This window comes from Secundilactobacillus malefermentans, from assembly GCF_008033155.1.
GTDB classification, from domain to species: Bacteria; Bacillota; Bacilli; order Lactobacillales; family Lactobacillaceae; genus Secundilactobacillus; species Secundilactobacillus malefermentans.
Map to the genome: position 1 here is coordinate 1,557,129 of NZ_CP042371.1, position 461,373 is coordinate 2,018,501.

At 39.8% G+C, this 461,373-nt stretch carries 441 protein-coding genes, 20 tRNA genes, 3 rRNA genes, 3 other RNA genes, 5 pseudogenes, 2 riboswitches and 2 other annotated features (1 of these 476 cut by a window edge); of the genes and pseudogenes, 335 read left to right on the forward strand and 137 right to left on the reverse strand.

Annotated features, from left to right (window positions below; translation table 11 throughout):
* Window positions 1-46: 46 nt before the first annotated feature.
* The 15 genes from prfB (at window position 47) to whiA (ending at window position 16,801) form a co-directional block, all read left to right on the forward strand.
* Window positions 47-1,163, forward strand: a protein-coding gene (gene prfB / locus FGL90_RS07545; RefSeq protein WP_187240413.1) for a peptide chain release factor 2 whose coding sequence is annotated in 2 segments (ribosomal slippage) — window positions 47-118 and window positions 120-1,163 — 1,116 coding nt in all. Because the reading frame shifts where the segments join, the coding sequence is not laid out codon by codon here.
* 87 nt (window positions 1,164-1,250) lie between these two features.
* Complete coding sequence (locus tag FGL90_RS07550) at window positions 1,251-2,405, forward strand: PDZ domain-containing protein (protein ID WP_010620562.1); 1,155 nt, start codon at window positions 1,251-1,253, stop codon at window positions 2,403-2,405.
* A gap of 177 nt (window positions 2,406-2,582) precedes the next feature.
* Entirely contained in the window at window positions 2,583-2,888 is a 306-nt protein-coding gene (locus tag FGL90_RS07555) for a PspC domain-containing protein (protein WP_010620563.1), read from the forward strand.
* On the forward strand, window positions 2,885-3,238 hold the full coding sequence (locus tag FGL90_RS07560) for a phage holin family protein (protein WP_010620564.1): 354 nt from the start codon (window positions 2,885-2,887) through the stop codon (window positions 3,236-3,238). The genes FGL90_RS07555 and FGL90_RS07560 overlap by 4 nt, the downstream gene beginning before the upstream one ends.
* A gap of 82 nt (window positions 3,239-3,320) precedes the next feature.
* Window positions 3,321-4,259 (forward strand): HPr(Ser) kinase/phosphatase, encoded by a 939-nt coding sequence (gene hprK / locus FGL90_RS07565; RefSeq protein WP_010620565.1) that lies wholly within the window; start codon window positions 3,321-3,323, stop codon window positions 4,257-4,259.
* Between the two features lie 19 nt (window positions 4,260-4,278).
* Complete coding sequence (lgt, locus tag FGL90_RS07570; protein ID WP_010620566.1) at window positions 4,279-5,139, forward strand: prolipoprotein diacylglyceryl transferase; 861 nt, start codon at window positions 4,279-4,281, stop codon at window positions 5,137-5,139.
* A gap of 1 nt (window position 5,140) precedes the next feature.
* Complete coding sequence (locus FGL90_RS07575) at window positions 5,141-6,166, forward strand: NAD(P)H-dependent glycerol-3-phosphate dehydrogenase (protein WP_010620567.1); 1,026 nt, start codon at window positions 5,141-5,143, stop codon at window positions 6,164-6,166.
* 16 nt (window positions 6,167-6,182) lie between these two features.
* The gene (galU, locus tag FGL90_RS07580) at window positions 6,183-7,076 is read left to right on the forward strand and encodes a UTP--glucose-1-phosphate uridylyltransferase GalU (RefSeq protein ID WP_010620568.1); all 894 of its coding nucleotides are present in this window, start codon (window positions 6,183-6,185) and stop codon (window positions 7,074-7,076) included.
* Window positions 7,077-7,166: 90 nt separating this feature from the next.
* On the forward strand, window positions 7,167-8,108 hold the full coding sequence (gene trxB, locus FGL90_RS07585) for a thioredoxin-disulfide reductase (RefSeq protein ID WP_010620569.1): 942 nt from the start codon (window positions 7,167-7,169) through the stop codon (window positions 8,106-8,108).
* 152 nt (window positions 8,109-8,260) lie between these two features.
* On the forward strand, window positions 8,261-10,261 hold the full coding sequence (gene uvrB, locus FGL90_RS07590; RefSeq protein WP_010620570.1) for an excinuclease ABC subunit UvrB: 2,001 nt from the start codon (window positions 8,261-8,263) through the stop codon (window positions 10,259-10,261).
* Between the two features lie 32 nt (window positions 10,262-10,293).
* Window positions 10,294-13,143, forward strand: coding sequence for an excinuclease ABC subunit UvrA (uvrA, locus tag FGL90_RS07595; protein WP_147657574.1), 2,850 nt, complete (start codon window positions 10,294-10,296; stop codon window positions 13,141-13,143).
* Window positions 13,144-13,293: 150 nt separating this feature from the next.
* Window positions 13,294-13,824 (forward strand): HdeD family acid-resistance protein, encoded by a 531-nt coding sequence (locus FGL90_RS07600; protein WP_033445286.1) that lies wholly within the window; start codon window positions 13,294-13,296, stop codon window positions 13,822-13,824.
* A 139-nt stretch (window positions 13,825-13,963) separates the two neighbouring features.
* On the forward strand, window positions 13,964-14,839 hold the full coding sequence (gene rapZ / locus FGL90_RS07605) for an RNase adapter RapZ (RefSeq protein ID WP_010620573.1): 876 nt from the start codon (window positions 13,964-13,966) through the stop codon (window positions 14,837-14,839).
* Window positions 14,839-15,855, forward strand: a complete 1,017-nt coding sequence (locus FGL90_RS07610; RefSeq protein WP_010620574.1) for a gluconeogenesis factor YvcK family protein — start codon at window positions 14,839-14,841, stop codon at window positions 15,853-15,855. Before rapZ ends, FGL90_RS07610 begins: the two co-directional genes overlap by 1 nt.
* A 4-nt stretch (window positions 15,856-15,859) precedes the next feature.
* On the forward strand, window positions 15,860-16,801 hold the full coding sequence (gene whiA, locus FGL90_RS07615) for a DNA-binding protein WhiA (RefSeq protein ID WP_010620575.1): 942 nt from the start codon (window positions 15,860-15,862) through the stop codon (window positions 16,799-16,801).
* Window positions 16,802-16,841: 40 nt separating this feature from the next.
* Here whiA and FGL90_RS07620 read toward each other — a convergent pair whose 3' ends face one another.
* From FGL90_RS07620 to FGL90_RS07630, 3 genes are all read right to left on the reverse strand, one after another.
* Window positions 16,842-17,354: a thioredoxin domain-containing protein gene (locus FGL90_RS07620; RefSeq protein WP_010620576.1), complete on the reverse strand. Its 513-nt coding sequence runs from the start codon at window positions 17,352-17,354 to the stop codon at window positions 16,842-16,844.
* A 50-nt stretch (window positions 17,355-17,404) separates the two neighbouring features.
* Window positions 17,405-17,998 (reverse strand): ATP-dependent Clp endopeptidase proteolytic subunit ClpP, encoded by a 594-nt coding sequence (gene clpP, locus FGL90_RS07625; RefSeq protein ID WP_010620577.1) that lies wholly within the window; start codon window positions 17,996-17,998, stop codon window positions 17,405-17,407.
* Window positions 17,999-18,268: 270 nt separating this feature from the next.
* Window positions 18,269-18,340: transfer RNA gene (locus tag FGL90_RS07630), tRNA-Arg, on the reverse strand.
* Between the two features lie 235 nt (window positions 18,341-18,575).
* Here FGL90_RS07630 and FGL90_RS07635 point away from each other — a divergent pair.
* From FGL90_RS07635 to FGL90_RS07690, 12 genes are all read left to right on the forward strand, one after another.
* Window positions 18,576-19,604: a sugar-binding transcriptional regulator gene (locus tag FGL90_RS07635; protein WP_010620578.1), complete on the forward strand. Its 1,029-nt coding sequence runs from the start codon at window positions 18,576-18,578 to the stop codon at window positions 19,602-19,604.
* A gap of 66 nt (window positions 19,605-19,670) precedes the next feature.
* Window positions 19,671-20,681 carry a type I glyceraldehyde-3-phosphate dehydrogenase gene (gene gap / locus FGL90_RS07640; protein WP_010620579.1) on the forward strand — a complete coding sequence of 337 codons (1,011 nt, stop codon included), beginning with the start codon at window positions 19,671-19,673 and terminating at the stop codon, window positions 20,679-20,681.
* Between the two features lie 98 nt (window positions 20,682-20,779).
* Window positions 20,780-21,982 carry a phosphoglycerate kinase gene (locus FGL90_RS07645; protein WP_010620580.1) on the forward strand — a complete coding sequence of 401 codons (1,203 nt, stop codon included), beginning with the start codon at window positions 20,780-20,782 and terminating at the stop codon, window positions 21,980-21,982.
* Window positions 21,983-22,098: 116 nt separating this feature from the next.
* Entirely contained in the window at window positions 22,099-22,854 is a 756-nt protein-coding gene (gene tpiA / locus FGL90_RS07650) for a triose-phosphate isomerase (RefSeq protein WP_010620581.1), read from the forward strand.
* Between the two features lie 92 nt (window positions 22,855-22,946).
* Complete coding sequence (gene eno / locus FGL90_RS07655) at window positions 22,947-24,266, forward strand: phosphopyruvate hydratase (RefSeq protein WP_010620582.1); 1,320 nt, start codon at window positions 22,947-22,949, stop codon at window positions 24,264-24,266.
* Window positions 24,267-24,338: 72 nt separating this feature from the next.
* The gene (locus tag FGL90_RS07660) at window positions 24,339-25,616 is read left to right on the forward strand and encodes a hypothetical protein (protein ID WP_147657576.1); all 1,278 of its coding nucleotides are present in this window, start codon (window positions 24,339-24,341) and stop codon (window positions 25,614-25,616) included.
* A 97-nt stretch (window positions 25,617-25,713) separates the two neighbouring features.
* Window positions 25,714-25,950, forward strand: coding sequence for a preprotein translocase subunit SecG (gene secG, locus FGL90_RS07665; RefSeq protein ID WP_010620584.1), 237 nt, complete (start codon window positions 25,714-25,716; stop codon window positions 25,948-25,950).
* A gap of 65 nt (window positions 25,951-26,015) precedes the next feature.
* Window positions 26,016-26,774 carry an alpha/beta hydrolase gene (locus FGL90_RS07670; RefSeq protein ID WP_225423031.1) on the forward strand — a complete coding sequence of 253 codons (759 nt, stop codon included), beginning with the start codon at window positions 26,016-26,018 and terminating at the stop codon, window positions 26,772-26,774.
* A 3-nt stretch (window positions 26,775-26,777) separates the two neighbouring features.
* Complete coding sequence (gene rnr, locus FGL90_RS07675) at window positions 26,778-29,123, forward strand: ribonuclease R (protein WP_010620586.1); 2,346 nt, start codon at window positions 26,778-26,780, stop codon at window positions 29,121-29,123.
* Between the two features lie 33 nt (window positions 29,124-29,156).
* On the forward strand, window positions 29,157-29,630 hold the full coding sequence (gene smpB, locus FGL90_RS07680) for an SsrA-binding protein SmpB (RefSeq protein WP_010620587.1): 474 nt from the start codon (window positions 29,157-29,159) through the stop codon (window positions 29,628-29,630).
* Between the two features lie 219 nt (window positions 29,631-29,849).
* Window positions 29,850-31,238, forward strand: a complete 1,389-nt coding sequence (locus tag FGL90_RS07685) for an ABC transporter substrate-binding protein/permease (RefSeq protein WP_225423061.1) — start codon at window positions 29,850-29,852, stop codon at window positions 31,236-31,238.
* Entirely contained in the window at window positions 31,235-31,978 is a 744-nt protein-coding gene (locus tag FGL90_RS07690) for an amino acid ABC transporter ATP-binding protein (protein WP_010620589.1), read from the forward strand. The genes FGL90_RS07685 and FGL90_RS07690 overlap by 4 nt, the downstream gene beginning before the upstream one ends.
* 29 nt (window positions 31,979-32,007) lie before the next feature.
* Here FGL90_RS07690 and FGL90_RS07695 read toward each other — a convergent pair whose 3' ends face one another.
* Window positions 32,008-32,583 (reverse strand): LURP-one-related/scramblase family protein, encoded by a 576-nt coding sequence (locus tag FGL90_RS07695; protein WP_010620590.1) that lies wholly within the window; start codon window positions 32,581-32,583, stop codon window positions 32,008-32,010.
* Between the two features lie 120 nt (window positions 32,584-32,703).
* On the opposite strand from FGL90_RS07695, the gene FGL90_RS07700 reads away from it, so the two are divergent.
* The 5 genes from FGL90_RS07700 to FGL90_RS07720 all read left to right on the forward strand — a co-directional run bounded on the left by FGL90_RS07700 (window position 32,704) and on the right by FGL90_RS07720 (window position 35,485).
* Complete coding sequence (locus FGL90_RS07700) at window positions 32,704-33,405, forward strand: uracil-DNA glycosylase (RefSeq protein WP_010620591.1); 702 nt, start codon at window positions 32,704-32,706, stop codon at window positions 33,403-33,405.
* Between the two features lie 57 nt (window positions 33,406-33,462).
* Complete coding sequence (gene pta / locus FGL90_RS07705; protein WP_010620592.1) at window positions 33,463-34,434, forward strand: phosphate acetyltransferase; 972 nt, start codon at window positions 33,463-33,465, stop codon at window positions 34,432-34,434.
* Window positions 34,435-34,500: 66 nt separating this feature from the next.
* Window positions 34,501-34,977: a tRNA (adenosine(37)-N6)-threonylcarbamoyltransferase complex ATPase subunit type 1 TsaE gene (gene tsaE, locus FGL90_RS07710; protein ID WP_033445284.1), complete on the forward strand. Its 477-nt coding sequence runs from the start codon at window positions 34,501-34,503 to the stop codon at window positions 34,975-34,977.
* Complete coding sequence (locus FGL90_RS07715; RefSeq protein ID WP_147657581.1) at window positions 34,970-35,200, forward strand: GNAT family N-acetyltransferase; 231 nt, start codon at window positions 34,970-34,972, stop codon at window positions 35,198-35,200. Before tsaE ends, FGL90_RS07715 begins: the two co-directional genes overlap by 8 nt.
* A 78-nt stretch (window positions 35,201-35,278) precedes the next feature.
* The gene (locus FGL90_RS07720) at window positions 35,279-35,485 is read left to right on the forward strand and encodes a GNAT family N-acetyltransferase (RefSeq protein WP_147657583.1); all 207 of its coding nucleotides are present in this window, start codon (window positions 35,279-35,281) and stop codon (window positions 35,483-35,485) included.
* Between the two features lie 43 nt (window positions 35,486-35,528).
* On the opposite strand, the gene FGL90_RS07725 is transcribed toward FGL90_RS07720, so the two are convergent.
* The 4 genes from FGL90_RS07725 to FGL90_RS07740 all read right to left on the reverse strand — a co-directional run bounded on the left by FGL90_RS07725 (window position 35,529) and on the right by FGL90_RS07740 (window position 38,281).
* Entirely contained in the window at window positions 35,529-36,455 is a 927-nt protein-coding gene (locus FGL90_RS07725; protein ID WP_147657585.1) for an IS3 family transposase, read from the reverse strand.
* Window positions 36,398-36,886, reverse strand: a complete 489-nt coding sequence (locus FGL90_RS07730; RefSeq protein WP_225423032.1) for a helix-turn-helix domain-containing protein — start codon at window positions 36,884-36,886, stop codon at window positions 36,398-36,400. Before FGL90_RS07730 ends, FGL90_RS07725 begins: the two co-directional genes overlap by 58 nt.
* Before the next feature lie 69 nt (window positions 36,887-36,955).
* On the reverse strand, window positions 36,956-37,489 hold the full coding sequence (locus FGL90_RS07735; protein ID WP_010620596.1) for a 3'-5' exonuclease: 534 nt from the start codon (window positions 37,487-37,489) through the stop codon (window positions 36,956-36,958).
* 27 nt (window positions 37,490-37,516) lie between these two features.
* Window positions 37,517-38,281 (reverse strand): exodeoxyribonuclease III, encoded by a 765-nt coding sequence (locus FGL90_RS07740; protein WP_010620597.1) that lies wholly within the window; start codon window positions 38,279-38,281, stop codon window positions 37,517-37,519.
* Between the two features lie 146 nt (window positions 38,282-38,427).
* Between FGL90_RS07740 and murB the strand changes: the two genes are divergently transcribed.
* Both murB and FGL90_RS07750 read left to right on the forward strand, forming a co-directional pair.
* Complete coding sequence (gene murB, locus FGL90_RS07745; RefSeq protein ID WP_147657588.1) at window positions 38,428-39,330, forward strand: UDP-N-acetylmuramate dehydrogenase; 903 nt, start codon at window positions 38,428-38,430, stop codon at window positions 39,328-39,330.
* Window positions 39,331-39,353: 23 nt separating this feature from the next.
* Window positions 39,354-41,453, forward strand: coding sequence for a cation:proton antiporter (locus FGL90_RS07750; protein WP_147657589.1), 2,100 nt, complete (start codon window positions 39,354-39,356; stop codon window positions 41,451-41,453).
* A gap of 54 nt (window positions 41,454-41,507) precedes the next feature.
* On the opposite strand, the gene FGL90_RS07755 is transcribed toward FGL90_RS07750, so the two are convergent.
* Both FGL90_RS07755 and FGL90_RS07760 read right to left on the reverse strand, forming a co-directional pair.
* Window positions 41,508-42,886 (reverse strand): IS3 family transposase gene (locus FGL90_RS07755; protein ID WP_147657317.1). Its coding sequence is split into 2 segments (ribosomal slippage): window positions 41,508-42,397 and window positions 42,397-42,886, totalling 1,380 coding nucleotides; the frame shifts between segments, so codons are not numbered across the junction.
* Between the two features lie 70 nt (window positions 42,887-42,956).
* Window positions 42,957-43,616, reverse strand: a complete 660-nt coding sequence (locus FGL90_RS07760) for a DUF1361 domain-containing protein (protein ID WP_010620600.1) — start codon at window positions 43,614-43,616, stop codon at window positions 42,957-42,959.
* A gap of 172 nt (window positions 43,617-43,788) precedes the next feature.
* On the opposite strand from FGL90_RS07760, the gene cdaA reads away from it, so the two are divergent.
* The 16 genes and pseudogenes from cdaA (at window position 43,789) to FGL90_RS07835 (ending at window position 57,943) form a co-directional block, all read left to right on the forward strand.
* Entirely contained in the window at window positions 43,789-44,640 is an 852-nt protein-coding gene (gene cdaA / locus FGL90_RS07765; protein ID WP_010620601.1) for a diadenylate cyclase CdaA, read from the forward strand.
* A complete protein-coding gene (locus FGL90_RS07770; RefSeq protein WP_010620602.1) occupies window positions 44,637-45,617 on the forward strand; it encodes a CdaR family protein in 981 nt (326 codons plus the stop codon). The genes cdaA and FGL90_RS07770 overlap by 4 nt, the downstream gene beginning before the upstream one ends.
* 27 nt (window positions 45,618-45,644) lie before the next feature.
* Window positions 45,645-46,997 (forward strand): phosphoglucosamine mutase, encoded by a 1,353-nt coding sequence (glmM, locus tag FGL90_RS07775; RefSeq protein ID WP_010620603.1) that lies wholly within the window; start codon window positions 45,645-45,647, stop codon window positions 46,995-46,997.
* A gap of 182 nt (window positions 46,998-47,179) precedes the next feature.
* Window positions 47,180-48,997 (forward strand): glutamine--fructose-6-phosphate transaminase (isomerizing), encoded by a 1,818-nt coding sequence (glmS, locus tag FGL90_RS07780; protein ID WP_010620604.1) that lies wholly within the window; start codon window positions 47,180-47,182, stop codon window positions 48,995-48,997.
* 81 nt (window positions 48,998-49,078) lie between these two features.
* Complete coding sequence (locus FGL90_RS10590) at window positions 49,079-49,201, forward strand: hypothetical protein (protein WP_010620605.1); 123 nt, start codon at window positions 49,079-49,081, stop codon at window positions 49,199-49,201.
* A 104-nt stretch (window positions 49,202-49,305) separates the two neighbouring features.
* Window positions 49,306-49,830, forward strand: a complete 525-nt coding sequence (locus FGL90_RS07785) for a helix-turn-helix domain-containing protein (protein ID WP_010620867.1) — start codon at window positions 49,306-49,308, stop codon at window positions 49,828-49,830.
* A 53-nt stretch (window positions 49,831-49,883) separates the two neighbouring features.
* Window positions 49,884-50,702: pseudogene (locus FGL90_RS07790) on the forward strand (IS3 family transposase); the annotation flags it as partial.
* 140 nt (window positions 50,703-50,842) lie between these two features.
* Window positions 50,843-52,516 carry an IS1182 family transposase gene (locus tag FGL90_RS07795; protein ID WP_187240414.1) on the forward strand — a complete coding sequence of 558 codons (1,674 nt, stop codon included), beginning with the start codon at window positions 50,843-50,845 and terminating at the stop codon, window positions 52,514-52,516.
* A gap of 70 nt (window positions 52,517-52,586) precedes the next feature.
* A complete protein-coding gene (locus FGL90_RS07800) occupies window positions 52,587-53,297 on the forward strand; it encodes a glucosamine-6-phosphate deaminase (RefSeq protein WP_010620606.1) in 711 nt (236 codons plus the stop codon).
* 141 nt (window positions 53,298-53,438) lie between these two features.
* A complete protein-coding gene (locus FGL90_RS07805) occupies window positions 53,439-54,827 on the forward strand; it encodes a glycoside hydrolase family 73 protein (protein WP_225423033.1) in 1,389 nt (462 codons plus the stop codon).
* A gap of 225 nt (window positions 54,828-55,052) precedes the next feature.
* The gene (locus FGL90_RS10595; protein WP_010620608.1) at window positions 55,053-55,775 is read left to right on the forward strand and encodes a glucosaminidase domain-containing protein; all 723 of its coding nucleotides are present in this window, start codon (window positions 55,053-55,055) and stop codon (window positions 55,773-55,775) included.
* A 113-nt stretch (window positions 55,776-55,888) separates the two neighbouring features.
* Window positions 55,889-56,974, forward strand: a complete 1,086-nt coding sequence (locus FGL90_RS07815; RefSeq protein ID WP_010620609.1) for an ABC transporter ATP-binding protein — start codon at window positions 55,889-55,891, stop codon at window positions 56,972-56,974.
* A gap of 294 nt (window positions 56,975-57,268) precedes the next feature.
* Window positions 57,269-57,577 (forward strand): hypothetical protein, encoded by a 309-nt coding sequence (locus FGL90_RS07820; protein WP_033445290.1) that lies wholly within the window; start codon window positions 57,269-57,271, stop codon window positions 57,575-57,577.
* A 67-nt stretch (window positions 57,578-57,644) separates the two neighbouring features.
* A tRNA-Asn gene (locus FGL90_RS07825) sits at window positions 57,645-57,716 on the forward strand.
* A gap of 57 nt (window positions 57,717-57,773) precedes the next feature.
* Window positions 57,774-57,845, forward strand: a tRNA-Asn gene (locus tag FGL90_RS07830).
* Between the two features lie 26 nt (window positions 57,846-57,871).
* A tRNA-Asn gene (locus FGL90_RS07835) sits at window positions 57,872-57,943 on the forward strand.
* A 66-nt stretch (window positions 57,944-58,009) separates the two neighbouring features.
* Here FGL90_RS07835 and FGL90_RS07840 read toward each other — a convergent pair.
* The gene (locus tag FGL90_RS07840; protein WP_010620611.1) at window positions 58,010-58,825 is read right to left on the reverse strand and encodes a LicD family protein; all 816 of its coding nucleotides are present in this window, start codon (window positions 58,823-58,825) and stop codon (window positions 58,010-58,012) included.
* 114 nt (window positions 58,826-58,939) lie between these two features.
* Between FGL90_RS07840 and FGL90_RS07845 the strand changes: the two genes are divergently transcribed.
* The gene (locus FGL90_RS07845; protein WP_010620612.1) at window positions 58,940-59,377 is read left to right on the forward strand and encodes a MarR family winged helix-turn-helix transcriptional regulator; all 438 of its coding nucleotides are present in this window, start codon (window positions 58,940-58,942) and stop codon (window positions 59,375-59,377) included.
* Window positions 59,378-59,574: 197 nt separating this feature from the next.
* Here the strand turns inward: FGL90_RS07845 and FGL90_RS07850 are convergent, their stop codons facing one another.
* Window positions 59,575-59,991, reverse strand: a complete 417-nt coding sequence (locus FGL90_RS07850) for an OsmC family protein (RefSeq protein WP_010620613.1) — start codon at window positions 59,989-59,991, stop codon at window positions 59,575-59,577.
* A gap of 676 nt (window positions 59,992-60,667) precedes the next feature.
* Here FGL90_RS07850 and FGL90_RS07855 point away from each other — a divergent pair.
* From FGL90_RS07855 to FGL90_RS07865, 3 genes are read left to right on the forward strand one after another with little or no spacing between them, the layout of a single operon-like run.
* Window positions 60,668-61,168 (forward strand): GNAT family N-acetyltransferase, encoded by a 501-nt coding sequence (locus tag FGL90_RS07855; protein WP_010620614.1) that lies wholly within the window; start codon window positions 60,668-60,670, stop codon window positions 61,166-61,168.
* Between the two features lie 12 nt (window positions 61,169-61,180).
* Entirely contained in the window at window positions 61,181-62,023 is an 843-nt protein-coding gene (locus FGL90_RS07860; protein ID WP_147657595.1) for a prephenate dehydratase, read from the forward strand.
* Window positions 62,023-62,490, forward strand: a complete 468-nt coding sequence (locus tag FGL90_RS07865; protein WP_010620616.1) for a pyridoxamine 5'-phosphate oxidase family protein — start codon at window positions 62,023-62,025, stop codon at window positions 62,488-62,490. The genes FGL90_RS07860 and FGL90_RS07865 overlap by 1 nt, the downstream gene beginning before the upstream one ends.
* On the opposite strand, the gene FGL90_RS07870 is transcribed toward FGL90_RS07865, so the two are convergent.
* Window positions 62,487-62,846, reverse strand: coding sequence for a hypothetical protein (locus FGL90_RS07870; RefSeq protein ID WP_010620617.1), 360 nt, complete (start codon window positions 62,844-62,846; stop codon window positions 62,487-62,489). The genes FGL90_RS07865 and FGL90_RS07870 overlap by 4 nt on opposite strands.
* A 460-nt stretch (window positions 62,847-63,306) precedes the next feature.
* On the opposite strand from FGL90_RS07870, the gene FGL90_RS07875 reads away from it, so the two are divergent.
* The 5 genes from FGL90_RS07875 to FGL90_RS07895 all read left to right on the forward strand — a co-directional run bounded on the left by FGL90_RS07875 (window position 63,307) and on the right by FGL90_RS07895 (window position 70,248).
* Window positions 63,307-64,500, forward strand: coding sequence for a metal-dependent hydrolase family protein (locus FGL90_RS07875; RefSeq protein ID WP_147657597.1), 1,194 nt, complete (start codon window positions 63,307-63,309; stop codon window positions 64,498-64,500).
* 32 nt (window positions 64,501-64,532) lie between these two features.
* Window positions 64,533-65,720, forward strand: coding sequence for a metal-dependent hydrolase family protein (locus tag FGL90_RS07880; RefSeq protein ID WP_147657599.1), 1,188 nt, complete (start codon window positions 64,533-64,535; stop codon window positions 65,718-65,720).
* A 325-nt stretch (window positions 65,721-66,045) separates the two neighbouring features.
* Window positions 66,046-68,169 carry a DUF3329 domain-containing protein gene (locus FGL90_RS07885; RefSeq protein ID WP_147657601.1) on the forward strand — a complete coding sequence of 708 codons (2,124 nt, stop codon included), beginning with the start codon at window positions 66,046-66,048 and terminating at the stop codon, window positions 68,167-68,169.
* Window positions 68,170-68,517: 348 nt separating this feature from the next.
* Window positions 68,518-69,798, forward strand: coding sequence for a thiolase family protein (locus FGL90_RS07890; protein WP_147657603.1), 1,281 nt, complete (start codon window positions 68,518-68,520; stop codon window positions 69,796-69,798).
* A gap of 15 nt (window positions 69,799-69,813) precedes the next feature.
* The gene (locus FGL90_RS07895) at window positions 69,814-70,248 is read left to right on the forward strand and encodes a Zn-ribbon domain-containing OB-fold protein (RefSeq protein ID WP_147657605.1); all 435 of its coding nucleotides are present in this window, start codon (window positions 69,814-69,816) and stop codon (window positions 70,246-70,248) included.
* Between the two features lie 80 nt (window positions 70,249-70,328).
* Here FGL90_RS07895 and FGL90_RS07900 read toward each other — a convergent pair whose 3' ends face one another.
* Window positions 70,329-71,243, reverse strand: a complete 915-nt coding sequence (locus FGL90_RS07900; RefSeq protein ID WP_147657607.1) for a LysR family transcriptional regulator — start codon at window positions 71,241-71,243, stop codon at window positions 70,329-70,331.
* Between the two features lie 119 nt (window positions 71,244-71,362).
* On the opposite strand from FGL90_RS07900, the gene FGL90_RS07905 reads away from it, so the two are divergent.
* From FGL90_RS07905 to FGL90_RS07915, 4 genes are all read left to right on the forward strand, one after another.
* Entirely contained in the window at window positions 71,363-72,109 is a 747-nt protein-coding gene (locus tag FGL90_RS07905) for an SDR family oxidoreductase (protein ID WP_147657609.1), read from the forward strand.
* Between the two features lie 236 nt (window positions 72,110-72,345).
* Complete coding sequence (locus tag FGL90_RS10510; RefSeq protein ID WP_225423034.1) at window positions 72,346-73,098, forward strand: CocE/NonD family hydrolase; 753 nt, start codon at window positions 72,346-72,348, stop codon at window positions 73,096-73,098.
* Window positions 73,099-73,103: 5 nt separating this feature from the next.
* Window positions 73,104-74,108 (forward strand): CocE/NonD family hydrolase C-terminal non-catalytic domain-containing protein, encoded by a 1,005-nt coding sequence (locus FGL90_RS10515; protein WP_225423035.1) that lies wholly within the window; start codon window positions 73,104-73,106, stop codon window positions 74,106-74,108.
* 94 nt (window positions 74,109-74,202) lie between these two features.
* Entirely contained in the window at window positions 74,203-75,141 is a 939-nt protein-coding gene (locus FGL90_RS07915; protein WP_147657611.1) for a LysR family transcriptional regulator, read from the forward strand.
* Window positions 75,142-75,281: 140 nt separating this feature from the next.
* Here the strand turns inward: FGL90_RS07915 and FGL90_RS07920 are convergent.
* The 3 genes from FGL90_RS07920 to FGL90_RS07930 form a co-directional block, all read right to left on the reverse strand.
* Window positions 75,282-76,660, reverse strand: a protein-coding gene (locus FGL90_RS07920) for an IS3 family transposase (protein ID WP_147657317.1) whose coding sequence is annotated in 2 segments (ribosomal slippage) — window positions 75,282-76,171 and window positions 76,171-76,660 — 1,380 coding nt in all. Because the reading frame shifts where the segments join, the coding sequence is not laid out codon by codon here.
* A gap of 320 nt (window positions 76,661-76,980) precedes the next feature.
* Entirely contained in the window at window positions 76,981-78,144 is a 1,164-nt protein-coding gene (locus FGL90_RS07925; protein WP_147657613.1) for a site-specific integrase, read from the reverse strand.
* 53 nt (window positions 78,145-78,197) lie between these two features.
* On the reverse strand, window positions 78,198-78,842 hold the full coding sequence (locus tag FGL90_RS07930) for a helix-turn-helix domain-containing protein (protein WP_147657615.1): 645 nt from the start codon (window positions 78,840-78,842) through the stop codon (window positions 78,198-78,200).
* A gap of 149 nt (window positions 78,843-78,991) precedes the next feature.
* Between FGL90_RS07930 and FGL90_RS07935 the strand changes: the two genes are divergently transcribed.
* The 12 genes from FGL90_RS07935 to FGL90_RS07990 all read left to right on the forward strand — a co-directional run bounded on the left by FGL90_RS07935 (window position 78,992) and on the right by FGL90_RS07990 (window position 85,186).
* Complete coding sequence (locus FGL90_RS07935; protein ID WP_147657617.1) at window positions 78,992-79,204, forward strand: helix-turn-helix domain-containing protein; 213 nt, start codon at window positions 78,992-78,994, stop codon at window positions 79,202-79,204.
* 46 nt (window positions 79,205-79,250) lie between these two features.
* Entirely contained in the window at window positions 79,251-79,538 is a 288-nt protein-coding gene (locus FGL90_RS07940) for a hypothetical protein (protein ID WP_147657619.1), read from the forward strand.
* 164 nt (window positions 79,539-79,702) lie between these two features.
* The gene (locus FGL90_RS07945) at window positions 79,703-80,578 is read left to right on the forward strand and encodes a DnaD domain protein (protein ID WP_147657621.1); all 876 of its coding nucleotides are present in this window, start codon (window positions 79,703-79,705) and stop codon (window positions 80,576-80,578) included.
* A 12-nt stretch (window positions 80,579-80,590) separates the two neighbouring features.
* Window positions 80,591-81,652: an ATP-binding protein gene (locus tag FGL90_RS07950; protein WP_147657623.1), complete on the forward strand. Its 1,062-nt coding sequence runs from the start codon at window positions 80,591-80,593 to the stop codon at window positions 81,650-81,652.
* A complete protein-coding gene (locus FGL90_RS07955; protein ID WP_147657625.1) occupies window positions 81,645-82,091 on the forward strand; it encodes a hypothetical protein in 447 nt (148 codons plus the stop codon). The genes FGL90_RS07950 and FGL90_RS07955 overlap by 8 nt, the downstream gene beginning before the upstream one ends.
* Entirely contained in the window at window positions 82,088-82,384 is a 297-nt protein-coding gene (locus FGL90_RS07960; protein ID WP_147657627.1) for a hypothetical protein, read from the forward strand. The genes FGL90_RS07955 and FGL90_RS07960 overlap by 4 nt, the downstream gene beginning before the upstream one ends.
* A 169-nt stretch (window positions 82,385-82,553) precedes the next feature.
* On the forward strand, window positions 82,554-82,880 hold the full coding sequence (locus tag FGL90_RS07965) for a hypothetical protein (protein ID WP_147657629.1): 327 nt from the start codon (window positions 82,554-82,556) through the stop codon (window positions 82,878-82,880).
* A 184-nt stretch (window positions 82,881-83,064) separates the two neighbouring features.
* The gene (locus FGL90_RS07970) at window positions 83,065-83,403 is read left to right on the forward strand and encodes a hypothetical protein (protein WP_147657631.1); all 339 of its coding nucleotides are present in this window, start codon (window positions 83,065-83,067) and stop codon (window positions 83,401-83,403) included.
* Window positions 83,376-83,729 (forward strand): sigma-70 RNA polymerase sigma factor region 4 domain-containing protein, encoded by a 354-nt coding sequence (locus FGL90_RS07975; protein ID WP_147657632.1) that lies wholly within the window; start codon window positions 83,376-83,378, stop codon window positions 83,727-83,729. Before FGL90_RS07970 ends, FGL90_RS07975 begins: the two co-directional genes overlap by 28 nt.
* 4 nt (window positions 83,730-83,733) lie before the next feature.
* Window positions 83,734-84,219: a hypothetical protein gene (locus FGL90_RS07980; protein ID WP_147657634.1), complete on the forward strand. Its 486-nt coding sequence runs from the start codon at window positions 83,734-83,736 to the stop codon at window positions 84,217-84,219.
* Entirely contained in the window at window positions 84,216-84,584 is a 369-nt protein-coding gene (locus FGL90_RS07985; protein ID WP_147657636.1) for a hypothetical protein, read from the forward strand. The genes FGL90_RS07980 and FGL90_RS07985 overlap by 4 nt, the downstream gene beginning before the upstream one ends.
* Before the next feature lie 44 nt (window positions 84,585-84,628).
* Window positions 84,629-85,186 carry a hypothetical protein gene (locus FGL90_RS07990; protein ID WP_147657638.1) on the forward strand — a complete coding sequence of 186 codons (558 nt, stop codon included), beginning with the start codon at window positions 84,629-84,631 and terminating at the stop codon, window positions 85,184-85,186.
* Window positions 85,187-85,796: 610 nt separating this feature from the next.
* On the opposite strand, the gene ssrA is transcribed toward FGL90_RS07990, so the two are convergent.
* Window positions 85,797-86,168: a transfer-messenger RNA gene (gene ssrA, locus FGL90_RS07995) on the reverse strand.
* A gap of 61 nt (window positions 86,169-86,229) precedes the next feature.
* The gene (locus FGL90_RS08000) at window positions 86,230-87,000 is read right to left on the reverse strand and encodes a Cof-type HAD-IIB family hydrolase (protein ID WP_147657640.1); all 771 of its coding nucleotides are present in this window, start codon (window positions 86,998-87,000) and stop codon (window positions 86,230-86,232) included.
* A 132-nt stretch (window positions 87,001-87,132) separates the two neighbouring features.
* On the opposite strand from FGL90_RS08000, the gene FGL90_RS08005 reads away from it, so the two are divergent.
* From FGL90_RS08005 to FGL90_RS08035, 7 genes are all read left to right on the forward strand, one after another.
* The gene (locus tag FGL90_RS08005; RefSeq protein WP_147657642.1) at window positions 87,133-87,807 is read left to right on the forward strand and encodes a hypothetical protein; all 675 of its coding nucleotides are present in this window, start codon (window positions 87,133-87,135) and stop codon (window positions 87,805-87,807) included.
* A gap of 31 nt (window positions 87,808-87,838) precedes the next feature.
* On the forward strand, window positions 87,839-88,588 hold the full coding sequence (locus FGL90_RS08010; protein WP_010620624.1) for a response regulator transcription factor: 750 nt from the start codon (window positions 87,839-87,841) through the stop codon (window positions 88,586-88,588).
* On the forward strand, window positions 88,585-90,051 hold the full coding sequence (locus FGL90_RS08015) for a sensor histidine kinase (RefSeq protein WP_147657644.1): 1,467 nt from the start codon (window positions 88,585-88,587) through the stop codon (window positions 90,049-90,051). The genes FGL90_RS08010 and FGL90_RS08015 overlap by 4 nt, the downstream gene beginning before the upstream one ends.
* Before the next feature lie 27 nt (window positions 90,052-90,078).
* Window positions 90,079-91,251, forward strand: a complete 1,173-nt coding sequence (locus FGL90_RS08020; protein ID WP_010620626.1) for a class I SAM-dependent methyltransferase — start codon at window positions 90,079-90,081, stop codon at window positions 91,249-91,251.
* A 140-nt stretch (window positions 91,252-91,391) separates the two neighbouring features.
* Entirely contained in the window at window positions 91,392-92,249 is an 858-nt protein-coding gene (locus tag FGL90_RS08025) for a GRP family sugar transporter (protein ID WP_010620627.1), read from the forward strand.
* A 95-nt stretch (window positions 92,250-92,344) separates the two neighbouring features.
* On the forward strand, window positions 92,345-93,691 hold the full coding sequence (locus FGL90_RS08030) for a glucose-6-phosphate isomerase (RefSeq protein ID WP_010620628.1): 1,347 nt from the start codon (window positions 92,345-92,347) through the stop codon (window positions 93,689-93,691).
* A 28-nt stretch (window positions 93,692-93,719) separates the two neighbouring features.
* Window positions 93,720-94,142 (forward strand): hypothetical protein, encoded by a 423-nt coding sequence (locus FGL90_RS08035; RefSeq protein ID WP_010620629.1) that lies wholly within the window; start codon window positions 93,720-93,722, stop codon window positions 94,140-94,142.
* A 60-nt stretch (window positions 94,143-94,202) separates the two neighbouring features.
* Here the strand turns inward: FGL90_RS08035 and FGL90_RS08040 are convergent, their stop codons facing one another.
* Window positions 94,203-95,234: a branched-chain amino acid aminotransferase gene (locus tag FGL90_RS08040; RefSeq protein ID WP_147657646.1), complete on the reverse strand. Its 1,032-nt coding sequence runs from the start codon at window positions 95,232-95,234 to the stop codon at window positions 94,203-94,205.
* A 172-nt stretch (window positions 95,235-95,406) separates the two neighbouring features.
* Between FGL90_RS08040 and FGL90_RS08045 the strand changes: the two genes are divergently transcribed.
* Complete coding sequence (locus tag FGL90_RS08045; RefSeq protein WP_010620631.1) at window positions 95,407-95,736, forward strand: hypothetical protein; 330 nt, start codon at window positions 95,407-95,409, stop codon at window positions 95,734-95,736.
* Window positions 95,737-95,939: 203 nt separating this feature from the next.
* Window positions 95,940-97,026, forward strand: a pseudogene (locus FGL90_RS08050) (PTS transporter subunit IIC).
* Window positions 97,027-97,212: 186 nt separating this feature from the next.
* On the opposite strand, the gene FGL90_RS08055 reads toward FGL90_RS08050, so the two are convergent.
* Window positions 97,213-97,284: transfer RNA gene (locus FGL90_RS08055), tRNA-Gln, on the reverse strand.
* Between the two features lie 192 nt (window positions 97,285-97,476).
* Here FGL90_RS08055 and FGL90_RS08060 point away from each other — a divergent pair.
* Window positions 97,477-97,549, forward strand: a tRNA-Glu gene (locus tag FGL90_RS08060).
* A gap of 273 nt (window positions 97,550-97,822) precedes the next feature.
* On the opposite strand, the gene FGL90_RS08065 is transcribed toward FGL90_RS08060, so the two are convergent.
* A complete protein-coding gene (locus FGL90_RS08065; protein WP_010620861.1) occupies window positions 97,823-99,061 on the reverse strand; it encodes an IS110 family RNA-guided transposase in 1,239 nt (412 codons plus the stop codon).
* A gap of 354 nt (window positions 99,062-99,415) precedes the next feature.
* On the opposite strand from FGL90_RS08065, the gene FGL90_RS08070 reads away from it, so the two are divergent.
* Complete coding sequence (locus tag FGL90_RS08070) at window positions 99,416-99,784, forward strand: hypothetical protein (RefSeq protein WP_056973818.1); 369 nt, start codon at window positions 99,416-99,418, stop codon at window positions 99,782-99,784.
* A 92-nt stretch (window positions 99,785-99,876) separates the two neighbouring features.
* Window positions 99,877-100,887, forward strand: a complete 1,011-nt coding sequence (locus FGL90_RS08075; protein WP_010620634.1) for a serine hydrolase domain-containing protein — start codon at window positions 99,877-99,879, stop codon at window positions 100,885-100,887.
* A gap of 36 nt (window positions 100,888-100,923) precedes the next feature.
* Here FGL90_RS08075 and FGL90_RS08080 read toward each other — a convergent pair whose 3' ends face one another.
* Window positions 100,924-101,628: a type 1 glutamine amidotransferase gene (locus tag FGL90_RS08080; protein WP_010620635.1), complete on the reverse strand. Its 705-nt coding sequence runs from the start codon at window positions 101,626-101,628 to the stop codon at window positions 100,924-100,926.
* Entirely contained in the window at window positions 101,625-102,974 is a 1,350-nt protein-coding gene (locus FGL90_RS08085) for a Mur ligase family protein (protein ID WP_010620636.1), read from the reverse strand. Before FGL90_RS08085 ends, FGL90_RS08080 begins: the two co-directional genes overlap by 4 nt.
* A gap of 205 nt (window positions 102,975-103,179) precedes the next feature.
* Here FGL90_RS08085 and FGL90_RS08090 point away from each other — a divergent pair, with 205 nt between their 5' ends.
* The 23 genes and pseudogenes from FGL90_RS08090 to FGL90_RS08200 all read left to right on the forward strand — a co-directional run bounded on the left by FGL90_RS08090 (window position 103,180) and on the right by FGL90_RS08200 (window position 123,234).
* Complete coding sequence (locus FGL90_RS08090; protein ID WP_010620637.1) at window positions 103,180-103,764, forward strand: thymidine kinase; 585 nt, start codon at window positions 103,180-103,182, stop codon at window positions 103,762-103,764.
* 14 nt (window positions 103,765-103,778) lie between these two features.
* Window positions 103,779-104,861: a peptide chain release factor 1 gene (prfA, locus tag FGL90_RS08095; RefSeq protein WP_029327625.1), complete on the forward strand. Its 1,083-nt coding sequence runs from the start codon at window positions 103,779-103,781 to the stop codon at window positions 104,859-104,861.
* The gene (gene prmC / locus FGL90_RS08100; RefSeq protein ID WP_010620639.1) at window positions 104,854-105,729 is read left to right on the forward strand and encodes a peptide chain release factor N(5)-glutamine methyltransferase; all 876 of its coding nucleotides are present in this window, start codon (window positions 104,854-104,856) and stop codon (window positions 105,727-105,729) included. Before prfA ends, prmC begins: the two co-directional genes overlap by 8 nt.
* The gene (locus FGL90_RS08105) at window positions 105,710-106,738 is read left to right on the forward strand and encodes an L-threonylcarbamoyladenylate synthase (protein ID WP_010620640.1); all 1,029 of its coding nucleotides are present in this window, start codon (window positions 105,710-105,712) and stop codon (window positions 106,736-106,738) included. The genes prmC and FGL90_RS08105 overlap by 20 nt, the downstream gene beginning before the upstream one ends.
* A gap of 68 nt (window positions 106,739-106,806) precedes the next feature.
* Complete coding sequence (gene glyA, locus FGL90_RS08110) at window positions 106,807-108,069, forward strand: serine hydroxymethyltransferase (RefSeq protein ID WP_010620641.1); 1,263 nt, start codon at window positions 106,807-106,809, stop codon at window positions 108,067-108,069.
* A 90-nt stretch (window positions 108,070-108,159) separates the two neighbouring features.
* On the forward strand, window positions 108,160-108,789 hold the full coding sequence (gene upp, locus FGL90_RS08115) for a uracil phosphoribosyltransferase (protein WP_147657648.1): 630 nt from the start codon (window positions 108,160-108,162) through the stop codon (window positions 108,787-108,789).
* A 150-nt stretch (window positions 108,790-108,939) separates the two neighbouring features.
* A pseudogene (locus tag FGL90_RS08120) lies at window positions 108,940-110,481 on the forward strand (IS1182 family transposase); the annotation flags it as partial.
* 326 nt (window positions 110,482-110,807) lie between these two features.
* A complete protein-coding gene (atpB, locus tag FGL90_RS08125) occupies window positions 110,808-111,524 on the forward strand; it encodes a F0F1 ATP synthase subunit A (protein ID WP_147657652.1) in 717 nt (238 codons plus the stop codon).
* Window positions 111,525-111,565: 41 nt separating this feature from the next.
* Window positions 111,566-111,778, forward strand: a complete 213-nt coding sequence (gene atpE, locus FGL90_RS08130) for a F0F1 ATP synthase subunit C (RefSeq protein WP_010620644.1) — start codon at window positions 111,566-111,568, stop codon at window positions 111,776-111,778.
* Window positions 111,779-111,830: 52 nt separating this feature from the next.
* A complete protein-coding gene (atpF, locus tag FGL90_RS08135) occupies window positions 111,831-112,352 on the forward strand; it encodes a F0F1 ATP synthase subunit B (protein ID WP_010620645.1) in 522 nt (173 codons plus the stop codon).
* Window positions 112,342-112,887 carry an ATP synthase F1 subunit delta gene (atpH, locus tag FGL90_RS08140; protein WP_010620646.1) on the forward strand — a complete coding sequence of 182 codons (546 nt, stop codon included), beginning with the start codon at window positions 112,342-112,344 and terminating at the stop codon, window positions 112,885-112,887. The genes atpF and atpH overlap by 11 nt, the downstream gene beginning before the upstream one ends.
* A 29-nt stretch (window positions 112,888-112,916) precedes the next feature.
* Window positions 112,917-114,455, forward strand: coding sequence for a F0F1 ATP synthase subunit alpha (atpA, locus tag FGL90_RS08145; RefSeq protein WP_010620647.1), 1,539 nt, complete (start codon window positions 112,917-112,919; stop codon window positions 114,453-114,455).
* 27 nt (window positions 114,456-114,482) lie between these two features.
* Window positions 114,483-115,382 carry a F0F1 ATP synthase subunit gamma gene (locus FGL90_RS08150; protein WP_010620648.1) on the forward strand — a complete coding sequence of 300 codons (900 nt, stop codon included), beginning with the start codon at window positions 114,483-114,485 and terminating at the stop codon, window positions 115,380-115,382.
* A gap of 22 nt (window positions 115,383-115,404) precedes the next feature.
* Window positions 115,405-116,817: a F0F1 ATP synthase subunit beta gene (gene atpD / locus FGL90_RS08155; protein ID WP_010620649.1), complete on the forward strand. Its 1,413-nt coding sequence runs from the start codon at window positions 115,405-115,407 to the stop codon at window positions 116,815-116,817.
* A gap of 11 nt (window positions 116,818-116,828) precedes the next feature.
* On the forward strand, window positions 116,829-117,251 hold the full coding sequence (locus FGL90_RS08160) for a F0F1 ATP synthase subunit epsilon (protein WP_010620650.1): 423 nt from the start codon (window positions 116,829-116,831) through the stop codon (window positions 117,249-117,251).
* A 153-nt stretch (window positions 117,252-117,404) separates the two neighbouring features.
* A complete protein-coding gene (locus FGL90_RS08165; protein WP_076621483.1) occupies window positions 117,405-117,635 on the forward strand; it encodes a DUF1146 family protein in 231 nt (76 codons plus the stop codon).
* 21 nt (window positions 117,636-117,656) lie between these two features.
* The gene (murA, locus tag FGL90_RS08170; RefSeq protein WP_147657654.1) at window positions 117,657-118,967 is read left to right on the forward strand and encodes a UDP-N-acetylglucosamine 1-carboxyvinyltransferase; all 1,311 of its coding nucleotides are present in this window, start codon (window positions 117,657-117,659) and stop codon (window positions 118,965-118,967) included.
* Between the two features lie 127 nt (window positions 118,968-119,094).
* Window positions 119,095-120,084, forward strand: coding sequence for a rod shape-determining protein (gene mreB / locus FGL90_RS08175; protein ID WP_010620653.1), 990 nt, complete (start codon window positions 119,095-119,097; stop codon window positions 120,082-120,084).
* A gap of 22 nt (window positions 120,085-120,106) precedes the next feature.
* Window positions 120,107-120,385, forward strand: a complete 279-nt coding sequence (yidD, locus tag FGL90_RS08180; protein WP_010620654.1) for a membrane protein insertion efficiency factor YidD — start codon at window positions 120,107-120,109, stop codon at window positions 120,383-120,385.
* A 13-nt stretch (window positions 120,386-120,398) separates the two neighbouring features.
* Complete coding sequence (locus tag FGL90_RS08185; RefSeq protein ID WP_010620655.1) at window positions 120,399-120,620, forward strand: DUF2969 domain-containing protein; 222 nt, start codon at window positions 120,399-120,401, stop codon at window positions 120,618-120,620.
* Window positions 120,621-120,712: 92 nt separating this feature from the next.
* Entirely contained in the window at window positions 120,713-121,918 is a 1,206-nt protein-coding gene (locus FGL90_RS08190; protein WP_010620656.1) for an FtsW/RodA/SpoVE family cell cycle protein, read from the forward strand.
* A gap of 18 nt (window positions 121,919-121,936) precedes the next feature.
* The gene (locus FGL90_RS08195) at window positions 121,937-122,233 is read left to right on the forward strand and encodes a glycine cleavage system protein H (RefSeq protein WP_010620657.1); all 297 of its coding nucleotides are present in this window, start codon (window positions 121,937-121,939) and stop codon (window positions 122,231-122,233) included.
* 128 nt (window positions 122,234-122,361) lie between these two features.
* Entirely contained in the window at window positions 122,362-123,234 is an 873-nt protein-coding gene (locus FGL90_RS08200; protein WP_010620658.1) for an SPFH domain-containing protein, read from the forward strand.
* A 76-nt stretch (window positions 123,235-123,310) separates the two neighbouring features.
* Here the strand turns inward: FGL90_RS08200 and FGL90_RS08205 are convergent, their stop codons facing one another.
* A complete protein-coding gene (locus FGL90_RS08205; protein ID WP_147656504.1) occupies window positions 123,311-124,594 on the reverse strand; it encodes an ISL3 family transposase in 1,284 nt (427 codons plus the stop codon).
* Window positions 124,595-124,819: 225 nt separating this feature from the next.
* On the opposite strand from FGL90_RS08205, the gene FGL90_RS08210 reads away from it, so the two are divergent.
* From FGL90_RS08210 to FGL90_RS08225, 4 genes are all read left to right on the forward strand, one after another.
* Window positions 124,820-125,200, forward strand: coding sequence for a GntR family transcriptional regulator (locus tag FGL90_RS08210; RefSeq protein ID WP_010620659.1), 381 nt, complete (start codon window positions 124,820-124,822; stop codon window positions 125,198-125,200).
* A complete protein-coding gene (locus FGL90_RS08215) occupies window positions 125,193-126,053 on the forward strand; it encodes an ABC transporter ATP-binding protein (RefSeq protein ID WP_010620660.1) in 861 nt (286 codons plus the stop codon). The genes FGL90_RS08210 and FGL90_RS08215 overlap by 8 nt, the downstream gene beginning before the upstream one ends.
* A gap of 287 nt (window positions 126,054-126,340) precedes the next feature.
* Window positions 126,341-126,877, forward strand: a complete 537-nt coding sequence (locus FGL90_RS08220; protein ID WP_147657657.1) for a hypothetical protein — start codon at window positions 126,341-126,343, stop codon at window positions 126,875-126,877.
* Between the two features lie 69 nt (window positions 126,878-126,946).
* Window positions 126,947-127,654, forward strand: coding sequence for a DUF975 family protein (locus FGL90_RS08225; RefSeq protein WP_225423036.1), 708 nt, complete (start codon window positions 126,947-126,949; stop codon window positions 127,652-127,654).
* 61 nt (window positions 127,655-127,715) lie between these two features.
* Here FGL90_RS08225 and FGL90_RS08230 read toward each other — a convergent pair whose 3' ends face one another.
* Complete coding sequence (locus FGL90_RS08230; protein ID WP_125547835.1) at window positions 127,716-128,999, reverse strand: ISL3 family transposase; 1,284 nt, start codon at window positions 128,997-128,999, stop codon at window positions 127,716-127,718.
* 218 nt (window positions 129,000-129,217) lie between these two features.
* Between FGL90_RS08230 and FGL90_RS08235 the strand changes: the two genes are divergently transcribed.
* Entirely contained in the window at window positions 129,218-130,186 is a 969-nt protein-coding gene (locus FGL90_RS08235; RefSeq protein WP_010620663.1) for a DUF2785 domain-containing protein, read from the forward strand.
* Between the two features lie 23 nt (window positions 130,187-130,209).
* Entirely contained in the window at window positions 130,210-130,776 is a 567-nt protein-coding gene (locus FGL90_RS08240; protein ID WP_010620664.1) for a DNA-3-methyladenine glycosylase I, read from the forward strand.
* A gap of 242 nt (window positions 130,777-131,018) precedes the next feature.
* Here FGL90_RS08240 and carB read toward each other — a convergent pair whose 3' ends face one another.
* Window positions 131,019-133,898 carry a carbamoyl-phosphate synthase large subunit gene (gene carB, locus FGL90_RS08245; protein ID WP_225423037.1) on the reverse strand — a complete coding sequence of 960 codons (2,880 nt, stop codon included), beginning with the start codon at window positions 133,896-133,898 and terminating at the stop codon, window positions 131,019-131,021.
* Window position 133,899: 1 nt separating this feature from the next.
* Window positions 133,900-134,946 carry a carbamoyl phosphate synthase small subunit gene (locus FGL90_RS08250; RefSeq protein WP_010620666.1) on the reverse strand — a complete coding sequence of 349 codons (1,047 nt, stop codon included), beginning with the start codon at window positions 134,944-134,946 and terminating at the stop codon, window positions 133,900-133,902.
* 343 nt (window positions 134,947-135,289) lie between these two features.
* Here FGL90_RS08250 and FGL90_RS08255 point away from each other — a divergent pair, with 343 nt between their 5' ends.
* A complete protein-coding gene (locus tag FGL90_RS08255; RefSeq protein ID WP_147656504.1) occupies window positions 135,290-136,573 on the forward strand; it encodes an ISL3 family transposase in 1,284 nt (427 codons plus the stop codon).
* 93 nt (window positions 136,574-136,666) lie between these two features.
* On the opposite strand, the gene FGL90_RS08260 is transcribed toward FGL90_RS08255, so the two are convergent.
* The 4 genes from FGL90_RS08260 to FGL90_RS08275 all read right to left on the reverse strand — a co-directional run bounded on the left by FGL90_RS08260 (window position 136,667) and on the right by FGL90_RS08275 (window position 139,090).
* Window positions 136,667-137,140, reverse strand: a complete 474-nt coding sequence (locus FGL90_RS08260; RefSeq protein ID WP_147657659.1) for a universal stress protein — start codon at window positions 137,138-137,140, stop codon at window positions 136,667-136,669.
* 85 nt (window positions 137,141-137,225) lie between these two features.
* Window positions 137,226-137,513: a hypothetical protein gene (locus tag FGL90_RS08265; protein WP_147657661.1), complete on the reverse strand. Its 288-nt coding sequence runs from the start codon at window positions 137,511-137,513 to the stop codon at window positions 137,226-137,228.
* Between the two features lie 73 nt (window positions 137,514-137,586).
* Window positions 137,587-137,773: non-coding RNA, 6S RNA (gene ssrS / locus FGL90_RS08270), on the reverse strand.
* A 42-nt stretch (window positions 137,774-137,815) separates the two neighbouring features.
* Window positions 137,816-139,090 (reverse strand): replication-associated recombination protein A, encoded by a 1,275-nt coding sequence (locus FGL90_RS08275; RefSeq protein ID WP_147657663.1) that lies wholly within the window; start codon window positions 139,088-139,090, stop codon window positions 137,816-137,818.
* A gap of 114 nt (window positions 139,091-139,204) precedes the next feature.
* Between FGL90_RS08275 and FGL90_RS08280 the strand changes: the two genes are divergently transcribed.
* Window positions 139,205-139,804, forward strand: a complete 600-nt coding sequence (locus FGL90_RS08280; protein WP_147657665.1) for a DUF1054 family protein — start codon at window positions 139,205-139,207, stop codon at window positions 139,802-139,804.
* A 39-nt stretch (window positions 139,805-139,843) separates the two neighbouring features.
* On the opposite strand, the gene rpsD is transcribed toward FGL90_RS08280, so the two are convergent.
* Together rpsD and FGL90_RS08290 are read right to left on the reverse strand one after the other, a co-directional pair.
* On the reverse strand, window positions 139,844-140,455 hold the full coding sequence (gene rpsD / locus FGL90_RS08285; RefSeq protein WP_010620671.1) for a 30S ribosomal protein S4: 612 nt from the start codon (window positions 140,453-140,455) through the stop codon (window positions 139,844-139,846).
* A 195-nt stretch (window positions 140,456-140,650) separates the two neighbouring features.
* On the reverse strand, window positions 140,651-141,118 hold the full coding sequence (locus tag FGL90_RS08290) for a GAF domain-containing protein (protein WP_147657667.1): 468 nt from the start codon (window positions 141,116-141,118) through the stop codon (window positions 140,651-140,653).
* Between the two features lie 177 nt (window positions 141,119-141,295).
* On the opposite strand from FGL90_RS08290, the gene ezrA reads away from it, so the two are divergent.
* The 24 genes from ezrA (at window position 141,296) to mutS (ending at window position 169,565) form a co-directional block, all read left to right on the forward strand.
* On the forward strand, window positions 141,296-143,002 hold the full coding sequence (gene ezrA / locus FGL90_RS08295) for a septation ring formation regulator EzrA (RefSeq protein ID WP_147657669.1): 1,707 nt from the start codon (window positions 141,296-141,298) through the stop codon (window positions 143,000-143,002).
* A 131-nt stretch (window positions 143,003-143,133) separates the two neighbouring features.
* Window positions 143,134-144,294 (forward strand): cysteine desulfurase family protein, encoded by a 1,161-nt coding sequence (locus FGL90_RS08300; protein WP_147657671.1) that lies wholly within the window; start codon window positions 143,134-143,136, stop codon window positions 144,292-144,294.
* A 22-nt stretch (window positions 144,295-144,316) separates the two neighbouring features.
* Window positions 144,317-145,534: a tRNA uracil 4-sulfurtransferase ThiI gene (gene thiI / locus FGL90_RS08305; RefSeq protein ID WP_010620675.1), complete on the forward strand. Its 1,218-nt coding sequence runs from the start codon at window positions 144,317-144,319 to the stop codon at window positions 145,532-145,534.
* A 102-nt stretch (window positions 145,535-145,636) separates the two neighbouring features.
* Complete coding sequence (gene tpx / locus FGL90_RS08310) at window positions 145,637-146,146, forward strand: thiol peroxidase (protein ID WP_010620676.1); 510 nt, start codon at window positions 145,637-145,639, stop codon at window positions 146,144-146,146.
* A 28-nt stretch (window positions 146,147-146,174) separates the two neighbouring features.
* Window positions 146,175-146,384 (forward strand) — a binding site (T-box leader).
* A 59-nt stretch (window positions 146,385-146,443) separates the two neighbouring features.
* Window positions 146,444-149,101: a valine--tRNA ligase gene (locus FGL90_RS08315; protein WP_010620677.1), complete on the forward strand. Its 2,658-nt coding sequence runs from the start codon at window positions 146,444-146,446 to the stop codon at window positions 149,099-149,101.
* 67 nt (window positions 149,102-149,168) lie between these two features.
* Window positions 149,169-150,479: a bifunctional folylpolyglutamate synthase/dihydrofolate synthase gene (locus FGL90_RS08320; RefSeq protein WP_010620678.1), complete on the forward strand. Its 1,311-nt coding sequence runs from the start codon at window positions 149,169-149,171 to the stop codon at window positions 150,477-150,479.
* Between the two features lie 48 nt (window positions 150,480-150,527).
* Complete coding sequence (locus FGL90_RS08325) at window positions 150,528-151,151, forward strand: JAB domain-containing protein (protein WP_010620679.1); 624 nt, start codon at window positions 150,528-150,530, stop codon at window positions 151,149-151,151.
* Window positions 151,152-151,316: 165 nt separating this feature from the next.
* Complete coding sequence (locus FGL90_RS08330; RefSeq protein WP_010620680.1) at window positions 151,317-152,321, forward strand: rod shape-determining protein; 1,005 nt, start codon at window positions 151,317-151,319, stop codon at window positions 152,319-152,321.
* Window positions 152,322-152,389: 68 nt separating this feature from the next.
* Entirely contained in the window at window positions 152,390-153,241 is an 852-nt protein-coding gene (gene mreC, locus FGL90_RS08335; protein WP_010620681.1) for a rod shape-determining protein MreC, read from the forward strand.
* A gap of 11 nt (window positions 153,242-153,252) precedes the next feature.
* A complete protein-coding gene (gene mreD, locus FGL90_RS08340) occupies window positions 153,253-153,774 on the forward strand; it encodes a rod shape-determining protein MreD (protein ID WP_147657673.1) in 522 nt (173 codons plus the stop codon).
* Between the two features lie 25 nt (window positions 153,775-153,799).
* Window positions 153,800-154,471, forward strand: a complete 672-nt coding sequence (locus FGL90_RS08345; RefSeq protein ID WP_147657674.1) for a septum site-determining protein MinC — start codon at window positions 153,800-153,802, stop codon at window positions 154,469-154,471.
* Between the two features lie 2 nt (window positions 154,472-154,473).
* Window positions 154,474-155,277 (forward strand): septum site-determining protein MinD, encoded by an 804-nt coding sequence (gene minD / locus FGL90_RS08350; protein WP_147657676.1) that lies wholly within the window; start codon window positions 154,474-154,476, stop codon window positions 155,275-155,277.
* Window positions 155,278-155,323: 46 nt separating this feature from the next.
* Window positions 155,324-155,563, forward strand: a binding site (T-box leader).
* Window positions 155,564-155,645: 82 nt separating this feature from the next.
* Window positions 155,646-156,287, forward strand: a complete 642-nt coding sequence (locus FGL90_RS08355; protein WP_147657678.1) for an amino acid ABC transporter permease — start codon at window positions 155,646-155,648, stop codon at window positions 156,285-156,287.
* Window positions 156,288-156,299: 12 nt separating this feature from the next.
* The gene (locus FGL90_RS08360) at window positions 156,300-156,938 is read left to right on the forward strand and encodes an amino acid ABC transporter ATP-binding protein (protein ID WP_010620686.1); all 639 of its coding nucleotides are present in this window, start codon (window positions 156,300-156,302) and stop codon (window positions 156,936-156,938) included.
* Between the two features lie 11 nt (window positions 156,939-156,949).
* Entirely contained in the window at window positions 156,950-157,804 is an 855-nt protein-coding gene (locus FGL90_RS08365; RefSeq protein ID WP_147657680.1) for an amino acid ABC transporter substrate-binding protein, read from the forward strand.
* Between the two features lie 117 nt (window positions 157,805-157,921).
* Entirely contained in the window at window positions 157,922-159,193 is a 1,272-nt protein-coding gene (yfmF, locus tag FGL90_RS08370; RefSeq protein WP_050899338.1) for an EF-P 5-aminopentanol modification-associated protein YfmF, read from the forward strand.
* Window positions 159,193-160,485 carry an EF-P 5-aminopentanol modification-associated protein YfmH gene (yfmH, locus tag FGL90_RS08375; protein WP_010620689.1) on the forward strand — a complete coding sequence of 431 codons (1,293 nt, stop codon included), beginning with the start codon at window positions 159,193-159,195 and terminating at the stop codon, window positions 160,483-160,485. Before yfmF ends, yfmH begins: the two co-directional genes overlap by 1 nt.
* 115 nt (window positions 160,486-160,600) lie before the next feature.
* Entirely contained in the window at window positions 160,601-161,557 is a 957-nt protein-coding gene (locus FGL90_RS08380) for a helix-turn-helix domain-containing protein (protein ID WP_147657682.1), read from the forward strand.
* A gap of 67 nt (window positions 161,558-161,624) precedes the next feature.
* Complete coding sequence (gene pgsA / locus FGL90_RS08385; protein WP_010620691.1) at window positions 161,625-162,212, forward strand: CDP-diacylglycerol--glycerol-3-phosphate 3-phosphatidyltransferase; 588 nt, start codon at window positions 161,625-161,627, stop codon at window positions 162,210-162,212.
* Window positions 162,213-162,259: 47 nt separating this feature from the next.
* Entirely contained in the window at window positions 162,260-162,994 is a 735-nt protein-coding gene (locus tag FGL90_RS08390) for a nicotinamide-nucleotide amidohydrolase family protein (protein ID WP_010620692.1), read from the forward strand.
* 89 nt (window positions 162,995-163,083) lie between these two features.
* The gene (gene recA, locus FGL90_RS08395) at window positions 163,084-164,226 is read left to right on the forward strand and encodes a recombinase RecA (RefSeq protein WP_010620693.1); all 1,143 of its coding nucleotides are present in this window, start codon (window positions 163,084-163,086) and stop codon (window positions 164,224-164,226) included.
* Window positions 164,227-164,432: 206 nt separating this feature from the next.
* On the forward strand, window positions 164,433-165,992 hold the full coding sequence (rny, locus tag FGL90_RS08400; protein WP_010620694.1) for a ribonuclease Y: 1,560 nt from the start codon (window positions 164,433-164,435) through the stop codon (window positions 165,990-165,992).
* Window positions 165,993-166,097: 105 nt separating this feature from the next.
* Window positions 166,098-166,901: a TIGR00282 family metallophosphoesterase gene (locus FGL90_RS08405; protein WP_010620695.1), complete on the forward strand. Its 804-nt coding sequence runs from the start codon at window positions 166,098-166,100 to the stop codon at window positions 166,899-166,901.
* 57 nt (window positions 166,902-166,958) lie between these two features.
* Entirely contained in the window at window positions 166,959-169,565 is a 2,607-nt protein-coding gene (gene mutS, locus FGL90_RS08410) for a DNA mismatch repair protein MutS (protein ID WP_033445298.1), read from the forward strand.
* A gap of 136 nt (window positions 169,566-169,701) precedes the next feature.
* Here the strand turns inward: mutS and FGL90_RS08415 are convergent, their stop codons facing one another.
* Window positions 169,702-170,940 carry an IS110 family RNA-guided transposase gene (locus FGL90_RS08415; RefSeq protein WP_010620861.1) on the reverse strand — a complete coding sequence of 413 codons (1,239 nt, stop codon included), beginning with the start codon at window positions 170,938-170,940 and terminating at the stop codon, window positions 169,702-169,704.
* A 354-nt stretch (window positions 170,941-171,294) separates the two neighbouring features.
* On the opposite strand from FGL90_RS08415, the gene mutL reads away from it, so the two are divergent.
* The 17 genes from mutL to trxA all read left to right on the forward strand — a co-directional run bounded on the left by mutL (window position 171,295) and on the right by trxA (window position 189,211).
* On the forward strand, window positions 171,295-173,271 hold the full coding sequence (mutL, locus tag FGL90_RS08420) for a DNA mismatch repair endonuclease MutL (protein WP_010620697.1): 1,977 nt from the start codon (window positions 171,295-171,297) through the stop codon (window positions 173,269-173,271).
* A gap of 72 nt (window positions 173,272-173,343) precedes the next feature.
* Window positions 173,344-173,931 (forward strand): Holliday junction branch migration protein RuvA, encoded by a 588-nt coding sequence (gene ruvA / locus FGL90_RS08425; RefSeq protein WP_010620698.1) that lies wholly within the window; start codon window positions 173,344-173,346, stop codon window positions 173,929-173,931.
* A gap of 27 nt (window positions 173,932-173,958) precedes the next feature.
* Entirely contained in the window at window positions 173,959-174,978 is a 1,020-nt protein-coding gene (gene ruvB, locus FGL90_RS08430; RefSeq protein ID WP_010620699.1) for a Holliday junction branch migration DNA helicase RuvB, read from the forward strand.
* A 10-nt stretch (window positions 174,979-174,988) separates the two neighbouring features.
* A complete protein-coding gene (queA, locus tag FGL90_RS08435; protein WP_010620700.1) occupies window positions 174,989-176,023 on the forward strand; it encodes a tRNA preQ1(34) S-adenosylmethionine ribosyltransferase-isomerase QueA in 1,035 nt (344 codons plus the stop codon).
* 114 nt (window positions 176,024-176,137) lie between these two features.
* On the forward strand, window positions 176,138-177,280 hold the full coding sequence (gene tgt, locus FGL90_RS08440) for a tRNA guanosine(34) transglycosylase Tgt (protein ID WP_010620701.1): 1,143 nt from the start codon (window positions 176,138-176,140) through the stop codon (window positions 177,278-177,280).
* A 105-nt stretch (window positions 177,281-177,385) separates the two neighbouring features.
* On the forward strand, window positions 177,386-177,760 hold the full coding sequence (gene yajC / locus FGL90_RS08445) for a preprotein translocase subunit YajC (protein WP_050899340.1): 375 nt from the start codon (window positions 177,386-177,388) through the stop codon (window positions 177,758-177,760).
* Between the two features lie 106 nt (window positions 177,761-177,866).
* On the forward strand, window positions 177,867-178,937 hold the full coding sequence (gene dinB, locus FGL90_RS08450) for a DNA polymerase IV (RefSeq protein ID WP_050899341.1): 1,071 nt from the start codon (window positions 177,867-177,869) through the stop codon (window positions 178,935-178,937).
* Window positions 178,938-179,007: 70 nt separating this feature from the next.
* Window positions 179,008-179,967 carry a DHH family phosphoesterase gene (locus FGL90_RS08455; protein ID WP_010620704.1) on the forward strand — a complete coding sequence of 320 codons (960 nt, stop codon included), beginning with the start codon at window positions 179,008-179,010 and terminating at the stop codon, window positions 179,965-179,967.
* Window positions 179,964-181,319 carry a DEAD/DEAH box helicase gene (locus FGL90_RS08460; protein WP_010620705.1) on the forward strand — a complete coding sequence of 452 codons (1,356 nt, stop codon included), beginning with the start codon at window positions 179,964-179,966 and terminating at the stop codon, window positions 181,317-181,319. Before FGL90_RS08455 ends, FGL90_RS08460 begins: the two co-directional genes overlap by 4 nt.
* Before the next feature lie 265 nt (window positions 181,320-181,584).
* Window positions 181,585-184,230, forward strand: a complete 2,646-nt coding sequence (alaS, locus tag FGL90_RS08465) for an alanine--tRNA ligase (RefSeq protein WP_147657683.1) — start codon at window positions 181,585-181,587, stop codon at window positions 184,228-184,230.
* Window positions 184,231-184,333: 103 nt separating this feature from the next.
* On the forward strand, window positions 184,334-184,603 hold the full coding sequence (locus FGL90_RS08470; protein ID WP_147657685.1) for an IreB family regulatory phosphoprotein: 270 nt from the start codon (window positions 184,334-184,336) through the stop codon (window positions 184,601-184,603).
* Entirely contained in the window at window positions 184,600-185,040 is a 441-nt protein-coding gene (ruvX, locus tag FGL90_RS08475) for a Holliday junction resolvase RuvX (protein WP_010620708.1), read from the forward strand. Before FGL90_RS08470 ends, ruvX begins: the two co-directional genes overlap by 4 nt.
* A 9-nt stretch (window positions 185,041-185,049) precedes the next feature.
* Window positions 185,050-185,379 carry a DUF1292 domain-containing protein gene (locus FGL90_RS08480; RefSeq protein WP_010620709.1) on the forward strand — a complete coding sequence of 110 codons (330 nt, stop codon included), beginning with the start codon at window positions 185,050-185,052 and terminating at the stop codon, window positions 185,377-185,379.
* A gap of 130 nt (window positions 185,380-185,509) precedes the next feature.
* On the forward strand, window positions 185,510-185,770 hold the full coding sequence (locus FGL90_RS08485; RefSeq protein ID WP_010620710.1) for a cell division protein ZapA: 261 nt from the start codon (window positions 185,510-185,512) through the stop codon (window positions 185,768-185,770).
* Between the two features lie 33 nt (window positions 185,771-185,803).
* Window positions 185,804-186,304 (forward strand): CvpA family protein, encoded by a 501-nt coding sequence (locus FGL90_RS08490; protein WP_162097571.1) that lies wholly within the window; start codon window positions 185,804-185,806, stop codon window positions 186,302-186,304.
* 158 nt (window positions 186,305-186,462) lie between these two features.
* Entirely contained in the window at window positions 186,463-188,820 is a 2,358-nt protein-coding gene (locus FGL90_RS08495; RefSeq protein ID WP_010620712.1) for an endonuclease MutS2, read from the forward strand.
* A 76-nt stretch (window positions 188,821-188,896) separates the two neighbouring features.
* Window positions 188,897-189,211 (forward strand): thioredoxin, encoded by a 315-nt coding sequence (gene trxA / locus FGL90_RS08500; RefSeq protein WP_010620713.1) that lies wholly within the window; start codon window positions 188,897-188,899, stop codon window positions 189,209-189,211.
* A 33-nt stretch (window positions 189,212-189,244) separates the two neighbouring features.
* Here the strand turns inward: trxA and FGL90_RS08505 are convergent, their stop codons facing one another.
* Entirely contained in the window at window positions 189,245-189,763 is a 519-nt protein-coding gene (locus tag FGL90_RS08505; protein ID WP_056973799.1) for a DUF2507 domain-containing protein, read from the reverse strand.
* 146 nt (window positions 189,764-189,909) lie between these two features.
* Between FGL90_RS08505 and racE the strand changes: the two genes are divergently transcribed.
* The 4 genes from racE to cbpB are packed head-to-tail and all read left to right on the forward strand — an operon-like array spanning window position 189,910 to window position 192,345.
* Complete coding sequence (racE, locus tag FGL90_RS08510; RefSeq protein WP_010620715.1) at window positions 189,910-190,728, forward strand: glutamate racemase; 819 nt, start codon at window positions 189,910-189,912, stop codon at window positions 190,726-190,728.
* Window positions 190,729-190,740: 12 nt separating this feature from the next.
* Window positions 190,741-191,346 carry an XTP/dITP diphosphatase gene (locus FGL90_RS08515; protein WP_147657687.1) on the forward strand — a complete coding sequence of 202 codons (606 nt, stop codon included), beginning with the start codon at window positions 190,741-190,743 and terminating at the stop codon, window positions 191,344-191,346.
* Window positions 191,346-191,858 carry a metallophosphoesterase gene (locus FGL90_RS08520; protein WP_147657689.1) on the forward strand — a complete coding sequence of 171 codons (513 nt, stop codon included), beginning with the start codon at window positions 191,346-191,348 and terminating at the stop codon, window positions 191,856-191,858. The genes FGL90_RS08515 and FGL90_RS08520 overlap by 1 nt, the downstream gene beginning before the upstream one ends.
* Window positions 191,859-191,871: 13 nt before the next feature.
* Window positions 191,872-192,345: a cyclic-di-AMP-binding protein CbpB gene (cbpB, locus tag FGL90_RS08525; protein ID WP_147657691.1), complete on the forward strand. Its 474-nt coding sequence runs from the start codon at window positions 191,872-191,874 to the stop codon at window positions 192,343-192,345.
* A 40-nt stretch (window positions 192,346-192,385) separates the two neighbouring features.
* Here cbpB and FGL90_RS08530 read toward each other — a convergent pair whose 3' ends face one another.
* Window positions 192,386-193,267: a mechanosensitive ion channel family protein gene (locus FGL90_RS08530; protein WP_147657693.1), complete on the reverse strand. Its 882-nt coding sequence runs from the start codon at window positions 193,265-193,267 to the stop codon at window positions 192,386-192,388.
* A 171-nt stretch (window positions 193,268-193,438) separates the two neighbouring features.
* On the opposite strand from FGL90_RS08530, the gene FGL90_RS08535 reads away from it, so the two are divergent.
* Entirely contained in the window at window positions 193,439-193,846 is a 408-nt protein-coding gene (locus FGL90_RS08535) for a DUF948 domain-containing protein (protein ID WP_147657695.1), read from the forward strand.
* 18 nt (window positions 193,847-193,864) lie between these two features.
* Window positions 193,865-194,230 carry a YtxH domain-containing protein gene (locus FGL90_RS08540; protein WP_147657696.1) on the forward strand — a complete coding sequence of 122 codons (366 nt, stop codon included), beginning with the start codon at window positions 193,865-193,867 and terminating at the stop codon, window positions 194,228-194,230.
* Between the two features lie 39 nt (window positions 194,231-194,269).
* Here the strand turns inward: FGL90_RS08540 and FGL90_RS08545 are convergent, their stop codons facing one another.
* Window positions 194,270-195,367: a M24 family metallopeptidase gene (locus FGL90_RS08545; protein ID WP_147657698.1), complete on the reverse strand. Its 1,098-nt coding sequence runs from the start codon at window positions 195,365-195,367 to the stop codon at window positions 194,270-194,272.
* Between the two features lie 196 nt (window positions 195,368-195,563).
* Between FGL90_RS08545 and ccpA the strand changes: the two genes are divergently transcribed.
* From ccpA to FGL90_RS08630, 18 genes are all read left to right on the forward strand, one after another.
* Entirely contained in the window at window positions 195,564-196,565 is a 1,002-nt protein-coding gene (gene ccpA, locus FGL90_RS08550; protein ID WP_010620723.1) for a catabolite control protein A, read from the forward strand.
* A gap of 187 nt (window positions 196,566-196,752) precedes the next feature.
* Window positions 196,753-197,472 (forward strand): hypothetical protein, encoded by a 720-nt coding sequence (locus tag FGL90_RS08555; RefSeq protein ID WP_147657700.1) that lies wholly within the window; start codon window positions 196,753-196,755, stop codon window positions 197,470-197,472.
* A 144-nt stretch (window positions 197,473-197,616) separates the two neighbouring features.
* Complete coding sequence (locus tag FGL90_RS08560) at window positions 197,617-198,354, forward strand: YebC/PmpR family DNA-binding transcriptional regulator (RefSeq protein ID WP_010620725.1); 738 nt, start codon at window positions 197,617-197,619, stop codon at window positions 198,352-198,354.
* Window positions 198,355-198,445: 91 nt separating this feature from the next.
* The gene (comGA, locus tag FGL90_RS08565) at window positions 198,446-199,420 is read left to right on the forward strand and encodes a competence type IV pilus ATPase ComGA (RefSeq protein WP_187240417.1); all 975 of its coding nucleotides are present in this window, start codon (window positions 198,446-198,448) and stop codon (window positions 199,418-199,420) included.
* Between the two features lie 34 nt (window positions 199,421-199,454).
* Window positions 199,455-200,405, forward strand: a complete 951-nt coding sequence (locus tag FGL90_RS08570) for a type II secretion system F family protein (RefSeq protein WP_147657704.1) — start codon at window positions 199,455-199,457, stop codon at window positions 200,403-200,405.
* Entirely contained in the window at window positions 200,405-200,701 is a 297-nt protein-coding gene (comGC, locus tag FGL90_RS08575; protein ID WP_010620728.1) for a competence type IV pilus major pilin ComGC, read from the forward strand. Before FGL90_RS08570 ends, comGC begins: the two co-directional genes overlap by 1 nt.
* Window positions 200,679-201,125 (forward strand): prepilin-type N-terminal cleavage/methylation domain-containing protein, encoded by a 447-nt coding sequence (locus tag FGL90_RS08580; RefSeq protein WP_010620729.1) that lies wholly within the window; start codon window positions 200,679-200,681, stop codon window positions 201,123-201,125. Before comGC ends, FGL90_RS08580 begins: the two co-directional genes overlap by 23 nt.
* Entirely contained in the window at window positions 201,103-201,315 is a 213-nt protein-coding gene (locus FGL90_RS08585; protein ID WP_029327632.1) for a hypothetical protein, read from the forward strand. The genes FGL90_RS08580 and FGL90_RS08585 overlap by 23 nt, the downstream gene beginning before the upstream one ends.
* Entirely contained in the window at window positions 201,308-201,736 is a 429-nt protein-coding gene (locus FGL90_RS08590) for a competence type IV pilus minor pilin ComGF (RefSeq protein ID WP_010620731.1), read from the forward strand. Before FGL90_RS08585 ends, FGL90_RS08590 begins: the two co-directional genes overlap by 8 nt.
* Window positions 201,733-201,897 carry a hypothetical protein gene (locus tag FGL90_RS10410; RefSeq protein ID WP_155801560.1) on the forward strand — a complete coding sequence of 55 codons (165 nt, stop codon included), beginning with the start codon at window positions 201,733-201,735 and terminating at the stop codon, window positions 201,895-201,897. The genes FGL90_RS08590 and FGL90_RS10410 overlap by 4 nt, the downstream gene beginning before the upstream one ends.
* Window positions 201,898-201,996: 99 nt before the next feature.
* Window positions 201,997-203,022 (forward strand): class I SAM-dependent methyltransferase, encoded by a 1,026-nt coding sequence (locus tag FGL90_RS08595; protein ID WP_147657708.1) that lies wholly within the window; start codon window positions 201,997-201,999, stop codon window positions 203,020-203,022.
* Window positions 203,023-203,039: 17 nt separating this feature from the next.
* A complete protein-coding gene (locus FGL90_RS08600) occupies window positions 203,040-204,227 on the forward strand; it encodes an acetate/propionate family kinase (RefSeq protein WP_010620733.1) in 1,188 nt (395 codons plus the stop codon).
* 201 nt (window positions 204,228-204,428) lie between these two features.
* On the forward strand, window positions 204,429-205,799 hold the full coding sequence (locus FGL90_RS08605; protein ID WP_010620734.1) for an amino acid permease: 1,371 nt from the start codon (window positions 204,429-204,431) through the stop codon (window positions 205,797-205,799).
* Between the two features lie 132 nt (window positions 205,800-205,931).
* A complete protein-coding gene (locus FGL90_RS08610) occupies window positions 205,932-206,540 on the forward strand; it encodes a metallophosphoesterase (RefSeq protein ID WP_029327634.1) in 609 nt (202 codons plus the stop codon).
* Window position 206,541: 1 nt separating this feature from the next.
* Window positions 206,542-207,924: a bifunctional metallophosphatase/5'-nucleotidase gene (locus FGL90_RS08615; RefSeq protein ID WP_147657709.1), complete on the forward strand. Its 1,383-nt coding sequence runs from the start codon at window positions 206,542-206,544 to the stop codon at window positions 207,922-207,924.
* Between the two features lie 11 nt (window positions 207,925-207,935).
* Window positions 207,936-208,559 (forward strand): YutD family protein, encoded by a 624-nt coding sequence (locus tag FGL90_RS08620; RefSeq protein WP_010620737.1) that lies wholly within the window; start codon window positions 207,936-207,938, stop codon window positions 208,557-208,559.
* Window positions 208,560-208,573: 14 nt separating this feature from the next.
* Window positions 208,574-209,359, forward strand: a complete 786-nt coding sequence (locus FGL90_RS08625) for a TIGR01457 family HAD-type hydrolase (RefSeq protein ID WP_010620738.1) — start codon at window positions 208,574-208,576, stop codon at window positions 209,357-209,359.
* Window positions 209,352-209,996 carry a TIGR01906 family membrane protein gene (locus FGL90_RS08630; protein ID WP_147657711.1) on the forward strand — a complete coding sequence of 215 codons (645 nt, stop codon included), beginning with the start codon at window positions 209,352-209,354 and terminating at the stop codon, window positions 209,994-209,996. Before FGL90_RS08625 ends, FGL90_RS08630 begins: the two co-directional genes overlap by 8 nt.
* A gap of 21 nt (window positions 209,997-210,017) precedes the next feature.
* Here the strand turns inward: FGL90_RS08630 and FGL90_RS08635 are convergent, their stop codons facing one another.
* Window positions 210,018-210,671: a VTT domain-containing protein gene (locus tag FGL90_RS08635; RefSeq protein ID WP_010620740.1), complete on the reverse strand. Its 654-nt coding sequence runs from the start codon at window positions 210,669-210,671 to the stop codon at window positions 210,018-210,020.
* Between the two features lie 234 nt (window positions 210,672-210,905).
* Between FGL90_RS08635 and FGL90_RS08640 the strand changes: the two genes are divergently transcribed.
* The 18 genes from FGL90_RS08640 (at window position 210,906) to FGL90_RS08725 (ending at window position 218,385) form a co-directional block, all read left to right on the forward strand.
* On the forward strand, window positions 210,906-211,427 hold the full coding sequence (locus tag FGL90_RS08640; RefSeq protein ID WP_263862604.1) for a peptidylprolyl isomerase: 522 nt from the start codon (window positions 210,906-210,908) through the stop codon (window positions 211,425-211,427).
* A gap of 19 nt (window positions 211,428-211,446) precedes the next feature.
* Window positions 211,447-211,830, forward strand: coding sequence for a CvfD/Ygs/GSP13 family RNA-binding post-transcriptional regulator (locus tag FGL90_RS08645; protein WP_010620742.1), 384 nt, complete (start codon window positions 211,447-211,449; stop codon window positions 211,828-211,830).
* Window positions 211,831-212,205: 375 nt separating this feature from the next.
* A 16S ribosomal RNA gene (locus FGL90_RS08650) occupies window positions 212,206-213,771 on the forward strand.
* An 87-nt stretch (window positions 213,772-213,858) separates the two neighbouring features.
* Window positions 213,859-213,932, forward strand: a tRNA-Ile gene (locus tag FGL90_RS08655).
* A gap of 26 nt (window positions 213,933-213,958) precedes the next feature.
* Window positions 213,959-214,031, forward strand: a tRNA-Ala gene (locus tag FGL90_RS08660).
* Between the two features lie 176 nt (window positions 214,032-214,207).
* Window positions 214,208-217,126 (forward strand): 23S ribosomal RNA (locus FGL90_RS08665).
* 61 nt (window positions 217,127-217,187) lie between these two features.
* Window positions 217,188-217,304: ribosomal RNA gene (gene rrf / locus FGL90_RS08670) — 5S ribosomal RNA — on the forward strand.
* Together the 16S, 23S and 5S rRNA genes with 13 tRNA genes alongside form the textbook arrangement of a ribosomal RNA operon.
* A gap of 76 nt (window positions 217,305-217,380) precedes the next feature.
* Window positions 217,381-217,472 (forward strand) — tRNA-Ser (locus FGL90_RS08675).
* A gap of 15 nt (window positions 217,473-217,487) precedes the next feature.
* Window positions 217,488-217,559 (forward strand) — tRNA-Glu (locus tag FGL90_RS08680).
* A 4-nt stretch (window positions 217,560-217,563) separates the two neighbouring features.
* Window positions 217,564-217,636 (forward strand) — tRNA-Val (locus FGL90_RS08685).
* A 23-nt stretch (window positions 217,637-217,659) separates the two neighbouring features.
* Window positions 217,660-217,733, forward strand: a tRNA-Asp gene (locus tag FGL90_RS08690).
* A 47-nt stretch (window positions 217,734-217,780) separates the two neighbouring features.
* A tRNA-Phe gene (locus FGL90_RS08695) sits at window positions 217,781-217,853 on the forward strand.
* Between the two features lie 4 nt (window positions 217,854-217,857).
* Window positions 217,858-217,943, forward strand: a tRNA-Tyr gene (locus FGL90_RS08700).
* Window position 217,944: 1 nt separating this feature from the next.
* Window positions 217,945-218,015, forward strand: a tRNA-Trp gene (locus FGL90_RS08705).
* A 14-nt stretch (window positions 218,016-218,029) separates the two neighbouring features.
* Window positions 218,030-218,104 (forward strand) — tRNA-His (locus FGL90_RS08710).
* A 6-nt stretch (window positions 218,105-218,110) separates the two neighbouring features.
* Window positions 218,111-218,182: transfer RNA gene (locus FGL90_RS08715), tRNA-Gln, on the forward strand.
* 25 nt (window positions 218,183-218,207) lie between these two features.
* Window positions 218,208-218,278: transfer RNA gene (locus tag FGL90_RS08720), tRNA-Cys, on the forward strand.
* A gap of 22 nt (window positions 218,279-218,300) precedes the next feature.
* A tRNA-Leu gene (locus FGL90_RS08725) sits at window positions 218,301-218,385 on the forward strand.
* A 506-nt stretch (window positions 218,386-218,891) separates the two neighbouring features.
* Here the strand turns inward: FGL90_RS08725 and FGL90_RS08730 are convergent.
* The 4 genes and pseudogenes from FGL90_RS08730 to FGL90_RS08745 form a co-directional block, all read right to left on the reverse strand.
* Window positions 218,892-219,308, reverse strand: coding sequence for a hypothetical protein (locus FGL90_RS08730; RefSeq protein ID WP_147657715.1), 417 nt, complete (start codon window positions 219,306-219,308; stop codon window positions 218,892-218,894).
* A gap of 26 nt (window positions 219,309-219,334) precedes the next feature.
* Window positions 219,335-220,575: pseudogene (locus tag FGL90_RS08735) on the reverse strand (DNA/RNA non-specific endonuclease).
* Window positions 220,576-220,813: 238 nt separating this feature from the next.
* Window positions 220,814-222,025: an IS110 family RNA-guided transposase gene (locus FGL90_RS08740; RefSeq protein ID WP_147657716.1), complete on the reverse strand. Its 1,212-nt coding sequence runs from the start codon at window positions 222,023-222,025 to the stop codon at window positions 220,814-220,816.
* A gap of 610 nt (window positions 222,026-222,635) precedes the next feature.
* Window positions 222,636-222,710 (reverse strand) — tRNA-His (locus FGL90_RS08745).
* Between the two features lie 92 nt (window positions 222,711-222,802).
* Between FGL90_RS08745 and FGL90_RS08750 the strand changes: the two genes are divergently transcribed.
* The gene (locus FGL90_RS08750) at window positions 222,803-223,966 is read left to right on the forward strand and encodes a hydroxymethylglutaryl-CoA synthase (protein WP_147657717.1); all 1,164 of its coding nucleotides are present in this window, start codon (window positions 222,803-222,805) and stop codon (window positions 223,964-223,966) included.
* Between the two features lie 92 nt (window positions 223,967-224,058).
* On the opposite strand, the gene FGL90_RS08755 is transcribed toward FGL90_RS08750, so the two are convergent.
* The 3 genes from FGL90_RS08755 to FGL90_RS08765 all read right to left on the reverse strand — a co-directional run bounded on the left by FGL90_RS08755 (window position 224,059) and on the right by FGL90_RS08765 (window position 227,417).
* Window positions 224,059-225,342: an ISL3 family transposase gene (locus tag FGL90_RS08755; RefSeq protein ID WP_125547835.1), complete on the reverse strand. Its 1,284-nt coding sequence runs from the start codon at window positions 225,340-225,342 to the stop codon at window positions 224,059-224,061.
* Between the two features lie 175 nt (window positions 225,343-225,517).
* On the reverse strand, window positions 225,518-226,690 hold the full coding sequence (locus FGL90_RS08760; protein WP_010620873.1) for an IS256 family transposase: 1,173 nt from the start codon (window positions 226,688-226,690) through the stop codon (window positions 225,518-225,520).
* Window positions 226,691-226,808: 118 nt separating this feature from the next.
* Window positions 226,809-227,417 carry a hypothetical protein gene (locus tag FGL90_RS08765; RefSeq protein WP_147657718.1) on the reverse strand — a complete coding sequence of 203 codons (609 nt, stop codon included), beginning with the start codon at window positions 227,415-227,417 and terminating at the stop codon, window positions 226,809-226,811.
* A 157-nt stretch (window positions 227,418-227,574) separates the two neighbouring features.
* On the opposite strand from FGL90_RS08765, the gene FGL90_RS08770 reads away from it, so the two are divergent.
* Together FGL90_RS08770 and FGL90_RS08775 are read left to right on the forward strand one after the other, a co-directional pair.
* Window positions 227,575-227,796, forward strand: coding sequence for a hypothetical protein (locus FGL90_RS08770; protein WP_010619695.1), 222 nt, complete (start codon window positions 227,575-227,577; stop codon window positions 227,794-227,796).
* 18 nt (window positions 227,797-227,814) lie between these two features.
* Window positions 227,815-228,048, forward strand: coding sequence for a hypothetical protein (locus tag FGL90_RS08775; RefSeq protein ID WP_010619696.1), 234 nt, complete (start codon window positions 227,815-227,817; stop codon window positions 228,046-228,048).
* Between the two features lie 47 nt (window positions 228,049-228,095).
* On the opposite strand, the gene lexA is transcribed toward FGL90_RS08775, so the two are convergent.
* A complete protein-coding gene (lexA, locus tag FGL90_RS08780; protein ID WP_010619697.1) occupies window positions 228,096-228,725 on the reverse strand; it encodes a transcriptional repressor LexA in 630 nt (209 codons plus the stop codon).
* A 141-nt stretch (window positions 228,726-228,866) separates the two neighbouring features.
* Between lexA and FGL90_RS08785 the strand changes: the two genes are divergently transcribed.
* From FGL90_RS08785 to FGL90_RS08800, 4 genes are all read left to right on the forward strand, one after another.
* Window positions 228,867-229,115 (forward strand): DUF896 domain-containing protein, encoded by a 249-nt coding sequence (locus FGL90_RS08785; RefSeq protein WP_147657719.1) that lies wholly within the window; start codon window positions 228,867-228,869, stop codon window positions 229,113-229,115.
* An 87-nt stretch (window positions 229,116-229,202) separates the two neighbouring features.
* On the forward strand, window positions 229,203-229,427 hold the full coding sequence (locus tag FGL90_RS08790) for a YneF family protein (protein WP_010619699.1): 225 nt from the start codon (window positions 229,203-229,205) through the stop codon (window positions 229,425-229,427).
* A 128-nt stretch (window positions 229,428-229,555) separates the two neighbouring features.
* Window positions 229,556-231,316, forward strand: coding sequence for an ABC transporter ATP-binding protein (locus tag FGL90_RS08795; protein ID WP_147657721.1), 1,761 nt, complete (start codon window positions 229,556-229,558; stop codon window positions 231,314-231,316).
* Window positions 231,309-233,099 carry an ABC transporter ATP-binding protein gene (locus tag FGL90_RS08800; RefSeq protein ID WP_147657723.1) on the forward strand — a complete coding sequence of 597 codons (1,791 nt, stop codon included), beginning with the start codon at window positions 231,309-231,311 and terminating at the stop codon, window positions 233,097-233,099. The genes FGL90_RS08795 and FGL90_RS08800 overlap by 8 nt, the downstream gene beginning before the upstream one ends.
* Window positions 233,100-233,146: 47 nt before the next feature.
* Here the strand turns inward: FGL90_RS08800 and FGL90_RS08805 are convergent, their stop codons facing one another.
* Complete coding sequence (locus FGL90_RS08805) at window positions 233,147-233,770, reverse strand: lysophospholipid acyltransferase family protein (RefSeq protein WP_010619702.1); 624 nt, start codon at window positions 233,768-233,770, stop codon at window positions 233,147-233,149.
* An 89-nt stretch (window positions 233,771-233,859) separates the two neighbouring features.
* Here FGL90_RS08805 and FGL90_RS08810 point away from each other — a divergent pair, with 89 nt between their 5' ends.
* From FGL90_RS08810 to FGL90_RS08820, 3 genes are all read left to right on the forward strand, one after another.
* Window positions 233,860-234,618, forward strand: a complete 759-nt coding sequence (locus FGL90_RS08810) for a tRNA1(Val) (adenine(37)-N6)-methyltransferase (RefSeq protein WP_147657725.1) — start codon at window positions 233,860-233,862, stop codon at window positions 234,616-234,618.
* Window positions 234,602-234,880, forward strand: a complete 279-nt coding sequence (locus FGL90_RS08815; RefSeq protein ID WP_147657727.1) for a GIY-YIG nuclease family protein — start codon at window positions 234,602-234,604, stop codon at window positions 234,878-234,880. The genes FGL90_RS08810 and FGL90_RS08815 overlap by 17 nt, the downstream gene beginning before the upstream one ends.
* Window positions 234,881-234,978: 98 nt before the next feature.
* On the forward strand, window positions 234,979-235,974 hold the full coding sequence (locus FGL90_RS08820; RefSeq protein WP_147657729.1) for a D-2-hydroxyacid dehydrogenase: 996 nt from the start codon (window positions 234,979-234,981) through the stop codon (window positions 235,972-235,974).
* Between the two features lie 61 nt (window positions 235,975-236,035).
* Here FGL90_RS08820 and FGL90_RS08825 read toward each other — a convergent pair whose 3' ends face one another.
* Entirely contained in the window at window positions 236,036-236,752 is a 717-nt protein-coding gene (locus tag FGL90_RS08825; RefSeq protein ID WP_010619706.1) for an HAD family hydrolase, read from the reverse strand.
* A 256-nt stretch (window positions 236,753-237,008) separates the two neighbouring features.
* Between FGL90_RS08825 and rpsB the strand changes: the two genes are divergently transcribed.
* The 16 genes from rpsB to rbfA all read left to right on the forward strand — a co-directional run bounded on the left by rpsB (window position 237,009) and on the right by rbfA (window position 255,110).
* Window positions 237,009-237,788: a 30S ribosomal protein S2 gene (gene rpsB / locus FGL90_RS08830; protein WP_010619707.1), complete on the forward strand. Its 780-nt coding sequence runs from the start codon at window positions 237,009-237,011 to the stop codon at window positions 237,786-237,788.
* A gap of 124 nt (window positions 237,789-237,912) precedes the next feature.
* Entirely contained in the window at window positions 237,913-238,791 is an 879-nt protein-coding gene (gene tsf / locus FGL90_RS08835) for a translation elongation factor Ts (protein WP_187240418.1), read from the forward strand.
* Between the two features lie 142 nt (window positions 238,792-238,933).
* Entirely contained in the window at window positions 238,934-239,656 is a 723-nt protein-coding gene (gene pyrH / locus FGL90_RS08840) for a UMP kinase (RefSeq protein WP_010619709.1), read from the forward strand.
* A 1-nt stretch (window position 239,657) separates the two neighbouring features.
* A complete protein-coding gene (gene frr, locus FGL90_RS08845; RefSeq protein WP_010619710.1) occupies window positions 239,658-240,215 on the forward strand; it encodes a ribosome recycling factor in 558 nt (185 codons plus the stop codon).
* 24 nt (window positions 240,216-240,239) lie between these two features.
* Window positions 240,240-240,662: a hypothetical protein gene (locus FGL90_RS08850; RefSeq protein ID WP_147657733.1), complete on the forward strand. Its 423-nt coding sequence runs from the start codon at window positions 240,240-240,242 to the stop codon at window positions 240,660-240,662.
* A 63-nt stretch (window positions 240,663-240,725) separates the two neighbouring features.
* Window positions 240,726-241,496, forward strand: a complete 771-nt coding sequence (locus FGL90_RS08855) for an isoprenyl transferase (protein WP_147657735.1) — start codon at window positions 240,726-240,728, stop codon at window positions 241,494-241,496.
* Between the two features lie 12 nt (window positions 241,497-241,508).
* Complete coding sequence (locus tag FGL90_RS08860; protein ID WP_010619713.1) at window positions 241,509-242,297, forward strand: phosphatidate cytidylyltransferase; 789 nt, start codon at window positions 241,509-241,511, stop codon at window positions 242,295-242,297.
* A 78-nt stretch (window positions 242,298-242,375) separates the two neighbouring features.
* Window positions 242,376-243,650 carry an RIP metalloprotease RseP gene (gene rseP, locus FGL90_RS08865; protein WP_147657737.1) on the forward strand — a complete coding sequence of 425 codons (1,275 nt, stop codon included), beginning with the start codon at window positions 242,376-242,378 and terminating at the stop codon, window positions 243,648-243,650.
* A gap of 33 nt (window positions 243,651-243,683) precedes the next feature.
* Window positions 243,684-245,390 (forward strand): proline--tRNA ligase, encoded by a 1,707-nt coding sequence (locus tag FGL90_RS08870; RefSeq protein ID WP_147657739.1) that lies wholly within the window; start codon window positions 243,684-243,686, stop codon window positions 245,388-245,390.
* A gap of 72 nt (window positions 245,391-245,462) precedes the next feature.
* Complete coding sequence (locus FGL90_RS08875) at window positions 245,463-249,791, forward strand: PolC-type DNA polymerase III (RefSeq protein ID WP_147657740.1); 4,329 nt, start codon at window positions 245,463-245,465, stop codon at window positions 249,789-249,791.
* 122 nt (window positions 249,792-249,913) lie between these two features.
* Window positions 249,914-250,387: a ribosome maturation factor RimP gene (gene rimP / locus FGL90_RS08880; protein WP_029327532.1), complete on the forward strand. Its 474-nt coding sequence runs from the start codon at window positions 249,914-249,916 to the stop codon at window positions 250,385-250,387.
* Between the two features lie 18 nt (window positions 250,388-250,405).
* Window positions 250,406-251,545 (forward strand): transcription termination factor NusA, encoded by a 1,140-nt coding sequence (gene nusA / locus FGL90_RS08885; protein ID WP_010619718.1) that lies wholly within the window; start codon window positions 250,406-250,408, stop codon window positions 251,543-251,545.
* A gap of 27 nt (window positions 251,546-251,572) precedes the next feature.
* Complete coding sequence (rnpM, locus tag FGL90_RS08890) at window positions 251,573-251,872, forward strand: RNase P modulator RnpM (RefSeq protein ID WP_010619719.1); 300 nt, start codon at window positions 251,573-251,575, stop codon at window positions 251,870-251,872.
* The gene (locus FGL90_RS08895; protein WP_010619720.1) at window positions 251,862-252,164 is read left to right on the forward strand and encodes a L7Ae/L30e/S12e/Gadd45 family ribosomal protein; all 303 of its coding nucleotides are present in this window, start codon (window positions 251,862-251,864) and stop codon (window positions 252,162-252,164) included. Before rnpM ends, FGL90_RS08895 begins: the two co-directional genes overlap by 11 nt.
* A gap of 17 nt (window positions 252,165-252,181) precedes the next feature.
* Window positions 252,182-254,731, forward strand: a complete 2,550-nt coding sequence (infB, locus tag FGL90_RS08900) for a translation initiation factor IF-2 (protein ID WP_010619721.1) — start codon at window positions 252,182-252,184, stop codon at window positions 254,729-254,731.
* A gap of 19 nt (window positions 254,732-254,750) precedes the next feature.
* The gene (gene rbfA / locus FGL90_RS08905) at window positions 254,751-255,110 is read left to right on the forward strand and encodes a 30S ribosome-binding factor RbfA (protein WP_010619722.1); all 360 of its coding nucleotides are present in this window, start codon (window positions 254,751-254,753) and stop codon (window positions 255,108-255,110) included.
* A 210-nt stretch (window positions 255,111-255,320) separates the two neighbouring features.
* Here the strand turns inward: rbfA and FGL90_RS08910 are convergent, their stop codons facing one another.
* Window positions 255,321-256,538, reverse strand: a complete 1,218-nt coding sequence (locus FGL90_RS08910) for an IS110 family RNA-guided transposase (protein ID WP_147656464.1) — start codon at window positions 256,536-256,538, stop codon at window positions 255,321-255,323.
* A 327-nt stretch (window positions 256,539-256,865) separates the two neighbouring features.
* Here FGL90_RS08910 and truB point away from each other — a divergent pair, with 327 nt between their 5' ends.
* From truB to FGL90_RS08980, 14 genes are all read left to right on the forward strand, one after another.
* Window positions 256,866-257,777, forward strand: a complete 912-nt coding sequence (gene truB / locus FGL90_RS08915) for a tRNA pseudouridine(55) synthase TruB (RefSeq protein ID WP_010619723.1) — start codon at window positions 256,866-256,868, stop codon at window positions 257,775-257,777.
* A gap of 29 nt (window positions 257,778-257,806) precedes the next feature.
* Complete coding sequence (gene ribF / locus FGL90_RS08920) at window positions 257,807-258,748, forward strand: riboflavin biosynthesis protein RibF (RefSeq protein ID WP_010619724.1); 942 nt, start codon at window positions 257,807-257,809, stop codon at window positions 258,746-258,748.
* Window positions 258,749-258,868: 120 nt separating this feature from the next.
* Window positions 258,869-259,909: a heat-inducible transcriptional repressor HrcA gene (gene hrcA, locus FGL90_RS08925; RefSeq protein ID WP_147657743.1), complete on the forward strand. Its 1,041-nt coding sequence runs from the start codon at window positions 258,869-258,871 to the stop codon at window positions 259,907-259,909.
* 14 nt (window positions 259,910-259,923) lie between these two features.
* A complete protein-coding gene (grpE, locus tag FGL90_RS08930; RefSeq protein ID WP_010619726.1) occupies window positions 259,924-260,508 on the forward strand; it encodes a nucleotide exchange factor GrpE in 585 nt (194 codons plus the stop codon).
* Between the two features lie 30 nt (window positions 260,509-260,538).
* A complete protein-coding gene (gene dnaK / locus FGL90_RS08935; RefSeq protein WP_010619727.1) occupies window positions 260,539-262,395 on the forward strand; it encodes a molecular chaperone DnaK in 1,857 nt (618 codons plus the stop codon).
* Between the two features lie 130 nt (window positions 262,396-262,525).
* Window positions 262,526-263,686 carry a molecular chaperone DnaJ gene (dnaJ, locus tag FGL90_RS08940; protein ID WP_010619728.1) on the forward strand — a complete coding sequence of 387 codons (1,161 nt, stop codon included), beginning with the start codon at window positions 262,526-262,528 and terminating at the stop codon, window positions 263,684-263,686.
* Between the two features lie 132 nt (window positions 263,687-263,818).
* The gene (lepA, locus tag FGL90_RS08945) at window positions 263,819-265,648 is read left to right on the forward strand and encodes a translation elongation factor 4 (protein WP_010619729.1); all 1,830 of its coding nucleotides are present in this window, start codon (window positions 263,819-263,821) and stop codon (window positions 265,646-265,648) included.
* Between the two features lie 110 nt (window positions 265,649-265,758).
* Window positions 265,759-266,046: a hypothetical protein gene (locus tag FGL90_RS08950; protein WP_147657745.1), complete on the forward strand. Its 288-nt coding sequence runs from the start codon at window positions 265,759-265,761 to the stop codon at window positions 266,044-266,046.
* Window positions 266,047-266,108: 62 nt separating this feature from the next.
* Entirely contained in the window at window positions 266,109-267,068 is a 960-nt protein-coding gene (gene prmA / locus FGL90_RS08955; RefSeq protein ID WP_147657747.1) for a 50S ribosomal protein L11 methyltransferase, read from the forward strand.
* Entirely contained in the window at window positions 267,068-267,814 is a 747-nt protein-coding gene (locus tag FGL90_RS08960) for a 16S rRNA (uracil(1498)-N(3))-methyltransferase (RefSeq protein WP_147657749.1), read from the forward strand. Before prmA ends, FGL90_RS08960 begins: the two co-directional genes overlap by 1 nt.
* Before the next feature lie 81 nt (window positions 267,815-267,895).
* A complete protein-coding gene (locus FGL90_RS08965) occupies window positions 267,896-268,219 on the forward strand; it encodes a hypothetical protein (protein ID WP_147657751.1) in 324 nt (107 codons plus the stop codon).
* Window positions 268,220-268,253: 34 nt separating this feature from the next.
* Window positions 268,254-270,491 (forward strand): RelA/SpoT family protein, encoded by a 2,238-nt coding sequence (locus FGL90_RS08970; protein WP_029327533.1) that lies wholly within the window; start codon window positions 268,254-268,256, stop codon window positions 270,489-270,491.
* A gap of 20 nt (window positions 270,492-270,511) precedes the next feature.
* Window positions 270,512-270,958, forward strand: a complete 447-nt coding sequence (dtd, locus tag FGL90_RS08975; protein ID WP_147657753.1) for a D-aminoacyl-tRNA deacylase — start codon at window positions 270,512-270,514, stop codon at window positions 270,956-270,958.
* Window positions 270,959-271,012: 54 nt separating this feature from the next.
* Window positions 271,013-271,651, forward strand: a complete 639-nt coding sequence (locus FGL90_RS08980) for an HAD-IA family hydrolase (RefSeq protein WP_147657755.1) — start codon at window positions 271,013-271,015, stop codon at window positions 271,649-271,651.
* Here FGL90_RS08980 and FGL90_RS08985 read toward each other — a convergent pair.
* Both FGL90_RS08985 and FGL90_RS08990 read right to left on the reverse strand, forming a co-directional pair.
* The gene (locus FGL90_RS08985) at window positions 271,648-272,487 is read right to left on the reverse strand and encodes a fructosamine kinase family protein (protein ID WP_147657757.1); all 840 of its coding nucleotides are present in this window, start codon (window positions 272,485-272,487) and stop codon (window positions 271,648-271,650) included. The two genes, FGL90_RS08980 and FGL90_RS08985, sit on opposite strands and share 4 nt — an antisense overlap.
* A gap of 42 nt (window positions 272,488-272,529) precedes the next feature.
* Window positions 272,530-273,378, reverse strand: coding sequence for an N-acetylmuramoyl-L-alanine amidase (locus FGL90_RS08990; protein ID WP_147657759.1), 849 nt, complete (start codon window positions 273,376-273,378; stop codon window positions 272,530-272,532).
* A gap of 359 nt (window positions 273,379-273,737) precedes the next feature.
* On the opposite strand from FGL90_RS08990, the gene hisS reads away from it, so the two are divergent.
* From hisS to FGL90_RS09025, 7 genes are all read left to right on the forward strand, one after another.
* Complete coding sequence (gene hisS / locus FGL90_RS08995; protein ID WP_147657761.1) at window positions 273,738-275,036, forward strand: histidine--tRNA ligase; 1,299 nt, start codon at window positions 273,738-273,740, stop codon at window positions 275,034-275,036.
* 11 nt (window positions 275,037-275,047) lie between these two features.
* Window positions 275,048-276,832: an aspartate--tRNA ligase gene (aspS, locus tag FGL90_RS09000; protein ID WP_147657915.1), complete on the forward strand. Its 1,785-nt coding sequence runs from the start codon at window positions 275,048-275,050 to the stop codon at window positions 276,830-276,832.
* A 123-nt stretch (window positions 276,833-276,955) separates the two neighbouring features.
* Complete coding sequence (locus tag FGL90_RS09005; protein WP_010619741.1) at window positions 276,956-277,831, forward strand: YitT family protein; 876 nt, start codon at window positions 276,956-276,958, stop codon at window positions 277,829-277,831.
* 105 nt (window positions 277,832-277,936) lie between these two features.
* Complete coding sequence (locus FGL90_RS09010) at window positions 277,937-279,082, forward strand: CDP-glycerol glycerophosphotransferase family protein (RefSeq protein WP_147657763.1); 1,146 nt, start codon at window positions 277,937-277,939, stop codon at window positions 279,080-279,082.
* Between the two features lie 38 nt (window positions 279,083-279,120).
* Entirely contained in the window at window positions 279,121-279,930 is an 810-nt protein-coding gene (locus FGL90_RS09015; protein WP_010619743.1) for an ABC transporter permease, read from the forward strand.
* Between the two features lie 24 nt (window positions 279,931-279,954).
* Complete coding sequence (locus FGL90_RS09020; RefSeq protein WP_147657765.1) at window positions 279,955-281,169, forward strand: CDP-glycerol glycerophosphotransferase family protein; 1,215 nt, start codon at window positions 279,955-279,957, stop codon at window positions 281,167-281,169.
* Window positions 281,162-282,073, forward strand: a complete 912-nt coding sequence (locus FGL90_RS09025; RefSeq protein ID WP_147657767.1) for a deoxyribonuclease IV — start codon at window positions 281,162-281,164, stop codon at window positions 282,071-282,073. Before FGL90_RS09020 ends, FGL90_RS09025 begins: the two co-directional genes overlap by 8 nt.
* 1 nt (window position 282,074) lies before the next feature.
* On the opposite strand, the gene FGL90_RS09030 is transcribed toward FGL90_RS09025, so the two are convergent.
* On the reverse strand, window positions 282,075-282,890 hold the full coding sequence (locus FGL90_RS09030) for a pyruvate, water dikinase regulatory protein (protein WP_010619746.1): 816 nt from the start codon (window positions 282,888-282,890) through the stop codon (window positions 282,075-282,077).
* Between the two features lie 200 nt (window positions 282,891-283,090).
* Here FGL90_RS09030 and rpsU point away from each other — a divergent pair, with 200 nt between their 5' ends.
* From rpsU to clpB, 15 genes are all read left to right on the forward strand, one after another.
* Complete coding sequence (gene rpsU / locus FGL90_RS09035) at window positions 283,091-283,276, forward strand: 30S ribosomal protein S21 (protein WP_010619747.1); 186 nt, start codon at window positions 283,091-283,093, stop codon at window positions 283,274-283,276.
* A gap of 60 nt (window positions 283,277-283,336) precedes the next feature.
* Window positions 283,337-283,780 carry a GatB/YqeY domain-containing protein gene (locus tag FGL90_RS09040; RefSeq protein WP_010619748.1) on the forward strand — a complete coding sequence of 148 codons (444 nt, stop codon included), beginning with the start codon at window positions 283,337-283,339 and terminating at the stop codon, window positions 283,778-283,780.
* A 170-nt stretch (window positions 283,781-283,950) separates the two neighbouring features.
* Window positions 283,951-284,934 (forward strand): PhoH family protein, encoded by a 984-nt coding sequence (locus FGL90_RS09045; protein ID WP_010619749.1) that lies wholly within the window; start codon window positions 283,951-283,953, stop codon window positions 284,932-284,934.
* Between the two features lie 2 nt (window positions 284,935-284,936).
* Complete coding sequence (gene ybeY / locus FGL90_RS09050) at window positions 284,937-285,419, forward strand: rRNA maturation RNase YbeY (protein ID WP_010619750.1); 483 nt, start codon at window positions 284,937-284,939, stop codon at window positions 285,417-285,419.
* Window positions 285,397-285,795, forward strand: a complete 399-nt coding sequence (locus FGL90_RS09055; RefSeq protein ID WP_010619751.1) for a diacylglycerol kinase family protein — start codon at window positions 285,397-285,399, stop codon at window positions 285,793-285,795. The genes ybeY and FGL90_RS09055 overlap by 23 nt, the downstream gene beginning before the upstream one ends.
* 15 nt (window positions 285,796-285,810) lie before the next feature.
* A complete protein-coding gene (gene era / locus FGL90_RS09060; protein ID WP_147657769.1) occupies window positions 285,811-286,716 on the forward strand; it encodes a GTPase Era in 906 nt (301 codons plus the stop codon).
* A gap of 13 nt (window positions 286,717-286,729) precedes the next feature.
* Window positions 286,730-287,506, forward strand: a complete 777-nt coding sequence (gene recO / locus FGL90_RS09065; RefSeq protein ID WP_010619753.1) for a DNA repair protein RecO — start codon at window positions 286,730-286,732, stop codon at window positions 287,504-287,506.
* A 269-nt stretch (window positions 287,507-287,775) separates the two neighbouring features.
* Window positions 287,776-288,699 carry a glycine--tRNA ligase subunit alpha gene (gene glyQ / locus FGL90_RS09070; RefSeq protein ID WP_010619754.1) on the forward strand — a complete coding sequence of 308 codons (924 nt, stop codon included), beginning with the start codon at window positions 287,776-287,778 and terminating at the stop codon, window positions 288,697-288,699.
* Entirely contained in the window at window positions 288,699-290,765 is a 2,067-nt protein-coding gene (glyS, locus tag FGL90_RS09075) for a glycine--tRNA ligase subunit beta (protein ID WP_010619755.1), read from the forward strand. The genes glyQ and glyS overlap by 1 nt, the downstream gene beginning before the upstream one ends.
* 144 nt (window positions 290,766-290,909) lie before the next feature.
* Window positions 290,910-292,757, forward strand: coding sequence for a DNA primase (dnaG, locus tag FGL90_RS09080; RefSeq protein ID WP_147657771.1), 1,848 nt, complete (start codon window positions 290,910-290,912; stop codon window positions 292,755-292,757).
* A gap of 14 nt (window positions 292,758-292,771) precedes the next feature.
* Window positions 292,772-294,004 carry an RNA polymerase sigma factor RpoD gene (rpoD, locus tag FGL90_RS09085; protein ID WP_147657773.1) on the forward strand — a complete coding sequence of 411 codons (1,233 nt, stop codon included), beginning with the start codon at window positions 292,772-292,774 and terminating at the stop codon, window positions 294,002-294,004.
* Between the two features lie 208 nt (window positions 294,005-294,212).
* Window positions 294,213-294,908 (forward strand): tRNA (adenine(22)-N(1))-methyltransferase, encoded by a 696-nt coding sequence (locus FGL90_RS09090; RefSeq protein WP_010619758.1) that lies wholly within the window; start codon window positions 294,213-294,215, stop codon window positions 294,906-294,908.
* Window positions 294,905-296,014, forward strand: coding sequence for a Nif3-like dinuclear metal center hexameric protein (locus FGL90_RS09095; RefSeq protein ID WP_147657775.1), 1,110 nt, complete (start codon window positions 294,905-294,907; stop codon window positions 296,012-296,014). The genes FGL90_RS09090 and FGL90_RS09095 overlap by 4 nt, the downstream gene beginning before the upstream one ends.
* A 17-nt stretch (window positions 296,015-296,031) precedes the next feature.
* The gene (pepT, locus tag FGL90_RS09100) at window positions 296,032-297,267 is read left to right on the forward strand and encodes a peptidase T (RefSeq protein ID WP_010619760.1); all 1,236 of its coding nucleotides are present in this window, start codon (window positions 296,032-296,034) and stop codon (window positions 297,265-297,267) included.
* A gap of 136 nt (window positions 297,268-297,403) precedes the next feature.
* Entirely contained in the window at window positions 297,404-299,992 is a 2,589-nt protein-coding gene (gene clpB, locus FGL90_RS09105; protein WP_147657777.1) for an ATP-dependent chaperone ClpB, read from the forward strand.
* Window positions 299,993-300,059: 67 nt separating this feature from the next.
* Here the strand turns inward: clpB and FGL90_RS09110 are convergent, their stop codons facing one another.
* Entirely contained in the window at window positions 300,060-300,248 is a 189-nt protein-coding gene (locus FGL90_RS09110; RefSeq protein ID WP_010619762.1) for a DUF2929 family protein, read from the reverse strand.
* A gap of 125 nt (window positions 300,249-300,373) precedes the next feature.
* Here FGL90_RS09110 and dnaE point away from each other — a divergent pair, with 125 nt between their 5' ends.
* The 20 genes from dnaE to FGL90_RS09210 all read left to right on the forward strand — a co-directional run bounded on the left by dnaE (window position 300,374) and on the right by FGL90_RS09210 (window position 322,957).
* Window positions 300,374-303,727 carry a DNA polymerase III subunit alpha gene (gene dnaE, locus FGL90_RS09115; protein WP_147657779.1) on the forward strand — a complete coding sequence of 1,118 codons (3,354 nt, stop codon included), beginning with the start codon at window positions 300,374-300,376 and terminating at the stop codon, window positions 303,725-303,727.
* Between the two features lie 209 nt (window positions 303,728-303,936).
* On the forward strand, window positions 303,937-305,694 hold the full coding sequence (gene pyk / locus FGL90_RS09120; protein ID WP_010619764.1) for a pyruvate kinase: 1,758 nt from the start codon (window positions 303,937-303,939) through the stop codon (window positions 305,692-305,694).
* Between the two features lie 137 nt (window positions 305,695-305,831).
* Entirely contained in the window at window positions 305,832-306,710 is an 879-nt protein-coding gene (locus tag FGL90_RS09125; protein WP_010619765.1) for a CvfB family protein, read from the forward strand.
* Between the two features lie 21 nt (window positions 306,711-306,731).
* Window positions 306,732-307,628: a site-specific tyrosine recombinase XerD gene (gene xerD / locus FGL90_RS09130; protein ID WP_147657781.1), complete on the forward strand. Its 897-nt coding sequence runs from the start codon at window positions 306,732-306,734 to the stop codon at window positions 307,626-307,628.
* A gap of 73 nt (window positions 307,629-307,701) precedes the next feature.
* A complete protein-coding gene (locus FGL90_RS09135) occupies window positions 307,702-308,061 on the forward strand; it encodes an N-acetyltransferase (RefSeq protein ID WP_147657783.1) in 360 nt (119 codons plus the stop codon).
* Window positions 308,051-308,809: a segregation and condensation protein A gene (locus tag FGL90_RS09140; RefSeq protein ID WP_147657785.1), complete on the forward strand. Its 759-nt coding sequence runs from the start codon at window positions 308,051-308,053 to the stop codon at window positions 308,807-308,809. The genes FGL90_RS09135 and FGL90_RS09140 overlap by 11 nt, the downstream gene beginning before the upstream one ends.
* Window positions 308,806-309,390 carry an SMC-Scp complex subunit ScpB gene (gene scpB / locus FGL90_RS09145; RefSeq protein WP_010619769.1) on the forward strand — a complete coding sequence of 195 codons (585 nt, stop codon included), beginning with the start codon at window positions 308,806-308,808 and terminating at the stop codon, window positions 309,388-309,390. Before FGL90_RS09140 ends, scpB begins: the two co-directional genes overlap by 4 nt.
* Window positions 309,391-310,113: a pseudouridine synthase gene (locus FGL90_RS09150; protein WP_010619770.1), complete on the forward strand. Its 723-nt coding sequence runs from the start codon at window positions 309,391-309,393 to the stop codon at window positions 310,111-310,113.
* Window positions 310,114-310,171: 58 nt separating this feature from the next.
* Window positions 310,172-310,292, forward strand: a riboswitch (FMN riboswitch).
* Window positions 310,293-310,405: 113 nt separating this feature from the next.
* Window positions 310,406-310,999, forward strand: coding sequence for an ECF transporter S component (locus FGL90_RS09155; protein WP_225423040.1), 594 nt, complete (start codon window positions 310,406-310,408; stop codon window positions 310,997-310,999).
* Between the two features lie 95 nt (window positions 311,000-311,094).
* On the forward strand, window positions 311,095-312,138 hold the full coding sequence (locus FGL90_RS09160) for a helix-turn-helix domain-containing protein (protein WP_147657787.1): 1,044 nt from the start codon (window positions 311,095-311,097) through the stop codon (window positions 312,136-312,138).
* A complete protein-coding gene (locus FGL90_RS09165) occupies window positions 312,128-313,576 on the forward strand; it encodes a RecQ family ATP-dependent DNA helicase (protein WP_147657789.1) in 1,449 nt (482 codons plus the stop codon). Before FGL90_RS09160 ends, FGL90_RS09165 begins: the two co-directional genes overlap by 11 nt.
* Before the next feature lie 58 nt (window positions 313,577-313,634).
* On the forward strand, window positions 313,635-314,243 hold the full coding sequence (locus FGL90_RS09170) for a LysM peptidoglycan-binding domain-containing protein (RefSeq protein ID WP_010619775.1): 609 nt from the start codon (window positions 313,635-313,637) through the stop codon (window positions 314,241-314,243).
* Between the two features lie 23 nt (window positions 314,244-314,266).
* Entirely contained in the window at window positions 314,267-314,944 is a 678-nt protein-coding gene (gene cmk, locus FGL90_RS09175; protein ID WP_010619776.1) for a (d)CMP kinase, read from the forward strand.
* A gap of 86 nt (window positions 314,945-315,030) precedes the next feature.
* Window positions 315,031-316,296 carry a 30S ribosomal protein S1 gene (gene rpsA, locus FGL90_RS09180; protein ID WP_147657791.1) on the forward strand — a complete coding sequence of 422 codons (1,266 nt, stop codon included), beginning with the start codon at window positions 315,031-315,033 and terminating at the stop codon, window positions 316,294-316,296.
* Between the two features lie 98 nt (window positions 316,297-316,394).
* The gene (gene der, locus FGL90_RS09185; RefSeq protein WP_010619778.1) at window positions 316,395-317,705 is read left to right on the forward strand and encodes a ribosome biogenesis GTPase Der; all 1,311 of its coding nucleotides are present in this window, start codon (window positions 316,395-316,397) and stop codon (window positions 317,703-317,705) included.
* A gap of 251 nt (window positions 317,706-317,956) precedes the next feature.
* Window positions 317,957-318,232 carry an HU family DNA-binding protein gene (locus FGL90_RS09190; RefSeq protein ID WP_010619779.1) on the forward strand — a complete coding sequence of 92 codons (276 nt, stop codon included), beginning with the start codon at window positions 317,957-317,959 and terminating at the stop codon, window positions 318,230-318,232.
* A 132-nt stretch (window positions 318,233-318,364) separates the two neighbouring features.
* Window positions 318,365-319,633 carry a tetratricopeptide repeat protein gene (locus FGL90_RS09195; protein WP_147657793.1) on the forward strand — a complete coding sequence of 423 codons (1,269 nt, stop codon included), beginning with the start codon at window positions 318,365-318,367 and terminating at the stop codon, window positions 319,631-319,633.
* 116 nt (window positions 319,634-319,749) lie between these two features.
* On the forward strand, window positions 319,750-320,274 hold the full coding sequence (locus FGL90_RS09200; RefSeq protein WP_010620867.1) for a helix-turn-helix domain-containing protein: 525 nt from the start codon (window positions 319,750-319,752) through the stop codon (window positions 320,272-320,274).
* Complete coding sequence (locus FGL90_RS09205; protein WP_076621487.1) at window positions 320,220-321,146, forward strand: IS3 family transposase; 927 nt, start codon at window positions 320,220-320,222, stop codon at window positions 321,144-321,146. Before FGL90_RS09200 ends, FGL90_RS09205 begins: the two co-directional genes overlap by 55 nt.
* Before the next feature lie 140 nt (window positions 321,147-321,286).
* Window positions 321,287-322,957, forward strand: a complete 1,671-nt coding sequence (locus FGL90_RS09210; RefSeq protein ID WP_187240419.1) for an IS1182 family transposase — start codon at window positions 321,287-321,289, stop codon at window positions 322,955-322,957.
* Here the strand turns inward: FGL90_RS09210 and FGL90_RS09215 are convergent.
* A complete protein-coding gene (locus FGL90_RS09215; RefSeq protein WP_010619781.1) occupies window positions 322,945-323,832 on the reverse strand; it encodes a YitT family protein in 888 nt (295 codons plus the stop codon). The two genes, FGL90_RS09210 and FGL90_RS09215, sit on opposite strands and share 13 nt — an antisense overlap.
* Window positions 323,833-323,967: 135 nt before the next feature.
* Here FGL90_RS09215 and FGL90_RS09220 point away from each other — a divergent pair, with 135 nt between their 5' ends.
* From FGL90_RS09220 to FGL90_RS09235, 4 genes are read left to right on the forward strand one after another with little or no spacing between them, the layout of a single operon-like run.
* Window positions 323,968-325,167, forward strand: coding sequence for a CCA tRNA nucleotidyltransferase (locus FGL90_RS09220; RefSeq protein ID WP_010619782.1), 1,200 nt, complete (start codon window positions 323,968-323,970; stop codon window positions 325,165-325,167).
* 19 nt (window positions 325,168-325,186) lie between these two features.
* Window positions 325,187-327,073 carry an ABC-F family ATP-binding cassette domain-containing protein gene (locus FGL90_RS09225; protein ID WP_010619783.1) on the forward strand — a complete coding sequence of 629 codons (1,887 nt, stop codon included), beginning with the start codon at window positions 325,187-325,189 and terminating at the stop codon, window positions 327,071-327,073.
* Between the two features lie 16 nt (window positions 327,074-327,089).
* A complete protein-coding gene (locus tag FGL90_RS09230) occupies window positions 327,090-328,040 on the forward strand; it encodes a thymidylate synthase (protein WP_010619784.1) in 951 nt (316 codons plus the stop codon).
* A gap of 17 nt (window positions 328,041-328,057) precedes the next feature.
* On the forward strand, window positions 328,058-328,546 hold the full coding sequence (locus tag FGL90_RS09235) for a dihydrofolate reductase (protein WP_010619785.1): 489 nt from the start codon (window positions 328,058-328,060) through the stop codon (window positions 328,544-328,546).
* Window positions 328,547-328,596: 50 nt separating this feature from the next.
* On the opposite strand, the gene trhA is transcribed toward FGL90_RS09235, so the two are convergent.
* Complete coding sequence (trhA, locus tag FGL90_RS09240; RefSeq protein WP_010619786.1) at window positions 328,597-329,244, reverse strand: PAQR family membrane homeostasis protein TrhA; 648 nt, start codon at window positions 329,242-329,244, stop codon at window positions 328,597-328,599.
* 165 nt (window positions 329,245-329,409) lie between these two features.
* On the opposite strand from trhA, the gene FGL90_RS09245 reads away from it, so the two are divergent.
* The 20 genes from FGL90_RS09245 (at window position 329,410) to FGL90_RS09340 (ending at window position 348,454) form a co-directional block, all read left to right on the forward strand.
* The gene (locus FGL90_RS09245; RefSeq protein WP_010619787.1) at window positions 329,410-330,255 is read left to right on the forward strand and encodes a DegV family protein; all 846 of its coding nucleotides are present in this window, start codon (window positions 329,410-329,412) and stop codon (window positions 330,253-330,255) included.
* Between the two features lie 56 nt (window positions 330,256-330,311).
* Window positions 330,312-331,220 carry an SGNH/GDSL hydrolase family protein gene (locus tag FGL90_RS09250; protein WP_010619788.1) on the forward strand — a complete coding sequence of 303 codons (909 nt, stop codon included), beginning with the start codon at window positions 330,312-330,314 and terminating at the stop codon, window positions 331,218-331,220.
* A gap of 13 nt (window positions 331,221-331,233) precedes the next feature.
* Entirely contained in the window at window positions 331,234-331,857 is a 624-nt protein-coding gene (locus tag FGL90_RS09255) for a YpmS family protein (RefSeq protein ID WP_010619789.1), read from the forward strand.
* A 1-nt stretch (window position 331,858) separates the two neighbouring features.
* Window positions 331,859-332,080, forward strand: coding sequence for a YozE family protein (locus FGL90_RS09260; RefSeq protein ID WP_010619790.1), 222 nt, complete (start codon window positions 331,859-331,861; stop codon window positions 332,078-332,080).
* Between the two features lie 143 nt (window positions 332,081-332,223).
* The gene (locus tag FGL90_RS09265) at window positions 332,224-332,580 is read left to right on the forward strand and encodes a type II toxin-antitoxin system RelE/ParE family toxin (RefSeq protein ID WP_010619791.1); all 357 of its coding nucleotides are present in this window, start codon (window positions 332,224-332,226) and stop codon (window positions 332,578-332,580) included.
* Entirely contained in the window at window positions 332,570-332,836 is a 267-nt protein-coding gene (locus FGL90_RS09270; protein WP_010619792.1) for a helix-turn-helix domain-containing protein, read from the forward strand. The genes FGL90_RS09265 and FGL90_RS09270 overlap by 11 nt, the downstream gene beginning before the upstream one ends.
* Window positions 332,837-333,095: 259 nt before the next feature.
* Window positions 333,096-333,959: a ribosome biogenesis GTPase YlqF gene (gene ylqF / locus FGL90_RS09275; RefSeq protein WP_010619793.1), complete on the forward strand. Its 864-nt coding sequence runs from the start codon at window positions 333,096-333,098 to the stop codon at window positions 333,957-333,959.
* Complete coding sequence (locus FGL90_RS09280) at window positions 333,952-334,740, forward strand: ribonuclease HII (RefSeq protein WP_010619794.1); 789 nt, start codon at window positions 333,952-333,954, stop codon at window positions 334,738-334,740. Before ylqF ends, FGL90_RS09280 begins: the two co-directional genes overlap by 8 nt.
* Window positions 334,741-334,767: 27 nt before the next feature.
* Complete coding sequence (gene dprA / locus FGL90_RS09285; protein ID WP_010619795.1) at window positions 334,768-335,640, forward strand: DNA-processing protein DprA; 873 nt, start codon at window positions 334,768-334,770, stop codon at window positions 335,638-335,640.
* Window positions 335,641-335,750: 110 nt separating this feature from the next.
* On the forward strand, window positions 335,751-337,850 hold the full coding sequence (topA, locus tag FGL90_RS09290; protein ID WP_010619796.1) for a type I DNA topoisomerase: 2,100 nt from the start codon (window positions 335,751-335,753) through the stop codon (window positions 337,848-337,850).
* Between the two features lie 429 nt (window positions 337,851-338,279).
* Window positions 338,280-338,531, forward strand: coding sequence for an IS3 family transposase (locus tag FGL90_RS10600; protein ID WP_002816285.1), 252 nt, complete (start codon window positions 338,280-338,282; stop codon window positions 338,529-338,531).
* Between the two features lie 53 nt (window positions 338,532-338,584).
* Window positions 338,585-339,427 carry an IS3 family transposase gene (locus FGL90_RS09300; RefSeq protein ID WP_029327644.1) on the forward strand — a complete coding sequence of 281 codons (843 nt, stop codon included), beginning with the start codon at window positions 338,585-338,587 and terminating at the stop codon, window positions 339,425-339,427.
* 403 nt (window positions 339,428-339,830) lie between these two features.
* The gene (locus FGL90_RS09305) at window positions 339,831-340,880 is read left to right on the forward strand and encodes an LCP family glycopolymer transferase (protein WP_147657798.1); all 1,050 of its coding nucleotides are present in this window, start codon (window positions 339,831-339,833) and stop codon (window positions 340,878-340,880) included.
* Window positions 340,881-340,983: 103 nt separating this feature from the next.
* On the forward strand, window positions 340,984-342,627 hold the full coding sequence (locus FGL90_RS09310) for a GW dipeptide domain-containing protein (protein ID WP_225423041.1): 1,644 nt from the start codon (window positions 340,984-340,986) through the stop codon (window positions 342,625-342,627).
* 155 nt (window positions 342,628-342,782) lie between these two features.
* On the forward strand, window positions 342,783-343,691 hold the full coding sequence (xerC, locus tag FGL90_RS09315; protein ID WP_010619800.1) for a tyrosine recombinase XerC: 909 nt from the start codon (window positions 342,783-342,785) through the stop codon (window positions 343,689-343,691).
* A gap of 18 nt (window positions 343,692-343,709) precedes the next feature.
* Entirely contained in the window at window positions 343,710-344,270 is a 561-nt protein-coding gene (gene hslV, locus FGL90_RS09320) for an ATP-dependent protease subunit HslV (RefSeq protein ID WP_010619801.1), read from the forward strand.
* A complete protein-coding gene (hslU, locus tag FGL90_RS09325) occupies window positions 344,270-345,682 on the forward strand; it encodes an ATP-dependent protease ATPase subunit HslU (protein WP_010619802.1) in 1,413 nt (470 codons plus the stop codon). The genes hslV and hslU overlap by 1 nt, the downstream gene beginning before the upstream one ends.
* A 139-nt stretch (window positions 345,683-345,821) precedes the next feature.
* The gene (tnpA, locus tag FGL90_RS09330; protein WP_010619803.1) at window positions 345,822-346,274 is read left to right on the forward strand and encodes an IS200/IS605 family transposase; all 453 of its coding nucleotides are present in this window, start codon (window positions 345,822-345,824) and stop codon (window positions 346,272-346,274) included.
* Window positions 346,255-347,394 carry an RNA-guided endonuclease TnpB family protein gene (locus FGL90_RS09335; protein WP_010619804.1) on the forward strand — a complete coding sequence of 380 codons (1,140 nt, stop codon included), beginning with the start codon at window positions 346,255-346,257 and terminating at the stop codon, window positions 347,392-347,394. Before tnpA ends, FGL90_RS09335 begins: the two co-directional genes overlap by 20 nt.
* Window positions 347,395-347,575: 181 nt before the next feature.
* Window positions 347,576-348,454 (forward strand): aldose 1-epimerase family protein, encoded by an 879-nt coding sequence (locus FGL90_RS09340; RefSeq protein ID WP_010619805.1) that lies wholly within the window; start codon window positions 347,576-347,578, stop codon window positions 348,452-348,454.
* Between the two features lie 20 nt (window positions 348,455-348,474).
* Here the strand turns inward: FGL90_RS09340 and FGL90_RS09345 are convergent, their stop codons facing one another.
* Window positions 348,475-348,870: a winged helix-turn-helix transcriptional regulator gene (locus FGL90_RS09345; RefSeq protein ID WP_147657799.1), complete on the reverse strand. Its 396-nt coding sequence runs from the start codon at window positions 348,868-348,870 to the stop codon at window positions 348,475-348,477.
* Window positions 348,871-348,987: 117 nt separating this feature from the next.
* Here FGL90_RS09345 and FGL90_RS09350 point away from each other — a divergent pair, with 117 nt between their 5' ends.
* Entirely contained in the window at window positions 348,988-349,746 is a 759-nt protein-coding gene (locus tag FGL90_RS09350; protein WP_010619807.1) for an SDR family NAD(P)-dependent oxidoreductase, read from the forward strand.
* Between the two features lie 82 nt (window positions 349,747-349,828).
* On the opposite strand, the gene plsY is transcribed toward FGL90_RS09350, so the two are convergent.
* Window positions 349,829-350,443, reverse strand: a complete 615-nt coding sequence (gene plsY / locus FGL90_RS09355) for a glycerol-3-phosphate 1-O-acyltransferase PlsY (protein WP_010619808.1) — start codon at window positions 350,441-350,443, stop codon at window positions 349,829-349,831.
* A 183-nt stretch (window positions 350,444-350,626) separates the two neighbouring features.
* Here plsY and parE point away from each other — a divergent pair, with 183 nt between their 5' ends.
* The 9 genes from parE (at window position 350,627) to FGL90_RS09400 (ending at window position 360,145) form a co-directional block, all read left to right on the forward strand.
* Complete coding sequence (gene parE, locus FGL90_RS09360) at window positions 350,627-352,588, forward strand: DNA topoisomerase IV subunit B (protein ID WP_147657801.1); 1,962 nt, start codon at window positions 350,627-350,629, stop codon at window positions 352,586-352,588.
* Between the two features lie 75 nt (window positions 352,589-352,663).
* Window positions 352,664-355,081, forward strand: a complete 2,418-nt coding sequence (gene parC, locus FGL90_RS09365) for a DNA topoisomerase IV subunit A (protein WP_404814666.1) — start codon at window positions 352,664-352,666, stop codon at window positions 355,079-355,081.
* Between the two features lie 121 nt (window positions 355,082-355,202).
* Entirely contained in the window at window positions 355,203-356,159 is a 957-nt protein-coding gene (locus FGL90_RS09370; RefSeq protein WP_010619811.1) for a LysR family transcriptional regulator, read from the forward strand.
* Window positions 356,160-356,180: 21 nt separating this feature from the next.
* A complete protein-coding gene (locus FGL90_RS09375; protein ID WP_010619812.1) occupies window positions 356,181-357,110 on the forward strand; it encodes a manganese-dependent inorganic pyrophosphatase in 930 nt (309 codons plus the stop codon).
* 69 nt (window positions 357,111-357,179) lie between these two features.
* Window positions 357,180-357,677, forward strand: a complete 498-nt coding sequence (locus FGL90_RS09380) for a phosphatidylglycerophosphatase A family protein (RefSeq protein WP_147657805.1) — start codon at window positions 357,180-357,182, stop codon at window positions 357,675-357,677.
* A 34-nt stretch (window positions 357,678-357,711) separates the two neighbouring features.
* Complete coding sequence (gene msrB, locus FGL90_RS09385) at window positions 357,712-358,182, forward strand: peptide-methionine (R)-S-oxide reductase MsrB (RefSeq protein ID WP_147657807.1); 471 nt, start codon at window positions 357,712-357,714, stop codon at window positions 358,180-358,182.
* Window positions 358,183-358,200: 18 nt separating this feature from the next.
* Window positions 358,201-358,719, forward strand: a complete 519-nt coding sequence (gene msrA, locus FGL90_RS09390; RefSeq protein ID WP_147657809.1) for a peptide-methionine (S)-S-oxide reductase MsrA — start codon at window positions 358,201-358,203, stop codon at window positions 358,717-358,719.
* Between the two features lie 65 nt (window positions 358,720-358,784).
* Window positions 358,785-359,654 carry a fructokinase ScrK gene (gene scrK, locus FGL90_RS09395; RefSeq protein ID WP_147657811.1) on the forward strand — a complete coding sequence of 290 codons (870 nt, stop codon included), beginning with the start codon at window positions 358,785-358,787 and terminating at the stop codon, window positions 359,652-359,654.
* 80 nt (window positions 359,655-359,734) lie between these two features.
* Window positions 359,735-360,145 carry a hypothetical protein gene (locus tag FGL90_RS09400; RefSeq protein WP_147657813.1) on the forward strand — a complete coding sequence of 137 codons (411 nt, stop codon included), beginning with the start codon at window positions 359,735-359,737 and terminating at the stop codon, window positions 360,143-360,145.
* Window positions 360,146-360,423: 278 nt separating this feature from the next.
* On the opposite strand, the gene FGL90_RS09405 is transcribed toward FGL90_RS09400, so the two are convergent.
* From FGL90_RS09405 to FGL90_RS09425, 5 genes are all read right to left on the reverse strand, one after another.
* Window positions 360,424-361,395, reverse strand: coding sequence for an ABC transporter ATP-binding protein (locus FGL90_RS09405; protein WP_147657815.1), 972 nt, complete (start codon window positions 361,393-361,395; stop codon window positions 360,424-360,426).
* A 1-nt stretch (window position 361,396) separates the two neighbouring features.
* Window positions 361,397-362,926, reverse strand: a complete 1,530-nt coding sequence (locus FGL90_RS09410) for an ABC transporter permease/substrate-binding protein (protein ID WP_010619819.1) — start codon at window positions 362,924-362,926, stop codon at window positions 361,397-361,399.
* A 130-nt stretch (window positions 362,927-363,056) separates the two neighbouring features.
* Window positions 363,057-363,584 carry a folate family ECF transporter S component gene (locus FGL90_RS09415; RefSeq protein ID WP_147657817.1) on the reverse strand — a complete coding sequence of 176 codons (528 nt, stop codon included), beginning with the start codon at window positions 363,582-363,584 and terminating at the stop codon, window positions 363,057-363,059.
* A gap of 32 nt (window positions 363,585-363,616) precedes the next feature.
* Window positions 363,617-363,712, reverse strand: a riboswitch (THF riboswitch).
* 50 nt (window positions 363,713-363,762) lie between these two features.
* Window positions 363,763-364,629 (reverse strand): DegV family protein, encoded by an 867-nt coding sequence (locus FGL90_RS09420; RefSeq protein ID WP_147657819.1) that lies wholly within the window; start codon window positions 364,627-364,629, stop codon window positions 363,763-363,765.
* A gap of 102 nt (window positions 364,630-364,731) precedes the next feature.
* Window positions 364,732-365,202, reverse strand: a complete 471-nt coding sequence (locus FGL90_RS09425) for a MarR family winged helix-turn-helix transcriptional regulator (RefSeq protein WP_318635548.1) — start codon at window positions 365,200-365,202, stop codon at window positions 364,732-364,734.
* 145 nt (window positions 365,203-365,347) lie between these two features.
* Between FGL90_RS09425 and FGL90_RS09430 the strand changes: the two genes are divergently transcribed.
* Window positions 365,348-367,054, forward strand: coding sequence for an NFACT RNA binding domain-containing protein (locus tag FGL90_RS09430; protein ID WP_010619823.1), 1,707 nt, complete (start codon window positions 365,348-365,350; stop codon window positions 367,052-367,054).
* An 83-nt stretch (window positions 367,055-367,137) separates the two neighbouring features.
* Here FGL90_RS09430 and FGL90_RS09435 read toward each other — a convergent pair whose 3' ends face one another.
* The 7 genes from FGL90_RS09435 to FGL90_RS09465 all read right to left on the reverse strand — a co-directional run bounded on the left by FGL90_RS09435 (window position 367,138) and on the right by FGL90_RS09465 (window position 374,891).
* The gene (locus tag FGL90_RS09435) at window positions 367,138-369,675 is read right to left on the reverse strand and encodes an ATP-binding protein (protein ID WP_147657820.1); all 2,538 of its coding nucleotides are present in this window, start codon (window positions 369,673-369,675) and stop codon (window positions 367,138-367,140) included.
* 3 nt (window positions 369,676-369,678) lie between these two features.
* Window positions 369,679-370,752: a carbamoyl phosphate synthase small subunit gene (locus FGL90_RS09440; protein WP_010619825.1), complete on the reverse strand. Its 1,074-nt coding sequence runs from the start codon at window positions 370,750-370,752 to the stop codon at window positions 369,679-369,681.
* Between the two features lie 28 nt (window positions 370,753-370,780).
* Window positions 370,781-371,317 (reverse strand): bifunctional pyr operon transcriptional regulator/uracil phosphoribosyltransferase PyrR, encoded by a 537-nt coding sequence (pyrR, locus tag FGL90_RS09445; RefSeq protein WP_010619826.1) that lies wholly within the window; start codon window positions 371,315-371,317, stop codon window positions 370,781-370,783.
* 110 nt (window positions 371,318-371,427) lie between these two features.
* Complete coding sequence (locus tag FGL90_RS09450; protein ID WP_010619827.1) at window positions 371,428-372,348, reverse strand: RluA family pseudouridine synthase; 921 nt, start codon at window positions 372,346-372,348, stop codon at window positions 371,428-371,430.
* A complete protein-coding gene (gene lspA, locus FGL90_RS09455; protein WP_029327539.1) occupies window positions 372,345-372,800 on the reverse strand; it encodes a signal peptidase II in 456 nt (151 codons plus the stop codon). The genes FGL90_RS09450 and lspA overlap by 4 nt, the downstream gene beginning before the upstream one ends.
* A 21-nt stretch (window positions 372,801-372,821) precedes the next feature.
* Window positions 372,822-374,483, reverse strand: coding sequence for a formate--tetrahydrofolate ligase (locus tag FGL90_RS09460; protein ID WP_147657822.1), 1,662 nt, complete (start codon window positions 374,481-374,483; stop codon window positions 372,822-372,824).
* Window positions 374,484-374,891 (reverse strand): EbsA family protein, encoded by a 408-nt coding sequence (locus tag FGL90_RS09465; RefSeq protein ID WP_147657824.1) that lies wholly within the window; start codon window positions 374,889-374,891, stop codon window positions 374,484-374,486.
* A 30-nt stretch (window positions 374,892-374,921) separates the two neighbouring features.
* Here FGL90_RS09465 and FGL90_RS09470 point away from each other — a divergent pair, with 30 nt between their 5' ends.
* Window positions 374,922-375,335 (forward strand): ribonuclease HI family protein, encoded by a 414-nt coding sequence (locus FGL90_RS09470; RefSeq protein ID WP_010619831.1) that lies wholly within the window; start codon window positions 374,922-374,924, stop codon window positions 375,333-375,335.
* Here the strand turns inward: FGL90_RS09470 and FGL90_RS09475 are convergent.
* From FGL90_RS09475 to FGL90_RS09505, 7 genes are all read right to left on the reverse strand, one after another.
* The gene (locus FGL90_RS09475) at window positions 375,332-376,450 is read right to left on the reverse strand and encodes an NAD(P)/FAD-dependent oxidoreductase (protein WP_010619832.1); all 1,119 of its coding nucleotides are present in this window, start codon (window positions 376,448-376,450) and stop codon (window positions 375,332-375,334) included. The two genes, FGL90_RS09470 and FGL90_RS09475, sit on opposite strands and share 4 nt — an antisense overlap.
* Window positions 376,451-376,702: 252 nt before the next feature.
* Entirely contained in the window at window positions 376,703-377,302 is a 600-nt protein-coding gene (locus FGL90_RS09480; RefSeq protein ID WP_010619833.1) for a nitroreductase family protein, read from the reverse strand.
* Window positions 377,303-377,405: 103 nt separating this feature from the next.
* Complete coding sequence (locus FGL90_RS09485) at window positions 377,406-377,876, reverse strand: 8-oxo-dGTP diphosphatase (RefSeq protein ID WP_010619834.1); 471 nt, start codon at window positions 377,874-377,876, stop codon at window positions 377,406-377,408.
* Between the two features lie 69 nt (window positions 377,877-377,945).
* Window positions 377,946-379,079 carry a THUMP domain-containing class I SAM-dependent RNA methyltransferase gene (locus FGL90_RS09490; RefSeq protein WP_147657825.1) on the reverse strand — a complete coding sequence of 378 codons (1,134 nt, stop codon included), beginning with the start codon at window positions 379,077-379,079 and terminating at the stop codon, window positions 377,946-377,948.
* Window positions 379,080-379,170: 91 nt separating this feature from the next.
* An RNA gene (gene rnpB / locus FGL90_RS09495) (RNase P RNA component class B) lies at window positions 379,171-379,545 on the reverse strand.
* Window positions 379,546-379,561: 16 nt separating this feature from the next.
* Window positions 379,562-379,909, reverse strand: a complete 348-nt coding sequence (gene gpsB, locus FGL90_RS09500) for a cell division regulator GpsB (protein WP_010619836.1) — start codon at window positions 379,907-379,909, stop codon at window positions 379,562-379,564.
* 53 nt (window positions 379,910-379,962) lie between these two features.
* The gene (locus FGL90_RS09505; protein ID WP_010619837.1) at window positions 379,963-380,532 is read right to left on the reverse strand and encodes a DUF1273 domain-containing protein; all 570 of its coding nucleotides are present in this window, start codon (window positions 380,530-380,532) and stop codon (window positions 379,963-379,965) included.
* Between the two features lie 157 nt (window positions 380,533-380,689).
* Between FGL90_RS09505 and recU the strand changes: the two genes are divergently transcribed.
* The 3 genes from recU to FGL90_RS09520 all read left to right on the forward strand — a co-directional run bounded on the left by recU (window position 380,690) and on the right by FGL90_RS09520 (window position 385,089).
* Window positions 380,690-381,310, forward strand: coding sequence for a Holliday junction resolvase RecU (gene recU, locus FGL90_RS09510; protein ID WP_010619838.1), 621 nt, complete (start codon window positions 380,690-380,692; stop codon window positions 381,308-381,310).
* An 18-nt stretch (window positions 381,311-381,328) separates the two neighbouring features.
* Window positions 381,329-383,626 carry a PBP1A family penicillin-binding protein gene (locus FGL90_RS09515; protein ID WP_147657827.1) on the forward strand — a complete coding sequence of 766 codons (2,298 nt, stop codon included), beginning with the start codon at window positions 381,329-381,331 and terminating at the stop codon, window positions 383,624-383,626.
* Between the two features lie 179 nt (window positions 383,627-383,805).
* Complete coding sequence (locus FGL90_RS09520; protein ID WP_147657828.1) at window positions 383,806-385,089, forward strand: ISL3 family transposase; 1,284 nt, start codon at window positions 383,806-383,808, stop codon at window positions 385,087-385,089.
* A 54-nt stretch (window positions 385,090-385,143) separates the two neighbouring features.
* Here FGL90_RS09520 and FGL90_RS09525 read toward each other — a convergent pair whose 3' ends face one another.
* The 5 genes from FGL90_RS09525 to FGL90_RS09545 are packed head-to-tail and all read right to left on the reverse strand — an operon-like array spanning window position 385,144 to window position 391,757.
* The gene (locus tag FGL90_RS09525; protein ID WP_010619840.1) at window positions 385,144-385,848 is read right to left on the reverse strand and encodes a DnaD domain protein; all 705 of its coding nucleotides are present in this window, start codon (window positions 385,846-385,848) and stop codon (window positions 385,144-385,146) included.
* 29 nt (window positions 385,849-385,877) lie between these two features.
* Window positions 385,878-387,173 (reverse strand): asparagine--tRNA ligase, encoded by a 1,296-nt coding sequence (gene asnS / locus FGL90_RS09530; RefSeq protein WP_010619841.1) that lies wholly within the window; start codon window positions 387,171-387,173, stop codon window positions 385,878-385,880.
* Window positions 387,160-388,380 (reverse strand): pyridoxal phosphate-dependent aminotransferase, encoded by a 1,221-nt coding sequence (locus FGL90_RS09535; protein WP_010619842.1) that lies wholly within the window; start codon window positions 388,378-388,380, stop codon window positions 387,160-387,162. The genes asnS and FGL90_RS09535 overlap by 14 nt, the downstream gene beginning before the upstream one ends.
* Window positions 388,381-388,391: 11 nt before the next feature.
* On the reverse strand, window positions 388,392-388,886 hold the full coding sequence (locus FGL90_RS09540) for a cell wall elongation regulator TseB-like domain-containing protein (protein ID WP_029327540.1): 495 nt from the start codon (window positions 388,884-388,886) through the stop codon (window positions 388,392-388,394).
* 18 nt (window positions 388,887-388,904) lie between these two features.
* Window positions 388,905-391,757 (reverse strand): helicase C-terminal domain-containing protein, encoded by a 2,853-nt coding sequence (locus FGL90_RS09545; RefSeq protein WP_010619844.1) that lies wholly within the window; start codon window positions 391,755-391,757, stop codon window positions 388,905-388,907.
* 237 nt (window positions 391,758-391,994) lie between these two features.
* Between FGL90_RS09545 and mvk the strand changes: the two genes are divergently transcribed.
* The 4 genes from mvk to fni are packed head-to-tail and all read left to right on the forward strand — an operon-like array spanning window position 391,995 to window position 396,051.
* Complete coding sequence (gene mvk / locus FGL90_RS09550; RefSeq protein WP_029327541.1) at window positions 391,995-392,945, forward strand: mevalonate kinase; 951 nt, start codon at window positions 391,995-391,997, stop codon at window positions 392,943-392,945.
* Window positions 392,942-393,910 (forward strand): diphosphomevalonate decarboxylase, encoded by a 969-nt coding sequence (mvaD, locus tag FGL90_RS09555; RefSeq protein ID WP_010619846.1) that lies wholly within the window; start codon window positions 392,942-392,944, stop codon window positions 393,908-393,910. Before mvk ends, mvaD begins: the two co-directional genes overlap by 4 nt.
* Before the next feature lie 19 nt (window positions 393,911-393,929).
* Window positions 393,930-395,000 (forward strand): phosphomevalonate kinase, encoded by a 1,071-nt coding sequence (locus tag FGL90_RS09560; protein WP_147657830.1) that lies wholly within the window; start codon window positions 393,930-393,932, stop codon window positions 394,998-395,000.
* Window positions 395,001-395,010: 10 nt separating this feature from the next.
* The gene (gene fni, locus FGL90_RS09565; RefSeq protein ID WP_147657831.1) at window positions 395,011-396,051 is read left to right on the forward strand and encodes a type 2 isopentenyl-diphosphate Delta-isomerase; all 1,041 of its coding nucleotides are present in this window, start codon (window positions 395,011-395,013) and stop codon (window positions 396,049-396,051) included.
* 43 nt (window positions 396,052-396,094) lie between these two features.
* Here the strand turns inward: fni and FGL90_RS09570 are convergent, their stop codons facing one another.
* Window positions 396,095-397,444, reverse strand: coding sequence for an RsmB/NOP family class I SAM-dependent RNA methyltransferase (locus FGL90_RS09570; protein ID WP_010619849.1), 1,350 nt, complete (start codon window positions 397,442-397,444; stop codon window positions 396,095-396,097).
* Between the two features lie 103 nt (window positions 397,445-397,547).
* Between FGL90_RS09570 and FGL90_RS09575 the strand changes: the two genes are divergently transcribed.
* Window positions 397,548-398,369 (forward strand): Cof-type HAD-IIB family hydrolase, encoded by an 822-nt coding sequence (locus FGL90_RS09575; protein WP_029327542.1) that lies wholly within the window; start codon window positions 397,548-397,550, stop codon window positions 398,367-398,369.
* 66 nt (window positions 398,370-398,435) lie between these two features.
* On the opposite strand, the gene glpK is transcribed toward FGL90_RS09575, so the two are convergent.
* The 3 genes from glpK to FGL90_RS09590 all read right to left on the reverse strand — a co-directional run bounded on the left by glpK (window position 398,436) and on the right by FGL90_RS09590 (window position 401,302).
* On the reverse strand, window positions 398,436-399,944 hold the full coding sequence (gene glpK / locus FGL90_RS09580; RefSeq protein ID WP_147657833.1) for a glycerol kinase GlpK: 1,509 nt from the start codon (window positions 399,942-399,944) through the stop codon (window positions 398,436-398,438).
* Window positions 399,945-400,149: 205 nt separating this feature from the next.
* Window positions 400,150-400,341, reverse strand: a complete 192-nt coding sequence (locus FGL90_RS09585) for a 2-hydroxymuconate tautomerase (protein WP_010619852.1) — start codon at window positions 400,339-400,341, stop codon at window positions 400,150-400,152.
* 61 nt (window positions 400,342-400,402) lie between these two features.
* Window positions 400,403-401,302 (reverse strand): YitT family protein, encoded by a 900-nt coding sequence (locus FGL90_RS09590; RefSeq protein ID WP_010619853.1) that lies wholly within the window; start codon window positions 401,300-401,302, stop codon window positions 400,403-400,405.
* Between the two features lie 231 nt (window positions 401,303-401,533).
* On the opposite strand from FGL90_RS09590, the gene FGL90_RS09595 reads away from it, so the two are divergent.
* From FGL90_RS09595 to FGL90_RS09610, 4 genes are all read left to right on the forward strand, one after another.
* Window positions 401,534-402,964 (forward strand): C69 family dipeptidase, encoded by a 1,431-nt coding sequence (locus FGL90_RS09595; protein ID WP_187240470.1) that lies wholly within the window; start codon window positions 401,534-401,536, stop codon window positions 402,962-402,964.
* 40 nt (window positions 402,965-403,004) lie between these two features.
* A complete protein-coding gene (yjeM, locus tag FGL90_RS09600; protein ID WP_010619855.1) occupies window positions 403,005-404,498 on the forward strand; it encodes a glutamate/gamma-aminobutyrate family transporter YjeM in 1,494 nt (497 codons plus the stop codon).
* Between the two features lie 84 nt (window positions 404,499-404,582).
* On the forward strand, window positions 404,583-404,867 hold the full coding sequence (locus tag FGL90_RS09605; RefSeq protein ID WP_147657837.1) for a nucleoside triphosphate pyrophosphohydrolase family protein: 285 nt from the start codon (window positions 404,583-404,585) through the stop codon (window positions 404,865-404,867).
* Window positions 404,868-405,130: 263 nt separating this feature from the next.
* Window positions 405,131-406,414, forward strand: coding sequence for an ISL3 family transposase (locus FGL90_RS09610; protein ID WP_147656504.1), 1,284 nt, complete (start codon window positions 405,131-405,133; stop codon window positions 406,412-406,414).
* A 65-nt stretch (window positions 406,415-406,479) separates the two neighbouring features.
* Here the strand turns inward: FGL90_RS09610 and rplS are convergent, their stop codons facing one another.
* From rplS to FGL90_RS09650, 8 genes are all read right to left on the reverse strand, one after another.
* Window positions 406,480-406,842 carry a 50S ribosomal protein L19 gene (gene rplS, locus FGL90_RS09615; RefSeq protein WP_010619857.1) on the reverse strand — a complete coding sequence of 121 codons (363 nt, stop codon included), beginning with the start codon at window positions 406,840-406,842 and terminating at the stop codon, window positions 406,480-406,482.
* A gap of 113 nt (window positions 406,843-406,955) precedes the next feature.
* A complete protein-coding gene (gene trmD, locus FGL90_RS09620; protein ID WP_147657839.1) occupies window positions 406,956-407,711 on the reverse strand; it encodes a tRNA (guanosine(37)-N1)-methyltransferase TrmD in 756 nt (251 codons plus the stop codon).
* The gene (gene rimM, locus FGL90_RS09625) at window positions 407,711-408,235 is read right to left on the reverse strand and encodes a ribosome maturation factor RimM (protein ID WP_147657841.1); all 525 of its coding nucleotides are present in this window, start codon (window positions 408,233-408,235) and stop codon (window positions 407,711-407,713) included. The genes trmD and rimM overlap by 1 nt, the downstream gene beginning before the upstream one ends.
* Before the next feature lie 63 nt (window positions 408,236-408,298).
* Window positions 408,299-408,547, reverse strand: a complete 249-nt coding sequence (locus FGL90_RS09630; RefSeq protein WP_010619860.1) for a KH domain-containing protein — start codon at window positions 408,545-408,547, stop codon at window positions 408,299-408,301.
* Window positions 408,548-408,564: 17 nt separating this feature from the next.
* Complete coding sequence (gene rpsP / locus FGL90_RS09635; protein WP_010619861.1) at window positions 408,565-408,840, reverse strand: 30S ribosomal protein S16; 276 nt, start codon at window positions 408,838-408,840, stop codon at window positions 408,565-408,567.
* Window positions 408,841-408,981: 141 nt separating this feature from the next.
* On the reverse strand, window positions 408,982-410,178 hold the full coding sequence (locus FGL90_RS09640) for an MFS transporter (protein WP_147657842.1): 1,197 nt from the start codon (window positions 410,176-410,178) through the stop codon (window positions 408,982-408,984).
* A gap of 105 nt (window positions 410,179-410,283) precedes the next feature.
* Window positions 410,284-410,760, reverse strand: coding sequence for a glutathione peroxidase (locus tag FGL90_RS09645; protein ID WP_010619864.1), 477 nt, complete (start codon window positions 410,758-410,760; stop codon window positions 410,284-410,286).
* A gap of 26 nt (window positions 410,761-410,786) precedes the next feature.
* Window positions 410,787-411,635 (reverse strand): aldo/keto reductase, encoded by an 849-nt coding sequence (locus FGL90_RS09650; RefSeq protein WP_010619865.1) that lies wholly within the window; start codon window positions 411,633-411,635, stop codon window positions 410,787-410,789.
* 162 nt (window positions 411,636-411,797) lie between these two features.
* Between FGL90_RS09650 and FGL90_RS09655 the strand changes: the two genes are divergently transcribed.
* Window positions 411,798-412,148 (forward strand): iron-sulfur cluster biosynthesis family protein, encoded by a 351-nt coding sequence (locus FGL90_RS09655; protein ID WP_010619866.1) that lies wholly within the window; start codon window positions 411,798-411,800, stop codon window positions 412,146-412,148.
* On the opposite strand, the gene FGL90_RS09660 is transcribed toward FGL90_RS09655, so the two are convergent.
* The 5 genes from FGL90_RS09660 to FGL90_RS09680 form a co-directional block, all read right to left on the reverse strand.
* On the reverse strand, window positions 412,149-412,679 hold the full coding sequence (locus FGL90_RS09660; RefSeq protein ID WP_010619867.1) for a dihydrofolate reductase family protein: 531 nt from the start codon (window positions 412,677-412,679) through the stop codon (window positions 412,149-412,151).
* Window positions 412,680-412,760: 81 nt separating this feature from the next.
* On the reverse strand, window positions 412,761-414,182 hold the full coding sequence (locus tag FGL90_RS09665) for an NAD-dependent succinate-semialdehyde dehydrogenase (RefSeq protein WP_147657844.1): 1,422 nt from the start codon (window positions 414,180-414,182) through the stop codon (window positions 412,761-412,763).
* A 153-nt stretch (window positions 414,183-414,335) separates the two neighbouring features.
* A complete protein-coding gene (locus tag FGL90_RS09670; protein WP_147657846.1) occupies window positions 414,336-414,653 on the reverse strand; it encodes a carboxymuconolactone decarboxylase family protein in 318 nt (105 codons plus the stop codon).
* Window positions 414,653-415,072 (reverse strand): cupin domain-containing protein, encoded by a 420-nt coding sequence (locus tag FGL90_RS09675; RefSeq protein ID WP_147657848.1) that lies wholly within the window; start codon window positions 415,070-415,072, stop codon window positions 414,653-414,655. The genes FGL90_RS09670 and FGL90_RS09675 overlap by 1 nt, the downstream gene beginning before the upstream one ends.
* Window positions 415,073-415,092: 20 nt before the next feature.
* Window positions 415,093-415,836, reverse strand: coding sequence for an SDR family oxidoreductase (locus FGL90_RS09680; RefSeq protein WP_147657850.1), 744 nt, complete (start codon window positions 415,834-415,836; stop codon window positions 415,093-415,095).
* A gap of 180 nt (window positions 415,837-416,016) precedes the next feature.
* Here FGL90_RS09680 and FGL90_RS09685 point away from each other — a divergent pair, with 180 nt between their 5' ends.
* Window positions 416,017-417,345 (forward strand): replication-associated recombination protein A, encoded by a 1,329-nt coding sequence (locus FGL90_RS09685; RefSeq protein ID WP_010619872.1) that lies wholly within the window; start codon window positions 416,017-416,019, stop codon window positions 417,343-417,345.
* A 79-nt stretch (window positions 417,346-417,424) separates the two neighbouring features.
* Here the strand turns inward: FGL90_RS09685 and FGL90_RS09690 are convergent, their stop codons facing one another.
* The 15 genes and pseudogenes from FGL90_RS09690 to FGL90_RS09760 all read right to left on the reverse strand — a co-directional run bounded on the left by FGL90_RS09690 (window position 417,425) and on the right by FGL90_RS09760 (window position 438,205).
* The gene (locus FGL90_RS09690; protein ID WP_010619873.1) at window positions 417,425-419,884 is read right to left on the reverse strand and encodes a phosphoketolase family protein; all 2,460 of its coding nucleotides are present in this window, start codon (window positions 419,882-419,884) and stop codon (window positions 417,425-417,427) included.
* 263 nt (window positions 419,885-420,147) lie between these two features.
* Window positions 420,148-420,333: a hypothetical protein gene (locus FGL90_RS09695; RefSeq protein ID WP_010619874.1), complete on the reverse strand. Its 186-nt coding sequence runs from the start codon at window positions 420,331-420,333 to the stop codon at window positions 420,148-420,150.
* Between the two features lie 94 nt (window positions 420,334-420,427).
* Window positions 420,428-421,600, reverse strand: a complete 1,173-nt coding sequence (locus FGL90_RS09700; protein ID WP_010619875.1) for an NADH-dependent flavin oxidoreductase — start codon at window positions 421,598-421,600, stop codon at window positions 420,428-420,430.
* A gap of 198 nt (window positions 421,601-421,798) precedes the next feature.
* Window positions 421,799-423,779 (reverse strand): annotated as a pseudogene (gene nagE, locus FGL90_RS09705) (N-acetylglucosamine-specific PTS transporter subunit IIBC).
* Between the two features lie 525 nt (window positions 423,780-424,304).
* Window positions 424,305-424,658, reverse strand: a complete 354-nt coding sequence (locus FGL90_RS09710) for a helix-turn-helix domain-containing protein (protein ID WP_010619876.1) — start codon at window positions 424,656-424,658, stop codon at window positions 424,305-424,307.
* A gap of 403 nt (window positions 424,659-425,061) precedes the next feature.
* The gene (gene ffh, locus FGL90_RS09715; protein ID WP_147657852.1) at window positions 425,062-426,498 is read right to left on the reverse strand and encodes a signal recognition particle protein; all 1,437 of its coding nucleotides are present in this window, start codon (window positions 426,496-426,498) and stop codon (window positions 425,062-425,064) included.
* A 14-nt stretch (window positions 426,499-426,512) separates the two neighbouring features.
* Complete coding sequence (locus FGL90_RS09720; RefSeq protein WP_010619878.1) at window positions 426,513-426,851, reverse strand: putative DNA-binding protein; 339 nt, start codon at window positions 426,849-426,851, stop codon at window positions 426,513-426,515.
* Window positions 426,852-426,973: 122 nt separating this feature from the next.
* The gene (gene ftsY, locus FGL90_RS09725; RefSeq protein WP_010619879.1) at window positions 426,974-428,287 is read right to left on the reverse strand and encodes a signal recognition particle-docking protein FtsY; all 1,314 of its coding nucleotides are present in this window, start codon (window positions 428,285-428,287) and stop codon (window positions 426,974-426,976) included.
* A gap of 12 nt (window positions 428,288-428,299) precedes the next feature.
* Window positions 428,300-431,842, reverse strand: coding sequence for a chromosome segregation protein SMC (gene smc / locus FGL90_RS09730; RefSeq protein ID WP_010619880.1), 3,543 nt, complete (start codon window positions 431,840-431,842; stop codon window positions 428,300-428,302).
* Between the two features lie 24 nt (window positions 431,843-431,866).
* A complete protein-coding gene (rnc, locus tag FGL90_RS09735; RefSeq protein ID WP_147657854.1) occupies window positions 431,867-432,565 on the reverse strand; it encodes a ribonuclease III in 699 nt (232 codons plus the stop codon).
* A gap of 75 nt (window positions 432,566-432,640) precedes the next feature.
* Window positions 432,641-432,880, reverse strand: a complete 240-nt coding sequence (acpP, locus tag FGL90_RS09740; RefSeq protein ID WP_010619882.1) for an acyl carrier protein — start codon at window positions 432,878-432,880, stop codon at window positions 432,641-432,643.
* A gap of 66 nt (window positions 432,881-432,946) precedes the next feature.
* Window positions 432,947-433,978 carry a phosphate acyltransferase PlsX gene (plsX, locus tag FGL90_RS09745; RefSeq protein WP_010619883.1) on the reverse strand — a complete coding sequence of 344 codons (1,032 nt, stop codon included), beginning with the start codon at window positions 433,976-433,978 and terminating at the stop codon, window positions 432,947-432,949.
* Between the two features lie 15 nt (window positions 433,979-433,993).
* Window positions 433,994-436,024 (reverse strand): ATP-dependent DNA helicase RecG, encoded by a 2,031-nt coding sequence (recG, locus tag FGL90_RS09750; protein ID WP_029327544.1) that lies wholly within the window; start codon window positions 436,022-436,024, stop codon window positions 433,994-433,996.
* A gap of 95 nt (window positions 436,025-436,119) precedes the next feature.
* On the reverse strand, window positions 436,120-437,808 hold the full coding sequence (locus FGL90_RS09755) for a DAK2 domain-containing protein (protein ID WP_404814667.1): 1,689 nt from the start codon (window positions 437,806-437,808) through the stop codon (window positions 436,120-436,122).
* Window positions 437,809-437,842: 34 nt separating this feature from the next.
* Entirely contained in the window at window positions 437,843-438,205 is a 363-nt protein-coding gene (locus tag FGL90_RS09760; RefSeq protein ID WP_010619886.1) for an Asp23/Gls24 family envelope stress response protein, read from the reverse strand.
* A gap of 250 nt (window positions 438,206-438,455) precedes the next feature.
* Between FGL90_RS09760 and rpmB the strand changes: the two genes are divergently transcribed.
* Complete coding sequence (rpmB, locus tag FGL90_RS09765; RefSeq protein WP_010619887.1) at window positions 438,456-438,641, forward strand: 50S ribosomal protein L28; 186 nt, start codon at window positions 438,456-438,458, stop codon at window positions 438,639-438,641.
* 54 nt (window positions 438,642-438,695) lie between these two features.
* Here rpmB and FGL90_RS09770 read toward each other — a convergent pair whose 3' ends face one another.
* From FGL90_RS09770 to gmk, 11 genes are all read right to left on the reverse strand, one after another.
* A complete protein-coding gene (locus tag FGL90_RS09770) occupies window positions 438,696-439,349 on the reverse strand; it encodes a thiamine diphosphokinase (RefSeq protein ID WP_010619888.1) in 654 nt (217 codons plus the stop codon).
* A gap of 5 nt (window positions 439,350-439,354) precedes the next feature.
* The gene (gene rpe / locus FGL90_RS09775) at window positions 439,355-440,008 is read right to left on the reverse strand and encodes a ribulose-phosphate 3-epimerase (protein ID WP_010619889.1); all 654 of its coding nucleotides are present in this window, start codon (window positions 440,006-440,008) and stop codon (window positions 439,355-439,357) included.
* A 9-nt stretch (window positions 440,009-440,017) separates the two neighbouring features.
* Window positions 440,018-440,902: a ribosome small subunit-dependent GTPase A gene (rsgA, locus tag FGL90_RS09780; RefSeq protein WP_147657856.1), complete on the reverse strand. Its 885-nt coding sequence runs from the start codon at window positions 440,900-440,902 to the stop codon at window positions 440,018-440,020.
* A 75-nt stretch (window positions 440,903-440,977) separates the two neighbouring features.
* Window positions 440,978-442,960 (reverse strand): Stk1 family PASTA domain-containing Ser/Thr kinase, encoded by a 1,983-nt coding sequence (pknB, locus tag FGL90_RS09785; RefSeq protein ID WP_010619891.1) that lies wholly within the window; start codon window positions 442,958-442,960, stop codon window positions 440,978-440,980.
* Window positions 442,960-443,703: a Stp1/IreP family PP2C-type Ser/Thr phosphatase gene (locus FGL90_RS09790; RefSeq protein WP_147657858.1), complete on the reverse strand. Its 744-nt coding sequence runs from the start codon at window positions 443,701-443,703 to the stop codon at window positions 442,960-442,962. The genes pknB and FGL90_RS09790 overlap by 1 nt, the downstream gene beginning before the upstream one ends.
* 14 nt (window positions 443,704-443,717) lie before the next feature.
* The gene (gene rsmB / locus FGL90_RS09795) at window positions 443,718-445,061 is read right to left on the reverse strand and encodes a 16S rRNA (cytosine(967)-C(5))-methyltransferase RsmB (protein WP_010619893.1); all 1,344 of its coding nucleotides are present in this window, start codon (window positions 445,059-445,061) and stop codon (window positions 443,718-443,720) included.
* Window positions 445,061-446,008 (reverse strand): methionyl-tRNA formyltransferase, encoded by a 948-nt coding sequence (gene fmt, locus FGL90_RS09800; protein ID WP_010619894.1) that lies wholly within the window; start codon window positions 446,006-446,008, stop codon window positions 445,061-445,063. The genes rsmB and fmt overlap by 1 nt, the downstream gene beginning before the upstream one ends.
* Before the next feature lie 26 nt (window positions 446,009-446,034).
* Window positions 446,035-448,449 carry a primosomal protein N' gene (priA, locus tag FGL90_RS09805; protein ID WP_010619895.1) on the reverse strand — a complete coding sequence of 805 codons (2,415 nt, stop codon included), beginning with the start codon at window positions 448,447-448,449 and terminating at the stop codon, window positions 446,035-446,037.
* Between the two features lie 15 nt (window positions 448,450-448,464).
* Window positions 448,465-449,670, reverse strand: a complete 1,206-nt coding sequence (gene coaBC / locus FGL90_RS09810) for a bifunctional phosphopantothenoylcysteine decarboxylase/phosphopantothenate--cysteine ligase CoaBC (RefSeq protein WP_010619896.1) — start codon at window positions 449,668-449,670, stop codon at window positions 448,465-448,467.
* A gap of 105 nt (window positions 449,671-449,775) precedes the next feature.
* Window positions 449,776-449,997 carry a DNA-directed RNA polymerase subunit omega gene (gene rpoZ, locus FGL90_RS09815; RefSeq protein ID WP_010619897.1) on the reverse strand — a complete coding sequence of 74 codons (222 nt, stop codon included), beginning with the start codon at window positions 449,995-449,997 and terminating at the stop codon, window positions 449,776-449,778.
* Between the two features lie 2 nt (window positions 449,998-449,999).
* Window positions 450,000-450,614: a guanylate kinase gene (gene gmk / locus FGL90_RS09820; protein WP_147657860.1), complete on the reverse strand. Its 615-nt coding sequence runs from the start codon at window positions 450,612-450,614 to the stop codon at window positions 450,000-450,002.
* 172 nt (window positions 450,615-450,786) lie between these two features.
* Between gmk and FGL90_RS09825 the strand changes: the two genes are divergently transcribed.
* On the forward strand, window positions 450,787-451,110 hold the full coding sequence (locus tag FGL90_RS09825) for a hypothetical protein (RefSeq protein WP_147657862.1): 324 nt from the start codon (window positions 450,787-450,789) through the stop codon (window positions 451,108-451,110).
* A 68-nt stretch (window positions 451,111-451,178) separates the two neighbouring features.
* On the opposite strand, the gene FGL90_RS09830 is transcribed toward FGL90_RS09825, so the two are convergent.
* From FGL90_RS09830 to nusB, 12 genes are all read right to left on the reverse strand, one after another.
* Complete coding sequence (locus FGL90_RS09830) at window positions 451,179-451,844, reverse strand: ABC transporter permease (RefSeq protein WP_010619899.1); 666 nt, start codon at window positions 451,842-451,844, stop codon at window positions 451,179-451,181.
* Window positions 451,844-452,776, reverse strand: a complete 933-nt coding sequence (locus tag FGL90_RS09835; protein WP_010619900.1) for an osmoprotectant ABC transporter substrate-binding protein — start codon at window positions 452,774-452,776, stop codon at window positions 451,844-451,846. The genes FGL90_RS09830 and FGL90_RS09835 overlap by 1 nt, the downstream gene beginning before the upstream one ends.
* 11 nt (window positions 452,777-452,787) lie before the next feature.
* Complete coding sequence (locus FGL90_RS09840) at window positions 452,788-453,417, reverse strand: ABC transporter permease (RefSeq protein ID WP_010619901.1); 630 nt, start codon at window positions 453,415-453,417, stop codon at window positions 452,788-452,790.
* A complete protein-coding gene (locus FGL90_RS09845) occupies window positions 453,414-454,601 on the reverse strand; it encodes a betaine/proline/choline family ABC transporter ATP-binding protein (RefSeq protein ID WP_010619902.1) in 1,188 nt (395 codons plus the stop codon). The genes FGL90_RS09840 and FGL90_RS09845 overlap by 4 nt, the downstream gene beginning before the upstream one ends.
* Before the next feature lie 84 nt (window positions 454,602-454,685).
* A complete protein-coding gene (gene recN, locus FGL90_RS09850; RefSeq protein WP_010619903.1) occupies window positions 454,686-456,383 on the reverse strand; it encodes a DNA repair protein RecN in 1,698 nt (565 codons plus the stop codon).
* A gap of 72 nt (window positions 456,384-456,455) precedes the next feature.
* Window positions 456,456-456,908 (reverse strand): arginine repressor, encoded by a 453-nt coding sequence (locus FGL90_RS09855; RefSeq protein ID WP_010619904.1) that lies wholly within the window; start codon window positions 456,906-456,908, stop codon window positions 456,456-456,458.
* A gap of 87 nt (window positions 456,909-456,995) precedes the next feature.
* Complete coding sequence (locus FGL90_RS09860; protein WP_010619905.1) at window positions 456,996-457,811, reverse strand: TlyA family RNA methyltransferase; 816 nt, start codon at window positions 457,809-457,811, stop codon at window positions 456,996-456,998.
* A 1-nt stretch (window position 457,812) separates the two neighbouring features.
* Window positions 457,813-458,715, reverse strand: a complete 903-nt coding sequence (locus FGL90_RS09865) for a polyprenyl synthetase family protein (RefSeq protein ID WP_010619906.1) — start codon at window positions 458,713-458,715, stop codon at window positions 457,813-457,815.
* The gene (locus FGL90_RS09870) at window positions 458,708-458,962 is read right to left on the reverse strand and encodes an exodeoxyribonuclease VII small subunit (RefSeq protein ID WP_010619907.1); all 255 of its coding nucleotides are present in this window, start codon (window positions 458,960-458,962) and stop codon (window positions 458,708-458,710) included. Before FGL90_RS09870 ends, FGL90_RS09865 begins: the two co-directional genes overlap by 8 nt.
* Window position 458,963: 1 nt before the next feature.
* Entirely contained in the window at window positions 458,964-460,316 is a 1,353-nt protein-coding gene (gene xseA / locus FGL90_RS09875) for an exodeoxyribonuclease VII large subunit (RefSeq protein ID WP_404814668.1), read from the reverse strand.
* The gene (locus tag FGL90_RS09880) at window positions 460,312-461,163 is read right to left on the reverse strand and encodes a bifunctional methylenetetrahydrofolate dehydrogenase/methenyltetrahydrofolate cyclohydrolase (RefSeq protein WP_010619909.1); all 852 of its coding nucleotides are present in this window, start codon (window positions 461,161-461,163) and stop codon (window positions 460,312-460,314) included. The genes xseA and FGL90_RS09880 overlap by 5 nt, the downstream gene beginning before the upstream one ends.
* 119 nt (window positions 461,164-461,282) lie before the next feature.
* On the reverse strand, window positions 461,283-461,373 hold the end of the coding sequence (gene nusB, locus FGL90_RS09885; RefSeq protein ID WP_033445222.1) for a transcription antitermination factor NusB. It continues 320 nt past the right edge of the window; 91 of the gene's 411 nt are visible here — the last part of the coding sequence; its start codon lies beyond the right edge, outside the window; its stop codon occupies window positions 461,283-461,285.

Genomic DNA, 461,373 nt, shown 5'->3' on the forward strand with positions numbered 1-461,373 from the left:
ACATGATGGGGTATCCATTATGTCGTTTTTTAAGGAGTAGATAATAATGGAATTAAGTGACGCAAAAAAACAATTACAAGCTATCCAACAAGAAATTGATGGCTTTAGGGGGTCGCTTTGACTTAGATTCTCTAAGTGAAAGCATCTCGGTGAATGAAAGTAAAATGACTGAACCGCATTTTTGGGATGATCAGCGAAGTGCTCAAGGTTTAATCGATGAAACGAATGATTTGAAGAAAAAGTTTGACGATTTTCATAAATTGACCACCGATTTGGATGATGTAAACGTTCTGTTGGAACTATTAATGGACGATCCTGATGATGAGATGTGGACTGAATTTGAAGAAAAGCTTGCCAAATTGCAAGAAAATTTACAGGCATATCGACTGGCTCAATTATTGAACGGACAATACGATAAGAACAACGCTATTTTGGAAATTCATCCGGGAGCTGGTGGAACAGAGTCGCAAGATTGGGGATCCATGCTTCTTAGAATGTATACCAGATGGTCAGAGAAGCACCATTTCGCGGTTGAGACAGTAGATTATCAACCAGGAGATGTTGCCGGCATTAATAGTGTGACCTTATTAATCAAGGGACATAATGCGTACGGCTACTTAAGGTCGGAAAAAGGAGTTCACCGCCTTGTTCGGCTTTCGCCTTTTGACTCAGCGGGTAGGCGACATACCTCATTTGCGTCAGTTGATGTTTTGCCAGAACTAGATGATTCGGTTGATATTGAAATCAATCCAGCAGATCTGCGGGTCGACGTCTATCGGGCGAGTGGTGCAGGTGGTCAACACGTTAATAAGACTTCTTCAGCGGTTAGAATTACCCATGAGCCAACTGGAATTGTCGTGGCCAGTCAGGCTCAACGTTCGCAACTACAAAACCGTCAAACGGCAATGAATATGCTGAAGGCAAAATTGTACGAATTGGAAGAATCAAAAAAAGCGAAAGAGAAAGCTGCTCTTGAAGGCGTTCAACTTGATATTGGGTGGGGATCTCAAATTAGGTCTTACGTCTTTCATCCGTATTCGATGGTTAAGGATCATCGGACCAATCAGGAAACTGCAAATGTGCAAGGGGTCATGGATGGTGATTTAGATCCATTTATTGATGCTTACTTACAGTTTCAGTTGGGTAAAGAAAATCCAGATTAACAAGAAGTATATCGTTACAATGCGATATAATAAGATAACCGAGAGTTTCTTAACTCGGTTTACATAGAAAAATTATGGGGGAAAATAATGACCATTTGGTGGATTATACTAATATTCTTTTGTCAGCCTGTTTTGTGGGTTGGGCTTTTACGAACTTGGCTGTCAGCTAGGGGACGAATAAAGCGAGAACGAAAAGACTTTAGAAGTGCAGTTTTTAGCGAAGAATTTGAAATTCGACACTTTTTACTATGGGGCATTCTATTAGGGATAGTTGCCTCCGTTATTTCAGTTGTTGTTGGCTTAACATTACCGATTTGGTTCATCATGATTTATGAATTTGTGACGTTACTCGCTTTGCTGCTTTTACCTGGGGTTCTTGCACCTGTGTTAGGGGTCAGTTTTGCAGCACTATTGATGTGGGCTTCAAACTACTTCAACTTTAACCCACTCGATGCTGTTAATTTGCCATTCGGCTTAACAAATGCAACCGCTAACCCAGCTAATTTCTTAATCCTTTTGACGCTGATTATTTTGCTAACCAGCTGGTTTCTTTCGCGAGTTGGTGGTCGTAATCCTTCTCCAAAAATATATCCGAAACGCCGGGGACGATTAGTGGGCGGCTATCCTTTTAAAGAATTACTTATCGTACCGACCTTGATGTTAGTTCCTGGGGACTGGATTAGTGTTCATATACCATTTTGGCCAGTTTTTAATATTGCTGGGCATCCGATTAGTTTTTTATTGATACCAATATTGATTGGATTCCGAATGACCATCTTTAGACAACTTCCTAAGAAAGCTTTGCAGGTTCTCAGTCGTCAGCAATTGTTGGTTGGACTACTTGGAATTATTTTATCCGCTATTAATTATTTTGTGGCTGGAATCGCATGGTATTCTATCCTGCTACTATTTGTGGTCTACTGCTTCACCTTTATCAGAGCAAAGTGGTTTGATCGTCATCAGTCGTTCTGGTATTCAAAAACTGATGAGGGAGTTCGAATACTTGGAATTAAGCCTGGGACGCCCGCTGCTAAAATGAATCTCGTTGTAGGGGATATCATTTTAGAATGTAACCATCAGTCGGTCACCTCAGAAACTGAATTATATGGTGCCCTGTTACTGAACCCAACGTATTGTCATTTGAGGGTTAAGGGGCATGATGGCCAATTTAACATCACTGAAACGGCCATTTTTACGGATTCACCCCATGAAATTGGGCTTGTGATTTTTAAAGATAACTAAACGTTATAAAAATTGCCTAAAAGAAAAAGTATTTCTGTTAGAATGAGAGATTAAATTATATGATAGATAGGTCAGCGGCAATCCGAGAAGGAAGCCTCTGACCTATTATTTTTGGTCTAATCCAAGTAATGGTAAAATAGACTTAATAACTAGTTCAATTTGAATGGAGAAAATAAAATGGCAAAAAACAGAAAACGACTTACGAGATCAGATGATCGAATTATCGGTGGCGTCCTTGGTGGATTGGCTGAATACTTTGGTATTAATTCAACCATTGTCAGGGTACTCTACGTTGTACTAAGTGTGTTTCCAGGACACGTTTTTGGTGGCATTTTAATCTATGCGGTCCTCATTACCTTTATTCCAAGTAAACGTCAGGGAAGTTCGCTGTTTAACATGATGAATCACGCAAAACCTGAAAGGAAAAACCTAGATGACGTTGAAGAACATGACCAACATCACAAAGAAGGAGATTCTAAATGAAATTCTGGATGCGAATTATTATCAACACACTGTTGTTCATTGCATTAGCCGGATTCTTTAAGAACATGTTTTTTGTTTCAGATATTTGGATTGCCTTGGTTGCGAGTTTAATTTTGGCAGTTTTAAACGCGCTTGTTAGACCCATTCTTTATATACTATCTTTACCAATAACGGTTTTGACCCTTGGCCTATTTAGTATTGTGATTAACGCAGTCATGCTTCAACTGACAGCGTTCTTTATCGGAAACAGTTTTAGGTTTTCGTCATTTGGCGCATCATTATTGATGGCCGTCCTGATGTCAATTTGCAATACGATTATCTCTAGTTTTGTAACATCAAGAAAGTCTTGATTATTTATAGAATAAAGCTAGTAAGCAACTAACTTAAAGTGATAAACTAAATCAAGTGAAAGCGGTTAAGGAGGGTATTCTTTTGGCAGATAGTGTAACCGTAGCAGAACTCGTTAAAAACGTGAGGTTGAACGTTTATGCGGGGGAAAAATATTTAGAAGATCGATTAATTACAACGAGTGATATTTCACGACCCGGATTAGAGCTGACTGGTTATTTTGATTATTACCCAGCTAAACGGGTTCAGTTGTTGGGAATTACCGAAACGTCATTTACCAAGAAAATGACCAATAAAGAGTTAACAAAAGTTATGGAAGAAATGTGTCAACCAGAAACGCCAGTATTTGTTGTGTCAACAAATATCGAGCCCCCGAAGCAGCTAGTTAAAGCCGCTGAGGATGCAAAAATTCCAATCCTGGGCACAAAGGTAACCACTTCAAGAGTATTAAGTAATATGACCAACTATTTGGAAGGTAAATTAGCTGAAAGGCAGTCAATTCACGGGGTTCTTGTGGATATTTATGGACTTGGTGTTTTAATCACGGGTGATTCCGGTATCGGTAAAAGTGAAACGGCACTTGAATTGATCAAACGTGGGCATCGATTAATTGCTGATGATCGAGTTGAGGTTCATCAACAAGACGAGCAAACGCTTGTTGGAGAAGCACCTAAAATTCTTAATCATTTACTTGAGATTAGAGGAATCGGAATTATTGATGTGATGAATTTATTTGGCGCTGGAGCCGTTCGAAGCCAGACCCCAATTGATCTCATCGTCCATTTGGAAAATTGGTCACCGGATACACCATTTGATCGGCTTGGAAACGGCACCGAAACGAGTCAGTTCTTCGATGTTGAGGTTCCCAAAGTGGCCATTCCTGTTAAAACAGGTCGAAATTTGGCAATCATTATTGAGGTTGCGGCCATGAATTTCCGGGCTCGCTCAATGGGCTACGATGCTACCAAAGTATTTGATGAAAATCTAAACAGTCTAATAAAGGAAAATTCTAAAGAAAAATAGAATTTAGGGGGTCGCATTCTTGGGCATACAAGCAGCACTAAACCCGATTGCTTTTAATCTAGGACCAATCGAAGTTCATTGGTACGGAATTATCATTGCAACGGCAGTTATCATTGCCGTCACCTTGGCTGTACGTGAAGGGACAAGGCGAAATATACTTGCGGATGATATCTATGATATGATTTTGTGGGCATTACCCGCCGCATTAATTTGTGCTCGTATCTACTACGTCGCTTTTGAGTGGGGATATTATCAACAACATTTAGACCAAATTATTAAAATTTGGGACGGCGGAATTGCCATATATGGTTCCTTAATTGGGGCAGGAATAGTTGTTTATCTATTTTGCCGGGCAAAATTCATCCCCACATGGTTGATGCTAGATGTAGCCGCACCAACTGTTATCATGGCGCAAGGAATTGGCCGCTGGGGGAATTTTATGAACCAAGAAGCCTTTGGTCGAATAACGAGTTTGGCATTCTTGCAGTCAATTCATTTGCCTAACTGGATTATTGAACAAATGCACATTGCCGGTGCGTATCGTCAACCTACTTTTTTTTATGAATCTATGTGGGATATCTTAGGCTTTATTGTTTTGATGTCACTTAGACATCGGAAGGGCCTATTCCAGCAAGGAGAGGTATTCCTCAGTTACGTCATCTGGTATTCCTTTGGTCGATTTTTCATAGAGGGAATGCGGACTGATAGCTTGATGATAGCGAATACCATTAGGGTTTCCCAAGTTCTCTCCATTGTGCTATTCGTTGGAAGCATTATTCTAATCATTTATCGTCGACACAGGGAAATGGGAACACCAATGTATCTGGATGGGAATCCATTTGTAAAGAAGGATCAATTAGTTAAAAATAAGGAGAATTAACATGACTGAAAAAATTGCAGTTTTAGGCGCTGGATCTTGGGGTAGTATTTTAGCTAACTTATTAGTTGAAAATGGAAATGACGTTCGACTCTGGTCGTACAACCCAAAGCAAGTTGAAGAACTGAATCAGAAACATACGAATGTAAATTACGTTTCTAACTTTACTTACTCGGATAAATTAGTTGCTTATTCAGACCTGAAGACTGCCCTAGTTGGTGCACAAACAATTCTCTTTGTTGTGCCCACGCAAGCGGTCCGTTCCGTTGCAAAGCAAGTAAATACGGCAATTAGCGAGTTAGGAATAAAGCCCTATTTAATTCATGCAAGTAAGGGAATTGAAGAGAATACGTACAAACGCCTATCTGAAGTATTGACTGAAGAAATTCCAGATACGAAACGTAAAGCAATTTCTGTTATATCTGGTCCAAGTCACGCTGAAGAAGTCGCTAAGAAAGATATCACGTTAGTTACGGCAGCTAGTGAAGATCTTGAGGCAGCAAAGCACACTCAGGACCTCTTTATGAATAACTATTTCCGAGTTTATACCAATGATGACGTCATTGGTGTTGAAATTGGTGCAGCACTTAAAAACATCATTGCGTTGGGTGCCGGTGCTTTAAATGGTCTTGGTTATGGAGACAATGCCAAGGCAGCATTAATGACCCGTGGCCTTGCTGAAATATCAAGGTTAGGTACATCATTTGGCGCGAACCCATTCACCTTCATCGGTTTATCCGGTGTTGGGGACATCATTGTCACGTCAACGAGTATTAACTCACGTAATTGGCGAGCAGGAAATGAGCTTGGCAAGGGTGTTCCTTTGGATAAAGTTGTCAATGAAATGGGAATGGTGATTGAAGGCTTAACAACTGTAAAAGCAGCTTATGAATTATCAAAAATTCGTGGTGTCGAAATGCCAATTACGGATGCCATTTATCAAGTTTTGTATGAAAATAAAGATGTTAAGACTGCAATTCGGGATTTAATGCAACGTGAAGGCCGTTCTGAGAGTATGGATTTAAATTAAGGAGACGTATTAGGTTATGAAAAAAGTTAGAAAAGCGATTATTCCAGCAGCTGGGTTGGGGACCCGATTTTTACCAGCAACGAAGGCCTTAGCTAAGGAAATGTTACCAATCGTTGATAAACCCACGATTCAATTTATCGTTGAAGAAGCGCGCAAGTCGGGGATTGAAGATATCGTCATTGTGAGCGGCAAAAGTAAACGCTCAATTGAAGATCATTTTGACTCAAACCCAGAGCTTGAGGCCAATTTAACCGCAAAACACAAAGATAAGATGCTTAAACTCGTTCAAGAAACGACAGATATCAATTTGTACTTTATTCGACAATCTCATCCTCGTGGCTTAGGGGATGCTGTGTTAACAGCAAAGGCCTTTATCGGTAATGAACCATTTGTCGTTATGTTAGGTGATGACATGATGGAGGATAAAGTGCCATTAACGAAGCAATTGATGGATTCATATGAAGAAACTGGTGCATCAACACTTGCTGTTATGAAGGTGCCACACGAAGAGACCGCAAAGTATGGCGTAATTGATCCAAGTGAAGAAGTTAAACCAGGTCTGTTTAATGTTAATTCATTCGTTGAAAAACCAGATCCAGCAGATGCACCATCAGATTTAGCAATCATTGGTCGTTACCTGTTTACCCCAGAAATATTTAAGGCTCTGGAGAATACGAAACCAGGTAAAGGAAACGAAGTTCAATTGACGGATGCGATTGACTTACTGAACACAACTCAGCGAGTCTTTGCGCGCGAGTTCAAGGGTGATCGTCATGATGTTGGTAATAAATTTGGTTGGCTCCAAACAAATATTGAATATGGATTACGTCATCCAGAAGTTAAGGATCAACTCCGTAGCTATATTAAGATGCTTGGCAAACAATTAACGAATGAAGATTCAAAAAAATAATTAAATCAAAATTGAGTTAAAATATTGGACAGACTTACTTTTCGATAGTAAAGTACAGGCTAGTTATTATAAACGACTGGAGGAGAGAATTTGGCAAAAGAATACGATGTAATCGTGATTGGTGCTGGACCAGGCGGCATGACTAGCGCTTTGTATGCTTCACGAGCAAACCTGTCCGTTTTGATGTTAGATCGCGGAATTTATGGCGGTCAAATGAATAATACAGCCGAAATTGAAAATTATCCGGGTTACTCATCAATTTTAGGACCAGATTTATCCCAAAACATGTATGAGGGGTCAACCCAATTTGGTGCTGAATATGGTTATGGTACGGTTGAAAGCATTGAAGATCATGGTGCTTATAAGCTTGTAAAAACAGATTCTGATAGCTATCAAGCTAAGGCGATTGTGATTGCAACCGGCTCTGAATACAAGAAGTTGGGCGTTGACGGTGAAGAGTCTTATGGTGGCCGTGGTGTCTCATACTGTGCAGTTTGTGATGGTGCGTTTTTCAAAAATCGCGAGGTTGTCGTGGTTGGTGGTGGTGACTCTGCTATTGAAGAGGGAACCTATTTAGCAAAACTGGCTTCCAAAGTGACGGTTGTTCATCGTCGTGATCAGTTGCGCGCACAGAAAATTCTTCAGGATCGAGCATTTGCCAACGATAAAATTGACTTTGTTTGGAATACCAATGTAGAGGAAATTTTAGGCGACGACATGAAGGTTACCGGCGTGAAGGTTGTTAATAACCAGACGAACGAAGAAAAAGTAATTGATGCATCTGGCGTTTTCATTTATATTGGCATTCTACCAATGACTGAATCATTTCGTAATTTAGGTATTACTGATGATGACGGTTGGATTTTAACCAATGATAAAATGGAAACCAAGGTTCCGGGTATTTATGCCATTGGTGACGTTCGTAAAAAAGAACTTCGTCAGATTACCACAGCTGTTGGTGAGGGCGGTATTGCGGGCCAAGGTGTGTTCAATTTTATTGAAAATCTAAAAACCCAAGTGAATGTTAAATAACTAAAAATTGACCTTTAATAGGTCAATTTTTTTGTATTTTACGGTAAGTGGGATAAGTAGCGAAACTATGTTCGGTATGGTAAAATAATTCGGTAAACAACAGGGAGGCAAGTGCTTTCCTTTTTTTGAGTGGAAAACTATGGAGGTTAGACATGATAGAACGTGAAGATAATCGTGAATTTAATTTAGTTTCAAAGTATCAACCAACCGGTGACCAACCGACGGCCATTTCTGAACTAACAAACGGAATAAAAACTGGCAAAAAAGAACAAATTTTGATGGGTGCCACTGGAACTGGGAAAACCTTCACGATTTCTAACGTTATCAAGAACGTCAATAAACCCACTTTGGTTTTATCGCATAATAAGACGCTAGCAGGACAGCTTTATGGTGAATTCAAGGAATTTTTTCCAGATAATGCGGTGGAATATTTTGTGAGTTATTACGACTATTACCAACCAGAAGCCTACGTTCCTTCGAGTGATACTTATATTGAAAAAGACTCATCGATTAATGATGAGATTGATAAACTACGACATTCCGCAACTAGTTCGTTGCTAGAACGAAACGATGTTATCGTTGTCGCATCTGTTTCCTCGATTTTTGGATTAGGAGATCCCACTGAATATAAGAATCACGCCGTTTCGCTACGTGTGGGTCAACAGATTGAACGAAACGATTTGATGCGTAAATTGGTTGATATCCAATTTGATCGAAACGATATCGATTTTCAACGTGGACGTTTTCGAGTTCATGGGGATGTTGTCGAAATTTTTCCAGCTTCGAGGGATGAACGAGCCTTAAGAGTTGAATTTTTTGGTGACGAAATCGACAGAATTCGTGAGGTTGATTCTTTAACCGGCGAAGTTGTCGGTGATAGAGATCACGTTGTCATTTTCCCGGCCACTCATTTTATGACGAATGAGGATACGATGGGACGAGCAATTGAGGGAATTGAAGCAGAGCTAAAGGATCGGCTTGCCTATTTTGAAAAAGAGGGTAAATTACTTGAGGCGGAACGTCTGAAGCAACGGACAACCTATGATATTGAAATGCTCAAGGAAATGGGTTATACCAACGGGGTTGAAAATTATTCAAGATTCATGGATGGTCGAAAACCGGGTGAACCACCTTACACACTACTGGACTTTTTCCCTGACGACTTTTTAATTGTGGTTGATGAGTCTCACGTGACAATGCCCCAAATTGGTGGGATGTATAAGGGTGATCGTTCTCGTAAGCAACAACTGATTGATTACGGATTTAGACTGCCAAGTGCGTTAGATAACCGACCACTGACGCGTGAGGAGTTTGAAACTCACGTGAATCAGATTGTTTATATGTCAGCAACTCCTGGCCCTTATGAAGAAGACCGAACAACTGATGTGGTGGAGCAAATTATTCGACCAACGGGGTTGCTTGATCCTAAAGTTGAAGTCCGGCCAATTATGGGTCAAATGGATGATTTAGTTGGTGAAATTCATAAGCGAATGGATGCTGACGAGCGAGTTCTTGTCACCACTTTGACTAAAAAAATGGCGGAAGATTTAACTGATTATTTGAAGGACTTAGGGATTAAGGTTGCCTATTTGCATAGTGATATTAAGACCTTAGAGCGAACTGAAATTATTCGTGATCTGCGACTTGGTAAGTATGACGTCCTCGTTGGAATTAATTTACTACGAGAGGGAATTGACGTGCCTGAAGTTTCATTAGTCACAATTCTTGATGCTGATAAGGAAGGGTTCCTTCGTAATGAACGTTCCTTGATTCAAACGATGGGGCGGGCTGCAAGAAATGAACACGGTAAAGTTATTATGTATGCCGATTCAGTGACGGATTCGATGCAACGGGCGATTGATGAAACGGTTCGACGACGTACAATTCAAGAAAAGTATAACGAGGAACATCACATTACCCCCAAGACCATCAAGAAGGACATTCGTGAACTTATTTCGGTTACTAAACCAAATGACAAATCAGGGGAGAAGGATGATTTCCTCGAAACTGATTTTGAAGAAATGACGAAAAAACAACAAGACGCAATGTTAGCACAGCTAGAGGGTCAAATGCGAAAAGCAGCTAAGGCTTTAGATTTCGAAAATGCTGCAAATTTACGTGACACAATTCTGGAACTAAAAGCACAGCAGTAAAATGCTAGCGGTAAATGTAGGAGGAATAATAATTGGCAAATGATGAAATTGTCATTCACGGAGCGCGTTCTCATAATCTAAAGAATATTGATGTGACGGTTCCTAAGAATAAGTTGGTCGTCATGACTGGGTTGTCTGGATCGGGAAAGAGTTCACTTGCTTTCGATACGCTATATGCTGAGGGTCAGCGACGATACGTTCAAAGTCTTTCGGCATATGCGCGACAATTCTTGGGACAAATGGATAAGCCAGATGTTGATTCAATTGATGGCCTATCACCAGCAATCTCGATTGATCAAAAAACGACTTCTAAGAATCCACGGTCAACGGTGGGAACCGTTACCGAAATCAATGATTACTTGCGTTTATTGTGGGCGCGAGTTGGTAAACCAATTTGTCCGAACGATGGAACTGAAATTTCAAGTCAATCGGTTGAACAAATGGTTGATCGAGTTTTGCAGTTGCCAGAGCGTACAAAAGTTCAAATTTTAGCCCCCATTGTGCGACAAAAGAAAGGTCAGCACAAAAAAGTCCTAGAGCGCATTAAGCGTGAAGGATTTGTTCGAGTTAGAATTGATGGGGATGTTCGCGACATTGATAATGATATCGATTTGGAGAAAAACAAGGCACATTCAATCGACGTCGTTGTGGACCGAATTGTTGTCAAAACGAACGTTCGCTCGCGGCTGTTTGATTCATTCGAGGCAGCATTAAGAATGAGTGACGGTTACGCAGTGGCGGATTTAATTGATGGCGATCCAATTCTCTTTTCCGAACATTATGCTTGTCCGGTGTGTGGATTTACAGTTGGTGAATTGGAGCCACGGCTCTTTTCATTTAATGCCCCATTTGGCGCATGTCCCGATTGTGATGGTTTAGGTATTAAGCTTGAAGTTGATGAGGATCTTGTTGTACCCGATGATACGAAAACGTTAAGTGAGGGAGCTCTTGCACCCTGGAATCCAACTAGTTCACAATACTATCCGGAAATGTTAGAACAGGCTTGCGAACAGTTTGGCGTCGACATGAATACACCATGGAAGAAATTGAGTGAATCAGATCGAGAGTTTGCTTTGTATGGTTCGAAGGGAAAAGTATTCCATTTTCATCTACAAAGTGACTTTGGTGGCGTAAAAGATACGGAAGCACCATTTGAAGGTGTGATTAATAACGTTAATCGTCGGTACCACTCAACTAGTTCAGATTTCACTCGAAATCAAATGCAGTCATACATGCGTGAATTAACTTGTCAAACTTGTCATGGATTTCGGTTAAATGCGCAAGCTTTAAGCGTTAAGGTGAATGGAAAGCATATCGCGGAAGTATCAAATTTGGCGATTGGTAAAGAGTTATCCTACTTTGATGATTTATCCTTTGGTGAACAGGACTCAGTTGTCGCAAAGCCAATTTTAAAGGAAATTCGGGATCGACTCGTTTTTCTGGAAAATGTTGGATTAAGTTACCTGACTTTGAGTCGTTCAGCAAGAACACTATCAGGTGGAGAAGCGCAACGAATTCGTTTGGCGACTCAAATTGGATCAAACCTGTCTGGGGTCCTTTATATTCTAGATGAACCTTCAATTGGTCTTCATCAGCGCGATAACGACCGGTTAATTAGTTCACTTAAGAAAATGCGCGATCTTGGGAATACATTAGTCGTTGTTGAACATGATGAAGACACGATGCTTGCCGCGGACTATCTAATTGATATTGGACCCGGTGCGGGTGAAAACGGTGGTGAAGTGATGGCTGCTGGGACACCTAAACAGGTCGAGAAAGTCAAAAAATCATTGACTGGGCAATATCTAGCTGGTAAGAAATTTATTCCCGTTCCACTAGAGCGTCGAAAAGGGAACGGCAAAAAAATTAAACTGACCGGTGTTTCTGAAAATAATCTCAAGAATATTACGGTAGACTTTCCACTAGGTAAATTTATCGGGGTTACTGGCGTATCTGGATCAGGAAAATCGACACTTGTGAATTCTGTTTTGAAACGGGCATTGGCGCAAAAATTAAATCATAATTCTGAAAAGCCTGGGAAGTATAAGACAATCACGGGTTATAAGAATATTGAGAAAATTGTTAATATTGATCAGAGCCCAATTGGGAGAACGCCGAGAAGTAATCCAGCAACGTACACGGGCGTCTTTGATGATATTCGGGGGCTGTTTGCGCAAACAAACGAAGCCAAGCTACGAGGTTACCAAAAGGGCCGATTTAGCTTTAACATCAAGGGTGGCCGTTGTGAAGCGTGTCATGGAGACGGAATTCTTAAAATTGAAATGAACTTTCTACCTGATGTTTATGTTCCATGTGAAGTTTGCCATGGTAGTCGATATAATTCCGAGACATTGGAAGTAGACTACAAAGGGAAAAATATTGCGGAAGTTTTGGATATGACGGTAACGGAAGCACTTGATTTCTTTAGCGCTATTCCTAAAATTAGTCGTAAATTGCAGACGATTGTAGACGTTGGATTAGGTTACGTTAAGATGGGCCAACCAGCCACAACGCTTTCTGGTGGTGAAGCACAACGAATGAAATTAGCTGCCGAGCTACAAAAGAAGGCCGATGGGAAGAACTTCTATATTTTGGATGAACCAACGACTGGCTTACACATGGATGACATTAAGCGCCTATTGGTTGTTCTACAACGCCTCGTCGACAATGGGAATACAATTCTTATTATCGAACATAATTTGGATGTCGTTAAATCTGCGGATTATTTGATAGATTTAGGACCTGAAGGCGGTGAAGGTGGCGGACAAATTGTCGCTACTGGAACGCCTGAAGACATTTCCAAAGTTAAGGAAAGTTATACAGGTCAATATTTAAAGCCTGTGCTTGAAAGAGATACGAAGCGAACAATTGAAAATCAGTAAGACTCAAATGATGGCGAATTAGCCGTCATTTTTTTTTGGTTAATTAGCGTCAATTGGGCGAAAACTTGTGAAAATTAGTAAAAACCAGTATTATGAAACCAGTTTCATATAAAATATTACCCGGAAGAGGGGGAAACGCGTTTGTTTAACATGAATAGAAGAGCTTGGGGATTTGATTGGCACGAGCTCATTACTGGAATACTCTTTATCGTTGTTGCGTTTGGATTGTTTACGGCACCAAAGGTTAGCGCCATTGCAATTGCACTTTTGATGGCAATTATGGCGATCCTAAGTGGGTTAACGACATTTGCTGGCTACTCTAAGTTGAGAGATTACGTGAATGGCCGAGCAGTTGTTGCACTTGTATTCGCCGTTTTAGATATTATTATTGGACTAATCTTTTTGTTCGATTATCAAAGTGCAATCGTGACGTTGGGTTACCTATTTGGAATTTGGTTTATCTTCGACTCGATTGAACGATTAATCGTCGTGAGCCATGTACGTCAGCTTAGAAGCCATTTCTTCTGGTTATCGCTCATACTTGATGTCTTAGGCTTAATTGCAGGTATCTTGCTTTTCGTTCATCCCTGGATTGCCTTTTTCTCAATTAACATTTTAGTCGTTTGTTATTTAGTTATTTTTGGAATAAATGCAATTGTTCTGGCGTTTGCTAGACGTTAATATAAAAGCCATAGTTAGAATTAACTAACTATGGCTTTTAGTTTGGAAAGGGCTAGCTGTAAATGAAACACCAGGTATGTTATAGTGTTATAGTATGAATTTTTAGCTGTCATCATTTTGGGTACATTGGAGACTGACTATGACTAAAGAATTTCAATTAGTAATTATTACGGGAATGAGTGGCGCCGGTAAAACGGTTGCGATGCGTTCACTAGAAGACTTAGGTTTCTTTTGTATTGATAACATGCCGCCTTCGCTTTTACCAAAGTTTCTTGAGTTAGTTAAGGAATCAGGGAAGCTTAGCAAGGTTGCACTTGCGATTGATTTGAGATCCAGAGCCTTTTATAAGGATGTCATTGAAACGCTAGGGAATTTGTCACAAGATAATGGTGCAAAAATCATTTTCTTGGACGCTTCTGATGAAGAGCTAGTTTCTCGATATAAGGAAACAAGAAGAGCTCACCCACTTGCCCGAAATGGCAGAGTACTTGAGGGAATCAAAAAAGAACGTGATTTATTAGCACAAGTTCGGCAATCAGCTCAATTTGTGATTGATACCAGTAATCTTGCACCTAAGGAACTACGTGAAGAAATTTTCCGTAGTTTTGAAGCAAATGTTGATACACCATTTCACATTGAAATGATGTCATTTGGATTTAAATACGGGGTTCCAATTGATGCGGATATCGTGATGGATGTTCGATTTTTACCGAATCCATACTATATTCCAGAACTACGCAGTAAAACGGGTCAGGATAAGCCGGTATACGATTACGTGATGGCACAGCCGGAGACGACTGAATTTTATGAGCGTTTCTTAGGATTATTATCATTTATGATGCCAGGCTATAAAAAAGAAGGAAAAACAAGTTTAACGGTCGCCATAGGTTGTACAGGTGGTCAACATCGGTCAGTTGCGTTGGTTGAACGACTATCTGAGGCACTGGGAGACAAATATCCAGTTCATACATCCCATCGAGATGTCGAAAAAAGCCAAGGAGGTGCCAAGCATTAATGTTAAATGGAAATAAGTGGCACCGACCAAAAATAGTCGTTATCGGTGGTGGAACAGGACTACCAGTTATTTTAAAAAGTTTGCGGGATCAGGATGTTGATATTACGGCAATCGTGACGGTGGCAGATGATGGTGGTTCTTCTGGCGTCATTCGCAACTATGTGAACGTTGTCCCACCTGGAGATATTCGGAACGTCATGGCTGCGCTATCTAAATTGCCACAACTCTATCTTGATATTTTTCAATATCGATTTAACAGTAAGGACCAATTTTTCGCGGGTCACGCGATTGGTAATTTAATTATTGCGGCGCTATCTGAAATGAAAAATGGTATTTTTGATGCCGTTCAAGAACTTTCTAGCATGATGAAAGTGGATGGGCATATTTATCCGGCTGCAGATGAGCCATTGGAGCTAAATGCTGAATTTGCTGACGACACCACTATTACGGGAGAATCGGAAATTTCAGCGGCTCATAAACTTATCAAACGGGTATGGGTATCCTCACGATTACACAAGGACAAGCAGCCAGAAGCTGTGCAACCAGTTATTGATGCCATTATGGATGCTGACCAGATTGTACTTGGCCCAGGTAGCTTGTTTACCAGTATTTTACCTAACCTAATGATCAGTAATGTAGGCGATGCCGTTAAGAAAACGCAGGCCGAGGTTGTTTATATTTGCAATATTATGACCCAAAAGGGCGAAACCGAAAACTTTTCTGATGCGGACCATATTCGGGTGTTGCATGAACATTTACACGATAGATTTGTAGATACGGTTCTTGTTAACACCAAAAAGGTTCCAGATGAATATATTGATTATCAGCGTTGGAATGAAATGTCTAAAGAGGTAACCCATGATTTCAAAGGGCTAAAGGAACAGGGATGTCGCGTTATTTCTGATGACTTTTTGGAATTACGGGACAATGGTGCATTCCATAATGGAGACCAGGTTACTGCAGAATTAGTAAATTTATTGGGGCAACCCAGTTGGCGAGATAGTGCCTGGAGGTGACAAAATGTCTTATGCAAGTGAAGTTAAAAAGGAACTGACGACATTGTCAGTTCACAGAGAGAATGCAAAAGCAGAGCTAATGGCTTTAATTCGGATGAATGGCTCATTAACTTTGCAAAATCATGCATTTGTTTTGAATATCCAAACTGAAAATCCGGCCATTTCAAGGCGGATTTATCAGCTATTGAAACAATTTTATGAGCTGGAAAGTGAGCTCATTGTTCGAAAAAAGATGAAGTTGAAAAAGAATAACTTATACATTGTCCGAGTGAAAACTGGGAATCAGGAAGTTCTTGAGGACTTATCAATTTTTGATGGGACACAAATTGCTGAAAAGGTGCCCAGTGACCTTTTGAAAAACGACGCGCAAGTCAGATCTTATTTACGGGGTGCTTTTTTGGCGGGGGGATCAGTCAATAATCCTGAAACTTCCCGTTATCATTTGGAAATCTATTCATTATACGAGGAACATAATCAGATGATTATGGAAATGATGAATCGGTACGGTTTGAATGCCCGAATCACTAATCGGCGTAGCGGCTATATTACCTATCTAAAAGAGGGCGAAAGAATTGCTGACTTTCTTTCGTTGATTGGGGCCACACAATCGATGCTAAAGTTTGAAGATATTCGAATTATGCGGGATATGCGAAACTCAGTAAATCGGCTAGTGAACTGTGAAAACGCCAATATGGATAAAGTTGCTAACGCGTCAAGTCAACAGATTGAAAACATCAGATTTATTGAAGCAACAGTTGGATTAGATCAATTACCTCCTAAATTACGGGAAGTTGCTGAAATTCGATTAACTCATAAAGAAGTTAGTTTAAAGGAATTAGCCAACTTAATTCCGAGCGGGGTTATTTCTAAATCAGGCATTAATCATCGATTAAAGAAGATTACTGAATTTGCAGATGACTTACGGCAACATGAAATTAGTGCATAAAAAACAGGACCAACTGAATGAACTTCAGTTAGTCCTGTTTTTAGTTTAATAATTTTGATAAATTTTCAGGTGAAATAGACTCGTCAAAAACATGGTGCCCAACAACAATGGAGGGAACGAATTGGACATGCGTTTCTTCTGCTTCCGTCACAATATTGGCTAGCATCTTAGCATTCTGCTGGTGGTGGAGGTGTAGCTCCGATTCTAAATAGTAAGGAATTTCGGCATCATCGAGGCTCTTCCACTGTTCTTGATTATCAAAAACAGATTTTATTAAAAGATAGGCCATTAATGGATCGCTTGGAATGTATTGATGGACAATATTTCCTTTTTTTAATGGCTCTTTAAACTTATTGAGGAGCTTGATATGCCGGTTAACCTTGCCAGATGAAACGGCCGTGGCCAAAACACTATCATTCTTTTGAAACCACAACTTGCTCCAAGGGCAGCGCAGATTAAGATACTCAACCACGGTTTTGGTGGTGTTGGGATTACCAATAACGATACTATTGGCGGAATTGACTTTAGTTACATCGATTTTGCTAATATCCATATCTATCACCTCAAAAAAAGCCGATCACTTAATGATCGACCTAATGATTATTATTTACGATCCTTGCTACTCGTCATAATACTATCAATTAAACCATATTCAACAGATTCCTGTGCGGTTAAGTAATGATCACGCTCAGTATCTTTGTTAATGGTTTCAAGTGACTGACCAGTGTTGTCAGCTAAAATCTTGTTGATTAATTTTCTAGTCTTCAGGATTTCTTCAGCAACAATTTCAATTTCAGTCTGTTGCCCTTGTGCGCCACCAGAAGGTTGATGAATCAAAATTTCTGAATGAGGCAATGCAAAACGTTTGCCCTTGGCACCAGAAGTAGCAAGCACACTAGCCATTGAAGCAGCCATACCCATGACGATGGTCTGAACATCAGCCTGTACGAAATTCATTGTATCGTAGATGGCAAGTCCTGATGTTACAACACCACCAGGGGAATTGATGTAAAGATAGATGTCTTTTTCTGAATCTTGTGCATCCAAGAAGAGTAACTGGGAAATAATTGAATTTGCCATATCATCTTCGATTGGACCTGATAACATAATGATTCGATCCTTGAGAAGTCTTGAGTAAATATCATAAGCACGTTCGCCACGTGACGATTGCTCGATAACTGTTGGGACTAAATTCATAGTTGTGTTGCCTCCTTATAAGCATGTAAAAATTAGTCTTATTAACTAATAAAAGTAGTTTAACGCTAAGGTCAATTAAGGTCAAACAAAATGAACTGAACCTTGCATCTGTTATATTATGGCTGATTTGAGCATTAAAAGTCAAAGGATTGCCATAATTATCTGCAAAGTGCAGTTGAAGGATAAAAGAGAAGTTTAAAAAAGAGTCGGAATATTTTCCCGACTCCACAATGCAGAATATGAATCAATTTAGATAAGTAATAAACGTAATGCGCCCGGGGGGAATCGAACCCTCATTTCAAGAACCGGAATCTTACGTGCGATCCATTACACTACGGGCGCATAGTTTCAAATACCTTAATAACTATAACTGATTCTGGATAAAAATTCAAGAAGTCTCCAGTCGATTAATTAAGTACAAGTGATTGACGAAATAGGGCATCTGGATTAATATAATGTGTGGATGCTAAGTTGAATTAGCACCACGGTACAAGGCATTGCCTTATTTTTTTGGGTATGATGGGTCGCCTCAGGACGTGGACGGTCGTTTTGTGTCCCACTAGAGGAGTTGACAACTTTGCAAGAAGAATGGCAGTGGCTTAATAAGATTGTCCCGGATATGCAGGATAAATTAATCAACCGGTACCGATTTTTAGATGCAATCAGTCGCTTTCAACCCATCGGTAGAAGAACGCTAGCGACAAAAATGCGTGTGACTGAGCGAGTCATGAGAACCGAAACCGAATTACTCAAGGAGTTCAATCTGATTTCAATCGATAAGATTGGGATGCAAACAACTTCCGAGGGCATACAAGTACTGGCTAAGTTAAAAGGAACAATTGATTTGTTGTTGGGTCGAAAACACAGAGCAGAGCAATTAAGATCCTGTCTTGGAATTGCACGGTGCTTGATAGTATCTGGTAATGCAGATACTCAGCCAGAAGTGCTTTCAGCGATGGGAAAGGCCGCAAGCGACTTGTTGCAAGATGAGTTGCCGTTAGGACCGTCCGTTGTTTCGGTTATGGGTGGGTCGACAATGGTCAGCGTTGCTGAGTGTTTAACCCCGGCTTTGGCTCGAAATCGGGAACTAACTTTTGTCCCGGCTCGTGGTGGAATTGGTGAAGCACCTGCACTGCAGGCGAACACCATTAGCGCTAAAATGGCGGAACAAACGGGTAGTCAATATCATTCACTATTTATACCTGAATCAATTAGTCAGGAAGCAATTGACTCTTTGAGATTGGATCCGGGCATAAGAGATGTGATGAAACTTATTAAGTCCAGTAACATTGTAATTCATGGTATTGGTGAAGCAATTCAAATGGCCAAACGGCGACAAATGTCGCCTGAGCTAATTGAAACGCTGAAAAAAAGGCAAGCGGTTGGAGAGGCTTTTGGGTACTTTTTTGATAAAAGTGGTCAAATAGTTTATAAGTTACCAAGAATTGGTCTTCAACTTGAGGATCTTGCCGAAATGGATTTTGTACTTGCTGTTGCTGGTGGCCCCCAAAAAGCCGCGGCAATTCAGGCATATGCAAAAATTGCTCCGAAACAGACGTGGTTAATCACGGATGAAGGAGCTGCTGACACGATTTTAAAAAAGTGATACTATATCATTTGTGTTACTTTTTAAAAATAATATTTTCTAACTTCCTAAGGAGGAAATCTTAGTATGACTGTAAAAATTGGTATTAATGGTTTTGGACGGATTGGCCGTTTAGCATTCAAGCGAATCCACCAACTACACTCTGACGAAATTGAAGTCGTTGCAATTAACGACTTGACAACCCCATCAATGTTGGCTTACTTATTAAAGTATGATTCAACACATGGTCGTTTCCCAGGCGAAGTTTCATCAACGGACAAGGGTATTGTTGTTGATGGAAAGGAATATCCTGTATATGCTGAACCAAAGGCACAGAACATTCCTTGGGTTAAGAATGATGGCGTTGATTTTGTTCTTGAATGTACTGGTTTCTACACTTCAGAAGAAAAGTCACAAGCTCACCTTGACGCTGGCGTAAAGCGTGTACTAGTTTCAGCACCTGCTGGCGATGTTCGTACAGTTGTTGCTGGTGTTAACTTGGATACACTTGAAGCAGGCGACAAGATCGTTTCTGCTGGCTCATGTACCACTAACTGTTTAGCACCTATGGCATACTTCTTGAACGAAGACTTCGGAATTAAAGCTGGTACAATGACGACTATTCATGCCTTCACTGCTACTCAACAAATTCTTGATGGCCCTCGAGGCAAAAAGATGCGTAACAACCGTACTGCAAGCATTAACACGATTCCTCACTCAACTGGTGCCGCAAAGGCTATCGGTTTGGTTATCCCTGAATTAAAGGGTAAGTTACAAGGACATGCACAACGTGTTGCTGTTGTTGACGGTTCTTTGACTGAACTTGTTTCTGTATTGGACAAGAAGGTTACTGCTGATGAAATCAACAGTGCTATGAAGAAGCATACACTTAACAACGATGCATACGGCTGGAACGAAGACGAAATCGTTTCTACTGATATCATCGATGACGATCATGGTTCAGTATTTGACCCAACTCAAACTGAAGTAACAACTAATGGTGATACTCAATTAGTTAAGACTGTTGCTTGGTATGACAACGAATGGGGCTTTACTTGCAACATGGTTCGTACATTGTTGAAGTTTGCAACTCTTTAATTTAATAATGTAATCAAATTGGAAAGGTGGGGGAGGTAACTTCTCCGCTTTTTTAATAATTAGAATAATAACTATCAATTTTTTTGGAGGTCATTCAATTGGCAAAATTAACTGTTTCTGATTTAGCCTTAGAAGGCAAAAAAGTTTTAATGCGTGTCGACTTTAATGTCCCAATTAAAGACGGCGTTATCGGTAACGATAACCGAATTCAAGCTGCATTACCAACCATTAACTATGTTATCGAACATGGTGGTAAGGCTGTCCTTTTCTCTCATCTTGGCCGAATCAAAAAGGAAGATGACAAGAAGTCACTTTCAATGCGTCCAGTTGCAGAAAGATTATCAAATCTTTTAAACAAGCCAGTTACCTTCGTTCCCGTTACTGAAGGCAAACAGTTGGAAGACGCAATTAATAAGATGAATAACGGCGAAGTTCTCGTTGTTGAAAACACCCGTTTTGAAGATGTTAAAGACGGGGAATACGTTAAACGTGAATCTGGCAACGATCCTGAGTTAGGTAAGTACTGGGCCTCATTGGGTGACGTATTTATCAACGATGCTTTTGGAACTGCGCACCGTAGCCATGCATCAAACGTTGGTATTGCTTCAAACATGGGTCAAACTGCTGCCGGTTTCTTAATGGAAAAAGAAATTAAGTTTATTGGTGGAGCTGTATCAAATCCCGAGCATCCATTTGTCGCTATCCTTGGTGGTGCCAAAGTTTCCGATAAGATCGGAGTCATTGACAACTTATTAAGCAAAGCTGATAAAGTAATTATTGGTGGCGGAATGACTTACACCTTCTATGCTGCAAAGGGTATGAAGATTGGTAATTCATTAGTTGAAGAAGACAAAATTGACCTTGCTAAGCAAATTATGGACAAAGCTGGCGATAAATTAGTTCTTCCTGTCGACTCAATTGTTGCTGAAAAGTTCTCTAATGATGTTCCAAGCAAGACAGTTGAAGGCGATATTCCTGATGGCTACATGGCACTTGATATTGGACCAAAGTCAGTTCAAGACTTTGAGGCCGTTCTTAAGGATGCTAAGTTAGTTGTTTGGAACGGCCCAATGGGTGTGTTCGAAATGAGTAACTATGCTGAAGGAACTCTTGAAATTGGTAAGTTCTTGGGCGATTTAAGCAACGCTACTACAATTGTTGGTGGTGGAGACTCAACAGCTGCCGTTCAACAACTTGGCGTTTCTGATAAATTAACTCATATTTCTACCGGTGGTGGCGCATCACTTGAATACCTTGAAGGTAAGACTTTACCAGGTATTGCTGCTATTAGCGAAAAGTAATTTCAAACCAGACTTACGATAAGTAGGTCTGGTTTTTATATATGACTGGATTAAGTAAAGCGTTTTCGGTAGAATGAGCAAGTAAACTAAATTTCTTCTTGAAAGGAAGTTATATCGTGCGGATACCACTCATTGCGGGTAATTGGAAAATGAATAAAACTGTCACTGAGGCAGTTGATTTCATCACTCAAGTAACCGATAAACTGCCAGCTCCGAATGAAATTGAAACGGCAATAGCGGCACCAGCAATTTTGTTAAAATCGATGATGGACGCAAATACTGGGGACCGACTTCAGATCGCTGCAGAGAATTGTTATTATGAGAATGAGGGTGCTTATACTGGCGAAACAAGTCCAATGGCGTTAAAAGACATGGGACTTCACTATGTCATTATTGGGCACTCGGAACGGCGTCGCTACTTTAATGAAACAGATGATATTATTAACCGGAAAGTCCATGCGGTTTTTGATAATAAGATGATTCCAATCCTCTGTTGCGATGAAACGATGGGCCGACGAGAATCTGGTGAAGATATTCATTGGGTTGTCAGTCAAGTTACTGCAGCGCTAAAGGGAGTTAGTCCTGAAGAAGCTGAACACTTGATTATTGCATATGAGCCAAGTTGGGCAATTGGAAGTGGTAAATCGGCTTCTGCTGACCAAGCAGAGGATGGTTGTTATTTAATTCGGCAAACAGTTGCGGATATTTACAGCGATGAAATTGCCAATCAAGTACGTGTCTTATACGGTGGTAGCGTCAATCCAGAAAATGTTTCCGGCATCATGAATAAGGACAATATTGATGGCGTTCTTGCTGGTGGCGCAAGTTTGGATGAGAAAACGTTTTTACAACTAGTTCAATATAAAAAATAAGTAAAATATAATTGCAAGTTCAGTAGTAAACTTATAAAATGGTAATCGGGATGTTTTCCCGTTAGGCAATAAAATCATAAGGAGAGAATACAATGTCAATTATTTCTGATATTTATGCTCGTGAGGTTTTAGACTCACGAGGCAATCCGACCGTTGAAGTCGAATTATATACTGAAGCTGGTGCTATGGGCCGTGGAATCGTTCCTTCTGGTGCATCTACTGGTGAACATGAAGCTGTTGAATTACGTGATGGCGACAAAGATCGTTTTGGCGGCAAGGGTGTTACGAAGGCCGTTGACAACGTTAATAACATTATCGCAAAAGAAATTGTGGGTTACGATGTAACTGACCAAGTTGCAATTGACAAGGCCATGATCAAGCTTGATGGTACGCCTAACAAGGGTAAGCTCGGTGCAAACGCAATCTTAGGTGTTTCACTTGCAGCCGCTCGTGCAGCCGCTGACGAACTAGAAACACCATTATATAACTACTTAGGTGGCTTTAATGGCCATGTATTACCTACTCCAATGATGAACGTTATCAATGGTGGTAAGCATGCCAACAACAAGGTTGATTTCCAAGAATTCATGATCATGCCTGTTGGTGCACCTTCTGTTAAAGAAGCAATCCGTATGGGTGCAGAAACTTTCCATAGCTTAAAAGCTATCTTGAACGAACGCGGTTACTCAACTGCTGTTGGTGACGAAGGTGGATTTGCTCCTGATTTGAAGAATAACGAGGAACCATTTGATATTCTTGTTGAAGCTATCCAACGTGCCGGCTACAAGCCAGGTAAAGATGTTGCGATTGCCTTTGACTGTGCTGCATCAGAATTCTACAACACAGACACAAAGACTTACGACTTAGTTGGTGACGGTAAGTCATACAATGCTGATGAGTTCGTATCATTACTTGAGAGTATCGTTGACAAGTATCCAGTTATCTCAATCGAAGATCCTTTGGATGAAAACGAATGGGAAGACTGGCAAATGGCAACTGATCGTCTTGGTAAGAAAGTCCAAATCGTTGGTGATGATTTATTTGTTACTAACACGGACTACCTTGAAAAGGGTATCAAGATGGGCGTTGCAAACTCAATCTTAATCAAGCTTAACCAAATCGGTACTTTAACTGAAACAGTTGAAGCTGTTGAAATGGCTAAAGAAGCTGGTTACACTGCCATCATTTCTCACCGTTCAGGTGAAACTGAAGACACAACCATTTCTGACTTAGTTGTTGCTTTGAATGCTGGCCAAATTAAGACTGGTTCAATGAGTCGTGGCGAACGTATCGCTAAGTACAACCAATTAATGAGAATTGAAGATCAACTTGGTACTGTCTCAGAGTATAAGGGTGTTAACTCATTCTATAACTTGAGCGACCAAGCTCGTGATGCTATTCAAAGTAAATAATCAACTTTATAAATAAAGTTTGATGATTTTTGAAACCTTCTTCGTAATTAATCTTACGAAGGAGGTTTTTTTATGAATAAATTTAAAGTAGTTTCGGCAATGGTTTTAGGAACATGTGCATTCAGTCAAATGGTGGTCAACGCTCATGCGGATGAAAAAACGTATCATGTTACGGTGAATGCAGTTGGACGGGTGGTCAACACGGATGGGAGCAAGCAAGATATTCAACTTGATTCAGTCCAAAAGGATCTTCCAGCAGGAAAGCAGGATAACCCTCTAGGGGAAATCAAAAATTATACAAGAAAATCCAGCACAATATTTATTACCTCTAGTAAGGAGGATCAAGTCTATAGTAGTTTTTACGATGGAAATCCTGCAACACCAAGCGTTAAATATCAGTTAATTCAAAATGATGGAACTGAGGCCAAGGATGGCATCAAACCCGAGTCAAAATTTAAAACGGCAACGGTGGGTGGCAAATATAATACTGATGAACTGACGGATGAATCATTGGCAAACTATGAGCTATTAAATCCAGACAGTAAAAAGGGAATTATTTCTGATCCAAACCAGGTGATTGTTCTGAGATACAAACTCGCTGGAGAGCCAAAGAAAGAATCAGAGGACGATAAAGATAAAGGTGACCTTATAGCGGAAATTACGAAGCCTGTTTTACCTGATGAAAAAGATGATGAAACTAGCTCAGAAAAAGAATCAGACAAACCTGCTAGCATTGATCAAGACACTCAAACGACATTACCGGACAAGGTTGAATTGATTGATTCCGGTGTCCAAACAGGTGGTTCGGTCAAGCCAGCTGGAGTTGATTCAGATTCGCAAACAGATGAGCTACCTAATTTGGATAAGGTATTTGGCATTGATGCTGACACGCAAACAAATGAAGAGGTTAAGAAAAATGAAGTAGTCCAACCGGAACGCAAAATTTCAATCCTTAAAGAGTTCAAACCTAACGATGTGACAAGCAACAAAATGGAACAGGAGCCACTCACCCCATCAATTTCAAAGCCAACTAAATCAGTCAAATCAACTTTAGGTACAACAAATAAAAAATTAACCAAAAAAGATCAGAAAAAGCAATTAAAATCAAAAAATAGCAATACTGACAAAAAGACGAAAGCTAAAAGTAGTTTAAATCATGATTCACTATCTTCAACCCAAGAACCAGTTGAAGGTAATCATGATTCGGCAACTCAGAGCCTTGGTCAAAAATCAAAATTGCCACAAACCAGTGAAAATAGACTAACCAAGTTTACATCGCTAATCGGAATTAGTATTTTGGCATTCCTAGGGTTAGCCGATCGTATTTATAAAAAACGTGGTGTACAGTAAGCGTAATTTACGCAGTTGATACTGGAATTCTTCCTTTATTTATGATAGATTAGTATCAGTGTTATCAGACCTATTGCAATGTCTAGGAGGCATTTCTTTGTATAATTTATTAATGACAATTTTGTTAGTTGTGAGCGTGTTGATTATTATCGCCGTTATGATGCAACCTTCAAAACAAAGTGACGCTATGTCTGCTTTAAGCGGTGGCGCAGACGAGTTATTCTCAAAACAAAAAGCACGAGGCTTTGAAGCTTTTATGCAGAAAGTTACAACTGTCCTTGGAATTGTTTTCTTTGTGGATGCACTCGCATTGGTTTATTTATCTTCACACTAGTCAGTTGAACCTCCTGTGATTTGATTACAGGAGGTTTTTTATACATATTCAGGTAAGGGAGTAGGATGATGTTTAAAGCACAGAAACCATTTTTATTTGAACATGGACCAAGGGCTGTCATCCTACTCCATGCATATGCAAGTGGACCAAACGATGTTCGATTACTTGCTCGGACGTTGGAACGTGAGAATTATACCGTATTTGCACCATTATTTACGGGACATTCAACTGGGGAACCGCTTGATATCTTGAGGCTTGGGGACCCTAACGTATGGTGGCAAGATGTTAAGGCTGCGATTGAATATCTAAGGAAAAAAGGATATCAATCGATTAGCATTTTTGGGCTTTCACTTGGCGGAGCGTACGCCATTAAAGCTCTAGAAATGGATAATCAGTTAGTTGCTGGTGGATCTTTTAGTGCACCGGTTTTGACAGAAAGTTTTAGTGATATTTCAGACGAATTTTATCGACTCGCTGATATGACATATAACGCCCAGGAACTAAACGAAACTGAAAAGTTAGGTCGAATTGCTCAAATCAGGCAACAATTACCGGATCAATTGGCATTAATTGATGCGGAAACGGCAAATATTGCCGCACATCTAAGTGATATTTCACAACCAACTTTTGTGGCACAGGGCGGTGCTGACGAGTTGGTGAGTCCTGAAAGTGGTAAGTTACTTTCAGAGGAACTTAATCATTCAGACGTCTCATTTAAGTGGTACGAGACGGCTGGACACGCATTAACGGTAAATAGTGCACACAAACAATTAGAGGCTGACATAAGTCAGTTTCTGAAATCAATCTATAGTGATGAGGAATAAAAAGTGCAAGATAATAATTTAAAAAATCAAATAATCGGGTTGTTACAAAATAACCCAGAAAAAAGCTACTCAGTTGAAGAAATCTCAGATGCCTTACGTTATCATGGTTCAGCGGCATTTAAGTTAATTGTTCAGGAGCTAGCCGTTCTAGAACGTGAGAAGCAAAGTATTGTAACGGGGACTGGCAAATTTCAGCTAAACCCTGCAGCTCTGGTATTATCAGGTATTTTTCATGGTAATGATAAGGGCTTTGGCTTTGTGTCCTATAGTGAAGTTGAATCTGATGCCTTTATTGCACCGGACAATACACTTAGTGCGCTTAACGGAGACGAAGTCGAAATGGAGATTGTGCGTCGTGCAGATCCCCATTCTGACAAGGGTCCAGAAGGAAAAGTCACGAAAATCATCACTCACCACTATGATCATGTTGTGGGAGAATTTCAAAAGACTGATGATGACCAAGGGTATTATGGTCAAATAAGACTTACTGATAAGAAGTTGAAGAGATTCAAGTTCTATGTAACGGACGTTGGATTAAAGCCAACACCTGGTGAAGTTGTGACAGCAGATATTACTGAATATCCTAATAGTCAACATCCACTCGCTATGGTCGGAGTTGCAAATCAAGTTATCGGTAGTGTTGACGATCCAGGAATTGATATTCTTCAGATTGTCTATGCGCATGATATTCCAGCAGAATTCCCTGAGGATGTTTTACAGGAAGCAGATTCAATTCCAGATCACGTGACTGAGGAAGAAATGGCCGGCAGAGAAGACATCACTGATCAAAAATTAGTTACGATTGATGGTGAATCATCAAAAGACTTGGATGATGCTGTGACGGCTTGGAAACTGCCTAATGGTAATTTCCATCTAGGCGTCCATATTGCTGATGTTTCCCACTACGTTAAAGAGGGATCACTGCTTGATCAAGAGGCATTCAAACGAGGAACCAGTGTTTATCTGACGGATCGGGTTATTCCGATGTTGCCTAGACGACTCTCAAACGGAATCTGTTCGCTTAATGAAGGCGTTTTGCGACTTTGTATGAGTTGTGAAATGGAGATTGACCAAGAAGGTAACGTCATTAAGCACCGGATTCATCCAAGTGTGATGAAGTCTACTGCTCGTATGACCTACACAGCGGTCAACCAAATTCTTGAAGCCCATGATGACAAAACCAGAGATGAGTACGCTGAATTAGTACCAATGTTTGAAACAATGGGTGCTTTACACAAAATCTTGTATAAGCATCGTAAGCGCCGTGGCGCAATTGACTTTGATGACCGTGAAGCAGAAATTATTGTGGATGAAAAAGGTCATGCAGTCGACATTAAGCTTCGAGTTCGTGGTTTGGCTGAAAGAATGATTGAATCATTTATGTTAGCCGCAAACGAAACAGTCGCTCAGAACTATGATCAAGCAAAGGCACCGTTCATTTACCGTGTTCATGAAACACCAGATGCTGATCGAATTAAAAGTTTCTTTGAGTTCTTGACGGCATTTGGTGTTAACGTCAAGGGAGATCCAGCTCACTTACGTCCTAAAACGATGCAAGGAATCTTGAAGCAGGTTGCAGGCAAGCCTGAGGAGGCAGTTGTTTCCGTCATGATGCTTCGCAGTTTGAAGCAGGCAAGATATACGGATCAATCGCTTGGACATTTTGGATTGGGAGCGGACTTTTATACCCACTTCACGTCACCAATTCGACGATATCCAGATACTATGGTTCATCGACTAATTCACTACTATGAAGAAAATGGCATAACCAAGCAATCTAAGGCAAAATATGGTGGATTACTTGACGAAATTGCCACTCGTTCTTCAGAAAATGAGCGACGTGCGGTTGACGCTGAGCGAGACACAGACGCCATGAAGAAAGCTGAATACATGGCAGATCACGTTGGCGAAGAATTTGTTGCCACTATCAGCTCGGTTATGAAATTTGGGATGTTTATTGAATTGGACAACACGGTTGAAGGTTTGGTTCATATTAGTAGAATGCAGGATGATTACTACGAGTATGTTGAACAGTACCTGGCACTAGTTGGCCGTAATACAAAACGAACTTATCGAATCGGACAAACTGTTAAGGTTAAAGTTGTCAATGTAGATAAGGAACAGAGTGCAGTTGATTTTGATCTGGTAAATCCTGAAGAAACACCAACCAGTGATTTACTTCCAAAGCGCCCATCTCATTCGCGCGGACCCAGACGTGGTAATGGTGGTTCACACAAACCGGGTCAGTCACATTCAAGTAATCAACATTCCGCACAGCACGGAAATAATCGACCAAATGATAAAAGCAGATCTAATCGAAACGGATCTAATCAAGGTCGGCGAAAATAAAGCGTCGCATCCATTTATATCGAGGTGACGAATTTGGCAAAAAAGAAAACGAAACAAAATGATGACAATGTATTAGCTCAAAACAAGAAGGCCAGGCACGATTATAATATTTTAGAAACTGTCGAGGCTGGCGTTGTTTTGACTGGTACTGAAATTAAGTCTGCCCGTGAGAGACGACTTAATTTAAAGGATGGGTTTGCACAGATTCGAAACGGTGAGGCCTGGCTCGTAAATGTTCACATTAGTGAATATGATCAGGGAAACCGATTCAATCACGATCCGTTGCGAAATCGAAAGTTGTTGCTCCATAAGAAAGAAATTAAAAAGCTCGGAACGATGACAATGGACAAAGGGATTACCATTGTTCCCCTTAAAGTTTATCTGAAAAAGGGTTTTGCCAAAGTTTTGTTAGGAGTTGGCGAAGGTAAGCACGAGTATGATAAACGAGAAACCATCAAGCGTCGAGATCAAGATCGACAAATTGCGAGAGTTCTCAAGCACTATTGATGATTTAAGCCATGAAATAACTTTCATGGCTTTTTTTGTGCACTTAACCTAACATGACGTCCAATATTTTAATTTGATTTTAATAAAACTATCGCATTTTCACAAAATGTATGTTATGTTTTATAACATGAAATTCATTTCAAGAAATGAGGTCGTTTTATGAGAAGCAAATATTGGGTTATTATTTTAAGCTTTTGTTTGACACTCGTATGGCTGGTAATGGGTAATGCCCAAAAGGTTTCTGCCGCTAGCGAGCCTAATTATACGATTGCAACAGATGCAACTTATGCGCCATTTGAATTTCGGGCAGATAATGGTAGTTATCGAGGAATCGATATGGACTTATTGAAGGAAATTTCAAAGAAGGAGCATTTTACATACAAATTAAAGCCAATGAGCTTTAACGCATGTGTACAAGCACTTGAGGCAAAACAAGTGGATGGCGTTATTGCCGGCATGAATATTACCAGTGAACGACGAGTACAATTTGATTTCTCCGAACCGTATTATTCTTCAGGAGAAGTAATGGCTGTTGGTAAGAAAAGTAAAATTAAAACATATAAGCAATTAAAGGGCAAAACAGTGGCTTTAAAAACAGGAACAACGGCTGCAGAATATGGGAAATCATTGCAGCCTAAATATGGGTTTAAAATTAAGTATTTTAACGATTCGAATACCATGTATAATGATGTTAAAGTTGGCAATTCAGTTGCATGCTTTGAAGATTATCCTGTGATGGCTTACGGAATTAAAAATGGAGATGGGCTTAAAATTATCACGAAGCCTCAGCAAGCTGGTAAGTACGGTTTTGCCGTGAAGAAAGGTGAGAACGCCTTACTTCTTAGCAAATTCAATAAAGGGCTGAAGGCAGCAAAAAAGGATGGCACGTACAAAAAAATCGTTGATCGATATCTTTCATCAAAGAAATCTAAATTAACGACTGATTCAAAATCTAGCAGAACTTTCATTGGGTTAGTTAAAACGAATCGAGCAGCTCTATTACATGGTTTAGTTCTAACGCTTGAATTAACAGTTGTTTCAATTTTCTTTGCGACAATCTTAGGAATTATTCTGGGAGTTTTGGGTGTTATTCCAAATCGGATTGCAAAGGGCATAGCGGCAGTCATTATTTATCTCTTCCGAGGGATGCCACTCATGGTTCTAGCATTTTTCATTTATATTGGGCTTCCCAACCTAACTGGAAATAAGATACCTGCGCTAGTCGCCGGAATAATTGCATTAACGCTTAACGAAGGGGCCTATACCGGTGCGTTTGTAAGGGGTGGATTCCTAGCTGTGGATAAGGGCCAAATGGAAGCTGCAAGGTCGTTAGGCTTACCATATGGAAAGGCAATGAGACGGGTTATCATGCCTCAAGGATTACGGATTATGGTGCCATCATTTGTAAACCAGTTCATCATTACTTTAAAGGACACGTCAATTCTTTCCGTTATTGGCCTGTTTGAATTAACCGAAACAGGAACAGTGATTATTTCAAGAAATATGGAAGGGTTCAAAATTTGGACGATAATTGCGATTATCTATATTGTTATCATTACGTTGCTCACTTGGCTATCCAACTGGGTTGAAAGAAGGACACAAGTATGAACGAACAGTTAAAGGTATCAGTTAAAGAACTCCATAAAAGTTATGGCAACAATGAGGTGTTAAGTGGCATTAATTTAGAAGTTGCTCCCAAAGAAGTTGTTTGTGTGATTGGACCTTCTGGTTCAGGAAAATCAACTTTATTGCGGTGTTTGAACGGCCTTGAACAAATAAATTCTGGCATCATTGAAATCAATGGATACAATCTTGTGGATAAAAAAACCGATATAAATAAGGTCCGACAAAATATCGGCATGGTTTTTCAGCATTTCAATCTGTTCCCACATTTATCAGTGATTGAGAATATTATGCTGGCACCCGTTCAACTAAAAAAATTAACAAAAGTTGATGCCAAAAAACGTGCTGTGCGCTTGCTTGATCAGGTTGGACTATCAGACAAGGCAGATGTGAAGCCTGCTTCGCTATCTGGTGGACAGGAGCAGCGAGTGGCCATCGCACGAGCTTTAGCAATGGAACCAGAGATTATGCTCTTTGATGAGCCAACGAGTGCTTTGGATCCTGAAATGGTTGGCGATGTACTTGCCGTCATGAAGGATTTAGCGACAAACGGGATGACGATGGTTGTCGTTACTCACGAAATGGGATTTGCTAAAGAAGTGGCCGACCGAGTGGCTTTTATGGATGGCGGTAAAATTCAAGAGATTGGTACGCCGGATGAGGTGTTTAATCATCCACAAAATACCCGGACGCAAGATTTTTTGAGCAAAGTTATGAACGTGTAAAAAAATAGCCATTCGATAAAGTCGAATGACTATTTTTTATGGTCTTCATCTGAACAAGAGGTAATTCGATATTGAACTTGACCCAAATTTGTCCCGGGATTCAGACGAGATGCTATTCTATTTTTTAAAGGCTGATTACGGTGAGCCCAGTGATCAAGGATTGCCACAAGACAAACGCAAACGGGTTCATCTTCAATCTCGGAGATTACGAGCTCCTTATAATTGTGGCTACCATTATATTCGCCTGATTTAACAGACATAACAAGGTTCAATCCATGGTAAATCTTATAATCGCCCTTAAGCTGATTTCCGACTATAACCCAATTTAAGCCATGAACAAAGGTTAGTTCGTTTTGGAAGGCAATATGTTTAGAAACTGTTCCAACTTTATGCTGGTAAGCGTACAAATCAAACTTAGGAAATAGGCCAGTTGAAAGTTGTTTTAATTCGGCTACTAAACCACCGTGCATATTGTAAGCAGAAATGGAATCAGCAGCTATTCCCCATTTACCGATTAACAAATAAATGGATTGACGCTGTTCATCTCGGACAACAGCAGATTCTTGCGTTTTCAAACTAGATTGATTGATATAAAGCTTGCGCATAAGATCCCTCGTTTCTAGTTTAATAATACTACTAAAGACAGTTTATCATGAACGGAGAAATAAATCCGTTAATGTTATTTCGTGATAAATTATGATAGAATAAACCTTGAGGTGTTGGGAATGAAACCGTTTATTCATAATGACTGGTGGGAAGTACTTCAGCCGGAATTTGAGAAAGCTTATTATCAAAAATTGCATGCGTTTTTAAAGGAAGAGTATCAGAATTATGATATTCATCCGGATATGTTTCAAATTTTTGAAGCCTTCGAGTGGACGCCATATAGTCAGGTAAAGGTCGTTATTTTGGGTCAGGATCCATATCACGAACCACATCAAGCTCATGGCTTAAGTTTTTCAGTTTTACCTGGCGAAAAAATTCCCCCATCTTTGCGAAATATTTATAAAGAATTAGAGTCAGATCTTGGAATCAAACCAGTTAATCATGGTTATTTGGAAAAATGGGCGAAGCAGGGAGTGCTCTTACTGAATTCAGTGTTGACCGTGCGAAATGGTCAAGCGTTTTCGCATAAAGGTAAGGGATGGGAGCAGCTCACTGATGCTGCGATTCAAGCTTTGTCTCAACGCTCGGAACCCGTGGTCTTTATCTTGTGGGGAAGGGCAGCTCAAAATAAGATTAAGTTGATTGATACCAAGACGAACATTGTCATTGAATCGGTCCATCCGAGTCCGCTTTCGGCAAATCGTGGATTCTTTGGCTCAAAACCATTTTCTAAGACGAATATCGCCTTAAAATCAATGGGAGAAGCGCCGATTGATTGGCAATTGCCAGAACACGTTGAATTAACGCAATCTGACAAGTGAGTCCAAGCTATTTCTATAAGAGAGATTGAGAAATATTATTTAGTGGAGGCTTTGTACATGGAACTTTTTGATGGGTTAAAGCAGAAGATTAGCAAGCAAAAGAAAACAATCGTATTCCCTGAAGGGGAAGACGAACGGATTGTTGGTGCCGCAGTTAGATTAGCGGCAGACGATTTGGTAACGCCAATTGTTTTAGGTGACCCAGAACAGGTTAAAAAGCTTGCTGCAAGTCATAGTTGGGATTTAAGCAAGGTACAAGTGGTGGATCCTAAGGTGGCTGCTGATGATGCAATGTTACAGTCATTGGTAGAACGTCGTCACGGAAAGAACACTGAAGATCAGGCCAAAAAAATGCTTGAAGATCCTAATTATGTTGGAACGATGCTTGTTTATATGGATAAAGCAGATGGCATGGTTTCAGGTGCTAATCATCCAACCGGGGACACCGTTCGTCCTGCTTTACAAATTATCAAAACAAAGCCCGGCGTTAAACGAATTAGTGGTGCTTTTATTATGCAAAAGGGTGAAGAACGTTACGTCTTTGCTGACTGTGCCATTAATATTGAATTAGATGCTGCAGGTATGGCAGAGGTTGGCATTGAAAGTGCCCACACTGCTAAGGTCTTTGGTATCGATCCTAAGGTTGCATTACTTAGCTTCTCAACTAAGGGTTCAGCAAAGGGTGAAATGGTCACTAAGGTTGAAGAAGCAACTAAATTAGCACATGAACAAGCCCCTGATTTGGCGCTTGATGGCGAGCTACAGTTTGATGCAGCTTTCGTTCCATCAGTTGGCGAAAAGAAAGCTCCCGGTTCTAAGGTAGCTGGACATGCTAACGTATTTATTTTCCCTGAACTACAATCAGGTAATATTGGCTATAAAATTGCACAGCGTTTTGGCGGATTTGAAGCTATTGGTCCTATTTTACAAGGACTAAATAAGCCTGTCTCTGACCTTTCACGTGGTGCAAATGAAGAGGATGTATATAAAGTTGCCATTATCACTGCTGCGCAATCTTTTGATGCATAAATTTTAAGATAGTCCCTCAAAAGGCGCTCTTTTGGGAGGCTATTTTTAATTTTGGAGGAAGATAATTTGGATTATGAAGTTGAAGTAACAAATTCAGAACAGACATTTGAGCTTGGGAAAAAACTCGCACCATTCCTGTTGGCAAAGGATTTAATTTTACTAGACGGAGATCTTGGCGCTGGAAAAACGACCTTTACGAAGGGATTAGCGAGTGGTCTTGGCATTAAGAAAAACGTCAAAAGTCCTACTTTTACAATTATTCGCGAATATCAAGAGGGGCGATTGCCACTGTACCATATGGATGCTTACCGTCTTGAAGAAGGCGGCGCTGATGAACTTGGACTTGATGAGTATTTTAATGGCGATGGGGTTAACGTTGTTGAGTGGTCGAAGTTTATCAATGAAGATTTACCAGAAAATTACTTGAGAATTGTTTTTTTACGTGAGGATGATCAGGCAGAGAATGACCGAAAACTAATTTTAAAACCAAATGGCTCCAGATTTGAAGAAATCAGTCAAAAATTGGTACATTCAAATGAGTGAAGAAGTGACTGTGCGGGGAGTGGAAAGCGCTGATGCAGCAGCCTTAGTTGAGTTACTCAATAAGCTTCAATCGGAAACGGAAACAATTACCATTGATGAACAAATTCCAATGTTGTCCGTTCAAGAAGAAAGTGACCAATTGGAACTTATTAATCAATCACCTTTGGATCAGGTGATTGTTGCTGATTTTGACGGCAGTTTAATTGGTGTTGTAAGTCTGTAATGCACAGATTCCAAAAAAGCAGAAGCGGAATTAGGAGTTGGCGTCTTAAAAGAATTTTGGAATCAAGGGTTAGGGAGTATGTTAGTCGATGAAGCAATTTATTGGGCTCAGACGACGTCGAAGCTTCGTAAATTATGGCTGACGGTCATCGCCGAAAACGCCGCGGCAATTCATATCTATAAGCGCGCAGGCTTTGAAATCTTAAAAGCCGAGAAGATGCAACTGCCTGATGGCGAAAAAAAGAACACGATTATGATGAATTTATCCGTCAAAAAAGAGTTTTGATCAATATTAATAATGAAGTGAACCCCAAATATTGGAGTTAATTTTAGGCACTGAATTGGTTGGAAAGATCTCGGTATTGAACCGGGGTCTTTCCAGCCAATTTTGTTCTAATTCTCTTATTGTTGTAATAGTCCACATATTTGGTAATGCCGATTTTAAGCTCTTCGTAAGAGGCATAATGATTATTATGCACTGTTCCAACTTTTAGAATATGGAAAAAACTTTCAACAACCGCATTATCCAGGCATGTCGCTTTGCGACTCATACTTTGGATGATGTGGTTTTCTTTTAGCTTTGAAATATAGCTACGATTCTGATATTGAAATCCCTGATCTGAATGAATCAGCATCTTATATGGTAGTTGTGGCTTTGATTTGATTAAATCTTTCAATGGAGTTGTAACAAAATCCACATTTGGGCTAAGCCCAAGGTTCCAAGACAATATCTCATTACTAAATAAATCCACAAAAGCGGTGAAGTAAGCTCGTTCATTAGTGGAACCGGTTCCCCATCTTAATTCAGTAACATCGGTGACTACTTTTTGATAAGGTCGATTCGTATTGAATCTACGCTTTAATTTATTCTTAGCTAGTTTGCCCACAGTTCCTCTATATGAGTTATACTTCCTGGTTTTCCTATCAAAGGCATGACAGAGAACGTTGTTCTGCTTCATGATTTTGAGTACGACCTTATGATTAATTCTTTTGCCTCTATTTTTTAATTCGGCAGTTACAGTGCGATAGCCAAAGTCAGGATTATCCAATCTAATCTGGAGAATTTCAGCTACTAATTTGTGCGGATATCTAGAGTCATCTTTACGCCTAAGGGCGTAGTGAAAGCTACTACTAGCCATATTAATAACTTTGAGGATAAAGCTTAGTTGTTCGTTTAATTCTCGCCTCAGCTCAGTAACTATTTGCGCTTTTTCTTGGTTTGTAAGTCTTTCTTCTTCTGAGCCAAGGCGTGTAATTTTTCCAGATAAGCCACCCGAACCCTTAACACACGATTTTCTTCTTCTAGCTGTTCTTTAGATTTCTTTTCTACATCCTTATTGGACATTAATTTCGACCGCCTTTGATCAATATTGAGGCGTCCTTCTTTAAAAGCTTTTTCCCATTGCCAGATTACAGCTGGATGCTTGATTTTAAACTGCTTCGCAGTTTCAGGATAAGAGGCTCTTTGATTGAAACGCCATTTAATTACTTTCATTTTAAACGAATAATCAAAGTAAGTCTTGGTCTGTTTGTCTTGGAAACTCTCCACACCAAACTGATTAAAATGACGTTTCCACTCATATATAGTCGCAGACCCTTTAATTCCGTACTTTTTATTGATATAGCTTGGTGGAAGGCCATGTGCTAATTCTAGAATAGCCTGTAATTTTATTTTTTTTGAAAACATAATAAAACCCCGATAATTTGGATTTCTCCAATTATCGGGGTTCACTTCATAATTGATCAAAACTCTTTTTTATACTGCGTGGATAAACGGCTTAAGGGGTGCCATGCCAAACTGATTTGCTTCATACAATAAAATATTTGCACATGCCAAGCTATCATCTAATGCATTGTGATGATGCTCAAGCTCAATTCCAAGCGCATTACTGACAGTATCCAATTTATGATTTGGAAGCTGTGGGAAAAATTGACGACTAGTTTTAACCGTGTCCAACGTTAAGTATTGCGCACGAGGTAGCATAAAATGTTCTAAACTGCGCTTGAGGACGCTGTTATCAAACGCGGCATTGTGGGCAATGACTAATTGCTCTTGATTAAAGAGTGGTGAAATGTGTTCCCACATCTCAGGAAAAGTGGGCGCGTCCAAGACATCTTTTTCATGAATTCCATGAATTTGCGTGTTCCGCCAGTTAAATGGCGAATCCGGCTTAATGAGTGAATAGAATTCATCCACTACTTGGTTACTTTGCACTATTGTAAGTGCTAATGAGCAGGCACTATCCCGATGACCGTTTGCAGTTTCAAAATCCATTGCAATAAAATTCATAATTATCTTCCTTTATAAATTGAGTCCTTAGACTTCAAGATTGTGGGTCATCAGCACGACTGGACAATGATCAGATCCCATGACGTTTGTTAATATATTAGCATCTGAAATGCGAGGTGCAAGCGATTTGCTTGCCAAGAAGTAATCGATTCGCCAGCCGGAGTTAACTTCTCTGGCCTTTGTTCGATAGCTCCACCAAGAGTATTTTTCTTTTTTGTCTGGGTAAAAATAGCGATACGTATCAATAAATCCGGAATCTAGAAGTGTCGTAAAATTTTCACGTTCTTCATCGGTGAACCCTGCGTTGTGGTGGTTTGATGTTGGGCTTTTCAAATCAATTTCACTATGAGCAACGTTTAAGTCGCCACAAATAATGACCGGTTTACGTTTGTTTAATTTTAATAGATAGGACTGAAAGGCGGGATCCCATTGCATTCTAAAGTCTAAACGCTTGAGTTCGTGTCCAGAATTGGGCGTATAGCAAGTAACTAAGAAAAACGATTTATATTCAAGCGTAATGGTTCGACCTTCATGATCCAGTTCAGGGACATTTATTCCGTAATGGACGGATAGGGGTTCGTGCTTTGTAAAAATACCTGTTCCGGAGTAACCCTTCTGTTCAGCATAATTATAATATTGATGGTAATTTGGCAAATCCAAAGAAAGCTGGTTTTCCTGCATCTTTGTCTCTTGAATACAAAAGAAGTCTGCGTCAAGTGCCTCAAACTCTGCTTCGAAATCCTTTTTGACGACAGCTCTCAATCCGTTTACGTTCCACGAAATAAATTTCAAGTTAATTCCCCCATTTCAATCATAGTATAGCAAAAATTAGAAGAAAGACCCAGTAAGGTCAAGTAACATGGTATGCGCAACCATAGTGCTCGTGGTAAACTAGTAATAGTTTATTTTAATCGAGAATAACGAGTGAGGATATGAAAATGACAGAGAACATTGAGAAAGAATTCCCGGAACTGACTTTTTTGAAAGATGAGCCATTATCACGTTATACAAATACGAAAACCGGTGGAAAAGCAGATTTATTAATTTTCCCCACATCAAGTGAAATTGTTCAGCAATTATTAAGCTATGCTGATAAACAAAATCTTCCCGTTACAATCATTGGAAATGCTAGTAACTTGATTGTAAAGGACGGGGGCATCAATGGCCTCGTCATTATCTTAACCAAAATGAATAACATTGTGAGCGATGGTTTAACGGTGGCGGCCGATGCTGGGGCTTCGATTATTGCGACAACCCAATTTGCACAAAAAGCATCCCTTACTGGCCTAGAATTTGCGGCTGGAATTCCCGGTAGCGTTGGCGGAGCCGTTTTTATGAACGCAGGGGCTTACGGCGGAGAAATTAGCGAAGTTGCCTCTAAAGCGACCGTGATGACTCAAAATGGTGAAGTTAAGGAACTTAACCATGAGGAATTAGACTTCGGTTACCGCCACTCAAGCATCCAGGATCACCACGAGGTTGTCATTTCAACTACCTTTAAGTTAAAAAAGGGGAATCCTGATCAAATTCAGACCCGAATGGATGAATTGAATGCAAAGCGAGCAGCTAAACAGCCACTGGAATTACCATCATGTGGTAGCGTCTTTAAACGACCAACTGGCCATTATACAGGGCAATTGATTCAGGAAGCAGGCTTGCAGGGACTCAAATGGGGTGGCGCGCAAGTCTCCACTAAACACGCTGGTTTCATTGTGAACATTGATCACGCAACCGCGACAGATTACTTAGATTTAATTCATCATATTCAAGCAGTTGTTTACGAAAAATTTCAAGTACACCTAGAAACTGAGGTACGAATTATCGGAGAAGACGCTAAGTAAATAAGGACAGGGGGAGATTGTAAGTGCCAATTGTAGAAGCCGTTATATTGCTAACCACATTAGTCTTAGCATCAAATATTATTAGCCACTACCTAACCTTTATCCCCGTTAGTTTAATTCAAGTAACCCTGGGATTAGTCATTGCAATTGTTTTTAACGTCAAAATTGAACTAGAAACAGATTGGTTTTTACTACTGTTTATTGCGCCACTGTTGTTTAATGATGGTCGGCGATTCCCGAAACAAGAACTTTGGAAGCTAAGGGGACCCATATTTGCAAACGCAATTTTGCTAGTTTTCATTACAACCATTGCGGGTGGATTCTTAATTTACCTTATGATTCCCAAGATGCCACTGCCAGTTGCAATTGCGTTGGCAGCTATTCTATCACCTACTGATCCAGTTGCCGTTCAATCTATTTCTAAACGAGCTAAGTTACCAGATGCGATTCTCCATTTAGTGAGCGGTGAGAGTCTGATCAATGATGCATCAGGGTTGATTGCGTTCAAATACGCGGTAGCCGCAACGGTGACTGGCTATTTCTCACTCGCTCACGCAACGAGCGATTTTTTATACATTAGTTTAGTCGGCCTGCTTGCCGGTCTGATTTTAATGTTGGCAATTGAACTATTAAAAGATATTCTGCGCCGACAAGGAATTAATGACGTGGTGTTTAATGCGGTTTTACAAATTATTACGCCATTTGTCATCTATCTAATTACCGAAGAGGTCGCCCATGCATCTGGGGTTATCGCGGTTGTGGCAGCTGGAGCACTTTCACACGCGCAAGAGAATCGGCTTATTGAAGATTTACCCGAGTTAAGGTTGGTAACCGAAAATACCTGGGACATCATTATTTACCTATTAAACGGAATTGTTTTTGTAATTTTAGGGATTGAGCTTCCGCTGGCAACGCGAGAAATTATCACGAATTCTGAGTTTAGCACGATGCAGGCAATTGCCTATTCATTTGGTGCCTGGTTCATCATTTTGGTCATTAGGGTGATTTGGATATTAATTTATCAAACTATTTCGTATATTCGCAAACGAGGGAAAAAGCCCAGTTTACGGGTTTCACTATTGTCAGGACTTTCTGGTGTGCGGGGTGCAATCACAATGGCCGGGGTTCTTTCCATTCCGTTAGTGACGTCAACTGGCGCTGAGTTTCCCGAGCGTGCGCTTGCCCTATTTGTTGCGGCAGGGGTCATTATTATTAGTTTGGTAGTTGCAACGATTACGCTGCCGATTATTTCCCCAAGGGGGGGGCAACCTCTGCAAACACGAGATTCTCCAATAAACGAGGAAGTTGAAGAAGTTGAGGATGAAGAAGGCAACACCCTCATCAGTGTTGAGGAAGCAAAAGCGTACATCATGCGCTTGGCTGTTTCCAAAATTGAAGAAAATCGGCGACTCACAAATCAGCGTGCCGCATATGACCTTATTTTGGATTATCAATTTATCATTAGAAGGTTGGAGATTAATTTTAGGGATGACGAACTTATTCAAAGTACGCTGCAGGATGAAATTACACTAAGAAGAGTGGGCTATAATAGCGAGTTAGATTCATTAGAGCAGTTGTACAAGAGTCGCCAGATTTCTAGAAATAGCTATTTAGTTGTTGGTAATCGAATTCGGCGAAGTGAGCGACGCGTTGTGCAGTCATCTGGGCACCTCATGATGTGGTCACTTAGAAATGGAAGAGTCTGGGGCAGACAACTTGTTCGAAATGTCCGGATTTGGTTAATGAGTGATGATACCGCTGAGGTGGAAGCAGATATTAATTTGATTGAGCGCGAAGGGTCGAAAGCGGCTATCAAAGCACTGTCAACTTACCTAGCCCGAAAAGATGTGAATGAAAAACAGTTTGATAATCAGGCCATCTATCATTTGGTGATTCATTACCGGAATAGAATTGAACGGGCAAAATCAACTGAACAAAAGTCACAAGAAGTTTACCAAAAGCAAATTAATAAGTTACGGACGTTAGCGCTCGGAGCTGAACGAAATGGCGTACAATCGCTTCTGGAAGCAGGGAACATTACGTGGCAAATGGCTGCCAGTTTGCGGGAATATATTAACTATTCTGAAAATGTCCTGATGATGTCAGTGGATGATGACGAATAGGATGACGACACAAAAATACCTAGGTGAAGTGAACCCCAAATATTGGACGAAACTTTAAGCAACTTTCTGGGTGGTAAGAGTTCGGTATTTAACCGGACTCTTACCACCCAGTTTTGTTTTAATTCTAGAAAAATTATAATATTGAATCCAGCTCGATATTGCTGAAGTTAACTCTTCAAGCGTATTGAGCTCTTTTTGATAGTACACTTCTGCTTTCATTATGTGAAAGAAGCTTTCCATTGCGGCGTTATCTAAACAGGTTGCTTTTCGAGACATACTTTGAATAATTCGACGTCGTTTCAAAATCTGAACCCAACGAATATTCTGATATTGGAATCCTTGGTCTGAATGGATTGTTGTGCGATAACCTAATTGTTTGGGAATGCGATTGATTGCTGACTCTAAAACCTTTGTCGTGAATGTCACAGTTGGATTTAAAGAAATATTATAGCTAAGTACTTCGCCAGAAAACAAATCATAGATACACGTAAAATAAGCACGCTCTTCAATCGTTTTCTTGCCCCAACGAATTTCAGTAATGTCTGTCGTTAATTTTTGATAAGGACGATCTGACATGAACCGGCGGTTAAGTCTGTTTTTCGCAATAGTGCCAACCGTTCCTTTATAAGAATTATACTTTCGAGATTGTTTACTAAAGGCAGTCGACAGTAGGTTTAATTCTCGCATCAAGCGTAATACTTTCTTGTGGTTAACGACTATACCCATTTCGCGTAATTGCCCAGTAACCTGACGATAACCCGCCGCAGGAGCCTTAGTCTTGAAATCAGTAATTGTTTGTTTAAGTCCCGCGTCTTTGTCGCTATCAACGGCAACGTGACTTACAGCGTAGCTGTATGTACTTTTGGCCATTCCAACTACTTTGAGGATCTTGACAAGCTTATAGCTCGACCTTAATTCTTGGATGATTTGTGCTCGTCGTCTTGTTGTGATCGAACCAAGGCCTTCAATTTTTTTAGATATTCGTTCTCAATCTTTAGTAATTCGTTCTCTTCGCGTAAATGTTCTAGTTCACTTTGCTTCTTAACTTTCTTGTTTTGTTTATTCGTTGGCATTAGCTTTGGTTGCCCCTTACCACGATACAAGGCATCAACACCATTTCTTTCGAAAGAACGTTGCCATTGCCAGATTGTGGACGGCGCAGAAATATCGAAGTTAAGGGCAGTTTCAGTTAAGGACGCCTGGTTCGTTTTCATCCATTTTAAAACATTTACCTTAAAGGAGCCATCATAAACTTTTCCTGGTCTTCTAACTTCAAGTCCTTCAGTACCGAAATGTTGATATTGTCTGATCCATTTATTAACGGTTGTATAACTTTTGATCTGGTATTTACGAGCGATTAACTTAAGTCCGAGCGAAGTGGTCAAATAGTCTTGAACAACCTTAAATTTAAATAGTTTAGTGTATTTTGTCATAGTAAAACCCCCGGTATTGGATTTGGTCCAATACCGGGGGTTCACTTCAAGGATATTATCCTAGGTATTTTTATTTATCTTCAAATTTAGGTGTCTGGCGGATTAACGAGAAAAATCCAAATATAAGAAGTTGCATAATTGACAAAATGACGACAAACATCAGCATTTTAGGAGTCCACATGGTCATCAACCTATTGACGATAAAATTAGGGGAGGTAATTAAGTAGATGGTGTGAATTCTGAGAAAGCGGCCAATGAAAATTCCAATGCTAGATAGTACCGTAAGAACAATAATTATCAAGTTTCGAGCCCAAATATGATGATTGGCGAGTCGACCTGCAATAGCGTTGCTGACATGTCCTAAACTCCACATACCGAAAACGGTACAGAAAAGGGTACTAATTAGCATAAATGAAAAATAGGCCCACATGTGAATTGAAAGCTTTAGCAATCCATCAGCTGCATATGGACTTAGTAGCGAGAGATGGAATAAATCTGTCAACATGTACGGTGCATTTGGATAGAACAGCAACCAAATGACGAATGTTATCCAGAAAATAACCCGACTCTTTGGCTGGGAAGCATTCAAATGAAATCCTAATTCAATGGGAATGTAGCCCAGAAAAGTGTTTAGAAGCAGGAATTCATAGGGCTGTTTGACAAATATCCAAAGGAATGCCATCCAACCGATAAAAAATATTCTAATGAGCCAACGATTCCTTTGTGACAACGGCGAAACCTTCCTTCATCCTCTTTACTTAAATAGTAACAGAAAAGAATAATTTTGATTAGGGGTTCGTGCTAGTTTAACCAATTGCTAATAATTCAATGCCTTTTGAAATGGCGAAATTTGTCGCCTAGCGTGATATAATGGTAAACGAACTAAATTTGGAGGAAAATCAATGAATTTCAATTGGACGAACTTACTTACATGGCATAATATTGGCAATTTGCTGGACATATTAGTGGTCTGGTTTGTTGTTTATGAACTCATCATGCTGCTAAGAGGAACAAAGGCCGTTCAACTTTTTCGTGGAATCATTGTCATCATTTTAATCAAGCTTGTCAGCTGGTATATTGGCCTTGGGACCGTTTCCTGGATTATGGATCAAATTATTAATTGGGGAGTGATTGCGGTTGTGATTATTTTCCAACCGGAAATTCGCCGTGGTCTTGAGCATCTGGGTCGGGGTTCCATTTTTGTTAGAAACCGGCATGAAAATGAAGCTGAAAATAAAATGATTGATGCTTTGGATAAAGCAATTCAGTATATGTCCAAGCGAAGAATTGGTGCTTTAATCACCATTCAAATGGACACTGGATTGGATGATTACATTGAAACTGGAATTGACCTCAATGCTGAGATTACCGGTGAACTGCTAATTAATATTTTCATTCCAAACACGCCACTACACGACGGCGCGGTCATTATTAAGGACAATAAAATTGCGGTTGCGGCCGCATACTTGCCCCTATCAGAAAGCAACTTAATTCCGAAAGAGCTTGGAACACGTCACCGTGCAGCGGTTGGTATTTCAGAAGTAACCGACGCCTTAACGATTGTGATTTCGGAAGAAACGGGTGAGGTTTCAATTACCAAAAATAATGAATTACTTCGTGATATGAATCAGGATGATTATTTGAAGTTTTTCAGAAACGAACTCGTTAGTGATCAAAACGTTGAAAAGCGAAATGCCTTTACTTGGGTAGTTGATCAAGTTGAACATTTTTTCCGAGGAGGTGACGCCAAGTGAAAAATTTCTTCAATAGTAAATGGATGTACCGACTTTTCGCGCTGTTACTTGCAGTTCTACTATTTGCATATGTCAACAGTGCAAAAGTGAGCTCAACCCGTCAACAAACGAGCACCAACAGTGGAAAAACGTCATTAACGGCGACTAAGAAAGAATCGGTTCGGGTGCCACTTCAGTTAGACGTTAATTCTCAAAAATATTTTGTAACTGGCTACCCTGAAATGGTTAAAGTGGTTTTAAGTGGGCCTTCAGCTTTAGTAACCACAACTGCTAATACTCAAAACTTCAAGGTTTATGCATCATTAAAGGGACTTGGAACTGGGTTGCATAAAGTTAAGTTACATATTGAGGGACTAAATAAAGATATCCAATCACGTTTGACGCCGAGAACAATTACGGTTGATGTTCAAACTAGAAAAACGAAATCATTTAAAATTCAAACAAAATATAATTCAAATAATATAGCTGAGGGATATGTTGCTGGTAAACCAACAACTGGTACAACAAGTGTTAAGGCGACTGGTGCTGCAGGCGAAATCGCAAGAATTACGAGCGTTGTCGCCCAAATTAATGTGCCGCAACAAGCTAAAACAAGCGTTAATTCCCAGGCAATTATTGAGGCACTTGATAAAAGTGGTAAGACGGTCAACGTTATTTTGACGCCTTCGACAACGACTGCCAATCTACCGATTACGGCTAATGGCAAAACCAAAAAAGTTAATGTCAAATTTAAGGCCAAAAATGGGAGTTCTAATACAGATTACAAATTTACTAGTACAACCAAATCAATTGAGGTCATTGGCACTAGTGCAGAACTAGCTGACCTTGATGACTTGACGGTTAGTGTCGATGTTTCTGGAATTACAAAAACCAGTACAAAAACCGTTTCTTTAAATTCTAGCGAATACAATGTTAAATCGATTTCGCCAAATCGAATCAAAGTTAAAGTTCAAGCAACTGCTACAGATGATGAGTAAGATTAAAGAAGAAATGAGGATATTAAGATGAAGTATTTTGGAACAGATGGTGTAAGAGGCGTTGCAAATAAGGAATTAACCCCTGAATTGGCGTTTAAATTGGGACGCGCAGGTGGTTATGTTTTAACCGAACATGCAGAAAACCAAAATGAAACCCCACAAGTCCTAGTCGCACGCGATACTAGAATTTCTGGGCAAATGTTAGAAGAAGCCCTCGTTGCGGGTCTGCTCTCCGTTGGGATAGAAGTTCTAAAGTTAGGAGTTATTACGACTCCTTCTGTTGCCTACCTCGTTAGAACGCAAGGAGCTGCTGCGGGAGTTATGATCACTGCCTCCCATAATCCTGTTGAATACAATGGCATTAAGTTTTTTGGGAATGATGGTTACAAGTTATCAGATGCAATGGAGGAAGAAATTGTCAACATTGTCGATTCTGAAGATAAGTTACCACGTCCAGCATCAACAGGCTTGGGAACGGTTGAGGATTATTCAGAAGGTAGCCAGAAGTATATCCAATTCTTAGAGCAAACGATTTCTGGTGATTTAGCGGATATGCATATCGCCGTTGACTCAGCAAACGGCGCAACTAGTAATCTCGTTTCAAGATTATATGCAGATTTAGGATCAGATTTCGATACGATTGCAACGACGCCAGATGGATTAAACATTAATAAAAATGTTGGATCTACACATCCAGAAGCCTTACAAAAGTTCGTTGTGGAAAAGGGTGCCCAAATTGGTTTGGCATTTGATGGCGATGGCGATCGTTGTATTGCGGTCGATGAGTTAGGTAATATCGTTGATGGCGATAAAATTATGTACATTTGCGGGAAATACATGTCTGAACACGGACGACTAAAGAAGAACGCGATTGTAACGACGGTGATGAGTAATTTAGGAATGTATAAGGCGATGGAACAAAACGGAATGACCAGCGTTAAAACACAGGTTGGTGACCGTTACGTTGTTGAGGAAATGCTTAAAGATGGCTACAACTTGGGTGGCGAGCAATCTGGTCACATCGTATTTCTTGATTTTAATACGACTGGTGATGGGATGCTTACTAGTTTGCAACTGCTAAGAGTTATAAAAGAAACGGGCAAAAAATTATCAGAATTAGCTGCAGAGGTTAAAGATTATCCACAAAAGCTAGTTAATGTGAAAGTTTCCGATAAGAAGGCGGCTTTAAACAATCCTAAAATAAAGGCAATCATCGATACGGTTGAAAAAGAAATGTCAGGTGACGGACGGGTTCTCGTTCGACCTAGCGGGACTGAGCCACTTCTTCGTGTAATGGCTGAAGCGCCAACAACCGAGGCTGTTGAAACGTATGTTAATCGAATTGCTGATGTTGTAAAAGCAGAAGTTGGAATAGAATAGCTTACAAAAAGCAGAACTGATTTGAAATCAGTTCTGCTTTTTCATTTAAGTACGTATACCACTTTAGATATTTTTTATTGACAAGCATTGGTTAACACTGTAAAGTGTAGATGTTATTAAGGAACGAGAGACTGCTCAATGTCTATACCAATTATAAAAATATCTAGTAAAGGATGACTAATATGTGCGGAATTGTTGGTGTTACAGGAAACGATAATACAGTGAAAATCATACTTAATGGTTTACAGAAACTCGAATATCGAGGTTACGATTCAGCGGGAATTTTTGTAAACTCTAAAAATGGCCAGGATTACCTAGTTAAAGAAAAGGGTCGAATTAAAGACTTAAGAAAAGAAGTGGGACCAGAAGTTCACGGGACAGCCGGAATAGGTCATACTCGTTGGGCAACCCATGGTGTTGTGAGCGTGGATAATGCGCATCCACAGGTTTCTAAAGATGATCGATTCTATCTAGTTCACAATGGCGTAATTGAAAATTTCCAAGATCTTAAGAGTGATTTTTTAAGTGATGTTCCATTTACAAGCCAAACAGACACAGAAGTTGTTGTCCAGTTAATTGACAAGTTTGCTGTTGAAGATCATCTTGATGCACATGATGCCTTCGTTAAAGCACTTGGTTATTTAAAGGGATCATCATACGGCTTTCTGTTGATGGATCGTGAGGAACCGGAAACACTCTATGTTGCTAAAAATAAGAGTCCACTGTTGATTGGTTTAGCAGATGGCTACAATGTGGTTTGTTCAGATTCATTAGCAATGCTCAACGAAACACATGATTTTCTTGAACTAATGGACGGGGAAGTTGTTACAGTTAAACCTGATGAAGTTATTATTGAAAATAAAGATGGGGAAAAAGTTGAGCGGAAACCGTTCCATGTCGATATGAATGCTGATGAAACTGATAAAGGCACATATCCATTCTACATGTTGAAGGAAATTGATGAGCAACCTAATGTCATGCGCAAACTAGCTCAAGAATATCTTTCAGATACTGGAAAACCAGTAATAAGTGATGATTTATTGAATGATATGCAAGAAGCCGATCGACTTTACATTGTTGGTGCAGGAACAAGCTATCATGCTGGACTAGTTGGAAAACGACTTTTTGAAAGTATGACGCAAAAGCCAACTGAAGTTCATATTTCTTCAGAGTTTGCTTATGAGCAACCAATTTTATCAGAAAAACCATTCTTTATTTTCTTGTCACAAAGTGGTGAAACTGCTGATAGTCGAGAAGTACTAGTTAACGTTAATTCGGGAAACTATAAGAGTTTGACACTAACTAATGTTCAAAATTCAACACTTTCCAGAGAAGCAACGTATACGTTATTGTTACATGCTGGTCCAGAGATTGCGGTTGCGTCAACTAAAGCTTATACAGCGCAGATTGCATTAGAGGCTATTTTAGCAAAAGCACTTGGCGAACGTGATAACCAAATTGTTGCTAGCAATTTTGATATTCGGCAGCAATTAGGATTAGTTGCGACTGGTATGCAGGCACTTGTTGATGAAAAGAATGTGATTGAGAACATTGCAAAAGACTACTTCTTGAACACACCAAATGCCTTCTATATTGGCCGTGGACTCGACTGGACAGTTTCCCTAGAGTCAGCCTTAAAGCTTAAAGAAATTTCATACGTTCAAGCTGAGGGGTTTGCTTCAGGTGAGTTAAAACACGGAACCATTGCTTTGATTGAGGAAGGAACACCAGTGATTGGAATTATTACACAAAAAAGAACCGCTGGATTAACGCGTTCTAATTTGCAGGAAACAATGGCCCGCGGTGCTAAAACAATCACAATTGTGGCTAGCAAGCTTGCTAAGCCTGGGGACACAATTATTCTGCCAGACATTGATGAGCACCTAACGCCGTTGCTTAGTGTTGTACCAGCCCAATTACTTGCTTACTACACAAGTTTGAATAAGGGACTTGATGTTGATAAGCCAAGAAACTTGGCCAAAAGTGTGACAGTTGAGTAGCGAGACTGCCTTTTAATAGACGAATTTTGTATACCGTGTTAGAATATCTTTCGTTGAGCATTATTGCGGGAGATGATTAATATGAAATATACAAAGAAACGAGCTTCGAATAAGAAAGAAACTTCTAAAAAAGAAGCAACTTGGGAGAAGTTTAAAAATCAACAAAATGAATTAAATACCAATCGGCGGGGTCTTCGTCGTTAAAAGAGGCTGGGACAAAAGTCCTAATCTAAAATAAAAGAACCAGGAATTTGAAGGGCTCCGATAAAGTTAGACAAAAATCTAACTGAATCGGAGTCCTTTTCTGTATGTCAAAATATACTTTAGAATTTAAAATGAAAATTGTTAATGAGTATTTAGAGGGTAATTATAGTTATAAAGATTTGGCAAGTATGAATGGCCTGAATCATTCAATCATTGTCAGATGGGTCCAACGTGCAAAAATCAATGGAATGTCAGCACTGGCATCCAAAAAGGCAAAACGAAGTTTTAGTGGTCAAGATAAGGTTAATATATTAGACTACATGTTAACTAATGGCTTAAGTTTCAATGAAACAGGTGCTCATTTTGATGTGGAGCCCAGTTTGATTTATCAGTGGAAAAGGAAATTTGATGAACATGGCATTGATGCCTTACAAGCCAAACGAGGAAGGCCATCAAAACAAATGATAAAAAAGAAAGCAATCCCGAAAAATAAATTAGATGCGTTGAAACAAGAGAATTTGGAACTAAAGCAACAGCTTCAGACAGCTAAAATGGAGCTAGCCGTCTCAAAAAAATTAGAAGCCTTAGCGATCAAGAAAAGACGACGAAAGAATAACTTACCCAAGTAGTACAATCGTTAAGGCAGCAATTCGACCTAACGGTCCTCTTAGCAGTTGTAGGATTAAATCGCAAAACTTTTTATTATCATTTAAAGCATTCCCACGATGATAAATATCGTGAAGTAAAAGATGTCATCCAATGGCTTTACGATGGTAGCGAGGAGACTTATGGCTATCGTCGAATGCATGTAGAACTATTGAAAATGCAGTTTACGTATGATGACGATACGGTTCGTAAAATCATGCGCAGCATGGATTTAATGCCTACGTGCTATTGGACAAGATCTGGTAAGTTTTCTTCGTATCGTGGTGAACAAGGAAAAGTTGCTAAAAATATAGTTCGAGAAAAATATGTCATCAAACAGAAAAAGTCGTTTAAATTTGTTGTAGAACAGCCGTACGATGTACTGACGACCGATGTTACCCAAATTAATATACTTGGTACTAAACTCTATTTGTCCGCCGTTATCGACATGTACAGTAAAGAAGTATTAGCATTTGACATACGAAACTCACCAAATGCTGCCCAAGTAATTGCGTGTTTAGATCAGCTAAAAGAGGTCTTGCCTGAAGATGTAACTCCAGTACTCCATAGTGATCAGGGGACCTTATACCAATTAGATGGATATCAAAATAAGTTAAAAGAAATTGGTTTATCTCAAAGTATGTCCCGTAAGGGAAATTGTCTCGATAATGCACCAATGGAAAGTTTTTTCAGTTTAGCAAAAAGAGAATTCATCTGGCGTAAAAATTTCAAATCAGTCGAAGAATTTAAGCAAGCTTTTGCTAAATACATCTCAAGATTCAACAACGTGCGAATTTCTAGAAAAAGTAAGGGCCTGACTCCTATCGAAATTAGGAATCAAGCCCTTACAGCCTAAAAATATTAATATAAGTGTCTAACTTTTTTAGAGCCCATCAATTCGAATTTGAATTCCTGGTTCTTTCATTTTATGTAGGCACGGTGTGCCCAAATCTGTTAATCTTAAATCACCACAAAATAAGAAAGTTGGTGCCCACCGTGTATAAACATTATAACAATAACCAAACCATATTAACATTTCCAATTGAATTTAAAATTAATCCCAATCATATTGTCGTTTCAATTAGTGATTTTGTAGATAGTATTCCCACTGAAATTCTGTATCCGGATGCTGACAAGTTTGGGCGACCAAAATATTCGCCAGCGATGATGATGAAACTCCTATTATTTGCTTATATGCGTCATACGTTTTCTGGCCGTGCTATCCAAGAAATGGCAGAGGAAAACCTACCAATGAAGTGGTTAATTGGTAATCCGGACGAAGTCCCAAGTTATCGGAGCATTAATCGCTTTCGAATTTCACAAGTAGCAAAAGGGATTATCAAAAAAATGTTTCTTCAATTTCATGAACAATTAAGTGCATATGGTTTAGTAGATGACGAATCGTTATTTATTGATGGCACAAAGATTGTCGCAGATGCCAATAAATACTCCTTTGTTTGGCGAAAAAGCGTCGAACGAAATGATGCCAAGTTAGAGGAAAAAGCTAGCGCCTTATTTGATGACATGATTCAAGAAAAGGTTAATCTAGCAACTGATGCCGAAGGCACTTTGGCGAAGTTAGATCATGCAGAACGTGAATTAGAACATGATATTGATGACCTCGATCAGAAAATTAGTGCAGAAAAAGTCATTAAAGGTGGCTCGCCATCAAAGCAACGACGAAGAAAACTAAAACATTTTAAGCATATTATTACTTCGGATTTAAAGCCTCGGAAGCAAAAATATGAAGATTATCTTGAAATTCTGGGAAACCGAAACAGTTTTTCTAAGACTGATCATGATGCAACCTTTATGCGAATGAAGGAAGATCCAATGCAAAATGGTCAATTAAAACCAGGATATAACTTACAGATTGGTACTCAAAATCAATTTGTCCTATTTTATGATTTGAATCAACGGCCAGCTGACCAAAGAACGCTAGTCCCATTTTTGAATCAAGTCCAACAAAGAAAGGCCACGTTCCGTTACGTAGTAGCGGATGCAGGTTATGGTAGTGAACCAAATTATGACTTTGTTTTAAAGGATTTTAAAGCGACGCCACTTATTCCCTATACAATGTATTTAAAAGAACAATCCAAGAAGTATAAAAATGATGCCAATAAGGTTATGAATTGGACCTATGATAACGCAACTGACAGTTTCACTGATCAGCATCATATTCAATTCTCCTTTAAACAAGTCTATAACAGGACTGATAAGTATGGGTTTCAGCGGACCATTCGAAAATATGAAGCCAATCAATACGAGGATCCCGAAGGTTATCACTATTCGATTACGGAAAGGGGTAACCAACGGTCAATCCAAATAAATCCGCATTGGGAAATGGAAAAAAGATTAATTAGAGTTAAGCTTTCAAGTAAGACAGGTGCTTCAATTTACGCAAAGCGTAAAATTGAAGTTGAGCCAGTTTTTGGTAACTTGAAGGCTAATTTGGCGTTCAAACGCTTATCAGTCAGAGGGTTAGAAAAAGCCAAAAATGAATTGGGGATCATTTTAATGGCCGGAAACTTAAAGAAGATGATGAAAATCATCCTTTCAAGTCGTCAGCAGAGTCAAAAAAGTAGTTGGAAAAACTTAGTGAATAAGTTTTTCCAACTACTTTTTTATTCAGAGGTCAGTTTTGTCCCAGCCACTTTTTTGTTTGAATGAAAACACTTGTTATATTGGTCTAGATAGGTTAATATTGGACTATACCATTAATGAGTGAGGAGAATTAATTATGAAAGTTATTATCGTAAAGGATAAGCTTGCGGGCGGTAAGGAAGGCTTCAAGCTATTTGATGAAGCATTGAAAAATGGGGCTAAAGTTTTTGGCTTGGCAACTGGAAGTACCCCTGTTACAACTTACGATGAATTGACGGCTAGTGACTTGGACTTTAGTCAATCAACATCAATAAATCTAGATGAATATATTGGACTTGGCTCAGATCATCCACAAAGCTATCGGTATTTCATGCAGCAGCACTTATTTAATAAGAAGCCATTTGCGCATTCATACGTCCCTGATGGGCTCAATCAAAACACTGAAGAAGCCACTAAAAATTACGATAAGATTATTGAAGCTAATCCCATTGACCTCCAAATATTGGGATTAGGGCGGAATGGACATATTGGTTTTAACGAACCCGGAACTGACCCAAAATCGTTGACGCATAAAATCAAATTAACACAATCGACTATTGATGCAAATGCGCGATTCTTTGATAAAGCAACGGATGTTCCACAATATGCTTACTCAATGGGCATTGGATCGATATTAAAATCAAAGAAAATTTTGTTGGAAGCTTACGGTTCTGAAAAGTCGGCCATTGTGAAGGCAATGATCGAAGGACCAATTACGTCAGATGTACCTGCTAGTTACTTACAAAAGCATGCGGATGTAACAGTTGTTTTAGATGAGGATGCTGCTTCGAAGTTAGAAATAAACTAAAATTAGTTATCGAAAGCTTTGGTCAAAAGGGACCAAAGCTTTTTTATTTAGCGATTCATTAAATAAAAACGATTTCATTATTGCGGTGAACGTATTTGCCCCGTATAATTATCCTAGATATACGTTTGAAGGGAGAATCAAATGATGAAAAAGATGACACTCAAACGGGGGCTATTTTTACTGACTTCCATCGGGATGATTGCAATTGTGGGGACAATTTTTGGCAATCAGCAACAGGTACATAGTAGTACAACCACGGCAACACCGGCTCAATTTATCAGCAAGATGAGTCCTGACGTCAAAAGCGTGGCGAACAGTTACAAGCTTTACCCATCAGTTATGATGGCGCAGGCAGCATTGGAGAGCTCTTGGGGGAATAGTACATTGTCACAAGAGGCGGATAATTACTTTGGTATAAAAGGGAGCTACAGTGGTCAATCGGTTACGATGCAAACTGCTGAATATGATGCTGATGGTCAGCTTTATTATACAAATGCCGCTTTTAAAAAATATCCGAGCATCAAGGCGTCGATGACGGATAATGCAGAATTATTGCGAAATGGGCCTTCATTTTCATCCACGTACTATTCAGGTACTTGGCGAGAAAATGCCGCAACATATTCAGATGCTGCGAATGCGTTGACGGGAACTTATGCGACAGCACCTACTTATGGCGCGTCTTTAATATCGATTATTTCCCAATATAAGTTAGATACTTTACTTGATGTCCAAAACTTAGATAAGGCAACGTACTATGGCGCTGCCGGATCAGAAACCGGTACACTGAGTTCCAGCTACAGTAAGTATGTGGCTTATAATCATGTTAAGGGGACAAATGCAAATCAAACAAAGTATGCTTGGAAGACACTGAGTGGAAAATCCGGGAAAAAGGTATGGTTTGATATGCGGGCGGTTAAACCTGCCTCAAAGACCACCTGGTACCGAATACGATTTTCTAGTGCTAAGACCGCTAAAAAGTATTGGGTCTACTCTAAGGCTGTGACGTTGCCAACAACGACTTATCAATCTGGTAGCACAAACGTGACAATTAACCATGCAGTCAATCGAGAAATCCATAATCACGTCTATAATTCTAACTACCTCTCAAAGCAAATTCAGATGAGTAAAACTTTGACTGGTTCTAAATACAGTGTTGATAGCATTGCAACTCGAACCCAAAATGGCATCAAAACTACTTGGTATCGGGTTGCACTTGATAGTAAAACAAAGGGCTGGATTTTCTATGATGGTGTAAAAACAACCTATGATGCTGTGAAGTATACAAACGTTAAAAAATCAGGAAAACTAAGTACCTCTTATGCGAAATATACATTGTACAATCACATTAAAAACACGCATTTTAAGCAAACTGAAACGAAATGGACGGCTCTGAAAAAGGCTGTAAAGGCTAATACAGCGGTTACAATTGATGCCACTGGTGTCAAAACCAAATATGGAACTAAATGGGATCGAATTAAGTTTGCAGGATCAACGACCAAATACTGGGTTTCAGAAAAAGCAATTAAATAGGATTAATAAGAAAGTCATATTGATGGCTTTCTTATTTTTTTGCGATGTTATCAATTTGTAATATTTTTAAAGTGGGAGTAACAAGAACCATTGATAACCTATTTCTTATGTTACAAATGAGAAATATTCTTAGTTAATTAAAATTTGTTACTTGATATTTTATCTGCCATTTGTATAATAAATTTCTGTGTCAAAATGATATTGTGCGAAGGAGTTTTTTACTAGATGAAGTATTTAAGTAGGATTGGGGTAATCTTTTTATCGTTATTGGTAATAATGACTTTATTACCAAACAAGCAAACGTATGCATCAAGCCCCAAAACGTTTATCAAGAAATATAGTGATTCGGTTGAACAAGTAAGTAAAAAGTATAAATTGTATGGATCCGTGATGATGGCACAAGCTGGCCTTGAAAGTAGCTGGGGCGGTAGTCGTTTATCAAAAAAGGCGAACAACTATTTTGGAATCAAAGGATCTTACCATGGCAAGTCCGTTAGAATGAAAACTTTTGAGTATACTGCTGGTGGTGCTAGATATAGTACGACAGCAAAATTTCGTAAGTATCCAAACGCAAAGGCATCATTTGAAGACTATGCGAAGGTTCTTAGAAATGGACCTAACTGGAATCGTCAGTATTATAAGAAAACGTGGAAGGAAAATGCCAAGACCTATACGGTTGCAACAAAAGCACTTTCACATACGTATTCAACAAGTGCGGCTTATGGCAAGTCTTTAAATAGAATTATTAAGACCAATAAGCTCAAGAATTTAATTGATGACCAAATTCACTATGGTCACAAAAAGGCGACTCCTAAGGCAGCTGAAACATCAAACACTGATAACAAGACTAAAACTGGTGGCTTTCTGACAGTTGCGGGACTATTAGGTCTAGGATCGAATCAAATAGATTTTAAAGAAGCACTGAAACAAAGCCTATTTAAAATTTAATTTATAATATTTAGATTAGCTTTCTGGATTATTCCCCAGGGAGCTATTTTTTTGGTATAATGACGTCTAGATATGTGCCTTATGGCAAATAAGAAATTACGGGAAGTATTCAAATGGCGGAAGAGTATAAAATAAAAGTACAAAATATAACTAAAGAATATGATTTATTTAAAACCCAATCTGAAAAGTTGAAGTCATTCTTTGCGCTCAATCGGAAAGAGGTTCCTCACTTTTGGTCACTAATGGGCGTTTCGCTAACTGTAAAAGCTGGTGAAACATTAGGTTTAATAGGGGTTAACGGATCAGGTAAGTCAACCCTTTCCAACATCATTTCGGGAATTATTCCTCAAACGACTGGGACGGTAGATGTAAAGGGCGATACCTCTATTATTGCGATTGGTGCCGGTCTTAGGGGAAACTTAACCGGTCTTGAGAATATTCGGCTAAAGGCTTTAATGCAAGGCTTAACGAATCCTGAAATCGATGCGCTAATGGACGATATTGTGTCATTTGCTGATATTGGTGATTTCTTGTATCAACCAGTTAAAAGCTATTCGAGTGGGATGAAGTCGCGACTTGGATTTTCTATTGCGGTTCACGTTAATCCTGATATTTTAATTATTGATGAGGCCCTGTCTGTTGGGGATGATACTTTCTATCAAAAATGTCTGGATAAGATTAATGAATTTAAAGCCGAAAAGAAAACAATTGTGTTCGTCAGTCATTCTTTGAAGCAGGTTGAGATGATGTGTGACCGAGTAGCTTGGATTCATTATGGAACTCTGCATCAGATTGGTGAAACAGATGAGGTTGTCGGTGATTATCGTAAGTTCACCAAGTGGTTTAAAGGCCTTACTAAAAAAGAGAAACAACAATTTCAGTTGAAAATGAAACAGGATCAAAAGAATTTTGATGTTGAGGCTTTTCAAAATGAAATTACGGAGGCCCGTCAAAAAGCAGAACCAGACAATCCTCACGTAGCAAGTGATGTAAAACGTGATCTTTATGGCTCAGTTATCAGCGAAAAAATGTCGAAACCAAACATTATTTTAACTTGGGCAGTGCTTATTTTGGTCCTATTCTTTTGTGCGGTTAACGTTTCTGGTCATTCATTGACTGAAATTATTAAGAACCCGATTAGAATTGTTCAACCAACACATACGTTACATGTGCCAGATCAAGTTAATCAAATTAAATAAATTTGCGAGGGAGAAGTCAAAGACTTTTTCCTTTTTTATTAATTAAGCATTGACAGCGCTTTCATTTACGTATAAAGTGTAACTCGTAAGGTATATTAATTACCTTCTAATCAATTCTCTTTCTCTCTTATGCCGACCACTATCTTGCCGATAGTGGTTTTTGTGTTCTAACTTTTACATTTTAAAGAAAGTGACTCACTTTAACTTCTAATTTGTTTGTAAGGGTTTCTCATTGATTAATAATATGATATACTTGTTTTTGCGTTATTAAGAAAAGGGGCCGTTAGTTTGGCATTGAAAAGTCACGAGATATTGACGCTAATTGAAGAAATTACTCGCTTAGACGGTAGTAAGTATATTGAGATTAGCAATATGGTTCAGAATGGTCGTGCAGAGCTTGCCGCAGAGCGTAGCTATATTAAGCAAGTTAGGATTCTTCAACTTAATATTCCACATTCTGTGCACGTCGCTAATTATGAACAATTTATCAACGAAACTTTTGAGATGCCAACCGAGCAAATGGATCACTTTGAAGAGTGGACCCGAACTCCGAAAATGCAAAAAGAAGTTGACATGATTCTTAAAGAAAATCACATTGGATGAAATAAAATTCAATAAGTTCTTTACAAAATCTAATAAATTATGATATAAATAATGTCATGGTGTTTATTGCCCCGTAGTTCAGCGGTAGAATAATTGACTGTTAATCAAGAGGTCGCTGGTTCGATCCCAGCCGGGGCAGTACATGAATGTTCAGATTCACTTTTGAATGTTTATTAATTAAATAGCGTTAAATGATTGCCCCGTAGTTCAGCGGTAGAATAATTGACTGTTAATCAAGAGGTCGCTGGTTCGATCCCAGCCGGGGCAGTTTCACCATCTTTATCATATTTTTATTGCCCCGTAGTTCAGCGGTAGAATAATTGACTGTTAATCAAGAGGTCGCTGGTTCGATCCCAGCCGGGGCAGTCATCCAGAAATACATAAAAGGCAGGTAGCTCGCAATTGCGAAGTTACCTGCCTTTGTCATTGGTCTTAATCATATTCCTGATTATCATAGATGAGCCGCCGGAGATGCTTTTCTGATTGTTGTCGTTTAGGCGGAAGTTGTGAGTAGTCGCCATACATTCTGGTTAGAATAACATCATAAGCCTGTGGAACAGCCATATTGACGTTTTCAAAGGGTTTAGAGGTTAGCTGGGTCATTTCAGCGATAGATAGAATTTCCTTGTTATAGGCGTACTGAGAGGCTAAATTTTTAACTAAAGTGGTCTCTTCACTACTATTGTACAGTTGCATGATGTGATCGCGTTTTTTCTTTAATTCGTTAACGTTTTGAAAAGTTTGATTATTTGTGGTTTGAAACTTACGTAATGGGGTATCAAAGAAGTTGTAATGAAGTCTAAGTAAAATCAAACTATCATAGTATCGAAATTTTGAAATTTGTTTGTCCTGATCGGTGGGATTAGACGATATTTGATCAAATGGGAAGATGTCGATGAATACACCTTTTCGCGCGTTATTAATGCTATTTTTTTCTTCAATAAAGGTGTGGCGATCTAAAAGCTTTGAATAACTTAGCCCATAATTTTTATCGGAAAAGGGAGTCTGGAGAAAGAAGCGCGTTTCCGTAAAATAAGTGGCACCGAGTTTTAGAAATTGGTTGTAGTCTTTCCGCGGCATTCCAACATCAACGTCGTCATCCCAAGGAATAAATCCCTTATGACGAATTGCCCCAAGTAGGGAACCCCCAATTAGAAAGTAGTTTAGATTATTCTCCTCGCAAAATTGAATGTAATTTTCCAGGATATTTAACGAGAGTTTTTGCGATAATTTTAAAAGTGAGGTCATAGTTGGTTCTCCTTTATTAAAGATAAATTAGGTTAGGATTGAGTGATGGTAATTATGAATTTTAAATGCTAACATTATTATATTAGATTTGGAATAGGATTGTGGGGCGGCATAATGGAAAAAGAAAATTTATTAGATTCATTTATCGAAGCTTACATGAAGTCTATCAAGTACCTAGATGAGTTTATTTCACAGCCGGCATCAGATTATCATTTATCATTTGAACAGTATTTGATACTGCATGACATTGCCAGACGTCCCGATTTAACGCTTGTAGATATTGCAGCCAATCGACACGTTACGCGAAGTGCCATTTCCCGTCAAATAAAGGTGCTATTAAATCAAGAATATATTGTTCAAGTGCCGGATGAATCCGATAGACGACGACTCTATTTACATTTGACTGAAAGCGGGACAAATGTTGAGCAAATCGTTTCTGAGAAAAACAAACAGCGTTTTCAGGGATGGATAGATTATTATGGTGAAGACCGTGCAAAGGATATTCTAGGATTCATTCGGGATTTCAGCGAATACAATCGAATTGAGAAATAATGGAAGGTAACAGAGAGCATGAGAAAGAATTTGGATTTATCGGCAGAGGAAAAGAAACGCTGGCGAAGAATCGTCTTTATTGAGGAATCTTCGTTAAAGAATAACGAAAAGAAAAGTATTTTCTGGTGGATAAAGAGAATGCTTCATAGAAAATAAAAAGTAGCCCTTTCGTCCAATTATAGACGATGGGGCTACTTTTAGAATTGTTCAACAGTTTCAATTTTTACGTTTGGACTGCCACTGAGAAGTTTAGAAACAGGGCAGCGTTTTTCTGCCAACGCTGTAAAGGCTTGTGCCGTTGCAAAATCGACTCCTGGAATGAGAACTTTTGCATGAACCAAAAATTCTAAGCCCTGTGATCCTTTAACCATCGTCACGTGAACGCGTACCTGAGAGGTGTGTGGGACGTGATTCTTTTTTTCAATAGCTTCAACAGTAGCGTTTAAGCAGGTACTTAAAGCTAATCCAACAAATTGTTCCGGATTTGCGCCGGGTAAATCATTTCGAGGATCACTGATTTCAACGTCTAATCCATTAGGGTCCGCGACATAGACGTGTCCATTAACACCGTCCTCGTTAATGACGGTTGTGTTATACAGCTTTTTTGGTTCCATTCATAATCCCTCCTAATAGGTTCAGTTTAAGAATTATTGATTAAAAAAACAACCAATTAAGCTTGGACAACCATACCAATTTAATTTTTTCACGTGAATATATTTTACAATAAATGTACCTTTCGTCTTAACGTGCATTGCACCAGCGTTAAATTAATTAATTAAGATTATATTAAGGATGAAATTATATGTATACCAATTATAATATATGGGGTAATATTAGCACCAATAACAGGAATGGAAGTGATACCAATGGGGAGTTTTCTCAAATTTAAATCATTTTTTAGTGAAAAAGATGGTGGGCACGATAGCAAAGTCACTAACACAGAAAATACGGATCATTCGGATAAAAAGTAAAATTTTGGCAAAAAAAATAAGACTGAAGTGCGCGCTTCAGTCTCCTACCTAATCTATGTGTACAGAACCCATAAATAACTTAGTAGCAATAAAATAAATAATTGCTTGTCGTTGCTTCCGAGGAAACATGGACTAATTCAATAGGAATTTCGTTATCCATGTCTTCTGTGAAATAATGCCCTTATATGTAAGTTTATTATAACGTTAGTTCCGTGTATTAGCAAACTAAAATTTTATAATATTTTTAATCAATTAAAAACATAATTGCATTTACAAACATTCCCCTCATCGCTATTCTAAATAAGAAGGGGGAAATTGAATGACTAATATTACATATAGACCCGCTACACAGCAGGATTTACCTCAAATAATTGCGATATACAACCAAATAATTTCGTTACACAACGTGACAGCAGATATTTATCCAGTAGCGCTGATTGATCGGCAGGCGTGGTTTGATGACTTTGATCAAGTCCATCAGGCAATATGGGTAATCGAAACTCATGGTGAAACCATTGGCTGGGTGAGTCTCCGAAACTTTAATGAGCGTCTTGCGTATCAGCACACGTCCGAAATCAGCGTTTATTTGGATCAAAATGCTAGGGGACACCACCTAGGCTCTCAGACCGTGAAATTTGTGGAGAACGAGGCAATGAGCCGAAACATTCAAAATATCGTTGCACTTGTTTTTAGTCAAAATAACGCAAGTCAAGCATTGTTTCAGAAGCAAGGATATGAACGCTGGGGTCATCTACCGCAGATAGCGCAAATTGATGATGAAAAGCTGGACTTAGATTATCTTGGCAAACCTTTAATGTAAGGGGCGAAATACATGGAGCTTTCAGTACTGGGACCAGCAGGAACTTTTACAGATTTAGCCGCAAAAACGTATATTAACAAGCAAATCGGCCAGGAAATAACAATTGATTATTTTAATTCATTTGATGCGGTATTTAATAGTGTTACGGATGATAATTTGGGGCTATTACCGCTCGAAAACCAATTAGACGGGTTCGTTTTGGCAACGCTCGAAAAATTAAAGCAACACCCAATTTCAATACTTGATGAAATCGAAGTTGCAGTGAATTTTGGCATGGTGGCCCAGGCCGCCAAAAAATCTGATATTAAGCGCCTATTTGTCCAATTCAAGACAGAAGGCCAATGTACCAGGCTGATTAATCGTTTTAAAGATGTTGAAATTGTAACGACATCGAGTAATATTCAATCACTAAATAAGGCAGTTAATGGTAATTTTGGTGATGCTGCAATCGTCCCTGAAACTGAGGTAAATCAGTCGGGTTTGTCATATAAAGTGCATAACGTAGGTGATCAAAAGGATAATCATACGCGATTCATTGTGTTTAATCGATTGAAACCGCAAGTAATTCAACTGACCACGCAATTCAAGGCAAGTCTGTACATTACGCCACCAGATGATGGCCCGGGGACGTTGTACAATATTTTGGGCTATTTTGTGAAATATGGACTCAATCTTATTTCACTCATTTCTGAGCCTACAAAAGAAAAAATTGGCGTTTATTCGTTTTGTATTGAAGTTTCTGGTCAACCAGAACAGCAGGCGGATTTATTGACGGTGATAACAGAATTAGCCGAGAAATCAAGCGTCCACTTTCTCGGATTTTACGCATTCAATCGGAAAGAGCGTGAGTTGTAATGGGACATCGATTATCAGAAAATGAAGTGGAACAGGTGCTTGAAAAGGGGACCTATATGACCGTTGGATTTATCAGTGAAGAAGGACTTCCCCAGACTGCAGCGTTAACTTATGTGTGGGACAATCAAAAAAAGGCTGCTTTTATTCATGGATCAAAACAAAGCAGCCTTATGAAATTAGTTCAACAGCAATCAGTTTTGTCTGGAACAGTTGTCGTCGATACGGCGGTTGATGCCCCAGAATTCACATTGCGGTATCGAAGTGTCAATATGATTGGTGCATTGACAACGGAGCCTCCAGAAAATCTTGAACACGATATGGAAATCTTGTGCGCTAAGTACTTAGGTCCGGATTTTCCGAGTGACCATTTTGCGAGAACAATGGGAAACCTAGGCGATGTTTTGATAATTTTCAAACTTACACCAAATTCTCTAACTGGTCGGGGTCATGATATGCCAACGATTTAAATGTCGTAATCTTCCTCTAGCTCAAGCCAGATTGACAGGGGACTTGGTTCGTAATCGACCCAATTGGTAACCCTCGTGTAACTTCTATCGAGCAAATGACTTTTACCGGATTTTGCAAGGTCAGAAAAAATCGTTAAGGCAAGTGGATTATCTTCTAGATCAACGATTAAGGTTGGTAATTTATGATGCCATTCAGCTATTAAATCCTGGTAGACAATTAATTGTCGACAGTGATTAATGGTAAATTCAATTCCTTTTTTTCTTAATTCATTTAAATAGGACTCGTATTCATCTAGTACAGCGGCTTGAGCTTCTTGCCACTGTGCTTTTTCGTATTTTTGCATATTTTCTGACATTGGGTGTCACCTGTTCCAATTTGTATTTTAAAAACTTATCTTCCACTATATGCTTTGTTTAAGTGAATTCAACCATATACAGCAAAAATGGTTAGCACGCTTTTGAGCATTTATTGACAATTTTATGTTGAGTGCTAAACTGGTTTACATTAACGTTAGATTAGAAAATTAAAAATCGATGATGAAGTAATGCCTTATTGAGAGATGAAAGTGAACCTCAGTTAGTGAAAAGAGGACATTGAAAATAACGGTAAATCCCTTCTGAGTGCAAGATTGAATAAAGTAAATCAAACCGGATTTCCACCGTTATGGAGTTGTAAATATTATTAAATATTTATGAGCTAATAAGTAAGGTGGTACCGTGCGATCTTTCGCGCCCTTTAGAGAGTTATTCTCAAGAGGGCTTTTTTAATCTAATGAAATATTTTCTAATCTAATGAATTAAATGGAGGCAATACATATGGCAGTCAAAACATTTACAAATTTCACCCTATTCGATGGTACAGGAGATAAAAATGAAAATGATGCGTGGTTCTCAGTTGATACTGAATCTGGAAAATTAGTTGATCGCGGAACTGGTACAGCTCCGAAATCTGAGAAAACTGTTGATTTAAATGGCGAATACGTCATGCCAGGTTTTGTAAATGTCCATACGCATATCACGGTTGACCCTGATGATTTAGGCGGTGGACTTGGTCACGACCTTAGTGAATCAGAAGCGGCCGTGTTTGGATTTGAAAATCTACAGAAGCTATTGAAATCCGGTGTTACTTATATCCGTGAATGTGGAACTGCCTTTGACGTTGATATCAAGTTAAAGAAGCTACAAAAAGTCGGTCGTTTACCCAAGACACCACATATGATGGCTTCAGGACAGGCTTATTCAATGACCGGTGGCCATGGAGATGGTGCACATATGGCATACTTAGTCGATTCACCAGATGAAATGCGAAAGGCAGTTCGACAAGGGTTAAAGAATGGTTCCGAAGCAATTAAAATGATGGCAACTGGGGGAGTCATGACCCCTGGTGATTTTATGGATGATCCTCAGTTATCCGTTGAAGAAATGCGTACGGGAGTCGAGGAGGCACACCATAAGGGCGTGATTGTGGCTGCCCATGCGGAAGGAAATCCTGGCATTCAAAATGCGCTTGATGCTGGAGTTGATTCTATTGAACATGGATTCTATTTGACGGAAAAAGAAGCTGAACAAGCAATTAAACAGGGAACCTATGTAACGCCAACACTTATTGCAGAGTGGGCGATTCCAGCATTTGGGAAAGGCCTTTTACCTGATTGGGAGGTAAAGAAAGCAGAAGATGCCCTTGATGATACATATGAAAACTTTAAGCGAGCCTTCAAGCAGGGTGTGAAATTTACCTGTGGAACTGATGCTGGAACGCCACTCAATGGATTTGACAAAACTCCAGACGAATTTGAATTACTCACTAAAATTGGCATGACCACTGCAGAAGCCTACCACTGTTCAACTAAAAACTCCGTTGCACTTTGTGGGATTCAGGACGAGTATGGCACGCTGGAAGTCGGTAAATTTGCTGATTTCCAAGTATTAAAGAAGGATCCACTCGCTGACGTCAAAAATGTTAAACAGGAAGACAAACAAGTATTTTTAGGTGGAGAAAGACAATTCTAGCAAACTTGGATAAAAAACGGAGGGCAAAAAATATGACAGTTAAGACTTTTAAAAATTTCACTTTGTTTGATGGTACTAATGATAAGAATGAACAAAATGCTTGGTTTTCAGTTGATACAGCAACGGGGAAGCTGGTTGATCGTGGGCAAGGAAATGGACCCGATTCAGCAGAAACGGTGGACTTAAACGGCCAATACGTTATGCCAGGGTTCATTAATGTTCATACACACATTACAAGTAATCCCAATACTTTCGATGGTGGGTTTAATGTGTCGGAATCTGAAGCAGCTGTCTTTGCTTTTGAGAACCTACAGACTTTATTGAAGTCTGGTGTTACTTATATTCGAGAATGTGGAACGAGCTACGACGCTGACATCAAATTGAAGAAATTACAAAAGCAGGGGATGCTACCAAAAACGCCGCACATGATGACGTCAGGACGTGCATTTTCAATGACGGGTGGTCATGGTGATGGGCCCCATGCCGCATTCCTAGTAGATTCACCTGACGAAATGCGTAAATCTGTTCGACAAGTTCTTAAAAATGGTGCAGAGTCCATTAAAATGATGGCAACTGGTGGGGTCATGACCCCCGGTGATTTCATGGATGATCCACAGTTATCTGTCGCAGAAATGAGTACTGGAGTTGAAGAAGCTCACCACAAAGGTGTCATCGTGGCCGCTCATGCCGAAGGAAACCCTGGAATCAAAAATGCGTTGGATGCAGGGGTCGACTCCATTGAACATGGTTTTTATTTGACGAAAGAAGAAGCTGAACAAGCCATTAAACAAGGGACATATGTGACACCAACCCTAATTGCAGAGTGGACAATTCCGGCATTTGGCAAAGGGGTTCTACCTGATTGGGAAGTTAAGAAGGCTGAAGATGCGCTTGATGATACCTATGCTAATTTCACAAGAGCATTCAAACAGGGGGTTAAATTTACCTGCGGAACGGATGCTGGAACGCCGTTTAATGGGTTTGATAAGACGCCTGACGAATTTGAATTATTAACTAAAGTTGGAATGACACCGGCTGAGGCATACCATTGTTCAACTCAAAATTCTGCTGCACTTTGTGGCCTACAGGACGACTATGGGACACTTGAAGTTGGCAAGTTTGCCGATTTTCAGGTATTGAAGGCTGATCCTTTAGCAGACGTCAAGAACGTTAAACAAGAAGATAAGCAGGTGTTCTTGGGTGGAGAGAGACAATTTTAAAGCCACCTTATGAGACCAGCATCATTTTGAAATGGGAGTTCTGCTTCTTGACTGATGAGGCTGGTAAGAGCGGTGATTATTATAAAAGTGAAGCTAAACGCTAAGCATAATCAGTGTTAATAATGGGCGGTCATTTATCTCAAATCAAGAGGTGAATGACCGCTTTTTAAGGTAAATAGGGGCTGTGTTATACTAATTTAGTTTGGTATCAATAACCTAATGAATAAAATTAAAAATAGCTGTTTTAGATGGGATAAAGGTAATACAAATAAAGAAACTTGGTATCATAAAAAAATACATATTATTTTTCCTCTGTTTAGTCGTGATGGCCACCATTTTCATTTATATTTTTAATATCAACCGATTCTCGGGGCTAACTGCCGATGATTTTCTTTATCATTTTGTTTATACGGGAGAATGGCCTGCAAAGGGTGGCCCTCAAGTTTATCGAAATCTCTGGGATTGGTTAGTTGCCATTTATAATCATATGACCCTATGGAATGCGCGACTAACGTCAACCTTTTTCACAATTTTAGCGATGCAGTTTCCCAAATATATTTTTAATATTGTGAATACACTTTTCTTTTTAATCTTAGGATTAGAAATGAACATTTTGGCAACGGGTAAACGTGTCTTTAGATATCCACTACAATTGTTGCTTACTTATTTATTGATGTGGTTCTTCTTATCAGGATTTGGCAGTACGGTGCTTTGGGTCAGCGGAGCGGCCAACTATCTTTGGGCAACAACTATCATTTTGGCGTTCTTTATTCCTTACCGATTTAATTATCACGTGAAGAAACATTTTACGCTGATGGCTTGGGCGATTGTGGGATTAGGAATTCTAGCGGGGATGTCAAACGAAGTTGGTAGCGCCACTTCTATTTTAGTGGTTGGTTTTTTTACCTACTTCAATCGGCCTAAAGGCGTTCTTAATGATTTTTGGTGGAAAATAGTTGGGGTTCTGGCAACTATTTTTGCTTTCCTCACGATGATCGTATTATCACTTGGTTCAAGTGAAAGTGAGATATATGGTGAAAAAGATGGGCTAATTTATCATATTTCGCAGATTTTTTCGAATACGATGACAAATTCTGGAATTTTACTTTTAGTCAGTATTGTTTTGGGCAGCGTTGTTTTATTCAGCCAACCAAACTTTTTTAGAAGTATCTTTTCAAAACGGGATTTAACGGAAGATGAAGGAAGCACGTTAAGTGGCATTATTTTCTTTGTCAGCGCACTTGCAGGAGTGGGCGCCATGGCGATTTCACCCGCACTATTTCCAAGACTCTGGTTTGCAGTCAACGTTTTATTGATGATTTCGATATTGAATTTCTTGACGTCATATCAAATACTTCGTAAAGATGCATTCTTTACATATACCGTTCTGGCACTAGTAACGCTCTTTCTAATGTTTTTAGCAATTCCGAGTTACCATTATCATTTGAATAACTTAAAGCCCTTCTACAATGTTTTTTATACTCACGAAAAATTAGCAAAGGAAGCACGAAAAACGGGTAAACAAGTTGTGAGAATGCCGGGAATTCAAATCGCTGATGATTTGTATAACCCGTACATGGGGACCCCGTACATCATGACCGGAAATCCCAAAAAATTGTGGTCCAACACTTGGATGGCTGCTTATTGGGGAGTTCATGAAATTCGGCTGGACAATCACGCTGCCATTCAAACGAGTCCACAGCGGAATATCCAGGTTATTGATTCAATTCAGAATTGGTATGATGACAAATTTGGCAAAACGCAACTCTTTAAAAAGATTAAGTTGCCTGGCATTACGTATCAACCAAAATATGTTCTATCAGTCAAGAATGATTCAAATAAGGGACCGGCTATCAATCAGAAATTAAATAATCGTAATTTATCTACGAAAAGGCCATGGCTGCGCAATGCTTTAATTCGGTATGTCGATGTGACAACCAATCGAGTGGTGGGAACTGAACGTATTTCTTCCCCAAACTTTAATCATTATGATATTTCACACGCTGCTATTTCTGGATACCAAACATTGGCTAATAATCCAAAATCCTATTACTTTACAGATAGTTATAACCAGATGATTACGATCAAGGTGAAACCACCGTTGATGCGCATCAACGTCTACTATAATTTAATAAAACACGATAAAAAGATAAGTAAATCGACTCGGCTTGCCACAGTCGTGATCAAAGCAAGGTCTGGTCAAATTGCGACGCTCAAAGCGCCGAATAGATATTCTTTCACAAATGGGAAACAAACAATGCGATTAAAGGTAAATGATGCTAGTTCAGAGCGCGAGATCCAGTTAGTGAAGTTACCACTGAGAAAAAGATTAAGCGCGTATTCTGGGTATTACTGGCTGATTGGCGCAACTTTACTCTGGATTGTAATGGATTTGGTTTTCTCAGTGATTCAAAGAAAATGGAATGAAAGAAAAGATAGGGAGCAGTAGACTGGCAGTTTAGGAACATTAAATGAGTTTCAATAATTATTGAAAAGGCACATCCAATATGGATGTGCCTTTTTTGACCTAAGCCCGTTATTTGGAAGTATTCGAATTTTAAATAGCTAAATGGTGAAGTTTTTCACATACATATAAACGATTGTACAAGTTGATCATATCGAATTATAGTTTAGTCATAGCAAAGGCGAACAGCATTAACGATTTAGGTATATTAGTTGAAAAATGTATGCGCTTACCTAGATTGTGAAACTATACGCTTATTTCGTGATATAGGACAGAATCAAAGTCTGACTCAAAAATTAGACTGATTTAAAAAATGGAAGGGGAACATCTACTATGAAACAACAATTTACTCGCCCCGTTTCGGTTATTGGTACTAGTACATTAGGGCAACGATACTTTGACGATCCTGAGTATGAGGGACTCTCAATTTATGAACTATGGGCATGTGCCTGTCACCAAGCCATGGATGATGCCAACGTGAAACCTAAGGACATTGATAAGGTTGTTTATTCACAGTTTGCTAACTTTGTGACTGCCGGAAATGCAATGGCAATGGTTGGACCACTGGAAGAGTGGGCTGGCGTGGCTGGCAAGCCAATTACGCATATCGAACAGGCCTGTGCTAGTGGGTACATTGCGTTTACTGAAGCCTGCAATGCTGTTGCTTCTGGAAAAGCGGACATTGTTCTCTGTGCCGGTGTTGAAACTCCCAAGCATTTCAATGCACGAAATCAACCTGCCTATATGCTACAACCAATTAAAAATTATGAGGGTTGGTGGTCTCCAGGTCGTGTGCTCTTTGATACAACTTACTACCGATTTGATGGTGTTAGTGACAACTTACTAACTGAAGAACAGGGAAAATATTATCAAAAGCATTATGGCATTTCTGAAGATACAATTGACGAAACCTACAACGCAATGGCAGTGAACTTACGTTACAACGCTTCACATAATGAGCGAGCAGTTGAACGCAAACCATACCCAGAAATTGCCAAAGAAAATGGCTACGATGACGTCATGGAATACATGCGTTCAGATAAGAATCCTAAGATTACTCAGTACATTCGAAAGAGCGGCAGTGTTGTGCATAACGTAGCAGCCGGAGCAGTTATTGTTTGTTCTGCTGACATTGCCAAGAAGTTCCAGAAAAAACCAGTTCAAGTTATTGATCATGCAAGTTCATCAAACACACAACGTCATCCATATTGTTTCCACCAAATGAACGTTGATGTAAAGGATGCACTATACAAGAACCAAGAAGGATTGAAGGGGAGCGACCTCGATTTAATGGTTACGACTGTTATGACTTCAGGCGAACAATTAGATAGCGCCGAAGTATTCGGTTATCTCCCAGAAGGAAAAGGTTATCAGTATGAATTAGATGGACGAACCCGCTTTGATGCAGATACGCCGATTAATCCACATGGTGGTGATTTGAGCTTTGGACATGCCTTTGGTGCTGCCGGAATCAATATGATTAGTGAAGCAATTCTCCAAATGCGTGGTGAAGCTGGAGGTTGTCAAGTTCCTAAAGACGTGAATACCTGCCTTGTTCGTGGAATGGGTGGCGGTCATACGACTGTTGGTATTTTACTCGAGAACCAAAAGTAGAAGGAGGGATAAATCATGTATAAATTACGACCAATTTTAAAAACTTATTATGATAGTTTAGAGGATGGTAAAGTTTTGGGAATGAAGTGTGAAGAGTGTGGGGATGTTGTTTGGCCACCACTTCCAACTTGCCAAAAGTGTGGTAGTTATCATGTGGACTGGTTCGACCTTGGGACCGAAGCAGTTATCGACGAGATTCGGTATGAAGATTCTAGCGTTGGTGGTGATTACACCTTCAGAAAAGCGAATGATTACTTCGTAGATAAAGAAACCCCTTACTGTATCTGTGTGGGACATTGGCCAAAGGGAACCGAACAATTTCATGCCGCTTTATATGGGGTTACAGAAGCCAACAAAGATGAGTTAATTAGTAAATTACCACTTCCAGCTAAGGTTCACTTTATTCAATTAGATGGTGGATTTAAAACAGTTGGTTTTGAATTAGAATAATTGTTTTTTTCGAAAATTAAAAGCCTGGAAGTTTAAGAGCTTCCAAGCTTTTAATTGATAAAATTCAAGAGTCTTGACTTCTAAATTTGTAAAATTTTGTCTTGATGAAGCTGGTTTAATTCAGAGATAAAAATTGATGTAAGCGGGTTTTTATTTTCTTGCCGGTAGGCGAGCACAAAGTTTAAATCATCACTAATTCCTTCGATATCAAGCGTTTTAACGCCGTAACTATCAAGCGGATTGTCAATTTTGATCATTGAATGCAGGAAAGTAATTCCCTTGCCAGCCCCAGTTAGTAATAGCGCTTTTTCAGCGTTGTCAACATAGGCTGAAGCAGTTGGTGAAAAACCACTTTTCATGCAAAGACTAATGGCATAATCAACCGTAAAGGGTGAAACTTTCCGATCAAGCATAATAAATTCTTCGTTTGCTAAATCCTTTAGGTCGACTGAAGAGCGATTGGCTAAGTGGTGATTAGCAGGAACGGCAATCTTTAATTTGTTTTCTTGCAAATTGATTAGTTCAATATTTGGAATGGCACGTACGCAAGTGTTTAGTGCAAAGATGACATCACATTTATTGCTGAGTAATTGATGTCTTAGCTCAGGAGGAGTCCCTCGTAAAAGTGAAAAATCAATGTGGGGATAATCTTTAGCAACAAGCTTTAGAGCGGAATACATCAGTTTAGTATCGAGAAAACTTTGATAACCAATTTTTAAGGATCCTGATTTCTTTGAATCGATTGGTTTGATAATTTCTTTTATATTGTCACATTTGTTGATAATATCAACCGCTTCATTAAGTAAAAGGTTACCAGATTCGGTTAATTTTAAAGTGTGTCTGCCCCGCACAAAAAGCTGGACGCCTAACTCGTCCTCTAAATCCATTATTTGGCGACTTAAAGTTGGCTGAGAGACGTACAGCTTTTCAGCAGCCTTTGTAAAATTAAGGTATTGGGCAACAGAGATAAAGTAACGCAGACTTAATAAATTCATTTGCAAACTCCTTTGGAGGAAACCAGATTGAAAATGTTCCAATCTATTATAGCATTTGAAAGCGATTAATTGATAACGGTTGCATATTGAAAAATGAATTAAGGAAGGAGCAACATATTATGGGTCGTTTAGATAATAAAGTAGCAATTATTAGTGGAGGCGTTAATGGAATTGGAAGGGCAACTGCCAAACGCTTTGCAGAAGAAGGTGCCAAAGTAGCCGTTACTGATATCAATGATACGAATAGCGCTGAGGCATTGAAGGAGATTGGTCATGACGCCATTTTCATTAAACATGATGTTTCTAAGGAAGCCGACTGGATTAATGTCTTCAAAAAGGTAATCGAAACTTTTGGCAAGGTCGATATTGTCTTCAATAATGCTGGAATTGCAGCCTTTAACGATGCGGAGCACGTTACCGAAGAACAGTGGGATAAGGTGATGGATATTGACTTGAAGGGGGTTATGTTTGGAATCAAGCATGCCGTGCTAAACATGAAGGATCATGGTGGGTCAATTATCAATATGTCTTCTATTGAAGGACTAATAGGTTATCCTAACCTCTTTGCCTTTACCGCAGCCAAAGGTGGGGTTCGTTTGATGACCAAATCTGCTGCACTATACTGTGCCAAAGAGAATTATGGCATCAGAGTTAACTCTATTCATCCAGGTCCAATTCATAAGCCAGAAATGGATAATGATCCAAAGGAACAAAAACTAGTTCAAGCTCATTTACCAATGCTTCCAATGGGACGTTTTGGTGAAACATCTGAAGTCGCAAATTTAGCCTTATTCCTTGCATCTGATGAGTCATCATTCTCAACTGGTAGTGAATTCTTGGTTGATGGTGGGTACACAGCGCAATAGGAACTATTAAACTGGAGATCCCACGTAGAGGTTGGGATTCTCCAGTTTTTCTATGTATAAATTGAGGTGCTTAGGCCGGTTATAAAACCGTGATTTTATTTAGTACTATCCAAAAATTGAATATCACTGAATTCTATAAGAGTATATCCAGAAACGCGATTGTACTTCACACAGGGTAGCCCGTATACTGCAAATTGTTAGATAAGCACAAACACAATTAATTGGAGGTAATACAGATGACTGTAAAAATTACTGAAAAAATGAAGTTTAGTCCTTCCTTTGACTATATTGACAATGGGGTTGAACATGGAATCCTGAGTCCATTTGAAACGAAAGAGATTATTTTTAAAAAAGGGCAACAAATTGCTGATGGGTTCAAACCGTTATCATGTGATATTAAAATGCTAAAAGATATTCCGGTTAAATTACGGGACGGTGTCACCATTTATACTGATGTTTATATGCCAACAACAGAGGGCAAGTTTCCAACATTGATTGCTTGGAGTCCTTACGGTAAGAGTGCGGGAACTGCGCCTCGCTACATCAATCTTTTCAACATGCTTGGCATGGGCGAAAAGTGGAACTCAGGCTTAACTAAGTTTGAAGCACCTGATCCAGCTTACTGGGTAGAACATGGCTATGCAGTATGTAACCCTGACATGCGTGGTATCGCACATAGTGAGGGAGATACAACGATGCTTGGCTCACAAGAAGCCGAAGATGGCTATGATTTGATTGAATTTTTAGCAAAACAATCATGGTCGAACGGTAAGACTGCTCTTACTGGAACTTCATACTTGGCCTTTTCACAGTGGTATATTGCAGCTACTCAGCCACCACATTTAACGGCCATCAATCCTACTGAGGGGCTTTCAGATGGTTATCGTGATTTAGCTTACATTGGCGGTATGGCTGATGAAAACTTTATCGGCCGGCTGGCAGTCAATCACGTTAGCGCCAACAAGGATGCAAACGTGAAGACCTGGTAAAGGAAATGAAAGCAGAACCACTTGCAGATGCCGACATTTGGCAAGACAAGGTGGCTGATCCAAGTAAGATCACGGTTCCTGCTTTTGTTGTTGGAAGTTATTCAAGCACGTTACACACAATGGGAACTTTCCGTGCATGGCGTGCCCTAGGTTCCAAAGAAAAATGGCTTCGGATTCATGATCGTCAAGAATGGCCATATTACTATGATCCAGAAAATATTGAAGGCCTCCGTCAATTCTTTGATCACTATCTATTGGGCAAAGATAACGGCTGGGAAGATACGCCGAAAGTTCGTTACTCTTTAATTAGTTTTAGAGGCGAAGACAAGGCTGACATTCCTGCAACATCCTTCCCGCCTGCAGGTAGCCAAAATACAAAGTACTACATGAATGGCTTAACCCGTACTTTACAGGAACAACCAGAGTCAAAGGATATTCCTGTTAAATATGTTGGCGGTGGCCTACCAGGTCGAACTTCTTTCCAAATGACCTTTGATAAAGACACCGAGTTCGTTGGTTATCCAAAGGCAAAACTCTTCATGGACGTTGACGGCTATGATGACATGGATATCTTCGTTTGGGTTCAAAAATTGGATAAGTTTGGCGAAGTGTTAAGTGAATTTGTTGTGCCTAACCATGGCGCTGCACTACAAGATTTCACCCAAGATGGGGCTTCTGTTCTCCGTTATAAGGGTGCATGGGGTCGTTTGCGTGCCTCAATGCGTCACCTTGATGATAAAGTTGCAACGGATGAAATCCCTGCATACACGTTTGATCGCATAGAAAAATTGGACAAGGGCCAAGTTGTTGCCTTGGATATTGTTTTGAGCCCAATTGGGTTGTCATACAAAGCTGGCGAAACACTTAGAGTTGTTGTTAGCTCAAAAGATGAAATTGGTGCAGCTATGCCAGGAACACCAGGACCTACTCCTGATAACAAGGGGATTCATACAGTCCATACTGGTGGCGAATATGCCTCATATCTTCAATTACCATTAATGACTAAATAAGTAAGTTGAGAATAAATCTTGTCGAAAAAGTATGTTTGTAGTAGCGTTGTGATAAAGCTACTACGCACATACTTTTTTTGATTGGAGAATTATTTTGAAGTTATCAACCTTAACCTATTTTGTGGAAGTTGCGACTGAACTGAGTTTTACGAAGGCTTCAAAAAAACTATTTATTTCCCAGCCAACACTGACCAGACACGTACAGGAACTTGAAACTGAATTGGGAGTCGCCTTATTCGTGAGACACAGCCACACGTTGAAGCTAACAAGTGAAGGTGAAAAATTTCTAATTGAAGTAACCGATGTTTTAGCACGAGTCGATCACTTATCCCACCTATTTGATGACCAGAAAAGTAAGAATCAAACGACTAATATCATAAAAATTGGTTATCTCCCTAATTTCAACATGGGAGGGATGTATGAAGTGTTGAACCGCTTTAAAGGTCAAAACGCGAACGTACAATTTTTAATGAATCAAGATAGTCCATTGAATTTGGCTGAAGGGGTTACTAATGGTCATTATGATTTGGTCTTCGGACTTTCTTCCTATTTTGAGTCAAATGATCACGTTGAAAAGACATTATTCATGGAAAACCATTTGCAAATTGCGATGCCAATCCATTCACATTTAAGTGAAAAGAAGAAGCTGAAGTTTTCCGATTTAAAAAAGGAAACATTTATCTTACTTGAAAGGCAGCAATCGCCGGTCATCGTCGACTATGTCATCAGTCAAGGACTCAAAAATGGCTTTAACCTGAAGGCGAGCCATTATATCAATACTCTTGATGAAGGACTTTCTATGGTGGCTGTTGGAAAGGGACTCGCTTTCTTGTATTCAGGGATGAATGATGGTTCCTTAGAAGCGGAATATCATATTAAAATTGGTGATATTGAAAATGTGGGGAAAGAGCAAAATATTATCATGGTGATGAGTAAAGAAAATAAGAAACAAATGTTGAGAAAATTATATGCATTTGTTAGGGACAGTAATCCTGAAGATGGTAAAGTGATAGGAAATAAAGATGAAAAGTGAGCTCTTTAATGGATTGAATACAAAACTTACTATATATTATGTAGGCTTCGAAAGTTTAAGGTGGCAGTCAAACAATCGGTTGATAAAATAAAAAAGAACCCATCTAAGGGTGAAGTGAACCCCAAATATTGGACGAAACTTTAAGCAACTTTCTGGGTGGTAAGAGTTCGGTATTTAACCGGACTCTTACCACCCAGTTTTGTTTTAATTCTAGAAAAATTATAATATTGAATCCAGCTCGATATTGCTGAAGTTAACTCTTCAAGCGTATTGAGCTCTTTTTGATAGTACACTTCTGCTTTCATTATGTGAAAGAAGCTTTCCATTGCGGCGTTATCTAAACAGGTTGCTTTTCGAGACATACTTTGAATAATTCGACGTCGTTTCAAAATCTGAACCCAACGAATATTCTGATATTGGAATCCTTGGTCTGAATGGATTGTTGTGCGATAACCTAATTGTTTGGGAATGCGATTGATTGCTGACTCTAAAACCTTTGTCGTGAATGTCACAGTTGGATTTAAAGAAATATTATAGCTAAGTACTTCGCCAGAAAACAAATCATAGATACACGTAAAATAAGCACGCTCTTCAATCGTTTTCTTGCCCCAACGAATTTCAGTAATGTCTGTCGTTAATTTTTGATAAGGACGATCTGACATGAACCGGCGGTTAAGTCTGTTTTTCGCAATAGTGCCAACCGTTCCTTTATAAGAATTATACTTTCGAGATTGTTTACTAAAGGCAGTCGACAGTAGGTTTAATTCTCGCATCAAGCGTAATACTTTCTTGTGGTTAACGACTATACCCATTTCGCGTAATTGCCCAGTAACCTGACGATAACCCGCCGCAGGAGCCTTAGTCTTGAAATCAGTAATTGTTTGTTTAAGTCCCGCGTCTTTGTCGCTATCAACGGCAACGTGACTTACAGCGTAGCTGTATGTACTTTTGGCCATTCCAACTACTTTGAGGATCTTGACAAGCTTATAGCTCGACCTTAATTCTTGGATGATTTGTGCTCGTCGTCTTGTTGTGATCGAACCAAGGCCTTCAATTTTTTTAGATATTCGTTCTCAATCTTTAGTAATTCGTTCTCTTCGCGTAAATGTTCTAGTTCACTTTGCTTCTTAACTTTCTTGTTTTGTTTATTCGTTGGCATTAGCTTTGGTTGCCCCTTACCACGATACAAGGCATCAACACCATTTCTTTCGAAAGAACGTTGCCATTGCCAGATTGTGGACGGCGCAGAAATATCGAAGTTAAGGGCAGTTTCAGTTAAGGACGCCTGGTTCGTTTTCATCCATTTTAAAACATTTACCTTAAAGGAGCCATCATAAACTTTTCCTGGTCTTCTAACTTCAAGTCCTTCAGTACCGAAATGTTGATATTGTCTGATCCATTTATTAACGGTTGTATAACTTTTGATCTGGTATTTACGAGCGATTAACTTAAGTCCGAGCGAAGTGGTCAAATAGTCTTGAACAACCTTAAATTTAAATAGTTTAGTGTATTTTGTCATAGTAAAACCCCCGGTATTGGATTTGGTCCAATACCGGGGGTTCACTTCAGGGTTCTTTTTTTGCTCGCCTAGGCGATATTTTAATCTCTGGCTAGAACGTGGCTAGAGATTTATGGTAAAAATTGAAACCTATTAGAAATTGATTAAAACCAGAATCGCTTAACTACAAGCCTTTAGCACGTTTTGAAACAAATTAAAACTCATTTAATGGAGACGGCGGGAGTCGAACCTGCTACTATCATAAACGCTGTAATACCAGTCTTTCAAAGCCCTAAAATGATGCTATGTGTTGTTTTGAATGCCATATTGAATGCCATTAGCTAAAAATTAACGTAATTGACGAACTTTTCAACCGTATCTTTTTTGGCATGTTTTGAAACGTGAGCATACACATTCATAGTTGTTTTGATGTCTGAATGTCCTAATCGTTCTTGTACTTCTTTAATACTTGCACCAGCTTCAAATAATAGGGATGCATGTGTATGTCTAAAGCCATGCACCTTAATATACTTAAGCTGATATTTATTAATGATCTGTACTAGCCATTTACGGGGCTTAGAGGGCTGTAGGTAGCCATTTCGTGTATTGCTAAAGACTAACTGCTTATCGTTGCTATTTGCGTTGTAGCCTAGCATTAATAGCTGTTCCCGTTGTCTAAGCTTCCACTTCTTTAGTACGTGGATCGTAGTTTTATCTATATCTAAAGTTCTATTTGAGTGGGATGTCTTTGGCGTTTGGACGTATAACCTAGCATTTTCGCCACGTGAGAGCGCCTTGTTAATGGTTAGCGTCTGATTAGTAAAGTCTATGTCTTGCCATGTGAGGGCTAATGCCTCGCCTTTACGCATCCCCGTAAATGCTAATAAACGGAATAATGTGTTAGCTTGATGATTGTGTTCATGTTTATCTTCTTCGGCTAAGCAGGCAAAGAATTTTTGGAGTTCTTCTTTATCGTAAAACTTCCAATCATCAGAGCCTTTTATTTCTTCTTTTCGTTTAGGATAAACAACTAATTTAGTGGGATCTTTTTGTACGAGTTCAAGCTTCATAGCATATTGGAATACTGCACTCGTGTAGTTGAATAGTTGACGGTACTTCACATACTTATTACACCAGTCATTTATGATACTTTGGGCGTAGGGGATGCTAATTTTATTAATGAGCATGTTACCGAATGCAGGTAAGATATGGTTATTAAAATACCCCTTAGTTTTTACTAGTGTGCTTTCCTTTACAGTGTTACGATATTCTTGTAACCAGCGTTCATAGACTTGCTCAAAGGTCATATTTTCGGGATGCTGAAAACCGTTGTTATTGAAGTCCAACTTTAGCCTATTTAAGGCTAGTTGGGCTTCTTTTTTTGTCTTGAAGTTACGGCGAGTGGTTTTAACACGCTTGTTTGTTGCCTCATCAATGCCTAGATAAACCTGAAACATCCAGAGCTTAATACCGTTAGTTTTTGTATATTGCTTGATCGTAGCCATGTTACTCAATCCTTTCATACCAGCGGTGGTAGGTATGTAGGAAATATTAAAAATTAGAAAGGTAGAATTGGTAAAACAGCAGATACTTTCCAATCTCCAAAGGTAGGATGTTTAGCAAATGGATCATCATCCACAGCATCATTTGCGGAATTTATAACCGACTGATAAACAGATGTTGAAAATTGGTTTCCAACAATCGAATAGAAAGGATATAAATTTTTTTCATTCCAAAATTTTTGAAGTTCATCATCTTTTGAATTTATATCAATATTTACTGAAGTTGAACCGGATAGTACAAAGTCTTCTGCACCACTTTGTACAACTTCATCTTTAAGTTTAGCAGAAAGTTCAATAGTTTTTATATGGTTTCCTCTATCTGTAAATTTTACAAAAACATCTGCAGAATAATCGCTAATTCCGGTATTCCAGTTTAGCGATTCGGAATTAATTCTATTGAAAGCTTCGATATTAGTTACCTCAATATCAAAATGTACATCTATTGGGGTGTATTCAAAGAAACCACTAGGATCTGTTCCTAAATATTGGCACAGTGTATTTATTGTTTCAAACTGAATCATCTTACTGTTTTCACTCGTTAAGCCAGTAAGTGTAGACCTAGCTATTCCTGTATCACTAGCTATTCTAGTCGCTTTAAGATTTCTTTCTGCCATTAGTACAGATAATTTATTGGTTATCATTATAAAGTTCACCTCCGGTCATAATTGTAGCATATACACTACAATTTTGTAAACAAGCTATTAATTTAGTTTGACTATAGCTTCATAATGGACTATGATTTGTTTGTTATAAAAAAAGCAGTACTAACGCTGAAAAAAGGAGCTTTATTATGGAAAATAATTTTTCGAGTCTTTTAGGCACAAAGAAACTTAAAATTTCCAAGGTTCATGAAGATACGGGAATAGCCAGATCAACACTAACAGGTCTTTACTATGGACATAAAAATGTGAATTTAGTTACATTACGTAAACTTTGCGACTATCTACAAGTGCCGTTATCAGATCTAATTGAGTACATGCCTAAAAAATTAGTGAAGCAATAAAGACACAGATTGTGTTTGTTACCTAAGTAGAAAGGAGGCGAAACACATGGATATGCCCGCTAAGCTTCAAGTAACCTTGCCACCTGAATATGATGAGCAACTAAAGCAACAAGTTAAAGCAACGATTGAAGAGGCAATCAAAGAGGCACGACAGCAAACGGGAATTGATAGCCCTTGGCTTCAAACGAAACAGAGCATTGCTAAATGGATTGGTATTTCAAACAATTCCTTAACTACACTTATCAATAACGGAATGCCAATACATTTCATGCCTGATTTAAATCTTGTCTGCGCCAACAAGCATGAAATTTCAGAGTGGATATTGAAACAGTAAATATTAAACCAGCGGTGGTAGGACACTTTGAAAGGATAGGCAGACATGAAAAAAGGGCATAAAAAATAGCCCCGTTTACTTTGGCGAGTACGGGACTATCGGTAAGACAATCTTATAAAGTTCTTACGCCCTTAGTTTATCACGGGTAAGAAAGGGTGTGCAACGTGGCAAATAAATTATTGATTGATGAAGCACCGTTACAGGTTTTACCGTCCCTTGCCAAGTTGGTGGGGTTGAATGAAGCTATTGTCTTACAGCAGGTACATTACTGGACTAAAAGATCAGGACATGAAAAGGAAGGCAATATCTGGACGTATCAAAGTTATACAGATTGGAGTAATCAGTTTCCTTTCTGGAGCAAGAGCACAATTATTAGAGTAATTAAAAGCTTAGAACAACAAGGATTACTAATTACAAATAATTTCAATAAGGCTAGATACGATAAAACAAAATGGTATCGCATTAATTTAGAAAAATTAGCGAGTATAGCCTCTACTCAAAATGACCATACCCTATACTCAAATTGCATACATGGATGTAGTCAAAATGACCAAACCAATACCTTAGATTGTACTAAGAATTACTCTTTAAAAAAGAGTAGTAGTAGTACGCCTAAAAAAATTATTTCGGATGAGCAGAATAAACCTAAAGAAATAGAGGATAACCGTAAGAAGGTTTTTAAATTCTGGGAAAGTAATGGTTTTGGAACTGTATCGCCTATTATCTTTGAAAATATTGATGCAGAAGTTGAAGATTTTACAAAGGCTGGAGCAAAAGAGGCGGATGTTTATCATCTGATTGTTTTTGCTCTAACGCAAGCAGTTGAAGCCGGTAACAGGCGTTGGCGCTACGTTTACAGTATTTTTAATAAATATTTAAGCCAGCGTATCTTCACGCTTGAGCAAGCAAAGAATGCTAAAGCTGAATGGCAAAGGCATAGCAAGCGGAGTTATAACAATAAACGTTCATCCCCACCAAGAGAAACACCAGAAGAACGGCTAAAGAATGCTGGTAAAGAGTCTATAAACTTACCGTTTTAGGAGGGATGAAGAATGAGCGTTGATCTAAATTCAGAATTGACGAAGATTAAGAACAAAAAAGATAAGTTTCAAGCAATTAAACAAACAAAGTTCATTCAAACGTGGGAGGAACATGCACCCGAGAGAGCTATCCAAGATGTACCTAAATTATCTAGAAAATTTCAAATGATTTATGACCAATTAAATTCATCAGAATATCAGGGATCGGCTGATGAAAAAAGAGCATGGCTTGATGATGCTTTAACTAATGCCGTTAAGGTTGCGGATCAAGAGAAGTCACTCACTACCGAATACGTTTTTAAGGTTTTTAGTTCATGGCGAAATCAGAAACCACTCATGACAAATTCTAATGAATTTTGCTCTAACGATTATCCTAAGCCCACGTACGAGGAACGGCATCCCTTATCTGATGCTGATATTGCTATCAATCGAATGTATGAAGAACAGAAAAAGGGACGACTTACTAAAGTTGGATCTTTAGTAAATTATGGTGGCAACCGCAATTATCGCTTTGCAGATTTTGAAGCACCAGATGAAGCCACCAGAGACATGCTGAAAAAAGGCAAGGCTATCAGTGAGGATTTTAAAAAAGAACATTTTTATAACGCAGTATTTAGTGGCAAGACTGGTAGAGGTAAGACCATGTTGGCAGTAGCAATCATGAACGATTTAAACACGAATGCTAATTTTACCGCTGATTCCTTAATTGTAAGTATGGCAATGTTTGAAGATTTACTCATGGCAACCTTGGACGGAGAACGCATCAATGAACGTAGAACTTTAGAAAAAAGGATGATGCGAGCTGATCTATTAATCTGGGATGATTTTGGTAGTGATACTAGTATGAAAAGTGATTTAAGAGAAGCTAATGACACTACTCAAAAAGCCATATTTCGCATTGCAGACGCTCGTCAGGCGAAAGCTAACATAGTAACCACAAACCATACAGGGGATGAACTGGGTTTCATGTACAACGCTAAAATTATCAGCCGACTATTAAGCCAGAACCCAGACCATATTATTAACTTTGATAAATTGCCAGATAGAAGAATGGAGCATGAGGCTAATGGATAATAGTGTAGTTTCAACCAACAGCAATGCTATGGCTAACATTGAAAAACGTGTTGATACGGTTGTACAGGAATTTAGGGAACTATCAAGACAACGTAGACAGTTAAAGCGATTAGACCAAACAATTAACTTAAGACAGCAACAGCTAGGCGAAACCATTCTAATATCCCCTATAACAAGTACAGCTAATGTTTTTGATGATAGCGGTTGGATCTTTCCAGATAATCCAGCGTTGCTTAGCAAAGATAGGGAAGATGTAACAAGGTTCAATTACGAGTTAAAAGAGTTCCAAGCTAGTAATAATAAGCTAAAAAAGGATTACACCAAATTATGTATTGATATTTCATCTTTATGGCGAGAGCAGGCAAACGAAAAAGAAAAGTATGTTGAACTCGTTAACGTGTTATTTATTGAATTTAAGAAAGTGAGTGAAAGAATATGAGTTTGAGTAAAGGAGAAGTTCTAAGTATATATACAGAGGGTAAATTTGAATTTCAAACAGCTATGGAAATGATGAAGGCTGAACCTAATCAGGAACTAACTAATAGAGAATTTTATGAACAGCACAAGGCTGATTTTAGAGAAGATGGTAAGTTAAACAGCTTTGTTTTTGTTGTCGCTAACGACTGGGAAAGATGCATTAAAGATGAAGCAGAATCATATGTAAAGATTGTCGCATATTTTAAAGAGGTAGTTGCTAGTCTACAGAGTGAACTGGCAGAAGTATCTGAATAAGTATTGATCCTGACATTTCTGACGCCCTAAAAAGGCATCAGTTTGGCGGAGATACCAAAGGAGCTTGTAAATAAAACTTGAGGGCGGTTGTTCATTTCATTAATGCAACCTGACAAAACCTGACAACCAAATATTTCTAACACCCTAAAAAGAGAAAGGGAGGCATTGAATGAACGAACGAAAAGAACAGCAATTTGATAACCCACGATTACAACAGATTTATGATCTATTACCGTTGGGGATGAACCAGCCTATTACTGCTAACGAATTAGTAAAAGTTACTGGTTATGAAAAGCGGGACGTTTACCAACTAATCAATGAATTAATTATGAAGCACGACATCCCTGTCGCAGGCGTTCGAAGCGGTCAGGCGGGTTACTTTATTATCACGAGTGAAGAAGAGCGTGAGCGAGCTCTAATGCCACTCATGAGCCATACTATGAACATGGAACGGCATATTAATAAGCTTAAAACTATTAAATTGGTTGTTAAGTAATGTTAAGGTTAAACGCCCAGATGCTAACCTATGTGAACTTGTATAACTAAACCAAAGTAAAATAAAAAGACTAGAGAAAATTCCCTAGTCCTGAATATGAAAGCCACTTCTAAAGTGATCCTTGTTTAATTAGTCCGACAGCTAATTATATCACGGTATTAGCTAATTATGGAGGTGGCTTTTAGTGTCGTTAAATGAGGATGAACAACTACATAAATGTCGAGATCTATTGAATTGGTTTGTTAACCACCGTTATTTACAAGGTGTGAGTAATGATAGAGGACAACGGTATAACCGATTAGCGTGTTTAATTGAAGATAGCTTAAATAAGCTACCAGAAGATTATCAGCAGTTACTATATTACTGCTATGTTGAGGGGACAACCACACAAGAACTATTACCAATCCTTGGAACAAGTGAAACAATGTTCTATGTTCACAAACGTACGGCAGTTCTTATGCTGGCGGATGTTTTAGGGGATGAGGTACTGAAAACGTGGCGAAAAGAGATGCTGGCATGTTAAGCATTGATGAGCGGGCAACCTATAAGCAAGCTAAGAGGCTGTTAAAACAGTATCATTTGTTAGAGAACGTCTCACAACAGCAAGCAACCAGTAAAACAGGACATGAAGCACGTGAGACTATTACTGCTATTAATGAAGCGATAGATAAGATGAATATCCCTGAATATCAGGTTACTATTCGATTACTATTTATTGAAAGGAAACCACATATTGAAGTGGCTAATGAGTTGGCTTTGTCTATAAGGACACTGTTCGATTATCAAGTAAAAGCATTGGTTGAGTTTGCCACACTATACCAGTTAAGTGACTTGATTGTATGGAGGTAGGAGAATGGATGAATTAGATCAGTCATTAATTCACGAGTATATGAACATCAGATATAAACAAACTCGCATAAAGGCACGATTTAAGAGCATTAAGCATCTGTTTTGGGAGCAATCCTTTATACGTAGCCCGTTTGCCATTGATGATAACGGTAATCCTGAATCAATCGTTAGGTATGATAGACAAGTGAATGCGCTAATTGATTTAGAAGCCCTTTCACAACAGACCCAAACCGAATTAAATTTTAAACGTAACTATTTTAATAAATATCTGATGAAGTTACCTAATAATGATTATATGTATTTAGTGATGAAGTATCGCAAGCATGGGGAAGTAGTTAGTAATGCTTTAATTGAACAGCAGACATTAAATGAATGTAACCAGATTGAAGAAGCCACTGAACACCGTTTCGGCTTAGAGGTTGAGGTTAGTGTAGAACCTAAGGAAGATGTTAACGAAATGATGAACCAAGTGTTAGGGATGATCTCGTGAAGTTTGAGCCAATATATAGGAAAGCATGGAACTATCAGAGAAGTAAGTTCTTTTTATGCCGTTGGTATGAATATGATCAGTACATTAATGATTTAACCACCCTTGATAAGGCTTGCGTAATTGAGCTGTATACTCGTTTATCCTATTTAACGAATGAGGAGCGCTTGTTCCTTGCTAATCATTATCATCATCCCCGACAAGAGATATTAACAGATGCAGAGCAGGCAAGTAGGCTAGGCATAGAAACTAAAGAGTATGCTTCTAAACGCCGTGAGGTTATTGCTAAGCTATCAAGACACCGTGAACACCCAGATGAAAGCAATGACTTTATGAAGCAGATTGAGCAGTTATTAGCGCAAGTGTAAGAAGATAGACTTAGGGATGTACTGGGAATAGATAAGGTAAATTTATGACACAATTATTTACTAACCGAATAGACAAATATAAATGTATTCAAATTAAACCATTGAGTAAAGCTCTTAAACAAAGGGAAGTTCCATTTAGTTTCAATCTTGAGGGACAACTCCTTGAGATTACTAAGACGGCTTGTAACTATGGTGGTTGGCGGTATTGGTTTGTTTGTCCCAGCTGTCAGAAACGTTTTACTGCTCTCTACTGTAAGAATGAACGTTGGATGTGTCGTAAGTGCCATGGACTGCTGTATCGAGATCAGATTGAAGAGAAGCAACCAAAGTATATTCAGAGTTTTCATAATGCCATTAGAGTAGCAAGAAAGATTGATCCGCAATTTAACGTATATCTAATTGAGTTTATTCAGCAATATGGGAACATGTTTCCAATGAAGCCTAGAGGGATGCACGTCCAAACCTATGCCAGATTGAAGTTTGAATATTATCAGCAGATTGAACTAATGTTGAACCAAATGAATGCGTTGACGATTAGCAGGTATAAGCACGGACAACAGCTCAAACAGGAAGTAGACAGCATGCATACAAAAGATAACTAAAAGGGTGCAACAAGTTTACTTTTACTAATGATTTAGAACTGTAACTATCCGTCTCTAAAATTTATTAAATAGTGATTTAAGAATCATCAAGGAGAAGTGCGTTCCCTCAAAAATGTTGCACACGCAACGCAACACTGTTGCATTTCCTAAATTGAGGAGCAGTTGCTAACAAATGCTAACAAATGCTAACAATTTTAACCGTGATCAGAGTATTTCAGAGCAATCAGCTATTAAGTAGAGTTAATGTTCAAACTTTATGTATGTGAAGTGCATGGACTAGTAGCTGTTAACTTATGTTAACAATTTTGTGAGTTTGGTTGTTGAACTTTGTTAAGATTTTTTTCGAGGTCGGCTGTTAACAAAAGTAAACAATTTATGGTAATTTAGCACCGTTTTACCATAATTGGCTAAATTGAATGCTATCCACAATAAAAGAGCTAGAAATTAATCTAGCTCTTGCCCTACCACCGCTGGTTTATTTAGTTCTAAATTGAATGCCATATTGAATGCCATTGAATGCCATATGGGCGATTATGAGAAAAACAAAAGCCTATCAGAATTGCTTATCTGACAGGCTTTACAGCTGTTTATGGTAGTTAGCGAAAACCCTCAATGGAGACGGCGGGGATCGAACCCGCGTCCAAGCATATCGCCACCCGGATATCTACGTTCATAGGCATACTATTTAAATTCACCAATCAAAACGCCGCATGTCAGGGCAACCGTGATTGGCTAACCTGATTAGTCTCTTCTGGTCACTTCAGGTGGGAGCAACCAGCGTAAGCTCACTTAATTTAAGACCCAGATCCAACCCATGAGCGAAGTCGGGAGGATCCTCACTTAGCGCTTATTAGGCAGCTAATGCAAGAGATTTATTACTGTTATTTGCAGTTATAAATTTAGGTGGGACTTGATGACGCAGATTCCCACTGCGAAACGCAATCCAGGTTCGACCTATACATGTCGAATCCATAACGTCCCCAAATTGAACACATTAAAATATACCATAAATTGGGGCTTTATTAAAGGATCCCGCTTGAAAATTAAATTAGCTTAAAATGTTTCAGGCCGTTCACAATTCCGTGATTTGTGTTATTAGTTGTGACAAACTCGGCATAGGGCTTTACGTGAGGTAACGCATTCCCCATCGCAACTGGATGGTCGACTGCTTCTAGCATCGCAATGTCGTTGTTACCATCCCCAAATGCATAGGTTGGAACATCGGAATACTCTGGTAATTCGAGAAGCTTTTTGATGCCAACTTTTTTTGAGCCACCTTGAGCGACAACGTCCATACTAAATGGGGTATTGCGGTAGAATGTGAAGTCATTTTCAAAAGTTTGACGGTAAAAATCATCTTCACTATCGGTCAAAATAATCATCATGTAAATAGGATTTGTTTTATAAAAATTAGCGTCAACTGTTGGGACTGGGCTATTGACGTTATCAAAAGCGTTTTGGGCCATTTGCGTAAACTTGTTTAACCGTGATGTTTGATCATTTAAGACGACAAATGAGTTTCCGTGTTCGGTCGCAATTTTGCTAAATCGTTCAATTTGTTCATCCGTTATCTTTGATTCGTAAATAGGCTGTCCATGATTAATCACGTAGGAGCCGTTTGCTGAAACGACGGTGTCAATTGCAGCTTTGTCCATAATAGTTTGAATTTCAAAAATATTGCGACCACTTGAAATAACTGGCACAATATCATTCTGGCGAAGCTGAGACATTGCGTCTGCTACTTCATTATCTAACTTAGTGTCAGCATTTAATAATGTATTATCTAAATCGAAAAATACAATTCCCTTTGTCATAGTTGTCTACTCCTTATTCGTTAATACCCTTCAATATTACCATAGTTAGACCTAGAGATTATAGGAGATAGTTGTATTTCCACGCCTCGTTCAGTAGTATAATAGATGTAATCTTACGCTGGAGATGAATCCATGAACGCAAGGGTAATTGCAGAAGAAAAACCAACACCATTTTTTACTAAAATTAAAACTGTTGTCACGGGTCATCGATTTATAAGCGATGACCTGGCATCTCCCGATAAACTTGGTCGGACAGAAGATGTGCCAAAGTCACTGCTTGGATGTGAAATCAGAGTGGATTACCTTCGTTTTTACGGAGAGCGAGTTTGGTATCATTTTAGTGTTAACGAGAATTCTGTGGGATGGATTCAAAAAAAGGCAATGGTGCGGCATTATAAACGATTAGATATTAAAATTAACAATATAGAGAGTAAGACTGAGTCATCCGCAACTAAAATATTGCAGATTTGGTCAAAATTTGTTGAACCTGAAACGAACAGTCAAATGCAGTTTTCGGGTATTCGCCCAGAAGACCTCATCATCAAAGCACAAGGATTAAAGCGAACAGCAAGGCTTATAAACATCGAAAATTTAAAGGTAATCCATCATCAGATTGATCGAGGGCATCCACTAATTATTTGGTTGTCGCGTCCTAAGAATGGGCGAAGTCGAATCATGCTAGTATCTGGATATACCCACCACCACGTCTATTTGATTGATCCGAGCACAACAAACCTTTTGATGCCAACTAACCAGGCTCTGATGGGAAAATGGCGCGGATTAGGCGCACAAGCAATCATCTATTGATTAATTAGCGCGAACCTGTAGGAGGACAAAGATGAGACTATTAATGATTGAAGATAACAAGTCAGTTTCTGAAATGATGAAAATGTTTTTCCAAAAAGAGAACTGGGACACGCATTTTGCTTACGATGGAAATGAAGCATTGAAAATGTTTAATGAAAATCCGGAGAGTTGGGATATGATTACGCTTGACTTAAATTTACCGGGAATTGATGGAATGCAGGTTGGCGCCGAGATTCGGAAAACTGACCCAACCGTTCCCATTATTATGCTGACGGCTCGTGATTCTGAAAGTGATCAAGTTTTAGGGTTGGAAATGGGGGCTGATGATTACGTCACTAAGCCGTTTTCACCGATTACACTTATTGCAAGAATTAAGGCACTTCATCGTCGCGCTGAAATTAGTACAACAAAAGCGGCAACGACCGAGTCTGATTCACCAATCAAAGCAATGGATGATTCTAGTAATTATGACGTTCAGACGGACCATTTTAAGCTTAACAGTAGTACTCGTGAAGCGATTCTAGGTGGCAAACCGATTTTAGACTTGACCCCTAAGGAATTTGATTTATTAAAGACCTTAGCGCAAAAGCCGCGACAGGTGTTCTCTCGAGAACAACTATTGCAACAAGTGTGGGATTATGAATACTATGGTGACGAACGAACAGTTGATGCACATATTAAAAAATTGCGTCAAAAAATCGAAAAAGTGGGCCCTCAAATTATTCAAACAGTTTGGGGCGTCGGCTATCGATTTGATGACAGTGGAGTCGTAGACGAATGAAATTAATTTACCAACAAATGCTAGCCTTTCTGGCGGTTATTGCAACCGTCTTAATTTTGTTGGGCCTTTCTTTTTCAAAATCGACTAGAACCATGGTCTACATGAACACGTGGTCCACGATGGAAAAGTATGCAAATAGTTTAGTTGAACAATCCGTTCGAGTTTCATCCCAGGATAATGGTCGGGTTACCTTTGATACGAATGCGCTTGAGAGTAGTGAGCTATTGCTGCAAAATCAATCAGTGCATTTCACCGTTTATAATGCAAAAAATACGGTCACTTTTCCAGATAATGTAAATACTGCAAAAATTTCGGCAACGGACTGGAGAAAATTAAAACGCGGAGAAATTGTCCACAAAGTTTCTGACCGAAACATGCGGTTACAAAATGGGCAAACGCAACCAGCCATGACCGATGTTTTAAAACCGTATTTTTATACTGATAGTCATAACAAACGCCGATTAATAGCCGTTGTGAAGGTTGGATCATTTATTTCCGACATCAATACCAATATTAATCAAATCAATAAGAACCTAATAAAGCCACTGATTATCTCTAGTTTGGTTGCACTAGGAATTGCTTTTTTGCTGGCAAGTTTTTCGAATTCTCGAATAAATCGGTTAAGGCGAGCGACCAAGCAAGTTTCGGAGGGAAATTACGATGTTAAATTAAAAACTAAGCATCGAGACGAAATTGATGACCTAACGAATGATTTTAATGGTATGATTAAGTCTTTGAAGGAATCTCAAGATGAAATCAAGCGGCAAGAGGAACGACGACGGACCTTTATGGCGGATGCTGCACATGAAATGCGGACACCTTTGACGACCATTAATGGGTTACTTGAAGGGCTGGCCTATGATGCAATTCCAGAAGAAAGTAAAGATCAAAGCATCAAGCTTATGCGCAATGAAACCAAACGATTAATTCGATTGGTAAACGAAAACCTTGACTACGAAAAGATTCGGGCCAACCAAATTGGCCTTAATAAACAGGAATTTGATGCGGTTGATGCTCTGAATAATTTGGTTGAACAGTTACAGCAAAAAGCCGAGGCTAAGAACGACACACTTGAGTTGCAAATACCAAAACAAATTTCCGTCTATGCGGATTATGACCGTTTTGTTCAAATTATGTTTAATATTACGCAAAATGCAATCCAGTTTACCGACAATGGGCAAATTACGATTAATGCACAGCGTGGATTTGAAGAGAGTATTTTTAAGATTTCTGATACAGGAATTGGGATGACATCTGAACAACTAAGCAATATTTGGGAACGGTATTATAAAGCAGATCCATCAAGGAGAAATACCAAGTATGGTGAATCTGGCCTAGGATTAGCGATTGTTCATCAGTTAGTCCAACAGCATAATGGTAAAATTGAGGTTACTAGCAAACCAGATGCTGGAACAACCTTTACAATTATTTTCCCAGATAAATTTCAATCAAAAAATTCATAGTAAGCGTTGAATAGAAGGAGTGTTAAATTGAAAAAAGTAGAAGTAAATGGTAAATCGGCACGTAAATTTGAGGGTGGATACCCACTCATTTCGAAGGACGACTTAGTTAATGCAAGTGATTTTAATGATGGCGAATGGATTAGCCTGATAAATCATGACCATTTCGTGGCTAAGGGCTACTTTGCGGAAGCAGGTAAAGGTAGCGGTTGGATTTTAACGATTAGAGAAAACGAAGATATTGATCAAAAGTTTTTTGCGAAGTTATTCAGAACAGCACTATTACGACGCCAGGCAGTGGTTAACGATGATGAAATTACAAGTTATCGTTTCTTCAATGGCATTGGAGATGGTCTCGGCGGCTTAACAATTGATAAATTTGATGATTGTTACGTATTTGAATACGAAAATGAAGCAATTTACTACCAAAACAAGCTAATTATGGCAGCTTTTAACGAAGTTATTTCGAAGGCGAAAACAATTATTGTTAGGAAACGTGGTACAAAGAAACGACCAGAAACAAGTCAACTTGTGGTTGGTGATTCAAAGAATGTTCCAACAACTATTACTGAATATGGTATTCAATATCCGGTAGATTTAATTGCGACTCCTATGATTGCACCAGCCTTGGAGTATCGACAAATTCGACAGATTGTTAGAAACGATAGCAATAAAACAACATTCTTAAACCTTTTTGCTGCTCAAAATGGACTAACGATTGCATCAGCTGTGGGTGGTGCTTTGAAGACTGTCACGGTGGATGATTCAAAACGAACAGTTGGGGAAGTTGAGAACCAGCTAGAGCTCAATCAAACCTTGAGTGAAGGCCATGAGACGCGGGCAATGGATGTGTTTGGGTATTTAGATTATGCGATTAAGCATGAGCTACAATTTGATACAGTGAGCGTTAATCCACCTGCATTCCTTCGCGGCAAAAAACGGACGTTTAATATTCAGAAGGATTTACAAGATCTGTTGCTACAGGCTGCGACGGTTACCAAGAAGGGCGGCAACTTGCTTGTGCTCGTTCGGGATAGTAACATCACCGAAAAGAAAATGAACGAAGTGATTTCTAGTTTAGTTTCATCAACAAATGGTGAGTTTTCAGTGAAAGAAAGGCTTGAAAGTCAGCTTGATTTCACAATTTCCAGCGAATATCGGCATGCTGACCAACTAAAAAGTTATATTTTAATAAGACATTAATTAAAGAATAGGCTTGTTTTTAGTTTTTTTAAAAACAGTCTTTTCTTTTTGACTAAAAACTAGTAGACTATTACAAGTGTTGTTTTATAAACCGCTTTCATAAATACAAAAAAACTTGAAAAGGAATTGAGAAATTTTTCATGACAACTTTAATTGCGCTTATCCCTGCTTTAGCATGGGGTAGTATTGGCTTAATCAGTGGTAAAATGGGGGGATCACCAAGTCAACAGACCTTGGGAATGACCATTGGAGCTGTAATATTTGGGGTTCTAAGTTTGGTTATTTTCCAACCAACACTTACGACTAAAGTATGGGTAATTGGTTTCTTGTCTGGTATTTTCTGGTTCTTCGGTCAATTGGGTCAATTCCAATCAATGAAGGCAATTGGAATTTCAAAAACGGTTCCAATGTCAACTGGACTTCAGTTAGCAGGAAATGCTCTTGCCGGTGTCGTTATCTTCCACGAATGGAAGACGGGAGCAATGATTACAAGTGGCACAATTGCCGTTATTATTTTAATTATTGGTGCGACATTAACTGCTTTAAGAGATACAAAGACGAATGCCATTACTAAGAAGAGCGAAAATATTGGTGCTGGTGCATTTGCACTTGCGTTCTCTACGGTGGGTTATGTTCTTTACACAGTCATTGTGACGTGGGGGAGCGTTGATTCAAAAGCAATTGTATTCCCACAATCAATTGGAATGTTACTCGGGGCGTTAGTCTATTCCTTGAACAAGGATCCTTGGAACAAAGGAACTTACAAAAACATCCTTACTGGTGTTGTATGGGGTGTTGGTAACTTCTTCATGTTCCTCTCAATTCCAGCCGTTGGATTAGCAATCAGTTATTCAATTTCTCAAATGGGAATTGTTATCTCAACGTTCGGTAGTATTTTCTTGCTTGGCGAAAAGAAAACTTCGAGAGAGATGGTCTATGTCACAATCGGGTCCATTTTAGTTATCGTTGGTGGTGTGATTTTAAGTTCAATGAGATAAAATAGCAAAAAGATTAAATAAATGGACTAGACCATTTATTTTTTTTGTGTTTTCGACTATAATGGGGCTATTCAATAAAAAGTGAGGTAAGAATAATGGCGCATATTAGTTTTGATGATTCTAAGTTAGATAAATTTATCCATAAAAATGAACTCGGTGAAATGCAGGCGTTGGTAAACGCAGCGGATGATGAGCTACGTAAAGGAACAGGTGCAGGCAGCGAGTATCGAGATTGGCTTCATTTGCCAACTGAATACGATAAACAAGAGTTTGCTCGAATCAAAGAGGCAGCAAAAAAGATTCAATCTGATTCTAAAGTACTCGTTGTAATCGGAATCGGCGGTTCTTACTTAGGCGCCAAGATGGCAGTTGATTTTCTACACAATACATTTTTTAACTATTTGCCAGATAATGAACGGAAGGCACCACAGATTCTCTTTGCAGGAAATTCAATTAGCCCATCGTACATCCATGATCTAATCGGTTTGATTGGTGATCGTGACTTTTCAGTTAATGTTATTTCAAAGTCTGGCACTACCACAGAGCCTTCTATTGCATTTAGAATCTTTAAGAACCTACTGACAACTAAATATGGCGAAGCGGGTGCCAAGGCCCGAATATACGCCACAACTGACAAGGAGCGGGGAGCCCTCAAGCAAGAAGCAGATGCTGAAGGATATGAAACTTTTGTCATTCCTGATGGCGTTGGTGGACGTTATTCAGTACTGACTGCAGTTGGGTTACTCCCAATTGCAGCTTCAGGTGCCGATATTGATCAATTAATGCAGGGTGCTGCTGATGCAGAGGAAGAATACACAAATCCTGATTTAACGAAAAATGAGGCATACAAGTATGCGGCATTAAGAAATATTTTATACCGCAAGGGGTATACAACCGAATTGCTCGAAAACTATGAGCCAAACTTACAGTATTTTGCAGAATGGTGGAAACAATTGATGGGTGAATCTGAAGGTAAGGATCAAAAGGGAATTTATCCTTCCTCAGCAAACTTTTCAACTGATTTACATTCCCTTGGACAGTATATTCAAGAGGGAATGCGAAACTTAATGGAAACAGTTATCACAATTGATAAGCCAAATCATGACGTTGATATTCCAAAGGAAGACCAAGACTTAGATGGATTGGGCTATCTCGAAGGAAAGACAATGGATTTCGTCAATACGAAAGCTTTCCAAGGGGTTGTGTTAGCTCATACAGATGGCGACGTTCCTAATATGAGTGTTCACATTCCTGATCAGACAGCCTATACACTTGGTTATTTAATCTACTTTTTTGAAGTAGCAGTTGCAATTTCTGGTTATTTAAATGGGATTAATCCATTTAATCAACCTGGTGTTGAAAGCTATAAATCCAATATGTTTGCGCTACTTGGTAAACCTGGCTATGAAGAACTAGGAGAAAAATTAAATAAGCGTCTATAATCAATTAAATGAGAGGGAGCGTTGAAGAATGGAACAGAATGGTTTAGAGAAGGTATTCGACGGTGCCAACAAATTGGCATACGCAACTAGTATTGATGGGATACCCAATCTTAGAATTGTGAATTTCGTTTGGGAAAAGGAAACGCCTAATATCATTTACTTTGCGTCGGTTCGTGATTCCAAAGGGGTTCAAGAGTTCTTGAGTAGTGAAAAGATTGCTTTTTCAACTGTTCCTGAAGAGGGAAATGCTCATGTGGCATCAAATAACGCCGTTGGGATAGCCTCAAAAAGAACGTTAGCGGAAATGAAAGATAAGTTTTTGGCTGACGTACCTGATTTTGATAAGGTATTAGCATTAATTGGTGACCAACTTGATGTCTATGAAATTCATATTCAGTCAACTGAAGCTGATTTAGGATTAGGCAACGGAACGAAACAAGTTAAATTTTAAAGTTGGATAGAAAGCGAAAGGGAGAACAGCAATTGCTGTTCTCCCTTTTCTACTATCTATTTATTCGACTTTTTGGACCCAACCTTCAGGTGCTTCCACATCGCCAAATTGGATACCGGTTAACATGTCATACAATTGCGTGGTAATTGGACCAACTTCGGTTTCACTGTAAAATACGTGCAAATTCCCATGATGAGAAATACCACCGATTGGTGAGATAACTGCAGCAGTACCACAGGCACCTGCTTCGGTGAATTGATCAAGCTGATCGATGTAGACGTCACCTTCCTCAACCTCAAGTCCTAAGCGATTCTTAGCTAACCAAAGGAGAGAATACTTGGTAATACTTGGTAAAATTGAAGGTGATTTTGGTGTGATAAATTTATTATCTTTAGTAATACCAAAGAAGTTTGCTGAACCGACTTCTTCAATTTTTTCATGATTAACGGGATCAAGATAGATACAGTCAGAAAAGCCGTTTTTATGGGCTTCATCGCCTGGTAAGAGACTTGCAGCATAGTTCCCGCCAACCTTGCTTTGACCGGTTCCTTTGTGAGCAGCACGGTCAAAATCAGATGTAATAAAGTTTGTTGGAACCATGCCACCTTTGAAGTAGCTACCAACTGGCATCGCAAAGATGGTGAAAATGTACTCATCTGCGGCATGAACACCAATGTTGCCACCGACACCAATCATTAATGGGCGAAGATAGAGGGTTCCGCCAGTTCCATATGGAGGGACGAAATCTGCATTTGCTTTTACAACTTCTTTTGCAGCTTGTACAAATTGATCTTCTGGAAATGCTGGCATTAGTAAACGGGTACAACTGTCTTTCATTCGTTTAGCGTTTCGGTCTGGCCGGAATAATTGAATTTCGCCACTTTTAGTTCGGTAGGCTTTCATTCCTTCAAAATCTGCTTGGCCGTAATGTAAGGCGGTTGAGCCTTCACTAATATGTAAGGTACTATCTTCTGTTAATCCGGCATCTTGCCACTTGCCATCGTGGTAATAAGCACGAAAACGATAGGGCAAATCCATGTAATCGAATCCTAAGTTATTCCAATCTATGTCACTTGCAACTTGTTTTGCCATAAGCCAACCTTCTTGATCTTAGATTAAATTCTAATGAGAATTTGATTACTAGAATATCTTTTTTCCCGCAATTCGTCAAGCCTAGTTAATGTAAATGGGATTAAAATGTGGCAGATAAGTTAGGATTTGTTATAATGAGTCATGCATAATCAGAAAGAGGAGATGTCCGTACTTGGCAAGTAATTCGGATTCAATTTATAATGTTATGACTTTTGTAAGTAGACATCCTGATAAGGTTCATTTTCAGAAGGGTGAATATTCTAATGTTGTCACTATGGGAATTCCGGACACGGTATCCGTGGCAAATCGGGAAACCTATTTTCCTGAGGGCCGGTTAATGGTTAATCGAATGTCTCCAGAATTTGTTAGTATGCATGGCGATTTGCTGGATCAATTTTATGAGTATACAAATCAAGGGAAACCCGATTACCGAGATGTTTGGATTACGACGGGCTACTTAAATAAAAAGAATATGTTTTTGCTAGAACTTTCATATGAGTAAAAAATAAACAATGGCTATTTTTGATAGAAGTCCTGAACTGTGAATCTTTAATTCACTTGTTCAGGATTTTTTAGTTTAAAAAAGTCATAAAAAAAGGTTGACAAGGATTAGGGTAAATGATTAACTTATCATCAAGTTCTCATCAAAATTTAATCATACATAGTTTCATCGAGAACAACTTTAAATCCCAGGAGGATACATATATGGAAAATACCCAAACAGCTGACGGCCGAATGTCCGTTAAAGATTATGTTTATAATGTTTCAGCAGCGGTTTCAAATGCTATTTTAGTTATGTTAGGTGTTGGTCTTTTTATTTCAATCCGTTGCTAACATTGTTCATTGGAACCAACTTTATCAAATTGGGGCAATTGCCCAGGTCCTTTTACCAGCAGGATTTGGTGCAGCCGTTGCATCACAAATGAAAGTCAATACATTGGTCATGTTTAGCTCAATGATTTCGGCAACTGTGGGTGCAAATAGGGTTTACTTCACGTCTGCTGCGGTTAATGGAACAACAGCAACTGGCTGGCAGATGCATGAAGCCGCTTCAAGCATGCTATTTACGACTGGGCAACCAATTAGTGCCGTTCTGGCAGCGATTGTAGCGGTCATGGTTGGTAAGTATTTATCTGGTAAAACGCCGCTAGATATGATGTTAGTTCCACTTGCTTCAACTGCTGTTGGAACGTTGTTTGGATTAGGTGCCGGTGCTGTTACGACCCCCGCACTTAATGCACTCAGCAAATGGGTTTCTAGTGCGATGACTGTTAGCCCATTAATTGGTTCAATGCTTTTGGCTTTGGCTTTTGCTATTTTCTTAATGACACCTGCTTCATCGGCCGCATTGGCAATTGCCATTGCGCTAGATCCAATTTCATCGGGTGCCACTTTAATCGGAACGACTGCTCAATTTGTTGGTTTTCTTGTGATGTCATTTCAAGAAAACAACATCGGTGCGAATATTGCTCAAGGCTTTATCACACCTAAAGTTCAGTTTCCAAACTTGCTGAAAAATCCGCGGTTATGTCTGCCGTCCTTTGTGGCCGCAATGGTGAGTGCGGCAGTGGGAACGATGTTCTTCCATTTCAGTGTTCCGTATACAATCGGTGGACTGGGATTGACTTCATTAATTGCACCCATTAACTTGGCTTCAACTAACTTAAATTCACTTTGGGTATACTTGTTCTGTGGGGTTCTGCTTCCAGCCGTTATTTCTGTAACCGGATATCGCTTAATGCGGGCATTCCACTGGGCAGAAAAAGATGACCTACATCTAGAAATTGTTTAATATTAGTTTTTTAAATGAAAGACCAATTCGATTGAGAATTGGTCTTTTTGGGGGGAAGGGGGAAAGCGAAGTCCGTTTCTTTTGGTATTTAAGGATTGACGGGTTGGGTGATTCATTATTGAAACAACAAAAAAGCCGTTCTCAACAGTAAAGATAATCTGTTGGGAACAGCTATATTATAAGTGATTGGGTATACTGGGATCGAACCAGTAAATTACGGATTCAGAGTCCGTTGCCTTACCATTTGGCGAATACCCAATGAATATTAAGTCATCTGACATTTAATAATATTATCTTGTTTGGTTTATCATGTCAATACTTGAATGAACATTCAGAAGTGAGTTTTGAAATTCATTGTATTTTTAACCGATTGTTCATTTTTTATTCAGGTAACTAGTTGACTTTATCGCTAAATTATAGTAATTTATTATTTGTACTGAAATTTACCATTGCCCGCTGGTCAAATTGGTTAAGACGCAGCCCTCTCAAGGCTGAGTTATGGGTTCGATCCCCATGCGGGTGATAAATAGCGTCACATAGGCTTTTGTAGCGATTCTGCTGCAAAAGCTTTTTTTATAAAATTTTTCAATTGACAACTACGAACGTATGTTTGATAATTGGTTTAGAAATTAATTGAATAAATGTGACAGAAGCCTTCTGCGAATAGCCTTGTGGTAATAAGTCAAGAAGGTGATAAGCCTGAAAGCCCGTAAAATTTGTTAATTTAGAGCATATCTACCCCAGCCCGCTGAAAGTAAGAATTTCACCGAGCTACGCTCGTTTCCGTTATCGTCATTTATTCAGCTATACCAGTTTCTGGTGGTACGTAAAGTTGATTATTTCGAATTAGAACGTCTACTAATCTAACCAACTTACGTGCTGTTAAAACGGCAGCTCGTTTGTGACGATACTTAGGAACCTCTTTATATTTTTTTTGATAGTAACGTTGGAATGTTGGATCGTAACGTCTTACTGAGTTGGCAGCTTCAACTAAGTAGTAACGTAGATATTGGTTACCCTTACGGGTACGAGGAGTGGATTGCCGGATACTAGTTCCTGATTCATGTGGCATCCAAGCTAAGCCAGCATATTTAGCAATGTGACTTTCATTTGGAAAACGAGTTATTTGACCAATTTCGGATACAATACCCGCCGCAAATACGGCACCGATTCCAGGAATACTAGTGAGACATTTGATTTCGGTAATTTGCACTGAAAGTTGTTGAATTGATTTATCGAGCTTTGTAATTTGTGCTTGAAGTGTACGAATAATTTCAGCATAAACCGCCAGAATTGAATCTACTGATTCAGTAACTGCTTTAGATAGTCGATAGGAAGACCGAACGGCCTTCTTAATGGCTTTAGCTACTTCTTCTGGATTACCAAATTTACCATGACCTAGCTGTTGTAATTTAACAGCTAACTGATCTAGTGGCATTGCAGCAGCTTCATCTAGACTTAGTTCTTCATCAGTAATTAAAGACATCATCGTCGAACCAAAAACAGATGTGGGTAGTGTTTGATCTAAGGTATTGCAGCGATAGTAGAGATTATTTAAAAATTGATTTTTAGCATCTACTAGTTGATGAATAAGATGATACCGTTCCCTGGTTAAGCGTTGTAATGCCATATATTTTTCCTGACGCACAACTGATGTTCCCAATGGTTTCACACGAATTAATTCGGCTAACTGTTTTGCATCTACCTCGTCGGTTTTACCATCATCAAACAATTCACTAAAATGATGAGAAGTGTAAGGATTAATGGTAATAACCTCGAGCTGATTTTTTTGTAACTCTTGGTCTTCAGACAGAAACGTAGTTGGATGAAAATTATAGACAGAAGTTGCCTCCATACCAACGATTACCTTTTGGTAATCCGATAATTTGGTTTCTGCAAGAATAGCTTGTTTGATTTGAGAAGCACCGTTTAAATCATTACTTGCCTCATCCTGAAATAGGCATTGGTCATCTGAGTTAATTGCACAATAACTTAGATTAAGTTTACCAACGTCAATACCAATAAATAAGTTCATGGGATAGGACCTCCTTTCACTTTTATTTGATTGAATAAGCTTAGGTGCTGCATGATGTTCCCTAATTACAATTCTACGGGCATCCTCGCAATATAAGTAGACTAGACAGAAACTAATTTAGCTGCGTTTTCACGCGAGTGAAAACAAATCAATTCAGTCACTACAGCTTGTGGTTTGCGGTTGTTCGAATTGCCTGGGCGGCATGCTATTAAAGCAGATTAAACTGCAGGAGGAATTAAGCCTATACCAGTTGGACCTAAATCCAATGAACAACTAGAGAATATCACGCAACATCTAAACATTGAACAAAAAACTAAAAGATATTAATTTTAATAATACGAGGAAGGAATGAGTATGATGGATGAAAAAAATGAAACAGAAGCAGAGGTGGCACGCAGAGAGGCAAAGCTAATTTATGATCGATTGGTTCCATTATTTGACGCGCGAGTGAACCGGACGCAATATTGGCTTTCCGTAACTAACGAAAGTTTTGAAGGAAAAATAAATTTTTTCTTTAATTCTAAGGCTGCTCGTCAGCGAAAACGGTCAATTCCATTGCACTCTATTGAATCCAGTTATGACAATCTCGTGTTTTTGGAATTAGTTTTGCATGAGTTACGGAAGAAGACGTTACTAACAATTGATTTTTTAGGTTTTGAAGACAAAAGATGGCCTTCGGATGATTCTCACATTGAACAAAAACGAGATCACTTAGAAACTTAAGTTGGATTTAAGAAAGCTGCTTTATGGACATTGAAATTGAAATCCTTTTGAAAGTAGAATAGGGTTAGAATATTAGCAAAGGAAGTGGTCTCGTGTATCTGAAAACAACTGAACTAATCAAACGGCTTGTCGACGATGGGACCGTACCCGGAGTTTCATATGCCATGGTTAATTTGCAACGGAACGATTTGACAACAAACATCTATGGGCGTGAGGCGCTGATTCCTAATATTGAAGACTTGAAAGAAAATCAGCTTTATGATGTTGCTTCACTGACGAAAGTAGTTGGGACGACTAATGTTATTCTACAGTTGCTTGAAAGCAATAAGTTAACCTTAGAAGATTCTATCAGTGACTATTTACCAGAGTGGCAGTATCCTCAAGTCACTATTCGTCACTTATTGACGCATACATCTGGAATTACTGGCTATATTAAGAATCGTAATCAATTGCCTAAGGCGCAATTGATTGAGGCCCTTTTAAAGTTACACATTGGCGATGATTTTAATAAAAAGATGACCTATAGCGACATTAATTTTATTTTCTTGGGGTGGATTGCTGCATCAATTTTGGGGCGTCCAATTCAAACGTTAGTTACGAATAGGGTATTGCGGCCACTAGAGATGAATTCAAGCACGTTTAATCCAACGAATGTACAAGAATGTGTCCCAACTGAAAATTCGCCAACTAGGGGACTAATAAGGGGCACCGTGCACGATCCAAAAGCACACATACTAAAGATGGATTGTGGCTCTGCCGGATTATTTTCAACAAAAACGGATTTAATCAAGGTTGCCACTCAAATGATGAATGATGATGAAACACTATTAAAAAATTCAACGAAGAAATTGTTGATGCAGAATCACGCACCAGGGATTACCCAGCGGTCACTTGGCTGGGCACTCATTAAGTCTCACACGAATGATCACCACAATTGCATTTGGCATTCAGGTTTTACCGGGACATTTATGATTATTGATCGGCAAGAACAGCAGGCGATGATCTTCCTGTCAAATCGAATTCATCCGAATAGTCCAAATGAACCATTTCTTGATCGACGAAATGAAATAATTCAAAGCTATTTAACTGAAAAAGAGCAATAAAAATGGTCTACCAAAAATAATTGGTAGACCATTTTTTTAAAACGTTGCTGGAATTGGCATTGAAGCAAGCTTTGAAAAATCTTGTTCTGGATATTTTCGTTGCAATGCGGCAACTAAAAGACGCTTAGCAATATTCCCATTTCTTGTCAAAATAGGTCCGTGAAAGTAGGAGCAGTAAACGTTTTTGTAAATTGCACCTTCCGTTTTATCTTCACCATTGTTTCCTTTACCGGAAAGGACGACGCCCAATGGCTTTTCATCTTTTCCTAAAAATGTGCGACCCTGATGATTTTCAAAACCGTGGTATTGCTCATCAAATTCTTGATTTTCAATAACGATATCACCGATGAAACGGTTATTATCTTGCGCAAGCGTGTAATGATCTAAAGCCCCAATTCCAGGGATCTTTTCACCATCAGCACCAACATAATAGTGACCTAAAAGTTGGTAACCCCCACAAATGGCGAGCACAGGACCATCATCTTCAATGAAGGCTGTGAGTGATTGCTTTTTATTCTGAATGTCTTTAGAAACAATGACTTGTTCGTAGTCTTGACCACCGCCAAAGAAGGCGAGGTCAAATTTACTGGCATCAAAGGGATCCTTTAAACTGACGATGCTAACGTTTAATTTAACGTCCATTTGCTCAGCATAGTAGTTGAGTGCCAAGATGTTGCCAACATCTCCGTACGTATTCATTAAGTCGCCATATAGATGAGCGACGTTTAATTCATAGGTCATATACTCATGCCCTCCTTAATGTATCCTTTGTTTGCGAGTTCTTTTCTTAGTTGTAGAACTGCCGTATAAGTTGCTAAAACGTAAATCTTTTCGGTTGGTAGTTGTGGAACCTTTTCAATAATCTTACTGAGGCTCGGTTCAACAATTAACTTATCCTGTGGAACACCGGCCACTTTGAGTCTGAAGGTAACGTCTTTATAACGTTCGCCTCCGGTCATAAAGGCTTTGATGTTAAGTTGAGGTAAGAGCTCGAAATTACCATCCCAAATCCAACTTGTATCAATACCATCTGCATAATTGGCGTTTAAGAGTGAAATGAATGAGAAGGGATCTTTTTCGGTGCTAATCATATCAAGAACCTGGTTCAAACCAACTGGATTCTTTACCAAAATCAAAGTAAGCTTTTTATCACCAACTGTAATTTCCTCTTGTCGACCAAAGACTTTTTTATCGCTTTCAAACGCTTTTGCAATTTGGGAAGAGGATACACCCATAAAGCGGCCAACGGCGTAGGCAGCCAAAGCATTGTAAATATTATACATGCCACCAATTTCAATTTTGTAAGGATGGTTATCGATCTCAAATTTCGAACTAGTAGGGGTTCGCTCGCCGAGTTTATTTAATGAATAAGTTAACTCAGGACGAGAAAAGCCACATTCCGGACAGTAATATTTACCAAGGTTGCTGTAGGTTAAAAATTTGTAGTGCAAAATATTTTGGCAAACGGGACAAAGAATGCCATCCGTGTTTGGTTTAGCCTTTAACTCGCCGTCAGGCTCATGATTAAAGCCGTAATAAACGATTGGATTTGGTAAATGCTTGGAATGAAAAATTGGTGCATCGCCATTTGCAATGATTGTGGCTTCTGGTGCCAAGGCAACACCGTTTAATATTTTTTGGTAAGTGGTGTAGATTTCACCGTAACGATCCATTTGATCCCTAAAAATATTTGTAAAAACAAATGCTTTAGGTTTGATGTACTTAGTTACTAGGACGATATTTGCTTCGTCGACTTCAAGGACGGCAACTGGTTTTGCGTCTTTGGTTTTTGGTGCTTCCAAAAAGGTGGTCACAATTCCCTGAATCATGTTTGACCCAGTTGGATTGGTTAATAAGCTTTGGTATTTTTGGCCAAGTACTCGGACGGTAAGTGCAGTTGTCAGTGTTTTTCCGTTCGTCCCAGTAATAATGATGACGTCATATTTAGATCCCAAATCCTTTAAAATTTCTGGATCCATTTTGACTGCAAGTTTACCAGGTAATGAACTTCCCCCTTTAAAGAAAGTATGTAAAAACCAGTAAGATGATCGCCCGACAAAACTTGCGAGTCCACTTCTCAATGACATATGATTGTTCCTCCAAATAAGTTACAAAATTAAGTTTCAAATTAACATTTCAAATTTATATTTTAGCATGATTTTCCTGCTTTACCGAATACAAAGAGTTAGCTTATGAAATTCCTAGCATTTTGAGTTAATAAATAGTAATGAAATTTACTAGTAAATCCGCTATAATGGACAGGAAACTGGAAAGAAAGAGTGGCGTTGATCAGTGGCTCAGTTATTTTTTAAATATGGTGCAATGAATAGTGGTAAAACAATCGAAATTTTAAAAGTTGCTCATAACTATGAGGAACAAAATAAGCCAGTCATTATTATGACGAGTGGCGTTGATAATCGAACTGGAGTCGGAATGGTAGCAAGTCGAATTGGTCTTGAGCGAAAGGCGCATCCAATATTTGATGAAACTAATATTTATGATGAAGTCAAAAAAATTAACCCCAATGCCAATTGCATCCTGATTGATGAAGCGCAATTTCTGAAAAAGGCGCATGTTTTAGAATTGGCTAAAATTGTTGACGAGCTTCATATTCCAGTTATGACCTTTGGACTTAAGAACGATTTTAGAAATGAATTGTTCGAGGGCTCCGAATATTTGTTGCTATATGCAGACAAAATTGAAGAAATGAAGACGATTTGCTGGTTCTGTACCAAAAAAGCCATTATGAATTTACGCTTTCACGATAATAAACCGGTTTACGAAGGCGAACAGGTTCAAATTGGCGGTAATGAAGCTTACTACCCAGTTTGCCGGCGCCATTACAATAATCCACCAATTGATATGCTAGGGAAATGAGGAATTAAGACAACATGGACGAAATGTTCGAAAAATTACAGGCAGTTGCAGACCGTTACGATGAATTGAATGAATTAATCAGTGATCCTGAGATTATTGCTGATACTCAGCGTTTTATGAAACTCTCAAAAGAAGAGGGCGAGTTACGCGAAACTGTCGAAAAATATAATCAATATAAAAAAGTTACCGAGCAGATTAAAGAGAACAATGAACTTCTCCGAGAAAAGCTTGATGATGATATGGATGCACTTGTCAAAGAAGAGTTGAAAGAACAAGAAGCAGAAAAGACAAGTCTTGAAGATGAAATCAAGATTTTACTACTACCAACCGATCCTAATGATGATAAAAATATCATTATGGAAATCCACGGTGCAGCTGGTGGTGACGAGGCCAGTCTATTTGCGGTAGACCTATTTAATATGTATACCAAATATGCTGAAAAGCAAAATTGGACGGTTGAAGTCATTGATAAGAGCGAAACTGAAGTCGGCGGTTTTAAGGAAATTGTTCTGATGATAACCGGTAACAAAGTCTATTCAAAGCTCAAATACGAAAATGGTGCTCATCGAGTTCAACGGATTCCAGTAACTGAGTCGGCTGGACGGGTACATACGTCTACGGCAACCGTTGGTGTAATGCCTGAAGCAGAAGATGTTGATATCGATATTGATCCTAAAGACATTCGGACAGATGTCTACCGGTCATCAGGTGCTGGTGGTCAGCATATCAATAAAACGTCATCAGCTGTCAGAATGACCCATTTACCTACTGGAATTGTAGTTGCCATGCAGGATGAACGTTCACAGCAACAAAACCGTGTAAAAGCAATGAAAATTTTACGAGCACGGGTTTACGATTATTATCAACAGCAGGAAACGGATGCGTATGATGCAGAACGTAAGTCAGCCGTGGGTTCGGGTGATCGTTCAGAACGAATTAGAACCTACAATTACCCTCAAAACCGAGTAACTGATCATCGAATCGGGTTAACACTCAATAAACTAGATAGAATTATGAATGGCGAATTAGAGGAAGTTATTGATGCATTAATACTTTCGGATCAAGCAGCCAAATTGGAGAACTTGAAGAATGAGTAATCCGACCTACTTTGAAGCCCTGAAATGGGCTTCTTTGTTTATAAAAAAGCATCAATTAGAGGAAGAATCCGGGAAATTTTTACTGCTTGAAAGACAGCAATGGCGTGAAACTGACTTATTAAAACGGTATCAAGACGAAATGCCTGACGCTATTTTTTTACAGTTTAAGCAAGATGTCCAAAGATATAGTGAGGGAATCCCAGCTCAATACGTTATTGGCAGCGCACCATTTTACGGACGTACTTTCAAGGTCAACCAAGATGTTCTCATTCCGAGACCGGAAACTGAAGAATTAGTTGAATGGATTTTGATGGACAATCAGCAGGTTGACGATATATCAGTGTTAGATGTTGGAACAGGTAGCGGCGCCATTGGTCTCTCCGTTAAGGCTGAACAACCAAATTGGCAAGTGACGGTGACTGACATTTCAGCGGAAGCCCTTAAAGTGGCTGAGGAGAATAGTAATCAGTTAAAGTTGCAAGTTGAATTACTAAAGGGTGACTTACTTGAGCCGGTGAGGGGAAGAACCTTTGATATTATTGTTTCAAATCCACCGTACATTGCTGCAGATGAAGTTCGTTTGATGGATCAAAGCGTCATTGATTACGAACCTAAAATGGCATTATTCGCAGAGCATAATGGCTTGCAAATCTATGAACGACTCGCAGAGGCCCTAAAACAAAAAAAGGTGAAGACGAAAGCGCTATATTTAGAAATTGGGTTTAAACAGGCGAAAGCTGTCAAACAAATTTTTGTGGAAGCCTTTCCGCTTGCAAGGGTTACAGTAAAAAAAGATATGGAGAACCATGACCGAATGGTTCGCGTTGACTTTGAAGGGAGCATTAATGATGAAAACGGAAATTTATAAAACAGATCAAATAAAAGAAGCTGCAGCGCAATTAAAGCAGGGGAACCTGGTGTCCTTTCCAACGGAGACGGTATACGGATTAGGTGCGGATGCAACCAATGTTGAAGCAGTCAAACAGGTTTACGCAGCGAAGGGACGACCAAGTGATAATCCGCTAATTGTGCATGTTGCAGATGTTCAAACGGTCGAGAAATATGCACTTCCACTTTCTGAGAAGGCGCAAAAATTGATTAAAACATTTTGGCCAGGACCGCTGACATTAATTTTTAAGCTGAAACCAGGTGCATTATCATCCCACGTTACGGGTGGTTTGGAGACAGCGGCATTCAGGATGCCAGCAAGTGAAGCAACGCTTTCTTTAATAAGGGAAGCCGGAGTTCCATTGGTTGGTCCTTCAGCTAATACGTCAGGGAAACCAAGTCCAACTTTAGCCATGCACGTTTACCACGATTTAAAAGGTAAGATTGCCGGTATTTTGGATGATGGTCCCACAAAATTTGGTGTTGAATCAACCGTTTTGGATATGTCTACGGACACCCCCACGGTCTTGCGTCCTGGTGCCCTTAGTATCGAACAGTTGGAATCAGTTATTGGTGAAGTTGTTTCTAATAAGCATCACGTTGGTCTAACGGAAGTTCCAAAGGCACCGGGAATGAAGTACAAACACTATGCTCCTAGTGCCCAAGTGTACGTTGTTGATAGCCCAAGTGATTTTAAAATTGCACTTGAATGGGCCGGCAAGCAGCCATATAAAGTAGGATTAATGGTAACTGAAAAATTATATAAGGGCTTTGATTTACCCCAAAACGTTGAGTTCTTCTCGTTGGGGCAGGATGTCCAAACTGCTAGTCATTTACTTTTTGCAGGGCTCAGAAAATTCGATGACGAACCAGAAATAAAAGTTATTTTAACGGAAGCGTTTGATGCAAACGGGATTGGGGTTGCCTATATGAATCGGTTAAACAAATCCGCAGGTCAAACCCACTTTAATGTAAATAAAATTAACTAACATATACCTATACAGACGATATGCCAATTTGATAAAATCAAGCTAACTAATAGAAGGGGGTCGATTATATGAATTATCAAGACCAAGACCCAGAAGTATGGCAAGCAATTGCGGACGAACAGCAAAGACAGGAACAGAACATCGAGCTTATTGCTTCGGAAAATATTGTTTCACCAGCAGTTAGAGCAGCACAAGGCTCAGTTTTAACCAATAAGTACGCTGAAGGATATCCAAGAAAGCGATACTATGGTGGCACTCAATTTGTTGATGTTGTTGAGCAGCTTGCCATTGATCGCGCAAAGCAACTATTTGGTGCTGAGTATGCAAATGTGCAGCCTCATTCAGGTTCACAGGCAAATGAAGCGGTTTATGCTGCATTTTTAAAACCTGGTGATACTATTCTGGGGATGGGCCTTGATGCGGGTGGCCATTTAACGCATGGTGCTAAGGTCAGTTTTAGTGGTAAAATTTATAATTCATATAGTTACGGCCTTAACCCTGATACAGAACTGTTAGATTTTGATATGATTTTAGATTTGGCAAAAGAGGTCAAGCCCAAGTTAATTGTGGCGGGGGCCTCTGCGTATAGCCGGATTATTGATTGGAAAAAGTTTAGAGTGGTGGCAGATGAAGTTGGTGCTTATTTGATGGTTGATATGGCGCACGTTGCAGGACTAGTAGCTGCTGGGTTGCATCCCAACCCAGTTGGAATTGCGGATGTCGTGACCACTACCACACATAAAACACTAAGAGGGCCTCGTGGAGGACTCATTTTATCTCAAGAAAAGTACGCTAAACAGATTAACTCAGCTGTCTTCCCAGGAACTCAGGGAGGACCGTTGGAACATGTAATAGCTGGGAAAGCAATTGCATTTGGTGAAGATCTTAAGCCAGCTTTCACCGAATATAGCCGTCAAATCATTAAAAACGCAAAGGCGATGGCGGAGGTGTTTGAGTCATCGGGCACCGTTCGGGTCATCTCTGGTGGAACTGATAATCATTTAATGACAATTGATGTTAGTCAGACCGGATTAAATGGGAAACAAGTTCAAGAGCTACTCGATTCAATCCAAATTACGACGAATAAGGAAGCAATTCCTAATGAAAAACTGAGTCCATTTAAGACTTCAGGAATACGACTCGGGACGCCGGCCATTACGACGCGAGGATTTGATGAAGTAGATAGTAAAGCAGTTGCACACATCATTTTGAAGGCTATTCAGGCCCGCGATGATGAAGCAAAATTAGCAGCCTTACATCAAGAAGTTCTGGAACTAAGTAAAAAGCATCCGATTGAGGCATATGTCCAACCAGTTATATTTGAAAAATAATGGATAAATTGGTCAATTTCTTTTAAATTTAAACCACTCACTTCGTATGTAAATGGTACAATAGAAAGAAATACCAAGGGAGTGTCTATAATGGGTAAGTTTCAAGTGCTAGATCATCCGTTAATTCAACATAAGTTGACGATTATTCGAAATAAGAATTGCGGTACAAAAGTGTTTCGGGAAGTCGTTGACGAAATTGCTACTTTGATGGCGTATGACGTTGCGAGGGATATGCCCCTCGAAAACGTCGAGATTGAAACGCCAATTGGAAAAACAACGGTTAAGACACTTGCCGGGAAAAAAGTGGCAATTGTGCCAATCCTTCGAGCAGGAATTGGTATGGTAGACGGAATTTTGGAACTTATTCCAGCTGCTAAGGTTGGTCATATCGGAATGTATCGTGATGAAAAGACATTAAAGCCACACGAATATTTTGTGAAATTGCCATCTGATATTGATCAGCGTCAGGTTTATGTGGTTGATCCAATGCTTGCAACTGGTGGATCAGCTATCATGGCAATTGATGCTTTGAAGAAGCGCGGGGCAACCAGCATTAAATTTATGTGTCTAGTTTCTGCTCCAGAAGGTGTTAAGGCACTGCAAGAAGCTCATCCAGATATAGATATCTATACGGCTGCATTAGATGAAAAGCTAAATGAAGACGGATATATTGTCCCTGGACTTGGGGATGCGGGAGACCGATTATTCGGTACAAAATAAATATGGAGTGGCTGGGACAAAAGTCCTAATCTAAAATAAAAGAACCAGGAATTCGAATTTGAATTCCTGGTTCTTTCATTTTATGTAGGCACGGTGTGCCCAAATCTGTTAATCTTAAATCACCACAAAATAAGAAAGTTGGTGCCCACCGTGTATAAACATTATAACAATAACCAAACCATATTAACATTTCCAATTGAATTTAAAATTAATCCCAATCATATTGTCGTTTCAATTAGTGATTTTGTAGATAGTATTCCCACTGAAATTCTGTATCCGGATGCTGACAAGTTTGGGCGACCAAAATATTCGCCAGCGATGATGATGAAACTCCTATTATTTGCTTATATGCGTCATACGTTTTCTGGCCGTGCTATCCAAGAAATGGCAGAGGAAAACCTACCAATGAAGTGGTTAATTGGTAATCCGGACGAAGTCCCAAGTTATCGGAGCATTAATCGCTTTCGAATTTCACAAGTAGCAAAAGGGATTATCAAAAAAATGTTTCTTCAATTTCATGAACAATTAAGTGCATATGGTTTAGTAGATGACGAATCGTTATTTATTGATGGCACAAAGATTGTCGCAGATGCCAATAAATACTCCTTTGTTTGGCGAAAAAGCGTCGAACGAAATGATGCCAAGTTAGAGGAAAAAGCTAGCGCCTTATTTGATGACATGATTCAAGAAAAGGTTAATCTAGCAACTGATGCCGAAGGCACTTTGGCGAAGTTAGATCATGCAGAACGTGAATTAGAACATGATATTGATGACCTCGATCAGAAAATTAGTGCAGAAAAAGTCATTAAAGGTGGCTCGCCATCAAAGCAACGACGAAGAAAACTAAAACATTTTAAGCATATTATTACTTCGGATTTAAAGCCTCGGAAGCAAAAATATGAAGATTATCTTGAAATTCTGGGAAACCGAAACAGTTTTTCTAAGACTGATCATGATGCAACCTTTATGCGAATGAAGGAAGATCCAATGCAAAATGGTCAATTAAAACCAGGATATAACTTACAGATTGGTACTCAAAATCAATTTGTCCTATTTTATGATTTGAATCAACGGCCAGCTGACCAAAGAACGCTAGTCCCATTTTTGAATCAAGTCCAACAAAGAAAGGCCACGTTCCGTTACGTAGTAGCGGATGCAGGTTATGGTAGTGAACCAAATTATGACTTTGTTTTAAAGGATTTTAAAGCGACGCCACTTATTCCCTATACAATGTATTTAAAAGAACAATCCAAGAAGTATAAAAATGATGCCAATAAGGTTATGAATTGGACCTATGATAACGCAACTGACAGTTTCACTGATCAGCATCATATTCAATTCTCCTTTAAACAAGTCTATAACAGGACTGATAAGTATGGGTTTCAGCGGACCATTCGAAAATATGAAGCCAATCAATACGAGGATCCCGAAGGTTATCACTATTCGATTACGGAAAGGGGTAACCAACGGTCAATCCAAATAAATCCGCATTGGGAAATGGAAAAAAGATTAATTAGAGTTAAGCTTTCAAGTAAGACAGGTGCTTCAATTTACGCAAAGCGTAAAATTGAAGTTGAGCCAGTTTTTGGTAACTTGAAGGCTAATTTGGCGTTCAAACGCTTATCAGTCAGAGGGTTAGAAAAAGCCAAAAATGAATTGGGGATCATTTTAATGGCCGGAAACTTAAAGAAGATGATGAAAATCATCCTTTCAAGTCGTCAGCAGAGTCAAAAAAGTAGTTGGAAAAACTTAGTGAATAAGTTTTTCCAACTACTTTTTTATTCAGAGGTCAGTTTTGTCCCAGCCACTTTTTATATAGGAAGAAAGCAAATTTTGCCGTTCTAAATTTTCTGTAAGATTACTTTGTATTTTTATTAAATCGGTGGTATGATTTCTTGTGTATTTCGAATGCGAAGTAACAGGACACATTCACTACTAGTGCATTTTGATCTAATGATTGTTTAATCAGGTTGATCAGGGTTGGCACTATATTTGCTTGTGAAAAGAGGTGATTTTCTGTGGGTGATCCATCTTCAGTTCCAACCTTTAAGTTTTTAGGCTTAACGTTTAACGCCGGTAACGTTATTTCCGGATTAATTGCCTTTATCATAGTCTTTTTATTAGTTTTTGCGTTATCACGAAAGCTGACAATGAAACCGGGTAAGGGTCAAAACGTTTTGGAATGGATAATTGATTTCACTAACGGAATTTTGAAGGGCCAAATACCCGGAAACGAGGCTTCAGCTTTTGGTCTTTATGGATTTACGCTGTTTCTGTTTTTGTTTGTTTCCAACGAACTAGGTCTGTTTATTCAGATTGCAGTTGGTGGGAAGGATTATGTTAAAAGTCCGACGTCGGACCCGATGATTACGTTAACGTTCTCGCTTGCAACGATAATGTTAGCTCAGTTTGCGGGTGTCGCTAAGTTGGGTTACAAGCAACATTTTCGAAATTACTTGAAGCCATTTGTTTTTTGGCTACCAATTAGTATTTTTGAAGAGTTTACAAACTTTTTAACTTTAGGTCTTCGTATTTTCGGAGTTATTTATTCCGGCGAAATGTTGCTGAAGATTATTGGACAAATGGCATTTTCTCATGGAATTGCAACATTGATTGTTTCAGTTCCGATTGAAATGATTTGGCAAGGATTCTCCTTATTCCTTGGTGCAATTCAAGCTTATGTCTTCTTGACATTGTCATCAGTTTACATTTCACGAAAACTTGAAGCTGAGTAATGATTTATAAAAACTATTATTTTTAGGAGGAAACAATTATTATGGGAGCTATTGCTGCAGGAATTGCTATGTTTGGTGCCGCCGTTGGTGGTGGTATCGGTGATGCTATCGTTATTTCAAAGATGTTAGAGGGTATGGCACGCCAACCAGAATTATCAGGTCAATTACGTTCAAACATGTTCATCGGTGTTGGTCTTGTTGAAGCTATGCCGATTATTGCTTTCGTTGTCGCATTGTTAGTTATGAACAAGTAATTTCATTTTTAACTTGTGAGTCATAAATCGAAAGTAAAGGAGGTGTCAATAGATGCTCGCACATTTAACCATTGTTCCAGGCGTGGGTCTTGCCCTTGGTGATATGTTATTTTATGCAATTTGTTTCATTATTTTAATGTGGTTAATCAAGCTTGTTGCTTGGAAGCCTGTTAATAAGATGATGCAAGATCGAGCAGATAAAATAGCAAATGACATTGACTCCGCAGAACAGTCTCGAACAGATGCTGCTAAACTTGCTGCTCAACGTCAAGAAGCACTTGCAAATTCTCATAAAGAAGCTTCTTCAATCGTTAGCGATGCAAAGCAACAGGGTCAACAAACTCGTACTAGTTTACTAGCTGATGCACAATCTGACGTTCAGACATTAAAGTCAAATGCTCAAAAGGATATCGAGCAGGAGCGCCAGGATGCTTTATCTAATGCAAAGAATGATGTAGCTGATCTATCTATTGAGATTGCTTCCAAGATCATTCATAAAGAATTAAACGCTAATGATCAAAAAGCATTGATCGATTCTTATATCGAAGGGTTGGGGAAGCACAATGAGTCTTGATGAAATGACAGTAGCTAAACGTTATTCAAAAGCGCTCTTTGAAGTGCTTGTTGAAAACGAGGAACTTGAATCTGGCTACGAAGAATTAAAGCAAATTCGCCTTGTCTTTCAGGACAACCCACAGCTTAGTTCCGTTTTAACCAACGCCACGCTGGCTGAGTCTGAACGTAAAAGTTTAATTGCACCTTTTATTGAAGGGGCAACTTCAAAGTACGTTAAGAATCTCATTCAGATGACGTTTGATTATGGTCGGATAAACTATCTCGTTTCAATTATTAATCAGTTTGAGATTTTATATAATGAGAAGAATCATACGATTCATGCAGACGTTATTACTGCAGTCGCAATTGATGATGCTCAAGAAAAACGTCTTGCTGATGAATTTGGCAAACGAGTTGGAGCAGAAAAAGTAATTCTTAATAGTAAGGTTGACGAAGATATCTTAGGTGGCGTGATTATGAAATCTGCTGGTAAGATTTTTGATGGTAGCTTACAAACTAAGCTAAATCAGATTCGCCGAACATTATTAGGATAAAGCATATCTAATAAAGAGGTGAAACTTTTATGAGCATTAAAGCTGAGGAAATCAGTGCTCTAATTAAGCAACAATTAGAAAACTACAAAGATGAGCTCTCAGTTGAAGAAACTGGTACGGTTACCTATGTTGGTGATGGTATTGCCAGAGCTCATGGTCTCGAAAACGCATTAGCTGGTGAATTACTAGAGTTTAGTAACGGGGTTTATGGAATGGTTCAAAACCTTGAAAGCAATGACGTTGGTATCGTTGTTCTTGGTGATTTCACAAAAATCACAGAAGGCGATATTGTTAAGAGAACTGGCAGAATCATGGAAGTTCCAGTTGGAGACGCCATGATTGGTCGGGTTGTCAATTCTTTAGGACAACCTGTTGATGGTAAGGGTGACATTAATACAGACCATACTCGACCTGTCGAGAAAAAGGCGCCTGGTGTTATGGACCGTCAATCAGTTTCTGAACCATTACAAACTGGTATGAAGGCGATTGATTCGCTTGTTCCTATTGGTCGTGGTCAACGTGAATTAATCATTGGTGACCGTAAGACTGGTAAAACAACGGTTGCGATTGATACGATTATTAATCAAAAAGACCAAGACATGATTTGTATCTATGTTGCGATTGGTCAAAAAGACTCAACTGTTCGATCACAGGTCGAAACGTTACGTCGTTATGGTGCAATGGATTACACAATTGTTGTGACTGCTGGGCCATCTGAGCCCGCTCCATTGCTCTATATTGCACCTTATTCTGGTGCTGCCATGGGTGAGGAATTCATGTACAATGGCAAACACGTTTTGATCGTCTATGATGACCTTTCAAAGCAAGCTGACGCATATCGTGAGCTTTCATTGATTCTTCGTCGTCCTCCTGGTCGTGAAGCTTATCCTGGTGATATCTTCTATACCCACTCACGTTTACTTGAACGAGCTGCAAAGCTTAGTGATAAATTGGGTGCAGGATCGATGACCGCATTACCTATTATTGAAACTAAAGCTGGAGACGTTTCAGCCTACATTCCAACCAACGTTATCTCAATTACTGATGGTCAGATCTTCTTGGATAGTGATTCATTCTATTCTGGAATTCGTCCAGCGATTGATGCCGGTACTTCTGTATCCCGTGTTGGTGGTGATGCCCAGGTTAAGGCAATGAAGAAGGTTGCCGGAACATTACGTTTGGATCTTGCTTCATATCATGAACTTGAATCCTTTGCGCAATTTGGTTCTGACTTAGATGCAGCAACACAAGCAAAGCTTAATCGTGGAGCTCGTACTGTTGAAGTTCTAAAGCAACCACTTCATTCACCACTGTCAGTTTCTAAACAAGTTTTGATTTTGTTTGCACTGACAAACGGCTTCTTGGATAAAATTCAAGTAGAAGATATTTTGACTTTCCAAGATGGTTTGTTTGATTACTTCGATGGTTCTCACAAGGATCTGTTGGATGAAATTGCAACCACTGGTCAGTTACCAGATACAGATAAGCTAAAAGCAGCTGTTCAAGAATTTTCTGATACCTTCCAAGGTTCAGCAAGTTCAGAAGAAGATGCTAAAGCTGCCAAATAAAGTAGTTGGGAAGGATGGTGAATAATAATGGCTGAATCAATTAGCGATGTTCAACATCGCATTGCCTCAACTAAAAACACAAGACAAATTACGACCGCTATGCAAATGGTCCAGACGTCTAAATTGAATCAGATTCAGAAGTCAGCCATTGGCTATCAGGATTATGTGTCCCGAGTAAAGGCCGTTGTAATGCACCTTGCCAAGTCCCAGCTATTGAATGATGCTTCTAGTGATTTACAATCTGATCGTCCAATTAAGAAAATTGGATTTTTGGTTGTAACTTCAGATCGTGGCATGGTTGGTAGTTATAATAGTAATGTTATTCGTGATACAAATCAGTTTATAGAAGAGCACCAAAAGGACACAAAGGATTATGTCATTTTGGCAGTTGGTGGAACCGGAGCAGATTTCTATAAGAAACGTGGCGAAAACGTTGCTTACGAATACCGCGGCGTTAGCGATATTCCGACCTTTAATGAGGTTCGAGAAATTGTCAAAACGGTAACTAACATGTATGAAAATGGTGAATTTGATGAACTTTACGTTTGTTATGACCATTTTGTAAACAGAATATCTTCTACTTTTCGTGGTGAAAAAATGCTTCCTGTTGATCAGGAATCACTCGGAACCGCTGATTCAGAAGAATCTGATGTACATCAATTGGCTACGTCTTATGATGTAGAGCCTTCAGTAGAAGAGGTGCTCAAAGTTGTGTTGCCCCAGTATTCTGAAAGCTTAATATTCGGCGCAATCCTTGACGCTAAGACTGCAGAGCACGCTTCAAGTTCAACTGCAATGAAGTCAGCCTCTGATAATGCGACTGACTTAATTGGTCAATTGGAATTACGATATAACAGAGCAAGACAAGCTGCTATTACGACTGAAATCACCGAAATTACTGGTGGTCAAGAAGCATTAAATCAATAATGAACGGGAGGAAATTTAAACAATGAGTACTGGTAAAGTTGTCCAAGTTATTGGACCAGTCATTGATGTTGAATTCCCGTTGAGCGAAAAATTACCCGATATTAATACCGCTCTTAACATCAAAAAAGATGATGGTAGTATTTTAGTTACAGAAGTTACCCTTGAACTGGGTGACGGTGTAATGAGAACTATTGCTATGGACGGTACCGATGGTTTACGTCGTGGAATGGAAGTTGAGAATACTCAAGCTTCTATTTCCGTACCAGTAGGTGACGAAACTTTGGGTCGTGTGTTTAACGTTCTCGGAGATCCAATCGATGGTGGAGCAGAATTTGGTGCCGATGCTGAGCGTCGACCAATTCACCGTGATGCACCTGCATACGACGAATTGAATCCTACTTCAGAAATTTTGGAAACAGGAATTAAAGTTATCGATCTTTTAGCTCCTTATGTTCGTGGAGGTAAAATTGGGTTGTTTGGTGGTGCCGGAGTTGGTAAAACCGTTTTGATTCAAGAGTTAATTCATAATATTGCTCAAGGTCATAATGGTATTTCCGTCTTTACCGGTGTTGGTGAACGTACCCGTGAAGGTAACGATATGTACTTTGAAATGAAGGGCTCAGGAGTTCTTGAAAAGACGGCCATGGTCTATGGTCAAATGAACGAGCCTCCTGGTGCGCGTATGCGTGTCGCCTTGACTGGGTTGACGTTGGCTGAATATTTCCGTGATGTTAAGGGACAAGACGTTCTTTTATTCATTGATAATATTTTCCGATTTACTCAAGCTGGTATGGAAGTTTCTGCCTTACTTGGCCGAATTCCTTCAGCCGTTGGTTATCAACCTACTTTGGCAACTGAAATGGGTCAGTTACAAGAACGAATTACGTCAACGAAGAAGGGTTCAATTACCTCAATTCAAGCCGTTTACGTTCCTGCTGATGATTATACCGATCCAGCTCCAGCAACCACTTTTGCCCATTTGGACGCAACCACTAACTTGGAACGTTCTTTGACGCAAATGGGGATTTATCCCGCTGTTGATCCATTGGCTTCTACTTCAACTGCCCTTGACCCACAGATTGTTGGTCAAGAACATTATGAAGTTGCAACTGAAGTTCAACATGTTTTACAACGCTATCGTGAACTACAAGATATCATTTCTATTTTAGGAATGGATGAATTGTCTGACGATGAAAAAACGGTTGTTAACCGTGCTCGTCGTATTCAATTCTTCTTGTCACAATCATTTAGTGTTGCCGAACAGTTTACTGGTTTACCTGGTAAATATGTGCCAGTTGCTGAAACAGTTAAGGGCTTTAAGGCTATTCTTGATGGTAAGTATGATGACCTTCCTGAAGATGCTTTCCGTAACTGTGGTCCAATTGAGGACGTTGTAGCCAATGCCAAAAAAATGACTGCTGACGCAACCAAATAGGAGGGGTCTAATTGGCTGATAATAAATCAGTATTAACCGTTAGTATTGTGACTCCTGATGGTAAGGTATATGATGACCAAGCAACCATGATCGTAGTGAAAACTAAGGCTGGTGAATTGGGAATTATGCCTAATCACGTCCCTCTAATTGCTTCTTTAGCAGTAGATGAGGCACGAGTTGATCGTGGCGATGGCAATAAAGATGAAATCGCTATTAATGGGGGATTCATTGAATTCTCTGAGAATGTTGCTACTATCGTTGCTGATAGTGCTGAAAAGCAAGGCGACATTGATGTTTCTCGTGCTGAAAGTGCTCGAAAGCGAGCTGAGGAAAGACTTCGTAAAGCAAAAGAAGCTCACGATACAGATACAATGAATCGTGCAGAAGTTGCTTTACGCCGGGCCATTAACCGAATTAACGTGGCTAATAAGTAACCAAAAAAAGAGATTGCCTTTAGAGGTAATCTCTTTTTTGTATCTAGCAAGTAAATTTGTAATATTACAAATGGCTTTATGGGTAGTGTTTGAAGCGACAAGTTTACATTAATATGTTATATTGAAAATTAGATGATGAAGGGAATTATACAAATGAAATCGATTGGCACACAATCTTTGATAAATTTGATTAGTCACTTGGCTTTTATATTGATTGCTTTTTGGTCAATACAAGGGTTACATATTGAGAGACGCATGCAATTGTATCCTAGTCAAGCTAAAGTTCTAATTGTGATGTTGTCAGTAACAATTGGATATACTTGCAGTAGTTTCTTTTTAAACTTTATCGACAACGTTCAGAATTTAACATTTTTACTAAAATAAGTAGTTTACGGAGGCAAACTCATGGAAAAGATTATCGTACACGGTGGGAATCAGTTAAAGGGCACCGTCCAGATTGAAGGCGCAAAAAATGCCGTTTTACCAATTCTAGCAGCTTCAATTTTAGCTAGTAAAGGTATTGTGGAACTTAGTAATGTTCCTGTTTTATCGGATGTATTCACAATGAATAATGTTTTGAGGTTTTTGAACATTGATGTTGATTTCAACGAGAATGAACGAAAAATTGATTTGGACGCAACTAAAGAGCTTTCAACTGAAGCACCCTTTGAGTATGTATCTAAAATGAGAGCTTCCATCGTGGTAATGGGACCACTACTTGCACGATTTGGTCATGCTAAAGTAGCTATGCCAGGTGGATGCGCTATTGGAACACGTCCCGTTGATTTACATCTAAAAGGATTTGAAGCTTTAGGCGCAACCATTGAACAACACGACGGATACATAGAAGCATTTGCTGATAAATTAGTTGGAAGTAATATTTATCTTGATTTTCCTAGTGTTGGTGCAACTCAAAACATTATTATGGCGGCAACTTTAGCTGAAGGCACGACTGTCATTGAAAACGTGGCGAGAGAACCTGAAATTGTTGATTTAGCTAACGCACTGAATAAGATGGGCGCCCGGGTTCGTGGAGCTGGTACCGAGACCATTCGTGTGGATGGTGTTAGTGAAATGCACGGAATGGAACACGGCATTGTGCAAGATCGAATTGAAGCTGGTACATTTATGACCGCTGCTGCTTTGACGGGTGGTAACGTCTTGATCCAGGATGGTATTATTGAACATAACAAGCCATTAATTTCTAAATTAGAAGAAATGGGTGCTACGGTTTCTGATGAAGAGGCTGGCATTCGGGTCGTTGGGCCAAAGGTATTAAAGCCTACTAACGTTAAGACTTTACCATATCCAGGATTTCCAACTGATATGCAGGCCCAAATGACGGTTCTACAACTAGCTGCTAGCGGAACAAGCACAATGACTGAGACTGTTTTTGAGAATCGATTCATGCATCTCGAAGAGCTTCGTCGGATGAATGCAAATTATAAAATTGAGGGTCGTTCGGTTATGATGTATGGCCCTACAACTTTCAACGGATCAGAGGTCGCTGCGACAGATTTAAGAGCTGCAGCTGCACTTGTGTTGGCCGGCTTAGTAGCAAATGGGTATACACAAGTCACTAATTTGAAGTATCTTGACCGTGGCTACTACGATTTCCACCTAAAGCTTCAAGCATTAGGCGCCGAAATTAAGCGAGTTGATGTCGAAGATCCACAAAAGGTGACAATTAAGCAAAAAGCAAACGAAATTAAGTAAATTTGTTAAATGGGTCGAGGCAAATTGCCTCGGCTTTTTTATGATTTGATAATAACAGGCGAAGAAACCGCACGGGTATGGTATAATTTAGCGGTTGGAATTTGATTTTTCAGGAGGAAATAACAGGATGGCAAAAGACATCGGTATTGATTTAGGGACAGCAAATGTATTACTTTATGTAGTTGGCAAGGGTATTGTATTAAACGAACCCTCAGTCGTAGCGATTGACACAAAGACGGATAAGGTATTGGCAGTTGGATCAGAGGCGTATCGAATGGTAGGCCGAACACCAAGTAATATCCGGGCCATTCGTCCTTTAAAAGATGGCGTTATCTCTGATTTTGATATTACAGAGAGTATGCTTTCATATTTTATTAGTAAGTTAAGTGTAAAGGGCTTCATGTCCAAACCTAATATTATGATTTGTGCGCCAACAAATATTACTGAAATTGAACGAAAAGCAATTGTTCAGGCTGCCGAAAAATCTGGTGGCGCAAAAGTTTATTTAGAAGCAGAGCCTAAGGTTGCCGCAGTTGGCGCGGGTATGGATATTTTTAAGCCACGCGGGAACATGGTCATTGATATGGGTGGTGGGACAAGTGATATTGCTGTCCTGTCATTGGGTGATATTGTTGCTAGCAATTCAGTAAGGGTTGCTGGAGACGAAATGAATACGGATATCATGGGCTATATCAAACGAAAATATAACCTGATTATTGGTGAAAGATCTGCTGAAAATATTAAAATTACGATTGGCTCTGCTTTCCCTGATGAAAATAATAATGAAACGATGGAAATTCGAGGTCGTGATGCTGTATCAGGTATGCCTAAATCACTAACTATTTCGGCTGCTGAGATTGAAGAAGCATTGCACGATACGATTATGCAAATTGTTGTGGCTGCTAAAGAAGTATTAGAAATCACACCTCCAGAACTTGCAGCGGATATTATTGATCGCGGTATTATGTTAACCGGTGGTGGCGCATTGCTAGATGGCATTGATAAACTTTTTGCGAAAGAATTAAAAGTACCCGTTATTATTTCAGAAAGCCCGCTTGATAATGTGGCAAAGGGAGCTGGAATTTTACTCGAACACATGGGAACCAGTAAAAAGTAGGGATAGGAAATTAGGAGGGATTATGCGAAGTTTATTTATCATTTTCGTGAGAGGCTACCAAAAGTTTATTTCACCTCTTTTTCCACCTAATTGTCGCTATTCGCCGACTTGTTCTGCCTATATGATTAGCGCTCTAAAAAAACATGGTGCCTTAAAGGGAACCTTGATGGGTGTTGCTCGAATTCTAAGGTGTCAGCCATTTGTCAAAGGTGGTTATGATCCCGTTCCTGATCATTTTAGTTTACGACGGAATGAGGAAGCAGCTGAAAAATATCGGAAGCAAATGCATTTAGACAAATAAAAAGGAGTAACACATGGCAAAAAAAAATCGACCAATTGAAGTTAACATAGAAGAAAGAGAAGATGGGGATATTACTGTTACTGACGTCCTAATCGGCGAAAGCAAAATTGGTGAAGTTCGACCAGCCGACGATCGATTTGACGCTAGTCTAGAAGGCGAAAGCCCCATGCGGTATAAAACGTTAGATGAAGCCGTTGAGTCTTTGCTGAAAGAATATCATCTTCATCATGGATAATTCGCTAATTTTTATTTAAAATCTCTTAAAATATCGGTTGTTTTCTAGTATATCGATATAATGGAAAGAGTTAATTAAAAGGAGGCGCTTTTGTGTCAGAAGAAGCTCGCAGAAATGAGACCAACACTGAGTCTCGAATTGATTATGGCATAATTTTTTGCGTTCTGATGCTTGCAATTATTGGGCTTGGTTCGATTTACGTTGCGGCCTCACACGATACAAGTGGTACGAGTGTGGTTAGCCAAATTGTTTCGCAATTAGTCTGGTATATAATTGGGACCATAGCAATCATTATTATTATGCAATTTGATTCAGAACAACTCTGGAAAATTGCACCAATTGCTTATTGGGGCGGATTATTGCTATTAGCATTAGTCTTAATATTTTATAGTAGAAGTTATTACGTCCAAACTGGTGCCAGATCTTGGTTCGCTATTGGACCTTTGACTTTCCAGCCATCAGAAGTTATGAAACCGGCTTTTATTTTGATGTTAGCTAGACAAGTAAGTGAGCATAATCGAGACTATCCGATTCACAATGCTCGTTCAGGATGGATTTTAATAGGGAAATTAATTCTCTGGACACTTCCAGTTGCTGTTTTATTAAGATTGCAAAATGACTTTGGTACAATGTTGGTTTTCTTTGCCATTACCGGAGGGGTTGCACTGGTTGCAGGAATTACCTGGAAAATTTTAGTACCGGCTTTTTCAGCGATTGCGGTCATAGGTGGAACTGCATTGACCTTAGTGATTAGTACTGGTGGCCGGAAGATATTGGAATCGCTTGGATTTCAATCGTATCAATTTTCTCGAGTTGATACTTGGTTACATCCTTCTTCAGAGGTCTCAAACGAAGGGTATCAGCTTTGGCAAAGTATGAAGGCCATTGGTTCGGGTGGTATTTTTGGGACTGGCTTTAACGTGTCACACGTTTATGTTCCGGTTCGTGAATCAGATATGGTATTTTCAGTTGTTGGTGAGAACTTTGGCTTTATTGGTGGTTGTATTCTGATACTGCTGTATTTTTTACTCATTTATCAAATGATCCGAGTGACGTTTGATACAAAAAACGTCTTCTATGCCTATATTTCAACTGGTGTCATTATGATGATTCTATTCCATGTTTTTGAAAATATTGGAATGAGTATTGGACTGCTTCCACTGACCGGTATTCCACTACCATTTGTCAGCCAGGGTGGTTCTGCACTAATTGGAAATCTAATTGGGATTGGATTAATAATGTCGATGCGGTATCATTATAGGAGTTACATGTTTAGCCGTAACGAAAATTTTAAATAATCAAGGAGCGTATATATTATGCAAGAACAAGCTAAGTATTTATGGACCAAAGATGCTTCTGGCGCCACTCGAGTAGGATTAACAAAAGCAGGCCAAGACGAGTTGGGCAATGTTACTTTTGCTAAGCTTCCCGAGGTTGGCGACAAGGTTGAAAAAGGTGCAACCCTCATTAGTCTTGAGGCCGAAAAAGCTGTCTCAGATATTGAGAGTCCAATTTCTGGTGAAGTATCAGCCGTTAACCCACAATTAAATGATGATGTTGATGCTTTAAATAGCAGCAACGAAGCTGATGCATGGCTAGTTGAAATTAAATAATTAAAACAAGAAAAATTCCCGAAGATTTATTTTGGGAATTTTTTTTATTTTCCAAATGTGAATTTATGGTTTTTGGATTGGCTGTGCTACACTTATGATGAATCAACTAAGTGGAGGAGTGGAATTTTATGGAGGAAAAATCAGTTTTTCATGTAAATGGTTTCTTAGGTTTGATAGTCGCTATTATCGCTTTTATTGGAGGCGCCTGGTTACTGTACTTGGGGAGCGCTGGCGCTAGTGCAGGATTTGGGCTTATCTTCTTGGGGACATTGTTAATTCTGGTTGCATTATTAGGTGCATCGTCGTTAACAATCGTGCAGCCAAATGAGGCAAGTGTACTGACGTTCTTTGGTCGTTATATCGGAACCATTGCGGATTCAGGAATTTTCTTAACGGTTCCGTTAACCCATAAGTCATCAATTTCCCTCAGAGTACGAAACTTTAATAGTCAAATTTTGAAGGTTAATGACTCAAAAGGAAATCCAGTCGAAATTGCAGCCGTTATTGTTTTCAAAGTAGTTGATACAGCAAATGCGTTATTTTCAGTTGATAATTACGAGGAGTTTGTTGAAATTCAAAGTGAATCTGCAATCCGGCACATTGCAACTGAATATCCATATGATACATTTGAAAGTGAAGATGAATTGACCTTACGTGGAAATTCCACGGAAGTGTCTAATAAACTGACAAAAGAGCTTCAAAACCGACTTGAGGTTGCGGGCGTCGAAATTATTGAAACGAGACTGACTCATTTGGCATATGCGACTGAGATTGCAAGTGCCATGCTACAGAGACAGCAATCAACAGCAATCTTGTCAGCACGAAAGATTATTGTTGACGGTGCGGTTTCAATTACGCGAGAAGCGGTTGAACGTTTAGCAGCAGAAGCAAAGGTTGAAATTACCGATGCGGAAAAGTTACGCTTAATTAATAATGTGATGGTATCAATAATCACAGAACGCGGCGTACAACCAGTGATTAATACAGATCGAATGAAATAGACTGATAAGGTACCGATTCTTAATTGAATGGCTCTCTGTCAAATCCTGTTGATAGATAGTTTTACAGAACTAGAAGCTAAGCGGCTTCTAGTTCTGTTTTTGTATTTGGTTTTGTTCTCATTTGTTGAAGTTTGATCCGCGAGATTAAATGATGGAAATTTCTAAATCCAAACGCAGTCCGCTGAATCTGCTTAATCATCCGATTAATACCTTCAATTGGGCCGTTAGAATACTTAGATTCACTGGCATTCAAGACAATTTTCAGATTACTTTTAAACGTTTTTAGTGTTTCCTTCATTTGAAAACTTAGGTTTTCATTTTTGTAGAGATAGTGGACAATGCCATCTTTGTCATGATTTTTAAGACAGGACATGATACCTTGCAGCGCATCGTATGTGCTCGAAATAGTGTCATCAGTGTCAAGCCCCATTTGTACTCGCCCTTGTTGAGTTAACTGCTGTCGTAAATGACGATCATAGAAAGTTTGGCTGACTTCTAGTTCATCAATGTGCTTCAAATATAGTTTCCATGAGAACTTAAGCAGTCGATATTCGATAGATTTCTTGTCATATTTTTTCATTGTCTGAACTCTAGTCTGGTTGAATGCCCGCGTCATCATGGCGATAATGTGGAATCGATCAACGACAATTTCTGCGTTTGGAAACATTTCCTTAACGATATCTTTATAGTAACTATTGAGATCCAGAGTTACGGTTTGAACCCGTTTTCGGGTATTGATATGGAATTTATTAAAGTACTCAATAATGCTTTTTTTATAGCGATCCGGCAAGATTTGTTGAATTTCATGGTTGCTGGCACCGTTAATACAGATAAAGTGTAATTGACCACCAACACCGCGAACTTCATCCATCGCTAAATGCTCTGGTAAGTAATCATAATTCCGGCGGAATAAATCATCGTAATTATCTAAATAGCGACAAATTGTACTTGGTGATACACAATTATCTAAGGCGATGCTGGCCTGAGTCCGGTCGTCCTGCAAATGCATGAATATTTTCTGTCGTGTGGCTTGCGAAATGTTGCAATATTTATCAACTAGACTAGTGGATGCCATTATTGAAGCACCACAGTCTTTACAAACTAATCGTTCCTTATGCAGCTCAAGGTACACTGGCTCACTGGCATTGGCTGACGGGTACGAAGTACGCGCAATGTAGTGACCATTATGGTTTAGATGATTGAAACCACATTGGGGACATCTCACACAGTTAACTTTAACGTTGGCGATGTAAATCTTAGATTGTTTGTTTTTAATAGATTGGCTTTTATAAGCAAAAAAGTTAACGTTCTCGTCAGTTATGCTTAGGACGAACTTTATGGTATTATCAATAGGGTTCATGGGTTCTTATCTCCTTTAATGATGCTGTAGTGGGTGGATTTTATTGGATGGGGACCTGTGGGCTTTTAATTTACAAAAAAATCCTGTTAATAGATTACCACTCTGGCAATCCATCAACAGGAAAAAGTATAGAACCAATTGAATCGGTATTTTTATTTAACAAGGACGTTGTCTAGTTATATGGTTAGTCACATAAGCAACTAACCGAAGAAGTGGGGTGATTTTATGCAGTTTGACTTTAATTTTAGCAGTAACGAACCTTTGTATCTTCAAGTTGCAAAGCAAATTGAAGAAGCGATATTTATGAACGGTTTCAGCGAAGGCGATCAAGTCCCTTCGACGACAGAAATTTCGCGTCAATTTCATATCAACCCAGCAACGGTTTTAAAAGGGATGAATATTCTGGTGAGCGAAGAGATTATTGAGAAGCATCGTGGATTAGGCATGTTTGTCAAAAAGAATGCACAGGAGCGGATTAGAATGAAACGGCAGAATGAATTTTTCGATGATTATGTTAGTGGAATGGTTGTTGAAGCTCAAAAGTTAAAACTAACGGAAAAGCAATTAATCGAAATGATTGAGCGGGGGTATGAGAAAAATGAGTAGTATTGAAATTAAAAATGTGACAAAACAATTTGGGAAAAAGGAAGTCCTGGCGGGATTAAATTTTAAACTTGAGCCAAATAAGATATATGGATTACTTGGCCGAAATGGCGCCGGAAAAAGTACATTGTTAAGTATTATGACTAATCGAATTCCGTTAACTAGTGGTACCGTCACGGTTGATGGGGAATCAATCCAAAACAATGATAAAATCCTTCAAAAAATGTACTTAATGAGTGAGGTCAGTCTGTATAATTCACGGTTACGGGTTTTTCAGGTTTTTAATGAAACAGACAAGATGTATGGAAAGTTTGATTTTGACTTGGCTAATCGGTTGGCAGGTGAATTCGGACTTGATTTGAACGCTAGAATTGGAAAACTTTCTACTGGTTATCGAACGATTTTTAAAGTGCTGGTTGCTATGGGAGTTTCAGCAGAATACATTTTTCTTGATGAACCGACATTGGGATTGGATGCAAACCATCGAGATCTTTTCTATAAAGAATTAATGGAAAGCTATGCTAATCGGCCAAGGACTTTTGTCATATCGACTCATTTGATTGAAGAAGTAGCCAATTTGGTAGAACACGTTCTTATTATAAAAAATGGCAAGATCTTGATTGATAGTGGGGTGGATGAAACATTAGCAAAAGCCCATACCGTTACCGGACCAGAGGCAGATGTTGATTCCTATACTGCCGGACTCAATGTGATAGGTCACGATTCACTTGGTAAAATTAAGGCAAATTATGTATTCGGTGATATGGATGACAAAATATTGCCGGATACCGTATCGATTGAGTCGATGGACTTGCAAAAATTATTTATTAATTTAACAAATGAGGGGGAGAATTAAGATGAATCTAGCGCCGACTTATAAGTATTTATTCAGGATTAGCATAAGAAGTTTGATGTTAGTTTACCTTTGGCTTATCGGAATAACCCTGATACTACCTGCATTATTCTCGCTAATCTCAGGAACTATTGGTGATTTTTCATTGGCGAATCAGCTATCTTCCCAACAATTTTCAATAGTTGCTGGTTTCTTCCTATTTTTCTATTTTTCTCTTAACGACAATCACTTTAATTTTTTGATTCAAAACGGCATTGGTCGTAAGACATATTGGCTTGGGAAGTTGCTAGTTGCCGGAGTTAACTATTTTAATCATTGAAGCGATTAATTTGGTATATTTGTACGCCATTTATTTGCCAATAGCTGGAACAGGCAACAGTTCGGATACATTACAGATTTCGTATGAGGGAAACCCGGTTGCCAGTTCAATGCTTTCGTTGCTATACGGGCATTATACGGGAAATGAACTATTGGATTATGTTTTAACAACAATTGTGGTCCTTTTCGGATTAGCAAGCATCACGGCGCTGGGAATGGCAGTAGGATCAATCATGTCGTTATTTTCAAGAAGAATGAAGTTGATTATTATTATCGGAACACCTATTTTCTTAATTGTGTTAGCAATTTATATTAGTAATCTGAACATTCATTTATTCAGCACCACTTGGATTTATGACTTTGCTAAGGTCATCGTTGGCGCAGGCGCTCATCCAGTGGAAGAGCATTTTAATCCGTTTGCCCCAATGGTTTCTGGTACTATTTTCATCGCCATTATGCTGTTTGTGTCTAGGTACTTTAATTTAAAATTAAAAGTTAGAACTGATTAATGAACGTATATTATTGTGCAAAGTGGGTCCTTCTGGTACGCTTAAATAAAGCATAAGAATGGGGAGTATATGATGGATGCACAAATTTCAAGAAAACAACTAAAAACAGAAGTGAAAGAAACGCTTCGAGGTCATTGGGGTAAAGCAATTTTACTGAACCTAATACCAATTATTATTTCAATTTTTATGACAGTTGCTGCCGGAATTGTTAGTTTTGCAATTCAAATGGCTGTGAAATCAACAAGCTTCGAATCTGCCTTTGATGCTTCGAGTCGGTACAGCGGTGGCGGTCACTCTGCTGGATCTTTTGCATTCAATATTGTTGCCAGTTTTATTTACGTGGCCATCAGTTATACATTTGTTGATTGGTTACGCAGCAATGATGCACCAGAGAGCGCATTTAAAAAGGCATTTCAGACGTTCAGCAGAAAATACTTCACCTCTACTTTAGCAATATCTTTGTTAACCTACATTTTTACGTTTTTATGGACGCTTCTTTTGATTATTCCAGGAATTATTAAGTCCATCGCATACTCACAGGCTTACTTAATCTATAAGGATTCTGTCGATAGCGGAAATCCTGATGTTCGCTACCTCGAATGCATTACCAAGAGTCGGGCGCTGATGAACGGCCATAAAGGCGAGTATTTTGTGTTACAACTTAGTTATCTAGGATGGGCCATTTTAAGCGGGATAACATTGGGTATCGGCTTCATTTGGCTTGTGCCATACATGCGCGCAACGAATACGAATTTCTATCGCCATTTAGTTAAATAGATTAGTGAAAATGTGGCTCTCTGTCAAATCCTGTTGATAGATAGTTTTACAGAACTAGAAGCTAAGCGGCTTCTAGTTCTGTTTTTGTATTTGGTTTTGTTCTCATTTGTTGAAGTTTGATCCGCGAGATTAAATGATGGAAATTTCTAAATCCAAACGCAGTCCGCTGAATCTGCTTAATCATCCGATTAATACCTTCAATTGGGCCGTTAGAATACTTAGATTCACTGGCATTCAAGACAATTTCCAGATTACTTTTAAACGTTTTTAGTGTTTCCTTCATTTGAAAACTTAGGTTTTCATTTTTGTAGAGATAGTGGACAATGCCATCTTTGTCATGATTTTTAAGACAGGACATGATACCTTGCAGCGCATCGTATGTGCTCGAAATAGTGTCATCAGTGTCAAGCCCCATTTGTACTCGCCCTTGTTGAGTTAACTGCTGTCGTAAATGACGATCATAGAAAGTTTGGCTGACTTCTAGTTCATCAATGTGCTTCAAATATAGTTTCCATGAGAACTTAAGCAGTCGATATTCGATAGATTTCTTGTCATATTTTTTCATTGTCTGAACTCTAGTCTGGTTGAATGCCCGCGTCATCATGGCGATAATGTGGAATCGATCAACGACAATTTCTGCGTTTGGAAACATTTCCTTAACGATATCTTTATAGTAACTATTGAGATCCAGAGTTACGGTTTGAACCCGTTTTCGGGTATTGATATGGAATTTATTAAAGTACTCAATAATGCTTTTTTTATAGCGATCCGGCAAGATTTGTTGAATTTCATGGTTGCTGGCACCGTTAATACAGATAAAGTGTAATTGACCACCAACACCGCGAACTTCATCCATCGCTAAATGCTCTGGTAAGTAATCATAATTCCGGCGGAATAAATCATCGTAATTATCTAAATAGCGACAAATTGTACTTGGTGATACACAATTATCTAAGGCGATGCTGGCCTGAGTCCGGTCGTCCTGCAAATGCATGAATATTTTCTGTCGTGTGGCTTGCGAAATGTTGCAATATTTATCAACTAGACTAGTGGATGCCATTATTGAAGCACCACAGTCTTTACAAACTAATCGTTCCTTATGCAGCTCAAGGTACACTGGCTCACTGGCATTGGCTGACGGGTACGAAGTACGCGCAATGTAGTGACCATTATGGTTTAGATGATTGAAACCACATTGGGGACATCTCACACAGTTAACTTTAACGTTGGCGATGTAAATCTTAGATTGTTTGTTTTTAATAGATTGGCTTTTATAAGCAAAAAAGTTAACGTTCTCGTCAGTTATGCTTAGGACGAACTTTATGGTATTATCAATAGGGTTCATGGGTTCTTATCTCCTTTAATGATGCTGTAGTGGGTGGATTTTATTGGATGGGGACCTGTGGGCTTTTAATTTACAAAAAAATCCTGTTAATAGATTACCACTCTGGCAATCCATCAACAGGAAAAAGTATAGAACCGAAAATGTTTGGCAATTTGCCAAACATTTTTTTGTAACCAGAAAGAATGATAGAATGTAGAAAAGACTAGTAGGTGAGTAATTTGGAAAATCAAACAATTGAGCTAACTCGAAGAAGATTAGCAGAAATAAAAGATCAACTTTATCATGGAGAAATTTACCGGAATTTGGGGACAGAACTTGATGGGGTTATAAAGAGAATCAAAAAACAGCCTAAGACTGCCGTTGAGCTACCAAATGATGACGGTGTAAAAGAGTTGCTGGTAACGTTAAATACGGCAATTCAAGAGGATAATTTAGAGGGCATAGATGATGATCAACTAATGCTACTCGTTTCTCATTTGGGATCAAAAAATCCCCAAATCAGAGATAAAGGGATTTACTACTTTTTAAATGATGCTATCCAACTGCACGTCATTACAAAAGAACAATTACTCATGATTACGAATTATTTATTGCAGGATGAAATTTTATTCAGCCATATTTTAGAACGTCAAAATGCTGCGGTTTTTCAGCGATCATTTGCTATTTTATTCTTGTCAGTTATTGCATTCATTGACCGAAATGGCGATTCATTTTTAAGTACGGATATTATCCAGAAGATGACGAATCAGTTTGAACTCTACATGGTTTTGGAAACAGATACGAGAGGGTACATTGGCATGCAGGGTTGGGCTCACGCTTTTACTCATGTTGGAAATTTAATTGAAGAGCTTGCTAGTCGAGACGAATTGCGCCGGGCAGATAAATTGTTTGAGTTGGGCATTCTACTTTCAAGATTTAAGTCATTGGAAACGCCCCTTATTTTTGGCGAAACCAATCGAATTTCAGCATACCTTGCGAACATTACGAATAAAAATAAATTGTATGAAGATTATGTCGTCACAGAGTTAAAAAAATGGAGTCGACATTTCATGTTAATTAGAGAAAAAGAATCCGAGGGTATGTGGAATCAGATTTACAATCAAGCCCGATTATTTGGAAATATGCGAATGAGAAATGATTTTAGTACTCAAATTACGAATTTAATAAATAACGCGCCTGAAGAGTAAACTAAACCTTGGAGTGATTATTTATGGAAAAGCATCGTTGTGACTGGGCAGAGGGTTCTGATAGATTATTGAAGTATCATGATGAGCGGTGGGGAAACCCTTGCCACGACAATAAAGAATTATTTAAAATGTTAACGTTAGAGATTTTTCAAGCTGGTTTAGCTTGGGATACCGTTTTGAAGTTTGAATCAGGTTTAACTGAAGTGTTTAAGCAATTTGATGTTCAAAAGGTAAGTCAAACGTCCTTAAATGATCAGCAGAAAATGTATGAAGATAAGCGAATTATTCGAAACCATGCAAAGATTGATGCGACGATTGCAAATGCGCAGGCAATCGAAAGCTTGGAAGAGGATGGGAGCGACTTAAATGAACTTGTGTGGGGAGCTTTTAGGGAAGCGCCGTTAGATTTGCACGGAACTTTGACGGAATTAACGGCAATCAGAGAGTTTACAAAGCCATTATGCAAAACGTTTAAGCAACTTGGGTTTCTAAGAGTTGGACCAACGACTTGTTTTTCATTCTTGCAAGCGGTTGGGGTTGTCAATGATCATCGGTTAGATTGTTATCGTCATCAAGAACTACTTCAATAAAGTTGAATCTAAAAAGGTCTCGGAAATTTTTCCGAGGCCGTTTTAAATTAACCCGCAACTTCGCGGATTTTTTGATGCAATTTAGAAATTACTGAGACAGTATCGTTTGCAGTGAATAGGGGAATTTGATGACTTAGGGCAAACCTAGTTAATTCTTCACCTAATTCAGAATCATCTTTTGAACTGATTGCAAATGCAACTTGATCAACACTAATTTTATTTTTAAAATCAAATTCAGAAACTTAAAAACCTGAGCTAAGAATTTCTTTTTTTAACGTACTAGGGATTCCTACTGCTAGAACCTTATTTGCAGATTTACTAGGATTAAAGCCGTAACTATCAATTAAGGCCTTGCTTAAAGCAGAGGCAAACGTATTACCAGATCCCAAGACCTCTCCCGTGGACTTCATTTCTGGACTGAGGACTGTTGGGGCACCAGGTAATTTCGAAAACGAGAAAACAGGAGCTTTAACATAAGTTTTCTCAGGTTCCGTGTCTAAGCCACTTGGTAAAGCTAAATCTTCCAAACTAGCTCCTAAGATGAGTTGAGTGGCAAGTTGAGCTAAATGACGATGCGTCGTTTTACTCATAAACGGAACGGTCCGAGACGCCCGAGGATTCACCTCGATAACGTAAACATCATCCGCTACGATGAACTGAATATTCATCATTCCGACACAATGGACCTGTTGACCAATCTTAATGGCAGTATCACAGATTTGTTGCTTTTGGTTTATTGATAAATGCTGTGGTGGATACACGGCAATTGAGTCGCCGGAGTGAACGCCAGAAGCTTCTATTTGTTCCATAATACCTGGAATGAAGACGTTTGCGCCATCGCTTAGGATATCAACCTCACACTCAATACCACTAATGTATTGATCAATCAAGATAGGTTGTCCGGCACTAGCAGCAAAAGCTGGTTTTAGAAACTTTTGTAACTCAAAATCGTTGTGAACGACTGCCATTCCGCGGCCACCAAGAACAAAACTAGGACGAACAAGCAGAGGGTAGCCAAGTTTAGAAACAATTTGGTGTGCTTCAAAAATAGTTGTCGCCGTGGCACCTTTAGGATGTTTAATTGATTCTTTTTGCAAAAGGTCCTCAAAGTCATGGCGGTTTTCTGTTTCTTCAATCCCCTTAAGTGACGTCCCAAGGATTTTAACGCCTTGATTGACAAGCCCTTGGGTCAGATTAATCGCAGTTTGGCCACCAAATTGAACGATAACGCCAAGGGGCTTTTCTAATTTGACGATATTCATAATACTATCTAAAGTCAGTGGTTCGAAATATAATTTGTCAGAAATTGAAAAGTCAGTTGAAACGGTTTCGGGATTGTTGTTGACAATGATGGCTTTGTAACCGGCTTTTTGAATCGCTTTTACAGAATGAACAGTCGTGTAATCAAATTCGACTCCCTGACCAATTCTGATGGGACCAGCTCCGATAACAAGAATGCTATTGCCAACGGGAATGCTCTCGTTTTCTGTTCCAACTGTTTGGTAATAGTAGGGGGTTTGGCCCTCAAATTCTGCGGCACAGCTATCAACCATTTTATAAACCAACTGTTGATCACCCATTTCGTGAAGTTTCAACAGATTATATTCTGTCAATCCAGTTAGCGTTCGAATCATGGTGTCATTAAAACCAAGCTTTGTGGCATCAAGAATCAATTGTGCAGTGACCATACCTGTTAACAGTTTCTTCTGAATGTTCACAATATGGACGAGTTTACTGATGAAGAATGGATCGATTGCGGTTGCTTGATGAATTTGCTCAATACTAGCTCCCTTACTAATGGCAGTGAATAAGTCGAATAATCGATTTGATGTTGGCGTTTCGACGTCATGGAGAATCTCAGCAATCGATTTTTTAACGCTTGAGGCTGAAAGCAAGTCGACTTGTTCAGACTGACTTACTTCTAGTGATTGGACAGCCTTTAATAGGGCTTCTTCAAGTCGGGTACCAATCGCCATAACTTCACCAGTTGCCTTCATTTGAGTTCCCAAGGTATTATCCGCCTCAGGAAACTTATCAAACGCAAACCGTGGAATTTTTGCAACAATATAATCGAGAGCTGGTTCAAAAAGGGCGTAAGTTGTTTTTGTAATGGGGTTAATTATTTCATCCAAATTTAAACCAACAGCAATTTTTGCGGCTATTTTTGCAATTGGATAACCGGTTGCTTTAGAGGCTAATGCGGAGGAACGGCTCACTCTAGGGTTAACTTCAATAATATAGTATTGATTACTGTTGGGATCTTGGGCTAGCTGTACGTTACAGCCGCCCTCAATCTTTAGTGCGTTGACAATTTTCAAGGCGGCATCTCTGAGATTCTGATAGATTTTATCCGTTAGTGTTTGAGTTGGCGTGAAAACAATTGAATCTCCGGTATGTACACCAACTGGATCAAAGTTTTCCATTCCCGCGACAATGATTGCGGAGCCGTTTGAATCACGCATGACTTCAAACTCAATTTCTTTGTAGCCGGCAATGCTCTGCTCAACTAAACATTCCGTTGAAGGCGATAATGATAAGCCTTCTTTTAAAATTGTGGTTAGTTCAGCTTCATCGCTGGCAATTCCACCACCTGAACCGCCAAGGGTAAAGGCGGGACGAATGATGACAGGAAACCCAATTTTGTTTGCAAAGGCTAGGCCTGACTGAACATCATACACCGTTTTAGATTCTGGAATAGGTTCATTTAACTCAACCATTAAATCTTTAAAAGCTTCACGATCTTCAGCCTGGTTGATGGTCTTTAAACTGGTCCCCAAAAGCGCAATATTAAGTTCTTCAAGAATCCCAGAATTACTCAATTCAACGGCAAGGTTGAGTCCAGTTTGTCCGCCCATAGTTGGGACAATCGCATCGGGAAGCTCAGATCGAAGGATTTTGCTCACGGAGTCAAGGGTGAGGGGTTCCAAGTAGACTTTATCAGCAATATCTGTGTCGGTCCTGATTGTTGCGGGGTTAGAGTTGATTAATATTACTTCGTAGCCTTCTTCTTGCAAGCTGATACAAGCTTGACTGCCGGCGTAATCAAACTCCGCTGCTTGACCAATAACGATTGGACCAGAACCGATAATGACGATTTTATGAATTGTCGTATTTTTAGGCATATTAATGTCCTCCGTTCATGAGTGAGGTGAATTTGGTAAAAACATTTTTAGCATCATGGGGGCCAGGAGCAGCTTCAGGATGATATTGGACAGAGAATACTGGCTTACCTGGCAAACGGAGTGCTTCGCAACTTTGATCGTTGAGCTCGCTTGCAGTGACCTCCAGTGGCGTGTCTGCAATTGAGGCCGCAGACACAGCGAAGCCATGATTTTGAGTTGTCATTTGAAAGGATCCATCAATGAGGTTCTTAACTGGATGGTTGCTGCCTCGGTGACCAAATGGAAGCTTGTAGGTAGTGGCGCCTTCTGCTAGTGCAAGTAATTGATGTCCGAGACAGATTCCTAATAAAGGATATTTATCGGCCAATTGTTTGATGAGCGGTAACGAATTAGCGTACTCAGTTGGGTTTCCAGGGCCATTAGAAAGTAAAACCCCGTCTGGGTGGAGAGCTTCAATCGCCGTGAGTGTTGTTGATGGTGAGACAACGGAGACGGTAACCCCTAAGGTTTCCAAAGATTCGATAATTCCGTGTTTAACACCAAAGTCGAGGAGAACGACATGTAAATTTTTATTAGGATGACTCTCTAAAGGCTTAATTTCCAAATCATGTAGAATGGTTTGGTTTTGAAAACTGGTGTTAAAGTCCTTTACCGGTTGATTTGTTAAACTAGCGTGAATGGTTCCCTCTTGACGGATTATTTTTGTGAGTTGGCGAGTATCAATTTCGCTTATTGCAGGAGTGTGATTCATTTTTAACAGATGATCAAGACTCGGTTCATCGGAAATTGAAGGGGCTAACTCCTGGACAATCATTGCAGAGGCCTTAACCGATTCAGATTGGCTAGTATTAGATTGGACACCATAGTTACCAATAAGTGGGTAAGTGAACATGACTAATTGATTTGTGTATGATGGATCAGTCAATGTTTCTTGATAGCCGGTCATGTTGGTTGTGAAAACAAGTTCGCCCCAGCGCTCTGCTATAGTATCTCCACAAGCAGTTCCGACAAAGACTTGTCCCGTTTCTAATGTTAAATATTTTTTCATATAGCCAACCCTTTCTTTAATGTATTTCTAATAAACTTAGTCTTTCAAATTGGAGTTGTCAAGACAAATATACATAAAAACAGGATAGAACGGGTTTTGATAGAATTATTAATGTATATTTGTATCTTTATACATAAACTTGTGAAAACTGGCGCTTGAGATAAAATGAAACCAAATAAGCTTTTTCCTCATTTTGTCACAAAAAAAGGTTCTATACTTTTTCCTGTTGATGGATTGCCAGAGTGGTAATCTATTAACAGGATTTTTTTGTAAATTAAAAGCCCACAGGTCCCCATCCAATAAAATCCACCCACTACAGCATCATTAAAGGAGATAAGAACCCATGAACCCTATTGATAATACCATAAAGTTCGTCCTAAGCATAACTGACGAGAACGTTAACTTTTTTGCTTATAAAAGCCAATCTATTAAAAACAAACAATCTAAGATTTACATCGCCAACGTTAAAGTTAACTGTGTGAGATGTCCCCAATGTGGTTTCAATCATCTAAACCATAATGGTCACTACATTGCGCGTACTTCGTACCCGTCAGCCAATGCCAGTGAGCCAGTGTACCTTGAGCTGCATAAGGAACGATTAGTTTGTAAAGACTGTGGTGCTTCAATAATGGCATCCACTAGTCTAGTTGATAAATATTGCAACATTTCGCAAGCCACACGACAGAAAATATTCATGCATTTGCAGGACGACCGGACTCAGGCCAGCATCGCCTTAGATAATTGTGTATCACCAAGTACAATTTGTCGCTATTTAGATAATTACGATGATTTATTCCGCCGGAATTATGATTACTTACCAGAGCATTTAGCGATGGATGAAGTTCGCGGTGTTGGTGGTCAATTACACTTTATCTGTATTAACGGTGCCAGCAACCATGAAATTCAACAAATCTTGCCGGATCGCTATAAAAAAAGCATTATTGAGTACTTTAATAAATTCCATATCAATACCCGAAAACGGGTTCAAACCGTAACTCTGGATCTCAATAGTTACTATAAAGATATCGTTAAGGAAATGTTTCCAAACGCAGAAATTGTCGTTGATCGATTCCACATTATCGCCATGATGACGCGGGCATTCAACCAGACTAGAGTTCAGACAATGAAAAAATATGACAAGAAATCTATCGAATATCGACTGCTTAAGTTCTCATGGAAACTATATTTGAAGCACATTGATGAACTAGAAGTCAGCCAAACTTTCTATGATCGTCATTTACGACAGCAGTTAACTCAACAAGGGCGAGTACAAATGGGGCTTGACACTGATGACACTATTTCGAGCACATACGATGCGCTGCAAGGTATCATGTCCTGTCTTAAAAATCATGACAAAGATGGCATTGTCCACTATCTCTACAAAAATGAAAACCTAAGTTTTCAAATGAAGGAAACACTAAAAACGTTTAAAAGTAATCTGAAAATTGTCTTGAATGCCAGTGAATCTAAGTATTCTAACGGCCCAATTGAAGGTATTAATCGGATGATTAAGCAGATTCAGCGGACTGCGTTTGGATTTAGAAATTTCCATCATTTAATCTCGCGGATCAAACTTCAACAAATGAGAACAAAACCAAATACAAAAACAGAACTAGAAGCCGCTTAGCTTCTAGTTCTGTAAAACTATCTATCAACAGGATTTGACAGAGAGCCCAAAAAAAGAGCCTCAGGATTTTCTCCCGAGACTCATGAAACAATTTTATTCTTCTGGTTTTTTTGCTGGTTTATTTTCCAAATCAGTTCTGACAACTAAAACATCGCAGATTGCTGTACGAGTTACATATTCAGTAACTGAACCAATTAAAAGCCGTTCCACAGCATTTAATCCTGTGGCACCAATCATGATTAAATCGATGTCAAGATCCTTTGGAATATCATTCGCGATGATCGATTTTGGTGCACCATATTCAATTGAATAATCAACGTTATCAATACCATTGGTCTTGGCTTCTTCAATGTACTTATCAAGTGTTTTTTTAGCTGTATCAGTAACTTGTTCGACCATTGTTGTATCGAAACTTGAAATATTTTGGAATGCGCGCGTATCAACTACATGGACTAGATGTAGGCTAGCATCGTTACGATTTGCAACCGCAACCGCTTTCTTGAAAGCTAATTCTGCTTCATATGATCCGTCTACTGGAACTAAAATGTTTTTATATTGTTGTAACATTTTATTCACCCCTCATCTCTTTATACCTCTATCTTACGTTATTTTATGATAAATAAAAAGCAAAAAGGCAAAAAAAGATAAGCGCTTACTTCTTTGGAAAGTAGGTAAGTAGCATGAGTTCAAACGCAATGACCGCTACAACGCCAAGGAGCAGTGCAATGGAAATTAAAATGGTGCTTTTAGTGGCTGTTGCGACAATTGCAAAGATACTAATGATTAATAGAGAATAGCTCGTTGTGATCAGCAGATGTTGCAAATTTGGATTACTTTCAGGATGAAAGACCATGAACGATTGTTTTCGGTGCTTAAATAAATAATAACTAATTCCTAACATTAAAAGGATGAATATAATCATTAAAATAGTAATTAACACAGTGGTACCTCCAAAAAAATAAAATAAAAAAGACTGGTTCGCAAGTGCTCACCAGTCCCTCAAAGTCATACTTTGAAGCTCTAATAGTGCCGTTAGACTATCTGTTAGTTTTGGCCCGCGGTAAAAGCAGGTGGGAACGAAAAAACTAACTTTAAACTTCCAACTTAAAAGGCATGTTTGCCGCTAGCTTTAAGATGTTCCCAATGTAATAAGATTGTTCGGCAACACTTAAGAAGATAACGCGTACACCCTAGAGCCTATGGTCATACTATCATATATTATTAAGCAAAACAAGAAATAGGTTACTTAGTTTGAGCAGCTCGTAAAGCTTGGTAACGTTCACCGTAAGCTCTCTCAAATCTGCTGGTTTGCTTGGGTTTGTAGTACTGAGTGCCAGCTAATTTATCTGGGAGGTATTGCTGTTTAATCCAGTCATTAGGAAAATCATGAGGGTACTTATAGGTGGTTCCGTGTCCTAGTTTCTTGGCACCAGAATAATGCGCATCCTTTAAATGATTTGGAATTTCGCCGCTTAATCCACTTCGAATATCTGAAAGTGCAGCATCAATGGCAGTCATTCCAGAGTTAGATTTAGGAGATAGGCATAATTCAATGACGGTATCGGCTAAGGGGATTCGAGCTTCTGGGAACCCAAGCTTATTAGCTGCCTCGATAGCCTCAACGGTTCGTGAGCAAGCTGTCAAATTAGCCATCCCGATATCTTCATAGGCGATAACCATCAAACGACGAGAAATTGATTGCAAATCGCCGCCCTCAATTAGACGACCCATGTAGTGAAGCGCAGCGTCAACATCGCTTCCGCGGATTGATTTTTGAAAGGCGGAAATGACATCATAGTGGGCATCGCCATCCTTGTCCTGTGTAATGGCTTTTCTTTGAACACATTCTTCGATAATTGGTAGGGAAATATTGATGACATTTTCTCTATCGGCACTAGTTGATTTAACAGCGAGCTCAAGTCCATTCAACGCGCTTCTTAAATCACCATTCGTTGATTGTGAAAGGAAACTAAGTGCAGGATCTGATAGATTAACCTTAACATTTCCTAATCCACGCTCTTTATCTGACAATGCGCGGTTAACAGCAGTTTTGATGTCGTCAGGTGAAAGGGGATGAACCTCAAAAATTTGCGTCCTACTTCTAATTGCAGGATTAATACTAATGTACGGATTTTCGGTGGTGGCACCAATTAAAACAACTTGCCCGCTTTCTAGTAAGGGAAGCAAAAAATCTTGTTTAACCTTATCAAGTCGATGAATTTCATCCAGTAATAAAATGACAGTCCCACTCATTTTAGCCTCTTCTGCAACAATTTGAAGATCTTTTTTTGAATCCGTCGCCGCGTTGAGCTTTCTGAATGCGTACTTTGTAGAACCGGCGATTGCACTAGCAATACTTGTTTTTCCAGTGCCAGGGGGACCATATAGAATCATGGATGAAAGCATTTTTGCTTTTACCATTCTGTTAATGATTTTTCCCTCGCCCACCAACTGTTGCTGTCCAACGACTTCTTCAATCGTTGTTGGTCTCATACGATATGCTAAAGGTTGTTGCAAGGAATCATCTCCATTCTAAAAATAAATGATACAACTGGGCATTTGTTCGAATTTTCGAGTCAATTTGAGTTATATTATATCATGTAATGAATCGGCAGGAAGGGAGTGAACGTGATGTTTAATAAAAGTGATTTTGAGGTTTTCGAAATTCCTGATTTAGCCGGTCGACTGGCAGCAGTTAGAAAAACACTGGATCCTAAGTTTGATGAAATCGCTCCTAGGATTATTGAAATCCTATCAAACGAAAAGGAAACATACGCTCATGTGGCAATGCACCGGCGTCGCCATAAGAATCCACCGCCTAACACATGGGTTGCCTTTAGTGAGAGTAAAAGGGGGTATAAAATGATGCCTCACGTTGAACTCGGCTTTTGGGACGATCGATTATTTCTTTGGCTTGCGGGACTGACTGAATTGAAGGATCGAAAAAAGTTTGTTACAGATTTAAAAGACAACGACAGTTTGAGTAGTCACGTTGATTCTGCAGACTGGCAGCTATGTGGTGACCATACTAAAAAGAATATTGTGCCCTTAACAAATGATAACTATTTGCGGCTTCTTCAGAGGTACAATCAAACGACAAAAGCAGAATTCTTAGTAGGGCGAGTTTGGTTGAAAGATAATCCAATCTTTAAAGATTCAGTTGCCCTGAATGACAGTATTATTCAAGTGACTAGGGGAATTGCACCGTTATATCAAATTTTAAACAAATAAAAAATCACTTCAAATTTTGAAGTGATTTTTTTATGACAATTATGATAATTGGTTGTAGTATTCAACGATTAATGATTCGTCGATATCAGCTTCCAATTCTTCACGTTGTGGTAAACGTGAAAGTGAACCTTCAAGCTTGTCTGCATCGAACTCAACGTATTGAGGACGACCAACGACTGCTTCAACGGCATCCTTGATAATTTGTAGGTCTTTTGACTTCTCACGAACGCTGACAACTTGGCCAACTGTAACTTCGTATGAAGGAATATCAACGCGCTTGCCATCCACAGTAATGTGACCATGGTTAACAAGTTGACGAGCTTGGCGACGAGTTGTTGCTAAACCTAAACGGTAAACAACGTTGTCAAGACGACGTTCGAGTAAGATCATGAAGTTAACACCATGCTTACCTTCACGAATCTTACCAGCTCTAACGAACAAATTATGGAATTGACGTTCAGTCATTCCGTACATGAAACGAAGCTTTTGCTTTTCACGTAATTGAGTTCCATATTCTGAAAGCTTTTGACGACGGCCTTGACCGTGATCGCCAGGGGCGTATGGACGACGTGATAATTCTTTACCTGTACCTGAAAGTGAAATGCCAAGACGACGTGAAATACGCCAGCTTGGTCCTGTATAACGTGACATAAAGTAGTTCCTCCAATATTGTATTTGGAGTAAAATAATCCTCTGTGAACTTAGTATTCGTGCAGATCGCTTTGCAACTTTCGCCGTATGCAGCCGCAGGTTACTTATTGAACCGCCTATTGGGCAGTGATCTGTTGACGAGCTTACCGCTCACCGCTGCATTATTTTACACAAAGGGCAGTATAACGCGAATAACTAGGCAATGTCAAGGTGTGATGCTAGGACTGACGCAAATTTAGTCAGTCCTGCTTGATCATCGTCAGAAAATCGATTGAGCGATTTTGAATCAATATCCATGACACCAATTAACTTTCCGGATACTTCAAGGGGGACAACGAGTTCAGCATTGCTGTCGGAATCACAGGCAATGTGTCCAGGGAACTCATGAACGTTTTTAACCCGGGTAACGGTGTTGGTTTTAAAAGCAGTTCCACAAACTCCGCTGCCGTTATTAATGTGCATGCAAGCAACTTTTCCTTGAAAAGGTCCAAGGTCCAAAGCTTCGGTTTCTTCATTATATAGATAGAAGCCAGCCCAGTTAATGTCGGTAATGGTATCAAATAAGAGCGCGGATGCATTTGAAAGATTTGCAACGGGATTAGTTTCTCCCGTGAGTAAGGCATCAATCTGTTCGTTTACAATTGAAAAATCAGTTTCAGTCAATTTTGAGTCCTCCGATAGTCATCAATTTAATTAATATCAGTAATAATGCCAAATTCAGATGAAGGTAAGCGCTTATCTATGATATAATTTAGATTAGCTTAGATTTTAGTGTGAAAATTCAAAAAAAGCAACAATAGTACATAATTTTATTATGCTGTAATAAAGGATGGGGTCCAAATGATAAGGGTTCTTGTGGGAATCATTGTTTTGGCCATCGTCATCTACATTGGCGTTTTGGCATATCAACATCACGTGAATCAGCAACTTAAAGAGTTACGTGATCGAAAAGAGAAATTAGATAAAGAGTCATTGAGTGCAGATATCAAAAAAGCGAATCGGCTTAGTCTAACTGGGAAGTCGTTACAGGATTTTAATGATTTGCAAAAAAGCTTTGAAGATATTGATTCAAATCGTGAAAAACAATTTTCTGAACAACTAGAAGCTGGAGAAGCGCAAACGAAAAACTTCCAGATTTTTGCTGCTAGGGAAACGCGCAATAAATTAGCAGAGTTAGTCACCGTAATGGAACAAGAATTCAATTCTGTGAAAACTGGATTGGCAGACCTCCAAGAAATTGATCGTCAACACCGTCAAGCAGTGTCTGATTTGGAAAGCAAGTATCAGGAAATTCGTAAAACGTTACTTGCTAAGAATTTTTCATATGGTCCGAGCATTGATAAGCTTGAAGATATGCTTAGTGGATTAGAAGCGGACTTTGATGACTTCTCTAAGTTTACGAGTGAAGGGGATCATGAACACGCTGAGAGTATTCTCGAAAGCTTAAGAACGGAGACGGGACGGCTAGAAGAACTTCTTTCTGCAATACCTGATTTGTATAAAGATATTGCAACAGAATTTCCTGCTCAGCTTACTGAAATCAAAACTGGTAGTAAGCAAATGATGAAGCAACACTTCAATTTTCCTAAAATGGACTTTGAGCAGGAAATCGCTGGGCTTGGCAAACAAATTGAAACAAGTAAACAAGCACTTGAAGGTTTAAAAATTGAAGATGCTAGTGCTGCAAATGCGAGAATTGAAAAACAAATTGATCGCTTGTACGCCGCAATGGAGACTGAGTATCAGGCAAGAGGTCCTGTTGAAGAAAACTTGGACGTGCTTTCAAGGTTCATTGCACATGCTCAAAACCAAAATCGGGTGTTATTAAGAGAACTTGAACGACTTAATCAAAACTATACGTTAGATCATGATGAAGTTGCGACCGCAAGGGGATTAACAGAGCAATTGAAGCAGATTAACGATGGCTATCAACTAGATATTCAAAGTTTAACGGAAAAATCAGCTGTTTATTCTGAAATTCTAAAGAGACAAGAAAAACAAAAAGTAGAATTAACTCAAATTGAAAAGCAACAGACTGAAATAAATGATAGCGTTTCTGCTTTGAGTGACGAAGAAAAGAAAGCGAGAGAAACACTTCAACGCTTTGATTTCGAAATGCATAGTTTAAAGCGAAATATTGAGAATTTGAATTTACCAGGGCTGCCGAAAGATTACTTAGATTATTTCTTTGTTGTCAGTGATGAAGTTGATAAGTTGGCGGATGCTATTGGTCAAGTTCAAATAAATATGGAAGAAATCACGAAGCAATTAATCATGATTCAGTCGGATTTAGATACCTTAAAAGAGAAATCAACTGATTTGCGAGACAGCGCCAAACTGGCAGAACAGTTAATCCAATATGCTAATAGATTCCGATTATCTAAACCAGAAATTGAAACCGCAAGCCAAAAGGCAAAAGCTCTTTTTGATAGAGAGTACAAGTATACCGAAAGCCTTGAAACGATTGCGACGGCATTAGATAAAGTAGAACCTGGGTCATACAAACGACTAGAAGATAGTTACTATAAGTCGATACAAACCAAATAAGACGTCGAGCAACTAATGCTAGGCGTTTTTTGTTTGAAATCGGAACCCTTGAATGAAGTGACATATCTGTTATAATTGTTAGGATTTCGATTGGAGTCGAACCAATCTAAATAAAGAGGAATTTATATAAGATGATATATTTTGATAACAGTGCAACAACGCAGGCTGACCCAGAAGTCGTTTCTACATATGACGCGGTTAGCAAACAAATTTGGGGCAATCCTTCTAGTTTGCACAAGTTTGGCGAGCAGGCATTTGGCCTACTAGAGCAATCTCGTCAGCAAATTGCTGATTTACTTGGTGTTTCATTGAGTGAGATTCTATTTACGAGTGGTGGAACTGAAGGCGACAACTGGGTTCTAAAGGGAACTGCAATCGAAAAACGTGAATTTGGTAATCATTTGATTACGACTGCAGTTGAACATCCCGCCATTCACAATTCAATGGAACAGTTGAAACAACTGGGATTTGAAGTTACTTATCTACCAGTTGATGAGCATGGTCGGATATCAATAGATGATCTGAAAGCAGCTTTACGGCCAACAACAATTCTAGTTTCAGTTATGGCTGTGAACAATGAGATTGGTACGATTCAGCCGCTTATAGAGGTTGCGGATGTTCTTAAGGATTATCCAAAGGTCCATTATCACATTGATGCTGTACAGGGAATTGGCAAAGGGATTTCAGATTTAATTTTTAATGATCGTGTTGACTTCATTTCGTTCTCTGGCCATAAATTCCATGCACCTCGTGGTATTGGATTCATTTACGCGCGAAGAGGAAGACGAATTGCACCGCTATTAACGGGTGGTGGTCAGGAACGAAACCTAAGAAGCGGAACTGAAAACCTGCCAGCAATTGCAGCAATGTCCAAAGCACTTAGACTTTTACTGACAAATGAGCAGGATAAAGTTCAACGACAGCGGGCTGTTAAAGAACGAATTTTGAATCATGTCAAAGAGTCTCCACTCGTAACATTATTCTCTGAAGACAATGAAGAATTTGCGCCGCACATTCTTTGCTTTGCAATCAGAGGGGTTCGTGGTGAAACGATTGTGCATGCGTTTGAGGAGCATCAAATTTATATTTCAACGACCAGTGCTTGTTCTTCAAAGAAACACATGGTATCTAGCACACTGGCCGCAATGAACGTTCCGGAGGGAATTTCAACGAGTGCCATTCGGGTGTCACTTGATGAACATAATACGCTTGAAGAAGCTGATGAATTTAATCGAGTATTCGATGAATTATATGATCAATTTAAGAAACTTAGTAATGAAACGACAGACTAGTCTTTAGGGAAGGGAGTAAGCAATGAAATATTCTGAAATCATGGTGCGGTATGGTGAACTATCCACCAAAGGAAAAAATAGAAAAGATTTTATTCGTCAACTAGGTAAAAATGTCCGACAAAGTTTGCAAGAATTTCCTAATTTGGAGATAAAAGCGCAACATGATCGACTCCATGTTACCTTAAATGGAGAATCATCAAGTGCCGTAATCGAACGTTTAAGTGGTGTCTTTGGAATTGAAAATCTTTCGCCCTCGGTTAAGGTGGCTAAAGATATTGAGACGATTAAAGAGACTGCAGCAGCAATGGTGAAAGAACAGTTTAAAACTGGAACAACATTTAAGATAAATACGCGCCGTCAGGATCATGATTTTGAGTTTGATACAAATCAGCTAAACGATATGCTGGGGGGATATGTTTTAGAACATGTTCCAGGTATCGAAGTTAAAATGAAGAAGCCTGACATAACTTTAAGAGTGGAAATTCGATTAAATGGCGTTTACCTAACGAGTGAAATTATCCCTGGAGCTGGTGGCTTACCAGTTGGAACCGGTGGTCGTGCCGTCATGATGTTATCTGGCGGTATTGATTCACCAGTTGCCTCATATCTAGCAATGAAACGCGGAGTTAAGCTAGATATGGTCCATTTTTTCAGCCCGCCCTATACGAGTGAGCAAGCTCTTGCAAAGGCCGAGGAATTAACTGGAAAGATTGCAACTTTTGGTGGCAATATCCAATTTATTCAGGTTCCATTTAGGAAAATTCAAGAAGAAATTAAAGAAAAGGTACCAGAAGGTTATTTGATGACCATTCAGCGTCGTATGATGCTTAGAATTACTGCTGCAATTGCAGAATCTCGTCATACAAAGGGAATTTTTACAGGTGAGGCTTTGGGACAAGTTGCATCTCAAACCTTGGAGAGTATGATGGCGATTAACGATGTGACCACACTCCCTGTTTTGAGACCTTTAGTTTCAATGGATAAGGAAGAAATCATTAGAATCGCCGAAAAAATTGGCACTTATGATTTATCAATTCTACCGTTTGAGGATTGTTGTACCATTTTCACACCTCCTGCACCTAAAACCCGTCCGGCCTTGGATAAATCACGAAACTTTGAAAAACTAATTGATGTTGATGGTTTGGTTAAAGAAGCAGTTGAAGGTATTAAAATTGTGGATGTAAAACCAAATGAAAAGTTCCTAAATCAACAATCGGATGTTTTTGCAGAACTTCTATAAAGGCATTCACACAAAAAGTTTGGAATCTTTAAGAAAAGGTGCTTGAAAGACACTCAGTTACGCGGTATCTTAGGGTTAGCTATAAAGAAGGAGTGGATTTACGTGAGAGTAAATGACGATGGTTCACCTGTTGAATTAAGTGGCAACCCGCCCGAAGTTTCCGATAAGTTACCGAAGTTTAAGGTCTTTAGTGATACCGACGAGAAAATTAAGATGGCTTCACTAATTGGAAAGCCAATGGTCATTAGCGTTGTGCCGGATATTAATACTCGGGTATGTAGTATTCAAACTCGTAAATTCAATCAGCAAGCCGACCATTATCCTGATGCTAAATTTGTTACAATTTCTAACAACACAATCAAGGAGCAAGAGGCATGGTGTGCCGTTGAAGGTGTTGAAAACATGCAGGTTCTTTCTGATGAGGAATTGTCGTTTGGTTATGCAATGGGGCTCTATATTTCCGTAAACGGAAATTTAGCGCGATCAATTTTTGTGGTGGATGGTGAGGGTACTATTACTTATCGTGAAATCGTTTCTGAAATCCATCATGAACCTGACTATTTGAAAGCTCTCGATGCACTCGAAAAATTAACGCCGAGAGTTGACGAATAGGTCAAAAATAGCTAGTATGGAACTTATAAATAATGCTTTGAACAAGAGAGTAAACTAATTAAGCGGTTTAGAGAGCGAAGGAATGCTGAAACCTTTGTCCCTTACTTAGTTGAAGGTAACTTGTGAGCAAATTTACTGAACCTAGTAGGTAAATTCGGAGTAACGGCCGTTAAAACATGTTATTTAAGAGGGGTTAAAAGCCCAATTTAGGTGGTACCGCGAGCACTTCGTCCTATGTTTATGACATAGGCGGGGTGCTTTTTTTCTTAGATAGCGAAAAAATAGGGAGTGATTTTGATGTCAGAAAAAGAAATTGATATGTCGACCAAGTACGACCCTGCCGCAGTTGAAACCGGCAGATACCAAGAATGGCTTGATGAAGATGTTTTCAAACCAAGTGGTAATAAGAAAGCTCATCCGTATTCCATTGTTATTCCACCGCCGAATGTAACTGGAAAACTTCATTTGGGACACGCATGGGATACAACATTGCAAGATATGATTATTCGACAAAAACGAATGCAAGGCTTTGATACTTTATGGTTGCCAGGAATGGATCACGCTGGTATTGCCACTCAGGCAAAGGTTGAAGCAAAATTACGTGAACAGGGAATTAGTCGGTATGATCTCGGTCGGGAAAAGTTCATTGAAAAAGTTTGGGAATGGAAGGATGAATATGCCGGTACCATTCATAAACAATGGGCAAAATTAGGCCTTTCTCTCGATTATTCTCGTGAACGCTTTACATTAGATGATGGCTTATCAGATGCCGTTAAGAAGGTATTCGTTTCGCTTTACAATAAAGGTCTAATTTATCGTGGCGAATATATTATTAATTGGGATCCACAAGCAAGAACCGCGTTATCTGATATTGAAGTTATTCATAAGGATGATAAGGGTGCTTTTTATCATGTTAAGTATCCATTCGTAGATGACACAACTTTTAATGGTAAAAACTACATTGAAATTGCAACGACTCGTCCTGAAACGATGATGGGTGATACAGCGGTTGCGGTTAATCCTAGTGATGATCGTTATAAAGAATTGGTTGGAAAAGAAGTCATTTTACCACTTGCTAACCGAAAGATACCAATCATTGCTGATCAATACGTTGACCCTGAGTTTGGAACAGGAATGGTAAAAATAACGCCAGCTCATGATCCTAATGACTTTAAGGTTGGGAACCGTCATAACCTTGAACGAATTAACACGATGAATGAGGATGCCAGCATGAATGAAAAGGCTGGTAAATACGCTGGAATGGATCGCTTTGAAGCTCGTAAGGCAATGGTAAAAGATCTTGAAGATCAAGATTTGATGATTAAGGTCGTTCCAATTGTGCATTCAGTTGGCCATTCAGAAAGAACCGGCGTTCAAGTTGAAGCACGACTTTCAACGCAATGGTTCGTTAAGATGAAGCCACTTGCAGAAGCTGCTATCAAGAACCAATCGACTGATCAACGAGTTGATTTTGTGCCGGATCGCTTTGAAGGAACCTTTACACAGTGGATGGAAGGCGTTCATGACTGGGTTATTTCTCGTCAATTATGGTGGGGTCACCAAATTCCAGCTTGGTATAATAAAAAGACCGGTGAAGCCTATGTTGGTGAAACGGCTCCTAAAGATATTGAGAATTGGGACCAGGACAAGGATGTTCTTGACACTTGGTTCTCTAGCGCGTTATGGCCGTTTTCAACGATGGGCTGGCCAAATACAGATGCTGAAGACTATAAACGGTATTTCCCAACGGATACATTGGTGACTGGTTATGATATCATCTTTTTCTGGGTTTCTCGAATGATTTTCCAAAGTTTGGAGTTCACCGAGAAGCGGCCATTTAAGCATGTCCTTTTACATGGGCTAATCAGAGATGAGCAAGGCCGTAAGATGAGTAAGTCATTAGGTAATGGAATTGATCCAATGGACGTGATTGATAAATACGGTGCTGATGCACTTCGTTGGTTCCTTTCAAATGGCTCTACTCCTGGTCAAGATGTGCGTTTTAGCTACACAAAAATGGATTCTGCATGGAACTTTATTAATAAAATTTGGAATGCTAGTCGATTTGTCATTATGAATTTGGGTGACGTGAAGAAGCCTTCACTTCCCAATCAATCAGAATGGAATTTAGCAGACAAATGGATTCTGAACCAGTTAAATGAAACAGTTGAACAGGTTACTGATAAGTTTGATAAATTTAACTTTGGTGAAGCAGGAAGAGCCCTTTATGATTTCATCTGGAACGACTTCTGTGATTGGTACATTGAAATGAGTAAAGAAATTTTGAATGGTAATGATGAAAAAGCCAAAGCAAATACCCAAAATGTTCTAGCTTATGTTCTTGACCAAACCTTAAAGTTGTTACACCCAATTATGCCGTTTGTTACTGAGAAAATTTGGTTGTCTATGCCACATGAAGGTAAGTCGTTAGTAACGGCGGAATATCCAGTGACGCATACTGAATTTAAGAATGCTCAGGCAAGTGATGATATGGCATCATTGATTGAATTGATTAAAGCGGTTCGTAATATTCGGGCAGAAGCTAATGCCCCAATGGCAACGCCAATTGATTTACTGATCAAGACGAGTGATAAAAACGTTGAACGAATTTTGACCGAAAATCAAGATTATATTGAACGTTTTGCACATCCAAAGCAGCTTGAAATTGGCGCAAACGTGGAGGCACCTAAGCTTTCGATGACCGGTATTATTTTGAATGCAGAAATATACGTACCACTCGAAGAACTCGTGGACCTTGATGATGAGGCTAAACGATTAGAAAAAGAAATCGCTAAGTTTGAATCTGAGGTAAAAAGAGCCAAAGGAAAATTAGCAAACGAGCGATTCGTTTCAAATGCTCCGGATAGTGTGGTTGAGGCAGAGCGTCAAAAGCAAACTGATAACGAAGCGAAGCTACAAGCAACGAAAGATCGGTTAGCGGACCTAAAGAATTAAAAACATTAAAAATAGGGGCGGACTGTGGCTTAAAGCTCAGTCCGCTTTTTTAGGAGGATTTTTCAAATTGGTAAAATCTTATGAAGAGGCGTTAGCATTCATTCACGGACGAACACAATTTAAGAAAATTCCAACTCTTTCGCGAATGAAGATTTTTATGAAAAAGTTAAACAATCCGGAACAAGGACTAAAAATTATTCACGTTGCAGGAACCAATGGAAAAGGGTCTACCGTGGCTTTTTTGAGAAGCTTACTAATGGAAACGGGGCAAAAAGTCGGAACTTTTACTTCACCATTTTTGATGCGATTTAATGAACGAATAAGTGTTAACAATCAGCCAATTAGCGACGAAGACCTGGTTGATTTGGTCAATGAAGTTCAGCCAATTATTAAAGAACTGGATGAAACTTTAGAATCTGGCGGTCCCACGGAATTTGAAATAATTACCGCAATGATGTTTGTCTATTTTGCAAAGATTAAAGTTGATGTGGCGGTTGTTGAAGTCGGAATTGGTGGAAAATTTGATTCGACAAATGTTCTGACCCCGTTAGTTTCGGTTATTACGACAATTGGGTTTGATCACATGAAATTGCTTGGTAACACACTTCCTGAAATTGCCGGTCAAAAGGCCGGGATTATTAAAGATGGTGTGCCCGTGGTTGTTGGAAACGTTCCGATGGATGCACTTACAACAATTGAGCGTGAAGCAACTAGTAAATCAGCACCTTTATTTCATTATGCTACTGATTTTTTCGTGAAAATAGAATCACCGACTGGTTGGGGTGAAATTTTTGATTATCAATTTAAGGCGGCGCAATTGAAAAAGCTTCGAATTGATTTAATGGGTGATTATCAGGTGGAGAATGCAGCAACTGCGCTGACTGCTTTTATTTTATTTCAGGAACAGCTCAAAGGGATTAAATCTGATAAGGTTATTCGTGATGGGTTACAGAAGACTGAGTGGCCAGGTAGATTTGAATTAATCAATCAGAGTCCACAAATTATTTTAGATGGTGCTCATAATCCACCGGCGATGGTTGCTGTAACTAATTTTTTAAAAAACAGGTACAAGCAGCAAGAGCTTTATGTAATTTTGGCAATTTTAGCAGACAAAGAATTTGAAAAAATGGTGACTGAATTACTTTCAGATGCCCACATCCATTTAATTTTGACCACGTTTAACGGACCAGGCAAGCGGAAACCAGCCGATCCAAAGACGATTTTTAATCAATTATCTAAGCATGATCGGGTTCAGATTGCTGATAATTGGCAGTTGGCATTAACAATTGCAATGCATTCAATTTCGGCAGACGATGTGATTCTGATTACTGGGTCTTTGTATTTCATTTCTGAAGTTCGTCAAAATTTAATCGGTTAAATGAAACCCTTTTTCGTATTTACATTATGGAAAGGGGTTTTTTGTATAATGGAACGAACTCAAGAAGCAATGGAAATAAAAAGGGCGCTACATTGGTTAGGAGCACCTGGAAACTTATTGAAAGAGGAAGTCGCAATATTTTTCTTTCATTTTACGGACATGTATAAGTTAAAAGCAGCGACTGAGGACCAGTATGTTGATTATTGCGATGGAATTGATTATCGAATTCGACTTGTGAAGTTAATTAATTTTGGTCGTGCTATTCAAGCTGAGCCTATTAGTTATAGCGGCGTTATTTCCAGTAGTCAGCAAGTTGGTAATTGGTTATCAGATGAAATGGGCCAGCTCACGCAAGAACAATTGCGGATTATGTGTTTAAATACAAAAAATGAGGTCATATCTGATGAAGTAATTTTCAAGGGTGATTTAAATAGTTGTGTTGCACATCCTCGAGAAATTTTTCAGTTGGCAGTTAGGTTCAGCGCAAATAAAATCTTGATGGTCCATAATCATCCAAGTGGGCAATTGACACCTTCTAAAAATGATCTGATATTTTCAAAAAGATTATGTGATAGTGGCAAAATGATGGGGATTGATTTGCTAGACAGCCTGATTGTGAGTGCGACTGGTTATTTGAGTCTACGTGAAGAGGGAATTTTGACAGAATCATAACAGTTTTAATAAGAATATTTTAAATTCAGATAATTCCTTGCAGATCACAAGTGATTCAGCTATTCTTTCAATAGCGGCGTGTTTAATAAAGACTAGATATGGTATAATATCAATATTGAAATTGGTTAAATAAAATGATTGCTGTTTATGAAGGGATGGAACACAGTGTTCGGATTTGGAACGAAAAATATCGGTATCGATCTCGGTACTGCTAATACAATTGTCTACGTAGAAGGCAAGGGCATTGTTCTACGAGAACCATCAGTGGTTGCTAAAAACACTAAAACGGGAGATATTGTTTCCGTTGGTGGAGATGCGCGCGACATGATTGGGCGTACTCCAGCAAGTATTGTGGCAATTCGCCCTATGAAAGATGGCGTTATCGCTGACTATGACACAACGGTCGCAATGATGAAGTATTTTATTCAAAAGACGCTTGGACGTTCAAATGGTAAGCCATACGTAATGGTTTGTGTACCTAGTGGCGTTACTGAAGTTGAAAAACGTGCAGTTATTGATGCAACTCGAGTTGCCGGTGCAAGGGATGCTTACGTTATCGAAGAACCATTTGCAGCTGCAATTGGTTCAGGTTTACCTGTTATGGATCCTACCGGTAGTATGGTAGTTGATATTGGTGGTGGCACGACCGACGTTGCCACGATTTCATTGGGTGGCATTGTTTCAAGTCGCTCAATTAGAATGGCTGGCGATAAATTTGATGATGCAATCATTGCGTATATTCGTCAACACTTCAATTTATTGATTGGTGAAAGAACTGCTGAACAATTAAAGTGGGATATTGGTTCTGCTTCAAAAGAAGCAGCTGAAGAAATTGAAGGTGCTTCAATTAGAGGACGTGATTTAATTTCAGGCCTTCCGAAGACCATCGAAGTTTCGGCTGTTGATATTGCGACTGCTATTCACGAATCAGTTGAAGAAATTATTTCTGCAATTAAAGAAACGCTCGAAGAAACTTCTCCAGAAATTGCTGCTGATGTTATTGATCATGGTATTGTTTTAACTGGTGGTGGTGCTTTGTTAAAGAATCTTCCAGATATTATTGCAGATGCTACTAAAGTACCTGTTTTTATTGCAAACGAACCTTTGGATTGTGTCGCAATTGGAACTGGTGAATCTTTAAAGAGCATCGACGTTATGAAGAAGCGATAAAAGGGTTGCGGGAAGAAAGCTTCCCGCTTCTTTTATTTAGATAAAAACGGGTGGCATGGAGGACTATAATGCGTAGATTTTTCTCAAATCGGCGGTTAGTAATTATTATTGTGTGCATTATTGTGTGTATTGCATTAATGAATCTATCAGTCGTCATTCGTAACAAACGATCGACTCCACCTCTAATCCAACAATTCGGTAATGATATTGTTGGATTTACAGATCGGATTGTCGCATTGCCGGTAAATGGACTGCAAGGTACATCTGAAGCAATTTCAGGGTTACTTAATACGTACCAAGAAAACCAAAAGTTGAAGGGGCAAGTTGAAACATTAACTCAAACCCAAGTTCGAGACGAAACGTTATCGAAAGAAAACAAACAGCTAAAAAAGGAACTTAAATTAAATAGTTCATTAACTGACTATTCTGCGGTAACTGCTGCGGTCATTAGTCGAACACCTTCATCTTGGCAGAATCAAGTTATTATTAACAAAGGACAAGCATCTGGCATAAAGAAAAACATGCCTGTTTTGTCCGGTGCCGGGTTAGTTGGTCGAATTTCTGAGGTCAATAAAACTAATAGTAAAGTTGAACTTATTTCAGATAGTAACGATTCTTCAAACCGATTTGCCATTCAAGTCACTAACAAGAGCGGACAAACGGTTAATGGTGTTATTAATGAATATGATAAGGCAACAAATCGAATTGTAATGGGTAATGTCACCTCAAAGAAAAAGCTAGAAAAGGGTGACAAAGTTATTACAAGTGGTCTTGGTGGTGTAACGCCGAAAGGCCTGTATGTAGGTAAAGTTATTTCAGCTGGAAATGACGATTACGGACTAGCCTCAAAAGTTGTGATTAAGCCGGCTGGAGATCTTAGTAATTTGAGCGTCGTAACTGTGGCGGTATCAACAAACTAGGAGGAAGCAAAATGCTACGATTATCAAAGCTTCGCTATGGCTTTCCAATTGGCTTATTGCTATTCTTTTTTCTAGATGGATCTATTAGCCAAGTGTTTTCAAATCAAATGTTTAACTATCCATACACGATGGTAAGTTACCTTGTTGTGCTTTGGTTAGTTTTGGCTAATTTCTTTGAAAATCAAATTTCTATTCCACTTGTTCCGTGGGCAATTGCCATTGGAGTCATATTTGATTTATACTATACGGGGATATTTGGTGTTTTTATATTTATCTTTCCGTTAGTTATTTTACTGACAAGGGCATTAAGTCGGGCATTACCAAATACTTTTTTGGTTAATTTTCTGATTTATTTTATAGATATAACGATGGTTTCAGGGCTTAGCTACTTGGCAAACAGCATCATTCATTTAACATCGTTGACAAGTAGTGAATTCTTAATCTATTCACTGGCACCAACATTAGCCTATAACCTTGCCATGTTTGTTATTTTATATTTTCCTATTCAAGCATTGTTCAATCGTCTAAGATAGAGTGGGAACGAGGGGGACCTTCGCCATGCGGGCAGTTTTACTTAAAGGTAATCAAGATGGGTATCAATTAATTTTGAATCAGTCGGCTTCATTCACAGAAATAATCGCTGAGCTTAAACGGCTTTTTGACAAACTTGCGGCCGAACCTAGCTCATTAGAAGCAGCAAGGCTTTCTTTTGACGTGCTAACTGAGGATCGAATCCTTAAATCTGGTGAAAAAAAGCAAATTGAGGATTTAGCGGCTACTTATCCTAAATTTTCAATTCATAAAATTAGCTCAAATGTGATGACCGTCACTGATGCGTATCAATTAAAAGAACGTGAAAACGTTCATTTAATTAGTCGAACTATCCGAAATGGTCAAGAGGTTAAACTGAATGGCGATATTCTCTTTTTAGGGACCATTCACGAAGGCGGTAAATTAATTACTACTGGGAATATTTTTTCGATGGGGAATATTGCTGGTATTCTACATGCTGGATATCCTAATTCTGAAGAAAAATTAATTCTTGGTAACATACATAATGCTCAACAGGTTAGAGTTGGTGAGCAGTTTGATGTCATTGATGACGAGAAAATTGACGACAACGATCAAGTAGTTGCATACGTCAATGATCTTCACATACTAGCGTACGGTAAGTTAAAAGAATTGAAACAAATTAATCCTAAGCTTTACAATCGAATCGGGGGTCAATAAAAATGGGAAAAGCAATTGTCATTACATCTGGTAAAGGTGGTGTTGGAAAAACAACATCGACTGCAAATATTGGTACTGCACTTGCACTCATGGGCAAACGCGTCTGTCTTATGGACTTAGATATAGGACTAAGAAACTTAGATGTCGTTCTTGGCTTAGAAAATCGCATCATTTACGATATTGTTGACGTTGCCAATGGTCGTGCAAAATTACCACAAGCACTTGTAAAGGATAAGCGCTTTGAGGATCGTTTATACTTGCTTCCAGCAGCCCAAACGACCGATAAAACTGCTTTAAATGAAGACCAAGTTCGTGACATCGTTGAAGAATTAAAGCCTGATTTTGATTACGTTTTGATTGATTGCCCTGCAGGCATTGAGCAAGGCTTTTTGAATGCTATCGCTGGTGCAGATGCGGCTATTATCATTTCAACACCAGAAATTTCTGCTGTTCGAGATGCTGACAGAGTTGTTGGTATTTTGGAACAACATCCACTTGAAGAAGAACCAAGATTGATTATTAATCGAATCCGTCCACATATGATGCAAGAAGGCGATGTAATGGACGTTGATGAATTAACTCATCATCTTGGAATTGAATTGCTTGGGATTGTTTTTGATGATGATGCGGTTATCGCAACTTCTAATCATGGCGAACCAATCGTGCTGAATGAAAATAATCCAGTTTCGAAAGGTTATCGTAACATTGCTCGTCGCCTTGAGGGCGCCTCAGTTCCACTTATGAAAATTGAGGAGCAAAAGCCCGGCTTTTGGTCTCGAATGAAATTGTGGTTCAAGCGTGATTAATCACGCTTGACTATGAACCCATAAAGTTCTATATTTGTCTGTATATTAAAAAGCAATGAAGTAGAAGAGTAGCATTTGAATCAGTCATCAGAGAGCTAGCCGGCGGTGAAAGGCTTGCCTGATCAAGTGTGAAGCACATCTACGAGCTAATTTTCTGAAACAACTAATAAGAAAACTCGGTTTGGACTCGTTACCGTCCGTAAGTTGTTTATGATAACTTACTGAGGTTCACTGCGTAAGTAGTGGACGAATATGAGGTGGCACCACGAATTCAATCGTCCTCTTGGATATTATTTATCCAAGAGGACTTTTTTTGTTTCTTGAGTTTTTTAAAACTATCTGCAATATTAAAAAGGGGGATTCACGCTATGAAATACATTATGGAAATATTACCATCATTATTATCTGGAGCAGGTATGACCTTACAAATATTCTTTTGGACAATCGTCGTTTCGATTCCATTGGGAATTGTTTTAGGTTTAGGATTAACGTCGGAGTTTAAACCATTAACTGCCATATTAAAGTTTTATGTTTGGCTAATGCGAGGAACACCACTCCTACTACAGTTAATTTTTGTTTTCTACGGTTTACCCATTATAGGAATTATTTTTAATCGATACGATGCAGCTATTTTTGCTTTTATTCTAAACTACACGGCTTATTTTGCAGAAATTTTTCGAGGTGGATTGCAGTCAGTTCCTAAGGGACAGTATGAAAGTGCAAAGGTTTTAAGGTTAACGTACTGGCAAACAATTCGGCGAATCGTGATTCCCCAAGTTGTAAAAATTGTTATTCCATCAATTGGAAATGAAGTGATTAATCTTATTAAGGATTCTTCACTTGTTTATGTCATTGGTATTGGTGACTTACTAAGAGCTGGAAATGTTGCAACAGCACGAGATGTTACGTTAGTACCATTACTGTTGGTGGGCGTTATCTACCTGTTGATGACAGCAATTGTAACTTACATTTTAGGAAAAGTTGAGTCACGCTATAACACTTGGAAATAGGAGGGAAAGCGTATGTTAGAGCTAAAGAATATTACGAAAAAATTTGATGATCGAATGATTCTAGACAATATTAATTTAACGGTTTCTGATGGTGAAATACTCTGCATTGTTGGCCCTTCAGGTGCTGGTAAAACGACATTGCTTCGTTGCATTAGTGGGTTAGAAAAGGCTAATTCGGGTGAATTCATCTTAGACGGTCAGTCATTCAATCCATATGAAAATCGGGATAATGATTCAGTGATTGGCGTTGTTTTTCAAGATTTTCAATTATTTCCTAATCTATCCGTTCTTGATAATATTACGTTGGCACCAAAAATGGTGTTACATAAATCAGATAAAGATGCAATTGAAGAAGCCAAAATTCAAATGAAACAGTTGAATCTCGAAGGAAAAGAGACGTTGTATCCTTATCAGTTATCTGGTGGTCAGAAACAACGTGTCGCAATTGTACGAGCCCTTGCAATGAATCCCAAAATTCTTTGTTATGATGAACCAACATCAGCACTGGATCCCGATCTCAGACAAGAGGTAGAAACAATCATATTGAAATTAAAAGAGCAAAAGATGACACAAATAGTTGTCACCCATGATATGGAGTTTGCTAAAAATATTGCGGATCACCTATTTCAAGTTTCTCCAAGCAATGAATAGAGGGGTTACTAATGAAAAAAATTACTGCAAAATTGATTAAGGGATTTGCTTTGTTAGCAATTGTTCTTAGCGCAACCATCATGACCGGTTGCAGTCAAGTTGGGAAACGAGCTGATCAACAAGATAATTGGTCAAAAATTAATAAAGCTAAAAAAGTAACAGTTGGACTAGATGATAGTTTTGTTCCGATGGGATTTAGACAGAAAAGTGGAAATTTGGTAGGCTATGATGTTGATTTAGCACGAGCTGTTTTTAAACTTTACCATATTAAAGTTAGTTTTCAGACAATTGACTGGTCAATGAACGCTACAGAATTGAAGAATGGGACGATTGACTTAATCTGGAATGGATATACAAAAACACCTGAACGAGAAAAGAAGGTTGCCTTTTCAACCACATATCTAAGAAACAACCAGACGTTAGTTTCATTAAGAAAAGACAAAATTAAGTCCCTGAAAGATATGAAGGGGAAGTCACTGGGAGTCCAAACTGGATCCTCTGGTGCTAATGACATTAGTACGTATCCTTCGTTACTAAAGAATCGAATTAAAGGGAATCAACCCATTCTATATGACTCATTCACTAATGCATTTATTGATTTGAATGCTGGTCGAATTCAAGGCCTACTAATTGATAGTACGTATGCTGATTATTATGTTAAGCATGAGGCAGATCCAAGTAAGTATCGAATTATTTCAACCCCATTTCCTAAAGAAGAATTTGGAGTAGGATTGAGAAAAAGTGATACAACACTTAAGCGGAAGATTGATGATGGTCTTAAGGTTTTGGCGAAGAATGGGACGTTAAATTCCATCAATAAAAAGTGGTTTGGTAATGACGTTGATTCCCCATTGGTAGCTAAATAGTTTTAACCGAGTGATGAATGAGACTATTCATTGCTTTTTTTGTTGGATGGTGGCAACTTTACTTGTATTTAATTGATCTTTAATTTAAGATTGTTAGGACGCGAACGGAGGATGATTTTGAGAATCAATATTAGAAACGGCATTAATTTAAATATAAAGAAATCCGAAAAATTTAAGACGATTAAGATTTATATTGATTTTATGGCACCTGTAAATGTTAATGAAACATCAATGCGGGTACTACTAGCACAGATACTAGAAACATCTAGTGAAAAATATCCGACGCAAACAGCACTAGCTGAGCAGCTATCTTGGATGTATGGGGCAAGCTTTGGTGCTAGTGTCTTTCGATACGGTAACCAACAAGGAATTCGATTTACGTTCAATTTGGTGAATGGTAAGTATTTGGGACTTTCAAATGAGAAACAGGCGGAATTGATAAAATCTGCTTTTCAATTTTTAAATGAAGTCATCTTCCATCCACTTTTAGGCGATGAGGCGTTTGATCAGGAAACGTTTATTCGTCAAAAAGAAAACGTAATTGATTATCTAAACTCTGCATTAGACGACAAACAACAGCTAGCAGCTATTGAGCTAAGAAAGTTGTATTACGCAAATGACTTAGCATTTGCAAATGGTGTTTTGGGTAGTGTAGACCTGATGCAAGAAGTATCAAATTCAAAATTATTTGCATATTACAAGAACTCCTTAAATCACAACCTTGTTAACATCTCTGTTTTGGGAGATGTGGATGTGGACGTTATTAAGAAATTAGTACTTAAATTACCTTTTGACGAGAGAAATAGTGAGAAATTAAGTTCTCCTTTTAATCATCACCAAGATTTTAGTCTGGTTAAGCGGAATGAACTTGATCAACCTGTTTCTCAATCGAAATTAAACTTTGCTTTTTCTTTTCCCGTTTATTGGTCGGAAAAAGATTATTTTGCAGCGTTAGTTTTTAACGAGCTTTTAGGTGCCTCACCAATTTCGATGCTTTTCTCAAATGTTCGAGAAAAGGAAAGCTTGGCCTATTATGCACAAAGTGTTTATAGTCCATATACGGGATTACTTGTCGTTGAAACGGGGATTAATAGTCAAGACGCGCCTCACGTTGAGGAGTTAGTTTTACAGCAAATTCGAGATATTAATCAAGGAAAATTTACCAAGGATCAGTTTGATCGGGTCATTTCTAAAATTATAAGTGATCGCCAAATTGCTGATGACAATCAACAGGCTTTGATGGGTGCAATGATTTTGAAGGAACTCTTTGGTAGAGAACTTACAAATGAAGAATGGTTCGCAAATATTGAACATGTTTTGAAAGAGGATGTCATGACGATTGCTTCAAAGGTTAAACTTCAAGCAGTGTTCTTTTTGAAAGGGGCTTGATGATGCAAGAAAAAAATTATTCGGAACTGAAGGAAACAATTTTTAGCCAAGTATTGGATAACGGATTAACAATTCATCTTCTTCCAAAACCGGAGTTCAGTGAAACCTATGCCGTATTATCAACAAATTATGGATCAATCGATAATCAGATTATTCCGAATGGTCAAACTGACAGGGTTCAATTTCCGGATGGATTAGCGCATTTTTTGGAACATAAGATGTTTGAGAAAAAGGATTATGATGCTGCGGACGTTTTTGCAAAATATGGTGCAAGCACTAATGCATACACCAGTTTTACAAAAACGAGTTATTTATTTTCTGCTACAAATTATCTAAAAGAAAATTTGATGAACTTGTTAGATTTCGTTCAAACACCATACTTTAGTCATAAAACAGTCACCAAAGAAGTTGGTATTATTGGCCAGGAAATTCTCATGTATGAAGATGATCCAAATTGGCAGGCTTATTTTGGTGCGATTGCTTCAATGTACGATGGAACTGCTATGTCAACAGATATTGCGGGTACCGTGGATTCAATCCAGCAAATTACGCCAGAAACACTTTATCTCGCTCATCAACAATTTTATCAACCCAGCAACATGAGCCTTTTTGTTGTTGGTAAGTTTGATAAAGACACGGTTTTAGCATGGGTCGCAGAAAATCAAAATCAAAAGACTTTACTGACTCATATGAATCCGACCAGAATTAAAGAGGATTACTATGACAAGGAAATCGTCCATAATCAAACCTTAAAAATGAAGCTGCAAAGGCCTCGAGTTACAATTGGGATAAAAGGAATTGATCAGGTTCCGACTGGCTTTGATGGCTTAGTTTATGAAGAAGCAGTGAATACGATGTTAGATTTACTTTTTGGAGAGAGTTCTGATAACTACTTGAGCTTATATGACGAAGGCATCATTGACGATAGTTTTGGCTATAGTTTTGAAATTCAACGGGGCTCTCATTTTGCAATTTTTGCAGGAGAAACGAATCGTCCTGATGAGATGGCGACTAGAATTAAGAGTATTTTACTCAATGCAGAACAAGAATTAGAGCGATTGGCTGATCGTTTAGAGGTTATTAAAAGAGAAGCAATTGGGGCGACGCTACTTTCAATGAATTCATTATCAACGATTGCGAATGACTATGACGATAACTTATTCGGTGGAACGGGGTTATTTGATGAAATTGCCGCTATTCGACAACTTGAGATGCCAAATATTCTTAAAGCAGCCAAATCGTTCGTTAACGAAGAAATGATTAGTATAAGAAAAATTTTACCTAGCGAATAGAATTAAAATTTTCTAAAATATGGTCGTCTTAGGCATTCTACGTAAAAACCTAATTGGGCTTATGCTATACTGGAACTGGTTTTTAAAATTAAACATTTGGAGAAAAATTTTAATTATGAGTGAAAAGGATAACGTATCTATAGGAAAAACGTTGCGTGATGCAAGAATTGCTAAAGGTTTTACGATAGATGATTTGCAGCAAACAACCAAAATTCAAAAGCGATACTTAATTGCAATTGAAGAAGAGCGATTCGATGATTTACCCGGCGATTTTTACGTGCGGGCTTTTATTAAGCAATACGCGGATACCGTCGATTTAGACGGGGCTGAATTGCTAAATGAATTTAGTAACAAGTTACCTAATACCAAGACTCAAGAATATACTGATAAGGTTAATGAAAACAATCCAACGACTCGGTCAACTCAGCGAAAAGTTGATGACCGATACGAAAAACTTAGAAGAAAGATTCCGATGGTCGTTGCAATTGTGGTCGTAATTTTGGTTCTCGGTGGTATTTGGTATGCAAGCTCACTACATTCCCAGAAAAGTTCTCAAGATAACATTGATAGTAGCTCCGTTTCTGTTTCAGGGAGTTCTTCAAGTACTTCAAGCAGCAAAAAAGAGAGTCAAAAGAAAGCTTCTAGTTCATCTAAGAAGTCAAAAGTTAGCTTTGAAACTACCTCAAATTCTGGTTCAGCTGCAACATTAACAATGAAGAATGCACCAAAGTCCAAAGCTGTGACAATTAAAACGTCTGCAAATGCATGGACTTCTGTATCTTCAATAACTGCTCAGTTGTGGCAAGGAACGCTTCAGTCTAGTTCTCATACAGTAAAAGTTCCTACAGCAACGACTCAACTAACCTTTAGACTTGGTGGACCATCAAGTACGACAATTTCAATTGGTGGGCATAAGGTGCCACTTGCAAAATTGATAAGTAGTCAGACCTCATCTTCGACATCAGCGACCACAAGTACAAGTAGTTCAGCGACTACTCAGTATGGATCAAGTTCCACAAGCTCAACGACAACAACAGCACAATTGAGCTCTTTAACAATTATTTTTAAGTAAAATTGTATGAATGATTGACGGTTTCTTACTTAAGAAGAAACCGTCTATTTTTTAAGGGGGAAAAACGATGAATTTACCAAATCGATTGACTGTAGTGAGAATTTTCTTAATACCGGTGTTTCTGTTGTTATTAGCAATCCCTTTTAATTGGGGAATCGTTACTTGGGCTGGAACACAAATTCCGGTTGTTCAAATTTGGGCGGCATTGATTTTTGCGATTGCATCAATTACGGATTTTCTAGATGGGCAAATTGCACGGCATAGGCATCTTGTGACCAATTTTGGTAAATTCGCCGATCCGTTAGCTGATAAAATGATTGTGATGACAGCCTTTATTCTCCTTGTTGCACTGGGTAAGGCACCTGCATGGGTGGTAGCAATCATTGTCTGTCGAGAACTCGCAGTAACTGGGCTACGCTTGATTATTGTAGAAAACGATGGGCAAGTCATGGCTGCAGCTTGGCCTGGAAAGATAAAGACAACAACGCAAATGTTAGGGATTATTTTGTTGTTACTAAACAACGTTCTTTTTGATGCACTCAATATTCCTATGGGCTTAATTTTGCTTTATATTTGTTTATTCTTTACGGTTTATTCGGGAATTGACTATTTTGTCCAAAATCGCGGCGTTTTTGCAGATTCTTTTAACAAATAAAAAAATTCAAACCAATTTTTTCGTATATTAGATTAAGGAGGTAAAAGATGGTAGTTGAGGTGCTTCAATCAAAGAAATTTAGATTTATTGATGCCTTTGAAACCCAATTACAGTTGGCTGAGCGTATTAAAGGTGCAATAATGACTTCTGAAAATGTTTCTCATAAAATTCAATTATTAGCCAATGGTGAAGTGGCTGTCACTCTATTTGGAAACAATATGTCACAATCGGATTTTGAAGAGGACGTTTTAACGCAAAAAAATGAATTTATCAGTAAATTGCGGGAAGATTTTCTTGATATTGATGATGCGATTTCTTTTGAAACGTTTGTTGTCGGAAATCTCATTAGGCAAAACCAATCCATCACGGCCGCAGAAAGTCTAACTGCTGGCGAATTTCAAAGTACGATTGGAAATGTATCGGGTGTTTCGGCAATTTTCCCTGGTGGTTTTGTCACTTATGCCAATAAGACGAAGCACCAGTTGCTAGGAATTCCTGAAGAAATAATCTCTAAATACGGGGTTGTCAGTCAGCAGGTTGCGATGGCAATGGCAGCAAATTCGAAACGAATACTATCTACCGATTTGGCGATTTCATTTACTGGCGTTGCAGGTCCTGATAAGCTTGAAGGACAGGCTGCAGGGACCGTTTGGATTGGACTTGCCTTCGTAAATCAGCCAACCGAGGCGTGGGAGATGCATTTCTCTGGTGAAAGAGCAGCGGTTAGGAAACAAAGCGTTTACGCTGGATTAGATATCATCCGTCGTCAAATTATAAAATAAGAACTTTTGTTCGGCTTTTGCTTGCTTTTTAAAATTTGTATATGTATAGTAATTGTAACAACAAGTGTTAGAAATTGAGGAGGTTTGGAATGGCTGACGAGCGAAAAGCTGCTTTAGATGCGGCATTGAAAAGAATTGAGAAAAACTTTGGAAAAGGCGCCATCATGCGAATGGGTGACCAACCAGATACTAAAATTGCAACTGTTTCATCCGGTTCATTGGCATTAGATGATGCATTGGGTGTAGGCGGTTATCCAAGGGGCCGAATTGTTGAAATTTATGGACCTGAAAGTTCTGGTAAAACAACCGTTGCGTTGCATGCTGTTGCGGAAGTTCAAAAACAAGGTGGGACAGCTGCTTATATTGATGCTGAAAATGCTTTGGATCCTGCCTATGCGACAAACCTCGGTGTTAATATCGAAGATTTACTCTTATCTCAGCCAGATACCGGTGAGCAAGGTTTGGAAATTGCTGATGCCTTAGTTACCAGTGGCGCTGTTGATCTTGTTGTTGTTGATTCTGTTGCAGCTCTAGTTCCTAGAGCTGAAATCGAAGGTGAAATGGGAGATGCGCACGTTGGGTTACAAGCGCGGCTAATGTCCCAAGCACTTCGGAAGCTTTCTGGAACCATCAATAAAACGCATACTATTGCTATTTTTATTAACCAAATCCGTGAAAAAATTGGCGTTATGTTCGGTAATCCCGAAACGACTCCAGGTGGACGGGCCCTTAAATTCTACTCAACGATTCGACTAGAGATTAGACGAGCTGAGCAAATTAAGGATGGCACCAATATTATCGGTAACCGGACGCGAATTAAAGTTGTTAAGAATAAGGTAGCACCGCCTTTCAAACGTGCAGAAGTGGACATTATGTATGGCGAAGGAATTTCGCAAACTGGTGAGCTAGTCGATATGGCTGCTGATAAAGATATTATTGAAAAAGCCGGATCATGGTACTCATATGGTGAAGAAAGAATTGGCCAAGGCCGTGAAAACGCTAAAAAATATCTCGCTGATCATACAGATGTTATGAATGAGGTTCGATTAAAAGTTCGTAAAGCGTATGGCATGGATGAAGCCACTGAGGGTAAGAAGTCAGCGGATAAAGATGCTGTTAAGGATACAAAAGACACAAAAGACACAAAAGATGAAAAAACAAAATCGACTAAGACGACTAAAGCTTCAAAAGAAGCCAAAGAGACTAAGGATTCTTCAGAAGCAGCAAAATAGCCTTAATTGAGTGAAAAATTCTACTTAAATTAATTTTAGGTAGAACTTTTTTTAAATTCAAAAAAATCTGCAACAGCATCTGACTGACTTGTATTGACACGTACTAGCACAAACCTTAAAATAAGGGATGTAACAGTGTAAAAAAATAACATCTTAAAATATAAGATTAAGAAATTAATCTATTTTGATGATGCGGAGGTGGAATTATGACTGTTTCAGTTATAATCCTCGCAATCATCGCTATTGTTGTTGGTATTGGTATTGGCTATTTAATTCGTAAGTCGATTTTTGAAAAACGAATGGTAGCTGCTAAAAATACTGCTGAAGGAATCTTGGCTGACGCAAAAAAGAAGGCTGAAACAGATACAAAAGAAAAACTGTTAGAAGCCAAAGACGAAAGTCATCGTTACCGTGCAGAAGTTGAATCTGAACTCAAGAAACGCCGTGCTGAAGTTCAGAAACAAGAAGATCGCCTTTTACAACGTGAAGAGGCGCTCGACCGCAAGGATAACGCTTTTGAAAAACGTGAAAGCTCATTAAGCAAGCGAGAAAATAAGCTTACTAATGAACAGCAAGATTTAGTAAAGAAGCAACAACAAGCAGACTCACTTATAGAAAAGCGACAATCAGCTGTTGAAGAAGTTGCAGCCTTATCACGTGATGAGGCTCGTGACTTAATCATTAGTGAAACCCAAGCAAGTCTTGCCAAAGAACAAGCCCAAATGATTAAGGAAAGTGAAGCTGAAACCAAAAAGACAGTCACGCAAGACGCCAAGAATCTTATTGTCGAGGCGATTGAGCGTAGTTCTGCTGACATGGTATCAGAGACCACAGTTTCTGTGGTAACGCTTCCGAATGACGATATGAAGGGGAGAATTATTGGTCGCGAAGGCCGAAACATTCGAACCCTTGAAACGCTTACTGGAATTGATTTAATTATCGATGATACACCAGAAGCAGTTGTGTTAAGTGGGTTTGATCCAATTAGGCGAGAAGTTGCTAAGATAGCACTTGAAAAACTAATTCAAGATGGTCGAATTCATCCAGCTCGTATTGAAGAGATGGTTGAAAAGGCTCGTCGTGAGTTAGATGAACATATTCAAGATATTGGTGAAGAAACGACATTTGATTTAGGAATCCATTCAATGCATCCTGACTTGGTAAAACTTGTCGGTAAAATGAATTTTAGGATTTCTTATGGTCAAAATGTGTTAAGTCATTCAATTGAAGTTGCTAAATTAGCTGGGGCATTTGCTGCAGAATTAGGTGAGGATGTAACATTAGCAAAGCGCGCAGGATTATTGCACGATATTGGTAAAGCAGTTGACCAGGATACTGAAGGCTCACATGCTTCAGTGGGGGCGGACCTAGCTAAGAAGTATAAGGAAAGTCCAGTAGTGATTAATGCAATTGCAGCTCATCATGGTGATGTAGCTTCCAAGTACATTATTGCTGAGTTGGTTGCTGTTGCAGATAAAATTTCTTCTGCAAGACCAGGTGCTAGAAGTGATTCTCTTGATAGCTTTATCCATCGTCTTGAAAAGTTAGAAGACATTGGGAATCAGTTTGACGGTGTTGAAAAGACATTTGCCATTCAAGCCGGAAGAGAAGTTCGGGTCATTGTGAAGCCTGATAAAATTACCGATTTAGACGCTATTGTCTTAGCACGGGACATTAAAAAGCGGATTGAAAGTGAACTGGATTATCCGGGACACATTAAGGTATCAGTAATTCGAGAGGTTAGATCAGTTGAATATGCTAAGTAGAGAAGATCAGGAAACTGATCTTTTTTATTTTTATTTAAAAAGCATGGTAAAATAGTCGAGACTATGTAAATGATTAATAATTATATTTTAGACAAGAGGAAAAGAATGCGAATACTATTTGTTGGTGATGTTGTTGGTGATAAGGGTGTCGAAATGATTGAGTCCTATTTGCCACAGTTAAAACGTGATTTTAAACCCCAAGCAACTATTGTAAATGGGGAGAATTCTACATCGGTTGGACGTGGAATTAGTTTGGCCATCTATAAGAAATTACTTCAGGCAGGAGCCGACGTGATTACTATGGGAAATCATACCTGGGATAATCGCGAGATATTTGATTTTATGAATGACGCGGACAGACTAGTTCGACCGGCAAACTTTCCAGGAAAAAATGTTCCTGGTCAGGGCGACACAACGATTCGAATTAACGCGCAAACATTAACGGTTATTAATCTTCAGGGACGAATTTTTATGAATCCAATGGATGATCCTTTTCAAGTTGCAGAAGAACTCGTCGACCAGGCAAAGAAGACGTCACCGTTTATTTTTATCGATTTTCACGCTGAAACAACGAGTGAAAAACGGGCATTAGCTACTTATCTAGATGGTCAGGTTTCGGCAGTAGTCGGAACTCATACACATGTCCAGACAAGCGATGCAAAAGTCTTACCAAATGGAACAGCGTTTTTAACCGAAGTTGGTATGACGGGTCCGGCAGATAGCATATTGGGAATGAAATCTGAGGCGGTAATTGGGCGTTTCTTGAATCAACGGCCAACTCGATTTGAGGTTGAAGAAAGTGGGTCAGGGTTGCTTTCAGGCTGCGTAATTGATTTAGATGACAAAACTGGGCATGCAAAAAAGATTAAACCGATTTTGATTAGTAAAGAACATCCATATTTAAATTAGCTGATAAAAGGAGTTTTAGGAGTGGCAAAGAAAGAAAAAACACCAAGTCAAACACCTATGATGGTGCAATATCAAAAGATTAAGGATCAATATCCCGATGCTTTTCTGTTTTATCGCTTAGGCGATTTTTATGAAATGTTTAATGAAGATGCAATCAAGGGAGCTCAACTCCTAGAGCTTACTTTAACAACTAGAAATCACAATTCCGATAATCCAATTCCAATGTGCGGGGTTCCCCATCATGCCGTTCAAAACTATATTGATATTCTGGTTGATAAGGGATATAAGGTGGCTATTTGTGAGCAAATGGAGGACCCCAAGTTAGCCAAAGGAATGGTTAAACGAGAGGTTATTCAACTGATTACCCCAGGAACAAATACGGAAGTTGGGTCTGAGAGTGCCAAGTCAAATAACTACTTGACTGCTTTAGTGGCTGATACGAGTAATCACAAAATGGGATTTTCGTACGCAGACATTGCAACTGGAGAACTGAAGGCCGCAACCCTTGCAGATTCAAATGATTTAATTAATGAAGTAATGAGTTTAAAAACAAAGGAAATCGTTGTTAATTCAACTGTTTCGGCAACGATTCTTGACCAATTAACAAAAATAGGAATTTTAGTATCGCATCAAGAAGAGGTAACCGTAAAGGCAGAGACAAGTTACTTAATGCAAGGATTAGAAAATAAAATCCAAGAGAAATCAGTTTCACTCTTACTCACATACATTAATGTAACTCAAAAGCGCAGTTTAGCTCATCTGCAACGTGCCGTGAGCTACGAACCATCTCGTTATCTAAAACTAGATCATTATTCTCAATATAATCTAGAGTTAACTCAAAATATTAGAACTAAGAAAAAATCTGGTACCTTATTATGGCTACTAGATGAAACCAAGACTGCAATGGGAGCACGATTGTTAAAACGGTGGTTAGATAGGCCCTTACTTTCCAAAGCTGCTATAGAAGATCGACAGAATAAAGTAAAAGTTTTGTTGGAGTACTATTTTGAACGGAGTAATTTACAAGATGAACTTGTTTCTGTGTACGATCTTGAGCGATTAGCCGGTCGAGTTGCTTTTGGTAACGTGAATGGTCGGGATTTAATCCAATTAAAGACTTCCCTTCAACAAGTGCCTAAAATTAAGCATGTTTTAGATACTTTGGAGACGCCAGAATTCGATGAAATATTAAAGTCACTGGATCCTGTTGAAGATGTTGCAGTGGCAATTGAATCCGCAATTGTGGACGAGCCACCAATGTCGGTTACTGATGGGAACTTGATTAAAGATAACTATAACGACCAATTAGACCAATATCGGGATGCCATGCAAAATGGGAAACAATGGATTGCTGAGTTGCAGGCTTCCGAGCGAAAGATTACTGGAATCAATAATCTTAAAGTTGCTTATAACCGGGTCTTTGGCTATTACATTGAAGTAACAAAAGTAAATTTAAGTAAATTGCCAGAAGGACGATACGAACGAAAACAAACGCTAACCAATGCTGAACGTTTCTCAACTCCGGAACTTAAGGAGCGCGAGCAGTTAATTTTAGAAGCTCAAGAGAAATCTGCAGCACTTGAGTATACTTTGTTTACTGATTTGCGTGAGAAGGTTAAACTAGCAATCCAAAGGTTGCAAAAATTAGCACAAGTTATTTCAACGCTAGATGTTTTACAAAGCTTTGCTGTGGTGAGTGAAAACTATCGTTTGGTACAACCACAAATGACTCAAAACGCTCATGATTTACAAATTGTGCAAGGAAGACATCCTGTTGTTGAAAAAGTGATGGGTCGCCAAAGTTACGTTCCAAATGATATTCGAATGGATCCCCAAACCAGTATTTTGTTAATAACAGGACCCAACATGTCCGGGAAAAGTACTTATATGCGTCAATTGGCATTGACCGTGATAATGGCACAGATGGGCTGCTTCGTACCAGCAGAATCAGCTAAGCTGCCCATTTTTGATCAAATTTTTACGCGAATTGGCGCAGCAGATGATTTAATTTCTGGTCAAAGTACCTTTATGGTAGAGATGCAGGAAGCAAATCAGGCTGTTTTGCACGCAACGCAGAACTCACTTATTTTATTTGATGAAATTGGTCGAGGGACAGCAACTTATGATGGGATGGCATTGGCACAATCAATCATTGAATATGTTCATGATCACGTGCACGCAAAGACTTTGTTTTCTACCCATTACCATGAACTTACAGCGTTAGAAGATAATTTATCAGAGTTAAGGAACGTCCACGTTGGGGCTGTTGAAAAGAATGGCGAACTGGTCTTTCTGCACCAAGTTGAAAATGGTCCAGCCGATAAGTCCTACGGTATCCATGTTGCAAAGTTGGCTGGTATGCCAGAGGAACTATTAAACAGGGCATCAGATATATTAAGTCGACTTGAAGAAGAAAACCAAGGAAAAACCATTTCGGCAGTCACGGAGCCAAGAAAACAGTTAAAGATTAATGAAGAGGCTCAAGAGGCAGAAAAACCGACAACTGTAAATGAAGACGAACAGCTATCGCTTTTTTCAGAAAAATCAGTTGATCCAAAATCAGAGAAAGTTCTCACGGATTTAAAAACATTGAATCTAATGTCACTAACGCCAATGGACGTCATGAATTTGGTAAACAAGTGGCAACAGAAATTAGGTAAGTAAGAATTAGCCTTGTGGTAATAAGTCAAGAAGGTGATAAGCCTGAAAGCCCGTAAAATTTGTTAATTTAGAGCATATCTACCCCAGCCCGCTGAAAGTAAGAATTTCACCGAGCTACGCTCGTTTCCGTTATCGTCATTTATTCAGCTATACCAGTTTCTGGTGGTACGTAAAGTTGATTATTTCGAATTAGAACGTCTACTAATCTAACCAACTTACGTGCTGTTAAAACGGCAGCTCGTTTGTGACGATACTTAGGAACCTCTTTATATTTTTTTTGATAGTAACGTTGGAATGTTGGATCGTAACGTCTTACTGAGTTGGCAGCTTCAACTAAGTAGTAACGTAGATATTGGTTACCCTTACGGGTACGAGGAGTGGATTGCCGGATACTAGTTCCTGATTCATGTGGCATCCAAGCTAAGCCAGCATATTTAGCAATGTGACTTTCATTTGGAAAACGAGTTATTTGACCAATTTCGGATACAATACCCGCCGCAAATACGGCACCGATTCCAGGAATACTAGTGAGACATTTGATTTCGGTAATTTGCACTGAAAGTTGTTGAATTGATTTATCGAGCTTTGTAATTTGTGCTTGAAGTGTACGAATAATTTCAGCATAAACCGCCAGAATTGAATCTACTGATTCAGTAACTGCTTTAGATAGTCGATAGGAAGACCGAACGGCCTTCTTAATGGCTTTAGCTACTTCTTCTGGATTACCAAATTTACCATGACCTAGCTGTTGTAATTTAACAGCTAACTGATCTAGTGGCATTGCAGCAGCTTCATCTAGACTTAGTTCTTCATCAGTAATTAAAGACATCATCGTCGAACCAAAAACAGATGTGGGTAGTGTTTGATCTAAGGTATTGCAGCGATAGTAGAGATTATTTAAAAATTGATTTTTAGCATCTACTAGTTGATGAATAAGATGATACCGTTCCCTGGTTAAGCGTTGTAATGCCATATATTTTTCCTGACGCACAACTGATGTTCCCAATGGTTTCACACGAATTAATTCGGCTAACTGTTTTGCATCTACCTCGTCGGTTTTACCATCATCAAACAATTCACTAAAATGATGAGAAGTGTAAGGATTAATGGTAATAACCTCGAGCTGATTTTTTTGTAACTCTTGGTCTTCAGACAGAAACGTAGTTGGATGAAAATTATAGACAGAAGTTGCCTCCATACCAACGATTACCTTTTGGTAATCCGATAATTTGGTTTCTGCAAGAATAGCTTGTTTGATTTGAGAAGCACCGTTTAAATCATTACTTGCCTCATCCTGAAATAGGCATTGGTCATCTGAGTTAATTGCACAATAACTTAGATTAAGTTTACCAACGTCAATACCAATAAATAAGTTCATGGGATAGGACCTCCTTTCACTTTTATTTGATTGAATAAGCTTAGGTGCTGCATGATGTTCCCTAATTACAATTCTACGGGCATCCTCGCAATATAAGTAGACTAGACAGAAACTAATTTAGCTGCGTTTTCACGCGAGTGAAAACAAATCAATTCAGTCACTACAGCTTGTGGTTTGCGGTTGTTCGAATTGCCTGGGCGGCATGCTATTAAAGCAGATTAAACTGCAGGAGGAATTAAGCCTATACCAGTTGGACCTAAATCCAATGAACAACTAGAGAATATCACGCAACATCTAAACATTGAACAAAAAACTAAAAGATATTAATTTTAATAATACGAGGGAGGAATTGTGTTGGCCAAAATTCATGAATTATCAGCAATATTGGCTGATCAAATTGCAGCAGGAGAAGTAATCGAACGACCAGCTTCAGTTGTTAAAGAACTAGTCGAAAATTCAATAGATGCAAATAGTACTGAAATTGATATTCGAATTGAGGAAGCAGGATTAAAACTCATTTCCGTTATTGATGATGGTGATGGAATTGACCGAGAAGACGTCCCAATGGCGTTTGAACGGCATGCGACTAGTAAAATTATTGACCGTCAAGATTTGTTCAGAATTCATTCACTTGGCTTTCGTGGCGAGGCCTTACCTAGTATTGCATCAATTGCTGATGTGACATTAAGCACTTCAACTGGCGGAGAGGGCGAAGAAATTCACATTTCCGGTGGAAAATTAGTGACTGAAAAACCAGCAATTTCGAGAAAAGGAACTTCTGTAACGGTTAAGGATCTATTTTATAATGTGCCCGCCCGACTAAAGTATCTGAAAGCGCCTAATACTGAGTTGGCTAGAATCACCGATATTGTAAATCGGTTGGCTTTAAGCTATCCTCAAATATCTTTTTCGCTGACGCACAACGGTCGCGAATTGATGAGAAGTGCAGGTCGCGGAGACCTTCTTCAGGTTATTTCTGGTGTATACGGTATTTCGAATGCCCGAGAGATGGTTAAGGTGGAAGGTCAGGATGATGATTTTTCTGTGACGGGCTATGTGTCACTTCCGGAATTGACGAGAGCTAGTCGTCAGTACATTTCGATTTTGCTAAATGGTCGATATGTCCGTAACTTCCAACTAACGAAAGCAATTGTTAATGGCTATGGATCAAAGCTCATGGTGGGACGCTTTCCAGTTGCAGTGATTAATATTCAAATGGATGCTTTGCTGGTCGATGTGAATGTTCATCCGACTAAACAGGAAGTTCGAATAAACAAGGAACCCGAGTTAATGGAACTCATTACAAAGACAATTTATAATCGATTGGCTTCAGAAAACCTAATTCCAGATGCAACTGAAAACTTAAACCGCAAAATTAATACCAAAATTAATACGGATCAATTAACGATTAATTTGAATGAGGCATCACAGCAATATGCCTTAAATTCAAACCAATCTGAATCGGCAAGCAATGGGTCAGAAAAGACAACCAGCAAGGAAGTTAATTCCGATGGTACTTTATTTGGCGCAGTTACTGATGCTGCACCAGTTTCCCCTCTAATTATTAAGAATAAATCGGATCTAAATAGTCCAGAAATGCAAACTTTTGAAGAAAAGTATGCCACCGTGGAAAAACGGGAACATGGCATTGACATTGAACAAAAAGCAGAAACAATCGATGACTCAATGCTCAGACAACCAAGAAAAAAAGAAGAACGTTTTCCAAACCTTATTTATATTGGCCAAATGCACGGTACCTATTTGTTAGCAGAGGATGATTCAGGTCTTTATGTTTTGGATCAGCATGCTGCACAGGAACGAATCAACTATGAATACTACAGAAAGCAAATCGGCGAAGTTTCAACGGATCAGCAAAATTTGCTTGTCCCCATCGTTTTGGACTATCCAACGACTGATGTGCTTAATATTCAAGCTAATTACGAAACTTTAAAAAGTGTGGGAATTGAATTAGAACCATTTGGTCAAAATAGTTTTATTGTGCGTCATCATCCAACCTGGTTTAAGGCAGGGCAAGAAGAGGATACAATCAAAGAAATGATTGATTGGGTAATTCAAGACGGTCATATTTCAGTTGCTTCTTTTAGGGAAAAGACGGCCATCATGATGAGCTGTAAACGGGCGATTAAAGCGAATCACCATCTTGACGACCAGCAGGCCAAAGCCTTAATTGCGAAGCTAGCAGAGGCAGAAAATCCATTTAATTGCCCTCATGGCCGCCCGGTTTTAGTCCATTTCAACAACCAGGACATGGAAAAAATGTTCAAACGGATTCAAGACTCTCACCAAACAGGGTTGAGTGATTTTGCATAAAAAGGTACGTCCCGACTTTAAGTTGTGATACAATTTTAAGCAAACGTATGTTTAGAATGGACGGAAATTAGCATGTATGAATACTTAGAAGGCACGGTTAGTAGTGTCCAACCAGATCACATCGTTGTTGATGTAAATGGCGTTGGCTATTTTATTTACACTGGAAATCCCTATCATTTTCAAATTGGTGAGAAATATAAAGTATATGTTCATCAAACGATATCGGATAGTGCGCAAAGTTTGTATGGATTTGCTACCTATGAAGAAAAGCAGCTCTTTGAAAAACTATTAAACGTTTCGGGAATTGGTTCAAAGAGTGCACTCGCAATTTTGGCGAATGAAGATCATCACGGAATCGTGAATGCAATAAACCAAGAAAACGTTTCGTTTCTAGTGAAGTTTCCCGGAATTGGTAAAAAAACGGCCCAGCAAATCATCCTGGATTTAAAAGGGAAACTGGGCGAGTTTGTTGATGATGCGGGTGACCAAATTGAGATCCATCTCACAGCTAATCAGCAGCTTGATGATGCTTTAGCAGCACTAGAAGCACTTGGATATAGTAGCAGAGAGGTATCAAAAATTAAGCCAGCACTAGATGAACTTGATGTCAGCACAACTGATCAGTACTTGAGTGAAGGCTTAAAGCGGTTGATGAAATAATATGAATTAGAGAGGGGAGAGAAGCCATTGGATGAAGATAACCGATTAGTTTCAAATGAAGTTGAAGACGATGAAACCTCTCTCGAGGGTTCATTAAGACCGCAATTACTTTCGGAATATATTGGTCAAAAGGAAATTAAGCATGAGCTGTCAGTTTATATTAAGGCCGCTAAACAGCGTGAGGAATCGTTGGATCACGTGCTCTTATACGGACCTCCTGGTTTAGGGAAAACGACTTTGGCCATGGTTATCGGCAATGAAATGGCGGTTAGCATAAAAACAACTAGTGGTCCCGCAATTGAAAAGCCGGGTGACTTAGTAGCGTTACTAAATGAGCTAAAGCCGGGTGATATTTTATTTATTGATGAGATTCATCGACTTCCTAAAATTGTTGAAGAAATGCTTTATTCTGCAATGGAAGATTTTTACGTCGATATCGTGGTTGGGCAAGGCCCAACTGCCCATCCGATTCATTTTCCATTGCCACCCTTCACCCTTATTGGGGCGACCACGCGAGCGGGACAGTTGTCGGCACCACTGAGAGATCGATTTGGGATTGTTGAGCACATGAGCTATTATGAGCCCGCGGAACTTGAACAAATCGTGCAACGAACAGCTAATATCTTTAATACGCCTATAGAAGAAGAGGGCGCACACGCAATTGCGAGTCGTTCACGAGGAACGCCTAGGATTGCGAATCGACTGTTCAAACGAATTCGGGATTTTGCCCAGGTATCTGAGGCACATGACAGTATCGATCAGGAAATTGTCGATCATGCATTAAAACTACTTGGCGTAGATAATATGGGACTTGATGGTACTGACGCTAAATTACTGAAAACTATGATTAACTTTTATAACGGTGGGCCAGTTGGGTTAAATACGTTAGCTGCAAATATTGGCGAAGAAGCTGATACCATAGCTGAAATGTATGAACCTTACTTGCTCCAAATTGGATTCATTAAACGAACCTCAAGAGGACGCGTTGTGACGGCGGCCGGTTATGAACATCTTGGCGTTCCGTATCCACAAAATTTAAACGATTAAAGGTGAAAAAATGACATTAACAACTGAAGATTTTGATTATGATTTGCCACATGAATTAATTGCTCAAACGCCAATTGAAAAGAGAGATGCTTCCCGATTATTAGTTTTAGATCATAAAACTGGTGAAATGGAAGATAAGCACTTTTACGACATTATTGATCAATTAAACTCAGGAGACGCTGTCGTGATGAATGATTCTCGGGTTATGCCAGCCAGAATTTATGGAGAAAAGCCTGAAACTGGTGGCCACGTTGAGCTGCTCCTTTTGCACAATACTCAAGGGGACGAATGGGAGACGCTTGCTAAGCCTGCCAAACGTGCAACTGTCGGGACGACAATCGTGTTTGGGGATGGAAAGCTAACTGCTACGGTCACCAAAGATTTGGAACATGGCGGTAAAATGATCGAATTTCATTACGCTGGTATCTTTATGGAAATTCTTGAGTCTTTGGGAGAAATGCCATTGCCACCTTATATCAAAGAAAAGTTGGATGATCCTGAACGTTACCAAACGGTTTATGCTAAGCAAGTTGGGTCGGCTGCTGCGCCAACAGCGGGTTTGCATTGGACTAAGGAATTACTTCAAAAGGTACAAGACAAGGGAATTAAACTCGTCTATTTAACGCTTCATGTTGGGCTGGGAACTTTTAGACCAGTTGATGAGGATAATATTGAAGATCATAAAATGCATAGTGAATTCTACCAACTAAGCGAAGAATCTGCTCGAACTCTGAGAGAGGTTAAAGCAAATGGTGGTAGAATCGTTGCAACGGGAACAACCTCAATTCGGACGCTTGAAACGATTGGAACGAAGTTTAAGGGCGAAATTAAGGCAGATTCTGGTTGGACGGAAATTTTTATCAAACCCGGCTATCAATGGCAGATTGTGGATGCTTTTATCACAAACTTCCATTTGCCGAAATCAACACTCGTCATGCTGGTTGCGGCATTTACGGGGAGAGAAAACATTTTAAATGCGTATGAACATGCCATTAAAGAGCATTATCGATTCTTCAGTTTCGGGGATGCAATGTTTATTAAATAACTAAATAAACCTAATGAGATTGACCGACTTTTTTTGGCCAATCTTTTTTTATGCTTTTTAATTGGAAATGAAAATGTTAAAGTAAAGCGAGATAAATTTAAAGGGGGTTCCATAATGGATCCAGCGATTAAATATCGCCTAATAAAAAAAGACAAGCATACCGGCGCTAGGCTTGGGGAGTTAATTACACCCCATGGTACTTTTCCAACGCCAATGTTTATGCCAGTCGGCACACAAGCAACTGTGAAGTCACTTGCACCAGAAGAATTAGATGAGATGGGCGCAGGCGTCATCCTCTCAAATACCTATCATTTATGGCTACAGCCTGGAGAAGACCTGGTTAAAGAGGCAGGCGGTCTTCACAAGTTCATGAACTGGGACAAGGGGATTTTAACTGATTCCGGTGGCTATCAGGTGTTTTCGTTAGCTAAGAACCGAAAGCTGACTGAAGAGGGTGTCCACTTTCGAAATCCATCTAACGGGGACAAGTTATTTCTATCTCCCGAAAAAGCAATCCAAATTGAAAACGATCTAGGACCAGATATCATGATGAGCTTGGACGAGTGTCCTCCTTATTATGAAAGCTATGACTATATCAAATCCTCTGTCGAACGAACCTCAAGATGGGCTGAGCGTGGATTACGTGCGCATCAGCATGCGGATTATCAAGGACTATTTGGTATTGTTCAGGGAGCGGGGTATGAAGATTTAAGAAAACAATCCGCCAAAGATCTAACTAGTTTAGATTTTCCCGGATACTCTATTGGTGGTTTATCAGTAGGTGAGCCCAAGAAAGAAATGAATCGCGTTTTAGATTTCACAACCCCGTTGCTCCCCGAAAATAAACCCCGATATTTGATGGGTGTTGGAACAGCAGATTCCTTGATTGATGGTGTTATTCGGGGAATAGATATGTTTGATTGTGTTCTGCCAACACGAATTGCTCGAAATGGAACTTGTATGACCAGTCACGGTCGATTAGTTGTAAAAAATGCTGTTTATGCACGTGATTTTTCACCAATCGATGATAATTGTGATTGCTACACTTGTCGTAATTACACTCGGGCCTATATCCGCCATTTATTCAAAGCGGACGAGTCTTTCGGAATGAGACTAACTAGTTACCATAACTTATATTATCTTCTGAATCTTATGAAACGCGTACGAGAAGCCATCATGAATGATCAATTACTTGATTTACGGGCAGAAGTCTTTGAAAATTACGGATTTAATAAGCCAAATGCAAAGAATTTCTGATGATATAGATAGACGATATTAAAGAAGTTTGGTAAAGTGGTAACTAGACATATTAAGGGGTGAACTATTTTGGCTAACTATTCAGGTATTATTTTAATCGTCATCATGTTTGTTGTTTTATACTTCTTGATGATCAGACCACAACGAAAGCAGCAACAAAAGCATCAAGATACTTTAAGCAAGCTGCAAAAGGGCGATCACGTTATCACAATCGGTCGTTTGCACGGTGTGGTTGATGAAATCAACAATGAAGACAAAACTGTGACACTTGATGCAGATGGGATTTTCCTTGTTTTTGATTTACGAGCAATTGCTCAGGTAACCCAAAAAACAGCAAGTACAACAGTAGCAACCGATGATACTGAAAAATCAGAAAATGAATCAACAGAGGACTCAACTGAAAAGGTCCAAGAAGAAGTCAATTCGGTTTCTGAATCGACTGAAAAAGAAACTTCTGAAGATACAGAAGAGTCCAAATAATCAGTGAACCAGCCAATTGATTTTGGCTGGTTTTTTTGGTTTAATAAGCTGATGAAGTGGGGGTGTGGCAGTGGTTGAAATAGTGCGTAAAATTATTCATGTAGATATGGATGCTTTTTATGCGTCAATCGAAATGCGGGATTATCCTGATTTTCGCCACCAACCTTTAGTGATTGCCAAGGATCCGCGTAAAAGTGGTGGACGAGGGGTCGTTGCAACTGCTAATTACCTAGCAAGGGCTGCTGGAATACACTCCGCGATGAGTGCCCAAGAGGCGCTGGAACTATGTAAAGACGCAATTTTTAAAGAGCCAGATTTTACAAAATACCGTGCCGTGTCTGAAAAGATTCATGATATTTTTCACGAGGTGACGGATAAAATAGAATCTGTTGCGCTGGATGAGGCTTATTTAGATGTCACAGAAAATAAATTGGAACTTGATAATCCGGTAGCAGTTGGCAAATTCTTACAACAAACTATTTGGGAACAAACCCGGTTAACCAGTTCAATCGGTATTTCCTACAATAAGTTTTTGGCAAAGGAAGCCTCGGATTTTCGTAAACCAATTGGAATGACCGTTATTTCTCAAGATGATGCTCATGATTTCTTGATGGCACTTCCTATTGAAAAATATCGAGGGGTGGGGAAAAAAACCATTCCGAAAATGCACGACTTAAAAATATTTAATGGGACTGATTTATTTGGACAGTCTGAAAGCAAGTTAATGGCGGATTTTGGTAAATTTGGCTATATCTTGTATCGCCGCGTTCGGGGCATAGATGATCGTCCAGTTGAATATCAGCGAGAACGAAAATCAATTGGTAAAGAGCGGACATATGGCCCAGTTCTATCGGATGAGACAACCGTTGGTGATCAAATTAAGCTATTGAGTGAGATGGTGGCTAAAACGGTTAAAGAACAGCAAAAGCACGGGCGCACACTCGTTTTAAAGATTCGTTATCAGGACTTTACTACGCTGACAAAGCGGTTAACAACCACTGATTTTATTCAAAATGACCCAAAGTTGTATGAAACGTATGCCAATCAATTGCTGGATGAAATGCCAGATATTGCGCAAGGTGTTCGTCTATTGGGAATTACAATTACTGGATTGGCGCCATTAGACTTTGATAATATTTCGCTACCTTTATTTGGTATTCAAGGGAAAGAGCTATGATGTCGGACACAAAAACGCTATAATTAAATGCGGTGTTAAAGAAACACGGGAATTGAAAGGAAAACTCTAAATGACAACTGAACAATCTATACTTGAAGCAATTAAAAAATATGACACGATTATTATTCATCGTCATCAACGACCAGATCCCGATGCAATTGGGTCACAATTGGGATTAGCAACGATCCTAAAAGCCAATTTTCCAAACAAGCGGATTTTATCAGCGGGAAAGTCTTACCCAGGGTTTGATTGGATGGGAAAATCCGATGAAATTGCGGATGACGACTACAAAAACGCGTTAGTCATTGTGACTGACACGGCAAATCAACCACGAGTTGATGATGACCGTTATGATAAAGGAAAAATGATGATTAAGATTGACCATCATCCAAATGAAGATAAATTTGGTGATATTATGTGGGTGAAACCTGAGGCATCCAGTACTTCTGAATTGATTACTGATTTAGCTGAAACGGTTACGCCAAAATTAACCATTCCAGCAGAGGCAGGTCGTCTGTTATACGCAGGAATCGTTGGGGATACCGGACGTTTTATGTATCCAGCGACATCTGCACATACGATGGAAGTTGCCGCTGAATTAATGAGACTTGATTTTTCGGCAAGTGATGTTAATCAAAAGGAAGACGAAATCACGATTCCACTTTCAAAGTTATCGGCTTACGTTTATGACAATTTAACGATTTTGGATAGCGGTGCAGCTTACGTAAAGCTAACCGACGAAGTTTTAGCACAGTACGGGATGCTTAAGGAAAGCTCTTCCGCAGTTGTTCCGTTACCAGGTAAAATTACTGCAGTAAGTGCTTGGGCAATTTTTGTTGAATCAAAGGATCATACGTTTAGAGTACGGTTACGTTCTAAAGGACCGGAAATTAATAAACTTGCGATGAACCACGGTGGTGGAGGCCATCCACTTGCCAGTGGCGCGGTTGCAAAGGATGATGCAGAAATTGAACAAGTTATTAAAGAATTAGATGAACTGGTCGCCAAAGATAAAGGAGACAATGAATGAGTTTTAACGAATTTAACCTGCAACCATTTTTAGTGGAAGCAATTGAAGAATTAGGATTTACGGAACCAACTGCGGTTCAAAAACGACTTATTCCCGTGATTAAATCTGGAAAAAGTGTTGTTGGTAAATCACAGACGGGTAGCGGAAAAACCCATACCTTTTTGTTACCAATTTTTGACAAGATAGATCCAGAGCTTGATGAGGTTCAGTCACTGATTACAACGCCCAGTCGAGAATTAGCCTATCAAATTTATGAAGCAGCAAAACAGTTGGCAAGCCACAGCGAGAAACCCATTAGAGTTGTAAATTACGTTGGTGGTACTGATAAGGCGCGCCAACAATCGAAGCTCCATCATGAACAACCACAAATCGTTATCGGAACACCTGGACGACTGCTTGATTTAGTTAAGGGTGGAGACTTAGACATTCATACTTCTCGGTCATTCGTGGTTGATGAGGCTGATATGACGCTTGATATGGGATTCCTAAGCGTTGTAGACCAGATTGCGAGTCGGTTACCTAACAAGCTACAAATGATGGTCTTTTCGGCGACAATTCCGCAAAAGCTGCAACCTTTTTTGAAAAAGTATATGTCTAATCCTGTGATGGAGGAAATTCCGGTTACCTCTGTTATCAGTCCTACAATTGATAATTGGTTGATTTCCACAAAGGGACAAAATAAGAACGATATTATTTACAACTTGCTGACAATGGGTGAGCCATACTTAGCCTTAATCTTCGCAAATACGAAGAGTCGAGTTAAGGAAATCACTAAGTTTCTAAAGCAAAATGGCCTCAAAGTTGCCATGATTGAAGGCGATTTACCGCCTAGAGAACGTAAGCGCGTGATGCGTGAAGTTCAGAACCTGGATTATCAATTTGTAGTGGCAACCGATCTTGCTTCTCGTGGAATTGATATCGATGGTGTTTCCCACGTTATTAACGATGGAATTCCAGAGGATTTAGACTTCTTCATTCATCGAGTTGGACGAACGGGCCGAAAAGGGATGGCAGGAATTGCCATTACACTCTATACGCCTGATGAAGAATCAAAAATCACTGAGATTGAATCGATGGGAATTAAGTTCCAGCCAAAGGCAATCCAAAATGGTGAAGTGGTTGATTCTTATGATCGAAACCGACGTAAACAGCGGAGCCACGGCCATGAGGAACTTGATGGTGCATTAAAAGCTAAAATCAATAAGACAAAGAAAAAAGTTAAACCAGGATATAAGAAGAAGATTAAAAAAGAGATTAATAAGGATCTTCTATTTAAACGCCGTCTTGAACAACGTCAAAAAGGACGGACTGAAAGAAAGCGGAAAAAACAGGATTCGAATCGTTATCAGTAATAAATTGACAAGTTTATAAAAAAATACTATTATTTTATAGGATAAGTTACGGATAATTAACCTAATTAGTTCAGAACAAGAGATGCTTTGGGTGGTGAAAAAAGCACTGTTGATTAGGCCAAGCTCCCGCAACGAACAATTGAATCGCTGCTCGGCGTAAACGAGCAATAAGAGGTTAACGATTAGCATCGTTGCAAGTAAAGTGGTACCGCGCCTAGGCGTCTTTACTAGCAACGGTGCTTTTATTATTGAAAGGAATGTCGTTATGAAAAAATTAAATAGTAGTGAAATTCGTCAAATGTATTTGGATTTCTTTAAATCAAAGGGTCATTCAATTGAACCCAGTGCGTCACTAATCCCAGTTGATGATCCATCATTGCTTTGGATTAACTCAGGGGTTGCCACGATGAAAAAATATTTTGATGGGAGTGTCGTTCCTGAAAATCCAAGATTAACAAGTTCACAAAAAAGTATTCGGACGAACGACATTGAAAACGTGGGTAAGACAGCACGTCACCATACGTTATTTGAAATGCTTGGAAATTTTTCCGTTGGTGATTACTTTAAGGAACAGGCCATTGAATGGGGCTGGGAGCTATTAACGTCTGACAAATGGTTTGGTTGGGATCCAGAAAAACTCTATATGACCGTTTATCCAGATGATACAGACGCCAAAAAATTCTGGAAACAAGTTGGCGTTTCAGATGATCACATCATTGAAGCTGAGGACAACTTTTGGGACATTGGTGAGGGCCCCTCAGGCCCAGATTCAGAAATTTTTTATGATCGTGGTGAATCTTTTAATGATTTAGCGCCTGATGATCCTGAAAATTACCCAGGTGGCGAGAATCAACGTTATTTGGAAGTTTGGAACATTGTTTTCTCACAGTTTAACCATGAGCCAGATGGAACGTATAAACCCTTACCTCGAAAGAATATTGATACTGGAATGGGTCTTGAACGAGTCGTTTCAGTATTTCAAAATGCAAAGACCAATTTTGAAACGGATTTATTTATGCCGATGATTGAGGAGACTCAAGGCTTAAGCTCAACAACGGAATATGGCAAAGACAGCAAGATTGACGTGTCTTATAAAGTCATTGCGGACCACTCGCGAGCAATTACATTTGCGATTGGTGACGGTGCCTTACCTTCAAATGAGGGACGAGGATACATTATTCGTCGACTCATTCGTCGTGCCGTTGTTAATGGTCAAAAGCTTGGTATCAAGGGTCCATTCTTATATAAGCTAGTCCCTGTTGTGGGTAAAGTGATGGAATCCTACTACCCAGAAGTGTTGCAACAAAGTGACTACATCGCCAAAATCGTAAAATCAGAAGAAGATCGGTTTAACGAAACATTAGCAGACGGATTACACTTATTAAATGACTTAATTAGTGAAACTAAGAAGGATAAAACGTATATTATTAATGGGGCCGATGCTTTTAAACTCTATGATACTTATGGGTTTCCTGTGGAATTGACGCGTGAATATACTGAAGATGAAGGCATCAAGGTTGATGAAGATGGCTTCAAAGTTGAAATGGAAAAGCAGCGAAATCGTGCGCGTAAAGCTCGTGGTTCTAAAAAAGCGATGGGACTTCAGAATGACCTTTTAGTAGATGTTAAAGTTCCTAGCCAGTATGTTGGTTATGAAGACTTATCCGTTGATGATGCGACTCTTGAAACAGTTATCGTTGACCAACGTTTGGTTAAAAAGACTGCGACAGGACAAGCTCAAGTAATTTTTGATAAGACACCGTTTTATGCTGAAATGGGCGGTCAAGTTGCTGATAAAGGCGACATTTTAGATGAAAAGGGCAATTTAGTCGCTGTCGTGATAGATGTTCAACACGCGCCAAATGGCCAAAACTTGCATACCATTGAAGTTAAGCGACCAATGGAAGTTGATGGGCATTACAAGTTAACGGTTGATCGTCATTTCCATAGCAAGGTTGAGAAGAATCATACGGCCACTCATTTACTGGATCAAGCACTCCGTAATGTATTTGGCGAACATACACAACAGGCAGGTTCACTTGTGGAGCCAGACTATCTACGGTTTGACTTTACCCATTTTGGTCAAGTAACGGCTGAAGATTTGCAAAAAGTCGAGCAAATTGTTAATGATCAAATCTTTGCTGAATTGCCAGTTACAACGATTGAAACTGATCCAGAAACTGGTAAGAAAATGGGTGCCATTGCCCTGTTCAGTGAGAAATATGGCAAGACCGTTAGAGTTGTTTCTGTTGGGGACTTTTCAATTGAATTTTGTGGGGGTGACCACGTTTCCAATACCAACGAGTTGGGACTCTTTAAAATTAAGAGTGAATCTGGGATTGGGGCCGGTACTCGTCGAATCGAGGCGGTTACTTCAAAAGAAGCTTTTGAGTTCTTGAATGAGCACAACACGATGTTGGAAAATATTGCGAGTGGCTTGAAGGCACCTCAACTTCAAGATGTTCCTCATAAAATTGACCAGTTGAATGATCAAGTTAAACGACTAGAAAATGAAAATAAGTCGTTGCATGCTAAACTTGCAGGCCAGCAAGCGGATAAAGTATTTGAAAAGATTCAAGAAATTAATGGGACTACTTTGATTGCAGGAACGGTTCAAGTTTCTGGAATGGATCAATTAAGACAACTTGCAGATACTTGGCGTCAAAAGGGATATTCTGATATTCTGGTCTTAGGCGCCCAAGTAGAAGATAAAGCTAACTTGATTGTGGCTGTCGCAGATGAAAAGGTAAAATTAGGCATCAAAGCTGGAGACCTAATTAAGGCTATTTCACCTAATATTAATGGTGGCGGCGGTGGTCGTCCTAATTTGGCCCAAGCAGGTGGTAAGAAACCAAGTGGACTAAATGATGCAATGGTGGCTGCCTCAGAATGGGTTAAAGCGTTAGCATAAATGAGGTTTTTATTACGAATCAGTTACATTGGGAGGCTATCATTGTAGTTTCCATAAATTTCTTGTAAAATTATCACAAATAGGAGCTTGGAGGTGGGTAAGGTTGAGTTCATTAGATAAAACGATGTATTTCAATTTTGATGAAAAAAAGCCAAAGGATGTTCATGATACGTTAGTAACGGTCTATCAGGCTTTGGAAGAAAAGGGCCATAACCCAATTAATCAAATTGTGGGGTATCTTATTTCGGGCGACCCGGCCTACATTCCACGTTTAAACGATGCAAGAAACCTGATTCGTAAGCATGAACGTGATGAAATAATTGAAGAGCTAGTTCGAGTGTACCTACATGAGAGTAAGGACCCAGAAAAATGAAGAGACTAATGGGATTAGACGTTGGATCAAGGACTGTTGGTGTTGCGATAAGTGATGCCCTTGGTTGGACGGCACAGGGAATTGAAATCATTCGAATTAACGAGGATGAGGAACAGTTTGGTCTTGACAGAGTAGGCGAATTAGCAGAGCAATATGATGTTTCTGGCTTCGTGTTAGGATTACCGAAAAATATGAATAATTCGCTTGGACCACGCGCTGAAGCATCGAAAAAATATGGTGAAATGCTCACCCAAAAATTTCAGCTTCCAATTGATTTTGAGGATGAGCGATTGACAACAGTTGAGGCAGAGCGTATGTTAGTGGAACAAGCCGACACATCCAGACGCAAGCGTAAGAAAGTAATTGATAAACTTGCAGCGGGGCTAATTCTTCAGAATTATCTCGATCGCAATGGAAAACTATTAAAGGCAAAGTGAGGGACACACATGAGTGAAAGTGAGAACCAACAAATTACCCTGGTTGATGAAGATGGAAATGAGGAACTTTACGAAGTCTTGTTTACGTTCAAATCACCAGACTATGGCAAATCATATATTTTAATGTATCCATCAGGCAAATCAGATGATGAAGAGGTTGACGTACAGGCATACCAATTACCTGATAACGATGATCCTGCAAATCCATCTGGTGGCGATCTTATTCCAATTGAATCAGATGATGAATGGAATATGGTTGAGTCAATGCTAAACACCTTCTTAAATGGTGGTGGCACGGATGCTTCCGATCAAGACTGGGGAGATCCAGACGCTAAGTAGCAGAATTGGATTACGTTTTTGCGTAATCCTTTTTTTGTATCCTTTTTAAAGATATTTCTAAAGAAACTACCTAGTAGTGGGCATTCATGATAGAATGGAATGTGTTAATTTCTAGGAGGATGGGTGAATTATGGCAGTACAAAAACGGCGCTTTAAGGCAGTTATTGGGGGTAAAACCTACACCATCGTTGGGACAAGTTCCGTTGAACATATGCAGGCGGTTACTGAGAAAATGAATCAGGAACTATCACAGCTAAAGGAATTGGTACCCGGAATAAATCAGGTGGATGCGACGACACTTTTAGCATTCAATGCAATATCAGATCAACTAATTGCAACTAATAAACTTAATGAGCTTAATTCAAATACTGAAGACGAGCAGAAAAATTAGGTACTGAAAATGATTTTATCGATAATTATTATAATGACGCTGGTTTGGTCTTTTAGTAGAGGGTACAGACGAGGCCTTTTACTGACTTTGATCGATTTAGTTTCCGTATCTATTGTGACAATTATGGCAAACCTTGCATCAAAGCCGGTCGGAGAGTTGTTAAAAAGCGTTATCCCCAGCCCCGGTCTAATGGAAAAAAGTGAAACTGGAAATGCGGCTGTCTCTACGATATTTTTTAATGGTTTGGCGTTCTTTTTAGTCATGATTGTTTTTTGGATTATTGTCAGAGCACTTCGAAAAACTAGTCGAATATTTACAAAGCTTCCCGTTATACACTTTATTAATGCAATTTTAGGGAGCCTCATCGGTCTTATAATTTCTTATTTTCTTATTTTTTTAGTGCTTCACTTAATAATTTTGCTATCAAACGATTGGCTTCAGAACCAATATCAAACTTCACAAATTGCTCAATGGATTGTGAAGCAGTCTCCCGTTTTGGCCAAATCAATTTATGGATGGTGGGTCATCAATTAGGGAAATGATGGCATTTACTTTGTATAAGTAAATGCTATTTTGCTTTATAACTGAAATAATAGTCGTGATTCTTTTGGTTCAATTACGATTGCGTTAAAATACTATTGAATGTGTTTTAGTAACTACTGTCAAAAAATAAAGGAGTTAGTTGGCAACTAATGAACGACAAAATATTATCAACATTAGCCTATAACGAAATCAAACAAGCAATTCACCAGTATCTTGTATCTGATGCTGGAATTAAAGAACTAAATGAATTAGTTCCCATTACGGATTCAGAGAAGATTCAGCGTTGGCTTGATGAAACAAAAGATGGTGCTGATATTCTTCGCTTAGAGGGTGGAATTCCATTGCCCAAACTATCGGACATTACGTCACAAATGAAACGTTTGGCAATTGATGGCGTACTAAGCGGGACGGAGTTGGCCCAAGTTGGGCGAGTTTTAAAGACAACCGAATCAGTCACAGAATTTTTCGACAAATTAAATGAAAAACAAATAGAGCTTCGGCTTTTATATAAATTTATTACAAATATTAGTTCTCTTCCTGAAATTAGTCAGCGGCTGACCCGTTCCATTGAGGAAGATGGTCGAATATTGGATACTGCGTCACCTAAACTTGCACAAATTCGGCATCAAATCGCTAGAACAGAATCGACAATCAGAAGTCGAATGGAAAACTATACAAAAGGAAATGAATCAAAGTATCTCAGCGAAGGAATTGTGACAATTAGGGATGATCGCTTTGTTATACCTGTGAAGGCTGAGTACAAGCAACATTTTGGCGGAATTGTCCACGATCAAAGTTCAACTGGCCAAACCTTGTTCATTGAACCTGGTGCCGTCGTTGAATATAATAACCAGCTTAGGCAACACCAATTAGCTGAAAAGCAAGAACAGCAATTGATTTTGGCTGAATTATCTGAATTATTAAAACCATACCAAACTGAAATTGAGAATAATGCCCATATTTTAGGACATCTCGATTTTATAAACGCAAAGGCACGGTATGCGAAACAGCAGAAGGCCACGGAGCCTATTATTTCTAGTCAAAATGTGGTCAAGCTTCGTGCTGCACGGCATCCGCTAATTGATCCAAAAAAAGTGGTTGCGAATGATTTAGAACTAGGTGACACTTATAAAGCAATTATTGTGACTGGGCCTAATACAGGTGGTAAAACGATTACTTTGAAAACACTTGGACTGGTCCAGTTAATGGGACAATCTGGTCTTTTTATTCCCGCAAATGAAAATAGTGAAATTGCCATTTTTGATGACATTTTTGCGGATATAGGTGATGAACAATCAATTGAACAAAACTTAAGTACTTTTTCATCTCACATGGATAACATTGTGTCCATTTTGGCTGATGCTGATGAAAAGAGTTTGATTTTATTGGATGAAGTTGGTGCAGGAACTGACCCTCAAGAAGGGGCTTCTCTCGCGATGGCAATTTTAGATGATATTGGATCGATTGGCAGTGCCGTTGTTGCGACTACTCATTATCCAGAACTAAAGGCCTTTGGTTATAATCGCTCAGACACAATAAACGCCAGCATGGAATTTGATACCAAAACGCTTAAACCGACCTATCATTTGTTAATTGGAATTCCAGGTCGAAGTAACGCCTTCGAAATTGCAGCAAGATTGGGAATCAAGGAATCGATTATTGCGGAAGCTAGGGAATTAACTGACCAAGACAACCAAGATATTAATAATATGATTGCTGATTTGACAGCGCAAAAGAAAGCAGCGGATGATGCTGCAGCACAATTAAAAGTTGAGTTAGCCGAAGCAAGTCAATTACATGATGAATTAAAAGTAAAGTATGACAAATACGAGAAGCAAAAGGATCGATTGATTGAGGATGCAAAGGATTCTGCTAATCAAATTGTCCGTGATACACGAAATCAGGCAAACGAGATTATTAAGGATCTTCACCAAAAGCAACAATTATCCAATCAAGCGGTCAAAGAAAATGAATTAATAAGTGCAAAAGGTGCTATTAACGCGCTTCAACAGAACCCCCAGTTAAAACAGAATCGAATTTTACGGCGTGAGAAGAAACGACACGACTTCAAGAAGGGTGACGAGGTTTTCGTTAAGTCATATGGTCAGATGGGAACCCTTATGGACAAACTGAGTGACCATGAATGGGAAGTCCAGCTAGGAATATTAAAGATGAAAATTGATGAGGCAAATCTTGATAAGACAAAACAGCCTTCCTCAAATACCAAGCCTGCACGAGCAACTATTAAACGTTCCTCATCAAGTGGCATGAGTCCTACCTTGGATCTTCGTGGTCATCGGTATGATGAAGCAATTGCGGAGGTTGATCGATATATCGATTCAGCCTTGCTTGCTGGGTATCCTTCAGTGACCATTATTCATGGTAAAGGGACTGGAGCTCTGCGAAAGGGTGTTACCAAATACTTGGAAAAAAATAAGCGGGTCAAAGAGTTTGGCTTTTCACCAGCCAATGCTGGTGGCGACGGTTCTACCATCGTTAAATTCTAAGGACAAGCGAAAAAATTGCAAAAAGTTAAATATCTGATACACTTACTAATTGTAAATAAGAGAAGGAGTGACTTAAATGAGTGTTGTAGAAACAACTGATAAAACATTTGAAAATGATACTTCAAAGGGCGTAACTTTGACTGATTTCTGGGCAACTTGGTGTGGCCCTTGTCGCATGCAATCACCAGTAGTTGAAAAACTCGCTGAAGAGATGGGTACACAGGTGACGTTCAACAAGATGGACGTTGACGCTAATCCTGAAACCGCACAAAAATTTGGTATCATGAGTATTCCAACTCTTTTAGTTAAGAAGGATGGCCAAGTGGTTGATTCAATCGTTGGATACCATTCAAAGGACCAGCTTTCACAAGTATTAAATCAATACGTATAATAAATAATAAAAAAACGAATTAGACAAAAATGTCTAATTCGTTTTTTTATCGTCAAATTCAGTGCCTGAAACAATAATTTCTAAATTGTCAGTTGGTGTTGTTTCAGGTTCAAGCACATCTTTAGGATCGACATGAACTGTAATTTGGACACTTTCAGAATGTCCTTTTTTTTCTAGTTTAACCTCTGCTTCTGCTAAGAGGCCCAGTTGTTGTTGTGATTGCTGTGCGAGAAACCCGGCTTCGAGCATAAATGATTGCGGATTAGCCACTCGCGGCTGAACTTCTGTACCTGAGAGATTCCAAATGACTTGTTTCGCATTAATCTTAATTTGCGCAAGAGTGCCCAAGTTTGCTTGGCTAAAGAAGATTATGACGTCTGCTGGGTTTGCCAATGGGAAACGTCTAGCGAGTTGTTTGCCCTCAAAATACAAAATGTCGTTCATATCGTCCCCTAAGATGTCTGGTAAGATAATATCGCGAATGAGTGCTTGCCCAAAGTATGGTGAAAGATCTTTTTGATTTAAGTATTGCTGATAAATGTCAGTTTGCATGATAACATCCTTTTTATTCATATTAATAATAGATTACACTCATTTATTATAGAAAAGCAAGCTCTTTAATAAATTCAAAAACTTGAAAGTATCAGTAAAAAAAGAGATAATTAATTCTTAAAGTAAATCGAAAAAGAGGGTTAATTATGACTTCACAAGCAATTGGATACATGGATTCAGGCGTTGGTGGATTGACCGTTGTCAAGGAAGCACTCCGTCAATTACCCTATGAATCAGTTTGTTTCATTGGTGATCAAGCCCGTTTACCATATGGTCCTAGACCCGCAGAACAGGTTAGGGAATTTTCTGAACAATTAGGTCAATTTTTAACGGCAAAAAATATCAAAATGTTTGTTATTGCCTGTAATACAGCTACATCAGCTGCACTAGAGTATTTACAGAAGACATTACCCATTCCTGTAATCGGCGTTATTTCGCCTGGGTCGCGTGCAGCAATTAAAGCGACCAAGAATCATCGGATTGGAGTTATCGCAACTGAAGGTACGATTAAGAGCAATGCGTATGAAAAGGCTATTCTGAGTAAAGATTTGCAGAATAAGGTGTTTAGCTTGGCGTGTCCTAAATTTGTGCCAATTGTGGAAAGTAACGAATATAAAACTAAAATTGCTAAACAAATTGTTGATGAATCTATGGCATACTTTAAAGGGACCGACATTGATACGTTAATTTTGGGGTGTACTCACTACCCACTGCTTAAACCGTTTATTCAAGAAGCGGTTGGTCCTGATGTTAAATTAATTGATTCTGGGGCGGAAACGGTCAGTTCTGTTTCATTACTCCTAGATTATTTTAATTTGGCAAATGAATCTTCGCATAAAGAATTACCGGACCGCTATTTTTCAACAGGATCAGCGGACCGCTTTAAGTTGATTGCGGGTAACTGGTTAGAAATGGACGATTTGAACGTCACGCATGTTCCAGTTGAAAGTCTATCTTTGAAATAGAGGGAATTTAGAATGAAAAACGACAAGCTTGTAATTGCAACTAAGAATAAAGGGAAGACAGCTGAATTCAAAAAAATATTTGAGCCGCGAGGAATTGACGTATTAACGCTTGCTGATGTTAAAGAATTACCAGAAATTAACGAAACTGGCAGTACCTTCCTTGAAAACGCCATGATTAAAGCTGAGATTGTCTCTAAGCACACAAACTTACCAGTCCTTGCCGATGACTCAGGATTAATTGTTGATGCATTAGACGGTGCGCCAGGTGTCCATTCTGCTAGGTATGCGGGAGACCACGATGATATTGCTAATAATCAAAAATTGTTGCGTAATTTGGATGGCATTCCGATAGAGAAAAGAACGGCCCGATTCCATACGACATTGGTTCTTATGTGGCCAGACGGGTCCAAACTTGTAAGTAACGGAGAAATTGCAGGAATTATTTTAAAAGAGCCGCAAGGAAACAACGGATTTGGATATGATCCCTTATTTTATGTATCAGAGAAGAAGAAAACGTTAGCCCAAATGAGTCAAACTGAGAAAAATGAAATTAGCCATCGAGGTCGCGCAACCGTAGATCTAATGACCAAATTTGATTCTTGGTGGAGGCAGAAATAATGAAAATACTTGTTATTAGTGATAATCACGGAGACCAGGAAATTTTGAATAGTATTAAATCGCAAATGACTGCAGATGCGATTTTTCACTGTGGTGATTCGGAAGGATCTCCAACAGATTCTTTTTTTGATGGAACTTCTTATGTGAGGGGAAACAATGATTTTGCAACGGGATTTCCTGAGGAAGTGTCACGAAAAGTGGGTAAATTAACGGTTTATATGACGCATGGAGACAAATATGGTGTGAATTTTGATTTAAACCGATTGGCACTCAGAGCAGCAGAAGTGGATGCTGATATTGTTTTATTTGGTCATACCCACAAGCTTGGGGTTGAGTGGCAAAATAATCGGTTATTTGTGAATCCGGGAAGTATCTTACTTCCCCGGGGAGAATATTCACGGATTGGTGGCACATTTGCGATGATCACGGTCACTGATACGAATTTCGAAGTTGATTTTTACAACCGCGCCTGTCAAAAGGTTCCAGAATTGAAGACGATTATTAAACGCTAAATTGAGGTGCAGAATGTTAGATAAGGCAGTTGAAACGTTATTAAGAATGTCGAAGGATAGCTATATTATCCCTGGTGATGTCGTGGCAAATGTTTCGGATACCAATAATTGTTACCATGCACTACTAGTCTTAACCCAAACTGGTTATTCCAAAATTCCAGTTTTAAATAATAAAGAGCAGTTTTGTGGCTTTGTTTCTCTTGCAATGGTAACTAAGCAAATGATGGAAAGTGATCGAATGAATCCGGATCGATTGATGAAGATTCCAGTTAGTGAAATCATGGAAAGTGATGTTGCAGTAGTCGAAGATCCTAATGATTTAGAACAGGTTCTCAATCGACTAATTAATGAACCATTTTTACCGGTCGTAAATGAAGACCGTATTTTTACAGGTATCATTACAAGACGAGAGATTTTGAAACGAGTCAACTTTTTAGCACATAATTTGGAAGATCATTTTCAAGTTAGCGAAAATACGGACAAATAAAGAAGGTTTAGGGGTGCCAAAGTGCACCTCCAAACCTTCTTTATTTACCTGGATATATTGTTGGTAGTGAAATGCCAGCTTCTCTGATAGCACGAAGATAGGCGGAAAGAAACGCTCTTTGAACTGTGAATTGTTCTCCAGGAGTTGTGTACACAATGACTTGTAGCGCCAAATGGCCATCTGCTGAAATCGAAGTTCCAAGATAGGTCGGCCCCTTTGTGATTTCGGGGAATTTTGGTGTCAGCTGCTCGTTAACTTCCTTGATTATTTTGGTGATATCATCGATTGGCGTGTTGGGGTTGACTTTAATTTCAATCAAAGCCCGCATGGCGTTTCGAGAGAGATTACTAACAATTTGAATATTTCGGTTCGGAATGAAATTGAGGGTGCCATCATAGCTGGTTACCTGAGTTGTCCGTAATCCGATTGCGGTAACAGTTCCTTCAATCGCATTAATTTTTACAGCATCCCCAACATCAAGCTGCTGCTCAAGTAGAATAAAAAATCCTGTCACAATATCGGAAACGAAGCCTTGTGCACCAAGGCCTAATGCTAAACTGAATATTCCAGCGCCAGCAATCAGCGTTCCAACTGGAACCCCCATTAAAGTCAGCAAAGCGTATATCCAAAAGAACAAAATAATGTAGGTAAAGATATTCAGTACGAGAGAATGGATGGTATCAGTTCTATTAGCACTGACTGTCGCAAGTTTGGAATCGCGATATTTATTGAAAGCTTTTTGAATGATGGCCTTTCCCACCCAACGGATGATGAGAAACAAGATTGAAAGTAAGATAAATTGGAATAAGCGACTCGCAACGGTGTTGAGCAATTTTTCCCAATCATAATGTTCAATAAACTTAGACCACAGATGCTGAAGAGACGATGATAAAAGGTGAAATTCTAAAAATTCTAGTTTCATGGTTAAACTTCCAATCTATTCAATGTTAAAATAAGTGTAGCAAAAATGACGCAAGTTTCAAAGATGCTATGGTATTTTTGCACAACTTAAATCGATGTCCATTTATATTGCGTGTAAACGCTGTAAATGCTATGCTAATGGTATAAATCGGTATCAGAAGGAGGCCTCGTGATGACGGGTGGACAGGTTGCTGGATTAATTGCAGCAGTAGCATTTTTAATTTTAGTCATTTTTATTGGAATTTTCTTGATGAGGATGACCAAAACGCTAGGTGAGGTTAATAAAAGTGTTAAAACGCTGACGGGTGATGTGGATGTTCTATCACATCAAGCAGAGAATTTAATGGCGAATGCGAATGAATTGTTAGAAGATGTTGGCGAAAAATCTGCAAAAGTTGATCCGGTATTTCAAGCAGCTGGAGATTTGGGTCAGAGTGTTTCCGACTTAAATGAGGCAACTCGTAAGTTAACTGACCGAGTTTCAGGTTCGCACAAAGGGAATCGTGGAAATTCACTTCTTACGAAAATTGGTGCCACCGCTTTCGGTCTTTACTTGAATCGACACAAGAAACAAAACTAAACGATTGGAATGATTAAAATGGCAAAAAAAGGATTATTTTTAGGGCTATTAATAGCTGGTGCGGGAATTGCGTATTCAAAATATCGGTCACTCGATGAAGATGGTCAACGTGCCGTTCGTGAGGATATCTTGGACAAGGCAGATATTGTCCGTGACCGAGCGGTAGATTATGCGTTTTATGCAAATGACGTCTTGGATGATTTAAAGGATGCTTGGAATGATCATAAAGCAAATTCTTCAGATACAGAAACATATTCTGATGAAGAAGATACTGAAGAAAACGACGATATCGTGCTGAGTAGTGATGATTTAATTCAAGACCAAACGGGAAACGATGATGAGGGTACTGAAACTGTAACATTTAACCCAAATACGGACAAATAAAAAAAGTTTGACATCAACATGATGTCAAACTTTTTTTGATTACCCAACGTAATTTAATTTCTTAGGAGTGTGTGTAAATGGTTTGTTTCCATTTTCGGTAATATGAATACAATCCTCAATTCGAACACCAGCAACCCCTGGAATATAAATACCTGGTTCAATCGAGAAACACATACCAGGTTCAAGAACAAGGTCATTTCCTTCCATAATTGAAGGAAATTCATGCTCGCTCATTCCCATGCCATGTCCTAAACGGTGAATGAAGTAGTCGCCATAACCGGCCTTTGAAATAATATCTCGCGCAATTTTATCAAGAGATGCAGCGGTTATACCTGGCTTTGCTGCATCTTGGGCAGCAAGCTGTGCTTCTAAGCAAACGTTATAAATATCTAACTGCTTTTCGGTTGGTTTGCCAAGTGCAACAGTTCTTGAGGCATCGCTAATGTATCCATCCCAGACCGTTCCTAGGTCAAATAGGATTAATTCGTTATTTTTAAATTTAGTGCCATTCGTTGCACCATGTGGTTCAGCCGCATGAGCTCCAGCTTGAACGAGGGTGTCAAAGCTCATTTCCATGATTCCTTTTTCCATCAATGCGTATTCAAGTTCGGCAGCCACTTGTTGCTCAGTTCTGCCAGCTTTAACGGCCTCGAATCCTTTTTCGAATGCAAAATCAGCCCATTTTCCGGCAATATCTAATTTTTCAATTTCGTCATCCGACTTGATAAGACGCATTTTTTCAAAGAAGGGTGAGATATTTAAGTCGAAGGTTGCATCTGAAAAAATAGATTTAAGAGAATCTAGACGATCTACTGATAAATGATTCTTTTCCAAACCAACTGTGTGCACATTGGGCTGTCGCTTGGAAACTTGTGCTGCAATTTGTTGCCATGGATTCTCATGATCTAAATAACCATATACTGGATACTTAAAGCCTGTATCCTTGATTGCCTCAACTTCGAGAGCTGGAGCAAACATAAAGGGATCCTGATTAGGAAAAACAACAAGGGCAAGAACCCGTTCAACAGGATCACTGTAGAATCCAGTTAGATACTGAATCGTTTTTGGATCACTTACATAAACAAGGTCAGCGTGTTGCTCGTCTGACCATTTTTGAATCTGTGTTAATTTTGACATCTAATCACCTCTATAGAATTGCTTACATTATAGCATAGGCAGATATGTAGTTAAGCTTGAACATTTAACAATTAAGGGTTATCATCTTAATGAAAACGTTTTCAATTTGCAATTGTTTTCATTGTTTGCTATATTGTTCAAGTTAGTGAAAAATTTTATGAAAACGTATAATACTAGTTAAGAAAGGGCTATCACGATGGACAAACAAACTGTAACTATTTATGACGTGGCCCGGGAAGCTGCCGTATCAATGGCAACAGTTTCTCGTGTGGTCAACGGGAATCCCAATGTTAAACCAGCAACACGCAAAAAAGTTTTGGAGGTAATTGATCGATTAGATTACCGACCAAATGCTGTTGCACGAGGCTTAGCAAGCAAAAAAACAACCACAGTAGGGGTTATCATTCCAGATGTCACCAACGTCTACTTTTCTTCATTAGCACGAGGAATTGATGATATTGCAATGATGTATAAATACAATATTATTTTGGCCAATTCGGATGAAAATGGTCGAAAAGAAGTACAAGTGCTAAACACTTTAATGGCGAAGCAGGTTGATGGCATTATCTTTATGGGTAATGAAATTACCGACGACTTACGCAAGGAATTTGAACGATCAAAGGCACCCGTTGTTTTGGCGGGTTCTGTTGATGACACTGGAAAGACTCCTAGTGTCAATATTGACTATGTTGCAGCCGTTAAGGAAGCAGTCAAGAATCTAATTGATCGCGGAAGTAAACGGGTTGCATTTGTGTCCGGACCAATGGACCAGGCAATTAACAGTCAGTATCGTCTAAAGGGGTACAAACAGGCTTTGGCAGGTGCTGGCATTGATTTTGATGAAAGCCTAGTTTTTGAAACAGATTATTCATATCAGGCAGGTCAATCGTTAGAACCTGCATTACTTGCTGCTAATGCTGATTCTGCTTTTGTTGGCGATGATGAATTAGCTGCAGGTGTGTTAAATGGTTTGACGGATGCCGGAATCGACGTTCCAAATAAATTTGAGATTGTGACGAGTAATGATACTAAATTGACCGAACTTGTTCGTCCAAAGCTTTCTTCAATTACCCAACCACTTTACGATATTGGTGCGGTAGCGATGCGTCTCCTTACCAAATTGATGGAAAATGACGAAGTTGAAGAAAACAATGTTGTGCTTCCATACGGTTTAATGAAACGACAATCTACTAAGTAATTTTAAAAAGGCGCCTTTGCGTCTTTTTTTGTATTATAATTATAGAAACATTTTATGCGATACTATTATATATGAGGTGATTGTTATCGAATCAGATAGTAGATTATCAAGGCGACAAGATTCGTCTTCAGGCTTACGTGTTCAGCGACGTCATCCGTTCTTTAATTTTATATGGGCAATTGTACTTGTGGCCTTTGCAACGACACTTACAATAAAATCGACAGTTTTAAGTCCAAAGTATGTAGCGCAAAAGGTCGAGCAAACTAGTGTCATGAAATCGTTGGCAACGGAGATAAATGACGACCTAAATGGTGCAGGAGTTAGCCAAAACTTGGTGACAACTGGTATGGTTTCAACTGTTTTTAAAACTGAAGTGAAATCATTATTATCTGGTGAGGAAACGACAGATCAGACAAATCAAAAAATTGAAGCTCAATTTCAACAATTAGTGACAAACAAGGCAAAAACAGCTGGGGTCGATAATCAAGTTTCAAAAACGCTTGTTAAGACTGTTGCAAATGACCTTGCAAAAAGATTTGAAACTAAAATTCAGCAAAAATTATCAGCTTATCAAAATTTATATTTTCAAGTGAATCAATATAATTTTTATCTGGGTGTCGCGTCAGTCATTTTAACGATTTTAATGGCCGTCATTTCGATACTTAAACATCATTTTTGGCGTTCTTTGGGACCGGCATTGTTCATGGCTGGCATTTTGATTGCTGGGTTAGGCGTAACGGTCATCATTAACTTACCAAGTTTTGAGGCAAGTGCCTCTCAATTTGAAGCTCAAATGATGAGTACCGTTGGAGAAAGTTCTATTGTAACGCTGGCCTTTGTTGGGGTGATGACAGGGTTAGTTGGCTTAATTGTTATGCTGGGACATAGAGTCTTTAGAAAATCCTAGAATAATCCTTTTAAAGGTTTTAAACGCTGATTGGACAGTATTTGGGTTATATGATTGACAGATGTTGAAAACTGACGCAAAGCGTGATAATATAATATTTGTCTGTTTATGCGGATTACTAATTATAAGAAAAGAGGAGTCAAGATGTCAGGACATTCAAAATGGCATAACATCCAAGGTCGTAAAAACGCCCAAGATGCTAAGCGTGGAAAAATTTTCCAAAAAATATCACGTGATTTGTACCAAGCTGCTAAAGCAGGTGATCCTGATCCCGCGAACAATCCTCAACTTAGGTTGGTAATGGAAAAGGCACGTTCTGCGAATATGCCTAAGGATAATGTGCAACGCGCGATTGACAAGGCATCTGGTCTTGGCGGCGCGAAGTTCGAAGAAATTACTTATGAGGGTTACGGACCTGGCGGAACAGCTGTCATGGTTTTGGCCTTAACTGATAACAAGAACCGAACTGCAGCAGCAGTCCGTTCAGCATTTACTCATCATGGTGGTGCTCTTGGTACCGATGGTTCAGTATCCTATATGTTTGATCGTAAAGGTTATATTGTTATCTTGCGTGATGGCTTAGATACAGATGAAGATACGATGCTAATGGATGCACTCGATGCAGGTGCCGAAGACATGAATACAACTGATGATGCTTTCGAGATTTATACAACACCATCAGATATGCCAAGTGTTCGAGATGCATTACAAGCCAAAAAATATGATTTAGATACTGCCGAAGTAACAATGTTCCCTGAAAATGTTATGGAAGTTCCAGAAGATAAAACTTCTCAGTATCAAGGATTAATTGATGAACTTGAAAGTGACGATGATGTTTCTGACGTTTATGAAGCAGCTAAGTTACCTGAAGGAATTGAATAAATTACGATTAAAACACTTCTTGTTTAACGACGAGAAGTGTTTTTTTGTTTGGTTTACGTATTTATCTATGAAGAGGAAAGGAAGTGTCAGGATGAATACGCATAAGCAGGCTGCAAGTTACTTGAACATAGCAATCAAACATCGTAGCTCAGATGTCTTTATTTTGCCTCGAAATGGTGAGTACATTATTCAAGATCAACGAGGGAATGGACTAATGGATTTAGGGATGCTATCCGCATCAATTGGAACTCAATTAATTGCTTATTTTAAATTTCACGCCAACATGGCAATTACTGAAAAAAGACGACCCCAACTTGGCTCAATGCAGTACAGATATAAGAATACAGTTATTAATTTACGATTATCCACTGTTGGAAACTATTTAAATGAAGAATCACTGGTGATTAGGCTTATTTATCCGATAGCCTTAATTAAGCAAGAATTCTTGTTTAAAGAGCAAGAGAATTATTTATTGGAATGGCAAGAAAGAAGAGGACTGATCCTTTTCGCTGGGCCTACAGGATCAGGGAAAACGACGTCAATTTATCATTTAACGAAAAGAATTTGCCAGCATAAATTAGTTTTAACCATTGAAGATCCAGTTGAAGTGACGGAGCCGTCTTTTTTGCAACTTCAGGTAAATGATGATGCCCAAATGAGTTATGACGATCTAATAAAGGTTGCGTTACGGCACCGGCCAGATATTTTTATTATTGGAGAAATTAGAGACGCCGAAACGGCCTCTGCAGCTGTTCAAGCTGCACTAAGTGGACATTTAGTCTATAGCACGATTCATGCCCAATCTGCGCTGGGGGTTCAACAGCGACTCGTGCAACTTGGCATTAACCGTGAATTATTAACACAGGCCCTAACCGGAGTTGCTTACCAGCGATTGATTCCAGTTAAATCAGGTAAAATGAAAGCTTTATATGATTTATGGGGTTTTAACGATTCCAGTGTTGTTACGGATATTGGAATGACAGAAAAATGGGAAAAATATCTTAAAAGGGGAGTTAAGGGTGGCGAAATCTCAGAAGACGTCTTTAAACAGTACAAAGCAGGCTAAATGGAAAGCCGAGGAGCAAGCAACCTTTATCACGTTGTTATCTGATTTACTAAAAGTTGGATTTTCATTAAAGCAAGCAATTAATTTTTGTGAAGTGATGGTAAAAAGGCATCAAAGGAATGTTCATCAAATCGGAATTGCATTAAGTGATGGCAAGACCTTTTCAGCCTGTACGAGGCCCTATTTTTCAAATGATTTATTGACCCAGATTGAAATTGCTGAAAGTAATGGTCAGCTTGTCATGGTTTTGGGTGAGATGAGCAAGTTGTTGAAGCTTAAGCTGAATCAGTTAAAAAAGATAAAAAGTTTATTGACATATCCGCTGATTTTACTTGGATTCTTGATGATGCTCCTTATTTGTTTGCAGATCTGGGTTTTTCCAGCAATAAAGGGGCTTGCACCAGACAAGTCACCCCAAGGTCAACCAAGAATGCACTTTTTGATAATAACGGGGGTGTTGCTTGGATTCTTAATAATCTTGATCCTGTTTATCGCACTGAAAAAAATGAATCTCCTAACCCGACTTAGAATCTATACACGTGTACCAATTCTGGGAAAAGTTGTACAAGATTATTATCAGTATAATTTAATTTTGAATTTAGCAATGATGATGAAAAGTGGACTGGGACTACAAGATATTTTAAAAATAACAAATCAATTTAATTCAGATACCTTTTTATACCAACTAGGATCTAAGGTTTCCCAACAAGTAGAAAAAGGCAGAGATATATCGTTAGTTATCCAAGATGACAGACTGATTCCCTTTGAGCTACTGGTGTTTGTCAGCAAGGGGGAAACAGGCAAGCAATTGAATGAAGATTTATTTATGTATTCGAAACTTAAGTATCATCAATTAGTTGAAAGAATTGAAAGAGCTATTACCCTGATTCAGCCACTTTTGTTTGGGATAGTGGGGTTAATGATTGTTGGCATATATTTGAGCTTATTGCTCCCAATGTATTCGACTGTAGGAGGAATTGAATAGTGAAAAAACGAGAAGGATTCACGCTTATTGAAATGGCGATTGTACTGTTCATTATTTCGTTATTAATTTTAATTGTTGTTCCCAATATTAGTTCACAGAGAAATCATGCCCAACAAGTTCATGCTCGTGCAATGAGAACGGTTGTACAGACTCAAATTGATATGTACCTAGACGAAAGTGATGCAAGTTTGGTGACCTATCAGGTCCTAGAACAAAAGGGCTACTTAACAAGCAAACAAATCAGTGAAGCAAAAAAAGAGGGGATTTCAATTCATGGCCAAGAAGCACTCCAGTGAGAGAGCTGGATTCACGCTTATAGAAATGGTCGTTGTATTGGGAATTACGACCTTATTTTTAATGATTGGAACATTTGGTTCAAGAATGATTGCCGGTCGGACGACAAAAATCGAAGAATCATTCTTTGTAAACTTGAGGGATGAATGGCAATCTGCTCAATTTAAAGCAAAAGCAAGTCAGCAACCATTAATCATAAGAATTGGGGATAATCGGACGGTTTCGTTTACCTGTGATGGGAAAAAAGATGTGATTAAAATACCGACAACTCTAAGTCTGCATTCAACCTATTTATTAAAGATGAATTCAAACGGTAATATTAGTCCGACGACAATTGATTGGTATTCAACGGTCGGACCAGCAAGCTACCGTCAAACGGTTCAAATGGGATGGGGGTTATACCGTGTTAATCGTAAAGTTGAATAAAAAGGCGGGGTTTGTGCTTGTTGAAGCCTTGGTAGGCTTGGTTATTGTGACAACAACGACGGTTACTTATTTAACGATTCATCAATTGATGTCTGAGCAAGAACGCCAAAGTATTCGCAATTTGACACAAACTCGAAAAAGATTTGAAGAACACCTTCTAAAAGATGGGATTTCTAGTCATCATGAATAATAGAAAAACGAGGAATGGTTTTACGATTATTGAAGTGGTTATCGCACTTGTTGTCTTAAGCCTATTGGTTTTAACAATACAAGTTGCGTTACCAATGTTGCGGACAAATAAGGACGAAACACTTTCATGGTATTACACGCTATCAGAGCTGGAAGAAAATCAGAAACACTTTAAAATAAGCAAGATGTATACAAATCAAATCTACTTAAAGGATGACCAGGATCAAACGCAATATGTATTAAAGCAGAATAGACAATCACTGATACTTTCAACAAATGATGGCGGGTATATTCCATTGATGGATGATATCCGCCTAGTTCAATTTTATAGTGGCAAGGGAAAAACGGTTGAAATGAAGGTACATACTAAAGATGATCAAGTTTTTCGGGCCCGACTGAACATGGAGGAGAGCGTATCATGAAAAATCAGAGAGAAGGGTCAGCCATGATGATTGCAATTTGCTTTATGACGATTGTAATGGCTATTTTAGCTTTTCAACTTTTGGGTTACGCTCAACGTCAAAAGTCATACCATTATTTGGTTGGAAATTATGAAAAAAAGATTGAACAAATGAATAAATAATAATGAAAGCCTATTCAAATTCACAAACTTTGCTTGAATATCAGGTCAAATCTCTGTAAGATGTAATGGTGTAAGAATAGATCAATTCATGATGAAGGGATGCTGAAGATACTGTCTGAAAATGAAAGTGAAGCTTTATTTAAGGTGATGGATCAGAGCATTGAAATCTTGCAGGATGAGTTGTCTACATCATATATTGATGCGCTAATAGAAACTGGAGACAATCTAATTGAAAAGAACGTTCAGGTTGAGGATGGAAAGCCAAGTACCACTGCGGTAACTAAGCTAACGACTCTATACCAATCGATTGATCTCAGTCAGTTAGACGCTTCGACAATTCGAAGAGCAATTCAATATTCAATGTTGAAGGTGACTCAAAAAGATACTATTCAACCAAACCATCAACTCACACCAGATACAATTGGCATGATTATTGGTTATTTGGTAACAAGCCTATTACCACAGTCATCGGAACTCGAAGTTCTGGATTTAGCAGTTGGAACTGGTAATCTAATGACAACCGTCATTAATGAATTAATTGGGAATTCAATTCCAAAAGTTAAAGGAATTGGAGTCGACAATGACGATACACTACTTGCTATTGCCCAAATAAGTGCTAATTTACAAGGACTTAATTTAGCACTATATCATCAGGATTCCCTTGGTAAGCTTGCATTCGGTAAAAGTGACGTTGCTATTTCTGACTTACCGGTTGGATATTATCCACTTTATGAAAATGCTAAAAAGTACACAACGAGTGCGAACGATGGGCATTCCTATGTTCATCACTTGCTCATTGAACAATCAATGTCCCACGTCAAAGACGGCGGATTTGGAATATTTTTGGTGCCAACCAATCTTTTCCAAAGCGGTCAAGCGAAACAATTATTGAAATGGATGCAAGGGAGCGCTTATTTACAAGGCTTTCTTAATTTACCAAAGGCACTTTTCTTGAACGATAGTGCCCAAAAATCAATTCTAATTTTACAGAATCATGGAGACGGTGCATTGCAAGCAAACAAAGTAATGCTTGGTGAATTTCCATCTTTCAAGAATCAGGCTCAATTCAAAAAGTTCATGGGTGAAATATTAGAATGGGAACAACAAGATTTATTTAAGAAGTAATAAAGGAGAATTTAATAATGGGAAAATCAATGGCGGTTAATGCAGGTAGCTCAACTCTAAAGTATAAATTATTTCAAATGCCAGAGGAAAGTGTTATTTCAAGTGGGTTAGTTGAACGGATCGGACTCAATGACTCAGTTGTTACTATTAAATATGGTGACGGCAAAAAGTTTGAAGAAACATTGAACATCAGCACCCACGAAGAAGCAATTCAAATTATGTTGGATCAATTGCTTAAACTTAATATTATCAAGGATTACAACGAAATTACGGGTGTAGGACACCGAGTGGTTGCGGGTGGGGAAATATTTAATGATTCTGTTTTGATTGATGATAAAGTTATTGATCAAATTGAGTCATTAGCTGAGTATGCCCCATTGCATAATCCAGCTGAAGCAATGGGTATTCGTGCGTTCAAGAAAATTTTGCCTGATATTCCTAGTGTTGCAGTCTTTGATACCTCTTTCCATACAACGATGCCAGCTGTAAATTACATGTATGCTCTTCCATATGAGTACTACACGAAGTTTGGAGCTCGTAAATACGGTGCCCATGGGACTAGTCATCGATACGTTTCTCAAAGGGCTGCTGAAATTTTAGGCAAGCCTCTGGAAGATCTTAAGCTAATTACCTTGCATATTGGAGCTGGTGCCTCAATTACTGCAATTAAGAACGGTAAGTCTTTCGATACTTCTATGGGATTTACCCCATTAACAGGGATTATGATGGCAACCCGGACTGGTGATGTTGATGTTTCGTTGATTAGCTATTTGATGGAAAAATTAAACATTACAAAGATGGATGATATGATTGATATTTTAAATCATAAATCTGGCCTAATTGGTGTGTCTGGCGTTTCTGCAGATATGCGTGAGGTCGAAGCAGTTCAAGCTGACAATAAGCAAGCTAAATTAGCACGTGATATGTACATTCAACGAATTGTTCGATATGTAGGTGAGTACGTTGCTGAGCTTGATGGCGTTGACGCAATCGTATTTACTGCCGGTGTTGGCGAGAATGATTTCACTATTCGCCAAGAAGTTGCCGATAAACTTGACTACTTTGGTATTAAAGTCGATCCAGAAAAGAATCATATTCGTGGAGTCGAGCGAGACCTTAGTGCTGCTGATGCAACAGTTAAGACACTTCTGATTCCAACTGATGAGGAATTAATGATTGTTCGTGATATTGAAAGATTGAAATAGAGAATGATAAAGGATGTCAGTTTTACTGGGATCCTTTTTATTTTCATTTTAAGTTGAAAAATATTCATCTTAAAATATTAAAGATGAAGAGTATTGAATTAACGGGAATCTGCGTCAAATCAAAAACGAGTCTCTCCGACTGGTATTGGAGAAACTAAGTGGATTTGTTTATAATTAATCCAACGGAAAGGGGAAACCCAGGTGAATGAAAAGAAGCAACAAGGTGAAAAAGAACTTTCAAGAGGATTAAAAGGACGACACGTCCAATTAATAGCGTTGGGTGGCACAATTGGAACTGGTTTATTTCTTGGTGCTGGTCAATCGATTCATTTGGCAGGTCCGTCGATTATTTTGGCGTATTTAATTACAGGAATAATGTGTTTTTTGCTGATGAGGGCCCTTGGTGAGCTCTTATTGTCAGATTTAAAGGCACATTCATTTATTGAATTTATTTCAAAATATTTAGGAGAAACATGGGGATTCATTACCGGCTGGACGTACTGGGTCTGTTGGCTTACCATTGCAATGGCAGAATTAACGGCTTCAGGACTCTACTTGCAATTCTGGTTTCCGCATTTACCGGCGTGGGTCACTGGGTTAGTCATCCTGTTAGTTTTACTGATGATAAATTCAATCACGGTTCGTGCCTTTGGTGAAACGGAATTTTGGTTTGCGATTATCAAAATCGTAGCAATCATTGGATTAATATTGGCAGGAATCTATATGGTTTCTGTCGGATTTAAAACCCCAGTTGGACACGCTGAAATTGGGAACCTTTTTAAGGGTGGATTTCTTGCAAATGGTGCAAAAGGATTCTTCCTGTCATTCCAAATGGTTTTATTTAGTTTTGTTGGAATTGAAATGGTGGGGATGACTGCTTCTGAAACACAGGATCCTACCCAAATTATTCCAAAGGCAATTGATGATATTCCATTCCGAGTCATTCTCTTTTATCTAGGATCATTATTAGCCCTAATGTGTATTTATCCCTGGCAATATATTTCACCAAATCAAAGCCCGTTTGTACAGGTGTTTTCGGCTATCGGCATTAAATCGGCCGCAGTTATCATAAATTTTGTTGTCTTAACGGCTGCTGTATCAGCATGTAATAGTTCATTATTTACAACTGGGAGAATGTTATTCTCGCTGACGTACCGGGGGGAGTCAAAGATAAGCCATAAGCTCAGTAAGCTGTCTAGGACTCAGGTGCCTGGTAATGCAGTGCGATTTTCCGCAGTGGTCATTGCAGCTTCTCTTTTATTAAACCTATTTATGCCTGGCCATGTGTTCACATTCATTTCAAGTATTGCAACAACTTGCTTCCTTTTCATTTGGGGATCAATTATGCTGGCACATTTAAAGTTTCGCCGTGCACAAAAAGGTAAGGTCGGAAAATTCTCGCTTCCTTTTTCACCCTATTCAGATTACTTAGTTCTCTTATTTCTCATAGGAGTGGGGATTGTATTAGTGCTGAAAACGGAGACTTTAATTGCACTGATTGGTTCTATCATCTGGTTAATTGCACTGTGGGCTTTCCATAGCTTAAAAAGCAGGAAAAAGGATACAATATAGACCAATTAAATTTATTACGGCTCTCAAAGTGACGAAAACTTTGAGAGCTTTTTATATTTAGATAACTAATGTAGGATGGAGAATGATAGAATTAAAATATAATCAGGTAAATAAGTCAGAGAGATGAATAAGTTGATATTTTTTACGTCAGATACACATTTTTATCATAAGGATCTTCTGGGAATGAATGATTTCGCACCTAGGCCATTTCTAACGGTGGAAGACATGAACGAAGAGATCATTCGAAATTGGAACAGTCGAGTAAAGCCAACCGACACCACTTATCATCTGGGAGACGTTGCGCTCTATTTTACGCATCCGGCTTCGAAGTCGAACGAGGCAGTTCTTCAAATTTTATTGCAACTAAATGGTCGGATTATCTTTATCAAAGGGAATCATGATAGTCGTGACTTTTTTAAGTATTTAGATAAAAATAATGTTGAGGTAAATGGCAAACCCAAATTTGAGTTTCATGATGTGGGGGTTATCGTCAAATATGATCATCGACAGTATTATTTAACACATTATCCAATGATGCTTGGTATTGTTAATCAAATTATTAACTTACATGGTCATATTCATCACTATGCAGTGCCAATTAAAGAAAACTTGAACGTTGGAGTTGATTCTCCAGAGCTTGACTATTTAACTAAAAAGATTCCTTTTGGAACACCACTTTCGACATCAGATATTGAATTGATGGTTGAACGCAAATTTGAAGATTTTAAAAAGAGGCATTGAGATGGCAGACAAGGTTAAAATTTTACACATAAATGATCTTCACTCCCATTTGAATAAATGGCCTAAGATTCGCAGATTTATCGGACAAAAAAAGGCGCAATTTCAACGTGAAGGGAACTCCGTGTTCACCTTCGATATTGGGGATGCGATGGATAGAGTGCACCCGCTTACGGAAGCAACAGATGGTCAAAAAAATGTAGAATTGATGAATGAAATAGGTTTTGATGGTGTGACCATCGGCAATAATGAGGGCCTTGGCAATACAATGGATCAATTAAACCATTTGTATGATTATGCTAATTTTGATGTTATTTTAGGAAATCTATTAACCTTGAATGATAGAAAGCAGCCATCTTGGGCAAAAGATGGTAAAATTGTAAAAACCAAGGGCGGTACAAGAATATTAATATTAGGGTTAACTGCGCCATACATGGACACCTATCCTAAGCTTGGATGGCGAACAATTTCAGTTGAAAAAATGTTGCCATATTTGTTAAAAAAATTTGAGGGACAAGCTGACTATGTCATATTGCTTTCTCATTTAGGACTTAATGTCGATCAAGCCATTGCTAAGCAATTTCCACAAGTGGGATTGATTATTGGCGCACATACCCACCATTTGCTCGTGCATGGGCAGCAAATTGGTAACTCACTACTAGCGGCCGCCGGAAAATATGGTGAGTACGTAGGTCAAGTTGATCTAGTATTTGATGATAATCATAAGTTAATTTCAAATAAAGCGACGGTGACACCCGTTGAGGGGCTGGTTGCTGCTCCTGCAGACAAAGGCGAAGTGGCACATTATTCCGCTTTAGGGGAGCAAATCTTATCCGAACAGCCAGTTGCAAAATTGCCATCAGCAATGGAAACAAGCTGGACAGGATATTCTCGAGTGATTGGGGAAGGTTTATTAGCAATTCAGGAATTTACGCATACGAACGCGGCCATTTTGAATAGTGGCCTGTTCTTAACAAATCTTCCTGCAGGTGTTGTCAACCGAAATGATATTCATAAATTACTTCCACATTCCATTCACGCAATGAAGGTCACGCTTTCTGGATATGATCTCTGGCGGTTAATCAGAGAAATGGAAAAGAATCGAAACTACCTTCTCCGATTTCCGATTAAGGGGATGGGCTTTAGAGGAAAAGTGTTTGGTGCGATTGATTATTCGGGAATAAGTTATGAAGAAGATTCTAAGGCTGTATTATATCGAAACTCACCAATCTCGCCGATGGAAACGTATGAGGTAGGGATGGTAGATAATTATTCCTTCATTCCGTACTTTCCGACCATTGAAATCGTTGGAAAAAATGAAATTTTCTCAAACTTTGTCCTACGGGATGTCTTTTCTCAGTATTTAGCAGAACACTATCCAATATAAGGAGGTACCTCATGGATCGAAAAACAATGGAAGAATTGGTTGCTGAGCAACGGTCTGAACGCAAGCCAATGGCAAATATCAGTAGAACCGATGAAACACATTTTTCAATTAATAATCACGAATATGAGCTTGTATCCGACCCAGAGCAAACTTTTGATGAGCATGAATTCATTGATCGTTTTTCAACGGCACTCAGTCGGTACGATTATATTGTTGGTGATTGGGGATTTGGACAATTACGACTTAAAGGATTTTTGGCAACTTCAAAGAACAACTCTAAAAGTGAGCAAATTAGTGCTCTTCAGGATTACTTGTTTGAATATTGCAATTATGGTGCCGGTTATTTTGTTCTTTACAATAAGGACGCCAAGAGCACAAAGAGCACTAGTCGGAGAAACCGGAAGCCCGCAAATAACCAACACAAAACGAAACAAACAAATGAGACTCATCGTGGCGGGACAACTAAGAGTCACGCTAATCACCAAAGAAGTCGCACAAGAAGGAAAAAACCATATGTACGGGAACGTGTTTCGTCTGTTGGCAAACCCGTTACAAAACGGGAAAATAAAGTAGATTCTTCAGGACAAAGTAGTCATCGCCACTTTGTTATTCGGGAAAAAGAAACTCAAAAATAATGGAGTGAAGCTTAGTGTCGAAACAATATAAAGGATATTTTATTGATTTAGATGGAACCGTTTATGCAGGAAAGCGTCGAATTCCAGCTGCTAAAAGGTTTGTGGAGCGGTTACAACAAACGCATACGCCTTTTTTATTTGTAACCAATAACACAACGAAACTACCAAGGGATGTTGTCCTAAATCTTGCTGAAAATCATGATATTCACGTGACGGAAGAAAATGTGTACACTGCTGGGTTAGCTACCGCTGACTATTTAGACGATTTGGCCAGCAAGGAAAATCGAAAAGCATACATAGTCGGTGAAATAGGGCTTAAGCAAGCATTATTGAGTAAAGGATTTACGCTTGAGAACCGAAATCCCGATTATGTAATCGTCGGGTTAGATTCCGATGTCACGTATCATAAGTTTGAATTGGCAACGCTCGCGATTAGAAATGGTGCAAAATTTATTGGAACTAATTCCGATTCGAACATTCCCAATGAGCGTGGCATGTTACCAGGTGCGGGATCACTTGTTAAAATGGTTGAGTACACAACACAACAACAAGCACTGTATATTGGTAAGCCTGAGCCAATTATTATGAAAAATGCGTTGAAGAAGGTTGGGTTAGACAAGTCTGAAGTGGTTATGGTTGGCGACAATTATTTAACGGATATTTCTGCAGGAATAAATGTGGGGATGGACACACTCTTGGTTTACACGGGTCTTTCAACTAAAAGCCAAATTGCTGCAGTTGAAAAGAAACCAACATATGAAATTGAATCACTAGATGATTGGAATCTTGCTAATGATTAATAAGAAAAGGCTTTTGCATTGGTTATTTATCGTCATTTTAATTTTATTCATGATTAGTTTTTCAATTTTTTTGACGGTTAATAGCGTTTGGTTGTTTAGATTCATTCTTCATTACCGTCATATTCCTGAAGCACTGGGATTATCTACCCGAAAGATTATCAAGAATTATCACCAACTCTTAGCGTTTTTACAGGTACCGTGGATTAGTCTAAATATGCCAGATTTTCCAACCTCATTTAGTGGCTTACATCATTTTGAGGATGTCAAAAAACTAATACTATTAAATAATTTTGTCTTACTAGTAACAGTTTCTCCAAGTGTTTATTACATCAAGCGGCTTTTTAAATTATCTAGATTATGGCTATTAGACTTACCATTTCGGATAGCGGCAGTCGTTCCAATTGTTGTTGCTGCAATTATGTCGGTAAATTTCAATGCCTTTTTTATTAAATTTCATGAGGTGTTTTTTAGAAATCAGGATTGGTTATTTGATCCACAAAAAGATCCAATCATTTTGGTATTACCGGAGAGTTTCTTTTATCTTTGTTTCGCGCTTGCGTTTATCATTTTTGAGCTTGAATTATTGATTATTTTGATAGCCATTCGAAGGCAAATAAAAAAGGCTTCTGCTGATTAAATTCAGTAGAGGCCTTTTTGCTTACTTAGTTTGTGCTGCAGAATTCAACTTACCTTTAACGAAAGTGTAAACTGCTGGAACGAGTGAAACAAGGATGATTCCGATAACGACCATGGAAAAATGATCTTTTACGAAACTGATATTTCCAAAGAAGTAGCCGGTACCACAAAATAAAATCACCCACGTAAAAACTGCTGACAAATTATACTTAACGAAGTGACGGTATGTGAACCCTGAACCGCCGGCAATGAAGGGAGCAAATGTACGGATAATTGGCATAAATCTTGCTAAAAAGATGCCAATGATTCCGTGTTTATCAAAAAATGACTGTGCATCATGTAGCTGGTCTTCCTTGATGAATTTTTTGAACCAAGGGTACCGTTGAAGAATAATTGAAGCCTTTGATCCAAGAAAATAGTTCAAGGAATCTCCAACTGCGGCAGCAATCAGGAACAAACCGATAAATAAGCCAATATCCAATTTATAAGTAGGATTTGCTGATAAAGCCGCTGCTGCAAATAGAAGAGAATCACCTGGAAGGAAGGGGAGAATAACTGCGCCGGTTTCCACAAAAATAATAACGAATAAAATGATGTAGGTCCAATTGCCAAAAGTGTTAACAATATTGACCAGGTGAGCATCAATGTGAAGAATAAAGTCTATTAGTGTTGCCATGTCGATTCCTTTCGTAAATACTTAATTGATTCATTGTATCAAATTAGACATATTATATTTAATATCAGACACAATTTTATGAATTCTTTACTGATTCCGGATTATGTCATTGCAATTGGATGGGCATGTATGAAATAATAAGGCTTGATTAATAATGACAGAGGAGTTTTTAGATTGTACCCACAATTAGATTTAGATAATGCAAAAGGACCAAAAGTTAAGTTACAAACATCAATGGGTGATATTCTGATTCAACTATTTCCCGAGCAAGCACCCGAAGCCGTTGAAAATTTCATTTCCCTCGTAAAAGTTGACTATTATGATGGTGTTATTTTTCATCGTGTCATAAGTGACTTTATGCTTCAGACTGGTGATCCAACTGGTACCGGTATGGGCGGTGAAAGTACTTGGGGAAAGCCATTTGAAGATGAGTTTTCAAAAGAGCTTTACAATATTCGTGGTGCTGTGTCGATGGCTAACGCTGGACCTAATTCTAATGGCAGTCAGTTTTTTATTGTTCAATCTAAGGCAATGACTGATACGATGCTAGATCAAATGAATGATGCAGGTTTCCCAGAAGAAATTGTTGATCGTTATAAAGCTGGTGGAACGCCATGGCTTGATTTTCGTCATACCGTTTTTGGACAAGTTCTTTCTGGGATGGATGTTGTTGATGAAATTGCCAAGCTCAAAACTGATGAAATGGATAAGCCACTTAAAGAAGTTTTAATTAATAAAGCAACTGTTGTTGATTAGTATTTACGAGGTTTTTGATATGAAATTAAAAATTGGATCAAAGGTTAAAGGCAAAATTACCGGAATCCAACCATATGGTGCGTTTGTTGATATTGGTTCGCATAAGCAAGGACTAATTCATATTTCTGAATGCCATCAAGGTTTTGTTAAGGATATTCATGACTACTTGAAGGTTAATCAAGAAGTTGAAGCGTTGGTTCTTGATATTGATGAGTACACCGGGAAAATATCATTGTCTTTACGAGACACAGATTTAGATTCCGAAAATAGTGAAGCCGCTGCAAAGCACAAAGTATATTGGACTAATAGGACGTATCATACGGGGTTTAAACCAATTTCGGAAAGAAGACCGAAGTGGAAAACCGAAGCGTTGAGAAGTCTTAATAGTCGAAACTGGAGTTAAGCATTTGTCGTAGAATCAGCATGATGAATGTTATTTTGAATATTCAGCCATTTTTATTAAAAAAGTTGTTGACAGAGTTTTAGGAAATTGGTAAGCTTAATAGCGTTGTTTGGAAATCCGACACACATTGTGACACGGATGAATAAACATACAAATATAAAAAATGCTTGACTATATATTGAACTATATGATAAGCTATTAGAGCTGTTCACGTAAGAAATATAAAAGTTGACAGTAGATCTTTGAAAACTGAACAAAGTTTCGACGAATCAAATGTGCAGGGCGATTCAACCCATCGAGGTTGAATCCAAAATGTAACAAACGAAGTCAATTCGTAAGCAACAAAAACAAATAATGAGCTAAAGCTTATCATTTTAAAATGAGAGTTTGATCCTGGCTCAGGATGAACGCTGGCGGCGTGCCTAATACATGCAAGTCGAACGCATCCCGTTGATTTGAAGTGCTTGCACTGATAATTAACATCGGATGAGTGGCGAACTGGTGAGTAACACGTGGGTAACTTGCCCAAAAGTAGGGGATAACATTTGGAAACAGGTGCTAATACCGTATAACAACGAAAATCGCATGATTTTCGTTTGAAAGATGGTTTCGGCTATCACTTTTGGATAGACCCGCGGTGCATTAGCTAGTTGGTAGAGTAATGGTTTACCAAGGCAATGATGCATAGCCGACCTGAGAGGGTAATCGGCCACATTGGGACTGAGACACGGCCCAAACTCCTACGGGAGGCAGCAGTAGGGAATCTTCCACAATGGACGAAAGTCTGATGGAGCAACGCCGCGTGAGTGAAGAAGGGTTTCGGCTCGTAAAACTCTGTTGTTGGAGAAGAACGAACGTGAGAGTAACTGTTCACGTTGTGACGGTATCCAACCAGAAAGCCACGGCTAACTACGTGCCAGCAGCCGCGGTAATACGTAGGTGGCAAGCGTTATCCGGATTTATTGGGCGTAAAGAGAGTGCAGGCGGTTTGTTAAGTCTGATGTGAAAGCCTTCGGCTCAACCGAAGAAGTGCATTGGAAACTGATAAACTTGAGTGCAGAAAAGGACAGTGGAACTCCATGTGTAGCGGTGAAATGCGTAGATATATGGAAGAACACCAGTGGCGAAGGCGGCTGTCTGGTCTGTAACTGACGCTGAGACTCGAAAGCATGGGTAGCGAACAGGATTAGATACCCTGGTAGTCCATGCCGTAAACGATGAATGCTAAGTGTTGGAGGGTTTCCGCCCTTCAGTGCTGCAGCTAACGCATTAAGCATTCCGCCTGGGGAGTACGACCGCAAGGTTGAAACTCAAAGGAATTGACGGGGGCCCGCACAAGCGGTGGAGCATGTGGTTTAATTCGAAGCTACGCGAAGAACCTTACCAGGTCTTGACATCTTCTGCCAACCTAAGAGATTAGGCGTTCCCTTCGGGGACAGAATGACAGGTGGTGCATGGTTGTCGTCAGCTCGTGTCGTGAGATGTTGGGTTAAGTCCCGCAACGAGCGCAACCCTTATTATCAGTTGCCAGCATTAAGTTGGGCACTCTGGTGAGACTGCCGGTGATAAACCGGAGGAAGGTGGGGATGACGTCAAATCATCATGCCCCTTATGACCTGGGCTACACACGTGCTACAATGGACGGTACAACGAGTCGCGAACTCGCGAGGGTAAGCTAATCTCTTAAAGCCGTTCTCAGTTCGGACTGTAGGCTGCAACTCGCCTACACGAAGTTGGAATCGCTAGTAATCGCGGATCAGCATGCCGCGGTGAATACGTTCCCGGGCCTTGTACACACCGCCCGTCACACCATGAGAGTTTGTAACACCCAAAGTCGGTTCGGTAACCTTCGGGAGCCAGCCGCCTAAGGTGGGACAGATGATTAGGGTGAAGTCGTAACAAGGTAGCCGTAGGAGAACCTGCGGCTGGATCACCTCCTTTCTAAGGATAATACGGAAGGTTGCACATAAGTCGAAACTTTGTTTAGTTTTGAGGGGTTTACTCTCAAAAATGTGAGAACAGCTATTTGGGCCTGTAGCTCAGTTGGTGAGAGCGCACGCCTGATAAGCGTGAGGTCGATGGTTCGAGTCCATTCAGGCCCACTCGACATGCGAAAACATGTTAATATGGGGAATTAGCTCAGATGGGAGAGCACCTGCTTTGCAAGCAGGGGGTCAGCGGTTCGATCCCGCTATTCTCCATTGACCCTAATGGGTCAAGGAATTTGATCTTTGAAAACTAGATAATATCAATTTTTTCCTTTAATTTTATTGTAATAAATTAATTAAAGCCGAGAACACCGCGTATTTTTTGAGTTTTGAAACAAGTTTATATCGCGTAACATACTCAATTAACCGTTATCACGAAGTGATAGCTAGGTTAAGTTATGAAGGGCGCATGGTGAATGCCTTGGCACTAGGAGCCGATGAAGGACGGGACTAACACCGATATGCTTCGGGGAGCTGTACGTAAGCTTTGATCCGGAGATTTCCGAATGGGGAAACCCAATCATCTTAGTCGATGATTGTTGCCTGGGGAATACATACTCAAGTAACGGCAGACGTGGGGAACTGAAACATCTAAGTACCCACAGGAATAGAAAGAAAAATCGATTCCCTAAGTAGCGGCGAGCGAACGGGGAACAGCCCAAACCAACGAGCTTGCTTGTTGGGGTTGTAGGACTGAACATTTGAGTTACCAAAGCTTTCGATAGTTGAATAGGTTGGGAAGCCTAACCGCAGATGGTGAAAGTCCAGTAAGCGAAATCGAGAGCCCTCAGTTCAGGATCCTGAGTACGGCGGAACACGTGAAATTCCGTCGGAATCCGGGAGGACCATCTCCCAAGGCTAAATACTCCCTAGTGACCGATAGTAAACCAGTACCGTGAGGGAAAGGTGAAAAGCACCCCGGAAGGGGAGTGAAATAGTTCCTGAAACCATGTGCCTACAATTAGTTAGAGCCCGTTAATGGGTGATAGCGTGCCTTTTGTAGAATGAACCGGCGAGTTACGTTTACATGCAAGGTTAAGTCGAAGAGACGGAGCCGTAGCGAAAGCGAGTCTGAAACGGGCGTTTCAGTATGTAGATGTAGACCCGAAACCAGGTGACCTACCCATGTCCAGGCTGAAGGTGCGGTAAAACGCGCTGGAGGGCCGAACCCGTGTACGTTGAAAAGTGCTGGGATGAGGTGTGGGTAGCGGTGAAATTCCAAACGAACTTGGAGATAGCTGGTTCTCTCCGAAATAGCTTTAGGGCTAGCCTTGGAGTAAAGAATCGTGGAGGTAGAGCCACTGTTTGGACTAGGGGCCCGTCATGGGTTACTGAATTCAGATAAACTCCGAATGCCATAGATTTATATCCAGGAGTCAGACGGTGAGTGATAAGATCCATCGTCGAAAGGGGAACAGCCCAGACCACCAATTAAGGTCCCTAAATGTATGCTAAGTGGAAAAGGCGGTGAAGTTGCATAGACAGCTAGGATGTTGGCTCAGAAGCAGCCACCATTTAAAGAGTGCGTAATAGCTCACTAGCCGAGTGATTTTGCGCCGAAAATGTACCGGGGCTAAGTATACTACCGAAATTGTGGATACAACCGTAAGGTTGTGTGATAGGAGAGCGTTCTAAGGGCAGAGAAGCTAGATCGTAAGGACTAGTGGAGCGCTTAGAAGTGAGAATGCCGGTATGAGTAGCGAAAGACCAGTGAGAATCTGGTCCACCGAATGACTAAGGTTTCCTGGGGAAGGCTCGTCCTCCCAGGGTTAGTCGGGACCTAAGTCGAGGCCGAGAGGCGTAGACGATGGATAACAGGTTGAGATTCCTGTACTAGTTAAACGTGTTTGAACGATGGAGGGACGCAGAAGGCTAAGGTGAGCATTCAGTTGGATAAGAATGTTCAAGCAACGAGTCTGGTTAGCAGTCAAATGCTGGTGACCGAGTAGACAAGTTGTGATGAGGACCGAATTAAGTAGGGAAGCACCTGATGTCACGCTGCCGAGAAAAGCTTCTAGTGAATGTTTAACTACCCGTACCGCAAACCGACACAGGTAGTCGAGGAGAGAATCCTAAGGTGAGCGAGTGAACTCTCGTTAAGGAACTCGGCAAAATGACCCCGTAACTTCGGGAGAAGGGGTGCTGCACGCAAGTGTAGCCGCAGTGAATAGGCCCAGGCGACTGTTTATCAAAAACACAGGTTTCTGCAAAATCGTAAGATGACGTATAGGGGCTGACGCCTGCCCGGTGCTGGAAGGTTAAGTGGATGAGTTAGCTTCGGCGAAGCCCAGAAATGAAGCCCCAGTAAACGGCGGCCGTAACTATAACGGTCCTAAGGTAGCGAAATTCCTTGTCGGGTAAGTTCCGACCCGCACGAAAGGCGTAACGATCTGGGCACTGTCTCAACGAGAGACTCGGTGAAATTAAAGTACCTGTGAAGATGCAGGTTACCCGCGACAGGACGGAAAGACCCCATGGAGCTTTACTATAGCTTGATATTGGGTGTTGGCACAGCTTGTACAGGATAGGTCGGAGCCGTAGAGGCCGGAACGCTAGTTTCGGCAGAGGCGCTGGTGGGATACGACCCTGGCTGTGTGAACACTCTAACCCGCACCACTAATCGTGGTGGGAGACAGTGTCAGGTGGGTAGTTTGACTGGGGCGGTCGCCTCCTAAAGAGTAACGGAGGCGCCCAAAGGTTCCCTCAGAATGGTTGGAAATCATTCATAGAGTGTAAAGGCAGAAGGGAGCTTGACTGCGAGACAGACAAGTCGAGCAGGGACGAAAGTCGGGCTTAGTGATCCGGTGGTACCGTATGGAAGGGCCATCGCTCAACGGATAAAAGCTACCCTGGGGATAACAGGCTTATCTCCCCCAAGAGTCCACATCGACGGGGAGGTTTGGCACCTCGATGTCGGCTCATCGCATCCTGGGGCTGTAGTCGGTCCCAAGGGTTGGGCTGTTCGCCCATTAAAGCGGTACGCGAGCTGGGTTCAGAACGTCGTGAGACAGTTCGGTCCCTATCCGTCGCGGGCGTAGGAAATTTGAGAGGATCTGTTCCTAGTACGAGAGGACCGGAATGGACATACCGCTGGTGTACCAGTTGTTCCGCCAGGAGCATCGCTGGGTAGCTATGTATGGATGAGATAAACGCTGAAAGCATCTAAGTGTGAAACTCACCTCGAGATGAGATTTCCCATTCCATTAAGGAAGTAAGACCCCTGAGAGATGATCAGGTAGATAGGCTGGGAGTGGAAGTGCAGCGATGCATGGAGCGGACCAGTACTAATCGGTCGAGGACTTAACCACAGAGTGGTGTTCTCTGAAGGAATTGATATTATCTAGTTTTGAGAGCTCAAGTTCTCAATAGTGTGGTGGCGATAGCCTAAAGGATACACCTGTTCCCATGCCGAACACAGAAGTTAAGCTTTAGCACGCCGAGAGTAGTTGGGGGATCGCCCCCTGCAAGGGTAGGACGTTGCCACGCAATTTATTCCGATATTTCTAGATGGTGAAAGTTGTTTAAACAAAGGAGGTTCGAATCCTCCTATCGGAAGTTAGATGGAGAGTTGTCCGAGCTGGCCGAAGGAGCACCATTGGAAATGGTGTAAACGGGCAAAAACCTGTTTCGAGGGTTCGAATCCCTCACTCTCCGTTTACAAACAAATATGACCCGTTGGTCAAGCGGTTAAGACACCGCCCTTTCACGGCGGTAACATGGGTTCGAGTCCCATACGGGTCATCTTGGAGGATTAGCTCAGTTGGGAGAGCGTCTGCCTTACAAGCAGAGGGTCACAGGTTCGAGCCCTGTATCCTCCATTCAATGATATAATAATGGTTATGGTCCGTTGGTCTAGCTGGTTAGGACGCCTGCCTGTCACGCAGGAGATCACGAGTTCGAGTCTCGTACGGACCGTTGTTATGTTGTTATTAATTTAATACTTAACATCTTATTAGGTAAATGGCTCGGTAGCTCAGTTGGTAGAGCAACGGATTGAAGCTCCGTGTGTCGGCGGTTCGATTCCGTCCCGCGCCATTATGGATGGGTAGCGAAGTCTGGCTAAACGCGGCGGACTGTAAATCCGCTCCTTCGGGTTCGGTGGTTCGAATCCACTCCCATCCACCATAGGGATATAGTTTAATGGTAGAACTACGGTCTCCAAAACCGTCGGTGTGGGTTCAACTCCTACTATCCCTGTTAATGATGTTATGGCGGTATTGGTGAAGTTTGGTTAACACACCGGATTGTGGTTCCGGCATGCGTGGGTTCGAGTCCCACATACCGCCCTTGATTGGGTTATAGCCAAGTGGTAAGGCAACGGACTTTGACTCCGTCATGCGCTGGTTCGAATCCAGCTAACCCAGTTGGATTCGATCAATTTTATAACATGGCGGTATAGCCAAGTGGTAAGGCAGAGGTCTGCAAAACCTTCATCGTCGGTTCGAATCCGATTACCGCCTTTGCCCAATTAAATGGGAATATGCCGGAGTGGCGGAACTGGCAGACGCGCTGGACTCAAAATCCAGTGTCCGTTGAGGACGTGTGGGTTCGAACCCCACCTCCGGTATAGGTGTTATATTTATGTATGAGAACTGAGAATTTTATTCTTGGTTCTTTTTTTGTGGTCTAAAGTACTGATAAATCGGCGTTTTTAGCCTAATAATAATACATTTATTCATTTTCTTATTTAGTATGTTTATCCATAAAACACAAATATATGGAATTAAAAGGAATTGATGTAAAATTTTGGTGCACTAAATGGTGCACATACAGAGAAAAAAGATTATCTATTGTACTTACGAGTAGTTTTACATACCACATGCTATTGTTTCACTGTCCCCAGAATACTTTATAGAGTCCAAGGCTTTTCTTTTATCATTGGTTTTAAGAAAATAAGTGGATATACTGCTCATCTTCTGACGACAACATGAGTAATTGGATTGAACAAGTATTTCTTTAGTACTTTCCGTAAGAGGTTCAGTACTTGATCGTACTCCATAAGAATCTATTTTAATATTTATTTTAATTCCCACTGCAGGAGTTGAACCTGCTGACCGGTGTGGGAGGGTGGTACTAGTATCCGTATGCGTGATTAAAGTGATTTAAGAAATAGTGATACTTAGCTTTGCTGGTTTTTGTATAAGTGTAGCCGGCAGAATAAATTTTGTTTTTCTTGTAGTGGCTTAGCTTCATAGTAAAGTATGTCGTATTTCCCAACGTAATGTGAGCATGAACGTGATAATTATGGCCACTACGATTAACTTTGGTAACGCGATAAAAGTATGAATCAGCTAATGGTGATCCGGAGACAATCGCATGCTTAGTTATTTTCAAAGAATCATTGCCGGGCTTTGAAATGTAGTATCCACGGATGGCAGTGGGGATGCTTTTATACGATGAGTACGCACTTACACTCTTGCTTGTCATCGTCAGTGCTGCGCCAAATGACAGGGTGGTCACACTAGCGATAACGATATTTTTTAATTTCATTTTATTTTCTCCAAAGTAAAATATTTTTATGGTCTTGCGTATTGATTTCCTCTAGAAGCTCTTGAGGCTCCATCTGCAGAAGCTTGAGACTCGCTTTCATATTGATAGTTTCCTGGAGTTGTAACTTCCGAGTAGTATTTGTTACTGTCTGAAACGAATACCATGCCAGTAGCAGCGACCGTCCATTGACCGTTTTTGGTTGTTGAATTGGTGCTTGGGGTTTTCGCCGTTGGTTTATTGGCTGAAGACGCGGTTTTATGAGAATAGGTTGCTGACTTGTGGCTTGAATAACTGCTAGTTAGTGGCTTAGCATCACTGCTGCCATCGTTATAGTCTACTTTGATTCCTTCGACAGAATTAATAACGACTATTTCAGTATTGATAGAGTTGTCAGATCAGATGATTTAATATCTACGATTGATCCACGGGGAATTTCTTCACTCCCTTTATAGAGTGGGGTAGTTTCGTACTTGATCGTGGTTTTTGAGTTAGGATTGCTTTCCCAATATTGTTCGGCGGTTTCTTCAGCATGCCTCATACCACCACCTTGATTGGCCCCAACGTTTTGGGGTCTAGTACCAGTAGTGAAATTATCAGCCGAAGTATACGACTTTTTTCCGAGTAAGCTATCTCCAATTGAATGACTTCGATTATAAAGGTAGCCGTGATAAGTTCGTCCAGTTAAACTGTAACTAATTGCAACTTTAGGATTATCAGCTGGCCAGCCTATGGGACCTAATGGGTCACCTTGACGAGAGCCCCGCGATGATTGATATTCATTGTAAGTTAAGACTGCTCTGGCGGTTGTAGGGCGCCCTTGAGAATCTGAAGTAAAGTGGTAATAGCCAGCTTTATTACTCTTGAATTGGGCCATTCGTGCTTTGCCACTAGTCCAATAGTAGTTGCTATTGGGTCCAGCAGATTCTTTATCTGTATAGGAAACTAGTTTTGTCAAAATAGCTTTGTCGTTGTCAGAACTTGGTTTCTTTTTAGCAACGACTTCCGTTTTTTTAGATGAAGATTCTTTCTTGGATGTTGAACTTGTTTTTGCACTAGATTTACTTTCAGAAGTGGGGGCTTTATCTGATTCACCGGAACTACTATTAGAATCGGGGCTAAAAAGGCCAACAACAAAGAGTAGCGTTAATGAAATTAAAAGGTAGCGTCCTGTTGCAAAATTAGGCTTATGCCTTATTTTACCGACAATCCATGCGACTAAAAGTATCCAAAATATGATTTGAACTATTGCAAATATAAAACTAAACATAAAAAAAGTTCCTCCAAAGTAACTTATTTTACATAATCGACAATAATAGATGATGCTATTTTTCTACGATTAGTCAAGAGAAACCTCTATTTTATGGGGTTCTCTTTTTTTTGAGCAGTACTTTAAGATTTTTTCCCGTGTTTTATAGATTGTATTACCGAATAAATGTATGATAAATAGCACCTCTGGTGTTATTGATTTTTTGAGGTGTTATAATTGTGTGTGAATGAATTATGATTTATTTCTCTGGTGAGAATTGTGTTGAATCATATAATTCATTATTTTTAATTAGGTGGTAGATGGTCCTAATCAGACGTCCCATCGCAGCTATGGCAATCTTCTTAGTGTGTGATTCACTAGAAGATTGCTTTTTGCGTTGATAAAAAATACTGATATTCGATGGATGATATTTGGCGACACTCATCATGTTTAAGACAGCTTTAAATAATATTTTTCTTGCATATGGATTACCGCGCTTTCGAATATGCTGCATCATCTCGAAATCCCCAGATTGATACTGGATCAAATCAATTCCAACGTATGCATTAATGGCATTGGAGCTATGAAATCGGCTAATATCACCTAACTCAGCTAAGAGACAAACTGCTGTTTTAATACCGAATCCCGGAATTGATTCTAAGATTGGGATTTCGGCAAGTAAGCTTGAAATCTTAGTCATTTCCTCAATAATATCTGCCTTAAGTCCGCTTAAGTGTTCAACCTCGTTAGCTAGATAAATAACGGAGTGAACTGCGTGAGCGTTGTAATCAACTGCGGGGGCAGATTGACTTGCCAAATCATGAAGATGCCTAGCTAGAGCGAATGCACGCTTCTCACTCATGTTTTTTGGTGTAGCCTTTAAAATGAATTGGGCTAACGCTGGTAATTCGATTGCTAATACAAGGCTGGCATGTGGAAATTGTTGCACGACGTGCCAATACAATGCACCATCGGTCGTGCTTATAAATTGTTCCACCTCTGGGAAAGTAAGCTGCAACTTTTGATGTAATCGATTTTTAGCTCGTACAATATCTTCGTTGAATTCTTGATAGGTTCGCTCCAAGTCGTGAAGCTCGCCATACACAGCTTTTTCCTTAAAGGTCGACTGATAATGATGTTGTGCCATTGCTAATGAAACGGCATCTAACCGATCATTTTTATTATGCCTAAACCCATCCATGTCTTTTTTTGCTGCTAATGGGTTAATTTCCGTATAATTCCAATTTTCCCTTTGAAGAAAGGACCGTATACTTCGGGAATAGATGCCAGAAGATTCAAAAATTACCTTCGGCGATCTAAAACTGTTAAGCGCATCATCAAGTATTTTGTAACCTGGTCGGTTATTGGTTATTTTAAATTCTTTAAACGTCCTGCCATCAATCAAAATGGCTACGTTTGAACTATGTTTACTGACATCAATACCAAATATGATTTCCATATCAAGCATCATCAAACACCACCTACATAAAAGTTGTATTCATCGATTCACTCATCTCAATTTTCAATACACGACTTTAATAGCCAACAGACTTCGAGCGAGCTCATTGGTGAACCGGATGAAGTTGCCGTTTTTTGTTACGACGTCACCGTAAGGTGCGCCAAAAAGCAATTCGACATGTCAACTTCATTTCCACTTTAACAGAATATAAAAGTGGTGAATCATAATTCCGTCGAATTATGATTCACCACTAATGTTAGTCAGTTTTTGTTGTGTTAAAAATGTCTGATAATGCGTCCGAGTCACTGTAGTGTGATAATATAAACAAGGCGCTTGAAAAATGAAAGTGACAATAAACTAAGAGTGGTTTTACGGTAGGAACTAGGTACAACTATTAATTGAATAGTAGCTCTCAGAAATTATTTGTAAACTTATTCATTAATCATCACCTTAATGTTTGAAATTCAATTCTTAGCTATTCTTCACTTGATTTGATATATTATTTCAGAGCATAGTCTTGCTTAACATTGAGAAGGATAGATTAAAGTTACCAAATAAGCAAAAACTACTTTGAGGAAAAAAGTGCAAAAAAAAATAGGCATTAGCCTATATGAACTTTAAGGGCGGTATGTGGGGTTCGAACCCACGCATGCCGGAACCACGATCCGGTGTGTTAACCAAGCTTCACCAATACCGCCATGTCCTTACAATATTTAATTATACTACAAATTATGAATATAATAACGTTTTATTCAAAATCAATTAAATAAAAATTAATGGGGGATCTAAATGTCAGTAGGAATTAGTAAAATAGGCTTTTTTGCACCGGATGAATACATCAGTCTTGCGGAACTTGCGGAGCAACGTGGTGTCGAACCTGGGAAATATTTAATCGGAATTGGTCAGGAAAGGCAAGCAGTTATTCCTTTAAGCCAAGACGTTGTCTCAATGGCAGCAAATGCAGCCAAGACAATATTGGATGATGAAGATCGATCCAGTATTGATATGATTTTATTTGGGACGGAAACTGGAGTGGATAACTCAAAATCTGCCGCTATTTATCTACAACAATTGTTGCATTTAAATAGCAATATTAGAACAGTAGAGTTAAAGCAAGCATGCTATGGCGCAACTGCGGGGTTATTATTGGCAAAAGATTACGTGACGCTGCATCCTGATAAAAAGGTGCTGGTCATTGGGGCAGATATTGCTCGGTATGGTTTAAATACAGCTGGTGAGGTAACTCAAGGTGGCGGAGCTATTGCAATGATTGTCAGCGCTAACCCTCAAATATTAGCAATTGAAGATCAAACGGTTCATTTATCTGAGGACATTATGGATTTCTGGCGGCCATTAGATCGTAGAGAGGCTATAGTTGATGGTAAATATTCAACTGAAGTTTATTTAAGATTTTTCCAAACCGTCTTTGAAGAGTATAAGACCCAAACGTCATTGACATTAAATGATTTTGGAGCGCTAGTCTTCCACTTACCATTCACTAAAATGGGACTGAAGGCGTTAAAGTTAGTTCTTAATCAAGTAGATGAGGAGAATCAGGAAAAGCTATTGTCCGAATTTGAAAACAGCCGACGATATAATCGTCAAGTTGGGAATCTATATACAGGTTCATTGTACTTAAGTTTACTCTCGCTTTTGGACAACACTAAATTAAGCGAAGGCGCCCGAATTGGGTTATTTTCTTATGGATCTGGCGCGGAAGGTGAATTTTATAGTGGCCTACTTCAAAAAAATTACAAAAACCATTTAAATATTGCACGGATGACCGAATGGTTAGAGCAACGAAAAAAAATTTCAATTGCCCAATATGAAGAAGTATTTAATCAAGCTCTTCCAAAGGGTGAGGAAGATTTTAATATTAAAAGTAACGTTAAAAAAGGTCAATTTTACTTTGCTGGACTAAAAGATCAAAAAAGAATTTATCGTGCCAAATAAAAAGAAGGTCAATCTCGATTATTTTGAGATTGACCTTCTTTTAATGGCTCTCTGTCAAATCCTGTTGATAGATAGTTTTACAGAACTAGAAGCTAAGCGGCTTCTAGTTCTGTTTTTGTATTTGGTTTTGTTCTCATTTGTTGAAGTTTGATCCGCGAGATTAAATGATGGAAATTTCTAAATCCAAACGCAGTCCGCTGAATCTGCTTAATCATCCGATTAATACCTTCAATTGGGCCGTTAGAATACTTAGATTCACTGGCATTCAAGACAATTTCCAGATTACTTTTAAACGTTTTTAGTGTTTCCTTCATTTGAAAACTTAGGTTTTCATTTTTGTAGAGATAGTGGACAATGCCATCTTTGTCATGATTTTTAAGACAGGACATGATACCTTGCAGCGCATCGTATGTGCTCGAAATAGTGTCATCAGTGTCAAGCCCCATTTGTACTCGCCCTTGTTGAGTTAACTGCTGTCGTAAATGACGATCATAGAAAGTTTGGCTGACTTCTAGTTCATCAATGTGCTTCAAATATAGTTTCCATGAGAACTTAAGCAGTCGATATTCGATAGATTTCTTGTCATATTTTTTCATTGTCTGAACTCTAGTCTGGTTGAATGCCCGCGTCATCATGGCGATAATGTGGAATCGATCAACGACAATTTCTGCGTTTGGAAACATTTCCTTAACGATATCTTTATAGTAACTATTGAGATCCAGAGTTACGGTTTGAACCCGTTTTCGGGTATTGATATGGAATTTATTAAAGTACTCAATAATGCTTTTTTTATAGCGATCCGGCAAGATTTGTTGAATTTCATGGTTGCTGGCACCGTTAATACAGATAAAGTGTAATTGACCACCAACACCGCGAACTTCATCCATCGCTAAATGCTCTGGTAAGTAATCATAATTCCGGCGGAATAAATCATCGTAATTATCTAAATAGCGACAAATTGTACTTGGTGATACACAATTATCTAAGGCGATGCTGGCCTGAGTCCGGTCGTCCTGCAAATGCATGAATATTTTCTGTCGTGTGGCTTGCGAAATGTTGCAATATTTATCAACTAGACTAGTGGATGCCATTATTGAAGCACCACAGTCTTTACAAACTAATCGTTCCTTATGCAGCTCAAGGTACACTGGCTCACTGGCATTGGCTGACGGGTACGAAGTACGCGCAATGTAGTGACCATTATGGTTCAGATGATTGAAACCACATTGGGGACATCTCACACAGTTAACTTTAACGTTGGCGATGTAAATCTTAGATTGTTTGTTTTTAATAGATTGGCTTTTATAAGCAAAAAAGTTAACGTTCTCGTCAGTTATGCTTAGGACGAACTTTATGGTATTATCAATAGGGTTCATGGGTTCTTATCTCCTTTAATGATGCTGTAGTGGGTGGATTTTATTGGATGGGGACCTGTGGGCTTTTAATTTACAAAAAAATCCTGTTAATAGATTACCACTCTGGCAATCCATCAACAGGAAAAAGGAGAGTGTCAAATTTTATGTGTAAATGAAAAAGCCTCTCACTTTTGAACTAAAACATTGATTCTAAAGTGTCTTGAACTAGGTTGAACCCTTTATGTGTTCGTCGCCCAAATTTGTCATTGTAATCAAGAATTACAGTCATTAAGGTTCTTTCCAAAGATTCTTCGTTGGGAAATTGTTCACGTTTCTTTGTTTGTCGCTTAAATTTTTTGTTAAATGATTCGATAAGATTGGTACTATAAATACTAGACCGGATAGCCGGTGGAAAATTAAAAAATACCAGTAATTTCTGGTTCTTTAATAAAGCTTGCGTAACTTTGGGATATCTTTTGCGCCAATGGTCAACAAAGTTGGCTAAGCTGTGCTCAGCCATTCGTTTATTGGTTGCTTGATGAATTAACTTAAAATCATTTAACACAGCTTTACGGTCATGAACCCGTACATGATGCGAAATATTACGACTTACATGAACTAGGCATTGCTGAATAACGGCGTTTGGATAATATTTACCAACGGCAGTTTCGAGGCCAACCAATCCATCGGCCACAAAAAGTAAGGTTTGTTGTACGCCACGATCCTTCAAATCAGCTAATACTTCAGACCACACAGAACTAGATTCTGTCGGAGCTATCTTGTAAGACAGCACTTCCTTATGACCATTAGGTTGAATGCCAATCGCAATATGAACTGCTTCTTTGGCAACTGTGTCACGTCGCAAGGGAAGATATGTGGCATCTAAATAAACGACAGCGTACCGTTCTGATAACGTTCGATTCTTGAAAGCTTCAACTTGTTCGTTAACTACCTTAGTTAGATTGGAAACTGTCTGTGGCGTGTAATAGGAACCATACATTTTTTCCATCAGATCGGCGATCTCATGAGTGGTAATTCCCTTTTGATAAAGCTGAATGATGGTTTGTTCTAACTGGTCTGTTCGTCGTTGATAGGCTGGTAATGTGTGGTTAACAAATTCTCCGTTTCGATCACGGGGAATCGTAAGATTCAATTCGCCATATTTTGTATTAAAGGTTCTCGTGTAGTGGCCATTACGAGAATTTCCTGAATTGAAGCCATTCCTATCATAGGGCTCATAACCTAAAAATGCAGAAAGTTCATTTTGTAATAGCTCATTAACGGCCGTTTCTAGTTGATCTTTGAAAATAATATCTAGATCCTGACGCTGCGCTAGTGCTGTGACGATTTCTTTGGTAAACTGATTCATGGGGAAGCCTCCTGTGATGTTTGTTTAGACGCTAACTATCATAAGGGAGAGGCTTCCCTTTTTCAATGAATCATTTACACATAATTATTTAAACACTCGGAAAAAGTATAGAACCCTTTTAATTAGCAAACTTATTGTAGAGTAATTTGCCATCTTTTACTTTTATCAGGGATTCATTGTCTGCTTTATTTCGCAAATTAAGGGTGTATCCAGCTCCTAATGCTTTCTTAAGAGATTTACTTGTACTTACTGTGTTGGAGACCTCCTGAGGCCATTTAACAGCTTTATATTTAGAAGGATGTTTAGTGAGGTACGTGATTGCCTTATTAAAATCTGAATTTGCTGGAACAACCTTATAGGTTCTGGTTTGACCATCAAACGAAACTGTTCCAAACGTTTTATAATTTTTCTGAAGTTGACTTAGAACGTTTTTCTCTTTAAGGCTTTGTGTTTGAACATTCGTCCCAGATTCGCTTGTAGAAAAGGTTGGAGATTGATTTCCATTGATAGAACTAGAAGCCCTTTTTGAAGTCTGAGAAGTGGCAGGTTGGTTATCGGAAGCGTGCCAATAAGGAAGCTTCCAAATGGAAAAGGCAGTTAATAGCAAACTTAAGACTAATAACAGTGCTTGCCAGAAATAGCCTGCATGTTCAGTAACGGCAGTCAATAAAGAAAAGAAGCTTAAAAAAATCAGAATAACACCAATAATGGCTAAAAATAACATCAAAATAAACTCCCCCTATAACAAATAATTTATTTAATTTTAGTATACCATTCTTGACCAACTTCTTAGGATAAGTCTTATAATCTTCATATTTTCGCCGTAATATCTTCAGAAAGCTTTGTTACATTAGCAATAAGCTAATAAAGCGAGGTCGAAAGTAATGCAAAAATTTCAGCAGGGCGAACTAGTAAGGTATGAATCAGCGGAAGAATTGCAGGGGCCTGTAATTGGAAAAGTCATTCAAGTTTTGCAGAGTAATGTTGTTATTGAAGTATTAAACTTTTATTTCAAAGATAGACAGCGAGTATCGGAACTAAATTTTGTTATAACGGCTTGCCCGACAGAGTTGAAGTCACTTCGAGTGATAAATTATGGAAATTAAAGAATAGAGGTAATGAAAATGACGGTAAAAGTTGATGATAAGGTAATTTGTAGCCCAAATGGAAAATTTAAAAATAGTTTTGTTGGGATAGTAGAAAAATTGTATACGAGATCAGCAATGGTTAAGATCATTGAATTTCATCCTGATGATCGATGGCAAGCAATTAAATTATCAGAAAAAACGATTGTTGCTTTTGATAATATTGAAAGCGAATCCATTTCAGAAAATGCAGAAATTAGGGCAGCAATGTAAAAATGCATCCGTCACATAATGGCGGGTGCATTTTTTAGTTAGAAAAATTAATAGATTTCATCGCGGTAAAGACCAACAACTTTACCCAAAATAGAAACTTGGTCCAAAATAATGGGTGCCATCGTATCATTCTCGGGTTGAAGTCGATAATATCCTTTTTCCTTGAAAAATCGTTTGCAGGTTGCTTCGTTTTCTTCCGTTAGAGCAATGACAATATCGCCATTGTCGGCAACTTGTTGCTTTCGAACAATTACTTGGTCACCGTTCAAAATGCCGGCGTTTATCATGCTTTCTCCTCGAATTGTTAGCATAAATAAATCGGCGGCTTCTGCTGCAAAGTGATCGGGAACTGGGAAATAATCAGTAGCTTCCTGTACTGCTAGTATTGGAGCACCCGCAGTTACTGTCCCGAGGACGGGGATTTTATTAGGCGTTACGGTAATTCCTAAAGCTTCAATACCTAAGGGGGTAATTTCAAGCGCTCGGGGCTTACTTGGATCTTTTGAAAGAAGACCTTTTTTAGCTAAGCGGCTGATATGACCGTGAACTGTGGAGGTTGATTTTAAGCCAACTGCTTCACAAATTTCACGAACTGTAGGAGGATATCCTTTTTCACCCACACGTTGATGAATGAAACTAAGTACCTCCATTTGCTTACTATCGGATCCTTTTGTCATGGCACTTTCACCTCATGCGTTCTATTTTTAAATAAATCATACCATAGATATTTAAAGCTTTCAAACAAACGTTCGGTTTAATTGATTGCACTTTATGGTAAAGGTTGTTACTATATTCTTTGTGAAAAAGGAGTGGAATAGATGGCTGATAGTGAAATGCAAAAATTAATTAAAAGAATAAACGAACTAGCACATAAGGCAAAAGAAGAGGAATTATCAGAAGTAGAGAAAATTGAGCGCAAAGATTTGCGGGCAAAGTATCTACAAAAATTTCGTGAAAGTTTCAAAAGCCAAGTTGAAATGATGCAGGTTTTTGATAAGAGTGGTAAGGAAGTCACCCCAGAAAAAGTTCGAAAAGTTCAGCGTGGAAAGGGACTTCGAGAAGATTAATTAAATTTAAAAGGCAGACGACCTTTTAATTTAGACGATAGTTGTGTAAACTAGTCTAGTAAATGTTACTTTAAAGGGGGATTCACTTTGTCGACTGGTATCTGGATACTAATAGTCGTAATTGCACTCTTACTTGGCGCTGTTGGTGGCTTTTTTGGCGCTCGCAAGTACATGGAGAATTATCTGAAAGATAATCCGCCAATTAGCGAAGATCAAATAAGAGCTATGATGATGCAAATGGGACAAAAACCATCTGCAAAGAAACTTCATCAGATGATGAATACAATGCGACAACAAGCAAAGAAACAATAGATCAATATCGTTTGATTTGTACCCTAAAGCTGGATGCTTGAACTCAGCGCGGGGTATTTTTTTGTCTACTTATGGTATTATTAAGAAAACTTTAATTAAAATTTAATGTGTTTGGGAAGTGAGCCTTTTTGGGAATATTTAAAAAATTATCCTGGTATTTCAAGCAGGAGAAAATAACCTATTTTAGAGGGTTACTTGGACTCTTGTTAACTGCGGTCATCGGGATTATTCCAGCTAGATTAATAGGTAATTTAATCGATTTAATTCATAACAAGCAACTAACGAGTTCAAGACTTGTTTTTTTATTAGCACTATTATTAGGCGCCACTATTTTTCAGTATGTGGCAAGGTATATTTGGCGAACCGCTATTTGGGGTGGCGCTGCAAAGTTGGAGCGGGTGCTACGAACTCGACTTTTTTCACACTTCATGAACATGGATCGGCCATTTTATAATCGGCACCGAACCGGAGATTTGATGGCTCATGCGACCAATGACCTTTCCGCTATTCAACGAGTTGCGGGTGGCGGTATTTTGCAATTCGCCGATTCAATCATCACGGGTGGCACGACGTTAATTGCAATGATGATGTTTGTTGACTGGAGATTAACATTGATTGCAATCATTCCATTTCCATTACTGGCAGTTATGGCGCGTTATTTGGGGATGAAAATTCATATTGCCTTTGGTGATTCTCAAGCAGCCTTTTCTAAATTAAATAATAAGGCACAGGAGAGCATTAGTGGCATTAAAGTCATTAAGAGCTTAGGGCAAGAAAGTGAAGATGTAACTGACTTTAATCAGCAAATCGATAAAACAATTGAAATCAATCGTCGCGTAAATCGATTAGATGCCATGTTCGACCCAGTGACAACTTTAATTATTTCGATTTCTTATGTCATTACAATTGTTTACGGTGGTATTTTAGTGACAAACGGGACAATCACGATTGGTAATTTAGTCTCCTTTATTGCTTATCTATCAAGAATGATCTGGCCAATATTTGCGGTTGGAATGTTATTTAATACATTGGAACGTGGGAATGCAAGTTATGATCGGGTGATGTCTTTGCTCGGTGAAAAGACGGCAATTCTAGATGCCAAAGATGGTATTTCAACGCCACCTAGCGGCGAACTGAAATTTGATATAGATAAGTTTAGTTATCCCGACAATCGGGAAGAACCCGTATTAAAAAATGTCCATTTAGACATTAAAGCCGGAAAAACACTTGGAATTGTTGGTAAAGTGGGCGCCAGTAAATCGACTATCATGGAATTAATTCTGAGACAGTTTGATCAATATGAAGGCAGCATTTCATATGGTGGTCATAATATTAAAGATTATCAATTAGATGCATATTTACCAGTCATTGGGTATGTTCCTCAAAATAGTTTTATGTTTTCTGAATCAATTAGAAATAATATTCGGTTCGCTCTTCCTGAAGCAACGGACGAACAAGTTGAGGCAGCAATCGTCAAGAGTGGTCTTAAAAATCAAGTCGATAAGTTTCCAAATGGACTTGATACCAACGTCGGTGAAGAAGGTATTTCCATGTCTGGCGGGCAACGGCAAAGATTGGCAATTGCTAGGGCACTAATCATTGATCCGGAACTTTTAATTTTAGATGATGCATTATCTGCAGTCGATGCAGAAACTGAGAGTGAAATACTGCAGCATTTGCATGAAGAACGTAGCGGAAAAACAACCATCATTGCAGCTCATAGGCTGAGTTCGGTCATGGATGCGGATGAAATTGTTGTGATGGAAAATGGTCAAATTATTGAAAGAGGAAACCATGCCCAGCTGATGAAAAAACGGGGCTGGTATCACGAAATGTTTGAGAGACAAGAACTACAAACAAAAGTAGAGGGGGGAAGCACTAATGGATAATTCAAATCACCAATCCGCCTGGTCAAAAAGTCTGTCTATGAAAGAACAACGTCGAATAGTGATGAGACTTGTGAAATTTGCAACCCGGTTTAAATGGTACTTCTTCATTTCCATCATTCTTGCTGCCGGGGTCAGTGTTGTTAACATTTTACTGCCTCGGTTAATTCAAATTTATATGGATCAACATTTGAGAGTTGGCGATTCCACCTTAAATATGATGTGGTTTTTTGCTGGGTTGTATTTCTTCGGTATGCTGATGAAAGCAATTATGCAATTTTGGCAAACCTATCTGTATTCTATGGGCGCAGAATACATGCTTGAGTCGGTGAGACTAAACATATTTAAAAAGCTTCATGGGCTGGGGATGCGCTATTTTGATCAAACCCCAGGTGGCTCTATTTTATCTCGACTAACCAATGATACGATGTCCTTCTCAAATTTTTGGGCGCTATTTAGTAGTTTGATTCTGGTTATTTTTGGCGTTATTTCGTCATTCATTGCCATGTTCCTTGTTGATCGAAAGATTGCACTGTGGTTACTTATTTTGATGCCATTTTTAATTCTTTCAATTTGGTATTATCAAAAATATAGTTCGGTTGTTTATAGAAGAATGCGAGAACGGTTGAGTGAACTTAATGCAAAATTAGCAGAATCAATTACGGGTGTCTCGGTTATTCAGCAATTCCGTCAAGAAGGTCGAATTGAATCCGAATTTGAACAGACAAATGGCCGATATTTTGACACTCGAAAGGCAATGATCCGGGTTAATTCATTGCTGCTAAGTCCGATTATTGACTTACTGTACGGATTGGCTACCGTTGTTGCACTTTCCATGTTTGGTATTCGTGGGCTTCACGGATACGTTGCAGCCGGTGTTATCTATGCATTTGTCACTTATATTGATAACTTCTTTAATCCGATGACGGGTATGATGGATAATCTAAGTGACTTTCAAGATGGTATTGTGGCCGGTTCACGAGTCCTTAAGTTACTTGATGATCCGACCGCAGAGCCTCAGCAAAATCCTCAAAAAGGGCTTAAAATTCAAAAAGGCGAAATTGAATTTCAACATGTTTCGTTTTCTTACGATGGGAAAAATGAAATTTTACATGATATTTCTTTTAAGGCAAAAGCCGGTCAAACGATTGCTTTAGTGGGAGAAACTGGAAGTGGTAAAACATCAATCATTAATGTTTTAATGCGTTTCTACGAATTTGGTACTGGTAAAATCTTATTAGACGGTCAAGATATTCGAACCTTTCCAATTGCAGAATTACGTCGTCGGATGGGATTGGTACTTCAAGAACCGTTCATGTTTTATGGAACAATTGCTTCGAATATTAGGATGTTTAACCCAGAAATCTCGGATCATCAGATTAGGAAAGCGGCTAGGTTTGTTCAGGCGGACCGCTTTATTGAGAGACTTCCCAAGGGGTATGACAATCGAGTCTTTGAACGTGGCTTGAGTTACTCGAGTGGTCAGAGACAACTTATCTCTTATGCGCGCGTCATTGTGACGGATCCAAAGATTTTAATTCTTGATGAAGCAACTGCTAATATCGATACCGAAACTGAACAAATGATTCAAGAGGGACTTGAAAAGATCCAAGAGGGCAGGACCACCATTGCAATTGCCCACCGTTTATCGACCATCCAAAACGCTGATCTCATATTAGTATTGGAGCATGGTAATATTGTGGAGCGGGGGACGAACAACGAACTTATGGCTAAGAAAGGTTATTACTACGATATGATTCAATTGCAAGGTCGTACTTCAAATTAAAAAAGCGCTAAAACCGACAGAAATTTTCTTGTGGTTTTAGCGTTTTTCTATTTTCCAGTAATATCAGTGTAATGAAAATTAGGATTGATTTCTTTATCCAATGAGTCAAAAGCACTTTGCATCTGTTGTTCGATTATTTTTTGTCCCTCGTCATCGAGTTTTAACTTACGGTCGATGACGATTGGGTCGCCAAATGCAACAGTTACTGGTTTTCGACTAAACAGAGACTTAAATGTTAAAGGTCCCTGATAGACAGTCGGGATAATTGGGACTCCTGCTAATTTAGCAATGACTGCTGCTCCACCCTTAAGCTCTTGTGAATGGCGGGTACCGGATGGAAAAATAATAAGTGATAGTTCGCCATTTTTCAGGATCCGGACGGGTGTTTTGATAGCAGATGGTCCTGGATTTTCCCGGTCTACTGGAAATGCATGTGCATGATTTAAAATGAACCGGATAACTGGATTTTTGAAAAGTTCCTTTTTAGCCATAAAACTAAATTGCTTAGGACTACCAGCTAGGGCATAATAGATTGGATCAAACCAGGTTCTGTGCGGACCAACTAAAACGTATGAGCCCTCAGGTAACCTGTCACGGTGCAAGTAGTGCGAATTTCCGTTGATTAGCGCTAATAAAAAGCGCACAATTATTCTTATAACTGAATAGAACATAATGATTCTCCCCTTCAAGGTGGTTTCATCTATCCAGTATGCAAAAAAAACTAATTCTGTGCAAGTATATTGTAAAAAGGTGGATTCAAATGGACCAACAATATTTAAAAACCGGTGAGCGAATTGACCAGCTCTATAGCCGTGATGTTAAAATAATTCAGAGTAATAATGTTTTTTCGTTTTCACTTGATGCTGTCTTGCTCGCTCACTTTGCAAACGTACCACAAAAGGCAAGTTCAACCATCGTTGATTTATGCGCTGGAAATGGGGCAGTGGGACTATTTATGGCCTCTCATACGCCAAGCCACATCTATGAAGTGGAAATTCAGGACCGATTGGCGGATATGGCAACCCGTTCTGTTTCCTTGAATCGTCTCGATGACCAGATGACCATCTTAAATATGGATTTGGCCAAAGTAACTAGTAAAATAAAAAAAGATTCAGTTGCCGTTGTGACGTGTAATCCACCGTATTTTGCTAATTACGAGAATAGTAAGAAAAATCCAAATAAGTATTACGCAATTGCTCGGCATGAGTTAGAGACAACGTTGACCGCCGTCATGAAAGCTACCTCCGATTTATTAAAGATGAACGGCAAGAGTTATTTCGTTTATCGACCAGATCGACTGGATGACCTGTTTAGAGAAATGGCTTTACATCGATTGGCGCCGAAACGTATCCGATTTGTCCATCCTAAAGCTGATTCAGAGGCTAATATGGTTTTAGTTGAGGCTATTAAGGACGGTAAACCAAATGGCGTTAGAATTCAGAAGCCAATAATTGTTTATAATGCAGAAAACGAGTATGAAAAAGAAGTTCGAGGGATGCTTTATGGAAGAGAAGACTAAAAAATTTTATTTTTATGTTCTTTTATGTGCAGATGACACGCTTTATGGTGGATTCTCTACCGATGTTTTTCATCGATTGGAGCAGCACGAATCAGGGCAGGGAGCAAAGTATACCCGACCCAAGTTTAGACACCCCCTTAAATTGATTTATTATGAAGAGTTTCCAACTAAGTCACTTGCCCTGAAAGCAGAGTACGCCTTCAAGCATCAGCCCAAATACAGGAAACTCGAATTTTTAGCTGATCACCATGTGACCTTTTGAAAGCGCTTTGTAATTAAGTGAGCAAAGGTGTAAAATATGACTAATATCTGAGAGAGAATAAACTATTATTCTCGGATTAATTTTAGGAGGAATTTACGTTGAAAATTATTGCTTATGGTATTCGTGACGATGAAAAGCCTTATTTAGATCAATGGTCTAAAGATCAAGGAATCGAAGTTAAAGCTGTTTCTGAATTATTGGATGAAGATACAGTTAGTTTGGCTGAGGGTTATGATGGAGCTGTTGTCTATCAACAAAAACCATATACCGCTTCTGTATTAGATAAGCTTGCAAGTTATGGAATAAAATCATTATCACTTCGTAACGTGGGTGTTGATAATGTTGATGCTGATGCGATTAAGCGGAATGGCTTTACAGTTACAAATGTTCCGGCTTATTCCCCAGAAGCAATTGCAGAGCTTACTGTGACTCAATTGATGCGTCTATTACGTAGAACTCCTGTATTTGATAAAAAACAAGCAGCTGGTAACTTAATGTGGGCTCCTGACATTGCTGATGAATTGGGTCACATGACGGTTGGTATTGTTGCGACAGGTCGAATTGGTCGTGCAGCTATGCGCATTTACAAGGGTTTTGGGGCCAAAGTTATTGCTTATGATGTTTTCCACAACCCTGAACTCGAAAAAGAGGGTATTTACGTTGATTCAATGGATGAATTATACGCAAAGGCCGATGTTATTTCGCTGCATGCGCCAGCTACAAAAGAGAACGAGCACTTGTTGAACGACGATGCTTTTTCAAAGATGAAAGATGGCGTTTGGATTTTGAACCCTGCTCGTGGTGCGCTTATTGACACCGATGCACTTATTCGAGCTCTGGACAATGGAAAAGTTGCTGGTGCAGCTTTGGATGTCTATGAAGACGAAGTTGGTATTTTTAACACCGACTTTGGCAGCTTTGATGCTATTCCAGATGAACGCCTAAAGAACTTAATGAAGCGGGATAATGTTTTAGTAACCCCTCATGTTGCGTTCTATACAAGAACAGCGGTTAAAAATATGGTTCAGTTTGCCTTAAACAATAACAAGCAACTAATTGAAACCGGTACTGCAGAAAATGTTGTAAAGTTTTAATTAGATGAATTTAGAACAAAGAAATAGGACTTGCTCAGTGAGCAAGTCCTATTTCTTTGTTCTATTCTGCAATGGTTACCAGTGCTTCTAAGAGCTCAATTAGTTCTTCAGAATTTGAAACGGTTTGATCGGCGACAATATCGCCATTAGATTCTTCTAAATCACGATGGTTAAACCAAAATGCGTGCCAACCAGCTTTTTTTGCGCCGCGTACATCTAAATCATACCGGTTTCCGACATAAGCAATTTCGCTGGGACTGACTTCGAGCTTTCGGTTCATGGTGGTGAAGATCAGTGGATCCGGTTTTGCCATTTGGCACTCCTCGGAAATTAAGACATTTTCTCTGTCTATCCAATTAAACATTTTTAGTTGTGTGATTTTTGAAAGCTGCCGTTCAACAGAACCATTCGTGATGATTCCTAGTTTAAAAAATCGCTCTAGTTGATCAAACAAGTGTACAAATTCGGGAAAGAGATGAATCTCATGTAACTGGGAACTGTAACTTTTCCAAAATTTGGCTAGTTCAGCTGGGCTAAATGTCGGCAAGGCTAAAGATTCTAAGGTTGCATTTAATTTAGCAGTTAAAATTTTTTCAGTTGAAATTTTCTTTGTATTAATTGCTTCGATGGTTGCTTGACTATGGAACTGGTTAAAAATTTCCCGTAAGTTTGGCAGTCTCAAATCATTTGGTTCAAACACTGATAATAGAGCCTGCTCAAAGGGGTGTGCCTGATCATACAAAGTATCATCTACATCAAAGACGATAGCTTTAATCATACGTACTGCCTCCATTCAAGATAAAAAATAGTGTAACACAATTGTAATACATTGCAAGTTTTTGTAAAATTATTTTTTCAGCTTGAATCAGGAAAAATTCGTTGTTGCTTATGTTACAAAGATTAGTTATAATATTCAACGGTGCTTAAGCATCAATTCACACCTCAAGCGATTCTACAAAGAGTGCTCTAAAAAGAGCCTTTGTAGAAGCTGACCTTGGGGGAGGAAAAAAACTATATACGGAGGCTTTTATATTATGGCTGTCATTTCTATGAAACAATTGCTTGAAGCTGGTGTACATTTTGGTCACCAGACGCGTCGTTGGAATCCAAAGATGAAACAATACATCTTTACGGAACGTAACGGTATTTACATTATTGATTTACAAAAAACAGTTAAGTTGATTGATTCAGCTTACAGTTTTATGAAGGATGAGGCAGCTAAAGGTGCTGTTGTTCTCTTCGTCGGAACTAAGAAACAAGCACAAGATTCTATTGCTGAAGAAGCAACTCGTGCCGGTCAATACTACGTTAACCACCGTTGGTTAGGTGGTACCTTGACTAACTGGGACACGATTCAAACTCGTATCAAGCGTCTTAAGGATCTTAAGAAGATGGCAACTGATGGTACATTTGAACGTTTACCTAAGAAGGAAGTTTCACTCCTTAACAAGCAAGCTGACAAACTCGAAAGATTCCTTGGTGGTATTGAAGACATGCCAAAGATTCCTGATGTTATGTTTATTGTTGATCCTCGTAAGGAACAAATTGCTGTTAAAGAAGCTCAAAAGCTTAATATTCCAATCGTTGCAATGGTCGATACTAATACAGATCCAGACCAAATTGATGTTGTTATTCCATCAAACGATGACGCAATTCGTGCCGTTCGTCTGATTACTTCTAAGATGGCTGATGCTATTGTTGAAGGTAACCAAGGTGAAGAGGGCGATAACGCCGCTGCTGACGCTGCTTCTGATAAAGAAGCCGGCAACACGGATGCTGATAAGGCTGCTGAAGCAACCAAGGACGCAAAATAGTCAAAAGCAACTTTTAATTAATAGATTGTAAAAATCGCTTAGGCTGGTTTAAAAGTTTAGGACCTAATCGGCCTGAGTTTTTATTCCAGCTTTTTATTTTGAAATTTTAAGGAGGCCATTCATTATGGCAAAGATTACAGCACAGCAAGTTAAAGATTTACGTGACCAAACCAGCGTTGGTATGATGGACGCAAAAAAAGCACTAGTTGCTTCAGATGGTGATATTAGTAAGGCAATTGATTACTTACGTGAAAAGGGTATTGCAAAAGCAGAAAAGAAGAGTAGTAATGTTGCTGCTAACGGTTTAGCACAAATTGCGATTCATGATAACGTTGCTGCAATTGTAGAAGTTAACTCAGAAACTGACTTTGTTGCAACTAACGATACTTTTAAAGATCTTGCTAACAAGATTGCCGACACTATTGCTTTAAATAACCCTGCCGATTTAGATGCAGCACTTAAGTTGAAGACGGATAAGGGCACAATTGATGATGCAATCGTTGAGACAACTCAGGTTATGAGTGAGAAAGTTTCACTTCGTCGTTTCCAAGTTGTTGAGAAGTCGGATAAAGACGTGTTCGGATCGTACCTTCATAATGGTGGCCAAATTGGCGCCTTAGTCATTCTTGAAGGTGCAGACCAAGAAGTAGCTAAGAACGTTGCGATGCACGTTGCAGCTGTTAATCCTGAATTTGTTTCTCGTGATGATATTCCAAAGCAACGTTTGGATCATGAACGTGAAGTTTTGAAGAAGGAAGCTCTTAATGAAGGGAAACCAGAAAACATCGTCGAAAAGATGGTCGATGGTCGTCTTCGTAAGTTCCTTTCAGAAATTAGTTTAGCTGATCAAGAATTTGTTATGGATTCAGATCAAACAGTTAGCCAATATGTATCTTCAAAAGGCGGTAGCTTGAAGTCATTCGTTCGCTTCGAAGTTGGCGAAGGTATCGAGAAAAAAGAACAAAATTTTGAAGATGAAGTTAATAGTCAAATTAACGGATAATTATATCAATTCTAAAGATGTGCACTCGGTGTACATCTTTTTTTGAAGTTTTAGGTAAATTAAGCGAATCTGCGTGCGCTAACACTGTTTACTAGCACTAGATTATGATAAAATTGAGTTTGAAATTGATAGGAGGATCACGATGTCGGATCTTAAATACAAACGGATTATATTAAAATTAAGCGGTGAAGCTCTTGCTGGAGACCAAGGCTTTGGCATTCATCCACCAGTTATTAAAGAAGTTGCTCAAGAAGTTAAAGATGTTTATAATCTCGGCTTACAAATTGCAATTGTTGTTGGCGGAGGAAACATGTGGCGTGGTGAATCTGGCGCACAAATGGGCATGGAACGGGCTCAAGCTGATTACATTGGCATGTTAGCAACCATCATGAACGCTTTGGCTCTGCAAGATAATTTAGAATCTCTCGGGGTTCCTACAAGAGTGCAAACGTCAATTGAAATGCGGTCCATTGCGGAACCTTATATTCGTCGAAAGGCAATTCGACATCTCGAAAAAAATCGGGTTGTGATCTTCGCTGGAGGAACGGGAAGTCCTTATTTCTCAACAGATACAACCGCTGCATTGCGAGCTGCAGAAATTAGCGCAGATGCAATCTTAATGGCGAAAAATGGCGTTGATGGGATTTACTCTGCGGATCCTAAGGTCAATCCATCTGCAAAGAAATATGATACGTTGACTCAAATGGATATCATCAATAAAGGCCTGAAAGTAATGGACTCTACTGCTAGCACACTTTCCATGGATAATGATATTCCGTTAGTTGTGTTCAATTTAAACAAACCCGGAAACATCAAAAAAGTTGTTGAGGGCGAAAATATCGGTACAACCGTAAGGGGAAAATAATATGGCAAATGAAATTCTTGATGAAGCAAAAAGTAAAATGAAAAAGGCTGAAGAGGCACTGACACGTGAGTTTGGTACTATTCGAGCAGGACGTGCGAATGCCAGTTTGTTAAGCCGAGTAACAGTTAGCTATTACGGAACTGAAACACCAATTAACCAGGTTGCGTCAATTACCATTCCAGAACCAAGAGTTATTATGGTGACACCATTTGATAAGACTGCGTTACAGGATATTGAAAAGGGAATCCAAGAATCTGATCTTGGTATTACACCTGCAAATGATGGTGATACTATTCGGCTTGTCATTCCTCAATTGACTGAAGAACGTCGTAAAGAATTAGCTAAGCAAGTGAAGGCAACGACTGAACAAGGTAAAGTCGCTTTGAGAAACGTCCGTCGTGAAGCAATGGATAAGTTGAAGAAGTCACATAAGAAAAACGATATCACTGATGATGAATTGCATAGTCTCGAAGATCAGGTTCAAAAAATAACTGATTCTTCAGCAAAAGATATGGAAAAAATTGCAGCTGATAAAGAAAAAGAAATCATGAACGGCTAGATACCTAGTCAGAGGGAGCAGAGAATGTCTGAAAATAATGGTCATGATGAAACGAATGAAGAAATTACACCAGGCTCTCCGGAATTTGAAAAGATGGTTTTCAAACTTAGCCAGGGTGTGAATGCTGAGAATCTTTCAGTTTTGAATTACAACGGTAATGAACTCCATGAAATTCAGGAAGGTGTTTATACTCAACCGGTCTACATCACGGATGACTTTAATTTATTCTTTTTAGTGACAAAGCTAATCGGTGAGGATTGGATTGTTGCCTTTGCTCACGCTACAATTGAAAATAACAACGAAATTACTGACTTTTCAGAGGCACTTCCTACTGGTGTTGGATTAAATATGCTAGGTGAAAAGAGTCCAGAGGATGCAAATAACGTTCTCCAGTACTTCAACACTTTAGTAGAAGCAAATCGCGGTGAATGGCGTCTAATTCAGTAGAATAAAATTAGGTAGATGGGATTGGACATATTCCAATCCCGTTTTTAATTGGAGGGGTGACACGTGTCTTCTACAGATAAAAAGGTAGATAATCAGAATATTGAAGTTGATTTGGATCATGTTCCTAGCCATATTGCAATTATCATGGATGGCAACGGACGATGGGCGCAAAAGCGACATCTTCCAAGGGTGGCAGGCCATAAGCAAGGGATGAATACGGTAAAAACAATCACAAAAGCTGCTAGTGACCTTGGCGTAAAGGTCTTAACCCTCTATGCGTTTTCAACTGAAAATTGGAAACGCCCCAAGGCTGAAGTTAATTATATTATGAAATTACCAGTCAGCTTTTTTAATACGTTTGTGCCAGATTTAATTAAAAATAATGTGAGAGTTAACGTTATGGGATATATTGAAGAATTACCTGAGGGAACTCAAAAAGCCGTAAATCAGGCAATCGAAGACACGAAAGACTGCACTGGTATGGTTCTTAACTTTGCCCTTAATTATGGGAGTCAAGCTGAGATAACTACCGCAGTTAAGTCGATCGCGAACCAGGTGAAAATGGGGAACCTTGAGCCAGAGGAAGTTACGCCAGACACCATTAGCGAAAACTTAATGACGCATTCATTGGCGCCATTTGAAAATCCGGACGTCCTTGTCCGAACTTCAGGCGAAGAACGATTATCAAACTTTTTACTTTGGCAAGTTGCCTATAGTGAGTTAGTCTTCGTTCAAACTCATTGGCCAGACTTTACAGCAGACACACTCAAAGAGGTTATTCATACTTTCCAGGGACGCCAGCGACGGTTTGGCGGACTGAAGGAAACTAATTAAGGGGGTCATTTTTTGAAGCAACGGGTTATCACAGCAGTTATCGCATTAATCATTTTTATTCCAATTATAGTTGCTGGAAATATTTGGATTGATATAGCTGCACTTGTACTGGGGTTAGTTGCCCTTTCAGAACTACTAATCATGCGTAAAAAATTATTGGTTTCTGCGGAGGCCTTGATTTCAGGAATCGCAATCCTGTTTTTAATTTCTCCTGATAAATGGACGGATAAGTTTCCGGCTCAATTATCGGTTATCTATATTGTTTACTTAATGGTTGCTCTATTATTGCTTAGAACAGTCATCTCAAAGAATCGATTTACCTTTGACGACGCAGCGGTTCTAACGCTTGGCCTATTTTATATTGGAACTGGGTTTCATTACTTTATTGCGGCCAGAGAGGTTGGCCTTTCCACCTTATTCTATGCATTATTAATTGTTTGGATTACCGATAGCGGTGCCTACATGATTGGGAAAAAGTTTGGTTCCCATAAATTAGCACCCCATATTAGTCCAAATAAAACATGGGAAGGGTCAGTTGGTGGAACGGTGGTTGCTGTTATAGTGGCTGCCATCTACTGTGCTATTTTTCCCCAGGGAACCTATAGCTTAATTACAATGATTTTCATTAGCATTGGTTTATCAATAGTAGGCCAATTCGGTGATCTTATTGAATCAGCACTTAAGCGTTTCTATGGCGTTAAAGATTCTGGAAAAATTTTACCAGGGCATGGTGGAATCTTAGATAGATTTGATAGTTTACTATTAGTTCTACCGCTGATGCACCTATTTGCGTTAATCTAGTAAACAGTTAATTTGCGTGTCGGAATGAGCTCATGTATCCTGTAGAAAATACATTTAGAATTGGAAGGTTAAATACTAGTGATAACAACCATCATAACTTTTATTATTGTTTTTGGTATTTTGGTCATTGTGCACGAATTTGGCCATTTTTACTTTGCAAAAAGGTCGGGTATTCTGGTTCGAGAATTCTCTGTTGGAATGGGACCAAAGCTGTTTAATCACCGAGCAAATGGAACGACTTACACGATTCGTTTATTACCACTGGGTGGATACGTTCGAATGGCTGGAAGCGAAGAGGACGAGGGCGATGAGTTAAAGCCTGGGACTCCCGTTAGCCTTTACGTTGGAAAATCAGGCAAGGTTGAACGTATTAATGCTAGTAAGAAATCTACATTGTTTAATGGGATTCCACTGGAAGTATCTGCAACTGATCTTGAGGAAGCGCTTTGGATTGAAGGATTTGAAAACGGCAACGAGGATGAACTGAAGCGATACAACGTTGATCATGATGCAACAATTATTGAATCCGATGGTACTGAAGTCCAAATTGCACCTAAGGATGTTCAATTCCAATCAGCGACGCTTGGTCATCGATTAATGACTAACTTTGCAGGACCAATGAATAATTTTATTTTGGCAATCATTGTTTTTACAATGTTTTCGTTTGCTCTGGGGGGAGTTCCCTCCAATGGAAACCAGGTAAAGGTTAATGATGCAACACCAATTGCCAGAGATGCAGGAATAAAATCTGGTGATAAGATTGTTGCAGTTAACGGTAAAAGCACAAAAACCTGGAGTAAACTGGCTGCTGAAATTCAAAAACAAGGTGGCAAGAAAACTGATTTGACGATTTCTCGCGATGGCAAACGCCAAGCAATTCAGCTAACGCCAAAGAAGGAAACTGAATCAGGGAATACGGTCGGCGTAATTGGAATTACTAGATATATGGAGACGGATATAGGGAGTATTCTTATTTCTGGATTCACACAAACTTGGAGCATGGCGGTGGCCTTATTTGGGGCACTTTGGAACATGGTCTCAGGGCACTTTAGTTTAAATGATCTTGGTGGGCCGGTGGCTATATTTGCCACGACCTCGCAAGCAACTCAAGGTGGCCTATCTGGTGTTCTATATTTCTTGGCATTTTTATCATTAAACCTTGGAATTGTAAATTTATTACCAATACCTGCCTTAGATGGTGGTAAAATATTATTGAACTTTATTGAAGGTATTCGAAGAAAACCACTTTCACAAAATGTCGAAACGGCAATTACCCTGGTAGGGGTTGCGTTTTTACTTTTATTAATGGTGTTAGTAACTTGGAATGATATAGAGCGGTATTTTATAAAATAAAGATTTTTGAAGTTACAGAGGGGAATATTAAATATGAAACAGTCAAAAATGCTTATTCCAACCTTGAAAGAGGTTCCGAGTGATGCTGAAGCAATTAGTCATAAAATGATGTTACGAGGGGGATATATTCGTCAGGTAACTGCCGGAATGTATGCGTACCTTCCATTAGCATTTAGAGTTTTATCTAACATTGAAGCGATCATTCGCGAGGAAATGGAAAAGATTGATGCAGTTGAAATGTTAGCACCTGCAGTACTTCCTGCTTCACTTTGGAAGGATTCTGGGCGTTACGATACTTATGGCGATACACTATTTAAGTTTAAGAATCGTCATGATACAGATTTCATTCTTGGACCCACTCATGAAGAAACTTTCACGACCTTAATTCGGGACTCTATTAAGTCATACAAACGGTTGCCGCTTGTTTTGTTCCAAATTCAGCCAAAGTATCGTGATGAAGATCGTCCACGATATGGGTTACTTCGCGGACGTGAATTTATCATGAAGGATGCTTATTCGTTTACGACTAACTATGAAGATCTTGATTCTATTTTTAACCAAATGGAAAAAGCTTACATCAATATTTTTGACAGAATTGGTCTAAATTACAGGACAATTATTGGTGATGCCGGTGCAATGGGCGGTAAGGACTCAAAAGAATTCTCTGCGATTGCGCCCGTGGGTGAGGATACAATTGTGTATTCCGATGCATCCGACTATGCTGCTAATTTAGAGATGGCAACAAGCCTATACGTCCCAAGCAAGTCTCACGCTTCAATAAAAGATATGGAAAAAGTTGAAACTCCTGGAGTTAAAACGATTGATGATGCGGCTAATTTTTTTGAACTAGAAGCTAATCAATTAATCAAAACGCTCCTGTTTATCGCTGATGGAAAACCGGTAATGGTTTTAGTTCGCGGTGATCATAAGGTTAATGAAGTTAAAGTCAAAAACTTCTTGTCTGCTGATGTCTTAGAAATGGCAACTGATGGGCAAGCTCAAGAGTACGTAAACGCCTCATTTGGCTCACTTGGACCAGTTGGCGTTTCCGAAGATGTCAAAATTGTTGCTGATTTATACGTAAAAGACTTGGTCAACGTAGGTGTTGGCGCAAATGAAAATGGATTCCATTATATAAATGTAAATCCACAACGAGATTTTAGGGTTGATGATTATGCAGACCTTCGGGAAGTTCAGGAAGGCGATGTTTCGCCTGACGGTTCTGGGGTTTTGAAATTTACCCGTGGTATTGAAATTGGTCATATTTTCAAGCTGGGTACTCGCTATTCAGATGCTTTAAAGGCCGATGTTCTTGATGAAAATGGTCGAAATGTGCCAGTTATCATGGGCTCATATGGAATTGGTGTCAGCCGTCTGCTTTCAGCAATTGCTGAACAAAATGCAGATGAAAATGGTCTGGTCTGGCCTAGAGACGTAGCACCATTTGATTTACACATCATTCCAGTTAATGCCAAAAATGAAGAACAGATGACAGTTGCAAACGATATTAACGACCAATTATCTGCGGCTCATTACCGAACATTGATTGATGATCGTAAGGAACGTGCAGGCGTTAAGTTTGCTGATTCCGACCTAATTGGGATCCCAATTAGAATTACAGTAGGTAAAAAAGCTGCTGAAGGAATCGTTGAAATAAAAATTCGTAAAACAGGTGAAACGTTAGAAGTTAAAACTGCTGAACTTGCGGATACAATAGGTATTTTGCTTAAGGCTGACTAATAGACAGGAACCTGGGAATCGTTCCCAGGTTCCTTCTGTATACAGAAGATTATTTAATAAGGGGGAAGCAAGTTGGCACTTGATCATCATGAATTATTTATAAAACTCCTTGAACAACTTGATTTAAAGGATGAAATTGACAAAGATTATTTTAAAAACGCCGAGATTGAAAAACTGGAAGTTCACGAGCAATCGAAAGTCTGGCATTTTTATTTTAAGTTCGACCAAATTTTACCTTTTACAGCTTTTTTGACTTTACAAAATCAACTTCACATACAGTTTCAGCCAATTGCTAAAGTTGAGTACTCGATTACTGCGGCCAGTTCAGAACTTTCTAATCAATTATTAGGTGATTATTGGGAATGGATTGTGAATAACAGTGGTATTTCTTCATCAATGACGCAGGAACTTTGTAATCACCAGGTGCCTTCTCTTCAAGATTCTCGTGTTATTCTCTTAGCTGAAAATGAAATCGTGAAAAATTTCTTGACTGGACAAGCGCTTGGACCTATCGAATCGAAGTATGTTGAAGTTGGATTCCCAAAATTTTCAATTCACACGATGGTTGATGAAACTGCTTCTCAAGCTAAAATTCAGGAATTTAAACAACAAAAAGAAAAAAAGGATTCTGAACTAGCTAAAAAAGCTGCCGTTGCAATTGAACAAGCTAACCAAAAACGGAGTAAATCCAATGGGACTAGTTCACACACAGGATTGGGCCAGATTGGTCGCAAGATAAAAGATTCTGAAGAAATTACCCAGTTAATTGATATTCAAGATGAGGAACGATCAGTTGTCATTCAGGGGTACATTTTTGCGAAAGAAGTCAGAGTCCTGAGATCTGGTCGCCAACTTTTAACACTGAAGATTACTGATTATTCTTCCTCTATCGTTGCTAAGAAGTTTTCTAGAGATGAATCAGATGAAGCCTTGTTTGCAGACTTTGATGAGGGAGACTGGGTTAAAGCTCGGGGTAGTGTTCAGGAAGATAATTTCATGCGTGAACTCACCTTAAATGCGTTTGATATTAATCAAATTAAGCATGAGGATCGTCAGGACACTGCGCCAGAAAACGAAAAACGAGTTGAGTTGCATTTGCACACAACAATGAGTCAAATGGACGCAACGAATAACATTACCGACTATGTGAATCAAGCAAAAGCTTGGGGACAATCTGCCATTGCAATTACGGATCACGCTGGCGTTCAAGGATTTCCTGAAGCATTTCGGGCCGCATCTGCAAATGATATTAAGATGATTTATGGCGTTGAAGCTAATTTAGTAGATGATGGGGTTCCAATTGGTTACAACGATGCGCATATTCCGTTAAAGGATGCGACTTATGTTGTATTTGACGTTGAAACAACTGGGCTATCTGCTATTTATGACAAGGTGATTGAACTTTCAGCCGTCAAAATGAAGAATAAAAATGTGGTTGATCAATTTGAAGAGTTTATTGACCCTGGCTTTCATTTATCCGATTTGACGTCTAATTTGACGAGCATTACGGACGACATGGTTAGAGGATCAAAATCTGAAGCCGATGTCTTTAAACTTTTCCAGGAGTTCTGCGGGGATGCCATCATTGTTGGTCATAATGTTACCTTTGATGTTGGATTTATGAATACGGGCTATCGTCGTCATGACTTACCAGAAATCCAAAATCCAATCATTGATACATTGACGCTTGCTCGTTTCTTATACCCAGACTTAAAGAGCTACCGACTAAATACCCTGGCCAAACGGTTTAAAGTTTCGCTGGAGCATCATCACCGAGCAATCTATGATGCTGAGTCAACAGGACACTTAAACTTCTTATTCCTGACGGACGCCGAGGATCGTTATGGAATTCAGTACCATGATCAACTAAACGATCATATGAGTGAAAATGATGCATACAAGCATGCACGGCCATCACACGCCATTATTCTGGCAAAAACGCAGGCTGGGCTAAAAAATTTATTTAAATTAATTTCATTATCAAATGTTTCGTATTATTATCGCGTTCCCAGAATTCCGCGAAGTCAATTGACTCGCCTGCGAGACGGCCTAATTATAGGGTCTGCTTGTGATTCTGGCGAAGTATTTACAGCAATGATGCAAAAGGGTTGGGATGAGGCGTTAAAGGTTGCCAAGTACTATGATTACCTTGAAGTGCAGCCTCATGCAGCTTACCAACCTCTAATTGATAGTGGCCTAATTCAAAACAAAAAGCATTTGGAAGAAATTATAAGCAACATCGTAAAATTGGGTAAAGAACTAGATGTGCCGGTCGTTGCAACTGGTGACGTTCACTATTTGAACCCCGAGGATGCTATCTATCGAAAAATTCTGATTCATTCTCAAGGTGGCGCTAATCCGCTAAATCGTCAAGAGTTACCGGACGTGCACTTTAGAACGACCGATGAAATGCTTGAAGATTTTGCCTTTTTAGGTGAGGATACTGCAAAGCAAATCGTCGTGACGAATACAAATAAAATTGCCGATTCCGTTGACGACGTTCATCCTTTGAAGGACAAGCTATATACGCCAAAAATGGAAGGCGCTGAAGATGAGATTGAACAGCGGACGATGCGGACTGCTCATGCATTTTATGGAGAAGAATTGCCACAAATTGTCCAAGATCGACTCGATAAGGAATTAAAGAGTATTATCGGAAATGGTTTCTCGGTGATCTATTTAATTGCTCAACGACTTGTTGCAAAGAGTAATAAGGATGGTTACTTAGTAGGTTCTCGTGGGTCAGTTGGTTCTAGTTTAGTTGCCACGTTAACGGGAATTACTGAGGTTAATCCACTGCCACCTCATTATCGCTGTCCAAACTGTCAATACTCCCATTTCTACACAAATGGAGAATATAGTTCAGGTTATGATTTACCAAGAAAGAAGTGCCCGGATTGTGGAACGTACATGATCGGGGATGGCCATGACATTCCATTTGAAACCTTTTTGGGATTCACTGGGAATAAGGTCCCTGATATTGATTTGAACTTCTCTGGTGACTACCAGCCGATTGCCCATAATTACACGAAAGTATTATTCGGTGAAAAAAACGTGTATCGAGCTGGGACAATTGGAACGGTTGCCGACAAAACAGCTTATGGATACGTCAAAGCGTATGAAAGAGATACAGAGCAGACGTTTAGAAACGCTGAAATTGACCGTTTGGCAAAGGGTGCGACAGGTGTTAAAAGGACGACCGGACAACATCCAGCTGGAATTATTGTTGTCCCAGATTATATGGATATCTATGATTTCACACCAATTCAGTATCCAGCAGACGATCAAAATGCGGCATGGCAAACGACTCACTTTGATTTCCATTCTATTCATGATAATATTCTGAAAATTGATATTCTGGGTCATGATGATCCACGAATGATCAGAATGCTCCAAGATTTGTCCGGAATTGATCCAAAATCGATCCCGATGGATGATCCTGGCGTTATGGCACTATTTTCAGGTACTGACTCAATTGGCGTAACACCAGAACAAATCAATTCCAAGACTGGAACGTTAGGAGTTCCAGAGTTTGGAACGCGGTTTGTTCGAGGAATGTTAGAAGCAACGCATCCAAAAAATTATTCAGAATTGCTACAAATTTCTGGATTATCTCATGGGACGGATGTGTGGTTGGGTAACGCGGAAGAGCTTATTAAAAATGGAACGGCAACAATCGCTAACGTTATTGGTTGTCGGGATAACATCATGACCGACTTGATTCATTGGGGAATGGAGTCCGAAATTGCGTTTCAAATTATGGAGTACGTTCGTAAAGGCCGTGGTATTCCAGATGAATGGCAAGCGAAGATGAAGGAAGCTGATGTGCCAGACTGGTACATTGATTCTTGTTTAAAGATTAAGTACATGTTCCCAAGGGCTCATGCGGCGGCGTATATTTTAATGGCGCTAAGAGTTGCCTACTTTAAGGTCTACTTTCCGATTATCTACTACGCGGCTTACTTTTCTGTTAGAGCAGAGGATTTTGATGTTGTTGCAATGTCACGTGGTAAGGAATCAGTTAAAGCGAAGATGAAAGAAATCACAGACCAAGGAATGGACGCATCAACCAAAGATAAAAATTTGCTAACAGTGCTGGAATTAGCTAATGAAATGCTGGAGCGCGGTTTCGATTTTAAGATGATTGATATTAACCGTTCTGACGCTTCTGAATGGATAATCGATGGAAGCACACTTATTGCACCATTTGATTCTGCTCCAGGTCTTGGCTCAAACGTGGCAAAGCAAATTGTTGCAGCCCGCGAGGATAGGCCGTTTATTTCCAAGGAAGATTTAGCTAAGCGAGGCAAGGTTTCGAAAACCTTGATTGAGTTCATGACTAATAATGGGGTACTTACTGATTTGCCAGACGAAAATCAGCTGAATTTATTCGATATGTAAGGACTTAGAATTGAACATTGTCATTGGTTGTGGTAATATAATGGTATTAAATAAAATTCGGAGGGAGTGAGCAGGAATGCTCGCTCTTTTTATTGCAAAAAATAGTAAGTGGAGGCATGAGTGTGAGTAGTGTCGTTGAAACAGTTACACAGATTGTAAGTCCAATTGTGGACGCGCATCAGTTTGAACTTGTTAACGTTGAATTCGTTAAGGAAGGTGATGGCTGGTATTTAAGAGTTTATATTGATAAGCCTGGTGGAATTACGATTGAGGAATGCGCTATGGTGAGTGATGAATTAAGTGAAAAGCTTGATGCCATGGATCCAGATCCAATTCCACAAGCTTATTTTCTGGAGATTTCTTCGCCAGGAGCTGAGCGACCTTTATTAAAGGAAAAAGATTACCAAAATTCGATTAATAAGTATGTCCACGTTTCGCTCTATCAACAAATTAAGGGTGAAAAAGTATTTGAAGGCTACTTGCTTTCAGTATCGGATGCAGAATTAACGCTGAAAATTAATCAAAAAGGGCGTATCAGTAATTTGGTCATTCCCAGAGAAAAGATAGCAAAAGCGCGATTAGCTATTAAATTTTAAAAGAGGAGAAAGATATCAATGAGTAAAGAATTATTAGGTGCATTAACTTCTCTTGAACAAGAAAAGGGCATCAAAAAGGAAGTTGTTATTGACGCACTCGAAGCAGCGTTGGCATCAGCTTATAAACGAAATTACAACCAAGCACAAAACGTTGCAGTAGAATTTGACCAGAAGAAGGGCGATATTCACGTATTTGCCGTTAAAAAGGTTGCTGAAGAGGTAGTTGATCCCCGACTCGAAGTAAGTCTAGAAGAAGCAACGGGTATTAACCGTGGCTACGAGCTTGGAGATGACATCAAGTTTGAAGTAACGCCCAAAAACTTTGGCCGAATTGCCGCTCAAACGGCAAAACAAGTCATTATGCAACGGGTTCGTGAAGCTGAACGATCAATTATTTTTGATCAATACAGCCAATACGAAAACGAAGTCATTACTGGTGAAGTGGAGCGTCAGGACCATCGCTTTGTCTATGTTAATTTAGGTAATGTCGAAGCCGTCATGAGTAGCCAAGATCAGATGCCAAACGAAACCTACCGCATGCATGATCGAATCAAGGTATTTGTTACGGAAGTTGATAATGCTGCCAAAGGACCTCAAGTATTTGTTAGCCGGACCGCTCCAGGACTTCTAAAACGATTGTTTGAAGAAGAAGTACCTGAAATTTATGATGGAACAGTTGAAATTGTTTCTATTGCGCGTGAAGCGGGTGATAGAGCAAAGGTTGCAGTTCGGTCAAATAGTTCAGATATTGATGCTGTTGGTACCAGTGTGGGACCCAAAGGCCAACGAGTTCAAACAATTGTTAATGAACTTGGTGGCGAAAATATGGACATTGTCGAGTGGACTGACGATCAAGCCAAATTCATTGCCAATGCGCTGAATCCTGCTGAGGTAGTCGATGTCATATTTGATGAGAATAATGAGCGGGCTTGCACCGTTATCGTGCCAGACTATCAACTTTCTTTAGCAATTGGTAAACGCGGACAAAATGCACGTTTAGCAGCTAAATTGACTGGATTTAAGATTGACATTAAATCAGAGACTGAAGCAGAAGGCCTATTTTCTGATAGACAGACTAGTGAAGCTAGCGAAGAGCCTACACCAGAAGATAATGAAAGTGCTGAAGACGATACAGCAGCATCTGATGACCAAGAATAAGTTAGTTAGTATTAAGGAGGCCTGAATATGAAACAAAGAAAAGTGCCTTTACGAAAAGACATTGTAACTGGTGAAATGGCACCCAAACGTGAATTAGTCCGAGTTGTTAGGGATAAAGAGGGACAGGTTTCTCTTGACCCTACCGGTAAAAAATCTGGTCGTGGTGCCTATGTTTCTTTGAACGTCGAAGTTGCAAAACAAGCTAAGCAGAAGCGAACCTTTGACAAGGTGTTTGAAGTTAGTATTCGTGATAGTTTTTATGATGAATTAATTGAGTATGTTGATCATCAACAGGCTAGAAAAGAATTGTTTAGCGATGAAAAATAATGATTCGTTTTTAAATTTTCTTGGAATTGCTAAGCGAGCTGGTAAACTAGTTCTTGGAGAGGACCTAGTTTTAAAGGCAATTAAGAAAAACGCCGTTCAGTTAGTTATCCTGGGTTCGGATACAGGTGCGGCATCTGCAAAAAAAATAAACGATAAATCAAATTTTTACCGAATTCCAATTATTGACGACTATGATAAAAGTCAATTAACGATGGCTATTGGAGTTGAACGGACGGTTGTTGCCGTCAATGATCAGAATTTTACAAAAAGGTTATTAGAACTATCGAAATAAAAGAGGAGAGTGAAGTTATGGGAAAAAAGCGAATTTACGAATTAGCAAAAGAACTTAATATTTCCAGTAAAAAATTGCTCGATATGGCAAATGAAAAAGGATTTTCAGCTAAGAATCATATGTCAACACTAGGTGAAAATGAAGAACGTCAAATTCGAGACAGTTTGAAATCAAATACTAAAGCGACTGCACAAAATAATACGAAGGCAACGACGACTAAGCCTGCTACTTCATCGTCAAGTGCAACTCCAGCACATAAAACGACATCAACGACTAGCAGACCAGCGCAACAAAGTCACGCTACCAATCGACCAAGCACTTCGACTGATAATAGTCATCGTTCAACGAATGCTAATCAGAATCACACAACCCATTCAAGTAGCAATGGGAGTCGCCCAAACACAACTAACCAACATTCTAACCAACATTCTTCAAGCCAGAATCGACCTGTTAATCACAGTTCGAATAATCAACACCAGGGTCAACGCCCAAGCTCAAATAATCAAAACCGAAATTCAACAAATAGTAACTCGAATAATAACCACAGTACCTCAAATACCCGTAATTCAAGTAACAATACGCGTAGTTCAAATGCCAACAGAAATAGTGGATCAGGACGTTTTGGCGGCAGCTTGAATAGTGGTAGCAACAGTAGCAATAATAATAGCGGAAATCGTCGAAATAATCGTAACAATAAGAATAATCGACGTCGAAATAATAATTTCGTAAATAAGTACAGTAAAAAGAATCAACGAATTAAGGATGTTAACAAGCCTAAGATTGCGCCAGAGCGTAAGGATAAGGCGCTTCCTGAAGTGTTAAATTATCAGGTGGGCATGAACGCTCAAGAATTAGGTAAGTTCTTGCATCGTGAACCAGCAGAAATTGTAAAGAAGTTATTCATGTTGGGCGTCATGGTTAACCAAAACCAATCTCTTGATAAAGATACAATTGAGATTTTGGCAGCAGATTACGGAATTAATGCAGAAGAAAAGGTTGAAGTAGATGTATCAGATATTGATAAGTTCTTCGAAGAAGAATCAAACAATACTGAAAATCTTGAAAACCGACCTCCAGTTGTAACAATCATGGGTCACGTTGATCATGGTAAAACAACGCTTCTTGATCACTTGCGTCACTCTCACATTACAGAAGGCGAAGCTGGTGGGATTACCCAAGCTATCGGTGCTTATCAACTTAAGCATAATGGTAAAACAATTACCTTCCTTGATACACCAGGGCATGCTGCCTTTACTGAAATGAGAGCTCGAGGAGCAGACATCACTGATATTACTGTTCTAGTTGTTGCCGCTGATGATGGGGTAATGCCTCAAACTATCGAAGCAATTAACCATGCTAAAGCAGCTAAGACACCAATTATCGTGGCTGTTAACAAGATTGATAAGCCAGGTGCAAATCCTAACCATGTTATCGAGCAATTAACCGAGTATGGCTTAATTCCAGAAGACTGGGGTGGCGATACGATCTTTGTTCAAATCTCAGCCAAATTTGGGACGAACATTGACGACTTGTTAGACATGATTTTGTTGCAAGCTGAAGTGATGGAATTGAAAGCAAATCCTGAACAACATGCTGCTGGCTCAGTCATTGAAGCAGAACTTGATCAAGGACGTGGTTCAGTTGCCACCCTCTTGGTTCAACAAGGAACAATGCATGTGGGTGATCCAATTGTTGTTGGGAGCACATTCGGTCGAGTTAGAACCATGACAAATGAGCATCACAAGGCAATTAAGAAGGCCACTCCATCAACACCAGTTGTGATTACTGGTTTAAATGATGTTCCTGATGCTGGTGATCGATTCGTCGTCTTTGATGATGAGAAGACCGCTCGTTCAGCTGGTGAGGAACGTGCTAAACAATCCTTAATGAAGGAACGAAGCGCCACAAACCGAGTTACCCTTGATAACCTCTTTGATACAATGAAAGAGGGGGAAATGAAGGAAGTTGACGTTATTATTAAGGCGGACGTTCAAGGTTCAGTAGAAGCACTTGCTGGAAGTTTGAACAAGATTGAAGTCGAAGGCGTTCGGGTTAACATCATTCATACTGCTGTTGGAGCCATCAACGAAAGTGACGTAACTTTGGCAGAAGCAAGTAATGCAATCATTATTGGTTTCAACGTTCGACCAACCCCTCAAGCAAAATTGCAAGCTGATCAAGATCAGGTTGATATTCGATTACATCGAGTTATTTACAACGCAATTGATGAAATTGAGCATGCAATGAAGGGTAAATTGGAACCAACTTATGTAGAAGAGGTCATTGGTGAGATTGAAGTTCGTGAAATCTTTAAGGCTTCTAAGATTGGGACGATTGCTGGTGGAATGGTAACAGATGGTCGCGTTTCAAGTGACAGTGATGTTCGTTTGATCCGAGATGGTGTTGTTGTCTATGAAGGAAACCTTGGAAGTCTCAAACGATTCAAGGATGATGTCAAGGAAGTTAAACAGGGACATGAACTTGGGTTAACAATCGAAAACTTTAACGACATCAAGGTTGGAGACGTTGTTGAAGCTTATGTTATGAAAGAAGTTCCAATCGAATAGTGATTGAAGGTGAATAAAAATGGCACATTACCGATTAGGTCGACTAACTCAAGAAATTCAAAAAGAAGTTACTGATATCTTACTCAAACGGGTTCGTGATCCGCGGGTAGAAGGTGTGACAATTACTGGGGTAGACGTTACTGGAGATTTACAACAGGCAACCATTTACTACAGTATTCTTTCTGACAAGGCATCTTCTGCTGAAAAAACGGCGGAAGGCTTAGATAAAGCAACGGGCTTAATTCGAAGTGAATTAAGTTCCCGGTTGAACATTTTTAAATCACCGGAGCTTAAGTTTGAACGTGATGAATCTGTTCAGTACGGAAGTCATATCGATGAATTGCTCAATAAGCTTCATCGTGATGATCCTAAATTATAATTTTGAAGCATCCTCAAAATTGAGGATGCTTTTTTCTACGATTAGTCAAGAGAAACCTCTATTTTATGGGGTTCTCTTTTTTTTGAGCAGTACTTTAAGATTTTTTCCCGTGTTTTATAGATTGTATTACCGAATAAATGTATGATAAATAGCACCTCTGGTGTTATTGATTTTTTGAGGTGTTATAATTGTGTGTGAATGAATTATGATTTATTTCTCTGGTGAGAATTGTGCTGAATCATATAATTCATTATTTTTAATTAGGTGGTAGATGGTCCTAATCAGACGTCCCATCGCAGCTATGGCAATCTTCTTAGTGTGTGATTCACTAGAAGATTGCTTTTTGCGTTGATAAAAAATACTGATATTCGATGGATGATATTTGGCGACACTCATCATGTTTAAGACAGCTTTAAATAATATTTTTCTTGCATATGGATTACCGCGCTTTCGAATATGCTGCATCATCTCGAAATCCCCAGATTGATACTGGATCAAATCAATTCCAACGTATGCATTAATGGCATTGGAGCTATGAAATCGGCTAATATCACCTAACTCAGCTAAGAGACAAACTGCTGTTTTAATACCGAATCCCGGAATTGATTCTAAGATTGGGATTTCGGCAAGTAAGCTTGAAATCTTAGTCATTTCCTCAATAATATCTGCCTTAAGTCCGCTTAAGTGTTCAACCTCGTTAGCTAGATAAATAACGGAGTGAACTGCGTGAGCGTTGTAATCAACTGCGGGGGCAGATTGACTTGCCAAATCATGAAGATGCCTAGCTAGAGCGAATGCACGCTTCTCACTCATGTTTTTTGGTGTAGCCTTTAAAATGAATTGGGCTAACGCTGGTAATTCGATTGCTAATACAAGGCTGGCATGTGGAAATTGTTGCACGACGTGCCAATACAATGCACCATCGGTCGTGCTTATAAATTGTTCCACCTCTGGGAAAGTAAGCTGCAACTTTTGATGTAATCGATTTTTAGCTCGTACAATATCTTCGTTGAATTCTTGATAGGTTCGCTCCAAGTCGTGAAGCTCGCCATACACAGCTTTTTCCTTAAAGGTCGACTGATAATGATGTTGTGCCATTGCCATTGCTAATGAAACGGCATCTAACCGATCATTTTTATTATGCCTAAACCCATCCATGTCTTTTTTTGCTGCTAATGGGTTAATTTCCGTATAATTCCAATTTTCCCTTTGAAGAAAGGACCGTATACTTCGGGAATAGATGCCAGAAGATTCAAAAATTACCTTCGGCGATCTAAAACTGTTAAGCGCATCATCAAGTATTTTGTAACCTGGTCGGTTATTGGTTATTTTAAATTCTTTAAACGTCCTGCCATCAATCAAAATGGCTACGTTTGAACTATGTTTACTGACATCAATACCAAATATGATTTCCATATCAAGCATCATCAAACACCACCTACATAAAAGTTGTATTCATCGATTCACTCATCTCAATTTTCAATACACGACTTTAATAGCCAACAGACTTCGAGCGAGCTCATTGGTGAACCGGATGAAGTTGCCGTTTTTTGTTACGACGTCACCGTAAGGTGCGCCAAAAAGCAATTCGACATGTCAACTTCATTTCCACTTTAACAGAATATAAAAGTGGTGAATCATAATTCCGTCGAATTATGATTCACCACTAATGTTAGTCAGTTTTTGAGTCAAATTTTAAATTTGATATGATATAATTAAACGATTATCGTATCTACTAATTAAGGAATGAAATCTATGAACGGAATAATCCCACTTTATAAAGAACGTGGCATGACAAGTCATGACTGTGTCAATCAATTAAGAAGAATTCTACACACCAAAAAAATTGGGCATTCAGGCACACTTGATCCAAATGTAGATGGCGTTTTACCAATTTGTGTGGGTAGTGCGACAAAAGTGGTCGACTACTTGATGACCTTTGGAAAAACATACAGAGGCACGATTACCTTGGGATTTTCGACGACAACGGAAGACCTAGATGGAGATGTTGTTGAAGAAAGAAAATTACCGGAGCCGTTTAATGATGATCAATTAGCATCTGCTATGGCGATGCTGACTGGCGAAATTATTCAAATTCCGCCGATGTATTCTGCGGTAAAAGTTGATGGTAGAAAACTTTATCAATATGCACGTGCTGGCAAAGAGGTTAAGCGACCAGAACGAAAAATTATGATTTATGCCTTTACGCAATTAGGAACGACTAAGTTTGATAAGGAAACTGGGCATCAAGAAGTTCATTTTGAGGTGCGATGTTCAAAAGGAACCTACATTAGAACCTTGGCAGTTGATCTAGGCAAACAACTTGGAGTTCCAGCAGTTATGTCGGATTTAAGCAGAATTTCAAGTGGTGGTTTTGACGTTAAAGAAACGGTAACCCTAGATGAAATAAAGGATGCGGTTGACGAAGAGAACACCGACTATTCATGGCTGTATCCGATTAAGCGCGCACTTGCTAAATATCCCGAAGTGCCACTAACTGATGAGCTCTGGGACGCTGTTAAGCATGGTGTCTGGCTGTATTCTGAAGAAATAGACACGACGGAACCAGTTGTTGCTTTGAGCTTTAATGGGGAAATAAAATGTTTGTATCAATTGATGGAAAATAAAACACAATATAAGCCACTTAAAATGTTTAGTACACAATAAACAATATTACTTGGTAGGAGGCAGTTGACTTGAAAGTCATTAACATTCATCACCCGCTAAATTTAAATTTAATTGATGAAGGTCCAGTTGTTTTGGCAATGGGCTTTTTTGATGGGGTCCATAAAGGACATCAGGAAGTTATTAAAGCTGCTAAGAAAGAAGCAGATAAATTAGGCGTCAAATTGGCGGTTTTAACCTACGACCATCATCCAGAGGTTGTTTACAGACGACTAATGCCTGAGGACACAAAATATATTACGCCTCAAGAACGGCGGCTCGCTTTGCTAGAAGAATTTGGCGTCAATTTAGTCTATTTGGTTAACTTTACTGGAAGTTTCTCAGCACTTTCACCTCAACAGTTTGTGGATCAGTATATTTGTGCCTTGCATCCGACGACTGTCGTTGCTGGATTTGATCATACTTATGGTGCAAAGGATTCCGATGCAGACATGGCTCACTTGGCTGAATATGCTCAGAACCGATTTAAGGTCATCACGGTTGGTGAAAGAGAACAAACTGGGGACAAGGTCAGTTCAAGCCGAATCAGGGATGCTTTAGATGAAGGTGACTTAGCCAAAGTAAATCTTCTACTAGGCTATACGTTCCAGACAAAGGGCGTTGTCGTTCACGGATTTGCTAGGGGGAGAACGATTGGATTTCCGACAATCAATATCAATCACCCCGAGGATCAGTGGCTTCCTGGAATTGGTATTTATACAACGAGGGTTAAGGTTGGGGACAAATGGGTTAATGGAATGGCGTCAATTGGTAGAAATGTGACCTTTGGAGAAGGCCGTCCAGTGACCGTCGAAATTTACCTACTAGATTTCACAGGTAACCTATACGGTGAAAACGTGGCAATTGAATGGTTCACGAGGCTCAGAGGAGAAGTTAAGTTTTCTGGTGCAGATGCACTTGTCACTCAACTTAATGCAGATGAAGAAAAAACACGGGAATTTTTTAAAAATTAGCACTCAATAATAGAGATTGCCAAAAAAGTCATGTATATTCTTGACTTTCTATTTCGCGTTTGCTACATTGTATATGTGTCTTAGCACTTATGTTAATCGAGTGCTAAAAGAGGTGATATCATGTTAACGGATAGACAAGAAATGATTTTGAGGGCGATTGTTAGAGATTATACCAACAACGGTGTTCCAGTTGGATCGAAAGCACTGGTTGAACAATTACCAGTACACATCAGTTCAGCAACAATTCGAAATGAAATGGCAGTTTTAGAATCAGTCGATTTAATTCGAAAAACGCATTCATCGTCTGGAAGAATTCCTTCGATGAGAGGCTATCGATATTATGTCGACCATTTGGTTAGACCAGACGTTGTAAAAGATAACGATGTTGATTTGATTAAAACGTCGCTGGGTGGTGACTTTCAGAAGATTGATGAAATTGTGGCACAATCGGCGACAATTTTATCTGATCTTACATCTTACACAACGTTTACGTTAAAACCAGAGTTAAAGAATAGTCGACTTAGCGGTTTTCGATTAGTACCATTAGGGAATCGACAGGTCATGGCAATTCTAGTGACTGACAATGGGGATGTTGAGAACCAGACGTTCAGTGTGACTCATAATGTAACAAGTGAGCAACTTGAAGCGGTCGTTAGAATTATTAATGATCAACTGGTTGGGCTTCCTTTGGAAGATGTGGTTGAAAAGTTAAAGCTTCAGATTCCAGCGGAGGTAACCCGTTATATGCAAAAACCAGAGGGATTTCTTAGAATCTTTGGGGATGTTTTAACTCGTGCTTCTCAGGAACGCTTTTATGTTGGTGGTCGAATGAATGTGCTCGATTTTTCTGAGCAGACTGACATCGACACTTTAAGATCAATCTATTCATTAATGGATCATACAGATGATATTGCTGAAGTTTTGGGTGAGCCGTCTAACCAAATTCAAGTTAAAATTGGCGATGAAATTTCCAATAGCGACTTGCTTAAAAACTACAGTTTAATCACGGCAACGTATGATGTTGATGCACATGGTAAAGGAATCATCGCACTATTGGGGCCAACTAGAATGCCTTATTCAAAAATGATTGGTCTAATAGGTGCATTTAGAAACGAGTTAGCAAGCAAATTAATTGAATATTATCGTCATTTTGACGAATAAGAGGAGGTTATTGTGTGGCTGCAGAAGATAAAAAATCTGAAGAAGAGTTAAAAGACCAAGAAGTACCAAAAGATGAAATAACGGATACTTCTGGTGAAAAAGAAGCAACGACTGTAGATGACCAAAATACGGTTGAAGAAAAAGAAGAATCAAAGATTACAGAGTTAGAAGATAAGGTTTCTGGTCTTGAGGACCGATATCTTCGAGCTGAAGCAGAAATTAAAAATATCCAAGCGCGTAATGCAAAAGAACGTGCTGCCTTACTCAAATATGATGGACAGCAGCTTGCTCATGATCTGTTACCAGTTGTTGATAACATTGAGCGTGCCTTGGATAGTAAGGTGGATGATGACCAAAATCAGGCCCTTAAAAAGGGAATTGAACTTGTTCTTCAACACTTAAATGAGGCATTAACTAAGAATGGGATTGAAGAGATTGAGGCAACTGGCGTTAAGTTCGATCCTCAATTACATCAAGCTGTTCAGACAGTTCCGGCTACGGACGAAGTTCCCGCAGACCACGTTGCACAGGTTTTACAAAAGGGCTATAAATTGAAGGACCGAGTATTGAGACCAGCAATGGTTGCTGTGGCACAATAAATAAAAAATTATGAAGAGGGTAAATGAACAATGGCAAGTAATAAAATTATTGGAATTGATTTAGGAACAACTAACTCAGCAGTTGCTGTTTTGGAAGGAAACGAACCAAAAATTATCACAAATCCTGAAGGCGCTCGTACAACGCCATCAGTTGTTGCATTTAAAGACGGCGAACCACAAGTTGGTGAAGTTGCTAAACGACAGGCTATCACTAATCCTAATACCATCGTTTCAATCAAGAGCCACATGGGTGATGGAAACTACACTGTTGATGTTGATGGCAAGAAATACACACCACAACAAATTTCAGCAATTATTCTTCAACATTTGAAGAGCTACGCTGAAGAATACCTTGGTGACACGGTTTCTCAAGCTGTTATTACAGTTCCAGCTTATTTTGACGATGCCCAACGTCAAGCAACTAAAGATGCTGGTAAGATTGCCGGATTAGACGTTAAACGAATTATTAACGAACCTACCGCTGCATCTCTTGCATACGGTTTGGACAAGCAAGATACCGATGAAAAAATCTTAGTTTATGACTTGGGTGGCGGTACTTTTGATGTTTCCGTTCTTGATTTAGGTGACGGTGTGTTTGAAGTTCTCTCAACTAATGGAGATACTCATCTTGGTGGAGACGACTTTGACCAAAAGGTAATGGATTGGTTAGTTGCCCAATTTAAACAAGCAAATGGCATCGATTTATCAAAAGATAAGATGGCAATGCAACGTTTAAAGGAAGCTGCAGAAAAGGCCAAGAAGGATGTTTCTGGTATGGCACAAACCCAAATCAGTTTGCCTTTCATTTCTGCTGGTGAAAATGGACCTATTCATTTGGAAGAAACATTAACCCAAGCTAAATTTAACGAATTGACTTCTGATTTAGTTGAAAAGACCCGTATCCCAGTTGAAAATGCATTGAAGGATGCTGGCATCTCAGCTAGTGACTTAGATGTTGTTATCTTAAATGGAGGTTCAACTCGTATTCCAGCTGTCCAAGAATCAGTAAAGAAATGGACTGGTAAAGAACCTAACCATTCAATTAACCCCGATGAAGCGGTCGCTTTAGGTGCTGCTGTTCAAGGTGGTGTCCTAACTGGTGATGTTAAGGACGTTGTTTTACTTGACGTTACGCCATTATCACTTGGTATTGAAACCATGGGTGGTGTCTTCACTAAGTTGATTGATCGAAACACGACAATTCCAACTAGCAAGTCACAAGTGTTCTCTACAGCTGCAGATAACCAACCCGCTGTTGATATTCATGTGTTACAAGGTGAACGTCCAATGGCAGCCGATAACAAGACACTTGGTAATTTTCAATTAGCCGACATTCCAGCAGCACCACGTGGCGTTCCTCAAATCGAAGTTACCTTTGATATTGATAAAAATGGGATTGTTAACGTATCTGCTAAGGATAAGGGAACTGGTAAGGAACAAAAGATTACCATCAAGAGTGATTCTGGCTTGTCGGATGAAGAAATCGACAAGATGATGAAAGAAGCTCAAGAAAACGCGGATGCCGATAAGAAACGTAAGGACGAAGTCGACTTAAAGAATGAAGTTGATCAACTCCTCTTCACTGTTGATAAGACATTGAAGGAAGTTAAGGGTAAGGTTTCTGACGATGAAATTAAAAAGGCAGAAGCTGCTCGTGACGACTTGAAGAAGGCACAAGAAGATAATAACTTAGAAGATATGAAGACCAAGAAGGATGATTTGAACAAGATTGTTCAAGACCTTTCAGTTAAGTTATATCAACAAGCTCAACAACAAGAACAAGCCTCCGATGCAAAAGATACTAAGGATAGCGGATCTGCTGACAAGGGTAACGATGATAATACTGTTGACGGTGACTTCTCTGAAGTTCATGACGACAACAAGTAATTAGATATTATTGTTGTGAAAGCCAGAGCTCATTTGGGCTTTGGCTTTTTAATTGGGCGTCATTATGATATGCTAAATTCACAAAAACGACCTATTAAACTTGAATTGAATTGATTCTGGGAGGAAAACAATGGCTGAGAAAGATTATTATGAAACACTGGGCATTGACCGTGATGCCAGTAAAGACGACATAAGAAAGGCCTATCGAAAGTTATCCAAAAAGTACCATCCTGATATAAATAAAGAACCTGGTGCGGAAGAAAAGTTTAAGACGATTACAGAAGCTTATGAAGTGCTTAGTGACGATCAAAAACGAGCAAACTATGACCAATATGGTTCTGCTGACGGTGCAGCTGGTGGCTTTGGTGGTAACGGTGGCGGATTTTCAGGTAGCGACTTTGGTGGCTTTGGCGGAGGTGGCGGTTTTGATGACATCTTTAGTCAATTCTTTGGTGGCGGAGGTGGCGGCCGTTCGCAACGAAACCCCAATGCGCCACAACCGGGTCGCGACTTACAGTACCAAATGACGCTGAAATTTGAAGAAGCTATTTTTGGTAAAGAAACCAAGATTACGTATACCCGAGAAGCTCAATGTGACACTTGTAATGGGAGTGGCGCAAAACCAGGGACCTCGCCGGTTACCTGTCATAATTGTGGTGGAAGTGGCTATGTTTCAACTGAAACAAACACACCGCTTGGTAGAATGCGAAGCCAACAGGTTTGTCCAGTTTGCCAAGGAACAGGTAAAGAAATTAAAGAAAAGTGCCCTACCTGTGCAGGTAGCGGTCATGTAGAACAACGTCATGAAGTTGAAGTTAAGATTCCTGCCGGTGTTGATGATGGCCAACAAATGCGGTTACAAGGACAGGGCGAAGCTGGAACTAATAGTGGCCCTTACGGAGACTTATTTATTATTTTCCAGGTTCAGCCAAGTAAAGACTTTAAGCGTGATGGCGCTGATATTTACTTCGATCAAGCCATTAGCTTTTCACAAGCCGCTCTTGGGGACAAGGTTCAGGTGAAGACGGTTCATGGAGATGTTGAACTTAAGGTGCCTGCTGGAACACAATCTGGAACAACTTTCCGTTTAAAGGGAAAAGGTGCTCCTAAGTTGCGGGGAACCGGAAATGGTGATCAGCGAGTCACTGTCAATATTAAGACGCCAAAGAATCTTTCGAAGGAACAACGTGATGCATTAAGACAATTGGCAAAGGCCAGTGGCGAAGAAGTTGCCGGGAATGGTAAAGGCAATTTTTTTGACAAAGTAAAAGACGCATTTAACGATGACTAAAGGCGGTTGTCGACATTAAGTTGTCGGCAACGCCTTTTTATTTTTGTCCAGCTTCAATCGTTGTTAAATATGGCATACGTTGTTATAATTGATTAGATATGAAACAGAGCGAGAGAAAGTAGGAATCAAATAATGGATCTTAAACAAATGGCGGAACATCAAAAATTAATCCGTAATTTTTCCATTGTTGCGCATATTGATCATGGTAAATCGACATTGGCAGACCGAATTTTGGAAATGACGGATACTGTCGCTAAGCGAGATATGAAAGATCAATTGTTAGATAATATGGATCTAGAGCGAGAACGCGGGATTACGATTAAATTGAATGCCGTGGAATTACAGTATCATGCGAAAGATGGCCACACTTACGAATTTCATTTAATTGACACACCGGGTCATGTGGACTTTTCGTATGAGGTTTCAAGAAGTTTAGCAGCATGTGAGGGTGCAATCTTGGTGGTTGATGCTGCACAGGGTGTTGAAGCACAGACCCTTGCGAACGTTTATTTAGCATTGGATGACAATCTTGAAATTATTCCAATCATTAACAAAATTGATTTACCTTCTGCAGAACCAGAAAAGGTTCGAAAAGAAATTGAAGATGTTATTGGGATCGATGCTGAAGATGCCGTTTTAACAAGTGCCAAAAATGGTATTGGGATTGAAGAAATGTTGGAGCAAATTGTTCAAAAAGTACCAGCACCAACTGGCGATTTGAATGCACCACTCCAGGCGTTAATTTTTGATTCTGTTTATGATGAATATCGGGGCGTTGTCTTGAGCGTGCGTGTTTTTGAAGGCACCGTTCAGCCCGGCGACCGGATTACTTTAATGAACTCTAATACAACTTATGAAGTAACCGAGGTTGGGGTTAACTCACCTAAGCCAATTAAGCGTGATTATTTGATGGCAGGGGATGTTGGCTACTTGACCGCTAGTATTAAGGACATAACGGATACACGGGTTGGAGACACCGTGACGAACGCAAAAGATCCAGCCGACAAAGCACTCCCAGGTTATCGAGAGATGGCTCCTATGGTTTACGCTGGTTTATATCCTTCTGATAATGCAAAATTTAACGATTTACGAGAGGCACTAGAAAAACTAAAGTTAAACGATGCAGCACTTGAATATGAACCAGAATCATCACAGGCTTTGGGATTTGGTTTCCGATGTGGCTTTTTGGGAATGTTACACATGGATGTTGTCCAAGAACGATTGGAGCGAGAATTCAACCTAGATTTAATTACAACAGCACCATCCGTTACCTATCGGGTTAATCAAACAGATGATACCGTTCTTATGGTTGAAAATCCCTCTGAAATGCCAGAGGTTTCTGCAATTAAGACAATCGAAGAGCCCTATGTAAAAGCTTCTATCATGGTTCCCAATGAATATGTAGGGGCCGTCATGGAACTTTGTCAGCATAAACGGGGACAGTTCCAAACAATGGACTACCTGGATGATTATCGCGTAAATGTGATTTATAAAATGCCGTTATCCGAGATTATTTATGATTTCTTTGATAAACTTAAGTCAAGTACGAGAGGGTACGCTTCGCTAGATTATGAAATAGCGGACTACGAGCCAAGTGATCTTGTTAAAATCGATATTTTATTAAATAGTGATAAAGTGGATGCCCTTAGTTTCATTTCGCATAGAGAATTTGCGGAGAAACGTGGTCGAGAGATTGCCAGCAAGCTTAAGAAAATTATTCCAAGGCAAAACTTTGAAATTCCGGTACAGGCTGCAATTGGGGCAAAAATTATTGCTCGAACAACAATTAAGGCCTATCGGAAGGATGTTACCTCAAAGATTCATACTGGTGATCCGGATCGACGTGCTAAGTTGCTTGAAAAGCAAAAGCGTGGGAAGAAGCGAATGAAATCTGTCGGTACGGTGGATATCCCACAGGAGGCCTTTATGGCGGTACTCCAAACTGACGAGGAAGATGAATAATTAGTAGTTGACTTTACGGACAGAATTCATTAGAATTATTTATTTGTATAGTATTTACGTGATTCTGAGTAATTAGACGAAATGACAACATCAATTAGGAGGTGTTTTCCATGCTGAACCGAACAAAAGAGTATTTACAGGATCAGGGCTTTAACTATCAAAAATCATACATTCGACCATTGATGGCACCTGAAAGTGTTTATGTGTTGAAGTTTGGCAAGGATGCATTTAATAATCGCGTGATTGTCAGATATTCGCATACATGGACAGGTCGCCAACGTATTAATGAAATTGACCTACGATTACACAAACAAAAGCATCCTCGAGTATTTAAAAACGAGAATGATTTACTTGAGTATTTAGAGCCACATTTGGAAAACCGAGAAGATAACAACTAAGAAGCGTATCCTTAAAGCGGATGCGCTTTTATTATAAAATTTTTTGAGTGGAGGATTTATTGATGAAGTGGACTGAAATTGATGTCACAACAACGAGCGAAGTTGTAGAAGCCGTTTCTAATATACTAATGGACGAGGGCGCTTCTGGAATCAAAATTGACGATGCAAAGGATTTTGAGAATTTGCACGATGGTCCACTAGGTCACTTGGGAGATTATGTTGAAGTAGCGAGTTTACAGCACATTGAATCTGGCGCTAAAGTGACCGCCTATTATCCAGAAACCATTTTTATTCCTGAAATATTGCCAACAATCAATCAGAGAATTTCCCAGTTAAACGAGTTTGGGTTAAACCCCGGTGATTATACCGTTAAAACCAGTGAGGTTGCTGAGAGCGATTGGGCGACTGCGTGGAAAAAGTATTATCATCCAGTTCGTGTGACCCGCTTTTTAACAGTTGTTCCTAGTTGGGAAAGCTACAAGCCGCAAACGGATGATGAAAAGCTAATTGTGCTAGATCCAGGGATGGCATTTGGCACAGGTACTCACCCAACAACCAAGCTTTCCTTAATATCTTTGGAACAGGTCATTCGTGGTGGGGAATCAATGATTGATGTCGGGACCGGTTCTGGTGTATTGAGCATCGGAGCCAAGCAATTAGGTGTTGGTCAAATAAGAGCGTTTGACTTAGATGACGTTGCGGTAAAGTCTGCACAAAGTAATCTTGATTTAAATCCAGTTGCTGGAGATGTGGAGGTTGTTGCTAACGACTTACTGAATGGCATTACTGAAGGTGCGCAAATTATTGTTGCAAATATTTTGGCAGAAATTATTTTGCCGTTAATCCCCCAAGCGTGGAACCTTCTTCCGGAAAATGGCTTATTTCTTACTTCTGGCATCATTAATAAAAAGTTCGATGAAGTTAAGGTAGCGCAAGAAAAGCAGGGATTTATCATTTTACAAACACTAAAAATGGGCGATTGGTATGGCATTATTGCTCGAAAACCGGGAGTTGATGATTAATGCAGCACTATTTTTTAAAACAATCCGCTCAGTTGGGAGCATCAGTCGACCTAAATTCGGATATTTCTCGCCATTGGGTGAAAGTCATGCGTGCAACGCCGGGTGATCACGCAGAATTTGTTGATTTAAATGGCAATCTATTTTTAGGACAACTCCAAACAAGTACGGATGAGAAAACGACCGTTAAACTTGTTGAAAATTTGGATTCAAAAAGCGAAATACCGGTTAATGTAACCTTAATTATGGGGCTTCCTAAACAGGATAAAGCGGATTGGATTGTGCAAAAGACGACGGAGATGGGCGTATCTGAGGTGATCTTTTTTGCAGCAGATTGGTCTGTTGCGCAGTGGAAGGGAAATCGGATAGATAAAAAGCTGGAACGGCTCCAAAAAATTGCCGCTGGGGCATCCGAACAATCTCATCGGTTAAAAATTCCGACAATTAAATATGAAAAAAGTTTAGAAAATATTATTACCTCATTTAGCGGGAGATTACTCGTTGCGTATGAAGAGGCTGCCAAGCAGGGTGAAAAATCTGAACTGTGTCATCAATTAGGCGAAGTAAAGTCAGGTGATAATTTAGCCGTGGTTGTCGGACCAGAAGGGGGAATTTCGCCCGCTGAAATTCAACTTCTAGAAAATTATAATGGGATCAAGGTTGGCCTAGGTCCGCGAATTTTAAGAACCGAAACTGCCCCTCTTTACTTTTTAGCGGCTGTTTCAACAATAATTGAATTGAATTCCTAATTTATCCGCAAATAATGTATTATTACTAATAAAAATGCTAAAATAAGCACAATTACAATCAACAGGAATTGAGTGACTAATATGCATAACTTACTTGATAAATATCGTTGGCAAGGATTAATCTGTATCGATTTACTATTAGGAATTATTTTTCCTTTCTTCATAAAATGGGTGGGGATAGATAAAGCATGGCGATTTGGCTTAATCTTTATCGTGATTAATTGTCTTTGGTCAATTGTGATTGGAAATATCATCAAACCTTTGCCGCATTCATGGTTATGGCTGTTTGTTTGGCCACTAATTTATATGGTTGGAAATTGGTTGTTCTATCCAAAATATGCTTATTTATTCGCCATTGTGTATCTTGGGGCATCGTATATTGCCTATGGAAGAGAAAAAGGATAAGAGAATTGCATAATTAATAAACGGGGTGAGCAATATTCCAAAAGAGCAGATATGGACGGCTGATTTAGTAATAAAGACCGTCTCAGAATATATGAATCAAGAGCATGTCGCTAAGGTGAAGCGGGCTTGTCAATTTGCAACGGTTGCTCATAAGGAGCAATTCAGGCAATCAGGGGAAGCCTATATTATTCACCCTATTCAAGTAGCAGGAATTCTGGCTGAATTGCGGATGGATCCTGCTACTGTTTCTGCTGGATTTTTGCACGATGTCGTCGAAGATACTGGTGCAACCCTAAGTGACGTAAAAGAGTTATTTGGTGAAGATATCGCCATGATTGTGGATGGTGTTACCAAACTGGGTAAGATTAAATATAAGTCCAACCGTGAACAATTGGCCGAGAATCATCGGAAATTGTTATTAGCGATGTCAAATGACATTCGAGTAATGATTGTCAAATTGGCGGATCGATTACATAATATGCGGACACTAGAACACCTCAGGCCTGATAAACAGCGGCGCATTGCGAATGAAACTTTAGAAATTTATGCACCACTGGCTGATCGATTGGGTATTAGTACAATCAAATGGGAACTTGAGGACATTTCGCTACGGTATTTAAACCCACAACAGTATTATCGAATCGTCCATTTGATGAACTCGAGGCGAGACCAGCGAGAAGCTTATATTGCTTTAGCAATTGGTGATATCAAGGACGCAATCGCTGATCTTAATATGAAGGTTGATATTTATGGTCGACCAAAGCACATTTATTCGATTTATCGAAAAATGAAGGATCAACACAAGCAGTTTAGCCAGATTTATGATCTGCTGGCAATTCGAGTGATTGTTGATTCAATCAAGGACTGTTACGCGGTTCTTGGGGCAATTCATTCCAAATGGAAGCCAATGCCTGGTCGGTTTAAGGACTACATTGCAATGCCAAAGGCCAATATGTACCAATCCTTGCATACAACAGTGATTGGACCAGAAGGCAAGCCACTTGAAGTGCAAATTCGAACCGAACAAATGCATCAAGTTGCTGAATTTGGTGTTGCTGCGCACTGGGCTTATAAAGAAGGGCAGACCGGTAAAGTTGAATATAATGGAACCGGCAATAAATTAAATTGGTTTAAACAAATTATTGAAATTCAAGAAGACACCGAAAATGCTGCCGACTTTATGGACAGTGTTAAGGGTGAATTATTTGGTGACCACGTTTATGCGTTTACACCCAAAGGCGATGTGTTAGAGCTGCCAAAGGGCGCAGGTCCCTTGGATATGGCGTATTCCATTCATACTGAGGTGGGAAATCATACAATTGGTGCGACCATCAATGGTAAGATTGTACCGTTGGATTCTCAGATAAAAAATGGTGATATTGTTGATATCAAAACTTCCGCAAGCTCAACCGGCCCAAATCGTGACTGGCTCAAACTGGTTTCAACACGGAGAGCAAGAAATAAAATTAAGCAATTCTTCAGGCAGCGTGATCGTGAAGAGAATGTCTCAACGGGTCGGGATTTAATTGTCCAACAATTGCGAGAATTTAAGTATGATCCTAAGGCCATCATGACCAAGTCTCAACTAGAAAAAGTTGCCATTAAACTGCATTATCAACACATTGATGATCTATTTGCTGCCATTGGGTTTGGGGATGTACAACCAGTTGGTGTTGCTAACAGACTGACGGATGATATTAGGCATGAGGCTGAGGAAAAACGGCTTCGTAACGAAGAACGTCAAATGTTAGAGGAACATCAGACGATTTCAAATGAAACTGAAAATATTCAGCAACGCGGCAAGAAAAAGACGAATGCGCCTGAAGGGGTTGTCATTGAAGGGGTCGATAATCTCCTTGTCCGACTGAGCCACTGCTGTTCTCCGATTCCTGGGGATGAAATTGTTGGTTACATTACAAAAGGTCGTGGTGTTTCCGTCCATAGACAGAACTGTCCAAACGTTGCTAAGTCTGAAGAAAATGGCGAACGGATTGTAGATGTTTACTGGAATATTGATTCTGATTCGAAGAGTCAATACAGCGCCAATCTTGAGGTTCAGGGCTATAATCGGAACGGCTTACTGAACGATGTTTTAAAAACAATCAACAACAATACAAAATCCTTAACGTCCGTTAATGGTCAAGTCGATCATAATAAAATGGTCACTATTTCAATTTCACTAGGAATTAGAAACTTGGAACATTTACAACGAATCATGGATAATTTAAAAAATGTGCAGGATGTTTACGTTGTTAAACGTCCATTTAGATAAATTATAGGAGCTGAATTAACTTGAAAGTTGTTTTACAGCGAGTTAGTAGCGCGTCAGTAACAATCGAGGGTAAGCTTAATGGCAAAATCGGGCAAGGGTTTATGCTCTTGGTCGGCGCACAGGATAGTGATGGTCCTGAGGAAATTAACTACCTCGTTCACAAAATTAGTAAACTTCGAGTGTTCAGTGATGATGCTGGTAAGATGAATCTTTCCATTGAAGATATCGGCGGTGAAATTTTATCGGTTTCGCAATTCACGCTTTACGCGGATACGAAGAAGGGAAATCGGCCAAGCTTTATTGGCGCTGGCGATCCAAAACATGCAGAAGCTTGCTACCAGCAATTTAATACCGCTTTACGAACGTTGGATATTCCGGTTGAAACGGGTGAATTCGGTGCCGATATGCAGGTTTCACTAGTTAATGATGGTCCCGTAACGATCATTTTTGACACAGATCATAAATAAAAATGAGCATCAGTTGTTTTATTGGCTGGTGCTATTTTTGTAAGGAGAAAATTAATGAAAAATGTTATTTGGGATTTTGATGGCACGCTATTTAATACGTATCCAGAAATGATAAAAGCGTTCAGTCAAACGTTGGCCTATTTTAATATTGAAGATTTTGAAATTGATACGGAAGATATTTACGCAACGATGAGACGTGGATCAGTTGGAACAGCAGTCAAAAAGTTTTCGGCAATATATGGGTTACAGGAAACACAAGTGAGAGATAAATTTAATCACATCGAACCAGAATTAGTTCAAAACGCTAGGCCATTTGAGGGAATTGCAGACCTATTGAAAGAAACAAAACTCGCCAATCGTCATCATTTTTTGGAAACGCATCGTAATCAGTTAGCAGTTGAGTTATTAAATGAGTTTGGGTTAACCCAATACTTCGATGCCATGGTTACCAAGGATGATGGGGTTAAACGGAAACCCAATCCAGAAGGCATTAACTTAATATGTGAAAAATTCGAATTAAATCGTGGTGAAACCGTTATGATTAGTGACCGAAAACTTGATATTGAGGCCGGTAATAATGCCGGTATCAACAGTTGGTTATTTGATTACGATCACCTCATTATCGTTGATGGTCAGCCCAATAAGCGTTTCACCCAAGTGGACGACATAAAAAAATCATTACTAGAAGACTAGTAATGATTTAATATTTGATCGACTGCACCACCGTACATTTCGCCAAAAAGGTTTAAATGTGCCACCAGATAATAAAATTGATACCAAGGTAATCGCTCTTTGAAATCTGGTTCCAACGGATAAGTAGCGGTATACGCTGAGTAAAAGTTCTCATCAAAGCCACCAAAAATGGTGGTCATTGCTAAGTCGAGTTCACGGTCTTCGTAAAAGACATCCGGATCGATTAGCATCGGGTTACCGTCGGATGTAAACAAATAATTTCCAGACCATAAGTCACCATGTAGTAGACTAGGAACGATTGACCGATCTTTATAGTACGATTCAAAGATGGCCCGTAAGTGGGCGTAGTGTTGATCACGCTGAGAATTCCACAATTGGTGGTTTTCCGCACGTTTGACTAATACATCTAGTCGTTGCGTTAAGTAAAAGGTTGGCCAATCAGATTGCCACGTATTGATTTTCGGTAATTTCACATTTAGAACATCGTGATTGAAGCCGAATCGATCTTGGTGAATTTGATGGACGTGAGCGACCATTTCGCCTAACGCGGATTGGGAACCTTGTCCTGTATCAACCCAATTTAGGATTAAGTAGGCATCTCCCGAAATCTGTCCGGTTGCGATAACTTCTGGGACTAGGGCTGCCTGACTGAGAAGGGTTAATCCTTCAACCTCATGAGCATAAAACGAGGCATCATGATTTGGCTGAACAAGTAAAAAGAAGGGTCCTTCTGAAGTTTCAACTCGGTATGAATCATTAATATCACCGCCAGAAACTGGTTGGATTGATTGAATAACTGATAATGGTAGTTGATCTAACCATTCTTTTGTAAGCATGTTATCACCTCAATTACATTGTAACCGTGTTAACTAAAAATTCTATTTTTCAAGATTTTTAAAATAGGCGTTAAGTCCCTTAGTGATGTCAACAGCAACCCGTTTCTGGTAACGAGTGCTCTTAATTTGGGAGAAATCTTTTTTCGTGTTGATGTAACCCATTTCAAGTAAAAGAGCGGGACGCAGATTATCACGAATAACTAAAAAGTTACCAAATTTCACACCGCGATTAGTTAATGGTAGGTTAGAGAATTCAGAATTGACCGTTTTCGCTAATCTCAAAGAGGTACTGGTATGATAATAATACGTTGTAAACCCTGTAGCCGAATCCGCAATGGGACTTGAGTCATAGTGGAAACTGATGAACGCATCGGCATGGTTATCAGTCGCTAGTTCAGCGCGGTCACCAAGGCTGACGGTTTGATTCCCTTTTCGGGTCATGATGACGTTAGCACCATACCGTTTTAGTTGCTTTTCGACCATCTTGGCTTGTTGAAGGGTGTAGGTTCTTTCCTCTTGATTTCCTTGAGAAAGGGCGCCCGAATCGCTACCCCCGTGGCCAGGATCTAAAACAATTGTAGCTTCTGACAATTTTGTGGTAATGGTTCCCTTCTTGGGCTTGTTGACAAGCCAACTTGCAACCCAACCGGTATTATCCTGATAGCGAATCTTATACCAATTTTCCTTTTTAGTCATAATGTGAATTCGTTGCCCTTTTTTTAAGGTATCTTTGACTGAATAGGATAGGTTAGGGCCAGTTCTGACATTGATATTATTAGTTGGAGTAGTTAAACTATTTTTTATAATGAGCGTGTAAACTAAGCAGCAAAAGCTAATCAGTAAGATTAAGCTTACAATAATGCCGCGCCATGGTAATTTTTTATAATTCAATGATTTTTCCTCGTTTACATAGATAATAGTTTTATTATAGGTATTTCTCAGTGAAAATCAAAATGAATCAAATAAATGAAAAATTTTCTTACAATCTTGACTTTCCGGTAAATTTTCACTATTGTATTAGTAGTAAATAAAAGCTAATGAGAAAGACTAGTAAGTTGGTTTTAGCATTCAGAGAGTACCGGTAGCTGCGAAGGTATGGCAAGATAACCAAACTGAAGACACTTTTGAAGCTAATAACTTTGTGTTATTCGTCTGTGACGTTATCCTGTAGAAAATTAAAGGTGGTACCGTGCGCCAGCACCCTTGTCTAATGACAGGGGTGTTTTTTTATTTTAGGAAGGGGAATTTTAATGCGCTATCAAAAACCAAAAGGGACCGCTGATATACTACCCGGCGATACTGAAAAATGGCAGTTTGTTGAAGATACTGCTCGAAAATTATTTAAAACGTACCAATATCGAGAAATTCGAACGCCAATGTTTGAAAACTTTGAGGTATTCTCCAGAACATCGGGAGATACTTCCGATATTGTGACTAAAGAAATGTACGATTTTAAGGATAAAGGTGACCGACACATTTCGTTGCGACCCGAGGGAACAGCAGGGGTTGTTAGAGCCTTCGTTGAGAATAAACTTTATGGTCCTGAATATAATAAACCATACAAGGTGTACTATATGGGCCCCATGTATCGATACGAACGGCCACAATCTGGACGTCTAAGGGAATTCCACCAAATTGGTGTCGAAGCATTTGGTAGTGATTCGCCCGTTTTAGATGTTGAAGTTATTTCGATGGCCATCAACCTCTTCAAGAAGCTTGGACTTTCTGATTTAAGATTGACGTTGAATTCCTTAGGAGATAAAACAAGTCGGGATAATTATCGGGCTGCATTGATTGAATATTTGGAACCCCACTTTGAGGAATTGAGCGAAGAATCAAAGGTTCGTCTTCACAAAAATCCGCTGCGAGTTCTAGATAGTAAGGAAGAACAAGATCAACAATTTGTCGCAGATGCACCTTCTATTTTAGATTACCTGACGGATGACGCCAAAGCTCATTTTGAACAAGTAAAGCAACAGCTAGATTTGCTTGGCATTGACTACGTGGTTGATTCGACAATGGTCCGAGGATTAGATTATTATAATCACACGATTTTTGAAGTGATGACGCAGTCGAAGTCACTTGGCCACGGCTACACAACAATTTGTGCGGGTGGTCGCTATAACGGTTTAGTTGAAGAATTAGGCGGTCCTGAGGTTTCTGGTGTTGGTTTTGGTCTCGGGATTGAGCGCCTACTCCTTTTGCTACAGGACGAGCAAGTTTCAATGCCAAATGACGATGATCTGGATGTCTTTGTTGTTGGAATTGGCGAAGCTGCCAATGCGATGACCCTTAAAGTGGTACAAGCAATTCGGGCAAAAGGATTTTCAAGTGACCGGGACTACTTGGATCGCAAGCCAAAGGGGCAGTTTAAAACAGCTGATCGTTTAAATGCCAAGTATACGTTGACGATTGGCGAGAGTGAACTGGAATCAAAGACAGCCCATTTGAAGAAAATGGCGAGTGGCGAAGAAATTACGGTCACGCTGGAGGAAGTTCAACAAGATTTCCAATCAATTATTGAGTCTAAATTTTCAAATAAAAAATAGGAGTGACGATGATGAAAAGGACCACTTATGCAGGATTAGTAGATGAACAGTATCTAGATCAGGATATTGTTCTAAAGGGTTGGGTACAAAAGCGCCGGGATTTAGGTGGCTTAATTTTCATTGATTTGCGAGACCGTGAAGGAATCGTCCAACTTGTGTTCAGTGAAGAATACGGGAAAGAAGCTTTGAAAACAGCCGATGAATTGCGTAATGAATACGTGATTGAAGTTAAAGGACACGTCGTTAACCGTGCTGAAAATGAAGTTAATAATAATATGCGGACTGGTAAGATTGAGGTTCGAGTAACGGAAATTAACCTTCTAAATAAAGCAAAGAACCCACCATTTTATATTCAGGATAATATCAATGTTTCTGATGAACTACGTCTGAAATACCGTTATTTAGACTTACGTCGTCCAGAAATGCAAAAGAGCCTGCGGATTCGTAATCGAATTACGCAATCCGTTCACAGCTATTTTGACTCACAAGGCTTTCTTGATATTGAAACGCCAGATTTAACTAAGTCTACGCCAGAAGGCGCTCGTGACTATTTGGTACCTTCACGAGTTTACCCAGGTCATTTTTATGCATTACCACAATCACCACAACTCTTTAAGCAATTATTAATGGGCTCAGGATTTGATCGATATTACCAAATCGCGAGATGTTTCCGTGATGAGGATTTACGTGGCGATCGTCAACCAGAATTTACGCAAATTGATATGGAAACCTCATTTCTAACAGCTGAAGAAATTCAGGATTTGACTGAAGGTCTAATTGCTAAAGTTATGAAGGATACCCTTGATATTGACGTCAAACTTCCATTCCAACGAATGGATTGGGATGAGTCAATGGCTCGCTATGGGACCGACCAGCCTGACGTTCGTTTTGGGATGGAATTGAAGGATCTTTCTTCAATTATGAAGAATGTTGATTTCAAAGTCTTTTCAAGTGTTGTTGAAAATGGCGGCCAAGTTAAGGCAATTGCGGTTCCTGGTGGAGCTACAAAATATTCTCGTAAGGATATTGATGGATATACGCAGTACGTTGAACGGTTTGGTGCCAAAGGTCTTGCATGGATGAAGGTTACTGATGAAGGATTCAACGGTCCAATTGCTAAATTCTTCAAGGATGAAGCAATCAACAAGCAAATTTTGGAAACAACTGGTGCTAAGATTGGTGATTTAATTTTGTTTGCTGCTGACAATCAACGAATTGTGGCAGACACATTAGGTTATCTACGTGTTGCAATTGCCAAGGAACAAGGGATGATCGACGAATCTCAATTTGCGTTCCTTTGGATTGTTAACTGGCCATTATTCCACTATGACGTGGACTTAAAACGTTACGTGGCTGCGCATCATCCATTCACAATGCCAAACGAAGAGGATGTTCACTACCTTGATGATGGCGAAGATCCTCATAAGGCATACGCCCAAAGTTATGACATTATCTTAAATGGACTTGAACTAGGTGGTGGCTCAATTCGTATCCATACCCGTGAGCTTCAGGAGAAGATGCTTAAAGCGCTTGGCTTTACCAAGGAACGGGCAGAGGCGCAATTTGGATTCCTACTTGAAGCTTTAGACATGGGATTCCCACCTCATGGCGGATTAGCTATCGGACTTGACCGATTTGCAAGATTATTGGCTCACCGTGAGAATATTAGAGATGTTATCGCATTCCCTAAGAACTCGAAGGCAACTGAACCGATGACCAAGGCGCCATCAACAGTTTCAGACAAGCAACTTCAAGAGCTTGATTTATTTGTCACTAAGCCAGATGATGGTGAATAGGTTCATTCTAAAGACCCGATTATTTCTATCGGGTCTTTTTTTATGTCTACATAATTTCTATGGTTCATAACGCTGCAAAATGTTATTCTAGTAATGGCAAAGAAAAGTGAGGCAGAAGAAAAAATGGATGACGTTCAAAAACTAATACGCAGACACCAGTCGATCACAAAGGCATCGACTGCTTTCATTTATGCTATTTTAGTTTCAATTGCGATGAACTTCTTTTGGACGCCAGGGCACATTTATTCTTCAGGAATTACGGGACTGGCTCAATTACTAACCACGGTTTCATCACAGACAATGCCAGTCACGATTTCAACGGCGCTTGGATTATTAGTCTTAAATATTCCATTGTTCTTTGTTGCCTGGAAAAATATTGGCAGAAACTTTACCATTTTTACAATTATTTCGGTCGTGTTAGCTAGTATAATGATAAAGTCATTGAATCCAATTCACTTAACAACTGATCCCATCATTTGTGCAATCTTTGGGGGAGCTGTGAATGGGTTTGGGACTGGAACGGCGCTTAAAAATGGTATCTCAACTGGTGGCTTGGATATCTTGGGAATTGTCATCAGGCGTAAGACCGGGAAATCCATTGGAACGATTAATATTATTTTTAATATGTTTATAGTGGTTGCCGCTGGATTTGAATATGGTTGGCCATACGCCTTTTATTCGGTTATTGGACTGGTTGTAAATGCCAGGGTTATGGACATGGTGTATACCCGTCAGCAACGGATGCAGGTCATGATCATTACCGATCGTCCTAAAACGGTAATTGATTCCGTACAGAATCATATTCGACGAGGAATCACAATCGTTCATGATGCAGAAGGGGCCTATCACCATGATACAAAAACAATTTTATTTACGGTCATTTCGCGTTATGAAATGTCTGAATTAGAGGAAGCAATGGAAGAATCGGATCCAAAGGCATTCGTTAGTATCTCAGATACAGTTAAGATTCTCGGCCACTTTTATGAACCAAAGCTTTGAGAATTTTAGATTTAGTTATGTGCCTTTAAAAACGAATGGAACGGGCGAATTTATGTGGTATAATACCAAAAGTGTTGAGAAGAATATTAAAAATGGTGGTCTGTTGTGAAAGTCATTTATTTATGGTTAATTCGAATTATTTCTAGATTATTTCAGTTTCGACGTAAGCGAAATATGACTTACTTCGTTAGCTTTGACAATAATCTGGATTTGATAAAGGCAATTGCCAAGAAATTACCAAACAAAAAGCGGTTAACTGTTTTTTATGATCCTAGTATTGAAGCTGCCGCCACTGATCTGGCTGCAAGAGGGATTCGAACGATTCAATTTCATAACAATTTGTCGTTCGTTTTCAAATACATTCCACTTGTGATGACGTCTAGAGTATTATTTTGTGATAATTACTATGCTTTTTTGGGTGGTCTTGTTCATCCGAAAAGGTTGAAAATTGTTCAGTTGTGGCATGCAAATGGTGCAATCAAACGATTCGGGTGGGAAGATTATGCGACTAAAAATCGGTCGAAGGCAGCTAAGAGCCGCTTTCAATCTGTTTATAACCACTTTGATGATTACGTTGTCGCTTCAAAAGCGATGGGACAGGTTTTTCAAAATAGTTATCACGTTTCGGAAGATAAAGTTAAACTACTTGGTTATCCAAGATCTGATCGTTTTTTACATACAACTTGGATTAATCGAGCGAGGAGTCGAGTCTACCGTGTGGCGCCAGAACTGATTGGCCGGCGAGTGATTTTTTACGCACCAACGTATCGCGAGGGAATCGACTTTAAGCTTCCTAACGGGGTGATTGATGCATTAAAATCTGATCCGGACGCCATTGTAATTATCAAACTTCATCCTGTTCTTAAGAAGCAAGAAGCGAAATTACGGCATTTTAGCAGTTCATCAGTTAGATTTTACGATCAGCTTCCCACGGCAGACATATTGACGGTTACCGACACGTTAGTCACTGATTATTCGTCGGTTGCTTTTGACTTTTCTTTACTAAAGAACGCAAAAACGCTGATATTCTTTATGTTTGATCTAGCAGCATATGAGAAAGCACCAGGAATCCAAAGTGATTTGATTAAGTATTTACCAACAGAACCGGTCAAAACTGTTCAAGGCTTAACGAAAGCAATAACAGAAAATAAAACGACAGATTTTACCGAATTCAACGCAAATTGGAATGGTTATAACGACGGTGAGGCAACTAAGAGAGTTGTTGCCCGATACTGCGCTTTAATTAAATAACAAAAATCTTTATTTTACATTAAGGGAGTGTAAGTGACTTGAAAGAGGTCATTACGTTATTCAAAGAACAAATAAAAAATATCGGAATCATTTTCCGAATTTCTAAATATGAGGATATGGCTAGCTATCAAAGTCATTACTTAGGACTCGTTTGGGAATACCTTTACCCGTTAATTCAAATTGGAATTTACTGGGTCGTGTTTGGTGTAGGTCTTAAGCACGGCGCTTCAATGAATGGGGTTTCCTATCTTCCGTGGATGGTCATTGGAATCACGCCATGGTTTTTCATGAATCGTTCCGTGCTCGATGCCTCAAAGAGTATTTATCAACGGGTGGGAATGGTTTCCAAAATGAAATTTCCAGTTTCAATACTACCAACAATCAAAATTGTGGGTAATTTGAGCTCATTTTGGACGATGCTTGTTTTTTCAATTATCATTGGACTGTTGAATCACGTTACACCAACTATTTACTGGTTCCAGTGGATCTATTACTTTTTCTGCATGATCATGCTGTTACTGGCATTAGGAATTTTTAGTTCAGCAGTTTCAATTTTGATTCGTGATTTCCATATTTTGCTTCAATCATTAATGAGAATGCTTTTTTATCTATCTGGCGTTTTGTTCAACTTTGAAACGGATGCTTTCCCAGCAATCTTTGCGAGAATTTTACAAATAAATCCATTTTTCTACGTGGTATCCGGTTTTAGACAATCAATGGTCGGTAACGTGTGGTTCTGGCAAAGACCAACATTGACAATTGTGTTCTGGATGATTGTTTTATTCTTCCTCTTAGTTGGATCTCACTTACACTACAAGTTCAGATCAAGATTCGTAGATCTCATTTAGCATTGTTATGTTGGAGGCCAAATGATGTTCATTCAAAAATTAGTCAAAACAATTAAAATAATTATCAGAGGTGGACTCATCGTAATCAACGATGGGTTTATTTGTTTACCAGTTAAAAAAAGGCAAGTGATTTTTGAAAGCTTCAATGGCAAGGAGATTAATGATAATCCTGCGGCAATTTATCGTGAATTAGTCAAGCACCAGCAATATTCAAAGAAGAACTTGTACTTTGGTATTAAGGCGAGAGAATTTAATCGGGTGCAAACTGAGCATCCCGATGTTCAATTAGTGAAACGCTTTTCCCTAAAATGGATTTGGATTACTGCTCGTTCAGAGTTCTGGGTGTTTAATTCTCGAATGCCAATTTGGTGGAAGAAAAATAAACGAACAACTTATATTCAGACCTGGCATGGTACACCGCTCAAAAAGCTTGGAATCGATATTGAAGACGTCAACATTCCCGGAACAACGACAGAAAAGTATAAGCGTAATTTCTTGCAGGAAACGAGTCGGTGGGACTACTTAATTGCTCCCAATGATTACTCAAGGCAAATCTTTAAACGCGCGTTTGGGTTTAACAACCAATTTATGACCGTTGGGTATCCAAGAAACGATCGATTGTATCATGCAAGTGAACAAGATATACAAGTAATTAAGAACAAACTAGTTGGTCAAACTAATAAAAGGGTCATCACCTATGCGCCGACTTGGCGAGATGACGACTTTATCAAAACGGGTCAATATCACTTTGAACTACCATTTGATTTAGCGAAATTCTTTGAGAGAGTTGGTAATGATTTTATTCTCGTCATTCGACCACATTATTTGGTGAAGGATTTAATCGATATAACCGGATTTGAGAATCGCGTAAAAATTCTGGCGGATGAGGATATCAGTGATATTTATCTCATTTCTGACTTATTAATAACGGATTACTCTTCAGTGATGTTTGATTTTGCAAACCTGAAACGACCCATGTTATTTTATGCATACGACTTAAAACATTATCGTGATCAATTAAGGGGATTCTATTTTGATTATGTCGCAGAGGCGCCCGGTCCCTTGGCCACGAATGTGCAGACATTCTACGAGGAACTAGATAATTTTCGCAAAAACCGCGGCTTTCCGGAATATCAGGAGAAACTAAATGCTTTTAATGAAAAGTTTTGTGGTTTTGAAGATGGTCATGCTGCTGAAAACGTCGTTAAGAATATGATGGAGGAAATTAAAAATGAGTAAATTACTTTTAGGATCACACGTTAGTATGAAAGCACCCAAAATGTTTTTGGGTTCAGTCGAAGAAGCATTAAGTTATGGAGAAAATACGTTCATGATTTATACCGGCGCACCGCAAAATACTAGACGTAAACCAATTGAAGAGTTGAATATAGCAGCAGGTAAAGAATTAGCAGAAAAAAATAGTATTTCACCACTCGTTATCCACGCGCCATACGTCGTTAACTTGGGAAATACTATTAAACCTGAAAATTATAAATTTGCGGTTACATTCTTAAAGGAAGAAATTGCCCGTGCCGATGCTCTAGGTGCCACACAAATTGTGTTGCACCCAGGCGCACACGTTGGAGCAGGTGCTGAAGCAGCTATCGCACAAATCGCAAAAGGGCTGAATGAAGTGATTCAACCTACTCAAAAAGTCCAAATTGCGCTCGAAACAATGTCTGGCAAGGGTACTGAAGTTGGCATTACCTTTGAACAATTAGGGTCGATTATTGACCAGGTCGAGGATAATGATAAGCTATCTGTTTGTTTTGACACTTGTCACACTAGTGATGCTGGTTACGATATTAAAAATGACTTCGATGGTGTTTTAGACGAGTTTGATGACGTCATTGGACTTGATCGACTTAAAGTGGTCCATTTAAATGATTCCAAAAATGAACGAGGTAGCCATAAAGACCGTCATGAAGTCATTGGATTAGGAACATTAGGGTTTGATGTATTAAATGCTGTTGCGCATTCTCCAAGGCTTGCTGATGTCCCTAAAATCATGGAGACACCAACTGTAGGCCCGGACAAAAAGCATCAACTGTCACCACACGCATATGAAGTCAGCATGCTTAAAGCTGAAAAGTTCAATGACAACCTAATGTCAGATATTTTAAATCAAGCGCCCATTAATTAGTTTATAAATTTGACGTATCAATATCCAAGCTTTCCATTACTACTGAGGCCGTTTCTTCAATCGATTTATTTGATACGTTAATGATTAAACAGCCAAGCTTTTTATAAAGTTTGTGCGCATATTCCAATTCCTGTTTGATTTGGGTTGTATCAGAGTAGGCACTTTCTTTTGGAAGACCGTATGAAATCATTCGTTCCTGCCGAATTTTTCGTAGTGCACCAGGATTATTTGTTAAGCCAATAATTTTTTTAGGATCAACCTGCCAAAGTTCTTCTGGCAATTGTGTTTTCGGTCCTAGTGGGAGATTGGCTACTTTTAACCCACGGTTTGCAAGGAAGAGGGAAAGGGGCGTCTTAGACGTTCTAGAAACGCCCAGCAATACGATATCTGCCTTTTCTAAGCCGGAGGGATCTTTTCCATCATCGTAAGTCACGGCAAATTCCATTGCGGCGATTCTATCGAAGTAGGTTTCCGTCAAATTATGGTTAAGGCTTGGAACCTCAACGGGGGTTTCGTTAGTTCGCTTTGCCACAGAATCAAGTGCTGGTTGAATACAGTCAAAATGGCCCATTTGATTTTGGTCGGCAAAGTCATCTACAATGTTGCTAAGTTTCTTTGTCACTAGGGTGTGAAAGATAATTGCTTCATTTTTTTTGGCAAGATTGAGAATGCCTTGTAAAATTGATTCAGTTTGGATAAATGGAAATCGTTGGAACTTAGGATGAACGTTTGGAAATTGCGCCATTGCGGTTTGTGCGATGGTAAGTGCGGTTTCACCAGATGAGTCGGAAACGATAAAAACATCTAAGTCTTTCATTAAGAGACCCCCATATAATTTTTGTTAATTTCATTTTAACACGAGTCGTCTTTAAAAAAGTTTCAAAAAAAACGACTATTAATTCACTTAATTCGTTGACGTGCATAAATACATTATGTATAATTGATAAGAACTGTTAAGTATTGATTAATTATAAATGCCTGCAGTTACTACTTGAGCTCGGAGGGAGGGATTTTCATATGTCAAAGACAGTTGTTCGTAAAAATGAGTCTCTTGATGACGCTCTTCGACGCTTCAAACGTACAGTTTCTAAAAGCGGCACATTACAGGAATATCGTAAACGTGAATTTTACGAGAAGCCTAGTGTTAAGAAGAAATTAAAATCAGAAGCAGCAAGAAAACGTAAGAACAAGAAACGCTTCTAAGAACTAAGCTCCTGGCTTCCAGGGGCTTTTTTTTGAATAAAAATTAGGAGGATTCTAACTATGGGATTACAGGATCAGTTAACGGCAGATTTGAAAGTGGCTATGAAGGCCAGGGACAAGATGTCATTAAACGTCATTCGTTCTATTAAAACAGCACTTACGAACGACCGCGTTAAATTAGAACATGATTTAACTGAGGAGGAAGAGACCGCTGTTGTTTCTCGTGAAATGAAACAACGAAAGGAATCCTTAGTGGAGTTTGAAAATGCTGGTCGTGATGACTTAAGCGAACCACTCAAAGAAGAAATTAAGATCGTGGCAAAATATGCGCCAGAGCAAATGAGTCAGGATGAAGTTGAAAAAATTGTTAAACAAGCCATTTCTGATACTGGTGCATCCAGCATGGGTGATTTCGGTAAGGTTATGGGTAAGGTAATGGGACAAGTTAAAGGAAAAGCTGATGGCAACGTCGTCAACCAGACTGTAAAATCATTACTAAAGTAAAGTGAAGGGCTAGTACAAAACAATTGTTTTGTATCGGCTTTTTATTTTTCTCAAAACTTATTAACCGATTTAATTGCACCAAGTGGGTTAGTTAGATACAATTAACAATGTAAGTAAAATGGCTTCTTCTATGTTTTTAACTAATCTGAATTTAAAGGAGTTCCATATTTTTGACAGAGAATATTGATGTGGAAAAAGAATATATTTTAGAAAAACCAGAACAAAGCGTTGCCTTATTAGGTACTGAAGATATGTTTGTGACTTTACTTGAAGAGGGCATGAATGTTGAAATTAAGCCGTTTGGCGCTTCGATTAAAGTCTCAGGAGCGGAAAATGATGTTAATTCCGTCATGACAATCTTCAAGAATCTCACTGATTTAATTGGTCAAGGAATTCGGTTGAATAGCACCGATATCATTAGTGCAATGAAGATGGCAGAGCGAGGGACCTTAGAGTATTTCAAGGATCTATACACTGAGACCTTAATTAAGGATAACAAGGGGCGCCCAGTACGGGTTAAAAATTACGGTCAGCGTCAATATGTGCACGCCGTGAAGGATAACGACATTACCTTTGGAATTGGGCCTGCTGGTACTGGTAAGACCTATTTAGCAGTCGTAATGGCAATTGCATCCCTCAAGCGTGGAGATGTTGATAAGATTATCCTAACGCGTCCAGCAGTCGAGGCTGGAGAAAGCTTAGGCTTCCTTCCAGGAGATTTAAAGGACAAGGTTGATCCGTACCTGCGACCTGTTTACGATGCTTTGTACGCAATTCTTGGAGCAGAGCACACGAATCGGCTAATGGAACGGGGCGTTATCGAAATCGCACCTTTGGCTTATATGCGAGGTCGAACGTTGGAAACTGCATTCGTGATTTTGGATGAAGCACAGAATACAACGAATTCTCAAATGAAAATGTTTCTCACTAGACTTGGGTTCGGCTCGAAAATGATTGTCAACGGAGATATTACCCAAATCGATTTACCAAGCAACTCAATGAGCGGTCTAGTGCAGGCAAAGCGAATCTTAAATGGGGTAAAGCACATTGAATTTGTCCAATTTAATTCTGAGGATGTTGTGCGTCATCCCGTTGTTGCAAGCATTATTAACGCGTATGAAGCAGTTGAATCTAACGGAAGTAGGTCCAAATAAAAATGGATTTAGAAATTTACGATAAAACCCAACAGGGTGTTTCTGATGACCGTCTTAATTTAATTAAAAAAGTTCTCGAATATGCCGGCAACTATATTAAGCTACCCGAGAACACTGAAATGTCAGTTACTTTGACGAATAATGAAAAAATTCAAGAAATCAATAAAGAGTATCGTGGCGTGGATCGAGCAACGGACGTGATCAGCTTTGCGATTGAAGACGGAGAAGCCGATGATTTTCCACTCAACTTGGACGACGAGTTAGCTGAGGAAATTCCTAAGAATATTGGTGATATTTTTGTCTCAATGGACAAAGTGGGTGAGCAAGCAAAGTATCTTGAACATTCATTTGACCGTGAGTTGGGATTCCTGGTTGTGCATGGCTTTTTGCACTTGAATGGGTATGACCATATGAAACCAGAAGATGAGAAAGTGATGTTCAAATTACAGAGGGATATTTTAGATGCTTATGGGCTTAAAAGATAAACAAACGACTAAAAATAAGAACTTTATTCAGTCCTTTATTCATGCGATGCAAGGAATATTTTCTCTTGTAACGACTGAGCGAAACTTCAGAAAGCACCTGCTATTTGGAATGTTGGCCGTGGTTCTAGGGCTTATTCTAAATTTAAATTTAGGGCAGTGGTTATGGATTATTCTGGCGATTTTTTCGGTTATCTCGTCTGAAGCACTGAACACAATCGTTGAATCGGTGGTGGACTTAATAGTTGGCCCTAAGTATGACGATTTGGCAAAAAAGGCGAAGGACGTTGCTGCGGGTGGTGTCTTACTTTCGGCGGCATTTGCATTTATTATTGGTGTCATCATTTTTGTACCAGAACTAGTTGCATTATTTCAATAGAGGAGATAGTTAATCGTGGATAATCCTAATTATAAGTCTGGATTTGTTGCCATCATTGGTAGACCAAACGTTGGTAAATCAACCTTTTTAAACCGAGTCGTCGGTCAAAAGGTTGCTATCATGTCGGACAAGGCACAAACAACAAGAAACAAGATTCAAGGAATTTATACAACTGATGAGGCGCAGATCGTCTTTATCGATACACCTGGTGTTCATAAACCTAAAAACCAACTTGGCGACTTTATGGTCAAGTCGGCTCTTTCTTCATTAAATGAAGTGGATGCCGTCTTGTTTATGGTTAATGCTGATGAAAAACGAGGCGCTGGTGATAACTTCATCATTGATCGTTTAAAAACAGTTAAGAAGCCAATTTACTTGGTCATCAATAAAATTGACCAAGTTCATCCCGACGATTTAATTGTGATTGTTGATCAATTTAAGAATGCACTTGATTGGAAGGAAGTTTATCCAATTTCCGCCCTTGAAGGGAATAACGTCAACGAGCTTCTCAATAAACTAGTTGATAACTTACCTCAAGGACCACAGTACTATCCTGACGACCAAATTACGGACCATCCAGAACGGTTTATCGTTTCTGAACTGATTCGTGAAAAGGTTCTTCAGCTAACTCGTCAGGAAATTCCCCATTCAGTTGCAGTTGTGGTTGAAAAAATGGCGCGCCAGGATGAGCAGAAAATTCATATTCAGGCAACGATTGTCGTTGACCGCTCAACTCAAAAGGGTATTTTAATTGGCAAAGGTGGCTCTATGCTTAAGAAAATTGGGACGCTTGCTCGTCAAGATATTGAGCATTTACTTGCTGATAAGGTCTATCTTGAGTTGTGGGTTAAGGTTGTTCCTGGTTGGCGGGATAAAGCATCAGCGCTTCAATCATACGGTTATCGTAAGGACGACTATTAAAGGGTGAGTACACTTGCCAAAACATAATATTACCGATTTTAATGGCATCATCATGTATCGAAAGGATTATCAGGAACGCGATTTACTCGTCAAGATACTGACTCGTGAATTTGGAAAAAAGATGTTCTTTGTGCGTGGGGCGAAGAAGCGCGGTTTTAAATTAACCGCAGATATTCTGCCCTTTACGTACGGTAAATACATTGGGGATATTAAGTCAGAAGGGCTTTCGTATATCAATTCAAGCAAGTCAACCGAGCAGTTTAAAAATATCTCAAACGACATCTTTAAAAATGCTTATGTTACTTACATTATGAGTCTAATTGACTTTGCCTTTCCTGATTCAGAGGTTCTCACTAGTTGGTATGAACCCTTTTTTACTGGTATGAAATTAGTAGATCAGGGGTTAGATGCTGCCGTAATCGCCAATATTTTTGAAGTTCAATTGCTTCCAGTATTTGGCGTTCAACCAGAGCTAAGGGGATGTGTTATCTGTGGTCAAACAAATCCACCGCTCGATTATTCGGAGTCATATGGTGGACTGCTCTGCGAGAAACACTATCACCTTGACCCCCGGAGAATGCACTTGGATCAGCGAACGGTTTACTATTTAAGGCAGTTTTCTGTTCTTGACCTAAAGTCCCTGCATTCAATCAACGTTAAATCAGAAACCAAGAAGCATCTTCGACATTTCTTGGATCAAATTTATGATGACACGGTCGGGGTTCATCCCAAAAGCAAACGATTTATCGATCAAATGAATGAATGGGAAGGACCACAAACTTCCATTTGACGTTGACAACCGCTGTGTTGTTGGCTATCATTGTCTTTGTTAATGTTTCAGGCATAGATGAAAGAGGATTATTGTTTTGACATCAGCGAGGCTTCGAAAGTGTGAGGAAGCCATAAAAACAATCATTTGGCACTTTCGGAGCAACTTAATTTAAAACGAAGCTGCTGGTTTTGATACCAGAAGTAGGGTGGAACCGCGATTAACGTCGTCCCTACGTAGACAATTAAAGTCTGCGTAGGGTTTTTTATTTGAAAAAAAGGAGAAATCAAATGACTAAGAAATTGACAATGCAAGAAATTATTTTAAAGCTTCAACAGTATTGGTCTGCACAAGGCTGCCTGCTTATGCAAGCTTATGACACTGAAAAAGGTGCCGGAACAATGAGTCCCTATACTTTTTTGCGGGCAATTGGCCCCGAGCCATGGAATGCAGCATACGTTGAACCATCACGTCGTCCAGCTGATGGTCGTTATGCCGAAAATCCTAATCGTCTTTACCAACATCACCAATTTCAAGTAGTAATGAAGCCAGCTCCAGAAAATATTCAGGACTTATATCTGGGCAGTCTACAGGAATTAGGAATTGATCCACTTGAGCATGATATTCGATTTGTTGAAGATAACTGGGAAAATCCTTCAATGGGATGTGCCGGTGTTGGTTGGGAAGTTTGGCTTGATGGAATGGAAATCACACAATTTACCTATTTCCAAGTTGTTGGGGGAATGGAAGTTGATCCCGTTACATCAGAAATTACCTATGGGCTAGAGCGTTTAGCTTCATATATTCAAGATGTTAACTCCGTTTTTGATTTACAATGGGGCGATGGTGTTCAATACGGTGATATTTTCAGAGAACCAGAAATTGAACATTCAACGTATAGCTTTGAAAAGAGTAATCAAGACATGTTATTAAAATTATTTGATGCTTATGAGAAGGAAGCTAAAGCTCAAATTGCCAATGGCTTAGTTCATCCGGCCTATGATTACGTATTGAAGTGTTCTCACACGTTTAACCTTTTGGATGCGAGAGGCGCCGTTTCTGTTACTGAAAGAGCGGGTTATCTCTCAAGAATTCGAAATATGGCTAGACTAATTGCAAAGGCTTTTGTAGCAGAGCGAAAGAAGTTCGGCTTCCCATTGATTAAAGACGAAAAAAAGCGGCAAGAATTATTAGCTGACAAGGAGGAGAAATAATGGCACATACCTTTTTATTAGAAATTGGACTAGAAGAAATGCCTGCGCACGTTGTAACGCCAAGCATTCGACAATTAGAGTCTAAAGTTAGAAAATTTTTGAAGGAAAACCGAATCGATTTTGACACAGTGACTGATTTTTCAACTCCTCGTCGGTTAGCCATCAGTATTTCAGGCCTTATCGAAAAGCAGCCAGATATTTCCGAAACTGTCAAAGGCCCAGCCAAAAAAATCGCGCAGGATGAGGATGGCAACTGGACCAAAGCTGCTATTGGTTTTACAAAGGGACAAGGCGTGACGACGGATGACATTACCTTTAAAGAACTTAAGGGAACTGAGTACGTTTACGTTGAAAAGCACGTCGTTGGTAAGGTTGTGAGTGACGTTTTAAAGGGGCTAAAGGACGTTATTACATCAATGACGTTCCCAACAATGATGAAGTGGGGTTCTTATCACTTTGAGTTTGTCCGTCCCATTAAATGGTTAGTTGCAATGCTGGATGATAGCGTTATTCCTTTTGAAATTTTGAATATCACGGCAGGTAACAAATCACGCGGCCACCGTTTCCTTGGGTCAAATATTGAACTGAAAGATGCTACGGACTACGAAGCGGCATTGAAAAAAGAATTTGTGATTGCAAATGCGAAGGATCGCAAAGACTTAATTCGTACCCAAATTCAAGAAATTGCCAAAGAGCATAACTGGAAAATCACGATTGATGAGGGACTACTAGAAGAAGTCACGAATTTAGTTGAATGGCCAACCGCCTTTTCAGGAAGTTTTGATGACAAGTATTTAACGATTCCAGATGAAGTCTTGATTACATCAATGAAGGATCATCAACGATTCTTTTATGTTTTGGATCAAAAGGGCACCCTATTGCCTAACTTTGTTTCCGTTCGAAATGGAAATGCCGAGCATATCGAGAATGTCGTTGCTGGAAACGAAAAAGTTTTAACTGCTCGTTTGTCGGACGCCATGTTCTTCTACGAAGAAGATCAAAAGAACCAAATTGCGGACTACGTTGATCGTTTGAAGGAAGTTAGTTTCCACGATAAGATTAGTTCAATGTACGATAAGATGATGCGGGTTCAGCAAATTGCACAAATCATCGGGAAATCGGTTGGACTAACTCGTTCAGAATTATCAAACTTAAGTCGTGCAAGTGAAATTTATAAGTTTGACTTGGTAACCGGCATGGTCGGAGAATTCGCGGAACTACAAGGCGTAATGGGTGAAAAGTACGCACTCTTGCAAGGTGAAACCGCTGAAACGGCAACTGCTATTCGAGAGCATTACATGCCAATCTCTGCTGAGGGAGCGCTTCCTGAAACAAAAGTTGGGTCGGTGTTAGCTATCTCCGATAAACTAGATAGTATCTTGACGTTCTTTGCTGCGGGGATGATTCCAAGTGGATCAAATGACCCATATGCTTTGCGTCGCCAGGCATACGGAATTGTTCGAATTGTGAATAATTTGAACTGGCATCTCCCAATTTCTGCTTGGGCGCAAGAATTTGTTGACGCTGAGGAAAATGCCAATGTTGCACCAAAGCTAGATCAGCTTGCAAAGTTGAGTGATGTTTCAGCATTTATCAAGGATCGCGTTAAAGCGGTACTACAAAGTAAAAAAGTTCGACATGATATTATTGACGCTGTTATTGCAGGCCAGAATGATGATGTCTTTGATTTATTCATTTCTGCGAAGGTTCTGACTGAACATGAAGATGACGCTAATTTCAAAGCGGTCATTGAGTCACTTGACCGAATCATTCGAATTTCAGTTAAAGGGGCAAAGAACTTAACCGTAAAGCCAGTAGACACAGCGCTATTCGAAAATGATTCTGAAAAAGAATTATATGAGGCTGTTTCTGCTATTCAAACAACCGACATTGCAGAATTATTCCAAAAGCTGGCTGACCTACAACCAGTTATTGATAATTATTTTGAAGCAACAATGGTGATGGTTGATGATGAGACTGTTAAAAATAACCGAATGAATCAGTTGAAATTAATTGCTGATTTAGCTGCCAAAATAGGTGATTTAGATCAAATTATTGTTAAATAATTTGTTGATTTTGTTGTGAGCTAAAAATTTGAATAAAGACACAATTGTGGTATCATATAAGTTGTGTTAATACGCAGTGAAAGCCGTTTAGTATCTTGATTACTAAATGGCTTTCAATGGTTTATTACGGTTGGGGGTGAGCAATTGGCGAATATACCTGAAGAAGTTATAGAACAAGTTCGGAAAGAAACGAATATTGCTGACGTCATTGGTCAATACGTTCAACTCAAAAAATCTGGAAATAATTTATTTGGTTTGTGTCCATTTCAAGAGGAACGGACGCCATCCTTTTCGGTCTCCGAGAGCAAGCAAATCTATCATTGTTTTAGTTGTGGCCGTGGAGGTAGTGTCTTTAATTTCATTATGGAAATAGAAGGTTTATCCTTTAAGGAAGCCATTGGAAAAGTGGCTGAATTCAGTCACATCCAGTTACCTGAAAATGTTGAGAATGATCTTTCAGATGGCGTTTCAACTGAAACAACCGTCAATCAACAGTTAATCGATTTTCATGAACAAGCAGCTAAGCTTTATCACCACATTTTGGTGAATACCGAGATGGGTGAACCGGCTTTGAAATATTTGAATGACCGGGGGTTAAGTGATGAAATTATTTCCACTTATAACCTTGGATTTGCTCCTGATAAGCGGCTCTTGTTGCCATTCTTTCAAGAAAAGAAGGCCGATTTTCAATTATTAAGACAATCTGGTCTATTCATTGAAAATCAAGAGGGCCAGTTAAGGGATCGATTCTCTGGCCGGGTCATGTTTCCAATCCGAAATCAGTCTGGAAAGACGATTGCATTTTCGGGTCGAGTTTTAGTAAAAGCTGAAAATTCTCCTAAGTATTTAAACAGTCCAGAGACCGATATTTTTAACAAACGAAAAGTGCTCTTCAATTTTGATATTGCACGAGCTGCCGGAAGACAAACAGGAGACCTTGTTCTTTTTGAAGGCTTTATGGATGTCATCGCAGCGTACCGAGCGGGCGTTAAAAATGGCATTGCGTCTATGGGAACTAGCTTAACTTCTGATCAAATCGTTGCAATTGAACGTATTACCAAGAAACTGGTCATTTGTTACGATGGTGATGAGCCTGGTCAAGATGCAACAAATCGTGCAATTGGCTTACTCAACGATGAGCCAAATTTAAACCTCAATATTGTTCAGATTCCTGAAAGGCTTGATCCTGATGAGTACCTAAAAAAGTATGGATCGGATAAGTTCCAAAAGCTGATTACGGGAGCAGTTGAGACGCCGATTGGATTTAAGATTCAATTTCTTAAAAAGAATCGGAATCTTGACAACGAAAGTGAACAATTGGACTACATTAATGATGTTTTAAAAGTTCTCGTAACACTTTCGTCACCGGTTGAACAGGATATTTATTTAAATCAGTTGTCTTCTAATTTTCACCTTGATAAAGAAACCCTAAAACAACAATTGTCTGATTTGCGGCAAACAATGCCACGCCAGGAGCATAGGGCTGGTAGCAATCAGCAACAGCATCGACCAGAAGTTGATGTTGTCTATCATCGTCAGGTGCATAAAATTGACCGGACGGAACGAGCGGAAAGAAATTTGTTAGTAAGGATGCTCCATGATCGAAATGTTTGGCTAAAAGTAACGGCAGTCGAGGCCTTCCATTTTATTCATGATGATTATCAGTCAATCTATTTGTTAGCTGAAGGGTATTTTGAAACTCATCACGAGGATTATAATTCTGCACAATTTATTGATTTCGTTAAGGACAAGCGATTGCAACAAATTATTGTGGAACTAGAACTTTCCCAGATTAGTGCAGAGAGTACAACGACTGAAATTGATGATTACTTGAATGTCATCATGAATCAGGCGCCAATCGACTCGCAACTAATTTCCTTGAAACAGGCGTTAGTTGATGCGGTTCGATTAGGAGATTCTAGTCGCGAACGCGAAGTTACTTTTGAAATTATTAAATTACAGCAGCAAATACAGCGTGAAAAACAAGCTTAAACGGAGGCATTTACATGGCTAAAGAAAAAACAACAGATACTGCACCAAAGAAAGAAACAGCAACAAGCACCACCAAGAAAGCCACTACAAAAAAGGCAACAACGGCAAAGAAAACGACCACCAAGGCCAAAAAGAAGACAACTGCTGTTAAGTTTGATAAAAAGACTTACGACAAGGATCTTAAGAAACTGATTAAAGATTATAAAAAAGACGGACACATCACCTATGATGTTCTGACCGATAAGATTGCTGCACCATTAAGCTTGAACGAAAAGCATATGGATAAGCTTCTTGAGGCCGTTGAAGATGCTGGTATTAGTGTTGTTGACAAAAATGGCGATCCAGATCCAAGAGCTTTAAAGGCCGCTAGAAAAGTGACCGCTAAGGAACTAAAGGATACTTCTGCTCCTTCTGGAATTAAGATTAACGATCCTGTCCGGATGTATCTTAAGGAAATTGGTCGTGTTAGTTTACTAACTGCCGATCAAGAAGTTGAGTTAGCACTTAAGATTGAACAGGGCGAAGAGGAAGCTAAACAGCAATTAGCTGAAGCTAACCTTCGACTGGTTGTTTCGATTGCTAAACGATATGTTGGCCGTGGGATGCAATTCCTTGACCTTATTCAAGAAGGTAACATGGGTCTAATGAAGGCTGTCGAGAAGTTTGATTATCGCAAAGGATTCAAATTTTCAACTTATGCAACATGGTGGATTCGTCAGGCGATTACCCGTGCTATTGCGGACCAAGCTCGGACGATTCGAATTCCAGTTCACATGGTTGAAACAATTAACAAGTTAATCCGAATTCAACGTCAGTTACTACAAGATTTGGGCCGTGAGCCAGCGCCCGAAGAAATTGGTGCTGAAATGGATATGCCAACTGAAAAGGTTCGCGAAATCTTGAAGATTGCGCAAGAACCCGTTTCGTTGGAAACCCCAATTGGCGAAGAGGATGATTCTCACCTTGGTGACTTTATTGAAGATAATGATGCAACGAGTCCTGCCGATCATGCCGCTTACGAATTGTTGAAGGAACAATTGGAAGGGGTGCTTGACACCTTGACCGATCGTGAAGAAAATGTTCTTCGCCTTCGTTTTGGGCTTGATGACGGCCGTACGCGCACTCTTGAAGAAGTTGGCCGAGTATTTGGTGTTACCCGTGAAAGAATTCGTCAGATTGAAGCTAAGGCCCTTAGAAAGCTTCGTCATCCTTCACGTTCAAAGCAACTAAAAGATTTCCTTGAGTAAAACTTTATAAGTTACACTTACGATAATCTCTTTGCGATTGTCAGATGAAAAAGGATAAGTCATCTGATAATTGTGAAGGGATTTTTGTGTATCAGATTATTTTCGAATAATTCTGTTTGGGCAGGCTATTCTTAGTTAGGACCTTTTGATAACAGCCCCCAATTAACGTATACTTATTGTATGACTAAAGGAAGAACGGAGAATTACAATGGATGGGAATCATTTATCAAATCGGTTAAGTAAAGTTGCTGAATATGTACCAATAAATGCTAGAATGGCGGACATTGGATCGGATCACGCTTACCTGCCAGTTTATCTTGCGAACAACCGGTTAATCTCATATGCGGTTGCTGGAGAGGTTGTGAAGGGCCCCTTTGAAAACGCAAAACACGAAATAGTAAAAGAAGGGCTCGAAGAAATCATTCAACCAAGACTTGCCGATGGATTGGCCGCTATTGAATCAACTGATGAAATTGATACGGTTGTCATCGCGGGAATGGGTGGGGCATTGATTACCTCAATTTTAACTGAAGGCCGGCATAAGTTAGATAACGTCAAGCGGCTCATTTTGCAACCAAACATTGGTGAAGATAATATTCGAAAATGGGTTCAAGAAAATGGCTATCAGATTTCTGCAGAAGCAATCTTAGCAGAGGATGGTCATTCCTACGAAATCATTGTTGCAGACGCGACAACTGCTGTCGTTGAGTACCAACCCAAGGAGCTCCTATTTGGTCCATACTTAGTAAAGGAACGAAATCAGGCTTTTATTAATAAATGGCGGTTGGAATTGTTGCGATTAAAGGAAGTTGAAACCCAAATCAAATCCGCAACGACATCACCAGTCGAAAAGTTAGAACAAGTGGAATTAAAAATTAAAGCAATTGAGGAGGTATTAGGTTGAAAGCAAGTGATTTAATCACTCGGTTTGAGAAATTTGCACCAACAGATCTTGCAGAACCCAAGGATCCTGTAGGTCTACAACTTGGTTCAATTAATCGAGAAATTCAAAAAGTAATGGTTACCCTAGATGTTCGGCCAGAGGTGGTGGCAGAAGCAGTTGCAAATAACGTAGATTTTATTTTTTCGCATCACCCAATGATGTTTCGGCCAGCCCAAAATTTGGATTTGAGTGTGCCCCAGAATCAGATGTATGCCGACTTAATTAAGCACGATATCACTGTGTACTCGGCTCATACAAATTTGGACAACGTTGCCGGTGGAATGAATGATTGGCTATCACAACTAATTAATTTGCATCATACAAGTGGACTCGTTTTTCGAAAAATTGAACCTGATTATCTACTATCCGTTCAGGTACCGAGCAATGATATTGATGCCGTTCGTTTGGCACTGGCTGACCTGGGTAGTCGAGACGGCGTGAGTGATGGTTCTAGTTTTCAAACTTCTGGAATTAGTTGGTTTACGCCAATGAATGATGAAGAAGTGGCGTTGGGTTCAGTCGGAGAACGAACCTGGGCAGATGAAGTGTTACTTAAACTACGGGTAAAAAAACAAGATTTATCTCAGGCAATTGAAACCATGAAAAGAGTGCATCCCTCAAGTAGTCCAACTTATAACGTTACGGAGCTTCAAAATGGTGGGACGACGATTTACATGGGACGAATTGGAGAATTATCTGAACCAGTCACGGTAGCCGAATTTGCAGCGCAATGTAAATCAATTTTTAACGTACCAGGTTTGAGATTGGTCAGTCAGCACCCTGAAAAAATGGTTCGTCGAGTCGCAATTTTGGGTGGTGACGGGGGAAAGTTTTATCCTGAAGCAATCGAAAAGGGCGCTGATGTCTATATCACTGGCGATGTTTACTACCATACCGCTCATGATATGCTTGCCGCTGGTCTGTCAGTTATTGATCCCGGACATCATATTGAACGCATTTGTAAGCCTAAACTGGTTAAATTATTTGACCGCTGGAAAATTGAAAATGATTGGCAAGTCGACTTTAGTGAATCAAAATTAAATACCGATCCATTCACATTTATTTAAAAAGGGAGCAAACAACCATGACAAAGTATGAAAAATTAATTCCGAGATTTTTAACGTATGTCCAAACTGAAACTCGTTCTGATGAAACGGCCACCACGACCCCGTCAACTGAGAGTCAGGCAAAATTTGCTAAAAGCTTAGAAACGGAGCTAACTGAAATTGGGGTTAGCGATGTACACATCAATTCTCAAAGTGGCTACGTTATTGGCACGTTACCATCAAATGTTGAGAAAGAGGTTCCCTCTATTGGATTTATTTCCCACATCGATACGGCAGATTTCAATGCGGAGGGTATCAATCCTCAGATAGTTGAGAATTATGATGGCAAGTCAATCATCAAATTAGATAAAGAGGGGGAGTTTGTTCTTGATCCAAAAGTCTTTCCTAATTTAAAAAATTATGTGGGTGACACCCTTATTACAACTGACGGTACAACACTGTTGGGTGCTGACGATAAATCCGGAGTCGCTGAAATTGTCACGTTTGCAGACTACTTAATTTCTCATCCAGAAGTTAAGCATGGCAAAATTATGATTGGCCTTGGACCGGACGAAGAAATTGGAACTGGCGCCGATCATTTTGACGTTTCTGATTTTGCAGTTGATATGGCGTACACGGTTGATGGTGGCCCACTCGGTCAACTTGAGTTTGAAACCTTTAATGCAGCTGATGCGCGCGTTTCAATTACTGGGACTAACGTGCATCCTGGTGAGGCCAAGGACACAATGGTCAACGCCTTGCAGATTGCCATTGATTTCCACAATCAATTACCTGAAAACCAACGTCCAGAAAAAACAGAAGGCCGAGAAGGATTCTTCCATTTGCATAAGTTAGAAGGAACCGTTGATCAAGCCTCAATGGGCTATATTATTCGGGATCATGATTCAAAGAAGTTTGAGGCTCAAAAGGCGTTATTTAAGGACGTAGCTGATAAAATGAATCAAGCCTATGGTTCTGAACGTATCAAAGTCGTTGTAAAGGATCAGTATTACAATATGCGAGAAATCCTTGAGAAGGACATGACGGTGGTGACCCTAGCTGAGTCCGCCATGAAGGAATTGGGCATTACGCCTGATACCGATCCAGTTCGCGGTGGGACAGATGGGTCCAAGATTTCGTTCATGGGGATTCCAACGCCGAACCTATTTGCTGGTGGCGAAAACATGCACGGTCGGTTTGAATACGTCTCCGAACAAACGATGGAAAAGGCGACCGACGTCCTGCTTAAAATTAATGAAATTAACTGTCGTTAAGATAGTGAGGACGGGTAACCGTCCTTCTTTTTAAATTAAAGGTCAAAATAGGTCAAATTTTAACACTTCAGCCAATTCCTGTGATAAAATCACGGTAACTAAAAATGATAATTAAAAATTGAAAGGTGGTTTATCAATGAACCCAGATCAAATGACTCAAGCAGTTGTTGACGCCTTAAATGAAGCAAGACAAATTGCGATAACAAGAAAACACCAAGCAATCAATATTTCACACTTATTTAAATTCCTTATTCAACCCGGTGAGCTTGTGCGACAAATTTTCAGTACCGCTGGCGTGGATTTAAAAGCGATGGAATCAGAAATTAATCAAGAAATAGATGAAATTAGCATTGTTGAAGGTCAAAACATCAACTACGGTGAATCACTGTCTCCAAACACGATGCAGTTATTCCAAAAGGCCGAACAAATTCAAAAAGACTTTAATGATGATTTTATGGCAACTGATATTTTGGCCATTGCGTTAATGGATCTCAATGGTGAAAAATTAACCAGTTATTTAAAAACGTCTGGTATCACGGAGCAACAGGTTAAAAATGCCGTTAGTCAAATTCGAAGTGGCGAGCGGGTTACCTCAAAGAACCAAGAGGATAATTATAAAGCGTTAGAAAAATATGGGACGGATTTGGTCAAAGCAATGCGCTCTGGCAAAATGGATCCCATTATCGGGCGTGACGAAGAAATTTTATCGGTTATTCGAATTCTGTCACGAAAGACCAAAAACAACCCCATTTTAATCGGTGAACCCGGGGTTGGGAAAACGGCGATTATTGAGGGACTTGCACAACGAATCGTTAAGGGGGATGTTCCCGAAAACCTAAAGGGCAAAACAATTTTCTCCCTAGATATGGGGTCATTAATTGCCGGTGCCAAGTATCGTGGTGAATTTGAAGAGCGACTAAAATCGGTGCTGAAAGAAGTTAAAAAGAGCGAAGGCAACATCATTATGTTCATTGATGAAATTCACAACATCGTGGGTGCCGGAAAAACTGAAGGTAGTATGGACGCTGGTAATTTGCTGAAACCGATGTTAGCAAGGGGCGAACTTCACTTAATTGGTGCCACCACGCTGGATGAATATCGTCAGTATTTGGAAAAAGATCAGGCGCTTGAACGACGATTCCAGCGGGTTCTCGTTTCAGAGCCAAGCGTTGACGATACGGTCACCATTTTGCGTGGCTTACGAGAACGATTTGAAATTCATCACGGCGTCAGAATTCACGATAACGCGTTGATTGCCGCTGCTAAATTATCAGATCGGTACATTACGGACCGTTACTTACCTGATAAAGCAATTGATTTAATTGATGAGGCATCCGCAACGATTCGAGTTGCCTTGAATTCAGCACCAACCGAGCTTGATCAAGCCCGTCGTAAGCAAATGCGAATGGAAGTTGAAGAACGCGCACTTAAAGAGGAAACTGATTCAGAGTCCCAGTCAAGATTGAAAGAATTGCAAAAGCAGTTAGCCGACATCAAGGAGACAGTTTCTGGATTAGCAGCTAGATGGGATCAAGAGAAAAAGTCCCTTGATGCGCTTTCAACTAAGAAGTCTGAACTAGATCGTGCGCAGCGTGATTTGGAAGAAGCCGAAAATCGGAATGATTTAGATAAAGCGGCCGTTCTCCAACATGGGACAATTCCAGAATTAAAGAAGGAATTAGCCAAAATGGAATCGACCGATCACTCTGGTGAATGGCTAGTAGAAGAATCGGTTACTGAAAACGAAATTGCTGAAGCTGTTGCTCGAGCTACTGGAATACCAGTTGCGAAGCTCGTTCAGGGCGAACGAGAAAAATTACTCCACTTATCTGATAATCTGCATAAGCGAGTTGTGGGACAAGATCAAGCCGTCACAGCGGTATCTGATGCTGTCTTAAGGTCACGAGCAGGATTACAAGATCCTAGCCGACCATTGGGCTCATTCTTGTTCTTGGGACCAACTGGCGTCGGAAAAACCGAATTAGCCAAAGCATTAGCGGAAGACCTTTTTGATTCCGAGCAGCAAATGGTTCGAATTGACATGAGCGAGTATATGGAGAAGGAATCTGTCTCTCGCTTGGTTGGGGCAGCGCCTGGTTACGTTGGCTATGAAGAGGGCGGCCAACTGACCGAAGCGGTTAGAAGACATCCCTATTCCATTGTCTTGTTTGATGAAGTTGAAAAAGCACATCCAGATGTTTTCAACGTTCTGCTTCAAGTTTTAGATGACGGTCGATTAACGGATGGTCAAGGACATACCGTTGACTTTAAGAACACAATCTTAATTATGACTTCCAACTTAGGTTCCGATTTGTTGCTGGAAGGGACGGATGAACAGGGTCACATTTCTGATGAGGCCGTAACGAAGGTGAACGATCGGTTACATCAAGCCTTCAAGCCAGAATTTCTCAACCGAATTGATGACACTATCATGTTCACGCCACTTTCATTAGCGAACGTTACCGAGATTGTTGGTAAATTAATCCAGTTACTCGCAAAACGATTAGAAATTCAAAATATGACCCTCGAAATTAGTGCCAGTGCAGAAGAGTGGTTGGCTCAAAAAGGGTACGAACCAGCTTATGGGGCACGACCACTGAAACGACTCATTACCAATGAAGTCGAAACACCACTTGCCCGAAAAATTATCGGGAATGAAGTGAAGCCGAATGATGACATTATGATTGATGTTGCAAATGATCAACTGACATTCATCGTTAAATAAATAAAAAAGAATCGAAGCAGCTAAATAATTAGTCTGCTTCGATTCTTTTTGTTTGTTCTTATTGTTTTTATTCTGTTCTACTAATTCCAAGAAAGTGAATGCCATTTACAAAGATAACCCCAATAACTGCAGTCACAATACCAATGGTAAATGGGCTGTACGTCATCACTTCAAGAGCACTTCCGATATAACCAATCACTTCACCAAAAATAATAGCCCAGAAAATAACAACGAGATTTGCTTCAATAATTTTCATCGAGTTGCACCTCTCAATCAATAAAATTTTAGCACAGAACCAAAAAAATGCAATTCTTATATTTTATATTTGATGAGGCGCCAGCCAATTGGTTTGTTATAATGACAAAAGAAAGGATGAGAGAAATGAGTTTTGTCCCATTACAGGTTACGAGTACGTTTAGTTTGCTACAAAGCACCACCAAAATCGACGAGCTAGTAACCACCGCTAAAGAGCGGGGATACAGCGCAATTGCGTTGACTGACAATCAAATCATGTATGGCGCTGTGGATTTTTATAATGCGTGCTTGAAACAAGGGATAAAGCCACTCATCGGTCTTAAACTAACATTTCAAGGCGTCACGGATCCTAGTCAAACATACAGCGTAATTTTAATTGCTAAAAATAACGAGGGCTATCAAAATTTGATGGTCATTTCGACTTTAATAAATACCAGTGAGGCTGCCTTAACCTTTAATAAAATCAAAGATTATTTAACCGGCCTTTTCTACATTTTTCCAAATGATTCAGAGCTAACGGCCCTCATCCTTAATAAGGACAAAGAGGGATTACAGAAACTATTTGAAATACTAAAGGGTGCTGCAAATCCCGCAGATATTTATATTGGCATCGACGTCACTCAGTCGGTGGCTTACCGCGAACTGGTTTACAAAATTGGGACAGATTACAAGGTGAGTTTGGTTGCATTACCTCAAGTGAACTATCTGAATGCGACGGATCATTTCAGTATTGAAGTGTTAAGGGCAATCAAGGATGGGACGACCATCACGAATATCGGTGAGTTAATGAAAAAGCTAGGAACTCATTGGTTAAAGCCTGCCGAAGAGTTTGAAAGTTCCTTTAGGGATGCCAACTTGCTTGAAGCGGCTCAGAATACAGAAAAAATAGCGGCGCAAAGTCAGATTGAATTGAAATTTCAACAGCCTAAGTTACCGCAATTCAAAACGGATGATGGGTCTAGTAGTTTCGACTACCTTAGATCAAAGTGTATTACCGGTTTACACAACCGATTGACCCACGCCCCCCACACGGCGACGGACGAGGCTTACAAAAAAAGGCTGGAATACGAATTATCAGTAATCAATAAAATGGGATTCAATGATTACTTCCTAATTATTTGGGATGTGATTCGATTTGCTCATCAAACTGGTATCACGACTGGACCTGGTCGAGGTTCAGCTGCGGGATCGCTGGTCGCCTATGTTTTAAACATTACGGATGTTGATCCGCTTGAGTATGATCTCCTATTTGAGCGGTTCTTAAATGAAGAGCGGGCGCAAATGCCAGATATTGATTTGGATATTCCTGATAATCGGCGAGAAGAAGTTTTGGAATACGTTCATCAAAAGTACGGACACAATAAAGTTGCCCAAATTATTACCTTTGGCACGCTGGCGGCAAAACAGGCAATTCGGGATGTTGGCCGTGTGTTTGGCCTCTCAACACCGGAACTTTCAGAGTGGAGTCATGCGATTCCAAGCGTTTTGCACGTTAGTTTGACAGAGGCACTAGACCAGTCACAAAAATTAAAAAATATGATTAGTGACAGTAGCACGAACAAAATGCTTTACGAAACTGCCTGCAAGCTTGAAGGATTACCCCGGCACTACTCAACCCACGCTGCTGGAATTGTTTTGAGTGATAATCCATTAGTGGATTTAGTTCCCCTCCAAAATGGATCTGAATCCATGATGATGACGCAATACTCAAAGGACATTGTTGAAAGTGTTGGGCTTCTTAAAATGGATTTTCTTGGATTAAGAAATTTGTCAATTATGGCCGATGCCTTAGCAACAATTAAGCGGCAGGGGGATGCGCACTTCAAGGTGGAGGATGTTAATTTAAATGATCCACAAACTTTGGCAATCTTTGCTCGTGGAGATACGAATGGCGTCTTTCAATTTGAATCAAACGGGATTAAGGGTGTTTTGCGGCGGTTGCAACCCAATAACTTTGAACTGGTCGCAGCCGTCAATGCGCTTTACCGACCAGGGCCAATGGAAAATATTGATACGTTTATTGCCCGAAAGAACGGAAAAGAACCGGTTAGCTATCCGGATCCTTCACTGGCCCCAATTCTAAAACACACCTACGGAATCATTGTTTATCAGGAGCAAGTGATGCAGGTTGCTTCTAAAATGGGTGGCTTTAGTCTTGGACAAGCCGATTTACTGCGGCGAGCGATGAGTAAAAAGAAAAAGGCCACAATGGACGCCATGAAAAAACGCTTTTTAAATGGCGCCTCAAAATTGGGTTACTCCGAAAAAGTTGCTGAGCAAACGTTTAACTATATTGATCGGTTTGCCAATTACGGGTTTAATCGATCGCATGCGGTCGCGTACAGTAAGATGGCGTTCGAGATGGCCTACTTGAAGGTTCATTACAAAACGGCCTTCTATGCTGCCTTGTTGAATTCCGTGATGAATAATCCGGCTAAAACGAAGGTTTATTTGATGGAAGCAAAGCAGCATGAAGTTGACGTTGTGGCGCCCGATATTAATAACAGTGGCGCAACTTTTCAGGTTTCCAAAGAAACGATTCAATTTGGATTAGCGTCGATTAAGGGGGTTCGAAAGGACTTTCTACGTGATCTATTAGAGGAACGGCGCAGTAGTGGCCGTTTTAAGAATTTTTATGAATTTTTGAAACGAATTGGCAACAAATGGCAAAAGCAAGATTTAATTGAAAATTTAATTTACGCAGGCGTCTTTGATTCGTTTGACGCAAATCGAGCTGAGCTGGTGACGGCACTCCCTGAATTTTTAAGCAGTCTCGAATTAAGTGGTGGCAGCATGGAATTGTTCGAAGAGCTTGCACCAAAAGTGCGGCCAGTTCCCGATTTTTCGCTGTCTGAAAAGTTGGAAAAGGAGGAGGCCGTGTTGGGCGCCTACCTTTCCGGTCACCCGGTGGAAGAGTATCGGGGCTTGATGAAATCGCTCAAGTCGACACCAGTTAGTGATTTAAGTTTAAATTCCAAATGTGTTGTATTGGTGTACATCAAGCGGATTAAGGTCATCCGGACCAAACGAGGAGATCAAATGGCGTTTGCAACGGTGGAGGATCTGACTGGTGAAATTAGTGTGACTATTTTTCCCAACTTGTATCGCACCATTGCGGACTGGTTTGAAAAGGAACAGGTTGTCGTCGTTAGGGGGAAAGTTGAAAAGCAACGGGATGTTCAAATTGTTGCGGATCAAATTCAACTTGCTAGCACGATTAAGGTTGATGAGACGCCCACCCAGCCAGCGGGCAGGTGGTTCCTCAGGATTGATGCTGATCACGACAAACCCGAAGTTCATCAGGCAATTCTCAAGGTGTTAAAGAAATACCAAGGCGAATTTCCGGTCATTTTTTATCGTCCTGAAGGGGATCAAACCCAATTGCTGAATAAAAATCTGTGGTTATCAAATTCAGCTGAAATTCAGCCAGAATTAATTTCAATATTAGGCGAAAAAAATGTTGTCTTTCAGAAAAAATAAGTTAAAAACAAGGTCCATAAAACGTTAAAATTTTATGGATTTTTCATTTTAATCAAATGAAACCGGTTACTTGATAAATAAGGGATAATCAATAAAGACAACCGTTTTTAAAAGTGCTAGAATACTAACGGAATCTAAAAAGTATGATTGTTTGCTTATGTGAATCAAAAGGAAGCATTTATACTTAAATTAAAGGAGAGATAATTCTAATGAAGAAAACCAAGATTGTTAGTACCCTTGGTCCTGCCAGCACCGACGTCAACATTATTGTAAAGTTGATTGAATCTGGTGCCAATATTTTCCGTTTCAACTTTTCACATGGTGATCACGCTGAGCACCTTGACCGTATCGAAAAGGTACATGAAGCAGAAAAGATTACTGGTAAGACGGTTGGCCTTATGCTCGATACAAAGGGTGCTGAAATCCGTACAACTGTTCAAAAAGACGGTAAGATTCAATTTAAGACCGGCGAAAAGTTACGTATTTCTATGGACGAAAGCCTTGAAGGTACTAAAGACAAAATCGCTGTTACTTACCCAGGCCTTTTTGATGATGTAACTGTTGGTGGTCACGTTCTATTTGATGACGGTCTTCTTGACATGTTAATTGACGACAAGGACGATTCTAACCGCGAATTAGTCGTAACTGTTCAAAACGATGGGTTACTTGGTTCACGTAAGGGTGTTAACGCACCTGGCGTTTCAATCAACTTACCAGGTATTACTGACAAAGACTCAAGCGATATTCGTTTTGGTTTGGATCATGAAATCAACTACATCGCTGCATCATTTGTTCGTAAGCCAGAAGATGTTCTTGATATTCGTAAATTACTTGAGGAAAAGAACATGGAACATGTTCAAATCTTCCCTAAGATTGAATCACAAGAAGGTATCAACAACTTTGATGATATCATCAAGGTTTCAGATGGTTTGATGGTTGCTCGTGGTGACATGGGTGTTGAAATTCCTACTGAAAATGTGCCTTTGGTACAAAAGACTTTGATTCGCAAGTGTAACCAATTAGGTAAGCCAGTTATTACTGCTACCCAAATGTTAGACTCAATGCAAGAAAACCCACGTCCTACTCGTGCCGAAGCATCTGACGTTGCCAATGCCGTATTTGATGGTACTGATGCAACAATGCTTTCTGGTGAAAGTGCTAACGGTGAATACCCAGTTGAAGCCGTTGCTACTATGAACCGTATCGACATTAAGGCTGAAAACGCATTACGCGACTTCGGTACTGCTGATGTTGAAGGCGACACTAGTGATGTTACTGAATCAATTGGTGCTTCCGTTGCCCGTGTTGCTAAGCAATTAGGTGTTAAGACCATTGTTGCTGCAACTGCTTCTGGTTACACTGCTCGAATGATTTCTAAGTATCGTCCAGATGCTGACATTCTTGCAATCACTTTTGACGATCGTACCCGTCGTGGTTTGATGGTTAACTGGGGTGTTTACCCAATGGTTGTTGAGAAGCCAGCTAACACTGATGAGATGTTTGATTTAGCAGCTGCTAAGGCCGTTGAATCAGGTTTAGCCAAGGAAGGCGACCTTATCTTAATCACTGCTGGTGTTCCAGTTGGCGAACGAGGCACGACTAACTTGATGAAGATCCAATTGATCGGTTCAAAGTTAGTTCAAGGCCAAGGTGTCGGTGACGAAACTGTTATCGGTAAAGCCGTTGTTGCTAACTCAGCTGACGAAGCTAACAAAAAAGCCGTTGAAGGCGGAATCTTGATTGCTAAGAACACTGACAAGGACTACTTGCCAGCTATCGAAAAGTCAAGCGCCGTTGTTGTTGAAAATGGTGGATTAACTTCACACGCCGCAGTAGTTGGAATCTCAATGGGAATTCCAGTTATCGTTGGTGCTACCTCAGCAATCGAAAAGATTTCTGATGGCGAATTAATCACCGTTGACTCACGTCGTGGTATCGTTTATCACGGTGCTTCAAACGCACTTTAATCGTAAATAAAGTCAAAAAAGAAGGATCTGGGCGACCAGGTCCTTTTTTGTGTCTCGCTTATTCACTAAAAGACGTGTAAAATAAGGCATTGCAAGAATTGAACTAAGACGAAATTGTAAAAAGTGAGGAACCTAAAATGAAAGAATTATTAGGCCGGATTATTACCGGAAAAGTAACTGATGAAAATGAGAAAGATTATTACGTACAGGTTGAAGGAGAAACCTTCCGCCTTGATAAGGCAGAGATTGAAAAGCCTTTGAAGGAGGGCAGTGACTTCTCTGGATTTGCTTATGAGAACGAATCCCATAAATTCCAAATTACCCGGAATGCACCAAAAGTTCAGGTTGGCCATTATGATTTTGGAACGGTTGTTAGATCACAACGGAGCCTTGGCGTTTTCGTTGACGTAGGTCTTCCAAACAAGGATATTGCCGTTTCTTTGGATGATTTGCCAACGATCAACTCATTGTGGCCTCAAACGGGAGATAAGCTCTTGATCTCCTTGAAAGTCGATAAGAAGAATCGAATCTGGGGTGAATTAGCCGATGAAGAGATTTATACCGCATTGGCACAGCCTGCCAATAAACAAATGATGAATGATAATGTGACAGCAACGGTTTATCGATTAAAGCTTGCTGGAACGAAGGTTATTACGGACAAGTACCAATTAGGATTTGTCCATCCAAGTGAACGTGACGAAGAACCAAGACTTGGTCAGCAAATCAAAGCACGGGTCATCGGGGTTCATCCAGATGGCACACTCAATTTATCAATGAAGCCCCGGGCTTATGAGGCAATTGGTGAAGATGCTGAGATGATTTTGGTGGCACTTCAACACGCAGATGGGCATCAACTGCCATTTACGGATAAGAGTGACCCAGCTGACATTAAAGCCTACTTCGGTATTAGTAAAGGTCAATTTAAGCGGGCTTTAGGTCATTTACTAAAGGAACGATTAATTTCTGAAAATACTGAAAATATCATCCTGTTACCAGCGGGCGAAGCAAAGTCATAAACCTATATATTCGGGGGTGAAATGATGGGGTTAGAAACCCAAGTTGCAGATTATCTACATTACAGCCAAGTGGAACGTGGCTTATCACGAAATACCATTTTGAGCTATAATCAAGATCTAAAAGAATTCATGGCCTATTTAAAGACCAAGGATCTATCAAGTTGGAACAAGATTGATCGTTTCGTCATTCTTGATTATCTTCAATATGAGAACAAGCAAAATAAAGCGCGAAACTCCGTTATTCATGCGGTCTCAACTCTTCGGCGCTTTTTTCGCTATTTAATGCAGGAAAAATTTATTTCAGAAAATCCAATGGTCCAGGTATCATCCCCCAAACAAGCACACCCGTTACCTCAAGTTTTGACTGAAACTGAAGTAAATTCGTTGCTGGATGCACCGGATACCAGTACTAAATATGGCTGTCGGGATCGCGCGATTTTGGAAACAATGTATGCAACTGGACTACGGGTGAGTGAGCTTGTTCATTTAAAACTGGATGATCTTCACTTAGAAATGGGCCTGATTCAAACCTTGGGTAAGGGGAATAAGGAACGTATTATTCCAATTGGCGACGTTGCAATTGACTGGTTAAACCGCTATTTACGAGATAGTCGGCCACAACTGTTAAAGAATCGTCAATCTCCTTACGTTTTTTTGAATGCCCATGGATCCGGGCTAAGTCGTCAAAGTATTTGGAAAAAGATTAAGCAGTACGTGGCCCTCGTGGGAATCAAAAAGGACGTTACCCCGCATACATTACGCCACTCTTTTGCCACTCATATTTTGGAGAATGGTGCCGATTTACGAGTTCTTCAGGAATTACTGGGTCACTCGGATATTTCAACGACCCAAATTTACACGCATATCTCAAAGAAGCGGATGACGGAAGTTTATCGAAAGTACCATCCACGAGCGTAATGTTGAATTGTTGTCGAATTTTGTTTATGGTACAGTTTATAAGACACAGGAAAGCTCAAAGGAGGGGATTCGGTTGCTTTTAAAATATCGAAATGATTATGAAAAAGTTGCGATGGGACTGTTATCTTTAATCCCTGATTTTAAGGATATTCATCAAGTTAACCATCAACTCGAATGGTATCAGCAAAGTGATAAACGGGAACTTTTCTTATATAAAAATGAATTCGATAATATCGTGGGAATTGTTGGATCTGAAAATATGGAACAATACGTCTTGCTGAGATTAATTGCATTGACACCTCAAGCACGGGGACAGCAAACCTCAAGCAAAATATTAACCGAATTAATGAATATATATCCAAAGAAACGGCTAATTGGAACTTTGGAAACGACGGCGATAGTTGAAAAATGGGAGCGGGAGCATGGCGAATAGTGAATTAACCATAAAGCTAAATGACTTTGAAGGGCCACTCGACCTTCTTTTACACCTCATTCGGGTGTCAGAGGTCTCCATTTATGATATTCCAATTGTCCAAATAACTACGCAGTACATGACCTATTTGAATCAAATGGAAGCAAATCAGCTCGACGTTGCCGGTGAATACTTTGTCATGGCTGCCACCTTAATGAAAATTAAAGCGCGAACGTTGCTGCCAAAGCGAGAAGAACCGGTAGAGCCGGATGCTGAAATGGCAGATCCTCGTGAAGAGTTAGTCAACCAATTGATTGAATATAAGAAGTATAAGGGTGCTGCGCAAGATTTAAAGGCGCTAGAAGAAACGCGGAAGTTGCAATTCTCACGTTCAGAAGCAGAAGTTCCGATTGGGACCGAACTCGAAATGGTTGCGCCTGGATTGACGACTCAGGATTTGCAGCAGGCGTTGTTAGGATTAATTAATAAGCGGGACTCAAAAACGGTGATTCAACGAATTCATGCCGATCGATTTACCGTCGAGCAACAAATGAAAGTCGTCATGAATCAATTGGCTAAAAATAAGCAGCCAATTTACTTTGAAAATCTTCTAAATAGTCATTCCGACTCAGATGAACTCGTTGCGACCTTTTTATCCGTTTTGGAGCTTGCCAAGGATCATGAACTCAGTCTCAGCCAAAAGTATCAGTTTGCCTCGATTAAGTTAGTCTATCAAGGCAAACGGAAATCAGAGGAGGCACAGGCATGACAACAAATTTACAGCAAGTTGCCAGTTTGCTCTTTGTCAGTGGGGATGAGGGCGTTAGCGTCGGTCAACTAGCGGAACTAACTGGTTTCATGAAACCAGCAATTCACGAGATGGTTGCTGTTCTGAAAAAAAGTTATGACGCTGATGAGGACTGTCCCTTTACGGTCCTAGAAAGCGCTGACGTGTATCGCCTAGCAACTAAATCGGAAGTTGAACCGGTTGTTAAAAAGTACTTTGAATCGCCTCTGTCAACGAATCTGTCGCGAGCTTCACTCGAGGTATTAGCAATTATTGCCTATAAACAACCAATTACGAGAATTGAGATTGATGATATTCGGGGTGTTCAGAGTTCCTCGACCATTCAAAAATTGGTTTTGCGCCAGATGATTGAAGATACGGGACGGGCTGATGAGCCGGGACGACCAATTATCTACAAGACGACGGCCGAGTTTCTGAATTATTTTGGATTAAAGACAATTAAAGAATTACCACCACTGAAGGATGAAGAAGCGGATGATGAGTCGCAAAGTGAGACGCTGATAAATCTATTCAACAAACAATGGGAAGCAGGAGATAAATAAATGGAAAGACTACAAAAAGTGTTAGCACATGCAGGTGTGGCATCACGACGGAAATCTGAGTCAATGATTACCACGGGACGGGTTCGGGTCAATGGCCAAGTCGTGACCGAACTGGGAACCAAAGTTTCGGTTAATGATCAGATTGTGGTAGATGGTGTGCCAATTGCGAATGAGGCACCGGTTTACATTTTGATGTATAAGCCCAAGAGCATTATTTCAACCGTATCCGATGAAAAGCACCGGGCAACCGTGATGGACCTGCTGGAAGATGAAGTCAACGAACGTGTTTACCCTGTTGGTCGGTTGGATTACGACACCACGGGAGTTCTCTTACTCACTAATGATGGGGAACTTGCGAATCGGTTAACCCATCCAAAGTATGAAATTGAAAAGAATTACGTCGCTAAGGTTGAAGGAATTCCCACTAACGATGAGCTGGAAACAATTCGGCACGGGATTCAGGTCGATACTTTCAAGGCAGCGCCGGCAAGAGTTAAAGTGACGTCTGCGGATCGCGCCAAAAAAACGGCCATCGTTTCGATGACCATTCATGAAGGCAAGAACCATCAAGTGAAAAAAATGCTTCAAACAATTGGGCACCCAGTTGAAAAACTAAAGCGCGAATCATATTCATTCCTCCAATTGGGGGGCCTACGTCCTGGTGAATGGCGCAGACTTAAGCCAGAAGAGGTTAAGCAATTAAAGAAGCAAGTGCAAATGTAAGACAAACTCTTGCTTTCTCTAAAGTTATCATGTATGCTCAATTTGTAATTAATTTAAGGTTCATCTTCAGGGCAGGGTGTAATTCCCGACCGGTGGTTAAAGTCCGCGACCTAGCGTAAGCTAGTTGAACTGGTGTAATTCCAGTACCGACAGTAAAGTCTGGTATATAGAAGATTAGTTATTTGAGTGGAGACAATCAAAGACCATGCCAATCTTCTTGGTGTGGTCTCTTTTCGTATTCGGTTAGATAATGTGCTCTTTGCGAGATGACCAACTACAGGAGGAGTTTCATATGGAACGTAGTCAGTCGCATTACAGTATTCGGCAGGTGGCCGAAATGTCGTTATTCGCAGGAATTTCATTTGTACTTATGTACATTTCATTTCCAATTATTCCGTTTGCACCATGGATGAAAATTGATTTTTCTGATATCCCAATTTTACTCGGTGCCGTTATTTTTGGCCCATTGGGTGGTGTATTAATTGCCGCCATTAAAGGCTTCCTTTATTGGCTGTTGACGGGGGTCGACGTCATAAACCTTATCGGAATATTGGCGTCATTTGCTGCGAGCGTGGGGTTCTTGTTACCAATCGCTGCAGTTTTGAAACATATGCAACATGCTTCACTAAGTAAGAAAATGCCAATTGCGATTATTTCTGGGACGGTTGTTCTAACCGTTGTCATGGCGTTAGCTAACTTGTTTGTTTTATTGCCAGTCTATGCAAAGCTACTGGGCATGACAATGCCAATGGCGCTTCCTAAATTAGTTTTGATTGGTGTGATTCCGTTTAACATCATCAAGGGAATTTTAGTGGGTGGTGTCTTCTGGCTAATTGTTGGGCGAATGAAGAGATGGCTGAATAAGCAAGGCAAAATGACACTTTAAATTCGTATATGATAGAGACCCCAATTTGGGGCCTCTTTTTTGTTAAATGTATTATACTGTTCATAAATCGTTTTTAATTTAAGGTGGTAAATAAGGTGGACGAATTTCGTCTCTTGAGCTTGCTTTCGGACCAACAGCCTCGCAGAAAACGGGTTGTTGAAAATATATTAAAGGGTCGGCGAACCGTTTCAACTCTCTTTTGGGGGATGCGATACGGGATTTTAGATTGGCTAGGTTATGAAAAAAAGTTACAGCGGGATACGTATGATTCAGTTTTTGATCAATTGATTCAGGAACAGTTGGTGGAGGCCGTTGATCAACAATTTCGACTAACTGAATTTGGAACAGCTCGACTCAATCAATTGGCAAAGACGCATTATCAGCCACAGAATCTCGCCGTGGGTCAGTTCTATGATTCGCAACTATTTCAGGAAAGGCTCTTGCTGATTATTCAGGTAGTTTCAGAGTACAGTTTTGATAATCGCCAATATTACCCACAGTTGGCGTCACAAGCGAATCTCCAGTTTGCGCGTGAATGGTTTAGATGGTTTAAAATAAACGGAACTGTTGACCTATTTGCCAAAGAAATTCAGGACTTGCTTCAAAACTTGAATGATGACCGCTTAGCCTTATTGGTGGCCTTTCGATTTATGGGACATGGCACCATGGGTCTGACAACACAACAGTTAGCAGTCGAATATAATAGCGACGTTGACCAAATTGCAGCTATTCAAACCGACGTGATGCTCGGATTTATTCCGAGGATTAAGGAAAATCCTGAAAGTCTATTGAGTCCTTTAATTGCTGGAATTGACTCATCACGGGTTTCAGCAAGTGCCACGCAAACGCTAGCCGAGGTGTGGCAGCATCACTCATTTAAGCAAATTAGTCAGCAAAGAAGACTTAAGGAAAGTACCGTCAAAGAGCATATCTTGGAAGCCGCCATTTTATTGCCAATCGACGAAATTCCCTATGATGCGTTAATAAGCCAATCACTTCGTAAACAGTTAGCCTCAATTTTAAGTGGGCAGGAGATTGATGAATGGCAGTTTGATCAATTGACGGCAAAACTACCCGATTTAGACTTCTTTTATTTTCGACTCTATCAAATTTTAAGGAGTAAGGAACATGTTAAATAGGGCACAGCTACATGCTGAATTAAAAAGATACACGGGCTTTGACGAGTTTCGGGATGGGCAGGAAGCTGCGGTAACGTCCCTGTTGGCTAATCAAGACACCCTAGCAATTCTGCCAACGGGTGCAGGAAAGTCGCTCATCTACGAACTTTACGGCAAAATTTCCAATAGACTCGTGATTATTATTTCGCCATTATTATCGTTAATGCAGGATCAGGTTTCCAGTTTGAATTATCGTGGGGAGCGACGGGCTGTAGCCTACACCTCATTGCTGATGGGCCAGGATAAGGCGTACATCGAGGCTCATCTTAATCAGTACCGGTTCCTATTCATGTCACCAGAAATGCTGGTCAACGATGCCATTTTTAACCGAATTAAGCAGTTGCAGCCTGGGCTACTCGTGATTGATGAGGCCCACTGTATTTCAACCTGGGGTCCCGATTTTCGTCCTGAGTATTTACTACTAGGTAAATTACGGGAGCGACTAGGTAGTCCGCTGACATTAATGCTCACGGCAACGGCAACTCCTAAGATCAAATTAGATATCAAAGCCAAAATGGGCCTACCTGATGCAACAGAGGTGATGACCACGATTGACCGACCTAATATTTTCATTGGGGTACAGCACGTTGATAGCGCCAAAGATAAGATGAATCACCTTAAGCAACTCATTAGCAACTTGACGATGCCGGGCATTATTTATTTTTCAAGTAAAAAAGTGGCGAATCAGGTGGCTGAGGAACTCAATAACGAACTGGCCATTAACGTCGCTGCTTATCACGCTGATTTGAGCAGTGATGATCGATTTAAGGTTCAGCAGCAGTTCATGAGCAACCAGATTCAGCTGATTTGTGCGACAAGTGCGTTTGGCATGGGGATTGATAAAAATGACATTCGATTTGTCATTCACTATCACATGCCATCAACCCTTGAAGATTATTGGCAAGAGGTTGGCCGGGCTGGTAGGGATGGAAAGCAAAGTGTCGCAATTATCCTCTATCAAAAAAATGACGAACGAATTCAGTTATCACTCGCCGAAAGCTCGCTACCGACAAACGAAGAAATTCACCTCTATTATCAAAATCCATCGCGGTTTGCGAAAGTGGATGACGACAAATTTCGACTCGTCAAATTTTACGCAACCCATCGCGTTCGTGAAGATCAACTGGTGCAACTGTTACAAAAGCGCCAGCAGAGCAGAACGCAATCAATTCGTGAAATGGTCAGTTACGTGAACTATGCTGAATGCAAACGAGAGCTCATTGGCCGACACTTCAAAGCGACCATAAAGGATCATGATGAAAAATGCTGCAGTAATGAAATAACATCCGAAATCATCGAAAGTTTAAATTTACCAGAACCAGCAATATTAGATACAACGAACCCAGTTAAATTAGACTGGAAACGGGTTATTTCCAACTTATTCTTACTTAAAAATTAAACAAATCAACTGGGCCGTATGGTACAATAATTTCTGAAAGATTTCGGGAGGTAAAGTAATGAGTCAGAAAAATGATGATCACTCATCTAAAAAGGACAGCAAACCTTGGGACCAAACCTTCACTGATGATAGGGATGATCAGGGAAATTTGTCACGGACAAAGCGTAATAAACGGAATCACAATAACACGTTGATTACGATTATCCTGGTTACCGTTATCATTTTGATTGCAATTATTTCGTTGATTATTGGCTTAGCTAAGCAAAGCTCAATGAATAAGCCACAAACGGTCGAATCAGTGAGCTCTTCCAAAGTTGAGTCATCGAGTTCAGCAGAAAAAAAAACAGTCTCAAGTTCTAAAAAAAAGGCTGCAACCAGCTCAAAAGCTAGTAGTAGCAAGGCAAGCGTAACGAGCAGTAGTTCTGTTTCAAAGGCAAGCTCATCTTCTTCAACTGAACAGGCCAGCTCAAGCAGTGCTGCGACAAAGGCTAGTAGTTCGAGTAGTCGCACAAAAACCAGTTCTAAGAAATACGTGACCGTTGCGCAGGGACAAGGTGTCTACCGAGTCGCCGTCAACAATGGCATAACCGTTCAGCGGCTACTTGAGTTAAATGGACTATCGTCTAGCTCAACTTTAGCGCCAGGACAACGGTTAAGAGTTAAATAGAATATATTTAGGAGTCTTTAGTGATGGCAGGAAAAGAGATACAGATTGCAATTGATGGACCAGCATCTGCTGGAAAAAGCACAGTTGCTAAATTAGTCGCAAAGCATTTTAATTTTATTTATTGTGATACAGGTGCAATGTATCGCACGTTAACTTTAAAAGCGATGCAAGAGGGCGTTGAATTGACGAATGAGGCTGGCCTAGTCAAGTTGCTCTCAACGACTGAGATTAAGTTTAAGCCAGGTAAACCCGATCAAAAGGTCTTTTTGGACGGGAAAGAGGTCACAACCGATATTCGCCAACCTGATGTTACCAATAACGTATCAACGGTAGCTGCAATCGGCAGTGTCCGAGAAGAGTTAACCAATCGGCAACGTCAAATTGCTGATGAGGGTGGCATTGTGATGGATGGCCGAGATATTGGCACAACCGTCTTACCAAATGCACAAGTTAAAATTTTCTTAGTTGCCAGCGTTGATGAACGTGCGAAGCGCCGATTTGCAGATAACGATGCAAAAGGAATTCACACCCCATTAGAAGTTTTAAAGCAGGAAATTGAGACGAGAGATTACAAAGATTCTCATCGAGAAATAGCGCCATTAACGCAAGCAGAAGACGCTGTTAAGGTTGATACAACGCCAATGACGATTCAAGAGGTTGTTGACGAAATTATTCAAATTACATCAAATAAAATAAAATAATTAAGAGATAAGGGCTTGGCACTAGCTTTTAGAAAGCTTTTCAGCTAAAATAGTGTTTAGAGTTGTCGCGAGGAGGAAATATTCATATGAGTGAAAAGAATGATAATGCAGACTTATTAAACGCATTAAACAGTGTTGAAGAAGTTAAAATTGGTGACGTTGTTAAGGGTGAAGTACTTGCCATTGATGATGACAAGCAAGCCATTGTTGGTATTGAAGGCGCCGGTATCGAAGGTGTTGTACCACAAAAAGAAATTTCAACAAAGCCAGTTGAAGACATCAGAGATGTTGTTAAAGTTGGTGACAAGCTTGATTTAGTTGTCATCTCAAAGATTGGTAACGATAAAGAAGGCGGCAGTTACTTACTATCTGTTCGTCGTTTAGCAGCCCGAAAGATTTGGGATGATATTCAAAAAGAATACGAAGCTGGTCATACATTGACTGCCCAAGTAACACAAGTTGTTAAGGGTGGCTTAGTAGTAGATGCTGGTGTACGTGGATTCGTACCCGCATCAATGATTACTGATCATTTCGTTGAAGATTTGAACCAATTTAAAGACCAATCATTAGAGTTTAAGATTATTGAAATCGAACCTAGTGAAAACAGATTAATCTTGTCACACCGTGCCATTGTTGAAGAACAAAAGGCTGAAGGTCGTGAAAAGGTTATGGAAACATTGACTGTTGGCGATACAGTTGAAGGAACAGTTGCTCGTTTGACTGACTTCGGTGCTTTCGTTGATCTTGGTGGCGTTGATGGATTAGTTCACGTTTCAGAAATTTCATACGAACGTGTCGGCAAGCCTTCAGACGTCTTAAGGGTTGGCGAAAAGGTTAACGTTAAGATTCTTTCTGTTGACGAAGACCGTAACCGAATTTCACTTTCAATCAAGCAAACACTTCCAGAACCATGGGATGGTATCGAAGAAAAAGCACCAGAAGGCGCAGTTCTTGAAGGAACTGTTAAGCGTTTGACTAGTTTTGGTGCCTTTGTTGAAGTATTCCCTGGCGTTGAAGGACTTGTTCACATTTCACAAATTGCTCATGAGCACATTGCAACACCAAATGATGTTCTTAAGACTGGTGAAAAGGTTAACGTTAAGGTTCTTGAAGTACACCCAGAGCGTCATCGTTTAGCATTATCAATCAAGGCTTTGATTGAAAAGCCAGCTGGTCTTGCTGAAGAAGACAACAACAACGAGAGCAAGAGAAGCAACAACAAACCTTCTAAGCGTCGTAACAACAACGTAAACGAACGTTCAATTGCCAATGCTCCTGAAGAAGATACTGGCTTTACTTTAGGTGACCTAATTGGTGATCAATTAAAGAACAGTGAAGATTCTGAAAAATAAGCGTTAATTCGCTAATGGGCCGAGACGAAGTCATTTTTCGCCTCGTCCTTTTTTATTGATATGGAAACTTTTATTTAAAAGAGAAGGGAGTGTTTTGCATGGCAAAACCAGTTGTTGCAATTGTGGGTCGACCAAATGTTGGTAAATCGACAATTTTTAATCGAATTGCGGGTGACCGAATTTCGATTGTTGAAGATACCCCTGGTGTTACCCGAGATCGAATTTATGCAAATTCGGAATGGATGGGAACCCAATTTAGCCTTATTGATACAGGCGGAATAGATATTGGTGACGAGCCATTTTTGAAACAAATTTCAGAACAAGCAGAAGTTGCGATTGATGAAGCTGACGTGATTGTCTTTCTAGTTAGTGGTCGTGGTGGCGTGACGGATGCTGATGAGCACGTCGCAAGAATTCTGTACAAATCAAATAAACCCGTTATTTTAGCCGTAAATAAAGTTGACAACCCAGAAATGAGAGTTGGCATTTATGACTTTTACGCGCTAGGATTTGGCGATCCGTTCCCAATTTCAGGATCTCACGGAATTGGTTTAGGAGATCTCCTAGATGCAGTCGTGAAGGCCTTTCCTGAATCAGCTAATTATGAAGAGGATAAAACAATCCGCTTTAGTTTAATTGGCCGACCAAACGTTGGAAAATCGTCAATCGTCAACGCACTTTTGGGCACTGACCGGGTTATCGTATCCGATATCGCTGGTACAACTAGAGATGCAGTTGATACGCCGTTTACGACGCCGGATGGTGATGAATTCACGATGGTGGATACTGCCGGAATTAGAAAACGTGGTAAAGTTTACGAAAATACCGAGCGTTACAGTGTTATGCGGGCCATGAAGGCAATTGATAATTCAGACGTTGTGCTCTTTATTATCAATGCTGAAGAGGGCATTCGTGAACAAGACAAGAAGGTTGCAGGCTACGCCCATCAGGCTGGTCGAGGAATCGTTATTGTGGTTAACAAATGGGATACGATTAAAAAGGATAACCACAGTTTGCATGACTTCGAAGTGCACGTTCGTGAAGAATTCCAGTATCTGGCCTATGCACCTATGATTTTTGTCTCTGCAAAGACTGGACAGCGACTCGAAAAGCTTCCTGAACTTATCAAAAAGGTTGCAACGAATCATGCCAAACGAGTACAGTCTGCAACGCTTAATGATGTGATTGTTGATGCGGTTGCGATGAATCCAACCCCAACAATTAATCAACGCAGACTGCGAATTTACTACACAACACAAGTGGCTATTCAGCCACCAACATTTGTCGTGTTTGTTAATGATCCGGAACTAATGCACTTTTCGTATGAGCGTTTCCTTGAGAATCAGATTCGAGCACACTTTGATTTTTCAGGAACCCCAATTCGAATTATTGAACGCAAACGGAAGTAGGTAGATGCCCTGATTTCAACGGGTAAACTACCATTTTTACGAAAACTTTTCGTATATTTATGCAGACCGTTCGTATTATTCATAAAAAAGGTCAGAAAGCGCTTTTAAACCTTGTCATATAAGCCTTCTTGTGCTATCTTTGATTAAGAATCAATACGGTTGTCCGTATTCGTTTCATCATTTTTGGACCACTCAAGAATGACAGCTTAGATGGTTTTCCATCTAATGATATTCCGGGAGGTGAAATTAACATGGCAAACAAAGCACAATTGGTTAACGATGTTGCATCAGCAACTGGTTTAACAAAGAAGGATGCAACTGCTGCAGTAGATGCAGTATTTGGTTCTGTTCAAGCAACTTTAGCTAAGGGCGAAAAGGTCCAATTAATCGGCTTTGGTAACTTCGAAGTTCGTGAACGTGCAGCTCGTAAGGGTCGCAATCCACAAACTGGACAAGAAATCCAAATTCCAGCAAGCAAAGTACCTGCATTTAAGCCAGGTAAAGCTTTAAAGGATGCTGTTAAATAAGCAATTATTTTACAGTGAGAAACCAGTGCGACGCTTGTCGGCTGGTTTTTTTGTTGGAGTTCTTTCTGTTGCATTTGTTGTGAGTCATGTTAATGTTTAACCCTAAACTGTTTAAAAAGAGGATGAAATTTATTGAGTTATTCTGAAGCTGCATTAGACCTGCTTGAAAAAGGTCAACTTGACGATTTTAAAAAACAATTTGCGCTCGCACTTAGGCACGATGATGACGACACACTATACGGCCTTGCGGAAGAACTGTATTCGCTTGGTTTTATCAACCAGTCCAAACGAATATACGAAAACCTACTCAAAAAATATCCTGATGAAGATGAATTACGCACGAATTTGGCGGATATTTTGGTGGGGGAAGATAAAACCGATGAAGCACTGTTACTTTTAAACGAAATCAAACCTGATTCGTCGGCTTACGTCCAATCCCTCATGGTGGCCGCTGATCTTTACCAAACGCAGGAACTCTTTGAAGTTAGCGAACAAAAGTTACTCAAGGCGCTGGAACTGGCACCTGATGAAACTGTTATTCGATTTGCCTTAGCGGAACTGTATTTCACTATGCGTGAATTTGCCAAATCAATTCCCCTTTACATGCAGATTATTGAAGCGGGGAACTTAACCTTCTCTGCCGTTAACATTGTGGAGCGAGTCGGGGTAGCCTATGCAAATGAAGGCCGCTTTGAGCAAGCAGTGGGCTACTTGGAACAAGTCCATTCCGGTGAGATGACGCCTGACGTCAAATTTGAGCTAGGATTTACCTATCTCCAACTGAAAGATACCAAAAAAGCGATTGAGACGCTTTCTGAGCTACAAGAAAGTGATTCCCAGTACACTTCCCTATATCCATACCTAGGGCAGGCGTATGAGGCTGAAAATCAGAATGACGAAGCCTTGAAAGTCTTGCAGGAAGGTTTAGCCGTTGATGAATATAATGAAAAGTTGTGGTTGCAGGCCGCCAAAACAGCTTTGAAGCTGGATGACGAAGATTTGGCGAAGCAATACCTTGATAAAGGTCGCCAATTGGATCCTGAAGACTTGGAAATTGCGATTCAATTATCGAATTTGTTTGTTAAACAGGAGAAATGGCAGGACAACATTGACCTAGTTTCAAGTTATCTAGATCAGGAAAAAGTTGATCCACAGCTTTACTGGAACTTAGCCGTCTCCTATAATCACCTTGAGAATTTGGACAAGGCGCAGGAAGCGTACGAAAATGCACAACCATTCTTTATGGATCAAAAAGACTTCTTAAAGCCTGCCGTGTACTTCTTCAGAAAAGTCGGGCAAATGGAAATGGCCTTTACCTTACTTAAAAAGTATTTGGAACTTGTACCAGAGGATGACGAAATGAACCTGTTGTTGGAAGATTTTCAGCAAATGGGATTTTAAGTTAATCGCAACAAGAGGCTGGGACAAAAGTCCTAATCTAAAATAAAAGAACCAGGAATTTGAAGGGCTCCGATAAAGTTAGACAAAAATCTAACTGAATCGGAGTCCTTTTCTGTATGTCAAAATATACTTTAGAATTTAAAATGAAAATTGTTAATGAGTATTTAGAGGGTAATTATAGTTATAAAGATTTGGCAAGTATGAATGGCCTGAATCATTCAATCATTGTCAGATGGGTCCAACGTGCAAAAATCAATGGAATGTCAGCACTGGCATCCAAAAAGGCAAAACGAAGTTTTAGTGGTCAAGATAAGGTTAATATATTAGACTACATGTTAACTAATGGCTTAAGTTTCAATGAAACAGGTGCTCATTTTGATGTGGAGCCCAGTTTGATTTATCAGTGGAAAAGGAAATTTGATGAACATGGCATTGATGCCTTACAAGCCAAACGAGGAAGGCCATCAAAACAAATGATAAAAAAGAAAGCAATCCCGAAAAATAAATTAGATGCGTTGAAACAAGAGAATTTGGAACTAAAGCAACAGCTTCAGACAGCTAAAATGGAGCTAGCCGTCTCAAAAAAATTAGAAGCCTTAGCGATCAAGAAAAGACGACGAAAGAACAACTTACCCAAGTAGTACAATCGTTAAGGCAGCAATTCGACCTAACGGTCCTCTTAGCAGTTGTAGGATTAAATCGCAAAACTTTTTATTATCATTTAAAGCATTCCCACGATGATAAATATCGTGAAGTAAAAGATGTCATCCAATGGCTTTACGATGGTAGCGAGGAGACTTATGGCTATCGTCGAATGCATGTAGAACTATTGAAAATGCAGTTTACGTATGATGACGATACGGTTCGTAAAATCATGCGCAGCATGGATTTAATGCCTACGTGCTATTGGACAAGATCTGGTAAGTTTTCTTCGTATCGTGGTGAACAAGGAAAAGTTGCTAAAAATATAGTTCGAGAAAAATATGTCATCAAACAGAAAAAGTCGTTTAAATTTGTTGTAGAACAGCCGTACGATGTACTGACGACCGATGTTACCCAAATTAATATACTTGGTACTAAACTCTATTTGTCCGCCGTTATCGACATGTACAGTAAAGAAGTATTAGCATTTGACATACGAAACTCACCAAATGCTGCCCAAGTAATTGCGTGTTTAGATCAGCTAAAAGAGGTCTTGCCTGAAGATGTAACTCCAGTACTCCATAGTGATCAGGGGACCTTATACCAATTAGATGGATATCAAAATAAGTTAAAAGAAATTGGTTTATCTCAAAGTATGTCCCGTAAGGGAAATTGTCTCGATAATGCACCAATGGAAAGTTTTTTCAGTTTAGCAAAAAGAGAATTCATCTGGCGTAAAAATTTCAAATCAGTCGAAGAATTTAAGCAAGCTTTTGCTAAATACATCTCAAGATTCAACAACGTGCGAATTTCTAGAAAAAGTAAGGGCCTGACTCCTATCGAAATTAGGAATCAAGCCCTTACAGCCTAAAAATATTAATATAAGTGTCTAACTTTTTTAGAGCCCATCAATTCGAATTTGAATTCCTGGTTCTTTCATTTTATGTAGGCACGGTGTGCCCAAATCTGTTAATCTTAAATCACCACAAAATAAGAAAGTTGGTGCCCACCGTGTATAAACATTATAACAATAACCAAACCATATTAACATTTCCAATTGAATTTAAAATTAATCCCAATCATATTGTCGTTTCAATTAGTGATTTTGTAGATAGTATTCCCACTGAAATTCTGTATCCGGATGCTGACAAGTTTGGGCGACCAAAATATTCGCCAGCGATGATGATGAAACTCCTATTATTTGCTTATATGCGTCATACGTTTTCTGGCCGTGCTATCCAAGAAATGGCAGAGGAAAACCTACCAATGAAGTGGTTAATTGGTAATCCGGACGAAGTCCCAAGTTATCGGAGCATTAATCGCTTTCGAATTTCACAAGTAGCAAAAGGGATTATCAAAAAAATGTTTCTTCAATTTCATGAACAATTAAGTGCATATGGTTTAGTAGATGACGAATCGTTATTTATTGATGGCACAAAGATTGTCGCAGATGCCAATAAATACTCCTTTGTTTGGCGAAAAAGCGTCGAACGAAATGATGCCAAGTTAGAGGAAAAAGCTAGCGCCTTATTTGATGACATGATTCAAGAAAAGGTTAATCTAGCAACTGATGCCGAAGGCACTTTGGCGAAGTTAGATCATGCAGAACGTGAATTAGAACATGATATTGATGACCTCGATCAGAAAATTAGTGCAGAAAAAGTCATTAAAGGTGGCTCGCCATCAAAGCAACGACGAAGAAAACTAAAACATTTTAAGCATATTATTACTTCGGATTTAAAGCCTCGGAAGCAAAAATATGAAGATTATCTTGAAATTCTGGGAAACCGAAACAGTTTTTCTAAGACTGATCATGATGCAACCTTTATGCGAATGAAGGAAGATCCAATGCAAAATGGTCAATTAAAACCAGGATATAACTTACAGATTGGTACTCAAAATCAATTTGTCCTATTTTATGATTTGAATCAACGGCCAGCTGACCAAAGAACGCTAGTCCCATTTTTGAATCAAGTCCAACAAAGAAAGGCCACGTTCCGTTACGTAGTAGCGGATGCAGGTTATGGTAGTGAACCAAATTATGACTTTGTTTTAAAGGATTTTAAAGCGACGCCACTTATTCCCTATACAATGTATTTAAAAGAACAATCCAAGAAGTATAAAAATGATGCCAATAAGGTTATGAATTGGACCTATGATAACGCAACTGACAGTTTCACTGATCAGCATCATATTCAATTCTCCTTTAAACAAGTCTATAACAGGACTGATAAGTATGGGTTTCAGCGGACCATTCGAAAATATGAAGCCAATCAATACGAGGATCCCGAAGGTTATCACTATTCGATTACGGAAAGGGGTAACCAACGGTCAATCCAAATAAATCCGCATTGGGAAATGGAAAAAAGATTAATTAGAGTTAAGCTTTCAAGTAAGACAGGTGCTTCAATTTACGCAAAGCGTAAAATTGAAGTTGAGCCAGTTTTTGGTAACTTGAAGGCTAATTTGGCGTTCAAACGCTTATCAGTCAGAGGGTTAGAAAAAGCCAAAAATGAATTGGGGATCATTTTAATGGCCGGAAACTTAAAGAAGATGATGAAAATCATCCTTTCAAGTCGTCAGCAGAGTCAAAAAAGTAGTTGGAAAAACTTAGTGAATAAGTTTTTCCAACTACTTTTTTATTCAGAGGTCAGTTTTGTCCCAGCCACTTATTTTTTATGAAATATTTTCTTTTCCGGTCGTTTATAACTAAATCCTTCACCCATCGTCTGACTCACATCGAGAACCGAGAGGAAGGCCTGCTTATCAAAATCGTCCACCAGTAGTTGCAAGGTATAGAGTTCGCTGGGACTGACCACCACGTACAGAATTGGCCGATCTTCGTAAGAGTAGCCGCCTTTGCCTTGAATAATGCTGACACCCCGTTGCATTCGCACCATGATGGCATCGGTAATCTTCTTAGATTCACTACTAATGATGAGCACACCCTTGGCAGAGTTGGCCCCGCTGAGAATCAAGTTCACAATTCTTGAGAAAATGTAGGACATAATCAAGGTGTACGCCATGTGCTGCACATCAATGTAAACGAGTGATGCGACCAGGACAACCACGTCCAGCCAAAGCAACGTTTGGCTCATTGGCACGCCCTTAAATCGTTCAAAAATTCGAGCAATAATATCCGTGCCACCCGTTGTGCCACCAAATCGGTAAAGGAGGCCACTGCCGGCGCCACCCAGCAGGCCGGCCCCGATTGAGGCCAAAACGAGATCGTGGTGAATATTAATCACAATGGGGGTTCGTTGCCAAACCCATAAGAAAAAGGACAGCATGATTGTTCCATAAATGGTGTAGATAAGGGAACGCTTACCCAAAAATCGATACCCAATAAAAATTAACGGAATATTGATAATCAGGGTCATATAGGCGGGATCAACGTGAAATAGGGCCCGGAAAATCAAGGTAATCCCGCTAATCCCACCGTCTGCTAGTTTATTGGCGATATTAAATTCGACCAATCCAAATGCGTAGGTAGCGCACCCAATCGCAATCATGATTAGATCGATGATTCTAATTTGTTCTCGTTTTTGTGCGATCATTCTTTTAGCTCCTTCGTGAACCAAAGTATATTAGTTCAATCATATCATAGTAAAAGCTGACTTTGCATTTTATAATGATTGGTGAATCTGTTAAGATATACAGGATAGTTTGAATGAAAAATAGAGGGTAAATTCATGAAAATTGAAACATTGCCAAAAGAATTTGAAGAAGCACGACCAATTATGCAGACCATTGAGGCTGCCGGATTTGAAGCCTATTTTGTTGGCGGCTCTGTCCGTGACACACTGCTCCATAAGGAGATCCATGACGTTGATATTGCCACCAGCGCCTATCCAGAAGAGGTTAAAGCCCTTTTCCATAAGACGGTGGATACCGGCATTGAGCACGGTACCGTCATGATTTTGGACCATGGGATTGGTTATGAAACCACGACTTTTAGAACCGAGTCGACCTATCAAGATTATCGGCGACCCGATTCCGTCACGTTTGTGAGATCCTTGAAAGAGGACCTAAAGCGTCGCGATTTCACAATCAACGCGTTAGCCATGCGTGAAAATGGTGAAATTATTGACCTTTTTGCGGGCCTTGATGATTTAAATAATGGCATCATCAAAGCCGTGGGCAATCCTGAGGAACGGTTCAACGAAGATGCGCTACGAATGATGCGAGCGGTACGATTTGCCAGCCAATTAAACTTCAAAATTGAAGTGGAGACTGAAAAGGCAATCACAAATCACGCAGAACTGCTAGAAAAAATTGCGGTGGAGCGGATTCAGGTTGAATTTATCAAAATGCTGCTGGGCCAAGAACCTGCCGTGGGACTGGTCAGCTTCGTTGAAACGGGTCTCTTCCAATACTGTCCCGACTTCAAGGATGCTCAATCGGCACTTGAATCGATGATTAAAATTGCTGACTTGCGCCTTCCAAACGAGGCAACCGCATGGGGACTTATTTGCCATTTGCTTAACTTTAGCAGTCCGCAAACGTCTCAGTTTTTAAAGAACTGGAAAACATCCAACCAGATGATTGAGTCCGTCTTAAAGACGACCAAAGCACTGAACGCTATTTTGGAAAACCGCGTTGATAATTGGATGCTCTACCAAACGGGTCGAACAGAATTGATAAATGCCATAAACTTGGCGCAACAATTATTTGCAGCAACTGACGAAGCAGGCTTGCTGACGCAGTATGATAATCTCCAGATTAAATCCAAGAAAGAATTGGCATTGACGGGTAAAGACTTAATGACGGCTGGCGTGAAGCCCGGACCACAAATGGGCCAAATCCTAGCCGAAGTTGAGCGAAAAGTCGTTGAAAATGAGTTAACTAATTCAAATGACGTGTTAACTGAATACGTCAGAAACAGAAAATAGGCAGTGAAAGAGTGAGAGAATGCAAACGTTAAGATCAGAGAGCTTAGTGAGCACGTATGGCGAAAAAACACTATTCGATGGCATTAGTTTCATTATTAATGAACGAGATCGAATTGGCCTAATTGGAACAAACGGAAGTGGAAAAACCACTTTGTTAAACACGCTTGCTGGAATTACTCAGGAAAATAGCGGCGATATTATTAAGCCCAAGGACTACGAAATTGGGTACTTAAAGCAGGATCCTGAATTAGACGATACCAAAACAATTTTGGATGCCGTTTTTGAGGGTTCGCAAAAAGTGTTTTCAACCATTCGCAAATACGAACAGGAACTAGATAATTACAGTAAACATCCCGACGATTCTGCCATTCAGGACCGCTATTTAGTGGCAGAAGCCAAAATGAATGAAGAGGATGCCTGGAATGCGGAGAGTGACGTCAAAGCTATTTTGACCCAGTTGCACATTACCGATTTAAACCAGGTGATTGGGACTCTGTCTGGTGGACAAAAGAAACGGGTTGGCTTGGCGCAAGTTCTGATTCAGTCGCCGGACTTACTTCTTTTGGATGAACCAACCAACCATTTGGATTTTGATTCGATTGAATGGCTGCAAAAGTACCTTGCTAACTACAAGGGCGCTCTTTTAGTTGTAACCCATGACCGGTACTTCTTGGATCAGGTTGCCAATCAAATTTGGGAACTATCCTTCGGGAAACTTTATCAGTATGAGGGGAACTATCAGGACTACGTTGCGAAGAAGGCGGTTCGGGTTGAAGAGGAAGCCACTGCGGAACACAAGCAGCAGCAACTCTATAAACAGGAACTAGAGTGGATGCACGCTGGCGCTAAGGCGCGTTCCACCAAGCAACAGGCGCGAATCAACCGGTTTAATGACATCAAAAGCAATGTTGGGACTCGTCAAGTTGAGGACAAGGTCGATATCAATTTGGGGCAACAACGCCTTGGTAAAAAAGTCATTCAGCTCAAAGACGCCAGTCTCAAACTTGGCGACCATTCAATCCTGAACGATTTCAGTATGCTCATCCAAGCCGGCGAGCGAATCGGGATTAGTGGTGAAAATGGTGCCGGTAAATCCTCTCTGCTGAACGTTATTGCAGAACGCTTACCACTTGACTCCGGCACCGTTGAAATTGGTGAGACTGTCAAAATGGCCTACTATACGCAGCAAAATGAACCCATCCCGGAAGATAAGCGCATGATTAGTTACCTAAACGAGGTCGGTGAACACGTGACCGATAGCGCAGGTAATAAAATTAGTGTGTCTGAACTCCTGGAACAGTTCCTGTTTCCGAGATTCATGCATGGCACGTTAATTCGAAAGTTATCTGGTGGTGAAAAACGCCGCCTTTACCTGTTAAAATTATTGATGGGACAGCCAAATGTTCTGCTGCTGGACGAGCCGACCAATGACTTGGATATTGGTACGTTGACCGTGTTGGAAAACTACATTGACCACTTTAACGGTACCGTCATCACGGTATCCCATGACCGGTACTTTTTGGACAAGGTAGCTGATCGGCTACTCGTCTTTAATGGGAATGGTCAAATTGATGAGGAAGTTGGGTTCTTTACCGATTACCTGGCCAGTCTCCATACAAATAACACAAGTAAATCAGAAAAGTCGCAACCAAAGACTGACAAGCCAAAAGTTGAAGTCAAGAAGGAAAAGACCAAGCTAACCTATGCCGAGAAAAAGGAATGGGAAACGATTGAAGCCGAAATTGATAAGTTAGAGGCTAACAAATCCGACTTGAAGGAACAAATGAACCAGAATGGTGCTAATTATGATAAACTTGCGGAACTACAAGCAGCAGTCGAGCAAGCTGATAAAGATTTAGATGCAAAAATTGCGCGTTGGGAATACCTGAGTGACTATGCTGAATAAAGGGTGGTAATGAATGATGCTTGAAGATGCATACTTAAATTTGGAACGTTATGTTTTAGAACATGGACATCGAAAGACGGATCGAACCGGTACAGGGACCATTAGTACCTTTGGCTACCAAATGCGGTTTGACCTGAACGAAGGGTTTCCACTCTTAACGACCAAGAAAGTTCCATTTGGATTAATCAAAAGTGAACTTCTCTGGTTTCTAAAGGGTGACACCAACATTAAGTTTTTGCTTCAACACAAGAATCACATTTGGGATGAATGGGCCTTTGAAAAGTTTGTCAATTCTACCGAATATCATGGCCCAGACATGACTGATTTTGGTCACCGTTCCGCTAGTGATCCAGAATTCAACAACGTCTATCAAGCAGAAAAGTCAAAGTTCTGTGATGCCATTTTAAATGATGATGATTTTGCCAAACGGTTCGGCGATTTAGGACTGGTGTACGGGAGCCAGTGGCGAGCATGGAAGACCAGCACTGGGCAGACCATTGATCAAATTCAAAACGTGATTGACCAAATTAAAGTTCATCCAGATTCTCGACGGTTAATCGTGACGGCCTGGAATCCAGAAGATGTGCCGTTGGTTGCCTTACCACCGTGCCACACCATGTTCCAGTTCTACGTTGTGGACAATAAATTGAGCTGTCAGCTATATCAACGTTCTGCTGATATCTTCTTAGGCGTTCCGTTTAACATTGCGAGCTACGCGCTCTTAACGTCGCTGATTGCGAAGCAGACTGGTTTGGAAGTCGGTGAGTTTGTGCACACGTTTGGGGATGCCCATATTTACCTGAATCACATTGATCAGGTAAAGGAACAATTAGCTCGGACACCCGTTGCTGCGCCTAAGCTTATTTTGAATCCGGACAAGGACAACATTTTTGACTATGAGATGAAAGATATCAAATTAGAGGGCTACAATCCCCAACCAGCAATCAAGGCGCCAGTCGCCGTTTAATGGAGGAGGTCTGACACGTGTTTAAATTTATTTGGGCCGAAGATAGCCAGCACGCCATTGGAAATGAGGGTCACCTTCCTTGGCGCCTACCGGAAGACATGCATTTTTTCCGGGATACGACAATGAATCACACCTTAGTTTCCGGCAGCAGAACCTTTGAGAGTTACGGACGACCATTGCCACATCGCAAGAATATTGTGATGGCGAATAACCCTGAAGCAACGTTTCCTGAGGGCGTGATTGTGATGCACTCATTGGATGAATTGTTGGCATACGAAAAAGCCACCGATGAAGCTATTTTTATCAGTGGTGGGGCAACGATTTTTAAACTGTTGTTGCCGTACGTTTCCGAGTTGTACGTCACCAAATTAGACGGAACCTTCACCGCGGATACGTTCATGCCCGAAATCGACTACAGTCAATTTGAGCTGATTGATTCGCGAGAAGGTATTCTGGATGAGCAAAATACAATTCCCCATCGTTTTGAACATTATCGCCGAAAATAAAACAGGACTAAGCGGTTAAAAGGCCGACTTAATCCTGTTTTTTAATAAAATTACGCGTATAAGTAAATTGAAAAGAACATCAAGATGGTTCCCAGTAACACGAATAAGTGCCAAATGACGTGACCGTACCGAATGGCTTTAAAGCTGTAAAGTACGGCACCAAGTGTGAAGGCAACACCACCACCGACCAATAGGTAAAAGCCGATGGGACCTAATCCCTGGTAGAGGGCCTTAAAGCCCATGACACACATCCAGCCCATCACGACGTAAATAATCGTTGATAGCGTCTGAAACTTTCCTAACCAGAGACACTTATAAATGATGCCGCAAATCGCCATCAGCCATATAATCGAAAGGATGACGATTCCCAGTGTGCCTTTGATAACCACTAAGCAATAGGGAGTATACGTTCCGGCAATGAGTAAGTAAATTGCCGAGTGATCAAATATTTGAAAGACGTGGCTCGCCTTTGTGAAAATGAGACTGTGAAACAGGGTGGATGCCAAGTAAAATAGAATTAGGATGGCGCCGTAAATGCTAAAGGCCCAGATTTTGACTGAATTACCTGAATCAACCGCCTTAATCACCAACAAAACGAGTGCGGCAATACTCAGTCCAACACCGAGACCGTGAGTAATTGAATTTAAGACTTCATTAATAATTTGATAACGCTTCGCTGAATCGGTATTTGCTTGCAATTTAGTCACCTCAATATAGAGTTTAGCCGAGGAATGAAATCGACACAAGTTAGAATTTGAAATGAAAAAAACGATTAAGTCTGCTATACTATTAGCGAACCTGCGCGAGATAACACTCATTAGCGCGCAAGATTACCTTCGGGATAGAAAGAGTGGTAGTACGAAATGGCAACTGTGAAAATCGTGACCGATTCCTCAGCCGGATTGACGGATCAGGAAGTTAAAGAGTTAAATATTACGATTGTGCCACTATCGGTAATGATTGATGACACTATTTATGTAGAACGAGAAACAATCACCAACGAAGAGTTTTATCAAAAAATGATGACCTCTAAGACGTTACCCAAGACGAGTCAACCCCCATTGGGAACCTTCGTCGAAACGTTTGATAAGCTGGGTGAAGATGGAAGCTCTGTTGTCTGCTTTAACATGCTTGAGGCAATCAGTGGAACTGTTCATACAGCCGAACAAGCTGCTAACTTGAGCAAGACCGACGTGACCGTCGTGGATAGTGGAACTACCGACCGAGGTTTAGCCTATCAGGTGATTGAAGCTGCCAAGCTGGCCCAACAGGGTGGCACACCAGAGGAAATTGTTAAGCGGGCCGCTGACGTTAATGACCATACTAAATTGTACATGGGGGTTATGACTTTAAATAACCTCGTGAAGGGTGGTCGTATCAAACGAGTGACCGGATTAATTTCAACTCTTTTAAACATCAAAATTGTGCTTGAAGTAACTCACGGCGAACTCAACATTGAGACTAAGGGTCGCGGCATGAAGACCATTGATAAATTTTACAACAAGGTTTACGATCAAATGCAAACGATTAAGCACATGAAGGGGATTTGTATTTCCCACGTTGGCGCCATTGAAACGGCCAACAAAATTAAAGAAAAACTACAGCCAATGTTCCCAGAGGTTCCAATATTAGTCCGGGAAACTGTTCCAATCATCGCAACTCATGGTGGTCCTGGTGCATTTGCATTGGTCTACTATTACGATGATTAGTTGAGGCAGAGGCGGGATTTGGGTCCCACCTTTTTTATTATTTAAGAGGGGATTTTATGAGATCAAGAGTACAAGCAAAAAAGAGTCATAAGTGGCTATGGTGGGTTCTCCTATTAGTGGCCATCGTGGTTGGCGGCGGCTTTTACTTTGTCCAACACGGTCAAAGCCACATTGGAAAACCGCAAACAGTTCGGTTAGTTGCCCTCGGTGATTCCTTAACCTATGGCGTCGGCGACCAGAAGAAACAGGGCGGTTACGTTTCTCAGATAAAAACCAAGCTGGAAGCTAAGAATAATGTTAAAGTGAAAACGGCTAATTTTGGCGTATCGGGCAATCGTTCCGATCAAATTGAAAAGCGCCTCAAAACACAGACTAAATTTCAAACTAAATTGAAGAATGCCGACGTGATTGTGATGACGGTCGGTGGAAATGACCTCTTCCAAAAGCTTCAACAGGAAATGTTTGTCTCTTCTACCCAGACCGTTAACCAGGACATGGCTAAAGCACTCACGACTTACCAAACGAAGTTAACCAGTTTGATGCACGAAATTAGGCATTATAATAGCAAATCGCCCATTTTCCTGTATAGTATCTATAACCCGGTTTACGTGTACTTCGCAAACGTGTCGCTCATTTCAAAGTCAGTTGCGCAACTCAATCAGGTTGATCAGTCGGTTATTAAGGCGGACGGGAATACCTACTTTGTTGACATCAATCATGCACTGTCTGACGGTCAGTACACGACAAAGGCCAAGCGCCAAAAGTTGCTGGATAAGACCAAGAAGGTTAATCAAAGTAGCCTTGATCTATCACAGTATAACGAGGTGTTAAACGGTCAGGGTAAAAGCGCCAATGTTTACATTTCAAATGCCGATCATTTCCACCCGAACCACAAGGGCTACGGCATTATGACGAATCACCTGTATCGCGTTATGATGGACCACAAGAAACAATGGGAAAATTAGGGGTGTCGATTAAATGAGAAACAGAACGGAATCAAAGAAGAAATCTCGTAACATTTGGAAATACGCGTTTTTTGTCCTACTCATCTTACTCATTGCGATGGGTGTGTACGTTGGCAGACAGGTTTCAACGCCAGTCGCCCAAACGGTCCCCTCATCAACGGTGGTCAAGAGTAATAAGAACTTTGACGTGAGCCTAAATAAAACCCAGTTAAACTCACTCGCCAGTTTTTATTTAAAAAAGATTCAAAAGGATCAGAAGATGAAGTATAAATTCTCCATCAAGGATCAAGCCATCTTGGGTGGTAGTACCAAGGTGCTCGGCGTTAACGTAAACTTTGCGTTAGCACTGAAACCCGTTTTATTGAAAAATGGGAATGTGCGACTGGATGCTAAGAGCTTATCCGTTGGAAGTTTGCGGTTGCCAATTAGCTTCGTCATGAACTATGCGGCTAAGAACTACAAGCTCCCAGATTGGATCGCCCTAAACTCAAAGAAGAAGACCATCACGATGGACCTACGCCACATGGGCGGCAATGATAGTCTATCGTACAAAGCCAAGACCATTAACATGAAGGGTGACGGAAGGTTTACCTTTCAAGTTAACATTCCCAAATCAGGGAAACTAGGAGGAATTTAAGTTGATTAAAACGTTCTACGAATACCTTATGACTCAACGGAATCCTAATAGTTATGAACCAGTGGCGGAGTTTGCCAACAATGCTTTTTATGATCAAGCCTTTCCAAAGCAGGAAACCTCCTTTGATATTCTTTCAAAGTATTTAGAGGAAAACGCATCCTACTTACCAACGATGACGGTATTTGATGAGGCGTGGTCGATGTATTTGGCGTCAATTAGTTAATAAATTAAGTCTATGAGAACGGCTACCAGTTATGTGGGTAGTCGTTTTTTTGATGTGGAGCATAAATTTGATGGGCTATTAATATGTGAATTTTAAGTATTCTTATATATTGACAATATATTAATATATAATATAATTAAGCTATGAAAAAGTTAGAGTTTGAAACGTATGAACGTCTGAGTGGGCACGATGAGTTTAAAGAGTGGATTAAGGAATTGCCAAGAAAAGATCGAGCAAAAATGTATCGAGTAATTAACGACACTGAAGAATTCGGAATGCTGATTGCACAAAGACTTAAATGGGTTAAAAAAATTGATAAGAATTTATATGAGTTGCGGAGTAAGGTTGGTTCAAATATACAGCGTGCCATTTACTTTCACGTGGAGGGTACACGATTTGTCATAACTCATGGATTTACCAAAAAAACAGATAAAACTCCGTTAGCACAAATTAATCATGCGCAGGAACTTAAGAAAGAGTGGTATGAATATGAAAATTGATGAAATGATTAAACAGGAACGAAAAGATCCTGAATTTAATAAATTTTATGAGGCCGAGGGCGAGAAACTTGCGACGGCTGTTGCTTTATACCATGCGAGAGAAGAAGCAGGGATGACACAATCAGAGCTAGCTGAGCGCGCACAGACGACACAGGCAACAATCGCTAAAATTGAGCGTGGAGATAATGTCTCATTTGATAAGCTACAAGACATTGCACATGCCATGGGAAAAAAATTGCAGGTTACTTTCAGCTAAATGGAGTTAAGTGAAATGAAGTATACCCCCCGAAAGTTAAATTAAAGCTTTCGGGGTGTTTTTATGGTTAAAAGTAAAATGTAAGCGTTAGGACTATTCAAACATAACGTAAAATAACCGTATTAAATGGTAAAATAGAATATGCTAATTTGACACATTCTACTTTTGATAGATATATAACAGTTGTTTCTTCAAATGATTAATTTAATTAAGAAATCCAATACAATTTAAACCTCACTACAAAAAGGAGTTACACAACATGGCAGTTATTCAATGGTTTCCCGGTCACATGGCCAAGGCTATTCGCCAGGTCGAAGAAAAATTACCACTTGTCGACATCGTATTCGAGCTAGTCGATGCGCGAATTCCACTATCATCACGAAATCCGGAACTCAAACGACTCATGAAGGACAAGCCCCATTTAATCGTCATGACTAAAATGGACTTAGCTGATCCCGAAATGACTAAGAAGTGGATTGCCTACTTTAAAAATGAGGTCGGCGTCCGTGCAATTGCAATCGATTCAAAGGCAAATATCACCGTTAAGAACATCACTAAAATTACCGAGAGTATCTTAGCGGACAAGCTTGCCCATGAAGAAGAAAAGGGCCTAAAGGAACGCCCAATTCGTGCAATGACAATTGGTATTCCAAACGTGGGGAAGTCGACACTCCTTAACCGACTTGTTAATCGGAAGGTTGCCCAGGTTGGGGATACTCCTGGCGTTACCAAAGGTCAGCAGTGGCTTCGCTCTTCAAAGAAGCTTGAACTGTTAGACACCCCCGGAATTCTCTGGCCAAAGTTTGAGGATCCTGAAACTGGCCAAAAGTTAGCGCTAACCGGTGCCATCAAGGACCAGCGATTTGCCAGCGATGATGTGGCGCTATTTGCCATCAAGTACTTTAAACAGTACCATCCGCATAATTTACAGGAACGCTACCATTTGAGCGATGACGATATGACATTGTCTGATATTGATCTACTGCTTACTATTACCAAAAAGGTGGGGATGCAGGAAGATTACGAACGTGCCAGCGAACGCCTCATTCAGGACACCCGTAAAGAAAAAATTGGGCGCTATACTTTGGACACAAATTTTGGAAGTGATTCTCAACATGCCTGACAAGAAACTGTCCATTAAACAGGTGAAGGAACTATTCGCACCCGTTACCAGCATGACGGATCCCATCCTGTCCCAATTTAAAACGGATTCCCGGATTGGTGTACAACGCCTCATCACGGCCACACAAACGCGACTGGAAAAAGCCGTTGAACAAGAACAGCTTTTTCAGGAACGATTACGCTACGAACATTCCTTTTGGGAACGAGGAATTCAACACGTTGCCGGAGTTGATGAAGTCGGCAGGGGTCCTTTAGCTGGTCCAGTCGTGACCGCGGCCGTCATTTTGCCGCACGATTTTGATATTCCATTAGTGAACGACTCAAAGAAATTGACGCACCTCGAACGGGAGACCCTTTTCCCGCAAATTATTAAACAGGCGAAGGCCGTCAGTATTGGCATTGCCTCAAATGAAATCATTGATCAGATCAATATTTACGAAGCGACCCGAGTGGCCATGAAACAGGCGGTAGAGCGGTTATCCATTCAACCCGAGCAACTTATCGTGGATGCCATGCAAATCCCCGTACCGGTGCCTCAGACCCGTTTAATTAAGGGTGACGCCAAGAGTGCAAGTGTATCCGCAGCCAGTATCGTGGCCAAAGTCTACCGGGACCATTTGATGGCGCTTTACGATGTTATCTATCCAGGCTATGGATTTACCAAGAACGCAGGGTATGGGACCAAAATCCACATGCATGGACTAGACACCTTGGGCGCAACTCCGATTCACCGGAAAACCTTTGCACCCGTTCGCAAAATAATCAACGCTTCTCGTAGTTAAGAATAATTAACTATGAGGGGCGTTTTTATGAAATCACGAGAGTTACTACTATTAATAAAGTTATCAAAGGGAATTGGGATCCACGGTGAGGCACTCATCTATGATTGGCTGGTGCAGGAACAAAAGTGTACCGAGGTCGAACCCAGCGCAGAAAAATTAGTCCAAATTGCGCGGATTAAGCCACCACACAAGCAACAATTTATCCAAGATTTCAATCAAAATGTTAACCTACTAAAACTCCACCAACTCCAAGCACAATTATTCATCACCATTTTGGACGCAGATTATCCTGATCAACTACGGGAAATATACTTGCCGCCTATCGTTTTATTCTATGCCGGCAACGGTGAGCTACTTAAGTCAGATTGGCTCTTAGGCGTAGTGGGCGCTAGAAAAGCCTCTCACTATTCGATTGAAACGCTACGGAACATTGTTCGGCCAGCCGTTAGTCAAGGCTTAACGGTTGTTTCTGGGCTTGCAGAAGGCGTCGACAAGCTAAGCCATCAATGTGCGATTTCAGTTGGTCAACCGACCATTGGTGTCATTGGAACGGGACTCGATGTTTTTTATCCCAAGACTAATGAAGCCCTGCAGCGGGAAATGAGTGAAAAGCAGCTCGTCATTAGTGAATATCCGGCTGGAACTTCAGGCGCACGGCACCACTTTCCAGAACGAAACCGGATTATTGCCGGTCTGGTTCAGACACTTTTAGTCACTGAGGCACGTCATCAAAGTGGAAGTCTCATCACCGCAAATTTGGCCCTGCAGGAAAATCGGAATGTGTTGGCGATTCCGGGGGATGTTACCCGACTACTTTCAACCGGTTGCAACGAACTCATTGCGGCAGGTGCAAAACCAATTTTAAGCGCCGATGACATTTTGGAGGAGTTTCGATTTTAGCAACTAGTTGGGTTGATGAAATTTGACTTTATAAATATCTTGAAATATGATGTGAAAGAATTCGATAATGAAACCGTTAAATAAATATTCGGAATTGAGGGAGCAACTGGATGGCGACTACGAAGAAGAAATCGCGAGCAAAAACACAAAAGAAAAAATTAGTGATTGTTGAATCTCCCGCTAAGGCGAAGACAATTGAAAAATATTTAGGCCGGACCTACAAGGTCATGGCCAGCCTTGGTCACATCAGAGATTTACCAAAAAGTAAAATGGGAATTGATTTTGATAATGATTTTGACCCCCACTATATCTCGATTCGAGGTAAGGGTGACGTCATTAAAAAGCTTAGAGCTGAAGCCAAAAAAGCCAAAGCCGTTTATCTGGCATCTGACCCTGACCGTGAAGGTGAATCAATCGCTTGGCATCTTTCCTACATTTTAGGACTAGATGTGAAGGATAATAACCGAGTGGTCTTTAATGAAATTACCAAAGACACCGTCAAAAATGCGTTTAAGACACCACGGAGCATCGACATGGATTTGGTGGATGCCCAACAAGCCCGTCGAATTCTTGACCGGATCGTGGGTTACTCAATTTCACCATTGCTATGGCAAAAGGTGAAGAAGGGGCTCAGTGCCGGACGAGTTCAGTCAATCGCACTGAAACTCATCATCGACCGTGAAAATGAAATCAAAGCCTTTGTGCCAGTCGAATACTGGACCATAGATTCAGAGTTCAAAAAGGGCAAATCCAAGTTTATGGCTAGTTACTATGGTGTAAACGGTAAAAAGGGTGACCTTGCGAACAACGATGAGGTGCAAAAGGTTCTTGCTAAACTAGATCGAAAGGGCGACTTTGATATTACCAAAGTTGTCAAAAAAGAGCGGAAGCGGATGCCTCAACCACCATTTACAACTAGTTCAATGCAACAGGAGGCTAACAAAAAGCTTCGGTTCCGAACTCGAAAGACAATGATGGCGGCCCAACAGTTATATGAAGGAATCACCATCGGTAAAGAGGGCAACCAAGGTCTCATTACCTACATGCGTACCGATTCCACCCGTATTTCACAAATTGCGAAACATGAAGCGTCTCAGTTCTTACATGAGAAGTACGGCGCAGAGTACGCCGCAACGAAGCCAATCAAGGGTAAGTTGCCAGAGGGTGCTCAGGATGCCCATGAGGCAATTCGGCCAAGTTCCGTGTTTAGAACCCCAGCAAGCTTAAAAGAATACCTATCAAACGACCAGTTCAAGTTATATCAATTGATTTGGAATCGCTTTGTCGCTAGTCAAATGACCCCAGCCGTCATGGACACCATGGCCGTAACGATTGAACAAAACAAGGTCATGTTCCGCGCTAATGGTTCAAAGATGAAGTTTGATGGTTTCTTGAAGGTTTACAATAACGACAAGGAAAAGGATAATCTGTTGCCAGATTTGAATGAGGGCGACACCGTCAAACTCAGCAAGACGGATCCCGCACAACACTTTACGCAGCCACCGGCCCGTTTTAGTGAAGCCAACATGATCAAGGCCCTCGAAGAAAACGGGGTTGGTCGTCCGTCAACCTATGCACCAACGTTGGACACCATTCAACGCCGTTACTACGTCAAACTCGTTGCACGACGCTTCGAGCCAACCGAATTAGGCGAGATTGTTAACGGCATCATCCTTGACTACTTTCCCGACATCGTCAACATCGACTTCACCGCCAATCTTGAAAAAGAATTGGATGGCGTTGAAGAGGGTGACGAAAACTGGGTCAAGGTTATTCGGGACTTCTATCAGCCATTCTCTAAAGAAGTGGAACATGCTGCCGAAACAATCGAAAAGGTTCAGATTAAGGAAGAACTTGCCGGATTTAACTGTGACATCTGTGGCGCCCCAATGGTCGTCAAGATGGGTAAGTACGGAAAATTCTACGCTTGTTCGAGATTCCCTGATTGTCGGAATACCCAAGCAATCGTTAAGGAAATCGGCGTTGTTTGTCCTAAGTGTCATCAAGGACAAGTCATCGAACGTAAGTCTAAACGGAACCGAATTTTCTATGGTTGTTCCCGTTACCCAGACTGTGATTTTGTCACCTGGGATAAGCCAGTTGGGCGCGACTGTCCGAAAGATGGTCACTTCCTCGTTGAAAAGAAGGTCAAGGGTGGCCTTCAAGTTATCTGCCCTAATGGGGATTACGAAGAAGCTATTCAAAAATAAGCTCAAAGAAGCACTCGAAAAGATCGAGTGCTTCTTTTTTGTTCCCCTAAATAAGGAAAAACTGTACTTGTTAAAGAACTGTAATGTTGCAACATGAAAAAGGGCTTAGAATGAAGGTATTCAATTTATTATAAATGGAAAAGCTGTTGTTTATTGGTTTTTACAGTTAGAAAGCGCTTGCCTTAAAAATGGTTATTAAATAGTGATTGTCGAACAAAGTGATTCGTGGTAACGTATATAAGTTGGAATTAATCAAGCGAACAGAATTTTTTTAACAAATTTAAACAAACCTGTAATTATGTCGTTTAAAATAATGACAACCGAACATCAGTATAAATTTAAAGAAAATGGATGTAAGCTGATTCCTGAGACAACTTTTAAGAGAGGGTATAATGAATAAATCATCTCTCAAAAGGAAGGAATTTTTACATGCCAACTCGTTACGACAAAGAATTCAAACAAAACATTATCAACCTATATAAGCAAGGCGAATCAGCTGCCCAACTGGCCAGAGAATATGGCATTGGCTATTCAACAGTTCATAAGTGGATCCAGGGCCAGGCCAAAACTCAATCCGGTAAATCGCCAGACGAAATCAAAGCGATGGAAAAGCGACTGGCTTCGCTGTCTGAGGAGAACGAAATCCTAAAAAAAGCCCTGGGCTTCCTTGCGCAGAAGTAACCAATATCTTTGATTACATTCACCAAGAAAGCCATCACCACCAGGTAACCAAGATGTGCCGAATCCTCGGTGTTTCCAGAGCTCAGTATTATCGTTATCGATCCCCCAAACCTTCAAAACGCCGGGCCGAAGATGCGGGCTTGAAACAACGGATTCTGCGGATCTTTGCGGAATTTAAGCAGCGATACGGTGTTATGAAGATCCACCATGAATTGAATCTGGAACTTCAACCACTGCAGCTTCGGTGCAGTCCACGACGGATTTCCCGGCTCATGAAGGAACTGGATATCCACTCCGTTACCGTCAATAAGTGGAAAGCGGCTTCGGCTTCCAAAACCAAGGTTGAACAGCGTCCCAACTTGCTTAAGCAGGATTTCTCGACCACTGGTTTAAATCAAAAATGGACCGCTGATATGACCTATATTCAAACGAAGCGTAATGGCTGGTGTTACTTATCAACCATCATGGACCTGCACTCACGACGGATTATCGGCTATTCGTTCTCAAAAAAGATGGATACTGATTTAGTCTTAAAGACCCTTGAAAGCGCGGTTAAAAATCGAACCATTACTGGGGACCTGATTATCCATACGGATTTAGGATCACAGTATACCAGCGATGATTACAATCAACGTTTAACTGAGCTACATATCCGCCACTCATACAGCCGTAAGGGTTGTCCGTATGATAATGCGCCAATGGAATCCTTTCACGCTTCCCTCAAAAAGGAATGTGTTTATCCAGTGCCGGTCTTTGAAGATTATGAAACTGCCGCTGCCGTCCTTTTTGAATATGTGCATGCTTTCTACAATAGGAAGAGAATTCATAGTTCACTGGGCTACCAGACCCCCTTACAAGTTGAAATTGCAACACTTACGAGCCAAATGGCCGCCTGATTTAATGCTTTCCAGGGTTCAAATAAGTTATTAATCGCGATTAATGATTTATTTGAGCTGTGGAAGGTAAACGCGGTTCTGAATGTCTCTTAAAATCTGTCTCAAATATTGACTTCAATCCACTAGCATTTTTTAGGAAAAGTTCATGATAATCTTCTGGTTATGTGTTGGATTTTCATTATTTTTTTGGTATTAACTTTTTAGGAACCAAAGATAGGGCTGGGAAATATCATTTTTTCTTTAGTTTTGATCATAAAAAGAATTCCATTTATTCGGAGATTCGTAGTACTTTAGAATTGATATTTTGAGAGTTATCAATTCAGTGGGTCTCAAATTTTTCATGTTTCAGCTTATGTAAAGCAGTATAATACTTACTATAAGAATTTTTCAGGGGGACTTTTCCATGAATCACGAACATCAACATGAGCATCATCGAAGACGCCACATTTTTCGAAACACAATTTTGACCATTATTATTGTTTTAGTTGTTGGGGCTGGCGCTTTCGCCGCCGTTAAGTATCACAACTTAAAGAGTGCCGTGGATACCACCTACAAAGGTGCTGGTATTAACAAGAGTCGGAATGCCAGTTCTGAGATTCAATATAAGAAGCCAATTTCAATTCTAATCATGGGAACTGATACTGGTGCATTGGGTCGTACTTACAAGGGTCGCACGGATACGATGATGTTGGTAACCATGAATCCGAAGACGGACAAAACAACGATCACGAGTATTCCACGTGATACGGGAGTGACCATTCCTGGTTATAAGAAAGAAGCACCTTCAAAGATCAATGCTGCTTATGCATTTGGTAGTGCTGGAACTGCAATCAAAACGGTTCAAAATTTGTTGAATGTTCCAGTCGATTTCTACGCGTTGATGAACATGGATGGTATGGAAAAGGTTGTTAATGCTGTTGATGGCGTGACTATTACGCCATCCATGAGTTTTAAATACTCAGGCTATACGTTTACAAAGGATCAAGAAACCCACATGAACGGGAAGAAAGCCTTAGCCTACTCTAGAATGCGTTATGATGATCCTAAGGGCGATTATGGACGGCAGACTCGTCAACGAGAGGTCATTATGGCAATTATGAGTAAAGCAGGCTCAGTGTCTACACTACTGAATGCCAACTTTTTGAACTCATTATCAAAGCAAATGCAAACTGACTTATCATTTGACGACCTAGTAGCGATTGCAAAGAACTACCGGGGTGTGAAGAAGACGGTTCAGCAAACTCATTTGCAAGGAACCGGACATAATGTTGATGGTCAAAGTATGGAAATCATTGCTAATAAAGAATTACAACGCGTGACGAACATCAATCGTTCTAATCTTGATATGATTCATGCGGATACGGGTAGTATTGCGTGGAAGGTTAAGCGAACAGCAACGGATACAAGTAGTTACACTACGCAAAATAGTAAGCTAACTAACACAAACTATTAATTTATGAAGAACACTTTCGAACATCCATTCGAAAGTGTTCTTTTTATGGAAAATTACTTAATTTATATGAAAATTATGTTTTTTTTGAGAATTTATCTAATGTATGAGCATATACAGCAATATATACTTGTACTTTCATATATACTTAACTTGGGGATTAGATACGGCAACAATAGGGGCAAATATTCTGAAGGAGAATTCAGCTATGTCAAAATTCAATAGTTATTTATTGACAGTTTTATTAAGTTTGGCAACTGCTTTTATATGTATTCAAAGCTTTGGACCAGTTCAAATTAAAAAAATTGAAGCAGCTAGTTCAGCAACTGTTAATGCGGTTCAGCAAGGTATGATTGGAAATGATAAAACTGATAATACACCTATTTTGCAAAAAATTGTCAAAAATTCTGGATCTAAGGTGCCATTAACAATTAACATTCCAAAGGGAACTTACCTGTTCACAAATGCTCAAATGGAAGCGGTTAAATTAAGGTCAGATTTAACATTCAATTTTGAAAATGGCGCAACTTTTAAAGTGAGTGGGGGTAATCATATTATATTTGTGTATCCTAGCACTAAAAAAGGATACTCTGGTGGTATTAAAAATATAAAGTGGAATAACGCAACATTCAAAGGGGGAGATGTTTCAGCAAGAGAACAAAGTTATTTTGTGCAAAGTGTGCATCATGCTACGGCAGTAAATTTCAATAATGCTACTTTTTACAATTGTCAACCACGTGAAGGGCATTTGCTTGATTTAACGGGTAGTCATGATATTTACATTACTAATTCTACATTCGAGGGATTCAATCCAAGTTCTGGAGCTGAATACAAAGAAGCTATACAAGTTGATTACTCAAATGAACAAGCTATGGCATATAATATTTCTGGAGATCAATATGATAATCTTCCTTCATATGATGTTCATGTTACGAATAGTAAGTTTCTACCAATCACCAATTCAAATGGGGGAATAAAATTTTATGCACCCAATCCCATTGGTGAACATGCTATTTATACCAATCCGTATGCTGGCATGATTCATGATGTTTACTTTAAGGGAAATTATGTTCAAGACACCGTTCCACTAAAGGAAAATCAAGGATCCAATTTGCAATTTTTATCAGTTTCCAATTTATACATCGAGAACAATACTTTTGAGAACAATTCTGCTAAAAGTTCCGATAATTATTTCAGGCTGTATAATACTCAGTCTAATGCCGTTATGAATAATTTGAATATTAAAAATAATAAATTTATTAATGTGAATCCGAAAAAGCGTTACATTTATGTTCCAAAAATTGGTAATACTGGGGCCATCAAAAAAGTATCCATTACTGGTAATACAATTAGATCTTCTAAAACCAGCATCCCATTTGTACAGTCAAATTTTGGTACGACTGGAATGACCATCAAAAATAATCTCTTTAGTACTTCGTCAGCCGCGCAGGTAAAAACTTCAAAAAAGAAAAAGCAGACGAATAAGTACGAAAAATACTATTCCGTTAAATCTTCAACCACCGCTCGCTTCAAAAAGAATGCAAAGAAACACTATACTTTATATACGCATATTAAAGGCCATAAGAACTGGAAATATGCATCAAAAAAGTTGAAGAATTCTAAGACGAAGAAGGTTTATGTTGATAAGCGTGCAAAAGCAAGTAGCGGCAAGTGGTACAGAATACGATTTGATTCAAAATCATCAAGTCAACGCTATTGGATTAGGACGGGTGCACTAACCCTTAAATGAGCTATTAGTTTAGCTACTAATTTTAAAAACGGTTATTATTAGCGTAATGACCGTTTTAATTTGGCTTAAATTATTGAAAAAATTTTGATACATCGTTTGAATTTTAGCACTTACTTTGATAGAGTGACAGTGTTGCATAAAGAGGGTGAACCTGTTTGGAAAAAGAAGTTGACTTATTTAAGGCTTATTTGGTGGATGAACGCCAATATTCAGATGAAACGGTGAAGGCTTATTTATCCGACATCAAGGAGTTTTGTGAATTTCTATCTGAGACCGGTGATTTCACTTCATTTGATAAGGTGGAAACGCTGGATGTTCAGGTGTTCTTGAGCCACCTGTATGATTTACACGACGCAAGAACCTCCATCATTCGGAAAGTTTCCAGTCTACGTTCCTTTTACAACTTCATGACCCGTGAGGAATTGGTTCACGATAATCCGTTTGAGTACGTGTCGATTAAAAAGCATTCGAAGCCATTACCGCGATTTTTCTATGAAAAAGAAATGACAGAGCTGTTTGTGGCTGCCAAAAATGGCGATAATGGAGTCCTGGGACTACGAGATTCTGCGGTTCTAGAAACGCTTTACGGCACGGGGATTCGGGTGAGTGAGTGTGCTAATTTAACGTTAGCGGATGTTGATTTTAACGTTAAAATGATGTTGATTCATGGGAAGGGTAAGAAGGAACGGTATATTCCGTTTGGTCAGTACGACAAGAATGCGTTGGAGACTTACCTGTCCGGCTGTCGGGACGTGTTGATGCAGAAGTACCATAAAGAGCACGACTTTGTGTTCGTGAATCACTATGGCGATCCCATCACGACGACCGGGATTGAGTACATTTTGAACCAAATCATCAAACGAAGCAGTTTGACGGCGGATATTCATCCCCATATGCTGCGACACACGTTTGCCACCCATTTGCTCAACCGGGGCGCTGACCTGCGGACCGTCCAAGAGCTGCTGGGTCACAGTAGTCTGTCAACGACGCAGATTTACACGCACGTCACTCGTGAACATTTACAACAGGATTACCGGAAATACTTTCCAAGAGCTAATAAATAACAAAATGGAGATGCTATCATGCCAGTAAAATTTGAAGCAACAACCATCGTTGCCGTTCGTCACCATGGTCAAAACGCCATGGCTGGCGATGGCCAAGTTACAATGGGTGAAAAAGTCATTATGAAGGGAACCGCGAAAAAGGTCCGTCGAATCTATGATGGTAAGGTCATCGTTGGGTTCGCCGGTAGCGTTGCTGACGCCTTTAATTTGGAAGAAAAATTTGAAAATCGACTATCCGAATACAGTGGTAACCTGGAACGGGCAGCGGTTGAATTGGCCCAGGACTGGCGCAAAGACGCCAGTTTACAAAAACTAGAGGCACTATTAATTGTCATGGACAAGAAGGATATGCTTTTGGTATCCGGATCCGGAGAGGTCATTGCCCCCGATGACGATATTTTAGCAATCGGTTCTGGTGGTAACTTTGCATTGGCAGCGGCAACCGCTATGCATCACCACTCACCAGAAATGTCAGCTAAGGAAATCGCCGAAAATGCCATTGATATTGCCGGTAGTATTGATATCTTTACGAACCACAATATCATTTCTGAAGACTTTGAAGACCAGGAGGAAAAGTAATGGAAAACGTTGATAAAACCCCAAAGCAGATTGTGGAATTATTGAACCAATTTGTGATTGGCCAAAATGAAGCCAAAAAGGCGATTGCGGTCGCATTGTGCAACCGTTACCGTCGCATGCAACTTCCTGAAGCGATGCAAGAGGAAATCACGCCTAAAAACATGCTAATGATTGGACCGACTGGTGTTGGTAAGACAGAGTTGGCTCGTCGCTTAGCAAAGATCGTTTCTGCACCATTTGTTAAAGTTGAAGCGACTAAATTTACGGAAGTCGGCTACGTCGGTGGCGATGTGGAGTCGATGGTCCGGAACCTGGTTGACGTTTCCGTCACCATGGAAAAGGACGTGCAGTATGCAAATGTGCGGGCAGATGCCGTGCGCGAAGCCGATAAGCGGTTGGTTAAGCTGATCGCCCCTGGTAAGAAGAAGGAAAAAAAGAATAATGACATGCAAAACATGATGAGCATGTTGACGAGTTTGCAAAACGGCAAGACACCTGAGATGCCTGAGGAAGAAACCGAAACGGTGACGGACGAGATCCGCAACGAGCGGTTATCGATTGCCGACCAATTGGCAAAGGGCATATTGGAAGAACGTGAAGTCACGGTTGAGATGGATGACCCTAACCAGGGTGCGGCCGGTAACAACGGCATGATGAATCAGATGGGAATTGATTTGAACCAAACCCTATCCCAAATGATGCCCAAGAAGCGGGTTAAGCGAACAATGCCGGTTCGTGAGGCACGTGAGGTCTTGGTCAAGGAAGAATCCGAAAAGCTGATTAATGAGGCTGATATCTATGCTGCCGCTATTAAACGAGCTCAAAATACCGGAATTATCTTCATTGATGAAATCGACAAAATTACCTCAAAATCACAACAAAACAGTGGCGAAGTCTCTCGTGAAGGGGTTCAACGTGATATTTTGCCAATCGTTGAAGGAACTAATGTGGAGACTAAGTACGGTTCTGTTAGCACGGATCATATCCTATTTATCGCATCAGGGGCATTTGCCGAGAGCAAGCCTAGCGATTTAATTGCCGAGTTGCAGGGACGTTTTCCAATCCGAGTGGAACTTGATAGTTTGACTAAGGACGACTTTGTCAAAATTTTGACGGAACCTAGCAACGCATTGGTAAAACAGTACATTGCACTAATCGGGACTGACAACATTAAGGTTACATTTACGATTGAGGCAATCGATCGAATTGCTGAATTGGCAACGGAATTGAACCGTGAGAACCAAAATATTGGTGCGCGTCGTTTGCACACCGTTTTGGAGAAGCTGTTGGAGGACATTCTGTACGAAGGTCCAGACATGCAAATGGGTGAGATTACGATTACCGAGAGCTACGTGAACGATAAAATTGGCAACATTGTGCAAAATAAGGATTTATCCCGTTACATTCTTTAAAAATAAAGAGGATTGGTATATGCCAATCCTCTTTTTGTTATGGAATGAGGAAACACGTTCTTTCAAGGACGTGATGAATCACTCTGGTTTTGAATCTAGCGTTTCTGATGGTTAGAAAAAAGTATGGTATAATGTATGTATGGAAGACAATAAAAGACTTACATATGGTAGAACTTCTGTATACAATTTGAATTACCATATTATCTGGGGAACAAAGTATAGAAATAAAATACTAAAGGGAAGTGTTGAAGAATCACTTAAAAGTATTCTCTATGAAATAGCTAAAGACTATGATTTCCACATAGACCACATGGAAGTAGGTAAAGATGACCATATACACTTGTTAGTTAGTGCGCCTCCTAAGATTTCAGTAACGAACATAGTCCGTTTGCTGAAAGGGATTAGTGCCAGAAAACTGTTTCAAGAACACCCAGAACTTAGTAATAGTTACTGGAAAAAGATTGGAAAGCATCTATGGTCTAGTAGTTACTTTGTAGAAAGCATAGGAGTTACTAATCAATATGCTGTCACCAAGTATATTGATGACCAAAGGAGAAAGGAGAAAAGCCTAAATGACTCTAAAAGCGATTAAAACCAGAATATACCCCAATGAAGTTCAAAAGCAGTTCATCATTGATAACTTTGGTTATTGTCGTAAGGTGTGGAATTTGTTACTTGATATGCAGAGCCAACGCCATGATAATGGCGGTTCTTATGTTAATGAGTTTGGCATGAACTACTTAATTAAACAGCTAAAAGCTGAAAATCCATACCTTAAGAAAGCGGAGTCTACTAGTCTGTTACATGTTAGTAGAGATTTAAATCATGGATTTCAAAAGTTGTTTAAAGAGCATAAGGGATATCCTAAATTTAAATCACGTAAGTATCCCAAACAGAGTTACCAATCAAATTCAGTTAATGGGAATATCCAAGTTATGGGTACTAATAAGATAAAACTACCAAAACTAGGTATCATGCGCTTTAGGTGCGGTAGAGAAATTACAGGAAAGATTAAGAATGTTACTATCCGCCTTTCAGCTACTGGAAAATATTACGCTATTTTGCTAGTAGATACTGAAATCGAGGAATTACCAAAGACCACCAATGCCGTAGGCATTGATATGGGTGTAGCGGATTTAATGATTACCAGTAATGGGGTTAAGTACCCCACTATTCGCTTTGATAAGATTCTAGGTAAAAAGAAACATTACTGGGAAAAGCGTTTAGCCCGTAGACGGGCTCTTGCGAAGCAAGAGATTGCCTGGGATAGACACAATAAAGTTCTAGAGCCTAGAGAGCTCTCAGATTTTAAGAACTATCAAAAGGCTAAAATCATGGTAGCTAAGTACTCTGAAAAGATAGCCAATCAACGCTCTAATTATCTCCATAACCTTAGTAAGTCTCTGGTAGAACAATATGATGTGATTAAAATAGAAGATTTGAAATCCAAAAATCTAATGAAAAATCACAAGTTATCTAGAGCTATTGCTAATCAGTCTTGGGGAGCTTTAAGAACTCAATTAGAGTACAAATGTGCTTGGTATGGGAAACAGTTAGTCACTGTTTCACCATATAAAACCTCTCAAATCTGCTCTAGTTGTGGTTATGATGATGGTAAACATACCCTGGATATTAGAGCGTGGACTTGTCCGAACTGCCATGCGGAGCATGACAGGGACGTTAACGCTGCTAAGAATATCCTAGTAGCTTAGCGCTTGAATAAACAAAAGACTAAGTGGGGCTGGAACAGCCCTTGGTTAATAGCTGTAACCTCTGCACGAAGTGCATTAGCTCTTAGTGTAAGTCAGCGGTGTTCCCAGAAGCTCGGTACTTTAGTGCCGAGTAGTTCACGTATTGTATAATGGGGAAAACGATGTTGAAGGAGGATTTAATTTGATTACGCTAAAAAATGACTTTTTAACCGTTCAGATTAATGAAAAGGGCGCTGAATTGACCAGCGTCATTGATAACGATGAACACTTCGAATATATGTGGCAAGGAAATAAGGAAACTTGGAATCGACATGCGCCAGTGTTATTTCCAATTGTTGGCCGTCTTCAGGATGATTCGTATGAAGATGAGAATCAACACTATCACATGACTCAGCATGGATTTGCGAGAGATTATGATTTTGTGGTTGAATCACAGACCGATTCAAAGGTCGTTCTAAGTCTGGCTGATTCCGCAGAAACGCGTAAAATTTACCCATTTGAGTTCAAATTAACGATGATGTTTGAACTCGATGATCACGCCTTGATGGTCTCAAATACGGTGGCAAATCAGTCAGCACGGGAACTTTTATTCTCAATTGGTAATCATCCCGGCTTTAACGTTCCAATGGCGAATTCAACGACCGATTTTGCTGACTATAACTTGATGTTCTCCCCCAAAAAAGTTTATAAAACCATTCCATTGGTGGGGCCGTTTAGCGATTTAACCAATCCAGGTGAACTTGAGCTAAAACGGCCACTACCTTTGACACACAACCTGTTTGAACATGACGCGCAAATTTTAAAATTGGATGGCGAGGAGACAACGGTAATGTTGAGTACCACGGCCAATGACCATGGGGTGGCGCTCACGGTGCAGAATGCACCCTATTTGGGCATTTGGTCCACCTATCCTACCGAGGGCGCCTTTGTTTGCATCGAGCCGTGGTGGGGCATTGCAGACACGGTAAACGCGAATGGCCAATTAGCACACAAAGCTGACATTAGGAAATTGGCGATTGGGCAGGAAGAGACCTTTACGTATCAGATTAGTTATTTTTAAAGACATCGTAATCGCGTCACCTAAATTATTGAACTTGGAAACTTAACTAAGCCTGAGTGATCGTAAGTTTGAAGCGTTACGGACTTGCCTTGTTTTTGCCATTCATTAACTTGATTTTCGCCCCAAAGTGACATTTCAATCAGTAATTTTCGTAATGATTTCCCGCTTTTTGTGAGTCGGTAATCGACTTTAGGCGGGTTCTGTTCATAATCGGTTCTCAAGATTAAACCATCATTCTCTAGTTCGCGTAATTGTTGAGTTAATACCTTGGGAGAAATTTCGGTAATATATCGTAACATCTGGCCGAATCGTTGTGGGCCTTGTCCCAAGAAACAAAGAATACTGGATTTCCATTTTCCATCAATAACGTCAAGTGTGACATCAACGCCAATTCGATAATTTTTCTTATTTGTCATTTTAAACCTCCAATAAAAGCTTACTTACCTAAAAGTGCGTACTTATAATATCGCTTTCATTATTATACGCTTTAGGTGGTTGTCTAGTAGCAATTATATTTTAGGAGGTCAAAGATAATGAGTAAAGTTGTGATAGTAACTGGCGGTACAAGCGGTATTGGTTATCAAACTGTTGCAAAATTTCTAAGGGAAGGCGCAACCGTTGTGATAGCTGGAATTGATAAACAAGAGAAAATTGATAACGCTGTTAAGAAACTTGCCGCCCTTGGAATAGTTGAATTTATTAAGTGCGACGTTTCTAATCGACAGGATTGTCAACATGTTATTGACGCAACTATCCAAAAGTATTGTCATTTAGATGTCTTGGCAAATGTTGCTGGAATAGTTGGCGCACGGAAGTCATTCACTGATATTTCGTTGGATGAAATCGAAAAAGTGATTAACGTCAATTTAATGGGGACAATCAACATGGGCCATTATGCTGCTAAAGAAATGACCAAGCAAAAATCTGGTGTGATCATTAATGTTGGTTCCATCGATGGCTTTTTAGCTAATCCTGAGAATGTTGCGTACCATGCTAGTAAGGGTGGCGTGAAAATGCTAACGGCAGCTGAAGGCCGGGAGCTTGGCGCTTACGGTATTCGCGTTGTTTCGGTTGCACCAGGTTGGGTTAGAACAGAGATGTTAGGCGATTTTGCGGCCGCGGCTGGAGGAAAGTTACACATGAAGGGTAGAATTTTGGAACCAGAAGAAATCGCTAATACGATTTATCTTGTTTCATTGCCAGAAGCCAGTGCTATTAATGGCACAACCGTTTTTGCAGATGATGGCTATACCGCATTTAAAGGGATAGACATAGAATCTAAAATAAAATAGAGATAGCATTTAAAATCTGTCTAAAAAATAAGGATTCAAAAGGGAATGTAAGACCCTTTTAAATCCTTATTTTGTTGTTAAATTATTTATTTGTCCTTCGTTTGTATCCTAAACCAAAATGAACCATATTTTCGGTGCCATTTTTGATGCGTTTGATATTAGGCGTATGGCGGTAATAGATGAAGATGGTTAAGACGAGCGCCAACACCGTCAAGTATGGATCATGCAACCAAAGACTGGCAACGGTCACGATACTGAAGGCAACCATGGATGCTAGACTGACCATACTTGTTAAGTAGATGAGGATAACCCAAAGGCCTGCTGCAAAGACGAAGAACCACGGGTTGTAGGCCAAAAGCATCCCCGCACTAGTTGCAACTGCTTTACCACCCTTGAATCGATCAAAGATGGAGAAGGTGTGACCGAGAATGGCGAAGATTCCAAAGAGGAGTGGATTGATTCCCTGTACGTGAAAGAACGTGGGTAAGAGGGTGGCAACCGTTCCCTTTGCGATATCCATGATCATGACGATGGATCCGGCAACGGGGCCTAAAACACGAAATGTATTGGTAGTACCGATGTTGCCAGACCCAGCCTTTCGAATATCAGTCTTGAAGAACAGCTTGCCAATCCAGACGCCGCTGGGGATTGCACCTAATAAATAAGCACAAATAAATAGTCCGATTATTTTTATCATGATTCCTCCGAAATTCGTAAACGAGATTATGCTTCATTTTAGCATTTTTGCCCGTGAGGTCCAATAGAAAATGGCCTAAACTAATTCAAGAACAAATGTTCGATAATCTTTTGAAAGCTCTTTCCAAAGCGTTTGAAATAAGTTATGATAATAAAGATTGAATAAGAAGGGGGTTTTTACGCGGTGGCAAAGAACAACGCAAAATACGATGATTCTTCTATTCAGATTCTAGAAGGATTAGAAGCCGTTCGTAAAAGGCCAGGAATGTACATTGGGTCGACTGATGGTCGGGGCCTGCACCATTTGGTTTACGAAATCGTTGATAACGCTGTCGATGAGGCGTTGGCAGGGTTTGGTGATGAGATTAACGTCACTATCCACAAGGATAACAGCATCACCGTCGTCGATCATGGTCGAGGTATGCCGGTTGGAATGCATTCTTCTGGTAAGCCGACACCAGAGGTTATTTTAACTGTGCTCCATGCTGGTGGTAAGTTTGGCCAAGGTGGTTATAAGACATCTGGTGGACTGCATGGTGTGGGATCAAGTGTTGTGAACGCACTGTCGAGCAGTTTGACGGTGACGATTGTGAGAGATGGCGTGAAGTATCGTCAAGAATTTGAAAATGGCGGTCATCCTAAGACAACCCTGGTTAAGCTTGGGAAAACGAAGGATCACACCGGTACAACGATTGATTTCAAGCCGGATTCCACAGTGTTTACGACAACGGTGTTTAATTTTGGCACACTTGAAGAACGGTTGAGAGAATCAGCCTTCTTACTCAAGGGCGTCAAGATTACGTTGACCGACGAGCGGGAAAATCAAGAACAAAGTGAAACCTATCATTTTGAAGATGGGATTAAAGAATTCGTTAGCTATTTGAACGAGGATAAGGATACACTTGGCGACGTCATGTACTTTGATGGTAGCCGCGAAGGTGTCGAAGTTGAAGTGGCTGCTCAGTACAATGATGGCTATTCGGAAACGTTATTGTCATTTGTTAATAACGTTCGAACGAAGGATGGCGGAACTCATGAGGCCGGAATGCGGTCAGCTTGGACGAAGGCGTTCAATGAATATGCCAGAAAAGTTGAATTGCTGAAGCCAAAGGACAAAAATTTGGAAGGTTCAGATGTTCGTGAAGGCTTATCTGCCGTCATTTCACTGAGAGTTCCAGAAGAAATCCTGCAGTTTGAGGGTCAGACGAAAGAAAAGCTGGGTACGCCGGAAGCTCGGGCCATTGTCGATAGCGTCATTAGTGAGCAATTGGGCTACTATTTGATGGAAAACGGTGAATTTGCGCAAATGCTAATTCACAAGTCTTTGCGTGCACGAACTGCGCGTGAAGCTGCTCGTAAGGCGCGAGATGAAAGCCGAACTGGCAAACGTCATAAGAAGCAAGAACGCCTCCTTTCTGGAAAGCTAACACCTGCTCAATCAAAGGATTCAACGAAGAACGAACTGTTCTTGGTCGAAGGAGATTCTGCCGGTGGTTCCGCTAAACAAGGGCGTAACCGGAAGTATCAAGCTATTTTGCCGTTACGTGGTAAGGTGCTGAATACTGAACGTGCTAAATTACCCGAAATCATGAAGAATGAAGAAATCAACACCATGATTTATACGATTGGTGCTGGCGTCGGTGCAGAATTTAACATTGATGATGCGAATTACAATAAAGTCATCATTATGACCGATGCGGATGACGATGGCGCTCATATCCAAATTTTGTTGTTAACGTTCTTCTACAAGTACATGCGACCAATGATTGATGCGGGTCGAATTTACATTGCCTTACCCCCACTTTATAAAATACAAAAGGGTGTTGGTAAGAAAGCAATTGAACGTTACGCTTGGACCGATGGTGAACTAGAAAAAGCGACCAAAGAAGTTGGAAAGGGCTACAAGCTGCAACGATTCAAGGGTCTTGGTGAAATGGATGCTGAACAATTATGGGAAACCACAATGGATCCAGATGACCGAACCCTTGTGAGAGTGAGAATTGACGATGCTGCTTTGGCAGAACGACGCGTCACCACTTTGATGGGTGATAAAGTTGAACCTCGACGAAAGTGGATTGAAGATAACGTTCAATTTACGCTTGAAGAAGAGGGTAGTCTTTTAGATACGACCGAAGATGATGGGTAACGGGAGAATTGGAAGGAGCGATTAACAGACTTGGCTGATGGACAGAAAATACAAGAATTAACCTTAGAGGATGTTATGGGCGACCGATTTGGCCGTTACTCTAAGTCAATTATTCAAGAACGGGCGCTACCGGATATTCGTGATGGCTTAAAACCCGTTCAGCGGCGAATTTTATTTGCCATGAATAAGGATGGTAACACCCATGACAAAGCCTTTCGTAAGTCTGCAAAGGCTGTCGGAAACATCATGGGTAACTTTCACCCTCATGGGGACAGTTCCATTTATGAGGCATTGACCCGAATGAGCCAGGACTGGAAAGTTCGGGAACCACTCGTGGAAATGCACGGAAACAACGGGTCAATGGATGGTGATCCAGCGGCCGCAATGCGGTATACCGAAGCGCGGTTGAGCAAGATTGCAAATGAATTACTAAAGGACATCGATAAAGAGACCGTTGATATGGTCTTGAATTTTGATGATACCGAATATGAACCAACCGTTCTCCCTGCAAAATTTCCGAACCTCCTTGTTAACGGAGCAACGGGAATTTCAGCTGGTTATGCCACAGATATTCCACCGCATAATTTGGGCGAAGTTGTTGATGCATTGATTTATTTATTGGCGCATCCGAACGCGGATTTGGATTCTTTGATGCAGTTTGTTAAGGGACCTGATTTTCCAACCGGTGCCATTATTCAGGGTGTCGACGAAATCAAAAAGGCTTATGAAACTGGAAAGGGTCGAATTGTGGTTCGATCACGGACGAGTATTGAATCCCTTCGTGGCAATAAGTCCGAGATTAAAGTCACTGAAATTCCGTATGAGGTTAACAAGGCCGTTCTTGTTAAGCGAATTGATGAAATTCGGTTGAACAAGAAAATTGAAGGAATTGCTGAAGTTCGTGACGAGTCTGATCGTGACGGCTTAACCATTGCGATTGAGCTAAAACGTGATGCAGACGCGCAAGGAATCCTTAATTACCTCTTTAAGAATACCGAGCTGCAGGTGACTTACCATTTCAACATGGTGGCGATTCATAATCAGCGACCAGAGCGCGTGTCTCTTAAAGTAGCGCTTTCCGCCTATTTAGATCATGAACGTGATGTCATCAAACGCCGAACCCAGTTTAACCTCAACAAGGCACTTGAACGGGTTCATATCGTTGAGGGATTAATTAAGGCGTTATCCATTTTAGATGACGTGATTAAAACCATTCGAGCAAGTCAAAATCGGAAAGATGCGCGGGATAATTTGGTTAAATCTTATGATTTTTCCGAAGCGCAAGCTGACGCAATTGTGGCGTTACAACTTTACCGTTTGACGAATACCGATGTGACTCAGTTGGAAGATGAAGCCGATTCATTGCATACTGCAATTATTGAATATCGTCAAATTTTGGGTGATTCAGCTCAATTAAATAAAGTTTTAAGAAAAGAACTAAAGGACGTTGCGAAGGAATACCGGAATCCGCGTAGAACCGAAATTCAAGATCAGATTGAAGAAATTAAGGTTGATACGAAGGTCATGGTGGCTGATGAAGAGGTTATTGTTCAAGTCAGTCATGATGGTTACTTGAAACGGACTGGCATTCGGTCCTACAAGGCGTCAGATGAAAGCGAAAATGGCTTGAAGGAGAACGATTTCCCAATCTTCCTGCAAAAGATCAATACGCTAAATCACCTGTTCATGTTTACCAATAAGGGAAACCTGATTTATCGTCCGGTTTACGAAATTGCTGATGCCAAGTGGAAAGACACGGGTGAGCATATTTCGCAAACAATTGGGTTGGACAGCGATGAGGAAATTATTTCTACATTTGCGTTCAAGACGTTGAAGGAAACGGGTCACTTCTTGATTGCGACGAGTGATGGCTATATTAAGCAAACTGAATTTGCTGCGTTGACACCAGGAAGAACGTATAAGAAACGTGCAACCACATTTGAAAAAGCGAAATCAGAGGCAACTCGGATTGTGAATGTTATTTATATTCCAGTGGCATCTGATTCACAGGCACAAGATAATACAGTGTTGCTGATGTCTCGTTTAGGTCAAGGGTTGCAGTATCAGCTCGATGAGGTTCCTGTAAATGGAGCTCGAACGACTGGTGTTAAATCAATGGATCTACGTGGTGACGATGAAGTGGTTGACTTGCAGTTGGTTAATGAAGCTGACACGATTGCCATGGTTACGCAACGTGGCTCCTTTAAGAAGTTACCCGTCAAGGAAATTCCAGTGACGAGTCGCGCACGTAAGGGTGTCATGGTTCTTAGAGAATTGAAAACCAACTCTCACGAGATTGTCGACTTCATTAAATTGCCTATGAAGACGACACCGCTTGAAATTATTACAGCACGAAATCTCATTCATGACGTGTTGCCTGAGGATCATCCAAATGGTGGCCGTTACTCGAATGGGTCGTTTGTGATTGACGTTGATACGGAAGGTATTCCAACGAGCATTCGGGCAAAGATTCTACCGCTTACTTTAAGTTAATTTAATATTTGTCTTGGTTATTCTTAAAAAACGCCATATTTGTTGCATTTTTATTTGTAAAAGTTATCATAAGATTGTACTAATGATTAAGAATGCAATGATGACTTTCAGGAGGATTGCCATGAAGACAAAGCAAGATAGTATCTTTTCGTCAAAGACGTTGACTTACTTCCTGCAGCTTGCAGAAACCATGAATTATACTCAGGCAGCACAAATTCTTGGAATCACGCAACCTGCGTTGACGCAACAAATTAAAAAGCTTGAAAAAACGGTTGGAGCAGAATTATTTTATTCTGTTGGAAAGAAGCTCAGATTAACCGATGCTGGTTATACCATGCTTGATGCAACCAAAAATATCTATGAAGTGCTAAACAAGGCAACCGATGAGATTCAACAATCAACAAGTGCGACGCAAGGAAGCATTAGCATCGGAATTCTTGCCTCGACAGAGGATAGTGTTCTAGAAAACTTTGCGATTCAATCGTACAGAGAAAATCCCGACATCCGAATCAGCTTTCATATGTTGACTCGAAAAGAAATTTGGGACCGCCTCGAGAACAACAACATCGATTTGGCAGTCATGTATTTGCCTGACGATTCAATTAAGAATTGGAAGCCTTATGAATCCAAAAAAATTGTGAGCGACGACTTACTGTTTGTCCATCATGATGAAGCACTTTCCAAGCGTAAACGGATTAAGTATGCCGACACGTTGGATCGTCCATGGGTCATGTATCCAGTTAATTACTATTTGAATCAAACAATCAGAGAATCCTACAAGAACCAACTTGTGAACATTCCCGATTCAGTGGCAAACTTCACGACACCACGTCAGATATTGAAATTCTCAGTTGAAACGAATACGTACACGACTCTACCTTCTTCATTCATGATTGGGCAGAAGAATTTGAAGAATACTTGGACCGCAAAATTCGATCCAAATATCCATTTCGACTTAGCCTTTGTCTTCAGAAAAGGGAAGGATAAAATTCCTCGCATTGGCCGTTTCTTAGCGCAATTCGATGAATACTTAAAGTCAGAGGACTACTTTAGTCGTCTAAAAAATCTAAATAATTAACAAATAAAGGGGAAAATTAACATGTCAAAGGAATTAGTTTTTGGTCACCAAAATCCAGATACAGACGCAATTGTTGCTGCAAAGGCTTTTGCATACTTGGAAACAAAATTAGGAAAGGATGTTGAAGCCGTTGCTTTAGGCGAACCTAATGCCGAAACGAGTTTTGTATTGAACTACTTTGACGAACCAACTCCTCGAATCGTAAAAGCTGCAAAGCCCGAGGTCGACAGTGTGATGTTAGTTGACCACAACGAACCACAACAAAGTATCGCTGATCTAAAGGATGTTGCGGTGACTCACGTTGTTGACCATCACCGAATTGCAGACTTCAACACATCTGCACCTTTGTTCTATCGCGCAGAACCAGTTGGTTGTACCAGCACGATTTTGACAAAGATGTTTGATGAAAACAAGGTTGAAATTCCAGCCCAATTGGCAGGCTTGATGTTATCAGCTATCATTTCTGATACGTTGTTACTTCAATCACCTACAACCACTGAGGATGACAAGATTGCTGTTAAGGCTTTAGCCGAAATTGCAGACATTGATTACCAAACTTACGGCATCCAAATGCTTAAGGCTGGTACTGACCTTGATTCAAAATCTGATAAAGAGTTGATTGATGGTGACGCTAAGTCATTCACAATGGCTGGTAAATCAGTTAGAATTGGTCAGGTTAACACAGTTGATCTACAAGATGTCATTAGCCGTCAATCAGGAATTGAAGCCGCTATGACTGCTGAACGTGAGTCTGAGGGCTATGATTTGTTCATTACCTTAGCAACCAACATTTTGGACAGCAATTCTGAACTCTTCGTTTCAGGTGCACCAGTTGATGTTGTTGAGAAGGCATTTAACACTAAATTAGAGAATAATCGCGCTAGTTTACCTGGTGTCGTTTCTCGTAAGAAGCAAGTTGTTCCACCACTTCAAAACGCTTTTGAAAACTAATAACTAAATTCAAATCAAGGCCACCTGATATGGGTGGCTTTGTTGTATGTAGATTGGAGGATCACTTAAATGTACAACCTGAACTATAAATATCCTGATACGAAGGCCTATAACTTTGTGGTTAATCGCTTAGAAGAACGCGGGATCTCCATTACAGATATCGCTGAAATTGCGCGTGAAACGCAAAAGAAATTTCACCCATCCATTCAGTTAGATCAATACGTTAAAAAGACAATTGACGTTTTGCACAAACGTGAAATTTTGAATAACGCCATGGTCGGCCTTGAATTGGACCGGTTAGCAACCGAGAAGAAGTTAGCACAGCCATTACAAGACATCATTGCCAATGACACTTCTGTTTTTGGCGTTGATGAAGGTCTGGCGCTAAACATGGCCAACATTTACGGCACCATTGGCGTCACAAACTTTGGCTTTATTGATAAAGAAAAAACCGGTAAGATTGCGGAGCTCGATCATGATAAAGATCATATCAATACCTTTATTGATGACATCGTTGGGGCAATTGCAACGGCGGTGGCTGCAAAAATAGCGCATGAATACGCCTAAATTGTTGTATTTAAAATTAATAGTCGTAAAATGAATGATACGATATTATTCTGGTCTAGGAGATGATTTTGTGACAGAGTCAAAAGATGATTTAAAGAACCGTTTGACGGAAAAACAGTTCGATGTCACGCAAAATGCTGCAACTGAACACCCGTTTACGGGTAAGTACGATGACTTTTACGAAGATGGGATTTACGTCGACGTTGTCAGCGGTGAACCGTTGTTCAGTTCACAGGATAAGTATGATGCCGGTTGTGGCTGGCCTTCATTTACGAAGCCCATCGATAAAGAAGCGACAAAATCCAACACGGATTCATCGCACGGTATGGTTCGCGAAGAGATCAGAAGTAAGACTGCTAACTCGCATTTGGGCCACGTTTTTAATGATGGTCCAGCTGAAGAAGGCGGACACCGTTTCTGCATTAACTCTGCTGCATTAAAGTTTGTTCCAAAGGATAAGCTTTCAGCACAGGGATATGGCACCTACGAGAAGTTATTTAACTAAGTGATGGGAGCGATTCAAGTGGAAGAAACAGCAATTTTTGCGGGTGGATGTTTTTGGTGTATGGTTCAACCCTTTGAGGATCAGCCTGGAATCGATAAAGTTTTGTCTGGCTATACAGGTGGTCATGTTGAAAATCCCACTTATGAACAAGTGAGTTCACATACGACTGGTCATACTGAAGCCGTTGAAATTAAATACGACCCAGAAGTTGTCTCATACAAACAGTTAGTTGATTTATACTGGCAGCAGACCGATCCAACTGACGCAATGGGTCAGTTCCAAGATCGTGGTGACAATTACCGCCCCGTTATCTACGTTAAGGATGATGAACAACGAAAAATCGCTGAAGCCTCTAAAAAAGAATTGGCTGCTAGTGAACGGTTTACGGATCCAATTGTGACACAGATTGAGGAAGTTAAACCATTTTACGTTGCAGAAGAGGAACACCAACAATTTTATAAGAAGAACCCAGCACGATTAGCCCTTGAAGAAAAGGGTGGCAGGGAACAATTTATTCAAGAAAACTGGCAAAAATAATTTGAGTAAGACTACATTATTTTTTGATGTAGTCTTTTTATTTGTCGGAAATGAGGAGTGATTAAATGCAATTAGGTAGTATCGAAGCAGGAGGGACCAAGTTTGTTTGTGCGGTGGGGGACGGGGACCTAAAAATTGAGCAACAGGTACAATTCCCAACGACGACTCCCGTAGAAACGTTTGCCAAAACAATTGAATTTTTTAAGCAGTTTCCAGAAATAACGGCAATTAGCATTTCATCGTTCGGGCCAATTGAAATTAGAAAAAGCGTTCAAAAGTATGGATACATAACGGATACGCCCAAAAAGAACTGGTCAAATGTTGATTTTCTGGGCGTCATGAAAGCTGCGTTAAACGTGCCAATTTACTGGACAACGGATGTTAATGGTTCCGCATTTGGTGAGTACCAACACGCCAAAAATAACGGAGAATATCTTAATTCATTGGTCTACTACACAATCGGCACGGGTGTTGGCGCTGGAGTCGTCTTAAATGGTGAGTTTCTAGGTGATTTAGGCCATCCAGAAATGGGACATGTCAGGTTAAAACGGCATCCAGATGACCTTAAATTTGCTGGTATCTGCCCATTTCATGGCGATTGTTTAGAAGGATTAGTCTCTGGTCCAACTTTTGAAGCCCGATTAGGTCGCAAGGGTGAAACTGTCGCGGAAAATGATCCAGTTTGGGATATTCTGGCTTATTACATTGCCCAGGCCGCCTTACAAGTCACGTTAATGATTCGTCCTGGTAAGATTGTGTTTGGTGGTGGCGTAACGTCAGAAACACTATTACAGCGGGTTCGCGCGCAATTCTCAAGCTTGATGAATGATTACTTGGCTGTTGGTGATCTTGATCAATACATCGTGATGCCGGAAATTGCAAACAACGGTTCAGCAACGGTTGGTAATTTTGCACTAGCAAAAAGTCTAGCCTAAGTTGTGTTTGATGCTCGAATTGGATAGAATGAAAGTATATTATATAACATACTTAAACAACCGATTGGAGCAATCATCTAATGAATAGCAAAATTCGAATTTCCTCGATTATTACCATGCTGATGCTGTGCTTTGGCTCAATTTTGGAGGCGCTGCAGCCACTTGGCAATAGCTCAATGACCATTGGTAACTACAGACTCTGGGTCACCGTTATCAGTTATATTGGCGTCTATGCCATTGTTTTATGGCTGGTTTCAAATAATGCCGTTGTCAAAATTATTCTGACGCTGATCAATATATTTGCTGCACTGATTGCCTTAACATTTGCAGCTAGCGGCGTGATGAATTATCACGGATTAGTTGCTGTATTGCTGGTCATTGTAGGAATCGTTGGTGTGATTGCGGGTATTTACGCAGTGATCGTTAACAATCGATTTGCAAAGCCAGAGACAGATCAACCAGATGAATCGTCAGATTCAAATCAATCATAAATAAAAAAACAGATGGCATGCTCAAAAATAAAATGAGTGTCATCTGTTTTTTCTTAAATGTGTTAAATTAATGCTTAAAATCAATTTGAGGAAAAGGCTGTCAAAATGGGATAAAATTAACTTCTCTTTGAGGCAATCATTCTAACGCTACTTTGAATAATATATATTATGTAAACTAGAGAAAAGAGCAATCGTTACATCCATTTTCCCCGCCCCTTACTTTAAATTTAGTCCAAAAAAGCGCGAATATCGTAAAATATTCGCGCTTTTTCTGTATTTTATGACTGATGATCATTTAAAAACTTAATAATACTACTTTGGTTTAAATATCCCATTGTTTTATCGTTCAAAACGATTTCAATCTCATGACCTTTTGCTAATTTGGTTAAACCATTCCGTAAAGTATCATTTTCATTATATTTTACCGTTTCTTTATTGCCAGCATGCTGAACATAATATCCTAGCGTCCCAATTCGACCCAGATACGTTTCATAAACGTCTTTTGAGCCACTATTCGCAAATAACTCGGACACTAGTTCGTTTGCTGGATTCTGAGCGATATCTGTTGGTGAACCGACTTGCTGCAAAATACCATTGTCCATGACACCAATTCGATCTCCAAGTTTCATTGCCTCGTTCATATCATGCGTGACAAATACAATGGTTGTTTTAGTTTCTGTATGCATTTTCAATACGAGGTTTTGAAGTTGCGTTCTTGAAATTGGATCCAGCGCACTAAAGGCTTCATCCATCAAGACAACCTGTGGCTCACAAGCAAATGCTCGAAGAATTCCGATTCGTTGCTGTTCACCACCAGAAAGTTCACTTGGCATGCGATTAGCATATGTTTTTGGATCCAGGTCAACACTCGTTAACAGATTATTAACGAGATTAATACGGTCACTTTTAGATTTGAATTGATGTTGTAATTCTGGAATCAAGGCAATATTTTGAGCAACGGACATATTTGGAAATAAGGCAATTTGTTGAAGCACATAACCAATTTTCCAACGTAGCTTCAATATGTTGTATGACGCAAGTTCTTTATTATCAAATAGAATAGTGCCACCTGTTGGTTTTTCTAGCGAGTTTATCATTTTTAAAGTCGTTGTTTTACCGCTCCCAGATGGGCCAACGAGGACAAAAAGCTCTCCATTTTGAATGGTTAAATTTAAGTTGTTAACTGCAGTGTTTCCTGCAAACTCTTTTGAAACATGCTGAAATTCAACTAAGGTTTTATTGTTTTCCAAACTAATTGTCCCCCTTTACCAACTTGTTTTTGACTAGGTAGTTGTGTGCTACAACTGCTGCAGAACGGTGCTTAACACTCACTTCATAGTTCATATCTTGCATTTGAGTTTCCGTAATTTTGCCAGCCAATTTATTTAAGCTCTTTGCAAGCTTTGGATATGCCTTCATTGTTTTGGCGTTAATTAATGGTGCGCCTTGATAGGTTGGGAAAAGATTACGGTCATCATGTAAGGCAACCAAGTTAAACTGACGTAGTTGTGCGTCTGTCGTATAGCCATCGGTGACGTTAATCTTCCCCTGGTCAATTGCTTGATATCGTAAATCAGCATCCATTGAAATTTTCTTAAAATCGAGTCCGTAAACCTTTTTTAGGCCTTTATAGCCATCATTACGATCAATGAATTCCAAATCGAATCCACCGTGGAGTTTGTTTTCAATTTTAAGTAAGTCGGAAATGTTTTTTAAATGATATTGATTAGCAAACGACTGTTTAACAACGACAGCATAGGTATTATTATAGGCCATTGGTTTTAGATAGGTCATCTTGTACTGCTTCTTTAATTTCTGCTTAGCTAACTGATAGGTTTTAGCTGCTGAGGTTCCCTGCCCCTTTACACTTGTATGAACCAGGCTCTCTAAGACTGTCCCAGTGAATTCAGGATAAAGACTAATTTGATTACTTTTTAGAGCCGAAAACAGGAAACTTGTTTGACCAAAATTTTGTTTTAATTGAATTTTTGTATTGGGTGCATCTTGTTTGATTAGGTCTTTGTACATTTGAATTAAGATATCTGGTTCTGAGCCTAATTTACCTGCAATAGTAATTGTGGGCTTTGACGCTTCATATTTACTGTATCCGGTAGTGCCGCCAATGAGTGCAATGAAACAGACTATCAGAATCCCAATCGTCTTAGGCTTTAATTTCTGCATCAATTGGATTGCGAGGCTAAAGATAATGGCTAAGAATGCCGAGGCGAGCGCACCAATAAACGTTAACATCGGTTCATTTCGGTTTATCCCTAGAAGAATGTACGTTCCAAGGCCGCCAGCACCAATTAAGGCTGCTAAAGTAGCGGTACCGATGATTAGGACGGTCGCCGTTCTAATTCCGGAAATGATCACGGGCATTGCAATCGGTAGCTCGACTCGAACTAATTTTTGCCATCTCGACATACCAAAAGCATCCGCTGCTTCCTCTAATGAAGGGTCAATTCCATTCAAGCCGACGTAGGTGTTTTGAAAGATTGGCAACAACGCATAAACAACTAAAGCAATGATTGCTGGCACATTCCCAATTCCGACGACGGGAATTAAAAGCCCTAATAAAGCTAAGGAAGGAATCGTTTGTAGGATTCCTGCTATTTGAAGCAGAACGTTAGCCATTTTTCGGTGACGAATTGCGTAGATTGCGAGTGGAATCGCGATCAACATTGCAATAATTAATGAGATTGCTGAAATTTCAATATGCTGAATTAAGGCTGACAGCAAACCAGACCTGTTTTTTAAAAACGTTTGAAGCAGTGCATTCATGGACTCCTATCTCCCTCATCTCATAAATTCGTTGGGTCTATCATACCATTTATCATATTTAGCTAAGAAGTATTAGCTTAGCCATTTAAAAAAACTCACGTTAGAAATCTACACGTGAGTTTAACCAATATTATAATCTTCGTCCTAAAGTCCGAATGGTTGTATTTTTAAGAATAATATAGATAATGAAAATTTGAATTGGCGCTGAAACTAACTCTTTTAACCCTCTTGCGGGAAGTAATGCCCAAAATGGCGTTTTATACATCAGCGTTAGCCATAAGGTATTTAACACTAAATTGACAATGACCGAAATTAACACTTGAGCAATGATTACTTTAACAAGTGATACCCTTTGGTCATACAAGAATACGCCATAAATGAAGGCGCCTAGTATAGCCGAAATCGTGAAGCCCACAAAGTACGGCGATCCCATTATTAGGGTACCAACAATGTCGGTTAATGCTGACGCCACGCTTGCCCAAATGGGTCCAACCCAAACTGCCATTAAAACGGTTGCGATGAACGTAAAACTAAATCTAAAGAACGTCGTTGGACTAAAGCTAAAACGACCTAAAATAAGTTGTAACGCCATCAAAACACCCAGAATTGCTGTCCTAAGCGTACTGAGTCTATAGAATCCTAAATCTAATGTTTTCATATCGACATCTCCAGTGGGAGTTGCCACGGTGAGGCGGCGAATGCGGAACTAATATCGCAAGCTAGGCTTTTCGTCCGACGTTCACATTCCGTTCCATCGGCACTTTACGCATTAGTTCCTACTCCAATTATTTTGACACAAATAAAATGATAGCATAAACAAAATAAAAGCAACATGATTACGCCTTGGTAAAATCCTTTAGCCAGGCCAATGCCAAGGCTTTTTCCCCTAAATGAGTTCCAATTACGGGGCCAAAGTAACTAAAATCAACCGTCATATCCGGATACTTTGCTTGAATTGTATCACGCCAAGTTTTTCCGGCTGCTTCATCATTGGCATGAATGACTAATGCACGAAGCGGATAGTCAACTTTTTGTTGTGCTTCCTCAAATAGGGTTTCAACGCGAGCTAGTGCTTTTTTCCGAGACCTAATCTTTTCAAACGCCACGATTTCATGGGTTTGATCATCAAAAGTTAAGAGCGGTTTGATCTTTAAAACACTCCCAATAAAAGCTGACGCGTTTGAGAGGCGTCCACCTCGGACTAAGTTTTGAAGATCATCAACAATAAATAATTCGTCCATTGAATCACGGATATCATCCAGGCGAGTTAAAATTTCATCAACATCTTTTCCTTGTTCAGCCATCTTTGACGCTTCAATAGCAAGATAGCCCATCAATTTAACGGTGATTTGAGAATCATAAGGAATAACCTTAATATTTTCAATCGTTGGTGCAATATTTTTTAATTGATTCACAAATCCAGAGATGGTACTTGCTAAATGAATACTGATGACGGCATCATAGCCCTCATCTGCAAGCTTATTATATAAGGTAATCATTTCACCAAGCGGCGGTTGAGAGGTGCTTGGAAATGATTGATTCGTTCTCAGTCTTTCATAAAAATCAGAGGTTGAAATATCAACGCCTTCATCAATTGATCGACCGTCCATGATGACTGGGATAGGAACCACATGAATGTGATACCTATCAACCTCATCCTTTGAGAGATAACTTGTACTGTCAGTTACCACTGCAATTTTCATCTAAACACCTGCTTTATTATTATCATCGGTTGTAAAATTAAAAAAACTTTGCAATAGCAATATACTATCGCAAAGTAGTGACTCTTACAAATAAAAGCCGAATTAATTTTTTAATTTAAATGATTTTTCTAATGAATCATCTATTCTGTCAACACTCTTAACCAATCGATTGAGTAGAATTTGCAGTAACTGCTGTTCCTCATCGGACCAATGCTCAAAGATAAGTGTATTTAAATCTTTAACGTTTGCTTCAATTTGCGCTTTTGCATCTTCACCCTTTTTTGTGATGGTGTAAATAAGCTGACGGTGGTCTTTACCAGTCGCCTCTTTTACCAACATTTCCTTGGTTACTAAGTTTTTTAATTGACGACTTAGAGTAGAAGTATCGAGATCCATGATGCCAGATAAAATTTCTTGGGTGTTCTGATCAACCGTTACGTTATTCAATAATTCCCACTCTGAAATTGTTAAATTTTCACCCTTTGTAAGCTGCATTAATTGCTGTTTATGTATTCTTGCAGTCTTTCGTAATAGATTTAAGCTATTTTCCATCATACCATCTCCAATCATCATTTGTATTATACATCAATTGAATTGTATTGAACATCTATTTAACTTTATTTGCGATTTAAGTAGCTATTCTTTATGTGGCCGGCTATTTTCTGTATACTTAAGGTTGTATGTCTCCATAAATTTGTATTTGAAAGATGTGATATTTTTGAGTTTTGATGGATCCTTTACCCACTCAATGGCTATTGAGTTAAATACGCAACTGCAATCAGCTCGAGTTTCAAAAATTAGCCAACCCTATCCAAACGAAGTGGTCTTAACTTTTCGGAATAATAGAAAAAATCTGCCATTACTTTTATCAGCTAATCCAACCTATGCGCGAGCTCAGATTTCTGAGATTCCATATGCGAATCCAGAGAAGCCAACCAACTTTACGATGATGCTTCGTAAGTACCTTGGCGGTGCAGTTCTCCAGTCAGTGTCTCAACTAGAGAACGACCGAGTTCTAAACTTTGCCTTTTCAAGCCGTAATGAACTAGGTGATACGATTCAGCTATCCTTGATCATTGAAATAATGGCCCGTCATAGTAACGTCATTTTAATTGATCAATCGACAATGACCGTGCTTGATGCAATTAAACATGTTGGTTCCGATCAAAATCGTTATCGAACACTTTTACCAGGAAGTACTTACATTAACCCACCGGCTCAGAATTTGAGAAATCCGTTTGAATTTGATACTCACGATTTAATTGAGTTACTAAAAGCGTTCCCTAATGAAGATGTCTTGGGGGCGGAATTGCAAAAACGTTATCAAGGACTAGGCAAAGATACTGCCTCTGCACTAGCAAAACAGTTACACCAACCGGGAGATTCAACTGATCTTTTTAAAGAATTCTTTGACCAGTTTAATAACCCAATCCCTACCCTTTCGCTTCTTGCCAATAACAAGACAATGTTTTCCGCTTTTCCCTATGTTGAATCTGAATCAAATAATAGCTTCGACTCATTGAGTAAACTTTTGGATTTTTACTTCCAAGATCGAGTTGAACGAGATCGGGTTCAGCAACAGGGAAGCACCTTAATCCATGTGGTTCGTAATGAACTAAAGAAGAATAAAAACAAGGTTAAAAAACTTAAGCGAACCCTAGTTGAAACTGAATCAGCAGATGAGTTCCGCGTTAAGGGGGAAATCTTAACAACCTACCTGAATAAGGTAACACGAGGTATGAAAGAAATCACACTCCCTAATTTTTACGAGGAAGAAAAGCCACTGAAGATTTCGCTATCTAACCAGATTTCTCCTTCTCAAAATGCCCAGAAATACTTCAAAAAATATAATAAGCTACAAAATGCTGTTACATTTGTGAATGAGCAACTGAAGGAAACTAATGAAGAAATTGATTATTTAGAGAGCGTCATGTCTCAGATTGAATTAGCTAAGCCAAGCGACCTCGTTGAAATTCGACTAGAACTTCAAGAAGGCGGTTATCTGAGGAACCATGAGCACGATAACAAGAAAAAACAGAAGAAGCACAAAATTGCAAAACCTGACCAGTTTACCGCTTCAGATGGCACTTCAATCGAGGTCGGAAAAAACAATTTACAAAATGATCAGTTAACGCTTAAAACAGCCAAAAAAACCGATATATGGCTTCACGTTAAGAATATTCCAGGATCTCATGTTATTATTCATGATCCAGCGCCAAGCGAGGAAACGTTAATGGAAGCTGCAAATTTAGCAGCTTATTTCTCAAAGGGACGCCAATCAAGTACCGTTCCAGTTGACTATATCCAAGTTAAAAAGATTCGGAAACCTAATGGTGCTAAACCGGGCTTCGTCGTTTATGAGGGTCAAAAAACAGTCTTTGTCACTCCGGATGAGGCACTTGTCTCAAAACTTGAAACTAACTAATCTATAAATTAAGAAGCGCAAGAGATAAACTATTTCATTTATCTCTTGCGCTTCTTTTAATTTTCTAAATTTAACGAATCAACTTACTTATTTTTCTGTTCTGTATTGCTTAATTCTTGACGCGCAATTTCATCCGTTGATCCAAATGCAATTTCTGCACCCACTTGTTGTTGGGAACTACCCGCTTGGTTCTTAACCCTTAGTTGATTAAATGGGTAATTAAATTGCATTAAGACAACTCGATCTGGATGCAAATTTAGTTTAAATGTCGCCAGTGAGTCCGGAGATAATAAGCCAAGTTTTTGTTGTACCAGAATTCTAATCCAATTAACGCCAGTTACCTTGTTCAGGAAGGCAATTTCTGTCAATCTAGCAGGCCGAATTCCGGTAAACTTAACTTGGTCCTGACTCTGTAGAAAGAGTACCTGTACAAGTCCCCTTAAGTTGCGCTTTTTCGCTTCCGCAACGGCTTGAGTAATAATCAAGTTCTGCTCATCTTCGCTTAAGGTTGGTGGCGTTTTAAAACCTGATACTTGGTCTAACTGATTTGAGTGATCGCCACTCAATAATCTGACTAGTTCAATTGGTGTAACTTCATCATCCGTGACAAACAGACTTAATTCTAAATTAGCTTGTTCAGATAGTTCAACGCCTGCTTCTTGATCCGGTGGTAAGACCACAACAGGTAACCGCCGTTTTTTGAGTTCTCTTGTTAGATAATGGCGATTTCCTGGAATAAAAATGACCTCTGGATGTTCCAGCTCAATAATGTTTAAAAGATCTCCTAATTGAATGGGATCGACGTACTGTTTGTCGCTAAGCTGTGGAATTAGTGACAGCGCATTGGGATTTGTATTAATAATGATGGTTTTATAGTCTGCTTTGCGAAGCTGATTTAAGAGACTGACGGTGAAGTAGTCTGCCGAAGTATTGGGTCCGAGTTGGTTACCACCCCGACCAACAACGAGCGCCGATTTAGCCTCAAGCTTTTTTGACTCATTTTCGGTCTCAAACGTACTGTAATAAATGGTCGATACCTTATCAAATTCACCAGCAGTTGGTTCGACCGCTTTGTATGTCGGTAGAATTTGACTCTCTATCGCAAACGTTCTTATTGCATCAATCGATACTTGCCACATTCCTGCAATCATACCATCACCAAATCCGAAATACTTTGCCTTTTCCAATGTTTTAGCATCCATTGGATTTGCAATTGTCTCGGTTTCGATTTTTATTAAATGCTTAATTTTATAGAAATAAAAAGGATCTATCTTGGTTAATTCAGAAAGCTCGTCCACTTGATAGTGGCGGCGCAGCGCTTCTACCAATGCAAAAATTTGCGTAGAACGAGCGTGAATAAGCTGATCAATTAACTCGTTATCATTTAGCTTGATTTGGGGCAAAACGTCCTTAGGGCTCAGTTGAGAAGATCTGAGCGCCTTCAGCATTGCTTCTTCAGTACTCCGACCAATTCCAATGGTTGACCCCACTGATTTCATGACTGTGTTTAAATGATCATCTGCACTTGGTACATCTTCAAATGGCCAAAGTGGAAACTTTGCAACAACGTGATCAACAGTTGGTTCCATGAGTGCTATTTGTTTGGCATAATTATCGGGTAGTTTTATTTCTGCCAACTGTAATTCAGTGGCTAAGTTAGCAATCACGTGTGCTAATGGATAACCCGTGGCCTTTGCAGCAAGTGAGACACTTCGATCGAAGTATGGACTTATTTTGGTCACATAATAACTATGGGTCTCACTATTCAATGCAAATTGGGTGTGAAGCACACCAGTAATTTTAAGTGCTTGAATAATTGACAGGATTGCGTCCCTCAAAGTTTGAAATTCACGGTCCGTCAATGTTTGTGTTGGGACGAACATAATTGAATCGCCGGAATGAATTCCAATTGGATCCATGTTTTCAATCCCGCTAATCAAGAGTTTCGTGCCACTCTTATCACGAATAGCTACCATTTCAATTTCTTTATTACCCACAACGCTTTGTTCAATCACGCATTGATGAATTCTTGACTGTTCAAAACCACTTTCTAACGCGCTATCTAATTGATCCTCATTTTCACAAAGCTGCCGGTTGGCGTCTCCCCATGGAGAAACGGACTTTATAATAACCGGATAGCCGATATCACGAAGGACATCAAATGCATCATCAAAATCTTTGACGACTTGAGAGCGAATGACAGGCTGATTAATTTGAGTTAAAAACTGTTGAGTCAGTGCTGGATTACTAATCTGTTGAAGCGCAAGTGGCGGCATGCCCAGAATTCGAACCTCATTTTCTCCAAGAACACCCGTTTCAAGCAATTCTTGGGTTACTCGAATTGCTAAAAGCCCGCCAATTGTTGGAAGTATTGCATCCGGCTGTTCTTTTTCGATAATCTTTCTCGCATTATCAACAGTGACTGACTGAATGAACATGTTACTTGGTTGAACCGACTCCAAAGAAATAGAGTACGGATTATTGTCGAGTAGAAGCGTTTTAATGCCGAGTCGTTGGAAGGTCTGAATTGTTTGATAAATAACGCCATCGAGTTCAGTTTCGTGGCCAATGTCAGTATGTCCGCCGCCAATTATTAAGACTTTGTGTATTTGATTGACCATCGCTTACTCCTCTCGAGTACTCATTATTTCTGTAAATTCATCAAAAATATCTAATGAATCATCAGGACCAGGCGCAGCATCTGGGAAAAACTGCACAGAAAAAGCCGGGAAATCCCGATGTCGTAATCCCTGGACGGTGCCATTAATTAAATCTACATACGTGATGATTAATTTTTCTCGGTCAACCGATTTTGCATCAATTGCGTACCCTTGTCCCTGAGCCGCAAAGATAATTTGGTTGGTAATAATTTGTCTAATTGGATGATTTGCACCATGGTGCTCGGAAAGCATTGGCGTAACAGTTGCATTATTAGCTAGCGCAAATAATTCGTGCCCCAAGCCAATCGCAAACAGCGGCACCTTAGATTGAATTTCCCGAATCATATCCAGAACAGTTTCAGGCAAGTCAAACGGTGATCCAGGGCCAGTAGACAGAATGACACCATCCGGATCCAAATTGGTGATTGATTCAGCGGTGGCAGACCAAGGAAGAACAGTAACGTTACAATCCCGTTTAGAAAGTTGCCGCAAAATACCATTTTTGAGGCCGAAATCAATCACAACCACATTGCTACCAGTATTGGGATTAGGATATGGTTTCGGTGTTGAAACTTGCGCAACCTGCTGATTCGTTAAAACAGTCGCGTGTAATTGATCAAATGCATGATCGTCGTCCACATCAACGATACTTCCCTTAATAGTTCCGGTTTTTCGGAGTTTTCGAATGATGTAACGGGTATCGATGCCACTAATTCCAGGAATATTATTTTGTTTCAAAAATTGATCTAGCGAAAGTCTTCGTTGCCGATTTTTAGAAATGCTGGCTAAATCCCTAACGACCATGCCTTTTGCAGTTGGCAAAATAGACTCATAGCTGTCATGATTGATGCCAGTACTACCAATGGTTGGCTGAGAAAAAACGATAATTTGATTATGATAAATTTGATCGGTCACAATTTCTTGATAACCGGTCATACTCGTATTAAAAACAACTTGGCCAGTTGTCGTAGCACTAGATCCAAAGCCTTCACCTTTAAAAGAAGATCCATCTTCAAGTATTAAGTATCGTTCAGCCATTTAATTCACTCCTAAATACCGCAATCGCTTATTTATGTAAAATTTCGACCGCGTCACGCCCGTCAATTTCTTCAACGGAAACTCTAATTCTTTCTTTTTGGGAACTTGGGATATTTTTGCCCACAAAGTCGGCACGAATTGGAAGTTCTCGATGACCACGATCAACTAAAACTGCTAAATTAATGCTTTCAGGTCGTCCCATGTCAATAATTGCACTTAAGGCAGCGCGAATTGTGCGACCCGTGTAAAGAACATCATCAACTAAAATGACTTTTTTACCAGCAACTGGGAATGTAACGCTTCCGGCAGTGACCGTTGGATCATTTTCTTTACCATCGTGTTCAATATCATCACGATACATTGTGACGTCTAATTCGCCAACTGGAACTTCTGATCCTTCAAGCTGTTGAAGTCTGCTCGCGATTCGTTGTGCCAGGTAAACACCGCGAGTCTTAATTCCCAAAATGACTAAATCATCAATGCCCTTATTGTGCTCGATGATTTCATAGGTAATCCTGGTTAATGCTCGTTGCATTGCCATTGCGTCTACGACTACTTTAGCCATTCTAATTTCCTCCTAAATAATATTATGGTTGTAATTTAGAGATACATCGCTCAAAAAATGATTAATCCGTCGTCGGATTTATTAAAGCATATTAAACTCCCCCAACAAAGTCAACGTTGGCTGGTACTTTTGGTCTGTTTTCTAAGCTTATCAATCATTTTCTGAAATTCATCAGGTAATGGTGCCGTAAAAAGGAGCTCCTTACCAGAAACTGGATGACGGAAGCCAAGTTCTCTAGCATGCAAATATTGACCAGTTCCTGCCAAGGTTTTCTTCGGGCCGTATAGCGGATCTCCCGCCAAAGGGTGCCCGATTGATTTCATGTGTACCCGAATTTGATGGGTTCTACCAGTTTCAAGACGACACGCGACCAAAGTATAGTTTAGGTAGCGTTCCAGAACTCGGTAATGGGTAATAGCGACTCGACCACCCTGGACGATTCCCATTTTTTTCCGATCCTTAAGGGAACGGGCAATGGGCGCATTAATAGTCCCCTCATCGTTTTTAACAATACCATGCACAAGTGCAACGTATTCCCGCTTGTTGGTCTTAGCTTTTAGCTGTGCGGCAAGTGATTGGTGTGCGTGATCATTTTTGGCAACCATTAAAAGCCCAGTTGTATCCTTATCAATTCGGTGAACGATTCCTGGACGAAAAGTTCCGTTAATTGTTGATAATGGGCTATGGTACAGTAATGCGTTTACGAGTGTATGGTTAGGGTGACCAGCAGATGGATGAACGACCATTCCAGCTGGTTTATTAACGACAATTACGTCGTCATCCTCATAAACAATGTCCAAAGGAATGTCCTCTGGTTCGACGCCAGATGCGACTGGCTCAGCTCGGTCAATTTCAATTTTATCCCCATTTTGAACGAGGTATTTTGGCTTCTCATTTCCCCCATTAACGCGAACGTGATTTTCTTCAATTGCCAATTTAACTTGGGATCGAGTCCAATCCGCGAAATGATCACTGATTACTTTATCTAATCGACCGGATTCAATTGTGATGGTAAATTGTTCAGTTTTCATTTAGATTTCTTCATTCTTTCTTCTAACAGCATAAATAGCAGTAGTAAGATTACGCCAACCGTCAAACATGAATCCGCAAAATTAAATATAGGAAAATTGATAAAATCAAGTTGAAACATATCTACAACGTAGCCTAAACGGATTCGATCTATAAAATTACCAATTGTTCCTGCAATGAGTAATGAAATGCTTAAACAATATGGCCAATAGTTTCTAAAGTACCAAAAGTAATAGATCATCACTAACAACGCGATAATCGTAATGATTGTGAATAGCCATTGTTGACCGCTCAAAATACTCCAAGCTGCCCCATTGTTTCGGAGATAAGTGATTGACAGAAATCCGGGAATCACTGTTTTAACGCCGCCAAGAAACAAACTAGCAACAACTGCATGTTTAATGACCTGATCGATAATAATTAATAAAATTGCAAGTAAACTAAAAAGGATAATCATGTTTTTCTCCAGAGTCGTTTAGAATAAACCAGTTATTTTTCCGGTTTTGTCGATGTCCATGTTAAGTGCTGCAGGTTTTTTTGGCAAACCTGGCATTGTTAATATCTTACCAGTCAGAGCAACAATGAACCCTGCCCCTAGTTTGGGAACAAACTCGCGAACGTGAATACTAAAGTCTGATGGCGCACCTAATTTCTTGGCATCATCGGTAAATGAATACTGAGTCTTAGCCATGCAAATCGGTAACTTATCCCAGCCACGTTCCTTGAACCTTCTCAATTGATTTTTGGCCTTTGTTGATAATTCAACCTTGCGACCACCGTATATCTTTGTCACAATTTGGGTCATCTCAGTTTCCAACGTATCGGTTTCTGAGTAAAGGGGTCTGAATTCCGTTTCAGTGTCACAAGCTTTAACAACCGCCTCTGCTAGCTCTGTTGCCCCAGCACCACCATTTGCCCAAACCGTGGTGTCATAAGCTTCTACACCAAATTTGGTTTCAACGATTTGCTTTAAAGCTGAGACCTCGGCGTCCGTATCCGAACTAAACCGGTTAATCGCAACGATGACTGGCACATTGTACTGTTTCATATTTTGGACATGGCGTTGTAAATTAATGCTACCCTGATCCAACGCAGCCAGATTTTCAGTGCCTAAATCAGCCAATTTAATTCCAGCATTATATTTTAGTGCCCGAATTGTTGCGACAATCACAATTGCATTCGGCGTTTTACCGAGTTTTGGTGTCTTAATATCGAGAAATTTTTCAGCACCTAAATCTGCTCCAAATCCAGCCTCAGTTACCGCATAATTGGCCAACTTGAGGGCAGCTTGAGTTGCAAGAATCGAATTACAGCCATGAGCAATATTAGCAAATGGTCCCCCATGGATAATTGCTGGGGTGTGTTCCATTGTTTGAACGAGGTTAGGCTTGATTGCGTCCTTTAGTAAAAGGGTAATCGCACCGCCAACCTTTAAGTCTGCAACTGTAATTGGCTTTTTATCATAAGTATAGCCAAGCAAAATTTTATTAACGCGCACTTTTAAATCCATTAAATCGGTGCTTAAACACAGAACGGCCATCAGTTCACTAGCAACTGTAATATCAAAGCTCGTTTCTCGTGGTACGCCACTAGTTCGACCGCCAAGTCCGATGACGACATTTCTAAGAGCCCGATCATTGATGTCTAATACGCGGTTCCATTCGATGGTTCTTGGATCGATATTTAAGTCGTTGCCTTGTTGTAAATGGTTATCAATTAAAGCCGCAAGCGTGTTGTGGGCTTCAGTAAGTGCGTGCATGTCCCCTGTAAAATGGAGGTTAATATCCTCCATTGGAATTACTTGGGCCATACCACCACCCGTTGCGCCACCCTTCATTCCCATAACGGGTCCGAGGGATGGTTCACGTAAGGCAACTGCAGTTTTTTTGCCAATTCGGTTTAAAGCATCACCAAGTCCAACGGTCACCGTTGACTTCCCTTCTCCTGCTGGAGTGGGATTGATTGACGTAACCAAGATTAGCTTATGGTCTCCAATTTTACCTTTGATTGGTAGCTTAAGCTTTGCTTTGTTATCACCATATTGTTCTATCTCAGATGACCCTAATCCTAATTTTTCAGCAACCTGAGTAATCGGTAATCCGGTGCTTGATTGTGCAATTTCGATGTCTGTTTTCAATTACATTACCTCCGATTCGTTGTTACTATTCCTAATAATCATTTCAAGCTCAATCACAGAGTTCGGTGGTAAAATAAAATTGTAAATTTTACCTTTGGCAACAAAACCAAGTCTCCTCTTTGTGGTTGTGACGTTCGATATTTGTGCAAATTTGATTTTTTGACCTCTTTGGTTAATTAATTTCTTGATAATTAAGGTATCGGCTTGAATCACAATATTTCTAAAGTGAATTTCAGCCCAACACGTGAAAGCAAAAACAAGAAAGAAAGCTAACGTAATCCACTGAAAATGGGTAATTTCTAACCAAAAAATAACCCCAAGTAAAAAAATAATGACTGTCCAACTCCAATTAATAATGCTAACAAGTGGACTTGGTTGATATAAAAATCGGCGCTCTTGAGTTACCATATATATTAAATCCTTTCGTGGAGGAATCGCATGATTACATTATACACTGATGCCGCAACTAATCCTAAAACTAACGTAAGTGCTTGCGGAATTTTAATCATTCAAAATGGGAAACAGATTCAATTAAAATTTGACCTACCAAATAGTGATAATCATAAAGCAGAATTTCATGCGGCAATATTGGCATTTCAACTTCTTTTACGTGATTATGTCACTGCAGAAGCTGCAAAAAAAATGACCGTCCGCTTTTTTACGGACAGTCAGATTTTAGCTGATAGCATTCAGAAAAAATACGCAAAGCATTATCAAAATCTTGTTGATCAGTTGCTAGAACTTCAGGATCAATTTCAACTAGTCCTCTCAATGTGGGTTCCCGAAAAACAAAACCGAGGTGCCCATCAGCTAGCGATGCAAGGCCTGCATCATGCTGAATCGAAAAATTAAAGTCGCTTCAAATAAATATCTAACTCTTTTTCGTAATTTGACCAGTCTGGTTCGCCGCCAAAAATGATTGAACCGGCAAGTAATTTGCCAATAATGGGTCCCGTTGTGAGACCAGATGAACCAAGTCCCCCTGCCACTAAAACTTTTCTGAAGAACGGCACGGGTCCAAAGAATGGTGCAAAATCGCTAGAATAACCACGCGTCCCCACGCGCATTCCAGTTATCTTATCAATCGTTAGCTCTGGAACCATTGCTTTGGCACTGGCAAACAGATCTTTTTTTGCTTCTGAGGTTTGCTCTAGGTTAAATCCATTTTCATCTTCGTGGGTGGCGCCAACGATTAACGAACCATTACCAAATGGAATAAAGTCGCGCTCGCCCTCCGGCATCAGCACTGGCATCACTTGATGGTCTTCATAGTTCTTAACACTCAGCTCAATTAATTGGCCCTTTTGTGGTCTAATATCTGCTTCAATTCCCAAAGGCTCTAGTGTTTGCTTCAACCAGCCGCCAGTTGCCACGATGACTCGATCAAATTTCACGGTTCCGCGAGCAGTGACAATATTGCCATCAGAATTTAGGCTGACTTTTTCGTTTTTAACTTTCAAATTCTTTGTTTGCGCAATTTTTAAAAGTGATTCTGTGTATTGTGCGCCATCAATTCTAGCGCCACCAGAGACTAATATCCCAGGATGCGGTTGGTGTAATAATGGAATCATTTGGCTCACTTCTTCTGAAGTCAGCTGAGAAACGGTCCCCATTTGAGGGGCATCCTGTCTTCTATTTTGAGCCAATTGATACAGGGACTCTAAATCAGCATCATTACTCCGCGTGATAATTGTGCCGGTTTGCTGGTAAACGGCGTTACTTAAATTTGCTTCTCGTGCAAGCTGTGGTAATAGATCAGCTCCGGCTTTTGCCAATTCGTACCACCGCTTATTTCGTCTTTTAGAGAGCCATGGTGAAATAATTCCGGCTGCAGCCTTAGTAGCTTGACCAGTACCATCATCATATAAAGTTACTTCTTGCTGTGTGTTTCCGGGTAGCTTACTTAAATAATAGGCAACGGTTGCGCCTACCATTCCACCACCAACAATTGCTACTTTTTGCGTCATAGTTTGTAACCTCCTGATTAATAACCCTATGACTTTATAGTATCACAATCAGAAAAACAAAAAGGAGCTGGGACAAAACAAATGTTTTGTCCCAGCTCCTATGTTATTTTCGAATATTCTTGCTTAGTCGGGTTCCAAAAGGCTGCTTTCTCCGCCTAGCTACGATCAACAAACAATCCCAAGTACAGGATTATTCGTTAATCTAGGCTATGCTCAAAAGCAAACCGCCTTTTGTCTCACCCTTAATTTTAATTATTTAAACACTTTAAACTGCTCTGACTCTGGCATAAATTCCTTTTCGTTTACAGAACCTTCAATTGAACCAAAGTCCAATTGGCCACGTAAACGCCAGTTATCAGGAATGTTGAAAGCTTCTTTAACAAGATCATCGATAATTGGATTGTAATGTTGAAGATTAGCGCCGAGGTCCATTTCAGCTAAGGTTTCCCATACTGAATAGATGGCGATTCCTTGGCCTTGTTCTGACCAATCGTAAAAGTTATCGGCATAAAGTGGGAAATTCTTTTCAAGATCTGCAACAACGTCAGTGTCGGTGAAGAACATTACTGTCGCAAATGAAGCTTTAAATGAGTTAATTTTTTGGAGTGTCTTTTGGTAAGCTTCTTCGGTTGGCACTTCAGACTTAAGGCGTTTTGCAACGATGTCCCAAAGTTTATCGTTACTCTCTCCGAAAAGTGTCACAGCTCTAACAGTTTGGCTATGAAATGCTGTTGGTGCTTGTTGAATCGCCTTTTGAATAACTGATACCAATTCATCTGGAGACTGCTTGACATTTTTACCAAGTGAATAGATTGAACGACGCTTTTCTTGTAAGTCATAAAACTTGCTCATATTATAATTCCACCTTAAAAATTAGTATTTGGTGCGCCGGTGCGCTACCGATTACTAAAATAATACCAACTTACTTTTGGTAAGTAAAGGAAAAAGTCCTAAATTAGTTAATTTCTGAAATTTTTCCGTTCATTTGGTCAGATGTCGCTGAAGTCGTTTGCTCATTTAGAAATATTTTAAGAAATTGGGGAATACTTTCTGCGGTATTCTCTGCCGTCAATTCATTGAGGGACTTCCAACTATTAACACCCTCGTCACCATTTTGAACTAAGGTACCAGAAAAATCAGACGTGTGGTATAAAAAACAGATTTTCCGGGTTAATTCCTTGTCATCAAACCATTCGACAGTCCCACACAAGGATAACGAATGAACGGTGAGCCCCGTTTCTTCTCGTACTTCGCGAACCATTGCGTGGTATAAGTCTTCCTTAACCTCCACGTGACCACCAGGAAAAGTTAACCCGCGGCGCCAGGAAACATCGGTTTTGTCTTGGACAAGAACTTGTTTCGTGTTTGGATCAGTAATTAAACACATGTTGACTAGCTCAACTGACTGACTTCTTGGATATTTCATCGTTTGACCTCCTCAATAATCGTTATTATAGCAAAAAAATCAGACCAATTTACTGGTCTGATTTTTAAGTTATTTTCTAATTTTATGGCCCCAGAACTGGAAATAATCCGTTCTTAGCGCACCATTATAAAGTTTACGTTTCTTAGTTGCGCGGTCGCCATAGAATTGTTCGAAGTCTAAGTCAGCCGTAATAATGTATTTAGACCAGCTTGTTAACGGCTTAAATACTTTACCCATTTGACGGTACATAAGTTCAACGCTTTCCTTGTCCTTCATTCGTTCACCATATGGTGGATTAGAAATCATGACCCCGTTGATTTTATCAGTCGTAAAATCTTGAACTGCGAGTTGTTTAAAGTCGATATCGTGTAAGACGCCGGCTGCATTAGCATTAACCTTAGCAACATCAATCATCGAACCATCAATATCGGAAGCAAAAATATCAAGATCAATATCATGATTTTCAGCTTGTCGCGCTTCTTCACGCAGCTTCTCACTAATCTTTTGATAGTCTTGATGCCAACCTTCGCATACAAATGAGCGATTAATACCAGGTGCAATATTATGCCCAATTAAAGCAGCTTCAATTGGAATAGTACCAGAACCACAAGTTGGGTCTGCAAATGGCATATCAGGATACCAATTGGTTATCTTAATTAAGGCTGCAGCCATATTTTCTTTCATGGGAGCAGTACCCTTTGCTTCACGGTAGCCACGTTTGAACAGACTATCACCCGTTGTATCAAGGGTAACCATAACCTGATCATCTCTGATTGCCACTTCTACTGGGAACATTGCCCCAGTTTCAGGCAAACGTGTCCGTCGATGATAGACGGCACTCAACTTGTTTACAATGGCTTTTTTTGAGATAGATTGAATATCAGGGACACTATGAAGCTTAGAATTCTTTGATCGGGCATTAACCGGGAATTCTGCATCCATTGGCATGAAATGATCCCAGTTTATTTCAGTAACCTTATTGAAAAGGTCCTCAAAAGTCGTTGCCCTAAATTCAGCAATGATAATTTTGATTCGGTCAGCCGTTCGCAACCAGAGATTGGCCTTAATAATATCTTCCATGGTACCGTCAAACTTGATTCGACCATTCTCGACCTGAGTCTGAAAACCAAGATCCTTTAACTCACGTCCTGCAATTGCCTCAATTCCACTTGCCGTGGCAGCATAAAGATGAAACTTTTCCATAACGAGTCCTCCTATTCTTGAATATTATTTTATAAGAAATTAAAGTCATAAAAAAAGTGGGAGCAAGCTCCCACTACCTGAAGGTGTAAACCTCTGTAAGCCATGTTTTGTGCCTTAATCAAAATTCAGGAATTTCAATCAGGCGGTAATCATCTATCTCGAGAGTATAAACTCTCCCCCCACATTTCGTTCATTTCCATATGTGAAGCGCCCCTACCGTAGTTTGGGTTGCCCGCTCGTGGGGTTTACCGCGTTCCACCGCTGCTGTTTCCAACACCGTCATCGTCGCTGTGGCACTTTCAAAAATACTCAAGCATAGTCAGAGACCTTAGCTCTTTCTTTTGCCGTAATCTTTACAGATTCCCCGGCTTATTTTTTCACCGAGCACGAACACTACAAGCATCGCAGCTTGTGCGAGCATGGACTTTCCTCAGCCGACATAAGCCGACCGCAATTACCCGAAGTTTACACCTAATTTAATATTACAAACGATGTGATTCATTTGCATTATTATCTAATTGAGAACCAAAAACGTGTCGTTCCAAATTGGATAGACGCTTAAGAATATCCATATTTGAAATGTTTGATGCTGGTTGTGAGTTTGGTTGAGGTATTGAACCACCAACAGATAACTGCTTAGTTAGTTCATCAACCTTTGCCAGTAGACGCTGATTTTCGTCGGATAGTCGTTGATTTTCTTTGCTATATCCTTCGTAATCTTTAATAACTGTGTCTAAAAAGCTATCGACGTCTGCGGGATCATACCCACGCATCTTCTGACGGAACTCCTTTTGCAAAATATCTTTAGGAGTAAAATTAATATTTTCCATTACAAGCTACACCTCATTATTTTCAACACCAACGTTTACTATGTTAGCAGATTTTATCCAGGTTGAAAACCATTATTTGAATTTTCTTCAAATTCGTTGGCTTTTTCCTGCAACCAATCAAAATCTAGCATCTCTAAATCGTACGGTTGGCGATCCATATATTTTTGAATTGCCTGATAATCATACTCAGGCTTTCCTTCTTTCTCTATATCATATACTAATCCAGCTAATTCGGTATGGCTTAACATGAAAGTTTGATAATTTCTTAATTGTTGTGGACTTTCATATGGTGCTGCACTGACAGTCTCAACAAAGTCTGCCTTCAATTTAATTTGTGCAAGTTTTGCTTGATTATTTTCATTCCAATTTGACCCAAAGTCTTTGAATGGTAACATCATTGCAATTTTGAATTCCGGGTACTGCTCTTTTAGGTCCGCACCAGCTTCGATGACCCATTGTTCAATTCCAAGCTGTCCACCCGTAATTAACCAAGTAACACCCGTCTCAATTTTTTCAATCAGGTAGTTTTTTAATGCATATTGAATGACCTTTAATTTTGGATCTTCATTTCCGAAAACCCCTAGTTCGTAGCTTCTATAACCAGTTAGCCAAAGCCTACTCATCAAGATGTCTCCTTCCTTAATAATATTTATAAATTTCGCAACGTTTATTTAAGCTTCCACTTGGTATAATAACATTAATTATGTAGCTAGCTGTATAATGTCCGTGGTATGATATATCGTGTATTATCGCTTCTTTATTTGAAAGGTGATGCTTCATTTGGCAATTCGATATCCAAACGGTAAACAATTTCGTCAACCGACTGAAACTGCTTCAAAACTGAAGTCAGCTTCGGCTAAGACCAGCTTTAGTGATCGTGGTATGACACTTGAGCAGGAACTCAATCAGAGCAACGCCTACTATTTGAACCACGATGTTGCGGTTATTCATAAAAAGCCCACACCCATTCAGATTGTGAATGTGGATTATCCTAAACGAAGTGCGGCAGTCATTAAGGAAGCTTACTTCAAACAAGCTTCCACGACAGATTACAACGGTGTCTATAGAGGAAACTACATCGATTTTGATGCAAAAGAAACGCAAAATGCAACGTCTTTTCCGTTACACAATTTCCACGAACATCAGGTGGAACATATGCGTCAGTGCATTAAACATGGTGGAATCTGTTTTGCTATTATTAAATTCGTAAAATTAGACCAGATTTTTCTTTTTAAAGCCACCGATTTATTTTCCTATTGGGACAATATGGATGCAACTAAGGGGCGCAAATCAATTCCACTCGCTGATATTCAGAAAAACGGCATTTTAATTCAGTACCACATTCAACCTTTGATTCCGTATTTGGAAGCCGTTGATCAACTGATTGATTTGAGACGTTAACTAAGAAGGGGAAACTTTATGTCAACAAACAATTCAAAACAGCCAACTCGTATGAGTCGCAATAGCGGACAACGCTTTAGTTCAAAACCAAAGCATGGCTGGCAATTATTTCGAAAAATTATGTACCTTGTTTTTGCTGCCCTATTCGTCGTGATTTTAGCTGGTATAGGACTATTCTTTTTTTATGCGCAAAGCGCGCCAGAGGTTAGTCATGATCAACTTGCTAGTGATACATCAACAAGAATTTATGATTCCTCTGGCTCTCTCGTTTCGAAACTTGGTGCTCAGGATCGCGATTACGTCAAAAACAAGAATATTCCTGGCACGTTGAAACAAGCTGTCGTTTCTATTGAAGATAAGCGATTCTACAAACACCATGGTGTCGACCCAACCAGAATTATGGGTGCGGCAGTTGCTGATTTAACTGGTAATTCTCTTGGCCTCCAAGGTGGAAGTACCTTAACCCAGCAACTCGTCAAGCTATCAGTATTTTCGACTGCTGCATCAGACCGAACGCTAAAACGAAAGGCGCAAGAAGCCTGGTTAGCAATTCAAGTTGAACGTAACTACTCAAAAGCTAAGATTCTAGAATTTTACATTAATAAAGTTTACATGGGTAATGGTGTGTATGGGATGCAAACGGCGGCGAAATATTATTATGGTAAGACATTGAGCAATCTGACTCTGCCACAATTAGCACTATTAGCCGGGATGCCGCAATCACCTACTTCATACGACCCAGTTAAATATCCTAAATATGCGACACAACGAAGAAATACTGTTTTAACGGCGATGGTTTCTAACAACGTCATTACTTCACAACAAGCAGCTCAAGCAAAAGCAACTAACGTTTCGTCTGGTCTTGTTACGTCGCATACAACGACCTCTTCCAGTCTTTCTAAAAACTCGAAAGTGATCGATTCTTATTTAAAAACTGTTTATAGTGAATTGAAAAAACGAGGTTACAACACGAACACTGGTGGCCTCAAGGTTTACACGAACCTCAATTTAAAAACCCAAAAGCATTTATATAACACCGTTAATAACGACTCAACCGTTGCCTTCCCAAGTAACAAATTTCAAGTTGGCGCAACGATGGTTAATTCGAAAAATGGTAAAGTGGTCGCAATGCTAGGTGGTCGAAAAGTGGGAAATGTCTCATTTGGTCTAAACCGAGCCGTTCAAACTGATCGCTCAAGTGGATCGACGATGAAACCGCTCATGGATTATGGCCCTGCTATTGAATATTTGAATTATCCAACTTATCAACCCGTTCAAGATACCGCCTACACTTATGCAGGTACCAACAAGCAACTATACGACTTTGACAATAAGTATCAAGGAACAATCACCATGCGCAAAGCATTGGTTGAATCTCGGAATATTCCTGCCGTTCGAACGCTTGAAGCGGTTGGAATTTCGAAAGCAACTAAGTTCCTTGGCGGGTTAGGAATGACCTTCAAGGATCAGCTGACCCTGCAAAACGGGATTGGCGCCTACATTTCTTCCGAGCAGGAAGCTGCCGCCTACGCTGCTTTTGCAAATGGTGGTGTCTATCATAAGCCATACCTCATTAGCAAGGTTACGACGTCGGATGGGAAGTCTAAAACATACAGTAGTAAAGGTAAACGCGCAATGTCCAAGGCAACTGCCTTTATGATTACCGATATGCTTAAAGGCGTTATGACAAATGCCAGTGGTTCTGGTACAGCGGCTAATATTTCAGGTCTTTACCAAGCTGGTAAAACTGGAACAACCGCGTACCCTTCTAACTATTCAAGCACAGTGCCAAGTGACGCAGCGATGGATTCTTGGTTTACTGGATACACGAAGAACTATTCCCTTTCAGTTTGGACAGGTTATGATCGTCAGTTTAAAACAGGTCACTACATTCCTGAGTCTGAAACGAAAATTGCCCAACTTATTTATAAGAGTGAAATGACTTACGCACAACAAAATAAGTCCAATACCAATTGGACTGCTCCAAGCGATGTCGTTGGTGTTACCAAAAACGGAACCCAGGAATATTATGTTTCTGGACATCCTGGAACAAGTGCGATTGCTGATTCAGGCACGACAAATCAGTATAGCAGTAGTAATAACACTAGCTCCTCTCGTTATAGTAGTAACAGTCAAACGACTGGGACTTCCGAAAGTGAAAGCAGTACTGAAAGTTCTACCGACAATGAATCAAGTACGTCGACTGAACAAGAACCAGGTGGATCTGGTAATGGGACAGGTTCAAATGACACAAGTAGCGCAAATAGTACCAGTAATGCAACAAGTACTGAAAATAGTCCAACAACGACTAATTAGAACAGCAAAAGGCCTGAATTCAATTGAATTCAGGCCTTTTTGTGGTTCTATACTTTTTCCTGTTGATGGATTGCCAGAGTGGTAATCTATTAACAGGATTTTTTTGTAAATTAAAAGCCCACAGGTCCCCATCCAATAAAATCCACCCACTACAGCATCATTAAAGGAGATAAGAACCCATGAACCCTATTGATAATACCATAAAGTTCGTCCTAAGCATAACTGACGAGAACGTTAACTTTTTTGCTTATAAAAGCCAATCTATTAAAAACAAACAATCTAAGATTTACATCGCCAACGTTAAAGTTAACTGTGTGAGATGTCCCCAATGTGGTTTCAATCATCTGAACCATAATGGTCACTACATTGCGCGTACTTCGTACCCGTCAGCCAATGCCAGTGAGCCAGTGTACCTTGAGCTGCATAAGGAACGATTAGTTTGTAAAGACTGTGGTGCTTCAATAATGGCATCCACTAGTCTAGTTGATAAATATTGCAACATTTCGCAAGCCACACGACAGAAAATATTCATGCATTTGCAGGACGACCGGACTCAGGCCAGCATCGCCTTAGATAATTGTGTATCACCAAGTACAATTTGTCGCTATTTAGATAATTACGATGATTTATTCCGCCGGAATTATGATTACTTACCAGAGCATTTAGCGATGGATGAAGTTCGCGGTGTTGGTGGTCAATTACACTTTATCTGTATTAACGGTGCCAGCAACCATGAAATTCAACAAATCTTGCCGGATCGCTATAAAAAAAGCATTATTGAGTACTTTAATAAATTCCATATCAATACCCGAAAACGGGTTCAAACCGTAACTCTGGATCTCGATAGTTACTATAAAGATATCGTTAAGGAAATGTTTCCAAACGCAGAAATTGTCGTTGATCGATTCCACATTATCGCCATGATGACGCGGGCATTCAACCAGACTAGAGTTCAGACAATGAAAAAATATGACAAGAAATCTATCGAATATCGACTGCTTAAGTTCTCATGGAAACTATATTTGAAGCACATTGATGAACTAGAAGTCAGCCAAACTTTCTATGATCGTCATTTACGACAGCAGTTAACTCAACAAGGGCGAGTACAAATGGGGCTTGACACTGATGACACTATTTCGAGCACATACGATGCGCTGCAAGGTATCATGTCCTGTCTTAAAAATCATGACAAAGATGGCATTGTCCACTATCTCTACAAAAATGAAAACCTAAGTTTTCAAATGAAGGAAACACTAAAAACGTTTAAAAGTAATCTGGAAATTGTCTTGAATGCCAGTGAATCTAAGTATTCTAACGGCCCAATTGAAGGTATTAATCGGATGATTAAGCAGATTCAGCGGACTGCGTTTGGATTTAGAAATTTCCATCATTTAATCTCGCGGATCAAACTTCAACAAATGAGAACAAAACCAAATACAAAAACAGAACTAGAAGCCGCTTAGCTTCTAGTTCTGTAAAACTATCTATCAACAGGATTTGACAGAGAGCCCTTTTTGTTAGTCATTTTTATCTTGATCAGTAATATTAAAGATTGGAATTTTAGGTTGATTGATTGATTTTTTCTCTTTTGGATTAGAGGCCACGGTATGCGAAGTCCGATATCTTTGAGCTTCAGCCGGTGTTTGAATATGCTTCTTTTCCCAGTTTATTAGAATTCGATCAATATACTTAAAATTATAAACTTGATTTAAAACGGCTTCTTTTAGTGCTAAGGAAATGAGATCCGGTTGATAGTGATCTTCATCGAGCCATTTGCCAATCGTTTCTAGTTCGATTGGTGAAAGGGTCCGACCAAATTCAGTTTCAATTTGGGTAAACAACTGTTTTCTAGAACTATCCTTCGTTTGTTTCACTGTCACTTCTTCAGCTTGTTTAACTGCAACAGCCAACTTTTTGTACAATAGAGAGAAGTCATAAACATCATGCGTTAAGGAGTCTTCCCCTTTTACACTATTTATTTCCAAAAGTTTCTTTGCGATTAGTTCGTGAAGAAGTTGATAGATGGATTGTTCTGATTCGCCCATATTTTTGGCAATTTGATTGATATCAGGAAAATCATGACCTCTATCCATATATGACTTCACTTGAATAAACATCAAAAATTCTTGGTTGGTCATGCCCACTTGCTGATAATGAGAAATCAGCAAGTTGTTAATGACTGTCTCTCCAGCGTGTATATATGATTCAAAAAAATCAGCCATTTTTCCACCTCAATTGTTGCAACTTAATTTTACGGATAAATACGGTTCAATAATCTTGGGAATGGAATAGCCTCTCGAACGTGATCTTCACCCGTAATCCAAGTAATAGCTCGTTCAAGACCTAAACCAAATCCAGAGTGAGGGACACTTCCGTACTTTCTTAAGTCAAGGTACCAACTATATTCCTTGGTATCCAAACCAGCTTTTTCAATTTCCTTATAAAGGTAGTCATAATCGGTTGCCCGTTCTGAGCCACCAATTATTTCACCATAACCTTCAGGTGCCAATAAATCAGCACAGATGACAACATCATCACGAGTTGGATGTGGCTTCATGTAGAATGGTTTAATTGATTTAGGATAGTTAATCACAAAAACGGGTTTATTAAAGTGGTCGGCCAAGAAAGTTTCCTCTGGTGAACCAAAATCGACACCCCAATCAACATCAAAGTCATTTTCCTTCAAGAGATCAATCGCTTCATCATAGCTAATTCTTGGATATGGAAGTTGCGTATATTTCTTTAACGTTTCCATATCCCGTCCAAGGGTTTGTAAAGCACCCTCACAGTGATCTAGCACGTTTTGAACTAGGAATGCAATATACTTTTCTTGGACTTCTAGACTCTGTTCTTGGTGCATAAAGGCCATCTCAGGTTCAATCATCCAAAATTCAATCAAATGGCGACGGGTTTTGGATTTTTCTGCTCTAAAAGTTGGTCCAAATGAAAAGACCTTGTCAAACGCCATTGCCCCAGCCTCTTCGTAAAGTTGTCCAGACTGTGACAGGTAAGCATCATGGTCAAAATACTCCGTATGGAATAAATCAGTCGTGCCTTCAGGTGCACTACCAGTAAGAATTGGTGCATCGATTTTAGTGAAGCCTTCAGCATTAAAAAATTCATAGGTTGCTCGAATCACTTCATTTCTGATTATCATGACGGCATGAGGTTTACTAGACCTTAACCACAAATGACGATGATCCATTAGGAAGTCCACTCCATGCTCTTTGGGGGTGATTGGATAGTCAGCACTTTCACCGATGACCTCAATCGTTTCAACTTCAATTTCGTACCCGAATTTTGATCTTGAATCTTCGTGAATGACACCAGTAATTTGCATACTTGTTTCTTGTTTTAATTCTTTAGCCAAAAGGAAAGTTTCTTCAGAAACGGCAGCTTTAACAACGACCCCTTGAAAAAATTCTGTTCCATCTCGTAGCTGTAGAAACGCAATTTTTCCACTTGAACGCTTGTTAGTAAGCCAAACCCCAATTTTCACTTTTTCATCAACGTGGTTTTTGGCATCAATGATATTAATTTGTTTCATTTGATAATTTTCCTCCAATATTAGACCGTTTGCTGTTTGTTTCAACAAACGACTTTATTCGCTTCATTGCTTCTTCAAGCTGATCAACGCTGAGTGCATAGCTCAATCGAATATGTCCAGGCACACCAAACGCCTTACCATCAACCACTGCAACGTGTGCATCAGTTAATAATCCAGAGACAAATGCTTCACTGGATAGTCCGGTTAATTTGAGAGCCCCTTCAATATTCGGAAATAAGTAAAAGGCACCATGTGGTTTTACTGGCAAATCAAAGCCGGGAATCTCAATCAGCTTGGGATAAATGAGATTCAATCTGGTCTCAAATTCTTGGCGCATTAATTCAGCTGCCTTAGCCCCCTGGGTAAACGCTGCTACGGACGCATATTGACTCACTGTAGCTGGATTCCCGGTAGCGTGAGAGACAAAAGCCGTAATCGATTTAATTAGTTGTGGATCTCCGAGGACGATGCCAATTCGCCAGCCGGTCATTGAATAGGTTTTCGAGACGCCGTTTATAATAACCGTATTCTCTTTAATCCGACTTCCCAAGTTTCCCATCGAAGTAAACTGATTACCATTATAAACAAGTTCGCCATATATTTCGTCAGAAATAATCATTAAATCATGGTCAACGGACCAATTTCCCAGTTTGATTAAATCATCTTTATGATAAATCTCGCCCGTTGGATTCTGAGGACTATTCAGCAAAATTAACTTTGTTTTTGCGGTTAAGTGTTGTTCAAAATTATCAACGGCCAATTTCCCTGAGTCTGGAACTGGCACTAAAATGGGAACTCCCCCAGCTAATTTAATTTGTTCTGAATAGCTCACCCAGTAGGGATTTGGCAGTAAAACTTCATCACCGGGGTTAAGCAGCGCTTGAAAAGTTGCATAGAGGGCCATTTTCGCGCCCGTCGTCACTGCAATATTTTCAACTTCATATTCCAAATTAAAAGCGGCTTGGTAGTGATTCTTAATCGCAACTTTAAGTGGTTCAAGACCGCTTGCAGCCGTATAAAAGCTGGCTTTTCCATTTTGAATTGACTCGATTGCCGCCTCTTGAATACTATTTGGAGTCTGAAAATCAGGTTCTCCGATTCCCATATTGATGACGTCAACACCACTTGCCCGTAAGCTTTTAGCAAGGGACAAGGTTTTCATTGTTGCGGAAGGCTTGATGTTCTTAATTCGTTCTGACAATTGCATGCGAGGACCTCCTATATGTTAACAATTTTCTGTAAAACTTTTCCATTCGAGAATTGAATGGTCTCGTAGCAGAGCTTTCCCTGTTGGCTTAAGTAAGTAACCACCCAAGCTGGTTTTTCATTGAAAATACTAATTGATGCTCGAAGAACTTTTTTAGGATTGCGATTTTGCCAAACTCTTTGAAGAACCTGATTACGGGTCAGGCCATTCTTTTGTTTAAGAACTCTTAGGTTACCGCCCTTTTTAGGAACAACAACGTACACCGCTTGATTTTGCTTATTGGTACCGTCAACCGTGTAGTAGGTCTTATGCAAATTGGTCCAATATACTTGTGAATATGACTTTAACCCAGCGTATTTCTGGGAAAGGCTGATTGCCTGTCGTTGAGCCCGAGAATTTGGCGCGGTCGCACGATTTAAAATAAACAAACCACTTAAAATCAAAACGATAATAACGACCAGTACAATAATGATCGGTCGTCGATAGCTTGATCGCGGTTTTTTCATGACTTCTCTTCGCAATTTTTATTCCTCACTTCGCGGATTATCTTTTTCGACATCATGTTGCTTATAAAATAATGCCATTTCTTCACAAATTTGTGCAACTTTCATATTAAAAACTGGTAAATCTTCAGGAACAGCACCCAACATGGCCTGTCCATATTTACGCTGATTAATTCGACTGTCAAGAATGACGGTGACTCCTGTATCAGCTCTCGTCCGAATTAAGCGGCCAATGCCCTGCTTCAATTTGAGCGTGGCTTTCGGCAATGCATAACTATAGAACGGGCTTTTCCCCTGATCCTTTAACAAATTATACATCGCCTTGGTCATTGGACGATCAGGCGACTCAAATGGGAGCCTGGTCACAATCAACAACTCTAACTGAGAGCTAGGAAAATCTAACCCTTCCCAAAAGCTGGAAGCTCCTAAAATGATGGCATTATCGCTTGAGGATTTAAAGCGTTTAATGATTTTTTCTCGACTCCCCGTAATCCCCTGCGCCATAATAGTCCGTTTAGACAGCTTTTCTTTTGCTCGGAGACCACCATAAACTTTCTTGATTGTCTCCAAAGAATTGAAAAGAACCAGTGTTTGTTTGTCAGAGGAAGCGAGTAACTTTGTGATTGCGTATATTAAATAGGATTCATAATGCTCGCTGGTTGTCGAACTCGGGTCTGGCGAGTCAGTCGCGATATAAAGTTGACTTTGTTCACTGAAGTCAAAAGTCGATTTGATTCGGCGACTCTTGGTTTCATCACGTTTGACATCAAGTTCGTCATAAATAAAGGGCGAATTTCTAGAGGACATTAGCGACGCCCCCGTTAATAGAACCGGCTGAAAATGAGCATAAATTTCAGACGATAAGTAATGATGGGTTGTCAGTAGATTACTGATTAAATTCAAACTACTAACGTCCCCAATATGGTTGACCCGCACCCAAAAAGCCCGGTACTGATGACGATCCATGACCTGTTCTTGGAACGAAAATAGTTGCTCAAATTGTTCTAGCAGGTCAATTACCGTTCGCTCAAATTTAGAAATTAATAATTTGTCAGACATTAACCAGCGGTTCTTGTTTAAATTATACTGATTTAAAATCGTGTCAGTTAAGTTTCGCAGTAATTTATTAAATTTTTTATATCTTAACAGCTGGTTACTTTGATTCGCAAAAAAGTTGGCCAATAATTCTGGCTTCATCTCAATTTCGATGAAATCGTTTGACTTGAGTTGATGCTTAGTTCCAATAAATTCATGGTAGATGGCCGCCCCAAACATTTGTAATTCTGATTCAGTTCGGGTTAATTGCCCGTACAACTTTTCTAACGAATAGAAAGCCAATGAGTCCTCTTCAAAGAGACCGAGTAAATCTCGGCCATGACTATTGGAAATAGCTGTCTGCAACCGGCGCATATCCTTTTGCAAAGTGCTAAAAGTAAGGGATTGGCGTTCCTTATTTAAAACGTTCTCAGTCAAATGCTGTGCTTCATCGATAACTAAATAAGGATTTTGGAGTTGTTTGCCAAGCTCGGTTCCGTGTTCAGCCAAGTAAGCGTGATTTGTAATAATGAAATTAGCCTTAGTGAGCTGATTATTCCGTCTTCGTAAAAAATCATCCTCATAAAAGTGGGTTGTCGTCTTTTCAAACGTAAACCCTAAATGGGTAATCTGATCAAGGAACGGAACCTGGTCCGTTGCTAAATGAAGTTCATCCAAATCACCGGTCGTTGTCATTGTTAGCCATACAAGCATTTTCATTTTGACGAGCTGCGATTGCGGTGAACTATCCACTACTGATAAGCTAGCGGCAAATTTATCTAAATCAATGTAGTGCTGACTTCCCTTTAGAACAAGCGCAGAACTTCTAAAAGGCAGTACCTGATTAAGTGCTGGAATTGTCTGGTGCAAAAGCTGATCCTGTAAAACGGTTGTTGCAGTACTAATGACCACTTGGTGTTTTTGCTGAGCGAGATAGGCCATTGGCAATGCGTAACCTAAGCTTTTTCCAATTCCGGTTGGTGCTTCCACCAACAAATTTTTAGGAATGGGTTCTACTGCATAATTCTGGTAAATCAAATTCATCATTCGCGCTTGCTCTGGTCGCCATTCAAGTGAGTTTTGATAGAGGCGCTTTTTTTGCTTTTGAGTTTTAGGATAGGTTAATTTGGGTGTCAGATCATTGAGGTCATTATCGGGTTTAAACGTGCGAAGGGCTAATCCATTTTTGACGTATAGATAGTCCGGCAAGGCACTCAAGTGATGGTTAACATAAGCAATTGCCTTTTCAAAAAGGTTGCCTGTTTGTCTCGTTAAAATTGGTTGGATCTTATTAATCTGCTTAAGCGTTGTTAGCGGAATTTCGGCCATCCGTTCCAATAGGAATATAAATAGATTAGCAGTTGCCTCCGCGTCACTATCAGCTGAATGTGGATTGTGATGTGAAATATTAAAAAGATGACTTAAATCCTGCAATCGGTAACTCGTGGCCGTTGGTAGTAAAATTTGGCTAAGTTGAACCGTATCTACGGCCGGAATATCAAGCGGTGGGAATCCCACTCGTTCAAACTCCCTATTAATAAATGGGAAATCAAAATTGACGTTATGAGCGACAAAAGTCGTTCCCGTCAATAAGCCATAAACCACTTCTGCAACGTCATCAAAAATGGGCGCCTTCGCTACCCGTTTGTTCGTAATACCGGTCAAACGGACAATTGGATCCGGAATCGACATTTCTGGATTAATATCCGTTGAAAAATGATTAATTATTTTATTATTTTTGACAAAGACGCATCCAATTTGGATGATTCGACCGCCTTCTGTTAGGCTTGTACCAGTTGTTTCTAAATCGACAACTGCATACGTCGTTTCTGTATCCATTTAAACCCACCAAATTCTTTATATAATTAATACGATACCTTACATTCTTCTTAACATAATACTACAAAACACAATGATTAATCCATGTTCCGTTGACATGACCATTAGAATCTAAAGTTTTAGTGTTGAATTGCTTCATTACAACAGCGAAATATAGCCTTTTTTTTAGAGTTAGAGTATGATATAGACTGGATTTTATATCGGATAATAAGCAATATAGATAGAAAGCGAGCGATAATCTTGGAAAATGCGACTGGAATAAGTCATGCAAAAATCATTTTAATTGGCGACCATAGTGTCGTTTATAACCAACCTGCTATCGCACTACCCCTACCCGCAATCAAAACGACGGTTTCAATTGCTAAGCGAGCTAACCATCAGCAATTGTTCAGCAGTCGTTATTTTTCGGGTTCAATCTCTGAAATGCCACTCGATTTAACCGGCAACGCGACCCTAATTAAAGCATTATTGGAACGATTTAACGCGCAAGACACTGGCTTTGAACTTAACATTGAAAGTGACTTGCCTGCTGAACGTGGTATGGGTTCCTCTGCAGCTGCAGCAGTTGCCATCACAAGAGCAATCTATCACTTTTTTGATCATTCTTTAAGTAAGAAACAATTAATTGATGATGCAAATATCGCGGAACACATTACTCATGGTAATCCCAGCGGAATTGATGTTGCAACAACTAGTTCACGAAATCCAGTCTGGTTCTTGCATAATCAAGGAAGTTCTGAGCTCAACTTAAATTTATCTGGGGCACTCGTTGTTGCGGATACAGGAATTCAAGGTCAAACTAGTGAGGCCGTTAACTTAGTAGCAGAGGCCCGCAGAACTGACTTTGATCAGACTAATGCTTATATTGAAAAGCTTGGTCGGTTAACCACGTTTGCTCGAATTGCTATTGAAGATAATAATTTGATTTCTCTTGGTGATTCGCTAAATGAGGCGCAACGTCTGTTGGTAAAGCTAAACGTGAGTCATCCAAAAATTGATCAACTGGTCAAGGTTGCTCTAAATAACGGTGCCCTTGGTGCCAAATTGACTGGTGGCGGTATGGGTGGCTGCATGATTTGCTTAGCCGACTCTGTTTCATCTGCCGTTAACTTACAATCGGTTTTATCAAATGCTGGTGCAATTAATACTTGGATTCAGCCATTTAGAAGTGAGGAACTAATCAAATGACAACTGCCAGAGCACATACGAATATTGCGCTAATTAAATACTGGGGAAAACTTGACGAAGCCTTAATTATTCCTCAAAATAGTAGTTTGTCACTAACGTTGGATCATTTTTATACTGACACAACGGTTACGTTTGACGAAAATTTAACGGCAGATAGTTTCTATCTCGATAAAAAGCTTGTCCCTCGTCAAAGAACGAGCAGGACTACTCACGTATTGGATATTGTTCGAGCACAATCAGGAGAAAAGCGATTTGCGTTAGTAAAATCAACTAATCACGTACCGACTTCTGCCGGATTGGCCTCTTCTGCATCCGGGTTTGCAGCATTAGCGGCAGCAGCCACTAAGGCAGCAGGACTTAATCTTGATGGAAAATCACTTTCACGGATTGCCCGTCGCGGATCAGGTTCCGCAACTAGGTCAATTTTTGGTGGCTTTGTGGAGTGGCATCAAGGCCATTCCGATGAGACATCCTATGCAGAACCGATTCAAGAAGTGATTGATTGGGATATTTGTATGCTAACGGTCATCGTTGAAAAAAAGCGAAAAAAGATTAGTAGTCGAGCTGGCATGAATTCTTCCGTCAGAACCTCCCCGTATTATGATTCGTGGCTTTCAAGCACGGGTAAAGATTTAACGGAAATCAAACAAGCAATCAGCAATAAAGATTTAGTTCAACTTGGTGAAATTAGCGAACGAAACGCAATGAAAATGCATGCGCTGACGCTTAGCGCTTCTCCAAGTTTTACGTACTTTAATGGTGACTCAATTAAGATTATGGATTACGTCCACTCGTTGAGAGCAAAAGGAATTCCTTGCTACTATACAATGGATGCAGGACCAAACGTCAAAATTATTTGTCGTCAATCAGATGTTCCGCGGATTATATCCGAGCTGTCACCTGATTTTTCGAGTGACCAATTAATCCTAGCTAAACCAGGATCGGGCGTTACATATTTAGACTAACTTGAAAGGACTCAAACTCATGATTTCTGTAAAAGCACCAGGTAAACTTTATATTGCTGGTGAATACGCTGTTGTTGAAACTGGGCTTCCCGCAATTATTGTTGCCTTAAATCAATTTGTGAAGGTTTCAGTTTCAAAAGCGGAAAAATTTGGGAGTATTGTTTCTAAACAATACCAAGAAAACTCAATCTACTGGACTCGGGAAAATGATCGGATGGTCTTTGATGATCGTGATAATCCCTTTCATTACATTCTTTCGGCCATTAAAATTACTGAGGAATATGCAAAAAAATTAAATAAACCACTTGGCCTGTATCATTTGAAAATAAATAGCGAACTAGACAGTGCTGATGGAAAAAAATATGGGTTAGGTTCCTCCGCAGCGGTCACTGTTGCAACGATTAACGCACTTTGTCAGTTCTATAAATTGCCAATTGATAAGGATAAATTATTCAAACTTGCTGCTATTGCCCATTTTGAGATTCAGGGGAATGGCTCTTTGGGTGATATTGCCGCCAGCGTTTACGGTGGTTGGATTGCGTATCATTCATTTGACCGAGACTGGTTAAAATTGGCAAGAAAGAATTACGACTTACCTAAACTTTTATCAGAAAAATGGCCAAGTTTGAATATCGAAATTTTGACCCCACCTGAAAATATGAAACTAATGATTGGCTGGACCGGTTCACCCGCTTCTACTTCACACTTAGTGGATAAAGTCGCACTTGCTAAGGCAAAAGAAGGCATGGACTACCAGCAATTTTTGAATGATAGCAAGAATTGTCTTCAAAGCATGATTGAGGGCTTCAAAAAAGGTAGTTTAGCCGTCATTACAAAACAATTGTCTGAAAATCGACGAATCTTGGACAATCTATCGAAATTGAGCGGCGTTGCAATTGAAACAGCCAATCTGAAGAAGCTTTGTGACATTGCCGTCAACCACGGTGGCGCCGCAAAGAGCTCTGGTGCTGGTGGCGGGGATTGTGGTATCGTCTTGATTGATAAAGCAAAACAAACGGAAAAGTTGGTTGAAGAATGGGTTCAAAACCAGATTGAGCCCTTAAACTTCAACGTGCATACGCTTAGTTAGGAGTGATTTTTTGACTTCAGTTCAATCTCACCGTAAGGACGAACACGTTTCCCTTTCTGAAAAATTTCAACATTTAACGGAACCAAATGATTTTGATCAGATTCAACTCATTCATCAATCAATGCCAGCAATTGCGCTTAACGATGTTGATGTTTCAAGCACAATTGCTGGATTACCAGTCGTTACCCCCTTCTTTATTGAAGCAATGACGGGTGGGAGCGAACATACCGGCCAATTAAATGCCCAGCTTGCCCAGATTTCGAAAGATTTAAACCTGGCAATGGCAAGTGGATCACAAGGCGTTGCAATTAAGGATTCTAGCTTGGCGGCAACCTTCTCTATTATTCGTCAAACCAATCCTGATGGAATTCTTCTTTCTAACATTGGTGCTAGTCAGACCGTTGAAGATGCAAAACAAGCCATTGAAATGATTGAGGCCGACGCGATTCAAGTGCACGTCAATCCCGCTCAAGAGTTAATTATGCCTGAGGGTGACCGCGATTTCACAGGTTGGATGACCAACATTGCTAGTTTAGTGACAGATCTTTCGAAACCTGTCATTGTGAAGGAAGTTGGCTTTGGAATGAGTCAGGAAACTATTTCTCATTTGATCAAAGCCGGCGTTCGTCACTTTGATTTAAGTGGTAAAGGTGGCACAAATTTCGCTCAGATTGAAAATTTTAGGCGAAAAGAAAAAGACCTCAGCTACTTACAAGATTGGGGCCTTTCCACCGTTCAATCATTACTGGAGTCTCAGAGCTTTCAACCCCAAGCAGCATTTACCGCCAGTGGCGGGATTAGAACCCCACTCGATATTGTTAAGGCGATTGCGCTTGGTGCAACCTCCGTTGGTGTCGCTGGTGCGATTATGCACTCCCTAATTTCAGATGGTATTGATGACACAGAGAAGTTATTGAGTAGCTGGATTATTGATATTAAACGAATTATGGTGCTTCTGGGCGTTAAGACCATTCCGGAGTTGAGGAATCTTAAACCAATTATTTCCTTGGAATTAATGAATTATGTCAATCAAAGAAATTTAGACTACTGAAAAAGACAATCATCTGATTGTCTTTTTTTATTGGTCTATAAAATTAAATTGCAAATCGAAGTCCCTTTGGAAAGTAATTTTTAACCGTCTCACCGACTAATTTTCCAAAGCTGACAGATTGATTCTCGCAGACTAATAGTACCCAGCCCTTGTACTTCTCTGCATTTTCAACCTTTATTGTGTCACCATGAACAATTTTTGCCCACTGCTCTTTGTCAATTTCAATACAATGACTAAAACTCTCTTTGTTCAGTGTGAGCGCTAATGCATAGCTTGGTTCAAAACGATTCTTCTTAAAAACGCCAAATTGAAGTCCGGGACGTTTGACCTTTAAATGATTCAAATCAGGTGTTTCAGAATTCAAAACGTAGACCTGATCGCCAAACGTAATAAAGTCACTTTGGGGACAGCCAGGAAGATATTCTGAAATGAAATCGTTCAAGTAGCCACGCTGCTCTTTCGTTAACGAGTCACGTTGCTTCTTCACTTCTTTATTTGGAAAAATGGCTTCCGTAAGGTGTAGTTTTGCAATAAAATGACCCTCACCCGCTACTTTATGGGGGAATAATCTAGCCGTTTTTTTCAACTCTTCATTCCCATTCGCCCATTCAGGACGGCCGTCTTCGACTCCTGCTGGTTTATCGATTGAAACGACCTCAAATTGGGGATAGGTTTCGAGCAACCAAGCAATCATTTGCTCATCTTCCTCAGGCGCAAATGTACACGTCGAATAAACAAGATTTCCACCAGGCTTAATCGCTTTAACGGCTTCTTTCAAAATCGTTCGTTGTCGATCAGCACATTTGATCGGATATTCTTCCGACCAATAAGAAATGGCATCGGGATCTTTCCTAAACATACCTTCTCCGGAACAAGGGGCATCCACCAGCACAACGTCGAAGAAGTTTGGAAATGATGTCGCAATTGATTCAGGCGTTTCGTTTAAAATCAAAGCGTTTTTAATGCCAAATCTCTCAACATTTTCAACCAGAACTTTTGCGCGCTTACCCATAATTTCATTGGTAACTAGTAACCCTTCCTGCTGCATGAAACTGGCTAAATGGGTCGTTTTACCACCAGGCGCTGCGCACAAATCTAAAACAGTTTGCCCTGGTTTTGGTGCGGCAACCTCGCCCACCATCATTGCGCTTGGTTCCTGGCTATAAACGGCTCCAGATTGATGGTTGAGTGATTTTCCTTTCACATTTCCGTAATACCCCCACTTACTAAACGGGGTTGGGTGCGTTAAATCTAAATCAGTTGGTAACTGGTTCTTTAAGGGATTAACTCGAAAGCCATGGTTAACGGGATTATTAAAACTGGCCAAAAATTCATCGAATTCATCACCCAACAATTTTTGATACTTATTTATAAAAGCTTCAGGTAAATTCACGATTACGACTCCTTTAAAATAATATTTGATACGTGCATTCGGCTTAATCATGTGATAGATTATGAGAGTTATGTAAATTAATTTAGTGAGGTAAAGTCATTTGATAGATAGAAAATTAGTAACGATTGATTTAGATGGAACAACGCTTAATAATCAGTCGAAGCTCTCCACTAAAACCAAAAAAGTCATCAAGGCCGCTTCGAAGGCCGGACACATCGTTAGCATTGTCACTGGCAGACCCAATCGCCTATCAACGCCAATTTACGATGCATTAGAGTTAGAGTCACCCATGATAAATTTCAATGGTAGTCTGGGATTTAATCCCCACCAAAAATGGTCAGAAGAATATCAATTTACGATTAATCGTGATATTGTCCTTGATTTATTAAAGAATTATCAACGCTTTGATATCAACCTAATTGCAGCGGAAGGCAAGAATTTATTTCTTGCTCAGCAGCAACAGCCAACCGAGCTCAACTTTTTTCCTTCCGTTTTACAGGCAAACGAGGAATTAAACAGTCGATCATTGAGTCAGGACCCTACTAGTTTAACGATTCAAGCCTCAGAAAACAAGCTTCAATCCTTATCAATTTATATTGAAGAGAAATACGGACTGATGGTAGATGTCAATGCTTGGGGCGGTCCCCATAACGTCATTGAAGTTGGCCATAAGGGAATTCAAAAGGCCACGGGCGTTGAAAAAATTGCCCACTACTTCCAAATTAAGCGCCAGAATATCATTGCGTTTGGTGATGAAAGTAATGATAATGCGATGATTGACTATGCTGGCTGGGGCGTTGCCATGAATAACGCAAACAGTCATCTTAAATCTATCGCTAACGATGTAACGCGATTGGATAATGAAAATGATGGCTTGGCTGATTACTTATCCGATTATCTGCAGTTGGATGCAGCAAATTTTTAATTAATTCAAAAATGAAAAGAGGCTGAGGCGCAAGAACGCGCTTCAGCCTCTTTTTTTAGTTAACTATTAATCGACATCTGGTTTAAAAGCCCTAGTGGCCGCAACTGCAGCCTTCCAACCCTTATAGCATTTTTCTCGGCGATCTTCAGCCATTTTAGGTTTAAACTCATCTCGAACTTCATGCATTTCTCGAATTTCGTCTAAATCCTTCCAGAAACCAACGGCAAGTCCTGCTAGATAAGCAGCACCAAGCGCTGTGGTTTCAGCTAATTTTGCCCGTTCAATTGACGTGTTCAAAATATCAGCCTGGAATTGCATTAAGAAGTCGTTATTAGCGGCCCCACCATCAACGCTAAGCGATTTTAACTCAATCCCGGTATCAGATTGCATTGTCTCAATAACATCGCGTGATTGATAAGCAATTGCCTCGACCGTTGCTCTGACAAATTGTTCTCGAGTTGTTCCACGGGTAAGCCCAAATACTGAGCCACGAACTTCCTGATCCCAGTATGGCGCACCTAATCCAGTAAAGGCAGGAACAACATAGACATTCCCCGTTGTTTTTGCATCAACTGCCATTTTTTCGGAATCAGCTGCGTTATCAAAGAATCGCATGCCATCTCGTAGCCATTGAACTGCTGATCCAGCAACGAAGATACTTCCTTCAAGTGCGTAAGTAATCTCGCCATTTATGCCGTACGCAATCGTGGTAAGTAAGCCTTGATCAGACAGCGTGGGTTCCGTCCCCGTATTCATGACGACAAAGGCACCCGTTCCATACGTGTTTTTAACCATTCCGCGCTCGAAAGCCGTTTGGCCAAATAGTGCAGCTTGTTGGTCACCAGCAATTCCGGCAATTGGAATTTGAATTCCTAGGAAAGTATATCCAGCAGTATACCCGTAAACCTCTGATGAAGAACGGACTTCTGGCAGCATTGACTTAGGAATATCTAATAAGTCGAGAATTTCCTGATCCCATTTTAATTCGTGAATATTATAAAGCATTGTCCGACTAGCATTGGTGTAGTCGGTTGCGTGAACTTGGCCACCCGTGAGTTTCCACAGAATCCATGTATCAATCGTACCAAAAAGTAGGTCACCGTTGTCGGCTAACTGTCTTGCACCTTCAACATTGTCCAAAATCCACTTGATTTTTGTTGCTGAGAAATACGAATCAATCACTAAACCAGTCTTTTTATGAATAAAGTCTGAATAGCCACCTTTTTTCAAACCATCAGCAATTTCGCTCGTTTGTTTTGATTGCCAAACAATTGCATGATAAATAGGTTCGCCAGTTTTTTTATTCCAGACAATCGTCGTTTCTCGTTGGTTCGTGATTCCAATTCCCCGGACCTTATATGGTCGAATATCTGCTGAAATTAACGAATCAGAAATGACCGATTGTACGGCATTCCAAATTTCATTTGCATCATGTTCAACCCAGCCTGGTTTTGGAAAATATTGATGAAATTCACGCTGAGCACTCCCCACAATGTGGCCCTTTTTGTCAAAGAGGATGGCTCTAGTGCTCGTAGTTCCTTCGTCAATTGCCATCATATACTGTTGATCATTCATTTTGAATTCTCCATTCATTGATTATTTGAAGACGTTCAATTTGCCTTATCTACTTATGCGAATCGTTGGAGTTCTTTGTGAAACTCAACCGTCCTAAGTATACCCAATTGAAGCGTTTTATCCAACTACTAAATCAAAAATTAGCAAAGTCCTCATGTTTCCATACAAAAAAGAAGTTACCTATTTTGGTAACCTCTTGGATTGACTATGCTTCTTCATCACTTTTGAGAATACCAGCAACGCCATAACGGTTCTTTTGCATTTCACGTAAAATAACGTGAACATGTTCGGCAGGAGCACCTGTATTCTTGGTAACGGCATCGGTGACGTCCTTTACCAGACTTTTTAATTGGTCTTGGCTACGACCAGCAATTAAATCAATGTTTACAATTGGCATTATATTTCCTCACATTCTTATAATTTTAGTTAATTATACAGTCCCAAACATGAAATCGCAATCACTCGGATATGCGTTCCGACTGTTTCGCTTTTAACTGCTCAGTTTCATCGTAGAAGTTTCCCTCAATATCAACCGTATTCACTAAGTTAACAAATGAATCTGGATCGGTAGATTTTACAACGTGCTCTAAATCATAAAGTTCATATCTTGAAATGACGACCATTAAGACAGCTCCGCGCTGATGCTTATAAGCACCCTCAGACGGCATAATCGTAATCCCCCGAATCAACGTACTCGAAAGATTTTTAACGACCTCTTCCTGCTTGAAAGTCACGATAAACGCCGTTAACTTTTGATGACGGGTATGAATGGAATCGACCACTCGCGACATTGCATAGATTGAAATAATCGTATAAAGGGCACTTTCCCAACCAAAGAAGAAACCAGCAATCAAAATGATAACTAAATTAGTTAGCATCATCATTGTCCCAATCGTTTTTCCCGTGGTTTTTTCCAAAATAACGGCAACAATATCCATTCCACCGGTAGAGAAACCATATTTAAGTGGGTAAGCTACCCCAACCCCCGTTAAAATTCCACCAAACAGCGCGCTCAAAAGTGCATTATGTGAAATTGTCTGAATCGGAATAATCACTGCCATAAATGATGTCAACACCGAGGTCAAGAAACTAAACATCGTGAATCGTTTGCCAATCATTAACCAGCCTAATAACCCGATTGGTATGTTTAAGAGTAAGATGAACCATCCTGTATTAATTTGAATTTGAAAAACGTGTTCCACAAAAGTTGATAAGAGTTGTGAAATACCATTGATGCCTGAACTGAAAATTTTGCCAGGTACCAAAAATTCGTTCAATGCGATTGCGTTGATGATTGAAGAGCCAATCATCATCACAATTTTTATCCCTAAATCCTTTGTGACAAATTTTGTTTTCATATTATTCCCCTTTCACTTTTTAGTCAGTAATCCCATTTAAGCATATTTTTATAAAGATCGGTAAATTTAACACGTATTCCTTAACATATTCTCATAAATAATTCCTATTATAACGCGCTTAGTAACCACAATTTATTAAATCGTCATCGCTTACATTAGAATTTTATACAAATCTAATTTTTGCCCCATGCGCATGCTAAAATGTAAGTAAATAAACGTTCTTGATTGGAGATGCTTCTATTGGAAAATAATATTTATTCAGCTTGTACTAGTATTTTAATTGGCAAAAAAGCGTCTGTTGATGGATCCGTTATGATTGGTCGAAATGAGGACTCAAAATCCGCTTGGCCAAAGCACTTTATCGTTCATCCACGGCACACAAATAAGAATGAAGAGACTGTTTTTAAATCTAATGACTCCAAATTTGAGTTAGCCTTACCCGAAATGGCACTCAAATACACCGCAACACCAGAATGGACTACCAAGTTTGGTCTATTTGAAGAAGATGGGTTTAACGAGGCTGGTGTCGCCATGAGTGCCACCGAAAGTACCTATTCAAATGATCGCGTACTAGCTTGTGATCCTTTGGTAAAGGACGGAATTGGTGAGGAGGCAATGATTACAGTCGTCCTGCCTTACGTTAAAACAGCTCGTGAAGGAGTTGCCAGACTCGGTCAGATTATTGAAGCTTACGGAACCTGCGAATCCAATGGCATTCTGTTTGGAGATAAAAACGAGGCTTGGTATATGGAAACAGCGGCCGGTCATCAGTGGGTTGCTCAGCGAATTCCAGATGATTCATATGCCGTTGTTGCAAATCAAATGGCGATCGAAGAAATTGATTTTGATAACCCAGACGATTTTATGTGGGCCCCTCATATTCAAGAGTTTGTTGCAACGAATCACCTCTCATCCAGCCGAACTGAATTTAACTTTAGAAACATTTTTGGCACGAATAACTTGATGGATTCTTACTATAACTTACCACGCGTTTGGGAAGGCCAACGACTTCTCTCTCCAGAAAAGAATCAAGCTGAAATTACGCGGCTAACCTTTATTCAAACGAGTAATCAATTATTATCTGTTCAAAGCGCCCAAATGGTATTATCCAGCCACTATGCAGGTACGAAGTATGATTTGTTGGAACCAAGTACAAAGGAATTTCACCATTTCCGTCCAATCAGTCTTGCTGCGACTCAAGAATCGCACATTCTTCAGCTTCGGCAGATGGATGACCCTGCCATTGCAAATATTCATTGGCTTGCAATGGGCGTTGCGGCAGAAAGTAGTTACGTTCCCTTTTATGCTGGTATAAACGACACGCATCCTGACTATAAACGGGGTGAAGCGACTTATAGTCCTGATTCTGCGTACTGGGTTTTCAAACATGCTGGCGTTCTAGTAGATAGCCATCCAAAGGAGTTCCTAGACGAGCTTGAAAAGCTTCAATCCGAACTTCGAATTGCCTTTGACCAGTCGATTATTGAAACTGATAAAGGAGGAAGTACACTTAGTGGAATTGAATTAAGTGACTACTTAACTAAGCAAGGAATTAAGAATGCTGATTTGGCTTTAACAAAATACCGTGGCTTAACAGCCGATTTAATAACCAAAATGACGGATTTATCACCGCTTAAGTTTCAACAAGATTTAATGCTTTAGGAAACTAACGATACCCTACACAAAATCATAGGAGCTTCTCATGGAAAATCAAAAGCAAAAGAAAATTTCGCTTACTGCACTAATTTTAATGACGTTTACCACAATTTATGGATTTGCAAATACAACCGTCGCATACGAACAAATGGGTTATGCTAGTATTTTCTGGTATATCTTAGCGGCGCTCCTATTCTTTCTACCAAGTGCCCTTATGTTTGCTGAATATGGTTCGGCTTTCAAAGAAGCCAAAGGTGGTATTTATTCTTGGTTAGCGGGTTCAATTGGCGAAAAATGGGCGTTCATCGGAACCTTCATTTGGCTCTCTAGTTGGATTATTTGGATGGTTTCGACGGCCTCAAAGGTCTGGATCCCATTTTCGACGGTCATTTTTGGAAGTGATCAGACGCAAACTTGGCATTTTCTTAGTTTAACTTCAACCGAAACGGTGGCTTTACTAGGAATCGCTTGGATTATATTAGTGACCTTTTTAGCTTCTCATGGCATGAGTTCAATTGCTAAGATATCTTCAGTGGGTGGCGTATTTGTCATGTTACTGACGGTCATATTTGCACTTACCAGCATTGTCATTTTATTTGCTAACCACGGTCAACTTGCCCAACCAATTACTGGCGTTGAGAGTTTTATTAAATCTCCTAATCCAGATTTTACTTCGCCGGTAGCCTTAATCTCCTTCGTCGTCTATGCGGTATTTGCCTATGCCGGAAGCGAAACGATGGGTGGTATTACTGATAGCTTGCATAAACCTGAAAAAACTTTTCCAAAAGGACTCATTATTTCAACGGTTGTGATTGGAATTTGTTATTCACTTTCAATCTTTCTTTGGGGAATTAGTACTAACTGGCATCAGGTCTTAGGAAATCAATCCGTTAATTTAGGTAATATCACCTACGTCTTAATGGATAACCTAGGATTAGTATTAGGAAACTCACTTGGGTTAACTGCTGCGACTGCTGCGACCATTGGCCATTTATTCGCACGTTTTGCCGGTCTAAGCATGTTTATGGCATATATGGGGTCATTCTTCATCTTAATCTACTCACCGCTTAAATCGTTTGTTTTGGGCTCGAGTGCGGACCTCTGGCCAGCACGAATGACGAAACGCAATAAACACGGAATGCCAGCATTTTCAATGTGGATTCAAGCCGTTGTTGTGGGCTTCATCATCTTCATCGTTGCCTTTGGTGGATCAGGTGCTCAGAAATTTTATTTGATATTAACTGATATGGGAAATATTTCAACAACCTTCCCTTACCTATTCTTAGTTGCAGCTTTTCCATTCTTTAAAAAGCGAACTGATTTGGAACGGCCATTCGAGATTTTTACTAACAAAAAATTGACGATGACTATCACCGTTCTTGTAATGATTGTTTTAGTTGGTGGTATCGGATTTACTGGTATTCAGCCAATTATGGATCATGATTATCAAACTGCACTTTACACGATATTGGGACCCTTTATCTTCGGTGGTATCGCATGGTGGTTCTATGCCTCAGCGATGCGTCGTCGTACAAAATAAATTAAAGAGATTGAAGTGGGTTCTCCCATTTCAATCTCTTTTGCGTTTATACTAATCATTAAATAAAAAAAGAAGGTTTATATAATGGAAATTAATGAATTAACAAATCGATCAAGAAAAATTCGAGCAACCTATCATCAACTTGAACTCAAACAGGATGGACACGCCTGGACGTCTGAACAAGATGCGCTGGCCTTTTTAACTGACGCTGGCCTTGTTGGTCGGATGGTCATGGCAAACCAAGGGAGCTGGCCTACAGGTAATACTGATTCTCCACTAGATTATAAAATTGCCGAGTGTATTTGGTGGCTTAGTACCCTTGCGGATTCAAATAAAATTGATTTAGAATCGGCAATCGCAAATTTCTAGATTCACGAGAAAAGGATCTTAAATAATAGCCACTCGATTGAAAAGAATTAAATGTTATCGAATTAAGTTATGGGTCAAAAAAAGAGACCGTTCAAATGAACGATCTCTTTTTTGAATTAAATGTAAGGGTTCTATACTTTTTCCTGTTGATGGATTGCCAGAGTGGTAATCTATTAACAGGATTTTTTTGTAAATTAAAAGCCCACAGGTCCCCATCCAATAAAATCCACCCACTACAGCATCATTAAAGGAGATAAGAACCCATGAACCCTATTGATAATACCATAAAGTTCGTCCTAAGCATAACTGACGAGAACGTTAACTTTTTTGCTTATAAAAGCCAATCTATTAAAAACAAACAATCTAAGATTTACATCGCCAACGTTAAAGTTAACTGTGTGAGATGTCCCCAATGTGGTTTCAATCATCTAAACCATAATGGTCACTACATTGCGCGTACTTCGTACCCGTCAGCCAATGCCAGTGAGCCAGTGTACCTTGAGCTGCATAAGGAACGATTAGTTTGTAAAGACTGTGGTGCTTCAATAATGGCATCCACTAGTCTAGTTGATAAATATTGCAACATTTCGCAAGCCACACGACAGAAAATATTCATGCATTTGCAGGACGACCGGACTCAGGCCAGCATCGCCTTAGATAATTGTGTATCACCAAGTACAATTTGTCGCTATTTAGATAATTACGATGATTTATTCCGCCGGAATTATGATTACTTACCAGAGCATTTAGCGATGGATGAAGTTCGCGGTGTTGGTGGTCAATTACACTTTATCTGTATTAACGGTGCCAGCAACCATGAAATTCAACAAATCTTGCCGGATCGCTATAAAAAAAGCATTATTGAGTACTTTAATAAATTCCATATCAATACCCGAAAACGGGTTCAAACCGTAACTCTGGATCTCAATAGTTACTATAAAGATATCGTTAAGGAAATGTTTCCAAACGCAGAAATTGTCGTTGATCGATTCCACATTATCGCCATGATGACGCGGGCATTCAACCAGACTAGAGTTCAGACAATGAAAAAATATGACAAGAAATCTATCGAATATCGACTGCTTAAGTTCTCATGGAAACTATATTTGAAGCACATTGATGAACTAGAAGTCAGCCAAACTTTCTATGATCGTCATTTACGACAGCAGTTAACTCAACAAGGGCGAGTACAAATGGGGCTTGACACTGATGACACTATTTCGAGCACATACGATGCGCTGCAAGGTATCATGTCCTGTCTTAAAAATCATGACAAAGATGGCATTGTCCACTATCTCTACAAAAATGAAAACCTAAGTTTTCAAATGAAGGAAACACTAAAAACGTTTAAAAGTAATCTGAAAATTGTCTTGAATGCCAGTGAATCTAAGTATTCTAACGGCCCAATTGAAGGTATTAATCGGATGATTAAGCAGATTCAGCGGACTGCGTTTGGATTTAGAAATTTCCATCATTTAATCTCGCGGATCAAACTTCAACAAATGAGAACAAAACCAAATACAAAAACAGAACTAGAAGCCGCTTAGCTTCTAGTTCTGTAAAACTATCTATCAACAGGATTTGACAGAGAGCCAATGTAAGTCGATAAAACTTACTTACGAGGACGACGTGCTTCTGGAATACGAGCAGCCTTACCATGTAATTCACGTAAGTAGTAGAGTTTAGCACGACGAACTTGGCCAAATCTAATAACTTCAATCTTTGCAACACGTGGTGAATGTACAGGGAAAGTACGTTCAACCCCAACACCGTTTGTAATCTTACGAACAGTGTATGTTGCTTGGATGCCAGCACCGCGACGACGAATAACAACGCCTTCGAATAACTGGATACGTTCACGGGTTCCTTCAACAACACGGGCGTGTACTCGAACAGTATCACCGGCACGGAAGTTAGGAATATCCTCACGTAATTGTTCTTGGTTAATCTTTTGGATCAATGCATTTTGTCTCATAAATAGTTCTATCCTTCCATCAATATTCATTCTCTAATCGACAGCGGAATATTGTTAATTAGGCTTTTACAGCCGAAGTAAATCTTATCATAATTAAAAACTTGTGTAAAGTGCTATTCTTCAGGATTTTCTTCAACTTTAACATCTGCAAGCAACTCTTTTTGATGAGCAGTAAGCACATCGTAATTAATTAAGTCTCTCCGTCGAAGATAGGTTTTCCTTAATGCCTCTTTTTCGCGCCAATCATCAATTTTTTGGTGGTTACCACTCAATAGAACATCAGGAACCTTCATTCCCCTAAAATCTGCAGGTCGCGTGTATTGGGGATATTCTAATAAGCCACTAGAAAAAGAATCACCAGGGGCAGATTCTTGATTCCCCAATACGCCTGGAAGTAAACGTGCTGTTGCATCAATCATGACCATTGTGGGGAGTTCTCCACCAGTTAGAACAAAATCCCCTAATGATACTTCATCGGTCACTAACGACTTGATTCGCTCGTCAAAGCCCTCATAATGGCCACAAATGAACGTCAGGTGATCTTCCTTGGCAAATGATTCGGCCATCTTTTGGTCGAACTTCTGGCCAGCTGGATCCGTCAAAATAATTCGGTTGCTCGTATATCCATCCGTTCGGGCTTTTTCCTCAACTGCCTTGAGCGCATCAAAGATAGGTTGAGGCTGCAATAACATTCCTGCACCGCCACCAAACGGATAATCGTCTACGTTACCGTGCTTATTTGTCGAATATTGCCGAAAATCAGTGACATTCATTTTAAAATTGTCCCGATCAATTGCTTTGCCAACGATGGAATCATGCATGGGTCCAGTAAACATATCTGGAAATAGGCTTAAAACATCTATTCGCATTATTCCATACCTTCCATTAGCTCAACCGTGACTTGACCATTTTCAAGATCAACATTTTTTACCACTTGTTTGATAACTGGTAACAGCAAGTCCGCTTGTTTTTCTCGTTTCACCGTCCAAACATCATTAGGACCAAGCGGCAGGATTTCTGAAATGGTTCCGATTAATTGGTTAGATTCATCAACGACCTTTAAGCCAATAATATCATCGTAATAATACTGGCCGTCTTCAAGTTCTTCCTCATCACGATCCTCATCAGTGATTTTCAAAGTCATTCCCTTATATTGTTCGACTTCATTAATATTGTTAAATCCCTCAAACTTAACTAAGAAAAAATTCTTTTGCTGACGAGCCGCTTTAATTTTAAGTTGCTTAATGGGACTCTCATCCTTCTCATCTTTAAAAAGATGAAGAGAACTTCCCTTTTTAAATCTTTGATCAGGAAAATCAGTCGCAGAGACGATTTTTAATTCTCCCTGTATTCCATGGGTATTCACAATTTTTCCAACTTTATAATAGGTCAACGAATTTCACCTCCATCATAAATAAAAGCCCTCAAACAAAACGAGAACGTTTCGCCAAAGAGCTTACTTTGTACCATCATTGATTATCAATCGGACTCTCTTTGAGCCTTGAACTCGAACGCTATACACAATTGTTCGAATTGCTTGCGCAACATGTCCTTGCTTTCCAATTACCCGACCGACATCCTTGGGATCCACATACAATTGAAATTCATAAAACCGATCAGTTTCATTCTCTTCAATTCGAATGGCCTCAGGATGTTCAACTAGAGGTACAACTATTGTATTAATAAGTGCCTTAAAATCAGTCATTTATCTTCACTTACTTCTTATTTCTTAGTGAACTTTGCTTCGTGATACTTCTTCATAATTCCAGCATCAGAAAGTAAGTTACGAACAGTATCTGAAGGTTGGGCACCCTTGCCTAACCAATCTAAGATATCTTCTTCTTGTAATTTAACTTCTGCTGGGTTAACTAGTGGGTTGTAAGTACCAACTAGTTCGATAAAACGACCATCACGAGGGCTGCGTGAGTCTGCAACAACGATACGATAGAATGGACGCTTCTTAGAACCCATACGCTTCAAACGAATTTTAACTGACATATAATTCCACCTCCTGTAATTCTTTCAACGATAAATAATATACCAGTCTTTGAATGGGTTGTAAAGGTTTTTTTCTTTACACCCCAAAATCTGTGTCATATCACGGTTATTCATAGCCCATATATTAATCTGTGGTTCCTTTTAGTCTTGAATTTTCTCAAATACCGACGGCTTATGATTAATGTAGATACCTGTCAGCAATAAGAAGACTGACAGCACAATAATGCTGGTCAATATAATTGTCCAAGAATGGGTTCCGGCATGAAGATAACCAAAAAGGACGGGACCAACAGCTGCTAATAGGTAGCCAACCGTTTGTGCCATGCCGGAAACCTCGGCCGTTTCCATCGCATTAGCTGATTTTTGAGCAAAATAGACAATGGACAAATTAAACGCAATTCCAGAAGCAATTCCCACCACTAAAGAAATGATCGAAACTAAGGTTGCACTGGAAATTGGGAACATTAACGCCAAAATTCCTAGCGAAAATCCTAATCCCGCTACCCAGACTAAGACAGCATCCCCGCCCCTTTTATCTGCTAGGAATGGCACAATAAAGGCACAAGGTAGCGATCCGATTTGCATGATTGTTACAAACGTCCCGCCTTGAATACTACTAAAGTTCTTTGCGACGAAGATTGTGGGTAACCAGGTAATTAATGAATAATAGATTAGTGACTGCAGACCAAAGAAGAATGCAATCATCCATCCCATGCTGGATTTCCAAACCGATTGGGTGTTTAATCCAGACTGCTCTGCTCGCTGGATCTTACCCGAATCTAGCTTATTTTGTTTAATCATCGGCGTCCAACCAATTAAGCTGATCACTGAGATAATTGCAAGTCCCACCATTGCAGCAAGCAGTGATGCTTTAGCAACGATTATCCCGGCCAAGCCAGTGCCGAGTGCGCCGACTAGCAACATGGTCGTCGTATAGGTACTAACACCCAACATTGGTTTCAGCGGCAAGTGATCTTTGATAACGGCTGGTAAGAGGACGTTTGCACTATCAATTCCCAGACCAATCAAAAACGTTCCAATCAAAATAGTTGGTAAAGCGGTATTAATTCTCAACATACTTCCTAAAACAAGTAAAATCGCAAAACTAAAAATGACCCGTTCGTTTCCAAAACGACGCCCAAGTTTTGCCAAAACTGGTGATAATATCGCAAAAGTGAGTAATGGAATAGTCGTCAGTAGACCAGCAGCGCTAACTGGCAGCCCTGTCGCTTTTTCTAAGCTCGGTAATAACGGTGGAATTGCCGTAATGGGAAGGCGCAAATTAATCGCCATAAAGCCAATACAGAGCAATATCACATTTGTTTGTTTCTTTTTCATGATGGTCTTTCTTCCAATCTAGCTCAAAATAAAAAGGAGGGCTTGGCTTCCTTTTTGTCACAACTAGCCTATTGTATCAAATTCTATGTCACTGTGACTAATTATTTAGTTTCCCACTAATTCGTTTAATTCAGGAAGCATTTTTAGTGGACTTGTCTTTGGCGCATAGCGTTGAACAACATCTCCATTGCGGTTCACAATAAATTTAGTGAAATTCCATTTGATTGCCTTTCCCAAGGTACCAGGGGCTTCCCTCTTAAGGAAGTCAAACAACGGTAACGCATCATGCCCGTTCACATCATGAATGGTATGCATTGGGAAATTAACACCATAGGTCATGCGACAAGCCTCAGCTGCAGCACTACTATCAGAAACTTCCTGCTTAAACTGGTTCGAAGGAAATCCTAAAACGATAACATCCTTGTCTTTATAGTCTTGGTAAATTGCCTCCAACTGCTTAAATTGGGGCGCAAATCCGCACTTAGTCGCCGTGTTGACAATAATCAACGTTTTTCCGCGATACTTTGCCATAGAATACTTTTCGCCATTTTCAAGCGTGACATCATAATCATAAATTGACATTCAATCGCCCCTTTCAAAAAAGTTGATTAGCCTTGGGTTGCGTTATGCTCGTGACTAGGAGCAGCATCCGTCATCTTGTTTAAGATCTTCATGTCGGACTCACTGATTGTAAAGTCAAGTTGTGCATTCGCTTCGATATGAGCTTGGCTAGTAGCCTTAGGAAGTGGTAAAGTCCCATTTTCGATACAAAAGCGCAGTGCTAGTTGCGCAATGCTGGCCTTATACTTAGCAGCCATTTCTTTAACAGCTTCATTATTCAGTAAATCACCCGTTGCAAGTGGTGAATAAGCCTCAATTAAAATGTCATTTGCCTGCGCATACTCAACAATTTTAGGCTGAGTCCAGCCAATGTAGTACTGAATTTGATCAACTGCAGGTTTCACAGTTCCATTTTCTAAAATATTTTTCAAATCATGAACATTAAAGTTAGAAACACCAATGGCTTTTGCCCGACCACTCTTAAGAATCGTTTCCATGGATTTCCAAGTCTCAACGTTTTCCTTATCGTGATCCGTTCCAATAGAGCTCCATGGCCATGGGGCATGAATTAAGTACAAATCAACATACTTTGTTCCAAGATTTTCCATTGTTTTGTCAAAGGCAGCTAGTGCCTTGTCATAACCCTTAATTTCGGCTGGTAACTTAGTCGTTAAAAAGATCTCATCCCTAGGAATGCCAGAATCTTTGATTGCTTTACCCACACTACTTTCATTTGCATAGGCTTGTGCCGTATCAATGTGCCGGTAACCCGTCTTTAATGCATTGGCTACTGCGTCATAAGCAGTTTGGCCGCCTGGAATCTGCCACGTACCAAATCCGACTTGTGGTATCTCTGTTTCATTGTTTAAACTAAATGTATCTGTCAGTACACTCATATAAACATCTCCTTATATACTTTAATTCTAACACGCAACCTGTAAACAGCTCGTGATTTAGTCGTTTCTTATCATCAACTTACAAGTTGGAAGTCAAAACAATTGTTTTTGTCCAAATAGTAGGTATACTTGCCTTGAATTCAATAAAGGAGTGTGATCATCATGAAGCTCACAATTTCAGATGAAGCCCTAGCAATCATCCAGCCAAACATCGATCCACATACAATCATGTTGTTAAGCTACGATGATGGTGTCGGTCCCTATTCTCATCACGGCCTTGAAGCGCTACAAATTGCGTTTCAACTTGTTTTGATTACCGATAAAATGGACAAAAAGGATTATGACCTCCAAATAAAGTCAAACATTGGATTAATTTATGCAAAAGGGTATTCCAGTGAATTCTTTGGTGAAAATATGAAGATAACTTATAAACCCGCATTTAATTTGCTTAACTTGTCAGATGATGGTGAGGAAATTGAGGATAATTTGCAGATAATTGACGAGCGACACTAATTAGTCGCTTTTGATTCTCTGGTACCGGACTTCCGCTAACTGGTTAAATTGCTTCATCCCAACCAACTCGTATCTACTAGCATAGTCGCCAGTTGGAAATAGTCGTTTGCCTTGGCCAAGCAGAACCGGTGCAATTTGAATCCACCAGTCATCAATTAAATCTGCCTTAATTAAATCAGTCACAATTTTACCACCACCAACAATCCAGATATTCTTTCCGGATTGTTTTTTTAATTCTTCAATCAAGGAAACCACATCTTGATCAGCAAATGAGGCATCCCGGGTTGCCACCGTTCTCGAACTTGATAGGACAATATTTTTAAACTCGGGATACAGGGGTTCGGTCCCTAATAACTTCTTTGTCGCTTCATAGGTGTGCCGACCCATGATGCTCGTATCTACCTGGGCTAGAAACTCAGCAGTATTTGCCTGCTCGCCACCCACCGTATCAAATAGCCACTGTAAATCGTCATCTGAGGTCGCCAAGTATCCGTCGAGGCTCATTGCCCCATAAAACTGTATCCGCCTCACATCGTCTCCTCCTAGCCATATTTATTGATTGCTTTCGCCAGAAAAAGGACCACTCCAGCGAAGTAGCCCTTTAAGTCAAACTTATTCTGGATCAGTCGCAACTAATCCGCCAGCAAGATTCTCCATGTTAGGTTTATCAGCTGTCACAATCAGTTGTTCATTAACAAAGGCATTAAGGCCAAGATTACTCATTTCACGACCATAGCCAGAGCTCTTCACACCACCAAATGGTAATTCTGGAAGAGAGACCATGAAGTTGTTAACGAATACCATCCCAGTCTCAATCTGTGAAGCAACCTTTTCGCCACGTTTGGAATCACCACTGAAGACAATGCCACCCAAACCAAGATCTGAATCATTAGCTAAGTCGATTGCTTCCTGCTCTGAATTAACTTTGTAAACTGCGGCAACGGGTCCAAACATTTCTTCATAATAAGCTGGATTATCTGGCTTAACATCAGTCAAAATGGTTGGTTGGAAGAATTGACCAGGTAAGTCAATCGGTTCATTTCCATAAGCAACCTTTGCACCCTTCTCAATTGCCTCGTCAACTTGTGACTGAAGCTTTTCTTTGGCCCGTTTTGTATTCATTGGCGCCAAAGTTGTCGCATTATCCATTGGATCACCTGGCTTAACCTTAGCGAAGTTTTCCTTTAATTTTTCAACAAACTGATCATAAAGGTTAGCTGCCACGATGAACCGCTTTGAAGACGTACATACTTGTCCAGCATTATATAGTCGTGCTCGCCAAGCAATTTCAGAAACGGTATCAATATCCGTATCATCAAGGACGATAAAACAGTCCGTACCACCTAATTCCATGGTATTTTTCTTCAAGTTCTTACCAGCAGCTTCAGCGACACTACGCCCACCGCGTTCCGAACCAGTTAAAGCAACGCCCTGTACTCGAGAATCAGCAATGATATCGGAAACCTGATCATAGTTGGCAAACAAGTTAACTAGGCTTGCGTCTGGTGCTGACGATTTCTTAACAACGTCTTCAAATGCAGCTGCAGAGCCAGGCGTATTTGAAGCATGCTTTAGAATCATGGGATTACCAACCATGAAGTTTGGCGCAAATACTCGCATAATTTGATAATATGGGAAATTCCATGGTTCAACCATCATAATGGTTCCTGTTGGATGTTTTTGAACTTGAGCTGATCCAGTGGCAATCGTGTCTAATTTAGTAGGCTTTAAAAGATCAGCACCACGGTCAGCAAAGTAATCTGCGATGATGGCACATAGTTCAACCTCACCCTTAGCCTCACGGAAAAGTTTTCCCATGTCGGTCACCATGACGGTGGCTAGATGATCACTGTCTTCTCGCATTAAGCTTGCAATTTCGTGTAATTGGTCGGCTCTGGTTTCTGGACCTTCCTGTTCCCACTTCTTAAATAACTTGTGAGTTTCAGTTAACGCATTTTCAACTTGATCGGCTGTTGCATCAGGATATTCCTTTACAACTTCATTCGTATACGGATTAACCGTTTTATATGCCATTTAAAAACCTCCAAATATTTTTTATCTTAGTAGTAACCGTTTTCATACTAAAGGATGCCATTCGCAGGGTCAATGAATTGGATTGTGATTGTTTTCTTAAAATAGTGCGCAAAAAAGCGGTGTCCATGTAGGACAACCGCTTGTATTTTGAGACTAATCTTTATAAATTTCTTTTGCCAACGTAAATGCTGACCATGCTTTAGGCCAACCTGCATAAAAGGCCAAATGGGTGATGAGTTCGATCATTTCATCCTTGGTGACGCCGTTTTTTTTTGCAATCGTCATGTGTGCTTCTAACTGGGGAACACCTTGTGTAAATAGACTGGCAACCGTAATCAAGCTTCGGTCACGAGCAGATAACTTATCTTCTCTAGACCATACTTCACCAAATAGAACATCGTCATTCAATTCGGCAAACTTGGGCGCAAAATCGCCTAAGTTGTCACGTCCTGCTGTTTGCTTTTTTGCCATTATTTGTCCTCCTCAACCGATGCGTACTCTTCATCGGAAACTGGTTCCAACCATTCTGGTGTGCCAGCTGTGATGGCAACGTGAGAGAACCAACTGTCTTTAGTTGCACCATGCCAATGTTTGACACCATCATGCGTCACGATGACGTCACCTGGCTTTAACAACTGTGCCTTCTTACCAGCTTCTTGGTACCACCCTTCACCACCGGTTACCAATAAAATTTGGAAACCATCATGATGAATGTGCCAGTTGTTCCGGCAACCAGGTTCAAAAGTGACATTACCGACACCAACGTTTACCTCAGGATCGTTAACGAGTCCTTGCAAATAACTTTGTCCAACAAAGTATTGAGCATATGCATCATTTTTAGGTCCCTTTGGAAAAATAATCCCATCTTTAACTGATTCATTTTTTGCCATTATGAACGCTTCCTTTCAAATTAAGCTTGCTTAGTTGGGTAAATTGTAAATTCATTTACGTTAACATCAGCAGGTTGATTAACCGCAAAATTCACAACTCGAGCAACTGCATCTGGGGTGATGCCGACCTGTTTGTAAAAGTCTTCCATACCGGTCTTAGTTGCATCGTCGGTGATTGTCCCTAATAATTCAGTATTAATTGCAGCTGGATACAGGCTTGCTGTGCGGATATTGGTTCCTTCTTGCGCACTTTCCATTCGGATAACTTCCATCAAATTTCGAACCGCAAATTTTGTCGCACCATAAACTCCGGCACCGGCGAAACTCTTAATCCCAGCAACGGATGAAGTCGTCACAATTTGGCCACCTTTTTGCGTAACAAAATCAGGCATAACGGCTGCAACACCATTCAAAACACCTTTTAGGTTTATATCAACCATCTGGTTCCACTCTTTAATGTGTAACGCACTAATTGGTGAACTTGGCATAATTCCAGCATTATTGAAAATGACATCGATACCACCAAACTCAGATTTGGCTAAATCAACAAGTGCTTGAACCTCTTCAGGCTTCGTCACATCCGTCTTTAAATACGTTGCTTGGCCGCCATCCAATTTGATATCATTATCAATTTCTTGTAAACGAGACTCTCTTCTGGCTCCTAATACAACCTTGGCACCATTGCTAGCAAGCAATTTTGCGGATGCCTCTCCAATTCCGGAAGATGCTCCGGTAATCACAATAACTTTATTTTTAACTGTCATATTAACTAATCACTCCTTTATTTCTGTCCCCATCATAAGGTCAATGCTGCCATGCGTCTAATGCTTGTTTCATGAAGGTGTATGCGCTAAAAGCATGATGATAATCTTCATCGACCATAAAATTGCGATTCTGATATACACTGTATTTAATAAACGTTCAATTCAAATGAGGTGAAGCACTTGAAACAGGGATCCCTTTTTAACACCGATGATACGCAAAATAGCCCCCTCGCTAATCGCGTTCGACCATTAACGTTAGATGAATTTGCCGGCCAACAAAGCTTAATTGGCGCAGGCAAAGTATTACGAGAAATTATTGATTCTGATCAACTACCGTCCATTATTTTTTGGGGGCCGCCAGGAGTCGGCAAGACGACATTAGCTGAAATTATTGCAACCCAAACCAAAGCAAATTTTGTCACATTTAGTGCAGTTACGAGTGGCATCAACGATATTCGTAAAATTATGAAAGCGGCTGAAGAAAATCGGGACCTAGGTGAACAGACCATTGTCTTTGTCGATGAAATTCACCGATTTAACAAGGCGCAACAGGATGCCTTCCTCCCCTTCGTTGAACGTGGCAGTATTACTCTGATTGGCGCAACAACCGAGAATCCATCATTTGAAATTAATGCGGCACTGCTGTCACGGTGTAAAGTGTTCGTTTTACATTCACTGGCTCCTCAGGAAATTTTAGCCGTTTTGAAAAATGCAATCAAACATCCTAAGGGGTTCCCTAACTTAGAAATCAAAATTAGCGATGAAACGTTGATGACGATTGCTCATTTTGCAAACGGCGATGCTCGAGTTGCTTTAAACACCCTCGAAATGGCCGTTTTAAATGCCAATCAACAGGATAAATCCGTTACAATTTCCGAAGACGATTTAGGCCAATTAATTAATACCCGTTCATTACGCTACGACAAACACGGTGAAGAGCATTACAACATTATCTCTGCCTTGCATAAATCAATGCGAAATAGTGATGTCAACGCGGCTATTTATTGGCTATCACGAATGTTAGATGGGGGTGAAGATCCCCTCTACATCGCCCGACGACTCGTCCGATTTGCCAGTGAAGATATTGGGGTTGCGGATACGAGTGCCCTCGAACTCACTATCAATGTTTTTCAGGCCTGTCAGTTTCTGGGAATGCCGGAATGTGACGTTCATCTGACGGAAGCAGTGGTTTACTTGTCGTTAGCGCCAAAATCCAATTCTGTCTATTTGGCTAGAGAGAATGCAAAGGATGATGTTAAAAAAACCGGAAATGAACCCGTTCCCCTGCAAATTCGAAATGCCCCTACTAAGCTTATGAAAGACCTGGATTATGGCAAGGATTACATTTATGCTCATTCTACCGATGACAAACTGACCTCCATGAAAACCATGCCACCTGAGCTTGAAGGCCACGAATACTATTTTCCATCCGAACAAGGACACGAGGACCGATTCAAAAAACGACTTGCTTTCATTCAAAAATGGCATCAGCAACACGATGCAGAGTAAAAAAAGCGCCTCAATCAGAAATTCTGATTGAGACGCTTTCCTATTTTCGAATCAAACTACTTGAATCGATTACTTTAAATTACTTCTTTAAAGCAGTCCATTTCCAGTCAGTAAATTCTTCGATATCGCGACCTTCGTCACGAGTAATCTTGAAATGCTTTGCAAGAATAGCATCCATCTTCTCATCGAAGGCTTTACCATCAGCAGCGTTGACAACACCTTTAGCAACAAGGGTGTTAACAGCATCCTTAGCTTGGTTAAAGCGATCAATTTCTGAGTAGACACGCATGTCATATGCAGTAGTGATGTCACCATCTTCACGGTAACCATGTACATGGAGACCTAAGTGTTGACGTTCGTAGAACATTGATTCGATTAAGTCTTCGTAACCATGGAAGCCAAAGACAACTGGTGTTCCAGATTCGCCGAAGAACTTAGTGAATTCAGCGTCACTCAATGAACGGTCGGCATTTAATGGGCCATTCTTCTTTTGTAGACGGTTGATTTCAACAACGTTAACATAACGTAACTTAACTGCAGGGAATGCTTCGTTGACTAAGTCAATTGCAGCAAAGGCTTCGATTGTTGGTTCAACACCTGCTGATGCAAAAACGATATCTGCCTTTTCATCTTCTGAAACTGTTGAAGCCCAGTCGATAGTCTTAAGACCCTTAGTAGCTAATTCTTCAGCTTCATCAACTGAGAACCATTGTTGACGTGGTTGCTTTGAAGCAACGATGTGGTTAATCTTTTGACGTTCGCCAAATGCACGGTCAAATACAGCAAGTAATGAGTTTGCATCACCTGGTAAGTATTGACGGATAAAGTCTGACTTCTTTTCAGCCAAATGAGTTAACATACCAGGATCCTGGTGGGTGTAACCATTATGGTCTTGTTGGAAGACAGTTGAAGTTGAGATAAGGTTCAATGATGGGTAATCATTACGCCATTTCTCATCAGCAGCTTGACGAATCCACTTGAAGTGTTGAGTAATCATTGAGTCCACTACTCGAAGGAATGATTCGTATGAAGCAAAGATTCCTGTACGACCAGTAAGTGTATAAGCTTCTAGCCAGCCTTCAGCTTGGTGCTCTGATAATTGAGCATCTAAGATACGGCCTTCTGGGGCTTCGTATTGGTCATTTGGTTCTTTGATTTCTTCCATCCATTGACGGTTAGTAACCTTGAACATTTCCCAAAGACGGTTTGACATTGTTTCGTCAGGTCCGAAGAAGCGGAATGACTTAGGGTTCATGGTTGAAATCTTAGCAAGATAGCCAGAAAGAACGTTCATATCCATGTTTTGGTTAGGATCTGTTAATTCAGTTCCACGGTTGCCTGCAGTAATCTTATTTGAGAAGTCTTTCCAGTTAGGTAAGTCAAGTGTTTCAGGCTTTTCGCCACGAGCACGGCCACCATTAGCAACTGGGTTCATTGCCATACGCTTGTCACCCTTAGGTGCAAAGTCAGCAACTTCAGCCTTCAATGAGCCATCAGCATTGAATAATTCTGTTGGTTTGTATGAGTTCATCCATTCTTCAAACTCAGGTAATTCCTTGAGGTTGTTTTGTGATAAACCAAGTGGAACTTGGTGAGCACGGAATGAATTTTCGATTGGTTCGCCAGCTGGGTTGAATTGAGGACCGCCCCAACCCTTTGGTAAACGAGCAATAACAACTGGCCATGCAGCAATTTCGCCATCTTGGTAACGGCCGTTTTCACGGGCGTCCTTTTGAATAGCTTTAATGTCAGCAATAGCTTGGTCATAAATCTTAGCTGCCTTTTCGTGATAAGCCATGTAATCATGGATTTCATCATTTTCAAGGAAACGTGGTGACCAGCCCAGTCCTTCGAAGAACTTAGCAACTTCTTCATCACTCATACGTGAGAAGATTGTTGGGTTAGAAATCTTAAATCCGTTTAAGTCTAAAGTAGGTAAAACGGCACCGTCATTCTTAGGGTTCAAGAACTTGATTGAATGCCATGCAGTCATAGCTGGACCAGTTTCGGCTTCACCATCACCAACAACTGTAAATGCGATTTGGTCAGGATTGTCCAAAACGGCACCAGAAGCATGTGATAATGAGTAACCTAACTCGCCACCTTCATGAAGTGAGCCAGGAGTTTGGGCAGTCATATGTGATCCAATTCCACCTGGGAATGAGAATCGCTTGTAAAGACGTGACATACCTTCAAGATCTTGAGTAATTTCAGGATAATCTTCAGTATATGAACCATCCAAGTAGGCGTTTGTAACCATAACTTGGCCACCGTGACCTGGGCCACCAATGTAGAACATGTTTAAACCGTACTTGTTGATTAAACGGTTAGCATGAGCATATAAGAATGTTTGGCCTGAGATAGTACCCCAGTGACCAATTGGTTTAACTTTAATGTCGTCTGCCTTAAGAGGTGTGTTTGTAACTGAGAACAATGGATTGCTCTTCAGAAAAATCATACCACCTGAAAGGTAGGTACTTGCACGCCACCAAGCGTCAACTTTTTCCAAATATTGTTTGGAATCGTAATCTACTGCCATGAATTATACTCTCCTTCATTAACTGAATTGCTACTCGAAGTAGCCTAAGTAACGATACCGTAAATTCAATTACTTTTCAATTTACAATCACTATAATACGTGGATTTTTGAAAAAGTCAACCTATTTGTCAATTGGACCGACCCAAATTTGTGAAAAACAACAAACGGTTGACCAAGTTGTATCTGCAAAATTCAGTCATTCTGCTTAATTCAAATAAATAAGCCAAGCTTTTCCATAAAGGATGCAAGCTTGGCTCAATAATCTATCTAATTTTACGATTCATCTGTTCGTACGTGATTGTAAAAGTTGAATCGTCATCATCCGCTAATTGAACCTGCCAGTCGCTTTCCTTATCAGTGACGGTCGAATCAACTTTTTTGATGCAGGAAATTAAATCTTCGTTAATATAATAGACGTCGTTCTCAATCGTTTTAATTTTTTTAAGCATTTAGTTTCCTCCTGAATTATTTTTTCTACATTAAGTCTAGCAAATTCAGGAGTTGACTGACTATTTATCTGCCTATGATGAAGTGTTTACTTCACTAAACGCCGCCTTCAACGCCACCCATTTTCTTATCAAATTCATCCTTGCTTTGACTTGAACCAACAATGTGCAGATCAGCATTTAGTAATCCCAGAAAATCTTGGAACGCCAAATTGATACCTAATTCCTCAAAATCAGATTCTGCAACTGTATATCGAATGGCAGCCTCCTGCCCAGCAATTACCTTTTGAACCCATTGTGGCTCTCTTAAACTTTCACGACCAATGGCAACGAAGTCAACGCCAGCATTCATCAGCTTTTCAGCATCATCTGGTGTTTCAACCAAGCCAACCGAAATAAGCGGTAAGCGACCGTTTAGCTGTTGCAACACTTTCTTAACAATTGGTTCGCTGTCGGATTTGTCATTTAGCGAGGTCCGCCATGCGTAACCCATTGATAAATGCAAATAATTAATCGGTTGCTTAGCCAGGACATCAATAAATTTCAGTGTATCAGCCAATCGAATTCCTGGTTCTTCAATTTCTTCTGGAGAGATTCGGTAACCAATCGTAAATGGCTGAGTTGCATATTTTTCAGCAGCTTTTTGAACTGTCTTAATAATCTCCAATGCAAAATTCATTCGTTTCTCTACCGAACCACCCCACTTGTCAGTTCGACGGTTAGAATGTGGTGAAAAGAATTGTTGCATCAAATAGGTGTTAGCTCCGTGTAATTCAATTCCGTCAAAGCCAGCTTGAATCGCACGGCGAGTTGCCTCCCCAAACGCCGCAATAATGTGCTCAATCTCAGCTTCTGAAAGCTCCTTTGGCGTTTCTGCATTGGGTCTCAATGCGGCAACTGCACTGGCACTTACCGTTGCATTTCCCCTCAGAATCTTCGAGTTCGACATCCGACCAGCGTGAAAAATTTGAAGGATTGCCTTTGTACCATTGTGCTTTAATGTTTCTGCTAATTTTATCAAACCGGGTAAGAACTTGTCGTCCGCAATTGAAAGTTCACCTTCAAATCCCTTACCATTCTCGGTCACATTGGCAACTGGTGCAATAAACATACCAGCGCCCCCAGTATGCAAGCGGAAATAGGCTAATTCATCATTTGAAATTGCGCCATTTTCAAGACTAGATGCCTCCGTCATTGGTGGAATAACAATTCGATTCTTGATTGTCATCCCATTTTCAAATGTATAAGGTTTCAAAAATTGATAGCTCATTATTAGTTGCTCCTTTATTCTTAAATTTGATTACATTCACACCTTAGTACAAAGATATAAACGAGGGAAGTACGCACTTTAAAGTACCCATATAAAAATTCAGTAGATAACAAAGAAGTGACAAACACTCTATCCCGAATGTTTGTCACTTCTTCATATCAAGATTAACATCACTGTTTCAATCTTAGATATCTCTATTTATTTGGTAGTCGTCGTTAAAATTAACGAGCTTGATGTTACCTTTTCACTCAACGGTTTGAACTTCATGATGCCAACCGCATCCATATTCGTGACAATCACGATCATCGCCGTTTTTTTGCCAGCCGTACGAATGGCATTTAAATCAACCTGAGCAATCGGATCACCATGGGTAACCTTTTGGCCATCGCTGACCTTAATATCAAATGGTGCACCTTTCAGCTCAACTGTATCTAAGCCCATGTGTAGCAGTACTTCCAGCCCAGCGTCAGTCTTAAAACCAACTGCATGCTTAGTTGGGAAAACTGTGGTAACCATGCCATCAACTGGTGCAGTGATGGTCCCGTTTGTTGGTTCGATGGCAAATCCATCGCCAATCATTTTTTCAGAAAGGTTTTGTCTGGAAGATCTTCTAAATCGACATAATCACCGTCTGCAACACTGTAGAAGTTTTCGGTAACGCCACTGTTTGTTTCTGCAGCCTTTACGGGAGCAGTTGCAGCCTGTGTTTCAGAATCGGTCTTCGTAATTGGTGCCTTCGTTTTATTCAGTTTTGCTAGGGCATCAGCAACAAATTGAACCTCTGTGCCAATGACAATTTGTAAATTATGTTTATCAAGTTTATTTAAACCAGGTGCGCCACTACGCTTAATCGCGTTTTGATTAATTGCATCTGTGTCTTCTAGTTGTAATCGTAACCGAGTCGTACAATTATCGACTACCTTAATATTATCCGCACCGCCAATGGCTGCGTAGATTTTCTTAGCTTCGGTCACATACTTGTCATCACCGTCATCGGTGGCAACACTTTCTTCGGCGTCGTCATCATCGGTAATTTCTTCACGACCTGGCGTCATTAAATTAAATTTCTTAATCGCAAAATTAAAGCCAAAGTAATAAATCGCAGCCATGACCAATCCTTGTAGGATCAGCATGTATGGCGCATTAGCAATTGGATTTTTAAAGCTTAGTACAAAGTCTACTAAACCGGCGGAGAAAGCGAATCCAGCGGTCCAGTGCATGAAAGCTGCGAAGGCTAAGGATAAACCAGTAAATAAGCATGAATAACGTATAATGGCCACGCAACAAACATGAATGAAAATTCTAGTGGTTCAGTCACTCCGGTAAAGAATGAAGCAAAGGCGCCGGCTAGCATTAAAGAGCCAACTTCCTTTTTACGTTCTGGTCGCGCGTTCTTATAAATGGCAAACGCACCAGCTGGTAGGCCGAACATCATTACTGGGAAGAATCCTGCTTGATACATTCCAGTAACCCCTTTGACGCCTTGGGAAGATAGGAACTTGCCGATATCATTAATTCCAGCAACATTAAAACAGAAAACTGAATTTAATGCTTGGTGCAGCCCAGTTGGAATCAATAATCGGTTAAAGAACCCGTACACACCAGCACCAACTGCCCCCAAGTTAACAATTGACTCACCAAAGCTAACTAATACAGAATAAACTGCTGGCCAAATAACAAATAGAACAGCACTGACAATCATCATGACAAATGCTGCCATGATTGGGACAAATCGTTTTCCACTAAAGAATGATAACGCCATTGGTAGTTTGATTTCATGGAAACGGTTATATAGCGCAGCCGCTATCAAACCAGCTATAATACCAATAAAGACGTTTGAAATCTGGGCAAACGCTGGATCTACTGCAGTCAATTTCACGCCGGTCCAAGCGGCAATGTTTTCTGGCTTTAAGACGTTGACTGGTATTTCAAAGGCGACAAGTCCCGCAAAGGCCGCGGTACCATCTTTGTCCTTCGCCATCCCCAATGCGACACCAACGGCAAATAGAATTGGCAATTGATTCAGGACTGCTAGACCACCTTGTAGTAGGAAATTTGCAATTGAATTGGTTCCAAATGATAACCAGTAGTTTGCAATACCAACTAGCAACGCAGCGGCAGGTAATACTGCAACGGGTAGCTGCAATGAGCGACCCAATCTTTGTAAGTAATCTTTCACTTTAACTCCTCCTCAAATTAGTACATCACAAAGCTTATCATGAAATGTAAGCGGTTTCAACGAGTAAAAATTGGTCTATCAATTCTTTTTTATATTGGTATATACCTGAATTTTAGTACGCCGTCTTTTTAGGCAAGCTAAAATCACTCACTCGTCTACGCCGCATTGTCCGTTGAAATAAATATTGGTTCTTTTTAGATTGTTAACCACGCCAAGATTTGTACAGGCAAAAAAATAGGTAATTTCATTTGAGAAACTACTTATTTGTCATCTCATTTTTATTCTTTTGTTAAAGCAGTCAAACTGGTCACAATATAATCATCGAGTGCTTCTAGCCATCCAATAAATCTGCCAACATCTACCGGCTCAACCATCAACATCTAGATTTGCGTAACAAATGTATACCAATCTGTTTCTATTCTATCAAAATAGTCAACTCTTCGCGAAATATTTTGACAGTTTTGCTGATAATAGCCGTTCAAACTAAAAAAACACCATCATCTCTGACAGTGATCCTTGATCAACCTATTTTGTCGAATTAATGATTGTCGGGATGAGCCATGTTAACCAACCGCCAATTCCGAAAACTAATATAAAAACAATCCAGTAATAACGCGTGATAAATTCCCAAAAGTTCATATGGCCCGTTTCTTTTTTGATGCTAATCTTTTTCTGCAGGTCACCATCGCCCTTAATCAAACTATCCAGACTTACATTAAACAACTCGCTCAGTTGAATTAACCGGTCAATGTCAGGATATGCGGTCGCCAATTCCCACTTTGAAATGGCTTGTGAGCTTACATTAATTTTTTCTGCCAAATCATCTTGTGTCCAATTCTGATTTTCACGCTCTTCTTTAATACGTTGTCCCAGCATCATCGTTAACACATCCTCTCTACACCCTAATTCTATTATATTAAGCGCTTTCAGTCACGATATATGCTGTTACAATTTCGCAACTACCAGTAGCATCAGGATAATAAAGTCAGACATAGAAAAAGCCGAAATCCAACTATTGGATTCGACCTTTTATTAATATTTTTGATCAGGATTTTGTTGCTAGTTCTTCAATTAATGCGTCAACTAATTTAATACGACTTGGTGCCCTGACTTATTCCTCCCTACTAAGAGCCTAATCAAATTTAACCTTGTTCCTATTATACTTAATTAGTCGGTTGAACTAGTCGCTAAAATAACCGTTATCGTGAAATTCCCCACAAAAAAACGATCCTAGGCTAATCCCCAGAATCGTTTGCTTTAACATCCTAAATAATTACATGTATTATTTACGACGCTTATTCTTTTTAATTCTCTTTTTCTTATTTTTCTTCATTCGACGAGCCATCGTGTTCATTGCCATTTTGCCCATTCGACCGCCTGGCATACTACCACCCATCAGGCCTTCCATGCCAGACATATTACCGTTAGATGCCTGTTGCATCATCTTTTTCATTTCACCAAACTGTTTAATCATACGGTTTACTTCGTGAATTGGCCGCCCTGATCCAGCAGCAATTCGACGACGGCGAGAAGGATTTAATATTTCGGGCCTCTCACGCTCAGCGGTAGTCATTGAATAAACAACCGCCTTTGTATGCTCAATGTCCTTAGGATCCATCTGAACGTTCTTCAATGCAGGATTATTTGCCATTCCAGGAATCATCTTAATCAGATCTTCCATTGGTCCCATGCTTTGAATCTGCGTCATCTGGTCAAGAAAATCATTGAAGTCAAACGTGTTTTCACGCATTTTTTCGGTTAATTCCTGCGCTTGCTTATCGTCAAACTTTTTCTGCGTTTTCTCAATCAGAGAAAGCATGTCGCCCATTCCTAGAATTCGAGAAGCCATTCGATCGGGATGGAAGACGTCTAAATCAGCCATCTTTTCGCCTTGGCCGACAAATTTAATTGGCTTGCCAGTTGCTGCACGAATAGAAAGGGCCGCACCACCACGTGTATCGCCATCTAACTTCGTTAAAACAACACCCGTAATATCAAGTTTCTTATCAAATCCTTCAGCTGTTGCAACGGCATTTTGACCAGTCATTGCATCAATCACAAGCAAGATTTCATCAGGATGTGCCAATTCTTTAATATCTGAAAGTTCCTGCATCAGTTGTTCATCAATTTGTAATCGACCAGCTGTATCAATAAAGACGTAATCATTGTGATCTTCGGCAGCTTTTTCAAGCCCTTTTCGTACAATTTCAACTGGATTAACATCAGTTCCCATTTCAAAAACGGGCACATCAATTTGTTCACCCACTTGCACCAACTGATCAATGGCAGCTGGTCGGTAAATATCGGCGGCAATCATCAATGGTCGCGCTTTCTCATCAGTTTTTAGCTTGTTTGCTAATTTCCCAACGGTAGTCGTTTTACCGGCACCTTGAAGACCTGACATCATGATAATCGTCGGAATTTTATCGGACTTATTAAGTGGGACGGCTTCCTCACCCATCGTCTTCGTCAATTCTTCATCGACAATTTTGACGATTTGTTGAGCCGGGTTCAGACCCTCTAAGACTTTAGTTCCAGAAGCACGGTCTCGAACTGTTTTAACGAAATTTTTCACCACGTCAAAATTAACGTCGGCCTCTAACAGAGCGAGTCGAATTTCACGCATTGTTTCTCGTAAATCAGCATCGGTTACTTTTCCTTTTCCCCGAAGCTTCTTCATTGCATTTTGTAATCGTTCAGTTAAACCTTCAAATGCCATTATTACACCTATCCTTATTCTTCCAATGTTTCAAGATGATTGACTAATTCAGTTAGCGTTTTATCATCTGAATAATTTTCTTTTACATAACTTTGTATTCGATCTGCCTGATCATTTCGTGCATGATAAGCCTTTAGTAAGTGTAGCTTTGCCTCATACTCTTCTAGAATTTTTTCAGTCCGGCGAATATTGTCATAAACGGCTTGACGACTAATTTCGAATTCCTCAGCTATTTCGCCAAGTGAAAAGTCATCCGCATAATACAGTTGCATGTATTCATCCTGCTTTTTGGTTAGTAACGGTTGATAAAATGCTAACAACGAATTGATTCGATTATTTTTTTCAATTTCCAACCGCTATTCCTCCAATTTAATCCTAGACACCTTCTAAGATTACCGATTTTTAGCGTTCTAGTCAACTATCCGATTTTAAAAATAAAGCCAGTGTAGTTTACCTACACTGACTTTATCAGAATTTATGCTTCAATTAACCCTTTAAATAAACCGTAAACAAAATCTTGCGGCTTAAATGGCCGTAAATCATCCACTTGTTCGCCTAACCCAACGAACTTAACTGGCAAGTGAAGTTCATTTCGAATTGGGAGAACAATCCCACCTCGAGCAGTCCCATCCAGTTTAGTTAAGATAATGCCGGTGACATCAGTCGATTCTTTAAATAACTTTGCCTGGTTCAAAGCGTTTTGTCCCGTAGTTGCATCTAGAACCAGTAAAACCTCATGTGGTGCTTCTGGAATTTCCCGAGTAATAATTTTTTTCATTTTCGATAGTTCATTCATTAGGTTGACTTTATTTTGTAGTCGACCCGCTGTATCAACGAAGAGCACATCATAATTATCCGCTTTTGCCTTTTTAACACCATCAAAAACAACGGCAGCGGGATCGCCCCCCTCCTTGTGCTTAACAATGTCAACGCCGTCACGAACTGCCCACTCGTTCAATTGTTGAATTGCACCAGCTCTAAAGGTATCAGCTGCAGCAAGGAGCACTTTTTTACCTTGTTTCTTATACATAGCAGCCATTTTACCGATAGTCGTTGTTTTACCAACTCCATTTACCCCAACGAATAAAATTATAGTTGGTCCCTCAGGCGCAAATTCAATTTGATTGTTCTCGTTTTTTCCAGCTTCTTCGTAAATATCAACTAATTTCTCAATCACAACATTTTGAACATCTTGAGGGCGTTTCGCATTTTGAATCTTAACTTCTTCCCTCAAAGAGTCACTAATCTTCATTGCGGTTTCAAATCCAACGTCAGATTCGATGAGCGCTTCTTCCAAATCATCAAAAAAAGCTTCATCTACGTGGCGGAAGTTTGCAAGTAATCGGTTAAGGCGACTTCCAAACGTCGAACGCGATTTTTCTAAACCACGATCATACCGAGCTTCTTCATCAGTATCAGTTGTTTCATCAGCCTGTGATTCTGCTTTATCTTCCGTATTAGCTGGTTCAGTAACCGGCTCGTCATCCTCGCTCGTTTCTTCGGGAGTCGGTTCAGAGACCGGTTGGTCAACATGTGAAGGTTCTCCATCATCAGTATCTGATTCTGAAGCTGGTTCCGGTTTTTCAATACTCTCAGTTGATTCTTGATTGTCGTCAGTTTTTGATTCTTCAACCTCAGGAGACGTTTCTTTGTTTATCGTCTTTTCACTTTCATCAACAGTCGCTTGCGTAGATTCAACATTTACCTGCGCTGGTTCGTCACTTTTAGGTTCAGACTTTGGTTCATCTTTATGAGTTGATTTTTTCTTTAAGAAATCAAATAATCCCATTATTACTCTCCTTTAGCTAACAAGTTCATCTAAATTGACCGACACCATCTTAGAAACGCCTGACTCTTGCATCGTAACGCCATATAGAATGTCTGCATAAATCATCGTTTCTTTTCTGTGGGTAATCACAATAAATTGCGTCTCCCCGTTAAAGTTACTCAGGTAGTCGGCAAACCGCTCAACATTGGCTGGATCCAATGCCGCCTCTGCTTCATCCAAGATACAAAATGGAATTGGTCTAACATTTAGTATAGCAAACAATAGGGTGATTGCCGTTAACGAGCGTTCTCCACCGGAAAGCAGTCGCATATTTTGAAACTTCTTTCCAGGTGGTTGCGCCATAATATCAATGCCAGAAGTTAATAGGTGATCAGGCTCAGTTAAAATGAGCTTGGCCTTCCCGCCACCAAACATCTGAACAAAGGTTTTTTCAAATTGTGCCGCAACTTCATCAAAGCTTTTCTTAAACCGTTTTTGAACTTCAACATCCATTTTGTCCATGGTTGATAAAAGCTGCTGCTTCGACGCCAAAAGGTCATCTTGCTGCTTGATTAAAAAGTCATGTCGCTCTTTGACCCGTTTGTATTCCTCAATCGCACCAACATTGACCTCTCCAATTTCATCTAAGCCTCGTTTTAAAAGCTTCAGTTGGGCCATTACGGTCTCAATCGGTTCATCAGCGACTTGATTACGAATATCAGCATAACTGACATGGTAGGTCTCCGCCAATTTGTCCATTTGCTGATTGCTGACCATGTCTAACCTAGCCAGTTTTGTTTCAATTTTTTGGACCTCATCAGTCGATAATTGCGTTAATTGTTGGCGCTTTTCAAGTTCCGTATTCTGGGCAATTAATTCTAATTTCACTGTGTTAAGAGTTCGTTGACCATCGTCCAAATAGGCTTGAATTTCCATTTTTTGAGTTGCAGCCCGTTTAATAGCTAGCTCAATTTTACTAACTTCATCCTGATTAGTGCCGTCTTCCAATTGCTGAAGTTCGGTTTTTAAAAGCTTTGAATTTTTAATTGCATCCGCTAACTGATTACGTTCAGTGTCCCCAGTACGCTGCAACTGCTGATACTTTTCGTTAGCAATTGCGTATTCCTCATGTGCCGCCTGAAAATCATTGGTAACCTTATCGCTCAATGTCCGTTTCTCAGCTAATTGCGTTTTAAATTCAGTCATTTCCTGCTGGTTTTTACTTAGATTCAACTCAATTTGATCTAGTGCATGCTGATTTTTCTCAAGTTGTTCCTTTGTCGTTAAACTAGCGGATTGCTGTTCTTTTTCAAACGCATATGCCTTGGTTTGCCTATCTTGTTCATTGAGTCGCGATTCAAGCAATGCTTTTTGTGATACCAGATCCCGTTTGGAATTTTGAGTTTCATTATAATCTTTTTCCAGAAGGTCTAAGGACTTTTGTCCCTCATCTTGCTTGGCCTTTAATTCTTTTAAGTAATTTTCCTGCTCAGTTAATTTGGTGGACATCTGCTGGACACTGCTCTCGAGATCCGTCAGTTCCTGATTTTGTTCTAAAATTCCGGCCCGTTGTTTTCGATTTTGACCACCCGTAATCGACCCATTGGCGCTTAAAATATCCCCCGTTAAGGTCACAATTCGATTTTTGTAATGAATTTGCTTGGCTATAACGGTTGCGTGTGCCAACGTATCACAAATAATGGTTGTGCCTAACAAATGGTCAATGACTGTTTGATATCGAGGCTTAACACTAATTAACTGACTGGCAATTCCAATGAATCCACTCATGCTCTTTAATTGCGTTAATGTGCCTGTTGAAATTTGATAAGTTTTGATTGTCGTTAGGGGTAGAAACGTTGCTCGACCTAAATGATTTTTACTTAAATAGCTAATGATTCTTTGAGCGGCGCCGTCATCTTCAACTATGATTTGTTGGACTTGATTTCCCAAAGCAAACTCAACCGCAGTCGTGTATTGTTTATCAACCTTCAAGATTTCCGAGACGGGTCCAATTAATCCTGAAAATTTCTTCCGATTTTGTAAGACGCTTCTGACCCCTTGGTAAAATCCCGAGTACTCATTGGAAACCGTTCTCAAACTATTTAACTTGGCTTGAGCCTTTTGGTAAATCTCAAGTGCTGCAAGCCACTTATTTTGCAGATCGTTCCCCTTTTGATTGCTCGTTGAAATTGATGTACCCAATGAGTCTCGTTTTGTTTGCAACTCGGTCAATTTTTGACTGACTTGCTGTACTTTATCCTCAAGTCCTTTTAACTCTCCTTGGAGATCACGCATCAACTTTGTTGAGGTCGTTAAATTTTCATCAATTCGTTTTAATCGCTGGTCGGCCGTTTGCTGATTTTTAGTCAGATACTGTTGATCATTATGTAAACCTGCCCTTTGCTGCATCAAATCCACGTATTCGTTTCGTTTGTTTTCAATTTGCTTTTCCAAGTTCTGAATTTGCTTCTCAAAACTTGCTTTATCTGAGTTCTGTAAGTCAGACTTCATGTCATTAAGACGTTGCTTTTGAGTCAACAGATCCTTTTCAGTAATCGCAATTTCTTGCTTGAGTCCTGTCAGCTTAATGGTCTGTTCTTGAATTTGATCTTTTAATTTTGTTTTAGATTCCAAAAGATGTGAACTTCGCTCTTTTGAAATTTCCTTTTTCCCAACTAAACTTTCATATTCGCTTGTTGCATTGACCAGATCATCTTGGAGCTGGTCTTTTGTTTTAAGCAGCTTTGATTCTTTTCGAGATAATTCACTAATTGAATTTTTTGATTCAGCTACCTGAACAGAAATTTGCTTAAGGGTCTGCTTCGCCTGATTTTGCTGCTCAGTTAAAGTCGTCTTTTTTGATTCTGATTGATTAATCTCGAAAGCCAAACGTTCTTGATCGTATTTTTCATAGCGTTTCTGTTGATCTAAATAGTCCGTGGCTAGACTACTTTGTTCCTCTAAAGGTTTAATCTGGGAATTTAGTTCATTCAAAATATCATTAATTCTGTCCAAGTATTCGTCAGTATCTTGAAGTTCACGTTCTGCTTTTTGCTTATGCTTCTTGTATTTAAAAACACCAGCTACTTCCTCAATGATGACCCGACGATCTTCAGGTTTGCTGTTAAATATTGATTCAACCCGACCTTGAGAAATAATTGAAAATGAATCGCCACCCAAGCCAGAATCCATGAATAATTCTAAAACGTCCTTTAAACGACAGGACTGTTCATTAATCAAGTATTCACTTTCACCTGTTCGGAATAGTTTTCTAGTAACGGTTAGTTCAGAAAAATCGCTATTCAAATAGTGATCAGAATTATCAAAAGTAATCCTTACCTGTGCCCGGTTTAATGGTTTTCTATCTGCAGAACCAGCAAAAATAACTTCCGGCATCTTGTTTCCTCGTAAGCTTTTAGCTGACTGCTCACCAAGAACCCAACGAATGGCTTCACTAATGTTACTTTTGCCACTTCCGTTGGGTCCAACAATCCCGGTCATCCCTGGTAGAAATTCAATTTTAGTAAAATCAGCAAATGATTTGAATCCGCTTATTTCCAAGGACTTTAATTTCATTTTCCTGGCCCCTATCTAAAAATCTTACATTTTCCGTTTTAATTGATCCAATGCCACTTTGGCAGCTCGCTGCTCAGCATGTTTCTTGGAATGGGCTTCTCCTACTCCTAATTCCGCTTTGTTCACTAGAACCGCAACTTTGAAAACGCGATCGTTCTCGGGTCCATTTTCGTCAAGTAACTGATAATCAATGCTGACGGGACCGTTCTTTTGAACCATTTCTTGTAGCTCTGTTTTATGATCAAAATAGTCATCAAATCGGCCTTCATCCAGCTTAGGGAAAATGACTTGTTCCGCAAACGTGATGACCTTTTTAATTCCTTGATCCATATAAACTGCTCCGACAAAGGATTCAAAAATATCACATAGCAATGAATCTCGCTCGCGCGCATTTGCCAATTCTTCTCCCTTACCTAGGCGAATATAATCATTGAAATGACATTCTCGCGCAAAACTGGCAAAGCTTTCTTCATTGACCATTGCTGCTCTAAGACGCGTTAGTCGTCCTTGGGGTAGCTGTGGATAACGTTTGAAAATATATTCAGAAACCACAAACTGCATAACGGCATCCCCTAAAAACTCAATCCGTTCATAAAATTTTAAATTTTGATTGGGATGCTCATTTACATACGATGCCTGAGTTAATGCTTCATCCAACAATGACTCATCTTTGAATACGATATTGAAATTTTCAGCAAGTGCTTTGTCAACTTTACTATCCACGCTTAAACCTCTTCCTTTATTTATAACAAAAAACGATTACTCTCATTGTTAGTAATCGCTCCAAATTTACGGTCCTTAATTGTTGTTCGCGATGTAATCAACGACTTCACCAATTGTATTTAAGTTCTCGGCGTCCTCATCTGATATTTCCGCATTAAACGTGTCCTCTAATTCTAGAACGAATTCAACGAAATCAATTGAATCAGCGTCTAAATCTTTTTTGAAATTCAATTGTTCAGTGATGGTACTTTGTTCGACTTCAAAACGATCCGCAATAATAGCGGCAATTTTATTGAAAATTTCTTCTCTTGACATTATTCATCCCTCATTCAACTTAATTCATAAATAGTCTAACATAAGTTAATCCTTTGTGATACCGCCTTAAGCGTTCTCTTCTTCATTTGCTGCCTTTTTTGCTTGGTCATCGAAGTAGGAAATGACGTTTTGAACACTTTGCGTATCGATCATGGATTTAATTTGCGAAATCGTATTAACAACCGTTTCCGCCTTACTTGAACCATGTGTTTTAACAACGGGCGCTTTAACACCTAATAACACTGCTCCGCCATATTTTGAGTAGTCCATTTGGTTTCTAACTTCATTAAAGGTTCCTTTTAGCATGGCTGCGCCAAGTTTGCCACCAACGCCACCGCTCATAATAGAGCCTTTAATCATCTTGAACATGGACAAGGCGGTTCCTTCAACAGTTTTCAAAACGGCATTGCCGGTAAATCCATCGGTAACAACAACGTCAGCTACACCGTTGAGCAATTCCCTAGATTCAACATTTCCAATAAAGTTAATATTTTCTGTTTCTAATAATAGATCATGAACTTCACGATGGACCTTATCGCCCTTATCAGCCTCGGTTCCATTATTCAGCAAACCGATTCTTGGATTGGTAATATTCATCACAGATTCAGCGTAATACTTACCCATTACGGCATATTGAACCAAATTAGCAGGCTTAGAGTCCGCATTTGCTCCGATATCAAGCATGACGAAACTATCCTGATCCTTTTTAGTAATAACCGGCAGTGTCGTTGTTAGTCCAGGTCTGTCAATTCCCTTAATCCGACCAATAATTAAAAGCCCTGCAGCCAAGACGGCACCTGTATTTCCTGCTGAAAAGAAAGCATCTGCTTTTCCTTCTTTAACGGCCTGTGCTGCCAAAACAATACTTGACTGTTTCTTGCGACGAATGGCACGAACGGGTTCATCTCCCATTTCAATGACTTCATCAGCTTGAACAATCGTAATATGCGAATTGTCTTTTAAAAATGGTGTGATTTTGTCAGTCTGACCAAATAGTAAAAATTCAATATCTGAATGTTGATCTCGCGCTAACTCAACACCTTTTACGATTTCCTCTGGGGCGTAGTCGCCACCCATTGCATCAATTGCAAGTTTCATCATTCAATCTCCCCTTTAATCAAAGGCCATGTGCCCTTTCCAGTTTTCATTCAAATAATTGCCAAGCACCTGGTTATCAGGTTCACGCTCCCAATTTTCATCATCGGTAATTTCATTAGCCTCTTCTTGCGCAATTGATAACATTTTCAAATCGGCTACTGGATCGCCCACGTTAAATTCAGGTAATCCGGATTGCTTGTTTCCAAGGATATCACCCGATCCTCGAAGTTCTAAGTCACGTTGTGAAAGGACAAAGCCATCATTCGTTTTCGTCATAACTTCCATTCGCTCGATTGCTTGTTGATTCTTGGGATCAGCAATTAACAAACAGTATGAAGCAAGATTTGAACGACCAACACGACCTCGTAACTGATGTAATTGAGCTAATCCAAAGTGATCGGCATCGTAGATCATCATTACGGTAGCATTTGGCACATCCACACCAACTTCAATGACGGTGGTTGCCACTAGTACCTGAAATTCGTTTGCTTTAAATGCGCGCATAACGTCTTCTTTTTCATTGCTCTTCATTCTACCATTAAGTAACCCAACCTTATACGCTGGTTCAAAATCAGTCCTTAACCGGTCGTAAATGGCTTGGGCATTTCGCATATCCATGACTTCAGATTCTTCAATTAAGGGTGTCACCACATATATTTGGCGGCCCAAAGTTAATTGGTCTCGAACGAAGCGTAGTGCTTTATCGGTTTCATTACTCCGCAACCAAGTTGTCTTAATCTTTTTCCGACCCGCTGGTAATTCATCAATGACCGAAATATCCATTTCACCATAACTTGTAATCTGGAGCGTTCTAGGAATCGGAGTCGCCGTCATCGCCAATACATTAGGGCGCTCGCCTTTTTCTCTCAATATTTGTCTTTGATGCACACCAAACCGGTGTTGTTCGTCAATGATGACCAGTCCCAGTTTATGGTACTGAACCTCATCTTGGATTAGCGCATGTGTCCCAATAATTAGGTTAACTTCACCATTTTTTATTCTGGGTAAAATCTGCTTTCGTACGGCAACCTTTGTAGAACCGGTTAATAGCACGATGTTTACTGGGAAGTCCTTAAACGTTTTTTGCAAATTTTCAGCATGTTGTTCAGCCAAAATTTCCGTTGGTGCCATTAGTGCCGTTTGGTACCCCGCCGTGATGGTGGCGTACACAGCTAGTGCAGCTACAATCGTTTTGCCACTCCCAACATCTCCTTGTAAAAGGCGGTTCATATGGGTTGGTCGCTTTAAATCCACACATATTTCATTCACGACCCGCTTTTGAGCATCGGTCAATTCAAACGGTAAACTCGCAATTAAGTCAGTAAGTTCAGAAATTTTATAATCAATTGAAAGTCCATCTTCGAGTCGATCTGCCTGCTTAACAAGCTGAAGTCGCATTTGAAAAATAAAAAATTCTTCAAACTTTGCTGTCCTTCTCGCTAATTTTGCTGCATATTGGCCATCGGGAAAATGCATGTCATGAATCATTAGTTTACGATCCATCAGCTTGTACCGTTGTCGAATTGCACTAGGAATAATTGTTTGAATTTCATTTTGATACTTATCCCAAGCCACTTCAATCAGATTTCTAATAGTTGACTGCCGAATTGATTTGGAAGCTGGATAAATGGAGTCCATCCCCTCCGCTGCTTTAATAATCTTCATACCACTTAGCGTTTTTTTGTTACCATCAAATCGGCCGTAAACGGCAATTTCTTCGCCAACAACCACTTGCTTATCTAGCCAAGGTTGGTTAAAAAAAGTCACCGGAACGACATCATTTTTAATTAATAGGCGAAAAACAAGGCGATTTCTGTGGCGACCAAAGTATGAAACAACCGGTTCAGAGGCAACCGTTCCACTTAAAGTCACTTTTTCATCATTTTGAATTTCGGCAAGCTCTTTGCTTTTAAGGTCATCATATCGGTATGGAAAATAGGTCAATAAATCTTCAATTGTACTGATTCCTAAATCTTGCAGTGCTTCAAGACGTTTAGGCCCTACACTCGGCAAAACTTGTACTGAATCACTTAATGCCATCTCCATACCTCCTCATCAAATTAAAATGAAATGACCAATACTTCCGAATTATTCGGAAAAGTAATAGCCATTTCATTATACCGTATTTTTATAAGTAGAAGTTATTCAACTGAAATGACGAATGGATAGACGGGCTGATCTCCCTCATGAATCTCAACTTCGAGATCACCATCTATAGCCATAACAGCATCTTCAATTTTATTTGCTTCTTCTTCCGTTGCATCAGTTCCATAAATAATTGTGACAATTTCGCTATCTTCATCTAGCATGCTTTGAACCATTGCAACACTAGTATCAATCATATCTGGTCTAGTTACTTTAATTTTTCCATCAACGATTCCCATGAAGTCACCCTTTTTAATCTGGATGCCGTCTAATTCAGTATCGCGAATAGCGTGGGTCACCTCACCACTCTTCACGGTACTCAAATTCTCTTCCATCGAGGCCGTGTTACCATCCAAATCACTTTCGGGGTTAAATCCAAGAAGAGCAGTCATTCCTTGTGAAATACTTCTGCTGTGAACTACCTTTGTTGGAATATCTGCAACTTCAGCAGCCTGTTCAGCAGATAGGAAAATATTCTTGTTGTTTGGCAAAATAATAGCTTCTTTTGCTTGACTATCATTAATGGCATTAACAATATCTTCGGTACTTGGGTTCATGGTTTGACCCCCACTAATAATATGGGTAACGCCTAAGCTCTTAAATAGCGTTTGGATTCCTTCACCCGAAGCAACCGCAATGATAGCAGTCTCTGGAATATTCTCAGAAGCTTTAGCCTCAGAAGCGGCCTCTTCTGCATCATTTTCAATGATTGTTTCCTGTTGAAGTCGCATATTATCGACTTTAACCTTCGCTAAATCACCGAAACTTTGACCCCATGCCATCACTTTTCCAGGATGCTCAGTGTGAACATGGACCTTAACAACCTCATCGTCATTTACAACTAACAATGAATCTCCTAAATCGGCTAGATACTTATAGAACGTGTCGTAATCAAATTTATGATCGACTTCTTTACCTTTACCAATTCTGACCATAATTTCTGTACAGTAACCATAGACAATATCATCCGGATTAAGTTTTCCTTGAACACTTCGATGATGTTCTGCATCAATCATCTCATCCATTTCGGTATTATCGGGTTGATGTTGTTGGTCCTCGGAAATTTCTCGGCCGTTTAAGATGTCATCAAATGCACTTAGAACAAAGGCTAAACCTTGTCCACCAGAATCGACAACCCCGACTTGTTTTAAAACAGGGAGTAAATCTGGTGTAGAAGCTAACGCAACTTTTGCAGCCTCCGAAGCCTTGTCCATAACTGTGACAACACTACCGCCCTCGTTTGCTTCGTTTCTAGCCGCTTGAGCAGCCTCCCGAACAACTGTGAGGATAGTTCCCTCTGTAGGCTTCATAACCGCCTTATACGCAGTCTCAGCGCCTGCCGAAAGAGCTTCAGCTAAATCTTGGGCATCTAAAGAAGGTTTTTCTTCAATACTCTTCGAAAAGCCTCTAAAAATTTGTGAAAGAATCACGCCAGAATTACCACGTGCCCCCATCAACAGTCCCTTAGCTAACGCTACTGATAATTTACCTACAGAATCACTCGTCTCTTCGCGTTCGTACTTAAGACCGCTGGCGAGAGATAGACTCATATTAGTACCAGTGTCTCCATCCGGTACCGGAAAAACGTTTAATGAATTAATAAATTCGGCGTTCTGATTCAAAACTGTTGAAGCAGCTTGGACCATTTTACCGAATTCATGGTTTGTAATTTTCTCTGTTACTATCAACTAAATAATCCCCCTCGGTTTCCCAAAAAGCTTAATCGCTAATGACCTTTACACCTTGAACAATAACGTTTACTGAATTAGCGGTTACACCAAGCATCGTCTCTAAGTTATACTTAACTTTCGACTGAACTGCCTTGGAAACCTCAGATATTTTCGAGCCATAGCTTACAATTAAATTTACTTCAATCGAGATGCCATTATCTTCCTGATGGACGACAACACCTTTTGCATAATTTTCGCGGCGTAAAATAACGTTAACGTTATCGCGAATTTGATTCTTGCTTGCCATACCAACGACACCATAACTATCAGTCGCAGCGCCACCAACAACTGTCGCTATGACATCGTTTGTAATATTAATTGTTCCGTTTTGCGTTTTTATTTTAACGGCCATGAAAAACAGCCTCCTTGATTGATTTCAAAATGTATATCGATAGTAATGTTACCACAACCGTTTAGAAAAGAAAAATAAGTGAAACCCGCGTCATAAATTTCAATTAAAAATTCCTTTTGCCTGAATAAAATTCACTGTCAAGTAAAATTACTTGAAAGAATTCTATTGCATTACCAGCCTTTATATGCTAAATTATCTAAGTGAGCAAATTGAGATTTTATTTAAATCCGTAAAGGAGGATTCTTCAGTCATGGCTAAAGACTTTTTTAATGGCAAACGGACTCGTTTTGGTAACAAGCGTTCACACGCTTTGAACTCATCACGACGTGCGTGGAAGCCAAACTTACAAAAGGTTCAGATTTTAGTTGATGGTAAGCCTAAACGTGTTTGGGTTTCAGCTAGAACACTTAAATCAGGTAAAGTTACTCGAGTTTAATTTAAACTTGAGTCAAATAAAAAAGCGTCAGTACTTAATGTACTGGCGCTTTTTTTATTTAACATCTTTACTTTGAATGACACACATCACACCTGAGTCAAATTGGAAATGTCCCTTTTCCCCTACAAATTCATTACTTGCATAGGAAATTGGATATAGGACCTTTGCGTGCCCCAATCGATATTTTTCATCTACTAGGGTCAAGTGATTAATCGGCGTTAAGGGGATGAATGCTAAATACTTTTTATCTGGTTCCTTTAAAATTTCATATTCTCCGGGCAAATAAAAAGTAATGGTATTCGCTCTATCAATGAATCGAATCTTGGGTGCACTGCTGCGATACCGATCTTTCAATACAAGGAAGAGATTTGCAAGGAAGTGATCTAATCGGCCGCCCGTCGCCCCATAAATGTCCAATCGATCAGTTTCAAACTCATTAAGTGCCACCGTAACTGCTAATTCAGTATCGGTTTCGTCTTTTTCTGGAATCGCTCGGCGAATATCCTTTACCCGTTCCTTAACGGTCTGAAACTCTTGAGTCCCCATCGAATCATAATCACCAATCGCAACGATTGGCGTAATTCCACGTTCAAGCAAACGTAAACTACCACGATCCACACCAATCCAGGGACCTTCAATTGTGTTCTCTTTGAGTTCTTGAGGCCAATTCTCAATTGGTCCCCCAACTAATAAATTTAAAATTTTCATGCCAATTACTTCGTGGCGTCTTTAATTGCTTGAACTCTAGCAGCTGGATCTTCTGCGTTAAATACATATGAACCTGCTACGGCAACTGTTGCACCAGCTTTAGCACATTCAACAACCGTCTTATCGTTTACACCACCATCAATTTCGATATCGAAGTCGTAACCCTCAATTTGTTTCAATTGATCTAATTTGGCAATTTTCTTAATCGTTTCTGGTAGGAATTTCTGGCCACCAAATCCAGGATTCACGGTCATTACCAATACTTGGTCAACCATTGGTAATAGAGGTTCAATTAATGAAACTGGTGTCCCTGGATTAATCACAACTTCAGCTTTTACACCGGCGTTTTTAATCATTTGTAAAGCGCGATGAATATGGGCAGTGGCTTCAACGTGAACGCCAATGATATCGGCGCCGGCTTCGGCAAAATCGTCGATGTAACGTTCTGGGTTTTGAACCATCATGTGAACATCTAGGACCATTTTGCTAATGGGACGAATTGCTTTAACCCAACCAGGTCCATATGACAAAGCTGGCACGAACTGACCGTCCATAATATCGATATGCAAGACCTCTGCGCCCGCTTTTTCGACCTTTTCAATATCCTTTTGTAAATTAACATAATCTGCGCTTAAAATTGAAGGTGCTACCTTAATCATTATAATTCCTCATTTCTTATAATTTGGTTTTTGATTTTTTAACATTGTATAGAGTTGAAGATAATTATCATACCGACTTTGAACAATCTCACCCTCATCGACAGCGGCCTTAACAGCACAACCTGGTTCGTTCACGTGAACACAACCTCTGAAACGACAATTAGTACCAATTTCAACAAATTCCGGTAAGTATTTCGTCAGATCAATGGCGGAAGTCTTCATTAAATCATAGGAAGAGAATCCAGGTGTATCCGCGATCAAGCCTTCTCCAACCTTCAGTAATCCCACTTTACGGGTTGTATGTTTGCCTCGATTTAGAGCTTTAGAAATCTCACCAGTCTTCAACGCTAACTCAGGTGCTAAATGATTGAGTAGCGTTGATTTTCCTGCACCGGTTTGACCCATGATGACACTTTCCTTATTAGCTAACACCTTTATCAATTGATTTAGTTGATCTTTTTCAAATGGTGTCCGCGCTAAAAAGGTTGGATACCCAATCTTTCGATAGTATTCTGCCAAAATTGCAATGGCTTCATATTCCGAGTCATCGACTAAATCTGTCTTCGTGAAATAAATAACGGGACGAATGTTCGCAATTTCTAGGGTAATAAGTTGTCGATCTAAAAGATTGGTAGAAAATGCTGGTTGTGCAGCTGCAGTTGTCACAATGGCTTGGTCAATATTTGAGATAGGTGGACGAACTAAAGAATTTTTTCGTTCTCTAATTTTTAAAATATATTTACCAGTATCATCAAATTCAACCCAATCACCAACTAATGGTGTAATGTTCCTGTTTCTAAAGTTTCCGCGGGCTCTCGTTCGATGTAACGTGCCATTTTCGTCCATTACATCATAAAAGCCACTCAGAGACTGGTGAATCTGTCCTAGGTTCAAGCAGTCATCCCCTTCAATTTCGATTTACCTCTTAATTATAAAAGACTTTGACTATCTTTTCAGGATTAATTGCAACTAGTGGTTATCTTTAGTGACGCCATTATCACTCATAATGGTCTGTCCATCCCTAACCACCTTGTAACCACCTGATTTACCACTCTTAAGGGTAAAAGGTAACGTGATGGACGTGCTCTTGGTAATCGTTAACTGTCGATACACTGTCTTATAGGTATGGGTACTATCCTTTAAATAGACATAGATAATATTTTCCCCAATTGATTCAGCACTACTTGAATTATCAGAAGTGACGGATGAACTACTGTCGGTTCCTTTGAACGGAATCGTCAATTTTACATTAAATTGATCTGTAGAATCACTGTCATCAGTCTGTTTACCTCGTGATAGGCTGATTTTTACGTTTGATCCTTGTTTAATCGTCGTTCCAGCAATCGGATCTTGAGAAATTGCCTTATTTTTATCGACGGTATCACTATATTCGTAGCTATAGTAGACGTTGATTGAATTCTCACTTGCGTAATCATTAATCTGCTTCTTTGTTTTGCCGGTTAAATTTTCAAGCGTAATCTGCTTTTGACCAGTAGAAACAGTAAACGTCACGGTCGTATTTTTGGCAACGACCTTTTTCCCAGACGCAATGTCCTGCTCCATAATTTGACCCGCAGATAAGCTATCCGAGGAATTATTCTGTCTGATGACGGTAAATCCTTTTGCCCTTAAATTTCTAGCAACTGCCTTATACTGCATCCCACGATAGTTTCTAAAAGTGGTTTTCTTAACCCCTGAACTAATCATGAGGTTTACTTTATGATTCTTCTTAACCTTAAATCCGTATCTTGGATTGGTTTTGATAATTCGATCTTTCTTCACGGAATTGCTTGGTTTATGTGATACAGAGCCAACCGTCAAACTGGCAGCCTCAATTTTTCGTGTCGCTGTTTGCTCAGACATTTCGGTCACATCAGGTACCTCAATCATTTGGGTCTGATTGGCCCAAGTGATTAGACCAAACATTAAAACAAAAAGGAATCCAATCACTAGAAGGGCATATCGTAATTTTTGATGCTTTTTCTTTCGGGTTTTAGGCTTCTTATTTTTACTTTCTGAATCCTCATCAGGACTCGCCTGATTAATGCCATTTTTAATGTCCGCCATTGGCATTACTTTTGTTTCGCCTAAATCGTTAGAATGCGGAATAAATTTAGGTTCATTTGCTCGCTTATCAGAGAGCGATGTTAAGAGATCCTCTCCCATTTCTTGAGAACTTTCATAGCGATTTTCAGGTTGCTTTGCGGTTGCCTTCAACACGACATTTTCAAGTGCCTGAGGAATCCTTGGATCAACATCTCTAACCGATGGCACATCCTCTTGGTAATGTTTGATTGCAATTGAAACGGCAGTCTCGCCATCAAAAGGAACCTTGCCAGTCAGCATTTCGTAAAGAATTATTCCAAGTGAATAGATATCAGACTTTTTTGTGGCCATGCCACCATGAGCTTGCTCAGGTGATAAATAATGCACGGATCCTAAAACGGTGTTGGTTTGAGTTAGGGAGTGCTCAGAAAGTGCAATGGCAATCCCAAAATCGGTAATTTTTACTTGACCATTTTTATCCACTAAAATATTCTGAGGCTTCAAATCACGATGGATAATATCATGATCATGAGCCACTTGGACGGCAGACAAAACTTGTTCAAGAATATTGATAACTTCTTGATACGGAATTGGAAAATTCACCTTAATATAATTCTTCAAATCCATTCCGCTAACATATTCCATTACAAGGTAGTTCATGCCATTTTCTTCACCAACGTCATAAACACTCACAATGTTAGGATTTACAAGTTCAGTTGCTGCAAGTGCTTCCCGTTGAAATCGTTTATTTGTCTTGGGATCATCACGCAAATCAAGCCTTAGCAACTTCACCGCGACATCCCGATCCAAAATAAGATCATGCGCCAGATAAACGTTAGCCATTCCGCCTTCACCAAGTGAATGTAGAATTCGATAGCGACCATTTAATACATAATTTTCTCGCATTAATTAGTCACCTCCTCATCGTCTTGATAAATGAGGACGGTAATATTATCCAGGCCACCAGCTGTGTTTGCTTGATCGACTAGCTGTTGACATTTTTCGGTTGCTGAAATGTTTTGCAATAGTGTTTTCTGGATGTCAGCATCAGAAACCATGTTTGTTAGGCCATCCGTACAAAGCAAAATTTGATCCCCTGGTTCAAGGGGCAACGTGTATGTATCTAAGTCAGCATCTGAAGAAATCCCCAATGTACGAATAATCACGTTTTTTTGAGGATGATTGATTGCTTCTTTTTTGCTTAGCTCGCCACGTTTTACAAGCTCATTTACTAAGGAATGATCTTCCGTTATTTGATGCAGTTCAAAATCCCGAAGTAAATACCCACGACTATCACCAATATTAGCAAAAATCATTCGCTTCTTTAACAAAACGGTCAAAGCGATAGTTGTTCCCATCCCCTGCAAATCAGCATATTGATGAGACTTTTCAATAATTGAATTATTCTCGTCCTGAACACTTTTTCTTAGCCATTTTTCAACATCTTGATATTCATCGAACTTAGTCGCTTCGAAAAGAAAGCCAATGTGTGAGACAGCCATAGCAGAAGCGACATCCCCACCACGATTTCCACCAATACCATCAGCAATAATCGCTAATTGTTGATCAGCTTGATTTCGAAATACACTGACATAATCTTGGTTTTCAGTTCGTTTTTTCCCTATCGCAGTTTGATATGCAACTTCCACAGGATCTCCCCCAATCATTTTACTTTTTGAAATGCACTAATGAAAAAACCGTCGGAATCAAAATCATCTGGGAATATTTCCAGATAGTCCGTTTTTCTATCGAGCTTAAGGTTCTTATCCGTCTTAACCTTCACTGATCTAAAATTAGAATTTTGGCGTAAAAATTCGGTATAAACGTCTTTATTTTCCTCATCTAAGATTGTACACGTACTGTACACTAAAATGCCATCTGTTTTTAACTTAGGCGCAACGCCGTTCAAAATATCTAACTGAACCTTTTGTAAGTGTTGACTGTCCGACAAACTTTTCTCATATCGAATTTCAGGCTTACGTCTGATCAAGCCTAGACCGGAGCATGGCGCATCTACTAAAATTCTATCAAAAGTTTCATCATCAAATTTTTCATCAACTTTTCTAGCATCCAGTTGAACGGCTTCAATTTGATCTTGAACGTGCAGCCGTTTGGCATTCTGATTAATCAACTTAATCTTGTGGGGATGAATGTCTAACGCAGTGACTTTTCCACCTTTTTCAGGGCTTAAATACGTGGCAATTTGAGTTGTTTTTCCGCCTGGTGCAGCACAAGCATCGAGAACCCACATCTGATCATCCAGTTGCATTGACTCTGCTGGCAGCATGGCACTTTCATCCTGAATCGTCACTTGACCGTTTTTGAATAAGGTCGACTGATTGGCAGGTTGTCCAGACACAACTAAACCTGTCCCCGAAACGATACTCTCTCTTACTTCAAAGCCCTCTTCCGTTAAACGACGAACTGCATCATCTAGAGAAAGTTCAACGGTATTCACCCGAATCGACTGGTTAGCAGGTTGATTAATTTTTGAAAGAATCGACAGCGCTTTTTCTTCTCCTCGCTGGTCGATTAGTGCATTAATAAACCATTTAGGAACCGAGTAGGTCACTACTAGCCGTTCAATTGGATCTTTTATCGTCGCAACATCTGGTAATCCGGTACGATCCATTTGGTGCAAAACGCCAGTTACAAATCGTCGAATACCCTCATGTCCTCGCTGTTTAGCAATTTCAATTGTTTCGTTAAAAATCGCCCGTTTAGGAATTCGATCTAGATAGAGCTCCTGAAATAACGCAGTGTAGAGTAATTCTCTGACCCAAGGTTCGACCTTATCGGGATTCTTAAGAAATGGTGCTAAGTAAAAGTCCAAAGTTAAACGATGCTGAACAACCCCATAAACGATTGTCGTTAGTAGGTTAACGTCAGCTGGAATTAGGGTATGATCATTGATGACATTATTAAGTTGGAGATTTGAATATGCGCCAGTTTTCACTTTCGAAAGAACTGTCACTGCTAAATTTCGTGGATTATTTTCGATATCCATTAATCAATCACCTTTTCATTTTCATTGAATTTATCTCTTGAGCCATTTAAGAAATCAGTGATACTTTGCTGAGGTTTCCCAGCTGGTTGGAGCTTTTTAAGACTAATCACACCATTTTGGCCGGTGGCAATCACAAGTTCATGTTTCGTTCGACGAACAACATGTCCGGGGTCCAAGCTTGTCGTTTCATCCAACACCTCGACCCCCCACAATTTAGTTCGAACGCCATCTAACATAACGTAAGAAACTGGAAATGGTCGAAGCCCTCTAACCTTGGCATCCACAAGCCTGGCTGGCAAGTTAATATCTACCTGCTCTTCTTCTGGCTTGATTGTTGGAGCAAAAGTAACCTTTTCTTCATCCTGAGGTTGGGGCGTAGCAGTACCATCGATGAGGGATGGCATCGTCTGCAATAGTAAGTCTCTTCCCAACAAACTTAATTTATCAAACATACTTCCAACGTCATCCGTCTTTTCAATTGGAATTCGCGCCTGAGAAATCACATCCCCAGCATCCATTTTTTTAATCATATAGATGATTGAGACGCCCGTTTCCTGGTCACCCTTCAAAATAGCATAGTGGACGGGAGCGCCGCCTCGATACTTTGGCAAAAGTGAGGCATGGACATTAATAGCGGCCAATTTCACCGATTTCAATAATTTGGTTGGCAAAAATTGACCGAACGCTGCAGTCACAATGAAATCGGCGTTCAAACTCATTAATTCAGCCATTTCATCGCTACCACTAATTTTTTCTGGTTGATAAACTTTAACTCCTGCTTCAACAGCTGCTTGTTTGACAGGTGAACCAGTCAAAATGTGTTTCCTACCGACTTTTCGATCTGGTTGAGTCACTGCTGCAATCACATCGTAGTTGTCATTTGCTATTAAGCTTTTTAGAATTGGCACTGCGAACTCTGGTGTTCCCATGAATACAATGGACTTCATTTTACAAAACTTCTTTCCGTATTTAATTACATAAAGCTAACTGGGTTGGGATTAATACTAACCTTTGCGGCATTTCTACCTAATTTCTGTGAATTTTTAAGAACCTTCGTCAACAGTTCATTCAGTTGTGGTTCCTTTTTATACTTAATAATGAGTTGGTAATAATAGCGTTTTTTAATTCGAGCAATAGTTTGTGGTGTTGGACCAAGAACGATTGCCTGATCAGAAAGGACTTCTCTTGCCTGCTTTGCTATCTTAAACATTAGTTTAGCTGCTTCGGCCTCAGTTGCAGCATTTGTCGTGATTTGAACCGCATAATAGTATGGTGGATAGTTACTTTCATGACGAATTTTCATTTCATAGGCAAAGAATTGCTCGTAATTCTGAGATTTTGCCAATTGAATGGCATAATGGTCCGGATTAAACGTTTGAATAATGACCTGACCTGCTTTTTCCGCTCGGCCTGCTCGACCACTGACCTGAGTTAACAATTGGAAGGTTCGTTCACTTGAATGATAATCCGGAATCCCTAGCGACGTATCAGCATTTAATACGCCCACCAATGTCACGTTAGGAAAGTCCAGTCCTTTAGCAATCATCTGGGTGCCTAATAAGATATCCCCTTCATGGTTGCCAAATTCATCCAAAAGTTTTTCATGGGCACCCTTACGTCTAGTCGTATCAACATCCATCCGAATAACTCGTGCATCTGGTAGAAGTTCCTTTAATTCGGTTTCTACTTTTTGAGTGCCCGTTCCATAATACCGAATCTTGTGGCTCTGACAGTTTGGACAAATTTTTGGTATCGCCTCTTCATGTCCACAATAGTGACATTTCATTGAGTGCGTATCCATGTGAAGCGTCAACGAAATATCGCAGTTGGGACACATCAAAACAAAGCCGCAATCTCGACACATAATAAAGGACGAGTACCCTCGCCGATTCAACATCAGGACAATCTGCTCTTTACGCTGAATTCTCAGTTTAATCGCGTCCAGCAATTCCGTCGAAAAGTTGCTCTCTTTGTGCTGACTAATTTCATTCTTCATATCAACAACTGAAACTGCGGGTAAGGACTGATGGTTGATTCGATTTGGTAAAAGTAACCGAGTAACCAGACCCTTCTCAGCTCGAGCACGAGTTTCTAGGGATGGCGTTGCCGAACCTAGGACAACTGGGCAGCCATGGTATTTACCTCGCCACAAAGCAACATCGCGTGCATGATATCTTGGGCTCTCGTCTTGTTTATAACTTGTTTCATGCTCTTCATCCATGATAATAATCCCAATGTTATTAAGAGGTGCAAATACTGCCGAACGAGCGCCAACGACAACTTTTGCGTCCCCACGCTCAATTCGGCGCCATTCATCATACTTTTCACCATCTGAAAGACCACTGTGAAGAACTGCTACCTGATGCCCAAATCGCGCTTTCACTCGATTAACCATTTGTGGTGTTAACGATATTTCAGGGACCAGCATCAACGCGGTCTTATTCTCACTTAGTGCTTGAGCCATACTTTGAAGATAAACTTCGGTTTTACCACTACCAGTAACCCCTTCTAGCAAAAACGGTGAATACTCTGAATGATTAATTTTTTCAGAAATTGCATCAACAGCATTTTGTTGATCTGGTTGTAACTTAAGTGGTTGAGTACGAGTGACTTCGTGCTTAAAGGGATCTCGTAAGACTTCAACACGACTGCGAGTTAGCCACTTCTTTTTCTCGCCAGACTTAATAGTGGCACTCGAAACATCTGCTGCTTCAATCAGGTCAGATTGACTAACTTGTTTTTCCCCCATACTAACGAGGTAGTTCAAAAGACGTTCCTGCTGGACAGCCCCTTTTCGAATCGAATCAAATTCTTCTCTTAGAAAACTAACATTGGGAGTCCGCTTAATTTGAATTTCTGTTTTAGCTTTGGCCCGATCTTGAACGAGATAATTTATTTTTATTTGGTTTGCTTTTTTGAGTTTTAAAAGTCGGCTAAGTTGTTGTGTTGTTAATTGATCACTTTCAAAAAGTAATCGCTTTTGTCCACCAAAAATTTGTGCTTTATCAGCATCGTTTATTGTCGTAGCTGGAACCAATTCTTTTTCATATTTAACCTTTAATGCATTAGGTAAAATAGTCTGAATACAAGTAATTGCAAAGGAAAAGGTTGACTCTGCTAAATAACCTGACAACTTCAAGAGTTCAGTGTTTAACACCGGTTGTAAATCCATAATAGAATCAATCTCTTTTAATTTTCCATCAAAGCTTTTGTCATCATCAATGCCAACAACCATTCCTTGGACCTTCCGATTGCCCTTACCAAATGAGACAATTACTCGCATTCCGACTTGAATCTGGTTTAAAAATTCTTGAGGAATCAGATAGCTATATGGACTATTTGTCTGCATTGTTGGCACATCAACAATTACCTTTGCAATTTGTTCCATTAAATAACTCGTCTCCTACTCATTGAATAAATGTGAAATTTTATCAACTAACATATTTGCGATAGCGTGTTTGGTCATTATTGGTGTCTGTTCCGGCTCTTGTCCTGGTAGCAAAAAAGTGACCTGGTTGTCATCGCTGTTAAACCCGATTTTGTCATTTGAAACATTATTTGCAACTAGCATATCCATCCGTTTATCATTGAGTTTCTTGTTTGCATTATTTAAAAGATTTTGAGTTTCAGCAGCAAAGCCAACAACGATTTGACCAGCATGTTTTTGGCCACCAATTGTTTTAATAATGTCCACTGTTTTCTTTAATTTGAGTGTGAGGCCATCATCTTCGGCCTGTTTTTTTATTTTTTGATCCACATAATTTTCAGGCATAAAATCGGCAACTGCTGCAGCCATAATCAAAGCGTCTGACTGTTCGAAGTTCTCCGCCACTGCATCAGCCATTTCTTTGGTCGAAATGACATGAATAACCTTTGCGCCAAGTGGAGGTTGTAAATTCGTCTTTCCAGTTACCAACGTCACTTGGGCACCCGCATTAATTGCAGACTGCGCGATTGCATATCCCATTTTTCCAGATGATTTATTCCCAATAAACCGAACTGGATCAATTAATTCACGGGTACCTCCAGCAGTAATCAAAACTTTTTTATTTTTTAATCCTTGTTGAACAACACCCAGCCCAGCATCTACCGCGGCAAAAATTTGTTCCGGCTCAGCCATTCGGCCTTGACCTGAATAGCCTTCCGCCAAAAATCCATAACCAGAATCGACAAAAAGCGCACCATCATGATGCAATTGTCGAATATTTCTAACAGTCGCAGGATTATTCAGCATGTGTTCGTTCATAGCCGGCGCAATTATTTTAGGTGCCGTTGTAGCCAACAGTGTCAAACTTGCCATATCATCCGCTAACCCGTTTGCAAGTTTACCAATCAGATCCGCACTTGCTGGCGCAACAATTGCTAAGTCAGTCCAGTCAGCTAATTCGATGTGTGGCACAAAATCCTCTTGAGAATCAAAAGCATCCGTTATGACAGACTGCTTGCTTAATACTTCAAATGTTAACGGCGTGATAAATTTCTGGGCCGCTTCGGTTAGAACAACTCTCACTTCTGCGCCACTTTTAACCAGTAACCGAACTAACGTTGCAGATTTATAGGCAGCAATACTCCCTGATACGTACAAAGTAATGTGTTTGTTCTTTTGCATTTTAGTGCCCCCAAAAATTAGTTTCTTGCTTGCTCCATTGTACCAATTTTTATGTATTTAAACGAATAAAAAAGCAGCACCATTTTCATGGTCCTGCTTCAGTCATTATTTACTTTTGTTAGCTTTCGTTTTTTCTGCATCTATCGATACAACTCCGGCTGCAATTTCTTCAAGTGCACGACCAATAGTTTTGGGCGATTCGTAGCTTGAAAGTAATGGGGTAGCACCAGCATCAAGCTCATGTGCCCGCTTGCTTGCCAACATAATAAGTGAATATCTTGAGTTAACTTTTTTTAACAAATCATCTACTGATGGGTATAATAACATAATTAATCTTCTCCTAACATTTGTTCGTAATCTGGCATCACTCTTGTAACTCTCAACCGTTCACTATTAATAATTGAATGAATTCGGTCTACTGCATTTTGTACTTCATCGTTAACAACTGCGTAATCATAGTTCCGCATCATTCCGATTTCACCGACCGCCTTTTTAATACGCTTGTTGATAACTTCCATATCGTCCGTACCTCGTCCAACAAGACGATGTTTTAGTTCAACTAAATCAGGCGGCGTTAAGAAAACAAATACAGCATCTGGGCAATTTGCACGAACTTGCATCGCGCCATTTACCTCAATTTCTAGGAAAACATCTTTGCTCGAGTCAAGCGTCGCATTAACGTAATCAATTGGTGTCCCGTAATAATTGTCAACGTACTTAGCATATTCTAACATTTTTCCATTCTGAATGTTATCTTCGAACTGCTCCTTGGAAACAAAGAAATAATCAATGCCATCTTTTTCGCCATCGCGTGGCTTTCGAGTCGTCATGGAGATTGAATATTGAAAGTCTGTGTCACCTGCATCAAACAGTGCTTTTCTGACAGTTCCTTTACCAACTCCTGAAGGACCAGAAAGCACAATTAACATACCACGTTTTGCCATTTATGTTGAATCCCCTTTTAAGGTTTATAATAGTACATTCTGCGCCTTTTTATTCATTTCTGCAAGTCCCAACCAAATTTTAGCCATGCAAAAATAAAAAATAAAGGGTATTGCTTTTTGGAACATTTGTTCGTATAATAGAAATACAAACAAACGTTCGAGGTGATATTCAATGGCTGCACAAATTTCAGCAATAAAAAACTTAACGGAACAACTTACTAATCGATATCAACAATTCTTCAGTTTAACTCCGCAAGATTACCTATTAGAAAAGCAAACACGGATGCCAGCATTTCAACAAAAGTTGTTTATCAGTGCTTCTGTTACGAGTCGCAAACCCGTTACCTTACAAGTTGATGCTCAGAATGGCCAAATTGAAGTAGTTACCGGTGTTTTAAAAAACGGACCAGAGCATCAACTCCTCATTCAAAATCCGCAATCCAACCTTACTAAAATTATTTTTACGAATCGAATTCGATACATTTCTGCGCTTTAAAAAACTTCTACCTAACTGCGATGTAAAAAGGACCAGCAGTCATTGTTCTTACAATGATTACTAGTCCTTTATTTTGTCGCCTTTTTTTTGCTTGGATCAAATTTTTTCTCAAAGAAAGCTAATACTGCATCAGAAATGATGGCCATTAATGCAGTCGGTAATGCACCCGCTAATATAATGGCACCACCATTAGTCGCATTACTTCCTCGAATAATGATATCACCTAATCCACCAGCACCAACGAAAGAGCCAATGGCTGTGATCCCTATTCCTAGAACCAATGCATTTCGGATGCCGGCCATGATAACCGATAACGAAAGTGGTAATTCAACTAAATATAACAACTGAAAAGTTGTCATGCCCATGCCCTTCCCAGAATCGAGCACGTCCGGATCAACATTGACCATTCCCGTGTAAGTATTTTTAATAATTGGGAGTAACGCATACAGAAACACCGTCATAATCACGGTATTGACACCAAGTCCAAGACCCAACATGATGATTGATAACATTGCAAGGGATGGAACTGTTTGAATCACATTGGCAATTCCGATGACGATTGGACTTAGTTTCCGATATTTAGCCGTCCAAATGCCAATTGGAATTCCAATAACGGCTGCAAAAATCACACCATAAATTGCAATCAGGAAAGTTCGATTAAATTGATTTAAAACATAAAGTCCATTATGAGAAAAGTAGTAGATTAATTGATCCAATAAATTTAAGTTTTTCATCAACTATCACTCCCTTTGAAGTAGTCATGTGCTTTTAAATACTCATTTGCGACTGCTTGCGGTTCCTCTAAGTTATCATCAACTCGATAGTTCAACTTTTGGATTGTTTTTAGTGAAATTTTGCCCACCATCCGGTTCAATATTGGGCGTAATTCAGGATGCTTTTTTAAGATGGCATCAGTTGCAACTGGTGAAGCATCATATGGTGGGAAAAATTGTCGATCATCTTTTAATATTTTAAGATCGTAACTTCCAATTCGGCCGTCAGTCGAATATCCTAAAACCGAATCCATCTTTCCAGCCTGTAGTGCATCATAAACTAACCCAATCTGCATTGGATAAATTTTTCCAAAATCCATTTGATACTCTTTTTTAAAGCCTGAGTAGCCATCACCCTTACGATTCAACCAACTCTGATCAATCCCAACTGTCATTTCAGGAGCGATTTTTTTCAAATCACTAATGGTTTGCAGATTGTGTTCCTTCGCGTATTTTTGAGTAACCATGAATGCATAAGTGTCCGCGAATCCATAGCTCTTAAAATAGGTCATGTGAAATCGATCCTTAAATTCTTGTTTTACCTTCTTAGCAACGACCGTTGGATCTTTTTCGGCATTATTCCCCAAAACCGTTGTCAAATCAGTTCCGTTATAACGCACAGCAGAAATATCCGCATCGCCACGTTTCATTGCGTTTAAAGACACCGAAGCCGATCCTAAATTATTAACAATCTCAACGTTCAGATTTGAATAATGCTCAATCATGCCCTTTACCATGTAGGTCATGATCTGCTGCTCGGTGGTGGTCATTGAAGCAACTTTAACCGTTTCCTTTTGGTTTCCACCTAAGCCAGGGAATCCACAACCAGTCAGCAATAGAATCATGCCAGCACAAACAATTAAAAACTTGAAGAATCTTTTTGAAATTTTCAATTGAGTCCCTCCTATTCGCTTTCCGTTCGTGGCGTGACCAGAGCCTCCACTCTACCAAGTAAATAATCAGTGATCAGTGCGAGCATAATGACCGGAATAGAACCGCCAAAAATTAAGTCAGATTGATAAAGATTAAGTCCGTTGAAAATAAAATCTCCTAAACCGCCAGCCCCTATATAAGATGCTAGAGCGGCCCACGCAATGACGTAGGTTGCAGACAATCGTATTCCGGACATGATAACTGGCGCAGCCATTGGTAATTCAACCTTCATCATTGACTGAAAATTAGTCATACCCATTCCCTTTGCAGCATCTTTTATCGTGTCATTTACATTCATCATACCAAGATAAGTGTTCCGTAAAATGGGCAGTAACGAGTAGATAAAGAGTGCAACAATGGCGGGCTTTATACCGATTCCAAATACGGGAATCATCAGCGCAAGTAGTGCCATCGCAGGAACTGTTTGTAGAACACTTGCAAAACCAATGATTATGCCAGCCCCCTTTTTTAGACGTGTTAACAAAATACCTAGGGGAACCGCAACAATGGCACCTAACGCAAGCGAAATACCAGAAATATAGATATGCTGCCAAATTTTCAACAGTAGTTGACCGCCGTATTGTTGGAAGAACGCCATCATTCGTCATCACCAACCTTCTTCGAATCCGAAGTACCGGTAGATGGATGATTTTGCTCAGCATGAGCCTCCCCGTAAAGCGCGTCATACACGATGTCTACCAACGCTGCCCGGGTAACAATTCCAACCAATTTATGATTGTCATCAACAACGGGAATATTCTTAAAACCACGTTTCAAAATCCGACCGACAGTATCCCTAATCAGCGAATCTGAGTCCACCGTAAAGACATCCGTGTCCATAATATCTCCAACACTTGTTGCCGTGTTAAAGGAATAGTCGACACTTTCAACATCAATTCGGCCCTTCAATATTCCAGCGTCGTCTGTCACTAATAGTGAATCAACTCGGCGATCATGCATCAATTGAATTGCTTGAATTAATGATTTACCGGGGGTAATTGCAACTGGGTCTTTCAGCATAATTTGGCCAACCGTTGTAATGCTTGGTCGTGCTTGAATGAGGCGATCTTTTCCAATCAGCTCTTTGACAAATTCATTCGCCGGATGACGCAATATGTTATCTGGAGAATCAGTCTGAACCTGTTTACCATGGCTCATAATGACAATCCGCGTTGCTAATCTTAAAGCTTCATCCATATCGTGAGTCACAAAAATGAACGTTTTATTCAAACGAACCTGCAAGTCTTTAACTAGCGTTTGTAGTGAGTCACGGGTAATTGGATCCAAAGCACCAAAGGGCTCATCCATCAAAATGATATCTTGATCCGCTGCTAAAGCTCGCACAACGCCAATTCGTTGCTGCTGCCCACCAGATAGCTCGGACGGATATCTATCTAGCATTTCTTCCGGCATTTCGACAAGCTTAAGCATTTCCTTCGCGCGTTCATTACGTTTGTCTTCCGACCACTTAAGCAGTTTTGGCACTAATGTAATATTTTCCCGAATCGTCATATGCGGCATTAATCCGACATTTTGGATAACATAGCCAATTTTCCGGCGCAGTTTTACCGGATCCATTTTGCTAATATCCTCATCGTTAATCAAAATAGAACCTTCAGTTTGATTTAGCATTCTATTAATCATCCGCATAACTGTTGTCTTACCAGATCCCGATGTTCCAATCAAACATATAAATTCGCCCTTATTAACGTCAAGGTTAAAATCAGACAAAACTTCTTTTTTACCTGGATAAACTTTAGAAAGGTGCTCCATTTTTAATAGCAAGGCACATCACTCCTAACCCGCAAATGACTGCGATTTGACTTAATCACATTGTAACAGGACTCACAATAGACATAAACTTATATGCTACTTAGATTTAGCTTTTTCTCCCAAATCAAGCAGCTCCTTGGCATGCTGTTTGGCCAATTTGGTAATTTCAGCCCCTGCTAGCATTCTTGCTATTTCATCAATTCGATGTTGTGCCGTCAGCTTAGCCAGCGTTGTTTCGGTACGGCCTCCTGAAACGTGTTTTGCAATAAAGTAGTGATGGTCGCTCATTGCCGCAACCTGAGGTAAATGGGTAATGCAAAGAACCTGTGATTCACGTGAAATATCACTAATTTTTTCTGCGATTGCCTGTGCAACTCGGCCAGATACACCTGTATCTACTTCGTCAAAAATGATTGAGGTGACTCCTTGCGTCCTAGAAAAAATCATTTTTAGGGCAAGCATAATCCTAGAAAGTTCACCACCAGACGCTATCTTCGCTAATGGGCGCATCTCTTCTCCAGGATTGGGTTGAATATAAAATTCCAACTGATCGATACCATTTCGATAAAAAGTATTTTTCTTGGGTTCTGAAAATCGAACCTCGAAAACCGTTTTTTCCATATACAAATCTGCGAGCTGCTTATGAATGGCCTTGACCAGATCTTTTGAACAGGATTTTCTAATTTTAGATAATTCAATTCCGCGAGTCCATAAATCCTGTTGCTTTTTCATTAGGTCATTTTCTACGTCAGAATCACTAAGCTCGTTTTCTTCCATCTCAGCAAGTTCCTTAGAAATTTTTTCGAAGTAACTAATAACTTGGTCTTCAGAATCGCCATATTTATGCTTTAATTCTTGGATTGTTGCCAACCGTTTTTCAATTTCATTTAACCGATTGTCATCCCACTCTAACAGGTCAATTTGGCGTGAAATTCCCTGTGAGGCATCCTGTAATGCGTAAAATGCAGAATTTACGTTTCCGGAAAGCTCCTTAAATTCGGAATCCAGGTCCTCAATACTTGCGAGTGCATTCATCGCTTCCCCCACTGAATCAAGCGCACCCGAAATTTCATCATCCCCAGCAAGCGCAGAAAAACTTCTGTTCAACGACTCGTTTATTTTTTGAAAATTGTTCAACCGATCTCGTTCAGAATTAAGTTTCTCTTCTTCGCCGTGCTGAAGCTGTGCATCCTCAATTTCATTGACTTGAAATTTAAGCATGTCCAAACGTTGTGCCCATTCCTTTTCATTGGCTCGACGTTTATCAACGGCCTTTTTTAACTTTGAGTAGGCTTCATAGCTCTGTTTATATGCTTCTAGTTTAGTGGCAATCTGACCATTTGCATATTCATCAAGCATAAATATGTGTTTCTCTGGCTGCATAAGTTCTTGATGCTCATTTTGACCATGAATATCGACAAGTGTTTCGCCAATCCGTTTCAATGTTTGAATGTTAACCAGCATGCTGTTCACTCGACAAACATTCCGACCATTACGATGAATCTCCCGCTGGAGAATAATTTCGTGGTCATCATGATCAATGCCCAGTTCATCAAGGAGCGTAAAACTCACATTTCCCTTTGGAAGAACAAATGATCCTTGTAGAACCGCCTTATCAGCTCCCGTTCGAATAAAATGTTGAGAACCTCTGCCACCTGCAAGTAAACCCACCGCATCAATAATGATGGATTTTCCGGCACCTGTTTCTCCTGTCAGCACGGTCATTCCCTTATCAAATTCAACGTCCAATTTTTCAATAATTGCAAAATTTCTAATAGATAGTGCTTGTATCAAGTGGCTACCTCCGTTCTATAAATGTCTAAATAAATGGGCCAGATCTCACTAAGAGACCTGACCCAACATGCTTCACTCCAGTAGCAAGCTAATCGCTTCCTGAAACCTTACCGCATCGTCATCACTCTTACATATAGTAAATACGGTATTGTCATCACCAATCGTGCCAAAAACAAAATCATAATTCATTTGATAAATCAAAGCAGCGATTGCTGGTCCATTTCCAGGTAAAACTTTTAAAAATGTATTTTTATCTTGAATTGCAAAGGAAACAAAAGCATCCCTAAGCGTTCGTTTAAGTTTCTTTTCAGTGTCCAACTTCTTTTGAACAGGCATCGCATAATGATAGCCACCCGAAACAGACGGCACCTTTACAAGCTGCATTTCCTTAATATCTCGTGAAATGGTTGCTTGCGTCACTCGGATGTCTTGTCTTTCTAATAGCTCCACAAAATCTTCTTGACGCTCGACATCTTGATTACTCAACAATTGTCTAATTAATTTCTGACGATCTTGCTTCTTCATGCGATCATCCTTTCCAAAATAAGCTGTATATATACATAGTAGCCCATTTGGTATTCATTTGAAAGCGGATTTTATACTAAAATTGAATTATTTATTCAAGTCTTGATAAGCACGTTCTAATGTCTTTTCAATCGAAACATTTGTGCCAACTACGGGATCAGTCGCAACCGATTTTAAATGAATTAAAAATTCGATGTTGCCTTCACCACCCTTAATGGGCGAATAATCCAAGTTTAGAACACTATATCCGAGTGAAATTGCGAGATTAACAATTTTTTCAATTACTTGCTCATGAACCCCTCGGTCACGTACAATTCCATGTTTTCCAACATTTTCGCGTCCTGCTTCAAATTGAGGTTTTATCAGCGCAACAACTTCGCCATCTTCCATTAAAATATCTTTCAATGGTGGCAAAATTAGACTTAAAGAAATAAAAGAAACATCGATTGACGCGAATTCAGGTTGGCCTTTGGTGAAATCAGCCAACTTACTGTAGCGAAAATTCGTGTGCTCCATGACAATCACGCGCTCATCCTCGCGCAGCTTCCACACAAGTTGATTACTTCCGACATCCAATGCATATGAAAGCTGGGCCCCGTTTTGAAGCATAACATCAGTAAAACCACCTGTTGATGAGCCAATATCCAAGACCACCTTGCCATCAACACTAATGTTAAATTGCTTTAGTGCTTTAGCTAACTTTAAGCCACCTCGGCTCACATAGGGCATAACCTTCCCTTTTAAATGTAATTTTGTATCGGCTGGAATTTTTACGCCCGGTTTGTCCAAACGCTCTTCATTCTTACCTAAAACTTCTCCAGCCATCACCGCTCGTTTTGCTTTTTCACGTGTATCAAAAAGGCCCTGATTCACTAATAGTACATCGACTCGTTGTTTTTCCATTTTATTCTCCACTCACATCAAAATAACTAAAGAAACTCGTTAGTAGTTGGTAATCAACACCCGTTTGCTGACCTAAATTAACGAGTGCCTGCTTGCCATTATCAATTGCGGTCGATAATGCCTTATAAGAACCTTCCATTCCTAATAAGCTAGGATATGTATTCTTATGCTGACTTGCATCTACATGGACTCGTTTGCCTAACTTCTCTTCTGATCCGACCACATCGTTAATATCATCATAAATTTGAAAAGCCAAGCCAAAACTATCTGCAAAGATCAGTAGTGACTCTTTTTCGGCAGCCTTTAAATCGCTCAAAATACATCCTGCTTCGACTGCATAGTGAATGAGAGCGCCCGTCTTGCGTAAATGTAAATTTCTTAACTCTTCAAAATTGTAATCTTTATTAACTCCCACAATATCAGTTGCTTGACCTGAAACCATCCCTCGAGGTCCCGCCGCAATTGAGAGAGCACTCACCAATTCAATCCGTTTCTCTGCAGAAATGGGAGCACTGCTTAGCCAGTCAAAGGCCAAGGTCAAAAGTCCATCACCCGCTAATGTTGCCATTCCTGCACCAAACTTAACATGGTTCGTTGGCTTACCTCGGCGTAAATCATCATTATCCATTGCAGGTAAATCATCATGAATAAGTGAGTAAGTATGCAAAAGTTCGAGTGCACCAGCTATTTGCAAAGAATCGGCATCAATATTCACCCCGTGAACGGATAGCACTGCTAAAGTCAGCAATGGTCTTAATCGTTTTCCGCCAGCTAAGACGGAGTAACTCATCGAATTTCGTAAGTCAGTTTGACTCACTGATGTGTCAATCTTTCGTTCTAATAAGCGATTGAGTTCAGGAACTAGTTTGCTTTCAAACGTTTTTAAACATTCTGCATCAGTCATGACTCTCATCACCAGCTGGCTTTTCAAATGCAACTTCCTTACCATCATCACTCATTAATTTAGCTAATGTTTGATCAGCATTTTCTAGCGTCTTCTGCAGGTCCTTGCTCAGATTTACTCCTTTTTGAAATTGGTCAAGGGCACTTTCCAATGGCACATCGCCTTGCTCTAATTGATTTACGATTGTTTCTAAATCTGCCAATTTTTCTTCAAACGTTGGCTGCTTTTCTTTTGACTGTTCACTCATTTTATTTTTCTCCTTTAGTGGTTTCAATTTGCTCAATTTTCGCTTTGGCAGTGCCGTCGATTAACTGAATGGTGACTTTTTGATTGAGTTTAAGGTCATTGGTTGTTTTTAAGACTTTACCATTTTCAGTTAGGTAGCCATACCCTCGACTCATTGTTCTCAAAGGACTTAACGCATCTAATCGAGATACTGAATCGGTAAATTTTCTTTTCTTATTTTCCAATTCCAATTTAATAGCTCTATTTTGTCTAAAGTTTAAATCTCGCAGCGTCTGATTTGCTCGACGTACAGAATCTGTAGGGCTCGCTGAATATAATCGCTGGTGTATTAATGAGATTTGGTGTTCCCACCCATTTAATTGCGTCTGCATTTTTCTTTTCAATCGGTCTCTCAATAAATCGACATTTTGACTATAGCCCTGATATAGTCGTTCAGGTTGCTGAAAAATATAAGAGCTACTTAATTTCGTCAAGCGCTGTTGTTCACTCGTTAGCCGACTTTGCATCACACTAACCAGCCGTGTCCGCATTTGTAATATATTGGCAACCAAATCACTTAAAACCGGAACGGCTAATTCGGCTGCAGCTGTGGGTGTTGCCGCTCGCACATCAGCTACAAGATCCGCTATCGTTGTATCAGTCTCATGGCCAACTGAAGAAATAACCGGAATTTTGCTATTAAAAATTGCCCTAGCAACTCGTTCTTCATTAAACGGCCATAAATCTTCAATTGAACCACCGCCTCGTCCAACAATCATTGTATCAAAAGTTCCGAGGTCATTGATTCGATTAATTTGCTGAACAAGGTTATCCGCTGCGTCATTTCCCTGCACAATTGCCGGAAAAAGAACAATCTGACTAATTGGAAACCGTCTTCGAGTCGTCGTGATAATATCACGGATGACGGCCCCACTCGGACTAGTAACAACCGCAATTCTTTTAGGAAATTGAACTAACGGTTTCTTTGGTGCAGTGAAAAGTCCTTCTGCATCCAGCTTCTTTTTTAACTGTTCATACGCTTGATAAAATTGGCCAACCCCATCTGGTTCCATGTGATCGACATAAATTTGATAGTTACCAGTCTGTTCGTATAAAGAAATTCGTCCAGTAACAAGAACTTTCATTCCCTCTTCTGGTTCAAATTTTATTTTTTCAAAAGCAGATTTAAACATAATTGCGCTGATCTTAGCATGATCATCTTTGATACTAAAATATTGATGCGCATTTCGGCGCAGTCTAAAGTTTGAAATTTCACCTGTCAAATAGACCCGATTAAGATAAGGATCTACATCAAATTTACGTTTTAAATATTGGGTTAGTGCACTAACTGTTAAATAATCATCTGCCACTTTAATCACTCCACTTAGCAAGTTCTACAATCTGTTGCATTAAAGTTGCAATCGTCATTGGTCCCACACCACCAGGGACTGGTGTAATGAAGCCGGCAACGTCCTTGACGTGGTCAAAATCAACATCTCCTGTCAACTTACCATTTTCATCGCGGTCCATGCCAACATCAATCACAGTTGCTCCTGGCTTAACTGCATCTGCTTTAATTAGATGGCGGACACCAGTTGCGACTACCAAAATATCGGCATTTTGTGTGTATTGTGATAAGTTGCTCGTAAATCGATGAGTTAGGGTAACGGTCGCATTGGCATTATTCAATAACGCCATCATTGGCCGACCAACAATGTTTGAACGTCCAACAACTACTGCATTTTTTCCCTCCATCGGAATTTCATAATGCTTTAACATCGTCATTATTCCTCTAGGCGTGCAAGCAATTGGATAATCGCCCTTCAAATTAGCGAAAAGTCGACCGACATTTACTGGATGAAACCCATCAACATCCTTTTCAGGTAAGATTGTTCGTGTCACTCGTGGCTCATCCATTGTCTTTGGCAACGGAGACTGAACTAAAATTCCATGAATCGCAGGGTCTTGATTATATTTCTGTACAATTCCAATCAGGTCTTCTTCACTAATTGTACTTGGTGCCTCTTCAACAACCGAGTAAATTCCCAACTGCTCAGCTTTTCGTTGCTTATTTCGGACATATATTTTACTTGCTGGATCCTCACCAACAATGATAACGACGAGGCCTGGTACAATGCCTTTTTTCTTAAGTTGCTCAACTTCTAATTTAGTTTTTTTATTTAACTCATTTGCTAAGGATTTACCATCGATAATTGTTGCCATAATTCTAGCCGTCCTTGCCTTTAATATAAATTCAATTTTAGCATAGTCCCACACCACAAAACAGTTCTCAAAGGTATAAAAAAAGTTCCTTCTCCAAAATTGGAGAAGAAACCTTTCAATTATTTAGTTGTTTCAATTGTATGCGACAAAACACCATTAATGAATCGTCGTGAACGATCATCACTAAACCTTTTTGCTAATTCAAGTGCC

Bases quoted from the DNA above. Each gene is read 5' to 3' on its own strand.
- FGL90_RS07550 (WP_010620562.1), top strand. From the start codon at position 1,251: ATGACCATTTGGTGGATTATACTAATATTCTTTTGTCAGCCTGTTTTG.
- FGL90_RS07555 (WP_010620563.1), top strand. From the start codon at position 2,583: ATGGCAAAAAACAGAAAACGACTTACGAGATCAGATGATCGAATTATC.
- FGL90_RS07560 (WP_010620564.1), top strand. From the start codon at position 2,885: ATGAAATTCTGGATGCGAATTATTATCAACACACTGTTGTTCATTGCA.
- FGL90_RS07575 (WP_010620567.1), top strand. From the start codon at position 5,141: ATGACTGAAAAAATTGCAGTTTTAGGCGCTGGATCTTGGGGTAGTATT.
- galU (WP_010620568.1), top strand. From the start codon at position 6,183: ATGAAAAAAGTTAGAAAAGCGATTATTCCAGCAGCTGGGTTGGGGACC.
- uvrB (WP_010620570.1), top strand. From the start codon at position 8,261: ATGATAGAACGTGAAGATAATCGTGAATTTAATTTAGTTTCAAAGTAT.
- FGL90_RS07600 (WP_033445286.1), top strand. From the start codon at position 13,294: ATGAATAGAAGAGCTTGGGGATTTGATTGGCACGAGCTCATTACTGGA.
- rapZ (WP_010620573.1), top strand. From the start codon at position 13,964: ATGACTAAAGAATTTCAATTAGTAATTATTACGGGAATGAGTGGCGCC.
- FGL90_RS07610 (WP_010620574.1), top strand. From the start codon at position 14,839: ATGTTAAATGGAAATAAGTGGCACCGACCAAAAATAGTCGTTATCGGT.
- whiA (WP_010620575.1), top strand. From the start codon at position 15,860: ATGTCTTATGCAAGTGAAGTTAAAAAGGAACTGACGACATTGTCAGTT.
- FGL90_RS07620 (WP_010620576.1), bottom strand. From the start codon at position 17,354: ATGGATATTAGCAAAATCGATGTAACTAAAGTCAATTCCGCCAATAGT.
- clpP (WP_010620577.1), bottom strand. From the start codon at position 17,998: ATGAATTTAGTCCCAACAGTTATCGAGCAATCGTCACGTGGCGAACGT.
- gap (WP_010620579.1), top strand. From the start codon at position 19,671: ATGACTGTAAAAATTGGTATTAATGGTTTTGGACGGATTGGCCGTTTA.
- eno (WP_010620582.1), top strand. From the start codon at position 22,947: ATGTCAATTATTTCTGATATTTATGCTCGTGAGGTTTTAGACTCACGA.
- FGL90_RS07660 (WP_147657576.1), top strand. From the start codon at position 24,339: ATGAATAAATTTAAAGTAGTTTCGGCAATGGTTTTAGGAACATGTGCA.
- FGL90_RS07670 (WP_225423031.1), top strand. From the start codon at position 26,016: ATGATGTTTAAAGCACAGAAACCATTTTTATTTGAACATGGACCAAGG.
- FGL90_RS07685 (WP_225423061.1), top strand. From the start codon at position 29,850: ATGGGTAATGCCCAAAAGGTTTCTGCCGCTAGCGAGCCTAATTATACG.
- FGL90_RS07690 (WP_010620589.1), top strand. From the start codon at position 31,235: ATGAACGAACAGTTAAAGGTATCAGTTAAAGAACTCCATAAAAGTTAT.
- FGL90_RS07695 (WP_010620590.1), bottom strand. From the start codon at position 32,583: ATGCGCAAGCTTTATATCAATCAATCTAGTTTGAAAACGCAAGAATCT.
- FGL90_RS07700 (WP_010620591.1), top strand. From the start codon at position 32,704: ATGAAACCGTTTATTCATAATGACTGGTGGGAAGTACTTCAGCCGGAA.
- pta (WP_010620592.1), top strand. From the start codon at position 33,463: ATGGAACTTTTTGATGGGTTAAAGCAGAAGATTAGCAAGCAAAAGAAA.
- FGL90_RS07715 (WP_147657581.1), top strand. From the start codon at position 34,970: ATGAGTGAAGAAGTGACTGTGCGGGGAGTGGAAAGCGCTGATGCAGCA.
- FGL90_RS07720 (WP_147657583.1), top strand. From the start codon at position 35,279: ATGTTAGTCGATGAAGCAATTTATTGGGCTCAGACGACGTCGAAGCTT.
- FGL90_RS07730 (WP_225423032.1), bottom strand. From the start codon at position 36,886: ATGTTTTCAAAAAAAATAAAATTACAGGCTATTCTAGAATTAGCACAT.
- FGL90_RS07735 (WP_010620596.1), bottom strand. From the start codon at position 37,489: ATGAATTTTATTGCAATGGATTTTGAAACTGCAAACGGTCATCGGGAT.
- murB (WP_147657588.1), top strand. From the start codon at position 38,428: ATGACAGAGAACATTGAGAAAGAATTCCCGGAACTGACTTTTTTGAAA.
- cdaA (WP_010620601.1), top strand. From the start codon at position 43,789: ATGAATTTCAATTGGACGAACTTACTTACATGGCATAATATTGGCAAT.
- glmM (WP_010620603.1), top strand. From the start codon at position 45,645: ATGAAGTATTTTGGAACAGATGGTGTAAGAGGCGTTGCAAATAAGGAA.
- glmS (WP_010620604.1), top strand. From the start codon at position 47,180: ATGTGCGGAATTGTTGGTGTTACAGGAAACGATAATACAGTGAAAATC.
- FGL90_RS10590 (WP_010620605.1), top strand. From the start codon at position 49,079: ATGAAATATACAAAGAAACGAGCTTCGAATAAGAAAGAAACTTCTAAA.
- FGL90_RS07785 (WP_010620867.1), top strand. From the start codon at position 49,306: ATGTCAAAATATACTTTAGAATTTAAAATGAAAATTGTTAATGAGTAT.
- FGL90_RS07800 (WP_010620606.1), top strand. From the start codon at position 52,587: ATGAAAGTTATTATCGTAAAGGATAAGCTTGCGGGCGGTAAGGAAGGC.
- FGL90_RS07805 (WP_225423033.1), top strand. From the start codon at position 53,439: ATGATGAAAAAGATGACACTCAAACGGGGGCTATTTTTACTGACTTCC.
- FGL90_RS10595 (WP_010620608.1), top strand. From the start codon at position 55,053: ATGAAGTATTTAAGTAGGATTGGGGTAATCTTTTTATCGTTATTGGTA.
- FGL90_RS07815 (WP_010620609.1), top strand. From the start codon at position 55,889: ATGGCGGAAGAGTATAAAATAAAAGTACAAAATATAACTAAAGAATAT.
- FGL90_RS07840 (WP_010620611.1), bottom strand. From the start codon at position 58,825: ATGACCTCACTTTTAAAATTATCGCAAAAACTCTCGTTAAATATCCTG.
- FGL90_RS07845 (WP_010620612.1), top strand. From the start codon at position 58,940: ATGGAAAAAGAAAATTTATTAGATTCATTTATCGAAGCTTACATGAAG.
- FGL90_RS07850 (WP_010620613.1), bottom strand. From the start codon at position 59,991: ATGGAACCAAAAAAGCTGTATAACACAACCGTCATTAACGAGGACGGT.
- FGL90_RS07855 (WP_010620614.1), top strand. From the start codon at position 60,668: ATGACTAATATTACATATAGACCCGCTACACAGCAGGATTTACCTCAA.
- FGL90_RS07860 (WP_147657595.1), top strand. From the start codon at position 61,181: ATGGAGCTTTCAGTACTGGGACCAGCAGGAACTTTTACAGATTTAGCC.
- FGL90_RS07865 (WP_010620616.1), top strand. From the start codon at position 62,023: ATGGGACATCGATTATCAGAAAATGAAGTGGAACAGGTGCTTGAAAAG.
- FGL90_RS07870 (WP_010620617.1), bottom strand. From the start codon at position 62,846: ATGTCAGAAAATATGCAAAAATACGAAAAAGCACAGTGGCAAGAAGCT.
- FGL90_RS07875 (WP_147657597.1), top strand. From the start codon at position 63,307: ATGGCAGTCAAAACATTTACAAATTTCACCCTATTCGATGGTACAGGA.
- FGL90_RS07880 (WP_147657599.1), top strand. From the start codon at position 64,533: ATGACAGTTAAGACTTTTAAAAATTTCACTTTGTTTGATGGTACTAAT.
- FGL90_RS07885 (WP_147657601.1), top strand. From the start codon at position 66,046: ATGGCCACCATTTTCATTTATATTTTTAATATCAACCGATTCTCGGGG.
- FGL90_RS07890 (WP_147657603.1), top strand. From the start codon at position 68,518: ATGAAACAACAATTTACTCGCCCCGTTTCGGTTATTGGTACTAGTACA.
- FGL90_RS07895 (WP_147657605.1), top strand. From the start codon at position 69,814: ATGTATAAATTACGACCAATTTTAAAAACTTATTATGATAGTTTAGAG.
- FGL90_RS07900 (WP_147657607.1), bottom strand. From the start codon at position 71,243: ATGAATTTATTAAGTCTGCGTTACTTTATCTCTGTTGCCCAATACCTT.
- FGL90_RS07905 (WP_147657609.1), top strand. From the start codon at position 71,363: ATGGGTCGTTTAGATAATAAAGTAGCAATTATTAGTGGAGGCGTTAAT.
- FGL90_RS10510 (WP_225423034.1), top strand. From the start codon at position 72,346: ATGACTGTAAAAATTACTGAAAAAATGAAGTTTAGTCCTTCCTTTGAC.
- FGL90_RS10515 (WP_225423035.1), top strand. From the start codon at position 73,104: ATGAAAGCAGAACCACTTGCAGATGCCGACATTTGGCAAGACAAGGTG.
- FGL90_RS07925 (WP_147657613.1), bottom strand. From the start codon at position 78,144: ATGGCTACGATCAAGCAATATACAAAAACTAACGGTATTAAGCTCTGG.
- FGL90_RS07930 (WP_147657615.1), bottom strand. From the start codon at position 78,842: ATGATAACCAATAAATTATCTGTACTAATGGCAGAAAGAAATCTTAAA.
- FGL90_RS07935 (WP_147657617.1), top strand. From the start codon at position 78,992: ATGGAAAATAATTTTTCGAGTCTTTTAGGCACAAAGAAACTTAAAATT.
- FGL90_RS07940 (WP_147657619.1), top strand. From the start codon at position 79,251: ATGGATATGCCCGCTAAGCTTCAAGTAACCTTGCCACCTGAATATGAT.
- FGL90_RS07950 (WP_147657623.1), top strand. From the start codon at position 80,591: ATGAGCGTTGATCTAAATTCAGAATTGACGAAGATTAAGAACAAAAAA.
- FGL90_RS07955 (WP_147657625.1), top strand. From the start codon at position 81,645: ATGGATAATAGTGTAGTTTCAACCAACAGCAATGCTATGGCTAACATT.
- FGL90_RS07960 (WP_147657627.1), top strand. From the start codon at position 82,088: ATGAGTTTGAGTAAAGGAGAAGTTCTAAGTATATATACAGAGGGTAAA.
- FGL90_RS07965 (WP_147657629.1), top strand. From the start codon at position 82,554: ATGAACGAACGAAAAGAACAGCAATTTGATAACCCACGATTACAACAG.
- FGL90_RS07980 (WP_147657634.1), top strand. From the start codon at position 83,734: ATGGATGAATTAGATCAGTCATTAATTCACGAGTATATGAACATCAGA.
- FGL90_RS07990 (WP_147657638.1), top strand. From the start codon at position 84,629: ATGACACAATTATTTACTAACCGAATAGACAAATATAAATGTATTCAA.
- FGL90_RS08000 (WP_147657640.1), bottom strand. From the start codon at position 87,000: ATGACAAAGGGAATTGTATTTTTCGATTTAGATAATACATTATTAAAT.
- FGL90_RS08005 (WP_147657642.1), top strand. From the start codon at position 87,133: ATGAACGCAAGGGTAATTGCAGAAGAAAAACCAACACCATTTTTTACT.
- FGL90_RS08010 (WP_010620624.1), top strand. From the start codon at position 87,839: ATGAGACTATTAATGATTGAAGATAACAAGTCAGTTTCTGAAATGATG.
- FGL90_RS08015 (WP_147657644.1), top strand. From the start codon at position 88,585: ATGAAATTAATTTACCAACAAATGCTAGCCTTTCTGGCGGTTATTGCA.
- FGL90_RS08025 (WP_010620627.1), top strand. From the start codon at position 91,392: ATGACAACTTTAATTGCGCTTATCCCTGCTTTAGCATGGGGTAGTATT.
- FGL90_RS08030 (WP_010620628.1), top strand. From the start codon at position 92,345: ATGGCGCATATTAGTTTTGATGATTCTAAGTTAGATAAATTTATCCAT.
- FGL90_RS08035 (WP_010620629.1), top strand. From the start codon at position 93,720: ATGGAACAGAATGGTTTAGAGAAGGTATTCGACGGTGCCAACAAATTG.
- FGL90_RS08040 (WP_147657646.1), bottom strand. From the start codon at position 95,234: ATGGCAAAACAAGTTGCAAGTGACATAGATTGGAATAACTTAGGATTC.
- FGL90_RS08065 (WP_010620861.1), bottom strand. From the start codon at position 99,061: ATGAACTTATTTATTGGTATTGACGTTGGTAAACTTAATCTAAGTTAT.
- FGL90_RS08070 (WP_056973818.1), top strand. From the start codon at position 99,416: ATGATGGATGAAAAAAATGAAACAGAAGCAGAGGTGGCACGCAGAGAG.
- FGL90_RS08080 (WP_010620635.1), bottom strand. From the start codon at position 101,628: ATGACCTATGAATTAAACGTCGCTCATCTATATGGCGACTTAATGAAT.
- FGL90_RS08085 (WP_010620636.1), bottom strand. From the start codon at position 102,974: ATGTCATTGAGAAGTGGACTCGCAAGTTTTGTCGGGCGATCATCTTAC.
- prfA (WP_029327625.1), top strand. From the start codon at position 103,779: ATGGACGAAATGTTCGAAAAATTACAGGCAGTTGCAGACCGTTACGAT.
- prmC (WP_010620639.1), top strand. From the start codon at position 104,854: ATGAGTAATCCGACCTACTTTGAAGCCCTGAAATGGGCTTCTTTGTTT.
- FGL90_RS08105 (WP_010620640.1), top strand. From the start codon at position 105,710: ATGAAAACGGAAATTTATAAAACAGATCAAATAAAAGAAGCTGCAGCG.
- glyA (WP_010620641.1), top strand. From the start codon at position 106,807: ATGAATTATCAAGACCAAGACCCAGAAGTATGGCAAGCAATTGCGGAC.
- upp (WP_147657648.1), top strand. From the start codon at position 108,160: ATGGGTAAGTTTCAAGTGCTAGATCATCCGTTAATTCAACATAAGTTG.
- atpE (WP_010620644.1), top strand. From the start codon at position 111,566: ATGGGAGCTATTGCTGCAGGAATTGCTATGTTTGGTGCCGCCGTTGGT.
- atpF (WP_010620645.1), top strand. From the start codon at position 111,831: ATGCTCGCACATTTAACCATTGTTCCAGGCGTGGGTCTTGCCCTTGGT.
- atpH (WP_010620646.1), top strand. From the start codon at position 112,342: ATGAGTCTTGATGAAATGACAGTAGCTAAACGTTATTCAAAAGCGCTC.
- atpA (WP_010620647.1), top strand. From the start codon at position 112,917: ATGAGCATTAAAGCTGAGGAAATCAGTGCTCTAATTAAGCAACAATTA.
- FGL90_RS08150 (WP_010620648.1), top strand. From the start codon at position 114,483: ATGGCTGAATCAATTAGCGATGTTCAACATCGCATTGCCTCAACTAAA.
- atpD (WP_010620649.1), top strand. From the start codon at position 115,405: ATGAGTACTGGTAAAGTTGTCCAAGTTATTGGACCAGTCATTGATGTT.
- FGL90_RS08165 (WP_076621483.1), top strand. From the start codon at position 117,405: ATGAAATCGATTGGCACACAATCTTTGATAAATTTGATTAGTCACTTG.
- murA (WP_147657654.1), top strand. From the start codon at position 117,657: ATGGAAAAGATTATCGTACACGGTGGGAATCAGTTAAAGGGCACCGTC.
- mreB (WP_010620653.1), top strand. From the start codon at position 119,095: ATGGCAAAAGACATCGGTATTGATTTAGGGACAGCAAATGTATTACTT.
- yidD (WP_010620654.1), top strand. From the start codon at position 120,107: ATGCGAAGTTTATTTATCATTTTCGTGAGAGGCTACCAAAAGTTTATT.
- FGL90_RS08185 (WP_010620655.1), top strand. From the start codon at position 120,399: ATGGCAAAAAAAAATCGACCAATTGAAGTTAACATAGAAGAAAGAGAA.
- FGL90_RS08195 (WP_010620657.1), top strand. From the start codon at position 121,937: ATGCAAGAACAAGCTAAGTATTTATGGACCAAAGATGCTTCTGGCGCC.
- FGL90_RS08200 (WP_010620658.1), top strand. From the start codon at position 122,362: ATGGAGGAAAAATCAGTTTTTCATGTAAATGGTTTCTTAGGTTTGATA.
- FGL90_RS08205 (WP_147656504.1), bottom strand. From the start codon at position 124,594: ATGAACCCTATTGATAATACCATAAAGTTCGTCCTAAGCATAACTGAC.
- FGL90_RS08210 (WP_010620659.1), top strand. From the start codon at position 124,820: ATGCAGTTTGACTTTAATTTTAGCAGTAACGAACCTTTGTATCTTCAA.
- FGL90_RS08215 (WP_010620660.1), top strand. From the start codon at position 125,193: ATGAGTAGTATTGAAATTAAAAATGTGACAAAACAATTTGGGAAAAAG.
- FGL90_RS08225 (WP_225423036.1), top strand. From the start codon at position 126,947: ATGATGGATGCACAAATTTCAAGAAAACAACTAAAAACAGAAGTGAAA.
- FGL90_RS08230 (WP_125547835.1), bottom strand. From the start codon at position 128,999: ATGAACCCTATTGATAATACCATAAAGTTCGTCCTAAGCATAACTGAC.
- FGL90_RS08240 (WP_010620664.1), top strand. From the start codon at position 130,210: ATGGAAAAGCATCGTTGTGACTGGGCAGAGGGTTCTGATAGATTATTG.
- carB (WP_225423037.1), bottom strand. From the start codon at position 133,898: ATGCCTAAAAATACGACAATTCATAAAATCGTCATTATCGGTTCTGGT.
- FGL90_RS08250 (WP_010620666.1), bottom strand. From the start codon at position 134,946: ATGAAAAAATATTTAACATTAGAAACGGGACAAGTCTTTGTCGGAACT.
- FGL90_RS08255 (WP_147656504.1), top strand. From the start codon at position 135,290: ATGAACCCTATTGATAATACCATAAAGTTCGTCCTAAGCATAACTGAC.
- FGL90_RS08260 (WP_147657659.1), bottom strand. From the start codon at position 137,140: ATGTTACAACAATATAAAAACATTTTAGTTCCAGTAGACGGATCATAT.
- FGL90_RS08280 (WP_147657665.1), top strand. From the start codon at position 139,205: ATGTTTAATAAAAGTGATTTTGAGGTTTTCGAAATTCCTGATTTAGCC.
- rpsD (WP_010620671.1), bottom strand. From the start codon at position 140,455: ATGTCACGTTATACAGGACCAAGCTGGCGTATTTCACGTCGTCTTGGC.
- ezrA (WP_147657669.1), top strand. From the start codon at position 141,296: ATGATAAGGGTTCTTGTGGGAATCATTGTTTTGGCCATCGTCATCTAC.
- FGL90_RS08300 (WP_147657671.1), top strand. From the start codon at position 143,134: ATGATATATTTTGATAACAGTGCAACAACGCAGGCTGACCCAGAAGTC.
- thiI (WP_010620675.1), top strand. From the start codon at position 144,317: ATGAAATATTCTGAAATCATGGTGCGGTATGGTGAACTATCCACCAAA.
- FGL90_RS08315 (WP_010620677.1), top strand. From the start codon at position 146,444: ATGTCAGAAAAAGAAATTGATATGTCGACCAAGTACGACCCTGCCGCA.
- FGL90_RS08325 (WP_010620679.1), top strand. From the start codon at position 150,528: ATGGAACGAACTCAAGAAGCAATGGAAATAAAAAGGGCGCTACATTGG.
- mreC (WP_010620681.1), top strand. From the start codon at position 152,390: ATGCGTAGATTTTTCTCAAATCGGCGGTTAGTAATTATTATTGTGTGC.
- mreD (WP_147657673.1), top strand. From the start codon at position 153,253: ATGCTACGATTATCAAAGCTTCGCTATGGCTTTCCAATTGGCTTATTG.
- FGL90_RS08345 (WP_147657674.1), top strand. From the start codon at position 153,800: ATGCGGGCAGTTTTACTTAAAGGTAATCAAGATGGGTATCAATTAATT.
- minD (WP_147657676.1), top strand. From the start codon at position 154,474: ATGGGAAAAGCAATTGTCATTACATCTGGTAAAGGTGGTGTTGGAAAA.
- FGL90_RS08355 (WP_147657678.1), top strand. From the start codon at position 155,646: ATGAAATACATTATGGAAATATTACCATCATTATTATCTGGAGCAGGT.
- FGL90_RS08360 (WP_010620686.1), top strand. From the start codon at position 156,300: ATGTTAGAGCTAAAGAATATTACGAAAAAATTTGATGATCGAATGATT.
- FGL90_RS08365 (WP_147657680.1), top strand. From the start codon at position 156,950: ATGAAAAAAATTACTGCAAAATTGATTAAGGGATTTGCTTTGTTAGCA.
- yfmH (WP_010620689.1), top strand. From the start codon at position 159,193: ATGATGCAAGAAAAAAATTATTCGGAACTGAAGGAAACAATTTTTAGC.
- FGL90_RS08380 (WP_147657682.1), top strand. From the start codon at position 160,601: ATGAGTGAAAAGGATAACGTATCTATAGGAAAAACGTTGCGTGATGCA.
- pgsA (WP_010620691.1), top strand. From the start codon at position 161,625: ATGAATTTACCAAATCGATTGACTGTAGTGAGAATTTTCTTAATACCG.
- FGL90_RS08390 (WP_010620692.1), top strand. From the start codon at position 162,260: ATGGTAGTTGAGGTGCTTCAATCAAAGAAATTTAGATTTATTGATGCC.
- recA (WP_010620693.1), top strand. From the start codon at position 163,084: ATGGCTGACGAGCGAAAAGCTGCTTTAGATGCGGCATTGAAAAGAATT.
- rny (WP_010620694.1), top strand. From the start codon at position 164,433: ATGACTGTTTCAGTTATAATCCTCGCAATCATCGCTATTGTTGTTGGT.
- FGL90_RS08405 (WP_010620695.1), top strand. From the start codon at position 166,098: ATGCGAATACTATTTGTTGGTGATGTTGTTGGTGATAAGGGTGTCGAA.
- mutS (WP_033445298.1), top strand. From the start codon at position 166,959: ATGATGGTGCAATATCAAAAGATTAAGGATCAATATCCCGATGCTTTT.
- FGL90_RS08415 (WP_010620861.1), bottom strand. From the start codon at position 170,940: ATGAACTTATTTATTGGTATTGACGTTGGTAAACTTAATCTAAGTTAT.
- ruvA (WP_010620698.1), top strand. From the start codon at position 173,344: ATGTATGAATACTTAGAAGGCACGGTTAGTAGTGTCCAACCAGATCAC.
- queA (WP_010620700.1), top strand. From the start codon at position 174,989: ATGACATTAACAACTGAAGATTTTGATTATGATTTGCCACATGAATTA.
- tgt (WP_010620701.1), top strand. From the start codon at position 176,138: ATGGATCCAGCGATTAAATATCGCCTAATAAAAAAAGACAAGCATACC.
- yajC (WP_050899340.1), top strand. From the start codon at position 177,386: ATGTTTGTTGTTTTATACTTCTTGATGATCAGACCACAACGAAAGCAG.
- dinB (WP_050899341.1), top strand. From the start codon at position 177,867: ATGGATGCTTTTTATGCGTCAATCGAAATGCGGGATTATCCTGATTTT.
- FGL90_RS08455 (WP_010620704.1), top strand. From the start codon at position 179,008: ATGACAACTGAACAATCTATACTTGAAGCAATTAAAAAATATGACACG.
- FGL90_RS08460 (WP_010620705.1), top strand. From the start codon at position 179,964: ATGAGTTTTAACGAATTTAACCTGCAACCATTTTTAGTGGAAGCAATT.
- alaS (WP_147657683.1), top strand. From the start codon at position 181,585: ATGAAAAAATTAAATAGTAGTGAAATTCGTCAAATGTATTTGGATTTC.
- ruvX (WP_010620708.1), top strand. From the start codon at position 184,600: ATGAAGAGACTAATGGGATTAGACGTTGGATCAAGGACTGTTGGTGTT.
- FGL90_RS08480 (WP_010620709.1), top strand. From the start codon at position 185,050: ATGAGTGAAAGTGAGAACCAACAAATTACCCTGGTTGATGAAGATGGA.
- FGL90_RS08485 (WP_010620710.1), top strand. From the start codon at position 185,510: ATGGCAGTACAAAAACGGCGCTTTAAGGCAGTTATTGGGGGTAAAACC.
- FGL90_RS08490 (WP_162097571.1), top strand. From the start codon at position 185,804: ATGACGCTGGTTTGGTCTTTTAGTAGAGGGTACAGACGAGGCCTTTTA.
- FGL90_RS08495 (WP_010620712.1), top strand. From the start codon at position 186,463: ATGAACGACAAAATATTATCAACATTAGCCTATAACGAAATCAAACAA.
- trxA (WP_010620713.1), top strand. From the start codon at position 188,897: ATGAGTGTTGTAGAAACAACTGATAAAACATTTGAAAATGATACTTCA.
- FGL90_RS08505 (WP_056973799.1), bottom strand. From the start codon at position 189,763: ATGCAAACTGACATTTATCAGCAATACTTAAATCAAAAAGATCTTTCA.
- racE (WP_010620715.1), top strand. From the start codon at position 189,910: ATGACTTCACAAGCAATTGGATACATGGATTCAGGCGTTGGTGGATTG.
- FGL90_RS08515 (WP_147657687.1), top strand. From the start codon at position 190,741: ATGAAAAACGACAAGCTTGTAATTGCAACTAAGAATAAAGGGAAGACA.
- FGL90_RS08520 (WP_147657689.1), top strand. From the start codon at position 191,346: ATGAAAATACTTGTTATTAGTGATAATCACGGAGACCAGGAAATTTTG.
- cbpB (WP_147657691.1), top strand. From the start codon at position 191,872: ATGTTAGATAAGGCAGTTGAAACGTTATTAAGAATGTCGAAGGATAGC.
- FGL90_RS08530 (WP_147657693.1), bottom strand. From the start codon at position 193,267: ATGAAACTAGAATTTTTAGAATTTCACCTTTTATCATCGTCTCTTCAG.
- FGL90_RS08535 (WP_147657695.1), top strand. From the start codon at position 193,439: ATGACGGGTGGACAGGTTGCTGGATTAATTGCAGCAGTAGCATTTTTA.
- FGL90_RS08540 (WP_147657696.1), top strand. From the start codon at position 193,865: ATGGCAAAAAAAGGATTATTTTTAGGGCTATTAATAGCTGGTGCGGGA.
- FGL90_RS08545 (WP_147657698.1), bottom strand. From the start codon at position 195,367: ATGTCAAAATTAACACAGATTCAAAAATGGTCAGACGAGCAACACGCT.
- ccpA (WP_010620723.1), top strand. From the start codon at position 195,564: ATGGACAAACAAACTGTAACTATTTATGACGTGGCCCGGGAAGCTGCC.
- FGL90_RS08560 (WP_010620725.1), top strand. From the start codon at position 197,617: ATGTCAGGACATTCAAAATGGCATAACATCCAAGGTCGTAAAAACGCC.
- comGA (WP_187240417.1), top strand. From the start codon at position 198,446: ATGAATACGCATAAGCAGGCTGCAAGTTACTTGAACATAGCAATCAAA.
- FGL90_RS08580 (WP_010620729.1), top strand. From the start codon at position 200,679: ATGGCCAAGAAGCACTCCAGTGAGAGAGCTGGATTCACGCTTATAGAA.
- FGL90_RS08590 (WP_010620731.1), top strand. From the start codon at position 201,308: ATGAATAATAGAAAAACGAGGAATGGTTTTACGATTATTGAAGTGGTT.
- FGL90_RS10410 (WP_155801560.1), top strand. From the start codon at position 201,733: ATGAAAAATCAGAGAGAAGGGTCAGCCATGATGATTGCAATTTGCTTT.
- FGL90_RS08595 (WP_147657708.1), top strand. From the start codon at position 201,997: ATGCTGAAGATACTGTCTGAAAATGAAAGTGAAGCTTTATTTAAGGTG.
- FGL90_RS08600 (WP_010620733.1), top strand. From the start codon at position 203,040: ATGGGAAAATCAATGGCGGTTAATGCAGGTAGCTCAACTCTAAAGTAT.
- FGL90_RS08615 (WP_147657709.1), top strand. From the start codon at position 206,542: ATGGCAGACAAGGTTAAAATTTTACACATAAATGATCTTCACTCCCAT.
- FGL90_RS08620 (WP_010620737.1), top strand. From the start codon at position 207,936: ATGGATCGAAAAACAATGGAAGAATTGGTTGCTGAGCAACGGTCTGAA.
- FGL90_RS08630 (WP_147657711.1), top strand. From the start codon at position 209,352: ATGATTAATAAGAAAAGGCTTTTGCATTGGTTATTTATCGTCATTTTA.
- FGL90_RS08635 (WP_010620740.1), bottom strand. From the start codon at position 210,671: ATGGCAACACTAATAGACTTTATTCTTCACATTGATGCTCACCTGGTC.
- FGL90_RS08640 (WP_263862604.1), top strand. From the start codon at position 210,906: ATGGGTGATATTCTGATTCAACTATTTCCCGAGCAAGCACCCGAAGCC.
- FGL90_RS08645 (WP_010620742.1), top strand. From the start codon at position 211,447: ATGAAATTAAAAATTGGATCAAAGGTTAAAGGCAAAATTACCGGAATC.
- FGL90_RS08730 (WP_147657715.1), bottom strand. From the start codon at position 219,308: ATGAAATTAAAAAATATCGTTATCGCTAGTGTGACCACCCTGTCATTT.
- FGL90_RS08740 (WP_147657716.1), bottom strand. From the start codon at position 222,025: ATGATGCTTGATATGGAAATCATATTTGGTATTGATGTCAGTAAACAT.
- FGL90_RS08750 (WP_147657717.1), top strand. From the start codon at position 222,803: ATGTCAGTAGGAATTAGTAAAATAGGCTTTTTTGCACCGGATGAATAC.
- FGL90_RS08755 (WP_125547835.1), bottom strand. From the start codon at position 225,342: ATGAACCCTATTGATAATACCATAAAGTTCGTCCTAAGCATAACTGAC.
- FGL90_RS08760 (WP_010620873.1), bottom strand. From the start codon at position 226,690: ATGAATCAGTTTACCAAAGAAATCGTCACAGCACTAGCGCAGCGTCAG.
- FGL90_RS08770 (WP_010619695.1), top strand. From the start codon at position 227,575: ATGCAAAAATTTCAGCAGGGCGAACTAGTAAGGTATGAATCAGCGGAA.
- FGL90_RS08775 (WP_010619696.1), top strand. From the start codon at position 227,815: ATGACGGTAAAAGTTGATGATAAGGTAATTTGTAGCCCAAATGGAAAA.
- lexA (WP_010619697.1), bottom strand. From the start codon at position 228,725: ATGACAAAAGGATCCGATAGTAAGCAAATGGAGGTACTTAGTTTCATT.
- FGL90_RS08785 (WP_147657719.1), top strand. From the start codon at position 228,867: ATGGCTGATAGTGAAATGCAAAAATTAATTAAAAGAATAAACGAACTA.
- FGL90_RS08800 (WP_147657723.1), top strand. From the start codon at position 231,309: ATGGATAATTCAAATCACCAATCCGCCTGGTCAAAAAGTCTGTCTATG.
- FGL90_RS08805 (WP_010619702.1), bottom strand. From the start codon at position 233,770: ATGTTCTATTCAGTTATAAGAATAATTGTGCGCTTTTTATTAGCGCTA.
- FGL90_RS08810 (WP_147657725.1), top strand. From the start codon at position 233,860: ATGGACCAACAATATTTAAAAACCGGTGAGCGAATTGACCAGCTCTAT.
- FGL90_RS08815 (WP_147657727.1), top strand. From the start codon at position 234,602: ATGGAAGAGAAGACTAAAAAATTTTATTTTTATGTTCTTTTATGTGCA.
- FGL90_RS08825 (WP_010619706.1), bottom strand. From the start codon at position 236,752: ATGATTAAAGCTATCGTCTTTGATGTAGATGATACTTTGTATGATCAG.
- rpsB (WP_010619707.1), top strand. From the start codon at position 237,009: ATGGCTGTCATTTCTATGAAACAATTGCTTGAAGCTGGTGTACATTTT.
- tsf (WP_187240418.1), top strand. From the start codon at position 237,913: ATGGCAAAGATTACAGCACAGCAAGTTAAAGATTTACGTGACCAAACC.
- pyrH (WP_010619709.1), top strand. From the start codon at position 238,934: ATGTCGGATCTTAAATACAAACGGATTATATTAAAATTAAGCGGTGAA.
- frr (WP_010619710.1), top strand. From the start codon at position 239,658: ATGGCAAATGAAATTCTTGATGAAGCAAAAAGTAAAATGAAAAAGGCT.
- FGL90_RS08850 (WP_147657733.1), top strand. From the start codon at position 240,240: ATGTCTGAAAATAATGGTCATGATGAAACGAATGAAGAAATTACACCA.
- FGL90_RS08870 (WP_147657739.1), top strand. From the start codon at position 243,684: ATGAAACAGTCAAAAATGCTTATTCCAACCTTGAAAGAGGTTCCGAGT.
- nusA (WP_010619718.1), top strand. From the start codon at position 250,406: ATGAGTAAAGAATTATTAGGTGCATTAACTTCTCTTGAACAAGAAAAG.
- rnpM (WP_010619719.1), top strand. From the start codon at position 251,573: ATGAAACAAAGAAAAGTGCCTTTACGAAAAGACATTGTAACTGGTGAA.
- FGL90_RS08895 (WP_010619720.1), top strand. From the start codon at position 251,862: ATGAAAAATAATGATTCGTTTTTAAATTTTCTTGGAATTGCTAAGCGA.
- infB (WP_010619721.1), top strand. From the start codon at position 252,182: ATGGGAAAAAAGCGAATTTACGAATTAGCAAAAGAACTTAATATTTCC.
- rbfA (WP_010619722.1), top strand. From the start codon at position 254,751: ATGGCACATTACCGATTAGGTCGACTAACTCAAGAAATTCAAAAAGAA.
- FGL90_RS08910 (WP_147656464.1), bottom strand. From the start codon at position 256,538: ATGATGCTTGATATGGAAATCATATTTGGTATTGATGTCAGTAAACAT.
- truB (WP_010619723.1), top strand. From the start codon at position 256,866: ATGAACGGAATAATCCCACTTTATAAAGAACGTGGCATGACAAGTCAT.
- hrcA (WP_147657743.1), top strand. From the start codon at position 258,869: ATGTTAACGGATAGACAAGAAATGATTTTGAGGGCGATTGTTAGAGAT.
- dnaK (WP_010619727.1), top strand. From the start codon at position 260,539: ATGGCAAGTAATAAAATTATTGGAATTGATTTAGGAACAACTAACTCA.
- dnaJ (WP_010619728.1), top strand. From the start codon at position 262,526: ATGGCTGAGAAAGATTATTATGAAACACTGGGCATTGACCGTGATGCC.
- lepA (WP_010619729.1), top strand. From the start codon at position 263,819: ATGGATCTTAAACAAATGGCGGAACATCAAAAATTAATCCGTAATTTT.
- FGL90_RS08950 (WP_147657745.1), top strand. From the start codon at position 265,759: ATGCTGAACCGAACAAAAGAGTATTTACAGGATCAGGGCTTTAACTAT.
- prmA (WP_147657747.1), top strand. From the start codon at position 266,109: ATGAAGTGGACTGAAATTGATGTCACAACAACGAGCGAAGTTGTAGAA.
- FGL90_RS08960 (WP_147657749.1), top strand. From the start codon at position 267,068: ATGCAGCACTATTTTTTAAAACAATCCGCTCAGTTGGGAGCATCAGTC.
- FGL90_RS08965 (WP_147657751.1), top strand. From the start codon at position 267,896: ATGCATAACTTACTTGATAAATATCGTTGGCAAGGATTAATCTGTATC.
- FGL90_RS08980 (WP_147657755.1), top strand. From the start codon at position 271,013: ATGAAAAATGTTATTTGGGATTTTGATGGCACGCTATTTAATACGTAT.
- FGL90_RS08985 (WP_147657757.1), bottom strand. From the start codon at position 272,487: ATGCTTACAAAAGAATGGTTAGATCAACTACCATTATCAGTTATTCAA.
- hisS (WP_147657761.1), top strand. From the start codon at position 273,738: ATGCGCTATCAAAAACCAAAAGGGACCGCTGATATACTACCCGGCGAT.
- aspS (WP_147657915.1), top strand. From the start codon at position 275,048: ATGAAAAGGACCACTTATGCAGGATTAGTAGATGAACAGTATCTAGAT.
- FGL90_RS09005 (WP_010619741.1), top strand. From the start codon at position 276,956: ATGGATGACGTTCAAAAACTAATACGCAGACACCAGTCGATCACAAAG.
- FGL90_RS09020 (WP_147657765.1), top strand. From the start codon at position 279,955: ATGTTCATTCAAAAATTAGTCAAAACAATTAAAATAATTATCAGAGGT.
- FGL90_RS09025 (WP_147657767.1), top strand. From the start codon at position 281,162: ATGAGTAAATTACTTTTAGGATCACACGTTAGTATGAAAGCACCCAAA.
- FGL90_RS09030 (WP_010619746.1), bottom strand. From the start codon at position 282,890: ATGAAAGACTTAGATGTTTTTATCGTTTCCGACTCATCTGGTGAAACC.
- rpsU (WP_010619747.1), top strand. From the start codon at position 283,091: ATGTCAAAGACAGTTGTTCGTAAAAATGAGTCTCTTGATGACGCTCTT.
- FGL90_RS09040 (WP_010619748.1), top strand. From the start codon at position 283,337: ATGGGATTACAGGATCAGTTAACGGCAGATTTGAAAGTGGCTATGAAG.
- ybeY (WP_010619750.1), top strand. From the start codon at position 284,937: ATGGATTTAGAAATTTACGATAAAACCCAACAGGGTGTTTCTGATGAC.
- FGL90_RS09055 (WP_010619751.1), top strand. From the start codon at position 285,397: ATGCTTATGGGCTTAAAAGATAAACAAACGACTAAAAATAAGAACTTT.
- glyQ (WP_010619754.1), top strand. From the start codon at position 287,776: ATGACTAAGAAATTGACAATGCAAGAAATTATTTTAAAGCTTCAACAG.
- glyS (WP_010619755.1), top strand. From the start codon at position 288,699: ATGGCACATACCTTTTTATTAGAAATTGGACTAGAAGAAATGCCTGCG.
- rpoD (WP_147657773.1), top strand. From the start codon at position 292,772: ATGGCTAAAGAAAAAACAACAGATACTGCACCAAAGAAAGAAACAGCA.
- FGL90_RS09090 (WP_010619758.1), top strand. From the start codon at position 294,213: ATGGATGGGAATCATTTATCAAATCGGTTAAGTAAAGTTGCTGAATAT.
- pepT (WP_010619760.1), top strand. From the start codon at position 296,032: ATGACAAAGTATGAAAAATTAATTCCGAGATTTTTAACGTATGTCCAA.
- clpB (WP_147657777.1), top strand. From the start codon at position 297,404: ATGAACCCAGATCAAATGACTCAAGCAGTTGTTGACGCCTTAAATGAA.
- FGL90_RS09110 (WP_010619762.1), bottom strand. From the start codon at position 300,248: ATGAAAATTATTGAAGCAAATCTCGTTGTTATTTTCTGGGCTATTATT.
- dnaE (WP_147657779.1), top strand. From the start codon at position 300,374: ATGAGTTTTGTCCCATTACAGGTTACGAGTACGTTTAGTTTGCTACAA.
- pyk (WP_010619764.1), top strand. From the start codon at position 303,937: ATGAAGAAAACCAAGATTGTTAGTACCCTTGGTCCTGCCAGCACCGAC.
- FGL90_RS09125 (WP_010619765.1), top strand. From the start codon at position 305,832: ATGAAAGAATTATTAGGCCGGATTATTACCGGAAAAGTAACTGATGAA.
- xerD (WP_147657781.1), top strand. From the start codon at position 306,732: ATGATGGGGTTAGAAACCCAAGTTGCAGATTATCTACATTACAGCCAA.
- FGL90_RS09140 (WP_147657785.1), top strand. From the start codon at position 308,051: ATGGCGAATAGTGAATTAACCATAAAGCTAAATGACTTTGAAGGGCCA.
- scpB (WP_010619769.1), top strand. From the start codon at position 308,806: ATGACAACAAATTTACAGCAAGTTGCCAGTTTGCTCTTTGTCAGTGGG.
- FGL90_RS09150 (WP_010619770.1), top strand. From the start codon at position 309,391: ATGGAAAGACTACAAAAAGTGTTAGCACATGCAGGTGTGGCATCACGA.
- FGL90_RS09155 (WP_225423040.1), top strand. From the start codon at position 310,406: ATGGAACGTAGTCAGTCGCATTACAGTATTCGGCAGGTGGCCGAAATG.
- FGL90_RS09165 (WP_147657789.1), top strand. From the start codon at position 312,128: ATGTTAAATAGGGCACAGCTACATGCTGAATTAAAAAGATACACGGGC.
- FGL90_RS09170 (WP_010619775.1), top strand. From the start codon at position 313,635: ATGAGTCAGAAAAATGATGATCACTCATCTAAAAAGGACAGCAAACCT.
- cmk (WP_010619776.1), top strand. From the start codon at position 314,267: ATGGCAGGAAAAGAGATACAGATTGCAATTGATGGACCAGCATCTGCT.
- rpsA (WP_147657791.1), top strand. From the start codon at position 315,031: ATGAGTGAAAAGAATGATAATGCAGACTTATTAAACGCATTAAACAGT.
- der (WP_010619778.1), top strand. From the start codon at position 316,395: ATGGCAAAACCAGTTGTTGCAATTGTGGGTCGACCAAATGTTGGTAAA.
- FGL90_RS09190 (WP_010619779.1), top strand. From the start codon at position 317,957: ATGGCAAACAAAGCACAATTGGTTAACGATGTTGCATCAGCAACTGGT.
- FGL90_RS09200 (WP_010620867.1), top strand. From the start codon at position 319,750: ATGTCAAAATATACTTTAGAATTTAAAATGAAAATTGTTAATGAGTAT.
- FGL90_RS09215 (WP_010619781.1), bottom strand. From the start codon at position 323,832: ATGATCGCACAAAAACGAGAACAAATTAGAATCATCGATCTAATCATG.
- FGL90_RS09220 (WP_010619782.1), top strand. From the start codon at position 323,968: ATGAAAATTGAAACATTGCCAAAAGAATTTGAAGAAGCACGACCAATT.
- FGL90_RS09225 (WP_010619783.1), top strand. From the start codon at position 325,187: ATGCAAACGTTAAGATCAGAGAGCTTAGTGAGCACGTATGGCGAAAAA.
- FGL90_RS09230 (WP_010619784.1), top strand. From the start codon at position 327,090: ATGCTTGAAGATGCATACTTAAATTTGGAACGTTATGTTTTAGAACAT.
- FGL90_RS09245 (WP_010619787.1), top strand. From the start codon at position 329,410: ATGGCAACTGTGAAAATCGTGACCGATTCCTCAGCCGGATTGACGGAT.
- FGL90_RS09250 (WP_010619788.1), top strand. From the start codon at position 330,312: ATGAGATCAAGAGTACAAGCAAAAAAGAGTCATAAGTGGCTATGGTGG.
- FGL90_RS09255 (WP_010619789.1), top strand. From the start codon at position 331,234: ATGAGAAACAGAACGGAATCAAAGAAGAAATCTCGTAACATTTGGAAA.
- FGL90_RS09265 (WP_010619791.1), top strand. From the start codon at position 332,224: ATGAAAAAGTTAGAGTTTGAAACGTATGAACGTCTGAGTGGGCACGAT.
- FGL90_RS09270 (WP_010619792.1), top strand. From the start codon at position 332,570: ATGAAAATTGATGAAATGATTAAACAGGAACGAAAAGATCCTGAATTT.
- ylqF (WP_010619793.1), top strand. From the start codon at position 333,096: ATGGCAGTTATTCAATGGTTTCCCGGTCACATGGCCAAGGCTATTCGC.
- FGL90_RS09280 (WP_010619794.1), top strand. From the start codon at position 333,952: ATGCCTGACAAGAAACTGTCCATTAAACAGGTGAAGGAACTATTCGCA.
- dprA (WP_010619795.1), top strand. From the start codon at position 334,768: ATGAAATCACGAGAGTTACTACTATTAATAAAGTTATCAAAGGGAATT.
- topA (WP_010619796.1), top strand. From the start codon at position 335,751: ATGGCGACTACGAAGAAGAAATCGCGAGCAAAAACACAAAAGAAAAAA.
- FGL90_RS10600 (WP_002816285.1), top strand. From the start codon at position 338,280: ATGCCAACTCGTTACGACAAAGAATTCAAACAAAACATTATCAACCTA.
- FGL90_RS09300 (WP_029327644.1), top strand. From the start codon at position 338,585: ATGTGCCGAATCCTCGGTGTTTCCAGAGCTCAGTATTATCGTTATCGA.
- FGL90_RS09305 (WP_147657798.1), top strand. From the start codon at position 339,831: ATGAATCACGAACATCAACATGAGCATCATCGAAGACGCCACATTTTT.
- FGL90_RS09310 (WP_225423041.1), top strand. From the start codon at position 340,984: ATGAGCATATACAGCAATATATACTTGTACTTTCATATATACTTAACT.
- hslV (WP_010619801.1), top strand. From the start codon at position 343,710: ATGCCAGTAAAATTTGAAGCAACAACCATCGTTGCCGTTCGTCACCAT.
- hslU (WP_010619802.1), top strand. From the start codon at position 344,270: ATGGAAAACGTTGATAAAACCCCAAAGCAGATTGTGGAATTATTGAAC.
- tnpA (WP_010619803.1), top strand. From the start codon at position 345,822: ATGGAAGACAATAAAAGACTTACATATGGTAGAACTTCTGTATACAAT.
- FGL90_RS09335 (WP_010619804.1), top strand. From the start codon at position 346,255: ATGACTCTAAAAGCGATTAAAACCAGAATATACCCCAATGAAGTTCAA.
- FGL90_RS09345 (WP_147657799.1), bottom strand. From the start codon at position 348,870: ATGACAAATAAGAAAAATTATCGAATTGGCGTTGATGTCACACTTGAC.
- FGL90_RS09350 (WP_010619807.1), top strand. From the start codon at position 348,988: ATGAGTAAAGTTGTGATAGTAACTGGCGGTACAAGCGGTATTGGTTAT.
- plsY (WP_010619808.1), bottom strand. From the start codon at position 350,443: ATGATAAAAATAATCGGACTATTTATTTGTGCTTATTTATTAGGTGCA.
- parC (WP_404814666.1), top strand. From the start codon at position 352,664: ATGGGCGACCGATTTGGCCGTTACTCTAAGTCAATTATTCAAGAACGG.
- FGL90_RS09370 (WP_010619811.1), top strand. From the start codon at position 355,203: ATGAAGACAAAGCAAGATAGTATCTTTTCGTCAAAGACGTTGACTTAC.
- FGL90_RS09375 (WP_010619812.1), top strand. From the start codon at position 356,181: ATGTCAAAGGAATTAGTTTTTGGTCACCAAAATCCAGATACAGACGCA.
- FGL90_RS09380 (WP_147657805.1), top strand. From the start codon at position 357,180: ATGTACAACCTGAACTATAAATATCCTGATACGAAGGCCTATAACTTT.
- msrB (WP_147657807.1), top strand. From the start codon at position 357,712: ATGATACGATATTATTCTGGTCTAGGAGATGATTTTGTGACAGAGTCA.
- scrK (WP_147657811.1), top strand. From the start codon at position 358,785: ATGCAATTAGGTAGTATCGAAGCAGGAGGGACCAAGTTTGTTTGTGCG.
- FGL90_RS09400 (WP_147657813.1), top strand. From the start codon at position 359,735: ATGAATAGCAAAATTCGAATTTCCTCGATTATTACCATGCTGATGCTG.
- FGL90_RS09410 (WP_010619819.1), bottom strand. From the start codon at position 362,926: ATGAATGCACTGCTTCAAACGTTTTTAAAAAACAGGTCTGGTTTGCTG.
- FGL90_RS09415 (WP_147657817.1), bottom strand. From the start codon at position 363,584: ATGAAAACATTAGATTTAGGATTCTATAGACTCAGTACGCTTAGGACA.
- FGL90_RS09420 (WP_147657819.1), bottom strand. From the start codon at position 364,629: ATGAAAATTGCAGTGGTAACTGACAGTACAAGTTATCTCTCAAAGGAT.
- FGL90_RS09425 (WP_318635548.1), bottom strand. From the start codon at position 365,202: ATGATGATTGGAGATGGTATGATGGAAAATAGCTTAAATCTATTACGA.
- FGL90_RS09435 (WP_147657820.1), bottom strand. From the start codon at position 369,675: ATGGTCAATCAAATACACAAAGTCTTAATAATTGGCGGCGGACATACT.
- FGL90_RS09440 (WP_010619825.1), bottom strand. From the start codon at position 370,752: ATGGCTGAACGATACTTAATACTTGAAGATGGATCTTCTTTTAAAGGT.
- pyrR (WP_010619826.1), bottom strand. From the start codon at position 371,317: ATGGCTAAAGTAGTCGTAGACGCAATGGCAATGCAACGAGCATTAACC.
- FGL90_RS09450 (WP_010619827.1), bottom strand. From the start codon at position 372,348: ATGAAAACTGAACAATTTACCATCACAATTGAATCCGGTCGATTAGAT.
- FGL90_RS09465 (WP_147657824.1), bottom strand. From the start codon at position 374,891: ATGGTAACTCAAGAGCGCCGATTTTTATATCAACCAAGTCCACTTGTT.
- FGL90_RS09470 (WP_010619831.1), top strand. From the start codon at position 374,922: ATGATTACATTATACACTGATGCCGCAACTAATCCTAAAACTAACGTA.
- FGL90_RS09475 (WP_010619832.1), bottom strand. From the start codon at position 376,450: ATGACGCAAAAAGTAGCAATTGTTGGTGGTGGAATGGTAGGCGCAACC.
- FGL90_RS09480 (WP_010619833.1), bottom strand. From the start codon at position 377,302: ATGAGCAAGTTTTATGACTTACAAGAAAAGCGTCGTTCAATCTATTCA.
- FGL90_RS09485 (WP_010619834.1), bottom strand. From the start codon at position 377,876: ATGAAATATCCAAGAAGTCAGTCAGTTGAGCTAGTCAACATGTGTTTA.
- FGL90_RS09490 (WP_147657825.1), bottom strand. From the start codon at position 379,079: ATGGAAAAGTTTCATCTTTATGCTGCCACGGCAAGTGGAATTGAGGCA.
- gpsB (WP_010619836.1), bottom strand. From the start codon at position 379,909: ATGGAAAATATTAATTTTACTCCTAAAGATATTTTGCAAAAGGAGTTC.
- FGL90_RS09505 (WP_010619837.1), bottom strand. From the start codon at position 380,532: ATGAGTAGGCTTTGGCTAACTGGTTATAGAAGCTACGAACTAGGGGTT.
- FGL90_RS09515 (WP_147657827.1), top strand. From the start codon at position 381,329: ATGTCAACAAACAATTCAAAACAGCCAACTCGTATGAGTCGCAATAGC.
- FGL90_RS09520 (WP_147657828.1), top strand. From the start codon at position 383,806: ATGAACCCTATTGATAATACCATAAAGTTCGTCCTAAGCATAACTGAC.
- FGL90_RS09525 (WP_010619840.1), bottom strand. From the start codon at position 385,848: ATGGCTGATTTTTTTGAATCATATATACACGCTGGAGAGACAGTCATT.
- asnS (WP_010619841.1), bottom strand. From the start codon at position 387,173: ATGAAACAAATTAATATCATTGATGCCAAAAACCACGTTGATGAAAAA.
- FGL90_RS09535 (WP_010619842.1), bottom strand. From the start codon at position 388,380: ATGCAATTGTCAGAACGAATTAAGAACATCAAGCCTTCCGCAACAATG.
- FGL90_RS09540 (WP_029327540.1), bottom strand. From the start codon at position 388,886: ATGAAAAAACCGCGATCAAGCTATCGACGACCGATCATTATTGTACTG.
- FGL90_RS09545 (WP_010619844.1), bottom strand. From the start codon at position 391,757: ATGGATACAGAAACGACGTATGCAGTTGTCGATTTAGAAACAACTGGT.
- mvaD (WP_010619846.1), top strand. From the start codon at position 392,942: ATGACAACTGCCAGAGCACATACGAATATTGCGCTAATTAAATACTGG.
- FGL90_RS09560 (WP_147657830.1), top strand. From the start codon at position 393,930: ATGATTTCTGTAAAAGCACCAGGTAAACTTTATATTGCTGGTGAATAC.
- glpK (WP_147657833.1), bottom strand. From the start codon at position 399,944: ATGAATGATCAACAGTATATGATGGCAATTGACGAAGGAACTACGAGC.
- FGL90_RS09585 (WP_010619852.1), bottom strand. From the start codon at position 400,341: ATGCCAATTGTAAACATTGATTTAATTGCTGGTCGTAGCCAAGACCAA.
- FGL90_RS09590 (WP_010619853.1), bottom strand. From the start codon at position 401,302: ATGAAAACAAAATTTGTCACAAAGGATTTAGGGATAAAAATTGTGATG.
- FGL90_RS09595 (WP_187240470.1), top strand. From the start codon at position 401,534: ATGCTTCTATTGGAAAATAATATTTATTCAGCTTGTACTAGTATTTTA.
- yjeM (WP_010619855.1), top strand. From the start codon at position 403,005: ATGGAAAATCAAAAGCAAAAGAAAATTTCGCTTACTGCACTAATTTTA.
- FGL90_RS09605 (WP_147657837.1), top strand. From the start codon at position 404,583: ATGGAAATTAATGAATTAACAAATCGATCAAGAAAAATTCGAGCAACC.
- FGL90_RS09610 (WP_147656504.1), top strand. From the start codon at position 405,131: ATGAACCCTATTGATAATACCATAAAGTTCGTCCTAAGCATAACTGAC.
- rplS (WP_010619857.1), bottom strand. From the start codon at position 406,842: ATGAGACAAAATGCATTGATCCAAAAGATTAACCAAGAACAATTACGT.
- trmD (WP_147657839.1), bottom strand. From the start codon at position 407,711: ATGCGAATAGATGTTTTAAGCCTATTTCCAGATATGTTTACTGGACCC.
- FGL90_RS09630 (WP_010619860.1), bottom strand. From the start codon at position 408,547: ATGACTGATTTTAAGGCACTTATTAATACAATAGTTGTACCTCTAGTT.
- rpsP (WP_010619861.1), bottom strand. From the start codon at position 408,840: ATGTCAGTTAAAATTCGTTTGAAGCGTATGGGTTCTAAGAAGCGTCCA.
- FGL90_RS09640 (WP_147657842.1), bottom strand. From the start codon at position 410,178: ATGAAAAAGAAACAAACAAATGTGATATTGCTCTGTATTGGCTTTATG.
- FGL90_RS09645 (WP_010619864.1), bottom strand. From the start codon at position 410,760: ATGTCAATTTATGATTATGATGTCACGCTTGAAAATGGCGAAAAGTAT.
- FGL90_RS09650 (WP_010619865.1), bottom strand. From the start codon at position 411,635: ATGAGTGTACTGACAGATACATTTAGTTTAAACAATGAAACAGAGATA.
- FGL90_RS09655 (WP_010619866.1), top strand. From the start codon at position 411,798: ATGAAGCTCACAATTTCAGATGAAGCCCTAGCAATCATCCAGCCAAAC.
- FGL90_RS09665 (WP_147657844.1), bottom strand. From the start codon at position 414,182: ATGGCATATAAAACGGTTAATCCGTATACGAATGAAGTTGTAAAGGAA.
- FGL90_RS09670 (WP_147657846.1), bottom strand. From the start codon at position 414,653: ATGGCAAAAAAGCAAACAGCAGGACGTGACAACTTAGGCGATTTTGCG.
- FGL90_RS09675 (WP_147657848.1), bottom strand. From the start codon at position 415,072: ATGGCAAAAAATGAATCAGTTAAAGATGGGATTATTTTTCCAAAGGGA.
- FGL90_RS09680 (WP_147657850.1), bottom strand. From the start codon at position 415,836: ATGACAGTTAAAAATAAAGTTATTGTGATTACCGGAGCATCTTCCGGA.
- FGL90_RS09690 (WP_010619873.1), bottom strand. From the start codon at position 419,884: ATGGCAGTAGATTACGATTCCAAACAATATTTGGAAAAAGTTGACGCT.
- FGL90_RS09695 (WP_010619874.1), bottom strand. From the start codon at position 420,333: ATGCTTAAAAAAATTAAAACGATTGAGAACGACGTCTATTATATTAAC.
- FGL90_RS09700 (WP_010619875.1), bottom strand. From the start codon at position 421,600: ATGAGCTATCAATTTTTGAAACCTTATACATTTGAAAATGGGATGACA.
- FGL90_RS09710 (WP_010619876.1), bottom strand. From the start codon at position 424,658: ATGATGCTGGGACAACGTATTAAAGAAGAGCGTGAAAATCAGAATTGG.
- ffh (WP_147657852.1), bottom strand. From the start codon at position 426,498: ATGGCATTTGAAGGTTTAACTGAACGATTACAAAATGCAATGAAGAAG.
- ftsY (WP_010619879.1), bottom strand. From the start codon at position 428,287: ATGGGATTATTTGATTTCTTAAAGAAAAAATCAACTCATAAAGATGAA.
- smc (WP_010619880.1), bottom strand. From the start codon at position 431,842: ATGAAATTAAAGTCCTTGGAAATAAGCGGATTCAAATCATTTGCTGAT.
- acpP (WP_010619882.1), bottom strand. From the start codon at position 432,880: ATGTCAAGAGAAGAAATTTTCAATAAAATTGCCGCTATTATTGCGGAT.
- plsX (WP_010619883.1), bottom strand. From the start codon at position 433,978: ATGAAACTTGCAATTGATGCAATGGGTGGCGACTACGCCCCAGAGGAA.
- recG (WP_029327544.1), bottom strand. From the start codon at position 436,024: ATGGAGATGGCATTAAGTGATTCAGTACAAGTTTTGCCGAGTGTAGGG.
- FGL90_RS09760 (WP_010619886.1), bottom strand. From the start codon at position 438,205: ATGGCCGTTAAAATAAAAACGCAAAACGGAACAATTAATATTACAAAC.
- rpmB (WP_010619887.1), top strand. From the start codon at position 438,456: ATGGCTAAAGACTTTTTTAATGGCAAACGGACTCGTTTTGGTAACAAG.
- FGL90_RS09770 (WP_010619888.1), bottom strand. From the start codon at position 439,349: ATGAAAATTTTAAATTTATTAGTTGGGGGACCAATTGAGAATTGGCCT.
- rpe (WP_010619889.1), bottom strand. From the start codon at position 440,008: ATGATTAAGGTAGCACCTTCAATTTTAAGCGCAGATTATGTTAATTTA.
- pknB (WP_010619891.1), bottom strand. From the start codon at position 442,960: ATGCGAGAAAATTATGTATTAAATGGTCGCTATCGAATTCTACATTCA.
- rsmB (WP_010619893.1), bottom strand. From the start codon at position 445,061: ATGGATATCGAAAATAATCCACGAAATTTAGCAGTGACAGTTCTTTCG.
- fmt (WP_010619894.1), bottom strand. From the start codon at position 446,008: ATGAAGTCCATTGTATTCATGGGAACACCAGAGTTCGCAGTGCCAATT.
- priA (WP_010619895.1), bottom strand. From the start codon at position 448,449: ATGGAACAAATTGCAAAGGTAATTGTTGATGTGCCAACAATGCAGACA.
- coaBC (WP_010619896.1), bottom strand. From the start codon at position 449,670: ATGCAAAAGAACAAACACATTACTTTGTACGTATCAGGGAGTATTGCT.
- rpoZ (WP_010619897.1), bottom strand. From the start codon at position 449,997: ATGTTATTATACCCATCAGTAGATGATTTGTTAAAAAAAGTTAACTCA.
- gmk (WP_147657860.1), bottom strand. From the start codon at position 450,614: ATGGCAAAACGTGGTATGTTAATTGTGCTTTCTGGTCCTTCAGGAGTT.
- FGL90_RS09825 (WP_147657862.1), top strand. From the start codon at position 450,787: ATGGCTGCACAAATTTCAGCAATAAAAAACTTAACGGAACAACTTACT.
- FGL90_RS09830 (WP_010619899.1), bottom strand. From the start codon at position 451,844: ATGAAAAACTTAAATTTATTGGATCAATTAATCTACTACTTTTCTCAT.
- FGL90_RS09840 (WP_010619901.1), bottom strand. From the start codon at position 453,417: ATGATGGCGTTCTTCCAACAATACGGCGGTCAACTACTGTTGAAAATT.
- FGL90_RS09855 (WP_010619904.1), bottom strand. From the start codon at position 456,908: ATGAAGAAGCAAGATCGTCAGAAATTAATTAGACAATTGTTGAGTAAT.
- FGL90_RS09860 (WP_010619905.1), bottom strand. From the start codon at position 457,811: ATGGAAAAACAACGAGTCGATGTACTATTAGTGAATCAGGGCCTTTTT.
- FGL90_RS09865 (WP_010619906.1), bottom strand. From the start codon at position 458,715: ATGACTGATGCAGAATGTTTAAAAACGTTTGAAAGCAAACTAGTTCCT.
- FGL90_RS09870 (WP_010619907.1), bottom strand. From the start codon at position 458,962: ATGAGTGAACAGTCAAAAGAAAAGCAGCCAACGTTTGAAGAAAAATTG.
- FGL90_RS09880 (WP_010619909.1), bottom strand. From the start codon at position 461,163: ATGGCAACAATTATCGATGGTAAATCCTTAGCAAATGAGTTAAATAAA.